Consider the following 461,373-nt stretch of genomic DNA (forward strand, 5'->3'; position numbering starts at 1 on the left):
TAGTGATAATGCAAATTTTAATTACTTTGAGTTAATAATCGACAATATAACAAATCCTAATGCACCTGATATCAATGTATCGCCCAATGGAACCGTAATATTTGTCCCATACGGACAAACTGTAGATTATACCTTGACATTGGATAAGAAAATTGCAGATGTCTACGATTATGAAAATATAAGAGTGGTTTTACAATCACTTTGTGATCCTGTAAACGTTTTTGATGACGTTTTAATATCGGCCCATTTTATTCCAACCTGTTCTCAAGTAAAGGTAAGTGCACCTCGGGATAATTGGGTTTACAATATAGATGCAGCTTATGATAATCATTCGGAACTTTCAAAGCCCTTGTTGATTACCTTATCAGATTATAATCAGACATTTGATAACTTCAAAAAGATAGATTTAGAATACCGTTTAGCAACATCGCCAAACTGGACACGCCTGTATACCTACTACAATACGGAGGCATTTTACGATGAGGCTGTCGGGAATGGGGAAACGGAAATTGCGTTGATTGAAACACCAAACATTAATTTTCCTTTTGATATTGCAGGACTTCAGTTACAAGATGGAGTTTACGAAATAAGAGCAAGAAGTATATGTGAAAATGGTACAGTATATATTTCTGACGTAATTTCTGGAACAGTTAATTTAGTAGCCCCAAGGCAATTTGGTACACCATTTCCTATAGATGGTATTTTAGGGGTGGGAGAAGACCTCCGGGTAAAATTCAACGAAAATATGTATTTCAATAGTGCAGTAAGCACCATTGAGATAAAAGGACAATCCAACCAACTGCCAATTGATCATAGTGTTTCTTTGTATTTTGAGGGAGATAGTAACACGGTAACTATTGAAAGCCCAAGGTTAGTGTCGGGTGATTTGACCCTTGAGTTCTGGATGAATAATTCCACTACAGAAAGCACAGCTACAATTGTTGAACAAAAAGACGGGTTAACCATCAATTTGGAGGACCATGAGATATTTGTAACCCTTGGGGATATCACAGCCCATGGAACTATCGCAAATGACGAATTATTTCATCACTATACATTTTCGCATAACAATGAATTGGGAACGCTAAGTATATATGAGGATGATAGGGAAATAGGTGGGGGTGCCGGCTCGGCAAACACAGCATTTACAAATAACAACCCCTTAATTATTGGTGGAAATTCTTTCATTGGAAACATTCATGATCTCCGGTTGTGGTCAGTATCAAAAACTTTGAGCGATGCATATGCCGGGATGTATAGCAAGCTCCAAGGGAAAGAGGCTAATTTGGTAGGTTATTGGCCGCTGAACGAGGGACGTGGAGAGCTTGCTAATGATCTTGCACGTTTTAAACATGCATTAGTGAAAGCGGAATGGGATATTAAGCCTAAAGGGACTGCTTATTCCTTTAGTAATGGGCAATACTTGGCCTTGGATAATGTTGGTTTTGTTCAGTTGACCAATGAAATGGATGCAACTATTTCCTTTTGGATCAAAACAGAAACTCCGCAAGAGGCAACTATTTTCTCAAATGGAAGAGGAATAGGTGATGGCACACTAGAAGGAAAGGATCCGATCCAGTCCAACGGTTTTGCGAACAAATGGTCGATCAATATGAATACGTCCGGAGCTTTGTATTTGGCCAGTGAAGAAAATACCTATGTGTTAACCGCTGCAAGTGTCGCTGATAATTCTTGGCACCACATCACACTATTATTCAATCGAAATGGTGCTCTAAGAACCTACGTGGATGCCCAACAAGTATCCTCCAATCCAATGACTAATATAGGTGGGTTTTCCGGGGATAAGGTTTGGATAGGAGCGAGAGGATTTAGAGATCTAGGGAATAAAGAAACAGTGGACCGTTTTTTTACTGGGAAAATCGATGAATTCCGTCTTTGGAATACCCTTAGGAATGTTGATCAAATTTCTAGAGATAGGTACCATGAAATTGATGTGGAAAGTATTGGCCTATTACTTTATGCCAGAATGAATGCACCTAACACTGCAACTGATAAGGGGGCACTATATTACCACGTTGTCAGTGGTGGAGAAATGAGCACTTCCTATGGTACGATGAATGCCGGTGCTGTTAATTTTTCAAATGATGTTCCTGCCATAAAGCCTGAAAGAAACCTAATCAAATTTCAGGTGAATCATGTGATCAATGAAGATGAAATGATTTTGGAACCTGTGATTTCAGATTGGGCAGTGGTAGAAGGACAGGTATTAGACATTACCGTTCATCGAATGTTTGATGCTTCTGATAATATGCAACAATCCCCAATAACCTGGACAGCTTTTATACAAAAAAATGAGATGAATTGGTTTGTAGACGGCCACAACGATGTTGTTGACCTTACCAAAATTGGTGAAGAAGCTACATTTTTTGAAATAAGCATCTTAAACAAAGGGGGGCGAACCCAGCCCTTTGCGATTTCTGGCATTCCAAGTTGGTTATCTTTGAGCAGTTCTTCGGGAACATTGTTGCCGGATAGTAAGGTAGTGATAACAGCTAGTGTTGATGAAGGTCTGGCAACAGGAGAATACATAGAAGACCTATATCTACAAACTGATTTCGGGTTAGACGAGAAACTACAATTGAAACTTAGGGTCTTAGCAGAAGATCCTGATTGGGTCATAGATCCGAATAGTTTTAATTATAGTATGAATATTGTCGGTCGAGTTAGCATAGATGGTGTTTATTCTGATGACATTTATGATAAAGTTTCAGCTTTCTCTAATGGTGAGCTAAGGGGCGTAGCGGACATGGTTTGGGATGAGGCCTATCAGGAATACTTTGTGTTTTTAACGGTCTATAGTGATTCGGCTTACAGTGATTTAATTAATTTTAAAATATGGGATGCTTCAAAAGGACAAGTTGTTCAGGCAACTTTAGATGAGAAGTTGACGGTTACTTTTAATGAAAACACCATAATAGGCACTCAGACTAATACCTCAATGTTTGAAAATTCAGGGGTTGTAGAGCAAATAATACAATTGAATCAAGGATGGACATGGTTGTCTCTAAATGTTGAGGATCAAAATTTTTCAAATTTAAATGTCTTAACAGAAGGAATGGTTTTAGAAACGTCGGACAGGCTAATGAGCAATAGCCCCTCGAAATTAGAAACCTACTTTAAAAATAAGAATTCTCCTGAATCCAGTTCATGGAATGGTGAAATAAGTGAGCATGGTGGTTTATCTACTTCTTACATGTATAAAGCGAAGTTTAATAATCGACAGGATTTAATTCTTTCCGGTTCTTCTGTCAATTTAGATTCATGGAGTTTTCCTATCAAGCTCAATTGGAATTGGTTACCCTATCCTTTAAAAAACAATGTTGCATTGAATGAAGGCCTGTCATCTTTCGATGCTCATGAAGGGGATGTTATTAAGTCTCAAAATCAATTTGCCATATATGATGAGGTAAATGGTTGGAGTGGTACTTTAAATTATTTAGAAGCCAATAAAGGTTATATGCTGCGATCTAGTCAAGAGCAAATATTCACCTACCCTAGGTTTTTATGGGATTTCTCTAATTCCCGAATGTCGAATCTTGAGATTCAAACACCGGAGGAAGTGATATCGGCTGAATTTGCTAGATTTTCGGCCAATATGAATGCAGTAGTGTTGTTACCCGAAGGCTACCACGAACTGTTTGCAATTGATGATAAGGGTGATTTAAGAGGAAAAGCAGTAAACCACGTGATTGGGAATCAAAATTTAAGTTTTATTACTGTTTTTGGGGAGACCAATAAGGAGTTAACCTTCTATATAGGTGATGGTGAGCGCATGATTCCTACCCACAAAACTTTCCATTTCACTGCAAACAATGTGCTTGGAACGGTAGAAAATCCGGTAGTATTAGGGAATGAAATATTGGGTGGAATTAAAATTTTCCCCAGCCCTTTCAAAGAGGAATTGCAGATAAAGCTAATTTCCAATCAGGATGATTTTATCAATATCCAATTGTTTAATACGTTTGGTCAATTGGTAAATACTTATGGGAAAAGTATAAATAAAGGAATTAATACACTCATACTTAACCCCGATGTGGGGAGTGGGCTTTATATTCTGAAGATTAAATTCAAGAACACATTCCTACCTTATACTTTTAAGGTTATAAAAGAATAGATGATGAAAGGATCAATTATTAGGCTGGCAATACTCTTTTTTATCTGTACAAATGGTTATGGGCAAGAGCCTGAATGGGTGGTAGAGGAAAATAACTTCGAATATACCATGTCATTTGTCTCATTCTTAAATATTGACGGTCTTAATTTAAATAGTACGAGCGATAAAGTTGGTGCATTTGTAAATGGAGAATGTAGAGGTACTACCAATTTGATTTATGTGAAAAGCAAAGACAGGTATTATGCGTATTTTAATGTGTTTTCTAATACCCTAGGTGAAACCATCCATTTTAAGGTTTATGATTCTGAGAAAAATCAAGTAACAGATATATCCGAAACAGTAAAATTTGAAACCAATGCCTTACGCGGTAATTTATCGCAGGCTTTCAGTATTGCAAGTCCTGCGCTAAATAATGAAGCGCAAATACTTGACTTTAGTTTTAAGGATATTGAAGTAGTGAATAAAACTGAAAATGACCAAGAGATGGTTCTTTATCTTAATAATGGGGTTAATCCCACCTTACTAAAAGGTGTTTTTGAATTAAGTGATGGTAGTAAATTATTCCATAGAGGTCAACAACTAATCTCGGGTACGAGTGTGCTGGATTTCTCAAGTCCTGTATACCTGGATGTTTTATCACAGGATGAATCAATGAAAAAGCAATGGGTTATAAGTGTACGTTATACCACAAGATCAAGCAGTATAAAAATATACAAAAAGGATGCTGTTTGTTACAATGGAGGAGCCATCAAAGTTGTATCGGATCTAAATGGAGGGGAAATTATTTTATTTAAAGACCAGATTGAATATGCAAAATTGCCTATTGTCAATGGGGAGGTGCTTTTTACGGATTTACTGGCCGGCGATTATCTATTGAAAACGGGTGATCTTGAAAAAAACGTAGAAATAATTTTAAAAGAGTGAGTAATGAAAATTGCAAGAAATATATTTATACTAATTTTTTTGACCATTTATTGTGTCAGCTGTATTAAGGAGGACAATACAGGTCTTTTAGGGAATGAAGAAAGGTATCACCCAATTGGAATTAAATTTGTTTATGAAGATGGAACTGAAGTGCTAGATTCAGATTGTATTTCTCCCGATATTAAATACGCCGTTCAGATCGAAGTTACAACAAACAATAACCGCAATACAAACGCTTCAAAAATCGAGTATACCATAAATGGGTCACCTTACAGTATGTCGTTTATAGAGGAAGGGGTAAAAAGTAATCCGGTGACACTGGTAAATGGCAAAAATATTGCAGAATTAGTGAAAACAGCCGTATCTACAGAATTGACTTACGTTGAACAAGGTGATTTTCAATTGATAGAATGAGAAGGAAGAAGGCCTTTTTTCTAAGTTTCTTCGATTAATTAAAGACTTTTAAAAATGTAAACCAGTATATTGAATCTGGGTAATGATTTAGAGGAATTCCGTACTATTGGTTGCGAAATGGATTTAGTTTTAAATTTAACCCGAAATATCAATGTCGTTTAGTTAAGGTTTATAAGTTATAAAATTACTGGGTCTGGCAGTATACCTTTTAATTCTAGGAACTGACCTATTGGGCCGTACTATTTCAAGTTGAAGCAACAGTTTGAAAGCATAATCAGATATTTTTCCAATGATTTTGTCCATTCCTTGTTTGAGTTGATCAATTATAGATTTGGTTTTACGATACGCTTGGGTTCTGTTGATCTGATAAGTGTTTTTCCGTTTTTTATTACAGTAGTCAATCCCTTTTTTGGTAAGTGTTTTACTGAGGATGTTGCTCAAGTTGGCCCTGAGAATGATTCTATTAAAATCCTGGAGAACGGCCCTGGCCGTCTTTCCGCTCAGGTTTTCAAGTTCCGCCCTGGTTTTGAGTAGCTTGAAAGACTCTTCAACAGGCCATCTTTTCCTGTAAAGCTCACGTATTTCCTTGACAGGGTACTTCCAATGGTCAACTAGGTTGGTTATCAATATATGGTCTTCTCCTGATGCAATCGGTACCCGTACGAGCCTTAATTTGAGTGCCTCAGTAGGAATATTCCTTTCTCTACACCTGTTTAAGGCCTCTTTGGAAGGGGATACCTCTATGATCTGCTGTTTTTGGGTAGATGCTAAAAATGCTTTTGCATGTTTCCATCTGTTTGCCTTTACCCTGATGACAAAGGATTTCTGTTGCTGAACCAATGTGGACATGAGCCAAAAGGCCGCATAAGCCCTATCCATTATAAGCAGGTCGCCCTGCCCTAGACAGGGAAGATGACTTTCACACAGAGCAAGTTCACTTGTCCTGTAATGTTTGATCTTGGCATCTATACTGATTTGGTTGAGTACATCGTAGGCTAGGGAAACACGGGCTAACACTACTTTTCTCCCGTTTTCAGTCCGGGTTTCGAAATGGCCAAAACCTTTTGCCAATTCTTTGCTGTAAGGAAGCTGCAAAGTACTGCCGTCGATACCTATAAGCCGAAAACCTTTCCATTTACGAATATGGCTGGCTTTTTTATAATAAAAAGAACATTGTTGTTCATTGAGCCATGTAAACACCTTGGGGTTTAGTTTGGATCGTTGCTGACTGAATGCTCCTTTGGAATAGCTGACCGATTTGTCGGAAAAAAAATTATCAAGTTCTTGCTGAACACTCGATTTACCCAGGCCCAACATGAAGTAGATAAGATCTGTAAAACCCAAACACCGCTGACGAACAAACGCTGTGTTAGTCGTACGGAACCTATCGCGTGTTAATCCATTTTCTATATTGTTTTTTAATAGTTTTAAAAAGTCCTTCGAAAAGGAAAAGGACTTGATTGTTGTTAGATTATTTTCAAAAAAACTACGCTCCCTTTTCTTTCCTAAAAATAATAAAAATTCCTTAACTAAACGACATTGCCCGAAATATGCAATAGACAATCTATTACGTGCTGAAATCGCTTCAAAATCAGCCACTTCGTTGCTGTTTTCAATTTCACCATAGCGGTGCTATGCTAAAATCTCCAAACAGCCTGATTTTCTTGCGATTGCAACACTTCCCGTAAACACGGGACAGGCTATCACGAATCCTATTACATAATCCGAGTTTAAAATGGTTATAATATTGAATTTACTTACAATTATTCGATAAATTCATGTTTTAGTTATTTTTACAATTGCCTAAATAAACAGTTGTGAAGATTAATCCATATAGATTTAAACTCCTTATGCCCAAGTATTTAATTGCGTTTGTAATAAGTGTCTTTTTCGTAAACTTTATATTAATAAAACCTGCTAATGTCTTTGCAATGACTGGGCAGGCATCAGTCAACCCCAATGACTTCGATGGTACAGATACAGAGCGGATTTTACAGGCCATTCAAAAAGCCAAAAACACTTCGAATTTGGTACGTATACCAAGGGTTAATGCCAATGGTACCAACATTTGGATGATCGATAGTGCCATTTTATTACCAAGCAATCTCACGCTAATTTTAGACAATTGTACCCTTCAACTATCAAATTCCAGCAGGGACAATATGTTTAGATCCGATAACGTGGGATTAGGAATAACTAACCCTGAATGGAATGAAAATATAAATATATATGGGATAGGGAAAGCCATTTTGAAGGGGGCAAGCAATCCTAGGTCTACTGGAGACGGAGCAAGAATGCTGACATTGAATCCAAAGGAAGAGCAGGATAAAGGGAATTGGAGAGTTAGCTATGGCACAGATGCGGGTAACCCTGAGATGAAACAAAAAGGCGACTGGAGAAACATAATGATGTTAATCGGCTATGTAAAAAACTTTACAATTAAAAATGTAAGGTTTGAAAACACCCATGGCTGGACCATAAGTTTTGAGCGCACTATAGGTGCCGAACTATCTGACCTAACCATTTTCAATGAGGAATTTGTAAGGGTCAATGGAGAACAGCATATGGTGTCTAATAAAGATGGGATCAATTTGAGGCAAGGCTGTAAAAATTTTAGAATTGACAATATTTCCGGAGTCACCGGAGATGATTTTATAGCACTATCCAATCTCGATACAGCCCCTGAACTTGTTAAAAAAAATGGGGACATTACTGACAGTATGGTAACAGCCAGTAGGTGGTATGGACCAGAAGATGATATAGAACAGGTAGTGATCACCAATATTTCCTGTGAAAATAGGTATCGCGCCATTGCTATTAGGGCTAGTGATCAGGCCGGAATTCACCATGTTTATATCAATGGAGTGGTTTTTAAAGCCAACGAGGGTCGTCATGATGCCATCCTCATCGGAGGTAGGGGATATGGGGAGGAATCTCTGCCAGGAAAAATTAATTCTATCCATGCCATGAATATTATAGGAAATGGTCAATCCCTTGTTAGAATTCAAGCACAAGTTGCAGATTGCCATTTTATGAATGGAATGTACTCCGGTGAAAATGCTACTGCCACGCTTTACGAAATCGACTCTTTGACTACTTCAAATGTCACCCAAAATAATTGGATCAAAGTGAAATATTAAATTAATGTTCTTTAATTCCTATACCAAAATTTCAATAAATAAAAATAACAACTTAGCTTTAGAAGCTAATGGTATTTTAGGAAGGGGTTTTTCAATAATCAAGTTGGGATTGTTGTTTATGCTTAAGTTTCTTGAAAGATTTTGGTAACGTAAACTATTTGGCTTTTAGCCAATATTTTTATAATCCAAATAGAAAAAGTTAATAGATAAATATCACAAAATAACATAAAAAATGACTGTAATTAAAGATTCTAGATCTCTGGTAATGTTGATTTGCCTTGGGCTCATGCTCTTCACAAATAAGGTTTTTTCTCAAAATGAGGCCAATCCTTCCTTATTGGAGATAAATCCACCGGAAGGCCCTTCAGGTGATAGGGTAAAAGCGATAGTAGGCCTTCGACTTATCGATGGTTTAGGCGGACCTGTTAGTGAAAATATTACAGTGGTGGTCAAAGGAAACAGAATTGTTGAAATTGGACCGGAAAATAGCGTTAGTATACCTCAGGGTGCAGAAGTTACAGAAGGGAAAGGAATGAGCCTTTTACCGGGACTAATTGATGCTCATTTCCATAGTGCCAATAATAACAAATCTCTAAGTAACCTACTTAGGAATGGTGTAACTACCATGAGAGATCCCGGTCATCCCATCAGGTTTTATCAGGCACAGCATTTTGCTACTACCCAAATGCCCAGAGTTTATGTGACCGGTGCACACCTTGATGGTTACCCGGGAGTATATGTTCAACAGGCCACTTTAGTGAAAGATGCAGATCATATCAGGTCCCAAATTGGGGAGTATGTTGAGAATGGAGCATCCGGGATAAAAATTTATTTTAGACTTCCTTTAAAGTACATAGAAACAGTGGTTAAAACAGCTGATTTTCATAAGATACCTGTAGTGGCCCACTTGGAATTGGTAGATGCTGACGATGCAATTTTAGCAGGTTTAAAAGGGATTGAACATGTCACTTCTTTTGGTACTTCTATTGCTGACCCAAAAGATGCAGAAGAATTCAGGAATTCAGTTCAGGAAGACAGCAATAACCGTAGGGCAGGAAGGTATCAGTTGTGGTCAAAAATAGATTTATCTTCTGACCGAGTGAAAGAGGTACTTGCTTTGGCTGCCAAAAACAATGTAGTATTGTCACCGACTCTTGCCACATTTGAAAAGCAATTTGGTGACGATGGCGTGAAAGAATATGAGGCCAAAGGATTTAAAAACATGCTTGAATTTGTAGGCATGGCTCATAAGGCAGGGGTTAAAATTGTTATAGGATCTCACAATTCAGGTCGATATGTAAAACCCGGACTTGCTTACCAAAGAGAAATGGAATTGCTAATTGCAGCAGGTATGAGTCCATTAGAAGTAATCTCTAGTAGTACCATTATCAATGCGGAATATTTCCGTACTGAAGAAAGATTGGGAAGCATTGAAAAAGGGAAGTTAGCCGATTTAATTTTGGTAGAAGGTAATCCTTCTAAGGATATTAAATCCATGTATTCCATTAAGAAAGTAATGCTAAATGGAGAGTGGGTAGAAAATAGCGGTACAATGGATTAAAATTCCCAAAATCATTAGCTTGAATTCTTTGCTTGTAAATCCCTCGCTTAATTTATTTTAGGCGAGGGACTTAATTTTTATTTCTCCTTTTTTTATCCCACCAAACATATATGATAAATCCTACCAAACTCACAGCCCCTAACCAAATTAAACCGGTCTTCATCTCCTCTCTGTTTTCTCCTAATATGGCTATTGCAGCTGTTAAAGGTAATATACCTAGCATTGTAGATCCTATAAATCTCCAATAGCCCATCCGAAGCATACCTGCAATGATACTGATGGCGTCATTTGAGAGAAAAGGAGATAACCTAGTTACAATAACGGCCCAGAAACCATAATCCTCTAAAAAGCCGGTGATTTTTTTATCGGTTTTTTCTCCTAGCAAACGATCGATAACTGGTGTGCCAAAATTGACTCCTACCCCATACCCTATGCTTGAAGCTGTAAATATAGCTATAAGAATAATTCCTGACCCTAACCAAGGGCCGTAGGCTAAAACAGTAACGACCATCAACAGGAAAGAAGGAATGATAAACATAAACATTTGGACCACCATTGCTGCAACAATTATTAATGGACCCCAGAACTCAAACTGGTTCACCCAATTTGATATTCTTTGTTCATCATTGCTTCCCAACACCTCCCAGGCTTCGTTGAAAAATTGATGGACAGATGAATTGAGAAAATACAAGCTGATTAAGCTTCCTAAAAATATAAATGAAATTATATAGGGCCATTTAGATGTTTTCCTTTTTGACATTTATGAATAATTTGAACCAACCATTGAAAAATTTAATAGGTTGTTCACTAAAATAATGCCGAACTGAAATAGTAAGGGTTAATATTTCAAAACAGGAAACATTTATGGCTTAGACCTTGGAATAGGTCAATAATTCACTTCTATGTTGTATTTAGATAATAAACCGGGTAATCCTTCCAGGGAGAATTTAGCTTTTTTAATTTTGTTGTATGCCGGATCAAAACTGTAGTTAATAGCTGTCCTGAAATCAGCCTTTTCTAATATACTGTTATAAAATGTGGCTTGAAGTAGGTTACATGTATCAAATATAGCAAAGCTTAGGTCAGCATTAGAAAAGTCAACGTCCTTTAATGAGCAGTGGTCAAACTTGGCTTTCTTTAAGTTCTTGGCTTGAAAAATGGAATAATCAAGAGTGCAACCCGTAAAGGAAGCCGAAAATAAAAAGTCATCACATTTACTGAAATCTATTCCCATTAATTTACATTGTTGAAATGCCACATTTTTAAAAGCCGCATCTATAATACTGGTCATGGAAAAGTTGCAATTAAAAAATTGACAATCCATAAACTCTATCCTGCAAAGATCACTATTAAAGAAATTACAGTTGGAGAAGAGGCATTGTTCGTAGGCTTCACCTTCCATTCGGTTTTCGGAATAATCGACTTGATCAAATGTTTCATTTATAAATGATTCACTTTCCATAGTTATAGAGACTTGGTAAAGGTTAGGGGGAAGATTGACTTAGTTTAACGAAATTAAGTCAATGCCGGGATTAAAAAAACAACTTTGGCTTCAATCGAAAATATTTTCACCGCTTCATTTATATTGAGGGATCAGTATATACCTAGGTAGGGAATTGAAAGATAAATTCAGTTCGCTCAAATGGCTTAAAGTGAGCCTAATCCTGACATTACTCAGGGAGTGATCTCAAGCGCCTCAAGGAAGTCTATTAAAAAATTCGCTTAGATTAGTGTTTAATAATTCTATTTGACATAAAAAAAATCCCCAAGACAATTTAGTCTTGAGGATTTGATAAGCGTTTCGCTTAGATTTGGTTGGGGTTTTATTTTTTACTCTTCCCAGCCGCCACCTAAGGCTCTGTAAAGGCTCACAATACTTTGTAATTGTTGAACTTTTAATTCTATATAATCTAGTTCAGAGGCCAAAGAATTGGATTGACTATTGATTACATCTAAATAATCTGCATAACCTACTTTAAACATGGTATTGGCATTGTCCACAGATCGTCTCTGCACGAGAACCTCGTCTGTTTTGAGAGTTAACTCATCTTTTAAAGTTTGGTACTCATTGACCAGACCCAAAACTTCCAAATAACCACCCAAAACTGTTTGTTCATAATCATACAATGCAACCTTTTGTTTGGCTTTGGCTGTTTCGTAAGCTGCCTTTATCCTGCTACGGTTAAATACCGGAGCAACCAAGCCACCACCTAATTGGTAGATCGTTGAAGCAGGGTTTAGAAAGAGTTTGCTAAAATCAAAAGCATTGTATCCGGCCATCCCATAAAGATTGAATGTTGGAAAAAAGGCGGTACGTGCGATACCTACTTCCAAATTATTTGCCTGCAATGTTTGCTCGGCAGCTCTGACATCAGGTCGTTTGGTAAGTAGGGTAGAAGGAAGACCTATTTCCAAAACAGGTGGTAAAACATTGACTTCAGAAAGTGATTCCCTTTGAATATTCTCAGGATAAGTACCTATTAAATAAGAAAGATTTAATTCTGCCTGTTTCAACTCTCTACGCTTCCTTACAAGGATTCCTTTTGAATTCAACATCAATGCCTCGAATTGATCAATAGACAATTGACTTTCTTTACCGGCATTTTTTAAGCTTTTTCCAAGTTCGAAAGCTTGTTCTTGAAAGGCAATATTGGACAATAAGGTTTCTATTTCCTCATCTAGGCCGATAATGTTGTAATAGTTTTTAGCTATTTCTGCAATCAACCAGGTACGAGCAAGGTTACCCATTTCCACTGAAGACATGTATTCAGAGAATGCCTGCTTTTTGCGCATGTTTAATTTTCCCCAAATGTCAAGCTCCCAATTGAATTCAGCTCCTACCATAAAATCCTTATATGGGGTAGGGATCTTCTTGTCTTCAGGAACACTCGAAGAAAGGTTGGTGTCGTCATTACCAACTCCATCCATGGTATAATCTCCAAACTTTCTGACACTACTACCGGCAGTTAAATTGAGTTCAGGCAATTGGCCCATTTTTGCTCGGGACAATGCTGCTCTTGCAATCCTGATATTCGCCAGGGTTTTTGCAACTTCCTGGTTGTTTTCTAGCCCTTTTTCAATCAATCGGTTTAAGTGTTCATCAGCAAAAAAGGCTTGCCATTGTACCATGGCTAAATTGGTGCTGTCACCTTCAAATTGGCTGCCTTGGTAACTTGATGGTGGTGCCTTGATATTCTCCAAAGAGGCCTTTTCAACCTTGCAAGCTGATAGGCTACTTATCACCAAGAGGATTAATACGATATATTGGTATGAATTTTTGTTCATGATTTTGTTCAGTTTTAGAGACGATGGCAGGAATAAATCCGGCCATCGTCTCTTCCTTAGGATGTTTTAAGATCAGTAGAATTGATCACCTTTTCGGTAACAGGGGCTTTATCTGGCTTATTGTTTAAATAAGCCGAAAGTGATTCAAAAGCCACATACAAACCCGGAATTAAAATAATTCCTACAAAAGTACCAATGAACATACCACCTGCAGCTGCTGTACCAATGGTTCGGTTACCAATTGCTCCGGCTCCACTGGCCAATGCAAGAGGAATTAGACCACTAATAAAGGCAAAAGAGGTCATTAAAATTGGGCGCAGCCTTTCTACGGCAGCATGTACTCCGGATTCCAAAATACCCATTCCTTTTTCTCTTGATTGAACCGCAATCTCAATGATTAGGATGGCATTTTTACCCAACAAACCTATAAGCATTACCAATGATACCTGCGCATAGATATTGTTTTCCAGTCCGGTAATTTGTAACAATAAGAAGGATCCGAATATACCGGCCGGTAAGGATAAAATTACCGGAAGCGGAAGTAAATAACTCTCATACTGGGCTGCTAGTAATAGGTATACAAAAACCAAACAGATAAGGAAGATGTACACCGCCTGATTACCTGAAGCGATTTGTTCCCTAGTGATACCAGACCAATCAATATTGAAGCCTCTAGGCAAGGTCGCTACTGCAGTTTCTTCCACTGCTCGGATGGCATCTCCACTAGAATAACCCGGTGCAGCATCTCCATTGATCATGGCTGAGATAAACATATTGTACCTCGTCAATTGTTCCGGACCGTATATTCTTTCCAAATTGACAAAGTTGGAATAAGGGACCATCTCACCTTGATTGTTTTTGGTGTACATTTTTAGGAGTGATTCAGGATTTGTCCTAAATTCAGGAGAGGCCTGAAGCATCACCTTATACATCTGTCCAAATTGAATGAAATTGGAACTGTAATAGCTACCGATAAAACTCTGTAGGGTCGCCATTGATTCTCTAATGTCTACACCAAGTTTTGCAGCCTTATCATGATCCACCCTTAAAATATATTGAGGGAAAGAAGGGTCAAAGTTGGTAAATACATCTTGTATTTCTGGCCTTGCCCTTACCTCATTAAGAAAATCTTCAACTGTAGATGCCGTAAAGGCTAAATCTCCACCGGTCCTGTCTTGCATTTGCAATTCAAAACCTGAAGCATTACCAAATCCCGGAACAGGAGGTGGTGCAAAAAACTGAATGGATGCTCCAGTAATATGAGCTGTTCTTTCTTGGTATTTGATGATAAGGTCATTTACATTCTCTTCACGGTCATCCCAACCAACAAGGTTGATCATACCCATACCATATGAGGCACCGGCAGTTTCTGTTAAGAGACTGTAACCTGCCAACGTGGAAATCGTTTCCACTTCCTCAAAAGGAAGAATAGAAGCTTGCACATCGTCCATTATTTGCTGCGTTCTATCCATGGTAGAACCTGGAGGTGTGGTCACATTAACGTAGATCATGCCCTGATCCTCGTTTGGAATAAATCCTGAGGGTAGTATGAATGTCATGCCATAGGTAAGGGCAAAAAACATTATTAAAACGCCAAAAGTTAATGATTTTCGTCCAGCAGTTTTACCAATAAGTTTGGCGTATTTCCCAGAGAACCCATCGTATTTTTCGTTGAATTTGACGAAAAACCTACTCAATATATTCTTTTTGCCTTCATGATGAACCGGCTTTAAAAGAATACTACACAAAGCAGGAGATAAAGTAAGTGCATTAATACCTGAAATTACAATGGCGATAGCAAGCGTTAATGAAAATTGCCTGTAGAAAATCCCTACCGGACCTGATAGAAAACTAACTGGAACAAATACAGCAGACATTACCAAGGTAATAGCGATAATAGCGCCTCCTATCTCTTTCATTGCCGCAAAGGTAGCTTCTTGTGCATTTAGTCCATCTTCATGCATTTTCACGTGAACGGCTTCCACCACCACAATGGCATTATCCACCACAATACCTATGGCCAATACCATCGCAAACAGGGTGAGCATATTGATTGAAAAGCCAAATAAACTCATGAAAAAGAATGTACCGATAAGTGAAACTGGTACGGCTATGGCAGGAATAAGGGTAGATCTCCAATCCTGAAGAAAGATAAAAACCACGAAGGATACCAATAAGAAGGCCTCAATTAATGTCTTCACCACCTCGGATATGGAAGCATCTAGGAATCGAGATACGTCATAGGAGATGTTATAGGACATGCCCGGAGGAAATGACGATACCTGCAATTCAGCCATTTTATCCTTTATATTCTGAATTACTTCCCTTGCATTAGAGCCTGGTCTTTGTTTGATCATGATGGAGGCAGATGGCTGACCATCCGTCATCGATACCATATTGTAATCTTCAGAATCAAATTCTACTTCAGCAACATCTCGAATTTTCAATAAAGAACCATCAGGAAGAGCTTTAAGTGTGATGTTTTCATAATCCTCTTTTTGGTTAAATTTACCGGTATATTTCAAAACATACTGAAGTGCCTGTGGATCTCTATCAGAGCTAATCCCTGATTTACCCGGTGCTGCTTCTACATTCTGGCTTTGTATGGCATCACTGATATCTTGTGGAGTTAAGTTGTAAGCCACCATTCTATCTGGATTTAACCAAATCCTCATGGCATAATCCCTGTTACCCATAATTTCAGCTCTACCTACACCATCAATTCTTTTTAATTCAGAAAGGATATTAATGTCAGCAAAGTTATAGACAAACTTTTCATCTTGTGTGGTGTCAGAAGTAATCAGATTGAGGTAAAGTAACATGGAGTTAACTTCTTTCTCAGTCATTACACCCGCACGAATAACTTCCTCAGGGAGTTCATCCACTACGGTTGCCACCCTGTTTTGTACGTTTACAGCCGCCTGGTCTGGATCTGTACCTACATTAAAGAAAACGGTAATTACAGAAACACCGTCATTGGTGTTTACCGAGGACATGTATGTCATCCCTGGCACACCATTAATGGCTCTTTCCAGAGGTGTAGTAACAGCTTTGGTGATAACTTCCGCGTTTGCACCACGATATTGTGAAGTTACGGTAACGGAAGGAGGAACAATTTCCGGGAATTGCGTCACTGGTAATCCCAGCAGGGCTAATAATCCTAGCAAAGTGATCAAAATTGAGATCACCGTAGACAGGATAGGCCTTTTTATAAATAAATCAAACATGTGAAAGTATTTTTAACCTTTAAAGGCTGATGTCCAAGGATTTGTAAATTTCTTCTTCTCCAACAGGATTTGTTTTAACGGTTACATCATCTTTCAATAATTGTATACCTTCTAAAACAACTTTGTCATTGGGGCTGAAGTCTTGAGCGATATAAAATAACCCATGTCTTCCCAAAGGACGGAAACTACGGACATTGACTTTGTTTTCACTGTCTACCAAATACACATAATTGTACTCTTGAATCTCAAAAGTAGATTTTTGAGGTATAAGGTAAACGTCATTAAGCATACTTTTCATTTGCACTTTACCACTAGCACCATGCTTGATCAGTTGATCCGGATTAGGAAACCTTACCCTTAAAGCAATGGAACCTGTACCTTGTTCAAAATCTGCTTCCATGGTTTCTAATTTTCCTTTGTATGGATAAACCACACCATCAGACATGATCAGAGAAATTTCTTCTTGTTCTTTTTGCAAGGTTTCTGTCACCTGCTGATTCATTTCCTCATTATCTGATTCCTTGTCTAATTCACCTCGCATGAACTCAAGGTATTCATTCTCAGTAATTCTATAGTAAGCGAAAATTTCACTAATGTCTGTGATGTTGGTCAATAAGTCACCACTTTTCACAAGGCTACCGGTCTTATAAGGGATTCTATCCACGATCCCGTCAAACGGAGCCTTTACAGTAGTATATGACAAGCCAACTTGAGCATTTTTCAGCATGGATTGTGCTTCCAAAATCGCCGATTGAGCCATTTCTTTTTTAGACTGGGCCAACTCTAACTCAGATTGGGAATAGATTTTTTTGTCTACAAGCACTTTAAGCCTTTCCACTTCTAAGTTAGCAGATTTCTCTTCTGCTTTTGCTTGCATCAGTTTTGCTTGTGCTGAATTTACCAATTCATTGTATTCAGCAGAGGACAGCTGAAATAAAGGTTGACCCTTTTTAACGCTTTCCCCTTCATCTACATAAATGTTCTCAACAAATCCTTCCACCTTAGATCTAACCTCAACAAACTGGATGGCCTGAAGGTCACAAACATAAGTTTGGGGCACTTCGATGCTTTTGGGAGATAAAGTAAAGACCGGAACTTCCAATACTTCAGCATTCTTTTTGCCTTTTCCGTTTCCCTCACTACATGACACGGATGTGAAAGCTATCCCTGCCAAATAAAGCAATGTGATGATTGTTCGGTATTCCAAAAAGGAAGACCTGAACCATTGGTTTGTGTTTAACATTTCTTTTAAATAAAGTTAAAATTACAATAAATTGATACTTAGATTTTATGGTAAAATAGCCTTAGCAATGTTTATAAGGTATATTTACCGGATTATTAAGGGGCGTTTTCTGACATTTACCTATACATTTTTGCTTCAAAAACTAAAACATACAGTTTGAACTTAACTCAAGGCGCATTCTTACAAATCACCAAAGAGATGATTCGTTTCAGTTGCCTGAGTGAAGTTGATGTACAGATTCTTTTGGGAATATTTAATGAAGTTATTATCAGGCTTTTGAAATCATTTGCCTTCAAATAAAAAGTGGGTAATAAAGCGTTTTTTTGGGGAGAGTAATTGGTGAATGTTCTGGTCAAGGAGGTTGGGAAATCCAAATAATCATAATCCAACATTCCAATTTCAAAGTCTAGCGAGGGGAAATTGTACATGGCCTTTTCTCCTTCTGCAACAGAAAGACTAATTAAAAAGATAGCCAATAAATTGGTCAATACCACTCTAATCAAAAATGCCCCTATTTTATATTTGCCAAAATTCACAGCACAAAAATAGAAAAAAAATATTGAATAGACTGACCGCTTACAAAAGCAAACTAGGCCTTAATACAATTAAAACCCATGTTTTAAGATTTATTAAACAATAATTTTAAATTTTCTAATGCCCAATAAAATCAGAATAAGTGTTGAAAAAACTTACATTCTGAGCACCGCTAATTAGTAAACTTTTTTAGGTAATATAACCTCTTTTTCCACTTTCAATAGCTAGTCAAGCCTACTAAAATACAATATAAGTTTAGCTACCTAACCAGATGTAAATTAATAGGGTAATGACACATAGCCCCAAGGACACTGGCTTGGCGTATTTCCAAGGCTTCATTTCTAAGACCGGAGCCTTTTTGACAAAAGTATTTGGCTTTCCGGGGAAATAATGGCTGACAGCATACATGACCAAAAGATTAATGATAAATTCTATTGCCCAAATGTGTATGAAATGGATGCCCGAATCAAATATAAAAGTGGTCAATAAATAAAAAGACAATCCTGTGAATAAGCCTACCTTGGCACCATTTGCAGTAATTTTTGGTATGAAAAAACCTGCAATTAAAATAGAAGCGATAGGAATAAAGAAGATACCGTTCAATTGCTGCATCAGTTGGTAAAGGCCTTCAGGGGCATTTCCTACCAGTGGAGCAATTAAAATGGCAAATACCGCCAAGGTAAGCGAACTTAAACGACCTACATAAACTAATTTTTTGTCACTTGACTCTTTGTCTATTAGCTTTTTGTAGATGTCAAGGCTAAAAATAGTCGCAGCAGAATTTAAAACACTGTTAAAGGTACTTAATATCGCTCCCAGCACAACCGCAGCGAAAAATCCAAGCAAACCAAGCGGCATCACACGTGTCAATAATACAGGATAGATAAAGTCCTGGTTGTCATAATATTGATCTTGGTAATAGTAATAGGCGATTATTCCCGGGATTACAATAATCAATGGAATGAAAATTTTCATCATTCCGGTAAACAATAAGCCTTTTTGGGCTTCTGCCATGTTTTTAGCACCAAAGGCACGCTGAATAATGGTTTGATTCATCCCCCAAAAATACAATTGATTGATCATAAGCCCTGTGAAAATGGTGCTGAATGGAAGGACTGAATCTTCTTTACCTATGACATTAAATTTCTCTGGAGCGTATTCATATACTTTGGACATACCTGTTATAATATTGCCTTCCCCTATATCCCAAAGTGCAAAGATTGGAACCAACAGTCCACCAATCAATAGGCCAATGGCATTGATGGAATCTGATAAAGCCACGGCTTTTAGACCCCCAAAAATGGCATATATGGAACCAATGACCCCAATGGTTACGACAGTAATCCAAATCCCCTCAGATTGACTTACATTGAACACCTCAGAAACATTAAATATGCTCTCCAAATTAATGGCTCCGGTATACAATACTATGGGGAGCAAGGTGACGACAAAGGACACCATCAATAAAAAAGCAACAATGGTTTTTGTGGTTCCGTCATACCTTTGTTCAAGGTATTGAGGGATGGTGGTTAAGCCCATTTTAAGGTAAATGGGTAAGAAGTATAGGGCTGCAATAACCAATGCTATGGCACTGGTAACCTCCCAGGCGATGATAATCATCCCATTTTTATAGGCTGATCCATTAAGTCCGATCAGGTGCTCCGTAGAGATATTGGTCAGGATCATGGAGCCTGCAATTACTCCTCCCGTTAGGGATCTACCTCCTAGGAAATAGCCATCTCTTGAGCTGATGTCATCTTTCCTTAATTTGTACCATGAAAAAATTGCAACAAATAATGTAAATCCTATAAAGGTTAAAGCAGTGAGCATAGTATAAAGTTAAATTGCTGCCCGGTTTTTTACGGACAGCAATCAAGGTTGGGTTTATTAGCTAGTAGTGATTAAAACTTTAAGGTCGCAGGAAGATACTTTGCTACCAAATCTTCATAATAGGGTCGCAAAGCTTTTGCATCCGGTGGTACAGGGACTTTAGAATACAAGTCATAGGGATTGAATTTATCCACCCACTTAAACATTTCCCTGTCATGATCATTCATCAAATGATCATACGCATTCTCCCTGTGTTGGGCATAAAAAGAATGGTACCTAATCATGTATAAGGCCGGTTCCGGCAGGTGATCTTTCATCATTTGGTATAAATACTCATCGTGACCCCAAGACATATTGACATTGTCTAGCCCGGTGTTTTTTTCGTAAATACCATATTTGGTATTGTACCTTTCGTCATTGCTGTCTGGGTTTGCTTCGAAAAATTCGGGATAAACAATTTTGTCTGAATGTTGACAACCTACTGGGAAAGTATCTCCTACAACTGCCCATTGTGGTTCTCCAAATAAGCAGAGGATTTTGCCAAAATCATGAATAAATCCGGTTAGCACAAACCAATCAGGATGTCCATCTGCTCGAATGGCCTCCGATGTTTGAAGTAAGTGTTGCAGTTGATCCAAACTTGTGTCCGGATCAGAATCATCCACCAAGGTGTTGAGGTAATCAATGGCCTCCCAAAATGGCATTTCTTTTTTATCGAAATTGAGAAATTCCGCCTGTTTTTCCTTTACAAAATCGACTGTTTGGTATAGGTGATTGAGGCGATAAAATTCCTTGACCGTATCTACCCTTTCGGAGTCATGGTAATTGCGGTAATCAGATTTCTCCTTGGATTCTTCGGCCTTAGGCTTTGGATACCTTACTTTTAAATCAGCTTCCCAGTCTTCTATATTGTCCAGAGGGGTGTTTTCTTTGCTTGTAAATTCCTGTCCCATGAATTAGAGGTTTATTGTCAATGCGTTAAATTTAGAAAAAACAAATGAATGTTTGTTCTAAAATTAATTTTTCAAGCTAAAAATAATTAAAATTTAGCAACTATAAAGATTCATCCGTAAAGTTAGCGCTTTGTTCTGCTTTACTTTACTAAAATAAACATTTGAATGCTCGGGTCAACAGGCATAAAAGCCCTCTCAATTAGTGGAGACCATGATTGCACTTGGTGTTGAAAGAAACAAACTCTATTTACATGCTGAGCTGTTGCTTATTTTAGCAGCAGTGCTTCTTTTATCATTTTCAGGGTATTGGTATTGGTTTCACTGTCACACTTTATCTCCAGTAGTTTTGGATTTAGGGACTTGTCGAAAAATGTTTGCAGTCCGGATTGTAATTCATCCCTACTTTTTACTTTCTGGTATTGGAAGTTAAATTCATCCGCCAAATGTTTACCATCCAGTTTTTGTTTGGTTTCAAAATATTCATCCAATTCGGGCAATTTGGAAGGCCCATCGATCATTCGGAAAATCCCGCCTCCCTGATTATTAAATAGTATAATTCTTAGGTTAGGTAAATTGTATTGGTGCCAAAATGCATTTCTGTCATAAAAGAAAGCCATGTCTCCAGTAAGGAGCACCACCGGTTCTTTAGTGGTAAATGTGCAACCCACAGCCGTACTGTTTGATCCGTCAATTCCACTTGTCCCCCTATTGCAAATAATTTCAAGATCATCTCCACCTAGACCTAAAAAGTTTACATTTCTAACAGCCATGCTATTGGCGATGTGAAGCTTTGCATAAGCCGGTAGGGCCTGTAGAATTTTCTCTAATGCATTTAATTCCCCAAATGGGGCCATGTTGATTAAGGCTGGTAATTTGGTTTTGACAGTTTCGTTTTTATTCAGCCATTCATTTTCAAAGGTAGCCTCCAATATATTGGCTTCTTTGTGAAAGAACTCCAAAAATGTTTTTGGCTTTAGCCTAATTATTTGATTCAGATTTTGATAAGTATCAGGAACCAGATCATTTTGTTGTATGTGCCAGTGAGCAATTTTCTGTTTTCTTAAAAACAACTTCAAGGCCTTTGAAACAATTGACTTTCCAAAGCTAATGATCAACTCCGGAACCATTTGTTCAGTTTGATTGAGTAAAAGTAAGTCATGATGTTGGACTGAGGTTTCCTGAGCCATATTGCTAATGGCATCAGTAATTACCACGGCTTGGTGGTTTTCAGCAATAGACTTCAGTAAGTCTTTTATCCTACAATCTGGACGCTGTTGGCCCGGTATAATCAATACCTTTTGAAATTTCTTTAGTTCTGTTTTTAATTGAATGGCACTTTCTTCCCTTAGGAGGGAGGTGGGTTGCTGAAGGTCTAAATCAGCTTCGAGGTCGGTAAGCTCAAAAGGGTATTGTTCATTTGCTTGGGGATAAAAAGGTTCCCGTAAAGGAATATTGATATGAACCGGCCCCATAGGGAAATCTTCTGTCCGAATAAGGGCTTCTTTTACGATTCTTTTGGCATGCCATAATTTGTCCGGATGGGATACCTCATCCGGGAAGGTATAGCTGTTTTTGATATGATGTCCATAGATGTTTTCTTGCCGAATGGTTTGCCCATCCCATTGTTCTATCCATTCTGCAGGTCTGTCAGCAGTCAGCACCAATAAAGGGATTTGCTGGTAATAAGCCTCTGCAATGGCCGGGCCGTAATTTAATGCGGCTGAGCCACTGGTGCAAATTAAAACCACAGGCTTGTTTCTTTGCTGGGCCATGCCCATCGCAATAAATGCGGCAGAACGTTCATCAGGAATAATTCTGCAATGGATATCTGGATGTCTAATAAAAGCCAAGGAAACTGGTGCACAGCGTGAACCCGGAGAGAGGATCGCTTCAGTGACACCCTTATTGGCGCAGATAGAAGCTAGGTAGGTAAGGTGCGGAAGTATCAAAATTACTTTACGGTTTTTATAAACTGGCCTATAATATTACATTTCAATTCAGTCTCTTCCCATTCTTTTTCCGGTACTGAGTCTTCGGTTATTCCCGCTCCGGCATATAGCCAGGTTTTTTTATTGGCTAATTTGGCACATCTGAGATTGACGTACAATGTAGTTTCTTCATCCATATTCACAGGCCCTATAAATCCGGAGAAATATGCCCGATCAAAGGATTCTTCCGATTGTAGAAAATTTAGCGCTTGGTTTTTGGGCATGCCGCAGATGGCTGAGGTAGGATGCAATAATTCCAGCATCACACTTCCTAGTTGGGGGAAGTTTGTCGCTTTCATATCTACCAAAAATTCAGATTTGAGGTGCAGAAGTCCTCCTGCTATGGTAGTTTTGGGGCCAATTTCTTTGTATTCTCTTAATCGAATCTTTTTAAAGCAGTCTACAATGTATCGACTGACCAAAGCCTGCTCTTCTATTTCTTTTTGGGTCCAGGCTGCATTCTTTAACGGGTTTTCTCCTTTTGCTTTTTGGGTTCCGGCCAATGCCATGGTGAAAAATTCATCACCTTTGGTTCTAATCAAAGTTTCAGGACTGGCCCCGATATAAAGTCCCGTTTTTTCACTATAAAAACAATTGATAAAGGCATTTGGATAAGCTTCGCAAAGCGAAAGAAAAACAGAAGCCAGGTCGAAATTGTCGGGGAGATCAATGCATTTGATCTTTGCCGGGACAACCTTATATAGATCCCCTGACTTAATGGCAGCAATTGCTTTTTCTACAGTACCTAAAAATGCCTCCTTGGAGGTGGAATAGGTATTGGCTTTGCTTGGCGTATTGCTGATAAAATTTCTTATTTCTGTAGTAAGTGTCTTAGTATCTGTATGTTCAAATTCCGAAATAATATCAGGCTGTTCTTCATTTCGATTATTATCATCCAGATGGATGGCATTATAACTTCCTGCCTTGATATAAATAGGGGAGTGAACCCCTGATGTTTGGAAAGGTTGAACCATAAATCCCGGAGGAAGTTCATCGAGATCTTTCAAGTTTTCTTCGATCCCATTTTGGTCATCATCTATAATGATTTCAATCTTAGGTGCATTAGGTTTTCTCCAAACTGCTATGGCAGCATTTTTTCTTAAAGCATTAACAAAAAGGGAAGAGATAAGATGTTCCTTTGATGTGCTAATTTTAGTATTGGTGACTTCCATAAAATTTACTTCTGTAATATAGCCATGGTGATTCGGCTAATGCAGGAGAGTTTTCCTTTGTTATCAGTAATTTTAATTTCCCAAACCTGGGTTTTTCTCCCAATGTGCAGAGGAGTAGCTCTCCCCAATACCTTTCCCTCCTTTACCGCTCTGAGGTGATTGGCATTTATTTCCAGTCCTACCGCATAATGGGTGTCTAAGTTTAGGGTAAGTATTGCAGCAATTGAACCTAAGGTTTCTGCCAGCACCACATTTGCCCCACCATGTAACAAACCCATGGGTTGTTTGGTTTTATTGTTTACAGGCATTTCTGCTTCGAGGAAATCGTCACCAATTTTTGTGAAATTAATTTCCAGAAAGCCGGGCATATTGTCCTTTCCCATTTGATTTATAAAATCAAGGTCGGGTTTTTTACTAAATACCATGTTATGTGGGATAAAATTTTTTTCTTTGAACCTTGAACCAAAATTAAGGAATCTTGAGCACTAAAAAAATATATGTAGTAAGGCATGGGCAAACAGATTACAACCTGAAAGGAGTTGTGCAAGGTAGTGGCATCGATGCCCCTATTAATGCCACCGGTAAAAAACAAGCTGCTGCGTTTTATGAAAATTTTAAAAATGTACCTTTTGACCATATTTATCACTCCGGACTTATACGAACAAAGCAGTCTATTGCTCAATTCTTAAAGCCGGAAATTTACCAGGAACAGCTGTTGGATTTGAATGAGATATCTTGGGGGAATTATGAAGGCTTGCCTATGGACCAAGAGGAAAACCAATATTATGTAAATATGCTCCAAAGATGGTCTACCGGAGAGCTGGATTTTAAAATTGAGGGAGGGGAATCTCCAAAACAAGTGGCCATTAGATTAAAACGTGCTTTTGATCATATACTTAAAACCGGTGGAAAAAATATCCTTGTTTGTATGCATGGCAGGGCCATTAGGATATTAATGACCGTAGTGCTGGGTTATGATCTAAGGTATATGGATGTGTTCAGACATGAAAATCTCTGTTGCTATTTGTTGGAGGAAAGGGAAGATGGTAAGGTTTATTTGGACAGCTACCATCCTTCACCACTAACGATGAAAGAATTATAAGTTAAGCTTTATCAGAGGACTATTGACGTCCTCTTGGTTTTCTTTGGTCTCACTAAGGAGGGATTTGAAGTTCCTTTTACTCGCTTCCATATCAATGATCCTAAAAGCGATTTGTTCTAGAGGTAACTCTTTGTTGTCAGAAACTTTTATAATGGACTGACCCATATCACAGACTGTCCAGTCAGCAAATGGAACCGTTACAATTAATGCTGTCTCAGAGTTACCGGTGTAAAGTTTGGTTTCAAAAATACTGGAGATATTCAATTCCATGAGACCCAAACTGGCTTCATGGTGTGCTAGCTCAGCCCTATCAAAAATAATCAAGAAGGTTTTGTCCGATCTCTCTTTTCCAAAAGAAAGAACCCCGATCATACTGGCCAGAAAAAACAAAATTACCTTTTTCATAGATGCGTAATATATATAATATAGATTTACGAATCAACAGTGAAAATGGATTATGTCAAAAAAAAATCCGGAAACTTTATTTCCGGATTTTAATATTTTTATTTTTTGCTTCTTTTTCTTTTCGGTTTTGGCTCTTCGACGATTTCGTCTTCCACCCCTGCAAGAATTCTTCCACAATGTTCACAAACTATTATTTTTTTCCTTTCCCTGATCTCAGCTTGTCTTTGAGGGGGAACAATATTGAAACAACCTCCGCAAGCACCACGTTTCACCAATACTACGGCCAAACCGTTCTTTGCATTGACTCTAATTTTGTCGTAAGATTTGATCAATCGGTCTTCTACCTTTTTGGCAGCTTTCTCCCTGTCGTTCCTAAGCTTTTTCTCTTCGTTTTCGCTTTCAGAGACAATGGTATCCAGTTCCCCTTTCTTTTGATCAAGGTCTTTTTGCCTGTCTTTTAAGATTTCGTTAAGATCCGCGATATCTTTTTCCTTATTCTCAATTCTTACTTGAGTCTCGGTTATTTTCTTTTTGGATACTTGGATTTCTAGATCCTGCAATTCCAATTCTTTGGTGATTGCATCATACTCCCTGTTATTCCGAACATTCATTTGCTGATCTTGGTATTTTTTGATCAGTTTTTCGGAATCTTTTATGGCATCTTTATACTTTTTGATTTCATCCTCCATTGAGGATATATCAGTATTAAATTTGCTTAAACGGGTTTCGTATCCTATTATTTCATCCTCTAAATCCTGGACTTCCTCAGGAAGAGCTCCCCTCACCTTAAAAATTGCATCAAGACGGGAATCGATATTTTGTAAGTTGAGAATTGCTTCTAATTTCTGTGCGACTGGACTTTCCATGTACTATAGGTAACTTATAGGATTTGTAATTACATTTGTCAAATAGGTTGCAATATTACTAAATTTTCGTGACAATATATCTTTTAAAAGTTCTTTTGTATAAATTTCGCTTTCATAATGTCCTATGTCTGTCAATAGAATACTGTTTTCTGCATCAAAGAACTCATGGTACTTTATATCTGAGGTGATAAAAACATCGGCTCCGGATCTTTTGGCCTGATTTAAAAGAAATACCCCTGCACCCCCACAAACGGCTATTTTCTCTACTTTTTTGTTCGATATGGCGGTGTGTTTTAGCACCTTTAGGTTCATTGAGGACTTGAGATAAAACAAAAAATCTTTACCTTCCAATGGTTCGGGCAATCTTCCAATCATACCTGAACCTACATCCTGATTTTTATTTTCCAACACCTGGAGGTAATAAGCAACTTCCTCATAAGGATGGACATTTTTTAAGGTTTGGATGATCTTATGTTCCAGATGGCTTGGAAAAATTAATTCTACACGTGTTTCTTCCACAGAAGTCAATTTTCCTTTTTCGCCAATGGTTGGGTCTGCAGCTTCTTTGGGAAGAAAACTTCCTGTGCCCTCTGATTTAAAACTACAATTGGAGTAATTCCCAATATTTCCGGCACCAGCTTCAAATAATTCATTTAAAACGGCATCTTCCTCACCTTTGGGTATAAAGGTGGTTAGCTTGGTGACAATGCCTTTTTTAGGGGCTAGAATTTGAGGGTTTAACAAACCTATTTTTTCAGCTATCTTCCGATTAACCCCTTGGCTTACAGCATCTAGATTCGTATGGATTGCATAGATGGCGATGTCGTTTTTGATGGCGGCTATTACCGTTCGCTCAACATAGTTTTTACCTGTCAATTGCTTTAATCCTCCGAAAACAATAGGGTGGTGGGCAACAATAAGATTGCACTTTTTTTCAATTGCTTCCTGAACCACTTCCTCTGTCACATCAAGTGAACAAATGATGCCTTTTACTTCTGCCTGCGCATCACCAACAATTAATCCCGCATTGTCATAACTTTCCTGATAGGCTGTTGGTGCTAGGTTTTCCAGATAAGTTATGATATCCTTAATCAAATAAACCATATATTTGCTTTCGTTTTATTCTCAAAACTACAAAAAAAACACCAATGCGTTTTGTTGATTTTTTACTGTTTCCTTTTGCTCTAATCTATGATGGGGCCACTGCATTGAGAAACAGGATGTTTGACGTCGGCCTTAAAAAAAGTCAACCTTTCGAGGTGCCAACAATTGTAGTAGGAAATTTAGCTGTGGGGGGAACAGGTAAAACGCCTTTTGTTGAGTTTTTGCTCAACAGGCTTTCTGGTAAATTTCATTTGAGTGTTTTGAGTAGGGGCTATGGAAGGAAAACTCTTGGCTACAAATTGGCCACAGAAGATTGTTCTCCGGAAGAAATTGGTGATGAACCATTTCAGATTTATTCAAAATATAAAAACAAGGTTTGCGTTGCTGTAGGGGAAGAGAGAATCTTGGCCATCCCGATGATTCTTGCAGGAAACCCGGAAGTGGAGGCCATTGTACTTGATGATGCCTTTCAGCACAGGTACCTTTTGGCAGATCTCAATATAATGTTGACTACTTATCAAAGGCCCTTTTTCTCAGACTATCTTTTACCGGTGGGAAGATTGAGAGAAGGGAGAGTAAATATTAATAGGGCGGATATTATTGTGGTTACTAAATGTCCACAAAATTTATCAGAGCAAAAGAAGAACGATTACAAAACAAAAACCTCGGCCTACCTGAATTCAGCAAAGCCGATTTACTTTGCAGGGCTTAAATATGGCGAACCTTATACTTTGGTGAAAGAAGATGTGACGCTGAGAGACAATATTATTTTGGTGACAGGTATAGTAGATCCAGAACCTATTCGTTTAGCTTTAGAGGGCAAAGGCAAAAGAGTGCTTGAAATATTGGCTTTTCCAGATCATCATGCTTATAAAGCCCAGGATATGGAAAGGATCACAGAAATTTATAGGAAACATTCTGCGAAAAGCGTATCGATTTTGACTACAGAAAAAGATGCTGTAAAATTGAAGGACAATAAATTGTTAGAAATGATAAAGGGTATTCCTGTTTTTGTCCTGCCTGTGGAAATAGAAATGACATTAAATGAAGAAGAACAACTCTTAAATAGGGTTGAAAGCTTGATTATTAATAAAAATGCTGAAAGTGAAATTTAACCTGAAACTCTTCTTCGCACTTTTAGGAGTAACTTTTTTGTTATCGGCTCCGGTATTGGCTCAGCAACAAAGGCCCAATGCACCGCTTACGGAAGAAGAAAAGAATGAGAAGAGTGAAAATGCCATGAAATCAGGTTTACTTGATGATTCCACTAAAATGGTTTACGGTCCTAGAACTTCTCTTTATTACTATGAGAAATTTGTCAAAAACAATACATTTAAAAAACTGGAGCTGGATACCTCCCTTACGGGGTTTCATAATTATGAGGCGGTGGCCAATACCTGGTATAAATACCAAGACCTAGGCAATTTAGGAACTGCCGCCAGACCAGTTTTTTATGAGGTTCCCGTTCAAATTGGTAGAACCTCAGGCTTCCATGCATATGATTTATACCATAATTCACCTGACAGTATAAAGTATTATGATACCAAATCTCCCCATACCAAGATTGAAGCATTTTTTGGGGGAGGGAATCGCAATAAATTGGATGTAGGTTTTACCAGAAATATCAAACCCAATTGGAACGTTGGAATTGCTTATCATACCATTAGGGCTACCAAAACCCTAAACCCTACCACAAGAGATGACCACAACGTGGTCAATGATTCTTACGAAATCCATACCAATTACAAATCTGAAAATGGAAAGTATTTTTTGCTGGCCAATATTACCAGAATGAAACATAACGTTAATGAACAGGGTGGGATTATCCCTCCTGATGTTGACACCACCTCCCTTTATTTTACCTATGAAGATGCTAAGGTTTGGCTGAGTAATTCCCAAGCGGTTGACCTAAGACAGAATTACCACCTCTATCATGAATATGAGATATTAAAAGGTTGGCAAGCTTATCACATTTTTGATAAGGCAAAGCAGGCGGTCACCTTTGTTGCTGATTTAGAAACTTCTGATGCTGATTTTTTTAACGATAATCGATACAATTCTGATAATGAAGACAATCCCTACAGTATAGAAGAAACGACCAACAACCACAGTCATTTTTCGGAATGGAAAAATGAAGTAGGATTTAAAGGTGACTTTGGTCCTGTTTACTATAATGCATTCTTGAAATTCCGGACCGGTCGAATGGCGAGTCGTTTTTTTAACTCCAATAATTCCTTTAATGAATTGTCTCTTGGGGGAGCCTTGAGGGGTGAAATTAATGAAAATTGGATTTTTGAAGCTGAGGGAGAATACCTTATCCCTGATGGATACAGAGTAAAAGGATTGTTTAAATCTCCATATCTGGATGTTAGTTATACCAAGGCCCTATACAAGCCAAATATGATGCAACAGCAGTACAGTGGCAATCATTATAGGTGGGAAAATGATTTTTCAAGTACCGGTGTGGACCAAATTAAAGGGACACTAAAAGGGGATTTTAAAAATTATAGAATCAGGCCGAATATAACCATCAATAGAATTAACAATTATATTTTTTATAACCAAGAAATGGTGCCCGAACAAATTTCTTCAGAAGCTTTTATGGTGATTCCCGGATTAGAGTCTCATTTGGTTTTTGCTGGGAAATTTCACTGGCAATCGGAAGCTTATTATACCTTGATTACCGGGGAAGCAGCTGATAAATTCCGTATCCCGGAATTGTTTGTCAATACCAGGATATTCTTTGACGGGCCTTTATTCGATGATCACGTATATGTTCAACTGGGAATTGAAGGTCGATATAGAAGTGACAATTATGCACCCGCTTATATGCCGGCAACACAGCAATTTTACCTACAGGATAATTTTAATGTATATGCTTATCCCGTGGCCGATGCCTTTTTAAATTTTAGAATTAATAGAACGAGGGTATTGTTTAGGTACAACCATTTGAATGCCGGACAAATGTCTAATGACGGCTATTTTGTTACCCCAGATTTTACCGGATTGAAGGGTACATTGGACCTTGGTATAAGTTGGTATTTCTTTGATTAATTAGCAAATATGGACTGGCAAGAATCTACAAAAAATAAAATGTTAAGGTTGGAATTGCCCACCGACCCAAGATGGGTAGACATTGCAAGCATTAGTTTGGAAGCCATTTTAGTGGATCATGCTTATTGTGAACAAAAAGCAGCTTCTTCTTGCATCTCCCTGATCATTAAATTCCCGGAATTCGATGAAATGGTGGATGTGCTTTCCCTTGTGGTTGCAGAAGAATGGCAGCACTTTGAATCTGTAATGCAGCAAATTAGAAAGCGTGGATTTAAATTTGGTTTCCCTAGGAAGGACAATTATGTAGTTCAACTTCAGTCTTTTGTTCGCAAGGGAGGGAGTAGAAAAGACCAGGTGTCAGAGTTGCTATTGATGAATGCACTCATTGAAGCCCGGTCTTGTGAGCGTTTCAAACTGTTATCTAAAAACCTTGAGGATGAAGAGTTATCTGCTTTTTATCATGAGCTTATGATATCCGAAGCAGGGCATTATGTCAACTTTATCCAGTTGGCAAAAAAATATCAGGACCCTGAAAAGGTGGAACGGCGTTGGCAAGAGTGGTTAAACCATGAAAAGAACGTGATGAAAGACCTGGAGGTAAGGGGTGACCGAATGCATTAATGGCCAATAAGCTGGTTAAGTGTATTATTAACTGTATTCAATGATGGGGTTGGTCTTTGGTTTTGGTACTGCAATGCTCATAGTTTGTCCAGAGAATTGCTAAAAGAGATGGAAGGCTTGCCTTGTTAAAAACAATTAAAAATCTTTGATTTCTTTTTATGAAGTGTATTTATAGTTAATATTAATGTCAAAGACGGGAATAAAATTAATTATTGCCCACATACGGACAATCCATGAATTTGCTCGAAAATATAAGAGAGGCATTTAGATCAGTTAAATCTAATTTGCTGAGGACCATTCTAACAGGTTTGATCATTGCCATTGGTATCACCTCATTGGTGGGTATGTTAACGGCCATTGATGCCATGAAGGCCCAAATAGAGGACAGCTTATCCGGGTTTGGTGCCAATAATTTTGATGTTAGAAGCAAAGGTTTTTCAGGAGGCAGGGCAAGGTCCTCAGGCATTGCACCCAAAAATTATCCAAATATAACTTATAGGGAGGCCACTGAATTTAAAGAGAAGTACAATGAAAGAGGGGTCTCATCGATTACTACCTTTGTTTCCGGTTCTGCTGAAGTAAAGAAAGGGTCAAAGAAAACCAATCCCAACAGTCGAATAATTGGAGGTGATGAAAATTATTTTTTAATCAAAGGAGTGGCCATAGAAAAAGGTAGGAATTTCAGCAACGTGGAATTGTCATATGGAAATAATGTTTGTGTGATAGGAACTGAAATACAGCAAACACTTTTTGAAGATACAGAAGATCCGATCAATCAATACATCTCATTTTACGGAAGGCGATACACCATTGTGGGAATCATGGAAAAGCAAGGTGGTGTTGGTGGTGACTCGGGAGCAGATAGGGCCATAATTATACCCATTCTTAATGCAAGAAATCTAGATAGCAGAGGGAGTTTTCGCTATACCATTACCATTGCTGGGCAAGATCCTTTGAGGTTACAATATGTAATGGGGCAAGCGACAGGTATCATGCGGGCCATAAGAGAAGATGGTGTGGGTATGGAAGATTCATTTGAGGTGGTCAAATCTCAGACTTTAGGCGAAAGCCTTGAAGAAATTGCCGGGTACCTTAGGATTGGAGGATTTGGAATTGGCTTTATTACTTTATTGGGAGCTTCTATTGGCTTAATGAATATCATGCTTGTTTCTGTTACTGAAAGAACTCGAGAAATTGGGATTAGAAAAGCCATGGGGGCCACCCCGCTTCGGATTCGTCAACAATTTCTTATAGAAGCCATAGTAATTTGTGTCTTGGGAGGAATTCTAGGTGTGATCATGGGGATTGGGATCGGCAATATTGTAGGAAATACTGTAGGGCCAGGTGGTTTTCTTGTTCCTTGGGTGTGGATTATTTTTTCCTTTGTTGTTTGTATTGTGGTAGGTTTGGTCTCCGGGATTTTACCTGCTTACAAGGCCAGCAAGCTTGACCCCATAGAATCTCTCAGGTACGAATAAATGATTTAAGAATGAAAAGTAATACGTTTGATGCCATCGTTATTGGCTCAGGAATTAGCGGCGGTTGGGCAGCAAAAGAATTATGTGAGAAAGGGCTTAAAACCCTAGTACTGGAAAGAGGAAGAAATGTAAGACACAAGGAAGATTACCCAACCATGCATACCCCACCCTGGGAATTTCCATTGCGGGGTCGATTGTCTCTCAAGCTTAAACAAGAGAACCCTATTGTTTCCAGATGTTATGCCTTTAAAGACGATGCAGATCATTTTTTTGTAAAGGATAACGAACACCCCTACATTCAAGACAAACCTTTTGACTGGATTCGAGGATATCAAGTTGGGGGTAAATCTTTACTTTGGGCCAGGCAGGTTCAGAGATGGAGTAAATACGATTTTGAGGGCCCCGGAAGAGATGGGTTTGCGGTTGACTGGCCTATACGGTATGAAGACATAGCACCCTGGTACAGTTATGTAGAGCATTTTATTGGTGTGAGTGGCAATAAAGATGGATTGGATACTTTGCCTGACGGGGAGTTTTTACCTCCTTGGGAAATGAATAAGGTGGAAAAAACAATTCAGGAAAAAGTAAATGCAGCCTATTCGGATAGGAAATTTGTTATAGGCAGGTGTGCTCATCTCACCAAGCCGGCAGCGCATCACCAAGCTCAAGGTAGAGGTCAGTGCATGGCAAGAAGTTTGTGCCAAAGGGGCTGCCCTTTTGGTGCATATTTTAGTTCAAATTCCTCCACTTTGCCTGCTGCAGAAGCTACCGGAAATCTTACCATCAAACCTCATGCAGTGGTTCATTCAATCATTTATGATGATGCCAAAAGTAAAGTGACAGGGGTAAGGGTAATAAATGCTGAAACAATGGAAACCACCGAGTATTATGCCAAGGTTGTTTTTGTAAATGCTTCAGCATTAAACTCCAACCTTATTTTACTTAATTCAAAATCCAAAAGATTTCCCAATGGCTTGGGGAATGACAATGGGCTCCTTGGGACACATATAGCCTTTCACAACTACCGGGGAACTCTTTCAGCAAAGATGGATGGATTTATGGATGACTATTATTATGGCCGCAGACCCACAGCCATCATGATGCCCAACTTTAGAAATGTAAAGAAACAAGAAATGGATTTTCTGAGGGGATATATGACCTTTTATTCCGCAGGAAGAGGAGGTTGGGGTAATGCAAGAAATGAAGCCTTCGGTCCCGGATTTAAAGAAGCCAACTCAGAAGCAGGGCCTTGGAGAGTTTTCATGATGATGCAAGGGGAAACAATTCCTAAGCCTGAAAACAGGGTATACCTGGATGATGAGTTGAAAGATAAATGGGGCATGCCTCAACTAAGAGTGGATGTTGGGTATGACAAAAATGATGATTTGTCTGTTAAAGATTTTTTGAATCAAGGGGCAGAAATGCTTGAAAAAGCAGGCTGCAAGGATATCAAACAAAATGACAGTGACCGGGCACCGGGGCTGGATATTCATGAAATGGGAGGGGTTAGAATGGGTAAAGATCCGGAGACATCCTTGCTGGGAAAATACCATCAAATGCATGCCTGTCCAAATGTGTATGTTACTGATGGGGCCTCCATGACTTCTACAGGAACCCAAAATCCAAGTCTGACTTATATGGCTTTTACAGCCAGGGCAGTGGATCATGCCGTCAAAGCGCTAAAAAGAAAAGATTTATAATAAATGTTCGGTTGGTCAAAAATGGCCGATAGTATTATTTGATGGAAATCGGATAATTTATGATTTACAAAAAATTAAATTTAATTAGTTAACTTACGGTTTAATTTTCTTTTTAACTAGCCTAATAAACAAAAAAATATGAAAAGAATACTGCTACTAAGCTTATTTCTGGCCGTAGGTGCCGGCTTTATGGCTTGTAATCCGGAAGAAACGAAGGAAGAAACAAGACCAAATATTATCTTTATCATGAGTGATGACCATGCCTATCAAGCCATCAGTGCTTATGGTCATGGATTGAATGAAACGCCAAACATCGATAGGATAGCTAATGAGGGAGCCATTTTTCATAGAGCTACAGTAACCAATTCAATATGTGCCCCCAGTAGAGCCGTAATGCTGACTGGAAAGCATAGCTTTATCAATGGAAAGGTTGATAATATCCAGCCATTTGATTGGAACCAAGATAATTTCCCTAAGTTGCTTCAAGCCAATGGTTACCAAACAGCCATGATTGGTAAGATACATATGGATGGTCTGCCACAAGGTTTTGATTTTTCTATGGTACTTCCCGGCCAAGGGCATTATTATAACCCCGATTTCCTTATTAATGGGGAGAAAAAACGCATAGAAGGCTATTGTACTGATATTATAACAGATGCCGCTTTAAACTGGTTAAAGAATGACAGAAAAGAGGAAGAGCCATTTCTATTGCTTTACCATCAAAAAGCACCACATAGAAACTGGAAGCCTGCACAGAAATATTTGACTTTATATGATGATGTAACCTTTGACCCTCCGGCAAATTTCTTTGATGATTACGAAGGTAGAGGAACAGCGGCCAAGACGCAAGAAATGGAGATTGATGGCCATGCGCGATGGGGCCATGATTTCAAGTTTCAATTTGACCCTACCAATGGAGATACCACTTGGTTGGTAAATCAGTTGAAGCGATTGAATCCGGAACAGTTAGCAGACTGGCTGGCAGCTTATGAACCTAAAAACAAAGCCATGCGTGAGGCAAATCTCAGTGGTAAGGAATTGGCCTTGTGGAAATACAACCGATATATTAAGGATTACCTTAGGACAATCAAATCTGTTGATGATGGAGTTGGTGAATTATTGGATTACCTAAAAGAGACCGGATTGGATGAAAATACTATTGTGGTGTATACTTCTGATCAGGGTTTTTACTTGGGTGAGCATGGCTGGTTTGACAAGAGATTTATGTATGAAGAATCTTTTAGAACACCCTTGTTAATGAAATACCCCAAGGAAATTAAAGCAGGAAGTAGTTTTGATCAATTGGTGCAAAACCTTGATTTTGCCCCTACCTTTTTAGATTATGCCGGAGTAGACATACCTGAGGAAATCCAGGGTGAATCTTTTAGAGATGTGGTCTCGGGAAAAACAGATGAGTTTAGAGATGCTGTTTATTATACCTACTATGAATACCCCGCTGAACACATGGTGAAGAGGCATTATGGGGTGTCTACAAAACGTTATAAACTTATCCATTTTTACTATGATATTGATGAATGGGAATTGTATGATTTGGAAAAAGATCCTATGGAAATGCAAAGTGTGTACGATGACCCAGCATATGCTGAAGTTCAAAAAATGATGCATGAAAAATTAGAAGAGGTTAGAAAGAAATATGGAGATAGTGATGAATTAAACAAGCATTATTTGGATGCTTATTTGGAGCATCGTGCCAAAAGAAACAGGTAATTTATGGAGTAAATTCTTCTTGTAACTAATTCAAAGTAAACCCTGTGAAAACCGAAATTGAAAAGGTATGGAACATTTGTTTCATACCTTTTTTAGTACCAAAAGGAAGGTGTTTTTCCTTTTTAAAGGTAAAACTTAAGACAATTTTTTGGCACCATGTAGTGAATTGAAAATAAATCAAAATCTTCCATAAATAAAGTTCGGAATTATAGCACCGAACGAAAGACATTTTTTACTTTCTCATTTTTGAAGCATTAAAAAGTAATGCAACTAACAAATGAAAAAGTTCAAAATTATTCTTATCAGCATTTTTATGGCTATCCTTTTCCTTTCAGATTTGCTAATTTCCCAGGCCAATTGGGATCCGTTAAAGAAAAGCTCTTCCTCAGGGTTTATTAAGATTGAAGCTCATACAATCTTTTATTTCAATAAGATCAGTTTCCCGAAACTTCTACACTAGTCAATTGGCTTTGTTATTACCAACCTATTTCTTTATCTACCTAATAAAATGCTGTAATGAGCCTTTAAATGAAGTTTTTAGTACCAAATTATTATGGTGGAGCATTGAAAAACATTTTTTATTATAAAAATTTATTATGCATATTTAGCTTTGGAAAAAATATTGTTTGTAAAATAATCTTTTAGTAAAGCTAATTAGCTATGGGTGAAATTCCTGAAAGTAAAATCATAGAAGACAAATCTATTGTGGTGTTGCCATTTGTGAACATGAGCAACGATCAAGAAAATGAGTATTTTAGTGATGGTATTACGGAAGAAATAATCAATGCATTAACAAAAGTAGAAGGACTCAAAGTGATCGCCAGAACCTCTTCTTTTGCATTTAAGGGAAAGAATCTGGATGTAAGGGAAATTGGCCAACAACTTGGAGTAGCCAATATTCTTGAAGGAAGTGTAAGGAAGGTATCAGATCGCGTTCGTATTACCGCACAGTTGATTAATGCCAAAAATGGACTGCATTATTGGTCCAAGAATTTTGACCGGCAAATGCAGGATATTTTTGCTTTGCAGGATGAAATCAGCCTGCTAATTGCGGACCAAATACGAGAGAATTTTGGGCATTTGGTGATCAAGGATCATTTGATTCAAGCTTCAACACGTAGTGTTTCTGCCTATGAACACTATTTAAAAGGGCGTTATCACCAACTTCAATGGACCCCCGACTCTTTTAAACAAGCCATCGAGCAATACGATGCAGCCATTGCAAAAGACCCTGAATTTGCCAAGGCTTATTATGGGAATTTACAATGTTATGGTTTATTGGCCATTTGGGGCTTTATGCCTGCCGAAGAAGCAATGGGCAAAGCCATAGACAATTTTATTATTGCCAAGGAATTGGATACTGAACTCCCCGAATACCCCATGTCATTTGTAGGACGAACCTTGTGGAAGGAATGGGATTATAAGGGGGGCTATGAGTACATTAATCAAACCCTGGCTATGAATCCCAAACATACGGATGCATTAGAGGCCATGGCAGAACTGCTTATTGCCTTGGGCTATTTTGATCAAGCCGAATTATTTGTGAAAAAAGCCTTAGAAGTGGATCCATTGTCTCCAAATCATCACTTTACCATGGCCAATGTTTTTTATTTAAAGCAAGCTTATGATATTGCTTTGCATTATATTGAAAAAGCCTTGCGAATCAACCCTCAATTTGACCTTGCCTTAAGGTTAAAGGTGAATGTGCTTGTTTTGCTGGGCAAAGAGGAAGAGGTTAAAGAATTGGCTGAAAAATTTGAGGAAAAAGAATTGATCAACCTGCTTTTTGCAATTATCAATAAGAAAATAGCACAGATTCCTAAAGAATTTTTGGATCAATGGGAAAGCTTGGAAAATGAGGAAGGGGAAATAACGCCCTATAAATTATTTATTCTAGCCAATGGTAATTGCCCGGAAGCAGCCTTTAAGTTGTTAAAAAGCGGAATTGAGTTGCGTAGAGCGCAATTAATGAATTATAGATACGAACCCTTTTTGCAAAGCTTGAAAGAAATTGAAGGATTTGAGAACTTGCATCAGGCCAACTTTAGCTTGACTGGAAATGAAGAGTGGTTTGCCAAGGAGAAGCCATCCCAAATATTGGATGAAAAAGAAGCGGATTTGATGAAGGAAAAGTTAATTAGGTATTTTGAAAAGGAGAAACCTTTCTTAGACCCCCAACTAAACTTAAACGCTCTTGGGAGTAAACTGGAACTTCATCCCAATAAATTGTCCTATTTAATTAATGATAAACTTCAAGCCAATTTCAATGAATATGTGAACAATTACCGATTAAATTATTTCAAAAAGATTGCGATTAATCCACGTTTTAATCACCTAACGCTGCTTGCACTGGCATATGATAGTGGTTTTAACTCCAAGACAGTTTTTAACTCTTTTTTCAAAACAAAAGAAGGAGTCACCCCAAGTGCTTGGTTGAAAAAGGCCAAAGCGGAATAATAACAAGTTGGGAAGCAATAGGTATCACATTATAATTCAGAACGCAACAGTAGATGTAATGGCTCACATTTGTTCGGAAATATTTATCTAACTATTGTATTATGAGAACGAATCCATTACCAGGTCCGGATAAAAATGAATCCTTTCCTTTATTGAATCACAACAAACTGTGTTTCTTAAAGAATATCATCACCAACCCTAATATAGAGGTAGGGGATTACACCTATTATGATGATTTAGAGGATGTTTACAATTTTGAAAAAAATGTCAAGTATCATTTCGATTTTATTGGGGACAAATTAATAATCGGTAAATTTTGTATGATCGCCTCCGGTGTTTCATTTATCATGAATGGGGGGAATCACCTCAGTACTTCTATTTCAGCCTATCCCTTTGCTATTTTTGGTCATGGCTGGGAAAAAGCCATGAAAGGAAAAAGCTACCCATACAAAGGAGATACCATTGTAGGCAATGACGTTTGGTTAGGTCATAACGTAAAGGTTATGCCTGGGGTAAAAATCGGTGATGGAGCCATTATTGCTAGTCATTCGGTGGTAACGGCTGACGTTTCCCCCTATGCTATTGTTGGTGGAAATCCTGCTAAATTAATTCGAAAAAGATTTTCTGACAGCAGTATAAGCAGCTTACTTGATATAAAATGGTGGAATTGGCCCATTCAAAAAATCACGGATCATGCGCACCTTTTAACAGGTGGCAATATAGAAGCATTTCTAAAACAGGTTTGATTTAACGCTATACATGCATTCGGCTAGAGGAGCACTATGCGCTTACTTGCTTCAGGTTGATCAAGTAGCTAAATCCAAATTGCTATACAGTTAAATAAAAAAATATAGGCAATAGATTTGCTCTTTAAGCTTCGGGTAAAAACCTGAAGCTTTTTTTGTGCGGTATAGTAGTCCTTTCAATAAACCCGGATTATGCAATCGTATTGGTGATGACTGTCCTGACCTTTCTCAGGGAATGTTGCAATCGCAAGAAAATTAGGCTGTTTGGAGGTTTTAGGATAGCACCGCTATGTGAAATTGAAAACAGCAACGAAGTGGTTGATTTTGAATCGATTTCAGCACGGAATAGAATGTCTATTGCATTTATCTGGTAAAACAGCCGCAGTAAAGAAGATTCCCCCTTAATCGAAGTATTTTTTTTTCTTACCAAAGAGGTTCACAATTATAAACTGGAACGATCTCTAGCCCCCTGCCTGCTACTTTTGAACCATAATTTTATTCACAAGTAGTTTTCGTATCAACCTTTAACTCATTTAAAATGAAATCATTTGTATTAGGAGGTCTATTCTTCCTTTCCTTACTCCCCGGATTTGCTCAAAGCAACTCCTTTACCATAAGCGGTTATCTCACAGATGAGACCAATGGGGAAGTACTTATAGGTTCTACTGTAAGGGTAGAACAAATCAATAGCGGAACGGTATCCAATGTATATGGATTCTACTCCATCACTTTGGAAGAAGGGGTTTATGACCTGCATTTCAGCTTTGTGGGTTATAGAGAGATTCAGAAAAAAGTAAAGCTGGACAAGGACCTTAGATTGGATATATCATTGATGCTGTCGGATACCGAATTGGAAACAGTGGTCATTCAAAGTGATAGGATGGACGAAAATGTATCATCCGTGGAAATGAGTACAGCGAAAATGGATATTAAAACAATTGAGAAGATGCCGGCCTTTGTAGGAGAGGTGGATGTGTTAAAAAGTATACAGCTCCTTCCGGGTGTGAGTTCCGTAGGAGAGGGCACTTCCGGTTTCAATGTTCGTGGAGGTACAGTGGGGCAAAATCTAGTTTTATTGGATGAAGCCCCTGTTTACCAGTCCTCTCATTTGTTTGGTTTTTTCTCTGTTTTTAATCCGGATGCGGTCAAGGATGTCAAACTTTATAAAGGAGGGATCCCTACTCGATTTGGAGGCAGGTTATCCTCTGTTCTTGACATAAGGATGAAAGAGGGTAATAACCAAGATTATGATGTAGCCGGTGGTATAGGAACAGTATTTAGCAGGCTGTCCTTAGAGGGGCCAATCAAAAAAGGCAAATCTTCATTTATTCTTGCCGGACGTCGCTCTTATGCAGATGTATTGGCACGACCCTTTACAGATGCATTGGACAATGGAGCGGGCATGTACTTTTACGATCTTACTGCGAAGACCAATTTTGAACTAAATGAAAAGAACAAACTCTTTGTTTCCGGTTATTTGGGTAGAGATGTATTTAATTTTGATGAATCTCAAGGCTTTAATTGGGGAAATAAAACTGCCACAATTCGATGGAATCATCTTTATGGAAGCAAATTGTTTTCCAACTTCTCAGCCTTTTATAGCGACTACAATTATGGTTTTAGCTTTGGAACCAATGAAAGCGACAAGTTTGACTGGCAGGCAGCCATTTCCACTTGGAATTTCAAGCCTGAATTTACTTGGTTTGCTAACCCTTCACATGAACTTACCTTTGGAGGAGAATTAATTGCTTATCGATTTCGACCCGCAGATGCTACGATTATAAATAATGGAGAACTTTCCAATATCAGTTTGGATCATCGGAAAGCAGTTGAGGGAGCTTTGTATGTCAGTAGTGAACAAAAATTTGGAGATAAGGTAGTGGCGCAATATGGCCTTCGATTCAGTTATTTCAATCATTTTGGAGAAAAGACTTATACGTATGGAGATACCTTGCCGGGCATAGAACGGCCTTTGATAGGGGTTACAGAAAATGGATCCTGGAATTCAGTGGCCCAATACAATAACCTGGAACCCAGGATTTCAGTCAAGTATTCACTGAATGAATCCAGTTCCTTGAAAGCCAGTTATAACCGAATGAGTCAATACTTGCACCAAATTTCAAATACTACTGCCTCCTTACCTATTGATATCTGGCAACCTTCCGATAACAATATATTGCCTCAAACCGGGAATCAGGGAGCTTTAGGCTTTTTCAAAAACTTTTTTGGCAACCGGTTTGAAACCAGTGCCGAAGTCTATTATAAATGGAACCAAAACCAAATGGATTACATCGATGGGGCCGAGTTATTTATCAATGAATTTATGGCTTCTCAATTACTTTCAGGTAAGGGAAGGGCTTATGGCTTAGAGTTATATGCCAAGAAAAATCAGGGCAGGTTTACCGGTTGGATCAGTTATACTTTGGGTAAAACTGAATTGAAAGTAGATGGGATAAATTATGGGGATAATGAATCGACAAGGGAGGGGAATTGGTATCCTACAAGGTATGACCAACGCCATAATTTAAAACTGGCAGGATTTTATGAACTAAATAAGCGAGTGACCTTGTCGGCAAATTTCAGCTACTTGTCCGGTACGCCAACTACCTTTCCAACAGATCGGATTATTGTACAAGATAAGGTAATCCCTTATATCGATGGAAGTGATAGAAATAACTATCGGATTCCTAATTTTCATCGATTAGATATTGCATTAACCATTGACAATGTATGGAGAGGCAAGAAACAGAGGAAAGGCACGGATAACCTTGTAGTATCGGTTTATAATCTTTATGGTAGGAAAAATCCTTTCAGTATTTATTTCTCTCAAGGGACATCCACCAGACCACAGATGGGCGAACCATTAGCTACCTCTGCCCATCAAATGTCTCTCATTGGTACTTTAATACCTTCTGTAACCTATAATTTTAAATTTTAATCCTGACAAATTTATACCTATATCATGAAAAAGTTAATCGTTTTCTTTTTGGCCTGTCTTAATTTCGCATGTGATACTGAAATCAACCCTACCCTTAATCCAGCGGCAGAAGTGATGGTGGTGGATGCTTGGTTAAATGATAAAAATGAAACTCAGAAAATTTTTCTGACCATATCGCAGCCTTATTTTGATCAATCCTCACCTGAGATGGTGGAAGGCGCAAGTGTAAGTGTCAAAGATCTTTCTTCAGGAGAAACAATTACATTTGTTGAAACAGATGCCTATTATGGCTGGGAACCGGGAGATGAAGCATTTTTGGTAGTCGGTCACCAGTATCAGTTACTCCTGGAAGTGGATGGGAAGGCTTATACTGCCAATGCAGGCTTGGGTGAAGTACCTGAGGTTGATTCCGTGCAATTTACTTATAATCCGAAAGACATTAATTTCAAGGAGCCTTATTTTACAGCAGAGTTTATGGCCAATGATATTCCCGGTCGAGGAGATGCCTATTGGATCAAGGCATGGAAAAATGGAGTTTACTTAAGTAAGCCTTCTGAAATCAATATCGCCTATGATGCAGGTTTTTCGTCTACCCAAACTATGGATGGTGTGCTTTTTAATCAGATCATTCGTAAGGATTTCGTGAATCCATGGGATGAAAATCCGGAAAAAGAAAATTCTTTTTTGCCCCCCTACGTGGTTGGGGACTCTTTGTATCTGGAGATTCATTCCATCGATCCTATGGCATTTGAGTTTTTGTCAGGAGTAATCTTACAGACCAATAGACCGGGTGGTTTTTCTGAATTATTTGCGACTCCATTGTCAAATGTTATCAGCAATATTTATCCGGTATCTGAAGAATCTTCTACTAAGGTTCAGGGATTCTTTAATGTTTCTGCTGTCACAAGTGGTGGCGGAAAGTTAACTGCTGCAATTGCAGAAACTGCAATGAACGCAGCAGATGATTAATAACTCATGAGTGATGTAAATTATTCCGGGCAACAGCTTTTTTCAATAGGGGAATAGTTGTTGCCCGGAATTTTATTTTATGGGGTTTTTAGTATCGAAAATAAGAATTCGATAATGGCTAATTTTTGTAACCTAATCTTGCATATAGTAGTTTTTTGCTGTCACCATTTTTAGGTATTGGTAATTGAAAAAAGCTATCCAAACCATTTCCCATATTATTATTAATTTTTGGAAGCAGGATATGATTGTTTTTTATTTTATGCACCATGTTTAAGTTGAATACATGCTTTCTATTGAGTCTATAAAAATTTTTTAACAGAAATAAATTGTTCTGATAAAAGTTCTTTAATCCGGGAGATATAAAATCTATACTTTTTTTACTAGTAACGGTAAAAGCTCTTATGATTTTATCGTCAGCTTCCAAAAGGATTAAGTCATTTACCGGGATTGCGGTTATTTCATTAAAGCCGGTAGTGACCATTAATTTACTTTGGGTTCCATTGTTTGAATGTGTATTAATTTGACCGCTATTTTTTCTCTGGGATTGGTAAATTAAGGCCAGTTCAATTTTTTCAGCCAATATATCGGGGTTAAATGGTTTGTGGATAAAATCAAAGGGGCATAAAAACTTAGCTTGATCAAATCCTATTTGTTTAGGTAGTCCGGATAAGAAAATGATAGGGATACCTATCTGTTGATTGATAAAATGGGCTAGTCTTATTCCCGCATCTTTGTCCTCTCCTAGTGAGATGTCAAGCAATATCAAATCCGGGGAGGTGGTATAGGTCAACGATACGGCTTCAGAATAACTGGTCGCGGGGCCGATTACTTCGGAAATTTCTGTTGGAAACCTGGTTTTTATTTCAAATTTTAGGTCTTCTGAAATAAAAGGGTCATCCTCTACAATAAGTACTTTCATATAGGTTTGAAGTTTGGTGGGTGTCTCCAATCAAAATTAAATAGGTTCAATATTTAATGTTATATATTATTGAGTAATAAATTTACTCAATAATTATTTCTGATTTATAATAGTTGCAATCTAATGGTAGTATTTTTTTATTAACCTGTGTATGTGTCAAATAATTTACAGAAAATTTCTTAATAAACTAAGCGAAAGGATTGATTTTATATGTGTGGTAATTGAGGTATTTATTTATTTGGTTTATTTATAATCAAAATATATAATATTGTTAACGTAAACGATATATAGCTATTGTCATATTTTTAATTTTTCATATAATTATAACTATGATTCAGGTGATTTTTTATAGGTGTTTTTGTGCAAATTAAAAAATGTGTACTGCATTAATTGAATATTAAAATAGGTTTTAATAGATGTGAAGCGTTTTTTGTGTTTTTTGCTTTATGCCTTTATATCCTACTTTCACGTGTCCATATCCTAGCTTCACGAAAATTATTTATAGAAGTAGTAAAACTCATTTACATTTAATTAGAACCTAAATTAAATCACTATGGAAAATAAGTTTTACTGTATTTGTTTGATGCTATATATACTTGGGGGCTTACCTAATGGCTTTTCCCAGGTAATATTTGAGGATGATTTTGAAAGTGGTGGATTGAAAACGGAATGGACAGCAATTCCGGGGGAGGACAATGCTGTGGTAGGGATAGAAAATCAGATTCAAGGACGGAATGTTTTTTATCAAGGGAGTAATGGTTTAGCCATGGGTAAGACTAGCTCAAAAGGAGGGTTAGTTACCAATAGATTAGACCTTAAATTAGACCTAAGCACCTATTCTCAAGTGGAAATGGATTTCTACCTTAATAATTATTTCGATGAGACCCATCCTCAGGACGGGATTTATATAAGTGATGATGATGGGGCGACCTTTACCAAAGTTATGGACTTTGATGGAGATAATTGGCAGGGTGATGTTTACAGCAAAGTGCCTCCTTTAGATATTGACAGGTTGGCGAGTCATTACGGATTAACACTTTCGACTACGTTTATCATTAGGTTTCAACAATATGATGACTCCTACTTTGGGGCTTATTCCAGCAGTTCACGAGATGGAATCTTTATAGATGACGTTGAGGTCCGCGTACCTGACCAAACATATATTTCTACTTTCCCTTATTCTACAGGATTTGAGGGAAGTGTTGAGCTTCCTGCAGGTTGGAAACAGGCCAATCCTACATTTCCCTATATTAACTCTGTAGAAGCTAACTCTACCGGGTTGGTAAGTGGAGCTTCTACCGTAAGATTGGAAGGGATTGCTGCGGTTGGTTCTACTATTTCAGCCAGAAATGCATCTAGGGAAGGGTCCAACGGATTGATATTGGGAAAGAGAGTAGGTGGTGAACTTGGAGCCGTTGCTGTGGACCTTCACCTTGATTTAAGTAGTACTCCGGATATTGAATTGTCTTTTTGGATGAATAACTACTTTGAAAATACCCATCCCCTAGACGGGATTTTCTTTAGTGATGATGCTGGAGTAACCTTTACCAAAGTTATGGATTTTGATGGGGACAATTGGGCAAGTGCAAGCTGGAGTCAACTGCCTCCTCTGGATATTGACAGGTTGGCCAGTCATTATGGATTGACACTTTCCTCTTCATTTATTGTAAGATTCCAACAATATGACAATTCCTACTTTGGAGCTTATTCTAGTAGTTCACGAGATGGTATTTTTATAGATGATGTTGAAGTTCGTGAACCTGACCAAACCTATATTTCCACTTTTCCATATTCGACCGGTTTTGAAGATGGTTCTAAGCTTCCATCTGGCTGGAAGCAGGCCAACCCTTCATTTCCCTATATTAACCCTGTAGAGGCTAACTCTACTGGGTTGGTAAATGGAGTTTCTACTGTAAGGTTAGAAGGGATTGCTGCGGTTGGTTCTACTATTTCAGCCAGAAATGCATCTAGGGAAGGGTCTAACGGATTGATATTGGGAAAGAGAGTAGGTGGTGTACTTGGAGCCGTTGCTGTGGATCTTCACCTGGACCTAAGTAATACTCCGGATATTGAATTGTCTTTTTGGATGAATAACTATTTTGAAAATACGCATCCCATCGATGGGATTTTCTTTAGTGATGATGCTGGAGTAACCTTTACCAAAGTAATGGATTTTGCTGGGGATAAATGGGCAAGTGCAAGCTGGAGTCAACTGCCTCCTCTGGATATTGACAGGCTGGCAAGTCATTACGGATTGACACTTTCTTCTTCATTTATTGTAAGATTCCAACAATATGACAATTCCTACTTTGGAGCTTATTCTAGCAGTTCACGAGATGGTATTTTTATAGATGATGTTGAAGTTCGTGTACCTGACCAAACCTATATTTCCACTTTTCCATATTCGACCGGTTTTGAAGATGGTTCTAAGCTTCCATCTGGCTGGAAGCAGGCCAACCCTTCATTTCCCTATATTAACCCTGTAGAAGCTAACTCTACAGGGTTGGTAAATGGAGTTTCTACTGTAAGGTTAGAAGGGGTTGCTGCGGTTGGTTCTACTATTTCAACCAGAAATGCATCTAGGGAAGGGTCTAACGGATTGATATTGGGAAAAAGAGTAGGTGGTGAACTTGGAGCCGTTGCTGTGGATCTTCACCTGGACCTAAGTAATACTCCAGATATTGAATTGTCTTTTTGGATGAATAACTATTTTGAAAATACGCATCCCATCGATGGGATCTTCTTTAGTGATGATGCTGGAGTAACCTTTACCAAAGTAATGGATTTTGATGGGGATAAATGGGCAAATGCAAGCTGGGGTCAACTGCCTCCCCTCGATATTGACAGGTTGGCAAGTCATTACGGATTGACACTTTCATCTACGTTTATTGTCAGGTTTCAACAATATGACAATTCCTACTTTGGAGCTTATTCCAGTAGTTCACGCGATGGTATTTTTATAGATGACGTTGAAGTTAGGGTTCCTGACCAGACTTTTATAAATAAATTTCCTTATAATGAGGGATTTGAAGAAGGTACTAAAATGCCTAAGGGTTGGGCTTATAGCAATTCTACGTTTCCTTATGTTGATCCCACGTCAGATAATTCAACAGGAATAATCGATAATAAATCTACCGTTCGATTAGAAGGCGCAGTTGGTGTTACAGATAAATATCAATCTCTAACGGTTAGTAATTCAGGTAGTAATGGTTTGTATTTAGGTAAAAATGCATCAGGGGAGTTTGGAGTCGTAAGTGCTGATTTAAAGCTTAATTTAAAAGATGCGCAAAATGTAATTCTTAAATTTGATATTTTCAGTAGTTATGAAGAGCTGAGCGCTCACAATGGTATTTATTTAAGTGTGAATGAAGGCTTAACATTTACCAAAATTCAGGATTTCACCCTTAATTCCAATAAATGGGAATCGATGGAAGTGGATATTTCAACTTTGGCAGACGAGAATAAATTAGTGCTTTCAGAGAAAACAGTGGTTCGATTTCAACAATATGGACGCTTTGCCATTTATACTGGTTCATCTTCCAGAGACGGCATTTTCCTTGATGACGTAGAAATAACTACTAAAAGCAGAATAAATCATGTCATATCGTTTTCCTCCTTGCCTGACATGCAATTTGGAGATGCTCCTTTTGATTTAGTGGCCACAGCAGATTCTGAGCTCCCGGTTCAATTTACTGTAGTCAGTGGTCCTGCCACAATTACAGGAAAGCAGCTGACCATTACAGGCGCAGGGACTGTAACAGTAAAAGCTGAACTACCCGGTGACAATGAATACCAAGCAGCGGAAGCTATAGAACAGTCTTTCGAAGTCGAGAAAGCCGATCAGGAAATTACTTTTGGCTCCATCTCCGCTAAAACTTACGGGGATGCACCATTTACAGTGGTGGCCACGGCTGATTCCAAACTACCGGTTACTATTTCTCTGGTAAGTGGTCCCGGAACCATTAGTGGAAGTAAAGTGACTATTACAGGTGCCGGAACGATTACTGTGAAAGCCACTCAGGCAGGAAATGACAATTACAATGCTACTTCTGAAGAGAAGGAGATTACTGTTGAAAAGGCAGGGCAGACCATCACCTTTGCCAATTTGCCTGATAAAACTTACGGGGACCAGCCAGTTAATCTTTCTGCCTCCTCAAGTTCCGGATTACCGGTAACCCTAAAAGTGAAAAGTGGTCCCGGAAAAATCTCCGGAACAAAGCTGACTATTGAGGGAGCGGGAGCAATAGTCGTAACAGCCAGTCAACCCGGAAATAAAAATTACAAGGCTGCTAGTGAGGTGAACCGCACCCAGACCGTTAAGAAAAAATCTCAAACCTTAGATTTTACTGCGATTGAAGACAAAGCCTATGGCGCAGCCTCCTTTGATCTAATTGCAAGCAGTAGCGCTAATCTGGAGCCTAGCTTTACCGTGCTCAGTGGGCCGGCTACGATAAGTGGTAAGACTGTTAGTCTAACGGGCGCAGGGAAAGTAGTTATTGAAGCCAGTCAAAGCGGGAATGACAATTATGCTGCAGCCGAAAAGAAAACCAATAGTTTTTGTGTTGCTCCACCTGTTCCTGAAATAGAAATCATCGGTTCTGAATTTTCTCCAGAATTGGTGCTTAAAGTAACAAATGCACCTGAAGGGAGTACTTATCAATGGAAACTAGACGGTTCGGATATTTCAGGAGCTGATCAAGATGAAATTAACCTATCAGAAGGGGGAGCTTATTCGGTAATGGTGACAGTAGATGGTTGTAGCAGTATTTCTGAGCCCCAAACCTTGACTGATTTAGAAGAAAGACCAGGTGCTACAGGGTTAGTAAACCTGTTCCCCAATCCAGCCAAGAACACCTTCTCCATCACTGGCCTTACCATAGGAGAGGCTTATGAGCTCACTATCAATGATCTCAATGGAAGGAGTAGGGTGGTTTTAGACTATGTGCATACGGAGAATAGCTTTATAAATATTTCCGACTTCAATGCAGGTGTCTACCTTATAGAGGTCCAAGGCTATAGACTATTTGTAGTCCGGAAACTAATAATCAAAGACTAAGACAATTCGGAGGGCGATTTATTTATTACTCTCCTATACCTCCTTTTAACATTAAATTTATTCGCCATGAAATTGATTAATAAGCTATTTTGTTTTACTTGTTTACTGGTATTGGTTAGCCTCTTTTCTTGTAAGGATGATGAAGAGCCAGAGAAAACAAAGACAGAACTACTTACCCAAAATTGGAAGTTAATCAAACTTACAGCCAATGACTCCGACCAGCCTACAGCCGGTTATACGATTAATTTTGATACCTCTAAAAGTTACACAGCAAAAGGCGCACTGTTGTCCGTACAGGAGACAGGCACTTGGGCTTTTAATACTGCAGAAACGGAAGTGTTGCTCAACGGAGGGCCTGATAAATTCCTGATCAACAGCCTTACGGACACCCAAATGATCCTAACCATCAATCAGACCAATTATAAAGCTGGAGCGGTGGAGTTAAAGATGGAGTTTGGGTTGTAATAAAGTTAGTCTAAACTAATATCAATATCCAAGGTAATGTGGTATAATGGATAAACTTATATTTGTCCATTATACCACATTTTTCACCTCTTAATTTAGTTCGATTAGTTTGATTGAAATAACCATTTATATTTTTAATTATTAAAATACTCTATTTATTTGTAGAGGGCTAAAACCTCATCAGAATGTTTGTTGTCGCTTAATATTTTCGTTCTAATTTTGTCAAATTGTTCATATTTAATATAGAATTCTATGCAAGTCTTATGAATATGTATATTATTTGAGTGTAGGGTTGCTGTTTTATATAATTTATAAACATCTTCTGGTCCAATATTAAATTTTTTTGTTAATTTTTTTTCTTTTACCATTCCCATTTCAAAGTAAATAGAGCCAAATACTTCTGCATACTCAGATTTAAACCAGAACAATTGAATTTTATTAAAAATTTTGGTAAGAAATTTCTCATATTCTTCTGGTGAGAATAAATTTTTGTATCCTAAAAGTATTACAGCTGCTATGTATTCGAAAAATATAATTCTTCCGGGTTTGTTTTCATCGAGATTCTCATTTATGATTCTATTTTCTCTGGAGAGATTCCATTTACTGACTAATTGATGAATAATTGAACCATTTTGGTGATCCATAGGGTTCTCTCGTTTCATTTTTAGCTTAGTTTCTTCATAACTTCTACCCAGGGCAAGAGAAATTGTAGATATCACATGGTGGTCAACATATTTAGTATATTTCTTGTAGTAATAAATAACAGATAAACAGAGATTAACTTCCAATAATCGAAAATTGCTATTTAATAATTTGCTGAAAATATTTATTGACCTTCTGTCATCTTTTCTGAGGGAAAGCCGAATCGCAGTTGTCCATAAAAATATATTTTTAATAGGTTCCAGGAATTCAACATGAAATGAATTAAGATTAAAGGTTATTGGTCCATGAGTATTTGACTCCCAGAAATAGCAAATTTCAGGTTTTAAGGCATAGCTGGAAAGATGGATTTGGTTATTGTGGTCTAGCCTTCCCCAAATTACTAAATCAGCATGATAAGTTTTACCTATTTCCTTAGCATTTTTCCAACCAATTTTTTCCTCATTAAGAGGGGCTTGTTTGATAATTTCTAAATTCAATAGAGATTCTTTTTGAAGTAAGTTTAACTCGTATTCTAATAAATCTACAACAATTGGGGTTGGTGAATAGGGGTCCAAAAATGGCAATAGTATAACTTTTATTTTTTCAGAAGCGGAGAAATATTTTCGGATAAAGGAATTAAAACTTTTATACTCAACCAAAATAGATACTTGATCGAGAAATTCTATTGTTGGAAACTGGGGCTGCTTACCTGGTTTTATTTCTCGGAACTTACCTTTTCTCGCCCCATGCCAAAAATGGTAACATGCTCTATTGCTATCATTAGTAAATGGGTAGTCTTCTGGATTTTTGTCTGTTAATAGATAAATTAAAAAATCTCTACATTCCTGACTTACTTTGTCTTTTTCTCCCAACGGGACATATTTATTGGGATCATTCGTAAAACCATAGCAGTTATTGGATTCATACTCATAATCCATGAATTGTACCACTTTTTCCTGGACCTTAGTAGCCAATTTGTAAAGAGGAATGAACAAGTAGTTTTCTTCCTCCCAATGCTTTATTAATAGCGGATTGTTTTCAATTAGATTTCGGTAAGACATCTATCTTGTGTGTTTTTTTAAATTTATTCCAATTAGTTTAATAAAAAAATTAATTAAGAATTTCTATTCATAAGTTGATTATTTCTATACATGGACCGATACCAATTTATACATGGGTCATAAATTCTTATAAATGAAGGTCAAATTACCATCCATTACCAAAAGTATTTTATTTTGAATAAATCAAAAATGCAATATAAATAACTGTTAAAACCTATTAATACTTGCATAAATGTATTAAATTATCTATATTTGTATACAAGCGATTCAAAAGGAGTCGTCTCAACGTGTTTAGGGAAACCTTATGAATCGTCTTGAAATGTAGCTACAGGGCATTGTGAAAAACCGGATCGCTTCCTCGGAATGGAGCAATGCCCTTTAAATAGAGAAGCTTAACCTAAACTGTAAGGTTATGTGTACTATTAAATATTTGCTAAAGCTATTATTGTTGATTTCGTCATTAACCTTTAGTAGCTGTGGATTGATAGATGATGAGGATGCCAATCCTCAAAAGGTCGAATCCTCATTAAAAGTTGAAGATTCTCCAGGTAAAGGAGATTAATATTATTAATTAAAGGGTCTAAAGTGTTTTAGGCCCTTTTTTATTTGGTAATAAGTTAGGGAATGTTGAAAAACTGGTCATTCTTTTTTTCGTAAAAGTGATCAATTACTTCGTGAAACTGTTAAACTAATTCGACAAGCTTTTGATTAATAACTTATTTAACTCAAATTGTGTTATTATTTTAATAATTAGTTGTAATGTTTACTTGGTTAGCATTTTTTTACCATTTACTTTAAACACCAATTGTTGCCTTGTCCCTTGATGCCTTATGGATTTGAGTTGTCCTTTTAGATCCAAGGCAAATTTTTCTATAAGTTTGGTGCCGGTGCCTTTACCTGTTTTTCCATTTAGCCCTATCCCGTTGTCCTGATAATCGATAGTAATATTTTGATCTTTTAGCTGAATAGCAATTGTAATTTTAGGTTGTCCGATACCTTCAAAGGCATACTTCAAGCTATTATAGATCCACTCTGTTAAAATCATGGAGATGGGAATTACAACTTCAACCGGTAGCACGATTTCAGCAGGTTGATGGTATACAATCTCCACCTTTCGATTTTCCTTGGCTAGCATTTCCCGGTGTTGTTGCATCAGGCCTTGGAGGAATTCCTGTAAGGGGACCTCTTGCTCATCTTCTATACTAAACAAGTACCTTTCCAGAGAAGACGCAGCGTACAGAAGCTGTGTAGACCTCAACATTTCCTGTTGGGCAGTATTGTCCGGTACCCTTCTGGCAATCTCCTTAATAATGCTCTGTAGCCGCATGATATTGTTGGCAGTACGGTGTCGCAATTCCGTTTGTTGGAGGCTGATGGTTTTGTTTTTAGTTCCTATAATCTGTGTTAGTCGTTTTTGGCGGTTAAGGTTTCTGAAAATCCAGAAAAGAAATATGGTCAAGAATATTCCAAGAATTGCAAGAAACAAGCTGGTTTGCTGAAACTTACTACTTTGTAAGGCAAATAATTCCGCTTCCTGGCTGATTTTCTGGTTTTCAAATTCCTTTTCACGTAAAAGGTAGATATTGCTTATTTCTTCCACCTTCAATTTTTCATCCTGAAACAATTGGTTGTTCAAGGAGTCCAAAGATCTGTAGGTAACCAATGCCTGTTCGTATTGCTTGGTACTTTCCAATAATTTAAAACGAAGCTCTAAATTATCAACCATTAATTCCTTATCGGAAATTTCCTGAAGTATATGTAGGGCAGAGTCCAAATGTAAGGCTGCCTTGTTTGTGCTGGCTTTTTTTAGCCAATAATCTGCAAAGTTATTGTGGCTGATCGCCAGGCCCTGTAGGTCCTTGTTCAAATGGTTGATATGGTAAGATTTTAAGATATAGGGGTAGGCTTCCTCAATCTTTTCTTGATCCAATAGCACGACCCCTATATTATTGTAAGTTGCTGTTCTGTCCTTAGCTAAGGCTGGAGTTGAATTAATATCCAAGTTCACTAATTCTAAAACCGATTTAAAATAATAAAGACTGGAATCCAAATTGTTAAAATGTTGAAAACTTACTCCCAAATTGTTTAGTAAATTGGCAGCCTTACTGGTGTCTCCTAGATACCGGTATAAACCTAAGGACTTGTGAAATAGCTCCAAAGATTTGGATTTATTTTGTGTATTTCTGTAAAGATTTCCCATAGAATTATATAAAGCAGCTTCCCTGGGAAGGTCTGTTTCAGCAAGCTTCAGGGCATCAAGCGCTTCTTGGTAATTTTCAATAGCCAAACCATAAAGACCTAAATATTGGTAGTTTAATCCTATACTTCGGAGAAATGTACAGGTACGCTTGTGGTCAGCTTGTGCTTTGGTATAGGTTAAGGCCTCCTTATAGCTATCAATGCTGTTTTGATATTTACCAAGATGGAACAAAACATAGCCCAAGTCCGCATTGTATTGTCTTAGATGGGTGGTGTCTTTAAAGTTAATCTCATTCAAAGCCCTTTCAAGCAATACTTTTGCTTCACCATATTCTCCTTCATTTATGCTAATATCTATTTTTTTATCTATCGGAGATTGATGGGCTTGGATTTGAGCATTGTAAAATAAAAATGCTATAAGTAATAAAGTTATGTAGAAATTAAGTAAAAGATTTTTCATTTGAATGGAATCTTTAAAGGGGAATGACGGGCAATTGAATTGTAGGGGTTTATAAATATCTTTTTTCTTTGCCATATATCCAATTAATTATTGTACTAAACAATCTTTTTTATCCAATTAAATTCACCTTTACGAATTTTACGGTTGGTTTTACGCAATTATATAAAAGGTTTACGAATTTTAATTCTACTATTACTTTTCAAGCTTTACCTTGTAGATGTTTAAAAATGGAGATGGACACTCCGGATTATTTAGATTTCTCTTAATTGAGAAAAGGACCTGGTTTTCCAGGTCCTTTGATTGAATAATTCACTATAAAATAAAGCCTATCCCGACTTAGTAATAAAAGAAAGAATCTCTTCCAGGTTCATCTTCAGATTCGGTACTATGAAAGTATGTCTGTCTTTGTGGTAATGAAGTATTCTCACTTGCTGGATAGTCACGACTTCCAATTGTTGAAAACAATAAAATCTCGAATAATAATTTAATAGTTGTCATTTGTTTAATGGTTTTATATAAAAGATTTATTTGGTGGATTGAGGTGAATGGTGTCGTCAATTGATGCCTCAATCCAAGCCTGCTGGCTTATAGTTTCGTCTAGAGAATCCTGTTAGATATCTTATCGAAACTCAGGCATTTATATCTTTTATAGAGCAAAAAATATTCCTAAACTAGGAAAAAATGGTAATAAACAAAGAAGTTGGAAGAAGTGAATTTTCCGGTTGAAGAGGGTTAAAATATTTGTAAAGAGGTGAAATATACTTGTCAAGAGGCTAGAAGGAGAAGTCAAGAGGATAATCTAAGGGATGCAGATTTGATTTTAATTTTGGGTGATTTTAATTATATTTAAAATGACTTTTTTTACTGTTGTAAACCCTTTGTAAAAATATACTTGTATGCCATATTTGGATTATATTGAAAGTCATCCACTATTTGAAAAATACCAAAATAACAATAGGAACGACACTAAAAATAAATGGAGATATGAACCATTTTATGTTTTAGGTAAAAAGGTTGAACAAAGAGTAAAGCAATTTTTATTGAATGAAAGAGAGAAGTACATTGATACCTTCAAAGACAGGTACTCTAAAGAATTAGCAGACTATATTCCATTCAATGAAGTTGGCGCTGTTAACAAACATCAAAAATGGCATCTTAGATCAATGGTAGAGGATCTATTAGGAGAGGATCATTGGCCTTATAAGTCTAATGAAAACAAAGTTGCTGCTGATTTTTGGAATGCAGCTTTGTATTTTATAGAGGATGTGGATAAGGAGGATAAGGATCTGCCAGCTTTTTCAAGTATGAGGGTTCTTAATGCAATTGCTAAATTATGTAGATATGAGGATTTTGATGATTTTATTCACCAATGTTTTTCAAAAGACCTTGAGATAGACATTGTTTTATTGCCTTTTTTTTGTCAAGATTCTCTGTGCGCTCAATTGGAGGATGAATTGGAGCACATCTGCAAGGAGCTAAAACAATGTCCTGAGTATGATTTAAATATTGAACGACTTCCGGTCGAAAATTTTTCGGGCTTTACTCAATTTACAAATAGAGATGCTGAAAAGCATGGTGATGAAAAAATGGCAGATTTTGTGATTTGGGGCAAAATGTTGAGCCCTCGCGAAGTCACATTAACTTTGAAAATATTAAAATCGGATATCGATTTTTTTGGAGATGGTTTCAGTTTAAAAACAGATAACTTTAAATTTTTAACCTTTATAGGAGAGTTTAGGTCAAAACTTAAACAGATGATTTCATGGGGTTCTGCAATCCGGCATTTTTATCAGGGGAATTATGCTGAATCCATTGCCTTATTAAAAGATTTATTGGACTCAGGATATGAGGAAATTGAATTGAATTTTCGTATCGCAGTGCTCTACGACCTAATGGAACAATCTGTAGACGCTAACCATTATTATTGCAAAACCCTGAATCTGGTAGGGGTAAAAAAAGTTATAAATGGTTTTCAAGGTCTATTTGACCTTAATTTCTTTCAAGTGATAGAGGCTATAACCACTGATTACATTAGAGTTAATGGGGATTATATCAATAAGGAAAAACTTTTAGATCCTGATATAATGATTAATGAGGTTTTGATGCTAATGATCTTTGAAATCGTGAGGGTGAATCTTGCGCTTAAAAATAAAGAGGATTTACCTAAGGAGGTTTTTGAACGGGTTTTAATAAAGACTATCAATCAAATTCAGCCCAGTTGGTTAAAAACCAAATACAAAGATCTTTTCGGAAAAGCTTATTTTGAATTGGGCGTAATCAATGAGAATAGGTTAAAGGAACCTGGGGATATCGACCCGGAACATGTATATATTTTTTATGAAAATGCTGCTTTGAATCTGGATATAAAACATACGGAGCTACATGACAATTGCATACAATTTTTTAAGAAATACCGAAGGTTAAAAAGAATAATCGAAAGAATGGAAGAAAATTTAGAAAATGGTAATCCTTTGCTGATTAAATACAAAAAGAGTTTTTAACCAAAATTATATTCCTTGTTTATTGCTGAAAATTGTACCAAACACCTGTTAATTTAAGAATTCGATCACTTAAAATAATGAAGGTTTGGCAATAGTTTATGGCATTGGAATGTCAACTTATCTTCTATAATCTATAGAAAGCAATATTTTAAAGTGAATATTCTCCATTCCCCCTTTTTTCTATGCGTTTTTAATTTATTGTCATTAGATTTATGGGAGATCAGATGAGATAACATGAATCAAGGACATAAAATCCTAGTGGTAGGAAGTGCAAATACAGATATGGTCATTAGGGTGGAAGAATTTCCCGCTCCGGGTGAAACATTATTGGGACAAAATTTTTTGCTAAATGCAGGGGGCAAAGGTGCCAATCAAGCCGTGGCAGCAGCAAGGCTGGGAGGGAAGGTAGCCATGATAGCAAGGTTAGGAAATGACTTGTTTGGCAAGCAAACGATTGAAAATTTTAAGAAAGAGGGGCTCAATGTGGAGGGGGTAGTACTTGACAATAAATTGCCCTCCGGTGTGGCTCAAATTGTAGTCGACAAATCAGGAGAAAACACCATAGTGGTAGCAGGAGGCTCTAATCTTGCATTGAATACCAGACAGATCAATAAGTACTATAGTTTAATTCAGGAGGCTGAAGTAATCCTTTTGCAATTGGAAATACCTATAGAAACCGTTTTATATGTAGCAAAAAAGGCTACAGGTTTGGGAAAGAAAGTAATTCTGAATCCGGCTCCGGCAAGTAAACTTTCCGATAAACTATATGCTTCAATTTACGCCATAACCCCGAATGAAACGGAAACCAAATTTTTGACAGGGATCAATATTACCGGAGAAAAAAGTGCGCAACATGCTGCGGATTTTTTTCATGACAAAGGGGTTAAGGTAGTCATCATAACCCTGGGCGCTGCAGGTGCCTTTCTTTCCACGGCAGATTATTCTGGTACCATTGCCACTTCTGAGGTGGAAGCTGTGGATACAACTGCCGCCGGAGATACCTTCAACGGCGCCTTGGCCGCCGCTCTATCCAATGAGATGAGTTGGGAAGAGGCAGTGGCTTTTGCCAATAAGGCTGCCGCCCTGTCCGTGACCAAGCATGGAGCTCAAGCTTCTGTGCCATTCTTACAAGATCTCAATGTCTAATTTTCTGAAACTGAATTAATTTATACCTTATATTATATACTACACATGAAGAAGTCTAATATCGTCTTTGTATTAATTTTGACCCTGATGATTATTTTTACCGGTTGCCAAAAGTCTTCCGATTCAGCAAAATATCGCGTTCTGTTGGATTCTGATGCGAATAACGAATTGGATGACCAACATGCCATGGCTTATTTGTTTTTTAATGGGGATGTATTTGACGTGGTAGGAATAACAGTGAACACTACCAGAAATGGAGGGAATATAGAAGGACACTATAAGGAAGCCAGAAGGGTAATGGATTTATGTAATGTTTATGAGTCTATGCCATTATACAAAGGAGCTAATGCCTCCTTCGAGGAGATCAGACCAAATTTGGATAAACCTGATTTCGATGGTGCTGAAGCAGTAGACTTTATTATTGAACAAGCACATAAAGAGGCAGATGATAAATTGATTCTTCTACCCGTAGGTAAATTAACCAATATTGCCCTGGCTTTAGAGAAAGACCCTTCCATAGCCAGTAAAGTAAGGATTGTTTGGTTAGGTTCTAATTACCCTTATGCCGGAGAATACAATCAAGACAATGATGAGGAATCAATGAATTATATTCTGAATACGGATGTGCCATTTGAGATTGTCTTGGTAAGAGGAGGGAAGGAAACAGGTACAGCTGCAGTGTCTTCCAATAGAGCAGAAATCAACAGCATAATGCCCGGTAAAGGTCCTTTAGCTAATAAAAAAGTTATTGGAAGGCATGGTGATTCCTTCGACCGATTTGGAGATTATTCAGTAAGCCTGTACAATAATATCCAAACCTATGATGAGGCAGGAACAAGACCATTGTATGACATGGCTGCCATTGCAATTGTAAAAAACCCTTCATGGGCCGAGAAGAAAGAAATACCTGCGCCTATTTTGGTGGATGGGGAATGGCAAGAAAGACCGGATAATCCTAGAAAGGTGTTTATTTGGGAGAACTTTAACAAGGAAGCCATTATGGGGGATTTCTTTGATAGAATGGAAAACTATGTGCTTGTTACCCCTTAAGTTTTTATAATAAAAATCTTATGTCAACACCAATGGTAGCATAAAATCAAGTGCTTTATTATTGGTGTTGATTTTCTTAAAGTTTTATTTAAACCCAATCTTATACCTAATGTTTATAATCAACGATTACCCTTTGGCTGTTTTCTTCTGTTTCATTACCATGTTGTGTTGGGGTTCTTGGGCCAATACCCAAAAATTGGCAGAAAGTAATTGGAGGTTTGAGTTATTTTATTGGGATTATGTATTAGGGATTGTCTTACTTTCCTTGGGGTTTGGGCTAACACTAGGAAGTATAGGAGACGGAGGTAGACCTTTTTTGGAGGATTTAGGTCAGGCAGATCTTTCAAGTTACTGGAATGCACTGGCCGGTGGCGCTGTTTTTAATCTGGCTAATATCTTAATTGTTGCAGCCATATCTGTATCTGGAATGGCAGTAGCATTTCCAGTAGGCATTGGTCTGGCCTTGGTTTTGGGTGTTTTAATAAACTACATTTCAGAGCAAAAAGGTGATCCTGTTCTATTGTTTTTAGGCGTCGCCTTGGTAACAGTGGCCATAATCTTGGATGCTTTGGCCTACAGAAAAAACAGCAAAGACAAAGCAAAAAATGTGTCCAAAGGCCTTAAATTGGCTTTAATAGGTGGTGTTTTAATGTCTTTTTTCTATTTTTTAGTCCAGCAGTCCATGTCCTTAAACTTTCAGTTACCGGAAGCAGGAAAGTTCACCCCCTATAGCGCTGTGTTTGTGTTTTCCCTAGGTATATTATTGAGCAATTTTGTTTTCAATACCATTCTTATGAAGAAGCCTGTTGATGGAACTCCTGTGAGCTATGGAGATTATTTTTCGCGCAATTTAAAGGTCCATCTAGTCGGTATTTTAGGTGGGGCAATTTGGTGTGTGGGGATGGCGTTTAGCATCATCGCATCAGAACAGGCAGGACCGGCCATTTCCTATGGGTTGGGCCAAGGGGCTACCATGGTGGCGGCATTTTGGGGAGTATTCGTTTGGAAAGAATTTAAAGGTGCCATCCCAAGCACTCAAACCATGCTTCGAAGTATGTTTGCCTGCTTTATCATAGGGATCATTATAATCATTTATGCCGGCATATAGGAAATGAACTTCCAGCTAAAGGTATTTGTATTGGAAACCTTAACTGAATAATAAACCTTGGTTTAGGCTTATGATAAGTTGGGCCTTAAGAAGCCTACGCTATGTTTTTCAACCTATCAAAATTTTCTCACAGGCCTCTTTACAAGTGGTGCAGGCAATTGCGCAATTCTTGCAGTGTTCGTGTTCATGTTGACTACATTCTTCTGCACATCTCTTACAAACATTGACACAGAATCGCAACAGGTCGTCTATAGGTCCATAAGACATGGAAAGTATTTTTGCTGTGCTCGCACAAACTTCGGCACACACTCGATCGGTCCTAATACAAGCAACCATCTGAGCCACATTTTCTTCATCCAAGCAAGCATCTGCACAAAAATTACATGCCATGGCACAATCATTTAAAGTTTTTATTAAGGCTTCATTTTTCATGATTTTGTAATTTAGGTTAGCTTTTTATACCAATTGTGCCAAAAATTATGCCTATTTGGTATTTGTTACCTAGAGAATTCCAGATAAGCCAGCTTGCCAATTGTTGAAATGATACTGTCTGCTTCGGGTATTTCTGAGAAGTTTTCTACCAATACCGTAATGAAAATGGGCTTTTTACCAAAAATGATCCCTGCATCTCCGCGTACATAATCCAAAGTTCCTGTTTTATGGGCGATGGCTACCCCATCAGGTATTTGATGTGGCAAAGCCCTATTATCCTCACAATTCTTCAGGTAATTTATAACCTTTAAACTAGAAGTTTTGGTAAGTAAATCACCATCATAAAGGGTTAGTAAAAGCCTGTTCATTTCTTTCGGGCTTAAGTAATTTTGCTGACCTTTTTCGATGGCCTCAAAATCCATCATGTACCTGTTGAGTTGAGTATGAATGTACCCCTTTGCTTTCAACCAATCCTGAAAGGGTTTTAAACCTAATCTTCTAATAATTATATTGGTGGCAGTGTTGTCACTTACCCTGATCATTTCTTTGGCCAAGTACTCATATGTAACACTAAAGCCGGAAGGTTTGAATTGCAATTCTCCAGAACCCCCTACTTTGTCTGATGATTTAAGTTGGTAACTGTCATTAAGTGAAATTAACCCTTCTTCAACATTTTTCATGAAGTAGATCAGTAGTGGTATTTTAATAATGCTGGCAGATGGGCTTTTTTTATCGGCATTTAATTTGGAAAGTACTTCCCCTTCTTGATCTTGAATAATAAAAGACAATTTAATAGTAGGGTCTAAATTATCTAAGTATTTATTTAGCAATTGTTGTCCTGAAACAGGATAGAAACTTGTCAACATGATTATACCTGATAACAACAAAAACGACAGTTTAAACCTAGTCATTACCGATTATTTAGATTGCTGGATATTCATAAGTTGATTGCAGACCCAACGGAATTCCCAAGGTCCAGTAGATTAGTAAAAACACGGTCCAGATAACCATAAGGTAAATAGAGTAGGGCAACATGATTGAAACTAGGGTCCCAATACCAGTCTTCTTTACATATTTTTGACAATAGATTACCACCAAAGGAAAATAAGGGAGCAATGGTGTAATGATGTTTGAAACGGAATCTCCTATCCTATACGCCGCTTGGGTAAGATCGGGAGATATTCCCAGCTGCATAAGCATGGGGACAAATACAGGGCTTATCAAAGCCCATTTTGCTGAGGCTGATCCCACCAAAAGGTTTACAAATGCACTTAGGAATATGATACCGATTACGGTAATTTGAGAGGGTAACTGCAAGCTTTGAAGAAAAGCAGCGCCTTTTAGTGCTGTCATTGCACCTATGTTTGATTGTGAAAATGAATCAATAAATAATGCGCAGAAAAAAGCCATGACAATATAGTGTGACATATTCCCCATTGATTTACTCATAGAACCAATAACATCTGCCGAGGAAGTATAACTTTTTGACAGAAAACCAAAAATAATTCCGGGTATCCAGAATACAAGGAAAATCAACGGTACGATAGAGCGCATCAAAGGGGCTGCAAAGGAGGTGATTTCTCCGGATTCACTTCTCAAACTGGAATCAAGGGGGGAAGCCCAAAAGTACAAGCCAATTAAACCTAAGATCATGACTAGGCTTGCCATTTTAAATGCAAACTTTTCTTTTGGTTTCAAATCTTCCATTTTGGGTATATCGGTAAGATTCTTATCCACGGGGTTGGTTCTGTTAAGACGAGGTTCTATTATTTTATCTGTTAAATACCAACCTACACCTACCACTACCAAACTTGAAATCCCCGTAAAAAAGATATTGTTCAAAGGGTTTAACGTTATTGAGGGGTCTATTATTTGTGCTGAAGATTGGGTGAAACTTTGAAGTAGGGGGTCAATTGCTGAAGGAATAAAATTAGCACTAAATCCTCCCGATACACCTGCAAAAGTAGCTGAAATACCTGCCAATGGGTGGCGGCCTGCGGCATAGAATATAATACCGCCCAATGGAATGACCAACACATATCCGGCATCTGCTGCAGTATGACTAACAATGGCTACCAAAATTAATATAGGTGTGAGAAGGCTTGGTGGAGTGAAGCCAAGCAAATATTTTAATCCGGCATTGATAAATCCGGAATATTCTGCTACTCCAACCCCTAGCATGGCTAGTAATACTACTCCCAATGGAGGGAAATTAATAAAAATAGCTATCATTCTTGATAAAAAATCAGCAAGTTTTTCCCCTGTCAATAAGTTTTGGATAAACAATTTTTCACCAGTCCTAGGGTCAAATTCCCCAAAATCAATGGGAGAAAGTAATGCAGACAACAACCATGTCAGTAACATCAATGCTAAAAATAAAACAGCAGGATCCGGAAGCTTATTTCCTGTTTTTTCAATGGTATTTAAGAACCTGTCCAACAGGTCATGCTTTTGGGTAGGTTTATCCATTTTTAAATGGTTTTATTTCAAAATTAAGAAAGGAAAATGAAAAATAGTGAACGGGGCTTTAATTTAACGCGAAATAGGCATTCAATTACCTGCTGAAATCACTTCAAATGCTGATACTTTGTTACTGTTTGGAAATTACTACACTTGTAATGAATCCAATTACCTGATCCAAGATTAATGATAAAAGGGACAACATTTCTTCCCTAAGGACAAAATGATTATAGCAATAGCTTGAGTGAAAGCCATTTTACCTGTAAGGTAGGGCAAAACTGCGGCTATTTTTCCGTACTTACTGGCAAGTTATTTCTAGACCACTCACTCCATGAGCCTATATAGAGATTGGGAATGTCCAGTCCTGAAATAGCAATGGCCAGAAGGGTATGGCAGGCAGTCACTCCTGAACCACAATGAACAATAATATTTTCTGACGCCTGGCCTTTAAAAGTTTTTAAATATTTTTCTCTCAATATTTCTTGAGGTAAAAAAAGGCCATTTTCATCCAAGTTTTCTGAAAAAGGCAGGTTGACTGCTCCGGGTATATGACCCGCAATTTTATCTATTGGCTCTACAATCCCTTTATACCTTTCGCTTTCCCTCACATCAATGATTATTTTCTCCTTTAACATGGTTGCTGTCTTTACCTCATTAATCCTTGAAATAGGTAATTGCCAATGACTGGCAGGATAGGCAGCTAAAGGTTGAGAAGTGGGCAATGTACTTTCCAGAGGAAAACCTTGTTTTTTGGCTTCTTGCAAACCACCATCTAACACCTGAATTTTGTCATGACCCAAAGCTTTAAGCATCCACCAGAAACGAGCAGCAGACATGGATGCTTGTTTGTCATCATAGACAACCACCTGACTTTCGGGAGTAATACCCAGTTGCCCAAGTAATTCTCCAAATGCTTTTGGAGAGGGTAAGGGATGGCGACCGCCATTTGCCGGATTATCATCGATTTGAGATAAATCTTTGTTTAAATCTACATGAAAGGCTCCCTCAAGATGTTCTTCAACATATGCTGAATAATGAAAGCGTGCATCAATCAGAATGAGGTTGTCGTTCCGTTGAAGTTGGATAAGTTCATCCGCTTTTATAAGAGGGAGGGCCATAATGATATAAGTTAAATGGTTCTGAAAAAAAAATATAACGAAGCAGCCCAAGGTGAGAACCCCAGGCTGCTACAATATATATTAATTGGTGGTTTTTAAGTGTTCATGGCACCGTTAACTTCCAAGGTTTGGCCTGATATATAAGTACTCATATCAGATCCCAAGAAAACACAGGCGTCGGCAACATCTTCAGGACTACCCCCTCTTTTCATCGGAATGGCATCTCTCCAACCCTGAACAGTTTTTTCATCAAGAACAGCAGTCATTTCTGTTTCTATAAATCCGGGAGCCACTGCGTTGCTGCGAATATTTCTTGATCCCAATTCCAAGGCAACTGATTTAGTAAAGCCAATAATACCGGCCTTTGAAGCTGCATAATTGGACTGCCCGGCATTGCCTCTTACTCCCACAACAGAAGTGATGTTGATAATGGACCCGGATTTGGCTTTCATCATGGTTCGGGTTACCGCCTTCACGGTATTGAAACAAGATTTAAGATTAATATTGATCACTTCATCCCAATTGTCCTCCGACATTCTCATCAATAAATTATCTCGAGTTATTCCAGCATTATTTACAAGGATATCTATTCCTCCCAGAAATGCCACCGTATCGCCAATTAATTTATCTGCTGCCGCAAAATCGGAAGCATCGGAGCGAAAGCCTTTTGCTTTAATACCAAAAGCAGCCAATTCTTTTTCAAGAGCTTCTCCTTTTTCAACGCTAGATAAATATGTAAAGGCCACATCAGCACCTTCCTGAGCAAAACGGATGGCAATGGATCTGCCAATTCCTTTGGAAGCCCCTGTTACCAAGGCTTTTTTACCTGTAAGTAATCCCATAGTCAATGTTTTTATTGTTTAATTCAATTCAAAAATAGCTATTTATTATAAAATATGGGCTACTGAATAATTAATTCGTAAGCCTTAGATTTTGATGAACGTTACCCGACCTGATGAATAATTGGATTTACATTAACTTTTATATGTAAAACCAAATTTTTTTCTGAACTAATTTATTATAAATTTGCATAGCAAAATTGTAATTAAAAGTCAAAAATATGTCTTCAACGAAATTCGATGTCATTGTTCTGGGCAGTGGTCCAGGTGGATATGTAGCAGCAATAAGAGCTTCTCAATTAGGATTAAAAACTGCAGTAGTAGAAGCTGCGGAACTAGGGGGAATTTGTTTGAATTGGGGTTGTATTCCTACCAAAGCTTTGATAAAAAGTGCGCAGGTATTTGAATACATTAACCATGCTGAAGATTACGGCATCTCCGTAGATAAAGCAAGTGTTAATTTTGAGAATATAATCAAGCGTAGCCGCAACGTAGCTGAAGGAATGAGCAAAGGCATTCAATTTTTGTTCAAAAAGAACAAGATTGAAAAATTGATGGGCTGGGGGAAAATTCAGCCCGGCAAAAAAGTGGAAGTGGAAGACAAAGACGGCAATAAAACAGTCTATAGTGCTGACAATATCATTATTGCTACCGGTGGAAGGTCAAAGGAGTTGCCTGCCTTGAAAATTGATAATGAAAAAATCGTAGGCTATCGCAAAGCCATGACTTTAGATAAACTGCCCAAGAAAATGGTGGTGGTAGGTTCTGGGGCCATTGGTGTTGAATTTGCCTATGTATATAGTTCTATAGGAGTGGATGTGACCATCGTTGAGTTCTTGGATCGTATCGTTCCAAATGAAGATGAGGAAGTGTCCAAGACACTGGAAAAAATTTACAAGAAGAAAGGTATTAAGGTGATGACCAGTGCTGAGGTAACCAATGTGGATACCAAAGGAGAAGGCTGCAAAGTGACTGTTAAGACCAAAAGTGGTGAAGAAAACATTGATTGTGATGTAGTACTATCAGCTGTTGGAGTGGTTTCCAATGTTGAAAATTGTGGGCTTGAAGATGTTGGAATTCTAGTGGATAGAGGCAAGATAAAAGTTGATGAGTTTTACAAGACCAATATGCCGGGTTATTATGCCATTGGTGATGTGGTTCCGGGACCGGCCTTGGCACATGTTGCCTCTGCAGAGGGAATAATTTGTGTTGAAAACATAGCAGGACAAAACCCCGAACCCCTTGACTACAATAACATTCCGGGTTGTACTTATTGTTTGCCTGAAATTTCTTCAGTGGGTTATACAGAAGCCAAGGCAAAGGAAGCCGGATATGACATTAAAGTTGGTAAATTTCCATTTACCGCTTCCGGAAAAGCCTCTGCTGCCGGTGCCAAAGATGGTTTTGTGAAATTGATTTTTGATGCCAAATATGGAGAGCTTTTAGGAGCACATATGATTGGTTACAACGTTACCGAAATGATTGCTGAAATTGTAGCCATCAGAAAACTGGAAACAACTGGACATGAAATTATTAAGACTGTTCATCCACATCCAACCATGTCCGAAGCGGTAATGGAAGCAGCAGCTGCTGCTTATGATGAGGTAATCCATCTTTAAGGTCTGGGAATAAGTTCAAAATTTATAATTGTCATTATTGACCAATATCCTTTTTGGAAGAAGAAGCATTAATAAAAGGGCTAAGGGCCAGAAACAAACAAAGCCAGGAGTATTTGTATGAAAAATACTCTGCAGCTTTGTTTGGTGTAATCTCCCGGATAATTTTTGATCGGGACATCGCCGAAGAGGTTTTTCATGATGCTTTTGTGAAAATCGTCACCAAAATTGACAATTATGATGCGTCTAAAGGACGATTATACACCTGGATGGCAAATATTTGCCGAAATTCGGCGATAGATAAAACTCGCTCGAAAGAATTTTCTAAAAAGAGTAAGACCAATACCATAGACGCTTACGTATATGGAATGGAAAGCAACGCAGATACAGCAGCAGCTGTTGATGGAATTGGTGTTAAAGAGTTGATGAATGACTTGAATGAGGAACAACGGTTCGTAATGGAGTGTATTTACTTTAAAGGATACACACATACCGAAGTGGCAGAGAAATACGCTTTGCCATTGGGCACCGTAAAGTCCAGAATCCGGTCTGCCATAAAAGTGTTGAAAAAGAAAGCTGATAAAATCTAGTGGATATCCAAGCCTACATATCGTCCGGTAAATTGGAACTCTTTGTTTTGGGAGATCTCAATGAGACAGAGCAACAAGAGGTCTTGGCTATGGCAAAGAAGTATCCAGAAATTAATCAGGAAATTCTTGCCATTGAAGATGCCATGCTTGCTATTGATCAAGCATCAGCTGTCAGCCCTTCACCTAAGTTGAAGGATAAAATATTCGACACCCTTGAATCAGAGGATAAAGCTCCTATTCCCCTTAGCTCAGAGGAAGCCAAAGCATCTTCTGAAAAAGCGAGTAATATTAAAGCTGTGTCGACCTCCAATCCATGGAAAACTTTTGCTGTTGCTGCTTCAGTAGTTGCAGTGATTTCTGTCAGTACAGCGATATATTATGCCAATCAGTATTTTGCTGTGGAGCAGAGGTTTGCCATTGCCTTGCAACAAAATGCGGTATTAGCTGAAGAAATGCAGACCAATCAGGTCCAATTAAAAGAGCTGAACAGTGGGATGGAGAAGTTTATTTCCGGGGATTTTGAAAAAATCCTGATGAAAGGCGAGGACTTTCCCATGCAAAAGGATGCCGCAGTTGATGTTTTCTGGGACAAAGATAGCAAAGAGGTTTTACTTTCAGTAAATCAGCTGGCATCTCTCGACCCCACTAATGACTATCAGCTTTGGGCCATTGGGGAAGAGGGCCCTATAGGGATTGGCTTGGTGGATCCGGGGAAAAAGTTTGATTTACAAATAATGGATATTGCTTCAGATGCTCAGGCTTTTGCCATCACTATTGAACCAAAAGGTGGTAGCGAGAGCCCAACTCTTGAAAAGTTGGTTGTTTTAGGAGAGGTTTCTTAACAGACAGGCGCAAAAAAATAAACCGAACCCCGTCATGGAATTGACGGGGTTTTTGTTTTAAATTGTGGCTTAACTTTTGAAGAGGAGTTAGGATTCTAATTGGTCAATAGGAATTAGAAATTCCCCGAATTTCAAACCAACTTTTTGTCAGTTGGTTTGATGCTTATGTTGTTATTATTTTCAGTGCTCTTGATAGTATCTAGGAAACCCATTTAAAAATTAATGAACTATGGAACTGACACTTTCCACCCCAGCACTTCTTTTTTCTGCCATCACTTTACTGATGTTGGCCTATACCAACAGGTTTTTGGCCATGGCTAGCTTGATAAGGGGCTTGCACAAAGAATACAAAGAAAGCAGTATGGATGAGGAGGTTATTATTGGACAGATAAAAAACCTTAAACGGAGGCTGACCATGATTAAAAATATGCAGACGTATGGGGTCATAAGTTTTTTCCTTTGTGTAATTTGTATGTTTTTATTGTACCAAGACTTTGATACTGCCGCCAATTGGGTGTTTATGGCAAGCATGCTTTGTTTATTAATTTCCTTGGGCATTTCCTTGGTGGAAATTCAGATCTCAAACAATGCATTGAATATAGAGCTTTCAGATATTGAGGACTTGCTAAATATAAAAACCCGAACAGCTTTTGGTCAAAGCATTAGAAAAAACGATAAAGATTCATGAATAATAATCAATTGAGAGTGGATCTGAGAAGCGATACGCTGACGCTACCAACACAGGAAATGAAAGAGACCATGCTCAATGCAGGCCTTGGTGATGATGTGTTCGGAGAAGATCCCACGGTAAATATTTTGGAAGATAAATTAGCCGGGCTATTTGGTATGGAGGCAGGGCTTTTTTGTCCATCAGGAACCATGACCAATCAAATCGCTATAAAATTACATACCCGACCGCAAACGGAAGTGATTTGCCATCGCTCATCCCATATTTATTTGTACGAAGGAGGAGGAATCATGTCCAATAGCATGGCATCTGTAAAGTTATTGGATGGTAGCCTTGGGAAAATTGATGCGGAGACGATACGGCAACACATTAACCCGGACGATGATCATTTACCGGAAACCACACTGGTGTCTTTGGAAAACACCATGAACAAAGGTGGAGGAAGTGTTTATACCTTGGATGAAATAAGACCTATCAGACAACTTTGCAAGGAAACTGGGCTTAAACTTCATTTAGATGGAGCCAGAATTTTTAATGCCTTGGTCCATTCCGGTGAAAGGCCTTTTGATTGGGGAAAAATGTTTGATACCATTTCGGTCTGCCTAAGCAAAGGATTGGGCTGCCCAGTAGGTTCGGTTTTGTTAGGTAGCCAAGCTGATATCAAAAGGGCAAGAAAAATAAGAAAAGCACTGGGAGGAGGGATGCGGCAGGCAGGAATGTTGGCGGCTGCAGGAATTTATGCGCTCGATCACAATGTTTTTAGGTTGGAAGAAGATCATGAAAGAGCTAAGGCAGTAGGGGAGATCCTAGAAAAAACCCCTTTTGTGAAAGAAGTACTTCCCATAACCACCAATATAGTCATAGCACGCTTAGCCCAAATAAGCCCAGAATCCTATTTGGAGGAATTGACAGAAAGAAATATATGGGCAGTAAAGTTTGGGAAAGATCAAATAAGAATGGTTACCCATATGGATTTCACGGACCAACACCTTGAGGCTTTCGAAAGCAGGATAAAACGTTGGATAAAATAAATTGAAATATTACTTTTTTTAAGAATTAGAGACAAACGATTATGGAACAAACTCCTTTGGCAGAGAGGATGCGCCCGACTACCTTAGATCAGTTGATCGGACAAGAACATTTGTCCGGCCCCAATACTTTTCTTCACAAGGCGATCAAAGCCGGAACGGTTCCTTCATTAATTCTATGGGGCCCTCCCGGAGTTGGGAAAACCACCATTGCCAATATAATTGCCAATGAGGTTAAGGCTCCATTTTATACCTTAAGTGCTGTTAGCTCTGGGGTCAAGGACATTAGGGAAGTAATACAAAAGGCGAAATACCAGCTTGGGGTAGTACTCTTTATAGATGAGATCCATCGTTTTAATAAGTCCCAGCAAGACGCTTTGTTAGGGGCAGTGGAGAAAGGAGTAATCAGGCTGATCGGAGCCACTACGGAGAACCCTTCCTTTGAAGTCAATGCAGCCTTATTGTCCAGGTGTCAAATTTTTACCCTAAACTCTTTGGGAAGGGAGGAACTAGAAGCCATGATGATTCAAGCATTGGAGAATGATACCGTTCTAAAGAAAAAAAAGGTGGTGCTCAAAGAGACAGATGCACTGCTCCGTATTTCCGGTGGTGATGGTAGGAAGTTACTCAATTTGCTGGAAATTGTCATCGACAGTATAAAAACAGAGGAGATCATCATAGAAAATGATATGGTCATGCAGGTAGCCCAACAGAAAGTGGCTCTTTATGACAAATCCGGAGAGCAACATTATGACATTATTTCTGCTTTTATTAAATCGATCAGAGGGTCAGACCCAAATGCTGCGGTCTATTGGCTGGCCAGAATGATAGAAGGGGGGGAGGATGTGAAGTTCATCGCCAGGCGGCTCCTTATTTTGGCTTCTGAAGATATAGGAAATGCCAACCCAAATGCCCTTTTGCTGGCTACCAATTGCTTCCAGGCTGTGAATGTGATTGGATATCCGGAGTCTCGAATTATTCTTTCCCAATGTGTAACTTACCTTGCTTCTTCGCCGAAAAGCAATGCGAGCTATATGGCCATCAACACTGCGCAGGCTATGGTAAAACAGGAGGGAGACCTACCTGTCCCCCTTCACCTGCGAAATGCTCCTACCAAGTTGATGAAGGATCTCAACTATGGAAAGGCCTATAAGTATTCCCATGATTTTGAAAATAACTTTGCCTTTCAAGAATTTCTTCCGGACAAAATCAAAGGAACCAAACTTTATGACCCCGGACAAAATGCCCGTGAAAACGATTTAAGAAGGAACCTTCAAAAACTATGGGGCAAGAAATACGGGTATTAAACCTATCAGTATTCCTTGCTCAAGGTATAGCGCAATCCTATTACCGCTCTGAAACTAAAGTGATGGGCGTATATAGGCCCTCCCTCTAAAAGCAAAGAAAGCTGACGATGGTTGGCTATAGGTTTGAAACTTAAGCCAAAAGGTATTCCAGCCTGCACATCTGTGATCTCTGTGTATCCTAACATTAATCCTCCATGCAGGTTGTACCAATCGGTTTGTCGGAAATTATAGTGTCCCAAAGCCTCTATTCCTAGGAAGGGATTTACGACTCCACCGGCTAAGATCCGTGCCTCTCCAAAAATTTTCTTTTCAGGGTCTGTCCCAATTCCAATATGGCTCAAAATACCATCTTGGTAGATACCCACATGCACTTGTGTATTCCCTTTGAATGATGCGAACATTAGTAGCATCGCAAAAAAAGCAGTAAAACTTAACTTTGTTTTCATAGGATTCGTTTTATACAAAGGTAAACAAGTCCTAATCATTTCGGTAACTTGATCGTGATAATTGTCACCGATTACTAGATAAATAGTGCTTAATTTTACCTAAAATAATTACAGATGAATTGGAGAAAAGAAATTAAAAGTTGGGGCATAATGTTGGGGATATTTGGTATCCTGTATTTCACCGGCCTCATCACCCCAATAATGGGAGGTATTCAGTCTTTGGTATTATCCACCGGCTTGATTAAACCAAAAGTGACCTTAGAAAACAAAGAAAAGCAGGCCTTTGATTATGCAGGGCAGTTTTTAGATACTAAAGGGGACAGGTTAGGCTTGTCTCAGTATAAAGGCAAAACCATTTTTATAAACCTTTGGGCAACCTGGTGTCCCCCATGTCGGGCAGAGATGCCCCATATTTCTGATTTGTATGACAAGGTGAATGGGGAAGAAAATCTAGAATTTTTAATGATAGCTTTGGACGAGGACTTTAATAAGAGCATTAAATTGGTGAAAGAAAAGGAATATTCGTTTCCCATTGTTCATGCTGCCTATGGATTAAACCCTTCTTTACAAAGTCAAGCCATACCCACCACATTGGTGGTAAGCCCGGAAGGAGAAATTGTGTTTTATCAGGAAGGAATGAGCAACTTCAACAACCAAGAGTTTCAGGACTTTCTATTGTCTTTGTGATTTTAAGGATGAGAGAGATTAAGTTAATATAATTTGAATATCTTTCAAGCAGCCTTAAAGGTGAGAAGAAAAATTTGAGGGTTACTTCCCTCGAATTTTTTCACAAGTAGCCTTGATGGTTGGAAAGTAGCACAATCCTTCCCTAGAGGTGCGAGCAATTATTCTGTAATTAAATTAAATGCTCCCTTTACCAGAAATTGAGCGTTTTCTGAAAAGTCCCCATAATTTAAAATCTCCACATATCCATCATTGCTCAATCCTATTTTCACCTCTCTTTTTCTAAAGGAATAAATATCTTGGGAGAAATTATGGAGTACCAATACATAATATTTTCCATCAATGTCAACCAAAGCTTCTTGAGGAAGAGATAATTTGCTTGTGGAATTTGCATAAATTTCAGCCTCTACATACATGCCTGGATTGAATCTTTGATTAAGTTTCTCATCAGATAAATGGCCATGGATTCCAATGGTTCTATCTTCAGGGTTTACTGTTTTGTTCACCAGATAAACAAATGCTTCATGGCTTTGGCTGTTGTCCTCCTGTGTTTTAAAATGGATGTTTTGGCCTTTACGGATTTTAGAAAGGTCTTTTTCAAATATATTTAATTCGAGGTGCATATGATCTGTGTCTACTATTGAGATGGCTGTTTGAGAAGACTCCAGAAACTGTCCCCTCATCGCATCTACTTGAGTTACGTAGCCACTGATGGGTGAACTGATTTGAATAGTGGTGCGAATATTTTCCAAGGTTAAGGTATTGGGATCGATATTCATTAATGCCAGTTTTTTTGCAAGAGACGCTGCTTTTACCTTTGTAACGGTATAGTCAGATTCAGCTTTCAGGTAGTTTTTTTGTGATGTAACCTTGTCTTGCACAAGGTTTTTCTGTCTTTCATAATCCGATTTAAGGTAGCTAAGCTGTCCTTTTGCCTCCAAGTAATCTTGTTGGATCTGAATAAAATCAGGGTTTTCTAAGGTGAATAGTTTTTGTCCTTTCCTGACTTGTTCACCTGGTAAAAGCCGAATATCTTTAATGGTTCCGGGGAAATAGGAACTTACGGCCGCATTGTTTTCCGGTGGAACATCAAATTTACCTATGGCTTTAATAACCTGATGAAAAGAAGAACTGTCAAAAGTTCCAAGGGCCATTTCGGAAGACTTGAATTGGCTGGCAGTAAGTGTAAAAGCACCCTCCATTGTCGCTTCTGTCACAGGCTCTTCCTGACCAGAAATATCTCCCGGTGATGAGCAGGATAAAAGGAAAAGTAGGAGAGCAAAAATCATATAATTTAGTGCATGACTTTTCATGGTATGGTTATTATTTATTTATAATTCATTAAGTAGTTTGCCTCCAGTACCGTTTCGTTATATTGAAATAGATAACGAAGATAATTGGATTCAATGGTTTTGGAGTTTTCCAAAAATTGGGTGTATTGAAGAAAGTTGATTTCACCGTTCTGGTAAGCTTTATTGGCGTGAAACAGCGTTTCTTCTGATAACTTTTTACCTGTTTCTTCATAATAAATTAACTCTTTCTCAAATTGCCGTAAGTCAGACAGTAAGGCATTGTATTTTGAGCGCAACTGTATTAGGTAATTGTTCCTTGCAGACGCAATTATTTTGGTTTGGGTCTTTGCGGCTTCAATTTTCGACTTTTGGTATCCAAACCACAAGGGTAGGGCTACACCTACATGGAAGCCTGAGTAGGTTTGCCTACCTATTCCGTTGTTCATGCCTTGAAATACCGATAGGTTTAAATCGGGTAGTAATCTTTGCTTCTCAAGCTTATAATTACTGGCCCATAAATTCATGGCATCTGCATAATAATTGATAACAGGATGGCTAGCTGAGTCAAGAGGACTTAAGGGGATTCTTTTAAGATTTTCTTCAACTACCCGGTAATCAGTATCAGATTGTAACCATTGATTCAACTCAATATAAGATCGGTTAATACTCTCCTTTATTTGATTCAGCATTAGGGAAATTTCTTTCCTTTTGGTGTCAGCGGTTAACTTTTCCAAATAATTAGATTCACCTTGATCAAATCTTCTGCCTGCAGCATGCTGAAACTGGGAGTATAAACTATCCAAATAGATGTAATTTTTCAACATTTCCTGCCAGTAAATAATTTCGTAATAGGACTTGGAGACTTCTTTGGTAATGAGGTATTGATCCATCTGGAATTGATCCTTAACCAATTGTGATTTGTCTTGCATTACCTTCTTTTGCGCACCATAGATGGTTGGGAATTGCAGATATTGCTGAATGCCCCAGACATTGAGAGGAAGGTTGTTTGGGGCCAAATTATTTTGGTCTTTGCTATAAAATAATTCTGTTTTATCGATATCTATGGCACTTCCTATCAACTGTTCACTTTGATCGATTCTTTGCTGGGATGCTTTCAAACCTAAGTTATTTTCTAAGGCAATCTCTACAGCCTTTTCTAGTTCAATTTCACGCTCTTGTGCTTGACTAATGATAGGTAATGATAATATTAATAGAACAGGGAAGGCTATTTTAAGTAGTTTGGACTTTGGTAAAGGTCTTTCCTTATCGAAAATGGCGTATAATATTGGCAATACAATTAATGTGAGAATGGTTGAGGTAATCAAGCCTCCAACGACAACGGTGGCAAGTGGTCTTTGAACCTCGGCTCCGGCTGCAGTAGAAATAGCCATGGGTAAAAACCCCAATGCATCGGTAGCAGCCGTTAACAAGACAGGTCTTAACCTGCTTTTTGTTCCCAAAAGAATACGCCGATTAATGTCGTTTACCCCTTTTGCTTTTAATGCTTTAAATTCTTCGATTAATATAATGCCGTTTAACACAGCGATGCCGAAAAGGGCAATGAAGCCCACACCTGCAGAAATGCTAAAAGGCAAGTCACGAATATACAGTAAGGCTACACCTCCCACGGTAGCCATTGGAATGGCACTGTAAATAAGCAAGGCTTCTTTTACTGATTTAAAGGCGAAATAGAGCAAAATGAAAATAAGAAGCAGCGCTATTGGGACGGCAACCAATAATCTATCTTTTGCCGTTTTCAAATTTTCAAATTGTCCGCCATAATCAATCGTATAACCCACAGGAAGGTCGATTTTATTTTGGATAATTTCTTGCACATCAACCACAACGGATTCAAGGTCTCTATTCCTTACATTAACCCCGACTACGATCCTTCTTTTGGTATTGTCTCTAGATATTTGAGCAGGACCTTTTGTGTAGGTAATCTCAGCAAATTCTCTTAATGGCAATTGACTGCCATTTGGCAATTGGATAGAGGCCGTTTCAATATTGTCTATGTCTTTGCGGTGCTTTTCATCATACCTGATAACCAAATCAAATTTCTTTTCGCCTTCAAAAATTGTCCCTGCCGATTTTCCGGCAAAGCCCATGGTGAGTATATTGTTTAAATCGGCTACATTTAAGCCATATTTTGCAATCTTTTGCCGATCATACTTTACCGACATTTGTGGCAGGCCTGCTATTTTCTCTACGGAGATGTCCACCGCACCCTCAACATTTTGAATGGCTTTCCCTACCTCTAGACCTTTTTCATACAAGATATCTAAATCTTCCCCGAAAATTTTGATGGCCAAATCTGCCCGAACACCTGTGATAAGTTCATTGAAACGCATCTCTATGGGTTGGGTAAATTCATAATCCACACCCGGTATCTCAGAAAGCGCCTCTTTAAATTTATTGGCCAAATCATCTTTGCTTTCGGCTGTAACCCATTCATCTCTTGGGATCAATTTAATAATGATATCACTTTCCTCCATTGACATGGGATCAGTGGGAACTTCTGCGGCACCTATTCTACTCACCACCTGATCCACCTCAGGAAACTCTTGGATTATTTTCTCCATCCTTGTTATGATTTCAATGGTATTGGATAAGGAGGTTCCTGTTTTGAGTACAGGTTGAATGACAAAATCACCTTCATCAAGGGTAGGTATAAATTCACCTCCCATCTGAGAAAATAAGATCCCCGCCGAAACCATCAAAGCAACAGCCATTCCGATAACAATTTTCTTTTTCCTTAAAGCCCAGATTATGGCAGGTCTGTACCTGTTTTCTAGAAAAGCAATCAAACCCGAGGATATGTTTTTCTTGTTAGGGTCCGAGGGCCTGATAAAAAGGGAGGCCATTACCGGTACATAGGTAAAACAAAAAATGATCGCTCCAATCAACGCAAAACAAAACACCAAAGCCATAGGGCGAAACATTTTGCCTTCCACACCTACCAAGGATAGTATGGGAATAAATACAATGATGATAATAAGTTGTCCAAAAATAGCTGAATGCATCATTTTAGAGGCCCCGGAATAGGTAATCTTATCGATCAATCCTTGTCTTTCGTTTTTGGGTAAGTGTAAAAGCTTTGAACGCTCCGCAGTGATTGTATAAGCAATAAATTCTACAATGATTACCGCCCCATCTATTATGATTCCAAAGTCAATGGCCCCAAGACTCATCAAATTGGCATCTACTCCGAAGATATTCATAAGTGACAAGGCGAATAACAAGCACATAGGAATAACAGATGCCACAACCAGGCCGGATCTGAGATTGCCCAACAAGAGAACTACCACAAAAATCACAATCAAACAGCCAAGGATAAGGTTTTCTGCGATGGTATAAGTTGTTTTGCCTATTAGCTCACTTCTTTCTAAAAAAGGATTGATGCTAATGCCAGGTGGGAGGGCTGGGGATATTTCATTTACCCTTTCTTTTACAGCGTTGATAACTTCTTTGGAATCAGCTCCTTTCAACATCATTACTTGCCCCAGCACTTTTTCTCCTTCACCATTGCCTGTAATTGCTCCAAAACGGGTTGCTTTTCCAAAACCTACGGTAGCCACATCTCTGATAAAAATAGGAGTACCATTTCTATTTTCTATCACTATATTTTCAATGTCTTCTATAGAACTTGCCAGTCCTTCCCCTCTTACAAAATAAGCCTGATTGGTTTTTTCAATATAACCACCCCCTGCTATGCTGTTGTTTTTCTCCAGCACCTCAAATGTTTGTGCCACAGTAAGGTTGAGACTCCTGAGTTTTTCCGGATTAATTGCTACTTCATACTGTTTCAAATAGCCTCCCCAAGTATTGACCTCAATAACACCGGGAATTCCGGAGAGTTGGCGTTTGATAATCCAATCTTGTATGGTTCTTATTTCCGTTAAAGAATATTGATCTTTATAAGCAGAATCTACTTCAACAACATATTGATATATTTCCCCTAGACCTGATGAAATTGGTCCCATAAAAGGCTGACCAAAACCTGCAGGGATTTTTTCTTCTGCTGCTTTGATTTTTTCAGCAATAAGTTGTCGGGGTAGATAAGTGCCTATTTCATCATCAAATACCACCGTCACTACTGAAAGGCCAAATTTAGACACCGAACGGATTTCTTTCACATTGGGTAAATTGGCCATCTCCAATTCTATTGGGTAGGTTAAAAACTTCTCAACATCTTCCGTTGCAAGGTTTCTAGAGGTGGTGATCACTTGAACCTGGTTGTTGGTGATGTCCGGAACCGCACCAATTGGAATTTCAGATAGAGAATAAGTGCCGGAGGCAATTACAGCTGCTGAAAAAAGAAGTACGATCAATTTATGTCGTATGCTGTACTGAATAATTCGCTCTAACATTGTGACAAAGAATTATAATGAATGCCTAAAGATAAAAAGTCAATACCATGTCTTTTCTCAATCTTTTCTTAAGATTAGCTTAAAATATTGCGCTAGGGTACGTCCCATGCAATTTGATTCCTAAAAACCGACAATATCAAGAGGAAAAGTACCTGTAATGCGCGGTTGGCAGGTTAAATTTTCACTAATATGGTGCAATTATATATTTATTATTCAAGCACCAAGTCCTATTCAAACTAAGCCTGTATGATTGCCGAAGGAAATAATAGAAGAATGGTAGTTCCCTTACCTTTTTTGCTAAGAATAGAAATTTTCACCTGATATAAATCACATAGTTTTTTCACAATGGAAAGGCCTAGACCAGCACCATTTATTCTTCCCAACGCATGACTTTCTCCTCGAAAAAACGGCTGATAAATGTTTTTTAATTCTTCTTCAGATATTCCAATGCCTTGATCATTGATCTCTAAGCATATGCCTTGCTTTTCTTGTGTTAAAACCAAGCTTATTTCTTGATTGTCAAGGGAATATTTTAAGGCATTCTGAATTAGGTTTTCAATGATGATAGAAACAGATTTTTCATTGGCTTTTATAAAGCCCTTATTTTCAAGTTTTTCTTTTAATGTTATGCTTCGTGCCGGATTATGTTTTTGGGTGGAGTCAATGATGTCTTCCACTAGAAATTTTAAATCAACTTCTTCATTTTTATGGATTCCTTTTTGGAATCTTGCCAATGTCAACAATTGATCTAAAATAGCATTTAGCTTATCAATGATAAGAATTCCATCTTTAATCTTAGAAATGTATTCTTCCTGAGTTCTAGGTTTCCTTATCAAAACCTCAAAATTCCCTTTTAATACCGCCAAGGGTGTCCTAAGCTCATGAGAAGCATCTGAAGTAAACTGTTTCTCCCTTAAAACTCCTTCTTCCACCCTTTCCAATAGATGATTGATAGAAACTGATAGACTGTTAATTTCATCCTTATACTTGAGGGTTGGCAGCCTTTCATTAAGGTTGTCCTTAGTGATAATTTCTGCTTTCCTAGTAATATCAATTATGGGTTGAATACTTTTGGAAGCAAGCCACCTTAAGGTTAGAAAAAGGAATAGTAAAACAAATGGGTAAAGTAGAAATAAAACTGTTTTGAGGTTGTTAAGTAGGGATTTGGAATCTTCAAATGATGTGGCGAGCAAAAGGTATCCGGTCAATTCTCCTTCGGTCAATAATTCGACCTGCATTTGCCGTACTTCTTGTCCATTTAAGGTTAGGTTAAATCCTTGATTAACCGAAGCGGTACCGGGTTTAAAATAGAGGCTGTTGCTTCCCAAATTAGGAGACTTGTCCATGGGGTGTCCATGCTTATCAACGATTTCTATAAAAATAGGATTGAAATTTATCTCTTTGTGTTCCTCTTCCTCCCATTCTCCTTTGTGAGCAAATTTTATTTGACCATCCTCTATTTTAATTTGATTGACATGTTTATTGGTTTCATTTTCAAGGTTGTTGTCAATATTTTCCAAAACGGTAGATCTGACTACTTGGTAAATAAGTAAAAAGGACATCAACACCATTAAGGCAGATGCCATGGTTAACTTAAATGAAAGCCTGTTTTTATATGTTCTTTTCATTCCTCTCTAGCCATATAACCTACACCTCTGATCGTTTGAATGTAATTGTTGTCTTTTGTTAAGCCCAGTTTTTTTCTGAGGGAATTAATGAATACATCAATTACTCCTGTATCATAATCAAAGTGTATGTCCCAAACACTCTCAATGATTCTACTTCTCCTGCAAACTTTGTTTTTATGGCGGATGAGGTATTCCAGAAGTGCAAATTCTTTTTGGGTCAATACCACCTCTTTCCCATTGACTTCTACCCGGTGGTTTTCAGTAAATAAACCTATGGGGCCTAAATTTAATGACAATTGATCCTCAGATTGAGATCTAAATTGAACCCTTATTCGGGCCAATAATTCTTCAAAATTAAAAGGTTTACGGATATAGTCGTTCGCTCCGGTTTGTAATGCAAAAATGGCTTCGTCTGAGGTGTCTTTTGCTGTAAGAAAAAGGATTGGTGTACTAGGGAATTCCTTTCTAAACCGTCTTGTAATTTCTATCCCACTCATGCCCGGTAACATCCAGTCCACTAAAAGGATATCGTAATATCCTTCCAGAGCCATTTCTAAACCTTCTTTGCCATTCTCGGCAATATCCACAGCATAGGCCTCTTCTTCCAGTCCTTGTTTCAAAAAGCCTGAAATTCCCGGTTCGTCTTCAATTATTAAAATCCTCATCCTAATATGCTTTTAAGAATCCACATGCCGGTTTTTAGTCCTCCCATTCTTGGAGGATGCACCAAGGGTTCTTATAAAGCAAATTAACAGTTTCTTTCTTAAGATTTGCTTAAAGGATTATTAATGTAGTCTAAAATAAAAAAAAGACTAGGTAATTTCCGAAGTTTTACCTGCAGCAATAAATGAATTCTATTGGGTTTCTAATTAATTTGCTCGTCCCTATATATTCAAATTAATATCACCATTTTAAATTCCTAGACCATTGACTGACCTGTCTAAAAACGCTGCAGCTGTCGTGTAAAGAGGTTTAGATTCAATGGTTTAAAAGCTTCATTCGGAGAGGAAAGGATTTAAATTAAGTTATCGTAGCTTTATTTGTTTTCAAAAAAAACCAAGGATCCATTAATCTTTAAAATTATGAACAACAAAAGACTTGGTCATACCCATAAATCTTTCTCTGGTAAGTTTACTGAGAGGAAACAATTCTTTCATATCTTTTTTTGACAGTAAAAGAATTTCATCAAGGTATTGCCGAGCCTCTTTCGTAGACCATTTTTTTAACCTGCTGAATTTGGTTTTGGTCAGGATAAAAAACCTGATGTTTTTTGGAATAAACTGAAAATAAGGCAATAAATAGTGGGGCTCTATGAAAAAATATTTATTGGGGGTTTGAACATAATGGTACCTTCCCACCCTTACTATTTCCTCTGCCATTTTTTTTTGTTGCGTTTTGTTGTAAAGGTGCTCAATTACTGAATTAGAAAATACAATATCAAAGGAGTTGTTTTTAAAGGCAGATAAATTTGTTCCATCACCCTTGATGATTTCAAAGTTTGTATAATTTGATTTTCCGGCCTGAAGATTTAAAATGGTAATGTGTATGCCTGGAACATTGGCCAAGCCCGCATTTATCCAGAAGCCTTCGTAACCTCCGACATCCAGTATATTAATGGGTTTTTTTAATTGTTGTATTTGATTCTTGAATAATGCCATTCGCTTTTGGCGAAAATTATTCCCTAAAGAGTTTTGTACCGAGGAATCGCTAAATGCCCAAGATTTGAAATTTTTGATCATAGATTTTAATTATTAAAACGCAACCGTTTTAATAAATTTGGTTATATGGGGTTTTCCGAATTAAAGTGTTTAAGGCCAATAATAAATTGAATTTAAACGCTTATCATCAGCCTAAGTGGCTTCCTTATTTTTTATGGTTATGTTAAGTGTATCTAAAAGCCCGAAAACCGGCTTCTTTTTTTAACTTTCTACTTAAGTCTCAAAATTAAGGCCATTTATTCTTTTTTAAGAAATAACTAAAAAGTTTTTGATGAAATGAAGGCTCAAGTCATATCATTTCCCCAAACTGTTTTGATTTTTCTATAATAGATGTTGATAAATTATAGAACATGAAACCTTTAAATTTATTGCAAATTCAATTTGCTCGTCAGTATGTTAAGAAATATTTAATTTGGAAAAGTTAGAGGTGTACCCCTAATATCCTAAAATAGAGCAGTGTTTAATAATTTTCTTTAATATAAATGCTAAAAAATAAGATTAAAATGTACCGTTATTTTTTATAAAAAAAATGAGAATTGGATAGTGTTGAATTATTTTCAACACTATCCAATTCCCGTTCATTGATTTCTTGCTATTCTAATATCAAAAGTTCCTCCAAGGATTTAATTTCTAACCTGGCCTGTACCTTTGATGATCCATTTATAGGAGGTCATTTCCTCCAGAGCCATGGGGCCCCTGGCATGTAACTTTTGGGTACTTATGCCAATTTCTGCCCCAAGGCCAAATTGAGCTCCATCAGTAAAAGCAGTGGAAGCATTCGCATAAACTGCTGCTGCATCAACAGCTTTTAAAAAGAGATTGATGGTCTTTTCGTCCTCAGCAATGATGGCTTCACTGTGTTTACTGCTATACTTGGCGATGTGTTCTAAAGCTTCGTTGGTGTCAGAGACTATTTTTAGAGACATTTTCATGGAAAGAAATTCTGTGCCAAAGTGCTCTTGTTCTGCTTGATACAAAAGGTTTTCAGGATATTTCCCTTCCAATTCTTTGTAGGCTTGAGGGTCTGCATAAATGGTCACCTCTTTTTTTGCCAATGGTAAGGTCATTGCCTCCAAGTCACTTATGCGACTTTGGTTTACCAATAAGCAATCGAGGGCATTGCATACACTAACTCTCCTAGTTTTTGCATTGCAAATGATTTCGGCACCTTTTTCAAGATTGGCTGACTGGTCAAAATAGGTATGTACTATACCTGCTCCTGTCTCTATCACAGGTACTTTGGAATGCTCTCTTACATAGTCAATAAGCCCCTGACTTCCTCGTGGGATGATCATGTCGACAAAACCAACAGCTTGTAATAAAGATTTTGTAGCTTCCCTTCCCGCCGGAAGAAGGCTGACGATATCCGTAGAGACCTTATTTTTTTTAAGTACTTTATGAATAACATCTACTATGCATGAATTGGATGCAAAGGCATCCGATCCCCCTTTGAGAACAAGGGCATTTCCCGTTTTCAGACACAGACTGAAAACATCGAAAGTAACATTGGGCCTGGATTCATAAATAATGCCAATGACACCAATAGGAACCCTGATCTTTTTAAGTTCCAGGCCATTGTCCAAGGTTTTTTCTGATATTATTTCTCCAAGTGGAGAATCCAGTTTGGCTACATTGATAAGATCACTGGCTATTTCTTCTAACCTTTCCTCCGTTAATTTTAGCCTATCATATTTTGGGTCTTTTGGATTCATGCGGTCTAAATCCTCCTGGTTGGCATCCAAAATTTCCGGAGTGTATTTGATGGCTGCCATTGCCAAATCATCTAATATCTTATTTATTTTATCTTCTGATAGCAAGGAAAGGTCTCTGCTTGCGGCCAGTGTTTTTACAAATAAGTCTTCCTGATTGTTCATAAGAAATGTCTTTTATACCGGAATAGGTATTAATTTAAGTCAGAAATGTAAAGGTAATCATAATGTACCAATGGTTTTTGTCCGCTAAGACCAATTTTCTCATTGGCGGTAATGGCATTGTACTCAGCCTTACCCAAGCCAAGTCTTATGCCTGAGGGATCAACAATGCGTATAATGTCCCCTTTCAAGAAATCTCCTTTTATTTTTGAGATCCCAACGGGTAACAAACTTGTGATTTTGTCGGACAATAGAGCCGTTTTAGCACCTTCATTGATGGTAACTTCTCCTTTGGAATAGTTGTCACTATGGGCGATCCATTTTTTATGGTTGTCCTTAATTTTTCCGGGCTCAAAGTAAGTACATTTGAGTGTTTTATTAAAATAGGCAATTAATACATCGTCCTTTTTACCATTGGCTATCAGTACCTCAATACCCAAGTTGGCGGACTTTTTTGCCATGGTCATTTTTGTAAGCATTCCCCCTCTTCCGAAAGAAGATTTGTGGGTGGAGATATATTGACTCAAATCAGGCATTTTCTGGCCTACATGCGTGATTAGCTCAGCGGAAGGGTCTGTAGGATGTCCTTTATAGATGCCGTCAACATTGGTTAGCAAAAGCAGGCTATCGGCATCTACCATGGCCGCCACCAACCCCGCCAATTCATCATTATCTGTGAACATCAATTCCGTAATGGCAACGGCGTCATTTTCATTTATTACCGGCACCACATGATTTTTTAACAAACCATCCAAACAGTTTTTCATGTTGAGGTAATGAGCCCGATCTCTGAAATCTTCCTTTGTCACCATAAGTTGAGCAATGGGGTGACCTTGCTTAGAAAAGAGTTCTTTATACTGCCTGATGAGTTCTATTTGCCCATATGCTGCCCAAACCTGCTTCTTAGAAATTGCATCTGTTTTAGGCATTAAGGGAAGGGATTTTCTTCCAAAGGCCACAGCACCCGAAGTAACCAAAATCACTTTCAAGCCCTTTTTCAAAAGGAAGGCCATTTGATCTACTAAACCCGCCATGCGATTGAGGTCGGGACTCCCATCTTCCATGGTTAGTACATTGGAACCTATCTTGATGACAACAGTATTACTTTTACGGCTCATTTTCATTTGAAATGGTAGAATGAATGCAAAATTAGAAAGATTCATTAAATAGTCTAGCTAACAAAATTCATTTATTCAGCTATGGTATGTCTTTTTAGCCCAAATTATATTTTATATTCTAACCCTAAATGATAAAGCATTGCTTTAAGTGATAGAATATCAGTAGGTTTGCTGTTGTTTGCTTGAGGTTCTATTTATTTTAATGAAAGATTATATCCTGCTCGTGTGGATGCAAATGCCTCTAAGAGATATAATATTACCCTCCCTTTTCTGGTTTAGATTATTATTGATTACTTTGTACAGTTGAAGGCAATTGTTTCAAGAAAAAATTATATCACGTTTGGGAGAGTATATCATAGCATTTAGTAATTGGATTTGGGGAACCCCTTTATTGCTACTATTGACAGGGGGCGGATTTTTTATGTTGGTTTATTCAGGTTTTATACCTTTTAGAGGGTTAAAACACGCCATGAAAGTGGTAGGTGGAAAATATGATGACCCCAACGCCTCCGGAGATATTACCTCTTTACAAGCTTTGTCCTCGGCCATTGCAGCCACTGTGGGCTTAGGAAATATCAGTGGAGTAGCCCTGGCAATAGGCACGGGAGGGCCGGGCGCTATTTTCTGGATGTGGATTTCTGCCTTCGTAGGAATGGCTACCAAGTTTTTCACTTGTACACTTGCCATCATGTATAGGGGTAAGGATTCATCAGGACATATTCAGGGAGGGCCCATGTATGTAATCGAAGAAGGGATGGGAAAAAAATGGCGATTTCTAGCTGTGATTTTTTGTGTTGCCGGCATCATGGGGCTACTTGCAGTTTTTCAAGCCAATCAGCTGACGGAAGTATTGCGAGTGGTCATGCTTAGGCCATGGGGATTGGATTACGGTCAATCTACCCGATGGATCATTGGTATTACGATGATGATATTAGTGGCAATTGTTATATTGGGGGGTATACAAAGGATAGCAAAAGTGGCTTCGCGACTTGTTCCATTTATGGTTACCATGTATTTCTTGGGGGTATTTGTGATTTTATATAAAAATTTAGGAGCCGTTCCTGATATGTTATGGCATATAATTGAAGATGCTTTTTCCGGAAAAGCCGTACTAGGAGGGGCCGTAGGTCAGGTTATTATTACCGGAGCAAGGAGGGCTGCATTTTCAAATGAGGCCGGCATAGGTACGGCACCTATGGTGCACGGTGCTTCCAGAACCAACGAACCGGTTCGAGAGGGGCTGATTGCCATGTTGGGTCCTTTTATAGATACAATTGTGGTTTGTACCTTGACCGCTTTGGTGATAATGGTAACAGGTGTTTGGTCATCCGGGGAACAAGACGGTGTCTTACTAACTCTGTCGGCTTTTGAAAAAGGTTTGCCGGGTATTGGCAAATATATATTATTGGTGGCAGTATTGGTATTTGCGCTCTCTACCATGTTCACCTATTCCTATTATGGACACAAGTGTTTTAACTACCTATTTGGTGCGGATAAGGCTGATTATTACAATTATTTTTATTTGATTACCATTGTGGTAGGTGCGGTGACCTCCTTAAAAGTGGTCATGAGTTTTGTGGATGGTTTATATGCCATTATGGCTTTCCCGACCATGCTTTCCGCGATTTATCTTTCTCCAAAAGTTATCGCAGCGACAAAAGATTATTTTAAAAGGATGAAAATATTGGACAAGCAATGAACTGGTTGATCGCACCTAACGCCTTTAAAGGAAGTCTGGAAGCTGATGAGGCTTCAGAGATAATTCGTGACCTGATCCAGCGTAGGAACGAAGATGACAATATAGTCACAGCTCCTATTGCAGATGGTGGTGACGGAACTTGTTATCTCCTGAATCAACATTTGGGTTTGGCTAAGCATTATACAGAAGTCAGTGATCCCATTGGGAGACCTATTCAGGGATTTTATGGCTACGAGTCGGCTACCGATTCTGCTTATCTTGATGTTTCCACAGTCTCAGGGATCAAGTGGTTGAAGCCAAATGAGTTGGACCCCTGGAAATGTAGTACCTATGGTACCGGGGAATTAATTCGAGAGGCCCTAGAAAAAGGCGTAAAAAATATCGTTTTGGGCTTGGGGGGAAGTGCCACGGTAGATATGGGAACAGGGATCTTGGCTGCCTTAGGAGTCCAGTTTCTAGACAAGAGAAGTGACGAATTGGCACTTTTTAGTCCTGATTTTTTAGCTAAAATAGAAGCTATACAAATCAAAGAAAAACTTCCTGACCTGTCATTTACATGCCTTTGTGATGTTAGCAATCCTTTCTTAGGTGATCGAGGCGCTATTCCGGTTTTTGGTCCTCAAAAAGGCTTAAGAAACGAAGATCAACCGAAGTTTGTGGAGGCAGCTAAAAAAGTTTACCAGCTTTTTGAAAAAGCAAAAGGAAGTGAAATTCAAGACCAAGCTTGTTTTGGTGCAGCCGGAGGTATAGCGCTTGGCTTAAGTTCTTTTTTTCCTACAAAGATGGCACAAGGAGCTCATTTCTTCTTTGATAAAATTGAAATGTCTCAAAAGATTGCAGGAGCAGATGTGGTTATTACCGGAGAAGGTAGATATGACAACCAGTCTGCCGATGGTAAAGGAAGTTATGAATTGCTTCAACTTGCCCGTACCCAAGGGAAAAAAGTGTGGTTGATTACTTCCGGAAATGAAGCAGATGAGGCAGGATTTGATGAGGTAATTAAGTTGGCAGATTTGGATTTTAATCTTCCCAATATTCATGAAAGGGCAGCAAAAAATTTGATATTATCGTTGGGGAATAAGCTGGGTGAAAAAGGTTTTTAGGAAGAATGTTTTTTTATGTAATCAATTATATGAAAAGGCTTTTTTAATATTTGAAGGCCAGAATTTGATTTGTGAAAAATATTATTTGATAATTTTTTATTTAATATTAAATAGTGCAGCATTGAATGCTATATTTAAGGGAAGATATAGCCTACAATCGAGGGGCTGATCTAACCGTAAATTTTTGATTTTGTATGAATTATCGAAAAATCCTTTATTTTTATAAATAATACCAAAGTTTTCAAAAGAATGTTTATGGTATTTAAGTAAATAATATAAAAGATATAGCTGAAATAGTTATGATTTCATTTTATAAATTCATTTAATTCAACACAGAAAGTTGGGCTTAAAATGTAAATTATGGCTAGAAAAGTTTATATTTCATAATTGTAATGCGTTTTTTTTAATATGCTATCATCGTTGAATTTGAATACTTTATTGGTTTTGTTAGTGGTGGTAGCCATTGCTCCGGTCATACTTATATTTTTTTTAAAAAAGGAAGTTCATGGCAAAGCAGCTTCTTATTTTTCAGGTTTAATGGTTGCCTGTTTTGTTTATAGCATTTCAAATGTTTTTGAACTTTCAATGACAAGTGTTTTCAGTAAGTTATTGATGCTGAAATCAATGTATATTGGGGCTGTGTCTTTTGCGCCATTGGTATTGTTATTTACACTGATATATACTGAGCGAGAAAAGTGGATTACATCCAGGAGACTATTTTTATTGTTTGTCGTTCCAATTTTTAATCTCTTATTGGTATGGACCAACGATTATCACACTTATTTTTATAGCTCATTTGAACTTGTAAATAGAGGTGAAATTATGATGATGGTAACAGGCAAAGGTTTTGGTTATTGGCTCCATCAATCTTATACTTTGTTTTTATTGTTTGTCAGTCTTTATCTTTTATTGATAAGAATCAGGGAAGTGCCCCCTGTGGATTATAAGCAGATTTTTATGGTGATTTTAGGGCTTTGTTTCCCATTTTTGGTTTATATATTGTATTTAACTATCCAAGGCCCCATACTTATCGATTTCATTACCTTTAGTTTTCTTGGTACAGGAGCATTTTTTTACTTGGGTTTGACGCGTTACAATCTATTTAAAATTGCCCCCATTGCTTATAGAACCCTATTTGACAATATGCAGGAGGGAGTATTGGTTTCTGATACATCAGGAGGTTTAATCACCCTAAACCTTGCTGCTGCCAATATGCTGGAGCTGAAAACCATCAATCAAAAATTAGCGCTAAAAGTCATAGAAAAAGGCTGGCCTGAAATTAATGAACTTCTTACCTGTTCTGAAGAATACAGAATGATAGAGTTTTCATGTAAAAAGAATGAAATTTTAAATTGGTATTTGGTTTCAAAATCTTCAATTAAGGGACAGAATAGACAGGTAGTAGGGAGCATAATATTGGTGCGTGATATTACTCAAGAGAAACTCTTTCAGTTTGAAATACAAAGATCACGGGAAGAGGCGGAAGAAGCGAATCGTGCTAAAAGTGAATTTTTAGCCAATATGAGTCACGAGATAAGAACTCCATTGAATGGAGTGATAGGTTTTACCGAGCTATTGTCCAATACAAAATTAAATGGGCAACAAATAAAATATGCCAATACCGCCTTAAATTCTGCCAATGCTTTACTTGATCTTATAAATGATATTCTTGATCTGGCAAAAATTGAATCGGGAAAATCTGATACAAATATTCATCAGCTTGATCTTTATGAGTTTTTAGAAACCATCTTAGATGTTTTAAGTTTTCAGGCACACAAAAAAGGGTTGGAATTAATTCTTGATTTAGATCCCCGAATTGGAAATCTTGTGGAAGCCGATGAATTGAAATTGAAGCAGGTGCTGATCAATTTATTAAACAATGCCTTGAAGTTTACAAATAAAGGGCAAGTGATATTGAAACTGACCCTGCTGGATTCACCTAAAGAGGATAGCAAAGATAAGCTAAGGATTCGATTTTCTGTAAAGGATAGTGGCATTGGAATTCCTAAAGAAAAGCAAGAATTAATCTTTGAGGCCTTCTCTCAGGCAGATTCCTCAACTACAAAAAAGTTTGGCGGAACGGGTTTAGGATTAACCATATCCAATAAACTACTTAAATTATTGGACAGTTCGATTCAATTGGAGAGCGAATTGGGTAAGGGAAGTGAATTTTTCTTTGACTTGGATCTAATAGCTGATGACACAAATGGTGTTAGAGAGGATTTGAGTGAACTAGGAGAGGTATTGGTAGTAGATGCCAATGAAATCTCAGGAAATGTTATCAAATCCTATTGTGAAACCTTTGGTATAAAAGTAACCCATACCCCGGTTATTACTGATGGGTTCTCTGCCCTAGAGAAAAACCCAAATATAGGTCTGGTGATTTTTAATAACTCCATCTTGGGAAGCAATAGTGTTTGGACCATGCAAAAAATGATGGATGTGGTAGGGCAAAGAACATCAAAAGTGAATTTTATCGCAGCTGTGGAAAGCATAGAGCAAGAAATGGTTGTGAAAAATTACAATTCCATCGGCTGTGAGGATATTCTTTATAAGCCTGTCACTCCAAATAAATTAAAAAATCTATTAAATAGCCTGTTGAAAAACAACAAAGAGCGTTCCTCTGTAAACCCCAAGGAAAATGGGAAAGCTTTAGTTTCAAGTGTTGAGGAGCCTTTTCGCCTATTAATTGCGGAAGACAATTCAGTGAACCGAATGTTAGTAAAAATTTATATGCAGAAGATGGACCCCAATGCCATCATAATTGAAGCTGATGACGGAGAGGAAGCTTTGGGAATTATCCGAGAAAACTCAAATCTTGATTTGATAATTACTGACATCAATATGCCAAAGCTAGATGGTTATGAATTGCTTAAGGCCGTAAAGGCTTTACCTGGCACTAGCCACATTCCTATAGTTGGCTTTACCGCAAATGCCTTTAAAGATGAAATCAATGAAACAAAGAATGCAGCATTTGATGGGTTTCTTACTAAGCCGGTGGTACAGGAGAAATTCCAAAAAACAATCAGCAAGTGGCTAAAAAAATAATTACGCAGAAACAACAGGGATAAAAAAAGGAGCTGATACCAAGTATCAACTCCTCACATTATTTAATTGTCTTCTCCTCTGAGCTTGATAACAGCTCCTTCCAATTCATCACTAATTCTTACCTGACATGCCAGTCGGCTGGTAGGGTAATATTCAGGAAGGGCTTCCAATTGGTCCAATTCTACATCGGTAGCATCGCCTAGGCCATCCTTACCTTCTAATACTTCAACATGACAGGTAGCACAAAGGGCCATTCCCCCACATGTTGCCAAAACCGGATATTCGGATGCTTTTAATATTTCCATTAAACTCAAGCCCATATCATCCGGGGCTTCAATAGGCTGGCGATTGCCAGCGTGATCTTCTACTGTAAATGTAACCATTTTGCAAAAGTACGATTAAAATGTATTTACACCATTAACGGTAGTATATTTAAAGCTTAATTTTTGATCAGGGTACACAAACTTAAATGCAGAATGCATCATTATCGCAGCTTCATGAAACCCACAGAGGATCAATTTCAATTTACCGGGATAAGTGTTGATATCTCCAATAGCATATATCCTGTCCACACCGGTAGAATAATCCCTGGTATCCACTTCAATTGCATTTTTGTCTATGGTTAATCCCCAATCGGCAATTGGTCCCAGTTTAGGGCTTAAGCCAAATAATGGGATCAGGTAATCTGTTTCAATCTGAAATTTAGACTTGCTTTTATCTTCCAAGTATACCGTGTCCAAATGTCCATTACCTCCTAGCTTTTTAAGATTAGTAGATAGGATAAGGTCGATCTTACCCTCATTGGCCAGATCAAAAACTTTTGATGCGGAATCAGGAGCACCTCTAAAAGTTTCATTTCTATGTACTAGGGTAACCTTCTCAGCAACGTCAGACAAGTAAATGGCCCAATCAAGTGCAGAATCTCCACCACCGGCCAAAATAACCTTTTTATCTCTGAATTGCTCAGGGTTCTTTACCATATAGGTAACGCCTTTTCCTTCAAACTCGGCAAGGTTTTCCAAAGCTGGTTTCCTTGGCTCGAAACAGCCTAATCCTCCGGCAATGATGATTACCTGAGCATGAACCTGAGTTTTGTCATTTGTGGTGACAACATAGGAGCCGTCAGTTTGCTTGCTTAAATGGTCAACACGCTCTCCTAAAGAAAAAGTAGGTTTAAAAGGTTTGATTTGCTCCATTAAATTGTCTACCAGTTCCTGGGCTTTTACCTCAGGATATCCAGGTATGTCATAAATAGGCTTTTGTGGATAGATCTCCGAAAGTTGTCCTCCTACTTGCGGCAAGGCATCTATCAGATGACAACGCATCTTTAATAAACCTGCTTCAAAGACAGCAAATAAGCCAACCGGGCCTGCTCCAATTATGCAAATGTCAGTAGTAATCATCTTTTAGTCGATTTTTATGTGTTAACCTCTTTAAAAGTCAATAGTTTGTACAAATATAGTTAGTATAACAACTAATGTTAAGTAACTGTTATAATTATTCTGCTAGATTATTGTAAATCGTGTTTAGTATTCGCTTAAATTCTTGAAAATCTTTCTCATCGAGATTTTCCCAAGCCTTTTGCCTGATGTTTGCAATTTGAGGTTTTAGGTCTTTTACCTTGTCTTTCCCCTCTTGCGTGAGATGCAATTGATAGCTTCTCCTGTCTTCAGGATGCTGTACCCTTTCCAGATAACCTTTCTTACAAAGAATATCTACTATTCTTGTTAAGGTAGGGTGATCTTTAAAAACCAAATGGGCCAACTCTGTTTGGCTAAGGCGCTCATTCTCATTTAAATTCTTTAAGACCAGCCATTGGTCCACCGTAATGTCAAATTCTTTTAATTTGAACTTTTGCTGTGCGTATTGCTTGACCTTCCTTGCGGTCCTGTCCAGCAAAAATGAATACCTACTAAACTGCTCGTATGTCATGCCAATAATTAGTACGACAAATATAATTAATATTTTAAATACAATCCCAACAAACCCTATAAAAAAGATAGGAATTGTTGAATAATAAATAATTTCTTAAAAATTAAGCTGATTTGGCTCGTCAATTTTATAATTTTATACGCAAGACAATTTCTAAATACAACCAACATGAACATAGATTTAAAAGGATATCGAGCAGTAGTAGGGGGGGCAACCAGTGGGCTTGGACTGGCAACAGCCCAACAATTGGCAAAATGTGGGGCCTCAGTAACCTTAATAGCTAGAAATAAAGAAAAATTAGCGGAGACGGTTCGATCCTTGGACAATAGTGCAAACCAAGATCATCAAAGTTTGGCCGTTGATTTTTTAGATTTCGAATCCTTTAAAGCGGAAACTGAAAAATTTTTTACCGGAAAGAAAGTTGATATTTTGGTTAACAATACCAATGGACCGGAAGCCGGTTCTGTCCTTCAAAAAACTACTGAGAATTACCAACAAGCATTTGATCTGCTTTTCAAAACCTACCATCACTTGAGCCATCTGTTGTTGGGAGCGATGCAGGAAAGAGGTTTCGGAAGAATCTTGAATGTTTCCTCAGTAACAGTGAAGGAACCCATCCCAAACCTTATTCTGTCCAATACCATGCGTACCGCGGTAGTGAGTTGGGCCAAATCTTTATCAAGGGAAGTAGCGCCTTTCGGTGTAACTGTGAATACCATACTCACCGGTTCTTTTGAAACGGAAAGGATTGAATCGATTATCAAAAACCAATCAAAGGAATCAGGGGTGGATTTTGAAAAATTGCTACAGCAGAAAAAAGAGGCTATTCCTGCCAAAAGATTTGGCCAACCTGAAGAGTACGGTTATCTCGTGGCCTTTTTGGCTTCACCTTATGCGGCATATATTAACGGGGCAAGCATTCCAATCGATGGAGCAGCTTTGAATTGCTTATAAGCTTTCTGCTTGTTTGAACCGAACTACAGCATTTTCTACCGGTTTCAGGGTTTGCAGGTAACTGTAAATGGCTTCTAAATCCTCAGTTGTAATGTCGGCATACATGCTCCAAGGCATTATTGTCTGCGGTTCTCCTGCTTGAACTTTCTTGAGTTTGCTCCTGTCTTTATATTGCTTAAATCTTTCGATAAATTGCTCTTTGCTCCAATTTCCTAGCCCCGTGGGATGGGGGGTAAGGTTGGAGCTCGTTAATAGATTGCCCCCGGGCATGGTAAATACTCTTCCGCCTGCAAGGTATTCACCGGTAAATTCTCCGTTTTCAAATTGGGTATGGCAATCATTACACGCAGCTGCATTTACAAGGTATTTGCCATAGGCAATTACATCAGAGGCAGGAGGTTTGGTTGAAAATTCGGCTTTTTGTGGGATGGTGCGCATGATTAAGCTAAATGGGAAATCTGCCTCAGATGCGGGTTGGATTTTGTCAATAGCTTGTAAAGATCTTATATAGGCGATTACGGCCAAGATGTCCTCTTTGTCCATTTTACCATAATTGGCGTAAGGCATGATAGGAAAAATGGGGTTTCCATCTTTTTTTACACCGGTTGTTATTAGCCGAAAGAGTTCACCGTCTGAATAGGATTTGAGGTTGAAAGGAGTAATGTTGGGTGAAATAAATCTACCCGGGAATCCCAAATCATGATCGAAAATCTCTCCTCCGGCACCCTCTGTACCCGGGACCGGGGGACCACTATATAAGCTAAAATCTCTTTTGGAGTGACAGTCAATACAAAGCATCACATGATTTGCAAGGTATTTGCCTCGTTTCAGTGTTTCTGAGCTGTTGGTTAGTTTTATGCTTTCCGGAGGATTTCCTACATCAGGCAAAACCATTTGTATGTAGACAATAGCACCAATAATAAACACAAAGAGGAATGAAAATATTATGAGCCCGTACTTTAAATATCGATTCATATCAGATGAATATTAGATTGCGGCTTGTTGTATTGATATACCTTGTAAATTCAAAATTTAAATTTACAATCGTTTGAATATCAATATAATAATTTCATTAAAATAATGAATAAAAAATTTGTAATTTTTTAAAATGATTCCTTTTTGAAAAATCTAATCATGGTTGAAATACTTGAAAAAGTAATAGATTTTTGCGCTTTATAGACGATTATTTCCAATGGATTGTCTGTGGTACTTATTTTTTCAGGCAAAGGTAGGTCCATATTTTTTCGAAGTGCATTTCTTACCCAATGCCGCACATGTTTGGGGCCGGTTATTTCCGGTAACACACTTGGGGTCTTTAGCATGATTTTACCATTATCCGCATCAATTTCCCATTTATTTCCTGGCAATAATTTCTGAATCTGACCTTCCAACATTAAATCCTCAGGGCTTCCTGAAACCAAAGGTTCCTGATGACTCATAATCCATAATTGATCAGCCGTTTCCATGGCTACTTCCAGGTCATGGGTAACCACCAGAATAGCTTTATGGGCTTCTTTTGCCAGTTTTTTTAGCAAATGCATGATTTCAAATCGGTTCGTAAGGTCCAAATGTGCCGTAGGTTCGTCCAGAATCAAAATGCCACTGTCTTGAGCCAAGGCCCTAGCGATCATGGCCTTTTGCCTTTGTCCATCACTCAGTTCAGCCAATTTCTTCCCTGAAATCAAGTCAAGATGAGTCACCTTTAGTACCCGTTCCACAATTTCATTGTCTGTTTTGCTCAAGTGCCCCAACCAACCAGTATGTGGCGTACGGCCCAAGGCTACGAGTTCTCGAACAGTCATAAGACCGGAACGAATTTTTTCCGTCAAAACCACTGCAATGGTTTTTGCTCTTTCTTGATCATCAAGCAGTCCAATTTCCTTTTTACCCATTAAGATAGTGCCTTTTATCGGAGGATTTTGGTTTAGGATTGCTTTCAGTAAGGTAGATTTCCCAACTCCATTGGGCCCCATCATACAGGTTAATTCCCCACGATACAGATCAAAAGAAACATCGGCTGCTACCGTGTTGATTTGCCTATCATTTTCATAACCTAGCACCAAATTTCTGGCATGAATACAAGGCTGTTCTTGTCTAAGGCTATCTAGGTTGGTTTCCATTTCTTGAATAATTAAAATGCTTCACTAAAGTTTCTTTTCATGATCAGCCAGATGATTAAAGGTGCCCCAAAAGCCGTGGTAACTGCATTGATGGGAAGGCTTGTTGCAAATCCCGGCAATTGGGCAATGGTGTCGCAAGCCAAAAGAACCAATATGCCCAAAAGAGCCGTGGCAGGAAACAATATTCTGTGGTCATTGGTTTTAAATAATAACCTGGCCAAATGTGGAACAGCAATGCCGATAAAGGCAATGGGCCCGCAGAAAGCTGTTATTCCACCGGTTAATATACCGGTGCTGACGATCATAATCCACCGTAATCTTTCGAAATTTATCCCCATGCTTTTGGCATAGGCTTCCCCCAAGAGCATGGCATTGTATGACTTTATGGAAAATAGTACCAATGATAGACCAATGAATATGGCTCCGGATAAAATTCCCAATTCATTCCAACCTGTATTCCCCAAGTTGCCCATGGACCAAAGGGTAAACATTTTAAGTTCTTCAGCGGCGCTGAAATAAGACAAAAGAGTTACCACAGAGGAGGCAGCACTGCCAAACATCAAGCCGACAATTAACAAGGTCATGCTGTCTTTTACCTTCCAGGCTGCCAATCCCATCAAAACTAAAACTCCAATGGCCCCGGCACTTGATGCGACAATGGCTGCCCAATAGTTGGGAGTGCCTGATAATATTTGCCAGCCGAAGGCGGTTCCGGCCATTGATAAGATGGCCACTCCCAAGCCGGCACCCGAACTAATTCCTAAAACAAAGGGGCCTGCTAGTGGATTTCTAAAGAAGGTTTGCATTTGTAAACCACTTATTGATAGCCCTATTCCTGCTAAAATTGCTGTTAAAGATTTTGGGATCCGATAATCCATCACGATAATTTCCCAACTTTCTCTGGGAAAAGATGCCCCGCCTAGTCTTTCCAATAGCGAGACAAACGGAATCGCAATGGATCCAAGGCTTAGGTTTAATAGCCACAGAAAGACCAATAAAACCAAACAGCATATAAACTTAACACGGTGGGTCATGGGGCTAGTCCTCTAATTTTTGGAAATACCTAAACTGATGCTCATCTGCCTTTTCAGGATGGAGAATTTTGATCATGTCCAAAAGTACCAAATCAGGCCGCAAATAACCTTCTTCAAAATACCGATACCCCCCTGTTTCTCCTCTTCCCAAAGTATAAGTAAATACTTTTTTCTTTTTATACGCTTCAAAATCACTGTATTTAGGGTTTTGATCAACCATACTGCCTAAAGAAGTATGGTCAGCTGCTCCAATCCAATAGGCTGCCTGGCCAGCTTGGTCTAGGACAAATTCATAATTTAGGGTCAAACTCCCCGTTCCTTCCATTTGGTCGAAAAGGTATTGGCCGGCAGCATCCCCTATGATTTTAGCTGCCCAACTGTCTTTGGCCGGTGCATACCAAATGTCTTTGTACATGGAGCCTGAAAGCACAGTAGGTTTGTCTTGTGAAGGTATTTGGCTTACCCGTACTTGTGCCTTTTGGTAATTGTCAGCTATTTCAGCGTAAATTGCCTCTGCTTTATCCATTTTCCCCAACAATACACCGGTAATTTTGATCCACTCTGCCCTTCCCAATGGGTGCTTTTCTTGGTACTCCTTATTAATGAGCACCGGTATTTGTGCTGATTTTAATCGATTTTCCATTTGAGAGGTCTCTCCAAATCCTGATACCATAACCCAGTCGGGCTGAAGGTCGATGATCTTTTCTAAATCCCATGCCGGTCCTTTTCCAAGGTCAATAACTTTTTTGGAATTGATTCTATTTCTGACTTCTTCTGAAGTGATCAGGTCGAGGTCAGGGAAAGCCATAAGGTTTTCTTCAGCATCAAGGTAATCCAAGTGAGCAACCTGTGGAGTGGCCGATAATATAACTTTATGGCTTCCTGCTACAATTTTCCCATCGATAGGGAATTCAGGCAGTTCGATGCTTCCTTGCTCATCCTGCACCAAAAAACGTTGGTTTTCAGTTTCTTGATGAATAATCTCAATGATATAATAGTTTTCTCCATGGAAAAGCGAAAATCCTTCGGCAAAGCGTAAAGGGACTTCTTCCAGTGCATCCAAACTACCTCTTTGATCGGATTGCCGACAAGATGAAATGATTATTAAGACAAAAATTAATAAACGGAAAGCGGCCATTTTTTAGTGAAAAAGAATAAATAAGATTTAATTTTCAGGTCAAAGTAAACCATTGCTAAGACCATTTCCAATAACTTAATTTTTTCCAATAGAGTTTTTAGCGTATGTTTGTGCCGATTTATGGTTCCCGATCCTTAACCAGGCGCTCGGGATTAATAGGGAATTCGGTGAAAGTCCGAAACTGTCCCCGCAACTGTAACCCAGTCTTTACTACAATAAAGAAAATGGAAATCCATCCTTTGCCATTGTCCTTTTTAGGATGAGAAGGCGGATTTACCTTGGGAAGTCAGGAGACCTGCCATTAAAATCTTATCATTCGTAGCTTTCGGGAGAAAGGCTGAGAAGAAGATTTTAGCTGCTTTCAATATTATCATTTATTGAACATTGGTAACCATGTCAGATGCCTTTTGGTGAATGTCTAGGCTTGCTCAACTGTTAATATTTTCTAATCTCCTCTTGTTCCGGAATGTATGAAAACATGGATAATTAATTATAAGAAAGAGGATGTCATTAATTGCTTGTTTGGTTTTTATTTTTGCAGGTTGGCAGAGCGAACCGGATTCCTCAATTGTTTCTCCACAAGATACGCTGGTACTTTCTCAGGTGGAAGTCCATGCCGCTTCCCTAAGAAAGTATGCTTTTGGCCAGTATGTTAGGACACTCGATAAAGGCAGGTTAGCGCAGTTGTCGGGATATTCATTGGGGGAGGTTTTACAGCAGGAAACAGGCTTGTTTCTACGACAATACGGACCGGGTATGCTCGCTTCTCTAAGCATGCGAGGCACCTCAGCCGGACACAATGCCTTGTTTTGGAATGGATTGCCGGTAAATAGCCCTTCCCTTGGACAAGCAGATTATTCAATTTTTCCGGTGGGAGGATTTGATGCGGTGAATATTCATTACGGGAGTTCCGGGGCTTTATATGGTACAGATGCCATTGGTGGATCCGTTCATTTGTCCTCAGATCTTAAATTCAATACAGGGAATGAACTAAAGATAGGAACACTTTTAGGAAGTTTTGGCCGATGGCATCAGCAGGTAAGTTATCAGCAAGGGAATGAGAAATTGGCTTTCAAAACCAACCTTTACCGAAATTACACTGCTAATAATTTCACCTATAAAGATTATGCGAGTCCCGGTACCCCGGAAAAACGTCAAGATCATGCCAGGGTTTCTCAAATTGGTTTGGTACAGAATTTTGCTTATAGCATTAACGCCGTACAAACGCTGAAAGCCAACCTTTGGGTCAACTCCAACGAACGACAAATCCAGCCCCTGCTTGGTTCATCAACCAATGATGTACAGGAGGATCGAAGTATTAGGGCTGTAATTGATTATACCCATACCGGAGAGAATCTTACCTGGACTGCCAGCACCGGGATTTCCAATGATGCGATGGTATTCAATTCCGATAGGAATGAAACCCGTTTAATTTTACTAGGTACCGCCTTGGATTACGCTTTCTCTCAGAAATGGCAGACCCTTGCAGGTATTCGTTATTCACATATCAAAGGGCAATTGGCCACCTACAATAGACAGGAACAGCGAATAGAATTGTACCAAGCGACCAATTTCAGACCAAGTCAAAATCTTGGGATTTCTATGCAGCTTAGGCAGCTTATTCATGATGGTGAAGCTGTTCCTTTTACACCTTCACTAGGTGTGGAATGGACTTTCTTTGAATCAACTGAATGGAATTGGCAACTTATCAGCAACCTGTCGAGAAGTTTTAAAATACCCACATTGAACGATAGGTTCTGGGTACCCGGTGGAAATCCCAATTTAAAACCCGAGAAAAGCCTAAGCAAAGAGATAGGGCTAACAGCTAAGGCCAATTTATCGGCCTTTAGTATTGAAAATAGGCTTACCTATTTTCATATGAATGTAGATGACTGGATTCTTTGGTTGCCACAGAGTACTTATTGGCAAGCCGAAAATGTGCGTAATGTAGTCAACCAAGGATTGGAGTATTTTTTCAAAGGAGGGTTTGCGCAAGGGAAAAATCTCTGGACCATACATGTGGACTATAGCTTGAATAGTGCTGTCAATCAATCTGGGGATGTAGGGAATGCGCTTAGTCAAGGTAAGCAGCTTCCTTATGTGCCCAAGCATAAAATACGTACCCAAGGCAACCTGCAAAATGGTCCCTACAAACTTTACATTCAAAACCAATGGACCGGAGAGCGCTATGTGACCACCGACAATCAAACGCAGTTAGCCGGCTACAGCTTGTGGGATACCGGATTCACTTATGCTTATGACTGGAAAGGTAAACTAAAAGGGAATCTCGGATTCCATACCAATAATATTTTCAATGTGGATTATCAGGTACTTCGACTCCGATCCATGCCGGGAAGAAATTTTCAATTTAATTTAAATGTAGTGTTATGAGAAAAATGCAGTTAGTCTGTAAGTTGTTTTTATTTGCCCTGTTGGTATCATGTGGATCCGATCCCGTTGAAATACCTCAAGGGGCCTATGAAAATGGTGTGCTAATTATTAATGAAGGTGCATTTGGTGCCAATGATGGTGAAGTTTTTCATTTTGATAAAAATACTGCCGAGCTTGAAGCCAATGTTTTTGAAAATGTCAACGGCAGACCTTTTGCAGGATTGCTTCAGGATTTGATCAGCTATGAGGACTATACCTACCTAGTGGCCAATACGGGTAAAGTGGAGGTCGTGCAATCTGCAGATTTTATTTCAGTAGGAGCGATCAATAATGACTTGGTAAATACCCGAAGCATGGTCAAGGCTGATGATAAATTGTACATTAGTGATTGGGGACCCTATGACGAAAACTGGAGTAATACCGAATCATTTGTGGCAGTGGTGGAAGATATCACAGGAGGAAATATCGCTTATAAAATACCAACACCATCAAGACCTGAAGGAATTACTTTTATAGGTGACAGAATTTTGGTGGCCTGCCAAATGGGAGCCATTGCTGTGATTGAAGTTGGAGATGATGAAGTAGAAAAAACGATAGCCATAACAGGAACCCCTTTTTTCTTCTTTGAATACCAAGGCAGCAACTATCTCTATGCCAAGGATAGTGAAAAAATCTACCTGCACAAGTTAAATGTAGCCACTTTTGAAGTAGAAGAAAGCCTTGAGTTTTCTGTGGACAACAGCATCTACAATGGTAACTTTTCTGTCAGTAACAGTGGTGAATTATTTGTAATTAGCAACCAAGCTACTGAAGATGTAGTAGTCAAACTTTCCCTCGCCACAGAATCAGTTGAAAACGAGAATTTCTATTCCGGCAGCAACTTCTATGGTTTGGGCTATGACGACAACACGCAAACATTGTATATAGGTGAGCACAATGGCTGGCAGGGCAATGGCTCTGTGATGCGTGTCAATGCCCAGGGAGAACTTATTGATGAGGTAAGTGTAGGAAGAGGACCAAGTGGATTTTATTTCCCCTGATTGTTTCAGTCCCCGGGATCACCCCTGAACACTAAGGGGAGCTACCCAATATAATGCATAGCGAATTCCCTTTTCCGCTGGGAGATGGGAGTTTTGTTCCGGTGGCTGAGCGGAGCCGAAGCCATAGGTTAACGTCCTCGTTTACCTACTTCTTTGGCTCTGCTCAGGATCCGGTTATCGTGCTTTTATTAAGAATAATCAGTAGATCAAATTCTCAATTTCCATTGAGTTGAATAATAAATAACAACCTATTAAAACCAATACCCAATCCTATAGACGAGATTATTGAAGGTGACTTTATCTTCTTCATAATAATTCCAATCTGTTACTCGGTTTCTGTTTGGAGATAACCTGGCAGGATTGCCGATATAAAAATAGCTAATTTGTCGTTTCAGTGAGACACTTATTGTCCAGAAATTGGCATTTTGAGTTTTGTACCTAAAACCTACACTACCTTGTGCCATTCTGCCCCCTTTGCGCCAATGGTGCTGATCCCATTCGTTAACTTCTAATTCTTCAAAAACAGCAGAACCATAACCCAATTCTCCACCGGCAAAAACCTGCCACTTGTTATTGGGATTTAAAATACCTCTATAACCTAATGCTAAAGGAAGGACAGAATAGTTTCCATATTGGTCCAAGCCTGTCACAAATCCTACTGCATGTCTACTGCTGAGTTGAACCCCATTGAAAGTCTGAAAGGTAAAATTGTTTCGGGGGCCAAAGTTGTCAGTACCGGTAAGCAGACCTAATTCCGTATGGTTAACAAAAGATAAGTCTTGCCCTTTGCTGGACAAAGGGCAAGACCAAATGAATGCTATAAAGAAAAGTGCATACAGGTTTTTCATTGATCAGTTGGCCACATTGATACAGCTAAGTTCTTTCAGTTGCTCCGGATTGGTGTAATCAAATTGACAAACGCCATCCGGTCCAATTACAATCAGGGATTTCGGGCCGGGGATGATGTCTGTAAAAACATGGTTTTTCAGGTGCTCCAATTGATTGTCACTGATTTCCATAACATTTGAAACATTGAAACTTTTTAATCCTTGCTCTCCTTCGGCCAGGTACAAATAATCTCCTGAAAGCCCTAAGCCGTGAGGGTTGTCCATAGGGTAAGCTTTTAAAAGTGTGGGTTTATTTAAGTCTTTGATGTCCAAAACGTGCAACTCATTGGCTCCATCTCTACATATTGCCGCATTTCTTAAGGTAACAAAGGCATAATCATCATTTACCACCACCGGGTCGCAGGAAGTGATGTGTGAATACACCGCCATTTCCCTTGGTTCAGCAGGGTTGCTTGCATCATAGATGTGCATACCGGTCATAGATCCGATAAAGAGATTGCCTTTGAAAGGAAAAATTGTTTCTATACCCCAGCCTAAATTAATGTCACTTAAGTATTTGGGATCCATGGGAGATTCTACATTAAATACCCGCATGCTATATTCGTCTACCGTATAAAGGTGGCCTCCCAGTAAGGTAAACCTTGCCATTGACCCACCTTGTCCATAGCTCTGTCCTCCATCGGATTTGGCATAAGCTGCGGTTTCAAGCATCACCATATCGGTTCTGAAGGTAGGTCTTCCCCAAGTGTTCCATCGCATATTGGATTCAGTGGAGGTAATCAGCGTATCTTTGTAGGTTACGATCGTTCCTGTTTCTTCATTGGAATAGAGATTGGGGAATACGTCTTTTTCTCTTTTTACCAATTGAATATTTTCAGGGTTGGAGATATCAAAGGCCAATAAATCTACGTAATTGTCGGCATATAGAATACTTTCATTGATGGCCATGTCACCCGTCCCGGGAATATTGATGAAATTTAGATTTTGAGGATTTCCGGGGTCAGTATTATCCAATAGGTGTATGCCTTTACCGGGTTCTGAAATAAAAAGATAATCTCCATAAATATAAATTTTCCCCGGCTGATCCAGAGGAATTCCCGGTTCAATGATAATGTCAGCTTCTCTAAAAGAATTTACTTCAATAAATACCGGCACTTGTGTTTGATAGGTATAGGTCGTTTCTATTTGGTCTTCACAGGAGGGAAGTACAATTACAAGCATAAAGGAGAGCATAAGCTGCGCTCCAAGAATAAATCGGGGATGTAAATTTGTTTTCATGGCATGTCAGGAATAAGGTCAAAGAATAGCTTTAGCATTGTTTGTGCTAATTTTCCCTGTCAAGACGGAATAAATTGTCAGAATGCTACACCTTTTAAAAAATAAAATAATAAAAGCTTAAGGGTGGCTTTAAATTCCTCAAGTATCAAGCTTTTTACTCATATTCCTTTCAAAGGATTCAAGAAAACCCAAGTAATTTTTGACAATGTTTTCGGAGAGCGAGCCCAGATAATCTCCCGGATAGAGCGGATTGTATTTAATTCTATGGATAATCATGTCCAACCAGCCTTGCCCATCATCGATCAGGTCTGCATGAAAAGCTTCCACAGTAATGTCCCTTGATCCTGAGAAAGGAGTCTTGCCTTGGTTTCTAAAATAGGCAGCGATGGTTTCAAGAGCCGCATCATGGGTTTTCTCAAAACTTACAATCAATTTTGACCGGACCTCATCATTCATTCCGTGACTTTTTCCTTCAAGAATCAAATCTTGTAGTTCATTTAACTGATTGGTAAATTCAGCAAAACAGTTCTCGCAGTCCAGCACTGGTTTTCTCATGGGTATATTGAATTAGTTCTTTACCAATTTATCAAATATGAGCTACAATTCTAAAATTTTTTAACAAATCTTTATTTTTTAATCCGGTCCGGATTTTCATTGATGAATGATTTCCATCCACCACTCCTTCCTTTTGTTTGAATCCTTCCATCATGAAAATGATGACACAAAGCCACTGCCAGGGCATCGGTCGCATCCAGTAATTTTGGTATCTCGTCAAAGTTCAATAAGGATTTAAGCATTTCAGCCACCTGTTCTTTGGAAGCATTTCCATTGCCGGTGACCGACTGTTTTACTTTTTTGGGAGAGTATTCTGTGATAGAGACTTCCTTGGCAAGGGCTGCTGCCATGGCTACCCCTTGCGCCCTGCCTAGTTTAAGCATGGACTGCACATTTTGGCCATAAAAGGGGGCCTCCAATGCCATAGCGTCAGGTCCGTGGGTATCAATTATATAACTAATTTTTTCAAATATCTTTTTAAGTTTTAAGGCATGGTCACTGTACTTTTTCAAGTGAATTACTCCAAACTCCATGACAGTGTATTTATTTCCTTTTACCAATATTAGGCCGTATCCCATCACAGAGGTGCCGGGGTCTATTCCTAAAATGATTTTTTCCTTTATAGGATTTTTTACAATTTTACTCATCGGTGCAATTTACCACAAATCCTCAAATGCTCCATGAAATGCTTGCCTTAGGAATCTGCTATTTTTTATTTGCTGTTGGCTATACTTGGGGATTATACCATTTAGGCAAATCTTGGGAGCCGAAGACAAGCGACTTGACCCAAAGCTTGCCAAGTTCTGCTGACTTTTGCATTTTGGTGCCTTTCAGAAATGAAGAACGAAATCTTAAAGCCCTACTTCCAAATTTATTTGATTCCTTACCTTTTGCCACCAAGGTTATTTTTATAGATGATGATAGTGAAGATGGGGGAGTGGCATTAATCCGGAGCTTTATACAAGCCTACGGTATTCAAAATTGGTTCGTAGTACCAAGTATAGGGCAGGGGAAAAAAGCAGCCCTCAATACGGGGGTTGAGGCAAGTCATTCAAAAATTATTCTGACCATAGATGCAGATATAAGCTTGTCAAAAGGCTGGATAAAAAGCATGTTGACACCTTTTAACAATGCGAATATTCAATTGGTGGCCGGTCCTGTTATGACGCATTCGGCTAACGGTATTTTCTATAAGTTCCAGCAAATAGAGTGGGCAAGCCTGTTATTGATAAGTAATTATTTTTTTAAAAAAGGACATCCCCTTATGTGTAGCGGGGCTAATTTGGCTTTTCGAACCAGTGCATTTGAGGAAGTAGCCGGTTATACAGGCAATTTTCAGATTCCTTCAGGTGACGATGAATTTTTATTGAAAAAGTTGAATAAAAGGTATGGGGCTGATGCCTTGGTTTACCTGAATGGTCCTTCAGCCCTTGTTCAAACACAACCTTTGGCATCTCCCGGAGATTGGATTCGGCAACGAAGCAGGTGGGCAAGCAAGTGGAATGCACATGGAGAAAAGGGTCATCGGTTTACAGCTGTCTTACTTGCATTTTTTTGTTTGATTGTGTTGTCAAGTATTCCTTTGGCTTTTTATTCATGGAAATTTACCTATACATTAATTTTAGTATGGAGCTTGAAATATATAGCGGAAAAGGTGGTTTTGGGAAAAGTCTTGAAACTTTACGGTCTTAAATTTTCAAATATAAATTGGTTCTTGGCAGGCTGGATTTACCCTTTGATGGTATTGGCGACTCTGCCTTATGCTATTTTAGGAAAATATACCTGGAAAGGAAGGAAAAACTAATGAATCCCTTATTTTTGTCATTGGACTTAATGGCCAAGAGACAATGACTAATGATGAATTTGACCTTTTAGACGAATTGTATTTTCTTCAGTCTTTTCAATACCTGAAATCTAGTTTAGGCTGGGAGGATGAAAGACTGTTAAAGAATTTGGAGGTTTTGCTGAAAAAGGCCTGGGTAAGGTGTTATGAATCTCCTGAAAATGAGATTTTTGAAGCACTGCCTTTAACGGAAAAAGGGAAGGGTTATTATTTCCTTGCCACCAAGGAAGGTCTACTCAAACACAATACCTTATAATTATGACTGGGGAGACCATCAAATACCAAAGGAAAGAACTGGAATTAAAAGCATTGCTGGAGATTACCCAAGCCATCAATGAAAACAAAAATGAGCGTGTTCTTTTAAATATATTCAAATTCACCTGTCTGGTCCATTTGAATATTAAATCAATGGTGCTGTATGTATACAACCAACAGGAACAATTTTTCCTTCGGAGAATTTCTCACCAGGTGAAAGAAAAGCTTCCTGAGGAAATTCAGAAGGGCGATGTGCAGGAGAATAAGGAATTAGGAAAATTGAGCCTTTCTCTTTCCGGGGAGTATTCATTTGCTGAAGTAAATATTTATGTGCCGGTTTATCACAAAGATAAAATGTTGGCCATACTCTTCTTAAGTACGAAAGACGAAGACGCCGGTCTGGATTTGGATTTTACCCAAGCATTGACGAATATTTTGGTGGTTGCCTTGGAAAACAAGCGCTTTGCCAGAAAGCAATTGGAACAGGAAAGTTTTCGAAAAGAGATGGAAATTGCCAGCAATGTTCAACGGATGTTGTTTCCTGCCACCTTGCCCAACCATGAGAAACTCAAGGCGAAAGTAACTTATATTCCCCATTTTTCTGTAGGCGGGGATTATTATGATTTAATTCAGCCAACAGAAGATGATGTGTATTTTTGTGTGGGGGATGTGTCAGGAAAAGGCATGCCGGCATCTTTGCTGATGTCCAATTTCCAAGCGGCCCTTAGAACACTTTTAAGAAGTGGCACAGACTTGAAAACCATAGTTGAGCAATTGAATTTGTCCATCTTTGATGCCACCAAGGGTGAACGATTTATCACTTTCTTTCTAGGACATTATTCCTATAGCCAAAAGAAGTTGACTTATGTGAACGCAGGGCATAACCCTCCAATTTTATGTTTGAATTCAAAAGATTCAGCGGAATTACTTGAGGCAGGCACCACTATTTTAGGGGCATTTGAGAACTTGCCATTTTTGGAGCTTGGAGAAAGAAAAAATCTAGATCATTTTGTCTTGCACCTGTATACGGATGGTTTAACAGAGGCCATGAATCCTCAGGACGAGGAGTATGGAGAAGAAAGGTTGCTAAGCTTTATCAATCATTGCAGGGATAGTACTCCGGAAGACTTTCATGTAGGACTGTTGGAGGATATGGAAAAATTTTCAGATGGGGTTCCGGGAAGAGATGACATTACTTTATTAAGTCTTCAATTCAATTGATATGCGATTGTATAAAGTTCCGGGGATAGCCCAAAAGTTGATTAAAGGATATACCTGGCACAGAGATCGTAAGGAAAAAACGGTTTATTTGACTTTTGATGATGGGCCGGTTCCCGGGGTTTCTGATTTTGTGTTGCGTCAATTGGATGATTATAGGATGAAAGCCAGTTTTTTTATGGTTGGAGACAATGTCCAAAAACACAGTGCTTTGGCCTTGGAAATAGCCCAAGCAGGGCATGGGATAGGAAACCACACTTTTCACCATCTAAAAGCGCCAAAAACTTCACTTGCTGTTTATTTGAATGATGTGGCGAAATGCCAAAAAGTCATTGAAGAGAAATTGGGGATTCGTACAAAAATTTTCCGTCCTCCTTATGGCAGGTTGGGCAAGAATTTTTTAAGCAGTTTGTCCCAAGAATATGAAATCGTACTTTGGGATTTGATATCATGGGATTTTAAACAAGAGCTGCAACCCCTAAAAGCCTTGAAGAAAATAAAGCAACACACAGAAAATGGTTCGATTGTTTTGTTTCATGATCAGCAAAAATCAAAAGCAAACCTGCAGAAAATTTTACCACCCTATTTAGATTTTTTGGCTAGTAAAGGTTTCAAAACAGAAGTATTGTAAGCGATGATAGGTCCGGTAGCACTTTTTTTGGTGATTTTAGTTTCCCTTCTTTATGCTACCTTGTGTGTCTTAATTCGGTTTAATTTTAAGCAATATGAAACCAAAGCATTTACTTTACCGGCCATCACCGTTATGTTGCCTTGTAGGAATGAGGCCGGCAACTTGCCAGAATGCTTAAAGGCCCTGGAAGAAATTGATTATCCGCCTGAAAAAATAAGTTTTTTAGTAGCTGATGATCATAGTGAGGATCAAACTCACAGCTTATTAAAGATTTGGGTAGATAAAGCAGAAAATCGCACTTTGGTGCCCTTGCGGAAAAGACCTGAAAGAGGAGAAAATGGTAAAGCCAAAGCGCTGGAAGAGATGGCAAGGCAGGTCACATCCGGCCTTATGGTCTTTACAGATGCCGACTGTGTGGTTCCTGCCAACTGGTGTAAGGCATTGGCTAAAGTTTACAGAGAGGAATATGGGCTCGTGACCGGTATCACTACAGTGGCCGGTGGTGGTTTGTTTGCAAGAATGCAGGCCTTGGATTGGTGGCTTACTTTGGGTAAGGTAAAAGTGGTTTCCGATATTGGGTATTCTCTTACCGCAATGGGAAATAATATGGCCATGGGAAGAGCTGCATATCAGCGTGCAGGAGGTTTTGGAGGGGTGGTAAAGGATGTAACTGAGGATCTGGCCATGTCTATCGCTTTGTATAATAAGGGCTACCGTCCCATTCATCTGGTGAATAAGGAGTCGTTGGTAAGGACCAAGCCGGAAAAAACTGTATGGAACTTACTCCAGCAAAGAAAACGTTGGATGCGGGGAGCGTTCCTTTTACCTCTGGTTTGGCAGTTGTTATTAGGTCTTCAAGTTGCATTCTATGCCGGCTTAATGGTGGGTTTGTATTTTATACCTTGGTGGACTGTGGTTTTTTGGCTATTTAAAATTATCTTTCAATCCATATTTATTCACATATTTGCCGGTAAAACAATGACCAGAGTCAGTATTTTTGATTTAATTTACTTTGAAATATACAATTGGTGGGTAAGTTGGGCAACCGTAATTTTCTACTTTTACCCTATTGAACTAACCTGGAAAAACCGAGAATACACATGAAATTTATTGAAACTCACGCACATATATACAGTAAGAAATTTAGTGAAGATGTCACAGCTGTGGTGGAGCGATCTATTGAGGCAGGAATAGATAAGATTTTTATGCCCAATATAGACCTGGAATCAATTGAGGGGATGCTTGCCCTTGAACAAAAATTTCAGGGCCATTGTTATCCAATGCTGGGTTTGCATCCTTGTGATGTAGACAAAAATTTTGAAAAGATCCTTGCCGAGATGGAAAAATGGTGGGACAAGCATACCTTTTATGGAGTGGGGGAAACAGGAATAGACCTTTACTGGGACAAGACTTACCTTGAGGAGCAAAAAGCTGCATTGAAAATCCAGGTAGATTGGGCTAAAGAAAAGCAGTTGCCCTTGATTTTACATTGTAGGGAATCGCTGGATGAAACCATTGAATTACTAGCGCCCTTAGCGGATAAGCGCTTGACAGGTATTTTTCACTGTTTTTCCGGAACCTTAGCCCAGGCCAAACAAATCATTGAAATGGGTTTTTATTTAGGAATAGGGGGAACCCTCACTTACAAAAACAGTGGGGTAGGTGCAGTGATCGGAGAACTTGGGCCGGAGCACCTTGTGTTGGAAACAGACAGTCCTTACCTTGCACCAGTGCCTTTTAGAGGCAAGAGAAATTCACCGGAATACATTCCTTATATAGCAGAAAAAATGGCGGAATTTACCGGAGTTAGTATTTCAGAGGTTTCAGAAATAACCAACAGGAACGCATTAAAAGTTTTCAAATTGTTGCCTGATGAATTATAAAATAGTACGGCTTAATACAGCGGCACAGCAAGAGATTGAACATTCGGTATTGATCATCTATACCGGAGGTACTTTGGGGATGGCTTATGACGATGATGGGGCCTTGGTACCATTTAATTTTGGGAAAATACTTGAAAAAATCCCCAACCTTAATAACCTGAACATCAGTATTACAGTGATTTCCTTTCCGGAACCCATCGACTCTTCCAATATCAATTTGCAGCATTGGGGAGACATGGCTTATATTATTTTTGAAAATTATGATACTTATGATGGGTTTGTAGTGCTTCATGGAACTGATACCATGGCTTACAGTGCGTCTATGTTAAGCTTTATGCTAAAAGGGCTGAATAAACCTGTGATTTTTACCGGAGCACAATTGCCGATCAGTGCCATGCGGTCTGATGCCCGGGAAAATCTAATGACCTCATTGGAAATCGCCATTTCCAAGGCCAATGGAAAGCCTATAGTGCCGGAGGTATGTATTTTTTTCAACCATTTGCTACTACGTGGCAACCGTGCCAAAAAAGTACAAAGTGTTCACTTTGATGCTTTTGAGTCAGAAAATTATCCACCCTTGGCTGAATCAGGCATTGTCATTGATTACAACTATTCAGCCATTCGACCTTATGAAGAGGGGAAGAAACTTCGATATGTTAACAAGCTGGATAAAAGTGTTATGGTGCTCAAATTGTTTCCCGGCATCACCCAACAAGTGATCCATCATAGTTTGAGTATGGAAGGCCTTAAGGGAGTGGTTCTAGAAACCTACGGATCAGGTAACAGTCCTAGTGAAAGTTGGTTTATCAAAGAGATGGAAGATGCTGTAGACCGTGGGATTTTGATACTAAACGTTTCCCAATGCAATGGGGGACGGGTAATTCAGGGAAGGTACCAGACCAGCATGGACCTGAAAAGGGTAGGGGTTTTGAGTGGTGCAGACATCACCACTGAGGCAGCAATCACCAAAATGATGTTCCTTTTGGCCAATGAGCCGGATGAAACCGAGATCAAAAGACGGATGATGATGCCCTTGGCCGGAGAAATGTCAGTTTTAAATCAATAGGGCCAATTTTCACAAAGGGTTGATCTTCAGTTTTATATCAGTCACAGCCTTTTTTTGGAATAAGATTAGGTGTTTTTTTCTAGAATAAAGCTTCAAATTATTTGCAAGAACTGATTTTTATATTTTTCTTTGTCGGCTCAAAGAAACGAACTATTTCCACAGAGAGGTGTCCGAGTGGTTTAAGGAGCACGCTTGGAAAGCGTGTATACTAGCAATGGTATCGAGGGTTCGAATCCCTTCCTCTCTTCAGAGAAAAACCCTAACTGTCTGAAATATTGGTAGTTAGGGTTTTATTTTTTTAATGAGGGGCGAATTATTCAACTTTGTCAGTGCAAAAATAAATTAATTGTACATTGTCCTTAAGTTTAGCGAAATTGAAGTTTCAAGCTATGACAATTGGACACCGGCAACAATTGAAAGTCGGGGTAAAAAAATGCTCCCCGGCTGGGTGTAGAATTCTCTACGCATTAATATTCCTAAACTCCTTTCCAGTCGAAACCCCTTCGATGCCATTTGCAATGGCTTACTAAAGAACGTTTAAATAATCAAAAGTTCGCAATTTCGAACTCGGTCTGGCTTAGTTTTGAAAAGGTATGCTGACCCAACATCCCTTAACAAAATAACAGTCCTTTATTTCCTTTGTACTTTATCGAACTGAAATGATTGAAAGAGGAATGAATTATATACGTGAGAATCCGGTAAGGGCAGGAATCGTAGAAAAACTAGAGGCTTACATGTGTTCGAGTGCAAGAAATCGAGCATAACCCAATTGAAACCGGTAGACTTAGTGTAACCTCTAAATCTTTTCACAAAAAGAATTTAATAATCCGAATTGTCTAAATGTAAACTATGGCATGATTATTTCTTCCTATAGTGCATATTGAGAATCACTAAATATAAAAAAAAATGAAATTTATATATAAGACCATAAGTGCAGCAGTTGTAGGATTTGCTTTAAAGAAAGGCATTGATGCCATTGAAAATGGTACCGCCAATAAGTCGATTATTGATCGCTTCGGTAGACCTTTGCGAGATGCTCACCTTGGATTTAATAATACTGCCTACGTTCTTGGATTAATTTCTGAAAAGAAAAAGGCAGAATGGAACAAGAATGTAGTAGAAAAGTACAATGCGGTCCATACTTTTCCTGAATCAAATCCTATACCCAATGGTAATTCAGGGAATCAAGGAGACATTTCTGCCTCCTATTTAGAAGGCGAGGAACATACCAAACCTAAAGCTACGCAGAATAGAATGCCTACAAAGAATATCTAAACTAGACGGTCACTTATAAAGCCTTTAAGTGGCCGTCTGGTCTAAGTTTAGTGAAGCGTCACTTAGACCTAGAATAATTAAAGTTTTAACTTTCTATATCAAGAATCAGGCTTTCTCAGGTTTAGGCAAATTGGAGTGGAGTGTTTAAGGTTAAATAAAGAGTTTGCCACAACCTTTAACCTTTCTCCCTCATTGACTCCGCAAGAGTATTCGCAGTCGCGAATTAAGCTGAATCAAGAGGATTCAGGATGGACTTAGAGCTTTTAAAAGGACAAGGTACATGCCTTTAGAAAATCTAGTGCTAACTAGTAATCACAATAAACAAAAAGATGCCCGACAAATTTGCCGGGCATCTTTTTATTTGTCCTTCTTTACTCCAATCCAAATTTATAAATTTTGTCATCAAAACCACAGATATAGATTTCTTCGTTCTGGTCTACGCCAAAGGAGGAAATAGGAAAATCAGCTTTAAACAATTCAGTATTTACAGGGTTTTCAGGATCACTGAAATCCAGGCTCCAAATTCTACCCGATACATAATCTGCATAAATATATAGTCCCTGAAGTTGTTCTATGGCAGCTCCATGGTATACAAAACCACCGGTGATGGAAATGTCTCCCTCATCCCGGTCATATTCCCAAATTGGCAATTCAAGGTTTTCTTGCTCACATTCATCGGCTTTGAAGCAATGAAAGCCCTCCATGGTGTTCCATCCGTAATTCCCACCATTTTTCACGATATCAATTTCTTCATAGCTATTTTGACCTACATCAGCAACCCACAGTTGATCTGTGGCAGAGTCAAAGCTAAACCGCCAAGGGTTTCGCATGCCATAAGCATAGATTTCTTCCTTAAAACCTTCAGTATTTCCTACAAATGGATTGTCCTCGGGAATGGAATAGTGTTTATCTCCATTTTCCTGGTCCACATCAATTCTAAGAATATTTCCCAATAAGGTACTACGGTTCTGACCATGTCCGTGTGGGTCTCCACTTTTCCCACCATCACCTACTCCTATATATAAGTAGTAATCCGGGCCAAAAGCTATTTGCCCTCCATTATGGTTGCCATAAGGTTGCTCATATTCTAACAATACCAACTCACTGTTTGGATCTGCCTCATTTGGGTTCGTGGAGGAAAGGTTGAATCTTGAAATCACAGAACGATCCGGATTGGATGCCGTGTAGTTTACATAGAAATAACCGTTGCTTTCAAAATCGGGGTGGAAAGCCAAGCCTAGTAAACCTTCTTCATTGTCCGAGTCTTCTACACGGTCTTCAATGGCTAAAAAGGTTGTTTTGGCCGCAGTTTTTTCGTCATTTTCAAAAACAGAGATGACACCTCGCTGCTCTACAACAAATAGTCTGTTGGAGTCATCAGTGGCTTGCTGAAAATCTACGGGTCTGGTGAATGAAAGTTCAGGAAAGGCTTCTACAATTGAAAGTGTGCCTTTTTGTTCAGGGCTTTCTTTTGGGGCTTCCTTTGAACAAGAAGTGATGTAAACCAAGGTAAGAATGAGCAGGACGTTAAAATGTTTTTTCATTTTATTCTAAAGTTGTTGTGTTAAAATAAAAGTTGATTCCTTAAATCAATGTAAATGATTGGTGAACTTTGGACCCTATTTATTTGATATTCGGTAGGATGCTTTGTCAAATTTAGAATAAATATAGGGTTTCTACAGTGCTTCTGTCCTATAATATGATGAATTGAATTCATAGGTTATTAACAGAGGTGGCAATTAACTATTGAAATTTAGATGGGGGAATGGAAGGAGTCTTTTTTCTAAAATAAAAACAAGCTTGATCCCCAATCTTTTGTTTGTTGTACAGTTTTGCTTTTTTGCTAAAGCTTTCCAATTCTTTTTTGCTGAAGATTTCTTCTAAGTTTGTTCCTACCAAAGGTTTTCCTTTTTTGTATAAGGCTGTCCCCCAAAATTGACTGTCCATGCTATCAAAGGTGGTATTGAAAAGTTCGAGTCCAAACCTATCTCCTAAAATCTCCATGGATTTTGTGTTGGGAATAAATAAATGCCTTGGTGCATCTAGTTGAAACCAATAGGTATGTTCTTCTTTCCAAACCTGCGCATTGGTGACAGGGACCCTGATTAATACTTGCCCTTCGGGGTTTAAAATCGTTATAAGTTTTTCAAAGACCTCGACAGGATTAGGAAGATGCTCAAAGGAATGGTGAAACATTACCAGGTCATATTTCTGATCAATTTCAAAAAAGTCCTTTTTATATATGGAGAAATTTTCTGAAGAAAAAGCTTCTTCCACGAAAGGGTCATACCCATCGAGCTGTTGAAAACTGGAATAGGCCATTTCAGCTAATAGTTGTCCATTCCCGCACCCTATATCTGCAATTTTACTGGTAGGAATTAAGGAAAGGGGAGAGAGCCAATCGTAGTAAACCGGAGAATTGAAAGAGATCCCTCTGGAAAATGCTTTGTATCTTAACTTTTTGAGAAGGGCCAGCAGGGCATTGCTACGGTTGAAAGGACCAAAAGAATAATAATTAGAAGGATAATATTTACTAAGATCTGCAGGGATGTCGGCTAAAAATAGTGCTTCACATGAACTACATTCCATATATTTAAAAATATCTCCGGTACCATACATTCGTTCTTGGGCAATAATAGCCTTGAACTCTAAGGCTTGGCAAATTTCACATTCTTTCATATAGGTATTCAGAGGATTCGATGAATAAACAAAATTAAGTTAAATATAGGCCACTACAAAGTCCTGAAATGGGAGTATAGGTGTCACTTAAATTAACTCAATATGGAGGTTTTAATACTTGACCAGTCAGTTGCTTAAGAATCAATATTCTATGCGATTAAAATAAGATTTTTCACTAATCAGGTATGAGCATCTATTAAAAGAAGGGGAATCCAAAGTCTTAAATCCTATTTGTTTCCGGATTATTTTACGTGGAAAGGAAAAAATGGCAGTGCATCTGTCCCAGAGTTTTGAGTCTTTAAGATTACAGAAATAATAGATCTGTTTTCAATTACCCTTAGAAATAGGCTTAAATCTACTATCGGAATTCAGGAGATTTTCAAGGGTGAATTCTGTATTGAGCTACCTATGAGTTTGGGATTAATTCAACCTAGAGCAGGTATTTTTCTTTACTTTTTACAGAAAATAGCAGGGTTAAGGTAAATATTATTGGTGTTAAATGTTTGATTTTTAGTCGTATAGGCTTATATTAAGAAGTGATTTATTTGCGTTTTAACTTTTAAATAGTTAGTTTTATATAAGTAAAGGCTTGCCGTTATATATTAGATGAGGGTTTCAGCGTTTATGAAAATGAGTATTTTTTTTTCTTATATTGCAAATTAGAGAACAGTAGGAATTTCAAGGGCTTAGCCCATGTTAAATGAATATTACTTGAGGATTTGCGACAAATTCTTAGAAATTATAATGGAATCATTTGCAATTTGAGCCGAAAAAATTATAACTTTAAAAATCAATTTAAAATTAGAAACCGTTCAACCTTTAAATGTCTATTAAAAACTACACTATGAAAAAGTTAATCGCTTTGTTCATGCTTTTCGGAATTTTATTTGCTCCGATGATCACAAAAGCACAAGAAGAAACAGAAACAGAATCAGAAGCTGATACTACTGAAGAGGCCGCACCGGTAGAAGCTGCTCCGGCCCCAGCTCCAGTTATGACTGATGATGACATCGTTGCCGAAGAGCAATCTTTCCATCAAGTTATAAAAGACAAGTTTATTGAGGGTGATCCTACCTTTATGACACCAGTATTATTGTGTTTGATCTTAGGCTTGGCTGTAGCTTTGGAGAGAATCGTTACCTTAAACCTTTCTACTACTAACACAAAGAAATTATTGGCCAAAGTAGAGAATGCTTTAGATGAAGGCGGAATTGAAGCCGCAAAAGATGTAACCAAAGGAACTAGAGGTCCTGTAGCATCTATCTTCACACAAGGTCTAATGAGATACTCTGAGGGTATTGAAATGGTAGAAAAATCTATCATAGCTTACGGATCTGTAGAAATGGGACGTTTGGAAAAAGGTCTTGTTTGGATATCTCTATTTATCTCTTTGGCTCCTATGTTAGGTTTCATGGGTACGGTAATTGGTATGATTGGTGCCTTTGATTCCATTGAAGCTGCCGGTGATATTTCTCCATCTCTTGTTGCAGGTGGTATTAAAATTGCCCTTTTGACCACAGTTGCAGGTTTGATCGTTGCGATTATCCTACAGTTGTTCTACAACTATTGTGTGGCTAAAATTGATTCTATCGTAAATGATATGGAAGATGCTTCCATCAGTTTAGTAGACATTTTGGTTAAGCATAAATTGACTAGATAGTTCTAGTCAATTTAATGTTTTTCAATAAAATGATTTATTCACTTATATATTTAAGATAAAATGGATACTACTGATATATTCTTATATGCAGGGTACTTACTAGTTGTTATCGGATCGATATTAGCTATAATTATGCCATTGATCAGTTCCTTAGGAGACCCTAAGAGCCTTTTAAAAACCCTCGTAGGAGTGGTTATAATTGCTGCTGTATTTGGAATAGCTTACTCTAGCGCTAGTGGTGACGTAGCTGCAAAATATATGGCTGACCCATTCAATATTACTCCGGAAGGAGCTAAAATGGTCGGTGGTGTATTGATAACAGTCTATGCCCTGTTTTTACTTGCAATTGTTGGGATTGTAATTACAGAAATTAATAAAATAATTAAATAATATGGCTAGCAAGAGAGGTAGAATGGCTCAGGAGGTAAATGCAGGATCGATGGCAGACATCGCCTTCTTGCTCCTTATCTTCTTTCTCGTGACCACAACCATTGCTTCGGATAAAGGGATTATGAACATCCTTCCTCCCAAGCAGGATCCTAATCAACCCCCACCAGAGGTTGAATTAAATGAAAGGAATATTTTTAATATTCTTATCAATGCAAATGATGATCTCTTGATCGAAGGGGAGTTTAGAAATGATTTAAATGGTCTTTCTGACGAAATTAAACGATTTATTCTGAATTTCGGAAATCCTGATGAAGATGCTATCACCTTGTTTAATAGTTTGCCTCCTTCCTTGAAAGGATTGGCAGATCAAAGCCCTGAATCTTCAGATCACCCTATGTCTGGTGGTGCGGTAATCTCAATTAAAACCAATAGAGGTACTAGCTATGAGACTTACTTGGAGGTTTTGGATTTAGTAAAACAGGCTTACTTCGAGATTTATGGAGAGCGTGTAGGGCTTACAGGAGAAGAGTATAGAACCCTGTCAGGGCAGACGCCTGCTGAAAAGGAATTAATGGACAGAGGAAAAGAAAATATTCCAATGGCTATTTCCATTGCTGAACCTGATAAAACCGGAAGCTGATATGTCAAAGTTTAAAAAGAAAACCAAAGCGGATACCAATATTCCAACTTCGGCATTGCCTGATATTATCTTTATGTTGTTGTTTTTCTTTATGGTAACAACAGTATTAAGAGAACAAACAATATTGGTTGAGCAAAAGATCCCACAGGCGACTCAATTACAGAAGATTCAAAAGAAAACTTTGATTTCTTACCTGTACATTGGAAAACCTAAAAACACTTCATTATATGGTTCTGAACCTAGGTTGCAAGCCAATGATGTGTTGATTAATACTTCAGACCTTGTCCTTTGGGTAAACCAACAAAAAGACAACCTTTCTGAAGCTGAAAGAGACCAAATTTGGATTTCTCTTAAAGCCGATAGGGACGTCAAAATGGGACCAATAAGTGACATTCAATTTGAACTAAGAGAAGCAGATGCTAGGAAACTTATGTATGCTTCTGTAGGTAAAGTTGAAAACTAAGTATAGGATTTTATAAGTTATTACGAAAGCTGTTTCTGCGGAAACAGCTTTTTTTTTGCCTATTTTTTCTTTTTCGTTTTTATAGAATCGATGCCTCTACTCATTACCAACTTGGATTTTTTTCTAAATATTCGATAGCTTTTTGCTTGTGATGGATAGAATCCACGTTTTATTTGGGTTAATTCCTTGTGCCCCTAGTTGCCTAAATACTAGATTTTTCAAGTAAATATTGCCTATTTTTTGGCTCCATTGAACGGATTAGCCTATTCTATATGTTCTGCTTTCATCATAGCAGTACTTGTGTGACTAATGTCATATTGGAATATAGATTTCCCTCGTAGTTTTATGCTATCATTAAATGAATTGAAATCTACTATGAAAATAGAACAAATTTATACCGGTTGTTTAGCTCAAGGAGCTTATTATTTAGAGTCTAATGGGGAAGCTGCAATTATTGATCCATTGAGAGAAGTTCAACCCTATATTGACAAGGCCCAGCAAAATGGCGCCAAAATCAAATATATTTTTGAAACTCACTTTCATGCTGACTTTGTTAGCGGCCATATGGATCTGGCCAAAAAGACCAATGCTTCTATAGTATTTGGCCCTACAGAAATGGAGTTGGGTTTTGATGCCACTGTTGCTCAGGACAACCAAGAATTTATCCTTGGTAAAAGTAAAATTAAAGTACTTCACACCCCGGGACACACCATGGAAAGTGCTGTGTTTCTATTGATCAATGAGGAAGGAAATCCCGAAGCTTTATTTACAGGTGATACCTTGTTTATAGGAGATGTTGGAAGGCCTGACCTTGCTCAAAAAGTTGTTAAAGACTTAACGCAGGAAAAGTTAGCCGGGCACTTGTACGATTCCTTAAGGAATAAAATAATGCCTTTACCTGATGATTTGATTATCTATCCGGCACATGGTGCGGGCAGCGCTTGTGGGAAAAATATGAGCAAGGACACCAGTGATACCTTAGGCAACCAAAAGAAAACAAATTATGCTTTGCAGGAAATGAGCAAAGAAGAATTTGTTGAAAAAGTATTGGATGGACTTACACCACCACCTGCCTATTTCCCTCAGAATGTAATGATGAACATTCAGGGTTATGACAGTATCGACGATGTGTTGGAACGTGGTCAAGAAGCCCTTGATCCTGAAAATTTTGAATACCTCGCCAACCAAACCGGAGCAATAATCCTAGACACCAGAGATCCGGAAGTTTTTGCTGAAGGGTTTGTACCCAACGCTATTAATATCGGAATCGATGGCAGCTTTGCGGTGTGGGTAGGTACCCTTATACCTGATGTGAAACAAGAGCTTTTGATTGTAGCCGATGAAGGCAGGGAAGAGGAGGTCATTACCAGATTGGCACGAGTAGGTTATGACCATGCCTTAGGTTTTCTTAAAGGTGGTATGATTGCTTGGGAAAAAGCCGGAAAAGAAATAGATACCATTCCATCAATTGACGTGGAAGAGTTAAGTGAACTTTCTAAAAGTGCTCCCGAAAATATTGTCCTGGATGTTCGGAAAGCAAGCGAGCACTTTAGTGAACATGTTATAGGTTCGATAAATGCTCCCTTGGATTATATCAATGAGAGCATGAAAACCATAGATAAGGACAAAACCTATATGGTGCACTGTGCAGGAGGTTACCGGTCCATGATTTTCAGCTCCGTTCTAAAGGCTAGAGGTTATGACAACTTGATCAACGTAAAGGGTGGCTTTGCTGCTATTAAATCATCCGAAAAATTCCCTGTCAGTGATTATGCTTGTCCAACAACTATGTTATAAGTAGGCCAATGCCTGTGTTTCATATGGCTTAAATACTAGAGGGTGCACTATTAACTATTTAGCACCCTCTATATATTGTCTTAATTAACCCATCATTATCACAAATATAGTAGTAGGTGATTTCATCGTATCATTATGAAGTGTTGAAGGTACCTGAAAGTATCCTATATAAGCGTGAGGGTGATTTTAATTCCTTTTGTAAACAATAATATTTTATACTAATGAATGAGTTCTTGAATTGGGTCAGTCAACCCTGGCCTTGGTATATAGCCGGACCTATGATAGGTCTTACTGTACCGATACTCTTGATAATAGGAAACCGATCTTTTGGTATTTCTTCTTCCCTAAGACATGTTTGTGCGGTTTGTGTGCCGGCAAAAATCCCCTTCTTTCAATACAACTGGAAAGAAGAAATCTGGAATTTGATGTTTGTGACAGGAGTGTTTTTAGGAGGTGTAGTGGCTGCCTTATTTTTGTCAAACCCGGAAACAATTGTCATTGCTGAAAGCACTCAAAGGGATTTGAGAGCATTGGGTTTAACTGATTTTAATAGTCTTTTGCCTGCAGAAATATTTAGCTGGGAGCATCTTTTAACCTTAAAGGGTTTCTTTTTCATGGTTGTAGGTGGCTTTTTGGTTGGTTTTGGTACAAGGTATGCTGGAGGATGTACTTCAGGGCATGCCATAATGGGCATAAGCAACCTTCAATGGCCTTCTGTAGTGGCTACCGTTTTTTTTATGATTGGCGGGCTGGTAATGACTCATTTATTACTGCCTTTCATTATGACTTGGGTAGGCTTTTAATTCAAATAAGAATATAAATTTATTGACATGTTAATAAAAGAAATTGATCAAAGAGAGATTGAAAAAAACAATGGCTCAAAGGACAAAGTTAAGCAAGGGGAATCAGGCTTGGCTTTATTAAAATACCTTTTTGTGGGGCTTTTTTTCGGGATTATTTTCGTAAAGGCAGAGATTATCTCATGGTTTAGGATTCAGGAGATGTTTCGATTTCAATCCTTTTATATGTATGGGGTAATCGGTTCAGCAATTCTTGTTGGCATGCTCTCCATTCAAATAATCAAAAGATTTTCAATTAAAACCATTAATGGGGAACCTATCCAAATTAAAGATAAGAAGTTCAATAAAGGTCAAATTTATGGGGGCTTTATCTTTGGACTTGGTTGGGCCGTAACCGGAGCTTGCCCCGGACCATTGTTTGCCCAGATTGGTACAGGTTTTACTGTAGTTTTCGTTTCCTTAGTAAGTGCAGTGGCAGGTACTTGGGTATATGGCAGGTTTGCCGCTAGTCTCCCAAAATAATAGAGAACAAGAACAAACGGATCAATAGGTTTATCCTTCCATGGGAATACCTATTGGTCCCTTTCTCGAATGCTTGCCACAAAACAATAGAAAATAATGAGCTAGGGTAAGCCTATCTTTGAGAAGCCTCTTCATCCACCAATTCTCTCAAATCTACCGGTACCACTCTGGAGACTCCTGCCTCTATCATGGTAATACCATAAATGATATCAGTGCTCGCCATGGTTCGTTTGTTATGGGTGACAATGATAAATTGAGATTCATTCGAAAATTTCTGAATGATCTGGTTAAATTTATCAATGTTGGCATCATCCAAAGGGGCATCAACTTCATCGAAAATACAAAAAGGAGCAGGCTTTAGCAGGTAAATGGAGAACAGTAATGAAGTTGCTGTTAAAGTTTTTTCACCCCCTGAAAGTTGATTGATCGTCAAAGGCCTCTTTCCTTTAGGTTTAGCAATTATTTCAATGGTACTCTCTAAAGGCATTTCCGGATTGGTAAGCTTCAAATCACAGTCGTCCTCTTCAGTAAAAAGAGAACGGAAAACTTTCACGAAGTTTATTTTTATTTTTTCAAAAGCATCTATAAAAGTCTCCTTGGCCACCTGATCAATCTCTTTGATGGTCGACATTAAGGAATCCTTGGCTTGAATAAGGTCTTCCTTTTGAGCGGTAATGAAGGTGTGACGTTCCTTAATTTCGTCATAAGCTTCCATTGCCATGGGGTTAATAGGCCCCATTTTTTCTAATTTTGATTTGGCTTTTTGGACTTCTTCTCTTAATACTTCTTCAGATTTTGAAGCATGTTCATCGTCCAAATCATGATTTTCAGCCATTATCTCATCCAGGTCCAACTCAAATTCTACGCTTAGCCTTTCCTTTATTCCGCTTAGCTTTAAATTAATTTCATTGGTTGTTTGCTTCAGGTCCATCAAAAGGGCATCAGATTGCTCTTTTTTCCTTTGGATTTCTCTAATGGCTTTTTCTACTTCATCAATTTCTCCCCTTGCTGCATAATAATCTTTTTCGGCATCATTTACTCCGGTTTCAATACTGTCTTTCTCCTCATACAGTTCTATGAGCTCATCGTCCTTTACTTCATTATTGTCAATCAAGGTCATGATTTCTTGCTCCGTTTGCCCCATATCGGCTTGGGCCTTTTCAATCCTCTCCTTACTGCTTTCGTAAGTGCTCTTTTTGAAACTTATTTCTTGTTCAATACTTTGAAGTTTATTTAATAGTTGATGGTAGAGGATGTTTTCTTCATTGTATTGCGAGGAGCGGTGGGAAAGTTCTTCCGCATCCTCCTGCAATTCAGCATTGATATTGTTTATTTCTTCTTCCAGTAGATCGAAGTCTTCTTTTTCTTCCTTTAATTTTGGGCCGATATTTTCTAGTTCCTCAGTGAGGGTGAAAATCTTGTCCTCAATATCTTCTTTTTTATTGGCATTGGAACTTAGCATTTCTGCCAATTGCTCCTTTTTTGTTTTAATTGAAACAAAGTCTTGGTTCAATTCATTGACCTTAAGCTGTTTTTCTTCAAGCGTTTGTTTGAAGTTAACTGCTTTTAATTTAGATAGCTCAGCCGTTTTTTTATCAAGGTTAGCCCTGGTCTCATTAATTTTTTTCTGGAGTACTTTTATTTCTTTGTCTAGTTTTTCCAGATTTTTTGCCCGACCTATCCTCTTACCTTCAAACAGGCCTACAGAGCCCCCGGAAATTGTAAATTCTCTATCGATAAATTTCCCGCTCTCAGTAATGAAAATTCCCTCTTGAGATCTTGGTACTTGGTGGATGTCTCCTGAAAAGATGTAGACATCATCTAATAGATAGGCAACTAGTGGTGCATACTTTGAATCATATTCTATTATTTCGGTAGCAGCTACTGCATCGGGAAATAACTTGTTTTGACTGGGCCTAAATTTTTCAAATCTTTCTAATACAAAAAAATGAGCCTTCCCTTTGCCTGAATCACTTAATAGTTTCACTGCAGCAATCGCCTCTGCATCATTGTCCACTACATAATAATTCATGTAGTTTTCCAAGAAATTTTCTATGGTTACCCGATACTTTTCATCTGTAGTAATAATGTCAGACAACAAAGGCATGTTTTTGCCCCATTGACTGTTTTTTCTTAGGAATTTTATCGCCTCCGGGAACCCTTCAAGGTTGTCCACCAAGGATTTTGTCAGCTGGTACTCATTGCTTTTTGCATCAAGTTTTCGGTTGATTTGGGTAAGTTCTTCTCGAATCAATTCCTGCATTCGGGAGGTCTCTTCTTGCTTGGCCAAGTGCGCAGCTTCCTCTTTTTTTAATTTTTCAAAAGCTGCATTTTCCTCGTCTAATTGACCTTTTATTAACTGTAGTTTTTCTTCAAAACCAGCCAAATTTTCTATCTGGCTGTTGTCATCTGTTGCAGTTTTTTCCAACTCCTGTTTGATGGTTGTGAGTTGGATTTGCTTGATCTCTTGACTTTTTGATAATTGGTACAATTCATCTCGTTTTCGAGAATATGTACTTTGCATGACTTTTTGTTTTTCGAGGGAGACATTGTGTTGGGCCTTTTTTTCCTCGTATACAGCTTTTAACTCTTCTACAGAATGTTCTTTCTCTTGGGTAAGTTTTTCAGAAATCCGATGCTCCTGTTCCAGTGATTTGATACTGAAACCCGCCCTTTCATTGCTTTTTTTATCTTGCTCAATCTGCTCTCTCAGCTGGTGAGACTTGTCTTGAAGAAAGCGGAGCCTTTCATTTTTTATTTTCTTATCACTTTCAAACTGCCGGATTTTATGAACATGTTCATTTAAGGTTTTTTGCCTACTTCCAAGTAGTTTCTCCTTATGGATCATTTCAGCTTTGAGGTTTTCCAAGAAGGCGTCCTTGTTTGCTAGTTCCGCATTAAGCTGTACTTTTTGATCATTTTCTTGTTCTAGTTTTTGGTTGAGGTTTATTAATACATCTCGTTGATGAATTACCCCTTTTTTGGCAAGAGCAATGCTGGCAGATTTGTATCCTTTCTTTATTTCAAAATACCGTGTAGCCTGCCGGGCTTGTTTTTCTAAAGATTTTAAGTTTTTTTCAATTTCAAAGAGGAGGTCTTCCACCCTGTCCAGATCTGCATCCGTATCTCCTAACTTCTTTAGGGTTTCTTTTTTCCGAGTTTTGAATTTTGAAATACCTGCAGCTTCCTCGAATAAATCTCTTCTTGAGTTGTTTTTGTCATTCAGTAATTCATCGATCATTTTTAACTCTATGATAGCATAGCTATTGGAGTTAATTCCTGTATCCATGAAAAGATTTGTAATGTCTTTTAATCGGCAGGTGATGCCATTTAGCAGGTATTCACTTTCTCCTGAGCGGTAATACCTTCTTGTGATGGTGACGTGGGTGTATTCTGTTGGTAATAAATTTTTGGTGTTTTCGAAGGTGAGGGATACCTCCGCCATGTTGAGCTGTTTCCTATTTTTAGTTCCATTAAAAATTACATTCTCCATTTTATCAGAACGAAGCATCCGGGTTTTTTGCTCTCCTAGTACCCACCGGATTGCATCAACCACATTTGACTTGCCACAACCATTAGGGCCTACTATCCCAGTGATTCCTTTGTCAAAGTGGATCATTACTTTGTCACCAAAACTTTTAAAGCCTCTGATTTCTAATTTGGAGAGTTGCATGTATTCAATTTAATCCTAAACAAATTTAACCTAAACCATTCAATATACAAATGTGTTTAAGTTGAGCTTTTAATAGTTTTTGTTTTAGCTAAAATTTCTGCCATAAGATTCTTTTTAGAATATCTACGCTCAAGCGCTTTTTTAGGAAATTTAGGGTTTGCTTTTCCCTGAGGATGAAATATTTGGGAGGTTTCCTGATAAAAGTAGCCCTACTTTCAACTGATTTTTATTTTTTTTGACGAAAATTAGCGATAAGAAGTTGTAGTGTTTTGTGAAATAAGAAAGGCAGATTATTGTTGAATTTGTTTAACTAGGAAATGTATATAATAAAAGCGTGATTTAAATTTAATTTTTGGTTATTTTTATTAAATCATCCTTCCATTTAAGATGTTGTGATATTTCACCAAATTTTATTTTATTTACATTCACCTACCAAATAGGGGAGTAGGTGCTTACTCCCCTTAACTCCCTAGCCCACCAACATCATGAAATCAAAGCTTCGCCCTTCAGAAATTGTATCCTTTTTTTCTAGTGGTTTTCACTTAGAAGGAGATATTACTGCCGAAAATGATATTAGAATAGAAGGTGAGATTCGAGGTAAAATTTGTACTAAAAAGAAGGTTATTATAGGAGAAAGTGGAAAGGTGTTGGGGGATATTGAAGCAGCTTATATAGTATTACTGGGAGAAGTGAAAGGAAAGGTTGTCGCTTCAAATAGGCTGACCATAGGGAAAAATGCCTTGTTCCAAGGTATGGCCTACACGGATAATATTCAAGTGGATTTTGGCGCAAAAATGGAGGCCGGAATACAAAAATTTAGCAAGCAGGTTGTAGGAGAAAATTTACAGTTGACTTCTAAGGTTGGTTCCATTTTAGAGCATACCCTAAAGAACAGGATTGCTCCTAAAGATCAAGATTTGGATCCTGCCATCGCCTCTGTAAGTTAAGTTGGAATCTGTTAAATTAAATCTCAATCTTTAGTAGGTGCTGCCCAAGGGACGCAGGGGTTTGCGGTTCAAGAGCGTCTTTTCCCTTTAAGGAACAATCAGGCTTGTTCTAAATAACTTTTAATTACCAATTGGTGACAATGTTTTGTCAAAATTTTGATTCGTTAAAACCATTTTTGAAGCCAAGCTGACAATATTAACCATGTCCTTATATTTTGGGATATCTCCATTGACAATGTATTGGGTATTCCCCTTTTGATTGATAAAATAAATTGGATTATCAATCTTTATTTTCATGGAGAGTTTCTGTTCCAAGTCTTTTTTCAAATCATTCATCGGTTGATAAAAAATCGGGAAAACCAAATAATCATCCAGTTGAGAATTAAGCCAGTTGATGGCATACAAATGCTTCTCAAATGAATCAATATTGAATCCAATGAGGTGATAGTTGAGTTCCTTTAATTTTGTCAAAGCTGTTATTAGTTTGTTCCGATCATCATCAGTTTTTGGAATTAACTCAAATGGATTGGTGTAAATAATAATTCTTTGGTCCTTGATTAATGACTTTAAATTAACATTCCCATAACGTGTTTTGACCATTAAATTAGGGCAAGCAATTTCTTTTTCTATGGGGTAGGGGTTTAGCGGTGCAGTTTTCATGGTAGGATTCAGGTTTTATGACAACTATAATTTGTATTTAAATATTATTATAATTTAATCAATTTATTTTAAATAAAAGAAGAAAAATTGAAAATTTAACATTAGTTGACTAAAGTCATATTATGTTAAAATAAATTTCATTTTTTTTGCCATTTTGTAAGGCTTTGATCAAGATCTTTTGGTTTAATTTTTAAGAAAACCATTGAACCTTTTTATTTGATCCCTGTCAAAAAAATAGCCTGATACCGGATTATTTTTGTAATTTTAATTTCAAATTACCACTGAGGTTCATGGACGGTAGCACGGTATTATATTTATTAGCAGTAATAATCTATTTTATTTATACTTCTTTTGTGAAAAAGAAACCTGAAGAGGAGTATGCTGAAAAGGAAGGAAATGAGCAAACTCCCAATCAAGGGCCTTCTTTTGAGGAGTTGTTGCGAGAAATACGAAAAGATCAAACAGAAACAGTCCCTGAAGAAAATAGAGATGAATGGACTAAAGAGGTTTCTGATCATGATTATTCTGAAGATATACGGGATGAACAGGCTACCGAGGAGGAGGTTTTTATACCGGGAGAAAAAACACATACCAGTGCTTATCGAAGTATCAAACAGCCCTTGGTAAAGCTTGATGATCAAGTTGATCTAGAAGACAATAAAAAGATTTTAGGGGAGGTTGTAGATGTAGCAGGCGAATATACGGTAGGAAACAAGTATGCTAAAATTTTGAAAAACCCGGAAACCTTAAAAGATGCGGTGATATTGACAGAGGTCTTTAACAGAAAGCATTTTTAATTTTAACCACACAAATAATTCACATTTAAAATTTGCATAAATTATACATATGATCCGTCGTTGGTTTAAATCTTTAGGTCCAGGACTTATTACAGCTGCTTTGGTTTTTGGTCCCGGTAGCCTTACCATTACTTCTAAATTAGGTGCAGTCTATGGCTACAATTTGCTTTGGGTAATTGTAGTGGCAGCACTCTTAATGTTAACTTTTACAGGCATGGGGGCAAGGATAGGCTTGGCTTCTGAGCAATCCCTTATCACTTTGTTTAGAAAAAAATGGGGAAATGCTGCAGCCTTAATTGCCGGAATAAGCATTTTCTTTGTTACAGCTGCTTTCCAAGCAGGGAATACTGTTGGTGCAGGATTGGCACTTTCAGAGTCTCTTGGGCAAACCAATGGTTTGTGGATTGTGGTGATCTCATTGATGGCCATTTCGTTGATGTTTTTTAAATCCTTTTATAAGATTTTAGAAAAGGTAATGATGATTATGGTAGGGATAATGTTAATTTCTTTCCTTTTTACCCTGATCATTGCACCACCAGTTTGGTCTGAAGTATTGGCAGGGTTGAAACCAGGTATTCCACAAGGTTCATTTATTTTGGTAATCGCTTTGGTTGCGTCAAGTTTTTCTATCGCAGGGGCTTTTTACCAATCGTATTTGGTGCAGGAAAAAGGTTGGGCGAAGAGTGAATCTACAGATGCCTTGAGAGAAAGTTATACCGGAATCGTTATTTTAGGTCTTATCTCGTCAATGATTATGATTAGTGCAGCAACTATCTTGTACCCTAAGGGGGTTACCGTCACCTCCGCCGGAGATATAGGAATGGCATTAGAACCTGTTTATGGGAAATTTTCCTTTATGGTTTTCATGATCGGTTTGTTTGGGGCTTCCTTCTCCTCACTTTTGGGAAATGCAAGTATAGGTGGTACACTGCTTTCAGACGCTTTGTCTTTGGGAAGGAACTTAAATGGTACTCCTGTTAAAATTTTAATTACACTGATTATAATAATTGGGGCGTCAATAGCCCTAATATTTGGGAGGTTACCACTTGAGCTGATTGTATTTGCTCAGGGAATTACCATTTTCGCAGTGCCTTTTATAGGATTAGGTCTGTTTTTAATTGGTAACGATACCAGCATAATGGGCTCTCTGAAGAATAATAAATTCACTAATATTATTGGTGTAATTGGCTTATTGGTGCTATTTACTTTGGCATTTAGCAATGCCTATTCTTTGTTTATTGCATAAAAAATAACTTATGATACGGATTTTTCTTTTAGGCGAACAGGTTTAAGAGAATGATCAAACCACTAAAATTTACTATTGAATCAATGAAATCTATTGAAGAGTTAGAAGAAATTCTTAGCAAGCCTACAGCAGGTTTAATTAAGGACATCAAAGAAATAAAAGGGGACATCATTATTTTAGGTGTAGCCGGAAAAATGGGGCCTAGCTTGGCGAAACTTGCCAGCAGAGCCGTAAAAGAAGCCGGTATAGAAAAAAAAGTAATAGGCGTTTCTCGATTTTCTGATGATAGCCTAAGGGTTGATCTTGAAAATAATGGGGTAACCTGTATAGCTGCTGATTTATTAGATGACGAAGCATTACAAGCTTTACCTGACGTTGCGAATGTTATCTATATGGCAGGTAAAAAGTTTGGTACTACAGGTCAGGAGCACTCCACTTGGGCCATGAATGCCTACTTACCGGGAAGGGTTGCTACCAAGTATAAAAAATCAAAAATCATCGTGTTTTCTAGTGGAAACATCTATCCATTTGTACACTATGCATCCGGTGGTGCTTTGGAAGATACTCCACCGGAACCAATTGGCGAATATGCACAATCCTGCTTAGGAAGAGAGCGTGTATTTGAATACTTCAGTCATCAATACAACATCCCTATGTTAATGTATAGACTCAATTATGCCATTGATCTGCGTTATGGAAACCTCTTGGAAATAGGTAAGATGGTAAATACAGAAAAACCTATCAATTTAAGGAGCGGGCATATGAATGTAATCTGGCAAGGAGATGCGAATGAAATTGCCATCCGTTCATTGTTGCATACCAGCAGCCCCCCTAAAATACTTAATGTCACCGGTCCAGAGACAATTAGTATCCGACAAGTTGCGGAGAAATTTGGTAAGTTATTGAACAAAAAGCCCGTCTTTGAGAATGAGCCGGAGCCCAAAGTTTTATTGAACAATGCCTCTCTCTGTCACCAATTATTTGGCTACCCTTCTGTTTCTTTGTTGACAATGATTGAGATGACGGCACAATGGATTCAGCAAGATGGTGCCACATTAAATAAACCAACCCACTTTCAGGAAAGAGAAGGAAAATTTTAATTATAAAATAATGAGTAATATAAATCCCGCAATCAGGCAATTATTACATGATGGGACCGTGATACCTGCCCATCCATTGGCTTTAAATGCAGAAAGAGAACTTGACGAGAAATACCAACGTGCATTGTCTCGCTATTATATCGCTTCCGGAGCCGGAGGAATGGCAGTGGGTGTACACAGTACCCAATTTGAAATTAGGGAAAAGAAATATGGACTTTTTGAGCCGGTATTAAGAATGGCCATGGAAGAAGTCAAAGCAGCTGCCATCACCAGACCTTTTGCAATGGTGGCAGGTATTGTAGGTGATACCAATCAGGCAGTAGCTGAGGCTTCTTTGGCAAAGGACTTGGGATATGACCTAGGTTTGCTTAGTGCGGGCGGCTTGGGAGATTGGTCAGAAAAGGATTTGATTAAAAGAGCAGAAAAAGTAGCAGAGGTGATGCCTATTTTTGGTTTTTATCTTCAGCCATCTGCCGGAGGCCGACTGTTGAGCTATGATTTCTGGAAGGATTTTGCTGATATTCCTAATGTTCAGGCCATTAAAATGGCTCCTTTTAACAGGTACCAGTCATTGGATGTGGTTAGGGCCGTTTGTTCTTCTAGTCGACATAAAGAAATTGCCTTGTATACCGGAAATGATGACAATATCGTGGCAGACCTTCTTACGCCTTTTACCTTCATGGTCAATGGAGAAAAAATCACTAAAAGAGTGGTTGGTGGTTTACTGGGGCATTGGGCAGTATGGACCACTAAAGCTGTTGAACTTTTGGAGAAGATAAAGGAATGCCGTGACAACAACCTTTCTGCCATGCCGGAATTGCTTGAGTTGGGCGTTCAAATAACAGATTCCAATGCAGTTATTTTTGATCCAAAACATCAATTCAAAGGATGTATCCCCGGTATCCATGAAGTACTGAGACGACAGGGCTTACTTCAGGGAACTTGGTGCCTCAATCCAAATGAAGTACTTTCTCCCGGCCAATCAGAAGAAATCGACCGGGTCTATGAAGCTTATCCTTGGTTGAATGATGATGCCTTTGTGAAAGAAAACCTTCAAAACTTCCTTTCATAGGCTAGTATTTCAAGAAATATTCAAAGAAATTGTAAATGATTGCATTGGATTCCGGGTTGGGGGAGTGTTCCGGTCGATTACTCATCCCTACACGGTCCTTGTAATCATACAATTTATTTGCCTTGATGCTTTGGTTCAATGGAACCCATCGATGCTCCCCGTCCTCTTCTCCTCCGGAGACTAAAAAAGGGCGGGGAGCCATTAATACATGAAGTTCGTGAAGATCTCTGTTGTCTTTCAAGAGTTGAAGGTAGGTACCCCTCGCAGGGTTTGCTGCATTAGGTACACCTCTCTCCCTTCTAGGCCTAGGATGATAGCCTAAGTACCAAGGTTCCCAGTAATTGATATTCGGTCTTTTTTGATCGAAAACAATTCCGGGATCTGACCAGGCTGCTGCTGCAAAATTCTCGAATAAACAAGAAGCAAACATGGCCCATTTTCCTCCATAGCTATGTCCCATTATTCCAATTTTTTCCTTATTAACTTCCGGTAGACCGGCAAGCAAATGCCAGGCATTCGCTGCTGCATAGGCCAGTAAAGAAAGAGGTTCAACAGTGGCACTGTCTATATGTGGATGATAAAGAGAGTACGTTTTGTTCTCAGAAGTTTCGGTGGTGCCAATAGATAGGGTTACAAATCCACGTTTGGCCAATTGTAAAGCGAAATCTCTCTCTTCTTTGCCTTCTCCTATCGCTGTTTCCGGTTCATAATATACAGTTACTACTGCCGGTAGATTATTGGCTTGATAAGGAACCAATAGATATCCTTGGGTCATTTGACCCGGTACCCACTCGAAACGAATCTTTTTTTGAATATAATCCGCTTTGTTAATAGAAGATAGCACCTCATAATTTGGGTTTTCAATTAATTCAGGCCATTCTCCCATATATTCATGCCAAGCATTAAGGATTTCTTGTCTTCGTTTCTTCCAGTCTTCCAAGGAAGTAACCTTTGACTTATCGTCAAAAATAAATGGATCCTTAAACGTTCCTCTTTCTTCCTTATATTTATCTGGGACGGCAAAATAGGGAGCAATTTTTTGCCAGGTCACCAATTTTTCAAAGTGGTATTGAATGCTTTCACCCTTTTCATTACCAGAAGAAATTCTATTTTCCGTAATAGCATCGCTCAAAAATAATACAGTTAATTTTTTATCCAGCTTCTTATTGTTTTCTAGGTATTGATAGGCCTGCCTGGCAGCAATTCGATTGGCTATATTGGGGCTTAAGGCTTTATCTGAATTTAAATTTGAGCCAGGTGTGCTTTTATTGTTAGCATAGACTGATTTTATATCAATCCATTTGATTTTGTTTGCTTTAGCAAGGCTTTGAATAATAGCATTCGCCTTGTTTAATTGGTATTGCTGCGAAGCCCTGAAATCAGGTAAATTAAAACCATTATTGTCCGTACTTAAGGGGGGAAGGTTGAATAGTACCGTCTCTATGCCGCTCTGTTTTAATCTTGAAATAATTTTCTGATAGCTAGATTTAAAACGGTGCTCAGCTTGGGGTTTATGAAACTGAGCCATATCATTTTTCCCTGCCATAATAAAAACTACATCGGGATTAATGGTTAACAGGTCGTCTTTGTCTATTTCTTGCGAAATATGCAATAAGTGCTTTCCATAGGTTTCTATCGTGTGAATTTCTCGTGCTGCTATAGGACCATTTTTCGATGAAGTGGAGTCATTGTTAATTCCAGCTTGAGCCGACAATATGGCTAAATAAAAGAAAGAAAACAGTAGAAAACCTTGGTAATTGATCCGCATTTTTTCAAAAATATCAGTTTGTTTAAAGATAAGAATTTCATTGTGAATATTTGGTTGAACACCCTATTTTTCCGAGGTCATTTATTATTCCGGATACCTAATATAACCGCTATAATTATTGTGTCTAATTTCAGATTAAGCTTGCTAATAAAAGGGTATTTCTTCTATATTGCGGTTTTTAGTGTAAAAAATTTATTTTATGTATAGACACTGGCTTTTTATAGTTTTATCAATCCTTATCACCTCTTGCACATCAGTCTCAAAAGAAAAGATTCACATTGTAGGATCCCAAAACACGGATCTGTTTCAATGGTTAAACGGGGAGGGCTATGACTTAGTGTTTCATAACGATATAATGCCGGCCGTTGAAGGGATGAATATCGGTGAAGCCTTATTGGTATTGTCTACCGAATACCCTAAGAATAGGGTAGCTATCCCCGATGCGTTTTTCTCTACGGTAGAAGAAAAAAACATTAAATATTTCATAGAGTACCCTGAAGATTTTGAAGGCTTGGAAAGCAATGGGGAAGTTTTGAAGACCAGGCTTGAAAGGGCTGTAGTGGTTTCAGATCAATTTGGAAATGGTCTTCCTCCCATGAAAATATTGGGCATCAATGATTGTCATGTTATTACTTCAGAGGTAAATGATCCCTTGGTGGTAGTCGCTAAGGTCGCAGGACTTGACAGTGCTGTCTATGGATTGGAAGGGGTTCCTGCTTACCCCTTATTGTATAAAAAAGACCAAGGCTTTATTGCCCTAAGTAAATTGTCGGATTTTGCTAAGGGAAGGTTTGGACCTGAAGCGCAATGGCAGGCTTTGTGGTCTTATATAATAAATGAAATTACGCTTCAAGATAAGCAATTCAGTTTTGATACTTGGCCTCGGGTGGTAGAACCTTCTTTTGATGCCTCCGAAAATATAACCCGTAAGGATAAAATTAATTCAGTTAAAAAAGGGGTGGATTGGTTTGAAAAAGGAAAGTTTTACATCGCCGAAGATTGGAAAGATTACTGGTTAAAATACCAAGGTGATGGTACAAATCCCATTGGTCCTCCGGTTCCTGAAGATTTTCAGTCAGGAGATGGGACAGAGGGATTATTGGAGGGGCATTCTTCGAATATCTTTTACGATGGTACACAGCAATATCGCTATTGGATAAGGGCGGATGTCCAAGGGGAGGGGGCCTATGCACTTGCTGCTGCAGCCAGCTTACTAGACGATCCAGCATACAATTTACCGGCAGAAAATTTGATTGAATTCTTGTACAGGGAAAACCTTACCACAGGACCACGGAGCGATCCGGATTCAGCAGCCTATGGGTTGATAGGCTGGTCTAATACCCATCCTTTTGTATACTATGGTGATGACAATGCCAGGGCCATCCTTGGCGTGATAGGCGCAATGGCCCATATGCAAAAAGAGGCTTGGAATGATGAAATGATTGCGGGTATAATGGCAAATTTCAGAACTACCGGAAAAAATGGTTTTAGAGGTAGTCGTTTAAACAATACCAACCTACAACGCTTGGGCTGGAAGCATTATTGGAACCAAGAGACAATTAATCCTGCCCCTCATTTTGAATCTTGGATGTGGGCGATTTATTTGTGGCTTTATGATAAAACTGGATATGAGCCTTTGCTTGCCAAGTCTAAAAAAGCAATAGAAATAATGATGGACAAATATCCTGAGGAGTGGCATTGGACCAATGGGATCCAACAGGAAAGGGCTAGAATGATTTTACCCTTGGCATGGTTGGTGAAAGTTGAAGATACCCCTGAACATCGTGAGTGGTTGGACAGAATTGTAAGTAAGCTTTTGGAGAACCAGGTAGAGAGTGGGGCCATCATGGAGGAATTGGGAGGAGCAGATAAAGGTAAATATGGCAGGACAGCCTCAAACCAAGAATATGGCTTGCACGAAGCACCTTTGATATTTGAAAATGGAGATCCAATAGCTGACATGTTGTATACCAGCAATTTTGCTTTCTTTAGCCTTAATGAAGCAGCTCATGCTACCGGGAATCCTGTTTACTTTGAGGCACTGGAGAAATTATCTGACTTCTTAACTAGGATTCAAGTAAAAAGTAAGACGATAAAAGATCTTGATGGGGCTTGGTTTAGAGCTTTTGATTATGAGAGATGGGAATACTGGGCTTCAAATGCCGATGCAGGATGGGGTGCATGGGGAACCCTTACGGGGTGGACGCAAAGCTGGATTGTTGCCACACAAGTATTGGTGTTGCAAGATCAAAGTTATTGGGATTTGACCAAGACTTCTAAAATCGCTGATACCTTCGAGCAAAAATCTTCTTTGATGTTGGAAGAGTATAAATAAAACTTCGAGGGAAAGAATGGCCTATTACAGTATAAGAGCAAGCTATTAAAGCAATACTTAAAGTGGAAAAGGCATTATCGGCCTGAATCTAGAAAGAAAGCCTTTGATGGAAACCTAGGCTTGACATATCTGTCATAAGCCGTTTTTATTTAAGGAAGGAATTGTATTAAAATGCCAATTGCTGATTTAAATACAGTTTCTGTACTTAATCAGCAATTGGTAAATTAATTGTTTCAGATACCCATTAGTAAGGTACTTTCTTTCCTATAACTTTTTGATTTTAATGTTTCGAAAAAAGACTTTATCTCCATGGTCTGTTATCAAGATGTGTCCTTCTTTTAGCTCCCCATATTTATTGTCATCTTTAAACTTATTTTCTGATTTTTTCTTCAAGTAATCTTTATTTCCTCGGGTGTAACTCACTAATTTTTTCCCATTTAAATAATGACTTACCTTTTTTCCTTTGGCTACAATCTTGCCCTGGTTCCATGAGCCATGGGGCTTTAATTCTTTGTTTTTTGGTGGATAGAAAAGGTAAGCAGCTCCTGTTGAAGTTGTTCCATTGGGATCATCTTTAACTCCTTCATAATTGTAGTCATCAATGATCTGATATTCAGGACCATTGACCATCATCTTCCCGGTTTTTTCATTGTAAATGGTGTCTACAAAATATTTTATACCACTATTGGCACTTTCTGTAAAGTTGAATTCAAAAACCAGTTCAAAGTCACTGTATTTTTCCTTTGTGATAATATCTCCCCCTCCTTTACCTTCCATAAAAAGCATTCCATCTTCAATTTTCCAACCTTCTACGGGAGAGCCAGGTGCATTTTTTGGACACCATTTCTCCAAGGATTTCCCGTCAAACAAAACTTCATAAGAGTTGGATTGGGCAAATAAGTCCAATGAAAGGGAGCTACTTAAAAGTAATGCGACAATTACAGCGATAATTTTCTGATTTGTTTTCTTCATGGGGTCTACTGAAAAAGGTTTGATTTATTTTATTGGTTGAATGGCTAATTTTGCAGCCAACTTATCAAAGGCTGTAAGAATTTGTTCTTCTAAGCCTGGCTTCCATTTACTAGGTAGTCCATAAACCATTTGAGCAGTGTGGCCTTCATATCCCCCTTCTTTGAGGATGATTTCAGTAGGGATATAACTCATAACATCATTGGTATAAGTCATTACAAAAATGTCAGGTCCATACTTTTCTTTCAGGCGATTGGCATAACCTACAGTTACCTCACCCCCCATGGTGAAAAGGGCTTGATTGCCTATTTTAATTACCTGAAGGGGAAAAGGGTAGGCAGAAGGAAGCGGGTTTCCCGCTTCTATTTCTCCTAATGTTCTTATTGCCCACCTTTTCATATAGCCGCTTTGCTCACTGATGATTTTATTAAGTTCGGCCTTGCTAGGTGGAGCTTCCAATCCCAAATCTATTTCTGTATAAGCACTTTTTAGAGATGGATCTAAAGGTTTCATATCCTCTGAAAGCACTCTTTCGACGGTTGCTGCCAAGACTGTCCCATATTGTTTGGCCAGGGGTAAGGTTCTTCTTGGCAGTGGGTTTTGATCTCCTCCGGCGCCTTGGAAAAACATGGCCATCGCCCCTGGGTAATTCTTTTCCACTACTTCTTGGGCATAGCCGGGATAGTCTCCCGACCACTGGTAACCGCTAAGAACTGTTGGGTGACAGGCGTAACCAAACAGGACTGTAGTAATTTGGCCTTTGTCATCCATCACCTTAAGTACAGGAACGGCATGGTCCATAGGCCCTTTAAGATCTGTAGATAAATGTACTTCACTCTCTTTATTGTTTCTTCTATTGACTTGAAAGCGCGCCGTTCCATTATTGGAAAATATTTGAGAAGGTTTCATGTTTGAAAGCGCCTTGCCAATACTTGCTACGATATCGTTTTGCAGTTGATCTGTATATTGCGCTACATCCTTGCGTTGCTGACCATTCATGGGATAAATATCAAACAAGGATTTCCCAAGAACAGGAGCGGAATGGGTATGGCTGCTGTTCAATACAATCTGTGATTTTTCAAGTCCATATTTGTTGTTTGCAGCATTTCTAATTCCATCAGAGAGGTTTTTTGGTAGACCCAACAAATCAGAGGTTACAATCACAGTTTGGTATCCCTGGGCATCTTCCATGGCCAGTACTTTTACCCAGAGGTCTCCATATTTGCCTTCTGCTGTATGGTCTCTATGTCCATAACCGGCCATCCATAGTGAAGAGGAAGGGGTGATGTTGATTTTATCTGTTCCCGTTTTCCAACCGATTTTTTTCTGTGCTTTGGTTTGATAACCCAAGGCAAGAAATAAAAACAGTAAAGAGGTGATTAAAATAGGTTGGTAAGTTAAAATGAAGCTTTTCATATGCGAATGGATAAGTTTGTACTTGGCTTATTTTATATTGAGTGTCCAGTCTATTGCGTTTACTAGCATTTGGTTAAAATTGGGGTGTACAAAGTCAGTAGGATATCCCAGAGAAGTATAGAAAACACTGGAATCCCCATATTTCCTCGTATAGGCTATTGGCATGGTCTTACCATCAGAGGTTCCACTAAGTATTACTTTGGCTTTTTTATCCAGGCTATTTTCCATGAGATAGAGATTACCCTGACTTTGCCATTCACTTTGAGTTATGCCTTTCAATATTCCTTTTCCGACCTTCTTTTCTGCCTTTATATGAGTCGCTGCTCTTGCCGCTCCATAGCCCTTGTTTTCATGTCCCAATACTTCGGGTACAAATTCCCACCAATCTTCATATCCGGAAGGAATGTTCTCTTCAGTTACCGAAAAAGCATGATTGGCTGTTCTTATACCTAAGATGGGTTTTCCTTCAGCAATATGGTTTTTGATCAGTTGCATTTGTTCAGAGGAAAGCGCCACTCTCCGCAGGAAAAGGACCAGAAGGTCACAGTCCATATTTTTTTCCAATCCGGGTAGCCTGAATGCTTTTCTTTCTCCCTCTCCTAGAATTACTTTGGTCTCAAATCCATTTTCCTTGGCTAGTTTCATAGCAAAATAAGGAATAGTAAGATCTGCTTCGTAATTGTTTGGATCCTTGCTGATCAAAAATGTTATCTTCTTGTTTTTTTTCTCTTCAACCTTTTTTTTTTCTGCTTGATGACTTTACCATATACCTTCAACTGGTAATCCTTATAAGTAGTATACCTTCCGGTCAACCACAATACTATTTCTCGCTTGTCATCGGCTAAAACGATAGGCCTGATATTATTTTCTTTTGAATTAAAGGTGACCGGAGTAAATTCCCAAGGGCTATTTTCATTTAACCTTTCTCCTCTAAAAATTTCGTATCTTCTTTCTCCATCCACAAGTAGGGGTTCACCTGATACTGGGTGAACATCTGCAGAGAAATAAAGGATGTTTTTGTCTTTAGGGTTTAGACTTATTAAGCCTGTGTATTCATTCTCATCCGGATACAATCGACTGCCGGCGTAGGCAATTTCATCTTCTATCCACTTACCATTTTCCCAGCGTGCATAATGATACCTATTGTCAAATCCTCCTTTTGAAACATTAACCCTTTCACCTCTTGTTACCGGATCTTTGGCCACTGTAAATACGAAATAAGGTTCACCGTTTTCATCCAGTTGGATGTCGCTGGTCCAGCCTACATCTTCTCTTGTTTCAAGATCTCCATCGAAGACTAAAGTAAAATCTGATGGTTGGAACTTGCTGTTCTCGGTGGTACTTAGTGGGCCTACGAGTGTTCCATCCGATCTATAAGCCTTTCCATTCTCCACATATCCATGATAAATGTTGTTGTTCATATGCCTCGGATGGCCATCAGTGGTAATGAAGTGTATGCGGTTTTTTCCATCTGAGGCATACCTTAAATAAGACCTTCCGGGAAATTCAAATAGCCTTCCACCAAAAGTCCATGTATCACCAAAATCTTCGGAAACCATATAATGGGGGTTGTTTCCATTACCTCTAAAGAAATTATAGGTAATGTCTGCCTCCTCAAGATAATAGGTGTTGGAATAACAAACTTTTGCATTGGCAGTAAAGACTTTCTCTTCAGTCCACTCACTGATATCATAAGGGTTGATGGTGGTTCTGTGTCTTACAAAGGGATCATAAGTGTGGCCCGAGTAGACGGTTAGTATTTTACCGTCCGGCCTGAGCATAAGTGAACCCACATTGTGGTCATCTGCAGGAAGCGAACCTTCGGTAATGATTGTGGTTGCTGAACTATTGTCATCTAAATTCCACTCATTGACCGTGTTATAACCTTGGGAAGTAACTCCGGTAAAGATAACCTTATTGTCAATTAATAATGCCCTTTCATCCTGAAACCAGCACCAGCTTCCATCATCAGCTATTTTTACCGCTTGGTAAGGGTCAAAGTCTTTCTTTTTGGTTTTCTGAGAAAAAGAATAATTGATTTGTAGCAAAAGTACAAGTGCTGTAAAGAGAAGCTTTCTAGAATGGATGATCATTTTATTAAATTGGATTAGGGATTAAATCTTTCTAAAAACCAATTTAACGCATGAAATTCATTCTAGCACTATAAAAATTATAAAATTAAAGATTAGACGGATTATCGGTTGATTAACGTTACCAATTTATTTTTCTAATGGTGAATTTCTTCAATTTCAGGTTCCAAAACATCCATACTTCCCTTCTCATTGATGCCGATTAAAGTCACTTTTTTGAGTTCGTTGATCAAAAGCGGATCGTATTTTGCACTTACCCTTATATAGTTTTCTGTAAAGCCAAACATTTTGCCATCTTCAACATCTCCTTCAAATAAGACAGTGTATGTTCTGCCAATGTTTTCTTCATAAAAAGCTCTTTTTTTCTTTTCAGAAAGTATCCTCAACATTTTAGACCTTTTATTTCTAGTTTTCATAGGGATTGCATCTTCCATTTCTGCAGCCCTTGTATTGGCGCGCTCAGAATAGGTAAATACATGCAGGTAGGAAATAGGGAGCTCTTTTAAGAATTCATAGGTTTCAAGAAATAATGCTTCTGTTTCTCCGGGAAAGCCTACAATAACATCTACTCCAATACAGCAATGAGGCATTAGCGTTTTGATTTTACTGACGCGATCTTCGTACAATTCCCTCAAATACCTTCTCCCCATTTTTCTTAAGATGGTGTTGCTTCCGGATTGCAATGGCACATGGAAGTGAGGGACAAAATGTTTAGATTGAGAAACAAAAGTTATGGCTTCATTGGTCAGAAGGTTTGGCTCTATGGATGAAATCCGAAACCTATCAATTCCGGAAACTTGGTCTAAGGCCTGAATCAGGTCAATAAATTTTTCTTTTCTTTTTCCATTCTGAATACCATAATCCCCGATATTAACTCCTGTAATTACGATTTCTTTAACGTCGGTTACAGCGATTTCATTGGCTGCTGCCACTATATTAGATATGGTGTCACTACGGCTTTTACCCCTTGCCAATGGAATAGTACAAAAGGCACAACCATAATTGCATCCATCTTGTACTTTTAAGAAAGTCCTGGTTCGATCATGTATGCTATAGGCATTATTAAATTCATCAGCCTTTGCAATGGAAGAGGCGTATACCTTGGCTTCCTGCCCTACAGAAAAATCGTCAAGTAGTTCTATCAGCCGAAACTTTTCCGCAGCTCCTAAAACTGCATCAACCCCGGGGATCGTGGCGATTTCTTGTGGTTTGAGCTGAGCATAGCATCCTATAATGGCAATGAACCCATTGGGAGATATTTTCTTAGCTTCCTTGACGATCTTCTTACACTTTTTGTCAGCATTTTCCGTTACTGAACAGGTGTTGATGATGAAAATGTCGGGAGATTCTTCAAAGCCAACCTTCAAATAGCCCTTTTTTTCAAACATACGGCTGATAGTGGAGGTTTCTGCATAATTTAATTTGCAACCGAGGGTATAGAATGCTACTTTTTTCAAACTTTTGATTTCTTTTATTTCAGTGCAAATTTAGTGAATATCATTGAGTTTTCCATTTTTGCAATAAATTTGGCGGAAATGAAAAAAAACACTAGTTCTGATGGATATTTCAGGCACGTTTGTTGTCAATAATGTAAAAATTACTAAAATCACCTCTAAAAATGACCATAATAGAGAAAAACTCATTTATTTTTCTAATTTTGTAATTAGTTTTTAAACCATAAACTATACAAATGGCAACATTAAGACAAAAAGCGTTAATGAAAGTGCAAGGCAGATCTAAGGTCAATGCAGTAGCACCTTCTTTAAAAATTTCTGATTATTTCGGATCTCATGTATTTGGCTTAAAAGAAATGCAGGAAACCTTAGCTAGTCCTGTATTTAAAAAAGTCAAAACCGCGATTGAAAAAGGAACAAAAATTGATATGTCCACTGCAGATGAAATCGCTACTGCAGTTAAAGGATGGGCCATGTCTAAAGGAGCAACGCACTATACGCACTGGTTTCAACCATTAACGGGATCAACTGCGGAGAAGCATGATACTTTTTTCGACGCAATGTCTGGAATGGAGAGATTCAAAGGTAGTACCTTGGTACAACAAGAGCCTGATGCTTCTTCTTTTCCAAATGGTGGAATAAGGACGACTTTTGAAGCACGTGGTTATACAGCTTGGGATCCAAGCTCACCGATCTTCATATTTGATCAAACCCTTTGCATCCCTACTATATTTGTTTCTTATACAGGTGAAGCCCTGGATTTTAAAACTCCTCTTATCAGGTCTACAGAAGCCATCAATTCAGCGGCTGTAGAGATTTGTCAACTTTTTGACAGAAATGTCAAAAAAGTGAACCCTTCATTAGGTGTAGAACAAGAATATTTTGTTGTAGACAGAGCGCTTTATGCAACACGTCCTGACCTTGTAATGGCTGGAAGATCAGTTTTTGGTCACAACCCTGCAAGAGGTCAGCAATTAGATGATCATTACTTCGGATCTATTCCTTCTCGAGTTAAGGAATACATGAAAGACTTTGAAATTGAGGCCTTGAAATTAGGGATTCCTGTTTCTACACGTCACAATGAAGTAGCACCTGGACAGTTTGAAGTAGCCCCATTATTTGAAGATATCAATAAAGCTACTGACCATAACCTACTACTGATGGAAGTTATGGAAAAAGTGGCTGAGAAGCATGGTCTTAAAGTCCTTTTCCATGAGAAACCATTTGCAGGATTGAATGGTAGTGGTAAACACAACAACTGGTCTTTGATTACTGATACAGGTGTCAACCTCTTCCAACCTAGTAATTCCGCTAGAGAAAATCTTCAATTCTTATGCTTTTTGGTAGCAACGATCAAAGCTGTATACGAAAATGCTGATTTGCTTAGAGCAAGCATTGCTTCTGCAGGAAACGATTTTAGACTAGGTGCCAATGAGGCTCCTCCAGCTATAATTTCTATTTTCTTAGGTAGTACCCTTACCAGTATTCTTGATGAATTAGAGAAAAATGGTAACCTGAAAATTGAAAAAGGAGACAATATGTACATGAAATTGGGAATTTCTAAAATTCCTGAAATCATACTTGACAATACAGATAGAAACAGAACTTCTCCATTTGCTTTCACAGGTAATAAATTTGAATTTAGAGCTGTAGGTTCTACTGCAAATCCTGCAGGACCAATGACAGCTTTGAATGTGATTGTTGCTGATGTTCTTCAGGATATGAAGAAAGATATTGATAAGGAAATTAGTGGTGGTAAAGAAAAGAAACTTGCCATTGTTAATGTACTTAGAAAATACATTAAGGATAGTAAAAAAGTACGTTTCGAAGGTGATGGTTACTCTGAAGAGTGGGCCAATGAAGCTGAGAAAAGAGGACTTTCTAACCTTAAGAGTACAGCTGAAGCACTTGATGTACTAATCTCTAAGAAGGTTACTGAGCTTTACGGCAAACATAAAGTATTGAATGAAAGAGAATTGCATGCAAGACATGAGATTCGTTTGGAAAACTATATAATGAAAGTTCAAATCGAATCTCGTGTGATGGGAGATTTGGCCTTGAACCATATTATTCCAACAGCCATTCTTTACCAAAACAAGCTGATTACGAATGCCAATGGTTTGAAAGGCTTAGGATTGGATAATTCTGCAGCCATAGAAACAATTGAGGAAATATCTAGACATATTGAATCACTTAAGGCTGATGTCGGTAATATGATTGAAGCAAGGAAAAGGGTTAATAAAGAAGAGGATATTGCTATTAAAGCGAAACTTTATAGCTCTGATGTAAAAGAAACCTTCTTTGATAAAATCAGATATGCGGTCGACAAGCTTGAATTGTTAGTGGATGATGAATCATGGCCACTAGTAAAATACAGAGAAATGTTATTTCTAAAATAGAAATAAACCTATCTAAAAATCAAAAAGCCCGATTTATTCGGGCTTTTTTTATACCTATTACTCCATAATAATTTATTCTGAGTATTCAGTTCTAGGGAAGCATTAGAAGATGAACTTCCTAAGGTGTTATTTAGTAATACAGCAAGGTTTTAAGCCTAATACTGGAAGAGAGGGATGTACCAAGAAATAAATTTGTCTTCCATTTCAGTGAGACATTCCTTATTCCGGTCAATTTTAAGTTTCCTTTTAATGGTGGTTGCCAATTCATTAAAGTCTATGGAATAATTCTCGGGATCATTTTCCGAAATGAAATAAAGGTTTTGAATGGTGCCTGAAATGTCTATGTACACCCTTGCCTGAATTTTTATGTTTCTAAAAAGGATTTGGGTATCCTCATCAAAATAATTTGAAATATGACTAAAATTTAATTCGTTACTAAGGTTAGTTGTCGAACATTCTAGACTCATACCCTCAGTATCTATTCTCGTGAAATCGATAGCATAGGGCGTAATAATAAAAGCATTGTTGGTTTTTAAAACCTGATACCCACTACTTACCTGACCTTGGGTAAGTAAGGGGCAGATTGAAAAAACAATGCTAAGAATTAAAATAGAAAACCTATTCATACAATGACTTCATTTAATGCACAAATTTCGCAAATAAATAAATCAAGTTACAAAAGCCAATGTATAATCGGTGTTAGGAATTTTTAAATGGTAATATTTTGAAAATTAATTAAGGCTTTGATAACCTGATTGTCAGCTTTGGTAAGCTCAGGAAACTTTTCCTTTGTTTGTGTAAACCCAAACTTATTCGTAGTGTAATCCGCTGTAGGGAATTGTTTTTGGGTTAAGGTGCTGATAACCTCCAGAAAATCTTTCTTCGTTGCATTCCTACTGCAAAGTATACTCAATTCTTTGGCATGAATTGAAGGGTGGTGAAAAGCCAATTGATCCTTATACAAGCCAACTAAAATATAACTGCCTCCATGCGCTGCATAAAAAGGGCCTGCCTCCATAGCCGCTTTGTTTCCTGTAGCGTCAAATACAAAGCTGTATTGATTTTTATAGTTTTCTTTGAGTGAAGGTTTCTTTTCTATTTCCAATGCGTTGATGCTATGGCGTGCTTTAAACTTTGTTTTGGCTAAGTTTAATCTCCAGGGATTAATGTCCAAAGCTGTTACCTCTGCACCGGCCAACGCTGCAAAAACCATAATGGCCAATCCTATGGGGCCGCAGCCCATCACCAATACTTTCTCCCCCTTATTAATTCCGGCCCGTTTAACAGCGTGTGCTGCGACAGAAAGGGGCTCAACAATGGCCATTTCATCCCAAGTCAATTGAGGGGTAGGGATAAGAATTGACTCGGGTAAGGCCATGTACTCTTGCATGGCTCCATCGGTGTGAACGCCCAATACTTTCAGGTTTTCGCAGCAATTGGTTTTTCCGGCTTTGCAGGCCCCACATTCACCACAGTTTAAATAAGGGATGACAACCACCGGCTCTCCCTCTTTCATAGAGCTGCCATTGGCAGCTACAACCTTGGCAGCTATTTCATGTCCAAGGATTCTAGGATAGGTGAAAAAGGCTTGATTGCCTGCAAAGGCATGTAAATCGGTGCCACAAACCCCTATTTGTTGTATCCTTACCATAACCTCTCCGGCCTTGGCCTGTGGTTTTTCAGCTTCTTTTGACACAAACTCGCCCGGACGTTCACAACTGATAATTTTCATAGGTATATCGCTAGTAATTTTGGGAATGCAAAAAGTAAAAAATGCAGGAATTAACCAACAATATGCTACTATTTACTTATTGATAATCTTGAATCACTTGATTATAGTAGGGCTGTAAGATTGGTTTATTCAGCGGAATTACTTTCAGGTGACATAGCTTGGTTTTTTACAAAAACCAATGGTTCTTTAAATTTACTGGAAATAATGTCAATGAGGTATTTTAAGTCAGGGTACTCTTGAGGTCCAATGAGTTGATTGGAAACATTGATTACTGAATTTATAATGGCCGTCTCATTGATAATATTGACTTTGTATGAAAAAGACATGGCCCCACTGGGTAAGGTCATGGAGACATCTTCAGGGTAGTCATCTAAAGTATAGCCGGCAGGGATTTCGATTTTAGCCCCATACCTGTCAGTAAATAGGTAACCAAAATCGATTGGAAATGTTCGAGTGGATCTCACAAATGGGTTGGGTTCCCATCTCAATAACTGAAATGGGTTTACATACAAGTTTTGACTTTCGTCTATATCTTTCGTTGTTGTATACTTTATGATGGTATAGTTTGATTTTGGATTCTTTTCAAAGACAAAGACAGGATTAAGATTTTCCTGTTGGTAGGTGATCAACTTTTCCTTTAGTGCAGCACTTGAGCTATTTTCTGCCTTAAATAGGCCTGCATTATATACACCATCAAAGCCCATGGCTTTAACGGCAGTTTCTCTTTTTAAGGATGACTCATCCTCAATAAGAATATTGTCAAAAACGTAATAGCCTGATGAGTGATGGCTTTGGATATCAATTAGTCCACTATTCTCTTCAAGCATAAGAAAACCTTGATTGACTAGAAATTGAGAAGGGAGAAACCCAAAAGGGATGGATGAATCCGTGGCGTCTAAATAATATACTTTATTGGCAATGGAGGCGACTACAATTAATTGATTAAACTGGTCTACAAAAGGGAAAGGTACAAGATTGGACCTTCCATTTCCTTTGCTACTTATTAAAACGGGATAGGCTATAATGCCATGATTTCTAAGATGAGCCAAGAGAGACAAATTTATTTCTGCCCTATTTCCATTTTTACTTTCGATAATTTCCGAAAAATCTTTTGAAGGAGTGATGGCAGATATTCCTGAATAATTGTATTCATTACTAACATGTTCGTAGATGTCCTTGGCAAGCTGTAAAGTGTCTTTTCCCTCACTACCCAGACCTGTAATTTGGCGTGTTTTCTTTTTTGGGGTCAAGTAGGTTTTAAATTCTAAGCGATCTGCAAAGAAGTCTGTTAAATCCTGCCAAGTATCAAAAAGTGATTTAGTTTGATTTAAATCCGTGCCAAAACTATCCAATTCTCTATATTCATAGCCCTCTAGCTGAAAACTTACTTTTTCCAAATAATCTTGGAAATGAGTCATATAAGGTTCCGTAGTGAAGCCTTTTAGACTGTCCAATTCCCATCTAAAATTGCCTTTAGTTTTTGTTTTGAAATCATGGGAAATGGTTTTAATTCCTTGTTTCAAAGACTTGTACCAAATGAAATCCGGAAAGGTGATGTCATAGATTGATTTTAGCGTTGGGATTTCATTTTGAAAAACCCAACCATCAATTGATAGAATGGACTTATCTGCCTTTACATAGGTGAAATCGATAATAGAGCCTACTTGAACTTGTGGAAAGGTAAATCTGATTTCCATCCATCCATTACCCGCATCTACTTCATAAAAATCTGATTTAGATAATTTCTCAATTTGAATTTCTTCATTGACAAAATTTACTGTCTGGGCTTTTATTTTATAAATATCTTGAATACGGTCATCTCCTTTATAGTATTTCAATGTGACATTTGCCTGTTCTTTCCCACTTTCCTTTAAGACTTTTATTCGCCGGTGTATTTTGCTTTCCAATACAACTCCCAAAAACATGTTGTAACTGGCTTCCTGCAAAACTACAGCATCTGCTTCCGGTTCAAATTCCACCTCACTATATATAAATTCAGCATCATTGTATTTACCAAAGCGCATTTCTTGTGAAAATATAAAATTTGGAGAAATGAGTAGTATAAGTAATCCTATTGTAAATTTTGAAAAAGTCATGGTGTTATTGTTTGGTGAAAACTAATTCTCCTTGTATTTTTTTGTTTAATGCTATGAGTAGGTCTCCTTGCTCTTCTTTAGAGAGCCGATCGGTGTCAGTGAATTGTATGTGTTTTTTTATCAATATATTTTCATCATCAATTTTAATCTCCATTTTAAGTTCATAATTGTCCTCAGTGATGGATAGGGATGGGGGGATTGATTCTGCGTTTAAGGAGCGATGCTTCTTAATGTTTACTTCTTCAATGTAAAGTCCGGTTGTGTTTTCCAAGTTAGGTTCCCAAGTGTGCCATGATATAGGAATGAATACTCGTTTACCGGTGCTTTTGTAATACCTTTGAATCATTCCTGAGAAGTTAATTTGAGTTTGAATATCCTGCCATTCAATTTTTTTATCCAAACTTAGGGCATTAATTATTAAGCCATTTCCGCCTATTTGACCATTGAAAAGGTTGGTAATCTCATCCTCCTTTTTGTCATATGTTTTCATGACAGTAGTTTCGGCCGGGAATCCTTTCTGCAACAATGTTCCTTTTATTTCAGCATTCCCATTTTGTTGTAAAAGGATAGAGGAATTAACTACAGTGGTGTTAAAGTCAGGATCAGAATAAGTAGGGGTTTGATCTACTTCACCACCTTCCGGCGTTATGACCAGTACTTTTCGGTTCCTTGTGAATGAACCCAAAAATCCGGCAGGTAAATGGCTTGATGTGCATTCCAACCAATATTTTTTATCACCGGCTCTTACCCTTAAGATGGCATGATTGAATTGATTTGAAGGAAAATCTTCGTCAAAAGTGGCATTTTCCCCTGCTTTTACTAAAGTGTAATCCGAAGAAATACCTACTTCTGATAGCATGGATTGCATAAATAAAGTCAAACCTTTGCAATCCCCATACTTCTTAAAAAGCACCTCTTCACTTTCCATAGGACGCCAACCTCCCAAGCCCAATTGTATACTTACATACCTGTAGTTTTTCTGTAGGTAGGCGTATAGTATTTGAATTTTTTCAATTGAACTATCGGTGTCTTTGACCATTTCCTGAAGCTCTTGTTTGAACCCTTCCGGAAGTTTGGTTCTACCTTGATTTAATTGGTAAAACCACAGACCGAAATTCTTCCATGTGTCCATTCTTGCTTCAAATCCATCCATGCCAAATTTTTCGGGGGCTAAAGATATTTTAGCCAAATCTGTTTCTTCCGTGTCCTCAGGAACAGGAGCGAGGTCATTTATTGTCCAAACTAGCGTTTGTTTGTCACCTAGGGAATTGTCATCGAAAACTCCCTCAAATTGCTGGGTTTTATAACGAATCCCTAGGGATTTCGGATAGTTTACTTCCAAGCGTGCTTGCTCTACTTTTTGATGGTAATAATTTTGTGGCCTCCAGGAAGGGAAATAGAAATTACCTGATTTTCTAAGTTTTAGCTTCATTTCAACCCTTACCGGAAAAGAAGATGACTGCAGGTTGAATTGTTTTAAGGTTAAATCTTGATAAATACTGCCACTTGTTATTAAATCTCTTTCTTGAAGGTCTTTGGCTTTTATTTTCTTTATGGTTTTTTCCTTTATGGGATCTATTACCTTCAGATCAAAATTATCTAAGCTGGTGAATTGATCTATGATAAAGTGATAGGATGCATGTGATAATCCTTTTTTGTCATAGATGGTGGTTACCTGATTGATTTCAATTTCATAGGAGTAGTCCTCTGATAAAGTAATTTTATAATCTTTCTTTATGCTTGAATAGTTGGGGGTAGAAAAGTTTGTTCCATTTAAAACCAGGGGTGTAAATAGAAAAATATAAAAAATAGAAATAGATAAATACCTATACATTATTATATGACTTAAACTAATATAAAAAAAATATCATAATTAAAAAAATGACATTGTAATCCGCGCAAATTATAAAATTGGGGATAAAATAGATAATGAAATGTTAAATTTATTTTTTATAAAGGCAATTGGATTTAGGGGAAAATTAAATAGCTGACTGATTAATCCGTTCATTTTATGGGGGTTAGGTTGAGATTTTTTGAAGGGCCGGTAGGGATGAATTAAGAAATATTTTAATGGCTAATTCTTCCTTGTGGGGAAAATTGGAAAGTGGGTTTTTTCGGCCGGTAAAATTGCTTACTTTATTCAAAAATTATTTATACCCTATACCAATATGGACACTATCAATAGAATCCCATTTGAAATTTTAAAAACCACTTTTGCCAATATCTTAATTCAGCGTGGTTTTGAGGCTCAGAAGGCTAAAATTTGTGCTGAGCTTTTTGCCATGGCGAGTCTTGATGGAGTGGCCTCTCATGGATTGAATCGTTTCCCGGCGTTTTTAGAGCAGGTGGATAAGGGGATGGTAGTTCCGGAAGCAGAGCCCAAACAAGAATTTTCTTTGCCAATCATGGAGCGCTGGAATGGACAATTGGGGGCCGGAATGTACAATGCCTCTCTGGCGATGAAAAAGGCTGTATCCATGGCTACTATAAATGGAATGGGCTGTGTTGCCCTGAGAAATACCAATCATTGGATGCGGGCAGGAAATTATGGATGGCAGGCGGCAGAAGCAGGATGTATCGGTATTTGCTTTACCAATACAATTCCTAACATGCCTGCCTGGGGAGGAAAAGAGCCTAAATTAGGCAACAACCCATTGGTAATAGGCCTTCCTTATAAAAACAAAGCGGTAATTTTAGATACAGCCATGACCCAGTATTCTTATGGTAAAATGGCCATTTATAAAAGATCAGGAGAGCAATTGCCTTATGCAGCAGGTTTTGATGCAAAAGGGAAGCTTAGTAAAAACCCCATTGAAGTTATTGCTGAGAAGCTTCCCTTGCCTATAGGTTTATGGAAAGGAGCAGGATTGTCATTGATGCTTGACCTATTGGCCTCAGGACTTTCCGATGGGCAGACTACACATGAAATTGGTCGGCAGCAAGAGGAATTTGGTGTCTCCCAGTTTTTCTTATGCATTCACCCTGAGGTAATGGGAATCCCTAAAACGAAATTGGATGAAAAAATTGAGCATACTATTGCGGATTTGAAGAAGTCTAAGGTTTTTGATAGAATGGATATTAATTACCCGGGAGAACAGTCTTTTATTAGAAGAGAAGAAAATCTTCGGCTTGGTGTTCCGGTAGATGCCGATATTTGGGAAAAAGTCTGTCGAATGATTGTTTGACTTCCTTTATTCTTTGAAGAGTGAAGAGTGGATTGTTATCCCTTGTCTCTTCGGTATTTCAATTTACAGCCTTTAAAATTAAGCCCGTCCTGTTTAGGCATGAAAGCAGGACGGGCTTAATTTAGCTGATAGGTTTGAAGGTATATGCGCTCAAATGTATCAGCTGTTTATCAATTAATGTTTTAATGAATCTTTTACTTTATGGTGCTTTCGAAACGATAAGTACCTGAACCTAACTTCAGCACTTGTTTACCTTCAAAAAAATGACCCTTCTGCAGGTCTTCGTATAGGTCCAACCTTTGGTCGTCCATGCTTATGTCCAATTCACTTTTGGCCGGTATAAACACCGTGGCTTGGGTGTTTACAGGGATACTTACCTCCATATAGAGTTTTTCTCCCACTTTTTTCCATGAGCTACTGATATTTCCATGGATGGATTGGTGACTGGCTGCAACATAATTGATCTCCTCCTTCGGTATTTCAGGGGCAATTGTAAAGGCTTTGTATGCAGCTTCGTCGGTTTTGATGCCTGCCATATTGTGAAACATCCACTCAAAAACTGAACCGAAAGCATAATGACTAAAGGAATTCATGCCGTTGTTTAGGCTGGCCATTTTATCCGGGTCGTCTTTTACATAGCTGTCCCACCGCTCCCAAATAGTGGTGGCCCCATTTTTTATTTCAAATCCCCAAGAAGGGTATTCTTCGTTGAGTAGAAGTTGATAAGCCAAGTCACTGTGGCCTGTTGCCGACAATGCGGGTAAGAGTTGCTTGGCACCAAGAAACCCGGTGGCTAATTTCCCATCATTTTCATGGATGAGCTGAGCCAGGTGGTTTCCGGCTATTTGTTTTTGTTTGTCATCAAGAAAATCCAAGAAAATTGCATTGGCGTAAGCTGTTTGTGTGTTTCCTGAAAACCCCATCTTTCCATCCACGTATCCGGCTCCATCACCATAAGCTGTAGCATCTGTCTTGAGCCTTAGGTTTTCTTCGTTGAGGTAATGTGCACCAAATGCTGATTTAATTTTTTTTGCCAAGTTTTGATAATGCATGGCTCTTTCCGGTTTGCCAATGGCTGTGGCCATTTCGGACATAAGGTCGGCAGCATGGCCATAATACATGGTGGCCAACATGTCCGGAGGTGTTTTTTTACCTACAGAGAGCCAGTCTCCATATCCCCCTTTGGGATTGAGATCTGCGAAAGAACCCTCCGGATACAAGTAAGCCCCTTTGCTTTTTTTATGATGAAAAGCCATGAATTTCTCCATATTTTCCCAGCCCGATTCAATAATTCTCGTGTCACCATAAGCCTTAAATTGCTCATATGGGTTGATAATACCTGCTTCCATCCATCCCGGAGCATAGGTATCTGTACTCCTCACCGGGGGAGCGGGGGCATAATCAGGATAGGCTCCATATTCCCATTGCGCATCATGAAGATCCTGAATCCATTTGGTGAAAAAAGCAGAGACATCCATATTGATGGCCGCCGTTCCGGCATAGGTTTGGGCATCTCCTGTCCATCCCATTCTTTCATCTCTTTGGGGACAATCTGTAGGGATGTCCACAAAATTGGCACGTTGTGTCCAAACAATGTTTTTGTACAATTGGTTGACCATAGGGTGGTCTGTCTCGAACCGACCAACTCTAGGTGTATTTGAGCCAAGTACTAAACCTGTGATATTTTCCTCTGTAGGCTTGCCAGGAAATCCACTGACTTCTACATACTGAAAGCCATGGTAAGTAAATGCAGGGGTCCATTCCTCTCCCTCAGGATCTCCCTTGAGGATATAGGTATCTGTTGCCCTAGCCATTCGAAGGTTTTCGTCCATCAACCTGCCGTCTGGGTGCAACATTTCCCCAAACTTTAATACTACTTTGTCACCTGCTTTTCCCTTTACTTTTAGTTTAACCAAACCCGCAAAATTTTGCCCCATATTGAAAATATAATTACCATTTTCTTTTTTATGGATTTCAATAGGTTTGATAAGCTCAGTAACTTGAACCGGTTGAGCAGGGTATAATTGTAAATTACGCTTGCCGCCATTTATAATGCTTGCATTTTCCCAGGACTCGTCATTAAAGCTTGTTTGGCTCCAACCTTCAGGGACTTTTCTGGCATCAAAGGTTTCCCCATGAAGAATGTCTGATTCTAAAAGCCCACCGGTAGTAGCTTTCCATTGGGCATTGGTGGCAAAAATGGCTGTTTCTCCATTGCTATAGGTGACTTCTAACTGTGCTTTAAGTGCAGGAGTGTCGCCATAAAAGGCCCTGACGACAGGATTGCCAATCAATAATGCATATCCAATATAGCCACTGTACCAGCCCGGTGAAAGTGTGGCTTGTAGCACATGATCTCCCTGATTCAGCTCTTGTGTCACATCGTAAGCATTGTAATACAGTCTTTTGTTATAATCAGTCCAGCCGGGAGCAAGAAAGTCTTTTCCTACTTTTTTGCCATTGATTTTGTATTCATATAAACCCAGTGAGGTGACATATAAGCGTGCTTTGGCTACTTTATTGGGCAGTTTGATTTTATTCCTTAAAATAGGAGAGGGGGGTAAGAATAATTCTTTGTTTTTATAAGGAATGGGTTGGGTATTGGCTGAAAAATCCTTTCCTATCCACTCACTTTGCCAATCATTTTCATCGAGAAGTCCCATTTCCCAGGTAGCAATATTACTCCACTTACCGGCTTGCCCTTTATTGTCCCAGCTCTGCACTTTCCAGTAACATTTCTGTCGAGATTGGAGGGGTTTCCCTTGATAGACCACCTGAGAAGTAATGTCCCCCATGGTTTTTTTTGAATCCCATAGGTCTGCTTTTCCGGGTTCCAAAAGTTCAACTTTGCTAGCAACTAAAATTCTATAAGCAGTTTGGTATTGATTTCTAATCTCAGAAGTTAAAATCCAGCTTAATCGTGGTTTTTTTTCGTCAATAAAAGGGTTTTCAAGGTATTCACACCTTAAATATTCTGGTGTTAAGTCTGACTCAGCCCTTGCATTGATGCAAAAGATTAAAGAAAGTAAGGTCCAAAAAGTCAATGTCCTCATGGGTTTATTTTATTTTTGTTTGGGACTAAATGTAAATGATTTTTGTTTCAAAGGTATCCTGCACTGTACTGTTTAAGGAATAGTGAATTCCATAAAAAATACCTTTTGGGTCAGGACTTAAAATTACTTTTCCTCGGCTTTTGGTAAGATGTTGTAGATGTTTTTTGATTCAATAAAATCAATGGCAATGCTTAAGGGGCGGAAAATAAACCTTTTTTTGGTTCTGTGTCCGGCTGTTCTTTGCATTATTTCTTTCAATGTTTTCAGGACCCTTATGGTATGGTTTCCTTTGTTGATCATGATGCATTCAGCAAGAGAAGCTTGTACAGCATCAGTGATTTCCGAACGGGTAGGCATGCCGGATTTTTGGAGTTTCTCTAAAACTTGTGTGGCCCAGACCACCGGTACATGGGCTGCTTCACAAATCCATGAAATTTGGTCCTGAATTTCACCCATTCTTCCAAAACCTATTTCTACGGCCAGATCTCCTCTCGCAATCATGATTCCAAATGGTGGTGTTTTCATTGCTTCAAACAATAGAGCCGGTAAATTTTTTACTGATTCCGGGGTTTCTATTTTGAGGATGATGGCAGGCTGTTTTTTTAGTTTTAATTTTTTAAGTTCATTATTTAATTTGGTGATGTCACCGGGCGTTTTTACAAAAGAATAGCCCAATAAATCAGCATGTGCTGTGATAAAAGGAAGACAATCCTTGTCATAGTCGGTAAGGGATGGGATGCTCAAGGGGGAGTCGGGAAAATTGATTCCTTTTTCTGATTTAATTTTCCCTTTTTTGGCGGCTACCCTTTCTAATTTTACTGCTGCTTTGCCTTTCATCGCCCTTGTGACAACACCACTTATTTCGCCATCGTCAATGAAGACGCGATGGCCCTCTTGAAGAGAGGGAATAATACCTTTTTCATTGGGGCTTATGACAATGTCTTCAGCTGAAAAATCTTGTTTACTTTCTGCCAACCAGATTTCGTCCCCTTCTTCAACTTTCACTTTACCTTCTTCCTTACCCTTGGCCAAGAGACTGGTTCTGATCTTTGGCCCTGCAAGGTCAAAATATATTTTGCAGGATAGGCCGGTTTTTTCCTCAGCAGCTCTGACCTGATCTATCATCTTCTGCCAAACCTCCTGATCGTCATGGGCACAATTGATTCGGGCGACTTGCATGCCATTCAATAAAAGCCTTTCTATAAGTTCAGGGTTATCAGCAAAATCTGTAGCAAATGTGACCATTACAGTCGGCATTTTGGCTTGAGCTTGCTTTCCGAATAGTAATTTACTGTTTTGTTCTAGTCGTTTTCGGCTAAATTTATAAGTGCATGGATTAAGTTCCCCTTCTGCATAAGTATGGCCTAAACGTTGCCTTATGGTTTGCACTTGCCTGTGTAGGTGATTCTCTGAATTGGAAAGCGCTGAAAAACCATAAAAATGAAGCTTCTCTTGGAGAGATTTTCTGTCTTTGCTCCTGAAATATAAATACTTAATCAGGTTGGTGGCGGCAACTCTCTGGTCAACAGGTATCTGGTCCAGGTAAACATCAAACTCATGGGTAACCTCAATTAGTGAGGCTTCCAATGCAGCCAGCTCTTGGGCAAGTTCTTGTAGGGTAGTTTTCATTGCTATTGAATGTCTAAATAAATCAAATCATACCAAATTTAAGGCATGATTTGATAGAGGTATCAACTTGCAATTAACCAATTCTTATTTTAAATACAATAAACAAAATAATTCTTCGCTTGCTTAAAAGAACATTTAGTTTGGGGACTGGTTTTGGCCAAAAACCGTTGGTTTAATGCTGCTGCCAGTCCTGCCAGCCGCCGGAATAATTATAGACATTCTCAAAACCATTAGCCTTTAGTAAAGAATAGGCGATGGCAGAGCGGCTGCCTGATAGACAATGAACAATAACCGGCCGTTCTTTACTTACCTGATCAAGGTTTTCATTCAATTTCCCAACATATAGGTTTTCAGCCCCATCAATGTGACCTTTTTTATATTCAGAGGCACCCCTTACATCTATAATTTGTGCATTTTGATTGACAACTTTCTCTTTTACTTCTTCTTTATCAATAGGTGCTTCTTTATTAAATGCTAGGTCACTGGTTTCCTTTAGCTCGGAAGGGCTGATGTAGCCAAATGCATTGTCTAGCCCAATTCTCATCAATTTCCTTGAAAGATCTTCCAATTCATCCTGCTCGGCAATTAATGCAAATGGTTTATCGTAATCCATATACCATCCCATCCAAGTAGGGAAGCTATTGTTGTTTTCAATATTCAAAGTTCTGCTTAAAAAACCTTTTGCAAATGCTTCAGGTGTTCGGGTATCGACGATGGGCATTTCTCCATGTAAAATTTCTTTGAATTCATTTTTGTTCAAATGCCTAATCTCCGGAACTTCCGTAATTAAATTTCGCTCAATTTTATTGAGCTGTTTCATTTTAGCAAAATACTTTGGAGGTTCAGGTTGGTCTTCCAATAATGTTTTGGTGAAGGTGTCTTTATCATCCAATAATTTAAATGCCCAATTTCTAATTTTCTCATACCCTACAGTGGTGGAAGGTACAGCTCCTAAAGATTTTCCACAGGCAGATCCTGCCCCATGTCCGGGCCAAACCTGAATAAAATCCTGAAAATCTTGGAAATGTTGCAATGATTCAAAGAGTTGGCTTGCGCCAATTTCTTGGCTTCCTTTGATGCCTGCAGCTTGTTCCAGCAAGTCGGGCCTCCCTACATCCCCAACAAATATAAAGTCTCCGGTAAAAATCATGACCGGGGCATCGCTTGCTGCTTTGTCTGTCAGGATAAAACTTAGGCTTTCCGGTGTATGACCCGGGGTTGAGACGACTCCAAAATCTAAGTTACCCAATTCAATATGGTCACCATTAAGGGTTTTTTTATGAGGAAATTCATATTGCCAATCTTCATCTCCCATATCAGAAAGGTACATTTCAGCGCCAGTAAGTGAAGCTAACTCGCGAGATCCGGATAAAAAATCGGCATGGATATGAGTTTCTAAAATTTTAGTTATCGTAAAATTGTTTTCTTCAGCAATTTTTAAGTAGGTGTCCACATCTCTTTTAGGGTCTATTACGGCTGCTACTCCGGCAGCCTGACAAGCGATAACATAACTGGCTTGCGCTAAACTTTTATCATAAACACGTTCGAAAAACATAACGATATAGATTTTAATTAACAGCTAATTTTAAATTAAATATGAACCTTCAAATGCCTGATCAATTAATTCAAGTATACTGATGGCTTAAATTCTTTACTGATTGCCACTACTACTCTTAAATTAAAGTGCATGCTTTAATTGGACGAAAATCCATGCCAATTCTCTACATTCAAATGCATTCGTAGATCCATTGTTTCAATTAATTTCAATTTAGTAATTTAATACAAGAAGTTTTGTGACAAGAATTACCTAAGACAAATTTTGATTCTAGCCAAGTAAACCCCTAGCCATTAACTTTACAATTTAATAGTAATTATTAGTACACAGGAGTTTATAACCATTGCTATAGACCCTATTTAGATTTATTTTTAATTGGTTTGACTTTTATCGAACTTCTGACCCAAGTTTTTTGGTTATTACCTTGAAATAGATATAATTTATTCAATCTAAATAAAGGCTGAAATCCTTATTTTTACGAGAAAAATATGTTAAAATTGCGGATTGAAATCAAAGATGCAGATAAGCCTTAAAAATCAAATTCCTATGACTGCAGCAGGACTTAAAAACAACTCAGTGCACGAAATTTCCAGTATTGCCAATTCTAACCTGCTGGTAAGGATGATGGAAATGGGAGTTTTGCCCGGTAAAAAGATCAGCTTGTTAAAAAAAGCGCCTTTTAATGGCCCAATGGCCTTTATTATTGATGGTAACATCCTTGCCCTAAGGGTAGAAGAAGCTGATCTGATTCATTTAAAAGCAGAATAGCGAATGGAAATAGCAGAACGATTGGGAACGAGAAGAATTGCCATAATAGGTAATCCTAATGTAGGGAAGTCCAGTATATTTAACCAACTCACAGGCTTAAATCAAAAAATCGGCAATTACCCGGGAATGACCGTCGACAAAATGGTTGGTTATTTTCATAAGGGTGAGCAAAGATTTGAGCTGATAGATTTGCCGGGTACTTATAGTTTATTGCCAAAATCTGAAGATGAGGTCATCGCACATAAGGTACTAAATGGACAAGGAGAAGAGAAGCCTGATGCAGCTCTTGTGATATTGGACGCATGTAACCTAGAAAGAAGCCTTCTGCTCGGAACTCAAGTAATGGATTTGGGTATTCCAATAGCCTTTGTAATCAATATGAAGGATTTGGCAGAAAAAAGAGGTTTGTCTATCAAGACTTTTGCCTTGTACCAAGCCTTTGGAGTCCCTTTGGTCATGACAGATGCCAGAAACAATGAAGGACTTGAAGAGGTAAAATCCTTGTTTACGGATGATAAGTTTGTAGTAGGAAAAACTTTTCACAAGCCGGATTCGCCTGAATTGTTGGAGCAGGTTCAAGAAAAATTTGGATTTGAAACACCTTATCAAGCTTTTCAACAATTAATATTTTCATCTTTTGATCCTACCTTGGCAAAGGATAAAAAGGTTTGGCTGGAAGAAAAAGCCAATGCCTTTCATTTTGATCCTGAAGAACAGCAAACCAAAGAAACCACAGAGAGGTATAAAAAAATTGATGCTTTGCTGGAAAAATCGGTGCTTTCCGGGGTCAATAAACCTAAGGAATTTCATGGTAAATTAGATGCTATTTTCTTGCATCCGGTATGGGGGTATTTAACCTTTTTAGGAATAATGCTGCTTATTTTTCAAGCCATATTTGCTTGGGCAGAAGCTCCGATGGACTTAATCGACGGAACCTTTGCCTTTTTAAGTAGCTGGGTGGTGGAAACTTTACCTCCGGGTGTTTTCACCGATTTATTGGCTGAGGGAATCATTACCGGTATTGGGGGAGTGGTGATTTTTATTCCACAGATAGCCTTATTATTTGGTTTTTTGGCTTTTTTAGAAGATACAGGGTATTTTTCTAGGGTTGTTTTTTTAATGGACCGCATCATGCGCCCCTTCGGTTTGCATGGCAAAAGTGTAGTACCATTGATTTCCGGAATGGCTTGTGCCATACCCGGTATAATGGCCAGTAGAAATATCAGTAATAGTAAAGAACGGCTGATCACCATTTTGGTAACCCCATGGATGAGTTGCTCTGCCCGGTTACCGGTTTATATTATATTGATTGGATTGACCGTGCCTGATGAAGCCTGGATGGGAATAAATTTACAGGCCATCGCCTTGTTGGTCATGTACCTTTTTGGAACAGTTTTCACGCTATTGGGGGCTCTTGCCCTTAAGTTTATTATCAAGACCAAGGAAAAGAGTTTTTTGATGGCGGATCTCCCCATCTATAGAATGCCCAGATGGCAAACTGTATTGTTGACCATGTTCAACAAATCAAAAATATTTGTCCTAGAGGCAGGGAAGGTGATATTGGCCATTTCAATTGTGTTGTGGGTATTGGCCAGTTACGGTCCATCCGGTAGAATGGAGGCTGTAGAAGCTGAGAAAATGGCAATGTTAGAGAAGGCAACTGATAGTGAAAAAGATGAAATTAGAAATATTTATGCATCCAAGGAGCTTGAGTCGTCCTATATAGGGATTTTGGGTAAATCCATAGAACCGGCCATTCGACCTTTGGGCTATGATTGGAAAATTGGAATTGCACTTTTGACCTCATTTGCTGCGAGGGAAGTGTTTGTAGCTACAGTGGCTACAATCTATAGTGTAGGTGAAGATGTGGAAGACGAATTAACCATTCGAGAGAAGTTAGCAAAACAAGTTCACGCCGACACCGGTGAAAAAGTATTTAATCGGGCAACAGGGTTTTCTTTAATGGTTTTCTATGCCTTGGCCATGCAGTGTATGAGTACAGTGGCTGTGGTTTATAGAGAGACCAAAAGTTGGAAATGGCCTATCTTACAGACCATTTTCATGACTATTATAGCTTATCTTGGAGCTTTGGCGACCTATCAAATTTTCTCTTAGTTATGTGGCAAGAAATATTGGTTTTCAGTTTGTTTATAGCAGTAATAGGTGGATGGGTTTATCGCACTTGGTTTCAGAAGCGCAATAAAGCCCAATCCGGTTGTGGTTGTGACAAATGTGGGTAAAGTGGTGTTGAAGTTCTTCCTTAGGAGGTCTTTAATTCTGTAGTTTATTTCCAACCTCCTCCTAAGTTTCTATACAATTCAATATTGGCAATTAGCATTTGCATTTTCACGTCTACCATGTATAGTTCACTATCCAAAGCATTACTTTGGGCATTTATAACCTCCAAATAGGTGGCATAGCCACTGCTAAACAATAAATAAGATTCTTTTACCGCTTTCCTAGCATTAATTAATCGTTTTTCTGCCAGGGCATATTCTTCTTCAAGTTTTTGTATGGTAACCATCCCGTTAGAAATTTCTGCAACAGCTTGTAAAACTTTTTCTCGGAAGGAAAGCTCGGCGATATCCCTTTCCGATAATGAGATTCTATACCTGGTTTTCAACTTTCTGTTTTGGAAGATGGGCTGGGTAAGTGAACCTACAAACAATCCAAACAAAGAGCCGGGATTCACAACATCTGAGAAATTTATTGCATCATACCCTAACTGTGCACTCAAAGACAAAGAAGGGTAGCGCATTGCTTGAGAAACCCCCACCCGAGCATTTGCTTCTATCAAAGCCAATTCAGCGGCTTTAACGTCCGGTCGGTTTTGAATAAGCTCAAAAGGAACACCCACAGCAATTTCACTTAGCAACCTGGTGTCACCTAATCCCCTGAGAACCTCCAAGGAATCTTTAGGGTATTCACCCAATAATTCGTTTAACCTGTTTTTTTGCACCGCTAATTCCCGCTCAATTTGGGGTACCAAGGAAGCAGAAATAAGTTTTTGGGACTCTGTTTGGGTGATGGCCAAAGAAGAAACTTCGCCGGCCCTGAACTGGAGATTTACAATGCTGAGCGTAGAATCATTCAACCTTAAATTGTATTCAGCCACTTGTTTTTGTTCCATAAGCATAAGCAGCCTATAGTAGGAAGTTGCGATTTCTGCAACCAAATCTGTTTCCACGGCCTTAGTGTAAGCTTCCCTTTGCCTCAATTGAGCTTGATTGGCCTCTTTTAATCTTCTGAGTTTTCCCCACAAGTCAATTTCCCAGCTGGATTGAACAGCTGCGAGGTTATTGGCTCTGGCAAGATACCATTGGTTGGGAATCTCCCTATCCTCATAGTATTTGACATTTTCTCTTGTGGAGGAGTTCTCAGAATACCTTTCATCTCTTTTTTCTAAAATGGCGGTAAGCTGAGGTAAAAAATTGGCCTTCGACTGTTTAAAGCCTTCACTGGCAATTTCCGTTTCTTTTTGTACTTGTTGGAGGTATAGGTTGTTTTTTAATCCTTTATCGATCAATTGCACCAAGGTGCTGTCTTCAAAGAACTCTCTCCATGCCAGTTTCCCAATATTGGTAGTGTCATTTTTAGAGCTGTCCGATTGATCGCCTGAGAGGGATTTAAATGCAGCCGGAAGATTCAAGTCCGGCTGCACATAATTTTCTCCTGATTTACAACCCCAGATTGTCATCATCGCCACCACAATGAATGAAAGCGAGACGTAGGTACTGGGTTTTATTTTATGTTTTAATGGCATAATTTTCAATTTTTTAGGCTTCTACGGGCTTGTTTTTACTTAATCTTCTGCTTGTTTTTTCATGTAAAGTCTGGAAGATCAGATAGAGGGTAGGAATAATAAAAATTCCAAGAATTACGCCGAATAGCATTCCTCCGGCTGCCCCAATACTTACAGATTTATTACCTTGAGCAGAGGCTCCTACGGTACGCATTAAAGGAATCAAGCCCGCGATAAATGCGAAAGATGTCATAATGATGGGCCTAATTCTTAACCGAGCAGCTTCTACGGCGGCATTAAAAATACTAAGGCCTTGCGCTCTTTTTTGAGCCGCAAACTCTACGATTAATATTGCGTTTTTGGCCAGTAAACCTATGAGCATGATAATACTAACTTGCACGTAAATATTGTTGTCTATTCCTGCGAGATTAATGGCGACAAAAACACCTAATAGCCCGCAAGGTATGGACAGCAATACAGCAAATGGCAACCAATAGCTTTCATACTGAGCGGCAAGAAGAAAGAATACGAAGACAATGCTAAGAATAAAGATAATTGCCGTTTGAAGACCGGATTTTTTCTCCTCTAAACTCATTCCGGTCCACTCGTAACTGTAATTGGTAGGCAGTTCGGCAGCAATTTCTTCTATGGCATTCATTGCATCTCCGGTACTGTAGCCATCAGCAGGGGTAGCATTGACAGTAATGGAGTTGAACAAATTGTACCGGTTGACAATTTCCGGCCCATTGACTTCCTCAAGTGAAACCATGGTGTTTACAGGAACCATTTCCCCCTGATTATTTCGAACAAAAATGGCATCCATAGATTTTTTCTCTGTTCGATAAGGAATGTCAGCCTGAACAAATATCCTGTATTGTCTACCGAAACGATTAAAATCACCTGATTGTAGCCTACCAAAATAAGCTTGCACTGAGCGCATCATATTTTGAACACTGACACCCAAGTTTTTTGCTTTCACATAATCAATGTTCATTTGATATTGTGGAAAATTGGCGTTGAAGGTAGTAAAAGCATTTTCGATTTCGGGTCTTTCATTTAATTCTGCGATAAACTTATCAGCGGCATTGTTGAATGCGGTGAAATCTTCACCTACCCGGTCTTGGATGATCATTTCCAATCCTGAAAATTCTCCAAAACCTTGAACTGTAGGTCTTGCGAATACATTAATATCGGCTTCCGGAATATGAGAGAGCTCACTGATTAGGTTGCTTATTAAAGCTTCGATATCCTGAATTTCACCCCTTTCATGAATGGGTTTTAGGTTAATATAACCCATACCAAATGATGGACTGGGAGCATTTTCCATTACATTAAACCCTGAAATACTGTTGACACTTTTTACCGCAGGGTGTTTTCTAAGGATAGAGTCTACTTGTTGCATTGGTCCCGAGGTCCTGTGTAATGAAGAACCCGGAGGCATGGTGAGGGAATAAGTGAGGAAACTATCGTCTTCTGAAGGGATGAACGCGCTAGGGGTACTTCTGAACATTAATACCGTTAAAGCCAATAGGACTACCAATGCACCTAATGGGATCCATTTTTTCCTTAAAAGTTGGGTAACCAAGGCAATGTATTTGTTCGTAAAAGCATCAAATCCGGATTCAAAAGCGGTGAAAACCCTGTGTTTTACCCTTCCAAATTTACTAGCTGTTTTATCTTCAAATTCTTTCGCAGGCTTCAGCATCAGGGCACACAATACCGGGCTCAAGGTTAGTGCATTTAATGCGGAGATAAGGATGGCAAATATTAAGGTATAGGCAAATTGTTTGTAAAATAAACCTACAGGCCCTTCCATAAAGCCAACAGGTACGAAAACTGCAGCCATCACAATGGTTATGGAGATAATGGCTGTAGAGATTTCATTCATGGCAGATACTGTGGCTTTATTTGCAGGCAATTTACTATGGGTCATCTTATGATGAACAGCCTCTACGACCACAATGGCATCATCAACCACAATCCCTATGGCAAGAACCAAGGCAAACATGGTCAATACATTTACTGAAAAACCCAATAGTTGTAAAAAGAAAAAAGTACCTATCAGTGAAACAGGAATGGCAATGGCAGGAATAATGGTGGATCTCAGATCCTGTAAAAAGACAAACACAACAATAAAAACCAATATACAAGCCTCTATAATTGTTAAAACTACCTGATTAATAGATTCATCAATTTGGTTTCTTACAGAATAGGATATTTCATAAGTAATTCCTTCAGGGAAGTTTTTAGAAATTCGCTCCATTACTTCCCTTATATTCTGATCAATTTCCTTGGCATTGGAATCACTGGTCTGAGTAATGTTTATCGTGGCAGCTGCCTGGCCATTTACGGTGTTGTCACTGCCTAGATTGGAAGCCCCCAACTCTACACGGGCAATGTCTCTCAGATATAGTATGGACCCGTCTTTATTGGATTTGATAACGATATTCTCATATTCCTCGGGGGTACTAAACCGGCCTTTATGCTTAATAATGGTTTCGAAAATTTCCTCAGATGTTTCGCCAAAGCGACCCGGGGCTGCTTCGAAGTTTTGGTCATTGATTTGATCCGTAATGTCTTGTGGAACCAGTCCATACAAAGCCAGTTTCTCAGGGTTTAGCCATACCCTCATGGCATAGGTTCTTCTACCTACAAATGAAGCTTGGGCTACCCCTTCAACCCTTAACAATTCCCTTTTTACATTAATCCTTGAATAGGACTGTATAAAAGTTTCATTATAGGGTGAGTTTTCACCTTCGGCGATAATATTGATGGTCATGATATTACCGCTTAGCCTTTTCACCACTGAGATTCCTTCTTGGATAACCTCTGGTGGGAGCTCACCAATTTCTCGGGAAATACTATTTTGTACGTTGACGGCTGCAATATCCGGATCAGTACCCGGCTTGAAAAATATATTGATACTTCCTCGGCCGGAATTGGTGGCTTTAGAGCGAATATAGGTCATGTTCTCAACCCCATTTATTGCCTCTTCCAAAGGAAGAAGCACAGACTTCGCTACTGTCTCTGCGTTTCCGCCGGGGTAGCTAACTCCCACCCGCACACTGGGGGGGGCAATGTCCGGAAACCTCGTCACCGGCAATCGCATTAAACTAATAAGCCCTGCGATAATTATTAATATCGATATAACAGAAGCCAGAACAGGCCTTTCAATGATTTTCTTAATCATAGATATAAAAGTTGGTTGTAGTTAGATTATGGCTATTAGAAAAGCTTATTGGGTAGGTACTTGTTGATAGGGTTCTATTTTCATTCCATCCTTAATTTTGTTTACCCCGGATTGAATAATAGTTGTCCCTTCTGAAATATTGTTTTCATTCAAAATGAAATTTTTCCCTGCTTTCCCATTGATTTTCACCTCTTTTCTCTCCACTATAGAATCTGCTTTTAAGATAAATACAAAGTTTTTGTCTTGAATTTTGGCAATCGACTCCTGAGGAACCATGAGCACATCCGGATGTATCTGCTCCAAAATGATTTTACCCGTATTTCCACTTCTCAATAGCTTATCCGGATTGTCAAATTTTGCTCTCAAGGTGATGGCACCGGTGTTTCGGTCTATTTGCCCCGCATCAGCATCAATCACACCTTCTTCAGAATAGATGGTTCCATCTGCCAAGATTAACTTAACATTAGGGTTCAATCGACGAGCAGTAGAATCCTCTTTCATTTTTTTATAAAAAAGATAGTTGGACTCACTCATCGCAAAATACACATAGACCTCACTGATATCAGATAAAGTGGTTACAGGCTCATCATCTCCTTTGGCGACTAAATTACCTACCCGCATAGGAATCAATCCTATATAGCCACTTACCGGAGCCTTTATTTGCGTGAATTGCATGTCGATCTGACTTGTAGCTTTCAAGGCTTCTGCTTGGGCTAGTGAAGCTTTTGCAACTTCATAATTTGATTGCGCCGTCTTCATCTGTACATCAGAAATCACTTCATGATCAATCAAAGGTTGAAGCCGTTCCATCTCTATTTTTGCGTTTTCGAGTTTTGCTTTTTCAACTTCCACTGCTGCTTGCGCATTCTTTAGTCTTTCTACATAGGGCAATGCATTGATGCTAAACAACAATTGTCCTTTCTCTACAAAATCTCCTTCATCCACATGGATTTTATCCAATAAACCCTCAACTTGGGGACGAATTTCAACGTTTACTTTCCCCTCAATGGCTCCTAGGTATTCGAATGTAGTGATAGCAGAGTCCTTCTTCACAGTGGTTACAGGCAATGAAAGTGTTTCCACTTCTACCTGCTCACCCTTACTGTCGCATGAATAATTTGCCAAAGAAATAGCTATTATTAGCGATGTCAACAAAATGTTTTCGTTGAATATTGATTTAAATAGTCTCATTATTTATATAAAATTTTAAATTCTTGTGGTTAGTGATGCTGTTTTATAACCATTTGAATGCTTAGGTTTATCTGTTAATCAAAAAGCATTCCAACAAAACCCATGATGAAAGGATTATAGTTTGTTTGATCGGTAATTGTGGGTTTCAGATATTACTTAAAAAAGAAAAAATAGCCTTAATTTCTGTTTTTAGACCGATTTTGGCTTAGGGAATAATTTTCTAAAAAGTTTTATTAATGATAAAAAAAATTAATTTTATCCAAAATTTAATTCTTAAAATAGAGGTTTAAATTTGAATTGAACTTGCTTTACATTAGCTTCTTTCAATGGAAAGAAACATAAAAAATGCGCCTCATTTCAACCCGAAATATGCAATAGCCTATCCAATACCTGCTGAAATCGATTTAAAATCAGGCATTTCATTGCTAGTAGGAGATTTTCTTGGGATTGCAAGTCTCCCTGAGAAAGCTCAGGAAATCCTTTTGCATAATCCAAATTCAATAATAGCCATCTTGAGTAATTTATGTTTTTGCCGAAACAAAAAAACACCCAGAGAGCTAATCAAAGCTTTCCGGGTGTTTTTTAAAGCCTATACCTGAATCAGGATATTGGCTGTGTATAATAGGATAATAAAATTTAGGTAAAGCTTATTTGGTAATAACCTTTACATCTTTAAACATAAATTTATTAGAACTTACACTAATTTTTTTGCCACTTTCTGTGCTAACATTTTTAAGAATAACTTTTTTGGTTATTACATTAGGGAATTGTTCTTGATAGGATTGGTCCGTTTTTTTGGAATTGAAATTTGAAAATATGGTTGGTCCTTTGTAGTCATCTGTGTGGTTGGAATCATCAATGTGTAGATTTTCAATTGTGATTTTTTCCGGCATATAAGCAGTATAGCCAAAATCATGTTGGCCGGAATATGATCCGCTGATTAATGAAGCATTGCTTTTACCACCACCATTTGGAACAAAAGTACAGTCTTTAATGATTAATTCCCCTTGCCAAGTGCTCCCATAATCGGAGCGTAGGTTTACGAGGCTTCTTCCACGAAGAGTAGAGTTTTCTACCAAAAAAGTACCGGATCCAATGGCATTGATTCCCATATGGCCCAAGGTAGAATTCCTAATCGTTGCATTGGCTACTCCTTTGTGCGCATCAAACCTAGAAAATGTGCAGTTATCGAAAAGGAGATTCTTACAATAGTTAGACCCCATTATTCCCCAATAGGTACCATCGTCGATGTCATTTGTTTGTTTACAGTTAATGAAAGAAACGTTAAGCGCATGGCCCACCAAAATGTCGTAGGTTCCCATAGATACAGGTTTTCCTACAGAGCCTATTGTTTTGTAGGTTTTATGTCCTGTCAATACAGTGTTTTTAACGGTTACATTGGCACAATTACGTATACTTAAAAAACCGCCATAAGGGGCACCATGATCGCCTTCATCAGTGACGCGGTGCTCAAGTCCATCAATTATCACATTAGAACGCCTAACGGTAATGTTACGGCTGTAGTAGTTGTATTTTGATTCAGCCTGATTGGCAATGGTGACGAAGCGTCCACCCTTTATCGTTAGGGTTTCCTTGTCAATTGGAAGTGCTGTGATTTCAGTGATATTTTCAAAGTCCCATATGATAGGAGCATCCATATCCACTTTTCCATTTTCATCCACTAAAAAAATATCCGTTTGTGCGGAGCCATTGTCTTGATTCAATCCATATCTGATATAGTGTCTTACATTGTCATTGGTGACATTGATCAGCGATGGACCGGTAAGCTTGGCTTTTATTTTCTTCTGATTTTTCTTTAAAGAAGTGATGCCTTCAAGTTTGTAAGGTTTTAAGTTGGAGTTTACAATGAATACAGAAGCTTTGATATTCTCTACATCCTTATCGTCGATGATAAAAGTAGCCGTTCCGAAATCTGTATCTGTTTGTATATAGGCAGTTCGGTCTTTGCCACCTATATAGTAACTGGCCCCATTATTGGCTTTTACGGATAAGTTTTGCTGATTGGCAAAAGCATGGGTTCCTGCAATGGCATGGATATCATCAGTTTTACCGTCGCCTTTGGCGCCAAAATCACTGTAGTGAACAAAGCCATCTTCTTTAAACTTCAAAGCATCATTCGGAGCAACATTTACATGTAGTTCCCCATTTTTTTTTACCTGAACCTGAGTTTTACCATTGTTGGATGTGAGCACCACATTTCCGAATGGCGAAGTGGTTTGGGCTTGGGAGCCAATTATACCGGTGAATACAAAAAACAAGAGGAGCAATTTTCTCATCATATGGTTATTTTATTTGGTGGATTGATCAGGAAGCCTCAATGTTATTTTCATCTGCCCTCCTGAAGTATAGTAGAAGATTAAATTTGAAACAGAACACAAACTGGTAATTTTATCTCATAAAAACAACAAACATTCTACCAGCAATACCTAGTAGAATGTTTGTTTGTGGTAACTGATTATTGCGTATTATATTGGTTTGCAAACTACTGGGATGAAGCCGGATAATGCAATGGTTCTTTCTTTGCTTGGTGAAATCACTTGAAAATCAGCCACTTTTTGCTGTTTTCTACCTTGCCTGTCTACTGTTTAGTTGCCTATTGGTAGGCAGGTCAGTTATGGCTTTCCTACTACAATTAATAATTAGGCTGATTTTCCTGTGGCAACTCCCTTTATAGCGCGTCTCACTAGGTAATCCGGTTAAGCAGGGACATAGCGACATCGAAATAACTTTAACATAGGCTGTAATTCCATACCGCCATAGTTTTACTTTTTCGGCGGATTTTTATAAGTGGTAAGATTTAAGCTCATCTAACTGTTCGGCTGCTTTATCAATTTGCTTACCACTTGCCAAGTTTATTAACCAATTCACCTTTTTATCGGTAATGTTTTTCGGATTCATGCGAATAAATATCCATACCGAAATGCTAGCTAATAATAAGGTGAAACAACTTTGAATAATGACCCATGCCAATGGGAATTCTCCGGTAAAATCAATAAATCCAATCTGTAGAAGGGTGTAAAATGGTAGCTGTAGGTACCAGTAGCGCATGTTGCTGACCAAATTCAGTTTTAGGTTCGACAATTCTTCTTGAATAGACACAACAGGACCGGAAAAATTAATTTGATTGGCCATGACCAAGTGTTTGGCATAATCAAATAGTACCTTAATATTGGTCAACAATATGGCTCCAATTGAGAACATAAAGAGAGGATTGGTAAAAGGTTGATGTTTAACTGTGTAGGACAGGATTGTTGCTAAAATTGCAATATAAATGGTTCCGAACACCAAACCTGTTACCTTCTCGGCCTTGAGCCCAAAAAGCGCTTTACGCGAACGTTGACTTACTTGATATTTTAATATTTTGGTATTCAATTGAATTACCTGTTCAATTTTACTGTTTTGAACCTTCCATAAATTTTGAATGCTTTGCTCTTCCATTTTATTTTTGATTTAATAATGTGAATTTTTCTTTTAATGTACTTTTTAATCTGTTGAGTTTTGTTGCCACATTGGATACTGTTATCCCCATGATTTCGGCGATCTCTGCATAACTTTTTTCTTCCAGATATAACAGCATCAATGCCCTGTCAAAATGTTTGAACTCACTGATGAGAGAATAAAGTTGACGGACGTTTTCATTTAGCGTTGTTTCTGCCGGAGCAGCAATCTCCACAAACCTATCATCCATCTTGGTGTTTATCGCAGCTCTTTTGCTCTCTTTTCTGTAACTGGATATGGCTACATTTAATGCGATGCGATATAGCCATGTTGAAAATTTCAAAGTTGGTTGGTAACTGGGATAAGCCTTCCAGACTTGAATAGTGATCTCCTGAATTAAGTCTTTTACCTCCTCTTCGTCACGCTTATAAGACCTGGCGACTTTGTAAAGTATGCCTTTGTTCTCAGCAAGGTGTTGTAAGAATGCATCCGAAAGCTTATTTTCTGAAACTGTCATTTGGATTACTTTTCTTAGTAATTCGTTATTTTAGTAAAATAATCACAGCATCATGGAAAAAAATCAAAAAAAATAATTTGATTCCCGAAGCTCGGCCTGAATTAGAGGGGTATACAATGCTTGCTTGCTGGCAAATAAATAGATTGAGGCTTGGGTACTGTAGATCAATAATCCCGTGGATAACCTGTTAGATGCTTGATCCCGAATTAGTCTATAGCTCTTCTCTTGGGTGCTAAAATCACTTCAGAATCAGCCATTTCGTCGTTGCTTGGAGATTTAAGCATCGCATCGCTATACTAAAATCTCCAAATAGCCTGATATGAAGCCGTTGCAAACCTTTCCCAAAACACGTAAATCTTATCGCATAATCCAGGTTAAAAAATTGATGGGGCTTAATAGCAAGGGGGGTAAAAAATTGGGCAAAAAAATAGGTGAATTTTACTTCACCTATATCTAGCCTTTAAATGCAAAAGCTTATAATTGATTTTGATGACTAAGAGATTGGAATGCCTTGGCGGTATACTGAAGTGAACGAAGCCTTTTTTCATGATCAAAAACATTGGTGGTAACCATTACTTCATCTAAGTCATGTCTTTCTATAAAGGATGCTAACGCTTTGCTGACCTTTTCATAACTGCCTATAAAAGCATATTGCGTCATTTGTTTGATGGCTGCTTCCTCCTGCGGGCTCCATATCTCATCCATGTTTTTTACAAGTGGAGAAAGAGGGTAGGACCTTCCTCTGATAATCCCTAAAGCCATTTGGTAAAAGGATGTAGCCAGATAAGCTGCTTCTTCATCCGTATCTGCTACAACTATATTCAAACAGGCTACCAAATAAGGAAGGCTGCTTTGTGTGGATGCTTTGAAGTTCTGTTTGTAATAAGTACTTGCCTGGCTAAAGTAAGTAGGTGCAAAGTGACTTGCGAAAACGTAAGGAAGTCCTTTTTTTGCGGCGAGCACAGCACTGTCCATGCTTGAACCCAAAAGGTAAATCGGCACATCGAGCCCTTCCGCAGGATAAGCTCGAACAGGGGCATCTAGGTTTTCCTCAGAAAATAACAATTGTAATTCCTCCAAATCTTGGGGGAATTCCTGAACCGTTTCTAATTTGCCTCTTCTTAGAACTGAAGCCGTTTTTTGATCAGTTCCAGGAGCTCGGCCCAGACCCAGATCAATCCTGCCCGGGTAAAGCGTCTCCAAAGTGCCAATTTGTTCGGCCACCATTAATGGACTGTGATTGGGTAACATTATACCTCCGGAACCCACCCTAATAGATTTCGTTCCTCCTGCAATATGCCCCATTAATACGGTGGGTGCTGAACTTCCCACGTAGGGCATATTGTGGTGTTCTGCTAACCAAAATCGTTTGTATCCCCAAGATTCTGCGTGCCTGGCTATATCCAAAGATCTTTTATAGGCATCGGCAGCATCATGTCCTTCTTTCAGTATGGCTAAATCTAAAATTGAGTATTTCATAGTAATTTATATTGAATCTAAAACCTTTGAAATAGTTTTTAAGTTCCTCAAAAGGAGAGCTGGTTTGGTGAGCTAAATATGGGAAAATAGATGGTGTTAAAGGGGTAAATAAAAGCCTCACCATAGCTGAGCTAAGGTGAGGCTAAACTGTAAACCTGAAAAGCCTATGGGGGCAGTTTAGTTATTTACGGACTTATTTTCAATCCATCTTAGGGTAATCGGTATAGCCCTTTTCACCGGGGGTATAAAAAGTGGACTCGTCCCAATCTGCTAATGCTGCATATTTTTCAAACCTCTCGGGCAAATCCGGGTTGGAAATAAACAATTTCCCGTAGGCGACCGCGTCTGCCAATCCTTCAAGGATAAAATTGTTTCCTTTTTGTTGATCAAATCCAGCATTGATAATTAACTTTCCTTTGTAGGTAGGGCGATAGCGTTTGGCAATGTCCGTTTCTGCGTAGGGAATGTCGGAAACATCATTAAATGGTTCTGAAAGATGAAGGTATGCCAAATTATACTTGTTGAGGTTTTCTATGATATAATCAAATGTAGGAATACTTTCTTCGTCCATGGTCATTCCAAAAATCCCATTTAAGGATGGGTTTAGCCTTAGTCCAATTCTGTTTTCAGGAATCACCTCTTTAATTGCATCGATGATTTCAAACAAAATTTTGGCTCTATTGGCGATACTTCCTCCATATTCATCTAATCTTACATTGGATGTTCGACTAAAGAATTGATGCAATAGATACCCATTGGAACTGTGGATTTCTACTCCATCAAAGCCCGCTTCCCAAGCATTTTTTGCACCATTCTTAAAGTCTGCTATTGTTTGTTTGATTTCCGGTAGGGTCATTTCCTTAGGGGTGACCGTGTCCTTAAATCCCTTGGGTGTAAAGGACTTCGCTTTGGGATTAATGGCAGAAGGGGCCAGAGGTAAATTTCCTTCATGGAAATCGGGATGAGAGATTCTGCCCACATGCCATAACTGCAAAAATATTTTACCTCCTTCTTCATGAACAGCCTTCGTTACTTTTTTCCAACCTGCTACTTGGGCTTTGGTATGGATACCGGGGGTGTTGATATAACCTACTGCCCTTTCCGAAATTTGGGAACCTTCAGTTATAATCAACCCTGCTGAAGCCCTTTGCCTGTAATATTCAGCATGTAAATCGGTGGGCGCTTTATCCAGATTGTCTGCCCGGCTTCTTGTCATAGGGGCCATTACAAGGCGGTTGGTCAATGTTAAATCTCCTATGGTAAGGGATTCTAAAAGTGGTTGCTTTTGCATATTTGTTATTTTTTGTTGATCTTTTGATAAGCTTTCATTATTAAACCAACTGAGAAATCAATAAAAGGTTGGTTGAATGAATTAATTATTGATGCTGCAATTTCTGATCCATTCTTAAACCTGAAATATGCAGTAGACCTACTGTTACGTACTAGAATCTCCAAACAGCCTGATTTTCTTGGAATGGCAAATTTTCCGGTTAACACATGGATTCCAACTGCATAATCCGGGTAGAAAATTGTAAACATACTAGTCCGGGAACGCCAAAATCAGCTCTATAGTTTTGCCAAGGATATAAAATTTAGGCAAAGTTTGGTTTGGTTACCATTTGCGCATAACGCTTAATTTCTGTGTTAAGGAAAGTAAATAGATGTAATTTTCTGTTTAAGTTGATTATGGAATAGCAACCATCATTTATTGTGTGGGGTAAAAAAATAAATTGCAGTCAATAAAATAAGCAATAAAAAAACCGACTCCCTGTCATAGACAAGAAGTCGGTAAATATCAAAAAACTAGACTAAGTTTTTACTGAGAAATTTTCTCAGCAACCCAGTTTTTAGCGTTTATAAAGGCATTGATCCAAGGGCTAACCTCCTCATTCTGTAAGTCTTCAGGGTAATATGGCCAGTTCCAAGGGGCAATTGCCCTTTCAATATGTGGCATGATTGCCAGGTGGCGGCCATCTTTTGACAACAAACCTGCAACATTATGGTCTGATCCGTTGGGATTTCCGGGGTATGCGCTGTAAGAATACTCCATACCAAAATTGTAACTTTCTTTTTCTTCCGGAAGGTAGAATTTACCTTCTCCATGTGCTACCCATACCCCTAGTCTTAAACCGGACAAGGAGCCAAACATTACAGAATCATTCTCAGGAATGTTCACATTCACAAATGACGACTCAAACTTATGACTGTCGTTGTGAAGCATTTTGGTTTTTTGTTCATGCTCAGGATTGATCAGGTTCAATTCAACCATTAGCTGACATCCATTACAAACACCTAAACTCAATGTGTCTTTTCTGGCGTAAAAATTATCCAAAGCATTTTTAGCTTTCTCATTGTAAAGAAAAGCTCCGGCCCATCCTTTGGCTGAACCTAAAACGTCAGAATTTGAGAAGCCACCCACAAAGACGATCATGTTTACATCTTCAAGGTTCTCTCTACCTGAGATCAGGTCAGTCATGTGGATGTCTTTGACATCAAATCCGGCCAACCACAAGGAATAAGCCATCTCTCTATCTCCATTGACTCCTTTTTCACGAATAATCGCTGCTTTGGCACCCGTGGTTGTTTTCCTATTGGGGTCCAAATTCAATGCTTCGTAAGTCCCTTTCCATTGCTCAGGAAAGGTATAGTTCAAAGGTTGATTTTTATAATTGTCAAATCGATCCTTGGCCAGTTCCATTCCTGACTGTTGTTGATCCAACAAATAGGAGGATTTGTACCAAATATCTCTCAATACTGATACTTCCCAAGACTTATTCAAACCATCAATGTGAATGGTGCCTGAAGCATTTACAGTTGCAATTTCCACAGCAGACACCCCTTGTGAATTCAATAATGAAGAGACATCGTCCGCATCCTTTACCTGAATGACCAAGCCCGGGTTTTCTGCAAATAAGGCTTTGATCAAATCTTTTTCCTTAAGATTTGAAGTATGAATATCTAAGCCCGTATTCTGGTCAGGGAAACACATTTCCAATAAGGTAGTGATCAAACCGCCGGATGAAATGTCATGACCAGCTAGTACTTTGTTTTGTTTGATAAGGCCCTGAATGGTTGCAAAGGCACTTTTAAAATAGGCTGCATCCTTTATGTTCGGTACTTCGTTACCAATTTTATTTAGTGATTGGGCAAAGGAGCTGCCTCCCAATTTTGCTTCATCCTTAGACAAATCTATGTATAGCAATGTTGATTCAGGGCTAGCCTTCAAGCTAGGAGAAATAACATTGTTAATGTCCGAACATTCTCCAACAGTGGAAATGATAACCGTTCCGGGGGATTTTACCGTTTGACCACTTGGGTATTTCTGGGTCATGGATAAGGAGTCTTTTCCCGTAGGAATGTTTATCCCCAAAGCGATAGCAAAATCACTAGTGGATTCAACTGCCCTGTATAACCTGTCGTTTTCCCCTTCGTTTTTGGCTGGCCACATCCAGTTGGCACTTAGGGACACTCCTTTAAGTCCATCGGTTAGCGGAGCCCATATTAAGTTGGTAAGTGCTTCTGCTATTGCCAATCTAGATCCCGCTTCAGGACTTACTAAAGCGGCTATAGGAGAATGTCCGATTGAAGTAGCTATTCCTTTATTTCCCGAATAATCCATGGCCATCACTGCCACATTATTTAGCGGGAGTTGAAGTGATCCGGTCGTTTGTTGCTTGGCTACCCTACCGGTAACCGACCTATCTACTTTGTTGGTGAGCCAGTCTTTGCAAGCCACTGCTTCTAATTGCAGTACATTGGTCAAATATTGCTCAAAATCCTGAACTTTGTATTCAGGTGCTGTGAAATTTTGCTTGGCCTTTTTGTCCACCAAAACAGTTTTTGGGGAAGAACCAAACATATGATTCAAACTCCAGTCTACCGGTTTTTCACCGGTTTGTGTATTCTCAAACTTAAATTGCATGTCCCCGGTCGTCTGGCCAATATTATAAAATGGCGCTCTTTCACGGTCTGCAATCTTCTTTATCTTTGCGAGATGGCTATCCTTAACCACCAATCCCATTCTTTCTTGGGATTCATTTCCAATGATTTCTTTGGCAGAAAGTGTGGGGTCCCCAACGGGCAATTTTTCCAAATTAATGGTTCCACCAGTATTCTCCACCAACTCTGAAAGGCAGTTTAGGTGGCCACCTGCGCCATGGTCATGGATAGAAATAATGGGGTTGTCGTCACTTTCAGCCAATGCCCTGATGACATTTGATACTCTTTTCTGCATCTCAGGATTTGATCGCTGAATAGCATTCATCTCCAAAGAAAGGCTTAATTCACCGGTGTTTAGCGAGGAAACTGCAGATCCTCCCATGCCAATTCTGTAATTGTCTCCGCCCATCAGAACAATACGATCCCCTTTTTCAGGATTGTTTTTATGGCTATAAGGTGCTGCTGTAAACCCAACTCCTCCAGCCTGCATAATGACTTTATCGAAACCCCAATCCAGCTCTCCTTCTTTGTGCTCAAAAGTCATCAGACTTCCACAAATGATAGGCTGGCCAAATTTATTTCCAAAATCGCTGGCACCGTTTGAAGCTTTGATAAGGATGTCCATTGGGGATTGGTAGAGCCATTTTCGTTCTTCAAGGTCCTTTTCCCAACTTCTTCCAGCTTCTGACCTCGGGTATGAAGTCATATATACCGCTGTTCCGGCCAAAGGGATTGAGGCGGTACCACCTGCCATCCTGTCTCTAATTTCTCCACCTGAGCCTGTAGCAGCACCATTAAAAGGCTCTACTGTTGTAGGGAAGTTATGGGTTTCGGCTTTCAATGAAAGGACGGTATCTATTTCTTTAATCTCAAAAAAATCTGCCTTTTCTGAAGATTTTGGCGCAAACTGAAGCGCCCTAGGTCCTTTAACGAAAGCAACGTTATCACTATAGGCAGAAACGATCCCATTTTTATTGGCCTTTGAGGTTGCCTTGATCAACTGAAACAAGGTCATGGGTTTTTCCTCTCCATCCAGTATAAAAGTGCCATTAAAGATCTTGTGCCTACAATGTTCTGAATTTACTTGACTGAAACCAAAAACTTCACTATCCGTTAATGGTCGCTCCAAAGATTGACGAACCCCTTCTAAATAAGCTACTTCTTCTTTACTTAATGCCAGGCCTTCTTTCTCATTGTAGGTGTGGATATCCTCAATATATTGTATAGGATCCGGGGTTTTAGCAATTGCAAAAACCTCTTGGTCAAGTCCTTTGTACTTTCGCTGAAGCATAGGGTCGAAAGAACTACCTTCAATCCACGGGTAGAAGGCCTCGATCCTAAGAATCCCTTTTATTCCCATATTTTGGCTTATTTCAACCGCATTGGTAGACCAAGGGGTAATCATTTCCTTTCTTGGACCAATAAACTCGCCGGGAATTTTAAGGTCTTCCAAATGGACAGCACCTCCAAATAGCCAGTTTAATTTCTCAAGCTCATTGTTTTTGTACGCTTCAGTGGTTTCCAAAGCGTAAATGGTCTTCTCCGGGGATTGAAAAAACAAAATCTTCATAAAGGGATCGATAGCTTTTTTTGAATGGGCAAATGTACAAAATTGGTTTTAAAATTTCGCAGTGCAGGTGGAGTAAGAAACTGATTAGCCAGTATAACTTGAAAAAAACACGGATTGCCCCTAAGTCAAAGAAATAAAAAGGATGAAATTGCCCTTCTTGCTTCAAGTTTAAGCAGGAAGAAATCTTCAGAAACCCAATTTAATATAGCCTTTTTGCAAAAAATAAATAGTTCCTTTGTAGAGCAAAGAAAAATGAGTGTAAAAATTATAGAAATTCTTGAAGAAACTCTGAACCTTTTGATAGTTTCTCTAGTTTATTCCCTGAGTTAATTATTAAGGGATATTTGGAAACGAGACAAAATATAATTCGAATAGCACTAGAAAATTTTTTAGTGTATGGGGTAAGAGCAGTCACTATGGATGAGATAGCCAGGATTGCGGGAATATCTAAAAAAACAATTTATGAAGAGTTCTCAAGTAAGGAAGAATTGGTTAATGCTGCCATAGAGGCAACAATAAAAGAGTACAGGTGTGATTTAGATGAGATGGAAAGCATTGATGAAAGTGCCATTGACCATTTATTGCGAATGACAAGGTATCTAAGGGAGGCATTTACCCGTATGAATCCATTGTTAATGCAAGATATTCAAAGGTTTTATCCGAAATGCTGGCTAAAAGTAAATGAATTTAAAACGGAAAAAGTACTTCAAAATATTATTATGGTATTAGAAAAAGGAAAGGAATCCGGAGATTTCCGAACGGAGATCAATTCAGAGTTATTGGCTTATATGCGAATGGACCAGATCACAAACACTTTAACTTTCAATTATTCAAAGTCGAGCTTTAGCTTACTTGATTGCCAATTGGCAGTTTTAGATCATTTTATACATGGAATTCTTACTGACCAGGGAAGGTCAAATTACTATAAAAAACTACAAACTCAGGAATTTTAACTTTATGAATTTTAAACCAATTATTCTTTCCCTAACAATTTGGCTATTGGGACATTGGTTTGCGGAGGTTCAAGCCCAGCAACCGTCTTTTTCTTTAGAAGAAAGTGTGAACTATGCGATAGAAAATAACGCAGAAGCCCAGAGCGCAAGATTAGAAATACAAGCTGCAAAAGGTTTGATCGGAGAACGAACCTCAGAGGGACTCCCTCAAATTACTACTAGGGTCAATACAACCAAAAACCTTGTAGTACCTATTACCCCATTTCCTGCTCAATTTTCGGACCCGGAAGCTCCTGAAGGTACATTTATAGGTATTCAGTTTTCACCTGTTTATTCTGCTAATTTGACAGCAACCGTGAGTCAAATGATTTTCAACGGTTCTTATTTCATTGGTCTTAAAGCTGCTAAAACGTACAAGCAATTGGTGGAGTTTGACAAGGAGTTTACTGATCTTGAAGTGATAGAAAATGTAAAGAAAGCCTATTTTTCTGTGTTGGTAAGTGAAGAACGAGAAACATTGATTCAGGCAAATTTGAATCGCTTAGACACCTTATTAAAGGAAACTGAAATTCTCTATGAAGAAGGTTTTGCCGAAAAAATTGACGTGACGAGAATAAGGGTTCAAAACAATAATATTAGAACAGAACTAAACAAGGCCAAAACTTCTACGAGTGTTAGCAAGGCCCTTTTAAAGTTGCAGATGGGCTTACCTGAGGAAGAGGAAATTGTATTGACCGATAAGCTTGATGATTTTACTCAATACCTTGAAACCCAAAGATTGTTAAATGAAGAAGGGCAACAAAGGGTTGAGGTAGATCAAATCAATATCAACTACGATTTGGCAGTCTTGGATTTAAAAAACAATCAAATCCAATACATGCCACGTTTGGATGCCAATTACACCTTCCAAAGAAATGCTTTTGGAGGGAATTTCTCAAAGCTATGGTCAGGAGATTGGTATACCGGTTCAATTTTAGGAGTTACATTAGAAATTCCAATTTTCGATGGGTTTCTCAAAAAGCATAAAATCCAGCAAAATAGGGTGCAAATGAGGCAACTCGAAGTTCAAAAAGAGTTCACCTTGCAAAACATCCAACTGGAAAAATTTCAGGCCAAACAGAATTTGATCAACAGCTTACAAGAATTGGAAGTGCAAAAAGAAAACAGGGATTTGGCGCTGGAGGTTTTCAATATGGCGAAAATAAAATACCAGGAAGGGGTTGGGTCTAACCTTGAGGTAGTGGAAGCAGATGCCACACTCAAAGAGGCGGAGACCAATTATTTTTCTGCACTTTATGATACATTTATCGCAAGAGTAGATTTAGAGAAAGCATTGGGAATATTAAAATAAGAAAAGGATTATACATGTTTATGAAAAATACATTTAAGTTTTTAACCCTATCCCTTGCGCTGGGAATGTTTTCTTGCGCTCAGCAAGAAGAAGATGATCTTTCTTCCAAAAAAAGCCAATTGGAAGAATTCAAATCTGAATCAGCAGCCTTAAAAGTTAAGATCGAAGAATTGGAGGAAGAGATTTCTTCTTTGGATCCGGAATTTCGGAAAAATCGTAGGAAATCAGTATTGGTAACCACCGTAAAACCCGAAGTAGGTAAATTTGAACATTATGTGGAAGTGACCGGTTCTGTACTTTCCAAAAAGAATGTAAACATCAGTGCAGAAGTTTCAGGAAGGGTAGAAGAGATTGTTACACGGGAAGGCATGTCTGTAAGAAAAGGCCAAGTGATCGCCAGAATAGATGCAGAGTCCATAGAAAGAAATTTGGATGAAATCAATACCCAGCTTGAACTAGCCAGAACAATTTTTGAAAAACAAGAAAGACTTTGGAATCAAAAAATAGGTACTGAAATTCAATATTTAGAGGCTAAAAACAGGAAAGAAACCCTTGAGAAAAACCTTGCTTCTATTGAACTTCAAAAGGATAGAACTACCATTACTGCCCCATTTAATGGAACAGTAGAAGAACTTACTGTAAGGGTAGGGGAATTGGTGCAGCCAGGTTCTCCTGTAGTTAATTTTGTCGGAGAGGATGATTTATTTATTGAGGGAGATATCTCAGAAAGATTTGTCGGAATTTTGAATAAAGGTGATTCTGTAAGTATTTACTTCCCTTCTATAGACAAGAATATTAATACCAAAGTAACTGCGATTGGGGCAATTATTAATCCGGATAACAGAACATTTAAAGTAGAGGTTTTTCTGCCTAAAGTTGAAAACGTAAAGCCAAATATGATTTCGGTTTTAAATATTCAGGATTATAATGTTGATGAGGCGGTAACAGTTCCTACTTACCTCATTCTTAAAGACAATAAAGGAAGTTATGTTTTTGTGGTTGAAAAAGGCGTTGCACACAAAAAATATGTGGAAAGAGGATTGACCTATGAAGGACATACTGAAATCACTAAAGGTTTAGATGGTTCGGAAACTCTTATTGATAAAGGTTTTAGGGAAGTAGGAGATAATTTTAATGTAAAAATCTCATCTTAATTGTAATATGGCTTCAGAAGAAAACAAGAAAAAAGGAGTAATCAGAGAATTTGGGATTTCCTCACTGTCGGTTGATAACAGGACCAGTGTGGTAATTCTTACGTTGATTATTACCTTCCTAGGGATGTTTGCCTACAGGACCATGCCTAAAGAAAGTTTTCCGGAAATAGTGATTCCTACGGTTTATGTAGGTACAGCTTATCCCGGGAACTCACCCGTAGACATGGAAAACCTGATTTCCAGACCCATAGAAAAAGAGTTGAAATCCATTAATAACTTAAAAGATGTAAGCTCCACTTCCATCCAGGATTTTTCATCAATCGTGGTTGAGTTTAATCCCAATGTGGAAATATCCAAGGCCATACAGGATGTTAAAGATGCTGTAGATAAAGCAAAAAGTGAGCTGCCGAATGATTTGGACAGGGATCCGGATGTATTGGAGGTCAACACTTCAGAGTTTCCAATAATGAATGTAAATATTTCAGGAAACTATACAGAGCAAGAGCTTAAGACCTATGGTGAGTATTTGGAAGATGAGATCGAAAAATTAACAGAAATATCCAGTGCTGACTTGAGTGGAACGATTGAACGTGAAATTCGGATCAATGCAGATCTCTATAAAATGGAAGCTTTAGGGGTTACTTTTTCCGATATCTCAAGTGCAGTTTCTGACGAGAATGTTACCATTTCCGGTGGTAATATATTATCAGGTGATTACCGAAGGACATTAAGAATAGATGGTGAATTTGACAAACCTATAGAAATAGAAGATGTAATTGTCAAAACTGAGAATAACAATATTGTTTACCTTAGAGATGTAGCCGAAGTAGAAGATACTTATAAGGAAAGAGAAAGTTTTGCTAGAAGTAAGAAGTTACCTGTAGTTACAATTAATGTGATCAAAAGAAGTGGCGAAAACCTATTGGACGCTTCTGATAAAATTAAGGCCCTTATTGAGGAAGTGAAAATTAATAAGTTCCCTGAGGATTTGGAAGTAACCATTACAAATGATCAATCCAAAGCTACCCGTTCTCAGGTGGATAATTTAGAAAACAGTATCATTTCGGGTGTTATCCTTGTGGTTTTGGTATTGATGTTTTTTCTTGGATTTAGAAATGCCCTTTTTGTGGGGATTGCCATTCCATTGTCCATGTTCATATCCTTTTTAGTGCTTAACTCCTTGGGAGTGACACTAAACTTAATGGTATTGTTCTCTTTAATACTTGCCTTGGGCATGTTGGTAGATAACGGTATTGTGGTCGTAGAAAATGTTTATAGATTGATGCAGGAGGGTAAGTCTGCAGTCAGGGCGGCTAAAGAGGGTGTTGGTGAAGTGGCTTGGCCTATAATTACTTCTACTGCTACCACACTTGCGGCTTTTCTTCCTTTAGCATTTTGGGATAGTATTATCGGGGAGTTTATGAAATACCTTCCCATTACTCTTATTATAGTATTGTCTTCTTCCTTGTTTGTAGCGCTTGTAATCAATCCTGTATTGACAGCACTTTTCATGAAGGTTCAGGATGTCGACAAGAAAAAGCCTGTTCAACGACCAATGATAGTTGCCGCTGTCTTGACCTTTCTGGCCATAATATGTTATTTTATCACTTGGATAGCTTTTGGGAACTTACTTTTCCTCGCTGCAATTTTAATCATTTTCAATGTTTTCTTTCTGAGAAGAGCTATCAAGTGGTTCCAGAATGTGTTTTTGGTGCAATTGGAAGACATGTACGAAAAGACATTGTATTTCGCATTAAAGGGGTTTTGGCCTTATCTCTTGTTTGGGGGGACCTTTATTCTTTTGGTAATGTCATTGATGTTACTTTATGTGAGTGCTCCGAAAACATTGTTTTTCCCGGACAATCAACCGGCCTTGATAAATATCTATATAGAAAAACCAATTGGAACGGATATTACTTCTACCAACAGTTTTGTGGAAGAGTTTGAAGATGATCTGTATGCTCTACTTGAGCCATATGATGAAATCATAGAGTCTGTAATAACCCAAATTGGAGAAGGAACCGGAGATCCTATGGAAGGACCTAGTCAGGCATCAACTCCTCATAAGGCCAAAGTGACGATTGGTTTTGAAGAGTATCAATTCAGAGAAGGGATCAATACCAATGAGATCATGGAGAAGATTAGGGAATTGGCCGAAGGGTATCCAGGTGTATTGATGACCGTGGGCAAGCAACAAAATGGACCTCCTGTTGGTAAACCTATTAATATTGAAGTTACAGGAGAAAACTTTGAACAACTTATTACCTATGTGAATTCAGTCAGAGAACATATCAATGAGTCAGGGATCCAAGGTATAGAGGAGTTGAAGTCTGATTTGGAGCTAGGAAACCCTGAGTTGATTTTAAACATAGACAGGGAAAAATCCAGACGTTTTGGATTGTCTACAGCCACTATCGCCAATGAATTGAGGACCGCCCTTTTCGGCTTGGAAGTTTCTAAATTTAAGGAAGGGGAAGATGATTACCCTATTCAGCTAAGATTAGCGGATAAATTCAGGTATGATATCAATGCTTTACTTAACAAGAAAATTAGCTTTAGAGATAAGTTTGGAAATAAAAAGGAAATACCGATTTCTTCTGTTGCTAGCTTGGAATACAGTTCTACCTATGGTTCTGTCAAAAGGAAAGACTTGGAGAGGGTTATTACTTTATTTTCAAACGTAAATGATGGGTACAATGCCACAGAAATTAACAACCAAATCAAGCGGTTGTTGCAGGATTTTGAAGTACCGGAGGGAATCAATATTAGCTTTACCGGTGAGCAAGAAGAACAAGCTAAATCGGCTGAATTTTTGACAAGAGCACTATTGATCTCGGTTTCTTTAATATTCCTTATTATAGTTGCGCAATTCAACTCCATTACCACTCCATTTATTATTATGGCTTCGGTAATTCTAAGTACAATTGGAGTGTTTTTAGGCTTGGTGATTTTTAATATGGACTTTGTGGTAATCATGACAGGAATAGGGATAATATCCTTGGCTGGTGTGGTGGTAAACAATGCCATTGTATTGATCGATTATACAGACCTTATCAGGTCAAGAAAACGTGACGAGCTTAATATTTCTGAAGATCAAAACCTTTCCAAAGAAGACCTTTTAGACAGTATAGTAAAAGGTGGGAAAACCAGACTTAGACCAGTGTTATTAACCGCTGTAACCACGGTGTTAGGCCTGATTCCACTGGCCATAGGTATGAATATTGATTTTTATGGATTGCTGTCTTCATTTGAGCCCAAGTTCTATATTGGGGGTGATAATGCAGACTTCTGGGGACCAATGGCATGGACAGTAATATTTGGCCTAACCTTTGCGACCTTTTTAACGTTAGTAGTAGTACCTGTCATGTATTTATTGGCAGATAAATTAAATATGGCTGTTCGAAAGAACAGTTGATTAGATTTAATTAAAGGTTGGTGGTTTTTTTAAGTGTTCAAACCTCCGGGATAATGTCCCGGAGGTTTTTATTTTTTTCCTAAAAAAATATGGCTTATTTATTTTCCGGCCTGACCATAATAGGCCCCTTTCCCATGCTTTCGTTCATAATGCTTTTTTATTAAGGCATCTTTAAGTCTTGGGGCCATGGGGTTGATCTGTAGGGTCAAATAGGCCATCCGCGCAATTTCTTCTAGTACCTTGCTGTTGTAGACTGCTTTTTGGGCATTCTTCCCCCATGTAAATGGGCCGTGGTTTCCAATAAGAATCATTTCTACCTCTTCATAGGAAATCTCTTTCTCTTCAAAGCAGTCTAATATTTGCTGTCCGGTCATGTGTTCATAGTCTCCGGAAATATTAGTATCACTCATGGGAGGGGCACAGGGTATATCGCTGGTATTATGATCAGCATGTGTGGTCCCAAATAATGGGATATCCATCTGGGCTTGAGCCCAAGATACGGCATAACAGGAGTGGGTATGGCATATTCCACCAATATTCTGCCACTGCTTGTATAAGAAAGCATGGGTTTTGGTGTCTGAAGACGGTCTCATTTTTCCTTCCACCACATTGTTGTCAAAATCTACAACAACAATGTCTTTAGGGCTTAATGCCTCATAAGGAACGCCGCTTGGTTTGATGGCAAATACTCCGTTTTCTCTGTCCACAGCACTTACATTTCCAAAGGTATAGACCACCAAATCTAGCTTGGGCAATTCCATATTTGCTTCGTAACAATTGTTTTTCAGTTCTTCGTATTTACTCATGGTATTCAAAGGCTTTGATTAATTACATTAGGTTTATGAAGATTTAGGAGCTGATGTCCAATTCTCTTTTTATATTTAGCATATTGCCTAGTTTATAACAAGCCCTGTCTATTCCGAACAATCTGAATAGCCGGCCTTGCTTCAATGTAGCAAATATGTAGAAAGGAAAATTAGCATTTAATTTTTAAATGAATTTTCTCTAAGATTAAAAGATAAATAAGTAAAAAACATATGCAGCTTAAAAATAATGAGCTTTGGTTGGTTACCGGTAGCCAACATTTGTATGGACAGGATATTTTAAAGGAAGTGTCTTCACATTCTGAAGTCATTTGCAAGCATTTGAATGCTTCCAATAAAATCGCGGTTACCATTGTCTTTAAGTCGCTGGTGACCACTCAAGACGAAATCTCACAGGTTTTTTTAGCGGCCAATAAAGCCGAAAATTGCATAGGAGTGATGGCATGGATGCATACTTTTTCACCTGCCAAAATGTGGATCAATGGCTTAAGGTTGCTTGACAAACCACTCTTGCACTTGCATACCCAATATGGAGAAAACATCCCATGGGATAGCATAGATATGGACTATATGAACTTGCACCAGAGTGCACATGGAGACAGGGAATTTGGCTTTATCTGTACAAAAATGAATATACCTAGGAAAGTGGTTGTAGGTCATTGGAAAGACATTGAAGTTCACCGAGAAATAGACTATTGGAGCAGGGCTGCTTGTGGATGGAAAGACTGGCAAGGTGCTCAGTTTGTTCGATTTGGAGACAATATGCGACAAGTAGCCGTTACCGAAGGCAATAAAGTGGAGGCACAAATTAAATTTGGCTTTGGAGTTAATACCTACGGTGTGGGGGATTTGGTGGAACATATCAATGGAGTAAGTGAAGCGGAAATTGAGGAATTAATTGATGTTTACTACAATGCTTATGCCTTAACCGACCCATTGAAAAAAGGAGGGGCCAGGCATGTTTCCTTGTGGGAGGCAGCCAAGATAGAATTGGGCCTGAAAAGATTTTTAGAGGCTGGCTCTTTCAAGGGTTTTACCAATACTTTTGAAGACCTCCATGGAATGAAGCAATTGCCGGGCTTGCCAGTTCAGCGACTAATGAATGCCGGCTATAGCTATGCGGGTGAAGGGGATTGGAAAACAATGGCACTGGTTCGTGCCATGAAAGTAATGGGAGCCGGACTTCCCGGAGGAAATGCTTTTATGGAAGATTATACCTATGACTTCAAGGAACAGGGAGGACTTGTACTTGGTGCCCATATGCTGGAAGTTGATGAATGCCTTGCAGCAGGACCTATTCGCTGTGAAGTCCACCCTTTGGGGATTGGTGGAAAAGAAGACCCCGTTAGGCTTGTTTTTGATGCGGCAGCCGGGCCTGCCCTTAATGCTTCTTTAATTGATTTAGGCAGTAAGTTTAGGATGGTAGTAAATGAAGTGGAAGCCGTAAAACCACCTCATGATCTGCCTAAATTACCGGTGGCAAGAACCATGTGGCGGCCACTACCTGATTTTAAGGGAGCCTGCGGCGCTTGGATTTTGTCCGGTGGAGCACACCATACTTGTTTTAGTCAGAATCTGAATGTGCAGGTTTTGGAAGATTTCTGCGAAATGGCCCAAATAGAATGCGTAATAATTAATGAGCATACCAACATCAAAACATTTAAAACCTATTTGAAAAGTTTTGACTAATCCGGTAATTAAAGAGGCTTAGCATTACTTAAAGAAAGACAGTCGGAGGAAAATGAAAAAAATGCTCCGGCTGTTTTTCTAAGGAATAGGATCGTAAGTATTTATTTTTCAGCAGGTAAAATAATTAGTGGGGTATTGCCGTCGTGGATCAAATCATTGATAAAAAACCTTCTAAATAGTTTGTCATTAAGATGTCTAGAACCTTTTTGAAGAATAATAAAGTCATCCAGACATTGGCTAAACCTTTGTTTAATTTCTGCAAAGGCATCTGTATTTTCATAAATACTGATTTTATAGGAATAGGCATCGCCAATCTTTGATTGAAGGTATTCCAAGTACATTTTGCTAGGTTCTAGTTCTGCGTTGTCCTCTATTATGGTCAATAACTCAATTTCATTGATTTTTTTACCCACGGTATTTAAAACAACCTCTAGTGCAGATTCATTAAGAGGATATTTTTCTTGACAGGATAAAACAAGTGTTTTAGGGATAGCGAAATCTATGCTTTGGGGAAGTGCTATTACCGTCTGATTGAGTTGATTAATTATGGTGGTAGCAGTACTCCCAATCAATATTCTCTTTAAAAAGCCTGTGCCTTTCAAACCCAATAGTAATAGGTCATCAGGTTTTAGAAAACCTTGTAAGAAATGGATAAGTTGATGGGGAACAGCCTCAAAGGTAGTTTGATTTGGAATAGGGCTAAGTTCACTATCTTTAAGAAATTGTAAATATTTTCTCTCTGCCTCAGCTTTATTAAAAGCAATAATTTTTTCACTTTCTCTGGTATTGGAAAGGGTAGGCGCTAGTCCATCCATCTTGTGCACAAATACCAAATCTAAACCATAAATTTCTTGCCAGCTGCATGCCAACCTCAATTGAGTGGGCGTGTACGGTGAAAAATCTACTAATACGATTAATCTGTTCATTTTGAGTAGAAAGTAATGAGGGAGTTATTCCTGATTTGAAGATATAAAAATCCTCCTAAAGTTAAGAAGCTTTGTGGATGTTTAATGCTTATTTCTCATTATCTATTTCCTCAGCCATGAAAATAAAAGGTCACCTGCATAAATTAAAGCAGGTGACCTTTATCAATAACTCTCTTCTGAATTATCAGAAAGCCTGATACGATATATTACCTAGGCATTTTCTACTCGAGGAGCCCAATAGGTACAATAAGCATCTGCGTTTACAGGCCCTTTAAATAATTGGCAGCCTCCACATTTACGCTTTTTTGTAGGTGGAAGGTACAATTGGCAGTTGTCACATTTATCCCCTTCTAACGGGGATTTTTCTTCATAACCTAAACTTTTCCTTTTAGCAATTTCTTCTTCACTGAGCCCTGTTAAGTCCCCACAGTCTTTGATGTTTTCCAATTTGTACTCCTCTTGTGGTTTGCCACATTGGCTGAGGAAAAGTACTGCTCCTGTTGAGGCAATAAGGGTTTTTATTGATTTTCTTCTATTCATACTAGTGGGAGTGCTTTTATTATTATAGATGAATCGGGAGACAGGTAAATACAGGCTGCAAACCCTATTCAATTTGAATACTTTTTAGTAAAACTATTCCGACTTGGTTCGGATTCCTTTTTCAACAAGAATATGATCTACTTCTTTAAGGTAGGCTTCTTTCCAGTCTTCTTTTTGCTCTGAAAATTGATAATCAGATTCCAGCACTTTTAAAATGGCCTCACCTGAGCCTGCATTGGAACTTAATATACCTAAGCGGAACCATTTGTTTTCTCCTTTTTCAACCAAGGCTTTGGCCAGTTGTTTAATAGTGAAATCATCTTCATAGTTACCTAAGCTAAGTATTGCTTGCAGGGAAACGATAGGCGATTCGTCATTGATCATTGCAGCAATGTCTTTCTTTAAGGCAGGAAATGCTTCAGCAAGCATTAACGCATTCTTCCTAATGCCGTAGTATTCACTTTTTAATGCCTCTTTGACTAAGTCTACTTCCAATGCATCCATTGACTGCAACAAATACAATGCGTGCAGTTGGGCATTGGGGTCTTCATTTGAAGCAAGTGTTTTTAGTAATGGGATGTATTCAGCTTTTGGGTTTTCCAATATAATTCTTTGGGCAGTTGTTCTCCACCAACCATTTTTGTTAGCCAAATGAGAAACAAGGGTCTCTGGATCCATCACAGTAAAGTCCTGAACTTCCATGGTAGAAACGCCTGATTTAGGTACAATTTTATAAATTCTACCCCGGTCCATACCATTCATAAAATCCATGTCTTCTTTCAAGTCATCAGGAATAGATACCGGTGTTTCAATGTGTTGTCGGTAGAAGTCTACCATATATAGTGCACCGTCAGGTCCCACCGTAAAGCCAACAGGTCTGAACCAAGGATCTGTAGAAGCAAGGAATTCTTTGTCTTGCTCTTCAGAAGCTCTTTTGGCCACAAGGGTAGGGCTGTATTTATCTTCTACAATAATGTCCCGATGAACCAAATTTCCGGCAACTTCCCCAGTAAAGATATTGCCATTAAAGCCTTCCGGAAAGTTACCTCCATCGTAAACTGTACCACCTGAAGCACCTGTAAAATGGTCTTCAGCATATTCTACACGGTTGAGTTCTTGTTCTTGGTATTGAATATTTCTCCTTCTTGTACGCTCAGCTCTCCAGTAGGGCGGAGGGGTCAATTGAAACATTTCCAGCTCATGGTCTGAAATATTATGATTAACCGAGCTATTGGATAATTTCCCATGTCTTTCCAAGTACCTGTTAGGAATTACTGTTTGTTGGAGATGAAGGGTGTTTTGGGTGAAAAATTTATTTCCCCAATCATCAAATGTTTGACCAAATTGTGCCGTACCGCTCTCTTTCTCAAACAATTCTTTGTCCAATCGAAACCTAAAATCAGCTCCTCTGAGTTGTAATGGACCTTCTGCCGGTGCGTCTTTGTAGGTGACATCACTTCTCTGTCCATTGTTAGCTGCATAGATCCAATTGTCTATACCCAATCGAAGATTGGTGATTTGGGCTTCAGAATTATTCTCGAAAAAACCACTGAAAACAGAGGTCTTGGAATCAGCTACCCCATCATTGTCAGTGTCTTTCAGGAAATAAATATGAGGTGCTGCGGTTACCAAAAGCCCTCCTTTCCAAGGCATTAAATTGGTTGCATCAGCCAAGCCTTCTGCAAATACAGTGGAGGCATCGACCAGACCATCACCATCAGTATCTTCTAATCTTTTGATGACACCCTTTCCTTTCCCTTCTTCAGGTTTATAAGGGTAGTCGGGCATTTCTACAGCATAGGCTACACCTTTTTCATCAAAAACCACATTTACAGGGTCTTGGATATGGGGTTCTGCAGCGAATAGTTTCACTTCAAAATTTTCATGAATATTAAAAGTTGCAATGCTTTCTTCTGGACTGAGTGCTTCAGCATATTTGTCATCTTTACAGGAGTAGAACCCCACCAGTACTAAGATTGAAAATAAAATATGGGTAACGTTACCTTTCATAATTTTAACTAATGATTGACGGATTAATGGACTAATATCTAATATTTCTTGAAAGAAATGAAATTTTTTACTTTTCAATTGGATAAGTGCCTTTGTTTTTTATTTAAAAGGAGAATGAAGGTGATCATTTTTCAAATTCCAGTTTCTTTAGAGGGGTAAAACCAAAAACATTGTCTAAAAAAGCATAGGCTTCTTTTCTTGTATTTTCAGGAAAATCATGATCGGCTTTTGGATATTTGACCAGTAAATTGTCGGGGTAACCCAACCAATTGTACACAGGTTGAATTTCAGCTATACCGGCTTTAACACCTTTCACTGAAAAGTTGCTATCATTTAGAGGTGCATTGGTGAAAACAGGTCTTGGGGCTATGGATGCAATTATCTGGGTAAAGTCAAAAGGCAGTTTGGCTTCCGGTAATAATTTTTTAATGGCCGGCATGTACCTGTCTTGGGCCCAAGGTCCTAATCTTCCGCCATAAATTTTTATTCCTGCTTCCCCAATATCGTAATAGTCAAATGGTGTCCAACCACAACTTGTAACCACGGCTTTGATTCTTTGGTCATGGGCCGCTACAAATAAGGCATTATGGCCTCCTAAGGAATGACCGATAACCCCTATACGATCCGGGTCTACCTGTGCCATATTGGTAAGCACATCCACAGATCGCATGTGATTCCATACTGCCAATAAGGTGCCGGATTCAAAGCCATCTTTAGAAAAATCATGGTCTTTTTGTTCACCGAAACTTGGGTAATCCGGAGCAATGACCACATAACCCCTCTGTGCCAATTCCTTGGCAAGCCCTCGGTTTTTCCGAGGCCCTTGATCATCAACTATTTTTTTACCTAAATCCCCTGTACTGTGGAGAACAAGCATGGCCGGTGCTTTTGCCTTAATGGTATGAGGTATATAGAGAAAGGCAGTCACTTCGTTCCGCTCATCACTTGCGAAGGTAATGTGATGTTTGGTGTAGTTTTCAGCAACTGAAGAATCTCCATAAATTAAATCAGGATTTCCCAAGTGATCTCTTGGAGGAAGGGTTCCCATGATTGAAGCCATATTGTTTTTCCATGATACCTTTTTAGCTTCCCATTGATCCAATGTGCGCAAGGGGTTTTGACTTTCGGCTTTCAATACCATAGGACTCTTTGTTATATCGTCCGGTACTTCTCTATGAAGCATTTTTTTTATGGCTCCCATAATGATGGGTTCGGCAGCCGCAGTTACCGGACTGGTACCTACTTCATAACCGCCCTCTGAATAGGCTGAAGACGGGCCAATATAAAATGGACCGTAATCTCCATAGGCTGCCATGGTTACAAACAGGTCCTTTCTTTCGGCCTTTGCCGCCAACTGGTATTCAACAAAAAGTTCTCCGGGAAGATGAAGTATTCTTACATCGCCGATAATCAAACAGCTAATTTCTATTTTTTTTCCGAGAGCTTGCCTTTTGTACCAGGCCAATTTTTGTACATTATTGGTAAGCCATCTCGCATTTTGCGTACGCATCTCTTGGGCAATTTTCGGTAAGCTTTCCTTGGGTGGTAGCAATATCGGCTCTTGTTGCCAATAGACATCATTACTAGTGATTTTTGTTTTAACGGTATTTTCCCAAGCAGTCTCCATTCCCTTAGCCAACCTTTCCGCAAGGATTTTTCGGTTGATCTTTGCACCATCATTGTATTTCCCGGCAGTAACATTTGCTCCTGCACCATTAAAGTGAACATGCATGGCATCTGGAACAGCCAATTGACGCATGTACCTTGCAATTCCCGGGAAGTCCGGATTAGCAATTTTGGTCAGGTAATAACTTTGCGGGTGAACGGCATAATAACTAAATACGGCCAGAGGCTCCTCTTCATTCCAGAAGCTCACCAAAGAAACTTCAGGATCAATTAACCCTTCCGGGAAATCCCTGATTTTCTTGTCCTTTGTGGCAGAAGTTCTGGTATAAGCTACATGGCCATCGGTTCCTAAAATCCTCCTGTTTGAGGCTACTTTTTCAACAATACCTTTACCTGTTCCTATATGGGTAATGGGTTGAGGGTTTTTCAACGCATTTTTTATAGCCTCATCCAAATTGTCTAGTAAAACCCTGTCAAAGGAACTTTCGTAGGCCTTTGGATCCAAGCCGGCTTCTTTTAAAATTTTCTCTGCGCCCCAGTCACTAATAGGAGCGTCATGTTGGTGAAGCGTATGAACAGCTACTCTGGATGGTAGAGTTGATGCTGCTTTGGCCAGTCGGGATTTAAAAGCGTCTTGACTTTCATTGGCAATTCCAATCCAGTCTATAGCACAAATAACTATGGGTAAACCGCTACCTGAAATGACCACCCCTTTGGCACGTAAGCCTAAATCGTCTTTTTTCTCTAAGGGGTCATAGGCCAGTAAGCTTCCAATAGGAGGGGTAGCATCTACATCAAATAGTGCCAAGGTAAGCCCTTTTTCTTGGGCGGACCCTTTGAAAGGGAATAGGGAAAGTATAGCTATAAATAGGTATATACTTGATTTGATGAACTTCATAGTGGTTAAAATTAATTTTTTTGAGGTTAAATTCCTTCTTTTGGTTGGCCTGTTCAGCATCTGCAAAAGAGTAGCTGCTATAAATCCAGGATCCCCTATTTGGTCTTTAATAAATTTCCCAATTCTGTATAGGTTAGGTAATTTAGAAAGTGTAGATCTTTTTAGAACAACAAATACAAATAAAAATGTAAATAATTCCTATTAAGGATTAATCCAGCGGTAATTTTCTTTCTTGGTTGATGGTTTTTTTATTTTTAAAGAAGGTCGGTACAAATTGCCAATATGAAAATAAAAGCGGTTTAAAAATTAGAAATTGGGGTTTTAAGCCATGTTTTAGGCATAGATAATGCAATTTTACTGAAATAGGATAGAATATTACGGTAAATAGGTGAAAGAAGTATCTTTTATCTATTCTTCCTTGGTGGCAAGTGGAATAATAATATATTTGTCCAAATTAAAAATAAATCCAAATTCTTTTAACAGTTAGTATGGAACAATTATTTCTCTATTTGGTCCCATTTTTGGGTATTATAGGCCTTCTGATTATGGCCATAAAATCGGCCTGGGTTACGAAACAACCGACAGGTGATGAAAAAATGGTGGAGTTGGCAGGATATATAGCCAAAGGCGCCATGTCATTTTTAAAAGCAGAGTGGAAGGTAATGGGCTATTTTGTGGTCATTGCTGCCATTATTTTAGGCTGGTCCGGCACATTGTTAGACAACTCCAGCCCTGTGATTGCTATAGCCTTTGTAATAGGTGCAGTGCTTTCTGCATTTGCAGGTTATCTAGGAATGAAAATAGCCACAAAATCCAATGTAAGGACAACTGAAGCTGCCAAAACCAGCCTTGCTAAAGCTTTGAATGTTTCTTTTACCGGAGGTACGGTAATGGGGCTAGGGGTAGCAGGCTTAGCTGTTTTAGGCATGGGAGGTCTGTTTATAATTTTTTACAATATGTTTGTAGTTTCTACAGGCGGAGATGTGAATGGTCATGAAATGGAAACCGCACTTGAAGTGTTGGCAGGTTTTTCTCTAGGAGCCGAGTCTATTGCTCTTTTTGCAAGAGTTGGGGGAGGTATTTATACCAAAGCAGCAGATGTTGGAGCCGACTTGGTAGGTAAAGTTGAAGCCGGAATACCGGAAGATGATGTGCGTAACCCTGCTACCATAGCAGATAATGTGGGAGATAACGTCGGTGATGTAGCCGGAATGGGAGCCGATTTGTTTGGTTCTTATGTAGCCACTATTTTGGCATCCATGGTTTTGGGTAGAGAGATTGTTAGTAATGATAATTTTGGAGGTATTGCCCCGGTGCTCTTGCCTTTGGTAATTGCCGGATTAGGCCTGGTATTTTCTATAGTAGGAACCTTATTTGTTAAAATAAAATCGGAGAATGGGAATGTACAAGCTGCACTGAATAAAGGTAACTGGCTTTCAATTTTACTAACTGTAGCGGCTTCATTTTTCGTCATTGACTTTATGTTGCCGGAAGGTGATTTGGTGATGTCGAGAATAAATTCAGCTTCCTTCACTAAAATGGGAGTGTTCGGAGCAGTTTTTATAGGTCTGGTTGTAGGTGCTTTAATGAGCATCATAACAGAGTACTATACAGCAATGGGTAAAGGTCCCGTCAATTCAATCATTAAACAATCCTCTACGGGTCATGCTACCAATATTATTGGAGGTTTAGCTGTAGGCATGCAATCCACAGTACTTCCGATCTTAGTTTTGGCTGCAGGTATTTTCACTTCTTATATGTCCGCAGGCTTATACGGTGTAGCCATAGCTGCTGCAGGTATGATGGCTACCACAGCCATGCAACTTGCCATAGATGCCTTTGGACCAATTGCTGACAATGCAGGAGGGATTGCCGAAATGGCCGGTTTACCCAAAGAGGTAAGAGAAAGAACAGATATACTTGATGCTGTAGGGAATACCACCGCTGCTAGCGGTAAAGGTTTTGCCATCGCATCGGCAGCATTGACAGCCTTGGCATTATTTGCAGCCTATGTAGGAATCTCAGGTATATCTACCATCGATATTTATAAAGCAGATGTGCTTTCGGGCCTATTTGTTGGGGCAATGATTCCCTTTATCTTTTCAGCCCTTGCAATTGCAGCAGTGGGGAGAGCAGCCATGGATATGGTGAATGAAGTAAGAAGGCAATTCAAGGAAATTCCGGGCATCATGCAATTTAAAACCAAGCCTGATTATGAAAAATGTGTTGAGATATCTACCAAAGCCTCCATTAGAGAAATGGTGGCTCCAGGGGCAATTGCCCTAATTTCACCCATTGTAGTAGGATTTCTTTTTGGCCACGAAGTACTGGGAGGAATGTTAGCCGGAGTTACTGTTTCCGGTGTTTTAATGGGTATTTTCCAAAACAATGCCGGTGGCGCTTGGGACAATGCCAAGAAATCATTCGAAAAAGGTGTAGAGATCGATGGTGAAATGTATTACAAAGGATCAGAGCCACACAAGGCTTCTGTAACAGGAGATACAGTAGGAGATCCATTTAAGGATACTTCTGGCCCATCCATGAATATCTTGATCAAATTAACCTCAATTGTTTCCATTGTGATTGCGCCATATATTTCAGTAGACAGCCCATTAGGCTTATCAGATAATGGAGAAGCAAAGACCAAAAAAGTAGCTCAGGTAGTTACCCAAGAACCTTCAACCATTGAGGTATTGAAAATAGATTGATGCGGTTCAACCCTTCAAAAAAGCCTCTGAATTAAAATTCAGAGGCTTTTTTTATGAGAAAAATTATAGAATTAGTATAAAAGTCATTCTAGTAATATTGAATAAATCAAGTATCTTTGGTAGGCTAGGTAGCAATTTCGCTGCATTATTATTGAGATGTCCTTGGTTCTTGACCTGCTTAGTTTATCGATGCCATCCTTATTGATCCTAGTCTTAAAAAGAGATTTTATCTGCTTATTATATTTATATAGTTTTGAGTTCAAGTCCTCAATCTTTTCCGAAATCAATAGGTAGCTTTTCAGCCTATTGTTTAAGAAAAGGGTAGAAGGTTAAATACAGGTAATCCCCAAAATAATCCATTAGAAATTGTGTTTCAACATAGATTTTAAATAATATTAATAATGAAAAGTATTTTCGGAAAAGGCCTATTTATTCTTGTATTTATATGCTTCAGTACTACATATTTATCCGCTTGGTCTGCAGGGGTAAAGCGCAATAACTCCATAGATGGCAAGGTGATATGCATAGACCCCGGACATGGAGGAACAGCTGCCACGGATTCTTATAGGGTAGGGCCTTCAGGTGAAAGAGAGGAATGGGTTAACCTTAGGGTTGCTTTGCTGCTTGGAGAGATGTTGGAGGGGGCAGGGGCCAAGGTTGTGCTTACCAGAACCACGGACACTTTTATTCCTTTGGCAGAAAGAAGCAAAATAGCCTTAGAGAATAAGGCGGATATTTTTATTTCTATACACCACAATGCTACGGCCGACCCCAAAGTGAATTTTCCAATAATTTATTTTCATGGCAGTGCGGAAGAAAATCAGGCAAGTGTAACATTAGGAAAGGAAGTTGCAGAAAAGTTGGTCGGCCAACTATTTAAAGGAAAAGGCCCTTATAGTTTGGTTTCAGATTTCACCATATTTTCTCAATCAGGGTCCAGTGTGCTTAGGGGAACCTATGGCATTCCCGGTATTATTGGAGAAGCTTCATTTTTCACTTCCCCGAAAGAAGAAAAGAAGCTTAAACAATCGGAATACAATCAAAAGGAAGCCCAAGCTTATTTTGAGGCAATTGCTTCGTTCTTTGCCTCTTCGGAAATAGCTCCCATTGCAGAAAAAAAGGATCCTTCAGAAGTCGATCCATTCAAAGTATTTCAAGAAGCTGAAAGGATGCGCCCAGAAGCCAAAGCTTGGAAAGCCAACTTTTTGAAAGGTAAAAAACTTTTAAAGAAAGGTGGTGATCAAAGATTGGTTGAGGCTTTTGAACTACTGACATTATCAGCCAGGTCTTTTCCGGATTCTTATGTTGCCAAAGCATGTCATGAACTAAGGGTGGAAATCCTCAAACGACAAAATAAAGTAGATGCCGTAAAAATCGAAGAAATGCGAATTCGGTATTTTTACCCCTAAGTCTATTTGGAGCATTCTACTTCACTAGGAAATGGGGGATAGTGCAAAGGCGCTTTTAGTTAAGTTCCATTTGCAATTGTTGGATAACAATTTCCAATTCACTATTAATGGTACCAATATTGGCTTCAAGGTTTCCAGAAAGGCTTTCGATTTCAGCCAATCTTTCTACCTCTCTAATAAGCGGCATTAAAGTGGTGATCTTAATATTGTCTATACTTGGCTTTATCTGGTGGGCAAGGTTACGGATCGTGGCGTAATCTTTTTGATCAATAGCCTGATTGAAACCGGTAATGGTAGTTTCAGCTTGGCTGATAAAAAGTTTTATCATCTCATTGATAAACTCTTGACTACCCCCACTAATTTCTTCTAAATTAACTAAATCATATAGTTTTTTTTGGCTTTGATCCATTGTTTGTTATGTATAAATGTGTTTGTAAATATACAATTTGCTGTGAAATAACCGAATAATCTTATTCTTAGTTTTTTTACAATATCCCAAAAAAATAGCTTTAAATTGCGCCCTAATAAACAAAATCAGGATTTAATTATTTTTATTCATGTCAGATTTGAATCATTATTCCAAGATTGCCACTGAGTTAGGTGTTCGAGAAAAGCAAGTAATCAGTACGGTCAATTTACTGGATGAGGGTGGAACAGTACCTTTTATTTCCAGGTATAGAAAAGAAGTCACCGGAAGTTTGGATGAGGTGCAAGTAGCAGCTGTCAGAGATAGATTGCAACAGCTAAGGGATCTGGACAAGCGCAAGGAAGCCATAATAAAATCCATAGATGAACAAGGTAAATTAACAGATGCATTGGCCGACAAAATTAATGCTGCGGAAACAATGTCTGTTCTGGAAGATATTTACCTTCCTTACAAACCCAAAAGAAGAACCAAAGGTACCATCGCCAAAGAGAAAGGGCTTGAGCCATTGGCACAGTTGATTTTTGAACAAAATTCAATTGATTTAGACAAGTCAGCTGAAGAATACCTAAGTGAAGAAAAAGGGGTGGCCTCAATAGATGAGGCCTTGAATGGAGCCAGAGATATCATTGCTGAATGGATCAATGAGGATGCAGAAATTAGAAAAAAATTAAGACAACTGTTTATTGAAGAAGGGGAGTTTGTGTCAAAAGTCATTCCCGGAAAAGAAGAGGAAGCGATCAAATACAAAGATTATTTTGACTGGAGAGAACCTGTCAAAACCGCTCCATCTCATAGGGTTTTGGCCATGAGAAGAGGAGAAAAAGAACTTTTCCTCATGTTGGATACTGGGCCTGATGACCTAACAGCCACCAAAATTATCGAGAAGGCAGTTGTTAGAGAAAACAATACCTGCACTGATCAGGTAAGGTTGGCAGTGAAAGATGGCTATAAAAGGTTGCTTAAACCATCTATGGAAACAGAAGTGAGGTTATATGCCAAGAAAAAGGCGGATGAAGGTGCCATTAAAGTTTTCACAGAAAACCTTAGACAACTGTTGTTAAGCTCTCCTTTGGGAGAAAAATCTGTTTTGGCCATAGACCCGGGGTTTAGAACAGGCTGTAAGGTTGTTTGCCTTGGCCCCCAAGGTCAGTTTCTTCAGAATGAAACCATCTTCCCCAATGAGCCACAGAAGAAAACCATGGAATCCGGAGCCCTGATCAAACACATGGTTGCAACACATAAAATTGAGGCAATTGCAATTGGTAATGGTACAGCAAGCAGAGAAACGGAAAGCTTTGTGAAAAACATTGGTCTGCCTAAAGAGGTATTGGTGGTAATGGTAAATGAAAGTGGAGCCTCCATCTATTCAGCTTCTGATGTGGCCAGGGAAGAATTCCCGGATCATGACCTTACAGTAAGAGGGGCGATTTCTATTGGCCGCAGATTAATGGATCCTCTGGCAGAATTGGTGAAAATTGATGCCAAATCCATAGGAGTAGGGCAATATCAGCATGACGTGGATCAAACTGCACTAAAGAATTCCCTTGATGATACAGTAATGAGTTGTGTAAACGGTGTAGGGGTAGAGGTAAATACAGCTTCCAAGCAATTGTTAACCTATGTTTCCGGTCTTGGACCTTCTTTGGCACAGAACATCGTTGCCTATCGAAATGAAAATGGTCCTTTTAAAAGCAGAGCAGATATTAAAAAGGTGCCTAGGTTAGGGGAAAAAGCTTTTGAGCAAGCTGCCGGATTCCTGAGAATCCGTAACGGAAAGAATCCTCTGGATAGTAGTGCCGTTCACCCCGAGCGATACGCTTTGATCAATAAGATAGCAAAAGACATGGGAGTTTCTGTAGAGGAACTGCTGAAGAAAGAGGACTTGCTGCAGAAAATTCCACTTAAAGATTATGTCAACGAACAGGTGGGTTTGCCTACCCTTAAAGATATTCTTGAAGAGTTGGGAAAACCGGGTAGAGATCCTAGAGAAAAATTTGAGGTTTTTCAGTTTGAAGAGGGAATCAATGAAATGAAAGACCTAAAGGTAGGGATGAAACTGCCGGGCATTGTTACCAATATCACTCAATTTGGTGCTTTTGTGGATATAGGTGTACACCAAGATGGATTGGTTCACCTAAGCCAAATGGCAGACAGGTTTATCAAGGACCCTAAGGAAGTTGTGGCTGTCAACCAAAAAGTAATGGCAACAGTAATGGAAGTGGACTTGCCAAGAAAAAGAATTGGCTTAAGTCTTAAATCGGATCCTTTTGCAAGCAATACCTCCTCAAGTGGTAGAAGGGAAAGACCTCGAAGAAGTCAACAAGGAAACCAAAAAGTGGCTCAGGAAAGCATGGAGGATAAGCTTGCGCTGCTAAAAAAGAAGTTTGGGAAATAACACCATTCCAAAAAATCTTTAGCCTTTAAATAGGGATTAAGCCTGTGAATTTACTTTCACAGGCTTTTTTTTACCTAAGGCTCATTTTTTTTCAATTGTAATAGGTTAATTAAAATAACATTTCTATTTTCGTATTGTTCATTAAATAAACATATTGAAATATGAGAGACCTTCACAATATTAGTTTTACGACAAAAAAATTGATGTCCGGCAACCTACAAGTTAAATTTCATATTCAAAATGCGGTGAAGCCATATTATGGGTATTTGTTGGTGAATCAGGCCTTATCAGATGAGGAGATAATGGAGGAAATAAAATTGAGGTTAAATTTGCGTGAGCAATCTAAAATGGACTTATTGAAATTCACTTTCAAAAACCAATGGAAAGATGACCATCAATTTTATTTGTATTCGGCATGAGTTTTCTAGGGAGTAATATTAAGGCATTACGTAAAAAGTCAGGTTTGACCCAAACTCAACTGGCTGAAGAGCTAGGTGTTCAACGAACCATGATTTCTGCCTATGAGGATGGGAGATCCGAACCAAGGCTTTCAACATTGCTTACCTTGACCAATATTTTTGATGTTTCAATGGACGAGCTGACAAGTTGGGATATTGCTAGCAAAGGGCGTCAATTTCTCCAACGAGAGAAGTTAAAGATTCTTACCGTTACCTTAGATCAGGATGAACAGGAAAGGATTAGCATGGTGGGTAAAAAAGCTTCCGCCGGCTATCTTAATGGATATGCAGATCCGGAGTATATGGAGAATTTACCCAATTTTAGGCTGCCTAATTTGGATGGCAATCAAACCTACCGGGCTTTTGAAATAAGTGGTGACAGCATGTTGCCCTTGATGCCGGGAACAGTTGTCGTGGGCGCTTATTTAGAAAGTCCAATGGAAATCAAGAATGGTAAAACCTATGTGTTGGTAACCAAAAACGACGGAATTGTCTATAAAAGGGTTTTTAATTACATTGAAGAGCGAGGTAAATTATTTGCCGTTTCGGATAATCAAACCTACAAACCCTACGATATTGCCATTCAGGATGTAATGGAAATATGGGAAGCCAAGGCATTCATTAGCTCACATTTTCCTGACCCCACTCCATCAGCGCCGGTTTCACTGGAGGAAATAGGTAAAATGATTTTAGAAATTAAAACAGATATCAGAAAAATATCCAACCACTAAGGCCTCGGAAAAATCATATGAGTTGACTCAGTGCATGTTCGATTTTTTTCTTGGCATCGAATGATGGGTCAAGGTTGATAATGCCTTTCTCAAAGTTATGCCAAATACCATCCCCACAATCCAAATACCTGCCATTTTTTACGGGTTCATCCTCCATGGCTACACCATAATCGTAATCAGGAATGAAAATGAGTGAGGCAAGTTCCCTTCCTCTTTCCCAGGCCATTTCTTTTTGTTTCCCATTAATATTAAGTAATACCTTTCTTACGGAAAATTTGTAAACGATTTCAACCATCGTTTTTTTCTCTTTCTTAATTTCCAGATACCTGATTTGCATGGGGGCCTCTTTCTTGCTGACCTCATAAATGGCTTGAATGAAATCTTGACAAGTAAAGTACCAATCTTCTTGGTTTAATGGGATGTCACGAATCAACTTTCCATGAATGTCCTTTGCCAATAATTTAATACCACCTTTTTCCCCAAGGGTTTTTAGGTTAGACCATTTTGATGAAGAGTAAAGCTTTTTGAAGATACCTTCCCAAAGCTTGGGGATTTCCCCCTTATAACTATAGTCATCTGCCATGGTAAAACCTTCATCAACGATTTCTTCCGGAGTCAAGGTTTCCCTATCGGTATATTGAATATTAAATTGGGTATTTACAAAGTTCTTGCTGAAGGAGAGCTTCAACTTAAAAATATGACTAAATGGAGGAGGTACCTCTCCGGTGATAAAATCAATTTCCAATCGTACAATGTCGTCTGATTTTAAATGCATATTTTTATTTCTTTTTAGAAATACAAAATTAAGGCTTAATACTAAAAATAAGAGATAAAATTGAGAATTTCACCCCCACTATTTTTTTTAGGATTATTCAATATTTATTTAGGAGCACAAATGAAGAATATTTCGAATAATAAACGACATTTGATCCCATGGATGAATGGGAAAAAAAGAATGAAATTGTAGTTGAGGATCTTTATGATAAAGGTTGGTGTGTCTTGGATAACTATATACCCGAAGAATTCAGGAAGGAGTTGCTCAAGGAACAGAGAGAATTACTTATGCATGGGCAATTTAGATTGGCCGGGATTGGAAAAGGAGAATCTTTTGCCATAAAACCTGAAATACGAAGTGACAAAGTTTTATGGATGGATGAATCCCTCCTGACACCCCTACAGGAAGTTTATTGGGACAAGATGGAGAAATTAAGAACAGCTATTAATCAACGCTGTTATTTAGGGCTTAAATCCTTTGAAGCTCATTTTGCCATGTACCCTCAGGGTTCTTATTATCTCCGACACCTTGACCAGTTTCAATCTGTAAGTTATAGAATTGTGAGTGTAGTTTTGTACTTAAATGATACCTGGGATGAATCGGATGGTGGGGAATTAAGGATGTACTATACCAGACCAGATGGGATAGAAGACTATCAAGATTTCTTGCCATTGGGCGGAAGGGTAATCGTTTTTTTGAGTGGAGAAATTCCGCATGAGGTATTGCCGACTCTCAAGGAAAGAATAAGCATCACCGGATGGATGAAGGATAGGGAATAAAAAATTTAATATTGCTATTGAGGTTTATTTTTCATTTCCCGAATACGCATGGGCATTGAATCAATGGTAGAAAAAAGCAATTGCCAATTAATTTCATTGCCGGACTCCTCTAATTTAGAGCCACCATCTTTTCCTATCAATACATAATTACCTTTATCGGTTCCTGATCCGTAAAGCTTTTGCAATTCTTTTTGATGATTTTTTGTAAAGGTATACGGAGAATTACTCTCAAGTTCATCTCCAAAATAAAAATAAATTAGATCACGTTCGACAAGGTCCTCTTGAATCGCATCTGTTAAATCCAATCCTTTAGCATTTTTATCAGAAGGAAAAACCAATAAAACCCTATTTTTCCACTGCAGGTCTTTAATTTCTATGTTTGTTTGAGAATTGGTACTTGCCATAATCAAAAGAAAAGTGATCAGAATTTTCATGGTTTCGTGCATTTTGACTTGAAAACACAACTAATATCACGGAAAATTGTTCTGATCACTTTAAATTGACTGCTAACCTTCGATAATAATCGCGGGCCTGAGTCAAGTGTTTAATTACCAATTAAGGAAGCCGATATTCAGCTTAACTGATGCTGGAACCTGGGTTGGTGGCTTCGTGAGGAGTTAATAATTTTAATTTTCCTTCAGCATCTTCCGCCATTAAAATCATTCCTTCAGATTCAATACCTACCATCTTCTTGGGTGCCAAATTTAATAGCATTGTCACTTGACGTCCAACCAAATCTTCAGGCTTAAATTGCTCGGCCACACCACTTAATACTGTTTTGATATCAATTCCCGTATCTACTTTTAGTTGAAGAAGTTTCTTGGATTTTTTGACTTTAATCGCCTCCACAATGGTGACTACTCTTAAATCTAATTTCATAAAGTCATCAAAAGACACGATTTCTTTCATTGGAGCTGCTTTGTATTTGGCAGCTTCATTTTTCTTTTTACTGTCCAAAAGTTTTTGAATTTGCGCTTCCACAGTACTGTCTTCAATTTTTTGGAAAAGCAAGGCGGCTTTATTTATTGTCTCTCCTTCTTTTATCAAATCCATTTCTCCGGCCTTATCCCAGTTTATGTTCTGAAGACCAAGCATGCCTTTTATTTTCTCAGAAGTAAATGGCAAGAATGGTTGAGATAAAATGGAAAGGTTGGCAACAATATTTAGGGCAATATTTAATATTGTAGCTGTTCTTTCCTCATTGGTCTTAATGGTTTTCCAAGGCTCCGTTTCTGCCAAATACTTATTGCCTGTACGGGCAAAATCCATCATCAATGATAGGGCTTCTCTAAACCTGTATTTTTCTACCGATTGCGCAATTTTATCAGGATACTCTGCCAGGGTACGGATGAGTTCCTCATCCACCGGTTCTAAACCATGGTGTTTTGGGACTTTTCCTCCATAATATTTGTGGGTTAAGACAACTGCGCGATTAACGAAGTTTCCAAAGATAGCGACCAGTTCATTGTTGTTCCTGGCTTGGAAATCCTTCCAAGTAAAATCATTGTCCTTGGTTTCAGGGGCATTTGCGGTCAATACATAACGCAGAACATCTTCCTGTCCGGGAAATTCTTCCAGGTATTCATGCAACCAAACAGCCCAGTTTTTTGAGGTAGAGATTTTCTGTCCTTCCAAATTTAGAAATTCATTGGCAGGTACATTTTCCGGCAATATGAAATCTCCTAAGGTTTTTAAAATGGCAGGGAATGTGATACAATGAAATACTATATTGTCTTTACCAATGAAATGAACCAGTTTGGTGTCCTTGTCCTTCCAATACAATTCCCAATCTTTCCCTTTTTCCTTGGCCCATTCTTTTGTGGAGGAAATATAGCCTATTGGGGCATCAAACCAAACATACAATACTTTGCCTTCGGCTCCGGCGATAGGTACCGGAATACCCCAGTCCATATCTCTGGTCATGGAACGTGGTTGCAACCCATCACCCGTCTCTAGCCAGCTTCTGCATTGACCCAAAACATTGTTTTTCCAGTCTTTGGCATGGTCTTCAAGGATCCACTTCTTTAAAAAAGGTGTGTATTTTCCCAAATCCAAAAACCAATGCTTGGTCATTTTTAACACAGGGGTGTTGCCACTGAGTTTGGAGCGTGGATTGATCAGGTCGGTTGGGCTTAATGAAGAACCACATTTTTCACATTGATCTCCATATGCTTCCTCATACCCACAGTTGGGACAAGTGCCTTCTATATACCTATCTGCCAAAAATTGTTTGGCTTCAGCATCATAATATTGTTCAGTTTCCTTTTCATCAAATTCACCTTTTTGGTAGAGATCGGTAAACAATTGACTGGCCGTTTCATGATGTACCGGAGAAGAAGTCCGAGAATAATGATCGAAGCTGATTCCAAATTTCTCGAAACTATTCTTCATTATGCCATGGTATCTGTCTACTACTTCCTGAGGGCTAATCCCCTCATTCTTGGCTTTGATAGTAATGGCTACACCATGCTCATCTGATCCACATACATAGGCCACGTCTCTTTGTTTAGACCTTAAATACCGCACGTAAATATCTGATGGAATATAACATCCTGCTAAATGACCTATATGCAAGGGGCCGTTAGCATAGGGTAAGGCAGATGTAATTGTATATCTTTTGAATTTGTTTTCGCTCATAGATTGCAAAGATAGCTAAAATTGATTTTGAGAGAAATAGCAGAATACATTTATACCATTTGAAGCATAAAGCACATCTATTTACTTCAGTTGAGATGATATTATTTTATATAAGATTTTCACTTTAGACTTCTCGGAGCTAAAGTTGGTCTTTTAGAAACAATTGATTTTTTTAATTTAGTCCCGAATCAGATTCTTGGGCCATGCTTGTAAGTTTTTTTACAATTTCAGGGTGAAGTTCGGCAACATTGTTTTGTTCCGAAATGTCATTTTCCAAATCATAAAGCGAAATTTGAAAAGTGCCTTCTGATTTTATATCCCAGCCGATTGATTTTTTGGTATGAAGTTTCCATTTCCCCAACCGAATGGCCTCCAGTTCACCATTTCTTGCATAAAATAGAAAGGGTCTTTCAGGCAAATTTTCTGCCTTAGGATTCATTAGGAAAGTGCTGATATCCATCCCATCAATTTTTATCTCTTCCGGGATACTTGTGGATGCTAGTTGGGCAAAGGTGGGGAATAGGTCTAGGGTACTTACAAATTCATTGGTAACTACTCCTGCTGGAATAGTGCCGGGCCAAGTAATAATACCCGGTACTCTTTGGCCACCTTCCCAGGTTTGGGCTTTCTTTCCTCTCAAAGGCTTCGCTGATCCTTTGGACGGACCATTGTCGGAAGTGAAAACAAAGATGGTATTTTCATAAATTCCTTCTTCTTTCAATGTCTTGATAATTTCTCCTGCACTCCAGTCCAATTCCATTATCACATCTCCATACAGACCTTTTTTACTTTTGCCCTCAAAAGCAGGAGAAGCAAAAAGTGGGGTATGGGGCATATTGTGAGCGAGGTAAATAAAGAAAGGCTTTTCCCCTTTATTCTTGATTTGTTTGACTGTCTCTTCAGTATAGCGTTTGGTTAAATACCTTTGGTCAGGACCCTTTTCTATAAGGGTAGTGTTCTGATAAAAAGGAAGGGGAGGGGATTGAAAGTCTATGTTTTTGTAGTAATAATTGTCCATATCGTTGGAGTAAGGCACACCATAGAAAGTATCGAAGCCTTGGTTGTTCGGCATGAAAATTTCCTTAAGGCCCAAATGCCATTTCCCTATGCATGAGGTGGTATAGCCGGCTTCTTTCAACATTTCCGCCATGGTAAACTCTTGGGGAGATAATCCACCCTCTGAATAAGGAAAAAGTACTGCTTCATGTAAATTACTTCTTTTGGGATAACGGCCTGTCAATAGTCCCGCTCTAGATGGGGTGCATACAGTTGCTGGGACATAAAAGTTTGTAAACCTCATGCCTTCCGCAGCCAATTGATCTAGATGAGGTGTTTCAAAGCCCTCTGCGCCATATACGCCCAAATCTGCATAGCCTTGATCATCCGTAAAAAATACAATGATATTGGGTGGATTCTGGGTGGTACTGACTTCCTGCTCACAAGCAGAAAAGAGCATAAGTAATAGGAATACAGGGAATAGTTTAATGGAGTATTTTATTAGATGCATTGTAATGGATTAAAAGGAAGGGTGGTATATATTTAATTGCAAATTAAAGTCAATTTTAATTTTTTAGTAAGTCAAATTTACAATTTTATCTTACTTGATTACAGGTGAAAGTTAATTCCATGATTTATTTTCTATTCTAAGGATTTAAATTTTGAATGAGATTATCATTTTTAAAGCCGGCCCATCGGTTAATTTTTTATAGTTTTGGCTAAATATTTAACCTTACCTCAATGTATTTAGTAAAACCTTTTTCTTTGGCATTTTTATTTGTCCTTTTTTCTCTGAACTTCACCGTTGCTCAGCAACAGCCTGAGATTATTCCCATGCCAGCCAATTATCAACTTAATCCAGGAGAGTTTCTATGGGATAGCAAAGTTGGTATTACGCTTGAAGGTTTTCCGGATCAAGGGAATTATTTGCAACAGGAAGCATTAAGATTGTTGAATATGCCGCTTCTGGAAATTGAATCAGCTTCAAAAACCATCGTGATCAAAAAGGTTAATGACCTGAAGCCGGGCTATAAAATAAACATCCAGCAAAATTCAGTAACAATTGAAGCTTCAAATGAAACAGGAGCCTTTTATGGAGTGATTTCTCTGATTCAATTGGCACATGCTGCCAAGGAAAAACATGGGGAAATTGCCCTACCTAACTGGGAAATTCAGGATAGTCCAAGGTATGCATGGCGAGGGATCATGCTGGATGAGTCCAGGTACTTTTTTGGCATGGAAAAGGTGAAGCAGCTACTTGATCACATGGCTTATTATAAATTAAATACTTTTCATTGGCATTTGACAGATGCTCCCGGATGGCGAATAGAAATTAAAAGTTTTCCCAATTTAGCCACCGTAGGAGGAATTGGCAATCAATCAGAACCCAATGCACCTGCCGCCTACTATACACAGGAAGAAATTAAAGAGATTGTTAGGTATGCGCGTGAAAGAATGATACAGGTGATTCCTGAAATAGATATGCCGGGACATGCCACAGCTGCCAATAGGGCGTATCCGGAACACAGTGGCGGTGGATCAGAAAAATATCCTGACTTTACCTTTCACCCTGCCAAAGAGACTACCTATGCTTATTTGTCTCAAATTTTACATGAAGTGGATGCTTTGTTTCCCAGCAATATGATGCACCTTGGAGGTGATGAAGTGAGTTTTGGCAATCAAATGTGGCCTAAAGATCCGGATGTTCTCAAGTTGATGGCAAAGGAAAGTTTGACAGGCATGAAAGATGTCGAAGACTATTTCTTTGAAAGGATGGCCGACACGCTTTTTCGTCTTAACAATAAGGTTTTGGCCTGGGATGAGATGGCAACGGCAAATTTGCCCAGAGATAAAACAATTATTTTTTGGTGGAGGCACGATAAAAGGGAACAGCTGAGCCTTTCGCTCAAGAATGGGTACCCAACAGTGGTTTGTCCCAGGATCCCTTTCTATTTCGATTTTCTTCAGCAAGAAGACCATAAGTACGGAAGGAAGTGGGCAGGTGCTTTTGCTCCTTTAGATGCGGTTTATAATTTTGATATGGATGCCTTTGGCATAAAGAAAGAAGAGGAAGACCTTATTTTAGGGATTCAAGCCAACCTTTGGACAGAAACTGTTCCCAATGAGGATCGGTTTGATTTTTTGATGTATCCTAGAATAGCAGCTTTGGCAGAGGTGGTTTGGTCGCAAAAAGAAGATCAATCTTATCCTGGTTTTATGGAAAGATTGGCGGCACATTTGGAGAAGTACAAAGCTGAAAAGTTATATTATTACGATCCTTTTGACCCAAATCACCATCCGGAACCGGTTTATGAACCTTAACAGGAGCTTAAGTCCTGTTAAGGTTTAGAGGGTGGATTTGTAATGGATCAATCATCAATGCTGGTGCCTACCATTTGTTTGAATTTCCAGCTTGTTTGGTCACCGGTACTTCCTTGGGTTTGCTTGAGAATTACGCCTATGAGTTTCTCTTTAGGGTCTGCAAAATATTGAGTGTTAAAATAGCCTCCCCAGATAAAAGTGCCTGTGGATCCTAAGCCTGCTTTGGCTTGGCCTTGGTCGGTTAACACGCCAAAGGCTAATCCATAATGCTGGTCGCCACCCCCATAAAGATCTCCGGTTTGATTACCCATCATTGAAGCAATGGTTGTTCGACTCAAAAAGCGTTTCCCGTTTAATTCTCCTCCATTGAGGTACATCTGTAGAAAAGTCGCATAGTCTTTCGCGGTACTTGATAGTCCTGCCCCGCCGGAGAAGAATGTTTTAGCCCCTTTGACAGGGTAGTTGACATCGTAAAAAGTATTGGGATAGTTTTCCCATTGATCGTTTACTTTATGCTGGATGGTTACAAGTCGATCAGCTTTGGATGCCGGAAAATAAAAGTTTGTATCATTCATTCCTAAAGGGATGAACAAGTGTTTGAGTAAATAATCTTGAAAAGTCATTCCTGAAATAACTTCAACGAAATAACCGAGTACATCAAGCCCCACACTATAGGTGTATTTTTCTCCCGGATCATGGTGTAGGGGTAATTCTGCCAACTTTAGGGCAACCTCCTTGATTGTGACAGGTTCGGTAGTAAACAAGTCTGTTGTTCCTGCTTTATGATAAAGCATCTTCATCCTTTCGTCTCCATCTATAATTCCATACCCAAGCCCTGAGGTATGCGTTAGCAAGTGGCGGATGGTTATTTCCTTATTGGCAGGTCTGGAGGTGAAGGTAGTGTCTGAATACCTGAAATTTACCAAGACTTTAGGGTTTTTGAATTCAGGAATGTATTTGGAAATTGGGTCATCCAATCGGAATTTACCCTCTTCCCAAAGCATCATCACAGCAGTTGAAGTGATTGCTTTGGATTGGCTGGCAATTCTAAATATGGCATCTTTTTTTAATTTTCTTCCATTGGCATCTGCGTTTCCATAAGCTTCATGAAAAACAATTTTTCCGTTTCTGGCGATGAGGGCAACTGCGCCCGGAATGGTATTGTCCATGACGGATTCTTTCAGCATTTCGTCAATACGGGCTAACCTTTCCGGTGAAATACCTACACTGGAAGGAGAGGCCTGAGTCAATGGTGGTGATTGCTGTCCTGATTTTGTTTGCGCCTCAAGTGCGAGGGAAGTGAGGAATAGAAAGCTTAAACAGAGATAAAAGTTTTTTACATTCATAAGTTTCGTGACAATTTGGGGTATCGTGAATTTGGATGTCAAAATAGACATTTTCTCAAGTATTTCCATAAAAATTCTCTGTAAGACCTTTCATTTAAAACGTAAATTGGTAGGTGTGTCTTAATAATTGATTGCGTAATATTATTTTAGTTATAAGCTGACAGATCTCCTTTTTACACCTCTTTCGACTAAGGTAGGATGATTACTTAAAAATTAGGAGTGCCCTAAATTTTAATTATGGTCTTACCTTTCTCAATTCCCTAAATAAGACTAATTTTGAAAAGTAAATAGTGGCAGGTGTGGATTCAGAAAAGCAGCGAATTATTCTTTGGTCAGTTGCTATCAGTATAATTTTATTGGTAGTTAAATTTTATTCCTATCTCTTGACAGGATCCAATGCCATACTTACGGATGCTTTGGAAAGCATTGTTAATGTAGTGGCTTCATTTTTTGCCCTTTACAGTGTAAGGCTAAGTGCCATACCTAAAGATAAGAATCATCCTTATGGGCATGGTAAAATCGAATTTTTTAGTGCAGGAATCGAAGGGACTTTGATTATAGTGGCTGGAATCTTTATCCTTTACCAATCATTGAAATCCATAATGTTTCCTCAAGCGCTAATTGAATTGCCTTTGGGAATGGTGTTGATTGGGTGTTCAGGTGTGGTAAATGGGGTTTTGGGTTATGTATTGCAGCGAAAAGGAAAGGAGTTAAATAGCCTAACATTGGAAGCTGACGGTAAACATATTTCAACCGATGCCATCAGTAGTTTTGTTTTAATTTTGGGAATTGCCATCATTTACTTTACCGGTTGGTACATCTTGGACAGCATTATTTCATCCCTTTTTGCTTTTTATATCATTTATAACGGTTATTTTTTGGTCAGGAAGTCAGTTGCAGGACTAATGGATGAGTCCAATCCAAAAACCATTAATAAAACAGTTCAAATACTGAATAATCACCGACAAAAAAATTGGATAGATATTCACAATATGAGGGTTCAGAAATATGGAGGAGACAATCATGTTGACTTGCACCTTACGCTTCCTTATTATTATGACCTTGTGCAGGTCCATGATTGTGTGCATGATGTGGAGGAAGTGTTGGAAGAAAATCTCCCTGGAAAAACCGAAGTTTTTGTTCATGCAGACCCTTGTATTCCAGATCCTTGCTGTCATTATTGTCAAGTAGAGAATTGTCCGGTAAGAAAGTTTCCACAATCGAAGAAGATCAAATGGGCTGCAGACAATATGTCTCAGAATCAGAAACATTACCACGAGTTGGGGCTATTCAATACTAAGTCCGGAAAAAAGGGGTGAATTTTGTTTTACATTGAATGAATCAAAATAATAATGATTCCTTAATATAAATTGAGGTATTTGAAGCTTAGTTAATGTTTTGGTCAAAAAATTAACTAATCAATAAAATTAAAAATTTGAATTTTCTAGAATATTAAAATTATATTTTGATAATATTTGTTTTTGTGGGCTATTTTTCATACATTAATTGTATATAAAGAATTAAAATTTCGGGGACATGAAAGATAAGCAATTCACCATATTACTAATGGTTTCAGCCCTAATCTGGTTGTTGATAATTGGTTTTATTATCATTTAAAAGACCAATATATTTTTTCCTACATACGGACTTAGACAGGTTTTTCCGAAACAAGTTTAAAAAGGGGCCATTCGAGCCCCTTTTGTATTTGTAGCCAAAGCTAGAATATTAATCCCGGCCAATCCAACAGCGTTGTTGACTCAGCCGGGTTAAGTAGCAATGATTTAATTGGCACCTAATTTTACACTTCCAAACCTGCTCTTTTGATGAGTGCATCAGGTTTTGGGGCTCTTCCCCTAAAACGTTTGTATAAAATTGAAGGATGTTCTTTGCCCCCCATGGATAGGATATTATCTTTAAAAGATTGTGCAGTTTCTTTGTCGAAAACACCTTTTTCCTGAAATAATTCGAAAGCGTCTGCATCCAATACTTCAGCCCATTTGTAACTGTAATATCCTGCTGCATAACCTCCTTGAAAGATATGGGAGAAAGAGGTGCTAATCATGGTGTTTGGGACAGGGTCCAGCAAAGCAGTGGGCTTCATGACCTCATTTTCAAATTCAAATACATCATCAATTGCATCAGGTGCAGTGGTGTGGTAGGCCATGTCCAGTTGCCCTAAGCTGATTTGTCTAGCCGTTTGAAAACCTTGATGAAAATTGGCCGCTTTTTTAATGTTTTCTATATAAGACTTTGGAATGGGTTCTCCTGTTTCATAATGCTTGGCAAACAAGTCAAGACAGGCTTCTTCATAGCACCAATTTTCAAAAATTTGAGAAGGAAGTTCCACAAAATCCCAATAGACATTTGTGCCGGATAAGGATCCATAAGTGCCTTGAGCCAGCATACCGTGAAGGGCATGACCAAACTCATGAAACAAAGTGGTGACTTCATTGAAAGTCAGAAGGCTTGGTTTTGTTTTGGTAGGTTTTGTGAAATTACAGACGATAGAGACATGAGGTCGCTTTTCTTTATCTCCTATCTTTTTTTGGCCCCTGTATACGGTCATCCATGCGCCATTTCTTTTGCCTGCTCTTGGGAAAAAATCGGCGTAAAACACCGCAAGGTGCGCATCATTTTCATCTTTAACCTCATAGGCTTTTACATCAGGGTGGTAAACAGGAATATCTTTGTTTTCCTTAAATGTAATGCCATAAAGTTTTTCTGCGGTTGTGAATACTCCATCTATGGTGCGGTTTAATTCAAAATAGGGTTTGAGTAACTCGTCATCCACCGCATATTTTTCCATCTTCAATTTTTCAGCATAATAGCTGATATCCCATTTAAACAGCTTTTCTATTCCATCGGTTTTTTTGGCAAAGGCTTCCAATTCCTTTAGTTCTGCAAGTGCGCGAGGTTTCGCCTTTTCTAACAATTCATCCAAAAAATTTAATACTTTTTCTCCATCTTCAGCCATTCTTTCTTCTAGGACAAAATCAGCATAATTGTCATAACCTAAAAGCTTTGCTCTTTCATCCTTTAGCTTAAGAATGTCTTTGATGATTTGGCGGTTATCCAAATCATCACCTTTTGCCGATTTTGTGTTATAGGCGATATAAATTTCCTTCCTCAGTTCCCTGTTTTTAGCATAAGTCATGAAAGGAACATAGCTTGGGAAAGCAAGTGTAAAAACCCATTTTCCTTCTTTTCCTTTTTCTTGGGCCGTTTGTGCAGCGGCTTCAATCAATCCATCAGGTAAGCCTTCAAGGTCTTTGGCTTCTGAAATAACCAGTTCATATTTATTGGTCTCCTTCAAAACATTTTCTCCGAAATGTAAACCAAGCTTAGACAATTTCTGGTCAATGGCTCTAAGCCGCTCCTTGTCATCCCCTTTTAAAAGTGCTCCATTTCTTATAAAGGATTTGTAACTTTTTTCCAGAAGAGTGCTTTGCTCCGAGTTTAATTTTAACTGCTCTCTTTGGTCAAAAACAGCCTTAACTCTGTTGAAAAGGGTTTCATCCAAAAGTATGTCATTGCTGTGCGCAGACAATAGAGGGGAGATTTCTCTGGCCAACTGTTGTATTTCATCATTGGTTTCAGCGGCATTGATATTGAAAAAAATGGAAGCTGCTCTTGAAAGCTTTTCACCGGCGTTTTCTAGGGCTACAATGGTGTTTTCAAAATCCGGCGGACTTGAGGTTTTGATCTTTTTTATTTCTTCTTTTACTTCTTCGATACCTTTTTGAATGGCCGGAAGGAAATGTTCATTTTTAATTTTATCAAATGGAGCCGTTTCAAACGGTGTATTAAATTTTGCCAATAATGGATTCATATCGAATGATTATATTTAAATTTATTCTACAAAATTAACAAAATTATGGAGACTACTAAAGGACCTAAAATTCCCCTGCCGAAAGAGTACCCGCTCTTTTACAAAGGTTATATTGATTTGGTTGCTGAAAAGGATTTAAAGACCTTGTCCGTAGCGCAAGAACAATTTGTTAAAAACTTATTCGGTAATTTGACGACTGAGAAAGCTTTGCTTAGTTACAAAACAAACAAGTGGTCTTTTAATGAATTGTTGGGGCATATTATCGATACCGAGAAAATAATGCATTTCAGAGCCCTGAGTATAAGCCGAGGTGAAAAAAGTGACTTTCCGGGATTCGATCAAGACAATTATGTCAAAACGGCAGCTTTTAATTCTCAGTCAATAAATGAATTACTTGATACTTTTTTGTTGCATCGTAAATTGCTTTGGAACTTTATTGAGGCCATTCCGGAGGATCAAATCCATAATATTGGCTCTGTGGACGCTAAACCTATGCCGCTAAGCGCTCTCCTACATATCATTTTTGGGCATATGGAACACCATATATCCATTATCAAAAAATATTATCTGTCATTGTAAGGGTTGGCTTTTACTTTGTGAGGTATATCACTGATGTTTTCCTATGAAAACAATAATTTTGTTTTAGATTTAAAGCTTACAAATATGGCAAAGGGAAAGAGTTTTTCAGAAATAATCAAAGGTGATCAACCTGTATTGGTGGACTTTTACGCCACTTGGTGTGGTCCTTGCAAAATGATGCAGCCCATACTTACAGAAACGGCCGGGAAAATAGGAGGAAAAGCAAAGATTATAAAAATTGATGTTGATAAAAACCCGATGGCCGCCAGTAGGTTTCAAGTAAAAAGCGTTCCTACACTGATATTGTTCCAAAAAGGTAAGGTGGTGTGGAGAAAAGCCGGGGTAGTGCAAAGCCATCAATTGGTTGATATAATCAACAAACAAGCAGGAATACCTACTTAATAAGTTAAAGTACTATTTCCTTTTAAAGGACCAGGTAATCTCAAATTTGGCCACGATTTCATTATGGGAGTCGTGGCCATGAATTGTTGTTTTGAGCGTGGCGATATCCCCTTGCTTGCTAAGAGCGGCAAGGGTCTCTTTAATCCGCCGGCCATCTTCACATTTCATTAAGATAGGGTTGCTGGCTTTTTTGAGGAATTGTGCATTCATGTCAACCACAAGCATAGAGAAATTGCCATTTCCTGCCAAATGCAATTTGCAAAGTAAACCGGAAGAAAGTTCTGCTGCTCCACACAAAGCTGCGAAGTATATGGATTTAAATGGGTTTTTTGTTCGCCAATTAAATGGTAAGGTAGTATGACAGGAATCCAAGTTAATATCCTTCACGCGTATACCCCAAAAAATAATTGAAGGTAGATTCTTTAGCATGTACCCAAAAAATGAAAAAGATTGGGTGACCAAACGGGCAAAGGACTGTTGATGCTTGTTCATGGTCTTTAATTTAAGCATATAAAGTGAACTATATAGCAACGGAGTTAAATTTTAATTGTTTAATTAACAATTAATCCAGGAGAGAAATATGCAGGGCAGTTCTTTATTTAAGTGGAGAAAAATGAATTGATTAAAACCTCAGCAAATTGTCTTTCCAAAAAAGGAGATAAGCCGAGGTTTCTAACAATTAAGTCCATACACAGGAACCAAAAAAAGTGCAAGTTTTCGAACAAAGTGCCTATTTTTGAACTTTATAATTTATCTGGCACCTTTTTTGGAGCTTATGTAATTGTTATCTTGATCTGAAATTTATTACACATGAAAAAAATATTAACACTTCTTTTTGTAGGCCTCATTGTTTATGGTTGTGCAACTGTTCCATTGAGTGGAAGAAAGCAGCTTAGCATTGTAAGCAATTCTGAGGTTTTGCCTTTGGCTTACGATCAGTACGGACAGGTATTAAAAGAAAGCAAGGTGCTTACCAATACCAAAGAAGGGCAGCAGGTAGTGAATGTAGGCAACCGGATAGCAAATGCAGTAGATACCTATTTGAAAGATAATGGCTATTCTTCAATAACAGAGGGTTTCGAATGGGACTTTAACCTTTTGGAGAGCGATCAGGTGAATGCTTGGTGTATGCCCGGAGGAAAAGTGGCCTTTTATACAGGTATTCTTCCCATTTGTGAAGATGAGACGGGTATTGCCGTGGTGATGGGCCATGAGGTGGCACATGCCATTGCAAGTCATGCCAGGGAAAGAATGTCTCAAGGATTGGTCGCCAATGGTTTAATTGGTGGGCTGCAGGTGGCCATGGGCGAAGATCCAAGCTTAACTGAAACCATATTTTTGCAAGCAGTGGGAATCGGTGGTCAAGTTGGAATGTTGAAATTTGGAAGGGATCAAGAGCTGGAGGCAGATCAGCTGGGTTTGATTTTTATGTCTATTGCAGGATATGACCCTAGAGAAGCCCCTGATTTTTGGGAAAGAATGAATGCTCAATCTGATGCATCTTCCAGACCGCCTGAGTTTTTATCCACTCACCCTGGTCCGGAAAAACGAATAGCTAAACTGAATAGTCAGATGGATGAAGCTTTAAAGTATTATAACAAAGAGAAATAAAATTGTAAAACCTCTCTAAATCATTAGAGAGGTTTTTTTATGCCCTATTAGTTCAAATGAATGCATCTGCTTTCTTTACCCTCAAGGCTTATAGAAAATCCCGAGACATTTTGACAGATTTTAAATGCGTGGTCAGCCTCAGGTAAGGGGTCATATTCTGAGATTTCATCCAAGAAAGCCACATTCTTATGGCTTATTTCAATCCTTTTCTTTTCTAAGCTCGCCTTATGAAGCTGCATTCCATGGAAGAAAAAATTGGCAGTATGGTATTCACTCTCATAATTAGCTACAATTTTCTCAATGCTTAGTTTGTTTGTGGTGAAGTCCATTCGGATCAGAGTTTTGGAAAAAGATGATTTTTGGTAGGCTGTGCTTTTTCCATCATCTTCAAAAATTAATTGTTCGGATAGGCCCATTCCTTTGTAAATGTGTATGTTTATCTGACCATCTTTAACGTCTTCAGTATGGTTTTTTACAGATTGCATGGGTAGAATCGCCCCGGCTTTAACAAATACCGGGAGGTATTCAATAGGGCATTCCCAAAGCAATTCTTGATTCCCATTTAACTTTTCTCCAGTAAAAAAATGATACCATGTTCCTTCTGGCAAGTAGATTTTAGTAATTTCCTTGTAGCTTTCCACTGCGGTCACCAATAGATGTTCGCAAAATAGGTATTGGTTTTCAAAAGCGCCATGGTAGACTTTGTCGTCAAAGGAATAATCAATAGAAAGGCTTTTACTAAGAGGAATGCCCGATTCATAACTCCTGTAGAAAGCGGTATAAATTAAAGGCAATAGTTTGTATCTCAACCGGATATAATTCTTGGAAATTTGTTCCACTTCTTCACCAAAAGCCCAAGGTTCTGAGGCATTGCTATTGATCATGGTATGTGCCCGAAACAAAGGGCAGAAGGTAGCTATTGCTATCCATCGAGCGAATAATTTTGGTTGGGTGTTGCCAACAAATCCTCCGATATCGTATCCTGCAAAGGAAATACCCCCTAAGCCCAGGCTATTTACCAGCCTTACGCCGGCCAGCATATGTTCATCACTGGCCACATTGTCTCCTGTCCAGACCGCTGCATAGCGTTGTATGCCTGCAAAGCCGGAACGGGTCAAAACAAAAGGTCTTTTACCTTGGTGATAGTTGGCTAGCCCATTATTCGTACTTCTTGCCATCTGTAAGCCATATACATTTCTACTTTTTTTGTGGCTGGCAATCTGTCCTTCATAATTAAACTGAACGAGGTCAGGGATGGTTTGGCCCCAGGTTGCCGGCTCATTCATGTCTGTCCAAAAACCATCTACCCCGGCCTGTAAATAAAAATTTAACTTTTCTGCCCACCATTCTCTTGTTTCAGGCTTAGTGAAATCCGGAAAGGCACACCAGCCCGGCCACACCTGTCCCTCATAATTTTTTCCATCGGGATATTTTATAAACAACTGTTGTTCATTTCCTTCTGTATAAGGAAGGTAGTCCTCGTCTACCTTTATACCCGGATCCAGTATGACCACCACTTTAAACCCTAAATCCTTAAGGTGTTTGATCAGTTCAGTGGGTTTCTCAAATCGCTTTTTATCGAAAGTAAAAACCTTGCATTCTTCCATATGGTGAATGTCCAGATAAATGGTGTCAGCGGGGATTTCTTTTTCTCGAAAGGTTTTGGCCAAGCGGATAACCTCTTTGTCAGGATAATAGGAGTACCGGCATTGCTGATAGCCCAAAGCCCACTTAGGAGGCATTGGGGTTTTGCCTGTCAATGTGGTGTAGGCTGAAATGATTCCCCCAACATCCTTTTCATGGATAAAATAATAGTCCAGATCCCCATCCTCTGCGGTGAAATAGGAAAAGCGATTGTTTCCGGCACCAAAATTAAAAGTACTTTTATGGCTGTTGTCAAAGAAGATACCATAACAATTATCATGGTGTAAGCCTATATAAAAGGGAAGGGATAAGTACAAAGGGTCGGCATTGGTTCCATAGCCAAAATAATCTGTGTTCCAGTTGGTATAGGTTTGACCATACCGGTTCAAACCACCTGTTTTTTCTCCTAAACCGATGAATTTCTCCCATTGCTTAAGTTTCTTATAACAACTTACTGCTGTGCCTTGCCAATTGACACCAAAAAGTTCAGCGTCCTCACTAAGGGTAGTTCCCGAGATGTTTTTAAAGATTAACCTGAAATTATTTTTTTCAAGTATTAATTCTATCTTTTTTGTTTTTAAAATGTAGTAGTCATTTTTTTCTTTCCAAGAAAATTTAACCTCATCAGGAGAAGCAATGACACTGTAAGGGTTTGGGCTAAATTTATCCTTAAGTGAAACTTGGACTCGGATAGTGGTTTCATTGTAAACTGATACCTTAAAAGAACAATTTTCAGTTTTTCCGGAAACTCCTGTACTTGAAAGCTTTTCATTGGTGATTTGACCGGGTACTAAAAAATTAGATTTATTGCTGTTCATAGATCTGAAACTTTGTTTGCTTCAATTAGAACAATTTTAACCTAAGATAAAAATGTATGGCAGTTGTTTATAAAACCCAACCTAAATTCTATGAAAATCAGATTATTAAGCTTTATAATAAAATGGTTGACAAAAAAAATGGTATTGGGTGAAACCCAATACCTTTAACCTTAAATCAAAAATCTAAATCAATTAAAAAATTCAATTTTCTTTGGCCTTCACAAGCCGTTTCACTAAATATTGTTTGGGCTCAGGAAGCCTAATGTCTTTATTGGGCACAATAGCTGATTTTGGAGGAAGTGTGATTTTAATGATTTTAAAATCCCTATAGTTTCCCATTGGTGCAACCATAGTCGGTGATCTTTCAAATGCTAAATCCCCCTCATTGCTAGTCGTGACAGAAACCTTGTCAGGATCAAATGCATCAAGCTGCATGGATTCAAATTCTTGGAAATGGTAGGTTTTGTCCCTAGTCTGCCTTTCTATTTCAGGAAGATCTTGTGCATACAATCCAACGGTAATAAGCGAAAAACAGAAAATGAATAAAGTGGCTACTCTCATGTCTAGATGTTTAATGGTTACTAATCCTTTCATAAGGTAGATATATAATGATAAAAATCCCAATGATTAAAAGAAAAAATTACAAATTTTATTTATGTGATCGGTTTTTTAAGGTGTTGAAGGATTGTTGGTGTGGATGAAAGGGATTGCTGTTTTCTGGTCCGGTCTGTTGAAGGGGGTTGAAACCTTCCATCTAAAAATAGTGAATTCCAAGTTTTTAGCTAAAAAAAAGCCCTCAAAAAGTGGTAAACTTGATGAGGGCCTAATTAATCTATTGTACAAACTTACTTGGCTGTTGTCCATAGGTTGTTGGACTTGTCAATATCAGCCATTCGCTCTGAAGGGTCAATTTGAATGGATGCCACTTTTGATGAGGATTGGTCAATACTAATTTCTATGGTTTCGTTTGTCCAGGGCCATCGGCTTGTCTTTACTCTTTCAGGCAAATCGCTTTCCGCTACTTTGCCACCGCGCATAATCGCCAATGGAAAATAATAACTTTCTTTTTCACCATTTTCATAGGTCACAACAAGGTCTATTGGCATAGGCATTAGACCTTTTCTTTTCAGCACCACGGCCAGGTCATTTTCTTTTTCGGTTACTGTGGAGATGGCATAATCAATTGTTTTGGTAGAGTTGACCCAATATTCCTTGTACCAGTCCAGCTCAATCCCGCTCTCTTTTTCCATGATTCGGATAAAATCATTTACGTTGGGATGTTTGAATTTCCAGGCTTCCCAATACCTTAACATGGCCTTGTTTCTGGTTTCTTCACCAATAATATAACCCAATTGGGCTAAAAATAATGCTCCCTTGGAATAAGAAGCATTGCCATAAGCCGCATTGGTATGAAAATGATCTGAATGGGTAGAAAGTGGCTCTTCAAGACCGGATTCGACTAGTCTTTCGTAACCTATATATGCTCCTATTAAAGGCGTTTCTTTCAATGGGCCTTTGGCAGAAGGTTTAAGGTAATTAGCGGCCATACTCAGGGTACTTGCATAGGTAGTAAATCCTTCGTCCATCCAAGGATAAAGGGATTCATTAGAGGCCAATACCCCTTGGAACCAACTGTGAGCCAATTCATGCATCATTACTCCCACCAAGCTGCCCATTGATCTGTGGCCTGTTATTAAAGTTGCCATGGGATATTCCATGCCCCCATCACCACCTTGGATGACAGAATATTGCTTGTAAGGGTAGGCTCCATATCTTTCACTCAAATAAGCCATGGTTTTGGCCGTATACTCCTTAAGTTTTGGCCAGTTGTTTTTTGTTTCCTTGCTTTTGACATAGAGGTGATGTAGTGTAATACCATCCTCTGTCACCAATTTCTCATGGGTATAATTTGGATCTGCTGCCCACATGAAATCATGAACCTTTGGGGCATAAAAATGCCAGGTATGGGAACCTCCGGAAGGTTTCTTTACCACTACACCTTCGTCTTCGTAACCATATCCTATCTCATTGTTATTTTGAAGGTAGCCGGTTCCTCCAAGGATATAAGATTTATCAATGGTGATTTTTACATCAAAATCTCCCCAAATCCCGTAAAACTCCCTTCCGATATAAGGATTTGCGTGCCAACCTTGTTCATCATAATTGGCCAGCTTAGGATACCATTGTGACATGGAATACCTAATGCCCTCTGCATTGTCTCTTCCCGCTCTACGGATTTGAAGGGGCACTTGTGCTTTAAATTCGCTTTCTAATAGTACCGTACTATGTGGCAATATGGGTTCCGGTAACTTCACTTCCAGTATGGTTCCTACCTCTTCCATCTCAACCTCCTGTCCGTTTAATAACAAGGATTCCACATGGATAAAACCGATTTCCTCTGGCGAGAGCTTGGATATTCTATCCCCAACTCGCCTGTCAGGGTCTGAAATGGACCTTGAGCGAACATCCATCATGCTATTCGGCTGAAAAGCATTGTAATAAAGGTGAAAAAAGAGTTGATTGAGTGTGTCCGGAGAATTATTGCTATAGGCAATGGTTTGCTTTCCCGTATATTGATTGGTTTTTACATCCATTTCAATATCCATTTGATAACTTACCGATTGCTGCCACCTTTGGGATTGGGCAAAAATTTCTTGGTCGAATAAGAAATGGATACTCATGACTGCAAGAAAAAGTACCGTGATTTTTTTCATGTGTGCCTAATTTTTGGCCCTAAATTATGGTAAATTATGCAAGCTGCCAAAACCTTTGATCAACGCAGCTGTTTTAATGGACAATAATAAAGAATTGAATACATCAGCTAAAAAATATTATCCTAAGTTTACTTTTTCTTCTTTCTAAGCTGAAAAATATAAAGATGGAAAGTTTTAATCGTGTCTTAAGACTAAACAGCGCAAATAATGAATAGAAAAATTTCCAACCGGGCGCTTGGTTTTGCAGGGATCCTGTCCGTATTCTTTGTACTTTCTTGGCAGGGTGTAAGTTTTAATTATGACTTTGAAAATTTTTTTCAACAGGATGATCCTGATTTGGATTTTTACCAAGAATATAGGACTACTTTCCAAAATGACAATGATTATTTGTTGCTGGCACTCAAAAATGAGCGTGGAATATTTGATAGTGCATTTTTAGCAGAGGCATTGGCATTTTCTCGGGAACTGCATCAAATGGAAGGTGTTGATAAGGTGATTTCAATCCTTGAGCAGAAAGAACCGGTTATCGGCCCATTTGGGATTAATTACAGGCCTTTGCTAGACTGGTCTTCAGGTGAAACCCTCTCCAAAAGTGCTGAAAATATCAAGAAAGACAGGCAGTGGAAGGGGAATTTGTTTGATGAGCAAAGCAATACCCTTCTGCTATTGGTAGAAAACAAACAAATGATTACCAAAGAGCAGGGAGACGCCTTGTATGCAAACATTGAACAACAATTAAAAACCTATGAATTTGATGGCTTTAAGACTGCAGGGAAAATCAAGGCCCAAGGGGCATTTGTAGCTTTGCTTCAGGAAGAATTTTCATTCTTCTTGGCTTTTGCCATGTGTGGCGTATTGTTTTTACTCTGGTTGATGTATCGTTCTTGGTGGGGAGTAATTTTACCATTTATCATTATCATCACCGGTATTTTTTGGAGTCTCGCCTTTCTGCTTTTGACGGGTGGAGAATTGGATGTGATGTCCGTCATGCAACCGCCCATTTTAATGGTGATAGGACTTAGCGGAATGGTTCATGTGGTCAATCATTACCAAAGCGCTTTGACCTCAAAACTTCCGAAAGAGGAAGCCATTTATAAGGCATTTAAAGCCCTTGGACTGCCGGTCTTTTTAACAGCCCTCACTACTTCACTGGGCTTTGTGTCCTTGTATTTCACCAATGTTCCCAGTTTGATGTGGTTTGGTGTGTATACCGGTTGTGGTGTAATGTTTATGTTCTTGGCCCTGTTTTCCATATTGCCCTTTGCCCTTTATCATCTTCCTCCTTTGCCATCCTCCAATCGGGAATTATGGGCAAAGAGATGGGCCGGACTATTGAAGTACTTGTATGTGAACACAGTAAACAAACGGAAGCTTGTTTTCATTGGATTTGTGCTGATTACGCTAGTGGCAGGGTATTGTATGTCCCGGGTGAAAACAAATGGGTATTTGTTGGATAGTCTTCCGGAAGGCCATGCCCTCTTGGAGGACTTTCGATTTTTTGACGAAAACTATGGAGGATCCAAGCCCTTGGAAATATACCTTCAGACGGCAGATGATAGTGGGAGCTTGTTGGATTATCAAGTGCTTCAAGAAATAAAAAAGTTGGAGGAATTTATCGGTGAGAATTACAACTCAGCCTTTATTATGTCTCCTTTGACTGCTGTAAAAGCGGTCAATAAAGCACAAAACCGAGGGAACGCAAAGGCTTTTACTTTGCCTTCTGCACTGGCTTACGAAAGAATGCAGCCCTTGATAGAAAGAATTGGCAAAACCCAAAATTTAAAATTGTGGACGGAAGATAAAACAGAAGGCAGGCTTTCTTCAAGAACAGCAGACAATGGGAGTTTAATAGGCAAATGGCAAAAGCAAAAATTAGAAGATTTTGTAGCAAAGAATATTGACGGGAAGCTGCTCCAAGTCAGGTTAACAGGGACTTCTTTCTTAATTGATAAAAGCCATGAACTGGTGACCTATAAAGTTTTCACAGGTCTTGGTTTTGCCTTTTTGCTTGTGGGCATCATCATTGGATTTCTTTTTAGATCTTGGAGGGTGTCTTTTCTAGTCCTTTTGCCAAATATCGTTCCCTTGGTTTGGGTAGGATGTGTCATGTATTGGTTTGGAATAGAATTTAAACTGTCCACCTCCATCGTTTTTGCCATTGCCTTTGGCATCGCAGTGGACGATAGTATTCATTTTATGACCAACCTAAGGATGCAAATGATGAAAGGTCAAGACTTGCCAACCGCCTTATTTAATACTTTCCAGACCACCGGTAAAGCCATAGTATTAACGACCATTATTTTGGTTTCAGGTTTTGCAATGTTGACATTTAGTGATTTGGAAATCCCTTGGTTTACCGGGGTATTGGTAAGTCTTTCTTTGATTTTTGCTGTTTTGGCAGATTTGTTCTGGCTGCCGGTTTTACTGATACCCTTCAAAAATGTGATTCAGCAGAAAGTTAATCGTCGACTTTCTGCTGACTAGGAAAGGCAAATACCGCAGAAATTGGATAATGATCTGAATAATCGACCTCTCTTAAAGTCTTAAATTGTAAAACTTCCAAGGCCTTATCAAAAAACATATTGTCTATGCGCAGGAAAAACAAAACCTTATTGTAGGTAAAACCAAAGCCTCTGCCTTTGCTTTCAAAAGCATTTTCTAAATCCTCCCTGAGTTTGAAGTAAGTATAACTGTAAGGCAAATCATTAAAATCGCCTGCTAAAATAAGCGGGTATGGGCTATCTACCATGTGCTTTTTTAATAGCAGCATCTGGGAGGTCCTTAGCTTTATTCCCTCCTTTAATTTTTTAATGGTAGACCGGTATTGATTTTTTATTCCATCCAGATTGTCAAGATCTGCAGCTTTGATATTCATGGACTCCAAATGGGTATTGTAAACCCTAATGGTATCTTGGTTGATTTTAATATCGGCAAACATGGCTCCGTTATTTCTTTTATTGTCAAAGACCTTACCGCTATTTATGATTGGGTATTTACTGAATATAGCAATGCCATAGGATTTCTTTTTTTCATTCCCATTTGCAGAATAATAGGCATATTCATAAGCCCCATTATCACTGATCATCTTTAAGGAATTTCTCGAAGGGGTGGTGTAATCTTGGTAAAACTCCTGAAAGCATTTGATATCCGAGGGGTTTTCTTTTGCCCATTTTATGGAATTTGTGATCTTATTTTCGTTTCCATTGCCCCAGCTATTGTTAAATAACATGGTATTGTAACTCAAAAAAGTAAAACCTTCAGTGTTTGTATCCGGCTCATTCCACTGAAAAGTAATCACGAGAAATTTCCAGCCAATAATTAATGCCAAGACCGGGTAAATAATTAAGCGAAATCTTCCGAAAAGCAATAAGACGACAAGAAAAATATTAAGCATTAAAAATACAGGAATGAGCAATGGCAAAAGGCCGGTATAGTCCCATGTTTCAGGTGAAATATGCACGCTGAAAAAGAGGGCCATTGAAATAAAAAAAATTGTAATGATTATAAAGCGCATAGTGAAGATTTAAATAATTCACAAATTGGTAATAATTTTGTGCGATACCAATAGATTTAATTTTTACTACCAGTTTTGCTCCATTATTACCTCAACATATTTTCAAGGCCAATAATTTTATCCCAAAATTAAAAATATCCCGTCAACCAAAAAAATGAAGTTTTCGGGAGTACAAAATTTAGCCGTAATTTGAGGCCTTTAATTTCATTTAAACCATAGAATTACCATGGGTGGCAGGAAATTGATATTTAACCTATAATGCATGGATGATTAAGGAAAAAATACATAGATTAGTGTAAAATTTAATCATAATCACTATGAATGACCTTAGGAAACTATTTTTTAGTTTAACAGTTTTTTCCATATGCTTGGGGGCTTTCTCTTGTTCAAACCCCTCTTCCAAGTCAAATGACAATATGATGGAGGATACAGCAAAAGAAGTAAAAGAAAGGGCCAGTCCTTTAAAAACTACTTCCGGAAATATTGCAGGAAAGGCAGTGGCAGTTGAATATGGTGCGCCATCGGTAAAAGGCCGGGTTATCTGGGGGGATTTGGTGCCCTATGGTGAGGTTTGGAGAACAGGCGCGAATGAAGCAACAAATGTGACATTCAAAAAAGATGTGAAAGTAGAAGGAGAAGCTGTGGAGGCCGGAAGGTATTCTTTGTTTACCATTCCTAAGGAAAACGAACCTTGGACTATCATTTTAAATTCGGATTGGGATTTAGAACACGGTCACTTTCAATACAATGAAGAGAATGATGTTTTAAGGGTAAATGTTAGCCCTTCTTTTGGAACCGACCACCAGGAAATGCTTTCCATAAAAGTGGTAAATGAAGGGATAGAAATTAAATGGGAAAAAGCTAAAGTATTGGTAAATATTGAATGAAATATATAGGGTTCTTTTTTTCATTGTTGTTTTCACTATTATTGGCTGTAGGTTTATCGATAAACATGGCCAACTTACCGCCTTTGGCCAAGATTTTTGATCCGTACAAGGGGTTTTGGCAAAATGCATACAGTGAGGATTACAATCCTGATACGGAAGTAACCATAGCCGGACTCCAAGCTGAGGTGGAGGTAACCTACGATGAAAACCTTATCCCGCATATTTTTGCGGAAAATGAAGAAGACCTTTATAAAGTTCAAGGTTATACCACTGCCAGGCATAGGTTATGGCAGATGGAGTTTCAGGCTTTGGCTGCGGAAGGCAGGCTTTCTGAAGTCGTTGGGGAGATTGCTTTAAATAGAGATAGGGAGATGCGCAGAAAAGGCTTAGGTTTTGGTGCCAAAAATAAGTTGAAGTATCTCAAAAATAATGATCCAAGGACACTGCAGTTGATGGAGGCATATGCCGACGGAGTAAATGCTTATATTGACCAACTTTCTCAGGCAGAATTACCTTTGGAATACAAACTTTTAGATTATTACCCCGAGCCTTGGACTCCCTATAAATCGCTTTTGTTTCTAATGAATATGGCGGAAACCTTATCGGGAGATAGTGATTTGGCCAATACTAATTTTCGCAATTTGTTTGGTTCCGAGTGGCAGAGAAACCTTTTCCCGGATTATCCCCAAGGAGTGGTGCCTGTGGTAGCTCAAGAAACCTGGGACTTCGAACCGGTAAAAGTAGAAGAGCCGGAAACAACTTATATTGACTCTATAAAAATCACCCAATTGCTTCCGGAAAAAGAACCCGGTTTGGGTTCAAACAATTGGGCCGTTTCAGGAGAGAAAACCGCCTCTGGATTTCCAATTTTGGCCAATGACCCGCATTTGGCACTTAACCTTCCTTCATTATGGTTTGCTGCTCAACTAAGCACTCCTGAATATTCGGTAAAAGGAGCCACCTTACCCGGGACCTTGGGAGTAATCATTGGCTTCAATGAGAATTTTGCTTGGGGAATGACCAATGCAGACAGAGATGTGAAAGATTGGTACAAAATTACCTTTAAGGACTCCTCCAGAGAAGAATATTTATACAATGGACAATGGATCCAAAGCAGGCGTCAGCTTGAAACTTTCACAGTAAAAGGACAGAATGATTTTGTCGATACTGTGATCTATACCCATTATGGTCCGGTCGTTTACGATAGGAATTTCAAAATGAAAGGAAAGCCGGCAAACTTTGCCTTGAAGTGGACTGCCCATGGGGATTCCAATGAACAAAAAACATTCATTAACTTAAACAAAGCCAATGGTTATTCGGATTTTGAGGAGGCCCTGACACATTATGCGGCACCGGCTCAGAATTTTGTGTTTGCATCCCGAAACGGGGATGTTGGCATTAAGGTACAGGGAAAATTTCCCTTGAAATGGAGCGGTCAGGGCAAATACTTAATGGATGGAAGCAAGCCAATTTACGAATGGCAAGGCTATATTCCCGCAGAACATAATGCCGAAGAAATAAATCCCGAAAAGAAGTTTGTGACCTCTGCCAACCAACATCCGGTCTCTGATAATTACCCCTATTTTGTATACAACAATAATTATGAGTATTTCAGAAATAGAAGAATTTCGGACCAATTATTGCAACTCACTGCCATTACAGTTGACGATATGAAGGCATTGCAATTGGATAATTATAACCTACATGCTTCAGAAATATTGCCCCTGATGCTAGATAGCCTGAATAGGCAGAACATAGTGTTAGGAGAGAAGTGGTTGGCTCCTTTGGAGGCTTGGGACTATGATGCTGCTGCAGGTGAAATGGCTCCGGCATTGTTTCAATCCTGGTGGAATCAAATGGAAAAGGCCTTGTATGCTTCTTGGGATGCCAAAGGTTTGCCTATTTCCTATCCCAATAAATTTAACCTCGCCAACCTTTTAATAAATGAGCCCAATGCATCCTGGTTTGATGATGCCAAAACCAAGGAGAAGGAAGGGGCTTCCTTTTGGATCAATATAGGTTTTCTAGGGATGGTGGAAGAGATGGGAGAACTTACTGCCGGAAAGGATTCGATCAGTTGGTCCACTTATAAAAATACCCATATTAGTCATTTGATTCCAAACTTAACTCCTTTTGGAAGGTATAATATTCCCATTGGAGGAGGGAAAGGAATTGTCAATGCCTCGGCTTCAGACTGGGGTCCTGGCTGGAGAATGATTGTAGAGATGGGATCGGAAATTAAAGCTGTGGGTGTTTATCCCGGAGGGCAATCAGGGAATCCCGGTAGCAAATACTATGACAATCTTATAGATGCGTGGGCTTCGGGTGAATATTTAACCATAGGCTTGCGAGACAGAAGTAAAGCAGCAGGAGATTTGTTTTATACAAAATTTAGCGCAGATTGATATGAAATTTATCGTACATATGTTAGTCATTGCGCTTATAGCTTTTCTTTTGGGTTCAATTGTACCTTATTACGTAATGATGATGCTTATAGGAGCAGTTTCGGCATGGTTTAGAGGGGCAGCTTTTCTTGCTTTCATTGCCGGCGCCATTGGGGTTGCAAGTGTTTGGGTCATCGCTCCATTGGTGATTTGGTCAGTTTCGGGTTCAGATCTTCCTGATAAGTTTTCTCAAATTATGGGTTTTTCAAATGGAACAATTTTAGTAGGGATTACCGGTGTTTTAGGCTTTTTGATTGGAGGCTTTAGTGCACTGACCGGTAATTTTTTAGGGAAATTGTTTAGGGAAAGAAATGCCGGATATTGAGGTGATTAAGGGATGGGCTTTTGGCCTGTTATTTACTTGATGGTTTTTATTTCCTTCCAATTTGATTATATTAGAAAGGACATAATACCCAAAATGACATTTTTCCCCGGAATATTCACTAAACGTAGTGACTCTAGTTAAGATGTATGGATAGTCAGGAGCTTTAGGTACGCCAATTGTTAGGTCAAGGTAATAAATAGGCTGATGATTTAATTGAGGCAATTGACTTTCCATTAATAGATTCAGGTTAAAAGTAGTATTCACTTTTGTAAAAATTTTTAAAAAATAAACCAACACAATATAATGTCAAAAACAATTATCGTTTCAAATAGACTACCAATTAGTTTACAACATAAAAACGGGAAATTTGAATTTAAGCCAAGTGCAGGTGGTTTGGCTACAGGCTTGGGTTCAATCTATAAGGAAGGGGAGAATATCTGGATAGGCTGGCCCGGAAATGACGTGGAAGACGAAGGGCAACGAAAAGAGGTGGTTGATGAGCTTATAAAATTGAAAATGGCTCCAGTCTTTCTCACCAAAAAGGATGTGGAGTTGTACTATGAGGGTTTTAGCAATGAAACCATATGGCCTGCCTTTCACTATTTCACCCAGCATATCAATTATGAGGATGAATATTGGGATGCATATTGGAATGTAAATAAAAAATTCTGTGATGCTATTTTAGCCAAAGCTAGTGATGATGACACCATTTGGGTACATGACTACCAGCTCTTGTTACTCCCAATGATGCTGCGAGAAAAATTGCCTAATGCAACCATTGCCTTTTTTCAGCACATTCCATTCCCTTCTTACGAGATCATGCGAATGCTTCCCTGGAGAAAACAAATGCTTGAGGGGATGGTTGGGGCCGACTTGATTGGCTTTCATACTTATGATGACATGCGACACTTTTTAAGTGCCGTAGGAAGAATTTTGGGTCTCTCAAATGAGAGTGGGTTTATTCAAGCAGACAATAGACTGATAAATGTGGATGCCTTTCCTATGGGGATCGATTATGAGAAATTTGAAAAAGCAGCATTAAGTCCAAAAACCCAAAATTTTGTAAAGAAATTCAAGCAAACCTTGGGAGACCAAAAGTTGCTGATAACCATAGATAGGCTAGATTATTCCAAAGGGATTCCCAACCGGATAAAGGTTTTTGAAAAACTTTTGGATGAAAATCCCCAATACAGAGGGAAAGTATCCATGATAATGGTGGTGGTGCCTTCTAGAGATCAAGTGCAGTCTTATCAAACTTTAAAAGAAGAAATAGACACCTTAGTTGGGCACATAAATAGTAAATTCTCAACCCTAAACTGGGTGCCCATCCATTATTTTTACCGTAGTTTTCCATTCAATGAGTTAAGTGCTTTTTACAGCATGTCAGACATTGCTTTGGTGACGCCTCTTAGAGATGGAATGAACTTGGTGTGTAAAGAATTTGTAGCCAGCAAAACCGATAAAAAGGGAGTGCTTATTCTCTCGGAAATGGCAGGAGCCAGTAAAGAATTGGTAGATGCTATTTTGGTCAACCCGAATGATCAGGAAGGGGTAACAAGTGCCATTGTAGAGGCTCTCTCTATGGATGAGGAGGAGCAGGAGATGAGAATTAGTTCCATGCAGGCAAGTTTGAAGAAATACGATATCTTTCAGTGGGTCAAAGTGTTTATGGACAGGCTACAGTTTGTGAAAGAGAAGCAGGCTGATCTGGAATCCAAAGCCTTGGATAAGAAAATTATTGCCCAAATGAAGAAAGCGTTTAATGTAGCTAAAAAACCGTTACTTCTATTAGATTATGATGGTACCTTGGTAGGGTTTAAGGGGAAACCACAAGATGCCTTCCCGGATGAGGAATTGAAAGTATTGGTTGCTAAACTAGCACAAAGATGCCAGACAGTAATCATAAGTGGTAGAGACAAAGAAACCCTAGGGGCATGGTTTGAAGGACAAAAAATTGACATGATTGCCGAACACGGTGTTTGGTTAAAAAGAAAAGACCAAAAGGAAGATTGGATTTTATATGCCGAGGTAGACGACAGTTGGAAAGAAGATATCAGAAAAGTAATGGAGTATTATGTGTTACGTACTCCGGGAGCTTTGATTGAGGAAAAACACCATTCCCTTGTTTGGCATTTTAGGAAAGTGGAGAGTGGTTTAGGTGATCTTCGGATGAGAGAATTGTTTAGCCACTTGAAGTACATGGCCAGAGGACATAACTTACAAGTACTGGAAGGGAATAAGGTACTGGAGATCAAGCGGCCGGATATTAATAAAGGCCGTGCGGCAACCGCCATGATGAAGGGAGAGGATTATGATTTTATCATGGCCCTGGGAGATGATTGGACCGATGAAGATACGTTTAAAGCCATGCCAAAGAACGCTTATACCATAAGGGTAGGCTATACCTATACACAGGCCAATTACAATATCAAAAACCCGCAAGCAGTACGGGAGTTGCTCAAAAGTTTATTGGAATAGGAGGGATTTAAAGCATCGAGCTGAATTAGATGACAAAACCGTAGCATTTTTTAAATGCTACGGTTTTGCTTTTTTTATCCCACCCATTTAATCGGACTAGATTTAACTAAGAGCATGCTGTTATAAAGTTATTTCATTCCACTGGGTGATCGATTCTCTGGAATGGCCTACACTATCCGGCTATTTTTCTTATTCAATAAGCGAAGGTATTTCACTTTTAGGAATTAGGTTCAGTGTCCTTTGAAAATTCTCCTTATAAGTAGAAGGGTTCAAAGTATAGTAAAAAGCGCCTTTTTTTGAAGCTGTCTTGTCTTTTTCTTCAATTTTCTGGATGATTTTACTGGAGAGTAATTTCCGGGTAAAGTTTCGTTTGTCAATTTTAGTAGCAAACAATTTTTCATACAAAGTCTGAAGTTTGGGCAATGTGAACTTCTCCGGCAATAATTCAAATAGGATCGGGTGAAAGGCAGCTTTGCTTCTTAACCTATTAAAGGCCATTTCTACCATTTCCTGATGGTCAAAAATCAATTTTGGAATTTGATCCATGCGAAACCAGCGGGCTTGAAAATCATCATGTGGCTGGTGTTGGTATTTTTTAATGTCAATCAGGGCCATGTATACAACGCCTACAACCCTTTCTATGGGATCCCTATTGGGTTTGCTAAACGTGTGCATTTGTTCCATGAATACATTTTCTAAGCCTGTGAGTTCATAGAGTATTCGATTGGCTGACTCATCAAGTGATTCATTCGCTTTCAGGAAACCTCCCATAAGGCTCCATTTTTCTTTTTCGGGAGAAATACCCCTATTAACCATTAATAAATTGTAATCTGTACCATCAAACCCGAAGATTATACAATCCACAGCCACTAAAACCCTGGTTTGACTCGAATATTTAAACATTGCTGATTTAATTTTTGTTAATAAAGCACTCAATAAATGAAAATGTCAGTAATATAACTCTCACCAAATGAGTAACGTACCCGTGAGGTTCTTAGTTCTAATTCGTTAATTATTTATGGTTTTATTGCTTTTATTCGACTTGGTAAATTTCGTTATTTTTTTTTAAATGTACTCATATCTTTAACCAAAAAATTCAATAATTACATCAATGGAGAATATCTTGGTTTAAAAAAATGTCATAAAATACTAGTTGATTGATTTTTTTATATTTAACGGTTGTAATTACAGCTTTGTTTTAGGAATCCTTGAATTTTGTGTTAAATGTTTGTTGATCCTTCCGCTAATTGTTCCTGAGAAATCATTATGGCTCCAATAGGTTTGCCTGAAAAAAAAGGGCGGGAGATTGTAAAATAAATCCTTGGTATTTTTATATGGCTACAAATTAAATTTACCTGATTAGAATTGTTTCTTATTGTGAAGTATTGGATCCTATTTTTACCAAATGAGGGGAGTTTTAGCTTGATCTCATTTTAATTATATGCAATTTGATTCAATTTTGAGTTGTAAGATACTTATATCGCAATAGAGCTGCTGTATTTTCTTTTGACTTTGTACCAGCTATTCGAGATGAAAAATTCATGAGGAATATTTAAAATGTTCAATTTACATTTAATGCTCTTTAAAAAAGAAATTCATCTTTTTATCTTTAATCTTACGTGTTTTTTCTTTTTACTGAGTTCAAAAATAGGGCTACCTAATTTTGAGGTTTTATCCTCTTTGGTGATTACTGGTGAATTTAAGATTTAAATATAAATATATGGCTCTAAGATATGAAAAATAGTATATTGGTACTTGAGGAGCTATTATTTATTGATGCCCTTAAATTTTCCGTTAAAACTTTGTTTTGACCACTAACATTGACTTATGGGTGTTAATTAAAAATTAACATATTTTTATCATTTAAAACTAAAACGTTAATGTTAAATTTTATCTTGAATTTTTACATTTTTTTTGGATTAATTTTTTTCTTTATGAAAATATAACTAAACTTCGATGATGTAAAATTTCGGAGAAACCTAAAATAACCTCTCTTTCCCAAGTAAATATGGTTTCATTCAGTTAGATTTTACTAAAACGTAGAAAATATAAAGTATTTGATCTATTCTCAGATCAATATTTTAAGTTTTATAAAATTAATTTTAGTGAACTATACTTATCCATGCCTATGAATAAAGAATAATGAAGAAAGAGTAAAGTAAAGATCCGAGAGAAGGTCTCGGAAAGAATTAAATCAATTAACAAATAATCCACTATGAAAAAAAGTTTACATTTTTACCGGGCTATGCAACCGATGTCATGGCTACCGGCAATCCTTTTTTGTTTGTTTTCCGTGGGGCTAAAAGCACAAACGGAAGGTTTAGACAAAAATTTGGAAAACATACAAAAGGTACCAACGGTATTGGCTAATGCCAAAATCAATAATGCAGAGGCCGATATTACCGTATCTGGTACCGTTACAGATGAAAGTGGCATGCCAATACCTGGGGCAACAGTTTCAGTTCCCGGAACCAACATTGGTACTGCGACAGACTTGGACGGTAAGTTTTCATTAACAGTTGACGAAAATGCACAAATAGTATTTTCATTCATCGGTTTTGAAAGCCAAACTGTAAATGTTGGCAACCGAAGTACAATCAACATTACCTTAGTAGAAGATACACAGTCTCTTGATGAGGTGGTAGTTGTAGGCTATGGTACGCAAGAGAAAGTGAACCTGACCGGTGCTGTAGGTGTAGCCACAAGTGAAAGGCTGCAAAATAGACCTATTGCCAACGTAGGTGAAGGCTTACAGGGTGTAATTCCTAACTTAAATATCGCTCCTCAAAATGGTGATCCTGCGCAAAGCCCTAGTTTCAATATTAGAGGTTATCAGTCAATTAATGGTGGTTCCCCACTAATTTTGGTGGATAATGTACCGATGGATCTGAATAGAATCAATCCAAATGATATCGAAAGTGTATCTGTACTTAAAGATGCTTCCGCAGCAGCAGTATATGGTGCAAGAGCAGCTTTTGGGGTGGTATTGGTAACGACTAAAAGTGGTAAAGCCGGTAAAGTACGCGTTTCCCTAAATAGTCAAATGTCATTGGGTAAGCCTATTTTCAATATGGATCCGATTACTGATCCTTATCGATTCGTTCAAGCCAGAAACTTGGCCAATGAAAGAACCAATGGTAGACCTGCTTATGATCAGGACATGATTGATGGAACGAAGGCTTGGTCTGAAAACCCTACAGATGAAAACGCTTGGGGTGTGGTTGATGGTAATTTGAGATTTTATGGTTTCAATAATTACCAAGATCAAATCATGACAGAATTTGCTCCTTCTCAGCAGCATGATTTGTCCATTTCCGGAGGATCAGAGAATTCAAATTACTTTGTATCGATAGGTCATCTCAACAAAGATGGTTACCTTAATTCAGACCGTAACGAGAACTTCAAGCGTTACAATATTTTGATGAAGGCCGAATTTAAAGTTACAGATTGGTTGACATTGGATGAGAAAATCGTAATCAATTCCCAACAAAGTGACAAGCCTTATTTCTATAACTGGGATGTAAATATCAACTCCCTTGCCAGGGTAAACCCAATCATGCCGGTTCAGTTTCCTGACCTTCCTTATTATGTCAATCAAGGAGACAGAGATACCTATGCACCCTATATTGGGATGTATTTTGGTGGCACCAACTTCTTTCCTTATTTGGAAGATGGAGGACGATCTACTTGGACCAATAACGATATCTGGTTGACACAGGGTGTAACTCTAACTCCTGCAAAAGGCTTAACCATTAAATCAAATTTCTCTTATAATTTCTTCCATCGTTCTGAGCAAAATGTTGCCAGTAAGATTGAGATTGTAGATACGAACTTACTTGCAGATGGATTGATTAGCAATGGATTTAGTGGCAATGACTTTATTGATGAAAGAGCCAGCTATAACCAGTATTATGTATTCAATGCTTATGCAGATTATAAATTTCAGTTACCTGAAATTCATAGCTTGACCACAATGATTGGGTTCAACCAAGAATGGGGTCAAAATAAATTCATCCGGGCACAAGCCAATACTTTGCTTACGCCATTGATTACGGACTTGAATGCCACTACAGGTTTGCAACAAACCTTCGGTAGCAGCAGCCACGTTTCCTTAAGAGGTGCATTCTACAGGGTAAACTACATCTTTGATGAGCGATTCCTATTGGAGGCCAATGGTCGATACGACGGTACTTCACGATTCCCTTCTGACAGTAGATTTGGGTTCTTCCCTTCTTTTTCTGCAGGATATAGAATTTCCAATGAAGACTGGATGGCCGGTACCAAAAACTGGATGGATGAGTTAAAAATCCGTGCTTCTTACGGTACTTTAGGTAACCAATTGTTAGGTAGCAACTATTATCCTTATATCCCAACTTTAGGAACAGGACAGTCCGGCTTTATGTTGAGTGCCGGTCAGCGTACACCTTATGTATCTGCAGCAGGGCTTGTAAGTCCTACTTTGACTTGGGAAACTGTAGTGTCTCAGAATATAGGTGTTGATGTTACCTTGTTTGGTGGAAAGATTGATGCTTCATTTGATGTGTATTCAAGAGAAACCAAAGACATGTTGATGCGTCAGGAATACCCTTCTATCTTGGGTACCAATGCTCCTCAATCCAATGCAGCTGATTTGAAAACCACAGGTTGGGAATTGGCTGTTACATGGAAAGATCAGGTTAACAATGAGTTGAACTATGACATCACCTTGGCTTTGTCTGACTGGACCGCTGAAATCACCAAATTTATCAATCCTGAAGGTGTGATTAGCCAGTACTATGTAGGACAGAAGTTGGGTGAAATCTGGGGCTATGAAACAGTTGGTATTTTCCAATCACAAGAAGAGGTAGACAATGCTCCTGATCAATCAAGACTAGGTGCAAACTGGAGAGCCGGTGATATTCAGTATGCTGATTTGAATGGAGATGGAATAATTTCTCCGGGTAATGGTACATTAAGTGATCCGGGAGATAGAAAAATTATTGGTAATGAAACGCCGAGATTGAGTTTTGGTTTGAACAATAATTTCCAGTATAAAAACTTCACCCTAAATTTATTCTTCCAAGGTATCTGGAAAAGGGATCACTGGCCTACCTCAGGCAACTGGACTTGGTTTTTCCCTTTCAACGCAGGACATGTTGAAGAGTATTTTATTACCGACTCTTGGTCTGAAGACAACAGAGATGCTTATTTTGCTGCACCTCATATCTCTACCAATGACAAGAAAAACATCCAAACACAAAGCAGGTTCTTGCAAAATGCAGGTTATATTCGTTTGAAAAACCTCAACTTTGGTTACAACCTTCCTCAAAATTGGATGGAGACCATTGGCTTCCAAAATGCCAATATCTATTTTTCCGGCATGAATCTTTGGGAGTATTCTCCTATTCGTAAGCCATTGGATCCTGAGACCATTTATTCAGGTGCTATAGAGTATCCAATGCAGAGGGTTTATACGCTAGGCGCCAGGATTACCTTTTAATTACCAAAACCTAAAATAAGTATGAAAAGATATAATTTTATATGGGCTGTCGTTTGCCTGTCTTCATTTTTGCTAGCTTCATGCAATGATGATTTCTTGGAACGCTACCCAACAGATGAAGTAAGTAACGAGACTTTCTGGAATACGGAAAATGACCTTATGGTCTATAACAATAGTCTGTATCATTTGGCATTAACTGACCACGAAGTTCCAATTTTGCACGGTCATAACAATGGTTTCAGTAGCTATTATGGAAGCTATTATTTCCTGGATGGTTTTTCTGATAACCTGGCACCAAGGAATGACAGGCATACCTTCTTTCAGCAGGTTAGAGCTGGTAAGCAGCTTGTTCCCAATAGTCCTCAATGGTTTGGGTACAGAGGTTGGGGTTTTGTTAGGGCCATCAATGTAGGCATGGACAATTACGATAAGGCAGCTATCTCCGAAGAAGCTAAAAATAAATACAAAGCTGAAGCGCGTTTATTACGTGGTTGGTTTTATGCAGAGAAAGTTCAAAAATTTGGTGATGTTCCATGGGTAGAAACCGAATTGAACATTGACTCTGAGCAATTATTTGCGGCAAGGATGCCTAGAGAAGAGGCGATGGACAAAGTTTTGGAAGACCTTAATTTTGCTACCACCCATTTACCGGATGATTGGGGAGATGGAAACGAGCCGGGTCGTTTGAACAGATGGGCAGCTTTGGCCATCAAGTCAAGATTGTGTCTATTTGAAGGTACTTGGAGAAAATACCACGGCGGTACTAATCCTGAAATGTGGCTTGCAGAAGCTGCTGCAGCTGCAAAAGAAGTAATGGACGATGGGCCTTATGCTTTGTACAATACAGGCAACCCTGACAATGATTTTAATGCTTACATGCGCATACTTGACCTTAGTGGAAATCCTGAAGTAATGGTTTGGAGAAGGTATCAATTGGGAATTTTCACCAATGTTGTCCAAGGTTATTTTGGCTATACCGGTGGAGCTACCAAGAGTTTTGTAGAAGACTTTTTGGCAACTGACGGGCTACCTATTACTTTGTCTCCGGAATATAAAGGAGATGACACCTTTGAAGATGTGTTTGTAAATCGTGACCCACGTTTAAGGCAGACAATCCTTCACCCTGATGATACTGAAAAGTATAAATATGACAGAGCCGATGGTAGAGAGTACCCAAGAGTTGTAGGGATGCCGGGTGGTTTTACCACTGAAACCGGATACCACATCATCAAGCATTACAATGCAGATGATATGATCGGTAAAGCTTACAATACTTCTGAGACGCCTGCTATTATCCTTAGGTTCGGTGAAGTATTGCTAAACTATGCTGAAGCCAAGGCTGAGTTGGGAGATATTACTGAGGCAGATCTTGATATGAGTATTAACCTACTTAGAGATAGAGTAGCAATGCCTCATCTAGAGCTTGATCCTCCAATGGATCCAAGGTATGCGAATGATGGCGTTTCTTCATTGATCGTAGAAATCAGAAGAGAAAGAAGAGTCGAGTTATTCTTAGAAGGTTTTAGGTACAAAGACCTTAAGCGTTGGAAACAAGGTAAAAAATTGGAAAGCCCAGATTTGGGAATTCGTTGGAATGCTGAAAATCAGGCAAGATTTGCCGGAGCAATCATAGAGACTAGCGAAGATCCTGAAACAGGAAAAACCTATATCGATGTTTATAAAGGAACGGATTGGGAAAATCCAACTTTCGACGAGGGTAAAAATTACCTATGGCCATTGCCTTTGGATGATTTAGCTCAAAATCCTCAATTGGAACAAAATCCGGGTTATAATTAATTAAATCTATTTTATATTAAAGACTGCTATAAGCTGATTCCATCAGATTATAGCAGTTTTTTTTTGTCTTTTTTTATAAACGGAAAGGAAAATTAATGGGGATATTTTAAATTGATCCTTTAACCCGGATTATGGAATAGGATTCCCTGAACTTTCTCAAGGAGGGTTGAAATCGCAATAAAATCAGGCTGTTTGGAGACTTTACCATAGATTAGCTGTGGTGAAATCGAAAACAGCAACAATTGACTGATTTTGAAGTGGTTTCAGCACGCAATAGAAGGTTTATTGCATATTTCGGGTTTCATTGTAAACCCAATTTATTCCCAAATATGATAAAGAGATCGTACCAAGCGAGGCAATTTTATTTTTTTGAAAACCTCCTTAATCCATTTTGCTTTTTAAAGCTTTTTTTCGGGCCACTTTTACCGATCTTAGGCTAGATGTATCCCGCATGAAGCTGCCTATGAAATTCATTTCCTAGTAAGGTATTGCGCTAAATGCGAGGATCAATTGTGTTGAATATTCATAACCTATAGAAATAGATATACTTAATGATAATTTTAAATAAAATGAGAATAGAAAAACTTGCCCTTCAATTGCTGATGTTTACAGCCCTGCTTTGGAGTCCGCTTATGGCTGCAGTGCCTGAGGATGCCGAGATGGATACGGTTAAATTGGAGAACCCGATAACTGTAAACTACCTCAAGCGGCACCTGAAAAAGTCAGGCCCTAAACTGGCCCTGACACCGGCACTCGAAAGAAACCTAAAGCGTAAGATCAAGAGTGATCCATTAGTGGGCAACTATTACCAGGCATTAAAAGCCAATGCGGATGATGTACTCTCTATGCCTGTGCTTACCCGAAACGTAATCGGACGAAGGCTATTGGGCACCTCACGGGACATGCTGCACCGTGTCAATGTTTTAGGAATTGCCTATATCATCGAAAAGGACAAGAAATACCTTGATAAGATTAATGAGGAAGTTATCGCTGTAAGTAATTTTTCTGATTGGAACCCATCCCATTTTCTTGATGTGGCAGAGATGGCGACTGCTGTGGCTTTGGCCGTTGACTGGGTAGGAGATGATTTGCCGACTGCTACAGTGAAGCTAGCGAAGGAAGCATTGATTCAGAAAGGTATTGAGCCAAGCTGGAATGGAAACAAAGGTCGAATGTACGGCACCAACAACTGGAATCAGGTTTGTAATGCCGGTATGATTGCTGCCTCTCTTGTGATTGCAGATCAGGATATAGAATTGGCAGCCAAAACCATTCACCGTTCACTGGATGGAATTCCTAATGGCTTGATGCAATACGGACCGGATGGGGCTTATCCTGAAGGCTCCACTTATTGGGGTTATGGTACTGCGTTTACTGTACTTACCTCTGCCATGCTAAAAACGGCTTTCAAAACTGACTTCGGTATAGGCGATTACCCTGCCTTTAAAGAAAGTGCCGATTTCAGGAAATTGACAGTTGCCCCATCCGGCAACTATTACAATTACGCGGATTGTGGAGATCGCCACAGTAATGCTGGCGATATAATTTTAGCTTGGTTTGCTACCCAGAGTGGGAATTCCCTGTATATAGAAGATGATAAATTCAGTCAACCGGTGGCTGATTTTGGAAAGCTTCACAGGATTGCAGGCGCCGGATTGGTGTGGTTGGCACAATTTGAAAAAACTGCTGAAGCAGAATTACCACTTGTTTACAAAGGAGATGGTAAAAACCCAATAGTAATTATCCGTGATGGAGAAGGCTATTACTTTGGAGGAAAAGGTGGTAAAGGAACCGTTTCACATGGTAATTTGGATGCAGGTTCTTTTATTTGGGAGCTTAATGGCGTTAGATGGAGCGTTGATCCGGGCAATCAGAATTACAATGAGCTAGAGCAAGCAGGTTTTGATCTTTGGGGGTCTTGCCAAGATTGCGAACGCTGGACTTTGTTGACCAAAAATAATTATGGGCACAGCACACTGACCGTCAATGATGAACTTCATGTAAATGATGGTTTTGCCAAAATGCTCGATGTAAAGGATGGAGACCAACCCGAAGCTTCTTTTGATCTGACACCGGTGTTTGGTAACAAATTAAGAAAGGCCACCAGAACATTTATCAAACCTGACAATCATTCATTGGTCATCGAAGATCAGATTGAAACCAATGTGCATACCAAAATGATCACTTGGCAAATGATGACCCAGGCAGATGTTAGTATTGTGGATGGTGGTGCCATCCTAAGCCAAGACGGGAAAAAGATTAAGCTGGAGAACCTCTCTCATCCGGAAATCATGGTATCCGTAATATCCCTCGACCCGGCACCGCTTGAGTTAGACAGGCAAATTGAAGACTTAAAAAGATTGGAGATTAGGATTCCCGCTTATTTGATTGAAAATAATACAGATGTAATCAAAGTTAGATTAAAAGCATTGTGATAACATATAACTCAACTGCCAAAGGAAGATTACCATCCTTTGGCAGTAGCCTTTTTATAGGGGTCTTCCTTTTTTTCTTAAGCACAGGGTTTACTCTCGCCCTACCTGCATCCACTGATTTTGATCTGGTGAAGGATAGGGTAGTGGCTGAATACCTGGCATCCGAGGTGAATGAGGAGGCGATAGAGGAGTTGCTTACTTCTCAAAATCCTGACGGAACCTGGCCCGGTATCAATTACCAAGATGTATCGAGAACAGGCTTTGAACATTATTTACACACAGGAAATATGGTGACTTTAGCAAAAGCCTATAGACAGCCAGATTCCAAGTATAAAGGAAGTCCAAAAGTAAAGCAGGCAGTTTCCAATGCCTTGGCCCATTGGGTAGAAAATGATTATTTCTGCGACAATTGGTGGTACAATCAAATAGGTACCCCCAACAATTTAGTGGCAGTAATGCTACTGATAGGAGATGAATTGCCCGAAAAATTGGTGCAAGCCGCCCAACCCATTATTGGTAGGGCCCATCTCAATGCCTCAGGAGCAAGACCAAGTGGTGACAGGATAAAAATCGCTGGAATACTTGCCAAGAACCTGCTTTTTCTAGAGGAAAAAGAAAAATTCGAAGCTGTTTTAAAAGTCATTGAAGGAGAAATCAAGTTCTCTACAGGTAGCCGTGGTCTTCAAAGGGATTTTAGTTTTCATCATCGGGTAGATAGGGTAAACAATACAAGTTCCTATGGTTTAGGCTATGCAGATGCTTTCGTAGAATGGCTTGTATATACTGCAGACACCCGGTACGCATTTTCTTCTGATAAAGTAGCCATTTTGGTTGACTATTATTTAGATGGAATAAGTAAAAACCTGGCTTTCGGAAAATATTTAGAAGCCGGAGCAAAAAACAGGAGCATTGCCCGACCGGGCGCTCTTCATGGTTTGGATGCCAAAACGCCAAGAAAACTACTTCAGGCCACTGATTACCGAAAAGCTGATTTGGAAGAAATTGTAAAAATTCGGGAAGAAGGGATTCAAAATGTGTCCCTGTCCTATGGCAAGTACTTTTGGCAGACGGAATTCTTCACTTTTCAGCGGCCGGACTATTTTACTTCTGTAAGAATGTATTCCACCAGAAATGACAATATGGAGGTTCCCTATAATAGTGAAGGATTGAAAAACCATCATAGAGGAGATGGCACCAATCACCTTTCTATCACAGGAGAAGAATATTTTGATATTTTTCCTGTGATGGATTTTCAGAAAATCCCCGGGGCAACCATTCTTCAAAAGGAAAGGCTTCCAGATCCGGATCAAATTCAAAAACCCGGCTATACAGATTTTGTGGGAGCGGTTACAGATGATTTATATGGAAGTGTAGCCTTTGATTTTATCAGTCCACATGATCCATTAAAAGCCAAAAAGAGCTGGTTCTTCTTTGACAAGGAATACGTTTGTTTGGGAACGGGAATAGAATCAAAAGGCAAACAAGCGGTTTTTACCACCTTAAATCAATTGCTGCTCCAAGGAGAGGTTTATGCAAAAGTAGGTCAGGAAACGAAGATTTTAGAGCGAGGAAAGCATGAGTTTAAAGACTTGGACTGGATTTACCATGATCGGGTAGGCTATTTTATGTTAGCACCTCAGGAAGTAGAACTGTCTTTCGGAGAGGTCACCGGAAATTGGACTACCATTAACCAGCAAACAAGGGCACCCCAAGAGGATGTGAGCAAAGATGTGTTCAGTCTTTGGGTAAACCATGGAAATAATGTGAGAGAAGGGAACTATGCTTATCTGATATTACCTAATGCCGGCTTGGAAGAAACCAAGGCCTATCAATTTGATGATCAGATTGAAGTTTTGTCAAATACCTCAGCCTTACAGGCTGTCAAACACAAGCAGTTGTTACAAGTACAAGCCAATTTTTACCAAGCAGGGAAATTAAAATTAGGCAATGGGCTTGAATTAACAATGGATGGTCCGGGGTTATTATTGGTTCATTTGGATGGACAAAATATAGTGAAAATGGCGGTAGCAGATCCAAGTAGGAAATTGAGCAAAATGCACTTTCAGGTCAATGGTAAAGTTGACCTGAAAAGCGACAAAATTTCAATCAATTGGGATGCTGAAAGTTGGGTAAGCGAAATAACTGTAAAGCTACCTGAGGGGGAATTCGCGGGTAGTAGCGTGATCTTATGATTGTAAAAAACGCCATAATCAGACCGGTTTTTTGGATGAATGCCAGTCTCCTTAGTCATGATTTAATTGAAGATTAATAAAAAAAAGATGAACAAAATTTTAAGTATTAGTAGCTATGTATGGCTTGTGCTCTTTGCTTTGGTCGCTTGCAATCAAAAAAATCAAGAAACTTCAGACGAGCCCATTGTAATCGATGAGCGGGATCAAAAGCTGGCGGTCAAAAAGATAATCCCTGTTGACAGTGTCTGGGCAGGTCATTCCGTAGGCTTTTCATTGCTTACCCACAAAGACCGGCAATACATTGCCTATTACAACAAAGACCGGCACATGACGGTAGGGCAGAGAAATCTTGATGAAGATCAATTTGAACTGCATCAATTGCCGGTATTCGATAGGGAAGAAGGGCAGGGGACCAGTACCAAGCTTGGATGGGACAGTCACAATTTTGTTACCATAGACATTGATTCCGAAGGTTATTTGCACCTGGCCGGTAATATGCATGTGCATCCCATAACTTACTTTCGCGGACAAATTCCCAATGATATCAGTAGTTTAAAACAGGAAATGGAGATGGTAGGCCCCAATGAAGAACGATGTACCTATCCCCATTTCATGAAGGACAGGGAAGGCCGTCTATTGTTTCATTACCGTGATGGAGGAAGTGGAAATGGCAATGAAATTTACAATATTTACGATGTAGCTTCTAAGGAATGGACACGCTTCTTAGACAGTCCTCTGACAGATGGCAAGGGAGAGATGAATGCCTATGCTTCTCAACCTGCTTTAATGGAAGACAATTGGTACCATATGTATTGGGTATGGAGAGACACGCCTGATTGTGCGACCAATCATGACCTCTCCTATATCAAAAGCCCAGACATGATAAATTGGTACGATGCATTCGGCAATAAGCTGACTGTACCTGTCACCATTGCTCAGAAAAGTGTGATTGTGGATCCTGTACCTCCTAAAGGAGGGATAATTAATCTTGCTGCGAAGTTATGTTTGGATGAAAACAATGAGCCATTGATGGCTTTCCATAAATACGATGAAAGTGGTAACCTACAATTTTACGTGAGCAAGATCGAAGAGGGTGCATGGCAAGCCAAACAAGTGACCAATTGGGATTATCGATGGGAATTCTCGGGAGGGGGAAGTATACCAACAGAAGTTCGCTTAGGAGATTTTAACCTTAGAGAAGATGGGAATTTTGAACTGGGTTACAAGCACATTAAATATGGAGAGGGAATGTTGCTCCTAGACAAGGATTTAAATACCATTGGTGAAGTGTTAAAACCAGAGAGCTTTGGTGCTGATCTTAATTTGGAAGGTGACTTTGAGGGGCTGGAAATAAGGAATGCCAAAGACTTGGGAATGCCCGAAAATGGCAAAACCTATCGTTTAAAATGGGAGACCTTACCACCAAATAGAGACAAAGCCTATCCAAAACCTTGGCCAAATCCTTCGGTGCTTTACCTTTACGAAATGGAGTGATCCGTAATTTCCTAAGATTGTCTAAAATTTGTCTCAGGTGCTTTCTAAAGAATAAGTATTTTGAAAATATCTTAAACTCAAGAAGACCAATGATTTCAAAAATGAATGACTTTCTCTTGCTCCATTAATTTACACTATTATAAATATGATTAACTCAAAACCCATTGCCTACTTAAGTTTTTTTCTGGTCTTTACTGCCACCTTCTGTATTGAAGGAAAGGGACAGGGGATTGGGAACTCCTCTAATAAGGAAAATTACCTGATAAGGGTCCAAGCTTATGCAGATGAAATGATTGCTCATGGGAGAGATCGATACGGAGAAATAAGCTCTCCATTGTTTGCATCAGCTTTGGACAGAAAGACCATGGAAATAGCTAATGTTGATGTTTTTGGAAGCATAGATGGGATTAGAGAAACAGATCGGTCTCTTAGAGGATCCAATCCCCTATGGGAAATCGGTTTGTATGAAATCCTTTATGAACTAACATCCATTACCAAAGACCCCAAGTATGCCGATGAGGCAGACCGGACCATCGCTTTCTTCTTTGACAACTGTCAAAGTGAAAACACAGGTTTAATGGCCTGGGGGGAGCATTTATTTTGGGATTTTAAAACAGAAGAATGTGGGTTTATATCAAAGGATTACCATGAAGCCAAGGCTTGGCCCTTTTGGGACAAAAGTTACCAAATGAGTCCGGAGGCCAGTTGGCAATTTGCCATAGGGGAGTGGGACCATCAAATTCATAACAAAAGCACAGGTGATTTTAGTAGGCATGCAAGCTATTTAGATCATGGTCCACAAAAAGGTTCTGACTTCCCCAGGTATGCCGGTCAAATGATAGAAAGATGGGCAATAGCCTTGAGTCGTAAAGAGAATTTATACAGGCCAAGAAGAGAAGAACTGATGGAAGCGATAGAAGTACTGGTGCGGAGAATGGAAGAAAATAGCAAACTAACGGCTACCGGATACTTGCCGGCCTTACGAGGAGCTGATTATGTCTGGCCAACCAGTAATTTGGAGTTGGCAAGATGTCTTTTCGAAGCTGCTGAGCATTTAAATGAACCCTTGAAACAAAGGGTAGTGGATTTGGCATTGAAACAAGATACTGATTTTCTTGCCGCAGACCACTTAATCCTAAATGAAGGAGGTTTTGCCGTGACCTTACATTCAGAGACCGGCGCCCCCAGAGACCGATCCATGAATAAGCCTTACACCCAAACCTGGGCTACAGGCTATGGCTATGGAACACATGCCGGAACTGCCAACCTTTTGCATAAAAGGTACAAGCAAGTCTTGCCTAATTATCCAAAGATTGCAAACCAATATAAGTCAATGATAATTGCGGCCGCCGATCAATACCTGAAGGCAAGTCCTGATTGGTCCAACGCACAAAATCCGGATGCTTTTGCAGCTGTAATCCAGTTGATGATCACATCCTATCAGTTGACGGGCAATAAAGCATACAAGGAGCGGGCTGACTTTTTTGCACTAATGGGTATTGCGCTTTTTTTGGATGAAAATAGTGCGCTCCCAAAAGCCACAAGTAAGCATGAACACTATGAAACCATAACCGGAGGGCCGGCATTTATGCACCGTCTGTTGAAACTTTATGCTTTAAATGCAAACTAATATCCAGACATTGAATGCTATGAATAAAATCAAGCTCGTCCTAACTGCAACCCTTTGCATTTTTTTTATGTTGGAAGGGGCTTCGGTTTTTGCTCAGGCAAATTCCCATCCTTTTTTAATCGTAAAGGCAGATCAATTTGAAAAGCACAGGCAAAAGGCATTTTATGAACCCTGGAAGTCCATGGCAGATGATGCCTTGAAGATTACTGAAGAGGGCTTCAATGAACAAATTATGGGAGCCTATGAACTTCAGGATTACATAGGCGCTGTTGCTTTGGCCTATATTTTATACCCGGAAGAGAAATCAAGGTATGCGGAGAAAGTAAAAGATTTAATAGTAAATCAATATTCAAAATTAAAACCTACAGAAAAAAGAAACTGGGGTGGTGTTGTTCCGCCCATGAGCTCTTTCTTTGTGGCCATCCTGGCACTTGACATTGTTTACAATGATTTGACCCAAGAAGAGATTCTTGCCTGTGAAAAGGTGATTGAATCCCAAATATTTAAAATTAATCGTAAAGGCAGTTGGACCGAAGTTAGACTTGGAACCCATGGGGTTTGGGATATTTACAAAGGACTTAGAACCGGACCTGATGAGGCCTATTTTAAAGGGACCATGGCCCAGATTACTCCTGATGGGGTTTCTCCGATTACCATACATTACGCTTGGGAAAGAGTGGGTGGAGGAGATAGCCGGATCTCTAAAGCGGGCTATATGGATGTATTGGAATTTACAGGGATTGACAAGCGATACTATTCCAATGAAAAGCTGCAAAAATTTCACCGTTGGCTATTTAGTGCCAGTGTGAACAATAGCAAGGAAATGGCTATAATAGGGGATATGCTTCCCACGCAAACATTAAATAACGATTTGCTGCATGCTAGGGTGGGCAATTTTGATGCGGAAGCAGCTGCCTATGCAGCATGGTTTCATGAGAATGACAAGAAGAGAGGGCATATCATCAGTTACCTTCTTCCAAAGATCAAATTGCCTTATCCCAAACTGCCCAAAAGCAGTGTTTATGAAGATGGAGGTGCTTTTTTTAGAGAAAATGCCATGAATCCCGACGGAATCCATGCTGTACTGTACAATATAAAAGCACTGGACGAATGGCATACCCATCAGGAAGTGAATGGTTTGGCATTATCGGGGCTTGGTAATAGGTTGCTTGTAAATGGTGGGAGATTAGGTGCTCCCACACGATCGGCGACACTAAACAATACCCTTACCATTAATGGTCAAGACCATGATGCCCGAATAGGAAACGGAATCTTAAAAAGCATCCGTAGGCCTGCCTTTGATTATGCCAAAGGCGATGCAGGAACTGCCCTGTCAGGCTCTTCTCATTTCCGAAACTTGTTGTTGTTTCATGGTACCGAAAATGCTAAAGCTTATGTACTCTTATTGGATGAGGTGGAGGTGGAGGAAGGGGACAAGGTCTATTCCTATCTTCACCCGGCAAATGAAAGCCAAGTGGATACCGTGCTGGCTAATCAATCTTATTTAGCTGCCATTGACCATTATCCAACGGTAGAAGGGACATCCTTGGAAATCTTGTATTTGACAAAACCTGATGTGGTAAACCAAAAACCGGTACCTTCTGCTGTGCAATCAAGTTATCCCGGTTACCCGGATCACAATAGGTTGGAGGCCATTTACACACCCGATATCATGGGACAAAAGCAAATGGTGACCTTACTAAACCCTATCAATGAGGATAAGGACAAAATTAATTGGACACCATTTATTGAAGATGGTTTTGAAATTAATTTAATTCACCATGATAGGGGAGCAGAGGACTTGATTTTAAATGCTGTTAAGTCGGAGAATGCTATTGAATATGAGGATGTTTCCTTTCATGGAGCATTTTTAGTGCGTAGAAAAATTGAGGAAAACACCAATTTCCTATTTGCTAAAAATGCCAAAGGTTTTGCAGACAAAACCTTTGAATTTAAAGCGGATGCAAAGGTGACTTTATGGATGGGACAGCGATTTGTAAGTGTCATCGCACCAGAAGCAACCCTGCTTTACCTAAAAAAGAAACCATCAAAAAAGCTGTATTTAAATGATAAATTGGTTGATAGGAAAGCAACAGAAGAGGGTTGGGTGCAAATCCAATTATCCGAAGGTTCCCATCGATTGTTTTATAAGTAACTAATTAAACCCAAATAGAAATGATAAAAAACAAAAATATATTCTTGCTTATTGCAGGGATTTTATTGTCAGCCAATGTTTTTGCCCAACACTTGGTCAGTAGCAAGTACAGTGAACAAGAGCTTGCAGAAGTATTGATTCCCCTTAAAGATTGGCAACCTTTTCCGGCATTGGCCAATAGGGAAGCTTGGAGCAAGGCGGACAAGGAGCAAATGGAGTTTTTCCTTGATTATGCCAATGAGTATATCGATTATTCCTGGCCCTATATCCCTGCTACCAAATCTTTGTTAATTCACAGAAATGGAAACCGAACAGAATACCAAGAGATGACCTTTGAAAAAAGAAGAGTTTTGGGAGCGATGATTTTGGCGGAGCTGTATGAAAACAAAGGGAGGTTTATTGATCCCATAGTCAATGGCGTATGGTCCATTTGTGAGGAGTCCTTTTGGGGAGTGCCTGCCCATTTGCCGAAAACAGATGAGTATTCCGGTTTGATGGACGTTTCCCAGCCATTTGTAGACTTATTTGCCGCCGAAACGGCCACTTATCTGGCTTGGGCGGATTACTTTTTGGGAGAAAAATTTGATGAGATTTCCCCTCAGATAAGAAAAAGAATCCGGCATGAAACCACCAAAAGAATTTTTGAGCCTTTGATGACCAAACACCACGGTTGGATGGCAGCCAATGCCAACGGAAGGAGACCCAACAACTGGAATCCTTGGATTTGCTCCAACTGGATCAATGCAGCCTTATTGCTGGAAGATGACGAGCAAAAAAGAGTAGCCCATATCAACAAGGCCACCCAAGTGCTGGACGAATTTTTAACGCCTTACCCGGAAGACGGAGGTTGTGATGAAGGGCCGGGGTATTGGGGCGCTGCTGCGGCTTCTTTGTTTGATAACCTTTCCTTATTGAATGAGGCTACCAATGGCGCTTTTCAGTTTGCCTTCGAAGATGAAAAGGTAAAGAACATGGGGCGTTTTATTTATAGGGCGCAGATCAGCAAAGATTATTTCTTGAATTTTGCGGATGCAAGCCCTAAGCCTAAAATGGCCGCAGCCATGATCTATAGGTATGGCAAGGCCATTCAGGATCCGGACATGATGAAGTTTGGTGCTTACTATATGGAACAAAATGAAAAAGCATTGCCTAGATTTCATTATTTCAGGCATTTCTTCGAAGTGTTTATGCAGGAAGAATTTGACAATGCTGAAAAGGGCCTTCCCTTGCCTAAAGATGTTTGGCTAAAAGACATCCAAGTAATGGTAGCCAGAGATCAAGAAGGAAGTTCAGACGGGTTTTTTCTAGCAGCAAAGGGTGGGCACAATGATGAAAGTCACAACCACAATGATATCGGAAACTATGTAGTGTTTTACGATGGGCTTCCTGTGCTAATCGATGTGGGAAGTGGAACCTATACCCGAAGGACTTTCAGTGGGGAGCGGTACTCCATTTGGTTTAACCGTTCTGATTACCACAACCTGCCTACTATCAATGGCGTGACACAAAAAGCAGGTGTGGAATTCAAAGCCACCCAGGTTTCTTATGATGCCAAAAAGAACAGTTCTGCTATGACTTTGGATATTAGCGAGTCCTATCCCGAAGCTGCAGGTCTGGTTTCCTGGAAGCGAGACCTTGCGCTAAACCGTGGAAAAAGGGTAACGGTAAAGAATACCTACAAGCTATCCCAGGGCGGAGAGATTATCCAACACCTGATGACCGTTTATCCGGTAGAGGTGGTTAAACCCGGTCTAATCTCTATTGCCTATAAGGGCAAAGACGGAAAGGTGTCACCATTTGAAATCCAATACAATCCAAATGACATGGAGGTAGAAGTGGAGAAAATGCCTTTTGATTTACCAGAAGATGAAGGCGTAGCAAGCAAGTGGGGACAAGAAATGTACCGAATCAACCTTACAAGCAATGGCAATGTACAGGCCGGCAAGATGGATTTTACCATCAGCAAGCAATAAACCTCAATAGCCCAAAGGGCCAATAAAATTAAAATAAGCGTGGATACTGTTCACGCTTATTTCTTTTTAGGCTTACTTAACCCCTCTGCTTTGGTGGCTGAGCCTGTCGAAGCCGTAGGAATTCCCTCCCGGAGGCTGAGCTTGTCGAAGCCTTAGGAATCGAAGAACGTTTAAAACTTACCCGATAAATTCTAACCGGATTGATATTTAAGAAAGTTGAAAACTTTCAGCATTGTAGGTCCAAGTTACACTACGTTAAACTTGGACCAGTGTTAGAGAGAATCTTACCGGAGGCTGAGCCTGTCGAAGCCGTAGGAATCGCATTCCGGTGGAAAACAATCCAATATTATTCGTTTGTAAACGTTTAACAACAAACCGGTATTTTGGGCAAAAAACCCCATAAAAACCCATTTTAAAAGCTGTAAAGGGTTTTTCTATTCATAAGTTTTTAGGTAGTTTCGTGGGTTAAATAGTAGCTGTATAGGTAAATTCTGCTTAAATATGGTTATATACAATTGCTACCACACATAATATATATACAGTATAGTTATTGAATGAAATCATACAAACACAATTCTGAAAAAATAGAATTAAATAAAAACAAATGAATAAATTAAAGTTAATTATAGGTTTTTCAATAGCAATATTGTTTAGCTCTTGTTCTGAAGACACTGAACCTATAATCCAAACTGTAAATGGATTTAAGTATAAGGATACATTTTTTTCTGTAGATAAAGCTTTTATAAAAGACTTTAATATTATAGATAATGAACCATCTAAAATTGCTATAGTTTTGTCAAATGTAGACCCATCCAGAACGACTCCAAAATGGGGAGGTGTGAATTATTTTTATTTTGCATTTGAAGCAAGTAATGTAATAGAAGGAACTATAACACCGGTTCCCGAGTACTCGATACGTGAAAATGCAGATTTTGATAATTTTTCAATTCTTGCAGGAAATACAATTCTAAGACATAATGACCCAAGAGTTAGTAATATAGCTGTTTCTAGTTTAATAAATATTAACTCTATATCGATAGATGAAATAGATCTAGATTTTGAATTTACACGACCAGATGGAGAAATAATAACAGGAAGCTACAAAGGTACATTTGAATAAATGAAGAAATTTTGATTTGTAAATACAATATAAATTTGTGGTAATAACTAAGCCTTCTGAAAACTGGAACCCTTCGACTCCGCTCAGGGACCAGTACCACCCCGGAGGCTGAGCTTGTCGAAGCCGTAGGAATCGAAAAACGTTAGAAACCTATCGGCTATTTCAATCCGGATTGTATTCAGGATTTATTTAAGAAAGTTGAAAACTTTCAGCATTGTAGGTCCAAGTTACACTTCGCTAAACTTAGACCAGTGGTAACCAGTGGTACCGGAGGCTGAGCCTGTCGAAGCCAGTGGAGTCGAGTATCTTATTTCAAATCGAATTGATTTCTGATTATCAATAGCCCCCAGCTTCAGCTGGGGGATTAGAATGTAATATTATATTTCGGGGCTTTAGCCCAATCTTCACCTTTCAAGAATAAAAAGATTAATTAGGCTTTAAACCTAGGTTGATGGCTTATTTTTCCAGCAGCCATCTCTCCTCCAAATTTTGGCTAAAGCCGGGTGAATTGTTATGGCTTTTATAAATGGGCTAAAGCCCATTCCTATTGAGCAGATTTCGTTAATCTATTTGATGGTGATATTGAATGAATACGAAAACTTTCAGCATGATAGATCCAAGTTACACTACGTTAAACTTGGACCAGTGGTAACCAGTGGTACCGGAGGCTGCGCCAGTCGAAGCCGTAGGGGCCAAAGAGGGATACTTCGGAAGTGGGGTAGGGTACTTCAGAACCTACCCATTGGAGTTTATAACCTCAATTACCCACCTTAAAACAGGGGTGGGGTACCTAAAACTGACAAGCTTGGACCTTACAACTCGAATTTCCCGGTTCAGAACTGATATTTTTCACCTTAAACCTGAAAAATTCGACCAAAAACTGACAAGAAACGAGGTGAAAATCGGAAAATAGGACAAAATTTCAGGAAAAGTCTTTGGATAAGGTCAAAATTACTAGGTTCAGAAGTGGGGAGGGGTACTTCAGAACCTACCCATTGCAGTTATTTACTTCAAAATTCCAGTTATGAAGTGGGTAATTGAACCTTTTAGCCGGAAATTTCCGCCTTTTTGGCAGCATTTTTTAAGTATTAACCAAAGCATTTGACCAAAAACTGACAAGAGAGAAGGTTTAAAGTAAAGCATTACAGTAAAATGATGGTTTGCATTGGGTTTTTTAATTTAACTCGGATCATTTAACAGAATTTCCTAAGCTCCCTTATATAGGGTTGAAATTACTAGAGAATCAGCAGTTAGGAGATTACATGAGCCAATTGACTATTTGGGAGTAAATCTTACAAATATGAAAACAAATAGATTTCCGGCTTTATCCGTATACAAGCCTTTGTAAATGTTTACCAAACGCTTAGAGCAAAATATGCATTAAACCTATCATTTTTCCAAAAAAAAATCCCTGTTTAAAGGTCATAAAGGGTTTCTTATTTAGAAGTATTTAGTTAGTTTAGGGGGTATAATAGATATATACGCAACTCCCAAGCAAAACATAGCTTTATACAAATGTTGGCAGCAATTTTCACAACATAACACAATATGACATTTCCCATTGACATCAAAATAAATCTAGGTCAAACTGGAATATCTGGAATTCAAAATCCGACAATTAAAATTTACGGAGGTTTAACAACATTTCTTGGACCAAATGGTGCTGGAAAAACACAACTTCTACGAGGACTAAAACATTCGCTTAATACTCATCTAAATGGTAAAAAAATAAGATATCTTTCCGCTGGAAGACTTGGACCTATGGAAAATTACAGGTCTGACTTTGACGGACAGCGTGGACAACCAAGTTTTGACTCTGCAAGTTTTGGCGACAAATCTTCAACCAAAAGAAGACATCAAACGGAAACCATTCTTGGCGATTTCGCAACTCTCTCTGAACGACCTGATGTTTTAATTAAAGTACAAGAAAGACTTCGTAAACTTTTCAAAAGAGACATTGTAGTGGATTGGGATGGAGGAAAATTAAAGATATTTTTTTCAAGGGTTGATCAGACAACAACTAAAAATTACTCATCAGCTAGAGAAGCAAGTGGTTTATTACATTTAGCGGCAATTTTAGCTTCATTGTATGATGACGAAGTTGGATGTTTATTAATTGATGAACCAGAGGTGTCGTTGCATCCACAGCTCCAATCATTTCTCTTAAACGAAATTAAAAAAGTTGTAGGTAGCAACACCGAAAAGGGTAAAAAATTAATATTCATATCAACTCACTCGACTGAATTTATTGAAGTTAATTCGGTAACTGATTTGGCATCAATTATTTTTTGCAATGACATCCAAGAAAGCCCAATTCAAATCGACCCTTTACTTGGTGACTTTCAAAGTAAGAAATTACAAGCATTACTTACTAGGCTTGGTCAAGAGCATAAACTAGCTCTTTTTTGCCATTCTCCATTATTAGTTGAAGGGCCGAGTGATGAGATAATTTGCTCTGCATTAAGCAGAAAACTTTCCTTGAACTTGGAGGCAGCAGGCTCACAAATCCTTCCTGTAACAGGAAAGGGACAATTTCCCGTAGTTATTAAACTTTTTCGTTTAATAGGCAAAGTGCCTGCTTTACTGGGAGATGCCGATGCAATAGCAGATAATTTAGATATTATTGGTGTTTTTACCAACCTGCCACAAGCCTCTGAAATAGCAGTAGAATTAGGTCATAGAGATGCCGCAAAATTTGCGAAAGATATTTATAACGACTTCTGTCAAATTGTATTAACTAATTGGGATGATATAAAAATACAAGCTGAACATCATTATTACTGGATTAATAGAGATAAGAAAAAAGATGAACTAATAGCCAAACGAAGAAGTGCATTTTGTTGGCTATTTAACACCATTGATGATGATATTAAAAAAGCGACAAATGGAGCAGAATGGATTACAATTAAAGTACGTTTGTCATCACTCTTGTCCTTTTTAGAAAAACTTGGTTGTTTCATTCTTAGAAAAGGAACTATTGAAGCTTATTATCAACATTCTGGAAATTTGACTGTTGACGAAAAACCAAATGCTGCATCTTATGAAGTTAACGGTCTTATTGAGGAGGCTGATGAGAAAGTAAAATCAGATTATGATGATATTATTCGTGCAATGAAATTCTGTTCGACCCTAAAAGAAATAAATGAAGCTGAGGCAATTAGAGATTTACTATTAGCGACGGTTTCTCCTGCACTTGCTAATATAAAGAAAGAAACGACAGATGCTGAATTAAAAATTTTTTCAAATAATCTTTTTGGTGCTAAATCAAGCTTATTTAAACTTAGTAAACATATTGACGGGGAAGATATTTATCTTGACGTTAATCTTTCAACAGATATTCTTGAAGTAAGTGGTTTCCCAATTAGAATAAAAAAAGGTGCAAATCCTATCGAAGTTGTAAACAATTCACTTAGACTAAAATAAATAAACTGCTGCCAACACGGGTTTGGCAAAAGTGGCGTTTCAGTGCTCCGCAAACACATTTGTGGTTAATCAAAGCTTGGTTCTTCGTATCAACATTTGTGATGAAAATCGCCACCTTCGCCAAGTCCGAAACCGTTGCCTACAATAAAAAAATAATTTAATCTAAACTAAATGCTATTAAGATCAATTTCAGTGAATCACCATAAAGTAATTGGATCAAAAAAAATAGACTTTTTTGGTAAAACCACTAATCTAACTGTGGATTTAACAAGGGAACACCATACAGATATAGTCTTGGAAATTGACGAGGAAACGAAAGAAAATCATTACACTTTTATCATTGGGCAGAACGGTGTTGGTAAAACGATATTATTCAGAACTATAGTAAACTTTATTAATGCAAATGATTCGTTTGAAGAACCAAAATTAAAGGCACTAATAAACTTTTACACAAACTCGAAAAAATACATTAAATATAACTCCAATTCTGGAGTAAACGAATTAGTAAACTTAGGGATTGATAATTATTTTTCCAATCAAAAAAATCTGATAATTAAAAATTTTCTAGAGCATTATAATTCGTATCTAATTTTAATTTCATCATCGTTTGAAAGAAGTATTGTTCATAAAAATCCTCGCTATAGAAGTTTCAACTATTTATCAGATATAAACACAACAAAAACACTTTTTGCAAAATCATTAATGAAATTCAAGGATGATAAAAAATTGAATATACTTTCAGAACTGCTTGAAAGAGAAACTATAGAATGGAAAATGAGAGGTTATTTATCTGTAGAAGCCAGAGGTGGAATTGAAAATGATGATTTCTTTTTATTGAAAAATAAAAACAATGTTAATATTTTTAACTTTCTGAAGACTATAAGAAAAGTAAATATTTCTGATGACGAGAAGCTCATTACAGAAAACTTGGATTCTCTAGAATTGAATGTTATTGATTCAATATACAACTCTAATGCATTCTTTAAGTTTTATTTTGATTCAAATCAATCGTTTAAAGATCTTTTCGAAAAAATTAACGCTAGTGTTGTGTTGAATAAAATTGAAGGATTTTTAAAAGAAAAAACAAACGACCCTGATGTTGAAAAACACCTAAACATAAGAACTCCTACAAAAGAAAGAAAAAAATGGGAGTTTCTTTTTTCAAATATTAACGAATTATCAGAATTCGACTTGAACACATTACTACTATTAGAAGATTTAAACCTTATTGATTTAAATATCTTCTGCAATGATGTTCAACTAGACTATATGAGTTCTGGAGAGCAAAGTATAATCAGATTATTTAGTTTTTTCTCTGATATTCCTGGAAAAGATAAATATGAAAATCTGTTAATTTTCTTTGACGAACCTGAAAACACCTTACACCCGAAGTGGCAACAAAATTTCCCTCTGTACTTTAGAAGGGTTATTGAAGAGATTTATGAAATTCGGAATTCGCATTTCTTTTTTGCAACACATTCACCTTTAATCCTTATGAAATCAAACACCTCAAACAATTCTAATGTTGTAAGATTTTACAAAGATGATCAAAATGAATTTCAAAGTCACCAAATTGAAAATATTAATTCTTATAGCATTGAAGAAGTGCTCCTAGATGAATTCAAAATCTTATATAGAGATCAAGAAGTAGAATTAAATGTAAATAGAATTTTAAATGATAGTAATGAAAAGGCAAAGCAAAAATTAGACCCTATATATTCCATAGAAAAATCCTTTGAGTTGAAAGAAAACATTAATAAACTCTATAATTCATTAATTTCCAATAAATGAGGTTTATAGAAAAAAATATTAAAACGAATTCCCTAGTAATTGAAGCGAAGAATATATTAGAAACCTCAGGACACTACAATCATAGTGATAGAGTTAGGGATATTATTAGAATTCTTTATTCAGGATGTTGTGCATTCTGTGAGTCTTCTATAGAAGATAGTTCATTCTTTCAAATTGAGCACTTTTATCCTAAAAATATAGCGATATATAAACAGTATGATAAGAGTATTGAAAACTTACATTACTCTTGTCAAAGATGTAATACCTTAAAAGGAAGAAAACTTCAAACAAAAATATTTTCTCCCAACTACTTTTTAAATTCAAATCAATGGATTGAAACTATAGAAGAGAAAATCGAAAATGAGATGTATTATATTGGGTATTTATTATTTTCTTATAACTCTACAAAAAAATCAATCGACAGAGGAAATGAAACTATTAAATTGTTTGATTTAAATAATTTCAATGGTTTTGGAAGAAGTAGTAGGCAGCATCTGGTTGAAAGTCGATTAAGAGTTTTTGATAAGATTTATAATATTCTCAATGTGATCTTTGAGATGTTAATAAGATATGATAAGAAGAATAATGATGCTATAGAATTATTATTCTCTATAGTTTCAAGGCACACTAATCGAACTTCTCATTTTTCAACAATGGTTATTCATAATTTCGGATCTGATTTAATTAAATTATTGGAAATATATTCAATAAAGAAAAATACTGTAGGCAACAAAAGATAGCTGTCCGTACTCTGTTTCACTCCGTACGGCAGCTATCCCGTCCTTGTGCCCCCTAGGTGTAGTTTATGCCTTCGTGAGCTGGGTGTAGGTTTGCAAAACACCCTTCTATCCTTGGCAATTTGCAATTGGAAATGAACGGAATTACCAATGATCCACGGTTATCAAACCTTCTAATCCAGAATATTTTCATCTGTTTTTATTTGTTTTTCAAAGGTCAGAACTTGCCCCAGTTTATCGGGGTGGAATCTCGCTACAATAATCATCCTTTGGCATTACGATTTCGTCATGCTTGTCTGCCTCAGGCAGGCTCGATTTCCTGATCTCTTATTTGATAAGCCTCTCCCATAACTAAAAATAGTCTATCCTTGAATGAATTTCAAATGAATGCTGCCCGAGTGTATTGTTGATTAGGATGGGGTCTCAAATTTCAGTACAGTATTCAAAATTTTGTCCATTTGTTTACATAAAGGGGGTCTTCAGAAGCCATTGCAAATGGCATATAAAAGATTTTGACTTCAAAGTAAGTTAGGAATAAAAGGGTGTAGAAGATTCTACATCCAGCCGGGGCGCTGATAGTTTGGCACTTCTTATTATCTTTATAGGTATTAATAAAGTTGGGGATCAGACTCTACTCTACCCTGCAACCAGAAAAACCGTACAAATAACATAATACGAAAATCAATCCACCTTTTTGCCATTTGACAAATTCCGAATAAAATGCAATGACAACCTTTGTGACTATGGACAAATTAATAAACTATCTGTTGGAATTTGGGCAGTTAAATCAACAGCAAATTGACATGGTAAAAAGAAAAGCACAGGTATTGGAGTTAAAAAAAGGCGATTACTTTTCCGAAGCAGGAAAAATACCAAAACAAGTAGCTTTTATTGAAGAAGGTATTTTCCGGGTATGTTATTATAACAGCAAAGGTGATGAAATTACTAAATACTTTGTTGATGAAAACAATTTTGCGGTGGACATAAACAGCTTCAATCAAAAAATCCCCTCTTCCGAATATGTTCAGGCTGTAACAGATTGTACACTATTTGTATTTTCTACAGAATCACTCAACGATTTATCAGCTACTATCATTCAGTGGGACGGCATTATCAATAAAATAACCGAAAAAGCATTGGTTGAAAAGGTAAATAAACTAAGTCCAATGTTAGCGGAAGATGCTACAACAAGGTATCTAAGTTTTCTTGAAAAGTTTCCGAATTTAGCCAACAGAATTCCGCTTTCCTATCTCGCTTCATATTTAGGAATCACTCAATCATCGTTAAGTAGGATTCGAAAAAGCATCTGAATTCATTATTTGCCAAATGGCAAATGTTTTTGCTTTTGAAGTGCTGAACTTTGCTTCATCATTTTAATAAAAGACAAAAAAATATGGATTCAATAATTATTACAGGAGCAACCAGTGGAATTGGCTTTGAGTGTGCTTTACAAATGGCTCAAATTGCCAAAAACGAACAAATTATCATTCCTGCCAGAAATATTGGAGCAGGAAAAGGCATAATAGAAAAAATAAAAGACAAGACAGGTCATAAAAACCTAAAATGCTTGGAATTGGATTTGGCTTCTTTAGAATCTATAAGAAAGTTTTCTGAATCATTTGCCAAGGAAAAAAACAATTCCATTTCTATCTTGATAAATAATGCAGGAGTACAGAATATTGGCGAAACACAATATACGGCAGATGGATTTGAGCAGACCTTTGGTGTGAATCATCTCGGTTCGTTTGCCTTGACTTTGCAATTGCTGCCCTTAATGAAAAATGACGGACACATAACATTCACATCTAGCGAATCACACGACCCATCACTTAAAACTCCAATAGAACCACCAATTTATACCAGTGTTCAAGAGCTTGCTTTCTCAAAAGAAACTTCCGAAAAAACTAACATAGTTGGACAAAGAAGGTATTCTACTTCAAAATTGTGTAACATAATGACCACTTATGAATTACAAGAGCGATTAAAAAAAACAAATATTAGGGTGAATGCCTATGACCCAGGAATGACACCAGGAACAGGACTTGCCAAAACTTATTCACCTGTTATGCGATTTTTATGGAAAAACGTATTCCCTGTTTTGACCTTATTAAAAAGTAACATACATACACCAGCTCAAGCAGGAAGAAATTTAGCAAAACTTGCTTATTCTGAAAAGTACAAAGACTTAAAGGGAATTTATTTCTCGGATGGGAAAGTTGTTAAAACATCTGTTGATTCTTATAACAAAGTTTTTCAAAAAGACTTGTGGAGTGGCAGCCTTGAACTTACAAAAACCACATTTACAGAATAACAAAAACAAAAAGAAACATCTAAAAAATGGCAGCGGGTAACAATTAAGCTTCAATGATGCGATTAAGGCTTCGGTTAATTGTAGTCCTGAGCAGTCAGGATTGGACTCAAGCTCCGGTAGCTTTCTGCTATGGGGATTGGATTGGTTTTGTTGGGTAATTCAGGGAATTACGTGGCAGTAAAATTATTAAAAAGTAGACGAATTGATTGTCTATTAACGCTTTTAAGTACTTGCTTCATTGATTTTTGAGGTCTTAAAAAACCTAAGACATAGGTGTTCAAGGGCTTCCAGTGAAGCCTTTTTGATAAAGTGTGATTATTGGCGAGGTTATGCATTATTAAGTTGGCGTAAGGGTGGTCCTCGCTCTGGGGCGATTAGCTTGGTTGTAATAAGCGTTTCATTTTCACAGCAGAGGCACCTTTTAGGATTGTAATTGAGTTTTTCCTTGGCGATCTGTATCCAAGAGTATTTAGCCGTTTAAGTTGGTTGGTCTCTTTTTTTGCCAGATTTAGCTCTTTGTTCTTGTTTCTGGATGCCAGAAACTAGCTTCTACACCCAAATCGCGCTCGTTTAATGCCCTTAATAAATGCCAGTGCACCTTACAATGGCCTTAGCATTTATTTCTTATTGAAATTTTATGCAAAGCAATTTTGTTACTATATTACAATAGAATTGCTTTTATATGAAAACACACTTTCAAAAAGTTAAGAAATTCGCCACGGAAAAAAGTGTCAAGCGAGCAAGAGCTACAAGAGAAAAAAGGGCTGGTTGGATTATTAAAGTTCCAGGTGGAGAATATGCCTGGGCCAATAAGATGCAACGGGTGGATATTATTAGAAGAGGACTTCCTTATGACTCAATTGAGGTAATTAGCAAAAGAACTGATCTTCCCATAAAACAAGTTTTAACCATTTTTGGTGTGCCTCAAACTACTTACAACAAAAAGAAAAGGGGAGAAGAATTACTAAGTGGTAGAGATAGTGAAGTAGTACTGCTGTTAACAGAACTTCTCGATTTTGGGTTGGAAGTCTTTAATAATGAATCCGAAAAGTTTCAAAGATGGCTTAAGAAGCCAAATTTATCTTTAGGTGGAGTAAAACCGGAGAGCTTATTCGATTCGGTTACAGGTATTCAAGAGGTTAAAAATGCTCTTAATAGACTTGAATATGGCAATATGGCGTAATGAGAGTTTACAGAGTTGAACGGAAAAAACACATAAAAACCACCCTAAAAGGAATTGGGGCAGCTTTGACAGAAGGATATAGATGGAATAGCCTTAACACCTACCTAGTTTATACCGCAGAATCTCGTGCATTAGCAATTGTGGAAGTCTCGGTTCATTTGGACTTAAATGAAGACTTACCAAATGACAGGTATTATGTTGAAATTGATATTCCGGATGACATTCAAATCCTTGAAATAGATCCGGCAGACTTACCGGAAAACTGGGATTCGAGACCTCCAATATTAGAAACGCAATTTATAGGAGACGATTTTGTAAAAGACGGTGGAGCAGCAGTATTAAAAGTACCAAGCTGCATTGTTAACCAAGAGTACAATTATTTAATTAATCCCAACCACCTGGACTCTTCTCGAATAAAAGTGATTGCTGAAACAGCCATGAATTTTGACCCTAGAATAAAACAAAATGCTAACAAATGATATAGCACATCCCTTTACGCTACCAGGTGATTTTCTAAAACAATTGTAATTATGAATTATATTAAAGCTTTTAGTTTTTTTTCAATTCTAATAATTTCTTCATCACTCAACCTAGTCGCACAAGCCAGTTTTTCTAATGCATTGGAACTAAAAATAGATAGCATTTTTGGAGATTTCAATGATATAAATAAACCTGGAGCCACTGTAGCTGTTGTTAAAAACCAGAAAATTGTCTTTAAAAAGGGTTATGGAAGCGCTAACTTAGAATATGGTATTCAGAATTCACCTGCTACAATATTCCATATTGCATCTGTTTCTAAACAATTTACGGTATTCTCAATCCTATTATTAGAAAAAGAAGGAAAGTTATCTTTTGATGATGATATCCGCAAATACATTCCCGAGGTTCCTGATTTCGGGAAAACAATTACTTTAAGACATTTGGCTTCACATACTAGTGGAATGAGAGATCAGTGGGGCTTACTAGCTATGGCCGGATGGAGACAAGATGATGTTATCACTAAAGCGCACATTTTAAAATTAGTTTCTCAGCAAAAAGAATTGAATTTTAATCCTGGTGAATCCTATATGTATTGTAATACAGGTTTTACTTTATTGGCTGAAGTTGTGGCAAGAATATCTGGTAAAACATTTGCAGCATTTACCGAAGAAAAAATTTTTAAACCCTTGAATATGTTGAATACACTTTTTTATGATGATCATGAAAAAATTGTAAAGAACCGCGCCTATTCTTATCACGCTGTACCTGATAGTAAATACAAGAAAAGTGTCTTAAATTTCGCCAATGTGGGCGCAACTAGTTTATTTACAACTGTCGAAGATTTGGCCCTATGGGCTATGAATTTCTCATCACTTACTGTAGGTGATAAAGCCATTATTGACAAGATGAATACGCTGGCAGTGCTTAACAACGGTGAAACATTTGGCGGTGCTTACGGTCAATTTGTAAACAAATACAAGGGGTTAAATCAAATTCAACATGATGGAGTTGACGCTGGGTTTCGCAGTTATTTAGGTAGGTTTCCTGATCAGAACTTTTCCGTTATGGTCTTTAGTAACTTAGGCCAATCCAACCCAATGAATTTAGCACTTCAAGTTGCAGACCTTTATTTGAACGATGCTTTTGAAAAAGAATCAGAGGCAGTAAATGATGCTGATGGTCCAATTGAATCACATGAGTTTACTCCACCAAATTATGAGGTTTCGGATCTTAAAGAATTTGTAGGAGCGTATTATAGTCCTGAGTTAAATACATCTTACGAAGCTGTTTTAAAGGACGGTAAATTGACGTTTACGCATCATCGCGCTGAAGATATCCCGGGTTCAGTTGTGAAAAATGATAGGTTTCGTGGCGGTTACTATAGCTTTAAATTCGAAAGAAATGATAAACAGCAAATAACAGGTTTTAGGATTTCATCTGGACGAGTTCAAAATTTGTGGTTTAAAAAAATAATTAATTAACTACACAATATCATGTATGGTGCATAGTACCCGGCGGTAAGATACGACAGCATAGGGGACCTTGGGGTGTCACGGAGCTGTGGTAAACCTACCAAGCAGACACACAAATTGGGATAATACTTATCGGAAGACTTAGGGAGGAATTTGCGTAGAGGAAGCTGCGGGAATCCCCTACAAGATGATACCCCCTAATCCTTCCCCAACTTAGACCCGCAAATAGGTAGTGACGAGATAGTAATTTTTAACGGAATTATTAATATTGGGGCGCGGTGGCCGGGCCAAAACTACGAGGCGGCATTGGGCCTTGTTTTAGGAGATTTCTTTTGGCTAGATTTTTCTTTGGTTCGTTTCTTTTCATCAATGTTTACCCTGTCTTATTCAGGGCCTGTCCTGATGCGTAGCAAGTCAGGGGAAAAGAAATGAACGGATAAATATTAAATATGCTTTTACCTTTGCCAAAATTTTAATAATAAGCCCAGCATCTCAATTTCCCATATCTATGCCAAAATATTTACTATTGCATTTGTTACTTTTTTGCTGCAGGCCCAAAAAGTAACCAACCTGTCCAGAGACATCGGGAAAAAGCCCGCCGCTGAGTATCTTTTCGGCTAAAATTTAAGGCCACCCGCACACAGGCAAACTCCTTGTTTTTGGTATTTCAGTTTGCATTGTATGTCAGTTACATGGTCCAAAAACTTCGTCAAACAGTGCCTGTGCCCTTGCCAACCTCGCTTAAATTTCTTAACGCCAAAAATATACAAGGCGGAAATTAATCTACCAAATAGATAAAGTAATATTTATTTGGATTGAGAATTCCTGCAATTGAAAACCCTATTGGTTTCAGTTAATTAGGTCAGTAATGGAAATACTTTTCTGATCACTTTCCTTTTATATCGCCATCGCTAATAAATGGGCGCGGTGGCCGGGCTAAAACTACGAGGCGGAGTTGGGCCTTGTTTTAGGAGATTTCTTTTGGTTAGATTTTTCTTTGATTCGTTTCTTTTCATCAATGCTTGTCCTAATGCGTAGCAAGTCAGGGGAAAAGAAATGAACGGATAAATATTAAATATGCTTTTACCTTTGCCAAAATTTTAATAATAAGCCCAGCATCTCAATTTCCTATATCTATGCCAAAATATTTACTATTGCATTTGTTACTTTTTTGCTGCAGGCCCAAAAAGTAACCAACCTGTCCAGAGACATCGGGAAAAAGCCCGCCGCTGAGTATCTTTTCGGCTAAAATTTAAGGCCACCCGCACACAGGCAAACTCCTTGTTTTTGGTATTTCAGTTTGCATTGTTTTATGTCAGTTACATGGTCCAAAAACTTCGTCAAACAGTGCCTGTGCCCTTGCCAACCCCGCTTAAATTTCTTAACGCCGAAAATCTACAAGGCGGAAATTAATCTACCAAATAGATAAAGTAATATTTATTTGGATTGAGAATTCCTGCAATTGAAAACCCTATTGGTTTCAGTTAATTAAGTCAGTAATGGAAATACTTTTCTGATCACTTTCCTTTTATATCGCCATCGCTAATAAATGGGCGCGGTGGCCGGGCCAAAACTACGAGGCGGCATTGGGCCTTGTTTTAGGAGATTTCTTTTGGCTAGATTTTTCTTTGGTTCGTTTCTTTTCATCAATGCCTGTCCTGATGCGTAGCAAGTCAGGGGAAAAGAAATGAACGGATAAATATTAAATATGCTTTTACCTTTGCCAAAATTTTAATAATAAGCCCAGCATCTCAATTTCCTATATCTATGCCAAAATATTTACTATTGCATTTGTTACTTTTTTGCTGCAGGCCCAAAAAGTAACCAACCTGTCCAGAGACATCGGGAAAAAGCCCGCCGCTGAGTATCTTTTCGGCTAAAATTTAAGGCCACCCGCATACAGGCAAACTCCTTGTTTTTGGTATTTCGGTTTGCATTGTTTTATGTCAGTTACATGGTCCAAAAACTTCGTCAAACAGTGCCTGTGCCCTTGCCAACCCCGCTTAAATTTCTTAACGCCGAAAATCTACAAGGCGGAAATTAATCCACCAAATAGATAAAGTAATATTTATTTGGATTGAGAATTCCTGCAATTGAAAACCCTATTGGTTTCAGTTAATTAAGTCAGTAATGGAAATACTTTTCTGATCACTTTCCTTTTATATCGCCATCGCTAATAAATGGGCGCGGTGGCCGGGCCAAAACTACGAGGCGGCGTTGGGCCTTGTGGGGGGAAGTTTAGTTTTGGCTAGATTTTTCTTTGGTTCGTTTCTTTTCATCAATGCCTGTCCTGATGCGTAGCAAGTCAGGGGAAAAGAAATGAACGGATAAATATTAAATATGCCTTTACCTTTGTCAAAACTGTAATAATAAACCTAGCATCTCAATTTCCTATATCCATCTATGCCAAAATATTTACTATTGCATTTGTCACTTTTTTGCTACAGGCCCAAAAAGTAACCAACCTGTCCAGAGACATCGGGAAAAAGCCCGCCGCTGAGTATCTTTTCGGCTAAAATTTAAGGCCTCCCGCACACAGGCAAACTCCTTAGTTTTTGGTTTTAATTTTGGCCTTGTTTATTTAATGTTTACTAAACCAAAAACTTCGTCAAACAGTGCCTGTGCCCTTGCCAATCTCAACTTAAATTTCTTAACGCCAAAAATATACAAGGCGGAAATTAATTTATCCTATGACCTGAACCTAATTCAGTTTTAAAAACACGACATTGGTAGGGAGGAATTTGCGTAGAGGAAGCTGCGGGAATACCTACAAGCTGGCCCCCCCTAGGTGTAGTTTATGCCTTCGTGAGCTGGGTGTAGGTTTGCAAAACACCCTTCTATCCTTTCCAATTTGCAATTGGAAATGGACGGAATTACCAATGATCCACGGTTATCAAACCTTCTAATCCTGCATAATTTCATCTGTTTATATTTGTTTTCCAAAGGTCAGAACTTGCCCAGGTTTATCGGGGTGGAATCTCGCTACGATAATCATTTTTTGCCCTGACGATTTCGTCATGCCTTTCTGCCTCAGGCAGGCTCGATTTCCTGATCTCTTATTTGATAAGCCTCTCCCATAACTAAAAATAGTCTATCGTTGGATGAATTTCAAATGAATGCTGCCCGAGCGTATTGTGGAACAGGATAGGGTCTCCAATTTCAGTACAGTATTCAAAAATTTGTCCATTTGTTTACATAAAGGGGGGCTTCAGAAGCCATTGCAAATGGCATATAAAAGATTTCGACTTCAAAGTAAGTTAGGAATAAAAGGGTGTAGAGGATTCTACACCCAGCCGGTGAAACTGGTTTTACCACTGCTTCATTTGGTCATCGATTGAAAGAGCTTTTTTAGCTGTAGAGCATAATTAAGCACATTTTTACGGGCTTTCTCAATGATAGATTGCTTTTTTTTTCATAGTTTAAAAGGTTGAAAATTAACACATAAGTCTAAAGTAGGAAGAAATGGCAAAAACTGCCGGCTTCCTGTCTTGGCAGGATTCGTTCAACATTAAGTGTCCAGTTATTTAATATGCTTTAATAGCCCTTATATTGTCTTCTTCAAATATAGGTACCCTGTTGGTGTAGCCAATTAAAAGAAATATCATAAAAATTTAATGTCAGTGCATAGTAACCCTCACAAAGTACAGTAGAAATTGAGCAATCTTCTAACCATACCATCATCCGACAAGTCCATTGCGGTTCTACCTTTTGTGAATATGAGTGCCGACCCTGAAAACGAATACTTCAGCGATGGCATTACCGAAGAAATAATCAACGCCCTAACCACCGTAAAGGGCTTGAAAGTCATTGCCCGCACATCCTCTTTTGCATTTAAGAATAAAAATATGGATGTAAGAACTATTGGTGATCAGTTAGGGGTGAGTACAGTATTGGAGGGGAGCGTCCGGAAAGCCAAAAACAGGGTTCGTATTACAGCGCAGTTGATCAGTACTGATAATGGCACTCACTTCTGGTCAAAAAATTTCGATCGGGATTTGGAGGACATATTCGCAGTACAAGATGAAATAAGCTTACACATTGCTGACCAGATCAGGGAAAATTTTGGTCACCTCAACATTCAGGAACATTTAATTGAAGCACCAACTAAAGATATGGAGGCCTATGACCTTTACCTTAAAGGTCGTCATCAGCATTTAATGTGGGATGGACAAGGAATGGTAAATTCAATAGCTATCTATGAACAATGTGTAACCATAGACCCTTCATTTGCTTTACCTTACTTTGGCTTGGCCTATAGTTACGCCATGTATGGATCATGGACAAATAATAAAGAATTATTACGGTTATCAGAAGAGAACCTTAGCAAAGGTTTTAATCTGGACAAACAATCCTTCAGAGGTTGTTTTGGTAAAGCAACACTACTTTTTTGGGGTCATTGGGATTTCATCAACGGGCAAAAGGTTTTTCAACAAGCAATAGCACTGAATCCATCCTATACGGAAGCAGAAGAAGGATTATGCGAATTGTATACAGCAGTAGGGTATTTCGAAAAAGCACTCTGGCATACTGATAATATTTTAAAAATCAATCCTTTTGCTACGAATCATTATTTTACCAAAGCAAATATTCATTATTTAAACGAGGACTATACCGAAGCTTTGGAATGTTTAGAGATCTCCTTAAGCATCAATCCTGATTTCACACATTCTATCGCATTAAAACAAATCTGCTTAATTCTAACAAAAGATTACGGAAAACTAACTAAATTTTTAGATAAAACCCCTTTGGCAGAGAGGTCGGAAGAATGCCGGGTATTGTACAAATTGGTCAATGCAGAAGAAAAGATCGATGTTGATATGAGCAGGGCTAGCTTCATGATAAAAAAGGAGATTGGGGAGGCGCTTTTTGCCTGGCCGTTGTTTTTGATGGTCCATTTGGGGGAACACGAAATGGCATTGGACTTTTTGGAAGAAAACATCAAAATGCGCAGAGGTCAAATTATAAACTTCATGAATATTCCGCTGCTTAAACCTTTGCACCAGTATCAGCGATTTCAGGATTTAGTACAAGCTGTTTTCCGTGTAGAACTATTGCCACCTAATCCCGAAATACAAATACAAATCACCTCTACTAAAGCCTTAATGTCAGATTCAGAAATAGACCTGGCTTTAGAAATGGTTGGCAAAGGAATGGAAGAAGATAAGTGGTTTCAAAACCCTTCTTTATCTTTACGTGAGCTGGCCGAAAACGTGAATATTAGCGGTAACAAGCTTTCTTGGTTGCTGAATGAACGAATGGGTCAAAACTTCAATGAATACATCAATAGTTTTCGTGTAGAGAACTTTAAAGAGAATGCCCTAAACCCTGCGAATAGCCACCTTACGCTTCTAGCACTAGCTTACGAAAGCGGCTTTAATTCTAAAACGGTATTCAATTCCTTCTTTAAAAAAATCGAAGGGATGACACCAAAAGCTTGGTTGAGCGCTAACCAAATTTAAGCCTATTTAAAAGGTTCCAAATATCACTATTAAGTCCGCAATTTCATTTCAGGACGATTTACCTTCCTTTCCATACCATCTTTGCCTTATCAATTCGATAAAGCAGAGTAAAAAATCATGAGATGGTGCTTCCTTCCTCTTTACCAAATAAACGAACAACAGCGGGAGGTGCTTTGTAAAAATCGGAATTTTCAAAATAAAAATATTAATATCATGAAAAATTTATTTACAATTCTATTATTTACTTGCACGCTAAGTGCTTATGCTCAAACTTACTCTCCAGCGGGTAAGAAAACTGAAGTAGCCCATAAGTACAGATTCAGTCTCCCTTATTTCATTCCTGAAGAGGCTATATCGGGTCCATGGGACGCTCGAAAAAGTACTCAAATGATAGAGTTTCATATTAAACGCAACTTGGATAATAAGAACATCATAGGACTGAAGTTTGCCACCTGGCGATTGTTTCAGCCGATGGGAATCCAATATTGGGATGGTCTTATGGACAAGTTAGAGACAGAAAGTGAATTCTATCCAGGACATGTGCGAGAAAGAGGAATAGGAATAACCTACCAACGAATGCTATGGAAAGGGCTATTTGCAACTGTTGAAGTTTTACCGCAATTTCAAACCTATAAGGATCTAGACGGTAACAAAGTTGGAAATGGGTTTAAAATTTATAATTCATACCATTTGGGTTACCATATCTCATTTGGTAAGAAAAAACGATTTTTTATAGAACCTCAAATTCACTTCAACCACTGGATGTTTGATAACAATGCACCTGATGGATTTAAGGAGTTAGATGATAAATGGGCAAACTACTTTGCTATAGAACCAAACATATACCTGGGGGTGAATTTTTAAGCTATAGTCTGACAAGTCCGGATTCACAATTCTTGGCTTGTCAACCTTAGGCACAAAACAATAAATAGCTGGCTTTAGGGTTTCAGCTGGACGCGTTCAAAATTTGTGGTTTAAAAGAGTAAAATAATTAATTGCACATAATAATTAACCTACAATGATGCGATAAAGGCTTTCGCATCATTGTAGTCCTGAGCGATCAGAATTAGTTCTAAGCATCTGGTAGCCTTTTGCTATGGGGTTGGATAGGTTTTGTTGGGTAATTCAGGGAGCAAATTATTAAAAAGTAGGCGAATTGATTGTCTAGTAGTGCTTTTAAGTCCTTGCTTCAATGATTTTTGAGTTTTTGTAAGTGGAACGTTGCATGGATTAACAGCAGTGAGTAGGGTAATGGTCTACCGGAGTCATAGGGCTGGCTTGGTTAAAGATGGACTGTTCAAATGCTGGGTAGATTCATGTGAAAAGCAAATAAGGAAGGCTATTGGGAGGCCATATATGGGAATACTTCATTCCCTGTCTCGTTTTTTCGGGGTCAGTCCTGAAATTAACAGGCTACGGTTTGATAAAGGGTTGCTGATCCTTTGCTTCTTATTATCTTTATTGGTATTAATAAAGTAGGCTATCAGGCGCTACTCTAGGCAGTAATTAACAAAATCAAAAAATGATTGACAATAAATTTAATTTAGGCTTTTTTCCTACTCCATTACAAGAATTAAGAAAATTATCAAAAAAATATCCTGATTATAATATTTTTATTAAAAGAGATGACAATACTGGACTAGCTTCTGGTGGAAATAAAACTAGAAAACTGGAATATTTAATCAAACAAGCGCTTGAAGAAGGTTGTGATACAATTATTACAGCAGGAGCACAGCAATCAAATCATTGTAGACAAACCGCCGCCGCTTGTTCTATAGCTGGATTAAATTGCTATTTACTTTTAGGAGGTGAAAAACCTGAAGTATATGATGGAAACTTATTGCTTTCGTCAATCTTAGGCGCAGAGATACATTTTACAGGTGAGAATAGAAAAGGGGAAGATATAGAAGCATTAAAAAACAAGCTTGAGAATAAAGGGAACAAATGTTTTGTAATTCCCTATGGAGGTTCAAATGTCACTGGCGCTATGGGATTCGTTAATGCAGTTAAGGAATTAAAAGAGCAATTGATTCAACAAAAATTAAAAATCGATTATATTTTTTTTGCTTCTAGTTCAGGAGGGATGCAAGCAGGATTAACTCTCGGAAAAGAAATCTATAACTTAAATTCGGAATTAATTCCAATTAGCATAGATAAAGAGGAAACTAATGGGCTTTCTCTCGAAGAAGTTGTTTTTAACATTGTAAAAGAGGGTTTACAAAAGATGAATGTCAACAAAAAAATTCAACTTTCGGATATTTACTTAAATAGAGATTACGATAAGGGTGGCTATGGTGTAGTGACTAAAAATGAAATTAATTCCATTAATGAATTGGCAAGAAATGAAGGTATATTATTAGATCCTGTTTATACTGGAAGAGCATTCTATGGTATGCTTGATTATTTAAAAGAGAAAAAAATACCATCTAATTCTAATGTACTGTTTTGGCATACAGGTGGATTGCCCGCCATTTTCAAATATGCGAATGAACTCAAATAACTACTGCCAACATTAAAGCTACAAGGATGCGATTAAGGCTTCTGCCATTGCAGTCCTGTTCGGTCAGGATTAGGGCTCAAGCTCAGGTAGCTTTCTGGGATGGGGATTGGATCGTTGGTTTTTGAGGTCTCAAAAAACCTTATTATTAGGTATCTAAGGCATTCTATAAAGCCATTTTGATATAGAGTAATGGCAGGAAAGTTTGAAAAAGTAAGAACAATGATATAGCCTTACCAAATCTCTATAAAGAAGGCTGTCGGTAAACCGTATGAGTAAAAAGTCTGTAGTTAGCCCTAGATTTAACAGGCTACTGTTTGATTAAGAGGGTGTTGACTTTCTGCTTCTTATTATTTTATTATCTTTATAGGTATTTAAAAAGTAGGCTATCAGGGGCTCCGCTGCTGTAAAATGTGAACGAACTATGAATAAAAGACTTCTATCCCTATTTCTAATTTACATTTTTCAATTTCTTGCGACCTCTTGCGTCTCATTTTTTTGCGATTGTGACCGTGCAAAAACTTATGAGAGAACCTATAAAGGATTTGAATTAAATGCTTTTTTTACATCTGATTTTCAAAACACAGAGGGGTCTAATACTGTTAATAAAAACTCATTTGGGTTATTGGTTTCCATTGAGTCTGAATTAAACCAAATCGCCTATTTGAAATCAAAATTTGATTTTAGTTCTTTTGGATTTGCTTCAGCTTACGCTTGTAGTTGCGCCCCCAATGAATATATCAACGTTGACCCTATTGAATATATAGAAATTGAAGTAACTGACAGCCAATCACAAGAAATAACCGATGTTACAGCTAACTTTTCCATTTATGATTTAAATGGAAAACAAAGAACTATCAAAGAATTATTTGAAAACAGAAGTTATCAGAATCAAGGATTCCGGTTAAATATGATGGAATACGACAACATTCCTGATTCTTCGATTTTTACAGTCAAAATAGTATTAGAATCTGGAACTGAACTGATTCAACAGACATATGAATTAAATTTTGGATAAAAAACATTATCCACAATAACTTAGCATTCTAAAGGCTGGCCCTTCGCCCCTTTAGAGGCTCAGGGACCGGTTTAATGTGTTGAGAATTAGTGTTACTAGGGGGAATGGTTTTCCCTCATTTGTTTTTTAGCGCTTGATGTATGAAAAAATTGGTAGCAGATGTGGCCTTTTCTATCACAATCAAGTAAAAAATGGTAAAATCCTTTATTAAATGATCCCAATAATGAGAACTCAATTCTTTCAACTAACGCTAATTATCATTCTGGGATGCTTCCTTTTTTCATGCAATCAGCAGCAAAGTTTGCAAAGCATGATTGATATGTCCATAAAAAATAAGGATTCGGTATTGGTGATTCCCGATGGAATGTACGTCATAGACCAACCCTTACGTCTATCGGGTGTAAATAACCTTGTGATCAAAGCCGAATCGCCCAATGGGGTAACCATCACCTCCAGCATGGACCTGCCAATCGAAGACTTAACCTGCCTGGATAAAACCATCGGGTTGTACGAGTATACCGACCCAAAATTAATAATGCCCCCTTGGCCGGATTCATTTAAGGGCTATGCAGGATGGCCGGAAATCTATATTGCCGGCAACCCAATGTCCATATCTCGTTATCCCAATGAAGGCTTTATACAAGCAGATTCAATTATTAGGGCAGGTAAGAAGCCAAAAGATAAGGAAACAAAGCAATTGCCTGCGAAATTTTTATCCGCTCAACTCACACAAAATTATAACAAAGATTTGCCCTTGTTTCTAAATGGGTACTGGACTTATAAGTGGGCGGATGAAATTATTCGGGTGGATTCCATCAACCCCCTATCCGGTGAGATCCAACTTGCAGCGCCACACAATTATGGAATGGGAGCTCCTTCCGGTGGACTCTTTTACGCTATCAATCAACCGGAATATGTAGATTCAGAAAATGAATATTATTACAATCCCAAGACAGGAACCATTCGTTTTATTCATTCTTTTTCAAATGAAGAAGTCGAGTCCATTCAAATTGCCTACCAAGATTTTACCCTTTTGGAGATCCAAGATTGCAATCAAATAAAAATTGAAAATATAAATTTTAAATACCATAATAATCTGGCTGTCAATATTACCAATTCCAAATGGGTAACCATTGATCAGTGTGAGATGTATGGATTAGGCAGGTCTGCTGTAACGATTACTGAGGGATATAACTGTGGGGTAAGCAATAGTACGCTTAAATATTTAGGAGACGCCGGTATTTTGCTTTCAGGTGGAGATAAAAATACTTTGACAAAGGCATCTCATTTTGTAGAAAATTGTTCCATTAGTTATTTTTCAAGGCATGTAAAAACTTATGCCCCTGCGGTTAAATTGACTGGAGTAGGGCATATTGTGAAAGGAAACCATATTAGTTATGCTCCTCATAATGCAATTCTTTTCTCCGGAAATGATCATTTGATTGCTGAAAATGAAATCAGAAAAGTATGTTTAAATACTTCCGACGCCGGGGCCATTTATTGCGGTAGAGACTGGACCATGGGCGGAACCGTGATTCGGGAAAATACCATCAGTGAACTGGGGCAGGCAAGTCACCATCACAACTGGGCCATTTATTTAGATGATATGGCCTCAGGAATTAGTGTGGTCAATAATCACATTGAGGACAGTCCTTCCGGGATATTAATTGGTGGTGGCCGCCATAATCAAATTAGTAACAATACAATTAAAAATTGCCCGCTTGCATCCATTGTGTACGATGCAAGAGGATATGATGATTGGTTTAAACACCACCTGGTCGACCGTGAATTATCCTTATGGCCTCGGTTGAATGCAGTTCCCATCAATCAAGCCCCCTGGAGCGAACGGTTTCCCTGGTTGCAAGAAATACACAGTGATGATCCGGCAATTCCCAGAGGAGCTGAAATAAAAAACAATCAAATCATAAGTTCTGCACCACCTAAGATTCATGATAAAGTATATGAATACGGGCAGGTAGCTAATAATACTGAAAACACCAATTAAAACCAGATGGAGGAAGGGCAACAGGCTATCCAAGGATAAACCATGCGACTAAAGCTACCTGAGTTGAACTTAGGTTTTTTTTAAGAAAGTTAAAAACTCTCAGCATTTTAGGTCCAAGTTATGCTTTGCTAAACTTGGGCCAGAGTGGCTATGAATTGATACAGAGGCTAATGCGAAGCCGGAAAAGTGATAACCTGCATTTATTGTGCTTACTATTCTTGGTTTTCGCGAATTTTTTTTACAAAATGAAGAATGGTTAAGGAAAGCTTTTTTGAGAAAACATATAATCATCCCTCCATTAGCAGAGAAGAGATGCAAACTATCGTTGGAGTGCATAGAACAATCACCTTCAAAAAGCACGAAAAGATTCTAAAAGAAGGTAGCATGAGCAATGCCTATTACCTCATTGAAAAAGGCTTGTTTAGGTCATACCTCATTGATTATAACGGCAATGAAATAACGACTGAATTTTTTGACTCCCATGATATTTTGATTGATGTTGCCTCCTTATTCCTGCGCATTCCGGCGAAAGAAACCATTCAAGCCCTTACGGATGGTGTCGTTTGGGAAATTGATTTTAATGCTTTTCAAGAGCTGTACAGCACTATAGGAGGGTTTACCGAATGGGGTAGAACTTGGATGACAAACCAACTTTTTGAGGCAAAGAGCCGTGCAGTAAACATGCATACGCAAAGTGCCTCAGAAAGATATTTAAACTTGATGAATAAAAAGCCTCAGATTATTAAAGATGTTCCTCTCAAATATATTGCAACCTATTTAGGGATTACGGATACTTCATTAAGCAGAATAAGAAAAGAAATTAAGCAGCAATCTTAAAACTTGTCATAGGACAAGTTTTAAGTGAATAACATTTTACAACTTTGTTTTTTCACGCTAAAAACAGAAAACATGAAAAAGCATAATCCTGTAGTATGGTTCGAAATTTATGTAACCGATTTAGATAGAGCAACATCGTTTTACGAAGAGGTCTTGCAAATCAAATTAAACGATATGAAAGATCCTTCTGGAGGTAGTATGGAGATGAAACTTTTTCCGGATAATATGGAAAATTATGGATCCGGTGGCGCAATAGTGAAAATGGAAGGGATTGAACCTTCTGCCAATGGTAGTATTGTGTATTTTGGTTGTGAGGATTGCAAAGAACCTGAATCACGTGTGGAAGATAATGGAGGTAAAATCATTCAGTCAAAAATGTCTATCGGTGAACATGGCTTTGTATTCATAGTGCTAGATACTGAAGGAAATTCTATTGGTTTTCATTCGTTGAAATAAAAGGGTACTTTTCTAGGGTTGAAATACTTGAATAATGAGCAACAAGCTAATCATAATCAAAGAACAAATATTAAATGCCAGTCCTGCTGAGGTATGGGGAATTATTACCAAACCAATATTTTTCAGCCAATGGATGTTTGTTCCGGGAAAAGCCATAGATGAAAATGACTTTGGCTTGGTAGTAAAATTGAATGGACAGACGATAAAGGTGTGGTGTATCTGACCGGGGAAGTCATCACCTTTATCCCCAACCAAAAATTGGTGATTGGGATGCAAGACATCAGTTGGAAAATCGAGGTGCCTATAGATGCAGTTACCTATGAATATCACCTTAGTGAAAACCAGAATAGCACAATGGTGAAATTCTATTTAGGGGATTTATCGGTTGACCCGGAAGGACAATTGTGGTTTGATGCTTATAATTCGAGTAATGAAATACAATCCATTGAGAAATTGATTCAGCTAAAACGAGAAGTAGAATAGGTTCCAATCTATGGAATGATAACTAAACTTTTATAATGGAAAGTATAGAACATATCAACTACATCAAATCACCCAAAGATAAGGTGTACCAAACGCTTACCACTGAACAAGGCTTAGGGGAAATTTGGACTAGAAGGTTAAAAGTAAAACCAGAAGTTGGTTTTGTTAACGAGTTTGATTTTGATGAAGGCTATATCACAAAGTTTAAAATTCTTGAACTTAAAGAGCATAGCAAAATTATTTGGGAATGTACTGCTTCAGATGAACAATGGCTTGGAACCAAAGTATCTTTTGAGCTGACTGAAAAAGACAATGCCACAACCATAAGATTAAAACATTATGACTGGGAGGAACGCACCGAATATTACGGTTGGTGCAACTACAATTGGGCCATGTTTTTGTATCGATTAAAGGGGTATTGCGAAAGCCAAACAAACGTCTAAATGTAAAATCATGAAAGAACAGATCACCACATTTCTAACATTTCAAAAAAACAATGCTGAAGAAGCCATGAACTTTTACGTGGATTTGTTCGATGATTCCAAAGTGATAGCTATTCAACGTTACGATAAAGATGGGCACGGGAAAGAAGGAACGGTTTTAAGCGCTCTTTTTGAGCTTAATGGGAAGAAGTTTATGTGTACCGACAGTTTTATTCAACATGAATGGGATTTTACCCCAGCAATATCCAATTGGGTAGAATGTGAATCAGAGGAAGAAATTAACCATCTATTTAAAGCGATCTCAGAAAGTGGAGAAGTCAGAATGCCTTTAGATAACTACGGCTTCAGCAAACAATTTGCTTTTGTAACAGATAGATTTGGAGTTTCTTGGCAACTAAATTTGGAATAGATTAAAACTAATAAGAACATGAAACCACAAAATATTTGGGCAAATCTTAGCGTAGAAGACATTGAACGAACCCAATCATTTTATCAGTCTTTAGGCTTTCAATTAAATGGAATTCCATCAGAAGACTTAGTAAGCTTTCTGTTTGGAAATGATGGCTTTGTCATTCATTTTTTTAAAAAAGATAAACTAGAAGAAAGTCTCGAAGGGAAAACTGCAGACTTGAATTTGGGTAACGAAGTGATGTTTTCTTTATCGGTAGAAAGCAAAAACGCATTTGACAGCTGGATTACGGAAATAGAAACTGCAGGGGGTTCCATCTTATTTGACTCGAACAAAGACCGAAAACCATATTATGATGAAAATGGATTCTTTGTATGTGTTTTCACCGACCCTGATGGACATAAATTCAATTTGCTTTATAATAACAATAAGAGATCATGACAAAAGTCAGTATACCGTAGCATTAGAAAAACTGAGACCTGAAAAAGTGGCTAGCTCGTGATCGAACAAATATTATCAAATGGTAATGAAGGGGCAGCAAACGGACGAATAAAAATGGAGAAGGGAAGAGGTTATGCTTTTTCTGTCTTTAAAGGAAACAAAGGTGCACAAATAAAAACAATGAACGCATATTGTATAGAAATTTAATGGGATGAAAACAATTTTCGATCAAGAAATAAGACTATTGCTGATCCATAGGATTGAACAAATTAATGATAGCCATAAAGCGAAATGGGGAAAAATGAATGTCTTCCAAATGCTTATGCACAACACCTATTGGAATGGTTGGGTATTAGGAACAGGTGACCACAGTTACAAGCAAGCATTTTTAGGGAAGATTTTTGGTAAAATCGCCTTGAAAAAAATGATTAAGGACGAAAAGCCATTTGATAAAAACATCCCTACATCTGACCAGTTTAAGCCAAAAGCTTTAGCTGGTAATTTGGAAGCTGAAAAAGCCAAATGGATTGATTTGATCAAAGCCTACGAAACCTACAACAACCCGAAATTCATTCACGATTTCTTTGGGAAAATGACCAAAGAACAAATTGGGATTTTGGTTTACAAACACACAGACCACCATTTACGCCAGTTTGGCTTGTGAAATTACCAATAAGTCTGGCAATAGTCTGATTTCTACCCATATATCAACAGGGTTCATCAATTCTAAAATAACCATAAAAGAAATTTTTTTAGTGAATGCATTGTGTAGCCAAATAACTTCATTTATATTTGTAGTCAAATGACTTCATAATGAAACTACGTAGAGATATTTTTCAGGCCATTTCCGATCCCACCAGAAGGGCCATATTGGTGTTGCTTGCCTCCCAATCAATGACTGCAGGAGCCATTGCTTCCAACTTTGAAGTGGCCAGACCAACCATTTCTAAGCACATTCAGATATTAAATGAATGTGAGCTTGTCGAAGCAAATCAACAAGGGAGAGAAATTCAGTATCAATTAAAAATTGATAAAATGAAAGAAATAGATGTTTGGCTAGATCAATTCAGAAAAATCTGGGAAAGTCGTTTCGAAAATTTGGACAACGTATTAAATAAACTTCAAAACAAATAATCATGAACAAAGCCATTTTATTCAACTTTACGGTTGACAAAGACAAGAATCAAATAAACGTAGAGCGATCATTCAAGGCACCCAAGGAATTGGTTTGGAAAGCCTGGACAACCCCCGAAATTTTAGAACAATGGTGGGCTCCCAAACCTTATAAAGCGGTAACCAAATCCATGGACTTTACCGAAGGAGGCCAATGGCATTACTATATGGCCGGTCCAAAAGGGGAACAACATTGGTGTTTATTTGATTTTGAAAAAATAGTGCCTTTGACGAGCTTTTCGGGTTTGGATGCATTTTGTGATGAGAATGCAATGATTAACAATACCAAACCAAGAGTTCACTGGCACAATGAGTTTGTAGCAAAAGGCGATACTGCGGTGGTGCAAATTAATATTCAATTTGACCAATTGGAAGATTTAGAAACCATCATAGAAATGGGCTTTAAAGAGGGGTTTACAGCAGGACTCGAAAACTTAGATCAGTACATTGAATCGCAGTTTAAATTGAGAAAATAGAACAAGTCTTATAAAAAGTATATCAAAAATAGGGAATAATGGAGAACCTATAAATAAAGACCCAATGAGAACCATTGATCAATTCATAGCCAATAAAATTAAGGAAGACTATCGCCCTATTTTCACGAAATTTAGAGATTTGATTCAGTCAAAATTCTCCTTTCTAAAAGAAGAAATGCGTGGAGGAACTGAGAAATATTATGGCGTTCCGGTGTATAGATACAATAGAATTATCTTAACCGTAAGTCCAACGCAAAAAGGAATTACTTTTTCTTTTACCGATGGAAAACAGTTTGAGGACAAATACAAGTTGTTGGAGGGAGCTGGGAAAAAAACATTGAACTTAAGACTGAGTAATCTTAAAGATTATAAAGATGAAATTCTTGAATATTATATGTTACAAGCGATTGCATTGGATGATAAAACACCTTGAATTAAATGAATAGAAAATTAAAATTATTTATTGCTACCAGTCTGGACGGGTTTATAGCCCAACCTAATGATGACCTCAGTTTCCTTAAACTAGTTGAGAAGGAGGGGGAAGATTATGGGTATACAGCATTTACCGAAACAATAGATACCATTATTATCGGTCGCAAAACCTATGATTATGTGGTAAAGGAAATCGGTACATCGCATTACGATAATGGCACAAGTGATGTCTATGTTATTACAAGAACTCCAAGTCCAGATAATGGTAGCGTCAAATTCTTTTCAGGGAATTTGGTGGAACTGATAGCCAAACTCAAAAGTAAAAAAGGGAAAGATATTTATTGTGATGGTGGTGCTGAAATTGTTAACGAGCTTCTGAAAAATGACCTAATCGATGAACTCATTATTTCGATTGTGCCCATTTTAGTAGGGAATGGCACTAGGTTATTTAAAGAAGGAAGACCTGAGCAGCTATTGGAATTTATAAGTGTAAAGACATTTGATACCGGATTAACACAGCTTCATTACAAACGAAAAAAATAAGAAAAACTTTTGAATAGATGGATCTAGCATCATGGCTATATCTAAATAAATTAATAAAATCATTTGTGCAATCAAATAACTGCATATATATTGCAGTCAAATAGTTGCGCAATGAAACTAAGAAGAGACGTATTTCAGGCCATAGCCGATCCAACACGAAGAACAATCATCACTTTGGTCGCAGCGAGTGCAATGACCCCAACTGCCATTGCGGAGAATTTTGATTACTCAAGACAAACCATTTCCAAACACATTCAAATTCTTACGGAATGTGAAATACTGGAACAAGAGCAAAAGGGAAGGGAAATTTACTACCAGCTAAATCCTGAGGGGATGAAGGAAATAGCAGATTTTATCGAACCATTCAGAAAAATGTGGGACGATCGATTTAATAAGCTTGAGGCTGTAATGAAATCGAAGATTCACGAACGCAAAAAATAAAATGAGCAAGAAAGTGAGCAAAAAGCACCAATAAATAACCTAATACTTTATGGAACATAAAACTCAGGTTGCCGCCCCTAAAGGCAAGCAAGAACTTACCATTACCAGAGAATTTAACCTTCCAGTTGAACTGCTTTATAAAGCATACACTGAACCCGAGTTTATTGCACAATGGATGGGCACCAAAGTGATTAAGTTTGAAAATGTTAACCACGGAAGTTACCAGTTCGAAACGTCTCATGGTGGAAATGTAATGCTTAAAGCCAATGGAACCATTCACAAAGTTGTACCGAATCAAGAAATCGTACGCACTTTCGAAATGGAAAATATGCCCATTGGTGTACAGCTTGAGTTTCTAAATTTTGAGGGAATCACAAACGAAAGGAGTAAACTGACCATACAGATTATTTATAAATCCGAGAAACACCGCGCAGAGCAGTTGAAGTTGCCGTTTGCTTATGGTTTAAACATGGCTCACAATAAACTGGAGAAAATTTTAAAGAGCATGTTATGAAAAAAAGAAATAAGATCATTTATTGGGTTGCCACCATTTGGCTTGCCTTAGGAATGCTTTCAACTGGGATTGTACAACTGATAAGAATGGAAGAAGAAGCTCAGAGCATTAATGCCTTAGGCTATCCAACTTATTTACTGCCTATACTAGGTACTTGGAAAATTTTAGGTGTAGTAGCCATTTTAATTCCTAAATACCCTTTGTTGAAAGAATGGGCCTATGCAGGCTTTTTATTTGTGATGACGGGTGCCATAATTTCTCATTTATCGGTTGGAGATGAGTTGGTAACATTTTTTGGTCCTGCCTTATTGCTAGTGCTTACAGTAGTATCTTGGTATTTTAGACCAGCAAATAGAAAGTTGGAGAAACAATAAATATGGAAAATCCAAAACCAAAAACAGTAGATGAGTTTATTGATTTGTCACCGCAGGCATCTCAGGAAATTATGGTTAAGCTTAAAAAACTAATTGAAGCTACTGAACCGAATGCTGAAAGTGGCATCAGTTGGAATGTACCTATATATAAGTACCATGGCATTCTTGCCGGCTTCTCTTTGGCTAAGAAGCACGTAAGTTTTGGTATAGATTCTTTAACTGAAGAAATACGTAAAACACTGGAGGAAAAAGGCTACAAAACAGGTAAGAAAACCATTCAAATCAAGTTCGACCAAGATGTCCCGACTGCAGAACTCAAACAATTGATTGAAGAACAGGCTAAAATAAATAAAAGGTAATCCTGCAAGTGGAAATAAAAAAGCACCTATGGGTAGTAGCCTTTCCTAATATTGCCCCATCCGCTTGCTAAAGGTGATGTGGTCCTTGAACTTGTCAAAGGATCCACTGATAGTCTTCCCTAATCTTCGGAATAACGATTTTTTTTTAGAGCAGAACTTAAAAACTATCCAACTATTTCTGCCTGAATTGAAATTGAATACTATTCAAAGATAGTAGAAAACTTTCGGCATTTTAGGTCCAAGTTTAACGGAGCGTAACTTGGACCAGAATGTTGCTAGGTTGATAACCTAATTCAAAATCAAATTCTTTTTTATTCCGGCCTTATGGAAATTAGTAAAATGGATGCTTAATGGCGTTAAAAGATTTACATACAGCCTTGATCTTTTTGGTTCGTTTTTGGATCAATCTAAAATTGAACAGGAAGAGTATTCGACAAACATTAGCTTTAATATTCAAATCGTATAAAAAGGTTAAATTATCCTTATAATTAAATGAGTTAAATAGAAGTATGCCATTGGATTCGTAATAGCCTGTACTGATTTTTCTTCAGGGGAAATGATTTAATTTCGTAATAGAAGTTGTATTGCATATTCGGGTTTAAGGTATATAATTGTAGTACTTAACCTTCAAAATAAAAGTGCCGATTTAAAAACCGGCACTTTATATATTGGAGCTGTGTCTATGCTGATGGATCAGCAGTAGGCACTATAAATTCGCTTTCAAATCTTCCCAGTTCCAGTCATTGTTGATTTGAGAAATAGCATGGTGTGCCGTCATATCAAATTGACAAGGCACCACGGAGACATAATTGTTGGCGATGGCCCACTCATCATTGTCTTCACCTTTGTCAAAATTGACGAAATTCCCTGCCATCCAGAAGTATTTCCGGCCATTGGGATCGTATCTTTCTTCAAAGTCTTCCTGCCACTTGGCCCTTGCCTGCCGACAAATTTTAATGCCTTTTAAGGGTTCATTCCTTTTGGGTGGAAAGTTTACATTCAAAGCTACTCCTTTAGGAATTCCATTTTCTAAGACTTGGCGGGCAATCTGCGCTACATATTCCTTAACATGTGAGAAATCTGCATTAGAACTGTAATCGCACAAACTAAAACCGATGGAAGGAATACCTTCAATGGCACCCTCTATGGCTGCAGACATGGTGCCGGAATAAAGCACACTAATGGAGGTATTGCTTCCATGATTGATCCCACTGACCACCAAATCAGGCTGTTTGTCTTTCAAAACATAGTGCTTTGCAAGTTTTACACAATCTACAGGTGTTCCACTCGATTTATAGGCAACAACCTCAGGGAAAATCGTTTCTTCTGATAGCCTTAAAGTATTACCAATGGTAATGGCATGTCCCATGCCCGATTGAGGGCTGTCGGGGGCCACCACAATGACTTCCCCCAATTCCTTCATCACTTCTACCAACACGCGAATTCCTTTGGATGTTATGCCATCATCATTGGAAACTAAAATTAAAGGTTTTGACATTAAGAATTACTTTTTAATTGATTGTAATAGGCTGTGATTCTCAAAAGATCCCCTCTTTTGTCATGATGAAGCTTGTGTTTCCTCATGTACAACTTCATTTCCGAGGATTTGTCGTCCATAATCTCTTTGAGTAAGACACTTTTCTTTTGATTGTATTTATATATTTTCTGATCTTGAAGGAAATAAAAGTTGAAATCCAGTCTGCTAAAACCTCTGCCCATCATTGGCATTCCCCACATGGGGTTCATGTACATTCCTCTCATGGCATATGAGTTATAGCCTCGGTTGTCTGTAGTGATAAACTCTCTACAAAGCAGGGTGATGTCTTCTCCCTCAGTGAGCACCTCAAAGAAAATCGGGGTCTTATAATCTGAGTTTAACGCATAGGGAAGGCTATAGAAGGTCCTAATTCCACCATATACTTCGTCAAAAATTTCGAAATAGGTGATAGAGGCAGAGCTATAGGTTTCTACGGTATTGGTTTGCACCAACACCACATTTGCATCCAAATCATATTTTACCTTTCCTTCAGACATTTGCCCGGAGGTTAGGAAGACTTTTCCCGGGTGCCAAACTTGCGATGGGAATTCCTGCGCCATGGAAATACCGGTGATAAGGAACAAGCACAAGATTAAATTTATGGATTTTTTCATGACAGATTCTTAATTTGATTCTACACTAATAACGAAAAAAAATCATTTTGTGTTGAATGACCTGTGAAATAATATCTCCAAGATTTATTTTTTCATGATTTGATGGCCCATTTTATCTCGCTTGGTCATAAGGTACTTTTCATTGTGTGGATTGGAACTAATCTCTAAAGGAACAGTATCCACAATCTCCAAACCATACCCGGACAAGCCTACCCTTTTGGTTGGGTTGTTGGTGATCAGTTGGATTTTGCTTACGCCTAAATCCCTCAGAATTTGAGCACCTACACCATAATCCCGCTTGTCCATAGGGAAACCAAGGGCTAAATTGGCTTGAACGGTATCCATTCCTTCCTCTTGCAATTTATAGGCTTTCAGCTTATTGATCAAACCGATGCCTCTACCTTCTTGATTCATGTACAGTACCAAACCTTTGCCATTTTCTTCTACCATCTTCATGGCTTCATGCAATTGTGGTCCACAATCACACCTGCAAGACCCAAAAATATCTCCTGTAATACAAGAGGAATGAACCCTTACCATTACCGTGTCTCCCTCTTCCCACTCGCCTTTGATTAAGGCCATATGAGTTTCATTGGTATTGGTTTGTTTGTAAGCAATTAATTTAAAATTACCGAATTCGGTAGGCATTTCCACCCCTATTTCTCGCTTAATCAAACTATCGTTCTTCAGGCGATAGGCAATTAAATCTTTTATGGATATCAGTTTTAGATCAAACTTTTTGGCGACATGTACCAAATCAGAAAGACGTGCCATGGTGCCATCTTCGTTCATGATTTCTACAAGTACTCCTGCAGGTTGTAAGCCGGCTAATCGAGCTAAATCAATGGCGGCTTCTGTATGCCCGGATCTTCTCAAAACTCCGCCTCTTTTTGCTTTTAATGGGAATATATGCCCGGGTTTGCCCAATTCATCGGGATTAATATCGGGGTCAATCAATGCTTTTATAGTCTTTGAGCGATCACTTGCAGAGATGCCAGTGGTGCAGCCATGCCCAACCAGGTCTACAGATACAGTAAAAGGGGTTTCAAACGCTGCTGTATTGGTGCCAACCATTAATTCTAGACCTAGTTCTTCACATCGGTCTTCTATTAGGGGAGCACAGATTAATCCACGGCCATGGGTGGCCATAAAATTGATGATTTCAGGAGTTACTTTTTCTGCTGCACAAATAAAATCTCCTTCATTTTCGCGATCATCATCATCTACTACAATTATGATTTCACCGTTTTTTATTGCCGCTATCGCGTCTTCTATTGGATCAAGATAAACAGTATCTTTCATTTTATTCTATATGGTCTTTGATATGTAATCACAAAATTACGATTATTTATTTACTAACCCTTTTTACAAAATATTAGTTTAATTTCTGGAAGGGATGACATTGCCCAGCTCACGATCTATTTTGGATTTTAACTGCGTAAGCTCCATATGCATGGTTAATAATTCCTCTAATTCTTCCTCTTTTGCCAATTTAATTTTTTCTTCAAGTTCATCACGCATCCTCTTTAAATAGGCACTCTTAAGCTTCAATGAGGCTTTATAGGTGGTTTCGGGAAGATCATCAGCTTCCCTTCTAGAAAAAATTTGGTGCTTTGACTCCCAATTTTGAGAAATTTCTCTGGTAGGAGCTACCATGTCGATGACTTCTGTCTTTAATTTGGGATTTTGAATTTTTAAGAAATAATCGAACTTGGGAATGGTGCCTTCCCTCAAAGCATTTTTATAATGGTTGAGCAATTCTTGGTAAATGGGTGTGCCAAAGTTCAAGTCTTTGATTTCCTCCAGCAGGTATTCACAAACATGCATTTCCTCAGAAACCATCTCGAAACCATAATTGATGAGAATCCTTACTAGTTCCCGCTCTTCCTTTATGGTTCTTGGTCCTGTTTTCTTTGTTTCTTCCTCCGGTGAACCGGGAAGTAGCTGCTCAATAGGGCTGGACTCAGGTGCTTTCTGGAATTTTGAAGGGCTTTTCTTTTGTTGGTTTTTTAGTAATTGGCGATTGAGTTCGGTGAGTAAGATGTCCTCCTCCATACCCAGTAGCCTGGCCGATTCCTTTGCGTATACGGAACGTATAATCGGATCCGGAACCTTGGAAATACTTAAAACCACCTGCCGAATGGCTTCTGCCTTTTTTATGGGATCATCTGCCGCTCCCTTGGTGAACAGGTCAATTTTAAAATGAATAAAATCCTTTTCTTCGGCTTCAAGAAACTTTTGGAAACCTTCTTTTCCGGCTTTTCGGGAAAAACTATCCGGGTCTTCATTGGGGGGAAAGACCACGGCCTTGACGTTTAGCCCTCCTTCCAATAACATGTCAATACCCCTCAAAGAAGCATTGATACCAGCATCATCTCCATCATACAATACCGTGACCTGATCAGAAAATCGTTTGATTAACTTTATTTGATTCTCAGTAAGAGAGGTTCCGGAAGAAGCAACCACATTTTCCACACCAGCCAAATGCATGGAGATAACATCTGTATAGCCTTCTACGAGGTAGCAGTTTTCCTTTTGGCGAATGGCTTGTTTGGCCTGATAGATTCCATAGAGCACATCACTCTTATGGTAAATGGCTGTTTCAGGGGAGTTGATGTATTTGGGTTGCTTTTTGTCCTGAGTCATTATCCTCGCTCCAAAAGCAATGGCTTTTCCGCTCAGGTTATGAATAGGAAACATCACTCGCCCTCTAAACCTGTCATAATAATTGCCGGGCTTGTTCTCACGTTCGAGGATCAGCCCTGCCTTTAGGAGATTGGTCTCCTCAAAGCCTGAGGTTTTGGCTTTATTCAATAAATGGTCCCAGCCATCCAATGAATAGCCTAGTTCAAATTTCTCAATGGTGGCGCTATCAAACCCACGTTCTTTTAAATAACTTAGACCAATGGATTTTCCCTCTCCGGATTGAAGGTTTTCATGAAAAAAATCTTTAGCAAAATTGAGCGCAATGTAAAGGCTCTCTTTTTCATTATATGCTTGAATATCTGCCGGGTCAATGTTCTTGTCTTCCTCTATTTCAATGCCATACTTTGTGGCCAGATGCTTGATCGCTTCCGGAAAACCCACCCCTTCAATGTCCATGATAAACTGAATGGGGTCTCCGGCTTTACCACATCCAAAGCATTTGTAAATTTGTTTGGCAGGGGAAACGGAAAAAGAAGGGGATTTCTCTTCGTGAAAAGGACAACAAGCCCAGAGGTTTTGCCCTTTTCTTTTCAGGGTGACATAGTCATTGACCACTTCTTCAATGTCTACCCGCTCTCTTACCTTGTCCGTTGTTTGATTAGATATGGCCATAGTTTTTTATCGAAGTGTAAAGATAAGCTTTATGAACGAGAATTCTTTGGACAGCGCTCTTCCAAAATTAGAAACTATTTTGGCCTTTTAATAGTTGAGGAGGTAGGAGAATCTCGCTATATAGGGTTAAAATATCTTAAAATTACCACAATACAGGCACTTGCTGAAACGTCAACCTTGGGCTTGATACAAAAGCTCGCTATCTTCAAGACAAAATAAACTTTATCATGGAGGTATTTTTGTTGGTGGAAAATTTCTCTGAAAAGCTAACCAATAAAGGCAAGATATTTTAAAAGTAAAGTAAGTTTAGCAAGGGCAAATCCCGCCATAAAACATGAAAATATTTTATTAACGGAGGATTAGCTATAAATTGCATAAAAATCAAAAATCAGGAATGAATATTTCTAAGGAAAAAGTTTTACAGGCCCTATCTACAGTGGAGGACCCTGATCTAAAAAAAGATTTGGTGACCCTCGGTATGATTCAGGATTTGGAAATTATTAGTGAACAAAAGATTTCTTTTAAGGTGGTGCTTACCACCCCTGCTTGTCCCTTAAAGGAGTTGATCAGGATGAACTGTGAAGAGGCATTAAAAAAGGCGCTCGGCGAGGATGTGGAGGCAGATATATTGATGACTTCTAATGTAACCACAGTCAGAAATGATGCCCCCTTATTGCCAAATGTTAAAAATATCATCGCCATCGCCTCAGGTAAAGGCGGGGTAGGGAAAAGTACTTGTTCCTCCAATCTAGCTGTTGCCTTGGCCAAATCAGGAGCCAAAGTAGGTTTGATAGATGCAGATATATTTGGTCCCTCAGTACCTACAATGTTTAATGTAGAAGGGGAGCAACCTGCCATCAAACAAGTGAATGGCAAAAACATTATTATTCCCATAGAGCAGTATGGTGTAAAATTGATGTCCATAGGTTTTTTGACTCCTGCTGAAAATGCAGTTGTATGGAGAGGTCCGATGGCCAGTTCTGCTTTGAAGCAGTTTATTGGGGATGTGGAATGGGGAGAATTGGATTACCTGCTAATTGATCTGCCTCCGGGAACTTCAGATATTCACCTTACCATGGTTCAAACCTTACCCGTTACCGGTGCTGTGATTGTTACCACACCACAGAAAGTGGCCTTGGCAGATGCTACCAAGGCATTGACAATGTTTAAGCAAGCCCAGATCAATGTACCTATATTGGGAGTTGTAGAAAATATGGCTTACTTTACACCTGCCGAATTGCCTGACAATAAGTACTATATATTTGGACAAGGAGGCGGACGCAAACTTTCTGAAAAATATGACGTTACCTATCTAGGGGAAATTCCTTTGGTTCAAGGCATTAGAGAAAGTGGAGACAGTGGTTATCCGGCAGTGTTGAAGGACGGAGTAATGGCAGAAGCTTTCGGCAACTTTGCAGAAGGTGTAGCAAGACAAGTAGCCATCAGAAATGCTGCTGCAAGTAAAACAGAAGTAGTACAGGTTAAAGTTTAAAGACAATGTTGGATCAATACAAAGATCAAATCGAAAAGGCGCTGGATACGATCAGGCCCTATTTAGAAGCAGATGGTGGAAATGTGAAGATCGTAGACCTTTCCGAAGATATGGTGCTTCAGCTGGAACTAACAGGGGCGTGTAGTTCTTGTCCAATGTCTACCATGACGCTAAAGGCCGGTGTGGAAGAAGCGATAAAAAAGGCAATACCTGAAATCATAAGGGTTGAAGCCGTAAATATTGAAGTAGCCTGACTTATTATTTAAAATATGATTAAATATTATAATGCACTGATATTTTGTTTAGTATCAGTGCAATTCTTTTTTATAGGGGAAGGGAATATAGCCCTCGGTCAAAATGAGGCAAATATCGACAGTCAAGATAGATCATTGGAACAATGTGCCACCGTTTTTTTTGAAGAAAAGCAAGCGCAGTCTCTGGGCTATTTTGGCTCCAAAGCCTATTTTGAAGGATGGGTAGAGGCCAAAGGGGAGCAATTAAGGCTGGAGAGTGAAGGTAATCGCACACTTGCAGATGAAATTAGACAGTTGCCCGTGGTCGTTCATGTGATCCACCATGGAGAAGCGATTGGTGAAGGGGCAAATATCTCCGATGCGCAAATCTTAGATCAGATAAGAATTTTGAATGAGGATTTTCAAATGCAAAATTCTGATTTCACTACCAATACCCCGACTGAATTTTTAGATGTTGCCTCAAGTGCAGGGATTGAATTTGTTATGGCCAAACAAGATCCACAAGGCATGCCTTCCAATGGAATCAATAGGGTGGAAGGACCAAAAGATACCTATGGATTAAATGATGCCGCTCTGGTTGGTCAACTGGCATCATGGGCACCTGAAGAATACGTTAATATTTGGGTAATGCCCCTGACCCCACCCACCATAGGTTTTGCCAGTTTTCCTATTTCCAACGAATTGGAAGGTTTAAGTAATCCCACTGTTACCCGAGAGACCGATGGTGTAGCCATTGACTACAATTATTTCGGAAGCATTGGTAATGTTTCTCAAAATTCAAGGGGAAGGACAGCCACTCACGAAATGGGGCATTTTTTAGGCCTCAGACATACCTGGGGTGATGGAGGTTGTGAGGTAGACGACTATGTGATCGACACCCCTTTGCAAAGCCAATCCAACAATACATGTGTTGCCACCCCTAGGTTTACCTGTGATTCCAGAGATATGGTGGAAAATTTCATGGATTATACACCGGACCGATGCATGAGCCTTTTTACCGAAGGCCAAGTGGAGCGCATGGATGTAATTTTGACTTATAGCCCTAGAAGAGCCTCCTTGCTCAGCAGCAGGGCCTTATCAGACCCGCAAATATATAGTTTTGATATTGAACTTACTGAGATCATTTCACCTGCGAATTATCGGTGTAGCAATACCATAACCCCTGTCATTGAAGTAGTAAATGCAGGACAGGAAACTGTCACCAAAATAAGGGCTAGTATTCAGGTAAATGGGGCGGAACAAGAAACGAAAGATTTTGAAGTAAACATTGCCTTGGGAGAATCTGCACAACTCGACTTTGATGAAATTTTCTTAAGTGGCAGCAGCAATACTTTTGGAGCAGAGATTTTGTTGGTGAATGATGCGGAGGATGAGGATCAATCGAATAACTTTCAAAGTATAACTACCAATTTGCCGGCCACTGCAGTTTTGCCCTATTCCTACCCTGGACACAATATAATTTCCGGTTGGGAATACATCAATGAAGACCAATCTTATACTTGGACTCCAATTGATCTTCAGGTTGATGGCAGCTCTAGCGAGGTGTTCCTGCTCAATGGCTTTGATTACAATGGGCAGGGTGAATTGGACTACTTGGTGAGTCCGGTTTTTGACCTATCCGATTTACAAAATCCACAGTTGTCATTTGACCTGGCCTATTCACCTTTTTCAAATAGTGCCTATAGTGAGTCGCTTATTGTTGCTGTTTCCACTGATTGTGGCAATACATTTAACCTTTTGACCGCTCCTTATAATAAGTCGGGCAACACCCTTGGAACAGTAGATGTTTCTTCCAATGAATTTGTGCCAAATTCCGAGGAACAGTTTAGAAAAGAATTGGTCAATCTCAGTGCTTACGCCGGTGAAAGTGATGTGCGCATTGCTTTTGTGTCAATCAATGGATATGGAAACAATATTTTCATTAAAAACATCAACCTTAGCACTGAGGAAAACTTAAATTACCTAGTGGAGATAGATGCAGTGGAAGAGCCTTTGCCAGTAGTAAATGGAGGGCAGGTAGCTGATAAATTGACCTTGTCCAATAATGGGAACTTATTCATCTCCAGTTTTTATTTGAATAAAGATGCAGGAGATTCAAACTTGATAGAAGATGTCAGCCTTTCTCCCGGAACTACCATCTCCGTGGAATTAGACAATTCATTTGATCCCGGTTTAAACCAGGTGACCTATGAGGTTTCAATGCCAAATTTTGACCAGAATGGAGATTCCGGAGATCAAATGACCAGGTATTTTATTCAGGATGAAACAAGCATATTAGCTCCTTGGCGGCAAAATTTTGATTCCGGTCAACTTGATGACTGGATAAGTATCAATCCGGAAAATAATTTACCTTCTTGGCAAGTGGTTTCTATCTCAGGAGAAAACCAAGCCGTGTTGTCCGGAATGGAATCCAACAACAGCTATTGGTTGGTTTCACCTGAATTCTCTCTGGATGGGACAAGTAGGGCAGGCTTAATATTTGATTATGGAGGAGAAGGTTTTTCCGCTGATGGTTTGTCCCTATTCTCAATTCTGGTGAGCACAAATGGAGGCCAAACGGGACAAACAGTGTGGGAGGTGACAGGTGAAACACTTAATAAGGAAATAACTTCCAATGGATCGGAGGAAGCGGGCCAACACAGTTTTGTCAACCTGAATGACTTTGCAGGGGAGGAAAAAGTAAGGATATATTTTAAAGTAGAGAACGAAGAGGATCCTGAAGGAGCGCTACAGGTAGACAATATTTCATTGTACCTGTCAGATAATCCTGACCCTGTGGTTCCTGAATTAAATCAGACTTTGATTTATCCAAATCCGGCAGAGGATGTATTCAATATTACCTTCAACTTGCAGGATTACGAAGATGTAACCATTCAATTCTTCAGTACATCAGGCCAAATAGCCTATGATGTTACCTTTCCCAATACATTGAATCAAACGTATACATTTGGAAAAGAGCATTTAAGTAGCGGATTATTTATCGTAAAAATCATAGGAGAGGATTTTCTTCTGACCAAAAGATTGGTTTTACATTGATGCATTTAAAATAGGAATGGACAGTTCTTTCAGAAAAATTTCAGCTGTAGTTTACAAGATTTAAATTATAGCATTAATTTGCATAAGTATTCAAATGAAAAAAAGGTTTACATCCTTAAAAGTTGGATCAAATCTTGCATTAGACAAATTATGAGTGATTTTAAAGTAGGTATTAAAAAAATAGGTATCCACCTGTTGATTATATTGGCCATTACCTTTGGGCTGTTGTTTACCTTTTTCCAAATTTATTTACCGAGTTATACCCATCATGGTGAATCGGTTACTGTTCCGGATTTAGAAGGGTTTGACTATGATGAAGTTCAAGATTATTTAGAAGGGAGAAACCTTATAATGGAGGTCACTTTAGATAGTGGGTTTGTAGCTGAAGCCAAGCCATTGGTAGTTTTGAAACAAAACCCAAAACCGGGAGCGAAAGTAAAGCAGGACCGTAAAATATATGTTACCCTGAATGCAAAAAATGCACCTTTGATCAAGATGCCTAATTTGGTCAATACACCACTTAAAAATGCACAAGAAATAATATCTAACTTTGGCTTGGTAAGGGGTGATATTGTATATGTACCGGATATTGGTCATAATGCGGTATTAAAGCAAAAATACAGAGGCAGAGAGATTAAGGAAGGTTTGGAGATTCCCAAAGGATCTCAGATAGATTTGGTGGTAGGTGACGGCTTAGGAAATCAGGTGTTGACCATGCCAAATATTATCGGAATGGATGATCTTGAAGCGGAGTTTTTAATTTTGGGCTCTGGACTTACCATGGGTGAAATCAACTATGTGGAAACGGATACTGTTCCAAAAGGCACGGTAATTAAGCAACTTCCCCCTTCCGGCTTAAGCATGAAAACCGGAGAACGTGTAGATGTATGGGTTTCTGAACTTGCGAAAGAAATAGATTTTTAGATGAACAAATTCAAGGGATCGGTTCTGATTTGGGTAATGCTGTTTGGACTTTTCTTAAGTTTTAACAGTCAAGCGCAATTTCGGCAACTTCCGATTCCTTCCCAACCGGTTCAAGAAGATGTTGAATCAACTTATCATCTCAAGACCGCAGAAGAGGTGCTTCAGCTTCCTTTTTGGGATGATTTTTCTTCCGGCGAATGCGCTGAATTATTGTGGGAAGCCAAAGGAGTAAACGCTTCCTTTACCACAGGAATTTCAGCCCCTTCTTTAGGGGTTGTGGTGTTTGATGGGGTAGATGAATCCGGGCAACCTTATTCTTCAACAAGATTAGAAGAAGGCGAGGGGGATCAATTGCTCTCCAAGCCAATCGACTTGACTGCTGCCTCAGATACTTACCTTAGTTTTTATTGGCAAGCAGGAGGTAAGGCTGAACGGCCTGATGATTCAGATGCCCTTGAGTTGTATTTTTTAGATTCAGAGGGCAATTGGGAATTGGCTTGGAGCCAAAGTGGAGAGGATGATTTGTCTACGGATGACTTTGTTCATGAAATATTGCCGGTGGAGGATAAATTTTTGCATGAAGCTTTTCAGTTCAAATTCCAACAATCCGGAAGGATTTCCGGTCCTTTCGATTCATGGATTTTGGATTATATTTACCTGAACAAGGATAGGAGTATTATTGATAGGTTTCCTGAGGACAGGGCGATCACCCAAATTCCCGGCAGCCCTTTTGCACCTTATTTTGCTATACCCTATTTTGAAATTACCGAAGAAAAGATCACCGGCCCAATAAGCAATGAATTTAATAATCTCGCGAATAGGTTTAGGGCCATGGAGTATACTGTTAGCCTAAGAAATAGTGCAACGGGTGAGCTTTTGGATGAACCCAATACCAACACCCCTTTTAACCCGGTCCCACAGGCCCTGGAGCGAAGAGCTTTCAGTAGCAGCAATTTGGATGTCAAAGAATTAGTGGAGGCGATTGATGAGCCTATGGATGTGGAGGTGTCTATGTACCTGATTGCAGGGGATACCCTTATTGAGACAGATGGAAGTGGACAGTCTTCAAATGTGGATTTTAGGATGAATGATACCAGTAAAATTGTCATTCCCTTTCGAGATTTTTATGCTTATGACAATGGAATGGCCGATTATGCGGCGGGGATTAATCAAAGAGGGGGTATTTTGGCCCTTTCTTTTGAGTTAACCAATCCTTCTTACCTTGCAGGAGTGAGCATTCAGTTTGTTGACCCTGCCCAAAGGAACAATGCCATAGAATTGATGGTGTGGGACACCATTAGCCGTGAGCCTTTGTACCAAAAAGAGGTCTTGATACCGGCCGATGCAGGCTTGGGGACTTATTCTTATTTTGCATTGGATTCCAATGTGCTTGTTGAGGATCACTTTTTTGTTGGTTTCACCCAGTATTCAAACGATTACCTGCCGGTAGGTCTTGACAAAAGTGGAGATTCCGGGGACCGGATTTTTTATAATGTGGTGGGAGCTTGGCAGCAAAATGAGCTTGTTAGAGGTAATTTAATGATGCGAGCACATTTGAGTTTAGACCCGGTAGTGGAAGAAACCGAATTGCCGGATGAAGATTTGGTTATTTACCCTAACCCGGTAACGGAAAGATTGTATGTGGTAGGCGAAGTTACTGATATCAAAGTTTTTGATTTTCAGGGGAGATTGATAAATATACCACAGGAAGAGGATAAAGCAGGTAAAATGCTTAATTTTACAGAAAGTCAAAAAGGAATGTATCTGATCAAAATGGTAAAAAATGGTCAGACTTTAACCCAAAGAATTATTGTTCAATAAGTAGCGATGAAAGACATAGAAGTAGAAGAATTAAAAGAAAGATTAGACAAAGAGGAACAGTTTGTTTTTTTAGATGTCAGAGAAGTTTATGAATATGAAGAGGACAATCTAGGCGCTAAAAATATCCCTCTAGCCCAGCTTCCTAATAAGCTGTCTGAAATAGAAATGCACAAAAATGATGAAATCATTGTGCATTGTCGTTCAGGTGCTCGAAGTGGAAATGCGAAGCAATTTTTAGAAAGCCAAGGTTTTACAAAAGTCCGAAATGTTCTTGGAGGTATTTTGGCCTACAGAGAATTAGAAGAGGAGTAATTATTTCTCTAGATTTTATTCTTCAAAGACGAATGGTTCAGGGGTAAAGCATAGGATAAAAATGACTATGGCCAGCCAACCCAGAACGATTCGTTTTTGATTTAATTTTCTTCCATCGATTACTTCCGGGTGCTTGATACCTAAAACCCGACCTACGAGGAAGGCAAAGAAAAGCCAACCGGAATAGCCTTGGATATTTGGCCAAATACTCACCAGACTGTATTGAATGGAGGCAATCATAAGTGCCATAATCCATTTGTTGGTATTGGACAAGTCTGATTTTCTATAGCAGATATATAGAAATCCTACATATAGGGGCAAGGCCAATGCCAAGTAATTAATGTCCTCAAAAGGGCTAATGATACCTAGTCCTGCATAAAATAAAAATGCTGTATAGACCACGAAGGAGATTATCTTGTGATTTTTGGGAAACAGGCCAAAGACTACATGACCTCCATCTAATTGCCCAATGGGTAAAAGGTTTATAGCTGTAAAAAACAAAGCCAAATACCCTGCAAAAAGGTAAGGGTAATGAATGATTTCGGACATGGCCGGCATCCGCTCCGGATCGGCTAGTGATTTCTCCATGGTCCAAAACAATAAATTATAGCCCAGTTCAAAATCCATTACCTCTTCATCTTCTCCCAATACATAATTTGGATCTGCATATTCGGGATGAACCTCATAGATATAATCAGCTTCCGGCAAATTTGTGAAACCGTAAAACAAGACGGCCAAGGCTACCACAAAGCCCGCGATTGGGCCTGCTACACCTATGTCGAAGAATTTCTTTCTACTGCTAATTAATCCCTTCATTTGGATAATGGCACCAAAGGTTCCTATGGATGGGGAGCCCAAGAAGCCTAGCCAAGCAGGAATAAAAAAAGGCAAAGATGACCTTACTTTATGGTAGATGGATGTAAACAAATGCCCCAACTCATGAATCAATAGAATCCCTATAAACGGAAGGGAAAACTGCAGGGAAAGGACAAAGTATTCCCAGGTAAGTGGTTGCTCGGAGGAGAGTACGCTCCTTCCATATAGCCATTCACCACCTGCTAGGGTAGTTGCAACAATTGTTAATAGGAAAAGGGTACCGTGTTTTAGATATTCTTTGGTACTATACATTTTGGAAAAAGTTGATTAATGCTTTTGGGTGGTCAATATGATGTGTTTGTATGCCAACTTTATTCGCGCCCAAAAGGTTCTCTTTGAGGTCATCAAAAAACAAACATTTTTCCGGAGCTGCGCCAATGCCTTTGACCACCTCTTTGTAGATGGCTTCATCAGGCTTACGCAAACCCATTTCTTGGCTTAAGAACATATGATCAAAAAGCTGTGGCCAGGTGCCTTCAGGTAATTTTTGTTTAAAGGTTTCTTCCACCACCTTAAAATGTATGCTATTGGTATTGCTCAGCATGAACAAAGGGTATTTTTTCTTCAGTTCGATTAGCAGCTCCAATCTTTCCTGAGGAATGTCCACCAAGATACTGTTCCAAACCTCATCAATCCATGCATCTTCCCAGTCTGCAGAAAAGAAATCCCTCACCCCATTTCTAAAAGTATTTTCGTCTGATTTACCTGTTTCAAGATCAAAATGAATAGGGGAGACCATAAATTCTTTAATTAAATGATGTTGGTTTTCCGGAAGACGACTATTGATTTTTTCAAAAGTCCGTTGGTAATCAATGTCATAGATAACATTGCCTAAATCAAAAATTAAAAATTCAATTTCTTGCCAATTTTTCATTACAAATTATGTTGTGATTTTAAAATCAAATATGTAACATTGCATTCCCAAAAGCAAGGTAAAAGGTTCAAAAGACTTTTAAACTTCATATGGGAGCCGAGTTGAATTTGAAATAATAGTTGGACTTGGACGATTACTTTCTTTTATTTGTGGTTGAATAGAGGAAGTAGATTTTCTTAACAATAGTGGGGCCTATAACTCAGCTGGTTAGAGTATCTGACTCATAATCAGAAAGTCCCTGGTTCGAGCCCAGGTGGGCCCACAAATTAGCCGAGAGCAATCTCGGCTTTTTTTATGCCTAACTTTTTATATTTGGCACCGGTGGCTGAGCCTGTCGAAGCCATAGGTGTTCGAGACCTGAGCTATTGGTTAAGGTTGCTATATATGAAAACATTTTACGCTCTAAATTTTGGCTAAAGCCGAATAAATAGGTTATCGCTTTAATAAATGGGCTAAAGCCCATTCCTATTGAGCGGGATTTGTTTATAAAAAACGTGGGGGATATTAGGGTGGGTTAAATGGATTCAATTTTCAATAGCCCCTAGCTTTAGCAGGGGGGGCTCAATAATTTGTACGTTTATATGGCTTTAGCCAAATTTTTCAGGTTAATAGCTTTCCACCTTGATTTATGGGATGAAAGCAAGATGAACCTATCCTACAAAAGTTGAAAGCTTTCTTCATTTTAGGTCTAAGTTACGCTTCGCTAAACTTAGACCAGTCTGGGTGATTTATGTTATTGAAAAGACAATTCTAAAAATATTCATTAAATTAGTATTGAAAATTAGACGATTATGGGGATAGTTGAGTTAAAATCGAATTTGCATAAAGTAATCGATGGGATCGAAGATGAAAAGTTGCTTCATGCCATTTCTTTTTTTCTAGAAACGGCTGAAAAATCTGAAGAAGGGCTGTTATGGAAACAATTGACTGAAGAGCAAAAAAAGGAGGTGCTTCAAGCTTACGAAGAATCTGAGGATATGTCAAATCTAATTGATGATAAAGCCATTTGGAAGGAGCTTAAATGAAAGTTGTATGGACTAAGAAAGCACAAAAGAGGTTCATTGAAATATTGGCTTATATTGAATTTAATTTTGGCCATACAGCAAGGCGTTCCTTTAAAACTAAGACAAAAGACTTTACCGATCTGCTTGATAAATTTCCGGAAATTGGGACCGTAGAAATACCCGAGAAAAAAATAAGAGGATTTTAGTTAACAAAACAAACAAGAGTTTTTTATCGGCTGAAAAAAGATCAAATTATTATTTTAACATTTTTTGATTCAAGGCAAGGCCCTCAAAAAAAGCCTCAATAGATCCAGTTAAAATTACCATAGTAGGGAGATTGGGTCCTTTTTAATGATTTCCATTATTATTAGCATAGTAATATTACCGGGGGATTGAGCTTGCCGAAGCCAAAGAATTTTAGACGTTAATCATTTGGCAAGATATGCTATAAATCCCTAACTGCTCTAAATTTCGGCTAAAGCCGGTTAAATAGGTTGTTGCTTTAATAAATGGGCTAAAGCCCATTCCTATTGAGAGGATTGTTTAATGTAAAAATCTAATGGAATTGGGAATGTATTTATTGAGAAGCGTCCCAATTGTATGGCTTTAGCCAAAATTTTTTAACCAAGCAATTTACCACCTAAATTTATGCATTGAATGCAACTCCAACCTATTTCTCGAAAGTTGGAAACTTTCTCCATTTTAGGTCCAAGTTACGCTTCGCTAAACTTAGACCAGAAAGGCGGTTTTTATATTTCGGGGCTTTAGCCCAATGTTTTATCTAATAAACTATTAATTACTTAACCAACCTCAACTCATCAACCACGTTCTCACTGGAATCTTTGGCGGTGTAGGTAAGGTTGTTGCCGTCGATGTCTAGCACCTGATAAAATGGCCCCTGCTCGTACCTGATTTCGGCATAGGGTTCTTCGTCCATGCCCCTATGGGGGCTAGGAATACCTATGGAAATCATGTATATGGTGCCATCCTTGGCCTCAGCAACGACTTTGCCATCCTTCATGGGATTGGAACGCATATAATAATGAATGTGTCCGGAAAATACCATGTCAACATGGTACTTGTCAAATAAAGGGATCCACTCTTTTTGGATGTTAGGATAAGGTTCCTCCCAATTGTAAGGTGGAAAGTGGAACATGGCAAATTTCCATGTGGCCTTGGATTCACTCAATTGCTGCTCGATCCATTGGGTTTGCAGCTCGTCCTTTGAGGTAGCATCAATCATCAGAAACAAGGCATTTTTATAGTTAAAGGCGTAAGTATGTTCAGTAGGAAGGTCCTTTGGCCCATTGGTTGGATAGCTGAATAGTTGCCTGTACATCTCGGCACCTAATCCCATGCGATTGTCATGGTTTCCGATCACATTCATAAAGGGTCTCTGTGAAATGACATCTTTGGAGTATTCGAAGAGTTCATCCCATTGATCTCTATGTAGACCATCACTTACCAAATCACCGGCAATGGCGTGAAAAGCTGCCTCCGGATGTTTTTGAAATGCCTGGTTCGCCAACTTCCCCCATATGGGAGAAAAATGGGTGTCGCCATACCATATAAATGAAAAGCTGTCGTCATTGGATTGGGTGGTAAAAGTCTGGGTTTCCGGCCAGCTGGTTTGGGTACTTATTTTGTATTCATAAGTTGTTCTTGCTTTCAGGTTTTCCAAATGAGCAGTAAAGCGATTGACAAAGCGATCATTGGCAAGCCTTAGGTCTTCCATTTCGTATTTTTCAGCACTTTCGGTTAGGGTTTCTGTTGTTCCTTTTATCCGGTAGCTTACTTGGCTTGAATCTATAGTGCTAGCTGTTCTCCATTGAATATCCATGGTTGAGGAAGGATCGCCACTCCATGTCAGCATGATTTGGTCTGCTTTTTCTGTAGCAGGGAATTTGGTGGTTCTAAATGCATTGACCAATTGAGATTCAGTTCCTCGTCCACGAACTGTCGTAAGCATTTGTTGGCCTTTTAATGCCTCAGGTACCTCAAACAGTACCAGTTCATCCCAGTCCCCATAAACAAAAGCCCCATCATCCATGGTGCCGATAAAATCAGTTTCCGGATAGATGTCACTAATGGCCAATTCCTCATTTTCATTTTGAGGTGCCACAGTTACAAAATAATGGTAACTGTAATTCTCAAGGCCATTGATCCCCAGTCCAATTTCGCCTTTGTCAAAATTCTTTTGCCATACTTCATAATCCATCATTTCATTATGCATGGTCATTTCGGTTTTCACAAAGCCACTTTCCTTGAGCCAAAAGGGTAGTCTTTCTTGCTTTTTACTCCTTATTACGGATACCACCACAGGTACATTCACATTAAAGGTCCAGTGACCACTTGAAAGGGTCTCAAGTTCATCTTCGGTAAACAAAGCAAAGGCTTCCTCATAAGTAAGGGCGTGGAGTTCCTCTACTGATTTTGTTTGGTAAAGCTCTGAGACCTTTTTGCTGATAAGTTCTTTGGATGTACTTTGCTGTTGTTTATTGGTTTCAGAACAAGCAAAGACAAAGAGTAGTGCAAAAATGCAGGCTGTATTATTGTATAGGTTGATTTTCATATTCAAGATATCATTATTACTAATAATAAAAGCAAGTCAATGGCTGGTGGTTTTTATGTCTTAAACCTACTTTCTAATTAATGACTGAAAACCAGTTGATTTGGGCCATTTTTTAATATTAAATTTAAGTTAATTAGGGGAAATCACGATTCTTGAAATACTAAATGGAAGATCCTAAAGTGTATGGCGAAATTTGGGCAGTAATTTGAATGAAAAAATGGAATTGAATCCATTGGGCAATTGAACCGAATAAATTTGGTGGAATTACCCTTTCATTACCCGTTGTGGAAATGGGCAATTGTATCATTATGCCGAATCATATTCATGACATTTTGATTGATAACAAACAGAATGATGGGATATATGATTGTATTGGCGCGATTAAAAATGCCTATACAATCTCAATTTCATGACCATATCACCAGAAATGCCGATTCCTTTAGAAAAATAACAGCCTACATTTACCTTTATCCTCGCAATTGGAAGGAGGATTTCTTGAACCCGTAATTATCTATAATGGGAGAATCATTTGTATTAAGTTTATTTTTCCACAATAATCTTCTTGACAAGTGATTTACCAAATGCTTTATGGATCTTAACAATATAGGTGCCATTTGTTAGTCCGATCAAGTCTAACCGGCTTGAATTGGTAGTGCTAAGAACAAGTTCCCCTCTGGTATCAAACAGTTCAATTAAATAGATGTTGCCATTCTCTTCCCCAATTTCAATGAATCTGCTGGTGGGGTTGGGAAATAACTTGATGGGATGTGTAGGGTCTTCCAAAGCGGTAACAATAGAATCTGAACCATCACAATTTTCATCTATGTCATTGTTTGGAATGTCTGTTTGGTCAGGGTTGACCTCCGGGTTTTCATCATCACAATCATTTGCTTTAAGAAAGCCATCTTCATCCAGATCATCGTCTAGGCTTTCCGGGTTACAGTCATCATCTATCCCATTGTAGGGTGTTTCAGTCTGGCCTGGGTTTATGTTTGGGTTTGTGTCATCACAATCATTTGCTGCGATAAAGCCATCTTCATCGAGGTCGTCGTCTAAAGTATTTGGATCACAATCATCATCTAGGCCATTGTAAGGAATTTCAGTTTGGGCCGGATTAATGCCAGCATTGTTATCATCGCAGTCTTCCTCCTTTGAGAATCCATCTCCATCCAAGTCATCATCCGGTGTTTCAGGATCACAATCATCATCTAGGCCATTGTAAGGAATTTCAGTTTGATCAGGATTTACCTTGGCATTATTGTCATCGCAATCTTCCACAGAGAGGAAGCCGTCTCCGTCCAAATCATCGTCTCGGGTTTCCTGATTACAATCATCATCTATACCATTGTTCGGGATCTCAGCCTGGCCAGGGTTTATATTTGGATCGTTATCGCCACAATCCTCCGCAGCAATAAAGCCATCTTCATCCAGGTCATCATCTAAGGTGTTGGGGTTGCAATCGTCGTCTATTCCATTGTAAGGGATTTCGGTTTGGTTTGGGTTAATGTCCGGATTTGAATCGTCGCAGTCCTCATCCTTTGGGAATCCATCCCCATCTAGGTCATCATCCGGTGTTTCTGGATCACAATCATCATCCATTCCATTGTAAGGGATTTCGGTTTGGTCCGGATTAATGTCAGCATTGTTATCGTCACAGTCTTCCTCTTTTGAGAATCCATCCCCATCCAGGTCATCATCCGATGTTTCAGGATCACAATCATCATCTATTCCATTGTAAGGGATTTCGGTTTGGTCCGGATTAATATCGGCATTGTTATCGTCACAGTCTTCCTCTTTTGAGAATCCATCCCCATCTAGGTCATCATCCGGTGTTTCAGGATCACAATCATCATCCATTCCATTGTAAGGAATTTCGGTTTGGTCCGGATTAATATCAGCATTGTTATCGTCGCAGTCTTCCTCCTTTGAGAACCCATCCCCATCTAGGTCATCATCCGGTGTTTCAGGATTGCAATCATCATCTATTCCATTGTAAGGAATTTCGGATTTACCGGGATTGATTTCAGAATTATTGTCATCACAATCCACCGCCTTATCATAACCATCTTTATCCAAATCATCATCAAGAGTATTGGGATCACAATCATCATCAATACCATTATAAGTAATTTCTGTTTTACCTGGATTAATATTGGAATTAGTATCATCACAATCTGTATAAGTACTAAATCCATCATTGTCCAAGTCATTGTCTAAAGTCTCCGGATTGCAGTCATCATCTATATTGTTGTAGGGGATTTCAGTTTCATCCGGATTTATTCCCGAGTTATAATCATCACAATCAAGATTATTGGTGACAAAATCATTACAATAATCACTGCAAATCAAAACAGGGGAGGCATTTGCATCTCCATACCCGTCCCCATCAATATCCGGATAGGCCTCAATTTCATCACCCCAGGTAGATTTTTCTAGGTCTATGCTTCCTCGGACAGTATTTGTACCATTGTAAACATTACCTAAAGGATCAGGATTAGACAAGTTATCTTTTAAGTTTCCTGAATAGTTAATTAAGGTTCCATTAATTCCGGTTGCTTCTATGCTTACCTCCCAGTCAAATTTTACAAATTCTCCAATGATTCCACACTCATCATAAAACCCGCTTTCTATTTGTAAATTTTGTACAGATGGTCCTATTATTGGGGTTTTTAAAACCTCGATGATACCATCAGATTCAAAGCGACTTGAATTTAAATCCTTAAATGATCTAATTCTTGAGCGAAAATATTCCTGTCCATGGCTATAATTTTTTATTGAAACCTCAACGGAGGTAACAGTAACTCCTTCCGGAATATTAAATTCGAATGCCGGGCTAAGCCCATCTGTAAGCAAAAGTCCATAGGGGTCATTGTGATTAATGATCCTACATTGTCCGAAAGCAAATAAAGAGGTAAAGAAAAAAAGGCAAGTAAAAAAATAAAAAGATTTACCCATGAATTTAGGTCTTGTTTAAAACAGTGAAAATTGGAATTCCCCTTACAAGAACCTTCAATTCACCCGGTTAAAATAATTTGTGGCAAAAATACTTAGTTTATAATTAATATTTCCAACTAAGGCTTAATTATTTTCAACTGAATTTTAGGTAGCTGACAATTCTGATTTAAGCTTTTATTGGTTTTTTGCATCGTCAATAATTATTTTAACTTTCAGGAATTGATTCCTTCAAAGTCTAAATAGGTTTAACTTAATGCTTTTATTTTCCCTGATGGTTTGCAGGAGGTGCTTCCCTCGAAAGGAGAGCCTAAGATTCCTGGTTCTAAGCAGGTGTTTTACGGAAAAGGAATGAATGTACTCCATGATTTAGTCATAGGGAAATTAAAAAATGACCTTTAGCACATGCTTTGGAGTGCTTGGCTTAATAGTTGATGATTCAAGAATCACTGATTATAATATTTTATGCAAAAAATAATATTAGGAAAACAAGTGAAGGAGTTAGATGCATTGTATATCAATGAATCGGGTATTAGCTCCTACCAGTTGATGGAAAGGGCTGCCAATGAATTTTGTCATTGGTTTGAAGCCAAATATAAGAAAGCCAGTACAGTAAATATTTATTGTGGAACAGGTAATAACGGGGGTGATGGCCTAGCCATCGCAAGGATTTTGTCGGGTCTGGGTTATCAGGTAAATGTTGCTGTAATGGGCAATCAAGAAAAAGGGACTGTAGATTTTACCAAAAATTTAAAGGTTTTACCGGAAAAATTAAGAGTAAGCAGCTGGAGCCAATTGAAGCCTTCTGATATCTGCATCGATGCTATTTTTGGTGTAGGAATAAACAGACCCCTAGAAGGGGAGTACGAAGACCTGGTGCAAATGCTAAATAATAGGGATGGGGTAAAAATCAGCGTAGACATGCCTTCAGGCCTTCCATCTGATGCTCCGGCAGAAGGGGAAGTGTTTCATGCGGATTATACCGTCAGCTTCCAATTTCCAAAATTGGCCTTACTATTTCCTGAGCATGCGGCTTATGTAGGGCAATTGGTGGTGAGAAAGATAGGGATGGAACCAAAGCATTTTAAACCTTTTTCTTCCAAATATTGGTTTTTTTCCGGAGAGAACATGGCTGCCTACCATAGGAAGTTCCATGTCTTTAGCCATAAGGGCGATTTTGGTCGTATTATTTTGGCCGGAGGAAGTTATGGAAAAATGGGTTCCATTTGTTTGAGTACCATGGCTGCATTGCGAACAGGCTCAGGTCTGGTTTTTTGTAAGGTGCCGGGATGTGGGGTAGCTATTGTTCAATCTACTATCCCTGAGGCCATGGTATTGCCGCCTAGCTCAGAGATGGATATTGATGCTGACCTTGATTTTACAGGGATAGATGCGATAGGGCTTGGCCCCGGATTGGGCAAAGGAAAGAATGCCCATAAGCTGGTGTACCATGTCCTGGAAAACTATTCAGGGCCTACTGTACTGGATGCTGATGCCATCAATATACTAGGGGAAAAACAAGAATGGATATCTTTATTACACCCGAATGTTATCCTTACACCGCATTTAAAAGAGTTTGAAAGATTAACGGGCAAGGCTTGTGACAATCACCTTGAGCGAATTAATTTGGCCAGAGATTTTTGCCAAAAAAATAATTGTAGTTTGGTTTTAAAGGGAGCATTTAGTCTGCTCACTTTTCCTGATGGAAGCCAAATATTTAACAATTCTGGTACGGTTTATATGGCCACAGGTGGCTCGGGAGATGTGCTTACAGGTGTTATCACCTCCTTTTTGGGTCAGGGGTATTCAATGAAAAATGCGGCCATATGCGGTGTTTTTCATCATGGGCATGCCGGAGAACTTGCCGGAGAAAAAAATGGAAGGGGCACATTGCCTACAGATATCATCCATAGGATTCCACAGAGTTTATTGGCTTTTGGGATAAAATAAGTATACCGGCTTATTTTGGTAGCAGGCGAAAAGATTTTCTATGGTGAGGGCAAGGACCCAATGTCTGTATTCCTAGGCGGTGGGCTTTGGTTGGATAACCAACATTTTTCTCCCAACCATAACCCGGATATTCCAGGGCTAGCTTGGCCATTAATTCGTCTCTATGGGTTTTTGCCAAAATGGAGGCAGCGGCTATGCTTGCATATTTGGCATCTCCCTTCACGATACATTGGTAAGGAATATCGTAGACAGGGTTAAACCTGTTGCCATCAATCAATAAAAACTCAGGCTTGACTTTTAAAGCATCAATCGCTCTGTTCATGGCTAGGAAAGAGGCATTCAAGATATTGATTTCATCTATTTCCTCAACAGATGCACTAGCTATCGCCCAAGCCAAAGCATTCTCCTTGATTTCTTTGTTTAGCCTTTCCCTGTTTCCTTTGGTCAACTTCTTAGAGTCGTTGATCCATTCATTGGCATAATTTTCCGGAAGAATGACTGCAGCGGCAGTTACAGGACCACAAAGGCAGCCCCTACCTACCTCATCACAGCCGGCTTCTAATCTATTAGGAGCTAAATTCGGTAGCAGCATTAGGGTAAAATTCCTGTTCTTTATGGTATTTATGTATCAATTCAGCCACCAAGCCTGTCCAGCCGGTTTGGTGGGAGGCTCCCAGTCCACGCCCATTGTCCCCATGAAAATACTCATAAAAAAGAATCAAATCTTGGAAATGAGGGTCTTTCTGCATTTTTTCATTTTCTGCATAGATCGGTCGATTCCCATCCTTGTCTTTCATAAAGATGTTGATCAATCTGAGAGACAATTCTTTTGCGATCAAATCCAGTGTAATGTATTTCCCTGAACCCGTTGGATATTCTATGGAGAATGTTCCACCGTAGTAGTAGTCAAACTTTTTCAGAGACTCAATGATCAGATAATTGATAGGGAACCAAATGGGGCCACGCCAATTACTATTCCCGCCAAACATAGAGGTTTCCGATTCTCCGGGAGCATACCTGATGGAAAATCGATTGCCATTGATTTGCACAGAGTAGGGGTGTTCCAGGTGATCCTTGGACAGTGAGCGAATACCATATTCAGATAAAAACTCTTTCTCATCAAGCATTTTATTAAGGATACTTTTCATTCGATGTCCCCTCAACAATGAAAAGAGTCGTCTTTTGTCTCGCCCTGGATGAATCCAGTTGGATACCAGTGCGGCTAATTTTGGTCTTTCCTTAAAGAAAAAATTCAATCGTTTTTTAAATTCCGGCAGGTCATCGAACAATTCTTCCCGAATAGGTTCTACGGCAAACATTGGAATAATGCCCACGATGGATTTTACTTTCATAAGCTTAGGTTCTTCTCCGGAAAGGTGTAGGACATCATAAAAGAAGTTGTCTTCATCATCCCAAAGGCTAATATTTTCCTTAGAAATATTGCTCATGGCACCTGCTATGTTCAGGAAGTGTTCCAGAAACTTAATGGCTGTGTGCTGATAAACTTTATTAAATTCACATAGATCCAAGGAAATCCTAAGCATATTAAGGCTAAACATGGCCATCCAAGAGGTGGCATCTGCCTGTTCAAGTTTACCAAAAAACTTGTCTACATGGCTTCTATCAAAAACACTGATATTGTCAAGCCCTAAAAACCCACCTTCAAATATATTCTTGCCCTCTTCGTCTTTTTGATTGACCCACCAAGTGAAGTTAAGAAGGAGTTTATGAAAGGCTCTCTCCAGAAATTCCTGGTCTCCTACTTTGTTTTCGTTATTTTTTCTATCGATTGAATAGACGCGCTGAACAGCCCAAGCATGGACAGGAGGGTTAACATCATTAAAATTCCATTCGTAGGCCGGCATTTGCCCATTGGGATGCATGTACCAATCATTCAGCAAGACGAGCAACTGATCCTTGGCAAAATCCGGGTCTAAACGAGCAAGGGGAATGGTATGGAAAGCCAGATCCCATGCCGCGTACCAGGGATACTCCCATTTGTCGGGCATTGAGATAATGTCATAATTTTGTAAGTGACGCCAATTGCTATTTCTCCCGGATTTCCTTTCTTGTGGTGGCTGATACCTCCCAGGGTCACCTTCCAACCAACGTTCTACATTGTAGTAATAAAATTGTTTGGTCCAAAGCATACCTGCATAGGCTTGTCTCTGGATCATTTTCATTTCATCGTCTTTTACCCTTCCTTGTATGTTTTCGTAGAAATTGTTGGTGTCTTCTATGCGGCTTTGAAGAATACTTTCTGCATTTTCAATGGGATTTTCAGTTTGCAATTTTTGCATCCTGAAGAGCACCTCGGATTTTCCTCCTGCAGGTATTGTTAGTTTATAAATGGCTGCTGACTTGGTGCCGGTGTTTTTGGGATTCAGGTGAGCAGTATCTCCATGAAGTACATAATCATTGATGGCATCTTTAAGGTATTTTTTTTGATTGCCAATATGGTATAACCTTTCACGGTTGGTTTCATTGTCACAAAACTTAAGTTCAGGCTGATCTTGAAAAATAAAACTATAATTCCCGGATTTTGGAGAGAAGGCTTTAATTTTGTTTTTTCCGGTTTTTCTGAGGGTAGGCATAAATGGCTCATCTCCCGTAAACCACGTTTTTCTAAACCATATGGTAGGCATTACCCATATAGAGGCTTCTTCCGAACCTCGGTTATGGATGGTGGCTTTGTAGACAATATCCTCTATGTCTTCCTTCGCATATTCTAGGTAAATATCAAAATAAGCGTTGTTATCAAAGATTCCTGTATCTAATATTTCGTACTCTCTATCTGTTTTTCCTCTTCTTTGATTTTCATCCAGTATTTGCTGGTAAGGGAATTTGCTCTGCGGGTATTTGTAGAGCATTTTCATATAACTATGCGTAGGGGATGAGTCCAGGTAATAATACAATTCCTTAACATCCTCACCGTGATTTCCTTGATTTCCTGTGAGCCCAAACAGTCTTTCTTTGATCATTTCATCCTGACCGTTCCAGAATGCCCAAGAAACACATAGTTTTTGTTTGTTGTCGCTAATACCACCAATGCCTTCCTCACCCCAACGATATGCTTTACTTCTGGCATCATCGTGTGTTACATTCTCCCAGGCAGATCCATCAGGACTATAATCTTCTCGAACGGTACCCCATTGCCTTTCCGTAAGGTAAGGGCCCCATTTTTTCCAGTGCCGGATTTTTTCCCGGTCTTCCTTCAATCGCTTTAGCTCTATATTCATGGGTAGTTCTCGCCAAATTAATAAAGAGCGAATTTAAGCTATTTAGATTTCTTTATGCTAAAATTCCATGCTTCAATTTGATTTTTTTTCAATTTGATTCAATATTATTATGGATTGAATCATAAACAGCCCTTTAATAAGGCTTAAATGAACCTTTCTAAATATGATTTTACGTTGAATTTTTGGGTTAAATTAGCATGATTCAATTTTGGCTAAACTTAAAGAATCCTGTTGAAAAATTCCGGGGGCTGTAGAAAGCCTACGCATCATACTTAAACCTTAAGCCTTCTTTTACCCGATAGTTCTGCCACCATTTCAATGATGTGGGTCTCCAAAGTGTTTTGCCAGTTTTTAAAAGTATAGTCTTTTTGAAAGTTGTCTGAAGGCTTTTGCATATAATCTTCCAAAACGGATAGATCAAATGTATCCGAGGCTTTGCCGGCACCGGCCATTTCAGCATCCAGGGCATTGCATCGCTGTTCATACTGTCCTTTAACCGGAACCATTAGGGTTGGTTTTCCCAGAAACATTGCCTCACCTATGGATTCAAATCCTGCTGTCGTAAGAAAACCTTTGCAAGTAGCCATTTTTTCTAAAAACAGTTGTTCATTTATCAAGTGAAAAGTAAGGTTTGGCAATGCCTGATAAGGGTTCTCAAGGGCAGTATTGTCCCAAAAAGCTTCAATTTTTGCCTCCGGGTTTTTCTTGGCAGAATCTATGATTTCTTGAGCATAGCCGGGGTTAACCACATAGGCCAAGTAAAAATCTTCTTGCTTAATTGCTGATTTTTTTATGCTTTCTTTAATTAGAGGAGGCCAAACTTTTAGTCCTGCATCTAATGTTTCCACTGAGGGTTGCCAAAGTGACAAAGCAATCTTCATTTGGGCACCGTAACAAGTAAGCAAGGTGTTTACCTTAAATAAATAACTGTTGATTTTCCCCTGTTTGGCAAAGATGAAATCAGGATGAAAAGTAAGGTACTGATGTCCTATGGCAATGAATTTTGTCTTTGGTTTATAAATCAAGTTGTACAAGCCTCCCAAAATGTCATAAAAATTTATAATGCCATCCGGCTTATGGGATTTTACCTGTAGGTCTATTTGTTTTAGTGTCCGCATAAAAAGTGCAGACTTTTTCAAGTTCTCAATAATTGTTGCACTGATGCGGATGGATTTATTTTCTTTATCTGTGATAAAATTGGGACTGGGAAAACTGTAAATGGGGCAATGGAAAGTATTTAAAAAATAGGTAGGCACTTTTCTTCTTTGGCTAGTTCCTAAAATCACTGCTTCTATGCTGTGTCCCTGCTTTTCTAAAATTCCCTTTAGTACCTGAGCTTGGGTCATATGCCCCCTTCCTTCACCCTGAACGATAAATAAAAATTTCATTTTTCGCTTTCAATAAAAGTTCTTGGCCTGATTTATAGTAATGTCCTTCATCTTAACCACCTTGTTTTTATCAGTTTGGCTAAAATCCAGTTCATTGTAGTAAATAAGTTGCCAATTTCCTTCGTGATCCTCAGCAAGTGCACTTAGAGATTCCACCCAATCTCCGGAGTTGTAATAGTCAATGCCATCAATATTTCTAATTTCTGCCTTGTGAATATGGCCACAGATTATCCCGTCACAATTCTTGGATTTGGCAATCTTGCATAGCTCTTTTTCAAAGTCATCAATATAAGTGACAGCTGATTTAACTTTGGATTTTACATATTGGGAAAGGGAAAAATAAGGCAAGCCTTTTTTGCGACGATAAAGATTAACTTGAGTATTGAGCCACAGTAAAAAGGTGTAACCTATATCCCCCAAATAGGCAATCCAGCGAAGGTTGGTGGTGATATTGTCAAAGACATCCCCATGTGTGATAAAATACCTTCTGCCATTGCTCTCATAAATCATGTCTTTCAGGATAGAAAGCCGACCGATTTCAAGGGGAAGGACCTGATCTAAAAAATCGTCATGATTGCCACGGAGATAATAGACCTTGGTTTTATTAGAATCTATCATTTTCAAGATTCTATTGAATACCCTGGTATGTTTTCTCTTCCAGCTGCCTGACTTTTTTAGTTGCCATCCATCAATAATATCTCCATTTAGGATCAAGTTTTCACACTCATGCTGCTTTAAAAACCTGACCACTTCTTTGGCTTTGGATCCTTTGGTTCCAAGGTGGATGTCAGAAAGAATAATCGTTTTAAAATTTGTCTCCAAAATGATTTTATTTTGGAAGCAATTTAATCATGCCAAATAAACTGGTAATGAAGCCCTTATTATTTAAATGCTAATTTGGAAGGGGGATTGAGTGTCTATATGAAGAAATTGTTAAAAAGGGAAATATGCCAAATAGAAAAGCAGTGATTATGCCAAAGGTAGAATTATGCATTGAATATTAATTTAAAAACAGTGCCTTCACCTATTTTTGATTTTACTTGAAGGTTACCTTTGTGCCGGCGCATGATTTGTTTAGAAAGGCTTAGACCAATACCCGAACCTTTTTGTTTGGTGGTGAAAAAAGGAATAAAGATTTTATTCAATGCCTCTTCTTCAATTCCTTTTCCGGAATCTTCCAGCTCAATAATAATCTTGCCATTGTCATCAATAAATGCCCGCAAGGTAATTTTCTTAATCGGCGTTTCTTCTACGGCGTGGATGGCATTCTGAACCAGGTTTATCAATACTTGTTCTATTAAGGAACAATCAGCAAACAAAAGCAGGTTAGTTGGATGAATTGTTTTAATGAATTGGATGGATTTTGCTTCATTTTGGTTTTGGAACAAGATGTCGAGCCTGTCAAAAAGCTCTTTTAAGTTTATGGCTGTGAATTTTGGCAATGGCACATGGGCCAAGCTTCTAAAATCGCTAACAAAATTGATCAGGCCTTCACTTCTTTTTTCTATTGTGGAAATGCCCATTTGATAATCTTGTAAATCATCCTGTTCTACCTGTCCTTTATTGTTGATCTTGTCTTTTAAATCGGTACTTATGGTGGCCGCCAAAGAGGAAATGGGTGCAATTGAATTCATGATTTCATGGGTAAGCACTCGGATGAGGTTTTGCCATGCCTCCATTTCTTTTTCCTCAAGCTCACTTTGAATATTTTGTAAGGAAACCAATTTAAACTTCGTATCCCTCAATACCAGTTCTATAGCATATACGGACAATTGCATGATCCCATCCGGGTGAGCAATTTTTATAAGTTCACTTCCACCGGTTCTCAATTGGTCTATGGCTTGGTATAATTCCTTATTGATACCTGAAATCTCCCGAATATGGCTTAGTTTATCAATGTTCAGCATCCGCTTTGCGGCGGTATTGAGTATCTGTACACTTCCATCTGCCTCAAAGGTGATTAGCCCGATGCTAAGGTGCTGAAATACTGTCCTAAAATATTGAAAGTTGGCTTCTTTTTCCAGCTGATCTTCTTTAAGTTTTGCAAGTATGGCATTGAACTCGATATGAAGGTCATCTGTTTCCGTGCCATCAAACTTCACCGGATATACTGTGGCATAATTGTTTTGCTTAATATTGTCTAGGAATTGTCTTACCTTTTTAAAACTGCTTTCAGCATAGCGGATAAGCAGTATCAATTGGACAAAAGTTAAAATAATAAATAATGAGATGGCAAATACTCCTGCATCATTGCCGATAATATATGCTAGGAAAAAAAGGCTCAGTGCAAGCACAAAAACCCTTCCCAGTAAACCTATTTTATAATCCATATTTTTCTAACCTTCTGTAAAGGGAAGCCCTGGTCAACCCCAATTCTTTCGCTGCTTTAGAAATATTGCCACTGTTTTTGTCGATTGCCTTTTGGATCATGTTTTTTTCCACTTCATCGAGATTTAAGGTGTTGGTACTTATTTTTTCGTTAGCAGGTTTTGCTGATAGAAAAAAGAAATCCCGACTGTCTAGTTCCTCTCCTTCGGCCATGATTATGGCTCTTTCTATGGCATGCTGTAGTTCTCTAATATTTCCCGGCCAACTGTACCTTTGTAGCAATTGATGCGCGCTATGCTTCAGGCCTTTAAATTCTTTCCTGTATTTGGCAGCATAGATTTTAAGAAAATGTTCCGCCAATATAGGAATATCATCTTGTCTGTCCCTGAGTGGAGGAAGAAAAATTTCCACCGTATTAATCCTATACAAAAGGTCTTGACGGAAAGTACTTTCCATAATCATATTGTGAATGGGCATATTGGTTGCGCATATCAGACGAATATCTATGGGCAATGATTTGTTGCTACCAATTCTCGTTACCTCTCTTTTTTGAAGGGCTGTTAATAGTTTGGATTGTAAGGGCATGCTGAGATTACCTATCTCGTCCAAGAACAAGGTGCCATTGTCGGCCAGCTCAAACCTCCCTGCCCGGTCTTCCTTCGCATCCGTATAGGCCCCTTTCTTGTGTCCAAATAGTTCGCTTTCAAACAAGCTTTCTGTAATGGCTCCCATGTCTACTCCTACAAATATTTCATCATTTCTTTCAGATTGGTCATGAATGGCGCGTGCAATAAGTTCCTTTCCTGTTCCATTTTCACCTAAAATCAAAACATTGGCATCTGTTTTGGCGACTTTTTCAATTATTGAAAATACATTTTTCATGGAAGCGCTACTGCCAATAATTTCAGAAAAAGGTTTTTTTAAATCTGCCTGTAGCTGCTTCTGACGGCTTGAAAGCTTGTCCACTTGGTTATAACTTTCCTTTAATTTTATGGCGGCTGATAAGGTTGCAAGTAATTTCTCATTTTGCCAAGGCTTTAGAATGAAATCTGTCGCTCCTTCTTTAAGGGCCTGTACAGCCATTTCTACATCACCAAAAGCAGTTATCAAGATTACCACAGCTTTGGGGTCAATTTCCTTTATTTTTTTGAGCCAATGAAAACCTTCCTTTCCGGAGGTAGTGTCTTCTGTAAAATTCATGTCTAGAAGGACTACATCAAAGTTGTTGTTGTTGATCAAAAATGGAATTCTTCTTGGATCTTTTTCTATGGTTACCTCTTTGGCATGTTTTTTCAATAACATTTTGGCTGCAAAAAGCAGGTCTTCATTGTCATCTACTATCAATATTTTGTCTAAATTTTTCTCCTCCATTGTTTTTGAGTTTTAACTGCTGAAATTATGCCAAGCATTTATACCCCAAAATAGCAAAATTTGCGGGTATTGACAGAAAAAAATGTTCGAAAGTGAACAATTTCTTTTCGAATTTGAACACAATTGCATTCGGTAGTTCTAATTTTTTAATAGCCTGATAATTCTGTTACCTTTGTGCATCAAACAAAAAAAACATAAATTATGTCTGTAGCAACTAAAGGAAATACCGTAAAGGTACACTACACAGGAAAACTTAAAGACGGAACAATATTCGATTCTTCTAAAGACAGAGAGCCTCTTGAGTTCGTTTTGGGAGATGGTAAAATGATAAAAGGATTTGACGTGGCTGTAGAAGGAATGAAAGTAGGCGACGATAAAAGTGTAACCATTCCTACTGACGAAGCTTACGGTCAGAAGAGAGAAGACATGATGTTAGACGTACCTTTGGATCAGGTGCCTGCAGAAATTAAGCCTGAGGTTGGCATGGACTTATCCATTCAAAACCAACAAGGACAGCCTACTCCTGTAAAAGTGGTACACGTAGATGAAACTAAAATTACTCTTGATGCAAATCACCCTCTTGCAGGTGAAGATTTGGTATTTGATATCCAACTTGTGGAAGTAATTTAAATTCGCATTACAGTATGCAACAATAAAAAAAGGACTTGTGTTAAGCAAGTCCTTTTTTTATTCCTTTAATTTGGTTTGTTTATCGATTGTGCCATGAGGGTTGGCATAAATACTTTTGGTTTTATTGTATTTGGCATTGCCAACTTCCACAACAAAAATTTTGCTATTGAGATGGGTAAAATCATAATTTTTCTGAAGGCCATCATCTGGTGAAAGTTGGTCTTGCAAAATAAGATTTCCTAGGATGTCAAAAATTTTAACAGCGGTTGACTGTGTATTGGGTTCGTCTAGTATAAGTTTGAATTTTTTATTTCCCAATGATTGTAAATTAAAATTTACTGTAGGGGTATTCAGCTCCTTTGGGAATGAAATTTCCGTTTCAAAGGACCTGCTAACGTTCTGAGCCTCTGCCGAAAATCTCCCTAATTGGAAAAGTGCTAAAAAAAGGATTACAGATATTGTTAATTTTAAGGTATATTTTTCTACATTCATTAATATGCAAATAGCAAAGATCGATCCGAATAATTTTAAAAATTCAACTTTAATTAATATAATTTAACAAAATTATAACTAATAAGCGAACAATTGGCCCTAAAGCAATAAATATTGCTTTGTTTTATGTAAATGGTTGTATTGTGTTTTATTAGAAATCTTTTGGACGTTTATAAACAGTTAAAATCTTTTCGTTGGCTAAAGAAACATGTTGAGAAGTAAGGCCTAACTTATTAAAATTTCTTTCCTTAGGCAAAGCAAAAGATTGGGAAGTTTTTGTCAGGTAATTTATTTTGATCAATTGGCCTTCTTGGATCACATATACAAAATCCCCTTCAATTACAGGCCTATTGTGAGTGGTAAGAGGTATTTTTTCTATAAAGTTAGCTTGATTGTCAAAAATATACAGTCCATCTTCAGCTATTTGAAGGAATAGCAAATTATTTCTTTCGGTTAGTAAAACCACTTTGAGGTCATTCTGTTGAATAAGGACATTCAAAGCTTGGGTTTGCACAAGCTCATTGTTGCCAAGGCTGTACTTACTTAAATTAAGGTCTGACTCATCGTACATCCAAAGGCTATTGTTATTGCCGGGACAAGCCTGACTTATCCAACCTGAAGCAATTGTCTCATTAATGGATAGGCTGCTAATAGGGTTTAGAAACCTGTCCAAAAACTCAAATCGCTGCAACGCCGCACTAAAAAGAAAAATATTTACAGTATTGTAGGCATCTAAATTTGTGACAGGAGCACTTAATGATGTAGCCAATTCATTGACTAAATTTCCTGTTGCATCGTATTGAAAAAGGTAGCCTTGATTATCTGTAACAAAAATATTTCCTTGGTTGTTGGTGGCCACTTTATCTATTCCTGAAAGGGAAACTTCCCATAATTTGGTAAGGGCACTGTCTTGTCCGCAAACATTACCTGCCATACAGAGCAACAATAGGCATGATGAAAGCGCCCTAATTGGCCTTAATTGCATAACCATTGTATTGCTTAAGTTGAAAGCCTGCCCCATCAAATACGCCGTAATAACATTGATTCACCCATTCCCCCAGGTTGAAGTACACTGAAGTGTCGTTTATTGGTAAGTTTAATGGCAAGTGTCTGTGGCCAAATATATAGTAATCAAAATGTATTTTGTTTTCTATATCTCTGCTGTATTGAAATAGCCATTCTTGTTCTTTTCCTTTAAATTCATCTTCTTTTTTCAGCTCGTTCGATAGGCGACTGTTTTTGGACCAGGCTTGGGCTATTGCGATTCCAATATCCGGATGCAACCATTTGAACATCCATTTACATAAATTGCTGGTAAAAAACTTTTTGAGCAATTTGTATTTTCTGTCTCCCGGTCCCAGTCCATCTCCATGTCCTACGAGGAAACGTTTTTGATTAATTTCAATCTCTTGTGGGTGGTGAAAAACGGGTATACCCAATTCCTCGGAAAAGTAGTCCTTCATCCATAAATCGTGGTTTCCTGTGAAAAAGAACATAGGAATTCCTTTGCTTCTCATCATGGTTAGTTTGGCGAAGAATCTAAAAAATCCTTTGGGTATTACTTTTTCGTATTCAAACCAGAAATCGAATATGTCGCCTACAAAAAATACTGCAGCAGCATCTTCTTCGATTTCGTTTAGCCACTTAACTATTTTATCTTCTCTTTTTCTACTGCTAATGTCATCCGGGGTTCCAAGGTGAAAGTCTGAAACAAAATAGACCTTTTGAGATTGCTGTAATGTGATCTTCATAGTATTGTTGCTATTCGTAGCAATTTGAGATGGCGGCATGCTTTTTAAACGATCTGTTTTGTTTACAAAATTACTGTTTATTTACAAAAATAGCTTATAGACCATCAATATATCAAAAAAGGAGGGTTTCCCCTCCTTTAATTGATTGTAACTGTATCGTTTGAACTAGACCTTAGTCTTTGTTTTCTACTACATCCTCTTTTTTGTCATCCGCATCCGTAGCGTCGTCCTTAGGAGCTTCGATTGCTTTATCTTCGGTTTTTAGCTTGGTGAATTTTTCGTAGGTCGTTTCCTTGTCAAAAGGCCTCTTACCAATAAGTTCCTCCAAATCTGCTTGGAACAATATTTCTTTCTCCAATAATTCTTTGGCTATTATCAACAACTCATTCTCCCTTTCTCTTAGTAGGTCAAGTGTTCTGGAATAAGCAAATTCAATGAGTTTACGTACCTCTTCATCTATGGTCTGAGCTGTATTATCAGAGTAAGGTTTGTCAAATTTGTATTCACCACCTTTACTATCATAGAAAGAAACATTTCCAATTTTATCATTCATCCCATATACAGAGACTATAGAATAGGCCATTTTGGTGATCCTTTCAAGGTCACTTAATGCACCTGTAGAGATTTTGCCAAAAATGATTTCTTCAGCAGCTCTTCCTCCCAAAGCCATACACATCTCGTCTATAAGCTGTTCGGTTTGGTAAAGGAATTGCTCTTTCGGAAGGTATTGAGCATAGCCCAAAGCAGCAATTCCTCTAGGAACAATACTTACTTTCACCAATGGATCTGCATGTTCTAAGAACCATCCTGCAACAGCATGTCCGGCTTCATGGTAGGCAACGATCTTTTTCTCCTCAGGAGAGATGATTTTATTCTTTTTCTCTAAACCACCAATTACACGGTCTACTGCATCTTGGAAATCTTGCATATCCACCGCATTTTTGTTTCTTCTCGCCGCTATTAAAGCTGCTTCGTTACAAACATTGGCAATTTCTGCACCGGCGAATCCCGGAGTTTGGGCAGCTAATTTTTTCGGCTCTATATCATCTGCGGTTTTGATTGGTTCTAAGTGTACCTTAAAGATGGCTTCTCTACCAACAATATCGGGCTTATCTATGCTTATCTGGCGATCAAAACGACCTGCTCTAAGCAATGCGCTATCGAGTACATCCGGACGGTTGGTTGCCGCAAGGACAATAACCCCTGAATCAGTGCCAAATCCATCCATTTCTACCAATAGGGAGTTAAGGGTGTTTTCCCTCTCGTCATTGGATCCGGGCATTTGACCCTTTCCTCTGGACCTACCGATGGCGTCAATTTCATCAATAAATATGATACAAGGCGCTTTCTCCTTAGCTTGCTTAAAAAGGTCCCGTACCCTTGCAGCACCTACCCCTACAAACATCTCCACGAAGTCGGATCCGGAAAGTGTAAAGAAAGGAACTCCTGCTTCTCCGGCCACCGCTTTGGCGAGTAAAGTTTTACCTGTACCGGGAGGGCCTATAAGCAAAGCACCTTTTGGTATTTTACCACCAAGTTTGGTGAATTTGGCCGGTGTTTTAAGAAATTCTACGATTTCTTCTACTTCTTCTTTTGCTTCATCCAAACCTGCCACATTGTCAAAAGTGATTTTAACCTTGTTTTCAGCATCAAACAATTGGGCTTTGGACTTACCTACATTAAAGATTTGTCCTCCGGGTCCACTTGGGCCGGACATCCTTCGCATCATCATCCAGAAAAGGAAGAAAATTAAAATCAGGAAGCCGAAACTTGAAATCCAGTTGCCCCAACTCTCTTCCTCCTTGGCTGAATAGCCGATTCTTTGCTCTTCAGGTAGTTTTTCTTCCAGTTGAGAATAATTTTCAATAAAATTATCAACGGAAGCTATTTTAATTTTATAATGTGGTCCTGTAGGATTTGAAAACCTGTTCTGACTCTCCAATTCATCTTTATATCTTTGGTTTTCGAGTGCCTCCTCTTTTAAGGTGACTTCCACATAGTTTTGATTAAATATGACCGTTACTTTCTTAACGTCATTGCTTAAAACCATGTCCTCAAAACGCTTCATTGTAATTTCAACAGTGGCTGTGTTTTGATTAAACCAGGTAACACCGATAAGGACGATGACCGCAGTTATGATCAACCAAAGTTGAAAATTTGGTTTTTGGGGAGGTTTTGGAACAAATTTTTTAGATTTATTATTACTCATGTCGGTATTTTATAATGCTTGAATTTTTTTAAAACGAATTAGACAAAAGAAAGTTTTTATCCATGGTACTATTGGGGATTAATTTTGGTGATCTTTGCATCTCCCCAAAGTTCTTCCAACTGGTAAAACTCTCGCGTATCTTTTAAGAAAATATGAACGACAACATTTGCATAGTCCAGTAAGACCCATTGACGTGTGTTTTTTCCTTCACTCATCCAAGGTCTTTCTTTATTCGTTTTATAAACTTCTTCTTCGATTGCGTTGGAAATACCATCTACCTGTGTGTCGGATGTGGCTGAACAAATCACAAAAAAATCAGTCATCGTGCTAAAGATATCTCTCAAGTCCATCAAAACGATGTTAGAAGCTTTTTTATCTTCCATTCCTTTTACAATAACTTTGCACAGCTCTTCTGCCGTCATATATTTATTTATCGTGTAATTTAAATTTATTTACTTTGTTATCCATAACTTGAGATGAAACATTAAATATCCTGATTATGGGGTGAAATAACTAATAATAGATGCATAAAATCCTTGCCAATACTGTTTTTTTAGGAAAAGAAATTATAAACCTGACAGACTGTCACTCTACGAACGAAGTAGCGCTTTCTATGGTTCGATCAGGACTTATCAATGAGGGGGCTGTTCTCATTGCACATAATCAAAGTAGGGGCAAAGGGCAAAGAGGTAGCCAATGGGAGTCGTTACCAGGACTTAACCTGACATTCTCCTTGGTTTTATTTCCTTCCTTTTTATCCATCAATGATCAATTTATCTTGAATATGGCCATTGCTATTGGGGTTAAGCAAGGCCTCAATCGCTACGTGAATGACATAGCGGTGAAATGGCCGAATGATTTTTATTACAAGGGGAAAAAGCTGGGAGGAATGTTGCTTGAAAATCGTTTAAAAGGTCAATATTTGGATCACTCCATCATTGGCCTGGGCATCAATGTCAATCAGACAGATTTTAAGACTAAAGGAGCCATATCATTAAAAGATATTTTAGGAAAGGAGTTGGATTTGAATGAAGTCTTGAGTGAAATTTTAAAACATATTGAAATATGGTACCTTCATTTGAAAACTGAATCATTTAAATCCATCAAAGAAACTTATCAAAACACGCTTTATTTGTTTGATAAGTGGGCTACCTATGATGATGGAGAGATTTTTTCTGGTAAAATAACCGGGGTAGGGAATTTTGGCCATCTGGAAATGCGTAAACAAAATGGAGAACATATTCGTTATGAGCTAAAACAAATTAGACTAATTAGAAATGACTAATTTTCATTTGTGTTTACTAATACCTAAATTTGACAAAATTTTCCTAGAAACTATATAATTTCAAATATGTCAGCAACGAAATCACAGGAATACGTTCAATACAAAGTAAAGGATATTTCTCTTGCCGAATACGGTCGAAAAGAAATAAGACTTGCTGAAAGTGAAATGCCCGGATTAATGTCCCTTAGAGAAGAGTTTGGGAAATCCCAGCCTTTGAAAGGTGCAAGAATTGCGGGTTGTCTTCACATGACAATTCAAACTGCAGTATTGATCGAAACTTTGGTCGCTTTAGGGGCTGAGGTTACCTGGTCTTCTTGTAATATTTTTTCTACTCAGGATCATGCGGCAGCAGCAGTGGCGGCAGCAGGTGTGAGTGTATATGCATGGAAAGGACTTTCCGAAAAAGACTTTGATTGGTGCATTGAGCAAACCTTATTCTTCGGTGAAGAGAAAAAGCCTTTGAATATGATTTTGGATGATGGTGGAGACCTGACCAATATGGTATTGGACAAATACCCTGAATTGGTAGCCAATATCAAAGGACTTTCTGAAGAAACCACGACAGGAGTACATAGGCTTTATGAAAGGATGAAAAATGGTACCTTGCCAATTCCTGCGATTAATGTAAATGACTCTGTTACCAAGTCTAAGTTTGATAATAAGTACGGTTGTAAGGAGTCTTTGGTGGATGCCATTAGGCGTGCAACAGATGTTATGATGGCCGGAAAAGTAGCCGCTGTAGCAGGATATGGTGATGTTGGAAAAGGGTCTGCAGCCTCTCTTCGTGGAGCCGGTGCAAGAGTCATCGTTTCTGAAGTGGATCCAATTTGTGCTTTGCAGGCGGCAATGGACGGTTTCGAAGTTAAGAAAATGATTGACGCAGTTAAAGAAGCAGATATCGTGGTTACAGCTACCGGAAATAAAGACATTATTACTGAAGCACACTTCAGGGCCCTTAAAGACAAAGCCATCGTTTGTAATATTGGCCATTTCGACAATGAAATTGATATGGCATGGTTGAATGAGACTTATGGCAATACCAAAGACGAAATCAAACCTCAGGTAGATCTATACAATGTAGATGGTAACGACATCATCGTTTTGGCTGAAGGAAGACTAGTGAATTTGGGCTGTGCTACAGGTCACCCTTCTTTTGTGATGTCCAATTCATTTGCTAATCAAACTTTGGCACAACTAGAATTGTGGAACAATACCGACCAATACAAGCCGGGAGTTTATATGTTACCTAAACATTTGGATGAAAAGGTAGCTGAATTGCACCTTAAGAAATTAGGCGTTGAATTGGATCAATTGTCAGAAGACCAAGCAGAATATATTGGAGTGGCTCCTCAGGGACCATTTAAGCCTGATTACTACAGGTATTAATAGATCCTATTTTCTCATTAAGAAAGCCTCAACCATTGTATTATGGTTGAGGTTTTTTGTTTTAATGATTACGAGAGCTTTGAAGAATGTAGGGAAGCTTTAAGTAGCTAGTACTAAAATAAGATAGCATGCTTTACCTGCTTAAGGTAAAGCCATTATTATTTTTAGATGCTTTCTGCCAATATTTATTTATTCTCCTTAAGAATTACTTAATATTAGATGAGAAAAGTTTGGTGCTGTATTTTAGCCAACTATTTTTAGCCGGGTTCGTGAAAAAAGTAGCATTATAAGTCTTTCTTTAAAGCGAATTAAAAAAAACACAACCTAAGGGACTGATTAGAAGTAAAACTTTGTTAATTAGACTTCTTAAATTTAATAATACAGGTAATATGAAATCAGTATCTTATTTGATGGTAAGGTTAGGGATTGGCATTAGCATGCTGGGCCATGGCTTGGTAAGGATTCCAAAACTTAAGACTTTTAGCGAAGGGATGATCAATAATTTTCAGGACTCCTTACTTCCTGAGTTTTTACTTATCCCTTTTAGTTTTGCGCTTCCTTTTATAGAGTTTTTACTGGGAGTACTTCTAATTATCGGTTGGCAAACTAAACGGGCAGCCATAGGAGGGGGATGTATAATGCTGGCTTTAATTGCAGGTACATCATTGATTGAAAACTGGTCGGCTTTGCCTTCTCAGATGATTCATTTATTGTTTTTTGTATTGGTTTATGAATTTAATGAAGCCAATACTTTTGCATTGGATAGGACAAAGGAATAAGTAAAGAGAAATGATTACAAAAGAAAACTTAAACAGTTACTTGACATTTTTTTCTGATTCTAAACTTTTAGCCGCTTTAGGCAATGAAGGGAGAATTTTAGAAGTAAAAAGCGGGGATGCGATAATCGAACCCGGTCAATTCATCAAGATGGTTCCAATTTTATTAAGTGGAAGCATTAAGGTTTTGCGCTTGGATGAAGAGGGCAGGGAGCTATTATTGTACTATATAGATCCGGGAGAAACCTGTGCTTTATCCTTAACTTGTTGCTCATCTTACAGGCCTAGTGAAATTAGGGCGGTGGCAGAGGAGGATTGTGTGATTCTCAGTGTGCCTGTGGATAAGCACGAAAAATGGACAGAAGAGTTCAAGCAATGGAAGAATTACGTAACTGATTCTTATCGAATAAAATTTCAGGAATTGTTAAAAACCCTTGATGCAGTTGCTTTCAAACGCATGGATGAAAGGTTGATGCGGTATTTGGTTACAAAAATGAAGCAATTGAAAACCAACGAACTTTCGACAACCCATCAGGAGATAGCCAATGAATTGGGGACATCAAGAGAGGTGGTTTCAAGATTGCTTAAACAGCTAGAGAAAAAGAAATGGATTGAATTGGGCAGGAATGTCATTTATATAAGGGATGATTTTGAGGAATTGATTACTCATATGAATTGATCAATTAAGGCGCTTTTTTTTTGAGTAAATCCTTCTGAAACGGATGCAAAGGATATTATAAATCCAACGGAAAGGCCCCGGCTATAAATGGTTGTAAATAGTCAGGAGCTATTTTGCTTTGGGTGATTTTTATTTTACTTTTTAGTCATTATCTTAGTTTTATGATTCGATGGCATCTTTTGCTCTTTGCTGTATGTTCTGTTTTTTCAAATCTTTTAGCGCAAGAGTATAATTTAAGAAAGCTTCAAACAGAACAAAAGCTATCTAACGATCATGTACAGGCGATTTTTAAAGATTCTGATGGGTATATGTGGTTTGGGACCAGTAATGGGCTAAACCGATACGATGGTACCACCATAAAAACCTTTTTTGCAGATAAAAGTGATTCAAGCGCATTATATGGCAATGATATTTATGATCTTTTTGAGGGGATAGAAGGAGACCTTTGGCTAAAGAATGAGGATTCTATATTTAACGTGTACAGTAAAAACAAAGGTGTTTTTATCAGAGATTTTGGTATTATCAAAGATCGGTACAAATTAAAAAGTAAAGAGGTTAGTAAAATCTATGTGGATTCACAAAAGAGGTTTTGGTTTTTGCACCCATTCGATGGATTGACGTTGTATTTACCTGAAAAGGATGAATCAAAATTTTTAATAAGTAAACCTTCCGAATCGGCTAGTTTGAGTCACAATAATGTTTCGGATATTCAAGAAGATTCAAACGGTAATATCTGGTTGGTTTATGACAATGGTTCAGTAGACATTCTGTCAGGAGAATCACTAAAAATTATAGGCCATTTTGAAATAGAGGATGTGATTGGCCAAAACAAGAGGTTTAATTTTAGGATTAAGCTTGATAAGCAAGGAGATGCTTGGGTTTTCTGTCCTAATTTTGCTTTGGGAGTTTATTATTTAAACCAAAAAACAAAGACCATAAAGGCAATCAATGAAGATTCGAAGGGTTTAAAATTGAACAATTCATTGGTGAAGACAGTAATGCCCCGTTCCAATGGTGAGGTATGGATAGGGACAGACCATGGGGGAATTAATATAATAAATGCAGATAAAAGTAAAGTACGCTACCTGTTAAATCAGCCTGATAATCCCTACTCCCTATCCCATAATGCGGTCTATGCATTGTTTGAAGATGATCAGGGCATCGTATGGATAGGCACCCACAAAAATGGTGTAGAGTTATTTCATCCGGATTTTAGCAGATTTGGACTGGTAAAAAGAGAAATAGATCTTAGTCAGCCTTATCCAATGAACGATGTCAACGCCTTTGAAGAAGATGCCGAAGGAAACATTTTTATCGGAACCAATGGGGGAGGTCTATGGCAATATACGCCCGAAAATGGTGCAATTACAGATGTTGTAACACTGGGAGAAACCTTGCTCCCTATAGATTTGGTGGTCGTGGACTTATTGACAGATAGTGAGGGAGTGCTATGGATAGGTACTTATCAGAATGGTTTGTATGCTTATAACGGTGACTCCTTGATACATTTTGATCCGGGAATGGAGAGAAATGCCGGAACATTGAAAGACAATAATGTTTGGAATATCTATGAAGACAGTAAAAATCGATTGTGGATAGGTACACTTAGAGAGGGGCTTTTTTTATACCAGAAAGAAGAAAAAATTTTTGTGCAGTTTACTGAAGCCGGGGATGGGCTGGCGCTGAAAAATCTCTACATCACCGGAATAACAGAAGATAAGCATGGAAATATTTGGTCTGCGGGGATCAAAGGAATTGATGTCTTTAACCCTGAAACCGGCTATTATCGATATTTTCCGGGAGGTATAGGAGATGAATCAGGATTAAGTAGCAATGAAGTATCAGACCTTATCAAAGATAATTCCGGAATGATTTGGGTCAGTACCCACAAAGGTCTTTGCTATTTCGATGAGCAGACATCTCAATTTGTCGTTTTTGACCAATCGGATGGATTAAAAAATGAATTCTTGGTCAGCTTGGTGGCGGATTTTCTAGGAAACTTGTGGATAAGTTCCCAAGAGGGCATCATTCATGCGATGATCGATAGGTCGGGGCCTAAACTGAAAGCTGATTTTAGGTTGTTCAATGCAAGGGATGGTCTTCAAGGAGATTATTTCAATAAAAATGCAATGTTCATTGCTGAAAAAGGAGATATATATTTTGGAGGTTCTGATGGCTTCAATTTTGTAGATCCCTCTACTTTTTCTTTCCATGAGGATGAGCCTCAGCTGGTTTTTTCTGCCTTTTCGCTATTCAACCGGCCGATATCTGTTAATGAGGGGGTAAATGGGCGGATTTTATTGAAAGAACCTTTGGATAAATCTCGGAGCATCCAATTGAACCATGATGAGAATATTTTTTCTGTTTCATTTTCTTCAATGAATTACCTTAATCCGGAAAAAAGTAGCTTTCAATATAAATTAGAAGGGTTTAGTAATGATTGGACCAATCTTTCCGAACCTCCATTTGAAGTAACCTTTACAAATTTGGATCCAGGAAAGTACCAATTATTGGTAAAAGCTTCCAGCATAGATGGTATTCCGGGTTCAGAGGCAGCATCCTTAGATATTGAGGTTTTGGCTCCTTTCTGGAAAACCGGTGTAGCCTATCTTATTTATTCAATATCATTTGTTCTATTAATGGTTGTCTTGTGGCGGTGGTTTGTTAACAAAGAAAGGCTAAGGCTTAGAAGACAGGGTGAAATCAAAGAGATCCAAAGGCGGGCAGAATTAGATCAAATGAAAAGTAAGTTTTTCACCAATGTAAGCCACGAGTTTAGAACCCCGCTTACCTTGATTTTGGCTCCTATAGATAAATTAAGAGAGGAGTATGGTGAAAGTCCTACCAATTTTCATCTGAAAACAATTCAGCAAAATGCCCATAAATTATTGACGCTTGTTAACCAATTAATGGATCTAAGAAATATTGAAATGCAAACCCTACAATTGGTAAAGGCAGAAGGTGATATTATTGCTTTGATTAAGGAGCAGGTGTTTGCTTTCCAAAGTCTAGCGATTAATTCCAATATTGATTTGTCTTTTAGTACTGAAATTGAAAAATTACCTTGTTCATTTGATTCAGATAAAGTTGAAAAAATCATCAATAACTTATTGTCCAATGCCTTTAAGTTTACCTGTGAAGGGGGGAGGATTGAGGTAGGATTAAGTTTCAAGCAGGAAGAATCCCATCAAGGAGTTTTGACAATCTTTGTAAAAGATTCGGGAATTGGCATACCCAAACATCTACAGAAAAGGGTCTTTGAGAGGTACTATACCACCAATGCCAACCAAAATCAGGGAACAGGAATTGGTCTATCTTTGGTAGATGAATTTACCAAAATGCATGGTGGAAGTGTTGGTTTGGATAGTGAAATAGGATATGGAACAACATTTACGGTAAAGCTTCCTCTAGAGCTAATGACAGGATTCAAACCGATGGGCGATAAACCTTTTCTTTCCGATGGGGAGGATCCGGAAGATGAAATACCGAAAGAGGTGATAGAACAAAAGCCAAGACTTCTTCTGGCGGAAGACAATGCAGATCTTCGCCAATACCTCTATGAGGTCTTAAAAGAGGATTATTTAATTGACCAAGCTGCCAATGGTGAAAAAGCTTTAAAAATAGCGCTAGATAAAATACCCGATATTATTCTTTCAGATATTATGATGCCTGAAATGGATGGCGTAACCTTGTGTAAGCATGTCAAAAATAACCTTAAAACCTCTCATATTCCTGTAGTATTATTGACCGCAAAAACTGCTGAAGAAGCCCATTTATCAGGAATGGTATCCGGATGCAACCTTTACCTAGAAAAGCCCTTTAACCTGGCGCTCCTTCGTTCAGGTTTGCAAAATCTTCTGGAGGAAAAAAATAGACTCCAACAACATTACCAGAAAGTGATTTCTGTGCAAACCAGTGAGCCGGAATTAGAGTCACTGGATGATAAATTGATACAAAAAGCCATAGCTTTGGTAGAAAAGGAAATAGAAAACCCAGATTTTTCTGTGGAGACCCTTAGCAAAGAACTAGGCATGAGCAGAATGCATTTGTATAAAAAATGCAATGCCATAACCGGGCAAAGTCCCTTAGAATTTATTCGATCCATTCGTATGCAAAGGGCTGCCCAACTCTTAAAATTAAACCAATTTTCGGTTTCAGAGGTGGCATATCAGGTAGGGTTTAATAATGCTAAGTATTTTTCAAAGCACTTTAAAAGTTATTTTGGTACTTTACCTTCTCAATATCAAAAACAAAACAAAAATGATGCGTAACCAATTACTATTTGTTCTTGCTCTTGTGCTTTTGGCCAGCTGTCGCCAAGGCGAAACTGAGCCCATATCTCCCGTCCATCCTATTCCGGATGAAAGGCAACTGGCTTGGCAGGGGTTGGAATTTTATGCCTTTGCACATTTCAATATGAATACTTTCACCAATATGGAGTGGGGCATGGGGGATGAGGATCCTTCGTTGTTTAATCCCACAGATTTTGACCCTAAACAGTGGGCGAAGGTCTGTAAAGAGGCAGGGATGAAAGGGATCATTATTACAGCAAAGCATCATGATGGTTTTTGTCTTTGGCCTACAGCTACCACGGAGCATTCGGTAAAAAATGCAGCATGGAAAGATGGTAAAGGGGATATTATCAAGGAGGTGTCTGAAGCATTCAGAGCTGAAGGGCTAAAATTTGGTGTGTATCTTTCCCCTTGGGATAGAAACCACCCTGACTATGGTACTCCGAAATATGTATCAGTTTTCAGGGAACAACTGCGAGAACTTTTGACCAATTATGGGGAAATTTTTGAAGTCTGGTTCGATGGTGCAAATGGAGGTACCGGCTATTACGGTGGCGCCAATGAGGAGCGAAGGGTAGATAAAAAGAATTACTACGACTGGCCCGGGACAATTGAAATTGTAAGAGAACTTCAGCCCAATGCCGTAATCTTTGGAGATGCAGGCCCGGATGTTAGGTGGGTTGGCAATGAACATGGCTTTGCATACCCCACCACTTGGTCCAATCTAATGAGAGACTCAATCTATGGAGGAATGCCGGAATATTCAAAGAAATATTCTCCCGGTCAGGAAAATGGCACCCATTGGGTGCCTGCAGAAGCGGATGTATCTATCCGTCCGGGTTGGTATTACCACGCCTACGAAGATCATAAAGTAAGGTCACTTCCGGAATTGTTGGACATATATTATAACAGTATTGGTAGAAATAGCTCCCTATTATTGAATTTCCCTGTCGATAAAACAGGACAAATCCACGAAAACGACGTGCGACAACTTAATAAATTGGTGGAAAAAGTTAAAGAGGATTTTAGCCGGAAGATTCCATTGGAAAGCAGTAACCTTTCTGCTTCCTCTGAAAATGGTAAGTTCACGGTAGACAATTTACTTCAATCGGAAATGGAAACATTTTGGAATCCCAAATCGGGTGAACTGCCGGCTACAGTAACCATAGATTTTGGTGCGGAACAAACATTTAACCGCTTTTTGGTGCAAGAGAATATTTCTCTAGGACAAAGGGTAAAGTCTTTTACGCTTGAAATCAAAAATGAAGATGGCCAATGGGAATCTTTGGCCAAGGAGACCACCATAGGTTATAAAAGAATACTTAGGTTACCGGATACAAAAACATCAGCAGTGAAATTCACCATTCTTGATGCCAAAGATAGCCCGGTTATCAGTCACCTTGCCTTTTATAACGCGCCTAAATTATTATTACCTCCAACAATTGCTAGGGATAAAAATGGTCTGGTAAGTTTTGACTTTAGTGAGGATGGCTTGGAGGCCTTTTATAGTTTGGATGGAAGTGACCCCAAATCCGGAGGTGTTGCTTATAAAGAAAACTTTGAACTCCTCCAGCCCGCTACATTAAAGGCAGTCTCCAAAGATCCGGTAACAGGTGAATTTAGTGAGCCGATCACCATCGCTTTTTCTTTGGCCAAGAAAAAGTGGAAGGTAATTGATCCTGAAAAGGATCCCAATCATTTGATAGACGACAACCCATCTACCAATTATATCAGTAAGCAAAACAAGGCAAGCATAGATCTGGGAGAAAATCAGGAAGTTTCAGGCTTTACTTATTATCCCATACAAATCAGGTACATGTCCGGTCTGATCAAGGATTTTGAATTTCATACAAGTATAGATGGCAAAAACTGGCAAAAAGCGGTGTCCGGGGAGTTTGGAAATATAGCCAATAGTCCCATAGAACAACAGGTGGAATTCGAACCCCGAACAGCAAGGTATATTCGATTGATTGCAAAAAGTACGACTGATGGCCAATCCGCTACTTTTGCTGAAATAGGTGTATTGTTAACTGAATAAATCAAAAAAGTAGCTTAATCGCACAAAATATGCCCCAATAATGGCTTAGCTGGTATTCCCCAATTTAATGGATTGGTTTTTGTATTTAGTTGATTAAATAAATTTTAAACCAAAAACCACTGATATTATGTTGACATGGGTAATTACATTTCTTGTTGTAGCTTTAATCGCCGCGGTATTGGGTTTCGGAGGAATTGCCTCCGGATTGGCCTCAATTGCTAAAGTTATCTTTTATATATTTATTGTTCTATTATTGATAAGCCTCGTGGCAGGCGGCGTTAATGGCTTTTAAATTGAAATCCCACCCGAGAAATGTTAACGGGTGGGATTTTTTTTTAAGTCGCCGGATAGGAAATGGAAGGATTCGGCTATTATTTTTTATTACATCACATACTCTTCAAATAAATGTTGAAGGGTTTTGTTAAGGTCTTTACTAAGTCCGGGATGGGGTCTGGAAGTCTGAATTACAGAACTTCTTACAGCTGTGAGCCATCTGAACCTGGAAGCAAGATCCAAACTGGCTATTTGTCCACCATTACTTTCCCCTTTGCAAACCTTTTCAAAGGATTTTAAATTTTCAAGGATCATTTCCAAATCTGCATCCGGATCTAAAGCCCTTATTTTTTTCTGGCATAGATGGATTTTCACTCCCAGAAAACCACTTTTGTGGTCGCACAAAATGACTCCAACATTTACAAATTCCTCACGCTCCACTCTTGGTACAACCCGGAGGATGGCATATTCATATAAGTGATTTTCTTGCATCATTGGTTTCTTTGGTGAATTGATCTGCATAGGACAATCTTAGCATTAGAAAATTGGCATAAACTGTTCTTAATTCCGCTGCATTGTCCCCATCTCTTCCTGCTAATAACCACTCATCAGGTATCAAAGAAACAATGGCGTTAATCTTATCCTCATTTAAAATAGAAGTAAATTCATCATTGACCTCAGCCAAACTTTCAGCTTGCTGGAGTAGCACATGGTTGGTAATTATGGGAAATGACTTGGTTGCATTTTCTTTCCATCTCGTCCATCCATGCTGAAATAAAAATGCAGCCCCATGGTCGATGAGCCAAAGCTCTCTATTCCACATCAGCATATTTGTGTTCCTAAAGGTCCGGTCTACATTGGTGATAAACAGGTCTAACCATACAATTTTGGAGGCTAAGAGCGTATCAACTTTTGATGCTACCGGATCATAGTTTATCGCTCCGGATAAATAATGCAAAGCTAAATTTAATCCTTGGCTTCCTTTTAGCAAATCCTGGATTTCCTCGTCACCTTCAGATCTCCCAAAGGCCGGGTCCAGGTTGGCGAATACCAATTCAGGAACCTTAAGACCAAGTAATCGGGCAATTTCTCCTCCAAGAAGTTCTGCAATAAGCGCTTTTTCTCGTTGCCCAGCACCTCGGAATTTAAGAACATACTTAAAACCATCATCCGCAGCAGCTAGTGCAGGAAGAGAACCACCTTCTCTTAAGGGTTGCATGTATCTGGTAACATTTACCGTACGTAATTGTGGTTTTTGTTCCATAATTATTTCATAAATGGGTTTGTATGGAAATAGGTTAGGTCCTACACTTGCGCAATTTCGCAACAATTAATTCGCTAAACCTGAAATAGCAGATAGAATTTTATAAAAAGGACCAAGGTTTTATGAAATGCCATCAATTTATAATTTTGAATCTTTAGTAGGAGTGTGGGGTTTAGCGCTTAATTCCTTGGGAAATTTTGTAATTTCACTTTTAATAAAAACGCCTCTTTTTTGTACAACGATTTCTCTACATCAAAATTATTTATGAATATTTCTGACTTTTTAAAAGCATTGGTACCTTTTACAAACGATGAGTTAAATGATATCCTTAAACATTTTAAAAAGGAAACTGTTCCGAAGAACCAAATTCTTGTACACCAGGGAGAAGTTTCCAAAACTTTGTATTTTATTGAGAGTGGCTTGGGTAGGAGTTATTATCTTAATCAAGCAGGAAAAGAGATTACCCAATGGTTTTTTGGTAGTGGGAAGTTTATGGCCAGTGCAGATAGCTTTTTTCAGCAATGCCCAAGCTTGTATTATATAGAGATCTTGGAAGATGCTGTGATATATAGTATAACAAAAGAGAAGTTGGATGAATTATTCGATACCTATCCCAAAATGGAAAAGTTGGGCCGGCTTGTCACTACAGAAATGCTTACCAAGGTAGTGAATAAATTGAATGCCATTCAGTTTCAAACGGCCAAAGAGCGGTATGAATACATGTTGGCTGAGTTTCCTGACATTGCTTATCAAGTTCCCTTAGGACATATCGCATCTTATTTGGGAATGACACAAGAAACCTTAAGCCGTATCAGGAAAAGCAATTCGAGTAAATAGGTTATAATTGAAAAGTTTTTATCGAAATCGGTCACTCTTGACAAAATAAAATACCAGGCTTTTTCGGGCCTTCAAAGGTTATGGTTTTTGGAGCAGGGTGGAAGGCGTTAAAAAAAAGAGTTAGCTCCTTAAAGAGATCCACTCTTTTTTAGCCTGTAATCCTGCTCCAAAAATCAAATGATGGAAACGTAAATGGACTTTAATCCTCATTTTTATCCATCATTTGAAATAAGATTTGACAGCCTTGATTTTTTTGGTTCGTTTTTTCATCATAGCCTGCCCTGAAGCGTAACAACTCAGGGGAAAAAATGAACAGGTCAAACAAGCTTTAACTGCATGTTTGACCTGTTGATTAATAGTTAATAAAGAAAAGATACAATTTTAGAATATTCGCCCGACATAATTTACATTTCACTTTTTGACATAGGTCAAAAGAAAGCTGCTCCTGTTCCATGATCTTTGTATGGTAATAAATAAACCATTTTCAATGAAAAGATACAAAGGAGCATTAGCGGTTCTATGGATTGTGCTTTTAACGGTTATCCCATCGGTAACTAAAGCACAAGACTTAGACCCAATACTAAAAGGCTTGATAAGCAAAGGGCTTAATAAAAATCATGGCCTTAATGGTAAACGTATGGATGCGGAGCAAGCCCAAGTTGACCAAAAATTGGCAAAATCGGTGTTCTTGCCCAAAATCACATTAAATGGTAGCTATACCCATTTAAATGATGACATTACTTTTGATGAAAATACCAAAACTTTATTGACCGAAACCCAAAAGCTGGTTATCAAAGATGCCATAGGGCTACCTTTTAATTCAACTTTTCCAAATACCATTCCACTTCAAGAAGTTCCGGTGTTACAAAATCAAAATATACTCAGGTCATCGGTTGACCTAGATTGGGTATTGTTCAGTGGGCTGGAAGCAAGCAATGCATTACAGGCGAGCAAACACAAAGAGGCATCCTTGAATTATGTGGGAATGGCAGAAGAGGATAAAATTGCTTTACAAATCATAGAAGCTTATGATAAACTTGCCTTGGTAAAAGCTTCCAAGAAGGTACTTACAACGACAGAGAATTACTTAAACGAACAAGTTTTTTATGTCAATAAGGCCATTGAAAATGGTTTAGCCACGCCTATAAGCAGGAATAAAATAGCATTGGCAAAACAGCAATTGGAAGCCAAGAAGCTTGAATTTGAACATAACAATACCCTATTAATAGAGGTGCTACACCAACTGACCGGAGAAAGTAGGGTGGATTTAAGATTGCTTAATCCACAATTACATGCTTTTGCTGTAAATACGGATTCAAATACGGAGAAGCGTTATGAAATAAAGGCTTTAGAAGAAGCTGAAAAGGCCACCCAATACCAGGCCAAAATGCTAAAGAGCAATTTTATTCCTAAGGTTGCTTTAAAAGGACATTATGAATTTTTAGAAGAGAATTTATCGCTGCTAGACCCCAAATGGTATGTTGGTGTTGGACTTAAATGGAATGTGTTTGATGGCAATCAATCCCGATTAAAAAGAAGAAAAGTTCAGCTGGAGTCTGCTAAGTATAGGGAACAAATAGCAGAAGCAAATGAAATGATTTCTTTAGGCATATCCAAAGCTGAAATAAGCTACGAATCGGCCTTAATGAATACCAAAATAGTGCAAAAGGAAGTAGACCTGGCCAATGAAAACTATGAGATGGTGAATACGCAATACAAAAACAACTTGGCTTCAATCAACGATGTATTGGATGCTTTGAATGATGTAGAAAAAGCCAATTTCAAGTTACAAGAGTCCTACTTTAAGGAGAGAAGAGCAGTAGCAGATCTGCTTCATGCCAAAGGAATACTTAATTACTAACCCTCAAAAAAACAAAAAAATGATTAACTATAAAAATACAATATTAGGCTGTTTTGCACTCCTCGCATTAGGTTCTTGCCAAAAGGAAGAGATCACTCCAAATAGAGGAAAAGTTAAATTTGAAACCATTTCAGTAAGCAGCAAACTTGCGGGAAGAATTGATAAAATTTTAGTAAAGGAAGGTCAAACCGTCCGGAAGGGCGATACTTTGGCTATTATAGATATTCCTGAAGTGCAGGCTAAAATGATGCAGGCAGAAGGGGCCATAATGGCAGCTCAAGGTCAGTTAAACATGGCCTTTAACGGTGCTACGGTGGAGCAGTTGAACCAAATAGAAGGCCAACTAAATGCCAGTAAAGCGCAGTTGGATTTTGCTCAGGAATCGTATAATCGATTGGAAGCCATGTACAAGGATTCATTGGTTACCCAACAACAATTTGATGAGGTAAAGATGAAGTTAAACATGGCCAAAGCTCAGGTGGCGGCCTTAACAAGCAAAAGAGATGAAGTGAGAAAAGGCGCCAGAGAGGAACAAATAGAACAAGCTAAAGGTCAGTTGGATCGAGCGAAAGGGGCTAGGGAAGAAGTTGTTTCAGCTTCTTTAGAGCAATATGTTATTGCTCCTGCCGATATGTCTTTAGAAACGATTAGCGTGGATGAAGGTGAGTTGGCAACCCCCGGGTTTACCCTTTTTAATGGGTATAAAACCAACAGCCTTTATTTTAGATTTACAATTCCTGAATCAAAGATTTATGATTTTGAAGTGGGCCAGAATTTAACCCTTGTCAATCCATATAACCATGATGAAATCGACGCTAAGGTTATAGCCATTAAGCAACTTGCCAAGTATGCGGACATAACAAGTACTGCTCCCCTGTATGAATTGTCCGAGTCCATATACGAATTAAAGGTTGTGCCTACATCAGATGTATCAGCACAAAAATTCTACATCAATGCGACATTCCTTATAAAATAAAAAAAGATGAAAAAATTCATAGGTTTATTGAAGCTGGAATTTAAGCGTATTTTTTCTAACAGTGTGTTAATGGCCATCTTCTTTGGGGCACCCATTGGATACGGTATCTTGTTTGGTTATGTGTATCAACAAGCCAAAGTAAAAGATTTGCCCATAGTTATTGTGGATCAGGATCAAAGTCCTGCTACGGATAAGATAATTGATGCTTTTGAAGACAATGAGGGTTTGCATGTGAAAGATGTACGACCAGTGCCGGGAAATATTAAAAGCGAAATGCCAAGCAATCAGTATATCGCTGTCATTACTTTGCCAAATGGTTTTGAGAAAGACCTTTTGCAAAAAAAACATCCTGAAGTTCGGGTTGACCTAAATATGGCAAATATTTTAAATGCCAATACGGCGAGCAACCAAATCAATACCGTATTGATGACCATCAATGCTGGAATTGAAATAGAAGGGCTTAAAAAACAAGGTCTACATCCGGACCAGGCGATGGCTAGTTATGAAAGCTTTAAAATAAATTTCAACAAGCTTTATAATTCTACGGGTAACTATGTGACTTTTATGCTGCCCGGATTGCTTGCGGCCATTATGCAACAAATCATCTTTCTGGCAATGGCCTTGGTGTTTTCTAGAGATTTCGAAGATGGGTATTTTGGTAAACTAGTAAAAGAAAGCAAATCTTCAATTTACCACATTCTCTTAAAAGCAACGCCATTTTTGCTTATGCTTCCTTTTATGTGGTTGATTATAAGTTTGTTATTGTCCTTTTTTAATGTTGGAGTGGATATTTTAAATCTTCCCATGCTGGTGTTGACCACTTTGTTAACTTTTGCTTCCATGTTTATTGGTATGTTATTTTCTATAGCTATTCCAAGCCAGTTGAAAGCGACAGAGTTGTTAATGGTGATTTCTACACCGGCATTTATCTTGAGTGGATTTACCTGGCCTACCTCAGCGATTCCAGAGTTAATTACCAATGTAGCCCATTTTATTCCCGTAACTCAATATTTGAGTGGCTTTAGAAAAGTGGCCTTTTATGGAGGGGACTTAGCTTCAATTGGCCCTGAAATAAGGGTGTTGGTAGGTATAATTATAGTGGCCATTGTAGCCATGGCTGTGCTCTTGCAGGTTAAAATAAACCGATTGGCGAAAATCAGCAATAATCAATTGGATTAATTGACCGTTTTTTTAATTCCCACTTAGGAAGAAGAAATGGGGGTATCGGTGCATTTTGCAACAATACCCCCAATGGCTTACTACTGCATACTACTAAATTTTTCATGCTTTTCTAAATTCTTTAATTGGTCTTCCCTTTTGAGCCACACCTTTCTAAGCTTCTTTTTGGAAAACAGCTCCAATTGGTCACCTACATGTGGGTTGCCGGGTTGAGTGGCGTTGCCATAGGACATCAGGGCCTTGGCGGTAATCTCATCACCAAATTCAGTTGCGCAAACGTAGGTCTCACCATGGGCGGCAAAGAATTGCCCATTTTCCTCCGGGGAATAATTCATGGTTCTGAAAATACCTAAATTACCGGCTCCACCATTACCTCCAAAGCTATAGTTTCCAACCTTTAGCCGGTAAACTTCACCATATGCAATCGAAAGCTTACCATAAGTTTTGATGTGTTTTTCAACAGCCTTTTTTAAGGAAGAGACCACCGATTGCTCATCTTTTAGCTTGGTTGGCGTGTTCAAAGGATCACCGAAATTCCATTCCACTTCAAATGTTCCTTTACTGCCCAATTCCTTGGCGAATAAGCTGAACAATACCGGACCATTACTTTTGGTCTCGAAAGCACCATCCCAACTGAGCAATATTTCTAAACCTTCCTTCGTCAAGCTATCCAGCTCACTGGGATCGATTTTGCTTAAATCTTCTTTTAGCCTTAGAAAATATTCTGATTTTGTATCGTGTTTCAAAGCTATAAACTCTTCTAAACTGAGGTTTTCTGCATCTTTAATCAACAAAGCTGAACGCTGGGGTCTGAATCCCATGGCGTTTGGAGCCATATGAGAAGGGTAATCCTCAGGACTAATGGCGGCAGGAATGGTGCTGGTATAGGGAGGGTCATTGGCATTTTGAATCCAGCCATTTTTAGGGTTAAGGTAGGAAGGAACTTCCTTTGAGGAATAGTAGCCCTGCCACAAATCATCGCTGGAAGTACTGGAAACGATGTTTTGCCATTTTTTCCAGTCTCCATTTTTCTTAGGGACATTTCCACCAAAATGATAGAGGATATTGTTTTCCTTGTCACTATAAATCACATTAAACAGTGGGAGGCCATTCATTTTTAGTGCTTCTTGAAATTGTCCGAGCGATTGAGCCTCTCCCATAGCTAGCCACTGCCCAATGATATTGAGTTTTCCGTCACTATTTGGCCACTTCATGGCAATCGCTTTGTTTTCGCCTTCCTTCACCACCATACCAAACTCAGACTGCTTTCTTAGCACTACAATTTCCCTGCTTCCTGCCTCCGTTTTTTCAGTTATTAGGAGGCTGTCTATGGTGAAGTCGTGATATTTATTGTCGAGTTGATACTGCCCATTTTTAAGGGTAAGTTCGTATAGATCCACATTATCCAAGGTGTTGACGGTATGGGTCCAGCCCAAGTTTTTATTAAAACCTATACCAATGGTTGGTAGGCCCACCAGGGTGGTCCCATATAAATCATTGGTGCCGGAAATTAAATGTGCTTCAAAAAACAACCAGAAATCATTCCAGTTTAGGTGTGGATTGGCCATTAGCATGCTGTTTCCTGAAGCAGTTTTACTTCCATTGATGGCCCAACCATTTGATCCCGGGGTCCAATTATAGGCTTTTCGAATATTGCGGTTGACGAGAAACTCAAGGTAAAATACCCTGAAGGTATGTTGAAGGATGTCCTCAGGTTTTACCGGGAGGACTACTTTGAATTTTTCCTCCAGCTCATTGAGGTTTTTTTGGGCATAGGCATTAATACCTTTGGCAAAGGCAATTAAAACGTCTTTTTCCTTTTGTGGTAATTGGGCAAAAGATCTTCTGGAAGCAGCCAAAACCCCTAACTGATGCAATAGCTTGTCTCGTTCAATATTTTCACCCCAGTATTCCCCGGATTTTGCCCGGCCTTCTCCATATAGTTTTAGCATCAAATTGCCATGGTTGTGCATTTGTGCCCAGCCCATCATATAATAAAGGTTGTTGTCCGTGCTGGCATAAATATGAGGGATGCCCCATCTGTCCCAAAGAATCTCATCGCTTTGCGGTTTTGAGCCGGTTAAAGCTGTACCTAAAACAATTGGAACAATTAGAATAATGAGTTTCTTGAACATAAAAATTTACTTTTTAATAGTGAATAGACTCCAGTCAATATTCTTGTAAGAATGGACCAACCCATATAAGAATTGACTGCTGCTTAATCGAATTTTACTGAAGTCATAGACAAGGAGCCCCCCACGGGTTGGTCATTAAACAAGCTTGTATTGTCTCGATTATGTTTGAGTGCTAAAGTATAGAGCAAAGGCAAATAATGTTCTGGAGTTGGTATAGCCAGATCAAAAGCTGTTCCCTGTTTTTTAAAATTTATCAATTTTTGAAAATCTCCATTTAATATCCAGGTTTTCATTTTTTCATTGGCTTCCATGGCCCAATCGAAGGCATATGGCTCTCCCTGTAGTTTGTCCCATGCAACCTTACCTAAATTATGAACCATATTCCCACTACCAATGATTAAAACTCCTTTTTGACGCAACTGAGATAACTCCTTCGCCAATTCGAAATGGTGTTTTGGCGGCTTGGTATAATCCAAACTCATTTGAATGGTGGGTATTTCTGCATTGGGGTAAAGGTGTTTAACGACACTCCATGTGCCATGATCTAGTCCCCAGTTTTTGTCCAGTCCTATTTTGGTTTTTGTGATTAAATCTTTTGTTTCCCGTGCAAGGGAAGGGCTTCCGGGGGCCGGGTATTGTACGTCAAATAATGCCTGAGGAAAACCGCCAAAATCATGAATGGTTTTAGGTTTCTTCATGGCAGTCACATAGGTGCCTTTGGTTTCCCAATGGGCAGAAATACATAAAATAGCCTTTGGTTTAGGGATTTCTTCTCCGATTTTTTTAAAGTTTGCGACAAAGGTGTTTTCTTCTATGGCATTCAGAGGGCTGCCGTGTCCTAAAAATAAGACAGGCATTTTTTGCGCATTGGAAAACGAGCCGGAGAGTTTGTTTAAAGCTTTTAAGTGCATTGATTGAATGATTATTGGGTGGCATTTAAGTATTCATAGGGGTGAGGATTGCTTTGAAAAAGAGCTCCCCTATAAATATACTCCTTGTTTCCAATAATGGGTTACTTGGGTTTTGGAATATGTAGAATATTAAGAAAAAAAATGATAAATATGAAGCTTTTTTTTGCTTAAGATAGTGTTAAGATTTTGTCAGTATTGTTGCAGAAAAAAAAGCAACAATACCGCCAAAATCAGTTGGCGTACTTACCATTTTGCAGGGGCTATTTCCCCTGCCTACAAAAATGTCACCCCTGACCGGGGTTTTATGCTTTCATGTATTTAAAGAGTAGGTTAATAAGAAAGCAACAGTTTTCCAAAAAAAAATAATGTGGAGGAAAAGAAGTAATTTCTAGTTTGAATTTTAGGTGGTCGAAGTTTTGTCAGTAATGTTGCAGAAAAAGGCAACAATACCGCCAAAATCAATTTTCGTTAAAACATTTAGCCAGGGGTTATTTACCCCTAGCTAAATAAATTACCTATGAACGTAATTTTATGCATTGAATAAGGTTCAATATTAAGCGCATTCAAAGGGTTGGAATGAAAAGTAGAACCATGAAATAGAAATTCCCCTGATCCTTCAGGGGGAATTACACAGGGTTTTATTTTTTCTTTGTCTTCATAAGCGAATAATTACAGACTCCTTTGCGCTCGTATTTGATTTTATTTTCGGATAGGAGCAAAGCCAATATAGCTTGGGTTTTTTGCTCATCAAGACCAATTTGTTCTCCCAAATCTATTTCATTGTGCTTTCCTCTGTTTGCTGACAATGCTTGGAAGTATTGTACTTTATTTTTCATAGGGCGATTTTTTTTTAATTGCGATCATCATATGTGGACTAAAAGGCAGTAGGTTGCCATCCTTTTCAGTTAGCTGAATTAGTTCTAACAATGTTTTTCTTCTTTCACTATTTTCCATGTTGGCAAAATAATTCTTGTCTAACCAGGCCATACCTTCCACTGCATAAGTATTCAAATGGATAAATCCCTGACTCAAAAACTCTTCTTCGAGCTGCGGGGGATTGTGATAATAAGCTTCAGCCAATAACCATGGAAAATCAAGGGGTGGGTTGTGTATTCCTGAAGTTAATTCTTCTTTGCACATTTCGAAAAATGATTTTTTGTGAATCAAACCATTTAGTAGGCCTACCAAAGTTGAGGCCGTATAGTTGATTGCAAAACCCAAAACAATACCGTTGTTTTTTAAAACCCGTTTTGCTTCACGAACCGTTAATTCCCTGTCTTCCTTTTTTTGAAGGTGGTAAAGTGGTCCGTGGAGAATGATTAGGTCAGCGAAATTATTTGGAAATTCTAATTTTCGAGATTCTCCTTGATGTACATGAAATTTATTGCCCCGTTTATTAGCTCTTTTTAAGGCGATTTTAATGTGCTTATCAACCGGTTCTACCATATGAACTTTATGTTCTTTTTGCGCAAGCCATGCTGAATATTTTCCGGTACCGCCACCAACATCGATGATGCAGGAAGAAGTAGCAGGCAGGTATTTGGCGATAAGTGATTTTGTTCTTTCAAATTCAAATAAGCCCATACCTTTGTCCAGTCGGGTTTCTTCAGAAGCTTTGGTGTAGAAATGGTTGATGCTTTTATTGATGAACTGTTTACTTTTCATTTTAAATATAAATGTCCTGCAGATCTATAAATGTTGAAAACATTTAAAATCAATGCGACAATTGATTAAATAATTAAAAAGGGTGTGATTATCTGTTCATAGGAGATCAGGAGATTCCCATGGAGCAATTGCTCGTCAAACGAGTTTGCCTTTTAAAAAAGACACAGATGATATGTTGATTTCAGTAAAACAGATGATAAAGGTAGGGGATTAGATTTAATTTTTCCTGATTTTCCTGGTTTTTTTAAGATGGCGTTACTATTCGATTTAGGTTAAGATTTTGTCAGTATTGTTGCAGAAAAAAGAAGCAACAATACCGCCAAAATCAGTTGGCATAGTTACCATTTTGCAGGGGCTATTGTCCCTGCCTACAAAAATGTCACCCCTGACCGGGGTTTTATGTTTATTCGAAATTATAGTCTATCAATAGTTAAATTGGCTGAGTTAAAAAAAGAAAACCAAGTCCCTTGACAATATTCAAAGGACTTGGTTTGTTGATTTTTTTTTCTTCGAGATAGCTTTACGCTTTGTAAGTAAATTGATTTTAGATAACCTCAGGGATGATATTCCTGTTTTTTATGTCCATATAAAATTTAGCCAGGGTCACATTGGCAAAGGGGATAAACCACAAAAATCCAATTCCCAAGGTAAGGATACAAAGCAAAGCCATACCAAGAAACATCAAGAACATAAGGAAAAGCTTCATTTTGTAACCATTCATCATTTGCTTGCTTTTGTCAATGGCATCCAGTGGACCGATTTTTGGGTCATCAGCGATGATATAGAAAGTCATGGCATAGGATAGAGCGGCAATTATTCCCGGGATTATCAGCAAAAGCATCCATAAAAAGATAAATAGGATCATTAACAAATAAGCGCCTAAAGCTGTTCCGAAATTATTGAAGCCATCAAATATTTGTTGCAATTGGGCATTTTGGTCTCGGGCAATACTCAAGGAGAAATAGGCCAAACCTAGTGTCATAGGTCCTGTAATTAACAAGGTTCCCAAGGCTATCATCGGATAGTAATCTGCCATTCCTTGTAAAAAGCCCATGATAAACATATATAAAAGAAAAGTACCTATGGCCAATCCCCAATTTCCTTTTAAAGAGGCTTTTGCCATTTTCATTAATTCTACATTCTCAGTTCCCATATTTTATTTTGTTCAGGTTTTAAGTGGCTAGGTAGCATTTGTTCTTTTATAATAGTAGGTGAAATCCTATCACAGGGCTAAGCCCTTAGGATTGAATATAGGTTAAATTTTAGACGAGACCAATAGTTTGAAATATAATTTTCTATTTTGGTGCGTTTTGATATCATACCGGATCCTGAGCGGAGTCGAGTAGGTAATACGGATACGTCACCCTTTGGCTTCGGCTCCGCTCAGCCGCCGGGTTTTCTATTTGCTTAATAGTTTTTGAAATTCATGATTAGGATTAAATAACTTTGTTTTTAGTTTTATTATTATTATTATTATTATGAATAATTAAAATAATCCTAAAGAAAATTGAAAAGAATAGTATTCATACTGACAATGTTTGTTTGCTCCTGCTCAGAAAAAGTTGCGTCAGATCAAGAGCTTGTAACAATAGAGATAGATCTGGATCAATCGGTTGAAGGGAAATTATCAGATCATTTTGAAAAACCCGAATATATTATTTTGGATTACCCGGACAGCAACCCTGTAATTAACCTCTATAATGTTGTTTTTAGAGATGGGTTGATATTTATTAGAGACAATAGATCCCATAATTTATTTGTCTTTGATGAAGAAGGCCAAGTTGTCAATACGATTTATGCCAATGGTATGGGGCCGGGAGAGTATATCCAAATGGATGACTTTCAGGTTACTGAAGATCGGATTTTTATTCAAGACACTCATTTACAAAAACAACTTGAGTTTGATAGAAATGGCGAATTCATTAAAGAAATAAAAAATAGCTACCAAAACACCAACTTTTATGTAGCAGATACTTATTCTATTTACTTTATGTCCTATAAAACTGATTTCCAAGGATATAATTTTGTTAGAAGGGATAACTCAACAGATGTAGAAGAATTTTTTCATAAGATAGACAAACCATTAGAGTACATTGTAAAGGTCGATAACTTAAACGGATTTAAAGAAATAGAATCAAAAGGTCTTCTATATTTTTCAATGCCACACGCTACAAAGGTTGTGTTTATAGATAAATTTTCAGGGTTTTTGAAGGATACTTATTTTTTTGATTTTGGAAAACACAATGTAGCTGATGAAAAAAGAGGATTTGAAAAAAGAGAAGAATTAAAAGTTTTAGTCAGAGACCGAAAATTGGTTAGTAGGATTGATTTAATTCATTCGTATTTGGATAAATATGTATTGTTTGTTAGGCAAGGTCTTGATCAAAGACATTATATTTTTATGGACCATGATTTTAATATTCTTAATCAATGGAAAAACCTAGAAAATGATATAGATGGAATGCCATATGTTTTCCCTTGGACAGGAACAGATGATCATTTAGTATTTAGGTTTCATTCATCGAACTTCTTTAATAAATATGTGGAGTTGTATGGAAATAAAAAAGTTAAAATAATGAAAGGAAATATTCATGACTTTTTTCAAACGAATAAAAAAAGATTAAAAGAGGATACATGGGTTTTGATTAAATTAAAGATTAAATGAGCTTTTTAAAATTTTGTAGATTATTAAGTACCCATAATTGCTTGTGAGAATGAGAATATTTTTTCTGTTGTTGATATTGATAGCAACCGGATGTAAGGGTTCGGTAGAAGAGAAGGCACTGGATTATAAAACCAGTCTTCTTGAAATAAAGCTCTTAGAAACCACTCCGGTTAATCCTCGGTATACTCAGTTGATTGCCTCAGACTCGGGTGAATACCTTTTACTTTTAAACGACTTTAAGGATAAATTCCAATTTCTTGAACTTCCCTCAGGGAAGATAGCCCATGAAATAGCTATTCAGAGGGAGGGTGAACATGGGGTGTCAGGATTTAATGCCGGAACCGTCACTAGTTGGGATTCTCTTTGGGTAACTAATAGGCCTCCAAATCTAGTATTAACAAACTTTAATGGAGAGGTGTCTAAAAGAATACCTATTATTGATGATCAAATACCACTTACCACAATAAAATCAAATTTTGATCGGCGAATACATCAATATGGAAACAAAATTTTCGGTTCACAACCACTTTTCATGGACCATCATGGGATGAATAAAGATGCCATTCAAAAGCAAAGATTGGTCTTTAGTTTAGATATTAACACAGGAGATGTGAAGTGGTACGATGTGTTTTACAGAGAAGACTATTGGGATAATGGCAAAAAGCCTTCCGGTTACTCATGGACAGAAAAGGAGGGAAAGCTATACATTGCACCTTGGCATGACCATGAGATTCAGGTTTTTGATATGGCTTCAGGTACAGTTACAAATCGAAAAGAGGTTAAATCATTCCATGTCAACAAATTTAATTATGTTAACGAAATTCCTCCTATTGAAAAAGCTTGGCTTAATAGGTTTTCCTCAGACCGTTATGAAAACTTTCTTTATGATAAGTACAGGGACGTTTTTTACCGAATATTTTTACCTTCCTTTGATCCTGAAAACTTGGAGGAAGAATACAACCATAGAGAGCTCGAATTCTCAAGACCCTATTCGGGTGTGATGGTTTTGGATAGCGAACTGAATATTATCGGAGAACATATTTTTGATAAATTTCAGGTTTATTCATTAAATAACCATTTTGTAGGTGAGAAAGGATTGTACATTTCTGCAAACAATCCCTTTAACCCAAAATATAATGAGGATATGTTAAGGTACATGATATTTACGCCAGTGTTGAAGGAGGATTAAAATTTGACAGAATTATCCCAAGAATAAAGCAAGTCCTCTAAATAGTTCCACCTTGAAAATTTAAATAATGTAATAGGTTTACAGTTTATGTAAAAAATCCCAATTTGAATTTCCAATTATAGCAACCTTATATTTTAGAATATTTACGTTAGAAATCCCCCTTAGTCCCCCTTTGGAAAAAGGGGGATTTTGATATTTCCCCAATTGACGATTGCGTAACTGACTTTAATTTATTCCTCCATCACTTCCATACTTTCCGCCGGGCTTAGCTGAACTACTTCTTCCAGAAACTTTATGCTTTCCTCTAGCACTTCGTCCCAACTTTCCGTTTTCAAACTTGAAGCAATCACATGGTCACCGGCCTCAGGGAAAGCTACTTTCCGCTTTTTGTTGTCAGGGGTACTTACACTGGCATACATGTCCAGCATGGCTGGAACGGATACCACCTTGTCCTGCTCTTCCTCATTTTTGTAATAATAGGCCAGAAACAGTGGTTGTTTTACCTTTTCAAAGGTTTCCTTGTTCATTTTACTTTTTAGCAGCACAGCCAGACTTGTGTAAGCATTGATATGATAATTTGTTGCCCAATATTTTCCTTCTTCGGGTTCTCTTTCTACCACCTGCACCCCATCTTCATTGGTCATGGTCATTTCCATTAGTTGCTTCATCCAAGGCTGAAACAAGGGATCAAGTCGATCACCATAGATTCCGATACAGGGGGAGTACAAAACCAAGGAATGAATTTCCGGTCTTTCTTCCGCCAGAATCAATGATAAGGCACCCCCCATAGAGGTTCCTATTACAATTACACTATCCCCCAATTGCCTGCTGATCATATAGGCCCTTCTTGCCCCATCCACCAGACTTTTGGCATCCAAGTGTTCAAACGCATTTGCTCGCTCTATGCCATGTTCCGGTAGCCTGGCCAAGTAGAGGTTGGCACCAAAATGTTTGGCCAATTGCTGATGTACAGGATCACCTTCCATCTGGCTGGCACCAAAACCGTGTACGTAGAGAATGCTGAAATTCGTTTTTTCCTTTTTTTCAGGGTCAGCCCAGACTATCCTGGCTTCATTGTTAGGTTTAAGGCCTTGCACAGTGTCTTCACCCTGCTGTATATAGGCTTCCAGTTCATTGAGATTTGATGGCACTTCAGGATAGGTACCGGATAGGTCCTGAATGCTTTCTTTTGGTCCGAGCATATAAAAGATGACAATAAAAATGGCTGAACCCATCAGCCAGGGAAGGACTCTTTTCATGGTTTTATTTTTTGATGTCTTCGTAAGAGGCAACTACTCCTCGAACCATAGCAGAACTGAAGCCATGGTGCTCCATTTCATTCAAGCCCTTGATGGTAGAGCCTTTTGGCGTTGTTACCTTATCTATGGCTGCTTCAGGGTGAATCCCTTTTTGCATCACCAATTCGGCTGCTCCTTTTACGGTTTGTGTTACAATTGTATTGGCTGTTTTGGCATCAAAGCCTATTTGGATTCCTCCCTGTGTCATGGCGCGCATAAAGCGCAAAACAAATGCAGTGCCGCAAGCCCCCAATACCGTAGCGGCTTCCATCAAGTGTTCTTCTATCGTAATGCTTATGCCTACACTATTGAAAATTTCCTTGACGGTATTTTCGGTTTCTGTATTGAAATCATCACCACAAATACATGTGATAGATTCTTTAATATCTGCAGCTATATTGGGCATAACCCTGAAAACAGTAGTGCCGGGTTCGAGTTCAGCCTTGATGGCTTGGAGGGTGATGCCAGCCGCTAGGGAAGCAATAACTTGCTTGTCTCTCTTTAAAAATGGCTTAATTTCCTGTAAAATAGGCTGAATATTGTAAGGTTTTACACCTAAAATCACAAAATCTGCATCCTTTACAGCTTCCTTATTATCTGCCAAAACGGTGACTCCTCGCGATTTAAGATAAAACAAACTTTCCGGATGCCTTTTGGTAACGATAAGTCTTTTTCCGTCAAAACCCTCAGTACTTAATAAGCCATTGGCTATAGATAAACCTAGGTTTCCGCAGCCTATAATGGCTATTTTTTTATTATTGTCCATTGATATAGTCCTTATTTAAAATCAAGCGATAAATTTACTCATAATTTATGAGATTTCGGGAATGACCATTTATTTGATGGCCTGGATTTGTTGTACATAAATATAGAAGTTGGGATCTATTTCAATGGCTACATTTGCTGCTAATTTTTCAGAACTTTTCCAGCCCTGTTCAGGGTCAATCCAATGCGTCTTTTCATTTTGATTGATTTTAAGCGGCATGGCAAAATCGGCAACGCTGTTTTCCCACCGGTAATACAATTTATCCCCTTTCCAGTAATATTGAAAAATAGGCACCTTTTCTGTACGAAGATATTGGTCAAAGAAAGCCTGAAGATTCAAACCACTTTCCTCAGCCAAAAAAGTCTCTATTTCAACAGTTGTTACCGTCTGATGGTAAAAAACCTTGTTCATTTTCCTTAAAATGCCTCTCCATTTCTCATCATTGTCAATCCATTGACGTAGTGTATGAAGGATATTGGCTCCTTTGAAATACATGTCCCCGGAACCTCGTTGATTTACTTCATAATCCCCTATAATAGGCCCATCATTTCTTATGATTCTTCGGGCTCCTTGAAGGTATTCATTTCCTGCAAGGACTCCATAGTGATAGTCCAAGAAAAGACTTTCCGAATATGTGGTAAAGCTTTCATGAATCCACATGTCGGCAATGTCTTTATAGGTAATATTATTGGCAAACCACTCATGTCCCGCTTCATGAATGATGATATAATCAAAGGTTAGTCCCCAGCCTGTTTCACTAAAATCCTTGCCCTTATAGCCATTGGAATACCCATTTCCATAAGTGACAGCCGACTGGTGTTCCATGCCAAGATATGGCACCTCGATCAGCTTAAAACCATCCTCATAAAAAGGGTAGGGGCCAAACCAGTGTTCGAAGGCCCTCATCAGCCTTGGCGTATCCCTAAATTGGACCTTTGCTTTTTCGAGGTTTTCCTTGAGTACATAATAGTCCAAAGTCAAGGGACCTTTTTCACCCTGATACATTTCAGAAAAATGTGCATAATCTGCTATGCTTAGGTTTACCCCATAATTGGCAATCGGATTGCTTACAAACCAATGGTAAGTACTTTTCCCATCTTGGTGTTTTTCTATTTCACGAAGCCTGCCATTTGATACGTTCATCAAGGGATCAGGCACTTTTACACTGATCAGCATGCTGTCGGGTTCGTCGTACATGTGGTCCTTGCATGGCCACCAGAGACTTGCTCCATCCCCTTGGTTGGAATTGGCGATAAAAGGCTTTCCCTTTTTGTCTTCTTCCCAAGTCAGACCTCCTTCCCAAGGAGGATTAGGACTAATCCTTGGCGACCCACTGTAGTTAACTTCCAGGGAATGTAAATCTCCTACTTCTTGATTCGCTTCAATGGTGACAAAATAGGCATTACCTTCTTTTTTAAAATCCAGCGCTTTGCCATTTTGGGAAAAACCCTTTATTTTCATTGGCTGCTGCAAGTCTATTTGCATTACCTTCCCGGGCTTCAATACCTTATAATAAATGGTATTGCTTCCTTCAATGGACTTTTGTTTGGGCTTGACCTCGATGTCGAGGTGATAGTAAATCAGGTCCCACCATTCTCTCTCAGGAGTGATACTTCCACGCAAGCTGTCCTGTCTGGAATAAGATTGTTTTGTATGTTGTGCCATGCCTGAGCTTATGGACAACATGGTTAAAAAAAGTAGGCCTAGGCCATAGGTTATTGTTCGCAAAGGTTTTTTCATTAATTGTTACGGATTTATTCGTACCTGTCATTGATGTCCAAATTGGCCAGGTCAATCATTAATTCGGCAATTTTCTCACTAGTATCTTTAAGGAAACGTTCGCCTTTTTCCGGTGTACTCGCTTTAGGGTTTCCAATTCCAGTATCTTCCGTGACCATGGACCACTTTCTTTCTGCCCATGCCCAGCCTTCTCGAATGGCTTTTACTTTTGATTTCTTGTCACTTCCGTCACCGGCCTCTTCGAGAGGCAAAACCAAATGACTATGTAAATGCATAATCAGGCTGGTTTCCATTTCGTCTGCATGGTCTCCCATATGTTCGAAATACTTGGGTTTGTCCATGGCCTGAAACCAATTGCAGGTGCTGAAGAACATATCAGGAAATAACAGGCCTATTTCTCTCAGTATGGTTTTAAAATCATTGCCGCCGTGACTGTTTAAAATAAGCAGTTTAGGAATACCTTGCCGATGTAAAACCGTAACAAGATCCTTCAAGATTGCCAGTTGTGTGCTTGGGTTTAGGTTCATGTCCAGATAGATGTCTGATTGTCCGGTGTTTACGCCAAAAGGTATGGTTGGCAGTATCATCACTTTCGCACCGGCTTCCCAAGCAATCTTGCCGGCAGCTGCTCCAAAGGCATCGGCTTCATAGACATCTGTTCCATAAGGCAGGTGGTAATTATGGGCTTCTGTGGCCCCCCAAGGCATTACCGCCAACTCAATTTTTTCTTCTTTAAGTGCTTTCCAGTTCGTTTCAGCCAGGATATAAGGTCTCATTGATAAAAGGTTTTGGATGAGGCAAATTTTCTAAAAGTGTAAATAAACCATAAATTTTTAGAATTCCCATCCCTAAAATTCCTTACTTCCCTTTATATTGCGGGAATAAAATGTAACGCTGACAATAAACAATAGAATAAAATAAACCATCTTATCATGTCACAAACAAAAAACAATAGAAGAGACTTTGTCAAAAAAAGTATCTTAGGAACAATTGGAGGAGTCGTTCTAGCCGGATCTAACCTAAAGGCAGCTCCTGCAACTTTGGCCAAGCCATCAGATCTTAAATTGGCATTTGCGGGTTATACTTTTAAAAATTTTGATCTTGATGAAACCATAAAAATGATACAAAAAGTAGATGTAAACTACCTTTGTATCAAGGATTTTCATTTGCCTTTGGAAAGTACAGATGCAGAAATTGCAGCTTTTCACAAGAAATTGGCAGATGCAAACATAAAAGGTTATGCAGTAGGCCCTATCTATTCTAAAACGCAAGAGGCCTTAGATATTGCGTTTGATTATGCCAAAAAGGTTGGTGTAGATATGATTGTAGGTATTCCAAGTATAGAAGATTTACCTTACTTGGATGGCAAAGTAAAAGAATACAATATTAGGTTTGCCATACATAATCATGGTCCTGAAGATAAATTGTATCCAAATGCCACCGTTATCATGAGCCATATAAAAGATTTGGATGATCGAATCGGGATGTGTTTTGATATTGGACACAATATGCGTGACGGACATGATCCTGTAGCAGACATTAAAAAATACAAAAGCCGCATCTTTGATTTGCACCTGAAAAATGTTTCCAAGGCAGAGGCTGATGGCAAAACAGTTGAGCTTGGAAGAGGTGTTATTGATATTCCGGGGGTGGTGAAAATGCTGGCCAAAACCAATTATGAAGGACATTTAGCCATGGAATATGAAAAAGACATGAAAGCTCCAATGGCCGGTATTGCAGAATCTGTAGGGTATTACCGTGGAATCGTCGATACTTTAGGTTAATTTATAGCTTAATTTTTATACCAAATAGCCCGCATTAAGTGGGCTATTTGTTTTTTTCTGCTATCTGACCAAGTTTTTCCTTGATTATTTCTTTACTTATCCATTGCCCCCTAGCCATCACGCCCAGTGGGTTTTTCATGTGACTTAAATCTTCCAAAGGGTTTTTCCTAAGCAGTACCAAGTCTGCCTCCAATCCTTCTTCAATAGATCCGAAGTTGCCATCAAAAAATACTGCCGGATTAATTGTTCCTGTTTGTAATATTTCCAATGGTCTCAAGCCTGCAGCCAGCATTCCTTTCATTTCATGGTGGATAGAAAACCCGGGTACATTGAATACTTGGGGGGCATCAGAACCCAATAGTAAACCTTGTCCATCTTCATGCAAGGCCTTGATCAATTGATATCGTATTTGATTGAATTGCTTCCATTTTGCTTCATCGAAATTGTCAGCTTTGGTCAAGTTGTTTTTACTATTTACCCAGTTTTCTCTGGTTTTGGGGCTCATGTATTGCATTTCTTCCTGACTGACCAATTCTTCAGCAGGAATAGGAGAAAACCAACGCTCAAAAAGAGACTGTGTAGGCACCACCCATACCTTGTTTTTTTTGCTTAGGTCAACCAATTCCGGAATGGTGTTTGGGTCGGCTAATTCCGTGAAATTGTAACCAAAGAAACCATTCTCTGTAGGATTTACACCTGCCTCTTTTGGTACCAGCCCTTCAATAAAACCATCTACATGGTCTATGGTCTGGTAGCCATTTTTTAAGGCATGCCTGATACCTACTAAATTAGAGACGTGGCCGGCGAATGGGATCCCATATTTATTTGCTGCTGCCACAATGCTGTCAAAAACATGCTTTCGGATGCCAGGGTGAAGTTTTAGAAAATCGTAACCTGATTCTGCATAATTTTTAACTTTTTCGGTTGCTTCCTCGGTTGTGCTTACAGTATTTCCATTTAAAGAAGGACTGGAGGTAAAGATTCTTGGAGAGAGGATTTCCTGAGTGGCAGCTTTCTCCCTCAGTGGAAGATGAGCTTCGTTACCTAGCATTCCTCTTATTGTGGTTACACCATTTGACAAGTATAAAAACAATGTTTCTTGCACCAGAGGGTCATCCCAGGGCTTATCCGGAATATGGGCGTGCATTTCTGCTAAGCCCGGAATTAGGTAATTTCCCTTTCCATCAATTACTTTCGCCTTGGCAAAATCAACTTCTTCATCCGGAGAAAGGATTTTTTCAATGGTTTTCCCTTTGACGATTACGTGCGCTTTATTTATAGCTCCTGTTGATACATCTACGATGTTTACTTCCCTAAAAACTGTCTGATCAGCCGTTAAACTTTGTTTTTCTTTTTTTGCGGTGCAACTAAATGCGATTGCTATAAGAATAAAAATGAATAAATAATTTTTCATGATCTTGTTGATTTGGTTGACCTGAAAACAAATGAGACATTAAACCAATAGTAAAATTTTACCAATATGCTTGGAACTCTCTAATAACCTGTGTGCTTCTGCAGCTTCTGCCATAGGGAAAGCTGTATGGATAACGGGTTTTATTTTATCCGGAAATAACGGCCAGATTTCTTCCATCAACTGGGTGGCAATATGCCCTTTGTATTCCTTTGATTGAGGCCTTAAAGTGGATCCGGTTATTACCAGCTGATGCGTCATTATTCTAAGCAGATCCACTTCTCCCATTCTATTTTCCATGGCATTGATCATAATCAACCTTCCTTTTCTATTCAATAAGCGAAGATTTTTCATGGTATAAGAACCACCAACCATATCCAAGACTATGTCAACTCTTTTGGATCCCAAGTGCTCTTTGATTTTGGTCTCAAAATCTTGCTTTTTGTAATTGATAGCCAGACTTGCACCAAGCTCCAGGCAGGTTTCACACTTTTCTTCAGAACCTGCAGTAGCAATCACTTGTCCATCCATGGCTTTTACCATCTGAATGGCTGAAACACCAATACCACTGCTTCCACCATGGACAAGGACGGTTTCATTCTTTTTGAAATTGCCAATTTTAAAGACATTATTCCAAACGGTGAAAAAGGTTTCGGGAAGAGAAGCTGCTTCCTCCAAGCTTAAACCTTCAGGGATTGTCAGACATTGTTCTTGTGGAGCAGCTACATATTCTGAATATCCTCCTCCTGCCAATAAGGCACATATTTTATCCCCAATTTCCCAAGTTTTAACGTTTTCACCAAGGTCGGCTACCCATCCTGAAACTTCCAGTCCCGGAATATCCTTAGGGACACCTTCGGGAGCAGGGTATTTTCCTTCTCTTTGAGCGATATCAGGTCTGTTGATTCCAATGGCACGGACTTTAATTAAAATTTCATTCTTTCCAATTTTAGGTTTACTTCTTTCTTTAATTTTTAAAACATCCGGCGCACCTGCTTCTGTAATTACTACTGCTTTCATATGCTATTTGATAACCAATAGAGGAATATGTGTATGATAGACCATTTTTGCACTGTGGCTATGTTTGAAAATAAAATCAAGAAAACCGCGGTCTTTTGAAAACATCACTAATAAGCTATCTGATTTGTTTTTCACATAATTTTCCAGCCCTTTGTCAGTATTAATTTCCTGAAGCATCTCAAAACTAAAATCGCAATCAGGAAAATTTTCAGTTAAGTAGGATTCAAGTCCTTTAAAAATGATTTTTTTACTGAAATTAGGTTTGTTTTCTATATGAATAATTTCATAAGGTAGGTTCCAAGTTTCAGTGAGTTTAATCAATTTCCTAAAAATGCCTTCTTTATCATGTTGAAGATCTACAGCAACTTTAATTTTTTCAATGCTTTCAAATGATGAACCAAAAGGCACTGCAATTACCGGAATGCTACTTTCCTTGATAACTTTAGCAGTGTTGGAACCAATAAGGTTTTTTTTAATCCCACTGGCCCCTTGGGTTCCCATAATGATCAGGTCATAATCATCATTATTGGCGGTAGAAAATATAGCATTGGCCACTGTTCCTTGAATAATTTTATAATCTATCTCTACCTCCCTACCTACTTTGCTAATTATTTTATTTAACTCAGTTTTGGCATTGTTCTCGATTGTTTGTGCCATTCTTACAGCTTCTGCAGCGAAATCATATACTGCAAAATAGGAAAAAATTAATGTTATGGTTGCACATTGTTGCTGGGCATAGGCCACGGCGAAATTTAGTGCCTGGTCAGCATTGTCAGATAGGTCAGTTGGAACAAGGATCTTCATATTAGGCCTTTTAGTTTCTTTAAATTAATGAATATTTATCTAAATTACACAATGATTTAAATCATATATCTTTGATGAATATATGGATCAAACTCAAAAATTATGTTCGAATATAATAAAGACAAGCACTATCCTAAAGAGACGGAAAGTAGGGTAGTCATCAGGTTTCAGGATTGTGATCCATTGCAGCATCTCAATAATGCGAAGTATTTCGATTATTTCTTCAATGCCAGAGAAGATCAGGTGCCGAAATTGTATGGGGTGGAAATGATGGATTTTATCCGTAAATACCAGGCCGCTTGGGTGGTATATAATCATAGTATTTCCTATGTCAGGCCTGCCAGAGTTGGAGAATGGGTGAGAATAATGAGCAGGGTAATTTGGCATGATCACCATTCAGTAATTGTAGAGTATTATATGACTGATGATAATAAAGAGGAACTGAAAACTTTGATGTGGACCACCATGCGTTATGTGGATATGAAATATGGGAAGTCTAAGGACCATGAAGGTGCGGTCAAAGATTTCTTATTGGCTACAACAGATGAGGTTAACATGGCTGAAACTACCCTACAATCAAGGATTAAAGATATCAAAGCAAGCCTGATAAAACCTTAATTTTACATACGATTTAATTCGGTATTGAAGAAATAATAAGCATCTTCCCTCCAAAATCGTGTTCTTTTTATTGTGTAAAATCAAGAATTTTCTTTCTGAGCCATTGAAATTGATCTGGTGGGATTAGCTGAATAAATTGTAGCGAATAATCAACTTATCATTTGATTTCCATTTTATCCATCCTTGACCAAGGTTAAAGAATTCTTTGTCAGTCAGGTTTACCTTTAGCCAATCCCCCTGCACAGCAATGGGTTGCAAAAAAACATATGAGATACTGTTTACCGCAGCATTTTCTAAGGGTTTAATCAATACTTTTTGTGGAAACGCTTCCATAATTTCTACACTATTGGTATTGAGAATAAATTCCGGCCAGTAGATAAGGTTGCCACTAAATTTGTCTACAAGTACGGATTGCCCAGTTTCTTGATTGATCTCAAGCTCTAGCATATATTTACCGGAGGTAATGACCTTTATCATCAACCACTCATAATCCATTTTAACTATTTCAGGAAAAAAATAGGGGGGAGCATATTGGATATCGTATTGCCCATTCCGGTTTTTATAAAACACCAAACTGTCTATAGCTTCTCCAACACCATTCCATGCCCTTGGATCAGTAGGAGAATAAAAATACAATTTGTCATTTTCTACAAAGTTGGGACTAAAGAATCCTTGGCCCATTCCATTTTCAAATTGTATATTGTGAATGGGCTGGGCCGGGGCGGTAGGTTTCGGTGAAATTAGCCTTTCTTGGGCAGGAACCTTGTTTTTCTCCATTTCCAAGTGTCGCTTGTAGCCAAGAAAGATGAATATGGTCAACACAATGAAAAGAATAAAATTGGTATAAACGATGATTTTTGTTTTCAATTTACCTGCCAAAATTATGGCTACAATTAAAGCTCCAAAAGCATACGTTAAAGCATAGCCCAATACGATGGCTCCTCCAGCAAGTCCTTGGTTTTTACCCACTCCCATGTACCTTGAGAAAAGGCCTCCTAGTACAAAAAACACGAGAATTGTTAGAAAGTAAAATAAAAAACTGGAGCCTTTAAGTGCTTTTCTCATGGATCAATTTATTATTTAACCTGATGATATAATTGACTTTTTGTAGCAAGTACAATAGCTGGATGGCGCAATGGAAATCTAAACTGAACATGCTAAATAAAACATAGCAATGATTGACTATTAATGTGCTTGTAAGGTAGTATTAGATTTATCCTTATAAATCTAAATGATTTAAATAAAAAACAAAATAAACGATCAATTAATATTAGTATAAGGCAAAATTTAGAAGTAGTATCTATTGCTATAAAAGGGATTTTAAGGCACTGATATAAAGTTTTTTGACTAATAGAAATCGTTATTTTTTTATTCTAGAAATTTAATTTCCTGTTTTACATCAGTTAATAATCTGTAATTGTTCGTTTACTGCCTCTTTTAAAACAGTATTTGACCAGTTGTAAGCAGGCGGAATCTCACTCAGAAAATAGGTTTTTGTTGGATGAATCAAGGCCGGAAGCTGATAGGTGTCGGTAATACGAAGTACATTCAATAATTCTAAAGCGAAATCCCTTCCATTTTTTGGACTGGGATGGTCATGCGTTTCCGGTGGATTGCTCAGGTAAATACCTTCACATTTTTCATCCATCAATGCTGCATACATGGCTATAGAAGCCATTCCATCCCTGCCAAGAATACTAATTTGATCGGGGTTTACCTCAGGTAATGTTCTACAGAATTCCAAGGCCCGCATGGTGTCATAAATTTGCATGGAGGCAATGGTTTTGCCAAGCCAGGCTGCTGAACGCCTCACATGCCAATTGAGCTCAGGAGCCCAGCCGGCTTCCCCCACTCCTCTTACTTCCAGATAGGCGATGTTATGTTTTCCGGGTACTTTATTTGCATAGCCTTCACTTTCCCATCTTTCCTCTCCCGGGGTTCTTAGTACCAGGAGCAGAGGCGATTTCTCATCTTGAGGCTGTCGGTAAAAGATATTTACCTTTAATTCCCAGCCTTCTTCACTGTTAAAACTGTAGGTTTTATTGCCATGTTTGGCCAGGTCGGCTGTTCTATAAATCATTTTTCCTCCCAAATCAATCGCAGAATTCGGAAATGCCCCAAATGTTCTCGATTTAAGGTATTCTTTCACCTTGTTTTGATGGTTTTTTAGGGCTTCTTGGCTATTGATAACCGGTATTTCAGCTGTTTTGACAAAGGAGTGCTGAATTGTTTTGGTTATATCTGTAGCGGGAGGGCTGCCCTTATAAACGTTAAGACTGTTAGTAGGGAGCAGCTTTTCTTTGTTGGTTTCTATGTCCATTATTTCTTCAGCAGGTATCTCTTTGCCCATCAAATGATGAAGGAAAAATGAAAAAATGGCTTTTCTGGATTTTGGATGGTAAGAGTGTCCACCGGGTGTTTCTACCAGTGAAATATTATTTTCTGCATCAAATTTTTTGTAGAAGTTGCTCAAGGTCTGGTAAAACTGCCGAGTGGATTCAATCCCATAAAGTTCATCTCTATCCGACTGGGCAATAAGCAGGGGTTTGGGTGCAATTAAAGCTCCGATATCTGTGTAATCCATTTGGAAGCCATTGTTGATCATCATGCAATCACAGTGGCCATCTATTCTTCTTTCACCCACCTGAGAGTCCATGGTTCCGGCACCACATACAGGGGCCGCAGCTTTTACTCTTGAATCGGCTGCAGCAAAGTACCAACTTTGAGAACCTCCGCCGGATATTCCGGTAATCCCAATATTGTCCATGTCAACATCCGTGCGGGTTTCTAGGTAATCCAGTCCTCTAATGGCATTCCATAACTCTACAGCTGCCGGGTTATACCCTCTGGAATACCAATTGAACCAACCTTTATTATAGGGACCCCAATGGTGACCCCAAACCTCTCCGAATTGGATGGTGTCAAAAATTAAAGTAATAAATCCGAGTTCAGCCAATCTTCTTGCATGCGCCTGATAATTTGCTTTTTGACCGTGAGAATGTCCGGAAAGGTAGACTATAGTAGCACGTGGATTTGTTATATTGTCAGGTACGTAGAGATTTGCCGGGACAAAAAGATCCGGAAGAGACTCATAATAAAATTTTTCAATTCGAAAGCCTTCTTGTTGCAAGGTATCGGTGGCGTAGACTTTTGGCGGAAGCCTTTTTTCTTCCATATCAAAGCCCATCATTTCTATGAATTGCTTGTGTTTTTTTGGTCGAAGCGTTTCCCAGTCCTCCAGAGAGATGGTATTTGTGGGGAATTTATTGCTCAGGATTTTGGCTTCCTGCGCAAGGTATTGCATGATATTGTTTGTGGGACCTGAATTGAAGGATATCGTCTTCTCTTCTTCTTCTTCATTGCATCCCCATGTAAGCAATAACAGTAGGCCAATAGTGATCAGGTTGAGGTTTTTCATTTCTATAGATTCAATGAAGTAGTAATATACAATGGCTTTATTTTTAAGCCAATTGTTTTAAGCCAAGACTTAAATAATAGGATTAAAAAGAAGAATTCCCCCTAAGCCATTCACAATTATGTACTTGTGTTACTACTTTAGAGGGGTGAAATAAAATTAATTTAGATTTGATTTGGGTGGGATTTTAAGGATATTGATCGTTGTTTGCCAATGTTCTATTGCTGCTGGCTATAATACCTAGTGCGATTGCTGTTTAGTGATTTTTCTTATGTGATCTATGGTTAATGGATTCAGAAGTACTTGGCTTATTAATCATTGGCAACTCAGATGGGCTATATTTTACATATATTACATGATACCTCTTTTAACCAGATAACATTGTTTTGAGCTATGAAACTGACTGAAGAACAAATAACCCAATACCATAAAGATGGCTACCTACTTGTGAAAAATTTTTGTAGCATAGAAGAAACGAGTAAACTATATAAAGTTGCCATAGAGGATGAAGCCATGGGTAAAAATGCCATGGACTTGAATGATCAATCAGGAAAGAAAACCAGGCTTTCATTGTGGTTCAAGCCGGGGAATGATGTTTTCGGCTATTTGACCAGAAGCAAGAAGATGGTGAACTCCGTCCAACAATTGCTTGATGGGGATGCCCCAGTCTGTCATTTTCATTCCAAGTTAATGCAAAAAGAACCCAAAGTAGGAGGCGCATGGGAATGGCATCAAGATTTTGGATATTGGTATAAAAACCAATTCATGTTTCCTGATCAATTAATGAGTGTAATGGTTGCATTAACAGAGGCAAATAAGCAGAACGGTTGTTTGCAAGTAATCAAAGGCTCTCACAAACTTGGAAGAGTAAACCATGGATTTGCCGGTGAGCAAGTCGGGGCGGATATGGTAATGGTAGAAAATGCTTTAAAAACCATGGAGCTTGTCTATTGTGAAATAGATCCCGGAGATGCCCTGTTTTTCCATAGCAATTTAATACACAGGTCTGCGGCCAATCTTTCGGACAAACCCAGGTGGTCAATCATATCCTGTTTCAATTCCCAATCTAATATTGCCTATAGTGAGACTTCTACCGCATGGACAGAGGCTTTAGATCCTATACCGGATGAAGCCATATTAAATTGGGAAGCGGATTCTTTATCTCAGGCAGATTTTCTCAAAAAAGAAAATGATCCTGCATTGAAAAATACCGGCTGGGAATAAATAAAGCCCTGTCATAAAAGGTTGAAGTGGGAGGGGTTAGTTGGCCACTTCCATTTTTACCTTCAGTTTTTTTAATTTCTGATTGTAGGTGTTGTCAAGCAATTGCTCTACTTTTTCGGAAGGAATAGCGACATAGCTTGCGTTGTCAAGAATACTTATCATGCCGATTTCATTTCCTTTTAACCCGCCTTTTTTTGTGAAAAAACCAACAATATCTCCCTTGCTGATCTTGTTTTTCTTTCCTACACTGATATACATACAAGCCAAGTTTGATGGTTCGGGGATCTTTAGTTCTTCAGGAAGCTCATATTCCGGTAGATTATTGTCAACGTAATCAGGTAAGGACTCATCATGAGCAAGTACAAGGTAACTTTGACCTTCAGCCATCATTCTGGCTGTTCTGCCATTTCTATGAACAAAAGCATCTTTTTTTGGAGGCAGTTGGTAATGAACAATATGTTTGATTTCAGGAATGTCTAAACCTCTTGAAGCAAGGTCTGTTGCGATCAGTAAAGTATGTGTTCCGCTTCTAAATTTAATCAGGTTTTTTTCGCGATCAATTTGCTCCATGCCTCCATGCAATACCACATGCTCAAAGCCAAAATCAGTTAAGAGTAGACTTATTCGATCTACGGCATCTCTATGGTTACAAAATACCAAAGTACTTTCCTGTCCAAAATCTGAAACAAGACGCATTAGGCTGTCTATTTTTTCTACACTTGGGGTCCTTACTAGCTGTAACAACAAAGTCAAAACTTCACCTTCTTTCAAGAAATTTATTTTTTCATAAGTCTTAAATGGCAGAAATTCAGGGATGGTGTCAAGTGTAGTGGCAGAAGTTAAAAAGTACTTTTGTTCTTCTGTAAGCCGTTCAAAAATGGTGGCCAATTGTTCATGAAAACCAAATTGTAAAGATTTGTCAAACTCATCTAAAATGACCAAACTTATGTTTAAATCCTTTAAGTTGCCTTTCTGCGTATGTTCAGATAATCTTCCGGGGGTGCCAATGACCACTTTAGGTTTTTCCGCTAGCCTGTTTTCTTCCGTCCGCATGGAGTGACCACCATAGCAAACACAAACATGAAAGTTGGTCTTTAAGGATTTGAAGACCTCCGTAATTTGTAAAGCAAGTTCTCTTGATGGGATAATTATTAGAGCCGTATCCTCAGCACCTGATGCCTCCAAATGTTGAATCATGGGAATAAGGTAAGCAAGGGTTTTTCCGGAGCCGGTAGGAGCCAAGAGCATTATAGGTGCTTCAGATGTAGCCTTCTCCATAAATTCCAGTTGCATCTTATTGAAACTTTTTAATGAAAGCCTTTCTAAAAATGTTTCTTTACTTGTTTGCTTATTCGTTTCCATGGTGTAAAGATACAGATAGGCAACGATACAAAGACGCTTTATGGGCAAAGAATTTAAAAAATGACAGCCTTCCAAGTAGTGGTTACTGGAAGGCTGTGGGGGATGTGGTTGTTCGTAATCGTCAATGAAATGACTTTAAATAGGCGTACTAGTTTCTCGTTAAGATTTTGAATTGGTCCATTACTTTATAGGTGGCACGGGTTAAATCAATATGGATATTTGGTGAGTTGTAATCAAAATAGGCTGAGGTATAACCTTGCCAAATGGTGTTTCCTTTTTTATGGTCAATAACCAATACCACTAGCATACCGTCATTCTGGGTATATTTTATGGCATTGTAATTTTCACCCCTCTTTTGCCTTTCGAGACTGTCCAATACAGATTCCTCCACCAACTCTATTCCCTGCTTTTTTAACCAATAGTCAAAGTTCGGTTGGTTGTATCCCCTGTACCTCACTTCACTCATGTAAAGCTTGTGGATAATTAATAAATCCGGGTTTTTATCCCTTTCCCTAAACCCTTGTGAACCTAAACGTGAGGAAATGGATTTTTCAATAATTCCCGTAAAATCTCTTTCGTTTTTCCCTTCTTCAGCCACAAATCCAAAAGTTTTGTACTTTTTAAAGGCTCCCTTGTAATTGTAATCGTATTCGGCAATAAAGTCTCTTTGTGACAAGCATGCTGAGTTAATAATCAGTATGGCGAAGATAAAGTAATTGAAGTTTTTCATACATTTTTCTTGAAAAGAGGTGAAGCAATAGGTTTGCGTTTTAGTGAAACAATTGGGTTTAAAATTTCAAAACATAAAACTGTAATTTTAAAATAAACTTCAGAATTGATTTTTTGTTTAGGGTTTTATCGCTAAAAACTGAATTAATGTTAATGAATTTCAGTATAAAATGCAAGCTTTTTGGTTCTTATTGACCAAACTTATCTTGTTGAATATTAATGATCTATACAATTCAATTTTCTAGGTAAATCCAAGGAAAAAATGGTTACAAGCCCAATCGCTTATCGGAAAAATGGAAAGAAACAAAAAATGGCAAGCCTTTGGGCTTGCCATTTTTATTATATAGGTATTGAAAATGTCTTTACTTATTAGCTGTTCATTTCAATAAAATCACCCAAAGTTAAGTACTTTTCATATTTAGATTGATAAATAGGAACTTTGTCCGCATTTGGATAATAAACTTTATCAAAACCATTACCCATAGCTGCTATTGCTTCGGTTACATTTGGATATATGCCGGCTGCAGTAGCGGCATATATGGCTGCACCTAAAGCTGGGGCTTGCTCAGATTTAGCTTCTTTAATCGGCATATTCAATACGTCTGCCAAGGTTTGCATGACCAAAGATGATTTTTTTGCCACTCCCCCTAATCCAACTACTTGTTCGATTTTTACACCCTCTTGCCGAAATCTTTCGATGATTCTCTTTGATCCAAAGCAAATACTGTCCACCAATGCCTTAAACACATGGGCAGCACCTGATCCCATGTCAAGACCTTGAATCGCTCCTTTTAAATTCTGATTGGCATCCGGTGTTCTTCTACCATTGATCCAGTCCAGTGCGATCACATCCGTATCTTCAGGAGCTATTTTCTCAGCTTCATTGGACAGGGTTAATATTAAGTTCTTTTCCAAGAGGTCTATTGTTTCCTGCTTAAGGCCCTCTGCCATAGTTGCATTTTTTATGGTGTCGCTGGCAGGTTTTAGCAACAATTGAACAAACCATGCAAGGACATCACCAAAGGCTGATTGCCCGGCTTCTAAGCCAATTTTCCCCGGGATTACAGATCCGTCTACCTGTCCGCAAATTCCCTTTACCAATTTGTCTTCCAATGCTTCATATGGGCTTACCATGATGTCACAGGTGGAGGTGCCCATTACTTTTACGAGGGTACCTTCATCTACTTCTCCTCCAATGGCACCCGCATGGGCGTCGAATGTTCCAACAGCAACCGGAGTACCTTCTTCCAGACCTAATTTTGAGGCCCATTCTTTTGTCAATCCTCCGGCAACCTGATCGGAGGTATAGGTTTCTTTGTAAAGTTGGCGCTTGAGCTTTTTCAAGCTTGGGTCAAGTTTTTCTAAAAACTGTTCTTCCGGCAATCCTCCCCAGCTCTCATGCCACAAAGCTTTGTGGCCGGCAGCGCAGCGACTTCTCTTAAAATTCACAGGGTCTTCACCGCCAACTAGGGTGTAGGTTAGGTAGTCACAATGCTCCATCCATGAGTAGGCAGCTTCGGCTACTTCTTTATCCTCTCTTATAATATGTATAATCTTTGCCCAAAACCATTCTGAAGAATAAATTCCCCCCTCGTATTTGGTGAAATCTTCTCCTCCCCAAGTCCTCGCCAAATGATTGATTTCATCCGCTTCAGCGATAGCCGTGTGGTCTTTCCAAAGGATCATTTGGGCATTGGGGTTTTCAGAAAAATTATCAGAAAGTGCCAAGGCCTGACCGGAACGGTCCACAGGAAGGGGAGAGGATCCTGTGGTGTCTACACAAATTCCTTTGACCTGGTTTTTGGGTATACCGGACTTTTCCATGACCGCTTTTACGGTATGTAATAGACCTTCTAAATGATCTAAAGGATGTTGTCTAAACTGGTTTTTTGCCGGATTGCAATATTTACCTTCTTTCCAGCGTGGATAGTTGTATACTTCGGAGGCAAGGGTGACACCATCACGGGTATTGACCAAGATGGACCTGACAGAATCTGTTCCATAGTCTACACCCAATACGTAATTGTCCATAGTAATTATTTTGGATTGTTAAATAGCGAGAATATAATGATGACTTGAAATAGAAGATAGAATTGTTAAAAGGTGCTTGAAATTCTTCTGAATATCACATTCGAGGACCAATAGAGCGGTTGCCTTTTTTATCATAATAATTCATAAAAAAGTAATCTTGACAAATTCCATAACCTATTCCGAGTTTAATGTAAAAATATACGGAAAAAATTGAAAATGGCCCATCCAAGCATATAAAAAAAGAGGACTTTGGGTATAATTAGGGTTTAGGCAATTATGCGTCTTCGGCTTCATGCCAAGTCTGAATTTCTAGAATTTTGTTTTCCTCAGTTTTGATGGCCATATGGTATTCATAAGCTATGGATTTCAAAGTTTTGCTATCCAAGGCAGAGAATGTTGTCCAAACTAGCGTCCAGTCTCCTTTCAATATGCCACGGTTTACGCGAACACTGGTGAGTTTTGGGTCACTAAAAGAAAGGTGGTTTAAGTGGTTATGTTTTGATTTCCAATGAGAAATTTCTTCAATAGAGTCGTGAATGGAATCCGTATTGGTATTCACACATTTGAAATCAGGATGAATGATTTCTTTGATATAATCATAACTTTCTAATTGAAGCCCTTTAAGGTATTTCTTAATTAGCTCCTGATCACTTTGTTCCTTGGGATTTTTAGTTACCGGAGGGTTTCGACCTTCCACATTCTTTCTCACCTGTTCTTCATATTTGCTGGAATACAAATAGCCGGGTAGAAATGCCAGTGCTAAAGAGTTTTTTATGTTGGTCATCTGAGAGTATCAATTATAAAAGGGTTATTTAAATTGATATTTTTAAAGGTGTTGGTAGTAACTTTTCCCTTATTTATCTTTCTTGTTACAATTATACGAATAAAAAATTCAATTTTTATGGTTTATAAGATGATTTTTAGTTTGTGTGTGATGGATTATCCAAAACTGACTCAGGACTTTAGTTTATGTTTTAAATCCTAATTCAGATATATTGAATCCTTTTTATGGTTAGTATAAGGAAAGGTGGAGGTTGGTTCTTATTCAAATTTATTGTTAGGGTAAAGGGTGAAAAACACCGTTTATTAAACCCGAAATAGGCAATGAATTTACTGTGACTTGCTGATATCGCATCATAATCAGCCTCTTCGTTGCTGTCCCCTACAGCGGTGGTCGGTAGATATGTTCAACATTGCATTGCTATGCTAAAATCTCTAAACAGCCTGAATTTCTTGCGATTGCATTCCATTTTACGAATCCTATTGCATGATCCGGGTTTAATAAACATGAGGTGTAATATAGATAATTTTGGTTAGGTGAAACTATTTGGTTTTAGCCATTTCCTTTATTAATAGGGTGTTCCATTTTTGAATCAAAGGCCATTCTCCGGATAAATCAGAATTTTTTTCACCATCAAAGAAACACAAATGGGACTTTTCTACGGCTGTCCCCTTTTGATGGACAATTAATGCTAAACTATCAATTACTTCCACTTTATTTGAACCTTTTCCTACATGATGATTTTGTTTTTGAAGGTCAATATGTGAAATATTGTCAGTTGCAATCAATTTGAATTTTATATCAGCTTCCAAATCCATGTAGAGCAACTTGTGCTTTCCAGTGTCAAGACCGATGGCATATGTTCCTCTCCAAAAATCAAAATTGTCCAATACCAAACCTTGCTTATTGGCTTCATCCATAAACTGTTGTTGCTTGGATTTATTAATATTGGACTGCTTTTTCTTACTGATATATATTGGAGCAATAAATGCTACGATAGCCGCTAAGGAAATTCCTAAGCTGATTGGTTCTATGTCAATGATCATTTTTTTAATTATTTAATAAGTTAAAAAGAACAATAGCTATAGGGGAAAGAAATGTTGATAAAAGGGTCCCCTTGGTTTATCAATGCCTACTTTTGTAGGCAAACCGAAGTGAGAAGATCCTGAATACAAAACCTTCTATTAAGAATAAAACCAGCTATTGTTTAAGGAATAATTTGTCTTAATTTCCAAGGATGCAGAGGTGGCTTACAGTTATTCTCTGGAACAAGTCCAAGGAAAAGTAATGGCAAGTCAACCTTCACCTATATTGCTTAATGAAATTAGACTTACAGTAAATCCTATTTTTACCAAAAGGTTAAAAACCGGGTTTAAATGCATGGCAATAAGTTCCGGCTTGATTACCAAAAAGAATGGAAAGGAAAAAGTATCTGTTTAAAATAATGATAAGAGACCCAGGTATAGGGACTCAAGCTTTTTTTGCTCAATAAAGGACCAATGGTCCAAGTAAACTCTTGGTTCTTTGTTCCTGCAAATAAACCGTCATTTAAAATATTCTTGAAGGTATCCCCTTCTTCATAAATCGTAGGAAGCCCGAAAAAATCCACGAAACCAAGTTGGTTTACATAGGCCTTATTTTGATGGTTACCGTCAGTTACTTTGACCGGAGTAAAGGGCAATAAAAATGACCATACCAATATCGCTGCAGATAGGAATAAGGTCAAATGTATTTTTATTGCTTTTGTTGTTTTCATTCGTACACCAAATTTACTGATTTTTATTGTTAATGGACTTTTAAAAAAATATATAATTGGGAAATAATTTTTAAATAGAATGTTTGGAGGTGGTTTGCTTTTGAAATCCATGCCTTTTAAGCAGATTTTAGAGGTAATATCCATTTGAAACCAATTACTTATTTGTTTTAGTATTAGGTACTTATAAACGATAGAAATGGTCCTTCAAAGCATTGAGGCAATTTACCTATGATCCTATAAAAATTAAGCTTTCTGTGAAGATGAAACTCTCCATTGAAAGCTTAGCAAATTTCCTATTTTCTACAGAAATGGGTATAAAATGTTAAGTTAAAAAATCAAAAAAGTTTGAAAAAAAAGCTGCCACTAATTTGTGGCAGCTAAGGTGCATATTATTGCTCTGTAATTTCTATTTCTTCCAACTCAATGGAATCTTCAGAATCCAAAGGTAGTGACTCATTTTCGAATTCTTCAACAGAATTTTCGATTTGTGAATCTACTGGTTTTTTGCCGCAGGAGGCCAGTTGGCTAGCTACGACGATCATCATTACAACGATGCTTGTTTTCATTTTTTTTGTTTTTCTTTTATTTATCCTTAGATATCAATGCCACATTAAAAACTATGCCAAAAAATTAAATTCAAGGAGAAAGAGAAAAGTATTTTTTAATCCTTTCTAGAGGGCTATGGTTTCTTTGATTGGGTTAGAATTATTTGCCAATTTAATAGGTGAAAATATCGCCATGGCAGGCGATAATTTAAGGTATTGGATATGGAGGAAGGTTAAAAAATAATGGTTTTGCTTTTAAAGGGTAAATAACTATTTTAACGAAATGATTTTGATAAAGGGGAGTAAAATATTTTGGGTAACACCTTTTTTAGGATGGTTAATTTTAGTGGCTGTATCCATAGCTTGCAAAGAAAACCGAAGTCATGATGTTTTTGAATTTCCTGACCAAATCAGTTATAACCTTCATGTAAGACCGATCTTATCTGAAAATTGTTTCACCTGTCATGGTCCGGATGCCAATAAACGAGAAGCGGGTCTCCGATTAGATATCGCTTCGGAAGCTTATGCAGCCTTAAAGGAAAGTCCCGGCAAACATGCCATTATTCCCGGTTCTTCTATAGAATCGTTGGCATTTAGTAGAATGATTTCATCAGACCCGAAAGAGAAAATGCCACCTCCGGCATCCAATTTGAAACTAAGTGATCATCAGATCGAGTTAATTAAAAAATGGATAGATGCGGGAGCTGTGTATGAGCCTCATTGGGCCTTTGTTCCTCCCACAAAGACGCCTCTTCCGAAAGTGAAAAATGAGGATTGGGCACAGAATGAAATAGATTACTTTATATTAAGTAAGATGGAGGAGAAAGGTTTGGATCCTTCAGCAATGTCGGATGGCCTGACCCTTATGAGAAGGCTATATTTTGATTTAATTGGCTTGCCACCAAGTTCGGAAGTTTTGGATAATTTGGAAGAAAATGGCATGGATCCGGAAGCAGTAATAGACCGATTGTTTAAGTCAGCTGCTTATGGAGAGAAAATGGCAGTTTCCTGGATGGATGTGTCTCGATATGCCGATAGCCATGGTTACCAAGATGATTATTACCGGACGCAATGGCCTTGGCGGGATTGGGTCATTCATGCATTTAACAAAAACATGCCCTATGACCAATTTATTACCTGGCAACTGGCAGGGGACTTGCTTCCCAATGCAAGTAAAGAACAATTGTTGGCCACAGGTTTTAACCGGAACCATAAAATTACAGAAGAGTCCGGAGCCATTGATGAAGAGTACCGTGTTATGTATGCGATTGACCGAACCAATACCTTGGGTAAGGCCATGCTTGGAGTTACCTTGGAATGTGCCCAATGTCATGATCATAAATACGATCCAATTTCCCAAAAAGAATATTTTCAGACCTATGCCTTTTTTAATACTGTTGCTGAATGGGGCATAGAAGAAAAAACGCCGGGTTTCTCTAAGAAAAGTCCGGCGAAATATCCCTTGATGGAAATTAGCGATAAAGATGTCAAAGAACTGCTTCAATTCATTAATATGCCTGATAGTGTTGCTAGAGTAAATAGGTTGATGGCAGGAATGACCAAAGGAACCAATTACAATTCTTTACTTGATGAAGCCAAGGTGCTTAAGGTTGCAGTTATGGGGGAGTTGGATAGCACTCGAAATACCTATATATTGGAGAGGGGAGCCTATGATGCACACGGCGAAAAAGTAGAACCGGGGGTTCCCGCTTCCATACTACCTTTTCCTGACAGTCTTTCTAAAAATAGGTTAGGGTTATCAAAATGGTTGTTTGATAAGAATAACCCATTGACTGCAAGGGTTTTTGTAAACAGAATCTGGCAAGAACTTTTCGGTGTAGGAATAGTAAATACTCCCGGAGATTTTGGATTGCAAGGTAATTTACCCATCAATCAGGAATTACTAGATTGGTTGGCTGTGGACTTTATTGCGCATGGCTGGGATATACAATACTTATTAAAGAAGATCATGCTTTCCTCTACTTACCAACAATCTTCAATTGTCAAAAAGGAGCATTTAACGCTTGATCCGGAAAACAAGTATTTGGCCAGATTCCCTAGGCTCAGGTTAAAAGCAGAAGAAATAAGGGATTTAATATTGGCAAGTAGTGGGTTGCTAAATAAAGAAATAGGAGGGCCGTCTGTAAAGACCTATCAGCCCGAAGGCTTATGGGAGGCAGCCACCTCAGGTAGAGGTAATCTTTCCAAATTTCAATTGGATACCGGGAAATACCTTTATAGAAGGGGTTTGTATACTTTTATCAAGAGGACCGTTCCTCCGCCCAATATGATGTTATTTGATGCAAGTAACAGGGATGCCTGCGAGGTGGAAAGGTTGAAAACCAGTACCCCATTACAGGCTTTGGTGATGATGAATGATCCTGTGGTATTGGAGGCTTCCAGGGTATTTGCTGCCAGATTATTAAAAAAGGATCCAAAACCTGAAAAAGGAATAGCTTATGCTTTCTACAGTATTATTGGCAGAAAACCTGATGAAACAGAACGGAAAATATTGAGCAAACATTTGACAAGCTTTTTGGAAGAATATAGTAGTGATAATAAAAAAGCTAAAAAGATAGTTGATGTAGGAAGGTATCCTTTAATGGATGATATACCGGTCGAAAAACATGCAGCTTTGGCACAGGTAATCACGCTTATTTATAATTTGGAAGCCAGCATTACGAAAGCTTAAATTATGGAAAAAGAAATATTGGATCATGGGTTGAATCTAAATAGGAGGCATTTTCTTTCCAAGCTGAGCTTGGGTTTGGGAAGTGCAGCTTTAGGCTCTCTTTTAATCCCCGATTTATTTAGAGGTAATAATTTTGGAGGTAATGGTGAATTGGGGAAAAGTTTGCCCCATTTTGCCCCTAAAGCCAAAAGGGTGATCTATCTGTTTCAAAATGGCGCCCCATCTCAGCTGGAATCTTTTGACTTCAAACCTAAGCTTCGGGATTTGTGGGGGCAGGAGTTACCGGATTCTATTCGACAAGGACAAAGGCTTACAGGAATGACTGCCAGTCAAAGCAGTTTTCCAATGGTAGGGTCTTTTTGTGATTTTCAGCAATATGGACAAGCCAGGGCTTGGGTGAGTTCCCTGTTTCCGCATACTGCAAAGATTGTCGATGACATTTGCATCATAAAATCCATGCATACCGAAGCCATCAATCATGATCCTGCGCTAACTTTTTTCCAAACCGGAGCCCAACAAGGAAACCGACCTAGTATGGGCTCTTGGCTGAGTTATGGGCTTGGTAGTGAGAATAATAATCTACCTGCTTTTACAGTATTGCTATCTAAAGGTAATGGCAATGGACAGGGTGTCTACGCGAAGCTATGGAGCAACGGTTTTTTGCCATCGGCACATCAGGGTGTGCAGTTTAGCAATGGGGAGGATCCGGTACTTTATCTCAATGATCAGCAAGGAATGACCAAGGCCGATAGGAGGAAAATGCTCGACAACTTAGCAGCCTTAAATCACCATGCCTATGAAAAAATCGGAGACCCGGAGATTCAGGCCAAAGTAGCCCAATATGAGTTGGCCTATAGAATGCAGACGGCTGTTCCTGAAGCCACAGACTTGTCTAAGGAACCGGATAGTGTTTTTGAAATGTATGGGGAGGATAGCCGTAAACCGGGGACTTTTGCAGCAAACTGTTTGTTGGCACGTAAGCTTTCTGAGTCCGGTGTGCGATTTGTTCAACTTTATCATCAAGGTTGGGATCAGCATGGAAACCTTCCTAATGAAATGACCGTACAGGCTAAGGATGTGGACCAAGCTTCTGCTGCTTTGGTAAAAGACTTAAAACAGCGTGGATTGCTTGACGAAACCTTGGTGATTTGGGGAGGAGAATTTGGTCGGACCAATTATTCACAGGGTCGATTAACCCAAGACAATTATGGTAGAGACCACCATCCCAGGTGTTTTAGTATTTGGATGGCCGGTGGAGGGATAAAACCTGGTATAGTTTATGGGGCGACTGATGACTTGGGCTATAATATCACAGAAAACCCGGTGCACGTTCATGATTTTCAAGCTACTGTATTGCATCAGCTTGGATTAGACCATGAACGGTTGACATATAGGCATCTGGGGCGTAAATTCCGACTTACTGATGTCTCTGGACAAGTGATTAAAGAATTGTTGGTTTGATCGAATGCCCTGCAATTCCTGTGAAAAACAAGCGGGTTTTTTAACTTTGCTAAATAAAATCAGTTTAATTAGATTTGATCAAGAAGTGATTCATCTGCTTCATCTATCCATATAATTTATTAGAATGAAAAACTTATTATTTGAAAACGGGGACAAAATGCCATCCCTAGGGCTAGGAACATGGAAATCTAAACCAAATGAAGTCTATGAAGCAGTGCTTCACGCCATAGAGGTAGGGTATCGGCACATCGATTGTGCTTATGTATATAAAAATGAAAGTGAGATTGGGCAGGCTATTAGTGAGGCCATTGCTAAAGGATTGGTTAAAAGAGAGGATCTGTGGATCACCTCCAAGTTATGGAATGATGCTCACCTGCCACAAGATGTGCTGCCTGCCATCCAAAATAGTCTAAAGGATTTACAATTGGATTATCTTGATTTGTATTTGGTTCATTGGCCTGTAGCTTTAAAAAAAGGCGTAGGCTTACCCTCAGACCCTAGCGAATTTTTAACCAAAGAACAAGCCCCTTTAGCGGATACTTGGGCTGAAATGGAAAAACTACATAGAGAAGGCTTGACGCGTCAAATTGGTGTTTCCAACTTCAATTCTGCAAAAATTGAAACCCTGAAGGAAAATGCTTCCATAATGCCAACGGTGAACCAAATAGAGTTTCATCCTTACCTGCCACAAGAGAAGTTAAAAGAATATTGTGACCAAAATGGCATCCACATTACCGGCTATGGGCCTCTTGGTGCTGCCTATAGGGTTGCTGATAATGAGGTGGATCATCCCATTTTACTAGAGAACAAAGCATTGAAAGAGATTGCTGCGAAACATTCAGCGACAGTGGCACAAGTAGTTCTTGCTTGGGCCATTGAGAAAGGGGTATCGGTAGTGCCCAAATCTGTTAATTTTAATCGAATAGAAGAGAATTTTGCTGCAGGCAATTTATCCCTAGACGAAGAAGATATGAAAATAATAAGTAACCTTGGCGGTCCCTATCGTTATACGCATGGCAGTGCTTGGGTAGGTGAAATCAGTCCTTATGATTTTTCTGACATTTGGGAAGAATGTCTATAATTCAAACATAAATTTTAATAAAGAAATTAAGCATGAAATACATCACATTTAAAAACCAAGATAAAATGCCTATGCTGGGCTTGGGAACTTGGAAATCCGGACCAGGTGAAGTCTATCAGGCTGTGCTCTGGGCAATTGAAGCTGGTTACAGGCATATTGATTGTGCAGCCATCTATCAAAATGAAAAAGAGGTGGGAGATGCTTTACAAAAAGCCTTTGAAGAGGGAATTGTCAAAAGAGAAGAGCTTTGGATTACTTCTAAGCTTTGGAACAATGCCCATGAGTTGGATAAAGTTGAAGGAGGTATTCAGCAGACTTTGGCAGACTTGCAGTTGGATTATTTGGACCTTTACCTAATCCATTGGCCGATTTCTTTAAAGGATGGGGTAACCTTTCCGGGTACTGGAGAAGATTTTCTTGATTACAAAACCGTTCCCCTTTCAGAAACTTGGAAAGGAATGGAGGCACTAAAAGAAAAAGGCTTGACAAAGCATATAGGGGTGTCCAATTTTAATATTGCAAAGCTAAAAGAAGTTCAACTCAATTGCAGTATTGCACCTGAAATGAATCAGATAGAGCTGCATCCGTATTTACCCCAAAATGGACTGGTGGATTATTGCAAGCAAAATGGGATAAATGTTACGGCCTATTCTCCTTTAGGCTCGGCTGACAGACCAAAAGCCAGACAAAAAGATAGCGACCCTATTTTAATGGAGCATAAAGTTTTCAAAGACTTGGCTGAAAAGCATGCTTGTTCAGTCGCACAAATTCTTATCGCTTGGTCATTGCATAGAGACATCGCAGTTATTCCAAAGTCAGCAAATAAAGAAAGAATTGCCGCAAACCTTAAATCTAAGGACATTGAGCTTTCGGCAGATGACTTAAAGAAGATCGATTCAATTGAAGGGCACCATAGATACATTGATGGCACGTTCTTCACAGAGGTTCCCGGTAGTCCTTTTGAGCAATCGGATCTTTGGGAGGGTTAATAAACTACTCGTTTTATTGTATTAAATAAAAAAAAGGGTGTTTTAATTATAATGAACTTCAATATGGGCGGGTAGAGCAGGATCCGCCCATTTAATTTCCGGAATAGCCAAAACTGATTAATGTGTATTTTTAAAGTATTTGAAAAATTAGCCTATACTTATTCAAAAAAATTAACAAACCACTACTAAAACACATAAATTTTCAATTTGAATAAAAATGTTTTAATTTTGTGGCTAGTTCAGAACTAACTTGTAAATACAAAGGTTAGGTTTGATTATTTATCAATATGCAATTGCTTGTTTAAGCCGGCTTCTTACATGAATTTCCAATTTTATAAGTGCCAAGCAAATCAGTTGACTAGAGGTGTTTGGGAATTAAGGGGGTGAACTATTTGTTTTGTTCAATTAGGGATTACAGCAATTTTATCTTAACTTAAAAAATAGGAGTGAATGATAATTACAATTCATGTTGGCACTATTCCATAGATTAGTTCAAGTACACATCAATGCGGGAAAATTTATACGCCCGAAAAATAGTATATAAAAGTTGGGGATTTTGATAGTCATATTTTAGAACAATAGATAAAATGAAATCAGCACATATTTTATTGGTAGAAGACAATGAAGGTGATATTTTTTTAACACTTGAAGCTTTAAAAGAAAGTGAAATAGAAAACAAAGTAAGTATAGCACGTGATGGACAGGAGGCCTTGGATTTTATTTTTAAAACCAATGGTTTTGAGCAACAAACTACCCCTGATTTAATTATCCTTGATGTAAACCTTCCTAAAAAAAGTGGGCATGAGGTATTGCTTGAACTAAAGCAACACGATAACTACAAAAAAATCCCTGTCGTTATTCTGTCAACTTCCAGCTCTAAAAAAGATATTGATTTATCGTATCAGAATTATGCAAATTGCTACATTACCAAACCTGCGGAGGTTGCTGATTTTCTAAAGACAATTGCATCTATACAAAATTATTGGTTTGAAACCGCTTCTTTACCTGTTAATTGACCTGCCTGAAAATTTCAATTCAAGGATACAACTTGCTCTTTTTTATCTTGTATTAGTAATAAAATTACAGCATTCTTATTTGTTAAATGCATTGATTTGGGTATATTCTATCCGGAAAAAATTGGATAAGAATGTATACACCTTTTACACAGCCATCCGGTCGGATGGGCTTTTTATTTATTGTATTAATTGTTAGTACAATTTTCGGTTGTACAAGTAGCAGCGCTGTAAAAAAAGAGCAGAGTGAACCAACCCAACCCAATATTGTAATCATTTTTACAGATGACCAAGGCTATGAAGATGTAGGGGTTTTTGGTGCGAAAAATATCAAGACACCCAACTTGGACCTTATGGCCAAAAATGGTGTTCAGTTTACAAACTTTCATGTATCCAATGCAGTTTGTTCTGCATCAAGGGCCTCAATTCTTACAGGGTGTTACTCCAATCGCCTTGGTATTTTTGGAGCCCTCTCTGATCGCAGTAAACACGGTTTATCACCGGAGGAGACAACTATTGCTGAGTTGCTGAAACCCAAAGGCTATGCAACCGGAATTGTAGGCAAGTGGCATTTGGGACATCTTGAACCATTTTTACCGACCAAACAAGGTTTTGATGAGTTTTTTGGGCTTCCTTATTCCAATGATATGTGGCCTTATCACCCTGAAAGACCGGATGATTACCCTCCGCTTCCCTTGTATCAAAATGAAACGATTATTGATACATTAACTGAGCAGAGCATGCTAACAACTTGGTATACAGAAAAGGCTGTTGATTTTATTGACAGAAATAGCCATCAACCATTTTTTCTTTATTTGGCTCACAATATGCCTCATGTACCCTTATTTGTGTCTGAAAAATTTAAAGGGAAGTCCGAGGCGGGCATTTATGGAGATGTAATCATGGAAATTGACTGGTCAGTAGGACAGGTATTAGAAGCATTAAAGAATAATGGTCTGGAAGAAAACACCTTGGTCATCTTTACTTCGGACAATGGCCCTTGGCTTTCTTATGGAACTCATGCAGGTAGTACCGGTATTTTCAAAGAGGGAAAAGGTACTTCTTGGGAGGGAGGTATACGTGTTCCGGCCATAATGCAATGGAAAGGAAAAATTCCTAAAGGGCAAGTTCAAGATAAAATAGCAATGACCATAGACCTATTACCTACCATTGCTCATATTACCGGAGCGCCTTTGCCTGAGAAAACCATTGATGGAAAAAATATTTGGCCATTAATTAGTATGGAAGAGGGAGCTGAATCTCCTCAGGAAGCCTATTATATTTATTATAACAAAAACGAATTGCAAGCAGTTATTTCAGGTAAATGGAAGCTGTATTTTCCACATAGGTATCGTACGCTTCCGGATGATTATGTAAAGCCTTCCAATGGAATACCTGTAAAATATGAGATGTTAACATTGGAAGAAATGGAGCTGTATGATTTAGAGAAGGATCCATCAGAGCGTTATAATATTATTGAAGACAATGATGAGGTGGTAAAGAAGTTGCAGGCATTGGCTGAAAAAGCAAGGGAGGATATGGGAGACGCATTGCAGCAAAGAGTGGGGCAAAATGTTCGCTTGGCAAAGAGATTTGATGCTTTTAAGTGAAATTCATCAATTGATTCTTTAATCTTGGTAGCAAAGATAAGGATTGCATGATTAACGGATCATAAGCTTTTTATTTTAGGCATAGACCTTGCGGTCAGGTATCTGGAATTTTTGTTAAAAAGATTAAATTTAAGGTTTATGAATGCAAAAGCAGAATACAGTCTATTTGATGATGTAAATAAAGTTGTAGATCATGCAGCCAGCCATATGGACATACACCCCGGCTTGCTGGAGCAGATAAAATTATGCAATAGCATTTATAAATTTAATTTTCCGCTAAGGAATGGTGATGGAACCTATCAAGTTATAGAAGGGTACAGGGTGCAGCATTCACATCACAAATTGCCTGTAAAGGGTGGTATCCGGTATAGCAGTTTTGTGAATGAAGAAGAAGTCAAAGGACTTGCAGCATTGATGACCTATAAATGTGCCTTGGTAAATATTCCTTATGGTGGTGCCAAGGGTGGTGTAAGGATAGATCATAAGAAGTATACACGTGACCAATTGGAGAAAATAACAAGAAGGTATACTTCTGAATTGATTAAAAAGAAGTTCATCGGCCCGGCCATAGATGTTCCTGCTCCGGATTATGGCACAAGTAGTCAAGAGATGGCTTGGATAGTAGATACTTTTGAGGCTTTTAACCCTGAAGTGATCAATGCCAAGGGTTGTGTTACCGGTAAACCCCTCTCTCAGCATGGTATTGAGGGTAGAACAGAAGCCACGGGTATGGGAGTATACATTGGGATTCGAGAGGCTGTAAGTGTCAGAGAGGATATGGATGAACTGGGATTAAAAGTTGGCTTGAAAGGAAAAACAGTTGTCTTGCAGGGCTTGGGTAATGTAGGTTTTTATTCTGCCAAATACCTTTCAGAAGCCGGAGCGAAGATTATTGGAATAGCAGAATATAATGGTGGACTTTGGGATGAAAATGGCATAGATATCGATGAAATTAAAGCCTATCAACTAGAAAATAAAAGTTTTAAGGGCTATGAAAAAGGTGAATTTATTGAGAATGCCAATTCTCTGTTAACCAAACCTTGTGATATTTTGATCCCTGCAGCTTTGGAAAATCAAATCACTTCAGAAAATGCCCATGACATTCAAGCGAAACTTATCGCTGAGGCTGCGAATGGGCCCGTAACACAAGAAGCCAATACCATACTACTGGAGAAGGGAATCATGATTATTCCAGATATGTACCTCAATGCAGGAGGGGTAACTGTCTCTTATTTTGAGTGGTTGAAAAACCTTTCAAGGGTATCTTTCGGGAAATTAGAGAAAAGATACGACATGAAAAAATATGATGAACTACTAGAAGGCATTGAAAAGGCTACAGGAGATTCATTTAGTGATGAGCAGAAAAGGGTTATAATCAAAGGGGCAAGTGAGAGGGATTTGGTTAACTCCGGGCTTGAAGAAACAATGGTAACTGCTTATCACCATATGAACAGTGTGCGTAAGGAAAAAGGCATTAAAGACCTGAGAACAGCCGGATTTATTGTAGCGCTCGAAAGAATAGCTATTTCTTATACCGACCTAGGTATTTTTCCTTAAGTACAATTCGATTCGGAAATTGGAATGCTAGCACTAAGGGGCAAGGCCATAAGTTGACGCTTTAAATAAACCCTCATATTCTTTAGGGGATAATTCATAAAAAATGGGGCCCGGATTAAAATAATCCGAGCCCCATTCCATTTTAAATAGATGCAAGCTTTTCAAGGCTCGAATGGCGTAATTAGCTGAAGATTTTTCAGTAATTGCCTATGGCTTATCCTTAAACCATTAATTTTTGGCAGCTTTCAATTGATTCAACACCTTTTTAAGCATTTCTGTATCGTCTTTATAAGGGCTTAGGTCAAATATTTTCACACTTTTAAAATCAATAGGATGGCTTTCACTTTGTAGGGAAATATAGCCCTCAGAAATTAGCTGGCCATCTTTCAAGACTTCAGGGTTATGGTTGCTTACATTGCCGCCTCCCATTTGAGGTTGTAAGTAGGTCAGCACAGTGTCTTGTTCTATGATGTGATGAATAATTGAATCACCTAAAACCAAAAAGTCGGCGGTAACCCACTGGTCACCATGGTAGGTTTTTGAGGAGGAGCTGACGCAATGTGGAGTAAAAAGCTCACCATCCATTACCACATTGGTTCCGGGTGTACATAAATTACTGGTGGTTCTGGGATTTTCGCCATCTCCTCCTAGAAGTTGGCCTTCTATGGAGATAGGGAAGTCTTGGTCTTTCAGCATGGTTTCCGGATCTTGGCCGTGGAGCATTACACCGGAATTTCTCAAGGCCCATCCTTCGCCTCCCGGGGCTTGTTCTCCAACAAATCTGTATTCAACCCTATACAGGTAGTATGAAAAAGGCTCATCATAAAAGATATGTCCATACTGTCGGTCAAAGTCTTCATAACCATCATACCTTACTTTTAGTAGGCCATCTTCTACAGAAAAGGTATTTGCATAATTCTCGTCAAGTTCATGTTTGGCTATTTTAATACGCCAATTGTCCATGTCTTTGCCATTAAATAAAGTGCGCCATCCGTCTTCAATATTTACAGATTCACTTTTGTTGTGGCCTGAACAAGAAGCCAGCAAAGTGGCCAGTAGGATCATTAAAGGAATGACTTTTTGTAGTTGTGTTTTCATCAGGTTATCGGAGTATATTGTTTTTTAATTTCTTGCTAATTGCAATTTTAGCACTTGAGCTTGATTGCTACCCATTGGTAATGTCTTGGGATTTATCAAACCATAAAATGCCTGCTCTTCTTCCTCGAAGTTAAGCAGAAAGAGTATGTTAAAGGGCAGTTCTATGGGATTTGCCCAACCGGTCTCGTTATTGTAAACTTGCAATTGTTTGCCGGGAATCTTTTTTCCGGGGCTTGGTTCCTCCTTTAATAAGCCGTCTATATAAACTACTGCAAAACCATTTTTAAGGGCAAAAAGATTGGTGATTTCACCTTCTACCAATACTGAACCATCATTGCCCAGCGGGAGTTCCTGACCTTTAATTTGTATAAAGTCTTCTGAATCTAATGGGACACTGTTAACCCATGTGCCATTATTTGCCAGATCATATTTGCTGACAAGGGGCTCTTTATTGAAAACAAAGTATAGCGAATTGCCTGAAATACTAATTAATGCTGTTGGTGGTTCGAAATGCAGACTCTCTTGGTATTGGCTTTCGGGGGAAAGTTTTAGAAAAGGAGTCGCTTCTCCGGTGCTAGGGTTTAATTTTTCCAATAAATAATTGTCTCTGTAATAACCTAAATCATAAGGGCTTTTATTGTTTCTTCCGGGGTGAAATAACAATAATTCATCTTTATAAATATTAATCGCATTTTGATTTCTTTTGAGGTCAAGCGATCCATTAGGGAAGGGCATATTAGCCTTTTTTATCAGGTTCAATTGCTCATCAAGTAAGCCAATTTCACCCCTAATAGATTTGGCGAGAATATTTCCATTTTCTATTATTTTCAAGCCATTTACATAATACAAACCACTATCACCGCTAATAGGGATTTTGTTGTTTGCCAAAACATTTCCGGAACTGTCAAACTTCAGGTACTCTCCATTTTGGTAATTGTATATTAGACCGGTGTGGTGCGCATAAGTACCTGCATGAATATCACCAGTAAATGGAATTTTTAAGGTATCTAAAACCACCAATTCATATTGGCCGCTGTTACGCTGAAATTGATTGCATGAGCCGCTTAAAAGGGCAATGACTAAAATAGTAAATAGGTAGGTTTTAACTTTCATCCTGAAATTTAAGGGCAATTTTCAGCCTTTTCAAGTTTTTTGTTTAAAGTAATTTTTAAAATTCACCAAAAATATAGACTTTACCTCTATCTTCAAATTTATGTTTCTACAAAAAGACCTTTCTATTGTCTTTAGCTTTGCTTAGTAAAATAAGTTTGAAATTTAATCAATCAATTAACAATTAATAATGAATAACCAAAGAAGACGTTTTATTAAATCTAGTGCTTTGGGTGCGGCAGGTGTATCCTTAATACCTTCGTTTGTCCTCGGAAATCAAACCGGACATGTGGCACCAAGTGAAAAAGTGAATCTGGCCTGCTGTGGAATTGGTCACAGGGGAGGAGAGGTTGTCAAATCTTTATATGCCACAGGTTTGGCAAATGTTGTTGCGCTATGTGATGTGGACATGGGTGCTGAGCATACTTTAGAGGTAATGAAAATGTTTCCGAATGTGCCTAGGTTTAAGGATTTTAGGGAGATGTTTGATAAGATGGGCAAAGATATAGAAGCTGTTTCTGTTGGGACACCGGATTTTTCTCATTTTCCGATTACCATGTTGGCCATGTCTATGGGAGTTCATGTTTACGTGGAAAAACCAATGGCCAGGACTTTTAATGAAGTCCAACTGATGATGGATGGTGCGAATAAATACAATGTAGTTACCCAAATGGGTAATCAAGGTCACTCAGAAGCTAATTATTTCCAGTTCAAAGCTTGGAAGGAAGCAGGGATAATCAAGGATGTTACTGCCATGACTGCCCATATGAATGGCCGAAGAAGATGGCACGGTTGGGATCCAAAAATCTTTTCATTTCCTGCCGAACAACCCATGCCATCGACCATGGATTGGGATACTTGGTTGGGAACCTCCCATCATCATGATTATCATCAAGACTTGGTCAATGGACAGTGGAGATGTTGGTATGACTTTGGTATGGGAGCTTTAGGAGACTGGGGAGCACATATCATGGATACTGCCCACGAATTTTTGGAGTTGGGTTTACCTGAGGAAGTTGTTCCATTGAGATTGGATGATCATAATACCTTCTTTTTCCCAATGGAATCAACACTGGAATTTAAATTCCCCAAAAGGGGTAATATGCCGGCGATGACCATTACCTGGTATGATGGCCAGAATAATATCCCTCCGGTACCTGCCGGTTATGGAGTTTCTGAACTTGATCCAAATATTCCACCACCAAGTAATGGACAGTTGCAGCCTGCAAAACTGAATCCAGGAAAAATTATTTATGGTGGAGAGCTTACTTTCAAAGGCGGATCACATGGAAGTACCCTTTCCATTATACCAGAGGAGAAGGCAAAAGATATGGCAGGCCAATTACCTGAAGTTCCGGAAAGCCCTTCCAATCACTTTGCCAATTTCTTGAAAGCTTGTAAAGGTGAAGAGAAAGCAAGGTCTTCCTTTGATATTGCAGGTCCTTTGAGTCAGGTGTTTTCTTTGGGCGTGCTATCACAAAGACTAGGTGCCAAATTGGAATTTGATAGGGAAACCAAGCAAGTCACCAATCATGCCTTGGCCAATGAGTTGTTGTCAGGTGTTTCTCCTAGAAAAGGATGGGAAGAGTTTTATAAACTTTAAAAGCTATTTTAAGCAAGAGATTCTTTGAAAAGAATTTTAACTTTTAAATTTGATTCTGGTAAGAAAGCAATTTAATTGCTGCTTATCAGAATCATTTTTTTTTGCAATGATAGAAGAAATCTCTCGAGTGGACGCAAAGCGTATTGCCATGAACCAATGTTAAAGTAAAAATAACATCACAATGTCTAAGTTATTAAACCAAGTCAAAAATTATATCGGAATGCCGGAGGGCTATTCATTTATTTTATTTGGAATCGCCTCCATGCTTATTATAGTCCTACTATTGGGGTTTTCCGGCCGACAATCTTCATTGGTAAAAAAACCAAATGTTGTGATCATTTTTGCAGATGATATGGGATATGGGGATATTCAATCTTTAAATCCCTTGTCCAGGATAAAAACACCGGCAATTGATGAGCTTGTAAATTCAGGGATTTCATTTGAAAATGCCCATGCCAGCGCCTCTGTATGTACCCCTTCAAGGTATGGCCTGCTAACCGGAAGGTATGCATTTAGAACACCGGCAGCCGCAGGTGGGATTGGTGGTTTTACACCTTCTGTTATAGAAAAGGAAAGGCTTACCATTGCTAGTATTTTAAAAAATGCCGGCTATAATACAGCCATTACCGGCAAATGGCATTTAGGCTTAAATTGGGCTACCAAAGATCAAAATATAGCCCAAAGAGATGCTTCAACGGGTTATTCAAATGTAGATTATTCTTCTCCGGTAAAATCCGGGCCAAATGATTTTGGTTTTGATTATTCTTATATTCATCCGGCCTCTTTAGATATCCCTCCTTATGTTTTTCTTGAAAATGGTCAGGTGGTGGACCCCAATATTATCTTGACAACAGCTGTTTATCCCATAAGAAAAGCAAACACTGAATTTTCTTGGGACAAAAAACACAGTGATGACAGAGCGGTTTATTGGGAAAAAGGTGTTTGGTGGAGGTTGGGAGAGATGTCTGCAACTTTTAGGGTAGAAGATTGTCTGGAGACCATTGTAGCACAGGGAGAAAAATTTATTGGAAAACAAAGTGCAGAGAAGCCGTTTTTTCTATATATGCCATTGACCGGCCCCCATACCCCTTGGCTACCCTCTGAAGAAAACAAAGGTAAATCGGGTGCAGGATTGTATGGTGATTTTGTTATGGATATTGATCAGGTTGTCGCCAGAATTAAGTCAAAATTGAAAGCTGAAGGTTTATTGGACAATACCCTAATTATTTTTAGTAGTGACAATGGAGCCTATTGGCCGGAGGAGGAAATTCTTTTGCATGGGCATGATTCCAATAAAGGGAGTAGGGGGCAAAAAGGTGATGTGTGGAACGGTGGTCACAGAGTTCCTTTGGTGATTTCTTGGCCCAATGGCATCAAAAAGAGCAATACCTATAAAGGCTTGGTTAGCCTAACCGACATTTATGCAACCTTGGCAAGTTTAACCGGTGAAAAGATACCGGCAGGCGAGGGTATTGACAGTAAAGATTTTGGACCGGTTTTGACGGGGGACATGTCTTTTACCAGCCGAAATAATATGGTACACCATTCATCTGCAGGAATGTTTGCCATTCGTGAAGGCGATTGGAAATACATCGATGGCCTAGGCTCGGGAGGCTTCACTTACCCGGTTCGATTAAATCCCGATGACAAAGGGCCCGTAGGCCAATTGTACCAATTGAATAAAGATCCGTTGGAAAGCACCAACTTATTTGAAGCATTCCCGGAGAAGATTGATCGGATGAAGCAAAAATTGGAAGAAATTAAAAGTGCAGGGGAGTAGGTTTATTCCTGCTCTTGTTCAAAGACAAAAACTCCCTTTTTATTGGCCACAATGATGTCCAGGAGGCCATGGCCAAAAAAGTCTGCTACAGTTACTTGTACTCCCACGCCTGAATCCCGGTCGATGGTATGCTTTATCCACTTGGATTGTGTGCCGGGCTGAAACTCAAACCAAGCCAGTACCGGTGGTTCATTGCCTCCCGGGTCTTTTCCCATATGGGCATAATACCGCTTGCCGGTCACCAGATCCAAATGCCCATCCCTGTTGATGTCTACCAATTCCAAGGCATGGGTTTGGGAAAAGCTATCGTCAATTAAATGTGTTTTCCATGCATCGCTTTGGTCTTGTTCATGCCACCAAATACCAAGTTCGTGTGCAGCAGAAGATAGTATTTCAGGTTTTTGGTCACCATTAATATCATGGGCAAACATTTGCGCCGAGGGCTCTCCAAAATTAGCAGGTTGAAATTTCCAGGGACCCTTTGTGGGATCCTCGGGGGATTTCCACCATCCTTCAGTAATGATAAGATCCTTGTGCCCATCCAGGTCGATATCCCCCATGCCTAAACCATGCGCGTAGCGGGCGGTGCCGGGGCTTTCTTTATCACTAATCGTAAATTTATCCCAAGTTAAATTGTTAGGCCTTGAAGGGGCACGGTACCAAACCATTTCACCGGTTTCTGGAATGCTACCTACCAAATCCATTCTGCCATCTTTGTCCACATCGTAAAAACCTGCAGACTCATTGCCTAATGCCGGGCAAATGGTGTGGATTTCCCATAAACCGGCTTGGTTTTTAGGGTTTTCAAACCATAGCACAGCTTCTCCCGGAAATCCTATCCTTACAAAGTCTACCCAGCCATCCATGTTCACATCCATGCCATGACTAATGAATGCATTACTATACCCTTTATCGTATTCAAATATTTTAGGTTCTTCTAATTCATGAGGCTTCCATTTTGGTGCCTCAAACCAATAAGCTCCTGCCATAACATCCATTAGGCCGTCCTGATTAACATCTCCAATGGCGGCACCTTCTGCAAGAAATTGGGTACTCAACACATGTTTTTTGAAAGTAATGGGTGAGGAGCTTTGAGAAAGGGCCGGGCGGATGCCTGCAATTAAAACTAAGGCAAATAGAAAGGGTTGAATTGGCTGGAACATTTTAGCGAAGATTTAGTAAATAGGTCATTAAACCATTGAATTGTGATTGATCAAATGTGCTTCCAAAATGATCAGGCATTAGGGTAAGGGTAGAGGGTGTTTGTTTTTTTATGTCTTTTTTGGGAATTGTAAACTCATTTCCGGATTGGTCTGCCATTACCAGCACTTGCCCATCTTCTCGTCGAAACAAGCCGGATTTGGTTTGCCCGTCTTTTAGGTGGATGGTGTAAGTACGGAAGTTTTCTGAGATATTTCTATTTGGATCCAATACCTTTGTGGCCAAAGCTTCCACACCCCAATTGCCCACACCGTCTAATTGAGGCCCGATCATTCCTCCTTTTTCACCTACTCGATGACATATGCCGCAATTCTCTTCAAAAAGCGCCTTCCCGGCAACCAACTGTTCAGGATCATTTTTAAAAGCTTCGGTTCGCTGAACGATTAAGGCTTGTTTTTCATCGCTGATTGGAGGTAAATTCATGGTTAATTCCTCATAAGTTGATTTCTGTGCTTCATTGGCTCCAGACAGAAACCTTTCTTCCACTTGTCGTGCTTTGAGTACCCTTGCCGGTGCATGTCCTTCTTTTATTAATTTTAAGAGCCGACTTTTCCCTTTTACTGAAGTTGAAAGTTGTGCGGCAATATGTTCCTGCAATTCCATTGGGGTATTCTTCAAGCCATTTCCTAAGGCGTCCAAAGCTCGATCAGAAGTGGATTTCCCTATTGCTTCTACTATTATTTTCCGGAAACCTATACTACTATTGCCATTTCTTAACCACTTTTTAAGGAAATCAATTTGAGTTTTTGGGTCAATTTCCATTAAAGCATTTACACTTAATTCTCTCAGGTCTGTTGCTGTCTCGGAATCGTTAATCAATGCTATAATTGGTGGAATGTTTTCATGACTTTTTAACTGACCGGAAAGTTGAATGGCGTATTTTAATGCCTCCATATCCTGTTCAGTTTTATTGGCTTTATCAGAAGTGTTTGCTTTAATAACCGCATGACTAATTTGTGAATTCCATGTATTGAGTATTGCGGGAAAAGTCATTCCTTGCTGTCTTGCCCCATTATTTAAAGCCATTGCTTTTTTGAAAGTAGGAATATTGGGCATTGTAGTTTTTGCCAGCTCAATAATACCTGCCATCTTAGATGCAGGAAGGGTTCTGGCTATAGCAGTTAAATAGGCGAGAAACTTTTCTTCTGAAACCTTGGTGTTACTTAAGTATTCCATTAAAAATTCTCCGGCTTTTTTGGATCTTGTGTCTGAAAAAATCAAAGCCACCAACTCTTTTTCATCCTCGGACCAATTTTTTGCAGCCATTGCAGTTAAAATTTCAGGATTTTGGGCATGTTGAAAAAGTGCATATTTTAAGGCATAAATTAAATGGCTGTCTTCCTCTTTGGTTTTTAGTAGGGTTTGTAAGATGGGGGAAACCATATCCATACCATGATGTCTAATTAACGTTTCAGCGGCAACTCTCCTCACATGGGCACTTTCGTCTGACAAGCCATTTTTAACCCAATCAAATTTCTGCTGGTTAAAGCTTTGGAATTCACTTAAAATCCGAAATGCGTGAACTCGAACGAGTTCCTTTTCACTAGTCAGTGCGGTTTTTAAGCTTTGATCTGTTAATGCATCTAATCTAAATAAAGCCCATAAAACCTGAACGTTTTGAATGTCCAGCATTCCCCCGTTCGCTACAAGCTTTTTTAAAACAGGGATAGCAGAGGTTGAAAATCTATCTACAATCTCATCTGTTGCCATTATTCTAGTTTGTAAGATCGGATCCCCTAATTTTTCTATGAGAAAGTCTAGATTAACTGCCGACCAATCGATCGGTGATTTTTGGGATCCATTATAGGTGATTTTCCAAATTCTACCGCTATTCCTATCCCTTTCAGGATGATCTAAGGGTACCTCATAATGGCCTATAATACTATTGTAAAAATCGGCAATATACATGGCCCCATCAGGTCCGATCTTTATATCTACAGGCCTAAACCAGGGATCTTTGCTCACCAAAAAATCTGCTTTTCTGCTGGCTTTTGGGGTTGATCCGTTAAATGCCATGGTGCTTCTACTGATCCTGCAGGTAACCACATCACCGGAGTAAAAGCTGTTTTGGTATTCTTCCGGAAATTGATTGTCAGTATAATATACAAGGCCGGACAAGGCAGTGGAGTTAAGTCCATAATCCATCATGGTGGGCGCATGTCCCATATTTGGCTCCATTTTACCCCACTGGGTGTAGTTACCATTCCATATGATTTGATAAATGGGCAGGGTATGACAATCAGCGGAATAATGGTAACCCCATTTGTCCAGGTCTGACCCGAAAGGGTTGATTCTTCCATCACTTGTTTTTTCCACATGCTGGCCATCCATTGTGAAGCGAAAGGTGTTACCGGAGGTCATTGTAATGGAATTGCCATCTTTTCCTGACACAGTTGAGACATTGCTATAACCATGGGAGGCATGAATCCATCCATCCAAGCCTCTGAAAAGATTGTTGATCATACCATGGGTATCTTTGGTCTCGAAAGGTCCTAGTAGGATCTCTCTTTTGTCTGCGACATCGTCCCCATTGGTATCATAAAATCGATAGATATTGGGTATACTAAAAGCGATGGCCCCGTCTTTTACAGGTTGAATTCCTATGGGGATGTTTAGGTCATTGGCAAAATCGGTTATTTTATCTGCTTTTCCGTCCTGATCAGTATCTTCCAATATGCTTATTCGGTCTGTACCTAAGCCAGGGCCGGCTTTGATCGGATACTCCGAGGATTGTGTTACCCATAACCTGCCTTTTTCATCAAATGCCATATTGATTGGCTTGGTGATTTCCGGCTCGGAAGCAAAAAGAGTAACCTCAAAGCCCGGGGGTAAGGAGAAATCCTTTAGCTCTTCAGCAGGACTTTGGAAGGAAGTGGTCCTGACATGTTCCGCATAAATAGGATCCGGCTTTTCATCTATATAGGCTGTGGGGTCTTGTAACCTTTTGTTTGCTTCAGAGCCTTCGTTCTCTCTTTTACAAGAAAGCAGAGAAAGTGCAATTAGGCAATGGATTAATTGGGGGCTTTTCATTAATTGGGAGGAAATAGTTAATAATTATCCACGTTAACTTAATGTTTATTCCCTAAAAAATCAATGTATTATTGGTGTGATTATATGAATGGTGAAATTTTTATTCAAAATTAAAGGGCAAAATAAAATATTAATGCCCTTGTAGGATGTTTTGCAAATTATAAAAATTAAAGACTATATTCGCTATTGTATTGTTTAGTAGTGAATTATTAGTTTTTGTCCTTTAGGGTTTTTAATAGGCCCAAGCCGGAGCTAAAAAAGATAAAACCCAAAACCAGACATACGGTAATTATTTTCCAATCACCTTCTTCAGGCACTAAAAATAAGTAGGCGCCATAAATTAATGCCCCTAATCCCAATATAGATAAAAAGGGACCAAATATTTTTTTGAAGTTCATAATGCTTTTTTATCAAGCTTTGAGGCAAATATATTGCCAAAATTCAGTAAAGAATGAGAAAAGACCATTTACTGGTAGTGTCAGAGGCAAAGGGGGGATTATTTTTTTTGTAAAAGCGGATAATCTGTAATTTTTATTTAATTTTATACTGCATAATTCGGTTTTCCTGCTCAATTGAGGTACAAAAAAAAACGCATTTTCCGAAACTCTCGAAAAATGCGTTTATTCAATGATTAATGCTTTTACCTGAAACAATTGAGCGCTTATTGATTGATCTAAAAATCGGTATCTGCTTTTTCCAATTTTAACCTTTCAATCCATATATTTCGGAAAAGGACTTCGTGACCTTCGGCTTGAAGTTTAATTCCTCCGGGTCGGTTTGTAATCCCTTCACCACCGTTTCTTCCACCATCCAATCCGGAGTTGGGGCCACCCCAAACTTTTTGGATAGAGACATTTTCATGGATTTTTTCACCATTAAAATAAATGGTGGTCATCGCTTTTTCGGTCAGTTTACCATGTTCATCAAATCTTGCAGCCCTAAATTGAATATCATAAGCATTCCATTTACGAAGCCCATTGTACACCTCATAGGGAGCAGCTTTTTCATTAATTATGGCTGCCATTCCATGCGTAGTACTGTCTCCATCGAGAATTTGAATTTCGTAGCGATTCTGTAAATAAACCCCACTATTTCCACCCTCATTTTTTATTAAGAATTCCACATGAAGTCTAAAATCTGTGTATTTCTTTTTTGTAACAATATCTGCAGCTCCATATTTACCTCCAGCAGCAGCGGGATCATTGGCACTTACTGCTTGGCCCTTCTCTATAGGATCATCTACAATTTCCCATTTAATGGGAAGTGATGCAGCAATTCTTGGTCCTTCCCAATAGGTCCAGTTTTTTTTTAGTGAGCCTTTTTTCCCATTAAACAATTGATCAGCCCCTTTAGGAGCTTCAGTGCCCACACCAATTTGCGCCAATAGTGGGATTTGAAACAAAAGGCTTAAAAGGATTAAGGTTAGGGTTTTGTTATTGTTGTGTAAATTCATAATCACATGATGAAAATAGTGTAAGACAATGTATAAATGTGCCTTTTGTTATTGGTGAACGTCTCTTAATAAGTCATTGATGGTTTTGACAGGGTTAAAAGTGATCAATGGTACCACAACAAATATTGAATTCCAATTGGCCATGGAGCCGTTCCATAGGCCGGGAAGCTCTTGGGCTTTAAGATCTCTTCCACTTTTGGATTTTTGTGTGATAAATCCGGTTTTAGGATCCCTGTATTTCATCAGGTCAAAGGCTTTGCCCTGATAATCACGGATACCACAAACCAAATCGGTGGGGTTAAAATGAGTAGAAGATTTGAAGTGAGCTTCTTGTGCTTTGTCCTCCAGGTTTAACTGGGCAGTTTCTCCTATTTGAAGGGATAAACTTCCATCGGTATCTTTTACCCAAAAAGGGCCGCCTCCGGGTTCACCTGTATTCTCTACCATGCCGCAAACGCGCATTGGTCGGTTAAGCTTTACCTTCAAATAAGCCGCTTTTTCTTCCAGGATCTTTGAATCATAAGTGGGAGCTAATTTTCCTCCAATTACACTTGTAAATACCTCTTCAGCCTGAGTAACTGAGGAATCGGTGATGGCTTCATCCAGTTGATTTAAGGCTGCAAAAGTTTTGTCTTGAGCAGCTATAAGTAAACCTCCAATTGCTTGTTTGTAATCGGTTGTGGTTTCCTTTAACCTATCCGGAACAACATTGTCTATGTTTTTTATAAACACAAGGTCGGCTTCAATTTCATTCAAGTTTTCCAACAAGGCACCATGACCTGCAGGTCTAAATAATGGCTCTCCATTGTCTTCTAGGAAGGGCTGGTTTTCAAGATCCACAGCAATGGTGTTAGTAGATTTCTTTTGTTGCGAAAAGCTTATTTCAAACTTCACTCCAAAAGTACTTTCCATTTTAGGCTGTACTTCTGCCACTTTTTCCTCAAACCTTTTTTGATGTTCAGGGGAGACTGTAAAATGAAGCCTTACCGTGTTGTTTTTTCCAACACCATATTGTGCTCCCTCTACAAAATGTTCCTCTACAGGCGTACGGCTTTCGTTAGCATACTTATGAAACTTTAACAAGCCCTTAGGTAAACTACCGTAGGAAAGGTAGTCGTCTTCAAGTAAGTGCTTTACTATAAGGGTATATTCTTTGTCTTCGATGGCTTTAGAGATACTTGAGCCAACTTTTTTTAAGCTATTGTCAAGGTCCTCATAAAAAGCAAATGAGTTGATATTTGAAATAAAAGTTTGGGTAAAGGCATCGTTTTCTAAATCATTGTCATTTTTTTCTAAAAAACTGAAAAGGTTTTTAAACATTCTACTTGCCGCACCACTGGCCGGTACAAACTTAACGATTGTTTTTTCTTTTGATTTGTCTGAATAATCCTTGATGGTTTTTTGAAGTTCAGCATCAGATAATTCCAAGATGCCATCGTTGATCTTGGCAGCATGATCGATGTCTAGAAAAGGAAATCCTTCCCTAAAGTTTTTAATTTGTTCTTCAACTATTCCCAAGGACATGCCTTGGCCTTCTATTTTTTTCTTGAGTTCGTTAGATAACATGATTTGAAAATGTGGTTATGGATTTTTTTTAGACAGTCCAATATAATAATTCATTTTATGAAAGTACCAATTATGTAGGGGAATATAAAAGGAGGTCTTGCCTCCAAGCCGTTTGCCATAATGCCATTCACAAAATTATTAGTCCTTTCAAAAGGTATGACTGGATTTTGGTTTAATTTTAAGGAAATAGCTTAAGAGCCAAAGCCTAAAGATAAGCCCATATGAACATCGGCCCTATTGATTCCATTCATAACGTTGGTAATTATAGATTGACTACCCACAAAAAATCCGCCAATTTGAAAACCTAAGCCTCCGGTAAGGCCTGAAATTTGGTGTTGCATCCAAGGTGAGTACAGTTCAAATTTACCCAAAACCAGACGGGGAGTAAGCACTAGCAGGTCTGCGGAACTCAGGTTGAAATTGCCATTTTCATTGCTCACTCTTTTTTGTCCATATAACGAAACTTGAAAGATTTTAGCAGGGCTAAATTCCGCATAGGCTGACAAAGTTCTTGGCATATTAATTCGGGCATCAGTATCATTATTGGTAATATTGAAATAGCCTGAATCTACAAGCTGCTGTTCTATTTCTTCTATACTTCCTTCCAAATTATCTGTTCTAAAGTATTCGTTTTGAGGGATGTTCATGCTGTAGTACTTGTTTCTCTGGTTGTTGCCCATGCCCATGCTTCCCAAGTTTTTTAAGGACAAGCCAAGATTTAAAAAAGCTTTATTGTCTCTTTTTAGCATATAATTAACACCTAAGTCAATGCCCAAACCTGAAGGGCTTAAGCCTCTCCATAAATCATCTTCAACGTTGAAGTCATCGTCGTTTTCTAGCCTTTCATCGTAAGAAAGATTCAGGCTTCCTTGCGCATCTGTTAATAAAACTTCATCTTCAGAATAAATAATAGTGGCATTTATATTGTCCATCCCAAGGTTGGTGTAACTTCCCGGTAGTAGTAATTTGAAATTAGCTCCAACCGAAAGGGTATGAAAATCAGTATCTAAAATTTTTCTACCCGCCAATATTCCTATTTCCATCCATCCAGTGGCATTTACTCTTTGGTTCTCAGGGATGTTTACAATGGTTTGATAGTTGTCGTTATTTGCCGATTCAATAATTGAACTACCTATTTCAGGATTGAAATCTATAATATCTGCCTTTGCTTTGATTTCTGTAGTAAGACCAAAAGACCATTTCTTAAACCTTAAGCCTACAGCAGGGCCCAATACAGAAACATCGGTTCTAAGGTTGACCGGGCCTTCAACGTCCTCAAAAATATTTTCCACAACATCAGGATTATCAATTATATCTTGGACGGATAAAACATTATTGTCAATTCCGAGGTTAAATGAAAAAAGAGAAACTTCAACCTTTTTGCTCAGATTGTTAATTTCTGCGGGATTCATCATGGCATTAATCATTCCCTTTCGCTTGCTATTTTGGACCCCATAGTAGTTCTGCTGAGCTATGGAATAATTACAGGTGACTATTAATAAAACAGTTAATAAAATTAAATTTTTCATTCTTTAAGTTTTAAAAGATTTAGCAAAAAGTTATGTCCAAAAATAAAACTTTTCTAAATATTAACCTCTTTTAAGATTAATTAGATGAGCGAAATTGAAATTAAATGCTAATTTGGATGATTATTAGTACAAATTTACCCTGAATGCGAAATATATTTTGTAGCCTTTTTATCTTTTCTTTATGCAGCTTATTATTAGTTAATAAAAGTTCAGCACAAAGTAACGGAGACATTTTGCTGTCTACCGGCATTCAGTTTTTTGCTGGGAACGATGAAGGTTTTTCATCAATGAATTACAGGGGTAATAAATCTACGAGTACCTTGGGCTTTGTTTTGACAAGAGAAAATAAAACCCTTTACTTTCTTGGTGATTTCTCGTATGGTGTACTTGCAAATACAGCCGGGGCAACCATTAATGAACTGGGGGTGAATTATAGCCACTTTACTTTTTACCACCGAAAGAAAGCGAATGACCAAGGCCTTTTTTGGGGATGGTCCAATAAAAATTCTTTCCATATTAGAAGGCATAATAATTTCAGTAATTATAACTTCCGTTATGATTATTTTAGCGCATTAGGACCTGCCGCTCGCTATGTTTTACCTTTTCAATGGAAGAATAAAACGTTCACCTGGCGAAGCATGGCTAGTTGGCAATTGATTGGCTTCCAAATAAAATCCGGCTATACTGGTGCTGAACCGGAAAATTACCAAACAGGTAACACTCTTCTCAACAATTTTTTTAACACAGTCAAACCATTTACCCCGCTTAAGGATTTGGACCTTGGCTTGTCCTCGGCACTTTATTGGAAATTGCCTACCAACAATGAGTTGGGCTTGAGGTATCAATTCAATTATGGCAAGCTTTCAGGAATAAAGAATGTTTATAGGATGGATCATTCTATTGATCTGTCACTAAAAGTCAGGCTATGGTAAGAAAAATATTTCCCTATGTAATATTTATGTTTGTAATATCCTCTTGTGACAATTGGATTTTACCGGAGGAGCCTACTACAGAACCCCTTGAGGTATTTGATAGTCTATGGGAGGACGTTAATGAACGGTATTCTTTTTTCGAACACAAAGACATAGATTGGCAGGAAATTAGAACTGAATATAGAGCAAAGGTATCCAACAATATAAGCACCATAGGCTTATTTGATGTTTTGGCGGATATGCTGTTTGAACTACGAGATGGGCATGTCAACCTGAATGCGGGCTTTGACAACAGCCGAAACTGGGAGTGGTATCAGGATTTCCCTGACAATTATGACCAAAATTTAATAGATAAAAGGTACTTAGGACGGGATTTTTGGATTAGTGGTCCTTTGAAGCATCAGTTTATAAATAATGTGCTTTACGTTAATTACAGGTCCTTTTCTCAGGATATTTCAGAAGGAAATCTTCAGATAATATTGGAAAGGGCCAGGCAGGGCAGAGGGATGATAATTGACGTAAGAAGCAATGGAGGGGGGAGTCTTGGCAATGCCTATACCCTTGCTTCAGGTTTTACTGATACTGAGGTTGTGGTGGCCAAGAAACGCGTAAAAAACGGCCCTGATTTGGACGACTTTTCTTCTTGGGAAAATATAAGCATTCCTGCCGGAGAAAATATTTACGAAGGACCTGTAGTTGTGCTGACAAACCGTAGGGCTTACAGTGCAACCACTTTTTTTGCTCAAATGATGAAGGAATTACCTCAAGTGATCCTTATTGGTGACCAAACCGGAGGAGGAGGTGGTATCCCCGTGTATGGTGAATTGCCCAATGGGTGGACTTATAGATTTTCAACCACTCAGACCGTAGACCTGGAAGGTAGACAATTGGAGGACGGGGTGTTGGTTGATATAAGCATAGACCAAAGTCCCATAAGTACATTGAGAGGAGAGGATAATATTATCACCACTGCCTTGCAAGTACTTATGGGTACCTATGATGGATAGAAGGATGCTTTTAATTCCCTTTTAAATAGGCCAATAAATCTGCCAATTCCTGCTCGCTCATGTTTTGCTCCAGGCCATTTGGCATTAGAGACAAACCGGGATTTTCTATGTTTTTGATCTGGGTTCTCAGGATGTTTTCCTCCGTACCATAGGCTGTTTTTAAGCTCAAAGAGTTTGAAGACTCTGCAGCAATTCTACCTGTGATTTGCTTGCCCTCATTTGTGGTCACGGTGATTGCCTGAAAACCGGGGTAAACTTCATAATTGGGCACAATGGTATGTAGCAGCACCGCCAATGAGGGTTGATTGCTTATACCTGATAAATCCGGTCCAACATTTCCACCTTCACCGGCAAAGGTATGGCAGGTAGCACAATTCGTCTTAAAGATTCCTTGCCCATTATCCGCTATTCCTTTTAAGTCCAGTACGGGTTTAAGATTTTCATAAACTTTCATTCTTCCACCGGATTCCAATTCTTTGAACAGGTTTTCAGCTCGCATTTTCACCTTTTCGTCTCTTGCTTTCATTAAAGATTGTCTTGTTGAAGAAGGAATTTCAGCAGGTTTGATCTTTTCATCCTCGATGGATTTTAATAATTGATCCCGCAAAATTGGCCTGGATACCAAGGTGGCAATCACTGCCCCTTTGGTTTTGGGAGTATAGGCTTTCCAGGCAGCAGGTTCCGTGAGTATTTCACCTGCCTCAGCACTATTTAGATTCCCCAAGGACTGGATGGCTGCCAGTTGAATTTCAGGAGGATTGTTTGGAGAAATCAGACTTTTCAAGGTAGCTTCAGTGTTTCCAGGAGAAAAATAACTGAGTAAGGCTGTTGCCTGAATTCGAGAGGTAAGGCTGTCTTCAGAAGATGATGCTCGATCAGCTGTTTCTTGAATAAGGGCCTGCAATTGGTCTTTGGATCTTGTATAGGAGTCCAAATAGTTTTTTTCTTTTCCTTTAAACTGCCCTCTTTCGCTTCCTTTTAATAAGCCGAGCAAAAGGGAAAAAGTTGGATTGTCCCATTCGCTATTGATTCCGGCATCTATCAAAGCTTTTAATTCTTGCGAGGGAACTGAACTGCCTATAAGTTCTCCTAATTCTGACCACATTGGCAATTGATGGTAGTTGACATCTGTTTTTTCTGCTTCTAAAATTTTTAGGAATTTGCTCTCTTGTCCATTTAAAGCAGTCATTACAGCGGCTCTTACCCAGGGGTCTGCCGCATCTTGTTGGGCGATCTTTGCTAGGTATGGTAGCCATTGCGATTTGGTGTCTGTACCAAATGCAGCAGCAGTTAGGAACCTGACCCTAGGATTGGTGTCTGTTGCCCCTTTTATTAAGCTTTCGGCCAATTGGCTTGAAATATTTTCTTTCAACCCGATGATGGCAATGACTTGTTCTTTAATTTCCGGTCCATTTTCATTATATAGGGTGGTCAATAATTTCTCATCCAAGGCATCAAAATGATGCAACAGCCAAATGGCCTTTGCTTTTCCTTCATCGATAGTGTTGGATAAAACCAATTTTGTAAGGCTATTGACTATATCTAGAGGCATCTTTTCTAAAATCAACCTAAAAGCGGTGCTTCTTTCCCATTCATCTGTAGAGGATAGGGCAGCAATCAGGATTTCATTTTCTGCCATGGAACTTATTGGAAATAAGCTCTCCACCTCAGTATATTGTACATTCTCACTGCTGATTCTATAAATCTTTCCTTTTCCCTTACCACTTACAAAGTCTAAGGCCCCTCTGGTTTCTTCAGGGACATAAGAAGGGTGATCGATTACTTTTCTGTACATATCTGCCAAATACATGGCACCTTTAGGGCCGTGAGCTAGAAATACAGGGTTAAACCAAGAGTCTGAGGAAGCAAGGAACTCCCAATCTTCATGAACCCTTTCGGAAATGAAAGTAGCCCCATTGTTTGTGATCGATTGCCTCTGAACTAGGTTTTGGGCGGGTTCACAGATAAATGCATCACCTTTGTGACTTAAGTCCAGACCGTCACTTTCAAAGATTAAAGTGCCGCAAGCAGAGGTGAAAGTACCTTGATGGGATTTGCCCATTAATTTAGGAATGTACTCAGCAGTGGTAACGCTTTTACTAATGGGATATACAAAACCTTCAGCCTCAGCTGGGGATACGTTCTCTATAGTTTTGTTAAAGAGTAAGTTCGGATTATTGTTTAATTGATCAGGCTCCATCACTATATGCTGCAAAGGGTGCCGATTGCTTGAACCGAACCTTCTACCAAAAGCATCAAAGGCCAATCCAAATTGGCTTTTCCCTCCTCGGGTCTGGAATTCCAAAGTTTCAGGGTGAAACCTTCCATCGGCACCATTAAAAGAAACTGGTTTTCTTTCCGGGTGAGAAGGAGAGTATACTTCTCCTCCATTGAGCCCGCTGGTAACATATATCCATCCGTCCAGTGCCAGGGTAGGGTGGCTGGTTCGGATTTGAGCGGTCCTATTGGCATTGAATCCGGTTAGGACAATTTCTTTAATGTCTGCCAAACCATCACCATCAGTATCTTTGAAATAATAAATATGTGGAGCGCAAGTCACAAATACCCCACCTTTCCAGGCCATGATCCCATTGGGGTAGGTCAGACCTTCTGCAAAGACAGTTCTTTGATCGTATTTCCCATCACCATCACTGTCTACTAACCTCGAAATCTTTCCAAGGGTATCTGGTTTTTTCCCATCCATTGGATCAGGATATCCTGTATTTTCCGCTACATAGAGTACTCCTTTTTCATCAAAAGTGAAGGCAGAAGGATCTGCCACCAAAGGGTCTGCCGCTATCAGGTCAATCTGTAAACCGGGTTCAAGTTGGAATGCAGCCATTGAGGCCTTTAGCTCTGCTGAGTCTTTATAGGTGTAGGCAGGAGAGTTTACGAAATTGGTTTGGGTTTTAAATTCCGGAGAGGTATCTGTTGCTACCGGTACTTTCTCTTGATTACAAGCTACAAATAATAGAAGGCATAACAAGAATGACCAATTTTTTGGAAATAAAATAGTGCTTAGCAATTTGTGGTTTTTTTTAAATTTGCGATACATGAGTGGGAGTTTATCGTATTTCTGGTGGTACGTTTCCATAAGTCCAAGGGGCACCATTAAAAGTCGGTGCTTTTTGGAAGGTTGGCATAGGTCCGGGGCTTAGGGTGGCAATAATTTTTAAACTTTTGTCAACAATTTGGTTGCCTGCAGTGATGTCTAAATTGCTATAACTAGTTAGCCTGGTTTCGTAACCTCCTCCGGTATTTTCAGAGAAAGCCTCCAGGGTAGGTACATAACCTACACAATCATTGGCCATACTTACAGGGAAGGTAAGCGGGAACTGACTTTCTTTTTTTATGCTTAGTCCTAGTTCACAGAAAAATTCTGCAGGATTACTTATAAGTACTACAGGCCCCAATTGGATGGCTTGAATTTCAACCTTATGGGTTGGCTTTTGCTTACCATAACTATCAAGCATAACCGTTTCCTTGGCAAACACCCATGCTGTCTTACCTACTTTTTCCGGACTTTGTTTGACCAATTTTAGACTTTTCTTTACCTTTTCCGGTGAGGGCATCCTTCTTTTAATTTCTATAAAATCTCTGGAGGTTGCAATAGAGAAAGTGCTACCTCTTGGGATAGACAATAGAGTTTTGACTGCTTCGGCGCCTACATTGGCGCCAACAAATCTAGCCCAATCCTCACCTGAGCGGTGTTTGTAGGGGTTGCGATTATCGACCTGGGTCACATCTCCACTAGCCCCTTGAAGAAATACCACCACGCAATCTTGGCCCATAGCCCCTTTTATGGTTTGTTCCATATAATATACCCAGTTGGCGGAAATTCCATTGGGATTGGTAGTAGAATGACAGGCAAAATTCACTATGCAACCGGTACATTTGCCATCTTCATTCCAAGCACCTATGACCCCAACCTCGGGGTCTATTGGACCGGCAACCTTTGAGATTTCCGGGTTTTGTTGCCCGGGGTGAGTGTAGGTCATTCCATTTTTCATAAAAAATCGACGATTAAACGCCACTTTTTCTTCTTTGCCACTTCCTGCTCCAACTTGTACCTCTTCAAGGTTTTCCAAAGCTTTGAGAGCAGTTTTGATAGTGATTCTTTTGGTGCTTTCCAAGTACTTAGGATCAGCACAAGAAGACTTATGATAAGCCAGCTCCTGAATAAAATCCGGTGCATGGTCATATTGTCCGGGCATTACCATGGCGGTGGGTCCTGAAGAGTGGGAGTGAGAGGCTGAAATCATAATTTCATCCTTAGCAATGGCATGTTTTGTTGCAATGCCTTCCTTGATTTCATCTACCCAAGGTTGGTATATGGCCAATGCATCAAAACCAATGACCAAAGCCTTTTTAGTACCAGTTTGGAAAGCAGAAATCCGGACTTTGCAAGGGTCATGAAAAACCTTATGATAAGCCTTGCCATAGTTTCCGGGTTTTTCCATTCCTATTTCCGGAGAAATATCTGCATCAGCAAAGGCCGCTAAAATCGGTCCTTCAGCTGAATTATTTCTAATACTATTTTTTTCCTTGGCATGCAGGCTAGCTAAGGGAAGTCCCAAGCCTGCTGAGATAATTGTTGATTGCTTTAAAAATTTTCTTCGTGATGATAAATCAACAAAAGTATTTTTTATCATAATGAATAAAATATAGGTTTCTATAGTGGTTTAAGTGTACGTTACCAAATATAGTAAAAAATCACATTTATGATACGGTAGATGGTGAATTGTTCCATCGATTTTATTTGTATTAATTTAGTAGCCAACTTTTGTAAGCTTTTTTTAATAATTCTATTGTATGAAATTCTTCTGAAAATTAGTTTTGGTAGGGAGTTACAAGTTTATTGTAGGTTTTTTCTACTAATTGTCTATAATTATATCCAATTACTGCGAGGTATAAGGTATTTATGTAACTTTCCACTGTTAACAATCACGAATAGGGTTCGCCTTTTTATTAATGGATTATGATTTCTAAACAACAGAATATTTCACTTTTCAATGATTTGCAATTAGATAAGGTTTCAATGAAAGCTTATTTTGATCGGATTGGGTACAGGGGTAAGGCGGAAATAAATTTGGAAACGGTAAAGGCACTTCATGCCCTTCATCCGGAAGCCATTCCTTTCGAAAATATAGATCCATTGGTCGGCGCCCCTGTTGAATTGTCTTTGAACCGGGTCTTTAAAAAACTGGTTGAGCAGGGTAGAGGAGGTTTTTGTTTTGAACAGAACATCCTTTTTGGTGCAGTTTTGAGGACCTTAGGTTTCAATATTGTAGGGCTTTCAGCAAGGGTCTTTTGGGAGATCGAGGAAGGAGAGATTAGACCAAGGGATCATATGTTATTGTTGTTGGATCTTAATGGTGTAAGTTATTTACTGGATGTGGGTTTTGGCTCTGCTTCATTTTCCGCCCCTTTGGTATTGAACCAAGATGGTATTCAGTATACCGAGAATAATCACTATAGAATAAGCTTGGTTGCCGAATTTTATTACCTGGAAATTTTAATCAAAGATTCTTGGAGATTGATGCATCGCTTTGGTTTAGAACACCAGATGTTGGCAGATTATGAGGTGGTCAGTTGGTATTTGTGTACCCATCCTCAATCTCTTTTTATAAAAGACCTTATGGTGGCCAAAAGTTTTTCTGAGGGAAGGTATGCGTTACATAACAATCAATTTACTGTGCACAAGAAGGAGGGTAAAAGCATTAAGCAAAAACTTCAATCAGTGGAAGAGATTATCGAAATTTTACAGGATAAATTCGCTATTAATCTTCCAGAGGGAAAAAAGTTGACATTAAAGCTCAAAGATTATATCGATTCCAAGACATAAAAAAAGTCCCTTTAAAAAGAGACTTAAAAAATTTATAGCTGTTAATTAAATTCCACAGGATTAAAAAAGAATACTACAGGAATTTTTGTTGTCAAATAAAAAATAATGGCTTAGTTTAAATACATTTGATGGTATTCGTTTTCAACTGGAATTGATTCGAAATGTAAAGTATTTTTATTGGTAAGGTTTTCAGGCATTTTGCCTACTTTCCAGTTTGCAGGTTTATGAAATCTTCCTTCGTTTTTAAATTGATCAAAAGTTTCAGGATCATCTTCAGCATCTCTAATGGCCTTAATGGTGAATAAAAGTCCTAAAGCCACTCCGAGTACTGTGTATATTAATAAGTAAGTATTCATGTGTTCCTTGGTTATGTCTAAGCTTTCAAACTTCCGAATAGATTCTTTCTAATAAATTCTTTCCTTTCTTCATTCAGAATGATTGATTAACAATTCAAATTTAAGGAAATTTTATTACAAAATTCAATTAAAAACACTTGTTTTTTTGCTTAAAATTTTGTAAATATAAAATAGTATTTTGTTGTAATATTTTTGTATTTCATACTAAAGATTTAAAGTAAGTGACTTTTGTTTTTCTTTCCGAAATCGAATTTTTAAGAAAACTGCTTCTATTTTTTGTTCTTAATGCTAATAGTTTTACCTAGGTTTTCAAGGAGAAAGCTTTATTAAGATAAGTGTGAAAACGGTGAGAATGAAGGTGTAATAGGTAGGGAAATCGGTTTTACTAGGAGATAGGGAGTGGTCTACTTTAGCTCTTTTTTGTAAGGCTATTGAAGGATGATTTGTTTCCCGATTGGATAGGGTTGTTCTTTTATTGTCAGAAAGTAAAATGGCATCAAAAGCTAGATGACTATATTATGGCCTTAAGATATAAGAACCGGGTTCTGCTTGAAAGACCAAATATTATTTTTGAGAGCTCCATGGCCCTATTGATTTATTCGATTAATAAAAATACCCTAGAATAGGTCCTTATGAAATAGGGGGCAGAAGTGGGGGACTTCAATAGGGCATGTGGAGTGGTTTCCAGATGGCCGAGTCAATAAGTTTTTTAACGATCAATGAATTTAATTAAAATGCCATCGTTTCAAATTGAGTTGTTCAATTCGACATAGGTATCTATTTGTGGATATGGATTCATTTTTTGGCAAGTGGCTATTTTAGATTTTTTTTTGTTAATTGGGCTAGGAAAATTTGCAGGGCAGTATTTGGTCGTATAAGCAAATAGGTTTAAAATCCTTTTTACCTTTTTTCAATTTTTTAATAAGGCTTTTTTATGGGCTTATTCATAATTATTGGGAAAAGGTAATTCTTTGGGGTTAATTGTCAGCGAAATTATAGTGAATTCAAAATAATTATTTAATCGATCAATTATGACTGAAAAGAAAAAATCCTCATTGTCCAGGCGGAAGTTTATGGGCACAGGTCTGCTTAGTGCAGCAGGAATTGGGGTTTTGCCACAAATAAGTCTTGGCAAAGAAAGTTTCAATAAAAATGAAGCCAATGAAGTTTTACGTTTAGGATTCATTGGTCTAGGTAGACAGAGCAATGGTTTACTTGGAAGCTTTATTAAGTTGCCCAATATTGAAGTAGTTGCCGGCTGTGATGTGTATGGTGACAAGCAAGAACGATTTTTAAATCGTACAAATGAGTATTACAAAAGCAAGGGCAAAACTGTTGAAGTAGAAGTTTATGAAAATTACCATGACCTCCTTGCAAGAAAAGATATTGATGCAGTAGTGATAGCAAGTCCGGACCATTGGCATGCGCTAATGGCAATTGATGCGTGTAAGGCCGGCAAAGATATATATTTGGAGAAGCCGCTGACATTTACCATCAAGGAAGGTCAGGAATTGGTTAAAGCTGTGCGCTCCAATAGCATTGTATTGGCCACCGGAAGTATGCAGAGGTCTTATGACAATTTTCAGCATGCGGTTAAAATGGTGCAAAAAGGAAGAATAGGGAAAATCAAGAGAGTGTATGCATGTGTAGGTGGACCTCCAAAACCTTATGATTTGCCCAAAGAGGAGATTCCTGAAAGCCTTAATTGGGACATGTGGTTAGGCCCACTGGCAGCTGATATACATTTTAACAATGATTTAAACCCACCCATTTCTATTAATCCACCGGAAAATGAAAAAGTTTGGGGGGCTTGGCGTTGGTATAAAGAAACCGGAGGTGGATTGACTACCGACTGGGGTGCTCATATGTTTGATATTGCGCAATGGGCCATAGGTATGGATAGAAATGGTCCTATAGAAATTATTCCTGCAGGATATCAAGACACTGAATATTTGACATTTATCTATCCCAATGGTGTCACCGTAACAGAAGAACCTTTTGATAAGAAAGAAACCAGAGGATGTAAGTTCGTTGGTGAAAATGGTTGGATAGAAGTATCTAGGTCTCATTACGAAGCCTCAGATGATAGCTTATACCCATTGATAGCTGAAGGAGAAGATTTAAGAGGCGGTGGAGGCACAGCGCACCATATTGATTTTATAGAGTCTGTACGAAGAAGAAAAGACCCTATAGCGCCGGTAGAAATTGGTCACAGTACTTGTACTACTTGCAACCTGGGCAATATAGCATATGATTTGGGACGTCCATTAAAGTGGGATCCGGTCAATGAGAAATTTGCTTCACCTGATCCTGAAGCGGAGAAACAACTTCATAGAACTTATAGGCCGGGTTACAGGCTTTAAGGAATCAAAAAAGCGAAACTTGAATAGTTTCGCTTTTTTTTGATTTGGTAGCGAGCACAGGCCTTGCTCGGGTTAATTTTCGAGAGGCAGACGGTGTAAGGGTTTAATTTAAATTAAGAGACTGAGGGCCAAATTCCTCATAAGAAATGTCCGATACAGCCACACCTTTGTCTATCAATATTTTATACTGTTGGGCAATAAAACCTGTAGGACCACAGATGTAATATTGTGATTTTTTTGGTATTGGATCAATTTTGTTGAGATCCAAGGGGCCTTGGATTACCCCGTCTTTTTTATCCTTTTCTGTTAATGCATCATAGAAAATATGTTGTCGCATATTTGGATGGGTTTCGGCCATTTTATGAATATCCTGTTTAAAGGCATGAACAGTTTGATTTCTACAGGCATGTAGCCAATTAACCTGAGGAGATTGATCCGGGTGAAGTGTTTGTAACATGCTAATAAGTGGCGTGAGCCCTACGCCTCCACTGATAAAAGTGATGGGTGTACCTTTCTTAGGGTCCAGGATAAAATCACCAACAGGTGCAGTCAGATTTACCGGATCGCCAACCTGTATTTGGTCATGTAAAAATTGCTGATCATGCCATTGACATTCAGATGAACATTTATTTCTTTCTTTACAGAAATGCGGTAATAATGCTCATTGGGAGCACTAGAAACACTGTATTGCCTGGCCTGATTTAGACCCAATTTCGGCAGAAATACTTTGAGACTAATAAATTGGCCGGGAACATGCTTTACAACTTTGCCCCCATCGCTTGGGTAAAGGTAAAATGAGGTGATTTCATCAGATTCCTTTACTTTTTCTTTTACTTCGAATGGTCTCCAGCCTGTCCAGCCGCCTATTTTATCTGTTTGGGACTTATAACAGTCAGCCTCAATCCCAATCATCAATTCAGCTAATTGATTATAAGCGATTTCCCAAGCTTCCAGAATCTCCTTGCTTGCAGCCTCGCCAAGTACCTCTTTAATGGAAGCAATAAGGTGATTGCCAACAATAGGGTAATGTTCAGGACGAATATCTAAACTGACATGTTTGTGGCCTATTCTTTTTAGCTCAGGTAACAATACGCCCGGGTTGGCAATATGTTCTGCATAGGCCAATACCGCCATGGCCAATGCATTTTGTTGTTTTCCTGATTTTTGGTTCCCCATATTGAAGGTATTCTTCAGGTCAGGATGATGTAAAAACATCCTTTTGTAAAAATGGGTGGTGAGGGTCAGTCCATGGGCCCTAAGAATAGGGACGGTAGTAGAAATAAGTTCTCGTTGGTTCTCGTTCATCATGAAAATATTTTGTTGATACCTCCTGCAATTTGCTGAGGAATAGCATTTACTATGGTTTCCCAAAGGTATAAAAAAGAATAAAAGATAAAAATATCTTTATATATTTAATATAATGAAATCCAACCCAAATTATCGTGAATTTCTTTGACTTTAGGCCAAATTAAACATTGGTTTTAAGCGCTTTATAAATAGGTTAAAAAAATGATTTTAGGTGGATTATATAATTTTTTAGTATGGTGAAAAAATGCTGAAGTAATGGTTTTGTCCTTCAGTACGAATGCCATTGAGAATAGAAGATGTTTTTAGGTTATTGAAACCTATCGTATTAAATAAAAAATAAGTATGGCTTTCTACTTGGCTAATTACCTATTGGATTTAGGTATTTTGCTTTACACTCCATTAAAATATTTCTATTCAAATTATTTATATCCTTACTTTTCTTCTACTTAAAAGCATCACCTATGAGTCAGTAGCTTTTCAATTATTGGCAAAAGAAACTGATACATTCTATAATTCCCCAGATCATTAAAATGCGTTCCATCAACCGTGGCTTCATTGTCTTGACCGATTAAGTCATTATTGGATACATAGAAGAGATTTTTATTTTTATTATTGAGGTAGACTTTTTTTAAGGCATCGTTTTGTGCTTGTATATAAGACAAAGTGCCGAATGTAGAAGGATTGTTTTCTTTAAAATACGCATAATCCCTGACGATACTTTCCACCAATATTATGGGTACTGAGTCATTGACGGATTGAATATATGCCAATGTTTCAGGAAGATTTGTTAATATGGTATCAGGGGCTGAATTTGGGGTGCAATCTAGGATGATAACAGAGGGATTGCTGGGCATGATAAATTGCGCTACTTCTTTTTCAAATCTTCCATTTCCACTAAAGCCAAGGTTGATCACTTCTTTATTGGTTTTTCTTTCCAGTAAGGCGGCATAAGTCAGTCCCGGTCTGGAAGCAGATGCACCTTGGGTGATACTGGTTCCATAAAAAATAACAGGTCTTTCTTGGTCAATAATGGCTTGCCTAGGCATGCTGATAGTGGCATTTTCCTCAATACCGATTTCAAGTTTCTCTACACCTTCGTAGAGTGGCAGATTTAATAAATATTCTCGGTTTTCTTTTGTCATGTCCGCAATGACTGTAGCCTCATTAACTACTTCTTTGCCGGGAATGGCTACCCCCACAAATTGCCATCGATCTTTTGTATAAGCGTAAAGGTCCAGTCCATTGCTTGCAATCGGGGTCATGTTTCCTTTTACGCGGTTCTTTTTTAAGGTCCATCGGATTTTAATGATTGAAGAGTTGCTAGAAAACCTAATAGCCAATCCTGCAGAGTTTTTTGATAGTGACCATACGGCTGGTCTTACTTCTTTTTCAGCTTGAACAGGTAGTCTAGAATAGGTGGGGGTTTTAAGTACTTTACCTATGATTTTAAAATCGGTAGCATTGTGATAACTGATTATAATTTTGGGTGGGTTTTCATTAATGGAAGCTATGGCTGAAGGTTTCCAAATTAAAATTAAGCTGACTATAACGAAAAGTTTAAAATATTTAAATAATGAGTTTTTCTGCTTTTTCATCTACCAAAGGAATTTTTTTGAAATATAACAGAAAGGGAATTATTAAACAGGATTGATTACTACAATTTAATTAGGTTTATCAATTGTGTTAAAAAAAGTTAACAATACTTAAAATTTATGTTAACGGTAACAATTGTCTCAAATGAAGAAAAACCGTCTCTTATTTTCAAATATTCCAACCTTGGATGGTTGTTCAATATTTTAATTGGTTATGAGGTTATAGCAAGTTTTTTATGTATATATAAAATATTTATTCCAAATTAAACATTTCAAAATCTTCTTATAGTATTGGAATTAAAAATTAAAATTATTAACTAGTGCTCGTCCTGTTAAATAAAAATATAAACAAAACTAAATTACTTATATGAGAAAATGTATTTAAAAGATTGACCGAAAAACGAACAATTAAAGGATAGGAGAGCCTATTCTTTAGTGAAACAACTCTAAACACTACAAAATCAAAAACATGAAAAATGAAAAAAATCTACTAAAAACTGGCTTTGCAATAAAAGGAATATCAACTTTTATTCAGGTTATTGCCTTAGTATTTATATTGATTTCTGTACCAATTTACTCCAGTGCTTTTGGTGCAATAATCAATTCAAAAACTGAAGATTTGAGGGAATACTTAGTTGTTACTGGAAAGGTGGTTGACACCAATGGTGAACCTCTGCCTGGGGTTACCATTACGGTGAAAAGCTCTAATATTGGAACCGTTTCAGACATAGAAGGGAACTATTCGATAGACGTTGCAGCCAATGCCACGCTGGTATTTTCATATATAGGTTTTGAAACCCAAGAAGTAAATGTTGGGAATCAAAGTACCATAAATATTACCCTAAATGAAGATATAGGGGAAATGGATGAATTCGTATTTACCTCTTTGGGTGTACCAAAAGAACCCAGAGCGCTAGGTTATGCAACTACTACCATTAAATCTCAAGAATTGGTGAAGGTGGGTACTCCGAATATTGCTACCTCTTTATATGGAAAAGCACCCGGTGTTAGAATTCAATCCGGTGCTGGTGGAGCTACTTCGGCTGTTAATATTACCATACGTGGTATCAATTCCATCACAGGAAGAAATCAGCCTTTGATTATTTTGGATGGTGTGCCTATCCGAAATGAAGAGGTGACGAACAATAATTATTGGGGCGACCAGAGATTGCGTGGAAACGGACTTCTTGATATCAACCCGGAGGATATTGCAGAATTGACAGTGCTCAAGGGAGCTTCCGCTGCGGCGCTGTATGGTTCTGAAGCGGTTAATGGAGTGATCATGATTACAACAAAAAAAGGATCAACCAAAGGATTTAGAGTGGATTTTAATGCCAATATTTCAATGGATAAGATTGCTTATTTGCCAAGGTATCAAAACGTTAGAGGGCCAGGTGCTCCCAATCATGTTTTTGATGTGGGGCAGAATGAGGACGGTTTTTTCACTTATGAAGATGGCACCCTTGGCTTACCAAATACTAGCTTAAACTTTGGACCTAAATTTGATGGTCGCATGGTATACGGTTGGGATGGGGTAGAGAGACCTTATGTGGCACAGGAAGATAGTTATGCTGCTTTATTTAATGATCCGGTTAATTCACAAGTAAACGTTGCCATATCCAATTCAACCGATGTCGCAGATTTTAGATTATCATTGACACGTCAGGACAATGAAGCGTTAAGTTTAAACTCTAAAAACAGCAAAAATGTCGCTCACCTGAACTCTACATTTAGAATTTCTAAAAAAGTGCGTACAGACTTGATGATAAATTACATCAACCAGTACACTGCAAACAGACCCTATTCTGTTGACCGTCTGATTAATAATTTTGGGGGTATGATGTCCCGTTTTGATAATGGAGCCTGGTATCTGGATAAGTACAAGACCAGTAGGGGTTACCGTTATGTAACAGGGAATGGTCAGAGTTTAACTCCTGATGAAAACATAACCAGAAACGGATTTATGGGTGCCATAGGGGACTATGTTTGGAGGGTGAACGAACACCAGGCTTCAGAACTAAGTAATCGTGTAATTGGTAGCATTACCAACCATTACGATATCACGGATGAACTATTTTTGAGGGCAAGGTTATCCACAGATTTCACTTACCGAAAAAATGAAAATGAGACTTCTTCGACACGACCATTGGCATTTGGACCTTCCGGTGGCTTTAGTATGTCGAATGAAATCTTTAGCATTTTGTATGGAGACTTGTTACTAACTTATAGAAAGAAACTAACTGATGAGGTGACATTAAGTGCCATGGCAGGATATACAGCCAATAAAGAATCCTATTCTTCAATTTCCAGAGGAACAAATGGTGGCCTAAGTACAGAGAACCTATTTGATATTGTGGCTTCTGTCAACCTTCCAAATAATGGTTCTAGCAGAACTTCACAAGTGATAGATGCTGCACTTGGAACTGTTAATTTGGATTATAAAGGGTTTTGGTTTTTAGAAGGGACGATCCGACGAGACCGTACGTCTACCATGAACCCGGATAACAATGCCTTTGTTTATCCTTCCGCTAATACCAGTTTTATTCTTTCTGATGCCATTGAATTGCCGGGATTTATTAATCTTGCCAAGATTAGAGGTTCCTGGGGTATTGTAGGTAATTATCCGGATGTTTATAGGGCTAATATTGCCTATAACCAAAATACTTTGGGGGTTCAACAGACGGGCGGATCTCCCGTGTTATATACAAACATTTCTAGTAGTTTTGGTAATGACTTGATCAGGCCTGAGCAAAAGCACGAATTTGAATTTGGCTTCGAAAGTAGATTTCTTCAAGGAAGGTTAAACCTTAACTTCTCTTACTATAACGCACAGATTAGGGATCAAATTCTGCCTTTAACCCTTCCATCTACTTCAGGTGCAAGTTCTGTTCTAGCCAATATTGGTACACTTAGAAATAAAGGTATAGAAATCGGTATTGATGGAACAGCTTACAAAAGCACTAATCTCGAGTGGACAGCAGGAATTAATTTTTCACGAAATAAAAACGTCGTTGAGAAATTGGCCAATAATGCTACAGAGCTTTTGCATGCAGATTATGATGGCAATGCAGCCCAGTTAAGGTCTGTGGTGGGACGTCCCATGGGAGATTTCTATGCAAGACCTATTGAAACCAATAGTAATGGTGAAAAAATAGTCCAACCAAATGGATTGTATAAAATTGACCCTAACAATTGGATCCGTGCGGGCAATGCCATGCCAAAAGCTGTCGGTGGGGTGTTTAATACCTTAAGATACAAAAACTTCACCTTTGATGTAATGGCTGATTTCCAAATAGGCGGACATGTAATGCCAACCGGTGTAAACTGGATGATCAGTAGAGGGCTTACTGAGGAAAGTTTGAAATATATGGATACTGAAAGTGGAGGTTTGTCTTATTATGTGAATGCCGATGGGCAAGGTGTGCAGACTAGCGATGGTCAAGGGCCCAATGGAGAAGAAGTTTACCATGATGGAATGCTAATGGATGGTGTAACTTCAGATGGAAACCCTAACACGAATGTAATTTCTCAAGCATTATATTATCAAAGTACCTACAACTGGGGTGGTCCACAGTATAGCCAGGCAAGGTATGAATTGTATATCAAGGAAAACACCTACTTTAAGTTAAGAGAATTATCTATTGCTTACGATTTGCCATCACAAATTGCTTCAAAACTAGGTGCATCTAGTATTCAAGTGTCCGCTTTTGGTAGAAACTTGTTTTTCTTCTACAGAAACTTAAAGGATCTGGATCCGGAAGTTCTTACAGGTGGTTCAAGGTGGGCACAAACACTTACAAGTGCAGGTACCAACCCGGCTACCCGAAGTATGGGTCTTATGCTTAGGGCAAGATTCTAATAGTTGTTTCCTCTAAAACTTAAGAAATTATGAAAATTAAATTAATAAGCTTTTTTCTTGTACTGATTGTAAGCATTTCCGGATGTGAATATTCGGAGTTTGAAGACAATTATGCTGACCCTTCAAAAGTGTCTGAAACCTCAGTAGATAAGCAGTTTACAGGTTTTATCATTGCCAATAGGGAGTACGTTCTTCCCAGTTACTGGAATTACTTTGTGGTGTTGCGGATTACACTTAACAGGTATACCCAGGCTGTAGGATGGGCCAACGAAGAAAATCAGTATGTACCGGGTTCTGCGGCAATAAATGACAGGTGGAACAATTACTATCAGTTCTTGGCTCAATACAGAGAACTGGAAAAAGTGTACAATGGGCTTTCAGAGCTTGATAAGCAAGATAACAGGATCTATATGATCACAGCGGCTACCTACCTATATGACCATACGCAAAAAGTAGTGGATCTTCATGGAGCCATTCCATTTTCTGAAGCAGGAATGTTAAGTACCAATGGTGGCGATTACAGCATGTCCTATCCCGGATATGATGAACCGGAAGCCATTTACACGAAGATGCTTGATGATCTTGCCGGTTTTGCTGACGAATTGAGAACAATGGATATCAACCCTGGAATCCTTACAGGTTTTCAGACCCAAGATCTGATCAATAGAGGGGATATCGATATGTGGTTAAAATATATCAATTCATTAAGGTTGAGAATGTTGAATAGGGTAAGTGCGGCTCCGAATTTTGCATCTAGAGCTGCGACAGAAATTAGTGAGATTTTATCTAATCCTACAAACTACCCGGTTGTGACAACCAATGATGAAAATATTACCTTTCGTATTTATCAATTGGGTACGCTGATAAGTGCAACCAGTTGGCAAGGAGGTTTGGAAGACTGGAATGGAAATGTTGCCGGGAAGGAAATTGTTGATCACATGCTTGACAACAATGATCCAAGACTTACCTATGTTTTCGAGCCGGGTGAAGAAGCAGAAGGTGAGTATATGGGACTTGATCCATTATTGAATGGATCTGATCAAACAGACCTAATTGGTACCAATACACTTACCATCTATAACAGGTCTACGCTTAGCAGAAACCAGTATTTCCCCGGTATGTTAATCAATGCTTCTCAGGTTCATTTGATTGCTTCAGAATTCTACCTCAAAGAAGGACAAGATAGCAAAGCCATGATGCATTATGAAACGGCTATTAAGGAGTCCATCGATTATTATGAAATTTTAAGAGGGATGACTAATACTACCATTTCACCTGATCCGGAGGTTCCGTCAGAAGATGATGTGATGGCGTATTTGTCTGAAGATGACATTAGCTGGAGTATGGCAACTTCTGAAATGGAAAAAATGAAGTTGATCGCTAGACAAAGATGGTTACATTATAATGTTGTACAACCTCATGAAAACTGGGCAGAAATCAGAAGGAACGACGTGTTGGGTCTTGAATTTTGGGAAGATCAGTCTAACCAGCAATCTTTACCGCCTAGCAGATGGATTTATCCTGGATCTGAGCAAACTTATAATACAGAAAATTATGAGAGAGTTCAGGCAGATGATGTACTTTCCAGAGAACTTTTCTGGGATGTTGATTAACTGATAATAAATTAACGAGCAATTGTAACTAAAAATATGTTCAATATGATAAAAAGGAGGCTACTTTAGCCTCCCTTTTTATTTGGATCAATTAATTTATATGCCTAGCCATACTATGGTTCTTCTATTTCTAGGTGTACTTATTTTAGTTAGGGTTTGAAACTTTCTTTTCCCAGGCTTTTAAAGAACTGGAAAGGTTTTCGAATATCTCAGGATGTGAAGATTTTTTATTTTTCTTTTCACCAATATCTGTGGCAAGATCAAATAGCATACCTTCTTTGTTTTCTTCATTAAATAAAATTTTCCAGTTGCCTTTTCTTGTAGCCTTGGCTTCAGGAGTTTTCCAGAATAAGGTTCTTTGGGGCATTACTTTTCTTTGGGTGATTAGTTCCAGAAAGCTTGTTCCATCCAAGGCATGTTTTCCGTTTTGATTCGGCATTGGGCTACCGATTATTTTCAGAACAGTTGGCAAGATATCCATACTCATCAGGGTTTCGTCTGAAATTACATTCTCCGATATCTTTCCCGGCCAGTAGGCTATGGCAGGCACCCGGTGACCACCTTCATAAAGATCCCCTTTTTCACCATTCAACTTACCGTTCGAGCCCACTTTAGGCCAGGTACTCCCATCATAATCCAGGTATTGCCCATTGTCAGAAGTAAAGAATATAAATGTGTTGTCAGCCAAGCCTTCTTCTTCCAGAACCTGAATAAGATGCCCTATATTGCTGTCCAAAGATTCAATCATTTCACGTAATACAGCGGGAACATCTTTTGGATTATGGGGACCCAATTTGCTTTGTGTACCGGGTTTATTACTGGTGAAATCTTCTCCTTCTACACGAGTCTGTAGGTGGCCGTCATGAGGGGACTGCCAAGGAAAATGAACCCCTAAGTGAGCCAGGTATAAAAAGAAAGGCTGCGTTTTGTTTTTCTTTATGAAGTTTGTTCCGTTTGAAGTAATCACATCCGTGGTATAGCCTTTTTGAAAAAATAACTGGTTATTGTGCCACCAGTCAGGATAGCCGTAGCGATCGATTTTACTGAAATAATCCCCACAGCCGGAGGTTAGGCCTTTAAACTCATCAAAGCCAAACTTGGTAGGATTGGCGTCAGGATGATTTCCCAGGTGCCACTTGCCATAATAGGCAGTGGCATATCCCGTTTCTTTCAAGTAGTGGGCAATGGTCTTAGGTTTGGCATGCTTTGCATCACTTATGCCTTTCACCTTTCCTTTTCCCGGTTTTTGCCAGAATCCCGGTAAGGGATCTTCTATACCCACCCGCTGCTGATAACGTCCGGTCAACAATGCGGCACGTGTAGGTGAGCACATGGCGCCATTGCTGTGGAAATCCGTGAAAAGCATTCCCTTTTGAGCCAGGCGGTTTAAGTTGGGTGTATTGGCTTCTCCACCATAAAAACCACCAAGGTCTCCATAGCCAATATCATCTGCCAGAATGATGATGATATTGGGATGTGCAGAATTTTGGGCATGAATAGGAACAACAGCTACAGATAGGTGAAATAGGAGAATAAGGACAGAAGTTTGTTTATTAGCCATTTTCTATAGGTAAATTTTAAATAAAAGCTGTTTTGGCATATATGATAATACCCTATAGTGGATATTTAGGCCATTGTTTCAGCAATTGAAAATGCGAGGTGAGTTATGGTTTTGATATAAATTTTCTATATTGTTTATTTATAAAATCTTAAAGAAACCAAACCATTTATGAACTTAAAATTACCTGGTCAATTAACCTATATTTTTGGCATGTTGCTGCTATTGGCATCATGTGGCCCAAAAGAGATAAAAGAAGAAGAAAAAGCTGAAAACCCCAATATCGTTATCATTTATATGGACGACCTCGGTTACGGGGACATGAGTGCATATGATGCCGGGACATTGGAAACACCAAACATGGATAAATTGGCAGAAGGGGGGGTAAAATTTACAGCCGGCTATGCTTCTTCTGCTACCTGCTCTCCCAGTAGATATGCCTTATTAACAGGAACCTATCCTTGGAGGAATAAAGATGCAAAAATATTGCCCGGAACTGCCCCTTTGTTAATAGGAACAGATGAAATGACCATACCCAAGATGCTAAAAAGTCAGGGGTATGCCACTGCAGTCGTGGGTAAATGGCACCTAGGCTTGGGGGATGGTACTGTTAACTGGAATGAAAAGGTAAGCCCCGGCCCTAATGAGGTAGGTTTTGATTATTCCTATATAATGGCTGCTACGCAAGATAGGGTGCCTACAGTTTACCTAGAAGACGGAATGGTCCAAGGCTTGGACCCTAATGACCCTATTGAAGTGAGTTATGACAAAAACTTTGAAGGAGAACCAACCGGTAAGGATAATCCGGAAATGCTCAAAATGAAATGGCACCATGGACATAACAATAGCATTGTCAATGGTATTCCTAGAATAGGCTTTATGAAAGGTGGTAAAAAGGCACAATGGGTAGATGAAGACATGGCGGATCATTTCCTTGAGAAAGCCAAAGCATATGTCAAAAAAGACAGGGAAGAACCTTTCTTTTTATACTATGCTCTTCAGCAACCTCATGTTCCCAGGACGCCGCATCCAAGGTTTGAAGGGAAATCAGGTATGGGGCCAAGAGGAGATGTAATTCTTGAAGCAGACTGGTGCATTGGTGAATTTATTAAAACCCTGGAAGAAGAAGGTCTTTTGGAAAATACACTGATAATTTTTTCCAGTGACAATGGACCGGTTTTGAATGATGGATACTATGATGATGCAGAGGAACTGGTTGGAGATCATACACCTGCTGGTCCGCTCAGAGGTGGGAAATACAGTTTGTTTGAAGCAGGAACAAGGGTGCCATTTATAAGTTATTGGAAAGGAAAAGCCCTACCGGGAACTACGGATGCTATGGTTAGTCAAATTGATATTTTTAACTCATTGGCCGCTATTTCAGGAAGTCAGGAAAGGACTAAAGATGGCAAGGATTTTTCTCAATTGTTCTTAGGAAGTGATGGCGAAGGAAGAGATGCCCTAGTACTTGAAGCCACTACCCGCACCGCTTATAGAAAAGGAGATTGGGTACTGATTCCTCCCTATAAAGGCCCTGCTGTAAATAAATTTGTGAATATTGAAATGGGGAATGACTCTGATTTTCAATTGTATGATTTAAGTACTGATTTGGAACAGCAAAATAACCTTGCAGAAGAAAATCCTGAAAAATTGAAAGAATTGTTGGAAGAGTTTATTGCCATCAGAGGTGAAGACTTTGTGGATACCAAAGGACTTGAGTTGAAGTGATCTTGAATGATTCCAGGATTTTGTTCTTAAGCACCAAAAAAATGACCAGATGCTAAAATTTATATCCATTTCTTTACCCATTATAGTATTTTGTATGTTAGTGCCGGTACTGCTTCAGGCACAGGAAAAACCGCAAGTGATAGTACTTACTGATATTGGGGGAGATACAGATGATGAACAAAGCTTGGTTAGGTTTTTATATTATGCAGACCAGTTTGACATAAAAGCTATATGTGCTACAAGTCGATTGGGGCATGGTCAGGACATCAAACCGGAAATTATTCAGCGCCAATTGGCAGCATATGGGGAGATTTTCCCCAACCTTATCCTACATAAGGAGGATTTTCCCCACCCGGATATGCTGGCAAAATTAATCAAATCCGGTAGTGGTAACTCAGAGGCTTTTGGAGAAGGTCACGACTCAGAAGCCTCTGAGGCCATTATCAAAATTGTGGATAAAAGCGAAGGGATGGTCCACATTCCAGTATGGGGTGGACTAAGGGAATTGGTTCAAGCCCTTTGGAAGGTTAAAAATACCCGAAGTAAGAAGGAACTTGATGAATTCTGCAAGAAAATGCAAGTTCACGCCATTGGTGACCAAGATGGCCATAGAAATTACCTTTTAAAAAACTTTAAAGCCTTAAGATTCATAGCCAATGGCTATGCCTGGAATGGCTTTACCGGTACCGGTATCAGAGAGCTTTCTGCCTTCCGTGGCATGTACATGACAGGTAATCAGCAAATGCAAGATGCGAACTGGGTGAAAAATAATATTCACGGCAATGGACCATTAAGTGATTGCTACCAATTAAACGGACATGGAACCGATGGAATGAAAGAAGGGGACAGCCCCTCCTTCCTTGGCTTGATCGGCAATGGCTTGAACGTCCCGGATCATCCTGAATGGGGAGGCTGGGGAGGTCGGTACAGATTATTGTTCAATCAACTGTATATAGATGCTCCGGATTTTATGGAAGGTACATTGAATGAAAGACATGGGGTGGCCCGATGGAGAACAGCCTTTCAGTCAGACTTAATGGCCAGGGTTAAATGGGCCGTTTTACCTTATGAACAGGCCAACCACAACCCTGTAGTTATTGTAAATGGAGATGAGTCCGGTACACCTTTATTTTTAGATGTGCTGCCCGGTAAGGAATTGGAGCTAGATGCCTCTGCAAGCACAGACCCGGATGGGGATGCATTAACCTACAGGTGGTGGATTTACAATGAAATATTTCAACCTATTGGTCCGGTTATATTCAAACCTACTTCGGAAGACGCCAAAATTAAAGTGGAGGTTCCACCCTTGCCTCCGGGAAAAGAATTGCACCTTATTCTCGAGGTAACAGACAAGGGCCTACCTGCTATGACCAAATACAAGCGTGTTATAATTACTTCAACAATATGATTTAATCCATTAACTCATTTAATAAGGATACTTGATACTCCTGATTTTGTTCAGAGACCTCATTTTTATCTGGGTCTCTGGGTTTCAGTCCAATTTAAAAAATTACTATAAGCCCGATTCCATGTCTATACCTTTGCCAGTAAAAATATATAAAATCCCACTGCTATTTATTTGTTTCGCTATGGTGTTTTCGGCCTATTCGCAAGAAAACAGAAACCTATTAATTCATTCCTTAAATAGAAAACAAATTGCTGAGAATTTAAACAGTGCAAAAAAATGGGTCAGTTATCCAGCCTATGAGGAAAGAGAAGAATGGAGTAAACTTCCGGATGAAGTCAGGAAAACTATCATAAAAGAAGGAGAGGCTTACTTAAATTACGATTGGCCAATCGTTAAGGCCAGTATGTATCTGGAATTTACCCGAACAGGAGATAGGTCTAAAGATGCTACAGTTAATAGTGCCAGAAAACAGGCCCTTCAAACCTTAATGATGGCAGAGTTAGTGGAGGGAAAAGGTAGATTTTTAGATGACTTGGTCAATGGGGTTTTTGCTTTCTGCGAACAAACATATTGGGGTGCCTCAGCACATTTTTACTTGTATGGATTTGATGGAAGCATCGCTAACCCAACCACCATTTTGCCTGATATCGACGATCCAATTATAGATTTAATGGTTGGAGATATAGCGAGTGATTTGGCATGGACTTTATATTTTTTCAAGGATGCTTTTAATGAAATCAGCCCTGTAATAGGTAGGAGGCTTACCTCTGAATTAAAAAAGAAAGTATTGCATCCATTTTATGAACGAAATGATTTTTGGTGGATTACCGGCTGGGGAGAAGGGAGAGTAAATAACTGGACGCCATGGTGTAATTTCAACGTTCTTAATGTTTTGTTATTGGTAGAGGATGACCCGATTAAAAAACAAGATGCTATCTATAAGTCCATGCAGTCAGTTGATTTATTTATAAATTCCTATCCCGATGACGGTAGCTGCAGTGAAGGGCCCGCCTACTGGGCTCATGCAGGCGGTAAAATGTTTGACTATCTGGAACTATTAGACAAGGCCATAGATGGAGGGATAGCTCCTGTTTTTGCTCATCCACTTATTGAAAATATGGGGAAATACATTTATCGATCTCATATTAATGATGGCAGATATTATATTAATTTTGCTGATGCTCCATTAAAAATCAAGCATAATCCGGGAAGAATATTCAGGTATGGGGAAAAAATAAATGATCCTATCATGGAGAATTTTGCGGCTTATTTGGCAAATAAAAGCAGTGAAAAAGACTTGGTAACTTCCGGCACAATTGGGGATAGGTTGAGAAATATATTTTTGCTGACCTCCTTAAACGAGGTGCATGTGGAGGCCCCCAAAATTAAAGATTATTATTTTCCTGACTGGGATGTGGTGATAGCTAGAGAAAAAGCGAATACCGGTGGCTTTTATTTTACAGCAAAGGGAGGTAATAATAATGAAAACCATAATCACAATGACGTGGGTTCCTTTATGCTTTATTATGACGGAAAACCAGTATTTATCGATGTGGGAGTAGGCACTTACACAAGGCAAACTTTTAGCCCTGAGCGGTATTCAATTTGGACAATGCAATCCAATTACCATAATTTACCACTCATTAATGGAGTGGCACAAAAAGACGGTGGGAATTTTAAAGCAAAAGGATCCCGATATCGTATGAAAAATGATCAAGTTCATTTTCAAACAGATATTGCAAATGCTTATCCAAATGAAGCCGCAGTGAAAACCTGGGTAAGGACCTATGAATTCAAGAGAGAAGATGGTTTAATCGTAAGGGACCATTTTGAATTGGAAAAGCATAAAAACGCAATAAACTTCCATTTTATGAGTGCATTACCAGTAGCCTTAAAATCTCCCGGCTTATTAGAGATTTCAGGTGATGGGTTTGCAATAAATATGCGCTTTGACCAAAGAAAACTTGATGCCATTATCGAACCAATTTCAATTGAAGATCCTAAGCTAATCTCCAACCATGGAAAGGAATTGTATAGAATAGTTTATAAATGGAAAGAAGACAAGCAGAAGGGAGATATTAAATTTTCAATCAGTGCTAAATAGCAAATGCTAATCCGCAGACCTTTGGTGCTAGATACAAATGAAACAATGTCCATAGATCTGCTTGATTGTATATTTTTTTGAAATTGAATGTCATTAATATTGAATTTGTTTTTCCGGTTATCCTCAAAATATGGGCAATAACATAATTTCAACCATTATTTCAGTAATTAAGTGATTTTTTCAATTAGATTGTATGTCAAATTAAATAGATCAATGAAACACATCATCCTATTCTTCATTATTATGAGTTTTATGGCTTGTAATAATAGCCACAAGGAGTTGGAGCTGCCAAACATTCTCTGGATCTCTCATGAAGACCTAGGGCCAATTTATGGTGCTTATGGGGATGAATATGCCAACACACCTATTTTGGATCAATTGGCAGATAAAAGTATAAAGTTTACCCAGGTGTTTTCCAATGCACCCATATGTGCCCCTGCGCGCTCTACCTTAATCACCGGAATGTATGCGAGCTCCCTAGGTACCCAGCACCTGAGGTCTGATATACCGGTTCCTGAGCCAATGAAAATATTGCCTGAAGTTATGCGAGAGGCAGGGTATTATACGAGCAATAATGTAAAGACAGATTATAATTTTAGCCATGAAGGAAGGTGGGATGAGAGTAGCAAAGAAGCTCACTGGAGAAATAGGCCGGAGGGAAAGCCTTTCTTTAGTGTCTTTAATTTCATGATTACCCATGAAGGGCCTACCAATGCTTTGCGTTCAACAGATACTTCAGGCCTTAAAAATTTTCATGATCCCAAAAAGGCAGTACTTCCACCCCATTTACCGGATAGTCCTAAAATGCGTGAAATATGGGCGCATATGTATGATTTGCTTTCCGTATTTGACCGGCAAGTTGGTGATTTATTAGGCCAATTGGAGGAAGATGGTTTATTGGAAGAAACAATAATTTTCGTCTTTTCTGATCATGGACATGGCCTACCGGGACACAAACGTTGGCTAGACAATGCCGGTTTGCAAGTCCCTTTTCTTTTACATGTTCCTGAAAAATACAAACACTTGGTGGCGCCTATTACTGCTATGGAATCGGATAGGCTGGTTAGCTTTGTAGATTTTGCACCGACTACGCTTGCCCTGGCAGGAGTTCCTGTTCCTGATATGATGGAAGGAATCAACTTCTTGGCAAAAGAGGAAAGAAAGTATGTATTTGGCTATAGGGACAGGGCAGACGATGTTTATGAGGTGTCAAGGTCTGTTTACGATGGGAGGTATCTGTACATCCGTCATTTTATGCCCCACTTGCCTTATTACCAAAATGCTTTAATTTTTAATAAAGGAGGGAGTTATGCGGAAATTAACCGACTTCGGGAGGCCGGAGACCTTCCTGAAGCAACCATGAAAATGTTCACTTCCAAGCCGGTAGAGATTTTATACGATCTGAAGACAGATCCCTTGGAGCAGCATAACCTAGCAAATGACCCGAAATTTGAAAATAAAATAGCAGAATTGGCCAATGAGCTTGATGAATGGATGATTCAAAACCGAGACACAGGATTGCTATCTGAAGGGATAATGATGCAGCAGGCCAAAGGAAATAATATGAGTGTATATGAGATCAGCAGGGGATACCCTGAAGCTGATTTCAGCGCAATATTAAAGGCGGCCAAAATGGTGGGTAAAATCAATAAGCCCTCAGCCATTCTGCCTTATTTGGCTAGTGAAATTGACGCGGTGCGATTTTGGGCTCTTGTTAGTTTGTCAGCCTATAAGGGAGATATTGGAGAAGTGGTTCCGAACGTATTGTCCCTCTTATCTGATGAGGCCCCGGCTGTGGCGATCAAAGCAGCAGAAATCTTGATTAAGCATGAGGATAATGAAGCTGCCTTTAAATTGATGGGTGAGATGCTCTTATTAGACGATGAAGTTCAGGTTTTACAGGCGGCTATTAGTGTCCGTCAATTGGGTATTCAAGCAAAACCATTAATCCCATTAATTACTGAAGAAGTATTTCCCAAGTATTCAGGAGAAATTTGGGGTAGGTATAAAAACTGGAGTTATCCCATGTTTATAGGAATGGCATTGGATCAGGCTCAGATAAATTGTGGGCTAAATATCCCTGTTAGAAAATAAATGTAATTTAAACCCAAAATCAAACCAATAATCTTTTCACTGAAAATTAATCCCCACTCACAAAATTAAATTATGTTATTACAAGGAATTGATTGGTTGATATTGATCGCATTTTTTGCGGTTTCTCTGGGTATAGGTTTGTACAGTTCCAGACAATCATCTAAAAATATTAATGAATTTTTTAAAGCCGGTGGAAACCTTCCTTGGTGGATTTTGGGGACTTCTATGGTGGCCACCACCTTCTCTACCGATACGCCCAATTTAGTTACAGATATCGTGAGGAAAAATGGGATTTCGGGAAATTGGGTGTGGTGGAGTTTCCTTTTAACAGGTATGCTAACAGTGTTTTTCTTTGCCAAATTATGGAAAAGGTCAGGGGTTTTAACCGATATTGAGTTTTATGAATTGCGTTACAGTGGCAAAGCGGCTTCTTTTTTAAGGGGGTTCAGGGCCATATTTTTAGGATTGTTCTTTAATGTGGTCATTATTTCCGGTGTTTCTTTGGCGGCGATTAAAATTGGTGGGGTGTTACTGGGAATTAGCCCGATGGCGACCTTACTGATTTCCGGTATTGTGACAGTGATATACAGTTCATTAGGAGGGCTTAGAGGGGTTGTTTTTACGGATTTCATCCAATTTGTACTATCATTGGCTGGGGCGATTGCTGCTGCTTGGGTAGCTGTTAATCATCCTGCAGTAGGTGGTCTTGAAAACCTTGTCAGCCATGAAATGATAGTAGACAAACTAGACTTTATTCCGGATTTGGCCAATAAGGAAATATTCCTGACCATATTTCTTATCCCCTTGTTTATCCAGTGGTGGTCTGTGTGGTATCCGGGATCTGAGCCCGGAGGTGGAGGCTTTATTGTCCAAAGAATGCTTGCTGCCAAAGATGAAAAGAACGCTTTGTCATCGGTAATGTTTTTCACCATCGTTCATTATGCCATCAGGCCATGGCCTTGGATATTGGTAGCCTTGTGTAGTATCATTGTTTTTCCGGATATGGCCTCCCTTCGGGATGCATTTCCCAATGCGGATCCTTCCATCGTACAGGATGATATGGCTTATCCTGCCATGTTGTCTTTTATGCCCGTTGGCATCATGGGCTTGGTGGTTACCTCTTTGGTGGCAGCCTATATGTCGACCCTTTCTACCATGCTTAATTTAGGCGCCTCTTATATGGTCAATGATTTTTATCTGAGGTTTATCAAGCCGGACAGTACCCAAAAACATTTGGTGTTTGTGGGAAGAGTTGCAACCGTAACAATAATGATTTTGGGTGGTTATGTGGCATTGCAACTACAAAATGCCTTGCAAACTTTCAGTATCCTGTTGCAAATAGGTGCAGGAACAGGTTTGATATATATTTTACGTTGGTATTGGTGGCGAATTAATGCCATGAGTGAAATTGTGGCCATGGCAGCCTCCTTTTTAACCGCCTTGTATTTTGCTTTTGTTCATGATACTTTCTTTGAGCCCTTGGCCACCCATGAGGAATTAATTATTGGGATCATGATTACCTCTTTTTGCTGGATTTTAACAGCTTACATTTCGGAACCTACGGAAAGGGAAGTGCTGGTTTCATTCGTAAAAAAAACCAAGGCTCCGGGACCGGGTTGGAAAAGAATACATAATTTAATAGGAAGTACAGGTGAAAAAGTGGACACTACAGGCTATTTTGATTTTCAGGCAGCAATACTGGCCTTCGGCGCAGGGGTAATTGGCGTGTTTAGCTTTCTGTTTGGAACCGGAAATATTTTGCTAGGTGATCCGTTCAACGGATTGTTATTATTAGTTCTGGCAATCGTGGCTTTTTGGGCTTTATTTGCTTTAAGGAAGCGATTTTAAGGAGAAGCTTTCCGAGTTCGTTTATGCATTCCCTAGGCTGTGTTGAGGGGGCATGTTTTTCCTTCCCGTGGGTTTTCACCCACGGCTATTATAGTTCAGCCCCTTCAGGTCTGGGGTTTTGAGAAAAAATGACCCATCTGGTCAAAGTTTAGCAAAGTATAACTTAGACCAATAATGCCGAAATTTTTCAACTTTCATCAAAAAAACACAAACTGCCCCAATCCCAAAATTTGTAGGGAAACGCCTTAACAATAAGATTTGGCTAAACCCACGAAGACGAGTAATTCACCATCCCCCAGTTAAAGTTAAGGGCTATTGAAAAAAGGAATCATATTGGGGATTTTTCGATCCCAATAAACCCGATATGTTTTCACATGGATTATCTGTTTACCGGCGGCTGAGCGGAGTCGAAGCCATAGGGTAACGAATCCGAGATACCTTTTCCTACTTTCACTTTTTCTCCCATCAGGGATAACTAGCAATTGTTCAACACCTTCAGTGTTGAGGGGGCATGTTTTTCCTTCCCGTGGGTTTTCACCCACGGCTATTATAGTTCAGACCCTTCAGGTCTGGTTTTTTTAGAACAATTGGTCGTTTTATTATAATAATAATTGTTATTCGGATCCTTATTGTGAGCCTTTTTTGAGAAGGGGGGAAACAGGGAAAGACTTTGGCCATTTCGCCTTCAGGGCTGGTGTTTTCGTTTATAGAAATATTCCTCGTTCAGCGAAAGCCACTGCATGGCTGAAAGCTCAAAATCCCCCAAGACAAGGAAAAAAAAGGGAGAGTTCAATCCCAATATTCCCGATATGTTTTCACATGGATTATCCGAATGCCGGCGGCTGAGCGGAGTCGAAGCCATAGGGTAACGTATTTCGTAAACCTACCCCTTCTTCTCAGGGTCCGGTAATATGAATGCTTATTCCAAAATGCTTTACAATTAAAAAGTGTAGCGAAATGCATTTATTTTACGTCTTGTGATCGGGGCGGTGCTATTTATTGAAATTAACCCTTTTAATAAAATAATTTCTTAAATTTTAATAGGGTAAATAATGATAATTTCCTTTAGGGATTTTATCAGTCCGATATTTGGATGACTATTATTATGTTTCGTTTAAGGTTGAAAATATTAGTTGTCAAGTCCAAGCATTAAATTATATTTGCCAAATTATTTTTGGTATTATCCTTATTTATATAAAAAATGAGATTTATTACATTTTGTGTATTATCAATCCTTTTCATTTTTCCAGGGTTTTCTCAGAAAATCACCGTTAGTGGCACCGTTAAGGAAGAGGGCACAGGTGAAAACCTGATCGGAGCGAATATTTATGACAAGGTTTCTCAAAAAGGGACAGTTACCAATCAGTTTGGATTTTATAGTTATACCACTAACGGAGACAGTTTGGACCTGTACTTTAGTTTTGTTGGCTTTCAAGCCAAGCACATTCAACTCAAAGCCAAAAAAGATACCCTTATAAATGTAACGCTAATACCTGACGGGACGCTGGAAGAAGTGGTAGTCTCAGCATCTGATATGGACCAAATTCAAGAAATCACTAGGATGAGTTCCGTGAATGTACCCATAGAGCAGATCAAAGAATTGCCTGCCCTAATGGGGGAAGTTGACGTTTTTAAGGTGTTGCAATTACTTCCCGGCGTGCAATCAGGAACAGAAGGTGGGAGTGGCCTTTACGTTAGAGGAGGAGGCCCTGACCAAAATTTGATTTTATTGGATGGTGTTCCGGTTTATAACGCCTCCCATTTGTTTGGTTTCTTTTCTGTTTTCAATGCAGACGCCATCAATAATGTGGAACTTATAAAAGGTGGTTTCCCTTCCAGGTACGGTGGTCGTCTTTCCTCTGTGATCGACATCAGCATGAAGGAAGGCAATATGCAGGAGTTTAAAGGAGAAGGTTCCATAGGCCTTATTGCTTCTAAAGTAACCTTTGAGGGGCCGATTAAAAAGGACAAAACATCTTTTATTCTATCTGCCAGGCGAACTTATTTGGATATTTTGGCCCAACCGATAATTAAAGCTGCTACTGAAGGAGATGAAAATATCGGCTATTATTTTTATGACCTGAATGGCAAGGTTAACCATATTATTAATGATAAAAACAGGTTGTACCTGAGTGTATATTCTGGGGATGACAAGGCCTATTCCAAGTATAAAAACTTTTATGTCAATGACAATGAAAGGACAGATTATGATGAGGAATTTGGCTTGAAATGGGGCAATTTTATTTCCGCTCTTAGATGGAATAATGTGATCAATAGCCGCCTTTTTAGTAATTATACCTTTACCTATAGTCGTTATAATTTTGATTTATTCAGCAATTATGAGGAGACAATTACCGGGTTAGGTACCACCGAAACCAATGTTTATTCGGACAGGTATTTCTCCGGAATAAGAGATTGGGCAGGCAGGGCAGACTTTGAATTTATCCCTAATCCTGATCACTATTTTAGATTTGGAACCAATGTTATTTTCCATAAATTTTCCCCCGGTGTTTATGCAAGTAAAAGCAGTTCCGGTGACAATGATCTTCAATTAGGTGCAGATGAGTTGAACTCCACTGAGTATTCGGTATATGCTGAAGATGATTTCAATATCAGCACTCGCTTGAAAGCCAACTTAGGTCTTCATTATTCAGGATTCACCACAGATAACCAACATTATAATTCACTTCAGCCACGGATATCTGCCAGGTATTTGGTCAATGAAACTACCTCTGTCAAGGCATCTTATGTAACCATGGCTCAATTTATCCATTTGTTAACCAATGCAGGTTTGGGGTTACCTACTGATCTCTGGGTGCCGGCTACTGCCAATATAGGCCCTCAAAAAGCGATGCAAGTAGCCTTAGGAGGGGTTAAAAACTTCAATAGTTTTGAATTCAGCGCAGAAGCCTATTACAAAACCATGGATGGCTTGATTGAATACAAAGACGGGGCAACTTATCTCAACCTTGATGAAGATTGGCAGGACAAAGTGGCTGTAGGAGAGGGCGTAAGTTATGGCATTGAACTATTGCTTCAGAAGAAAGTGGGTAAAATTTCCGGTTGGGTTGGTTATACCCTTTCCAAAACCGAAAGGAGATTTGACGAGATTAACTTTGGGGAATGGTTTCCTTATAAATATGACAGAAGACATGATGTGAGTATTGCCCTTACCCATGACTGGAAGGATAACAAAGACTTTTCATTGGTTTGGGTGTATGGTACAGGGAATGCTGTATCACTGCCTACCCAAAGGTATGAAGGTGCCGAGGTGGATACCCGCTTTGGAGGTTCATGGCGACCGGATGTAGAATACTATGAAAGTAGAAATAACTTCCGAAACAGAGACTACCATAGACTTGACCTGAGCTTCAGTTGGTGGAAGACCAAAAAGTGGGGAGAAAGAAAATGGACGCTTGGTATTTACAATGTATATAACCGGATGAACCCTTTCTTTATGGACATTGGTTATGATCAGCAGAGCAATAAAAAGGTGAAACAATACAGTCTTTTTCCAATCATACCTTCGTTTTCTTACGGCTTTAAATTTTAGATGACCATGAATACATTATTTAGCTTTCGAAGATTTTTCCAGTTTGTTTTTGTTGTGGTCGGGCTTTTGTACAGTTCCTGTGAAACAACTGTGGATATTGATATTCCTTTTGAGAAACCGCAGGTAGTTTTAAATTCAACCCTTACTCACAATACTTTTCCGAAGGTAAGGCTAACTTATTCGAGACATATTCTTGACAATAATTGGGAATTTGAACCCATAACCACAGCAGAGGTGAAACTAACTATCGAAGGTCAATCTTATTACCTTGAATACAATGAGGATAGTGGGGAGTACATTAGTTTAGACCATATGGTGGAGGGAGGAAAAGAATACATTGTTGAAGCCGTTGTCGAAGGATATTCTGTGGTAAGGGCTTCTGAATTTGTTCCTGTTCAGGTTCCCATTAAAGATTTGGTTTATAATGGGCAAGCCTATGTTGATGCTTGGTTGTCAGGGGATGACTTTTCACTCATATTTGATGATCCGGAGGGAGAAAATTTCTATGAGATATCAGCCTATTATTACCGTATGGATCACTATATTGACCAAAATGGAGATGAGGTGTATTATTATGATAGCCGAACGATCTATCTAGAGCCCAAAAACCCCAGCTATGAAAGTGATTTTTACCTGAATGGCGGTTTGATAATTGACGATAAGTTATTTGATGGAAAAGAAGCGAGTATAGATTTTTTCACAGGAGGTAATTATATGGAAATGGAGGTTGACGGTGGAGAAGTTCATTTTGTATTGAAAAATATATCTAAAAGTTACTATGATTTTCAGTCTACCTATGGATTGCAAGACTGGAATGATGGTGATCCTTTTGCGCAGCCGGTGCAGGTTTATTCGAATATTGAAAATGGGTTTGGTATTTTTATGACCGGAAATATTTCTTCCATCTCAATAGAAGCGAATGTAGATTAAAGACAACTATCCTCATCAAACTAAGAATCATAGGTTTGTTGAAGGGGATTTAGAAGGGAGGACTAGGTAAACCCAACCCATGCTTTCACTAGAAATTCAAATTGTCCAAATCAGTAGGAGCGTTTATTGTTATCTCTTGGTATTGCAAGGTCCACCCCAGTGAATTGGTCAAAATATATATTTTGGAAAGCTCATTGATCAGCCTTTCTTTGGCATTGGCTTTGAGATCTGATTGATCAATCTTGGCCTGTATCATTTTATCCACACTACCTTTAATCTTATTATAATCTGCCTCGTCAAACTGATTAAAATAATCCTGGCTGACATCATAGTACTTAAGATCGGGATAAGTATTGATTTCAGGATCCGGAAGGGATAGAATGACGACCTGTTTGTTTTCTTGGTCTATTTCTGTTTTAATTTGTCTCAAGTCATAAGCCACAGTTACTTTTGCATTCACAATAACCAAAGCTTTTTTGTTTGCTGAAAAAATATCGAAGTAATTTTTTTTGGTGTTCTTATAGCTTAGCACCTGAGAAAATTGTCCTTCAGTAACGATTAATTTTCCTACTTGGCGAATTTGCTGCTCCAATAGTGCGGAATTAAGTTGGACTTCATCTTTTTGATTAGATTTGTCCACGAAATATTGAAACGACCAAATAATGACAATTGCAGTAATGATTCCTGCCAAAAATCTAAGCATAATTTTTGATTAAAACCTGAATGACCTTATTGATACAACAAAAGAAAGGAGAAATAGATTGTCTTCCTATAAAATTGTTTGCGGAAACTGAAGCCTTCGCAGAATTAATGGATACAATCTTAATACGAAAAACCTTTAATAAAAGAAATACATTGAATATATTAGTACAAATGCCCTTAACAATAGACTCAAATTAACAATTATGATGGATTTTCCATGGTTTCAATTTTATCCGGAAGCTGTTCCAAAGCATATTGATCCGGAGGAATACAGTAGTGCTGTAGATCTTTTTGAGGAAAGTATAAAAAAATATGGAGATGCAATCGCCTATGAATGCATGGATAAAACCATTTCATTCAATGAATTGGATCAATTGTCCGCTACATTTGCCTCCTTTTTACAGCATGAATTCAAATTAAAAAAAGGAGACAGGATAGGTATTCAAATGCCTAATTTGCTCCAATATCCAATAGTCATGTTTGGTGCCCTGCGTGCAGGATTGATTGTGGTCAATACCAATCCTTTGTATACTTCATCTGAAATGGAACATCAGTTTTCGGATGCAGGTGTGGACGCCATTGTCATCGTTGCGAATTTTGCACATAACCTTGAAAAAATCAAAGAGAAAATTGGTGTCAAAAAAATCGTAGTAACCCAAATTGGAGATTCTCTAGGAGGGTTAAAGGGTTCCATCGTTAATCTAGTTGTCAAATACATAAAAAAAATGGTACCGGCCTATGATATACCTGAGGCTTGGACATTTAAAAAAGCCATGGCAACAGGAAAAAACAAACCCTATGATAGACAGGAAATCAAAGGAGAAGATTTAGCCTTTTTGCAATATACCGGAGGTACAACAGGCGTTTCTAAAGGAGCCATGCTAAGCCATACCAATATTGTAGCCAATATGCAGCAGATTTCAGCTTGGATGAAACCTAAGCTGATAGAAAAAGAAGAAACTGTGATCACGGCACTTCCTTTATATCATATCTTCGCATTAACTGTGAATTGTTTAGCGATGATGAAAATTGGTGCTCACAATGTATTGATTACAAATCCCAGAGACATGCCGGCCTTTTGTAAAACCCTGAAAAAGCATCCTTTTAGTGTGTTTACAGGAGTCAATACGCTATTCAATGGATTGCTGAATCAAGAATCCTTTAGGTCATTGAATTTTAGTTCTTTGAAAATTGCTGTTGCCGGGGGGATGGCCTTACAGTCCTCTGTAGCCAAACGCTGGAAGGAAGTAACGGGTATTCCTATTTCAGAAGGCTATGGACTCACAGAAACAGCTCCTGTGGTTACTTGTAATCCCATAGATGGTACAGAAAGATTAGGCACCATTGGAATTCCTTTACCTAATACGGAGGTGAAAATCGTAGACGATGAAGGTAATGATTTACCGCTAGGGGAGCGAGGTGAATTGTGTGTCAAAGGACCTCAAGTTATGCCGGGTTATTGGCAGAGACCCGACGAGACAGCAGATACATTTCTAGGGGAATGGTTCAAAACCGGAGATATTGCGGTGATGGATAAGGATGGTTTTTTCAAAATTGTCGATAGGAAAAAGGAAATGATATTGGTCTCCGGATTCAATGTCTACCCCAATGAGGTAGAAGACGCTTTATCAGCCCATGATATGGTCAATGAAGTGGGGGTCATAGGAATTCCTGATGACAAATCCACTGAGAGAGTGATTGCTTACGTTATAGCCAATGACAAATCACTTAATGCTGATGATTTGATCGCTTTCTCCAGAGAAAGCCTGACCAGCTATAAGGTTCCAAAGGAGATATACTTTGTAGATGAATTACCTAAATCCAATGTTGGTAAAATTCTTAGACGAATAATTAAGGAAAATCATGAGAAAAAGATGGCCAATTAGGCCATCTTTTCTTTTTGGTCTATGTCTTTTATTATCCTAGCCGGATTGCCACCTACGATCACATCGGCCGGAACGTCCCGCGTAACAACTGCTCCTGCAGCAATGATGCTCCTGTCACCAATGTTTACACCGGGGCAAATTATTGCTCCGCCACCAATCCAAACATCCTCACCAATGTTAACCGGTTTGCCAAATTCAAGCAAGCTACTTCTGGTTTTTGCATCAATCGGATGTGTGGCTGCATATATATGAACACCCGGCCCTAGCATGCTTCTATTCCCAATATTTACAGCATTAATGTCCAATATTACGCAATTGAAATTGATAAATACCTGGTCACCTATACTGATGTTGTATCCGTAATCACAGAAAAAAGGTGGCTCAATTCCAAAGTCTTTGCCCACTTTTTTAAATAGTTTGCTGACCACATTATAGGAATGGCTGCTGTCCCCGGGTAGCATCTGATTGAGCTCTTTTAATTGTTGTCTGGCTTTGAACCGATCTTCACTAAGGGTTTTGTCTGAAGCAAGGTACAATTCTCCCGCTAGCATTTTTTCTTTTTCAGATTTCATGATCTAGTTGCTTTTGAGTAGGTTTTTTATTTGAGACAAATGCCTTTTTTCATGAGCAAGGATAATATCAATGGCCGTATCCAAAGGGTATACAATCCATTTATTTGCGGGAGAGCTTATCATTATATTTGTTCCCAGAAATGGTTCTAATTTTTGAAAATAATTCGACAGTTGATCTTGTTGCTTAAAAAACTTTATTTTTAAATCATTGTTATGCAATTTGTCCGTTGGTTTCCATGAATTAAAAGTTTTAATTTTAGAAGACTTGTTCATGGAAGCAAGGATAATATCACCCATTTTTGAGCCATAAAAAGGGAGTTTTCCAATCAAAGGGGATTTGTATTGCTGTTGGATAATTTGGTCAAAAATAGGGAAATAAGAGGTGTTAACTAAAATTATATGCTGAACAATTTCCATAGGACTCCATTGATCGGGTCCCGGTTTAAGATTTAAGGTCGTAAGGTCAAAGTCTTCCAAAATCTTTTCATATTGCCAGGTAATTTCAGTTAATTCCATTTGCCAAGCATCTGCTTTTTCTTTAATCATTGTGAGCTATTGATAAGTTTTGAATAAAAAGATGACCTGAAGGAAATTGTTTACTTCATTCGATAGTTAAATATTTAATATTACAAATTTGACACCTTTAATTCAAGTGGAATTGAAAGGGAACAATTTTGTTTGTAGTAATGCTTTATTAACAAAAACCTATTTATGTACGCAATCGTTGACATTGAAACTACCGGAGGCTTTTCTGCAAATAATAGGATCATTGAGATTGCGGTGGTTTTTCATGATGGAGAGCAAATTACGGGCCAATTCGAGACCTTGCTTGATCCTGAGATGTCTGTTCCTGGCTTTATTACGGGCTTAACCGGCATAGATGCTCAAATGTTGGTGGAAGCGCCAAAATTTCCAGATATAGCAGAGAAGCTTTTTAATCTGTTGGAGGGTAAGGTCTTTGTGGCACATAATGTAGGGTTTGATTACAGCTTTGTGAAGCAGGCCTTTGAAAGAGAGGGGTTGGTGTACAAGCCCAAAAGACTCTGTACTGTCAGACTGAGTAGGAAGTTATTTCCAGGGCTAAAAAGTTACAGTCTGGGCCGATTGTGTGAATCAAGAGGAATTGTGGTGAATGACCGGCATAGAGCCATGGGGGATGCCTGGGCAACCTCTATCTTGTTTGGCCAGTTATTACAGGTTGATAAAGAAGGGCATATTGAACAGGCAATTAAGGGAAAACACAAGGCCTTAACCTTGCCTCCAAACATCAGCAAGGAAAAATTTAACGAGATCCCACAATCTACCGGCGTTTATTATTTCCATGATGCCAATGGTAAGGTGATTTATGTAGGAAAAGCTGTCAATATTCAAAGTAGATTCAACGGTCATTTTAGCGGGAAGGCCAAGCTGAATTTAAAAACTGAAATTTTTGATGTAAGCTATGAAATTACAGGGAGTGAATTGTTGGCCTTGTTATTGGAGGCTTTAGAAATCAAACGACTTTGGCCAAAATACAATCGATCACTTAAAGTGAAAGCCTTGTCTTGGGGTGTTTTTTCCTATACAGATAGGGAAGGGTACCTGCGGTTTCAGGTCAATAAGGTAGTGGCGGGCATCCGGCCCTTGGCCACCTTTACAAGTCATGCTTCTGCTTGGAAGTTTCTTCTTGATAAAAACGAAGAATTGAAGCTTTGTCCGAAACTTAATGGAATCCAAAAGAAAAATGGAGCTTGTTATGATTTTCAGTTGGGCGATTGTTCCGGTGCTTGTTGTGGAATGGAAGCTGCAGAAGATTATAACAAAAGGGCCAATGAAGTATTTGAAGGGGTAAAATTAGAAGGGGAGAAATTCCTTATAAAGGACCGAGGAAGAAATCATGAAGAAGAAGTAGCTTTACTCTTTGAGGATGGCTTTTTATCTGCCTATGGTTTTATAGATTTAAGCCAATCCTTTCAATCTCCCGAGGAAGTTGTTGAAGTTCTTAAGCCGGTTAAAAGAGTAATTGAAACCCGTTATCTGTTAAAATCCTACTGGGATAAAATCCCTGAAAAAAATATAATATATCTAGCCAATAGTTAATATCGGCCAATTTACAACCCATTAATAAAACGAATATTTTATGAAAATTAACGACAAAGAACCATTGCAGCCCTATGTGGCGGCTTCCTCAAGGTATGAAAAAATGAAATTCCGCAGGTGTGGGAAGAGTGGCTTGGATTTGCCTGCAATATCATTGGGTTTATGGCATAATTTCGGGCATAGCGATGATTTTAAGGTTGGCAGGGAGATTCTAAGAACTGCTTTTGATTTAGGAATTACTCATTTTGACCTTGCCAACAATTATGGCCCTCCTTATGGAGCCGCTGAAGAGAATTTTGGTAGAATTTTTAAGAAGGACTTTTTGCCTTATAGAGATGAGCTATTGATTTCCTCTAAAGCAGGTTGGGACATGTGGCCGGGGCCTTATGGCAATTTTGGCTCTAAAAAATATCTGGTTGCCAGCCTGAATCAGAGCCTGAAAAGAATGGGGTTGGATTATGTGGATATCTTCTATCACCACAGGCCTGATCCCGATACACCGATGGAAGAGACCATGGGGGCTTTGGATCTGCTCGTAAGACAGGGCAAAGCATTGTATGTTGGGATTTCCCAATACAACGCAGCAGATACAGCAAAGGCTTCAAAAATTTTAAATGAATTGGGTACCCCTTGCTTGATTCATCAGCCAAGGTATAATATGATGGACAGATGGGTAGAAGATGGACTTTTGAATGAGTTGGAAGATTCAGGGATAGGGTCTATTGCTTTTTCTCCACTGGAACAAGGGATTTTAACGGACAAATACTTGAACGGTTTTCCTGAAGATTCCAGAGCAGTTAAGGATGGGAGGTACCTGAAATCTGATGCCATAACCCCGGAAATATTGGACAAGGTAAAGGCTTTGAATGCTGTGGCAATCGAGAGGGGACAAACTTTGGCCCAAATGGCCATTGCCTGGCTGCTTAAAAGCCCAGCCATCACTTCAGTACTTGTTGGAGTGAGTAAAGCAAGCCAACTTTATGACAATGTGAAAAGTTTAGATAATTTGGAATTTTCTACAGAGGAGTTGAAAAATATTGAAGCCATTTTAAAGGATTAATAAAGAATTTTTCTTCAAATAGATCAATAATAAGCCCTAATAACTCGGAAGAGATTTTAGGGCTTTTTTGATTTCCAATAAATTTATTTTTACAGGTAAAAATAAATTATAATCGGTATATATTGTATTCTAATTTTTGTATATTGGCTAGGAACCCAAAATAATAAGGTATGAAAAAGCAATTAATTATTTGGATAATCTCCATGTTTGCAGTAGCCAATGTTTATGGACAAGATGAACAATTTTTAGTCTTGGAATTTATCAAGGTGGAGCCCAATAAAGTTCTGGATTATTTAGAATACAAAGAGTTTTTAACCAAGGTTTACGAACAGGAAAAGGAAGATGGCCACATCAAAGGCTGGGATTTCTGGTCACTACAATCAGGATCTGATTTGGAAGGTGAAAACTTTCAATATTTGACGGTCACTTATTACGACGATCCAGTTTCTATGATGAATGGAAACAAAATAGACCAATTGGTAAGTAGTGCCGTTCAAGCTTTTCCTGAACTGAGTGCCGAACAAGCAAAAAATAAAATAAGGTCATCTTTGGAAATGCGTGACCTGGCTGTCAGAAATTATATGATAGAAGTAGCCAGAACGGATGATAATTTCCAATATAAGCCCGGGATTTTGGCGACTTTTGATCTTATGAAGGCAGTGGAAGGAAAGTTTCAGGATTATGAAACCGCAGAGCAAGAAGTATTTCTTCCTCATCATCAGAAAAAAATCTCTAACGATTTAATGGAAGATTGGAGGTTTCTAAGAACTGCACTTCCTACGGGTAGTGAAGCAAAATCCACTCATCTGACCATGAATATTTACAGAGATTATATTCAGTTTTTTAACTCAATGGAGTTTGAAGACATGGAAATGACCGTTCAAGAGGAAGCAGCAATGCTGGAAGGCTTAAATTCCAGGGACCAGAAGTGGGTGTATTTGGCTACCTTGGATTCAGTGGTCAGGTAAAGTAATTGATTTGACCTTTTGATGGTTAGGTATGCGTTTTTATTGATAAAAAGGCTTGATTTCCAATAATCGGTACAAAGAACTAAAGATTGGCAAAGTCGAACTGGACTTTTGATTTGGATGGTTTTGGAGATGAAGGAGGGGTTGTAGGAGAAGCGTTTATGGATTGAATACAGGGTTTTTCCAACCCAATCTTTTGCATAGCAAAACCATCAAAAAGTTGACCCCCGTGTGGAAGACAACAAGCAGGAATATGGCCAATAGAGGAACCCCAAATACCTGAAAAGGCCAAGAATAGGTCCAAACTCCTAAATTAATGGTGATGATTTCCCCGTAAGTAGGGAAAATCATTGCCACAATTATGGATAGGATGATTTTTGTGGACACTTTAGAAACGGCTAAAACCCTAAATAAATCTTTTTCTAACTGGTAAATATAGGTGAAGGCCAAGGCCCAGGCAAAGGGAAGCCAATAGGGAAAGTTACGACTGAAAGGAAGGTCATGGTATTCCCAATATCCATAATAGATCCCCCACAATTCACAGCAAACCCCGAAGACTCCTCCCAAAAGAGTGCCTGTTAGAAATACCATCTTATCCTCGGCATTGCGTTTCCATCTCTTTACTATGGAGTAAATAAGGTAAATGGCGAGCAATAGACCTATCCAAAAATCATAAGCATGGAAAAAACCAATTAGCAAACCTGCCAAAGTTAATTTTACAATACTTTTGATGAGCACCCTGGAAATTTCTGAAGTTGCTTTGCTGCTGTATTCTGTGTCCAATGGATTGGTTTTAAAAGTGAAAGGCAAAACTATAAAATATATATTTATTAGTCCCCAAAATTCCAACTTTTCAAAATATTTTCCATTTTTAGGACCCCGGTACTGGCTTTTTCTTCAATACAAGTGATTCCTTTTCTTGCACTTAGATGAGGGATTTTTAAATCAATAACGATTTTTAAGATTTCCTCGGGGGCATAATCAATCAGTCCGGCTGCGGGATACACCAGCATTGACGTTCCAATGATAATCAAGGCATCTGCTTTTGCCACTGCTTCGATGGCCTCACTCATTTTTGGGACAGGTTCCCCAAACCAAACGATATAGGGGCGCAACTGACTTCCTTTTTCACAGCTGTCTCCTAATTTTAGCTCCCAACCCTCCATATTGTAAATAAGATTTGGGTCTAGGGTGCTCTGTGATTTAAATAGCTCACCATGTAAGTGGATTACCTTGGAAGAACCTGCGGCCTCATGAAGATTGTCCACATTTTGAGTGATTATGGTTAGCTCATAATTTTCTTCCAGCTCAGCTAATTTCAGGTGGGCCTTATTGGGTTTGGCTGCAAGACATGCTTTTCTTCTTAAATTGTAAAATTCAAGCACTTTTTCCTTGTCTTTTTCCCAACCCTCAGGCGAGGCCACTTCCATGATATCATGTCCTTCCCATAGTCCATTGTCATCACGGAAAGTTCTTATGCCACTTTCTGCTGAAATTCCTGCGCCAGTCAATACAACAATTTTTTTCATTTGTATACCTTTTTCAATAGATTACCTGAACTTCTACTTTCCTGTCTTTAGGACGAGAGGATTGGTAACTTCCTCGTATTAATAGTGCACCGGGTTGTCTGCTAATTCTTACGGAAGCTACCCCAAATTGATTCGTTAGTATTTCTTCAACAGCCAAGGCTCGCTTTTCAATAAGAGCAATATTGTAGGCCATACTCCCGGTATTGTCTGCAAATGCTTTAACCAGTAATTTTGCATTGTCATATAAATCAAGCATTTTAATTAAAGGTATAAGTTTTAATACTTCTTTCTCTGATATTATGCTTTTATTGGATTCAAAGAATATTTCAGTATATAGGCCATTTTCTATTAAGGTGGGTTTTTCTTTACCCGAATTTAGAAACTGTAGACTAATTCCTTGAAATGGTGCAGGTGTTTCAAATTTAAATTTTTTATCAACTATATATGGTCTATGAGTAGGTTTAAACCCTGAATTGATGGAATCCATTTGAATACTGTCTAAAGGTAAGAAAGTGCTACTTTCAGTGGTCAAGGTTGAATCAATACCCATCGAATCTCCAATGTTCGCTGGTTGGTTGACAAAAGTAGAATGCCGATTGTAATAAGGTAGGAAATAGGGGAAATTAGAATTATTTACTTGTCCATCAGAAGGATCTACTATGAACCTTTCATTTACTTGAGGGTACATCTGTTCTTCTATTTTGTTGACAGAGTAAGGAGAATATATTGTCCCTCTTTCTTGAGCATAAACTATTTCGGAATCATTTATTCGTTCAGGGTATTGCCAAATCATTAACCTATCCGTTCTTTTTTTAATTTCTTTTCTTCGAAAATTAAGCGTTGAAAAGTTATTAATTGAATCCATTGCTATTTGTGCAGGAATTTCTTGAGTAGTGTTAACCTTGGGCAATGTTTTTCTATCAGTAGCATAAATTGTTTCATTAATTTGCTCCAAGGGGTTAATAACCAGGCTTGATGTTGATGTGATTTTTGAAGAATCCCTTTCTGTATATCCATCATTTATAGTCTGAGGTAATCCAATAAATGTTGAGGATGGACTTATGGGGTTGGCTCTAAATGTGTCTTTTGCGGGTAAAAAACTAATTTTAAGTCCAAATTGATGATTAAAGAACCAATCCTTGTTGGTTTGGAGGTCACCTCTGACATTTCTGTCAGCTGAACTTGTGCCAATTCCGGGATAGGCGGCATATTCTTGAAATTCATTTAGGAAGGTTGTTATGGCGGATCCATCAACGTCATCGATAAAATCGGTGTTGGTTCTTTTTATATCAGATTGAAAATAAACTTCAACTTGCCTGGTTAGCTTTACCCTAAAGCCGATGCCCGCAGCTAAGTAGTAGGTGTTTTCATTATAGCCATTATTACTAGAAGCTTGAAGTTTGACCAGATCTGTTTCAAAGTCTCCATCAGTGAGGGGAAGGTTTTGTGAATAATCGTATCGGTTTCCATTTACATCCAATAGGTCTCCTTTGGGTTTAAACGCTAACCATCCCCCATGAAAAGAAAGGTAAGGGGCCACTAAGGCATTTTCCCGTAATATTTTCCCGTTGTCGGTTCTGAATATTAAGCCTAAACCAATATCTCTAATACATGTTTTGAAATTTAAAGACCTATAAAAGTTGGGGGAATTAGTTATCAAAACATCTTTATTGTCAACAAATCTATCACTCATCGACAAAGTATATTGGCCACCGTTGAGAAGCAATCCCCAACTCGCATTTATCCTTTGTTCGATTGACAAAGAAATGGAAGGGGATAGGTTATAATTGTTATTATAAGAATAAACTTTTCCCATAGCATCCCAATCGGGAAATTCATCAAACCGATAATGACTAATATCTCCGTAATAATTGGAATAGCCAATCCCTGTGCCAATCCGAAGCTTATATGGATTCAGTTGGGCGAGGAGATCTGTTGATTGATACAGGAGTAAACTCAAGCAAATTAACAAGGTTTTAAACATAGCATTTCACCTTTTAAGCCCTAACCAAATATGAAATTCTGCACTGAAACCGACAAATGGATATAAAGTGACATCCTCAAAACGGTTATTGATTTCAGTTGAAGTTAATACAGCCCCGGCATTAAAGCGTAAAATTCTAAAAAGACTATATCCAAGCCCAATATAACTTGGTCTCCCAATAAGTGGGCCACTGATTTCAGCTTGCTTTGCATCGGTCATATTGGAAAAGAAAACCCCCGTTGAGACTGATGCATTACCTAGTATTTTGGTAAAGTTTTTATTTCCTAGAGGCATTGAAATCCCGGCAAAAGCAGAGGTGCCATAATCAAGATCATTGAAACCTCCCCCGAAATAAGTCCCCGCATAACCAATATTGATAGGCAAATAATGCGGTTTTTTCTCTGTTGGATAGTTATCTATTTCGCGAATGTCTACAAGCATAAGTAAGTTTGAACGAAGGTATTGGTTGGTTTCTGCTTTTGTAAGGTTTATCAGTTGGTCGATAACTTGTTTCGCATAATAGGCGTTATCGGAACCCATAGTTTTGTCGCTTTTGTTTAATAAATTAAACTTTGAATTTTTTAATTTTATATTATTAATTTGTTCAATTTTTTGTTTAACTATATCACTAAAACCATTGAATTCTTGGTCTAGTTGGTGCGAATAATTGCTAAGTCCTTGGTTGACTATTTCATTCAATTGCATCAACATGGCTTTTTGACTGACCAATGCTTTAATCTCCTTTTTGTTGACCACAAAGTTTGCATTTAGATAAGTTTGCAAATTTTCATGGATGGCTTCTCTCACCGCCTTCATTTCTGTGGTATCAGTAGAATTGAAATAATAAAATTTAAGGGAATAATTTTCATTACTTCGAAGTGGGTAAGCGACGTAAATTTCAAAATCAGATGGATTACTTTGGTAGGCTGCTTTCCAAATATAATTTTCTGCTGAACTCACTTTTTTACTTGCCTTGAAAATTTTCAATTCAACTCTCCTTATACCTGAAGGTATAACACCTTCAATTAAAAACCTCTCTTCAGAAGGAAGTGGCAAACCGGCGTTGATTTGATTTTTTTCAGGAGAAAAGCTCACCGATTTTATTTGACCGAATACCTCAAAAGGTAGAATCAAAATGAAACAAAGGATAAATATATTTCTTATCATATTATGAATTTATATAGGGCCTATGAAAATAATTATTTTAAAAATTTATTTTTTATACAATAAAATTTTAAAAAAATTAGTTATTATAGATTAATCTATAATCATGCCAGATTTTTGCGTAACATTTAGTTTATAGAGTGTGCTTACTAAAACTTAATTCTGCAATCGAGCTACTATAGCAAAATGATATTGCTTCAAGGTTAGCCTTGGTTGTAATTTTTACGCTACTTTAGGGATAAACGGATCCACTACAATCGCACTTCACCTCAATTTCCTAATAGTCTATACCTAGCTCAGGCCAAAGCTTATGACAGTCGTTTTAAAACCTATTTCCTATTTGAGATTAGTCTTTATAGCTGTAAAAAATTTTCTTGATAAGAATATAAATAAAAAAAGAGAGGCTTTTGAATGCCTCTCTTTTAATAAATTCCTGAAAAATGATGTACCTAATACTATTAAATAGCATAGGAATATACTTATAACTCTTTCACACGGATATTTTTGAAATACAAGATATCACCATGTCCAAGGAATCCAATATGTCCTTTTTTATTGGAAAGTCCAGGATGCTCTCTTTTGTCTAAGGTGCCGTTTTCACGTGCATCAGATATATCCACATCTAAGGTTTTAGTGCCATTTAAGATTACCTGAATCCTGTCACCTTTGACAATCACTTCCTGATAATTCCATTCTCCAACAGGTTTAAGATGTCCTTTTTTGGCAGCACTTACCCCATATAATGAACCATGGTACTGGTAAGGTTTAAGCTTGCTATAAATTTCGGCAGTATCATCCAGGATCTGAAGTTCCATGCCTGCATAGGCAGCATCGCCTTTTAAAGGCGCCCTGATGCCTAAACCGTTGTTGGCACCCGGAGTTAATTTAAACTCAAACCTAAATTCGAAATCTTCAAACTCATCTTCAGTCATTAAGTTTCCGCTTCCACCTCTTCCGGGATTGATGGCCAAAACGCCATTTTCTATAAAGTAATCTGTTTTATTGCCTGTCCATTTGTCTAGGTTTGTCCCGTCAAATAAAACTTCAAACCCATCATTTTTCTCTTGCTCACTTAGTTCAAATTTTGGAGCACCTATCAGTTCTTTGATATAAATGTCTCTGTAGGCAACATAGGTGCCATGGGCTTGCAATTCAATTTGCCCTGTAGGGAAAATAGGCATGGATCTGTCCCAGAAATTTTCCAAAGTAACATCATCTACTACCAACTCACCATTCAAATAGACGGTGACTTTTTCACCTTTCATAATGATATGGAAAGTATTCCATTCGCCAACAGGGTTGTCAGCAACTTTTAAAGGTTTGCTAGGATTCTTTTTGTTGTTGTACAAACCTCCTGATCCTACTTCTGCACCCACATTGGTTCTTGCAATATCCCATATCTGAACTTGTGGCGTACCTCTCAAATAGATGCCCGCATCTCCATCAGGAGTGATTTTCCAATCTACCAACATTTCAAAATCTCCATATTCTTTTACTGCTGCAATATTTTGACCTTTACCGGTAAAAACCAATAAGCCATCCTCTGCTACCCATCCTTCTTTCATGGTCTCGTCAGCTTTGGCTTGCTCTTTTTTAAAGGTCCTTTCGTTCATTTCAGCCCTTTTAATAGGGTTACTGAAAACGCCTTTCCATCCATCTAGATTTTTCTCATTAAATAGACTGTAAAAACCTTCGGTTTTTGGCATCTCATCCAAGAACTTCTTTAGCGATGTTTTATAATATTGGCTGTCCTGACCGCTGATTACTTCTATGGTGCGTTCCACAATTGACCTAACCTTTGTTCCATATAGATTATCATTGTTCAAGACAATTTTCATTACAGCTCTGGCAGCTGCTTGCTGGTAAGCAGGTTTTTCCTGATACTTGCCGGCAACAAGTAATGCCTGGAAGGTAGGGTAATTGCCAAGTTGTCTCAATATAGCCTGTACATTTTCTTGGCTTTTTGCCAATGCCAAAGCATCCCTTAACATCAATACTTTTTGTTCCTTGGCTCCCTCCGTTGAAGGAACTAACCTGATAAAGCCTGAAAGGGCATCATCCATCATTTCGTCGGTGCTTGCATTTCTGGCGATATGCAATAAAGGAACGGTGGCTGCAGGGTCTTCTGATTGGTTCAATGCACCAACTACAGCTTGTTTTTGTTTTACATTTCCGGTTTCGTAAATGTCTTGAAGCTTATCCAAGGCTTCTTTTCCTCCGGTCTTAGCCAAAACCTTGTATATGTATCCCTGTTTGTCTAAGAGTAGGGTAGGCAATAAGTCCATGGCCCATTTTGTTTCAGCTTTTAGGTCCCTTTTTTGGGCATTTGCAACAATAATAGCCTCTTGGATCTTCTCTAGGTCATCTGAATTGCTTTCTGTTTTTAGTAAACTTACCAATTGGGTAAGATCATCTGGCGTAGCCATCGATGCAAGCGCTGTTAATGCTGCTGACTTTACATTTGAATTGCCATTTGATACAGCCCCGAAGACAACATCAATTTGATCTTCTGCAGCTCTGGATGCCAAAAGGCCTAGCAATTTTACTTTAAGTTCATTGTCTGCATCTGAAACTCTTTTGGCGATTTCAGCTGTGACATTGTCACCTTTCATTGTCTGCAGAGCCGTTATCAATTGGGCTTGATCCGATTCATCAGCAGCTGCCAAAAGATTTAATATTTCGGTTAAAGCCAAATTGTCTCCGGCGGTAACCACAGAAGCAATGGCAGCCTGACGAATCTTTTCATTCGGACTTGAGAGGTAAGGCAAAATGACCTGTGCAACAGCCTCGTTATTGACTTTACCCATTCTTTGAAGAATGGCAGCTACACTTTCCTCAGAAGCTTTTCCCAATGCTTTTTTCCAATCATCCAATCCTTGGATCAACTGTTCGTTGCTAAGGTAATGCAAGGCAGTACCTCTGTATCTAAACTCATCTGAATGGGCTGCTTTGATGATTCTTTTATTTGATTTGAGTGGGTCAAATTTCACTAGCAAATCCAATGCTCCGGCCTTAGTATGATAATGTTCAGTTACATTGGTAGACTTATCAAGCTTTTTGGCCAGTTTAAGCGCCAGCTTTTGATTGCCTGCTTCTCCTAAATTGTCAATATACCTTAAGTATTGGGCTGCAGCATTGGTAGATTCAAATGTGAAACCTGCCTCTTTAGCCGCCGCATACAAGAGGTCAGCACTAGCAGGGGAAGCGATGCTAGCCAAAGCGTAGATGGCTACCCTTCTAAGTTCAGGTTGGTTGCTATTGACGTAGGGAGCAATAATTTCGGAAGCTTTATTGGCACCAATATCACCTAATGCTTCAATAAAATTCGCCTTTTGTGCATCAACTGTAGATGCTTCTAACGCAGCAATCAATGCTGCTGCTGCCCCAGTGGAACCAACGTTTGCCAGAACTCTGGAGGCAGTTCCAGAAAGTCTGTCATCGGTCAAATAAGGTTCAATATTAGCTACATTTTCATCTTTGGCAATGAACTTTATTTGCTTCAAAACAAAATTTTGTGCTTCAGGGTCATCCAACTGGTTAATGGCAGCAATATAAGCGGCTACAGCCATATTGGCTAAGTCTTCCTTACCATCTTTGCTTGCATAAAAAGCAAATCCCGCCAAGGCATATTCTATTTTTTCATTGTTTACGCCCGGTTTTTGCATTAAGGCCATTTCGGTAATGCCATTGGCGCCAAGTGCTTCCATTTGTTTCATGGCAGCTTCTAAATTACCGGCATTTTCAGCAGGAAACCGGTTCAGTAAATCTGCAATTTTTGTAGCGGTGGTTCTTCCCGCATCGAGTTGATTTTGCGCTTGACTTATAAAGACTTGGCCTATTAAAAGACAAAGAACAAAAGTCATTTTCTTTATAAAATATTTTTCCATAATTCTGGGTATTCCTTTAATGTTTTAATTAAATGGTATAGGGTGCTCTCATGGGCTGATCTATAAGTCTATTTGCCCCTTCATCATTAATAAACGCTAATTTCACAGGGTCAAAATGTAAATCTCTATTCAGCCTCAAAGCTGCCAATCCCATATTTACAAGGGTACAAGAACGGAACCCATTTTGCTCGTTCAATGCAAATTTCTTTCTGTTTTTAACTGCATCGACAAAGTCTGTCACTTGTGGGGCAGGTTCTGGGAATTGAGCCAGTTTTCTTTCAAGATTGGGTATGTCAGATTTAAATCCTCTATATAAATTCCCTTCAGGCCCCTCGATATAAGGTGCCTCAGTGGTCCCTTCCCCATCCAATATTATTTGGCAACCATCTTCATAGGTATAAGTGATCTTTCTCCAGGTACCTACGGCTTCCGGATGCTGTTGTGGAGCGTCAACTTCCACTTTTACCGGGCTTGTTTCATCCTTACCCAAGAAATATTGTACCGGATCCAGGTAATGCTGTCCCATGTCTCCTAGTCCACCTCCATCGTAATCCCAATAACCTCTAAAAGTACCATGCGTTCTGTGTTCATTGTATGGTTTGTAAGGCGCAGGGCCCAGCCACCTGTCATAATCCAATTCCTTAGGTATTGGCATTTCATTTAAGCCGGTTTTTCCAACCCAGTAAAATTTCCAGTCAAAACCGGTTAGTTTACCCACAGTTACTTTTAAAGGCCAACCCAGCATTCCTGAGTCTACCAATTTCTTTATATTTTTAACCTCAGTATTCATTCCGTAGAAATTGCTATCGAAGCGAAACCAAGTATTTAACCTAAATACATTTCCATGTTGCTTGACGGCTTCCATGACTTTTTTTCCTTCACCAATAGTTCTGGTCATTGGTTTCTCACACCATATATCTTTCCCTTCCCTTGCAGCATCTGCAGCCATGATACCATGCCAATGTGGAGGAGTGGCAATGTGAACTATGTCCACTTCAGGGAGTTGAATCAGGTCCCTATAATCAGCAAAAGTTTTGACAGTTTTACCTAAAGTTTCTTGAGCAATAGCTATGTGGCGGGTGTCCACATCACAAATTGCAACAGTTTTGGTTCCGGCATAATCAAAATGTCCTCTCCCCATACCGCCTACACCAATGATGCCTTTCGTCAAATGATCACTTGGGGCCAGGTGTCCTTTTCCCAAAACGTGTCGGGGTACAATACTTATACCTCCTAGCGCCAAAAGGCTACCTTTTAGGAAGCTTCTTCTGGAATTTTTTAAGTTACTGCTCATATCTTTTTAAAATTTTTCTGAACTAATGATCCGTGAATATATTTCCTTGTAAAAGGATAAACAAGTAAAAATGGATTTAGGGTAAAATTTTTCTGTGAAAATATATGTCAAAATCAATTTGGAATGGTTTTGGTTATAATTTACATATAATTAAGCAAAAAAGACTAAGATGAAAAATACAAAAGAAAGTAGAAAAGAGGAAGATTTTCAGGACAACAGCTTTCTAGATGCCCAGGAAGAGGCGCAAGATGGAAAGGCCGGAAAAAAAGCAGCAGAAGAGAATGATGTAACGAAGTCAAGTCAAGTCGCTAAGGATGCTTTAAGAAGAGCAAAAAATGCGAGCAAAGATGTAACCATTGAGAGTGAACAATACAGAAGAGACAAAAGTGAAAACAATGAGTAAATCAGATAACAAAATGAAAAGAATAAAAAATGAAGCGCAATATGAAGCGCTCAGAGACCAAGGGTACAGCAAAGAAAAATCAGCGAGAATAGCCAATTCTCCTGATAGCAAGACCGGTAAAAAAGGGGGGAAAGCTTCTCCATATGAAGAATGGACGAGAGATGAACTGTATCAGAAAACGAAAGAGATAGGAATGGAGGGCGTTAGCCAATTGAATAAGAAAGAATTGATAGAAAAATTAAGAAATCACTAAACTAGGTTCCACCTTAGTTTAGTGATTATTAACAGTTAAATCTCAAATATATTGGAGAGGTGGCCCTAACTCAGGTGGTATCTTTTTTAATTATCCCTCTTATTTTTTTTAGCCCTTCTCCAAAAGAAAAACAGAATAAGTACTATTATTGGTAAAATAATAAAGATAATTAAATCACTGGTCTTAGAGGGATCCACAGGGTCTGTAGGCTTAGGAAGCCCTTTTTGAATTTGTGCCAGAAGCGGAAAAGGAAATAACGCAACAAAGGTTAAGGTTAATAACTGTAGATAACTAACTACTGAATGTACCTTGTGCTTATTCTTTGTTCTTATCTTTGTTCTTAGAAATAAATTTTTCATTTTAAACATGTTTTTATAATGATTATTTGTTTCAATTGCCTTAAGCTACGCCAAAGTTTTACAAGGTTGTTTGTGATTTGGGGAGAAAAGAAATAGCAATTATTCAAATGTTTGGCATTGCCAAGATAAAGGCCATTTAAACTCTTTTAGGCCTGTCAATAGCTATCCCCTAAAAATTCACAAATACCTTACGGCAAATATCTCTGTCTATTTACCACCGGTTTGTAAACTAAGTAGCTCTGCTAGAATAAACTGCAAATAACAGGCCAACTGTAAAAAGTTAAATTAGATTAGGCCTTAATATCTTTCTTGGTTAAGAAAAATAATTTTAAGACAAAAAAAAGAGGCAGAAATTAAACTGCCTCTATCATTGATTATTTTTTTGCTTTCTTTTTCGCCGGCGCTTTTTTTGCGGCTGCTTTTTTAGGTTTGGCCTTTTTGGCATCCCCTTGTGTTTCAATTAGCTTCATCACTTCTTCATAAGTCAAAGATTCAGCCTCTTTGTCTTTTGGGATCTTAAAATTGCTTTTGCCCATTTTGATATAAGGCCCCCATCTACCATTGAGTACCTGAATGTCAGGGTTTTCGTCAAAGGATTTGATGTGCTTTTTGGCATCAGCCTCCCTCTTGTCTTTGATTAACTGTATGGCTTCATCTAAAGTGACAGATAGCGGATCGTATTCTTTGCCTAAAGAAACAAATTTGCTGTCATGCCTGATGTAAGGTCCAAAACGCCCAATGGCTGCCACAACTTTTTTATCTTCAAATGTACCTAAATCCCTCGGTAGCTTAAACAGCTCCAATGCATCCTCTAAGGTTATGCTTTCGATAAACTGTCCTTTTCGAAGGCTGGCAAACTTTTTCTCTTCATCTTCTGCATCACCAATCTGAACAAGAGGACCAAATTTCCCTAGTCTCGCAATAACAACTTTACCTGATTTGGGGTCGACCCCTAATTCTTTGCTTGAGTTAACATCAGTTCGCTTGATGTTTTCTGTAAGCTCAACCTTTGAATGGAAGTTTCCATAAAAATTTTGAATCATCTCTTCCCAAGGTTGATCACCTTGAGCAATATGGTCAAACTCCTTTTCGACTTTTGCTGTAAAAGAAAAGTCAATCACATTTGGAAAATGCTCCACTAGAAAATCATTGACCACCATGGCAATATTTGTAGGAAACAATTTGTTCTTTTCCGTTCCTGTGGTTTCAGTTTTTTCTGCTTCTTTGAATTGACCATCACCTATGGTCATTTCAATGTATTTTCTTTGAACACCATCTCTGGATTCCTTCACCACATAATTTCTTTTCTGCACTGTAGAAATTGTGGGTGCATAGGTAGAAGGCCTTCCTATGCCCATCTCCTCTAATTTTTTTACTAGGGATGCTTCTGTATACCTCGCCGGTGGACGAGTGAAAGACTGGCGCCCTTTCATTTCGATTAGCTGTAAAACTTGTCCTACTGTCAGTGGAGGTAATAATCCTTTTCCTGTTGTTTCTTCTTCCTCCTCATCATCAGTGCTTTCAAGGTAGACCTTTAAGAATCCTTGAAATTTAATTACTTCTCCACTTGCACTTAATGTTTGGTCTACATTTGATATGGCTATGCTAACATTTGTTTTTTCAAGTTGTGCATCTGCCATTTGAGAAGCAATGGATCGCTTCCAAATCAATTCATACAAGCGCTGCTCATTCCTGTCCTTACCGGCATCATGTTCGGCAAAAGAGGTAGGCCTAATGGCTTCGTGGGCTTCTTGTGCCCCTTCAGATTTTGATTTAAATTTTCTCTTTTTATGATATTCATCCCCATAAGCCGACTTTATCTCTTTTTCTGCATCCTTTAATGCATCATCAGATAAATTAAGGCTATCCGTCCTCATGTAGGTAATTTTACCTGACTCATATAGCTTCTGGGCAATATTCATTGTCTGGGCCACAGAGAAATATAACTTCCTACTGGCTTCCTGTTGCAATGTGGAGGTTGTAAAGGGGGGCGCCGGACTTTTCTTTGCCGGTTTCGTTTCGAGAGATTTTATAGAAAAGTCAGCTTCTAAGCATTTTTTCAAAAATTCCTCTGCCTCTCCCTTGCTCTGGAATTTCTTTGGCAATTCTGCCTGCAGGGTTTTACCTTCTACATCGAAAAGGGCTGTTATTTTAAAAGATACCGTAGGTTTAAATTTATCAATCTCCCGCTCCCTGTCCACAATGAAACGAACGGCTACAGATTGTACCCTACCTGCGGAAAGCCCTGCTTTTATTTTTTTCCATAGTACCGGAGAAAGCTCAAAACCAACAAGTCGGTCGAGAATTCTTCTTGCCTGCTGTGCATTTACCAAATCATAATCGATGCTTCTTGGACTTTCTAAAGCCTTGGTAATGGCAGATTTGGTGATTTCCCTGAAAACGATCCTTTTTGTATTTTCATCTTTTAATTTAAGTACCTCTTTTAAATGCCAAGAAATAGCTTCTCCTTCACGGTCATCATCACTTGCTAGGTATACAGTGTCTGCACCCTTTACTAATTTTTTAAGTTCTTTAATTACTTCCTTTTTGTCCGAAGTTACCTCATAAGTAGGTTGGAACTTGTTTTTGATATCTATGGCATTTTCACCCTTAGGGAGATCTCTTACATGCCCGTAGCTGGAGGTGACTTTAAAGTCTTTCCCTAGATAACCTTCTATTGTCTTGGCCTTTGCAGGAGACTCCACTATGACTAAATTCTTTGGCATGGTTAATTTCTTTAAAGATAAAAATGAATGGAACCAGGTTAATTCCCATAATTCAAGTCCTAAAAATAGATGTCATATTATTCTCTTCCAAATATTCATTCAAAGCAATTTTTATTGCCGACAAAATTTCCACATATTTATTTTTAATTTTGAAGTTTAATTGAAGTACATGGCTAAGGAATTATTGTTGGTGCGACATGGGATTACAGAGGCTCCAGGTTTTGATAAAAAAGACTTGAAAAGGGACCTTATACAGCCCGGAATTGATCAATTGGAAAGGTTGTCTAAGCTTTTGAAAGCAAATGGACAGGTTTGTGACCATATGGTCTATAGCCCTGCAAACAGGTGCAGGCAAACGGCGCAGATTCTTTCATCAGCTGTGGGCGTAAGCAAATCCACAGTAGTTAATGAAATATATCAAGCCGGACACGGAGACTTATTGCAGGTTTTAAATAACATTGATAATGGAGATGCGCATGTAATGATGGTGGGACATAATCCGGGTGTGAGCCATTTGGCTGCCTTTCTTACCGGTGAAGACCACCTGCTTTTTTCTCCCGGGATGATGGTTAGAATAGCCTTTTACCTAGAAGAATGGCAGCATATTTCAAAAAGTAGTGGCGTTCTTGTTGAAGTTCTGCAATAAACAATGCCTAGAAATTTTTATCAAGCACCCTAAGCTAATAAAATGTCATCATCAGATAAATTGTCAATTATTTCAAACTTCGATCCCAATGGAGTAGGAACAAATGCGCAGCTATTTGGATTGCCATTCTCGATAGAAATGGCTGAGATGGTGATCATTCCTGTGCCTTGGGAGGTTACCGTTTCATATAGAGAAGGCACTGCCAATGGACCTGAAGCTATTCTTAAAGCATCTACCCAAGTAGACCTTTTTCAAGAAGATATATTTGATGCATGGAAAATGGGAATTGCCATGCTGCCCATAGACGATCTGCTAAAATCCCAGAGTGATCAACAACGCAGTCTTGCCAATACCTATATCCAATGGCTTGAGGCCGGGGAGCCTGAAGCTGTAAGGAATCGCTATGAAAAAAGCCCTGAAGGAATCAATGCAGCATGTGATAAAATGAACGATTGGGTTTACCAGCAATCCAAAAAATACCTGGAGCAAGGGAAAATGATCGGTTTGCTGGGAGGAGATCATAGCACCCCTTTGGGTTTAATTCGAGCGATGGCAGAAAAACATTCTTCTTTTGGCATCCTTCAAATTGATGCGCATGCTGATTTGCGCCCCGCTTATGAGGGTTTTGAATATTCCCATGCATCTATTGCCTATAATTTTATGAAAATTCCGGAAGTGAAACAGCTGGTTCAAGTGGGAATTAGAGACTTTTGTGAGCAGGAATATGTCTACAGTCAATCTGAAAAAAGGATTACTATGTATACGGACAACCAACTCAAGGAAGCGCTGTTTCAGGGAGTAAACTGGAGTGACCTATGTAAAAGGATTATTGCGGATTTACCGGAAAAGGTGTACTTGACTATTGATATCGATGGCCTTTCAACTAATTTATGCCCAAATACCGGTACTCCTGTTCCCGGCGGAATGGATTACCAGCAATTAATGTATCTCATCAAAACCCTGGTCAAGTCAGGAAGAAAGCTCATTGGTTTTGATTTGGTAGAAGTAGCCCCGGGAGAAAACGGAGACGAATGGGATGCCAATGTTGGTGCCAGAATTTTGTACAGGATGGCAAATTTAGTAGGGCTTTCACAAGGAAAACTTTCCTGGTCCTAGGCGTATAAATACGATAAATTAATTTGGATGCATCAGGGGATCTGAAGGTAGATTTTTATACAATTTCTGCCCTTCACAGCGGAACTTCTTTTGCTTGACTAGTCTTTATTTACCGGCTTATAAAGGAACATTGGTTTCCGAAAAACACAGCCATAGGCAATTGATTTCCTCATGAAGAAGATGCTTTCTATTTATCGTATGATTTTGCTTGCCATCCGTGGAAGTGAACAGGACTTTACCAAATTGCCCATTAAAACTGGAATATTTCTTTTGGCAATTCCTATGATTCTGGAAATGGTCATGGAATCTCTTTTTGCGGTGGTAGATATATTTTTTGTGGGCAAGCTTGGGGAACATGCCGTGGCCACAGTGGGCCTCACAGAAGCCGTGTTGACATTGATTTATTCCCTAGGTGTAGGGATTAGCATGGCCGGTACAGCTTTGGTTGCAAGGAGATTTGGCGAGAAAAAATTCAAGCAAGCGGGTACCCTGGCTTTTCAATTGTTGTTGGTAGGTATATTCGTTTCTTTGGCCCTGGGCACTGCAGGATTTCTCTATGCCGGAGAAATTTTGAAGTTGATGGGAGCAGAGGCTGAAGTTTTGAAAACAGGAACCTCCTATACCCAAGTTATTTTTGCCGGAAACACAGCCGTGATGTTACTGTTTCTTATCAATGGCATTTTCCGCGGTGCTGGGTCAGCACATTTGGCAATGCGGGCATTGTGGATTTCCAATGGACTCAATATCCTATTGGACCCTTTGCTTATTTTTGGTTTAGGAACTTTCGAAGGCTTAGGCTTAACAGGAGCAGCATGGGCCACCACAATCGGAAGAAGTATAGGGGTGCTGTATCAATTGTATCATCTTTTCAATGGTAAGCATCGCTTGGTGATTGGGGCCAGCAACCTGATGGTGCGATGGGAAACCTTAAGAAAAATCATTCAAATTTCCCTGGGAGGCATGGGGCAGTTTTTGGTTGACTCTGCAGCGTGGATAGTGCTCACCCGTATGGCATCAGAATTTGGCAGTGCGGCTGTGGCAGGATATACCATTGCGTTTAGGATTTTGCTATTCAGCCTGATGCCTGCATGGGGTTTGTCTGCAGCTGCTGCCACACTTGTGGGACAAAATTTAGGAGCAGGGAAAGCTTTTAGAGCAGAAATAGCTACTTGTCTTACTGCTCGTTACAATTTTATTTTTCTTGCAACGGTTACCCTGTTTTATTTGTTTTTTGCAGATTATTTGGCCGGGATTTTTTCGCAAGAAGCTGCTGTAAGATCCATTGCAGCTGTGGGCTTGAAAGTAACAGTACTTGGCTATGTGTTTTATGCGGTGGGCATGGTAATTGTGCAAGCCTTTAATGGGGCAGGAGATACCAGGACCCCTGCCTATATCAATATTGGTGTGTTTTGGTTATTGGAAATTCCTTTAGCGTATTATTTAGCAATTGTTCTTGATCTTAATACCATGGGTATTTTTATTACCATAGCTTTTTGTCATTCATTGCATGCATTGATCGCACTATGGTTTTTTAGAAAAGGATATTGGAAGTTTGTTAAAACTTGATACCAATAAATGGAAAAGTGGTAAAGGCAATAAAAAAGCTACCGGTTATTTGAAGACCGGTAGCCTAGGAAAATAGGTTTTGATAAGGTATAATTTGTCCGTTTGAGCTTCACCTTATTCATTTATCAAATTTATCGAATATAATTCTACAGGAGGGTATTCAAATGTATTTATTAGGGGTATGAAATGTAGCCATATGTCTATGAAGCATATGCAATAGCTCATCTATTGTGTGTTGAAATCGCTTCAAAATCAGTGGCTTCATTGCTTTTTTCAGCTTTATTATAGGGATGTCTTGCAATAACCTCCTTTCTTGCGATTACATTACTCCCTAAAAAAATAAAGAAAGGCATCAGGAATCTAATTGCATAATATGGGTTTAATAGATAATGATGTTGAGACAAAGAACATAAGATTTCAGTCTATATTCTTTGTCTAGTAGATGTTGAATTGAATTAAATTATCAACGCTATTCCATTAGTAAACTGTAGTGAGGATAACCAGACTGTCCACTTCTGATAGGTTCAATACTATTTCTTTTGCAGGGTTCAATAAAAGTTCTTTGCCATTGGCTCTTTCTATGAAAACTCCCAAAGCTGTTTCACCATGTGACTCAGCATGGGCCTCTAATTCAGAAAAAGAGGCCGTAGAATCGTCGATAGCGTATTCCTCAATTTTACGAAAAATCATTTCCGGACCTCCCACTGTGAAGAGCTCATTGTAAATGCTATAAAGCTCCCTTTGTATGGCGATACCTGCCAGAAGGTGACTTAAGACCAAGGGGCTAATGATCACTTCACTTTGGAATGGTTTTAAGAGGGATTCGTTGCTTGGATCTGCCAACTCCAATAAGATGGAGGGGTTTTTTACTGATCTTTCCAAAACTTCTTCCAAGAGTACAAAGCCTACCATTGTTCTTGCATCTGCTTCTTCCTCTTCCTCCATACGATCGCTACTTAGCATTAATATATGATCAAAAGTTTCAGCTTCAATTCTTTTGATCACAGACTCTCTTACATAGTCTGCCACTATATGATCAATCTCAATTCTATCCGGAAGCTCACTGACAATACCAAAATCCTTTTTTCTGTCTTGAAGTGGTTTCAAAGAAACAAGTCTAATAAAATAGGTTTCATCTTCGTAGGTTGTCAATTCTTTGATTAGCGAGGGAACATGTTCATTCCAGCCCAAAATCAATATTCTGATGACACCTGTTTGCTCTTCCACAAGCAATGGTTTTTTTTCAGAAAAGGGTAAACTGCTTTTCTCCAGCGTTTCCAAATCCGGTTCCAGGTCAGAGAAGTCCTGGGTGATTAATATCAGCTGATCTCCTTCCTCTATTAGTTGCTTTCTGTCCGGATTTAAATTAGGCAGAAAGCGCCCTTTCTCCTCCCTTACTATTCCCAATACGATGGCTTTGGAAAAAGCCTTTTTGACGGTACCAAAGGAGTGGTTTACGGTTTCAGGAAATGCCTTTGTGAAAATATTGTTTTTTGTCAATTGGGCTAATAACTCATTGTAAACCTGAGAAAGTCCCGGGTGGCGAATGTTTTGTGCCATCAATCGACTGATGATCGCATTGCTACCAACAACCTCAAGAGGGCCACTGTATGACCTGTAGGCAGCATTGATTTTATTGTCATCCTGAATTTCTGCCACCACATAAGGAAGCTTGCTAATGTTAAATTTTCTAGCTTCAGCATTCAGGGAAAGCAAACATTTAATGGTTTCAATGTCCGGATTGATCAATTCCTTTCGGTCATAGGCCAGACTGGGAATAATGATTACAGAGGCATTCAATGCATCTACTCTCCGCAAATGTTCCCTGTCAATGGCCATTCCTGTCCTTAAAATTATTTCATGCGCCCTTCGGCCAATCATGGGGTTGTCCTTGAGTTCCTGCATTTGAAAAGGACTCACCTCCTCAGAAAGAATAATCAGTTGTAATTTTTTAATATTTAACTTGTCAAAAAGCCTCTTTAAGCTTGCCGAAGACTGAAAAATTTCTGCTGCAATATGAATGGTCCGATTAGACCATCCCAATATGACCAAGTGATTATTGGCTGTCACAGGTGTTAGCCCCTGTTCCAAGTGCCTGATTTTTCTGTTCATCCATGTGGTAATGATCGCAACCAGAGAGCCTAGAAAAATAACATAGCCGGCAAGGGTTAATAAGGTGGAAATAAAACGCCGCCAATTTCCTTGATCGTCTCCCAAATAACCGGGATCGGTGAGCCTTAAAAAGGCCCACCAGATGGCTTCACCTAAGGTTTGGCTAGGGCTATTGGTAGGAACGACCAACAAGCCACCAATGATTGAAATCATACCTATCAAAGCAGCTACGACCAGCAATTGGTACTGGGCACCCTTCACCAACTGCCTTTCAAGGGTAAATAAAATCTTTCGCCGAATTCTAGGTCTTTTTAATCGCATAAATTACTATGAAAGGAATCTTTGTCCGCTTCAATATAGAAATTAAGTTAGAATAAACGATAAAGATTATTGTGGTAAACTGTGGCCTTTAAATTTTTGGTGCCAATTCTAATAGTGAAGTAAATCAACTTTAAGAGGGATAACAAATGGTAACCCGGAATATATAGTAGTTGTTCCTCTTCCTGAAAAAACCTTTCCTAAAAGTAAACCAGAACAAGCTGAGGATATAAGGGAAATCCATAGCCTCTCAGGTCAAAGTCACATTAACCATTCAGAAAAACACCTTAGAAGCCTTGCTTTAGCACAAAAAAGCCGGAACAGTTTAGACTATTCCGGCTTTTGGTTGGTTTCAACTGACCCAAATATCTTCCATCTATATTTGATTTTGGGAAGGAGTATGGGCACAATGAATGTATTACTCAACTTGAGGTTATGACTACTCTGCTGCTTGCTCTCCTTCGGTCAATCTGAAATTGCTTACCGTTTTTCCCTCCAGGTGTTTGCTCCATTTCTCTAGCAATGGTTTTTCTAAAGAAAGCTCTCTGTACTCATCAGGGTTCATTATAGGCAAACCTTTTACAATTGGGTAAATCCTTTTACATTGAGTGCAATGGAGCCAGCCTTCTAAAACGCGCTTCTCGGTGTCTTCTGTTATCGTTGTAAGCGTTAAATCGGCTTTATCAAATGGACAACATAGTTTATTTATAGTGGATAATCTCATGATTGATTCTTTTGAATTGAATTAAAATAATTTTGAAGGGCCATCACTGGGTTTTTATTTTGCATCACCCCGGATATGATGGCAATTCCCGAATAGGGGAGTGCATGCAACTCATTTAGGTGCTTGGTCTTAATTCCTCCTGCTAAAAATACAGGTAGGGCAGTAATTTCAGCAGCTTTCCTAATGGAGTCGAAACTAACCAAGTCACAATGTTGTGTGGTGGATGTAGGGTAGACGGAGCAAAAAGAAACATAATCGAAGCCCAGGCTGTCTGCCTGATGGATCAGATTTAGGTCGTTATTTACAGTCAATCCTACCAAATATTTCTTTTGAGCAAATTCAGGGATTCTGGATAGATTTACCGGTATGCTGTCCAAATGAATACCATCAGCATGGCTCAGCTTCAGCAAATCCCATCGGTTATTTACCAATATTGGAAAATCATAAGCTGCAGCCATATTGACTACTTTGTTGGTAAATGCCACCGCATCCTGCTTTTCTCCAAAATGATCCCAAATTTGAACGGCAATAAGTGGGAAGGTAAATAACTGCTCTAATATGGAAAATAGCTCGTCTTCAGTTTTGTCTGATGGATCAATCACCAGATAAATCCCTTTTTCTGCTTTCAAGTTTAATTTTTTCATTTCCATCCTTTTTTATACGCTTCATAAAATGCATCCCAATAAGGATCGACAGATTGATAGGGTAAAGGGGTAAGTTTGTCTTCCTTTTGAAGCAAAATACCTTGCCCTGCATCAGTCAGCCGGCCAATTTCAGCACAAGGAATATTTTCCGTATCCAACCGGTCAATGATTTCTTGAACTTTATCTTTTTTGCAAGCGATCAACATGGCTCCTGCCCCTATGCAGTGATTTGGATTCAATTCGAAAAGTTGACAAACAGCCTTTTGAACTTCGCCGACAGGGATCAATTGTTCTTCTATTACTGCACCACAATTGGCTGCTGTGGCCATTTCGTAAACAGCTCCCAAAACGCCACCTTCCGTTACATCATGCATGGCCGTGACAGCTTTGTTCTCAGGTTCACCTCTAGCCACCAGCGCATCTTTCAAAGAGCTAGTTTGGTAAAATGAGGCTGCTGCTTGCAGGCAAATTTCTTTCCCAAGTTTGTTGGAAACGGTTTGGGGAAAGCACATGCCCAGAATAGCAGCAGAGGAAATAGCAGCGCCCTTGGTTAGCAATAAACTGTCTCCGGCCCGGGCTTTGGTACTGGTTAAAATTTGTTCCAGTGGTGCAATACTTATAAAGGTTCCTCCTCCGGCAATGGTGGAATTTTGTCCCTCAACAAAACCGGTATGTCCTCCTGTAATGTTCACTCCCAGCGCAGTGCAATACTCATGAATGTATTGCCAATACACTTTAAAATCCTCCTGACTAAAAGTAGCAGGTAAATTCAAAACAAACTGACCAAATTGAGGTGCGAAGCCAGTGGTGGACATGTCATTGGCCATCAGGTGAACCGATAGCCAGGCTGATTCTTGTAAACCCAAGCTAGGGATCAAGGAAAGTGGATCACTAGTGAGTGCCATGCCTTGGTCTCCGGCCAAGGCCACCACAGAAACATCAATTCCAAAGCCGGGTTTTACCCGAACATTTTCATTGGGTTTTCCACAATGTGAGGTAATAAAATTACCCAACAAATGTTCATCAATCTTCCCTGGTTTTTGACTCATTTATTTGACATCATTGAACTGAACATAAAGACCAAAGAAATCCCCGTAGGGCATGTTCCATTGCTGGACAGGAAACCACTTAGGCAAGCCGGTGCAAGACCAGGTGATGGTGTAGTCTCGCCCTTCCAATGCTTCTTCGATGATTTTGATAAGATGTTTTGGGGTGTAAAATGTAGCTGTAACATAAAAAGGATTCTTACCGAATGCTTGCTGAACCCTACGTCGGAGAACTTTGGGAGAGTTTTTGTTCATCATCCCCATGGCTATACCGTATTTTCCAACCCTTGCTGCTTCACGGATTACCTTGACCGGATCTTTGTAGTATTCGAAAGTGGTAATAAAGGCCAAGGAATCAAAAGTATGGTCTTTGAAAGGCATATGGTGTGAATCTGCCATCACCAAGTCGCCGTCAAACAAATGAATGGCTTGTGATAACATCAAAGGGGAGATGTCTCCTCCGGTGGACTCAATGCCTATTTCTTTCCACCATCTTGTAAACCTTGTGGTGCCACAGCCAAATTCCAATAGGGTTTTTACCCTTTTGTCTTTGGTAACCAGCTGTTCCATTACTTTTTTCTGCCAAACTTCGGCTCTTTTATACCTGCCCTCATACCAAAGTTCATAAGTATCGGTATGGTCTCTGTTGAAGAACCACTCAGGTCTATTTTGCCAGTTTCTTTGTTGCTGTGGGATCAGCCCCATTTTTTGTTTTTCTATTTCCATTTTGTCATTCATTTTAAAAAAAAACATTCGACCGGATAAAACCAGTGGAATGTAGCTTCAAATCACAAAAGGAAATCTGGCTTGCATCCCTACGTTGGCATTATCCAAATCAGGTTTCGGGTATTATCTCAGCCAGATTAAAATCCAGCACCCCGTGCATACAATATGGTCACAAAGATATTGAATAACCTATGTAAAGCAAGAAGTCTTTACTAAGCCTTCATTCATGGAAAGACAGAATTTGAAATTAATAAAGGGTAAATCATGTGTGTTTTTAATATTTTCGATAAATTAGGTAGTTGTTTAAGGATTTTTAAAATATAAGATTAGATACATGTCCGCATTAACAAAATTTATCACCTGGAAGAAAGGTAACACAGTAGTTTCATGGGTACTTTTTGGCTTATTTGTTCAGGTGATATTTAATCGAAAGAACGTACCAACACATATAGAGGTGCTGGATGATACGCTTACCCATCATTGTTCCAGGACAAAGAGAAATCGCTGGGTGAGTGTCATTAATTTTATGGTGACGCCCAGATTCGTAAGGAGGCTGATTGAATCCCAATTGAATAAAAATATGGTAGACCATGAGCGTGTGTTTTTATCGCTCGATAAAGAATTGACCAAGGATGATTTCTTTGACAAGGACAAGCCTCATCGGCAAAAGTGGGGCAATTGGTATGGCAACCATTTCTCTGAACCATTGCGATTTTTTGTGCCCGGAGACGGGGATTATAAAAACTTTTCTCCGAAGGCTGAAACCTGCAATAGGTATGATTACCAAGGTTTGTCGGAGGTAAGTGAATTGGTGAAAAATGCCGAAAAAGAAAATAGAAAAGTCCGAGCCGTAGGTTCCGGTCATGCTTTGACGGCAGTGGCTCAATGTGAAGATTTCTTGGTTTGCACCCAAAACATGAACATGACCCAACGGCCTGCCAAAGAATGGATAAAAGAGGAATATAAGGAGGGGTTCGATGTAGAAGTGAATTATGGCAATAAAAAGTCTTTGGAAAAGCACTACCTTTTCGAAACAGGAGGTGGAACCAAGATCAGGCACCTAATAGAAGCCTTGACCTATCATGGCTTTGCTTTGATCAACCAGGGAGGGTCCAGCATACAGTCCATTACCGGAGCAATTGCCACCTCTACTCATGGTTCAGGCATAGGGATTGGTCCGGTATCAGCTTTTGCCAAGTCAATGACCATTGTGGGTAAAGGAGGCAAGATCTATCGCGTAGAACCTACGGATGGGATTACAGATCCGGAGGCATTTAATAAGGACCAAGAAGTAAAAAAATATGGCATAGAATTGATTCAGGACGATGAAAAGTTCAATGCGGTTATGGTTGGTATAGGATCTATCGGGATTGTTTTCTCCATGATTCTGGAAGCCCAACCCAATTACCGGCTGTATGAGGAACGGAAAAGGTACAATTGGGAGGAGCTTAAAGCAGAGATGCAAAAAGAGGATTTACATCATTTCATTAATCAACACAGACATTTTGAGGTGTTGATCAACCCCTATTGTGACCTTACTGCAGAAACTGAAGAGGGGAAAAAAAGAAAATGTTTGGTAACCACCAGAAACTATTGTGAAAAATCCAATAGGAAACAGGCAGGGAGGGAGAGAAATTATATTTCTTCATTTATATCAGGAATAGCCATTTCCGGAAGGCTTTCTCCCTGGGTATTCAATAAAAACCACCAGTCCATTCCTGCCATGACCAATAACTCCATTCATCGATTGATCGACCACAGCGGCGATGAAGGGGGAGGTTTTGAGGACGACTGTCGTTTTGTGTTGGATCAGGGCTTGGGAGAGTTAAAATTTTATGGCTATGCCGTAGAATTCGGTTTTCCATTGGAGCGGGTTTTTGAGGCAGTAGATTTGATCATTAAGGTTTGTGAAGAGGCTCAGGTCTACCATCACTTATTGGCTGCTCCTTTTTCATTGCGATTTGTCAAACAATGTGATGCCCATCTATCCATGATGAATCAGCACGATACCTGTATGATTGAATTAGTAAGTGTGAAAGGAGTAACCGGCAGCCTACCGTTATTTAGGCGTTTAGAAAGGGAATTGTTGGATTTCGGAGCCATACCACATTGGGGGCTTTCCGTAGAGCCCTGGTACAGAGCAAGGGTTGAAAAAGCTTTTCCTAGATTTAAAGATTGGGAGGTGCAGCAGGCCTTTTTTGGCGGAGATACTTTCAAAAATGCATTTTTGGAACGGATTCAGGATTCATAATTTCTATTCGGAGTGTTTGGTTAGTTTATTGTTTTCAAATGTCGGGACTCCTTTAAAGTAGCTTTAATACTTAATTGCTGAAACCTATGATAGGATTAGGCTTGTGATGAGGAGTATTGTTCAACCCACTATTAGGGTTGAGGAATAGGTGTGGAATTGGCCGTCCACGGGTTTCACCCGTGGTTATTGTTATTGAAGCCCTTTGGGCTTCTTTCGATTAACTTCAGTTCGATTTTATACTTATTGGTAAAATTAGGTTTATTTAATCAAGCAGTTACTTTACTGAAATAGATACAGGAAAGACAGATAAGGTAAATCCCCCTTTTTTTAAAGAGGGATAAAGGGGGATTTTTTCCGAAACCGTCACTAATATCAATTTCATAATGGCTTTGTCACGTCCTGTTAAAATCCCTCTTTAAGGCAAGGAGCCACCGGCATTAGCGAAAAGCCGGTTTCACTATTGAGCTTACTGTTGGCTAATGCCCTAAAAAGCCATTTCCTTAATATCCTGGGTGGCGCCTCCTGCGTCGGCTTACCCAGAGCTACAAAGATTGCACTCCTCTGGAGTGTTGGATTAGGTATTGTCAACTTGGTTTTGGACCATAATAAAGTTAATTCTTGGAATGAGGAATTTTTCATAAAACTGAATCGAGTTCTGGCCTTATAGAAATTTATTTTCCGCCTTGTAGATTTTCGGCGTTAAGAAATTTAAGAAGCGATGGCAAGGGCACAGGCACTGTTTGACGAAGTTTTTGGTTTAGTAATCATTAAAAAGCAACGGCAATATTAACACCAAAAACGAGGAGTTTGCCTGTGTGCGGGAGGCCTTAAATTTTAGTCGAAAAGATACTCAGCGGTGGGGTTTTTTGCTTACTTTTTTGACCTACAGCAAAAAAGTAATAATGATCTTTTTAATTGAATACTGTCAACTTGGATTCTGCATATTTAAAATGTTAATTGATGGAAGGACGATTTTTTCAAAATTATTTAGGCGAACTCAGTTCATATTATTCACGCAGAACCTCAAACCCAAAAAGGTGAAAATATTATAGCAGTAGGCGCATGCCCTCGGTAAATAGGTGAAATTACTTAGAGCTCTGTAAAACAAAAAAAGCTATGAAATAAAATCTCATAGCTTTAGTCAATTAACAATAAACCCAAAATAACCTGCTGTAGGAGAAGGAGTCGAACCTCCACGGAGCAGTTAGGAAAAATACGAGCTCGCTATTTTCTTTATCCTGTGATCTCCACCCCCGAGACAGGAGGGCATGTCTGCCAGTTTCATCATCCTACAGTATATATCAGTAATAAAGCTTTCCTTCACTACCCAAAGATCTTTTGTCTTTGTTTGATATGTCAAAGGTAATGAAAAGATTTGTATATTAAAATTATGGCAACGTTTAAAGCATTTTTTTACATTATAATTATTGGAAATGCTAATTAATTTTATTTTCATTAATTCAACACTTCTAATATCAACCCAAATTAAAAGATTTGCAATAAATAAAACACACAACCTTGATTTGACAAATAAAGTGACATTTCTTGCCTACAAAACACATCTACCTAGGGAATGAAAACAAGCATTTTCGCCCGTATTCCAGCCTATTTTTAGGAGAAACAGAGATAAAAACCATCCAAAACCAATATAGAAAACACCGACTTCAACGCCTCCCAAACTCCGTAGGAGTGTCATTTTTGTAGCCGAGGGTATCAACCCTCTGGAAATGAGTTATATGTACATCTTGATTTTGGCGGTATTGTTGCTTTTTTTCTGCAACAATGCTGACAAAATCTTATCGAAAACAAACGCTAATAACCCCAGGGTAATTAAAATAGTCTCTACAAAAACTGATGTACCGTCATACGAACCCTTTTTGGAGAGTTGTTGCGTAGAGAAAGGCTGTGGTAATCCCTCCTTCGGGGCTAGCAGTTTTTCCAAGGGATTCTATCCCACGATCAGCAAAAGTCACTACATTGCTGAAAGCTCAAAATCCCCCTTTTTTCAAAGGGGGACAAAGGGGGATTTTTTTTCGCAACCGTCACTAATATCAACTTCGTAATGGCTTTGTCACGTTCTGTTAAAATCCCTTTCTTAGCCTATCGCTGATAGCTTTAAAACCGGGCGCAAGAGGCCACTGGCATTAGGGAAAAGCCGGTTTCACTATTGAGCTTACTGTCGGCTAATGCCCTTAAAAGCCAATTCATTTACACCCCGGGTCGCATCTCCTGCGTCGACTTACCCGGAGCTACCAATACAGCACTCCGCTGGAGTGCTGTATTGAGTATTGTCAAATTGGTTTCTGCATTTTTAAAATGTTAATTCTTGGAATGACGATTTTTTCATAAAACTGAATCGAGTTTTGGTCTTATAGAAAATTATTTTCCGCCTTGTAGATTATCGGCGTTAAGAAATTTAAGAAGTGATGGCAAGAGCACAGGCACTGTTTGACGAAGTTTTTGGTTTAGTAATCATTAAAAAGCAACGGCAATATTAACACCAAAAAAGAGGAGTTTGCCTGTGTGCGGGAGGCCTTAAATTTTAGTCGAAAAGATACTCAGCGGCGGGCTTTTTTGTTTACTTTTTGGGCCTGCAGCAAAAAAGTAAAAAATGGTCTTTTTAATTGAACTCTGTCATCATGATTGCTGCGTTTTTAAAATGCTAATTCTAAGAATGATGTACCGTTATTGCGAACCCTTTTTGGAGAGTTGTTGTGTATGGAAAGGAGTCAAACCTCATTCCATTGTGAGATTCCTTCGACTTTCTCTTCGCGAGGCCTCTGCAAAGTCTCGGAATGACGATAATATTTTCCGCCTTGTAGATTTTCGGCGTTAAGAAATTTAAGAAGTGATGGCAAGAGTACAGGCACTGTTTGACGAAGTTTTTGGTTTAGTAATTATTAAAAAGCAATGCTAATATTAACACCAAAAACTAAGGAGTTTGCCTGTGTGCGGGAGGCCTTAAATTTTAGTCGAAAAGATACTCAGCGGCGGGCTTTTTTGTTTACTTTTTGGGCCTGCAGCAAAAAAGTAAAAAATGGTCTTTTTAATTGAAAATGTATATGAAAATCGAAAATAAAATACAAAGATTGCACTCTGGAGTGCTGCATTGGATATTGTCAACTTGGTTTCTGCATTTTCAAAATGATAATTCTCGAAATGACTTGCAGTCACTGAGAACCTTTAAAGCGGGCCGGTAGTGCGGCAAAGGTGCGGCAGTCTCGCCATTTTGAGATTCCTTCGGCTTTCTCTACACAAAGCCCCTGCAAAGTCTCGGAATGACGGATTTAAAAGTCTTTGGTCAATCCAATATTTTGGAAGTAGCGTTTGGGCGGGGATTTGAGGGAATCAGGTTTTTGGGGATTTCTTGCGTGATTTTTTTTAGTTGCTTTAACTCAAAGCCAATTCTAAATTGAAACCTGGAAGTTGAGAGGCCGCGATTTGCTTTAAATAGGGGATCATAGGTCAGCAAAACTATGGATTGAAGCTTTTTTCCCATTGGAATGGTTCGGCCAAGCCCTAAACCTGATAACCAAATGGAACCATCAAAATTTTTGCTTTCAAAACCCGGTGCATAGACCAAACTTATCCTGCTTCTGGCCAACTCCCCCTGAAGGAACCAATTTCCCAGACTAAAATGCAATCCTCCTTTTATCCCTTCCCCTGTACTTGTTGGCCCGATTTGATTTTTAAATTGTCGCTTGATATTTATTCCTGCAAAAGTATGCCACTGACTGCTGATACTGTATTTGATGCCCAGATCTACAAATAACCCCTCAGCAAATGATGTCAAGGGATCGTACCAGAGGTATAAATCTGTACGTTCTAAGAATGGAGCATTTTTCAAATGATTAGCTTCCTTAAGGTTAAATTTTTCAATTGTTTTTTCCGCCTCCGCTACTTGGATATTCCCCAAAGAATCCATGCTTATTTTGCTATAGTCATTTCCGATGCTTTGCAAGTATTCATTTGAAATGCCCTTGGGTTGTTCTTTGACCAATGATTGGGCTTTGGTTAGGGTAAGTCTGGGACTTATTTTTTCACGAGCCAATTCTTTCACTGCTCCATTACCATAATAATCCATAATGCCTTTACCGGGAGATTTTATCTGCTCATTGAGGGTTCCCCCTAGTTTTTGTTTAAGCTCGGGCATTAGCTGTTCATTGAATATTGCTTTCAGGTTTTCCTCATTTTGCCCGATAATTTCTTCTATGGTAGCCATATCTTGGGCTTGTTCCAAGGCTGTTTTTGACTTTTCTACCTGACTTAAAAGGTAAGTACAGGTATGCTTTAAATTTTGACTTGAGGGGCTAGCTTCGGAGCTTAAGCTGAGAAGTATGGTTTTCTCCTGTTCGATGATTTTTAGGCCTCGATTCTTTAAACCATTTACCAGACTGTCCCTTTGGGTACTGTCTATTTTACTTGTCTTGAATTTTTGGATGTCCTGATTGAGAGAATCGTAAGTTTTTTGTAAGGAATGAATTTGCTGTATCTCTTCCTTGAAGGGTATTGGCTCACTTATCAAGGAACTTGTCGGAGATCGGTTGAGCAATCCAGAGGTAGGTACCGGAACAATTGGAACTTGGGCTGCGCTGGAAAAAACAAGCAGATAGGCAAAGAGCAAAGATAAGCAAGTCTCTTTCATGGCAGGACTTATTATTGGGTCTCAAAACTGCATTGATCAAAAAAATAGCGCAACAAAAGATCAAAAAGGTAATGAATACCTCCATTGATGGAATGTTATCAACTAAAATACCAAAACGATTTGATATTTGCAAGCGATTGAAAATGAGTGTGGTATTTGTTTGTGGCCAATTGAGAAATTTTAGGGGATGGAATCAACTCTCTTTTCGATAGGCCGCCAATTCTTTGTAAACCCTTCGTCTTGCTCGATTGATACCGCCAACAGGTTCGTGATCCTTTAACCCCATCCAAGGAGAAAACTCCAGTGTTTCTCCCATTTCTATTCGGCCCTCACAGTCAAAAGATTGCTGGGGAATATGTAGAGTGGCTACGGGTATTAAGGGAGCTTTCCAGGCAATGGAAGTATTTTCCAATGGCTGTTCTTGGTCGTTTTTGTGAATTTGCACATTTAAGGTAAACCCATGAGGCCTGGTTTCACAGTCTTTTATTAATTGGGATTTTAAAAAATCATCTCCTTTCTCTTCATTGAGGGTATAACCCAAATTGGGTTCCAATGGGGTCAAAACAAATTTAACATACAAGCTAGGACCAAATTTAAAAGCTCCACCGGAAAAATAGGTTTGTGAGAGCAGGTTGTCGTGCTTTTTACTGTACTTGAAGGTCAGGTAAATACTTCTCCAATGCGAAGGATTAAGGGCAAACTTGACTTGTTCCCAGAGGCCGAACAGCACAGCTTTTATGGCTTTTGCGTACAAAGAGATATTCCAGGCTGACAGAATTGGACTGGTGGTCAATAAAAAATTTTGTGTGGGCACTCCCATGGGGTCCGGCTCAATTGTTTCTCCCTCAACCCCCATGACCTTGATGGCCAAGCCTCTTCCCGAGGCCGGTTTGTCTGATTTTATTTTAGGGGGAGCGTTTGAAAGCCTGATCCAAGCCTCATAGCTTCTTGCCTCTTTAAAGAGCCCTTGCCTTAACTCTTCCGGTAAATCCTCTGCTATGCTTAAGGTACCTTTTAAAAGCCCATGCATTTTGGGGTGGAAATTTCTAAGTTTCTTACCATTCCGGTATTCCTTGTCCAAGTAATCCTTCATTGTCCGGATCAAGTCTTGAATCTCTTTTTCCTCTTTGGTATATTGGTTTTCACTCATGGTTTGCGATATATTGTAGGGCTTTGATCCCCGGAAAAAAGAAATAGGCTCCACCTTTAATTAAGGTGAAATTGGGAAGATTGCTGTACTTTTTCCTAATGGGGTAGTGGGGAACACTAAACTCATTGGTTTTGTATTGCCCGGTATCGTAGTGGTTTCCGATGATGGGGTCGGCATCATTTTCCAAACCTCCAAACTTGTGAAAGCTCACCCAGTTGTTCTGAACAAATTCAAATTGCCTTCTGATGTCTGTTACCATACAAATAAAATGCAGGCCTCGTTCCTGTTCATCTTCTGTGGAATCCATGATGTTTTGCGGGTCAAGTTCCGGAGTAACAGGGGGGCCATATGGTCTGCCTTTTCGTAGCAATTGGTGTTTGGCAGCCATTTCGGAAGAGTCTTTTTTACTTGTTTCGGTCACCAAGTGATCCCTGGGATTGGACCTTCTGATATGGGCACCCAATGGGCATTTTAGTCCGGCTTGGTCATCGTCCCAATAGCCAAAATCGTTGGACTCGGATAGCGCCGGATCAGGGGCCATGGGGCAGCGCGCCAGTGGAGAACCATCCGGCCACCTGCCCACCATTTTACTGGCCAGTTTGATGGCTTCTCCTTTCTCTCCGGTTTGCTCTTTCATGTATTTCCAGAAGCTATGGACATTTTGATGCATTTGCCTGAAGACCAAATAGCTGCCATTCTTACCCAAATCCTTTCTCTCCGGGTAATCCGGATGCACCGGCAACAGTCCTGTGGTATCCAACTCAAAAGGAACATAGGGAGCAGGAGCATATTCATCATAGAGGTTTTTATAGCCCATGATAAATTCTCCGGCAGGAAAGGTGAAAAGGTTTTCAGGAGGTGTTTCCTTCAACAATTCCCGAATAACAGGTCTGGAAATATCGTCCCTAAACCCAAAGTGTTCCTTTTGATGCTGTAGAAGGCCTGTAGGAAGGGTATGGATTAATTCAATGCCACAGCGGTCTGTTTGTTCTTTTATTCGAAGCATGCTTTTATCCAACTGCTCCTGATCTTTGGCATAGACCATCAATAAAAAATGTATGCTATCCTGGCCCCAATCCCAATTATCCGGGTCATTGTCTCCTATATCACCCAGTACAGCTCTTCGTTGTTCGGCTGTCATGCCTTCCTTAAATTCCCTGCAAAAGCTATTTAAAAGGGGAGCCGGTAATTGAAGAAAGGAAAGCCCTTCATAAGTAAAAGCGATGTGTATGGCCTCCTTTTCAGGTTTTTCTTCAGCATTTGTGATCAATGGGACTATCTCCTTTAAGAAATCACAGGAGGAGGTAGGGTCTGAGCAGGTGTAGAGTAAAAATCGTGCGCTTTTTAGGTTTCCATGACCACGAACCATAAGCCCCTGAATGTCTTTTTTTTCCAATGTCATAGGTTCAAATCGTTAATAGCCATTTTTTTATTGCTTCTTCATCCATTTCTTTAAACAGGCCTTCTCGGAAAGCCCTATTTCTTTTGAGGTTTTCTACACTTTCATACTGGTTTCGGCTGTACCAAAATTGTGTGATTTTTTGGTGAGCCCTGACCCCTTTCATGTATTCAGAGCGGTGGTTGTACTGTTTGTGAATCAACCAGCGGGTGGCGGGAAATCCAAAGGCATGACTAAAAATTACGGCCATGTTCTTTGTTCTTCTTTCACTGTCGACAAAATCATGGGCATAAGCCTCAGAAAGGTTGTCGAAATTGGCGATAAAAACCAATCTTTTTCCCTTGTCTAGTTGCAACCAGCGGGCAGTATGGACGGTGGGGATATAGGTGAAGTAGGCCAGTAGTCCCACCAATTTTAAACTTACAGATAAAAAAGCCCGCCTGATCCAGCCTTTTTTCAAAGGAGCA

The 461,373-nt window shown here is 38.6% G+C and carries 345 protein-coding genes, 2 tRNA genes and 2 riboswitches (2 of these 349 running past the window's edge); of the genes, 183 read left to right on the forward strand and 164 right to left on the reverse strand.

All coding sequences use genetic code 11. From position 1 onward, the window contains the following. The 3 genes in view from Q4534_RS06985 to Q4534_RS06995 are tightly spaced (at most 3 nt apart) and all read left to right on the forward strand, a layout consistent with a single transcriptional unit that may run on beyond the window. On the forward strand, positions 1-4,135 hold the end of the coding sequence (locus Q4534_RS06985) for a LamG-like jellyroll fold domain-containing protein (RefSeq protein WP_303612447.1). It extends 4,481 nt beyond the left edge of the window; the window shows 4,135 of its 8,616 coding nt (coding positions 4,482-8,616); the start codon falls outside the window, past its left edge; it ends in the stop codon at positions 4,133-4,135. Beyond that, positions 4,136-5,059 carry a hypothetical protein gene (locus Q4534_RS06990; RefSeq protein WP_303612448.1) on the forward strand — a complete coding sequence of 308 codons (924 nt, stop codon included), beginning with the start codon at positions 4,136-4,138 and terminating at the stop codon, positions 5,057-5,059. 3 nt (positions 5,060-5,062) lie between these two features. Next, positions 5,063-5,473, forward strand: coding sequence for a hypothetical protein (locus tag Q4534_RS06995; protein ID WP_014021175.1), 411 nt, complete (start codon positions 5,063-5,065; stop codon positions 5,471-5,473). 162 nt (positions 5,474-5,635) lie between these two features. Here Q4534_RS06995 and Q4534_RS07000 read toward each other — a convergent pair whose 3' ends face one another. After that, on the reverse strand, positions 5,636-7,072 hold the full coding sequence (locus Q4534_RS07000) for an IS4 family transposase (RefSeq protein ID WP_303612449.1): 1,437 nt from the start codon (positions 7,070-7,072) through the stop codon (positions 5,636-5,638). Positions 7,073-7,323: 251 nt separating this feature from the next. On the opposite strand from Q4534_RS07000, the gene Q4534_RS07005 reads away from it, so the two are divergent. Together Q4534_RS07005 and Q4534_RS07010 are read left to right on the forward strand one after the other, a co-directional pair. Beyond that, complete coding sequence (locus Q4534_RS07005; RefSeq protein WP_303612450.1) at positions 7,324-8,613, forward strand: glycosyl hydrolase family 28 protein; 1,290 nt, start codon at positions 7,324-7,326, stop codon at positions 8,611-8,613. Between the two features lie 232 nt (positions 8,614-8,845). Continuing rightward, complete coding sequence (locus tag Q4534_RS07010; RefSeq protein WP_303612451.1) at positions 8,846-10,174, forward strand: amidohydrolase family protein; 1,329 nt, start codon at positions 8,846-8,848, stop codon at positions 10,172-10,174. Positions 10,175-10,244: 70 nt separating this feature from the next. On the opposite strand, the gene Q4534_RS07015 is transcribed toward Q4534_RS07010, so the two are convergent. The 11 genes from Q4534_RS07015 to Q4534_RS07065 form a co-directional block, all read right to left on the reverse strand. Beyond that, positions 10,245-10,934 carry a TVP38/TMEM64 family protein gene (locus Q4534_RS07015; protein ID WP_303612452.1) on the reverse strand — a complete coding sequence of 230 codons (690 nt, stop codon included), beginning with the start codon at positions 10,932-10,934 and terminating at the stop codon, positions 10,245-10,247. 126 nt (positions 10,935-11,060) lie between these two features. Next, entirely contained in the window at positions 11,061-11,636 is a 576-nt protein-coding gene (locus Q4534_RS07020; RefSeq protein ID WP_303612453.1) for a pentapeptide repeat-containing protein, read from the reverse strand. 368 nt (positions 11,637-12,004) lie between these two features. Beyond that, on the reverse strand, positions 12,005-13,459 hold the full coding sequence (locus tag Q4534_RS07025; protein WP_303612454.1) for a TolC family protein: 1,455 nt from the start codon (positions 13,457-13,459) through the stop codon (positions 12,005-12,007). A gap of 56 nt (positions 13,460-13,515) precedes the next feature. After that, the gene (locus tag Q4534_RS07030; protein WP_303612455.1) at positions 13,516-16,686 is read right to left on the reverse strand and encodes an efflux RND transporter permease subunit; all 3,171 of its coding nucleotides are present in this window, start codon (positions 16,684-16,686) and stop codon (positions 13,516-13,518) included. A gap of 19 nt (positions 16,687-16,705) precedes the next feature. Continuing rightward, on the reverse strand, positions 16,706-17,929 hold the full coding sequence (locus tag Q4534_RS07035; RefSeq protein ID WP_303612456.1) for an efflux RND transporter periplasmic adaptor subunit: 1,224 nt from the start codon (positions 17,927-17,929) through the stop codon (positions 16,706-16,708). A gap of 167 nt (positions 17,930-18,096) precedes the next feature. After that, positions 18,097-18,432 (reverse strand): hypothetical protein, encoded by a 336-nt coding sequence (locus tag Q4534_RS07040; protein ID WP_303612457.1) that lies wholly within the window; start codon positions 18,430-18,432, stop codon positions 18,097-18,099. Between the two features lie 286 nt (positions 18,433-18,718). Continuing rightward, positions 18,719-20,293 (reverse strand): solute:sodium symporter family transporter, encoded by a 1,575-nt coding sequence (locus tag Q4534_RS07045; protein WP_303612458.1) that lies wholly within the window; start codon positions 20,291-20,293, stop codon positions 18,719-18,721. A 71-nt stretch (positions 20,294-20,364) separates the two neighbouring features. Further along, positions 20,365-21,246: an inositol oxygenase family protein gene (locus tag Q4534_RS07050; RefSeq protein WP_303612459.1), complete on the reverse strand. Its 882-nt coding sequence runs from the start codon at positions 21,244-21,246 to the stop codon at positions 20,365-20,367. 266 nt (positions 21,247-21,512) lie between these two features. After that, a complete protein-coding gene (gene menD, locus Q4534_RS07055; protein WP_303612460.1) occupies positions 21,513-23,195 on the reverse strand; it encodes a 2-succinyl-5-enolpyruvyl-6-hydroxy-3-cyclohexene-1-carboxylic-acid synthase in 1,683 nt (560 codons plus the stop codon). 2 nt (positions 23,196-23,197) lie between these two features. Further along, positions 23,198-24,406: a chorismate-binding protein gene (locus Q4534_RS07060; protein WP_303612461.1), complete on the reverse strand. Its 1,209-nt coding sequence runs from the start codon at positions 24,404-24,406 to the stop codon at positions 23,198-23,200. Between the two features lie 5 nt (positions 24,407-24,411). Then, a complete protein-coding gene (locus Q4534_RS07065; RefSeq protein WP_014021190.1) occupies positions 24,412-24,831 on the reverse strand; it encodes a hotdog fold thioesterase in 420 nt (139 codons plus the stop codon). 53 nt (positions 24,832-24,884) lie between these two features. Between Q4534_RS07065 and Q4534_RS07070 the strand changes: the two genes are divergently transcribed. Then, positions 24,885-25,508 carry a histidine phosphatase family protein gene (locus Q4534_RS07070; protein ID WP_303612462.1) on the forward strand — a complete coding sequence of 208 codons (624 nt, stop codon included), beginning with the start codon at positions 24,885-24,887 and terminating at the stop codon, positions 25,506-25,508. On the opposite strand, the gene Q4534_RS07075 is transcribed toward Q4534_RS07070, so the two are convergent. From Q4534_RS07075 to Q4534_RS07085, 3 genes are all read right to left on the reverse strand, one after another. Then, entirely contained in the window at positions 25,503-25,913 is a 411-nt protein-coding gene (locus tag Q4534_RS07075) for a hypothetical protein (protein ID WP_303612463.1), read from the reverse strand. The genes Q4534_RS07070 and Q4534_RS07075 overlap by 6 nt on opposite strands. A gap of 98 nt (positions 25,914-26,011) precedes the next feature. After that, the gene (locus Q4534_RS07080) at positions 26,012-26,779 is read right to left on the reverse strand and encodes a zinc ribbon domain-containing protein (protein ID WP_303612464.1); all 768 of its coding nucleotides are present in this window, start codon (positions 26,777-26,779) and stop codon (positions 26,012-26,014) included. Between the two features lie 3 nt (positions 26,780-26,782). Further along, entirely contained in the window at positions 26,783-27,883 is a 1,101-nt protein-coding gene (locus Q4534_RS07085) for a Nif3-like dinuclear metal center hexameric protein (RefSeq protein WP_303612465.1), read from the reverse strand. 44 nt (positions 27,884-27,927) lie between these two features. On the opposite strand from Q4534_RS07085, the gene lpxK reads away from it, so the two are divergent. From lpxK to Q4534_RS07135, 10 genes are all read left to right on the forward strand, one after another. Beyond that, on the forward strand, positions 27,928-28,998 hold the full coding sequence (gene lpxK, locus Q4534_RS07090; RefSeq protein WP_303612466.1) for a tetraacyldisaccharide 4'-kinase: 1,071 nt from the start codon (positions 27,928-27,930) through the stop codon (positions 28,996-28,998). Then, positions 28,979-30,937: a putative porin gene (locus tag Q4534_RS07095; protein WP_303612467.1), complete on the forward strand. Its 1,959-nt coding sequence runs from the start codon at positions 28,979-28,981 to the stop codon at positions 30,935-30,937. Before lpxK ends, Q4534_RS07095 begins: the two co-directional genes overlap by 20 nt. A 9-nt stretch (positions 30,938-30,946) precedes the next feature. Further along, positions 30,947-31,558, forward strand: coding sequence for a tRNA-(ms[2]io[6]A)-hydroxylase (locus Q4534_RS07100; RefSeq protein WP_303612468.1), 612 nt, complete (start codon positions 30,947-30,949; stop codon positions 31,556-31,558). A 233-nt stretch (positions 31,559-31,791) separates the two neighbouring features. After that, the gene (locus Q4534_RS07105) at positions 31,792-33,036 is read left to right on the forward strand and encodes an ABC transporter permease (protein ID WP_303612469.1); all 1,245 of its coding nucleotides are present in this window, start codon (positions 31,792-31,794) and stop codon (positions 33,034-33,036) included. An 11-nt stretch (positions 33,037-33,047) separates the two neighbouring features. Further along, positions 33,048-34,736, forward strand: coding sequence for a GMC oxidoreductase (locus Q4534_RS07110; RefSeq protein ID WP_303612470.1), 1,689 nt, complete (start codon positions 33,048-33,050; stop codon positions 34,734-34,736). Positions 34,737-34,874: 138 nt separating this feature from the next. Then, positions 34,875-36,464, forward strand: a complete 1,590-nt coding sequence (locus Q4534_RS07115; protein ID WP_303612471.1) for a sulfatase — start codon at positions 34,875-34,877, stop codon at positions 36,462-36,464. 660 nt (positions 36,465-37,124) lie between these two features. Continuing rightward, the gene (locus Q4534_RS07120) at positions 37,125-38,921 is read left to right on the forward strand and encodes a tetratricopeptide repeat protein (RefSeq protein WP_303612472.1); all 1,797 of its coding nucleotides are present in this window, start codon (positions 37,125-37,127) and stop codon (positions 38,919-38,921) included. A gap of 101 nt (positions 38,922-39,022) precedes the next feature. After that, positions 39,023-39,667: a CatB-related O-acetyltransferase gene (locus Q4534_RS07125; protein WP_303612473.1), complete on the forward strand. Its 645-nt coding sequence runs from the start codon at positions 39,023-39,025 to the stop codon at positions 39,665-39,667. Between the two features lie 538 nt (positions 39,668-40,205). Next, entirely contained in the window at positions 40,206-42,605 is a 2,400-nt protein-coding gene (locus Q4534_RS07130; RefSeq protein WP_303612474.1) for a TonB-dependent receptor, read from the forward strand. 24 nt (positions 42,606-42,629) lie between these two features. After that, positions 42,630-43,574, forward strand: coding sequence for a DUF4249 family protein (locus tag Q4534_RS07135; RefSeq protein ID WP_303612475.1), 945 nt, complete (start codon positions 42,630-42,632; stop codon positions 43,572-43,574). A gap of 118 nt (positions 43,575-43,692) precedes the next feature. On the opposite strand, the gene Q4534_RS07140 is transcribed toward Q4534_RS07135, so the two are convergent. Next, the gene (locus tag Q4534_RS07140; RefSeq protein WP_303612476.1) at positions 43,693-44,493 is read right to left on the reverse strand and encodes a response regulator; all 801 of its coding nucleotides are present in this window, start codon (positions 44,491-44,493) and stop codon (positions 43,693-43,695) included. 553 nt (positions 44,494-45,046) lie between these two features. Between Q4534_RS07140 and Q4534_RS07145 the strand changes: the two genes are divergently transcribed. Continuing rightward, positions 45,047-49,549 carry a T9SS type A sorting domain-containing protein gene (locus tag Q4534_RS07145; protein ID WP_303612477.1) on the forward strand — a complete coding sequence of 1,501 codons (4,503 nt, stop codon included), beginning with the start codon at positions 45,047-45,049 and terminating at the stop codon, positions 49,547-49,549. Positions 49,550-49,615: 66 nt separating this feature from the next. Further along, entirely contained in the window at positions 49,616-50,014 is a 399-nt protein-coding gene (locus Q4534_RS07150; protein ID WP_303612478.1) for a hypothetical protein, read from the forward strand. A 155-nt stretch (positions 50,015-50,169) separates the two neighbouring features. On the opposite strand, the gene Q4534_RS07155 is transcribed toward Q4534_RS07150, so the two are convergent. Beyond that, on the reverse strand, positions 50,170-51,717 hold the full coding sequence (locus Q4534_RS07155) for a hypothetical protein (RefSeq protein ID WP_303612479.1): 1,548 nt from the start codon (positions 51,715-51,717) through the stop codon (positions 50,170-50,172). 412 nt (positions 51,718-52,129) lie between these two features. Here Q4534_RS07155 and Q4534_RS07160 point away from each other — a divergent pair, with 412 nt between their 5' ends. Beyond that, positions 52,130-52,279, forward strand: a complete 150-nt coding sequence (locus Q4534_RS07160; RefSeq protein ID WP_303612480.1) for a hypothetical protein — start codon at positions 52,130-52,132, stop codon at positions 52,277-52,279. Positions 52,280-52,480: 201 nt separating this feature from the next. On the opposite strand, the gene Q4534_RS07165 is transcribed toward Q4534_RS07160, so the two are convergent. Next, positions 52,481-54,376: a tetratricopeptide repeat protein gene (locus Q4534_RS07165; protein WP_303612481.1), complete on the reverse strand. Its 1,896-nt coding sequence runs from the start codon at positions 54,374-54,376 to the stop codon at positions 52,481-52,483. An 896-nt stretch (positions 54,377-55,272) separates the two neighbouring features. Between Q4534_RS07165 and Q4534_RS07170 the strand changes: the two genes are divergently transcribed. The 4 genes from Q4534_RS07170 (at position 55,273) to Q4534_RS07185 (ending at position 60,181) form a co-directional block, all read left to right on the forward strand. Beyond that, positions 55,273-56,877, forward strand: a complete 1,605-nt coding sequence (locus Q4534_RS07170) for a hypothetical protein (RefSeq protein ID WP_303612482.1) — start codon at positions 55,273-55,275, stop codon at positions 56,875-56,877. 234 nt (positions 56,878-57,111) lie between these two features. Then, positions 57,112-58,023 carry a ribokinase gene (gene rbsK, locus Q4534_RS07175; protein WP_303612483.1) on the forward strand — a complete coding sequence of 304 codons (912 nt, stop codon included), beginning with the start codon at positions 57,112-57,114 and terminating at the stop codon, positions 58,021-58,023. 45 nt (positions 58,024-58,068) lie between these two features. After that, positions 58,069-59,073: a nucleoside hydrolase gene (locus tag Q4534_RS07180; protein WP_303612484.1), complete on the forward strand. Its 1,005-nt coding sequence runs from the start codon at positions 58,069-58,071 to the stop codon at positions 59,071-59,073. A 109-nt stretch (positions 59,074-59,182) separates the two neighbouring features. Continuing rightward, positions 59,183-60,181 carry a GRP family sugar transporter gene (locus Q4534_RS07185; RefSeq protein WP_303612485.1) on the forward strand — a complete coding sequence of 333 codons (999 nt, stop codon included), beginning with the start codon at positions 59,183-59,185 and terminating at the stop codon, positions 60,179-60,181. 108 nt (positions 60,182-60,289) lie between these two features. Here Q4534_RS07185 and Q4534_RS07190 read toward each other — a convergent pair whose 3' ends face one another. The 5 genes from Q4534_RS07190 to fabG all read right to left on the reverse strand — a co-directional run bounded on the left by Q4534_RS07190 (position 60,290) and on the right by fabG (position 65,033). Further along, positions 60,290-60,613 (reverse strand): four-helix bundle copper-binding protein, encoded by a 324-nt coding sequence (locus Q4534_RS07190; RefSeq protein WP_303612486.1) that lies wholly within the window; start codon positions 60,611-60,613, stop codon positions 60,290-60,292. Positions 60,614-60,678: 65 nt separating this feature from the next. Continuing rightward, a complete protein-coding gene (locus tag Q4534_RS07195) occupies positions 60,679-61,479 on the reverse strand; it encodes a serine hydrolase (RefSeq protein WP_303612487.1) in 801 nt (266 codons plus the stop codon). A gap of 55 nt (positions 61,480-61,534) precedes the next feature. Further along, positions 61,535-63,082, reverse strand: coding sequence for an AbgT family transporter (locus Q4534_RS07200; protein ID WP_303612488.1), 1,548 nt, complete (start codon positions 63,080-63,082; stop codon positions 61,535-61,537). A 275-nt stretch (positions 63,083-63,357) separates the two neighbouring features. Then, positions 63,358-64,191 (reverse strand): sulfurtransferase, encoded by an 834-nt coding sequence (locus Q4534_RS07205; RefSeq protein WP_303612489.1) that lies wholly within the window; start codon positions 64,189-64,191, stop codon positions 63,358-63,360. Between the two features lie 95 nt (positions 64,192-64,286). Then, positions 64,287-65,033 (reverse strand): 3-oxoacyl-[acyl-carrier-protein] reductase, encoded by a 747-nt coding sequence (fabG, locus tag Q4534_RS07210; protein ID WP_303612490.1) that lies wholly within the window; start codon positions 65,031-65,033, stop codon positions 64,287-64,289. Between the two features lie 218 nt (positions 65,034-65,251). Between fabG and lpdA the strand changes: the two genes are divergently transcribed. The 6 genes from lpdA to Q4534_RS07240 all read left to right on the forward strand — a co-directional run bounded on the left by lpdA (position 65,252) and on the right by Q4534_RS07240 (position 71,101). Then, positions 65,252-66,649, forward strand: coding sequence for a dihydrolipoyl dehydrogenase (gene lpdA / locus Q4534_RS07215; protein ID WP_303612491.1), 1,398 nt, complete (start codon positions 65,252-65,254; stop codon positions 66,647-66,649). Positions 66,650-66,702: 53 nt separating this feature from the next. Next, on the forward strand, positions 66,703-67,236 hold the full coding sequence (locus Q4534_RS07220) for an RNA polymerase sigma factor (RefSeq protein WP_303612492.1): 534 nt from the start codon (positions 66,703-66,705) through the stop codon (positions 67,234-67,236). Further along, positions 67,236-68,078: an anti-sigma factor gene (locus tag Q4534_RS07225; protein WP_303612493.1), complete on the forward strand. Its 843-nt coding sequence runs from the start codon at positions 67,236-67,238 to the stop codon at positions 68,076-68,078. Before Q4534_RS07220 ends, Q4534_RS07225 begins: the two co-directional genes overlap by 1 nt. 229 nt (positions 68,079-68,307) lie before the next feature. Next, on the forward strand, positions 68,308-68,766 hold the full coding sequence (locus Q4534_RS07230; RefSeq protein ID WP_303612494.1) for a DUF2721 domain-containing protein: 459 nt from the start codon (positions 68,308-68,310) through the stop codon (positions 68,764-68,766). Continuing rightward, positions 68,763-69,797, forward strand: coding sequence for a low specificity L-threonine aldolase (locus tag Q4534_RS07235; RefSeq protein ID WP_303612495.1), 1,035 nt, complete (start codon positions 68,763-68,765; stop codon positions 69,795-69,797). Before Q4534_RS07230 ends, Q4534_RS07235 begins: the two co-directional genes overlap by 4 nt. Positions 69,798-69,838: 41 nt before the next feature. Next, positions 69,839-71,101 (forward strand): replication-associated recombination protein A, encoded by a 1,263-nt coding sequence (locus Q4534_RS07240; RefSeq protein WP_303612496.1) that lies wholly within the window; start codon positions 69,839-69,841, stop codon positions 71,099-71,101. A gap of 5 nt (positions 71,102-71,106) precedes the next feature. Here Q4534_RS07240 and Q4534_RS07245 read toward each other — a convergent pair whose 3' ends face one another. Next, positions 71,107-71,547: a hypothetical protein gene (locus Q4534_RS07245; protein ID WP_303612497.1), complete on the reverse strand. Its 441-nt coding sequence runs from the start codon at positions 71,545-71,547 to the stop codon at positions 71,107-71,109. 114 nt (positions 71,548-71,661) lie between these two features. Between Q4534_RS07245 and Q4534_RS07250 the strand changes: the two genes are divergently transcribed. Next, positions 71,662-72,234 (forward strand): TlpA disulfide reductase family protein, encoded by a 573-nt coding sequence (locus tag Q4534_RS07250; protein ID WP_303612498.1) that lies wholly within the window; start codon positions 71,662-71,664, stop codon positions 72,232-72,234. A gap of 158 nt (positions 72,235-72,392) precedes the next feature. Here Q4534_RS07250 and Q4534_RS07255 read toward each other — a convergent pair whose 3' ends face one another. From Q4534_RS07255 to proB, 7 genes are all read right to left on the reverse strand, one after another. After that, positions 72,393-73,544 (reverse strand): efflux RND transporter periplasmic adaptor subunit, encoded by a 1,152-nt coding sequence (locus Q4534_RS07255; RefSeq protein ID WP_303612499.1) that lies wholly within the window; start codon positions 73,542-73,544, stop codon positions 72,393-72,395. Positions 73,545-73,558: 14 nt separating this feature from the next. Further along, on the reverse strand, positions 73,559-77,893 hold the full coding sequence (locus Q4534_RS07260; protein ID WP_303612500.1) for a CusA/CzcA family heavy metal efflux RND transporter: 4,335 nt from the start codon (positions 77,891-77,893) through the stop codon (positions 73,559-73,561). Between the two features lie 236 nt (positions 77,894-78,129). Further along, positions 78,130-79,521: a HAMP domain-containing sensor histidine kinase gene (locus Q4534_RS07265; RefSeq protein WP_303612501.1), complete on the reverse strand. Its 1,392-nt coding sequence runs from the start codon at positions 79,519-79,521 to the stop codon at positions 78,130-78,132. Next, complete coding sequence (locus tag Q4534_RS07270; RefSeq protein WP_303612502.1) at positions 79,518-80,186, reverse strand: response regulator transcription factor; 669 nt, start codon at positions 80,184-80,186, stop codon at positions 79,518-79,520. The genes Q4534_RS07265 and Q4534_RS07270 overlap by 4 nt, the downstream gene beginning before the upstream one ends. 402 nt (positions 80,187-80,588) lie before the next feature. Beyond that, complete coding sequence (locus Q4534_RS07275; RefSeq protein WP_303612503.1) at positions 80,589-81,260, reverse strand: class I SAM-dependent methyltransferase; 672 nt, start codon at positions 81,258-81,260, stop codon at positions 80,589-80,591. A gap of 602 nt (positions 81,261-81,862) precedes the next feature. Continuing rightward, positions 81,863-83,113: a glutamate-5-semialdehyde dehydrogenase gene (locus tag Q4534_RS07280; RefSeq protein ID WP_303612504.1), complete on the reverse strand. Its 1,251-nt coding sequence runs from the start codon at positions 83,111-83,113 to the stop codon at positions 81,863-81,865. A gap of 29 nt (positions 83,114-83,142) precedes the next feature. Continuing rightward, positions 83,143-84,228, reverse strand: a complete 1,086-nt coding sequence (gene proB / locus Q4534_RS07285; protein ID WP_303612505.1) for a glutamate 5-kinase — start codon at positions 84,226-84,228, stop codon at positions 83,143-83,145. A 340-nt stretch (positions 84,229-84,568) separates the two neighbouring features. Between proB and Q4534_RS07290 the strand changes: the two genes are divergently transcribed. From Q4534_RS07290 to Q4534_RS07300, 3 genes are all read left to right on the forward strand, one after another. Continuing rightward, a complete protein-coding gene (locus Q4534_RS07290; RefSeq protein WP_303612506.1) occupies positions 84,569-85,927 on the forward strand; it encodes a sodium:alanine symporter family protein in 1,359 nt (452 codons plus the stop codon). Continuing rightward, positions 85,924-87,030 carry a glycerate kinase gene (locus Q4534_RS07295; protein WP_303612507.1) on the forward strand — a complete coding sequence of 369 codons (1,107 nt, stop codon included), beginning with the start codon at positions 85,924-85,926 and terminating at the stop codon, positions 87,028-87,030. The genes Q4534_RS07290 and Q4534_RS07295 overlap by 4 nt, the downstream gene beginning before the upstream one ends. A gap of 408 nt (positions 87,031-87,438) precedes the next feature. After that, positions 87,439-90,078: a histidine kinase N-terminal 7TM domain-containing protein gene (locus Q4534_RS07300; protein WP_303612508.1), complete on the forward strand. Its 2,640-nt coding sequence runs from the start codon at positions 87,439-87,441 to the stop codon at positions 90,076-90,078. Between the two features lie 62 nt (positions 90,079-90,140). Here the strand turns inward: Q4534_RS07300 and Q4534_RS07305 are convergent, their stop codons facing one another. The 3 genes from Q4534_RS07305 to Q4534_RS07315 all read right to left on the reverse strand — a co-directional run bounded on the left by Q4534_RS07305 (position 90,141) and on the right by Q4534_RS07315 (position 92,010). Next, positions 90,141-90,461, reverse strand: coding sequence for a 2Fe-2S iron-sulfur cluster-binding protein (locus tag Q4534_RS07305; RefSeq protein WP_014021243.1), 321 nt, complete (start codon positions 90,459-90,461; stop codon positions 90,141-90,143). Positions 90,462-90,476: 15 nt separating this feature from the next. Beyond that, positions 90,477-91,481: an NAD(P)/FAD-dependent oxidoreductase gene (locus Q4534_RS07310; protein WP_303612509.1), complete on the reverse strand. Its 1,005-nt coding sequence runs from the start codon at positions 91,479-91,481 to the stop codon at positions 90,477-90,479. 94 nt (positions 91,482-91,575) lie between these two features. After that, on the reverse strand, positions 91,576-92,010 hold the full coding sequence (locus Q4534_RS07315) for a MarR family winged helix-turn-helix transcriptional regulator (RefSeq protein WP_303612510.1): 435 nt from the start codon (positions 92,008-92,010) through the stop codon (positions 91,576-91,578). A gap of 168 nt (positions 92,011-92,178) precedes the next feature. Between Q4534_RS07315 and Q4534_RS07320 the strand changes: the two genes are divergently transcribed. Next, a complete protein-coding gene (locus tag Q4534_RS07320; RefSeq protein WP_303612511.1) occupies positions 92,179-92,964 on the forward strand; it encodes an SDR family oxidoreductase in 786 nt (261 codons plus the stop codon). Here Q4534_RS07320 and Q4534_RS07325 read toward each other — a convergent pair. The 4 genes from Q4534_RS07325 to Q4534_RS07340 form a co-directional block, all read right to left on the reverse strand. Continuing rightward, the gene (locus Q4534_RS07325; RefSeq protein ID WP_303612512.1) at positions 92,959-93,939 is read right to left on the reverse strand and encodes a c-type cytochrome; all 981 of its coding nucleotides are present in this window, start codon (positions 93,937-93,939) and stop codon (positions 92,959-92,961) included. The two genes, Q4534_RS07320 and Q4534_RS07325, sit on opposite strands and share 6 nt — an antisense overlap. Positions 93,940-94,067: 128 nt before the next feature. Next, positions 94,068-95,084 carry an ABC transporter ATP-binding protein gene (locus Q4534_RS07330; RefSeq protein WP_303612513.1) on the reverse strand — a complete coding sequence of 339 codons (1,017 nt, stop codon included), beginning with the start codon at positions 95,082-95,084 and terminating at the stop codon, positions 94,068-94,070. An 11-nt stretch (positions 95,085-95,095) separates the two neighbouring features. After that, positions 95,096-96,118: an iron ABC transporter permease gene (locus Q4534_RS07335; protein WP_303612514.1), complete on the reverse strand. Its 1,023-nt coding sequence runs from the start codon at positions 96,116-96,118 to the stop codon at positions 95,096-95,098. A gap of 4 nt (positions 96,119-96,122) precedes the next feature. After that, positions 96,123-97,256 carry an ABC transporter substrate-binding protein gene (locus Q4534_RS07340; RefSeq protein ID WP_303612515.1) on the reverse strand — a complete coding sequence of 378 codons (1,134 nt, stop codon included), beginning with the start codon at positions 97,254-97,256 and terminating at the stop codon, positions 96,123-96,125. 104 nt (positions 97,257-97,360) lie between these two features. Continuing rightward, a riboswitch (cobalamin riboswitch) is annotated at positions 97,361-97,574 on the forward strand. A 186-nt stretch (positions 97,575-97,760) separates the two neighbouring features. Between Q4534_RS07340 and Q4534_RS07345 the strand changes: the two genes are divergently transcribed. Both Q4534_RS07345 and Q4534_RS07350 read left to right on the forward strand, forming a co-directional pair. Further along, positions 97,761-99,647 (forward strand): TonB-dependent receptor, encoded by a 1,887-nt coding sequence (locus tag Q4534_RS07345; RefSeq protein WP_303612516.1) that lies wholly within the window; start codon positions 97,761-97,763, stop codon positions 99,645-99,647. After that, on the forward strand, positions 99,644-100,687 hold the full coding sequence (locus Q4534_RS07350) for a DUF5074 domain-containing protein (RefSeq protein ID WP_303612517.1): 1,044 nt from the start codon (positions 99,644-99,646) through the stop codon (positions 100,685-100,687). Before Q4534_RS07345 ends, Q4534_RS07350 begins: the two co-directional genes overlap by 4 nt. 251 nt (positions 100,688-100,938) lie before the next feature. Here the strand turns inward: Q4534_RS07350 and Q4534_RS07355 are convergent, their stop codons facing one another. The 4 genes from Q4534_RS07355 to ruvC all read right to left on the reverse strand — a co-directional run bounded on the left by Q4534_RS07355 (position 100,939) and on the right by ruvC (position 104,015). Then, positions 100,939-101,535, reverse strand: coding sequence for a hypothetical protein (locus tag Q4534_RS07355; protein ID WP_303612518.1), 597 nt, complete (start codon positions 101,533-101,535; stop codon positions 100,939-100,941). 3 nt (positions 101,536-101,538) lie between these two features. Continuing rightward, complete coding sequence (locus tag Q4534_RS07360; RefSeq protein WP_303612519.1) at positions 101,539-102,813, reverse strand: LVIVD repeat-containing protein; 1,275 nt, start codon at positions 102,811-102,813, stop codon at positions 101,539-101,541. Positions 102,814-102,951: 138 nt separating this feature from the next. Continuing rightward, a complete protein-coding gene (locus Q4534_RS07365; RefSeq protein WP_303612520.1) occupies positions 102,952-103,368 on the reverse strand; it encodes a nucleotidyltransferase substrate binding protein in 417 nt (138 codons plus the stop codon). A 71-nt stretch (positions 103,369-103,439) separates the two neighbouring features. After that, on the reverse strand, positions 103,440-104,015 hold the full coding sequence (gene ruvC, locus Q4534_RS07370) for a crossover junction endodeoxyribonuclease RuvC (RefSeq protein WP_303612521.1): 576 nt from the start codon (positions 104,013-104,015) through the stop codon (positions 103,440-103,442). Between the two features lie 38 nt (positions 104,016-104,053). Here ruvC and Q4534_RS07375 point away from each other — a divergent pair, with 38 nt between their 5' ends. From Q4534_RS07375 to Q4534_RS07415, 9 genes are all read left to right on the forward strand, one after another. Further along, positions 104,054-105,172 carry a glycosyltransferase gene (locus Q4534_RS07375; RefSeq protein ID WP_303612522.1) on the forward strand — a complete coding sequence of 373 codons (1,119 nt, stop codon included), beginning with the start codon at positions 104,054-104,056 and terminating at the stop codon, positions 105,170-105,172. A gap of 43 nt (positions 105,173-105,215) precedes the next feature. Further along, a complete protein-coding gene (locus tag Q4534_RS07380; RefSeq protein ID WP_303612523.1) occupies positions 105,216-105,467 on the forward strand; it encodes a hypothetical protein in 252 nt (83 codons plus the stop codon). Between the two features lie 2 nt (positions 105,468-105,469). Then, entirely contained in the window at positions 105,470-106,687 is a 1,218-nt protein-coding gene (locus Q4534_RS07385) for a PP2C family protein-serine/threonine phosphatase (protein WP_303612524.1), read from the forward strand. A 1-nt stretch (position 106,688) separates the two neighbouring features. Next, positions 106,689-107,315 carry a polysaccharide deacetylase family protein gene (locus Q4534_RS07390; protein WP_303612525.1) on the forward strand — a complete coding sequence of 209 codons (627 nt, stop codon included), beginning with the start codon at positions 106,689-106,691 and terminating at the stop codon, positions 107,313-107,315. A gap of 3 nt (positions 107,316-107,318) precedes the next feature. Further along, positions 107,319-108,419 carry a glycosyltransferase gene (locus tag Q4534_RS07395; protein WP_303612526.1) on the forward strand — a complete coding sequence of 367 codons (1,101 nt, stop codon included), beginning with the start codon at positions 107,319-107,321 and terminating at the stop codon, positions 108,417-108,419. Further along, positions 108,416-109,198, forward strand: a complete 783-nt coding sequence (locus tag Q4534_RS07400) for a TatD family hydrolase (RefSeq protein ID WP_303612527.1) — start codon at positions 108,416-108,418, stop codon at positions 109,196-109,198. Before Q4534_RS07395 ends, Q4534_RS07400 begins: the two co-directional genes overlap by 4 nt. Next, positions 109,188-110,264, forward strand: a complete 1,077-nt coding sequence (locus Q4534_RS07405) for an asparaginase (RefSeq protein WP_303612528.1) — start codon at positions 109,188-109,190, stop codon at positions 110,262-110,264. The genes Q4534_RS07400 and Q4534_RS07405 overlap by 11 nt, the downstream gene beginning before the upstream one ends. A gap of 160 nt (positions 110,265-110,424) precedes the next feature. Next, positions 110,425-110,511, forward strand: a tRNA-Ser gene (locus Q4534_RS07410). A 659-nt stretch (positions 110,512-111,170) separates the two neighbouring features. Continuing rightward, positions 111,171-111,539, forward strand: a complete 369-nt coding sequence (locus Q4534_RS07415) for a hypothetical protein (RefSeq protein WP_303612529.1) — start codon at positions 111,171-111,173, stop codon at positions 111,537-111,539. A 371-nt stretch (positions 111,540-111,910) separates the two neighbouring features. Here Q4534_RS07415 and Q4534_RS07420 read toward each other — a convergent pair whose 3' ends face one another. Continuing rightward, positions 111,911-113,083 carry a sorbosone dehydrogenase family protein gene (locus tag Q4534_RS07420; protein ID WP_303612530.1) on the reverse strand — a complete coding sequence of 391 codons (1,173 nt, stop codon included), beginning with the start codon at positions 113,081-113,083 and terminating at the stop codon, positions 111,911-111,913. A gap of 199 nt (positions 113,084-113,282) precedes the next feature. Beyond that, positions 113,283-114,218: a class I SAM-dependent methyltransferase gene (locus tag Q4534_RS07425; protein WP_303612531.1), complete on the reverse strand. Its 936-nt coding sequence runs from the start codon at positions 114,216-114,218 to the stop codon at positions 113,283-113,285. Positions 114,219-115,062: 844 nt separating this feature from the next. Here Q4534_RS07425 and Q4534_RS07430 point away from each other — a divergent pair. From Q4534_RS07430 to Q4534_RS07460, 7 genes are all read left to right on the forward strand, one after another. Continuing rightward, positions 115,063-115,878, forward strand: coding sequence for a MotA/TolQ/ExbB proton channel family protein (locus tag Q4534_RS07430; protein ID WP_014021353.1), 816 nt, complete (start codon positions 115,063-115,065; stop codon positions 115,876-115,878). 60 nt (positions 115,879-115,938) lie between these two features. Continuing rightward, on the forward strand, positions 115,939-116,268 hold the full coding sequence (locus tag Q4534_RS07435) for a hypothetical protein (RefSeq protein WP_303612532.1): 330 nt from the start codon (positions 115,939-115,941) through the stop codon (positions 116,266-116,268). Between the two features lies 1 nt (position 116,269). Then, complete coding sequence (locus Q4534_RS07440) at positions 116,270-116,908, forward strand: biopolymer transporter ExbD (protein WP_303612533.1); 639 nt, start codon at positions 116,270-116,272, stop codon at positions 116,906-116,908. Position 116,909: 1 nt separating this feature from the next. Further along, the gene (locus tag Q4534_RS07445) at positions 116,910-117,371 is read left to right on the forward strand and encodes a biopolymer transporter ExbD (RefSeq protein ID WP_303612534.1); all 462 of its coding nucleotides are present in this window, start codon (positions 116,910-116,912) and stop codon (positions 117,369-117,371) included. A 375-nt stretch (positions 117,372-117,746) separates the two neighbouring features. Further along, positions 117,747-119,168, forward strand: coding sequence for a rhodanese-like domain-containing protein (locus Q4534_RS07450; protein WP_303612535.1), 1,422 nt, complete (start codon positions 117,747-117,749; stop codon positions 119,166-119,168). A 221-nt stretch (positions 119,169-119,389) separates the two neighbouring features. Next, the gene (locus tag Q4534_RS07455) at positions 119,390-119,971 is read left to right on the forward strand and encodes a YeeE/YedE family protein (RefSeq protein ID WP_303612536.1); all 582 of its coding nucleotides are present in this window, start codon (positions 119,390-119,392) and stop codon (positions 119,969-119,971) included. A 27-nt stretch (positions 119,972-119,998) separates the two neighbouring features. Beyond that, a complete protein-coding gene (locus tag Q4534_RS07460) occupies positions 119,999-120,490 on the forward strand; it encodes a DUF6691 family protein (protein WP_303612537.1) in 492 nt (163 codons plus the stop codon). A 112-nt stretch (positions 120,491-120,602) separates the two neighbouring features. Here Q4534_RS07460 and smc read toward each other — a convergent pair whose 3' ends face one another. Then, on the reverse strand, positions 120,603-124,163 hold the full coding sequence (smc, locus tag Q4534_RS07465; protein ID WP_303612538.1) for a chromosome segregation protein SMC: 3,561 nt from the start codon (positions 124,161-124,163) through the stop codon (positions 120,603-120,605). A 485-nt stretch (positions 124,164-124,648) separates the two neighbouring features. Between smc and Q4534_RS07470 the strand changes: the two genes are divergently transcribed. Next, the gene (locus Q4534_RS07470) at positions 124,649-125,110 is read left to right on the forward strand and encodes a polymer-forming cytoskeletal protein (protein WP_303612539.1); all 462 of its coding nucleotides are present in this window, start codon (positions 124,649-124,651) and stop codon (positions 125,108-125,110) included. A 120-nt stretch (positions 125,111-125,230) separates the two neighbouring features. On the opposite strand, the gene Q4534_RS07475 is transcribed toward Q4534_RS07470, so the two are convergent. Next, positions 125,231-125,770 (reverse strand): hypothetical protein, encoded by a 540-nt coding sequence (locus Q4534_RS07475; RefSeq protein WP_303612540.1) that lies wholly within the window; start codon positions 125,768-125,770, stop codon positions 125,231-125,233. A gap of 353 nt (positions 125,771-126,123) precedes the next feature. On the opposite strand from Q4534_RS07475, the gene Q4534_RS07480 reads away from it, so the two are divergent. The 4 genes from Q4534_RS07480 to Q4534_RS07495 all read left to right on the forward strand — a co-directional run bounded on the left by Q4534_RS07480 (position 126,124) and on the right by Q4534_RS07495 (position 129,985). Further along, positions 126,124-126,567: a hypothetical protein gene (locus Q4534_RS07480; RefSeq protein WP_303612541.1), complete on the forward strand. Its 444-nt coding sequence runs from the start codon at positions 126,124-126,126 to the stop codon at positions 126,565-126,567. 49 nt (positions 126,568-126,616) lie between these two features. After that, the gene (locus Q4534_RS07485) at positions 126,617-127,813 is read left to right on the forward strand and encodes an Nramp family divalent metal transporter (protein WP_303612542.1); all 1,197 of its coding nucleotides are present in this window, start codon (positions 126,617-126,619) and stop codon (positions 127,811-127,813) included. Positions 127,814-127,896: 83 nt separating this feature from the next. Then, positions 127,897-128,913: an NAD(P)-dependent oxidoreductase gene (locus Q4534_RS07490; protein WP_303612543.1), complete on the forward strand. Its 1,017-nt coding sequence runs from the start codon at positions 127,897-127,899 to the stop codon at positions 128,911-128,913. 10 nt (positions 128,914-128,923) lie between these two features. Continuing rightward, entirely contained in the window at positions 128,924-129,985 is a 1,062-nt protein-coding gene (locus tag Q4534_RS07495) for a dihydrodipicolinate synthase family protein (RefSeq protein ID WP_303612544.1), read from the forward strand. Between the two features lies 1 nt (position 129,986). On the opposite strand, the gene Q4534_RS07500 is transcribed toward Q4534_RS07495, so the two are convergent. Beyond that, entirely contained in the window at positions 129,987-131,753 is a 1,767-nt protein-coding gene (locus Q4534_RS07500; RefSeq protein ID WP_303612545.1) for a GDSL-type esterase/lipase family protein, read from the reverse strand. A 199-nt stretch (positions 131,754-131,952) separates the two neighbouring features. Between Q4534_RS07500 and Q4534_RS07505 the strand changes: the two genes are divergently transcribed. Further along, entirely contained in the window at positions 131,953-134,088 is a 2,136-nt protein-coding gene (locus Q4534_RS07505; protein WP_303612546.1) for a hypothetical protein, read from the forward strand. Positions 134,089-134,352: 264 nt separating this feature from the next. On the opposite strand, the gene Q4534_RS07510 is transcribed toward Q4534_RS07505, so the two are convergent. From Q4534_RS07510 to mtaB, 5 genes are all read right to left on the reverse strand, one after another. Further along, complete coding sequence (locus Q4534_RS07510) at positions 134,353-135,060, reverse strand: DUF1080 domain-containing protein (RefSeq protein ID WP_303612547.1); 708 nt, start codon at positions 135,058-135,060, stop codon at positions 134,353-134,355. Positions 135,061-135,084: 24 nt separating this feature from the next. Then, positions 135,085-136,473, reverse strand: coding sequence for a neutral/alkaline non-lysosomal ceramidase N-terminal domain-containing protein (locus Q4534_RS07515; RefSeq protein WP_303612548.1), 1,389 nt, complete (start codon positions 136,471-136,473; stop codon positions 135,085-135,087). Between the two features lie 27 nt (positions 136,474-136,500). Then, a complete protein-coding gene (locus Q4534_RS07520) occupies positions 136,501-137,118 on the reverse strand; it encodes a ThuA domain-containing protein (RefSeq protein ID WP_303612549.1) in 618 nt (205 codons plus the stop codon). Positions 137,119-137,180: 62 nt separating this feature from the next. Further along, positions 137,181-138,566, reverse strand: a complete 1,386-nt coding sequence (locus tag Q4534_RS07525) for a BNR-4 repeat-containing protein (RefSeq protein ID WP_303612550.1) — start codon at positions 138,564-138,566, stop codon at positions 137,181-137,183. Positions 138,567-138,700: 134 nt separating this feature from the next. Next, complete coding sequence (gene mtaB, locus Q4534_RS07530) at positions 138,701-140,020, reverse strand: tRNA (N(6)-L-threonylcarbamoyladenosine(37)-C(2))-methylthiotransferase MtaB (protein ID WP_303612551.1); 1,320 nt, start codon at positions 140,018-140,020, stop codon at positions 138,701-138,703. A 233-nt stretch (positions 140,021-140,253) separates the two neighbouring features. Here mtaB and Q4534_RS07535 point away from each other — a divergent pair, with 233 nt between their 5' ends. After that, the gene (locus Q4534_RS07535) at positions 140,254-142,416 is read left to right on the forward strand and encodes a glutamine synthetase III (protein ID WP_303612552.1); all 2,163 of its coding nucleotides are present in this window, start codon (positions 140,254-140,256) and stop codon (positions 142,414-142,416) included. Between the two features lie 155 nt (positions 142,417-142,571). On the opposite strand, the gene Q4534_RS07540 is transcribed toward Q4534_RS07535, so the two are convergent. The 4 genes from Q4534_RS07540 to Q4534_RS07555 all read right to left on the reverse strand — a co-directional run bounded on the left by Q4534_RS07540 (position 142,572) and on the right by Q4534_RS07555 (position 148,078). Next, positions 142,572-143,042 carry a hypothetical protein gene (locus tag Q4534_RS07540; RefSeq protein ID WP_303612553.1) on the reverse strand — a complete coding sequence of 157 codons (471 nt, stop codon included), beginning with the start codon at positions 143,040-143,042 and terminating at the stop codon, positions 142,572-142,574. Between the two features lie 83 nt (positions 143,043-143,125). Then, positions 143,126-144,148, reverse strand: coding sequence for a zinc-binding alcohol dehydrogenase family protein (locus Q4534_RS07545; protein ID WP_303612554.1), 1,023 nt, complete (start codon positions 144,146-144,148; stop codon positions 143,126-143,128). A 125-nt stretch (positions 144,149-144,273) separates the two neighbouring features. Continuing rightward, positions 144,274-146,244 carry a DUF3857 domain-containing protein gene (locus Q4534_RS07550; protein ID WP_303612555.1) on the reverse strand — a complete coding sequence of 657 codons (1,971 nt, stop codon included), beginning with the start codon at positions 146,242-146,244 and terminating at the stop codon, positions 144,274-144,276. Between the two features lie 4 nt (positions 146,245-146,248). Continuing rightward, the gene (locus Q4534_RS07555) at positions 146,249-148,078 is read right to left on the reverse strand and encodes a DUF3857 domain-containing protein (protein ID WP_303612556.1); all 1,830 of its coding nucleotides are present in this window, start codon (positions 148,076-148,078) and stop codon (positions 146,249-146,251) included. Positions 148,079-148,412: 334 nt separating this feature from the next. Here Q4534_RS07555 and yiaK point away from each other — a divergent pair, with 334 nt between their 5' ends. Then, positions 148,413-149,429, forward strand: coding sequence for a 3-dehydro-L-gulonate 2-dehydrogenase (yiaK, locus tag Q4534_RS07560; protein WP_303612557.1), 1,017 nt, complete (start codon positions 148,413-148,415; stop codon positions 149,427-149,429). Between the two features lie 194 nt (positions 149,430-149,623). Here yiaK and Q4534_RS07565 read toward each other — a convergent pair whose 3' ends face one another. The 3 genes from Q4534_RS07565 to Q4534_RS07575 all read right to left on the reverse strand — a co-directional run bounded on the left by Q4534_RS07565 (position 149,624) and on the right by Q4534_RS07575 (position 155,666). Further along, entirely contained in the window at positions 149,624-152,482 is a 2,859-nt protein-coding gene (locus Q4534_RS07565) for an alpha-L-rhamnosidase (RefSeq protein WP_303612558.1), read from the reverse strand. A gap of 123 nt (positions 152,483-152,605) precedes the next feature. Further along, positions 152,606-154,111, reverse strand: a complete 1,506-nt coding sequence (locus tag Q4534_RS07570; protein ID WP_303612559.1) for a pyruvate kinase — start codon at positions 154,109-154,111, stop codon at positions 152,606-152,608. A 172-nt stretch (positions 154,112-154,283) separates the two neighbouring features. Beyond that, on the reverse strand, positions 154,284-155,666 hold the full coding sequence (locus Q4534_RS07575) for a rhodanese-like domain-containing protein (RefSeq protein ID WP_303612560.1): 1,383 nt from the start codon (positions 155,664-155,666) through the stop codon (positions 154,284-154,286). Between the two features lie 546 nt (positions 155,667-156,212). On the opposite strand from Q4534_RS07575, the gene Q4534_RS07580 reads away from it, so the two are divergent. Together Q4534_RS07580 and feoB are read left to right on the forward strand one after the other, a co-directional pair. Next, entirely contained in the window at positions 156,213-156,434 is a 222-nt protein-coding gene (locus Q4534_RS07580; protein ID WP_303612561.1) for a FeoA family protein, read from the forward strand. A gap of 3 nt (positions 156,435-156,437) precedes the next feature. Continuing rightward, on the forward strand, positions 156,438-158,549 hold the full coding sequence (gene feoB, locus Q4534_RS07585; protein ID WP_303612562.1) for a ferrous iron transport protein B: 2,112 nt from the start codon (positions 156,438-156,440) through the stop codon (positions 158,547-158,549). Positions 158,550-158,718: 169 nt separating this feature from the next. Here feoB and Q4534_RS07590 read toward each other — a convergent pair whose 3' ends face one another. The 3 genes from Q4534_RS07590 to Q4534_RS07600 are packed head-to-tail and all read right to left on the reverse strand — an operon-like array spanning position 158,719 to position 164,557. Then, positions 158,719-160,197: an efflux transporter outer membrane subunit gene (locus Q4534_RS07590; protein ID WP_303612563.1), complete on the reverse strand. Its 1,479-nt coding sequence runs from the start codon at positions 160,195-160,197 to the stop codon at positions 158,719-158,721. A gap of 13 nt (positions 160,198-160,210) precedes the next feature. Then, on the reverse strand, positions 160,211-163,366 hold the full coding sequence (locus Q4534_RS07595; protein WP_303612564.1) for an efflux RND transporter permease subunit: 3,156 nt from the start codon (positions 163,364-163,366) through the stop codon (positions 160,211-160,213). Between the two features lie 45 nt (positions 163,367-163,411). After that, positions 163,412-164,557, reverse strand: coding sequence for an efflux RND transporter periplasmic adaptor subunit (locus Q4534_RS07600; protein ID WP_303612565.1), 1,146 nt, complete (start codon positions 164,555-164,557; stop codon positions 163,412-163,414). 326 nt (positions 164,558-164,883) lie between these two features. Between Q4534_RS07600 and Q4534_RS07605 the strand changes: the two genes are divergently transcribed. After that, positions 164,884-165,156, forward strand: a complete 273-nt coding sequence (locus Q4534_RS07605) for a hypothetical protein (RefSeq protein ID WP_303612566.1) — start codon at positions 164,884-164,886, stop codon at positions 165,154-165,156. Positions 165,157-165,204: 48 nt separating this feature from the next. Here the strand turns inward: Q4534_RS07605 and Q4534_RS07610 are convergent, their stop codons facing one another. From Q4534_RS07610 to purL, 7 genes are all read right to left on the reverse strand, one after another. Beyond that, on the reverse strand, positions 165,205-166,857 hold the full coding sequence (locus Q4534_RS07610; RefSeq protein WP_303612567.1) for a hypothetical protein: 1,653 nt from the start codon (positions 166,855-166,857) through the stop codon (positions 165,205-165,207). Positions 166,858-167,359: 502 nt separating this feature from the next. Next, positions 167,360-168,016, reverse strand: a complete 657-nt coding sequence (locus Q4534_RS07615) for a hypothetical protein (RefSeq protein WP_303612568.1) — start codon at positions 168,014-168,016, stop codon at positions 167,360-167,362. Between the two features lies 1 nt (position 168,017). Further along, positions 168,018-168,533 (reverse strand): RNA polymerase sigma factor, encoded by a 516-nt coding sequence (locus Q4534_RS07620; protein ID WP_303612569.1) that lies wholly within the window; start codon positions 168,531-168,533, stop codon positions 168,018-168,020. Between the two features lie 474 nt (positions 168,534-169,007). Beyond that, positions 169,008-170,012 (reverse strand): LLM class flavin-dependent oxidoreductase, encoded by a 1,005-nt coding sequence (locus tag Q4534_RS07625; RefSeq protein WP_303612570.1) that lies wholly within the window; start codon positions 170,010-170,012, stop codon positions 169,008-169,010. A 199-nt stretch (positions 170,013-170,211) separates the two neighbouring features. After that, positions 170,212-171,303 carry an alkene reductase gene (locus Q4534_RS07630; protein ID WP_303612571.1) on the reverse strand — a complete coding sequence of 364 codons (1,092 nt, stop codon included), beginning with the start codon at positions 171,301-171,303 and terminating at the stop codon, positions 170,212-170,214. Positions 171,304-171,308: 5 nt separating this feature from the next. Continuing rightward, entirely contained in the window at positions 171,309-171,551 is a 243-nt protein-coding gene (locus Q4534_RS07635; RefSeq protein ID WP_303612572.1) for a hypothetical protein, read from the reverse strand. Between the two features lie 277 nt (positions 171,552-171,828). Then, entirely contained in the window at positions 171,829-175,521 is a 3,693-nt protein-coding gene (purL, locus tag Q4534_RS07640; protein ID WP_303612573.1) for a phosphoribosylformylglycinamidine synthase, read from the reverse strand. A gap of 344 nt (positions 175,522-175,865) precedes the next feature. Here purL and Q4534_RS07645 point away from each other — a divergent pair, with 344 nt between their 5' ends. The 4 genes from Q4534_RS07645 to Q4534_RS07660 are packed head-to-tail and all read left to right on the forward strand — an operon-like array spanning position 175,866 to position 182,394. Continuing rightward, positions 175,866-176,474 (forward strand): TetR/AcrR family transcriptional regulator, encoded by a 609-nt coding sequence (locus tag Q4534_RS07645; protein WP_303612574.1) that lies wholly within the window; start codon positions 175,866-175,868, stop codon positions 176,472-176,474. A 4-nt stretch (positions 176,475-176,478) separates the two neighbouring features. Continuing rightward, complete coding sequence (locus tag Q4534_RS07650; RefSeq protein WP_303612575.1) at positions 176,479-177,825, forward strand: TolC family protein; 1,347 nt, start codon at positions 176,479-176,481, stop codon at positions 177,823-177,825. Positions 177,826-177,845: 20 nt separating this feature from the next. Then, positions 177,846-178,979 carry an efflux RND transporter periplasmic adaptor subunit gene (locus Q4534_RS07655; protein ID WP_303612576.1) on the forward strand — a complete coding sequence of 378 codons (1,134 nt, stop codon included), beginning with the start codon at positions 177,846-177,848 and terminating at the stop codon, positions 178,977-178,979. Between the two features lie 7 nt (positions 178,980-178,986). Continuing rightward, positions 178,987-182,394 carry an efflux RND transporter permease subunit gene (locus Q4534_RS07660; RefSeq protein WP_303612577.1) on the forward strand — a complete coding sequence of 1,136 codons (3,408 nt, stop codon included), beginning with the start codon at positions 178,987-178,989 and terminating at the stop codon, positions 182,392-182,394. Between the two features lie 98 nt (positions 182,395-182,492). On the opposite strand, the gene Q4534_RS07665 is transcribed toward Q4534_RS07660, so the two are convergent. Then, the gene (locus Q4534_RS07665; RefSeq protein ID WP_303612578.1) at positions 182,493-183,200 is read right to left on the reverse strand and encodes an L-ribulose-5-phosphate 4-epimerase; all 708 of its coding nucleotides are present in this window, start codon (positions 183,198-183,200) and stop codon (positions 182,493-182,495) included. Positions 183,201-183,431: 231 nt separating this feature from the next. Between Q4534_RS07665 and araA the strand changes: the two genes are divergently transcribed. Continuing rightward, positions 183,432-184,907, forward strand: a complete 1,476-nt coding sequence (araA, locus tag Q4534_RS07670; RefSeq protein ID WP_303612579.1) for an L-arabinose isomerase — start codon at positions 183,432-183,434, stop codon at positions 184,905-184,907. Between the two features lie 101 nt (positions 184,908-185,008). Here the strand turns inward: araA and Q4534_RS07675 are convergent, their stop codons facing one another. The 4 genes from Q4534_RS07675 to Q4534_RS07690 form a co-directional block, all read right to left on the reverse strand. After that, positions 185,009-185,833 (reverse strand): hypothetical protein, encoded by an 825-nt coding sequence (locus tag Q4534_RS07675; RefSeq protein WP_303612580.1) that lies wholly within the window; start codon positions 185,831-185,833, stop codon positions 185,009-185,011. Between the two features lie 210 nt (positions 185,834-186,043). After that, positions 186,044-186,373 (reverse strand): high-potential iron-sulfur protein, encoded by a 330-nt coding sequence (locus Q4534_RS07680; RefSeq protein WP_303612581.1) that lies wholly within the window; start codon positions 186,371-186,373, stop codon positions 186,044-186,046. A gap of 93 nt (positions 186,374-186,466) precedes the next feature. After that, entirely contained in the window at positions 186,467-188,383 is a 1,917-nt protein-coding gene (locus Q4534_RS07685; RefSeq protein ID WP_303612582.1) for a PVC-type heme-binding CxxCH protein, read from the reverse strand. 124 nt (positions 188,384-188,507) lie between these two features. Then, a complete protein-coding gene (locus Q4534_RS07690; protein WP_303612583.1) occupies positions 188,508-190,907 on the reverse strand; it encodes an alpha/beta hydrolase in 2,400 nt (799 codons plus the stop codon). Between the two features lie 488 nt (positions 190,908-191,395). Here Q4534_RS07690 and Q4534_RS07695 point away from each other — a divergent pair, with 488 nt between their 5' ends. Next, positions 191,396-193,615, forward strand: a complete 2,220-nt coding sequence (locus Q4534_RS07695; RefSeq protein ID WP_303612584.1) for a sodium-translocating pyrophosphatase — start codon at positions 191,396-191,398, stop codon at positions 193,613-193,615. Positions 193,616-194,016: 401 nt separating this feature from the next. Beyond that, positions 194,017-195,024: an N-acetylmuramoyl-L-alanine amidase gene (locus tag Q4534_RS07700; protein ID WP_303612585.1), complete on the forward strand. Its 1,008-nt coding sequence runs from the start codon at positions 194,017-194,019 to the stop codon at positions 195,022-195,024. A 55-nt stretch (positions 195,025-195,079) separates the two neighbouring features. Here Q4534_RS07700 and Q4534_RS07705 read toward each other — a convergent pair whose 3' ends face one another. After that, positions 195,080-195,433, reverse strand: coding sequence for an Hpt domain-containing protein (locus Q4534_RS07705; protein WP_303612586.1), 354 nt, complete (start codon positions 195,431-195,433; stop codon positions 195,080-195,082). Positions 195,434-195,581: 148 nt separating this feature from the next. On the opposite strand from Q4534_RS07705, the gene Q4534_RS07710 reads away from it, so the two are divergent. From Q4534_RS07710 to Q4534_RS07720, 3 genes are all read left to right on the forward strand, one after another. Then, positions 195,582-197,846 carry a Tex family protein gene (locus Q4534_RS07710; protein ID WP_303612587.1) on the forward strand — a complete coding sequence of 755 codons (2,265 nt, stop codon included), beginning with the start codon at positions 195,582-195,584 and terminating at the stop codon, positions 197,844-197,846. Positions 197,847-198,007: 161 nt separating this feature from the next. Beyond that, positions 198,008-198,265, forward strand: a complete 258-nt coding sequence (locus tag Q4534_RS07715) for a hypothetical protein (RefSeq protein ID WP_303612588.1) — start codon at positions 198,008-198,010, stop codon at positions 198,263-198,265. Further along, positions 198,262-199,035 carry a helix-turn-helix domain-containing protein gene (locus tag Q4534_RS07720; RefSeq protein ID WP_303612589.1) on the forward strand — a complete coding sequence of 258 codons (774 nt, stop codon included), beginning with the start codon at positions 198,262-198,264 and terminating at the stop codon, positions 199,033-199,035. The genes Q4534_RS07715 and Q4534_RS07720 overlap by 4 nt, the downstream gene beginning before the upstream one ends. Positions 199,036-199,048: 13 nt before the next feature. On the opposite strand, the gene Q4534_RS07725 is transcribed toward Q4534_RS07720, so the two are convergent. Next, positions 199,049-199,810, reverse strand: coding sequence for a hypothetical protein (locus tag Q4534_RS07725; RefSeq protein WP_303612590.1), 762 nt, complete (start codon positions 199,808-199,810; stop codon positions 199,049-199,051). Between the two features lie 158 nt (positions 199,811-199,968). On the opposite strand from Q4534_RS07725, the gene Q4534_RS07730 reads away from it, so the two are divergent. Then, complete coding sequence (locus Q4534_RS07730) at positions 199,969-200,589, forward strand: 2OG-Fe(II) oxygenase (protein ID WP_303612591.1); 621 nt, start codon at positions 199,969-199,971, stop codon at positions 200,587-200,589. 14 nt (positions 200,590-200,603) lie between these two features. Here the strand turns inward: Q4534_RS07730 and Q4534_RS07735 are convergent, their stop codons facing one another. The 3 genes from Q4534_RS07735 to Q4534_RS07745 all read right to left on the reverse strand — a co-directional run bounded on the left by Q4534_RS07735 (position 200,604) and on the right by Q4534_RS07745 (position 204,733). Further along, the gene (locus tag Q4534_RS07735) at positions 200,604-201,023 is read right to left on the reverse strand and encodes a DUF4174 domain-containing protein (RefSeq protein ID WP_303612592.1); all 420 of its coding nucleotides are present in this window, start codon (positions 201,021-201,023) and stop codon (positions 200,604-200,606) included. A 142-nt stretch (positions 201,024-201,165) separates the two neighbouring features. Beyond that, positions 201,166-203,226, reverse strand: coding sequence for a methionine--tRNA ligase (metG, locus tag Q4534_RS07740; protein WP_303612593.1), 2,061 nt, complete (start codon positions 203,224-203,226; stop codon positions 201,166-201,168). Between the two features lie 172 nt (positions 203,227-203,398). Further along, a complete protein-coding gene (locus Q4534_RS07745) occupies positions 203,399-204,733 on the reverse strand; it encodes a sulfatase (RefSeq protein ID WP_303612594.1) in 1,335 nt (444 codons plus the stop codon). A 230-nt stretch (positions 204,734-204,963) separates the two neighbouring features. Between Q4534_RS07745 and Q4534_RS07750 the strand changes: the two genes are divergently transcribed. Then, positions 204,964-206,544, forward strand: a complete 1,581-nt coding sequence (locus tag Q4534_RS07750) for a beta-N-acetylhexosaminidase (protein ID WP_303612595.1) — start codon at positions 204,964-204,966, stop codon at positions 206,542-206,544. Positions 206,545-206,591: 47 nt separating this feature from the next. On the opposite strand, the gene Q4534_RS07755 is transcribed toward Q4534_RS07750, so the two are convergent. Then, positions 206,592-207,890, reverse strand: a complete 1,299-nt coding sequence (locus Q4534_RS07755; RefSeq protein ID WP_303612596.1) for a serine hydrolase — start codon at positions 207,888-207,890, stop codon at positions 206,592-206,594. A gap of 299 nt (positions 207,891-208,189) precedes the next feature. Here Q4534_RS07755 and Q4534_RS07760 point away from each other — a divergent pair, with 299 nt between their 5' ends. Further along, the gene (locus tag Q4534_RS07760; protein WP_303612597.1) at positions 208,190-209,209 is read left to right on the forward strand and encodes a cation diffusion facilitator family transporter; all 1,020 of its coding nucleotides are present in this window, start codon (positions 208,190-208,192) and stop codon (positions 209,207-209,209) included. Between the two features lie 479 nt (positions 209,210-209,688). On the opposite strand, the gene Q4534_RS07765 is transcribed toward Q4534_RS07760, so the two are convergent. After that, positions 209,689-211,719: a M3 family metallopeptidase gene (locus tag Q4534_RS07765; RefSeq protein ID WP_303612598.1), complete on the reverse strand. Its 2,031-nt coding sequence runs from the start codon at positions 211,717-211,719 to the stop codon at positions 209,689-209,691. A gap of 45 nt (positions 211,720-211,764) precedes the next feature. On the opposite strand from Q4534_RS07765, the gene Q4534_RS07770 reads away from it, so the two are divergent. Both Q4534_RS07770 and trxA read left to right on the forward strand, forming a co-directional pair. Continuing rightward, on the forward strand, positions 211,765-212,298 hold the full coding sequence (locus Q4534_RS07770; protein WP_303612599.1) for a DinB family protein: 534 nt from the start codon (positions 211,765-211,767) through the stop codon (positions 212,296-212,298). A gap of 33 nt (positions 212,299-212,331) precedes the next feature. Then, positions 212,332-212,700 (forward strand): thioredoxin, encoded by a 369-nt coding sequence (gene trxA, locus Q4534_RS07775; protein WP_303612600.1) that lies wholly within the window; start codon positions 212,332-212,334, stop codon positions 212,698-212,700. A 12-nt stretch (positions 212,701-212,712) separates the two neighbouring features. On the opposite strand, the gene Q4534_RS07780 is transcribed toward trxA, so the two are convergent. After that, positions 212,713-213,192, reverse strand: coding sequence for a PaaI family thioesterase (locus tag Q4534_RS07780; protein ID WP_303612601.1), 480 nt, complete (start codon positions 213,190-213,192; stop codon positions 212,713-212,715). 318 nt (positions 213,193-213,510) lie between these two features. On the opposite strand from Q4534_RS07780, the gene Q4534_RS07785 reads away from it, so the two are divergent. Beyond that, positions 213,511-214,311, forward strand: coding sequence for a M48 family metallopeptidase (locus Q4534_RS07785; RefSeq protein WP_303612602.1), 801 nt, complete (start codon positions 213,511-213,513; stop codon positions 214,309-214,311). A 47-nt stretch (positions 214,312-214,358) separates the two neighbouring features. Here Q4534_RS07785 and Q4534_RS07790 read toward each other — a convergent pair whose 3' ends face one another. The 3 genes from Q4534_RS07790 to Q4534_RS07800 form a co-directional block, all read right to left on the reverse strand. Beyond that, complete coding sequence (locus tag Q4534_RS07790) at positions 214,359-216,773, reverse strand: glycoside hydrolase family 31 protein (protein WP_303612603.1); 2,415 nt, start codon at positions 216,771-216,773, stop codon at positions 214,359-214,361. A 201-nt stretch (positions 216,774-216,974) separates the two neighbouring features. Next, positions 216,975-217,367 carry a hypothetical protein gene (locus Q4534_RS07795; RefSeq protein WP_303612604.1) on the reverse strand — a complete coding sequence of 131 codons (393 nt, stop codon included), beginning with the start codon at positions 217,365-217,367 and terminating at the stop codon, positions 216,975-216,977. 251 nt (positions 217,368-217,618) lie between these two features. Continuing rightward, on the reverse strand, positions 217,619-219,487 hold the full coding sequence (locus tag Q4534_RS07800; protein ID WP_303612605.1) for a M1 family metallopeptidase: 1,869 nt from the start codon (positions 219,485-219,487) through the stop codon (positions 217,619-217,621). A gap of 207 nt (positions 219,488-219,694) precedes the next feature. Here Q4534_RS07800 and Q4534_RS07805 point away from each other — a divergent pair, with 207 nt between their 5' ends. Next, positions 219,695-221,971, forward strand: a complete 2,277-nt coding sequence (locus Q4534_RS07805; RefSeq protein ID WP_303612606.1) for an RND family transporter — start codon at positions 219,695-219,697, stop codon at positions 221,969-221,971. Here Q4534_RS07805 and Q4534_RS07810 read toward each other — a convergent pair. Then, entirely contained in the window at positions 221,946-223,001 is a 1,056-nt protein-coding gene (locus Q4534_RS07810; RefSeq protein ID WP_303612607.1) for an endonuclease/exonuclease/phosphatase family protein, read from the reverse strand. The two genes, Q4534_RS07805 and Q4534_RS07810, sit on opposite strands and share 26 nt — an antisense overlap. 317 nt (positions 223,002-223,318) lie before the next feature. Between Q4534_RS07810 and Q4534_RS07815 the strand changes: the two genes are divergently transcribed. From Q4534_RS07815 to Q4534_RS07830, 4 genes are all read left to right on the forward strand, one after another. Further along, positions 223,319-223,888: a DUF2911 domain-containing protein gene (locus Q4534_RS07815; protein ID WP_303612608.1), complete on the forward strand. Its 570-nt coding sequence runs from the start codon at positions 223,319-223,321 to the stop codon at positions 223,886-223,888. Next, positions 223,885-226,293: a penicillin acylase family protein gene (locus tag Q4534_RS07820; protein ID WP_303612609.1), complete on the forward strand. Its 2,409-nt coding sequence runs from the start codon at positions 223,885-223,887 to the stop codon at positions 226,291-226,293. The genes Q4534_RS07815 and Q4534_RS07820 overlap by 4 nt, the downstream gene beginning before the upstream one ends. Position 226,294: 1 nt before the next feature. Further along, entirely contained in the window at positions 226,295-226,657 is a 363-nt protein-coding gene (locus Q4534_RS07825) for a hypothetical protein (RefSeq protein ID WP_303612610.1), read from the forward strand. Between the two features lie 303 nt (positions 226,658-226,960). Further along, positions 226,961-229,135: a bifunctional alpha,alpha-trehalose-phosphate synthase (UDP-forming)/trehalose-phosphatase gene (locus tag Q4534_RS07830; protein WP_303612611.1), complete on the forward strand. Its 2,175-nt coding sequence runs from the start codon at positions 226,961-226,963 to the stop codon at positions 229,133-229,135. Between the two features lie 189 nt (positions 229,136-229,324). Here Q4534_RS07830 and Q4534_RS07835 read toward each other — a convergent pair whose 3' ends face one another. After that, complete coding sequence (locus Q4534_RS07835) at positions 229,325-230,038, reverse strand: NrtR DNA-binding winged helix domain-containing protein (RefSeq protein WP_303612612.1); 714 nt, start codon at positions 230,036-230,038, stop codon at positions 229,325-229,327. A gap of 1,312 nt (positions 230,039-231,350) precedes the next feature. On the opposite strand from Q4534_RS07835, the gene Q4534_RS07840 reads away from it, so the two are divergent. The 40 genes from Q4534_RS07840 (at position 231,351) to Q4534_RS08035 (ending at position 279,167) form a co-directional block, all read left to right on the forward strand. After that, positions 231,351-234,614 (forward strand): TonB-dependent receptor, encoded by a 3,264-nt coding sequence (locus tag Q4534_RS07840; RefSeq protein ID WP_303612613.1) that lies wholly within the window; start codon positions 231,351-231,353, stop codon positions 234,612-234,614. A 21-nt stretch (positions 234,615-234,635) separates the two neighbouring features. Beyond that, positions 234,636-236,411, forward strand: coding sequence for a RagB/SusD family nutrient uptake outer membrane protein (locus Q4534_RS07845; protein WP_303612614.1), 1,776 nt, complete (start codon positions 234,636-234,638; stop codon positions 236,409-236,411). Positions 236,412-236,980: 569 nt separating this feature from the next. After that, on the forward strand, positions 236,981-238,846 hold the full coding sequence (locus Q4534_RS07850) for a heparinase II/III family protein (RefSeq protein ID WP_303612615.1): 1,866 nt from the start codon (positions 236,981-236,983) through the stop codon (positions 238,844-238,846). After that, complete coding sequence (locus Q4534_RS07855; RefSeq protein WP_303612616.1) at positions 238,843-241,038, forward strand: polysaccharide lyase family 8 super-sandwich domain-containing protein; 2,196 nt, start codon at positions 238,843-238,845, stop codon at positions 241,036-241,038. The genes Q4534_RS07850 and Q4534_RS07855 overlap by 4 nt, the downstream gene beginning before the upstream one ends. Positions 241,039-241,125: 87 nt before the next feature. Further along, positions 241,126-242,532: a BNR repeat-containing protein gene (locus tag Q4534_RS07860; protein WP_303612617.1), complete on the forward strand. Its 1,407-nt coding sequence runs from the start codon at positions 241,126-241,128 to the stop codon at positions 242,530-242,532. Positions 242,533-242,677: 145 nt separating this feature from the next. Continuing rightward, a complete protein-coding gene (locus Q4534_RS07865) occupies positions 242,678-244,162 on the forward strand; it encodes a hypothetical protein (protein ID WP_303612618.1) in 1,485 nt (494 codons plus the stop codon). Continuing rightward, positions 244,152-246,317: a hypothetical protein gene (locus tag Q4534_RS07870; RefSeq protein ID WP_303612619.1), complete on the forward strand. Its 2,166-nt coding sequence runs from the start codon at positions 244,152-244,154 to the stop codon at positions 246,315-246,317. Before Q4534_RS07865 ends, Q4534_RS07870 begins: the two co-directional genes overlap by 11 nt. A 20-nt stretch (positions 246,318-246,337) precedes the next feature. After that, on the forward strand, positions 246,338-248,290 hold the full coding sequence (locus Q4534_RS07875; RefSeq protein WP_303612620.1) for a heparinase II/III family protein: 1,953 nt from the start codon (positions 246,338-246,340) through the stop codon (positions 248,288-248,290). 604 nt (positions 248,291-248,894) lie between these two features. Continuing rightward, complete coding sequence (locus Q4534_RS07880; protein ID WP_303612621.1) at positions 248,895-249,410, forward strand: hypothetical protein; 516 nt, start codon at positions 248,895-248,897, stop codon at positions 249,408-249,410. Positions 249,411-249,923: 513 nt separating this feature from the next. Further along, positions 249,924-250,184, forward strand: a complete 261-nt coding sequence (locus tag Q4534_RS07885; RefSeq protein WP_303612622.1) for a hypothetical protein — start codon at positions 249,924-249,926, stop codon at positions 250,182-250,184. 774 nt (positions 250,185-250,958) lie between these two features. Next, the gene (locus tag Q4534_RS07890; RefSeq protein ID WP_303612623.1) at positions 250,959-252,833 is read left to right on the forward strand and encodes an ATP-dependent endonuclease; all 1,875 of its coding nucleotides are present in this window, start codon (positions 250,959-250,961) and stop codon (positions 252,831-252,833) included. Positions 252,834-253,004: 171 nt separating this feature from the next. Continuing rightward, positions 253,005-254,624, forward strand: a complete 1,620-nt coding sequence (locus Q4534_RS07895; RefSeq protein WP_303612624.1) for an AAA family ATPase — start codon at positions 253,005-253,007, stop codon at positions 254,622-254,624. Beyond that, positions 254,621-255,364 (forward strand): HNH endonuclease, encoded by a 744-nt coding sequence (locus Q4534_RS07900; RefSeq protein WP_303612625.1) that lies wholly within the window; start codon positions 254,621-254,623, stop codon positions 255,362-255,364. The genes Q4534_RS07895 and Q4534_RS07900 overlap by 4 nt, the downstream gene beginning before the upstream one ends. 740 nt (positions 255,365-256,104) lie before the next feature. Next, a complete protein-coding gene (locus Q4534_RS07905; protein WP_303612626.1) occupies positions 256,105-256,671 on the forward strand; it encodes a Crp/Fnr family transcriptional regulator in 567 nt (188 codons plus the stop codon). An 83-nt stretch (positions 256,672-256,754) separates the two neighbouring features. Further along, positions 256,755-257,672 carry an SDR family NAD(P)-dependent oxidoreductase gene (locus tag Q4534_RS07910; protein WP_303612627.1) on the forward strand — a complete coding sequence of 306 codons (918 nt, stop codon included), beginning with the start codon at positions 256,755-256,757 and terminating at the stop codon, positions 257,670-257,672. Positions 257,673-258,354: 682 nt separating this feature from the next. Beyond that, on the forward strand, positions 258,355-258,855 hold the full coding sequence (locus Q4534_RS07915) for an antitoxin Xre/MbcA/ParS toxin-binding domain-containing protein (protein ID WP_303612628.1): 501 nt from the start codon (positions 258,355-258,357) through the stop codon (positions 258,853-258,855). Continuing rightward, a complete protein-coding gene (locus tag Q4534_RS07920; protein ID WP_303612629.1) occupies positions 258,855-259,334 on the forward strand; it encodes an RES family NAD+ phosphorylase in 480 nt (159 codons plus the stop codon). The genes Q4534_RS07915 and Q4534_RS07920 overlap by 1 nt, the downstream gene beginning before the upstream one ends. Positions 259,335-259,385: 51 nt before the next feature. After that, the gene (locus Q4534_RS07925; protein ID WP_303612630.1) at positions 259,386-260,816 is read left to right on the forward strand and encodes a serine hydrolase; all 1,431 of its coding nucleotides are present in this window, start codon (positions 259,386-259,388) and stop codon (positions 260,814-260,816) included. A 3,644-nt stretch (positions 260,817-264,460) separates the two neighbouring features. Beyond that, the gene (locus Q4534_RS07930) at positions 264,461-266,266 is read left to right on the forward strand and encodes a helix-turn-helix domain-containing protein (RefSeq protein ID WP_303612631.1); all 1,806 of its coding nucleotides are present in this window, start codon (positions 264,461-264,463) and stop codon (positions 266,264-266,266) included. Between the two features lie 213 nt (positions 266,267-266,479). Beyond that, on the forward strand, positions 266,480-267,130 hold the full coding sequence (locus Q4534_RS07935) for a hypothetical protein (RefSeq protein ID WP_303612632.1): 651 nt from the start codon (positions 266,480-266,482) through the stop codon (positions 267,128-267,130). 658 nt (positions 267,131-267,788) lie between these two features. Continuing rightward, positions 267,789-268,766 carry a D-cysteine desulfhydrase family protein gene (locus Q4534_RS07940; RefSeq protein ID WP_303612633.1) on the forward strand — a complete coding sequence of 326 codons (978 nt, stop codon included), beginning with the start codon at positions 267,789-267,791 and terminating at the stop codon, positions 268,764-268,766. Between the two features lie 421 nt (positions 268,767-269,187). Beyond that, entirely contained in the window at positions 269,188-269,781 is a 594-nt protein-coding gene (locus Q4534_RS07945; RefSeq protein ID WP_303612634.1) for a hypothetical protein, read from the forward strand. Positions 269,782-270,100: 319 nt separating this feature from the next. Then, entirely contained in the window at positions 270,101-271,786 is a 1,686-nt protein-coding gene (locus Q4534_RS07950; protein ID WP_303612635.1) for a right-handed parallel beta-helix repeat-containing protein, read from the forward strand. Positions 271,787-272,038: 252 nt separating this feature from the next. Next, the gene (locus Q4534_RS07955) at positions 272,039-272,623 is read left to right on the forward strand and encodes a Crp/Fnr family transcriptional regulator (RefSeq protein ID WP_303612636.1); all 585 of its coding nucleotides are present in this window, start codon (positions 272,039-272,041) and stop codon (positions 272,621-272,623) included. Positions 272,624-272,695: 72 nt separating this feature from the next. Continuing rightward, complete coding sequence (locus tag Q4534_RS07960) at positions 272,696-273,079, forward strand: VOC family protein (protein WP_303612637.1); 384 nt, start codon at positions 272,696-272,698, stop codon at positions 273,077-273,079. A gap of 34 nt (positions 273,080-273,113) precedes the next feature. Continuing rightward, complete coding sequence (locus Q4534_RS07965; RefSeq protein ID WP_303612638.1) at positions 273,114-273,302, forward strand: hypothetical protein; 189 nt, start codon at positions 273,114-273,116, stop codon at positions 273,300-273,302. Continuing rightward, positions 273,290-273,562 carry a hypothetical protein gene (locus tag Q4534_RS07970; protein WP_303612639.1) on the forward strand — a complete coding sequence of 91 codons (273 nt, stop codon included), beginning with the start codon at positions 273,290-273,292 and terminating at the stop codon, positions 273,560-273,562. Before Q4534_RS07965 ends, Q4534_RS07970 begins: the two co-directional genes overlap by 13 nt. Before the next feature lie 35 nt (positions 273,563-273,597). After that, a complete protein-coding gene (locus Q4534_RS07975; RefSeq protein WP_303612640.1) occupies positions 273,598-274,005 on the forward strand; it encodes an SRPBCC domain-containing protein in 408 nt (135 codons plus the stop codon). Positions 274,006-274,015: 10 nt separating this feature from the next. Beyond that, positions 274,016-274,414 (forward strand): VOC family protein, encoded by a 399-nt coding sequence (locus Q4534_RS07980; RefSeq protein WP_303612641.1) that lies wholly within the window; start codon positions 274,016-274,018, stop codon positions 274,412-274,414. Positions 274,415-274,432: 18 nt separating this feature from the next. Beyond that, the gene (locus tag Q4534_RS07985; RefSeq protein ID WP_303612642.1) at positions 274,433-274,855 is read left to right on the forward strand and encodes a VOC family protein; all 423 of its coding nucleotides are present in this window, start codon (positions 274,433-274,435) and stop codon (positions 274,853-274,855) included. Between the two features lie 57 nt (positions 274,856-274,912). Then, entirely contained in the window at positions 274,913-275,062 is a 150-nt protein-coding gene (locus tag Q4534_RS07990; RefSeq protein WP_303612643.1) for a hypothetical protein, read from the forward strand. A 4-nt stretch (positions 275,063-275,066) separates the two neighbouring features. Next, on the forward strand, positions 275,067-275,519 hold the full coding sequence (locus Q4534_RS07995; protein ID WP_303612644.1) for a DUF1569 domain-containing protein: 453 nt from the start codon (positions 275,067-275,069) through the stop codon (positions 275,517-275,519). A 149-nt stretch (positions 275,520-275,668) separates the two neighbouring features. Then, on the forward strand, positions 275,669-275,989 hold the full coding sequence (locus tag Q4534_RS08000; protein ID WP_303612645.1) for a metalloregulator ArsR/SmtB family transcription factor: 321 nt from the start codon (positions 275,669-275,671) through the stop codon (positions 275,987-275,989). 2 nt (positions 275,990-275,991) lie between these two features. Beyond that, positions 275,992-276,504 carry an SRPBCC domain-containing protein gene (locus Q4534_RS08005; protein WP_303612646.1) on the forward strand — a complete coding sequence of 171 codons (513 nt, stop codon included), beginning with the start codon at positions 275,992-275,994 and terminating at the stop codon, positions 276,502-276,504. Positions 276,505-276,568: 64 nt separating this feature from the next. Continuing rightward, positions 276,569-276,937, forward strand: a complete 369-nt coding sequence (locus tag Q4534_RS08010; protein WP_303612647.1) for a DUF1801 domain-containing protein — start codon at positions 276,569-276,571, stop codon at positions 276,935-276,937. A gap of 5 nt (positions 276,938-276,942) precedes the next feature. After that, positions 276,943-277,479, forward strand: coding sequence for a dihydrofolate reductase family protein (locus Q4534_RS08015; RefSeq protein WP_303612648.1), 537 nt, complete (start codon positions 276,943-276,945; stop codon positions 277,477-277,479). Positions 277,480-277,590: 111 nt separating this feature from the next. After that, positions 277,591-277,920, forward strand: coding sequence for a helix-turn-helix transcriptional regulator (locus Q4534_RS08020; RefSeq protein ID WP_303612649.1), 330 nt, complete (start codon positions 277,591-277,593; stop codon positions 277,918-277,920). A 49-nt stretch (positions 277,921-277,969) separates the two neighbouring features. Then, positions 277,970-278,434 carry an SRPBCC domain-containing protein gene (locus Q4534_RS08025; RefSeq protein ID WP_303612650.1) on the forward strand — a complete coding sequence of 155 codons (465 nt, stop codon included), beginning with the start codon at positions 277,970-277,972 and terminating at the stop codon, positions 278,432-278,434. Continuing rightward, positions 278,431-278,808, forward strand: a complete 378-nt coding sequence (locus Q4534_RS08030) for a DoxX family protein (RefSeq protein WP_303612651.1) — start codon at positions 278,431-278,433, stop codon at positions 278,806-278,808. The genes Q4534_RS08025 and Q4534_RS08030 overlap by 4 nt, the downstream gene beginning before the upstream one ends. Positions 278,809-278,810: 2 nt before the next feature. Further along, positions 278,811-279,167, forward strand: coding sequence for an iron chaperone (locus Q4534_RS08035; RefSeq protein WP_303612652.1), 357 nt, complete (start codon positions 278,811-278,813; stop codon positions 279,165-279,167). Between the two features lie 706 nt (positions 279,168-279,873). Here Q4534_RS08035 and surE read toward each other — a convergent pair. The 4 genes from surE to dnaG form a co-directional block, all read right to left on the reverse strand. After that, positions 279,874-280,665 (reverse strand): 5'/3'-nucleotidase SurE, encoded by a 792-nt coding sequence (gene surE / locus Q4534_RS08040; protein ID WP_303612653.1) that lies wholly within the window; start codon positions 280,663-280,665, stop codon positions 279,874-279,876. Beyond that, entirely contained in the window at positions 280,665-281,318 is a 654-nt protein-coding gene (locus Q4534_RS08045) for a hypothetical protein (protein ID WP_303612654.1), read from the reverse strand. Before Q4534_RS08045 ends, surE begins: the two co-directional genes overlap by 1 nt. 84 nt (positions 281,319-281,402) lie before the next feature. Further along, positions 281,403-282,620 (reverse strand): bifunctional 3,4-dihydroxy-2-butanone-4-phosphate synthase/GTP cyclohydrolase II, encoded by a 1,218-nt coding sequence (locus Q4534_RS08050; RefSeq protein WP_014021469.1) that lies wholly within the window; start codon positions 282,618-282,620, stop codon positions 281,403-281,405. A 78-nt stretch (positions 282,621-282,698) separates the two neighbouring features. Next, the gene (gene dnaG, locus Q4534_RS08055; protein WP_303612655.1) at positions 282,699-284,636 is read right to left on the reverse strand and encodes a DNA primase; all 1,938 of its coding nucleotides are present in this window, start codon (positions 284,634-284,636) and stop codon (positions 282,699-282,701) included. A 394-nt stretch (positions 284,637-285,030) separates the two neighbouring features. Between dnaG and Q4534_RS08060 the strand changes: the two genes are divergently transcribed. The 6 genes from Q4534_RS08060 (at position 285,031) to Q4534_RS08085 (ending at position 292,475) form a co-directional block, all read left to right on the forward strand. Then, positions 285,031-286,128, forward strand: a complete 1,098-nt coding sequence (locus Q4534_RS08060; protein WP_303612656.1) for an Mrp/NBP35 family ATP-binding protein — start codon at positions 285,031-285,033, stop codon at positions 286,126-286,128. Between the two features lie 5 nt (positions 286,129-286,133). Next, positions 286,134-286,382 carry a NifU family protein gene (locus Q4534_RS08065; RefSeq protein WP_014021472.1) on the forward strand — a complete coding sequence of 83 codons (249 nt, stop codon included), beginning with the start codon at positions 286,134-286,136 and terminating at the stop codon, positions 286,380-286,382. 15 nt (positions 286,383-286,397) lie between these two features. Then, a complete protein-coding gene (locus tag Q4534_RS08070) occupies positions 286,398-289,418 on the forward strand; it encodes a M43 family zinc metalloprotease (protein WP_303612657.1) in 3,021 nt (1,006 codons plus the stop codon). 150 nt (positions 289,419-289,568) lie between these two features. Next, positions 289,569-290,342: a PASTA domain-containing protein gene (locus Q4534_RS08075; protein ID WP_303612658.1), complete on the forward strand. Its 774-nt coding sequence runs from the start codon at positions 289,569-289,571 to the stop codon at positions 290,340-290,342. Further along, on the forward strand, positions 290,343-292,163 hold the full coding sequence (locus tag Q4534_RS08080) for a T9SS type A sorting domain-containing protein (protein WP_303612659.1): 1,821 nt from the start codon (positions 290,343-290,345) through the stop codon (positions 292,161-292,163). 6 nt (positions 292,164-292,169) lie between these two features. Further along, entirely contained in the window at positions 292,170-292,475 is a 306-nt protein-coding gene (locus Q4534_RS08085; protein WP_303612660.1) for a rhodanese-like domain-containing protein, read from the forward strand. Positions 292,476-292,490: 15 nt separating this feature from the next. Here Q4534_RS08085 and Q4534_RS08090 read toward each other — a convergent pair whose 3' ends face one another. Both Q4534_RS08090 and Q4534_RS08095 read right to left on the reverse strand, forming a co-directional pair. Further along, positions 292,491-293,603, reverse strand: coding sequence for a site-2 protease family protein (locus Q4534_RS08090; protein ID WP_303612661.1), 1,113 nt, complete (start codon positions 293,601-293,603; stop codon positions 292,491-292,493). Continuing rightward, positions 293,596-294,225: an HAD family phosphatase gene (locus Q4534_RS08095; RefSeq protein ID WP_303612662.1), complete on the reverse strand. Its 630-nt coding sequence runs from the start codon at positions 294,223-294,225 to the stop codon at positions 293,596-293,598. The genes Q4534_RS08090 and Q4534_RS08095 overlap by 8 nt, the downstream gene beginning before the upstream one ends. Positions 294,226-294,413: 188 nt before the next feature. Between Q4534_RS08095 and Q4534_RS08100 the strand changes: the two genes are divergently transcribed. The 3 genes from Q4534_RS08100 (at position 294,414) to Q4534_RS24110 (ending at position 295,435) form a co-directional block, all read left to right on the forward strand. Further along, a tRNA-Ile gene (locus Q4534_RS08100) sits at positions 294,414-294,487 on the forward strand. A gap of 529 nt (positions 294,488-295,016) precedes the next feature. Then, a complete protein-coding gene (locus Q4534_RS08105) occupies positions 295,017-295,250 on the forward strand; it encodes a hypothetical protein (RefSeq protein ID WP_303612663.1) in 234 nt (77 codons plus the stop codon). Next, positions 295,247-295,435, forward strand: a complete 189-nt coding sequence (locus Q4534_RS24110) for a type II toxin-antitoxin system RelE/ParE family toxin (protein ID WP_368509150.1) — start codon at positions 295,247-295,249, stop codon at positions 295,433-295,435. Before Q4534_RS08105 ends, Q4534_RS24110 begins: the two co-directional genes overlap by 4 nt. 590 nt (positions 295,436-296,025) lie before the next feature. On the opposite strand, the gene Q4534_RS08110 is transcribed toward Q4534_RS24110, so the two are convergent. Both Q4534_RS08110 and Q4534_RS08115 read right to left on the reverse strand, forming a co-directional pair. Then, complete coding sequence (locus Q4534_RS08110) at positions 296,026-297,801, reverse strand: metallophosphoesterase family protein (protein ID WP_303612664.1); 1,776 nt, start codon at positions 297,799-297,801, stop codon at positions 296,026-296,028. Between the two features lie 540 nt (positions 297,802-298,341). After that, a complete protein-coding gene (locus tag Q4534_RS08115) occupies positions 298,342-300,756 on the reverse strand; it encodes a MopE-related protein (RefSeq protein ID WP_303612665.1) in 2,415 nt (804 codons plus the stop codon). 462 nt (positions 300,757-301,218) lie between these two features. Here Q4534_RS08115 and Q4534_RS08120 point away from each other — a divergent pair, with 462 nt between their 5' ends. Continuing rightward, on the forward strand, positions 301,219-302,703 hold the full coding sequence (locus Q4534_RS08120) for an NAD(P)H-hydrate dehydratase (protein WP_303612666.1): 1,485 nt from the start codon (positions 301,219-301,221) through the stop codon (positions 302,701-302,703). A gap of 10 nt (positions 302,704-302,713) precedes the next feature. Here Q4534_RS08120 and Q4534_RS08125 read toward each other — a convergent pair whose 3' ends face one another. The 6 genes from Q4534_RS08125 to Q4534_RS08150 form a co-directional block, all read right to left on the reverse strand. Continuing rightward, the gene (locus Q4534_RS08125) at positions 302,714-303,295 is read right to left on the reverse strand and encodes a ribonuclease HII (RefSeq protein ID WP_303612667.1); all 582 of its coding nucleotides are present in this window, start codon (positions 303,293-303,295) and stop codon (positions 302,714-302,716) included. After that, a complete protein-coding gene (locus Q4534_RS08130) occupies positions 303,270-305,942 on the reverse strand; it encodes an MGH1-like glycoside hydrolase domain-containing protein (protein ID WP_303612668.1) in 2,673 nt (890 codons plus the stop codon). The genes Q4534_RS08125 and Q4534_RS08130 overlap by 26 nt, the downstream gene beginning before the upstream one ends. 272 nt (positions 305,943-306,214) lie before the next feature. Then, the gene (locus Q4534_RS08135) at positions 306,215-307,330 is read right to left on the reverse strand and encodes a glycosyltransferase family protein (RefSeq protein WP_303612669.1); all 1,116 of its coding nucleotides are present in this window, start codon (positions 307,328-307,330) and stop codon (positions 306,215-306,217) included. Between the two features lie 9 nt (positions 307,331-307,339). After that, positions 307,340-308,152, reverse strand: coding sequence for a UDP-2,3-diacylglucosamine diphosphatase (locus Q4534_RS08140; protein ID WP_303612670.1), 813 nt, complete (start codon positions 308,150-308,152; stop codon positions 307,340-307,342). 164 nt (positions 308,153-308,316) lie between these two features. Further along, a complete protein-coding gene (locus tag Q4534_RS08145) occupies positions 308,317-309,660 on the reverse strand; it encodes a PAS domain-containing sensor histidine kinase (RefSeq protein WP_303612671.1) in 1,344 nt (447 codons plus the stop codon). Next, the gene (locus Q4534_RS08150; protein ID WP_303612672.1) at positions 309,650-311,029 is read right to left on the reverse strand and encodes a sigma-54 dependent transcriptional regulator; all 1,380 of its coding nucleotides are present in this window, start codon (positions 311,027-311,029) and stop codon (positions 309,650-309,652) included. The genes Q4534_RS08145 and Q4534_RS08150 overlap by 11 nt, the downstream gene beginning before the upstream one ends. A 201-nt stretch (positions 311,030-311,230) precedes the next feature. Here Q4534_RS08150 and Q4534_RS08155 point away from each other — a divergent pair, with 201 nt between their 5' ends. Then, complete coding sequence (locus Q4534_RS08155; protein WP_303612673.1) at positions 311,231-311,659, forward strand: peptidylprolyl isomerase; 429 nt, start codon at positions 311,231-311,233, stop codon at positions 311,657-311,659. Positions 311,660-311,716: 57 nt separating this feature from the next. On the opposite strand, the gene Q4534_RS08160 is transcribed toward Q4534_RS08155, so the two are convergent. The 5 genes from Q4534_RS08160 to rsfS all read right to left on the reverse strand — a co-directional run bounded on the left by Q4534_RS08160 (position 311,717) and on the right by rsfS (position 316,533). Then, complete coding sequence (locus Q4534_RS08160) at positions 311,717-312,151, reverse strand: hypothetical protein (protein WP_303612674.1); 435 nt, start codon at positions 312,149-312,151, stop codon at positions 311,717-311,719. 151 nt (positions 312,152-312,302) lie between these two features. Beyond that, positions 312,303-313,136, reverse strand: coding sequence for a hypothetical protein (locus Q4534_RS08165; RefSeq protein ID WP_303612675.1), 834 nt, complete (start codon positions 313,134-313,136; stop codon positions 312,303-312,305). Further along, positions 313,117-313,902, reverse strand: a complete 786-nt coding sequence (locus tag Q4534_RS08170) for a UDP-2,3-diacylglucosamine diphosphatase (protein WP_303612676.1) — start codon at positions 313,900-313,902, stop codon at positions 313,117-313,119. The genes Q4534_RS08165 and Q4534_RS08170 overlap by 20 nt, the downstream gene beginning before the upstream one ends. 172 nt (positions 313,903-314,074) lie before the next feature. Next, entirely contained in the window at positions 314,075-316,111 is a 2,037-nt protein-coding gene (gene ftsH / locus Q4534_RS08175) for an ATP-dependent zinc metalloprotease FtsH (RefSeq protein ID WP_303612677.1), read from the reverse strand. A gap of 68 nt (positions 316,112-316,179) precedes the next feature. Continuing rightward, positions 316,180-316,533: a ribosome silencing factor gene (gene rsfS / locus Q4534_RS08180; protein ID WP_303612678.1), complete on the reverse strand. Its 354-nt coding sequence runs from the start codon at positions 316,531-316,533 to the stop codon at positions 316,180-316,182. Between the two features lie 101 nt (positions 316,534-316,634). On the opposite strand from rsfS, the gene Q4534_RS08185 reads away from it, so the two are divergent. The 7 genes from Q4534_RS08185 (at position 316,635) to Q4534_RS08215 (ending at position 326,859) form a co-directional block, all read left to right on the forward strand. Beyond that, a complete protein-coding gene (locus Q4534_RS08185; protein WP_303612679.1) occupies positions 316,635-317,396 on the forward strand; it encodes a biotin--[acetyl-CoA-carboxylase] ligase in 762 nt (253 codons plus the stop codon). Positions 317,397-317,462: 66 nt separating this feature from the next. Beyond that, positions 317,463-318,782, forward strand: a complete 1,320-nt coding sequence (ahcY, locus tag Q4534_RS08190; RefSeq protein ID WP_303612680.1) for an adenosylhomocysteinase — start codon at positions 317,463-317,465, stop codon at positions 318,780-318,782. A 389-nt stretch (positions 318,783-319,171) separates the two neighbouring features. After that, positions 319,172-319,561 carry a DoxX family membrane protein gene (locus tag Q4534_RS08195; RefSeq protein ID WP_303612681.1) on the forward strand — a complete coding sequence of 130 codons (390 nt, stop codon included), beginning with the start codon at positions 319,172-319,174 and terminating at the stop codon, positions 319,559-319,561. 10 nt (positions 319,562-319,571) lie between these two features. After that, the gene (locus tag Q4534_RS08200) at positions 319,572-320,237 is read left to right on the forward strand and encodes a Crp/Fnr family transcriptional regulator (protein ID WP_303612682.1); all 666 of its coding nucleotides are present in this window, start codon (positions 319,572-319,574) and stop codon (positions 320,235-320,237) included. Positions 320,238-320,398: 161 nt separating this feature from the next. Further along, positions 320,399-324,508, forward strand: a complete 4,110-nt coding sequence (locus Q4534_RS08205; protein ID WP_303612683.1) for a two-component regulator propeller domain-containing protein — start codon at positions 320,399-320,401, stop codon at positions 324,506-324,508. Continuing rightward, on the forward strand, positions 324,498-326,567 hold the full coding sequence (locus Q4534_RS08210; RefSeq protein ID WP_303612684.1) for an alpha-L-fucosidase: 2,070 nt from the start codon (positions 324,498-324,500) through the stop codon (positions 326,565-326,567). Before Q4534_RS08205 ends, Q4534_RS08210 begins: the two co-directional genes overlap by 11 nt. A 127-nt stretch (positions 326,568-326,694) precedes the next feature. Continuing rightward, a complete protein-coding gene (locus Q4534_RS08215; protein ID WP_014021499.1) occupies positions 326,695-326,859 on the forward strand; it encodes a DUF1328 domain-containing protein in 165 nt (54 codons plus the stop codon). An 89-nt stretch (positions 326,860-326,948) separates the two neighbouring features. Here the strand turns inward: Q4534_RS08215 and Q4534_RS08220 are convergent, their stop codons facing one another. Both Q4534_RS08220 and Q4534_RS08225 read right to left on the reverse strand, forming a co-directional pair. Continuing rightward, complete coding sequence (locus Q4534_RS08220) at positions 326,949-327,332, reverse strand: DUF3037 domain-containing protein (RefSeq protein WP_303612788.1); 384 nt, start codon at positions 327,330-327,332, stop codon at positions 326,949-326,951. Then, entirely contained in the window at positions 327,310-328,104 is a 795-nt protein-coding gene (locus Q4534_RS08225; RefSeq protein WP_303612685.1) for a HipA family kinase, read from the reverse strand. Before Q4534_RS08225 ends, Q4534_RS08220 begins: the two co-directional genes overlap by 23 nt. A gap of 264 nt (positions 328,105-328,368) precedes the next feature. Between Q4534_RS08225 and Q4534_RS08230 the strand changes: the two genes are divergently transcribed. The 4 genes from Q4534_RS08230 (at position 328,369) to Q4534_RS08245 (ending at position 332,957) form a co-directional block, all read left to right on the forward strand. After that, a complete protein-coding gene (locus Q4534_RS08230; RefSeq protein WP_303612686.1) occupies positions 328,369-328,941 on the forward strand; it encodes a Crp/Fnr family transcriptional regulator in 573 nt (190 codons plus the stop codon). Between the two features lie 487 nt (positions 328,942-329,428). Beyond that, positions 329,429-330,802 (forward strand): TolC family protein, encoded by a 1,374-nt coding sequence (locus tag Q4534_RS08235; protein ID WP_303612687.1) that lies wholly within the window; start codon positions 329,429-329,431, stop codon positions 330,800-330,802. Between the two features lie 19 nt (positions 330,803-330,821). Next, positions 330,822-331,778, forward strand: coding sequence for an HlyD family secretion protein (locus tag Q4534_RS08240; protein ID WP_303612688.1), 957 nt, complete (start codon positions 330,822-330,824; stop codon positions 331,776-331,778). A gap of 6 nt (positions 331,779-331,784) precedes the next feature. Continuing rightward, on the forward strand, positions 331,785-332,957 hold the full coding sequence (locus Q4534_RS08245; protein WP_303612689.1) for an ABC transporter permease: 1,173 nt from the start codon (positions 331,785-331,787) through the stop codon (positions 332,955-332,957). Between the two features lie 80 nt (positions 332,958-333,037). Here the strand turns inward: Q4534_RS08245 and Q4534_RS08250 are convergent, their stop codons facing one another. From Q4534_RS08250 to Q4534_RS08270, 5 genes are all read right to left on the reverse strand, one after another. Next, on the reverse strand, positions 333,038-335,092 hold the full coding sequence (locus tag Q4534_RS08250; RefSeq protein WP_303612690.1) for a penicillin acylase family protein: 2,055 nt from the start codon (positions 335,090-335,092) through the stop codon (positions 333,038-333,040). Positions 335,093-335,175: 83 nt separating this feature from the next. Then, positions 335,176-336,003 (reverse strand): 4,5-DOPA dioxygenase extradiol, encoded by an 828-nt coding sequence (gene ygiD / locus Q4534_RS08255; RefSeq protein WP_303612691.1) that lies wholly within the window; start codon positions 336,001-336,003, stop codon positions 335,176-335,178. Between the two features lie 638 nt (positions 336,004-336,641). Continuing rightward, entirely contained in the window at positions 336,642-336,839 is a 198-nt protein-coding gene (locus Q4534_RS08260; protein ID WP_303612692.1) for a hypothetical protein, read from the reverse strand. Next, positions 336,829-337,668, reverse strand: a complete 840-nt coding sequence (locus Q4534_RS08265) for a class I SAM-dependent methyltransferase (RefSeq protein ID WP_303612693.1) — start codon at positions 337,666-337,668, stop codon at positions 336,829-336,831. Before Q4534_RS08265 ends, Q4534_RS08260 begins: the two co-directional genes overlap by 11 nt. A gap of 544 nt (positions 337,669-338,212) precedes the next feature. Beyond that, the gene (locus Q4534_RS08270; RefSeq protein WP_303612694.1) at positions 338,213-338,821 is read right to left on the reverse strand and encodes a DUF975 family protein; all 609 of its coding nucleotides are present in this window, start codon (positions 338,819-338,821) and stop codon (positions 338,213-338,215) included. A 354-nt stretch (positions 338,822-339,175) separates the two neighbouring features. On the opposite strand from Q4534_RS08270, the gene Q4534_RS08275 reads away from it, so the two are divergent. Both Q4534_RS08275 and Q4534_RS08280 read left to right on the forward strand, forming a co-directional pair. Continuing rightward, positions 339,176-340,333, forward strand: coding sequence for a 6-bladed beta-propeller (locus tag Q4534_RS08275; RefSeq protein ID WP_303612695.1), 1,158 nt, complete (start codon positions 339,176-339,178; stop codon positions 340,331-340,333). A 49-nt stretch (positions 340,334-340,382) separates the two neighbouring features. Next, positions 340,383-341,522: a DUF4221 family protein gene (locus Q4534_RS08280; protein WP_303612696.1), complete on the forward strand. Its 1,140-nt coding sequence runs from the start codon at positions 340,383-340,385 to the stop codon at positions 341,520-341,522. Positions 341,523-341,752: 230 nt separating this feature from the next. Here the strand turns inward: Q4534_RS08280 and Q4534_RS08285 are convergent, their stop codons facing one another. From Q4534_RS08285 to Q4534_RS08300, 4 genes are all read right to left on the reverse strand, one after another. Continuing rightward, on the reverse strand, positions 341,753-342,781 hold the full coding sequence (locus Q4534_RS08285; RefSeq protein WP_303612697.1) for a carboxylesterase: 1,029 nt from the start codon (positions 342,779-342,781) through the stop codon (positions 341,753-341,755). A gap of 4 nt (positions 342,782-342,785) precedes the next feature. Beyond that, positions 342,786-343,586 carry a pyrroline-5-carboxylate reductase gene (gene proC, locus Q4534_RS08290; RefSeq protein ID WP_303612698.1) on the reverse strand — a complete coding sequence of 267 codons (801 nt, stop codon included), beginning with the start codon at positions 343,584-343,586 and terminating at the stop codon, positions 342,786-342,788. 69 nt (positions 343,587-343,655) lie between these two features. After that, on the reverse strand, positions 343,656-345,326 hold the full coding sequence (locus Q4534_RS08295; RefSeq protein WP_303612699.1) for a M1 family metallopeptidase: 1,671 nt from the start codon (positions 345,324-345,326) through the stop codon (positions 343,656-343,658). A gap of 14 nt (positions 345,327-345,340) precedes the next feature. After that, positions 345,341-346,102 carry a creatininase family protein gene (locus tag Q4534_RS08300; RefSeq protein WP_303612700.1) on the reverse strand — a complete coding sequence of 254 codons (762 nt, stop codon included), beginning with the start codon at positions 346,100-346,102 and terminating at the stop codon, positions 345,341-345,343. A 156-nt stretch (positions 346,103-346,258) separates the two neighbouring features. Between Q4534_RS08300 and Q4534_RS08305 the strand changes: the two genes are divergently transcribed. Beyond that, a complete protein-coding gene (locus tag Q4534_RS08305) occupies positions 346,259-347,110 on the forward strand; it encodes a sugar phosphate isomerase/epimerase (protein WP_303612701.1) in 852 nt (283 codons plus the stop codon). A gap of 43 nt (positions 347,111-347,153) precedes the next feature. On the opposite strand, the gene Q4534_RS08310 is transcribed toward Q4534_RS08305, so the two are convergent. From Q4534_RS08310 to Q4534_RS08320, 3 genes are read right to left on the reverse strand one after another with little or no spacing between them, the layout of a single operon-like run. Beyond that, positions 347,154-348,524, reverse strand: coding sequence for an amidohydrolase family protein (locus Q4534_RS08310; protein WP_303612702.1), 1,371 nt, complete (start codon positions 348,522-348,524; stop codon positions 347,154-347,156). A gap of 39 nt (positions 348,525-348,563) precedes the next feature. Further along, positions 348,564-349,541 carry an NAD(P)H-quinone oxidoreductase gene (locus tag Q4534_RS08315; RefSeq protein WP_303612703.1) on the reverse strand — a complete coding sequence of 326 codons (978 nt, stop codon included), beginning with the start codon at positions 349,539-349,541 and terminating at the stop codon, positions 348,564-348,566. 3 nt (positions 349,542-349,544) lie between these two features. Then, positions 349,545-350,345: a universal stress protein gene (locus Q4534_RS08320; RefSeq protein ID WP_303612704.1), complete on the reverse strand. Its 801-nt coding sequence runs from the start codon at positions 350,343-350,345 to the stop codon at positions 349,545-349,547. 102 nt (positions 350,346-350,447) lie between these two features. Here Q4534_RS08320 and Q4534_RS08325 point away from each other — a divergent pair, with 102 nt between their 5' ends. Then, positions 350,448-350,963, forward strand: a complete 516-nt coding sequence (locus Q4534_RS08325) for a thioesterase family protein (protein ID WP_303612705.1) — start codon at positions 350,448-350,450, stop codon at positions 350,961-350,963. Between the two features lie 123 nt (positions 350,964-351,086). On the opposite strand, the gene Q4534_RS08330 is transcribed toward Q4534_RS08325, so the two are convergent. Together Q4534_RS08330 and Q4534_RS08335 are read right to left on the reverse strand one after the other, a co-directional pair. Then, positions 351,087-352,028 carry a hypothetical protein gene (locus Q4534_RS08330; protein WP_303612706.1) on the reverse strand — a complete coding sequence of 314 codons (942 nt, stop codon included), beginning with the start codon at positions 352,026-352,028 and terminating at the stop codon, positions 351,087-351,089. 334 nt (positions 352,029-352,362) lie between these two features. Further along, entirely contained in the window at positions 352,363-354,381 is a 2,019-nt protein-coding gene (locus tag Q4534_RS08335) for a prolyl oligopeptidase family serine peptidase (RefSeq protein WP_303612707.1), read from the reverse strand. A gap of 390 nt (positions 354,382-354,771) precedes the next feature. On the opposite strand from Q4534_RS08335, the gene Q4534_RS08340 reads away from it, so the two are divergent. After that, positions 354,772-355,602: a phytanoyl-CoA dioxygenase family protein gene (locus Q4534_RS08340; protein WP_303612708.1), complete on the forward strand. Its 831-nt coding sequence runs from the start codon at positions 354,772-354,774 to the stop codon at positions 355,600-355,602. 36 nt (positions 355,603-355,638) lie between these two features. Here Q4534_RS08340 and Q4534_RS08345 read toward each other — a convergent pair whose 3' ends face one another. From Q4534_RS08345 to Q4534_RS08375, 7 genes are all read right to left on the reverse strand, one after another. Continuing rightward, positions 355,639-356,964 (reverse strand): DEAD/DEAH box helicase, encoded by a 1,326-nt coding sequence (locus Q4534_RS08345; RefSeq protein ID WP_303612709.1) that lies wholly within the window; start codon positions 356,962-356,964, stop codon positions 355,639-355,641. A 148-nt stretch (positions 356,965-357,112) separates the two neighbouring features. After that, positions 357,113-357,694: a DUF4136 domain-containing protein gene (locus Q4534_RS08350; protein WP_303612710.1), complete on the reverse strand. Its 582-nt coding sequence runs from the start codon at positions 357,692-357,694 to the stop codon at positions 357,113-357,115. Between the two features lie 368 nt (positions 357,695-358,062). Next, entirely contained in the window at positions 358,063-359,724 is a 1,662-nt protein-coding gene (locus Q4534_RS08355; protein WP_303612711.1) for a ribulokinase, read from the reverse strand. A 274-nt stretch (positions 359,725-359,998) separates the two neighbouring features. After that, entirely contained in the window at positions 359,999-360,508 is a 510-nt protein-coding gene (locus Q4534_RS08360) for a hypothetical protein (protein ID WP_303612712.1), read from the reverse strand. Positions 360,509-361,047: 539 nt separating this feature from the next. Next, positions 361,048-361,551: a hypothetical protein gene (locus tag Q4534_RS08365; protein WP_303612713.1), complete on the reverse strand. Its 504-nt coding sequence runs from the start codon at positions 361,549-361,551 to the stop codon at positions 361,048-361,050. 356 nt (positions 361,552-361,907) lie between these two features. Then, positions 361,908-362,261: a hypothetical protein gene (locus Q4534_RS08370; protein WP_303612714.1), complete on the reverse strand. Its 354-nt coding sequence runs from the start codon at positions 362,259-362,261 to the stop codon at positions 361,908-361,910. A gap of 389 nt (positions 362,262-362,650) precedes the next feature. Next, positions 362,651-362,827, reverse strand: a complete 177-nt coding sequence (locus Q4534_RS08375) for a hypothetical protein (RefSeq protein WP_303612715.1) — start codon at positions 362,825-362,827, stop codon at positions 362,651-362,653. Between the two features lie 262 nt (positions 362,828-363,089). Here Q4534_RS08375 and Q4534_RS08380 point away from each other — a divergent pair, with 262 nt between their 5' ends. From Q4534_RS08380 to Q4534_RS08410, 7 genes are all read left to right on the forward strand, one after another. Next, the gene (locus Q4534_RS08380) at positions 363,090-365,498 is read left to right on the forward strand and encodes a PSD1 and planctomycete cytochrome C domain-containing protein (RefSeq protein WP_303612716.1); all 2,409 of its coding nucleotides are present in this window, start codon (positions 363,090-363,092) and stop codon (positions 365,496-365,498) included. Positions 365,499-365,501: 3 nt separating this feature from the next. Continuing rightward, complete coding sequence (locus Q4534_RS08385) at positions 365,502-366,959, forward strand: DUF1501 domain-containing protein (protein ID WP_303612717.1); 1,458 nt, start codon at positions 365,502-365,504, stop codon at positions 366,957-366,959. Between the two features lie 124 nt (positions 366,960-367,083). Then, on the forward strand, positions 367,084-368,040 hold the full coding sequence (locus Q4534_RS08390) for an aldo/keto reductase (protein ID WP_303612718.1): 957 nt from the start codon (positions 367,084-367,086) through the stop codon (positions 368,038-368,040). Between the two features lie 32 nt (positions 368,041-368,072). Next, positions 368,073-369,029, forward strand: coding sequence for an aldo/keto reductase (locus Q4534_RS08395; protein ID WP_303612719.1), 957 nt, complete (start codon positions 368,073-368,075; stop codon positions 369,027-369,029). A 587-nt stretch (positions 369,030-369,616) separates the two neighbouring features. Continuing rightward, a complete protein-coding gene (locus tag Q4534_RS08400; protein WP_303612720.1) occupies positions 369,617-370,045 on the forward strand; it encodes a response regulator in 429 nt (142 codons plus the stop codon). 131 nt (positions 370,046-370,176) lie between these two features. Continuing rightward, positions 370,177-371,652 carry a sulfatase gene (locus Q4534_RS08405; protein ID WP_303612721.1) on the forward strand — a complete coding sequence of 492 codons (1,476 nt, stop codon included), beginning with the start codon at positions 370,177-370,179 and terminating at the stop codon, positions 371,650-371,652. A gap of 138 nt (positions 371,653-371,790) precedes the next feature. Continuing rightward, positions 371,791-373,209 (forward strand): Glu/Leu/Phe/Val dehydrogenase, encoded by a 1,419-nt coding sequence (locus tag Q4534_RS08410; RefSeq protein ID WP_303612722.1) that lies wholly within the window; start codon positions 371,791-371,793, stop codon positions 373,207-373,209. A 228-nt stretch (positions 373,210-373,437) separates the two neighbouring features. On the opposite strand, the gene Q4534_RS08415 is transcribed toward Q4534_RS08410, so the two are convergent. Beyond that, positions 373,438-374,307 (reverse strand): DUF1080 domain-containing protein, encoded by an 870-nt coding sequence (locus tag Q4534_RS08415; protein ID WP_303612723.1) that lies wholly within the window; start codon positions 374,305-374,307, stop codon positions 373,438-373,440. Between the two features lie 24 nt (positions 374,308-374,331). Next, positions 374,332-375,420, reverse strand: a complete 1,089-nt coding sequence (locus tag Q4534_RS08420; protein ID WP_303612724.1) for a hypothetical protein — start codon at positions 375,418-375,420, stop codon at positions 374,332-374,334. A 187-nt stretch (positions 375,421-375,607) separates the two neighbouring features. On the opposite strand from Q4534_RS08420, the gene Q4534_RS08425 reads away from it, so the two are divergent. Together Q4534_RS08425 and Q4534_RS08430 are read left to right on the forward strand one after the other, a co-directional pair. Continuing rightward, on the forward strand, positions 375,608-377,020 hold the full coding sequence (locus Q4534_RS08425; protein ID WP_303612725.1) for a Gfo/Idh/MocA family protein: 1,413 nt from the start codon (positions 375,608-375,610) through the stop codon (positions 377,018-377,020). 181 nt (positions 377,021-377,201) lie between these two features. After that, positions 377,202-378,800 (forward strand): arylsulfatase, encoded by a 1,599-nt coding sequence (locus Q4534_RS08430; RefSeq protein ID WP_303612726.1) that lies wholly within the window; start codon positions 377,202-377,204, stop codon positions 378,798-378,800. A gap of 2 nt (positions 378,801-378,802) precedes the next feature. On the opposite strand, the gene Q4534_RS08435 is transcribed toward Q4534_RS08430, so the two are convergent. From Q4534_RS08435 to Q4534_RS08460, 6 genes are all read right to left on the reverse strand, one after another. Continuing rightward, a complete protein-coding gene (locus Q4534_RS08435) occupies positions 378,803-379,963 on the reverse strand; it encodes a VCBS repeat-containing protein (RefSeq protein WP_303612727.1) in 1,161 nt (386 codons plus the stop codon). 1 nt (position 379,964) lies between these two features. Next, a complete protein-coding gene (locus Q4534_RS08440) occupies positions 379,965-383,051 on the reverse strand; it encodes a PVC-type heme-binding CxxCH protein (protein ID WP_303612728.1) in 3,087 nt (1,028 codons plus the stop codon). 209 nt (positions 383,052-383,260) lie between these two features. Then, positions 383,261-383,449 (reverse strand): hypothetical protein, encoded by a 189-nt coding sequence (locus tag Q4534_RS08445; RefSeq protein WP_303612729.1) that lies wholly within the window; start codon positions 383,447-383,449, stop codon positions 383,261-383,263. A gap of 275 nt (positions 383,450-383,724) precedes the next feature. Further along, positions 383,725-384,504: a DUF1080 domain-containing protein gene (locus Q4534_RS08450; protein WP_303612730.1), complete on the reverse strand. Its 780-nt coding sequence runs from the start codon at positions 384,502-384,504 to the stop codon at positions 383,725-383,727. 48 nt (positions 384,505-384,552) lie between these two features. Further along, positions 384,553-386,070: a DUF4301 family protein gene (locus Q4534_RS08455; RefSeq protein ID WP_303612731.1), complete on the reverse strand. Its 1,518-nt coding sequence runs from the start codon at positions 386,068-386,070 to the stop codon at positions 384,553-384,555. Between the two features lie 191 nt (positions 386,071-386,261). Beyond that, the gene (locus Q4534_RS08460; RefSeq protein WP_303612732.1) at positions 386,262-387,599 is read right to left on the reverse strand and encodes a DUF5723 family protein; all 1,338 of its coding nucleotides are present in this window, start codon (positions 387,597-387,599) and stop codon (positions 386,262-386,264) included. 143 nt (positions 387,600-387,742) lie between these two features. On the opposite strand from Q4534_RS08460, the gene Q4534_RS08465 reads away from it, so the two are divergent. After that, complete coding sequence (locus tag Q4534_RS08465) at positions 387,743-388,531, forward strand: hypothetical protein (protein ID WP_303612733.1); 789 nt, start codon at positions 387,743-387,745, stop codon at positions 388,529-388,531. Further along, positions 388,525-389,538, forward strand: coding sequence for a S41 family peptidase (locus Q4534_RS08470; protein WP_303612734.1), 1,014 nt, complete (start codon positions 388,525-388,527; stop codon positions 389,536-389,538). The genes Q4534_RS08465 and Q4534_RS08470 overlap by 7 nt, the downstream gene beginning before the upstream one ends. A 10-nt stretch (positions 389,539-389,548) precedes the next feature. Here the strand turns inward: Q4534_RS08470 and Q4534_RS08475 are convergent, their stop codons facing one another. Then, positions 389,549-392,593 (reverse strand): PVC-type heme-binding CxxCH protein, encoded by a 3,045-nt coding sequence (locus tag Q4534_RS08475; protein ID WP_303612735.1) that lies wholly within the window; start codon positions 392,591-392,593, stop codon positions 389,549-389,551. A 10-nt stretch (positions 392,594-392,603) separates the two neighbouring features. Beyond that, the gene (locus Q4534_RS08480; RefSeq protein WP_303612736.1) at positions 392,604-394,190 is read right to left on the reverse strand and encodes a hypothetical protein; all 1,587 of its coding nucleotides are present in this window, start codon (positions 394,188-394,190) and stop codon (positions 392,604-392,606) included. A 386-nt stretch (positions 394,191-394,576) separates the two neighbouring features. On the opposite strand from Q4534_RS08480, the gene Q4534_RS08485 reads away from it, so the two are divergent. Continuing rightward, positions 394,577-395,383, forward strand: a complete 807-nt coding sequence (locus Q4534_RS08485; RefSeq protein ID WP_303612737.1) for an arylamine N-acetyltransferase — start codon at positions 394,577-394,579, stop codon at positions 395,381-395,383. Positions 395,384-395,493: 110 nt separating this feature from the next. On the opposite strand, the gene Q4534_RS08490 is transcribed toward Q4534_RS08485, so the two are convergent. After that, positions 395,494-395,739: a hypothetical protein gene (locus Q4534_RS08490; protein WP_303612738.1), complete on the reverse strand. Its 246-nt coding sequence runs from the start codon at positions 395,737-395,739 to the stop codon at positions 395,494-395,496. A gap of 1,031 nt (positions 395,740-396,770) precedes the next feature. Here Q4534_RS08490 and Q4534_RS08495 point away from each other — a divergent pair. Beyond that, positions 396,771-398,102 (forward strand): Gfo/Idh/MocA family protein, encoded by a 1,332-nt coding sequence (locus Q4534_RS08495; RefSeq protein ID WP_303612739.1) that lies wholly within the window; start codon positions 396,771-396,773, stop codon positions 398,100-398,102. Positions 398,103-398,205: 103 nt separating this feature from the next. Here the strand turns inward: Q4534_RS08495 and Q4534_RS08500 are convergent, their stop codons facing one another. From Q4534_RS08500 to Q4534_RS08510, 3 genes are all read right to left on the reverse strand, one after another. Beyond that, positions 398,206-398,559 (reverse strand): hypothetical protein, encoded by a 354-nt coding sequence (locus Q4534_RS08500; RefSeq protein ID WP_303612740.1) that lies wholly within the window; start codon positions 398,557-398,559, stop codon positions 398,206-398,208. A 98-nt stretch (positions 398,560-398,657) separates the two neighbouring features. Next, entirely contained in the window at positions 398,658-399,410 is a 753-nt protein-coding gene (locus Q4534_RS08505; protein ID WP_303612741.1) for a globin domain-containing protein, read from the reverse strand. A gap of 455 nt (positions 399,411-399,865) precedes the next feature. Then, a complete protein-coding gene (locus Q4534_RS08510; RefSeq protein ID WP_303612742.1) occupies positions 399,866-401,005 on the reverse strand; it encodes an SGNH/GDSL hydrolase family protein in 1,140 nt (379 codons plus the stop codon). A 466-nt stretch (positions 401,006-401,471) separates the two neighbouring features. Here Q4534_RS08510 and Q4534_RS08515 point away from each other — a divergent pair, with 466 nt between their 5' ends. Next, positions 401,472-404,861: a SusC/RagA family TonB-linked outer membrane protein gene (locus tag Q4534_RS08515; RefSeq protein WP_303612743.1), complete on the forward strand. Its 3,390-nt coding sequence runs from the start codon at positions 401,472-401,474 to the stop codon at positions 404,859-404,861. A gap of 29 nt (positions 404,862-404,890) precedes the next feature. Then, on the forward strand, positions 404,891-406,474 hold the full coding sequence (locus tag Q4534_RS08520) for a SusD/RagB family nutrient-binding outer membrane lipoprotein (protein ID WP_303612744.1): 1,584 nt from the start codon (positions 404,891-404,893) through the stop codon (positions 406,472-406,474). A 145-nt stretch (positions 406,475-406,619) separates the two neighbouring features. Here Q4534_RS08520 and Q4534_RS08525 read toward each other — a convergent pair whose 3' ends face one another. After that, complete coding sequence (locus Q4534_RS08525) at positions 406,620-408,035, reverse strand: sulfatase-like hydrolase/transferase (protein ID WP_303612745.1); 1,416 nt, start codon at positions 408,033-408,035, stop codon at positions 406,620-406,622. A 168-nt stretch (positions 408,036-408,203) separates the two neighbouring features. On the opposite strand from Q4534_RS08525, the gene Q4534_RS08530 reads away from it, so the two are divergent. From Q4534_RS08530 to Q4534_RS08560, 7 genes are all read left to right on the forward strand, one after another. Continuing rightward, positions 408,204-409,760: an arylsulfatase gene (locus Q4534_RS08530; protein ID WP_303612746.1), complete on the forward strand. Its 1,557-nt coding sequence runs from the start codon at positions 408,204-408,206 to the stop codon at positions 409,758-409,760. Positions 409,761-409,809: 49 nt separating this feature from the next. Next, complete coding sequence (locus Q4534_RS08535; protein WP_303612747.1) at positions 409,810-411,168, forward strand: nucleoside hydrolase-like domain-containing protein; 1,359 nt, start codon at positions 409,810-409,812, stop codon at positions 411,166-411,168. A gap of 121 nt (positions 411,169-411,289) precedes the next feature. After that, the gene (locus Q4534_RS08540; protein ID WP_303612748.1) at positions 411,290-413,272 is read left to right on the forward strand and encodes a heparinase II/III family protein; all 1,983 of its coding nucleotides are present in this window, start codon (positions 411,290-411,292) and stop codon (positions 413,270-413,272) included. A gap of 213 nt (positions 413,273-413,485) precedes the next feature. Continuing rightward, positions 413,486-415,366: a sulfatase-like hydrolase/transferase gene (locus Q4534_RS08545; protein ID WP_303612749.1), complete on the forward strand. Its 1,881-nt coding sequence runs from the start codon at positions 413,486-413,488 to the stop codon at positions 415,364-415,366. A gap of 72 nt (positions 415,367-415,438) precedes the next feature. Then, a complete protein-coding gene (locus tag Q4534_RS08550) occupies positions 415,439-417,214 on the forward strand; it encodes a sodium:solute symporter family protein (RefSeq protein ID WP_303612750.1) in 1,776 nt (591 codons plus the stop codon). 1,201 nt (positions 417,215-418,415) lie between these two features. Beyond that, positions 418,416-420,767 (forward strand): TonB-dependent receptor, encoded by a 2,352-nt coding sequence (locus Q4534_RS08555; protein ID WP_303612751.1) that lies wholly within the window; start codon positions 418,416-418,418, stop codon positions 420,765-420,767. 6 nt (positions 420,768-420,773) lie between these two features. Beyond that, positions 420,774-421,697: a DUF4249 domain-containing protein gene (locus Q4534_RS08560; RefSeq protein WP_303612752.1), complete on the forward strand. Its 924-nt coding sequence runs from the start codon at positions 420,774-420,776 to the stop codon at positions 421,695-421,697. An 88-nt stretch (positions 421,698-421,785) separates the two neighbouring features. On the opposite strand, the gene Q4534_RS08565 is transcribed toward Q4534_RS08560, so the two are convergent. Continuing rightward, positions 421,786-422,400, reverse strand: coding sequence for a DUF4230 domain-containing protein (locus tag Q4534_RS08565; protein ID WP_303612753.1), 615 nt, complete (start codon positions 422,398-422,400; stop codon positions 421,786-421,788). 202 nt (positions 422,401-422,602) lie between these two features. Between Q4534_RS08565 and Q4534_RS08570 the strand changes: the two genes are divergently transcribed. Further along, on the forward strand, positions 422,603-424,285 hold the full coding sequence (locus Q4534_RS08570; protein ID WP_303612754.1) for an AMP-binding protein: 1,683 nt from the start codon (positions 422,603-422,605) through the stop codon (positions 424,283-424,285). Here the strand turns inward: Q4534_RS08570 and Q4534_RS08575 are convergent. Both Q4534_RS08575 and Q4534_RS08580 read right to left on the reverse strand, forming a co-directional pair. Beyond that, positions 424,282-424,857, reverse strand: coding sequence for a sugar O-acetyltransferase (locus Q4534_RS08575; protein ID WP_303612755.1), 576 nt, complete (start codon positions 424,855-424,857; stop codon positions 424,282-424,284). The genes Q4534_RS08570 and Q4534_RS08575 overlap by 4 nt on opposite strands. A gap of 3 nt (positions 424,858-424,860) precedes the next feature. Then, entirely contained in the window at positions 424,861-425,403 is a 543-nt protein-coding gene (locus tag Q4534_RS08580) for a DinB family protein (protein ID WP_303612756.1), read from the reverse strand. Between the two features lie 165 nt (positions 425,404-425,568). On the opposite strand from Q4534_RS08580, the gene Q4534_RS08585 reads away from it, so the two are divergent. The 3 genes from Q4534_RS08585 (at position 425,569) to Q4534_RS08595 (ending at position 428,964) form a co-directional block, all read left to right on the forward strand. After that, positions 425,569-426,936 (forward strand): exonuclease domain-containing protein, encoded by a 1,368-nt coding sequence (locus Q4534_RS08585; protein WP_303612757.1) that lies wholly within the window; start codon positions 425,569-425,571, stop codon positions 426,934-426,936. 40 nt (positions 426,937-426,976) lie between these two features. Next, the gene (gene mgrA / locus Q4534_RS08590; RefSeq protein ID WP_303612758.1) at positions 426,977-427,996 is read left to right on the forward strand and encodes an L-glyceraldehyde 3-phosphate reductase; all 1,020 of its coding nucleotides are present in this window, start codon (positions 426,977-426,979) and stop codon (positions 427,994-427,996) included. Between the two features lie 170 nt (positions 427,997-428,166). Next, positions 428,167-428,964 (forward strand): hypothetical protein, encoded by a 798-nt coding sequence (locus Q4534_RS08595; protein ID WP_303612759.1) that lies wholly within the window; start codon positions 428,167-428,169, stop codon positions 428,962-428,964. A 159-nt stretch (positions 428,965-429,123) separates the two neighbouring features. Here Q4534_RS08595 and Q4534_RS08600 read toward each other — a convergent pair whose 3' ends face one another. From Q4534_RS08600 to Q4534_RS08625, 6 genes are all read right to left on the reverse strand, one after another. Continuing rightward, positions 429,124-429,747, reverse strand: a complete 624-nt coding sequence (locus Q4534_RS08600) for a hypothetical protein (protein WP_303612760.1) — start codon at positions 429,745-429,747, stop codon at positions 429,124-429,126. Between the two features lie 47 nt (positions 429,748-429,794). Beyond that, positions 429,795-430,493 carry an NAD-dependent deacylase gene (locus tag Q4534_RS08605; protein WP_303612761.1) on the reverse strand — a complete coding sequence of 233 codons (699 nt, stop codon included), beginning with the start codon at positions 430,491-430,493 and terminating at the stop codon, positions 429,795-429,797. A gap of 13 nt (positions 430,494-430,506) precedes the next feature. Then, positions 430,507-432,453, reverse strand: coding sequence for an OmpA family protein (locus Q4534_RS08610; RefSeq protein WP_303612762.1), 1,947 nt, complete (start codon positions 432,451-432,453; stop codon positions 430,507-430,509). Between the two features lie 30 nt (positions 432,454-432,483). After that, complete coding sequence (locus Q4534_RS08615) at positions 432,484-433,644, reverse strand: hypothetical protein (RefSeq protein WP_303612763.1); 1,161 nt, start codon at positions 433,642-433,644, stop codon at positions 432,484-432,486. Positions 433,645-434,120: 476 nt separating this feature from the next. Further along, positions 434,121-437,528 carry a DUF1080 domain-containing protein gene (locus Q4534_RS08620; protein WP_303612764.1) on the reverse strand — a complete coding sequence of 1,136 codons (3,408 nt, stop codon included), beginning with the start codon at positions 437,526-437,528 and terminating at the stop codon, positions 434,121-434,123. Positions 437,529-437,556: 28 nt separating this feature from the next. Then, the gene (locus Q4534_RS08625) at positions 437,557-438,822 is read right to left on the reverse strand and encodes a Gfo/Idh/MocA family oxidoreductase (RefSeq protein ID WP_303612765.1); all 1,266 of its coding nucleotides are present in this window, start codon (positions 438,820-438,822) and stop codon (positions 437,557-437,559) included. A gap of 169 nt (positions 438,823-438,991) precedes the next feature. On the opposite strand from Q4534_RS08625, the gene Q4534_RS08630 reads away from it, so the two are divergent. Then, positions 438,992-439,225: a hypothetical protein gene (locus tag Q4534_RS08630; RefSeq protein ID WP_303612766.1), complete on the forward strand. Its 234-nt coding sequence runs from the start codon at positions 438,992-438,994 to the stop codon at positions 439,223-439,225. Between the two features lie 13 nt (positions 439,226-439,238). Continuing rightward, a complete protein-coding gene (locus tag Q4534_RS08635) occupies positions 439,239-439,478 on the forward strand; it encodes a Rho termination factor (RefSeq protein ID WP_303612767.1) in 240 nt (79 codons plus the stop codon). Between the two features lie 86 nt (positions 439,479-439,564). On the opposite strand, the gene Q4534_RS08640 is transcribed toward Q4534_RS08635, so the two are convergent. Together Q4534_RS08640 and topA are read right to left on the reverse strand one after the other, a co-directional pair. After that, positions 439,565-439,837 (reverse strand): hypothetical protein, encoded by a 273-nt coding sequence (locus Q4534_RS08640; RefSeq protein ID WP_303612768.1) that lies wholly within the window; start codon positions 439,835-439,837, stop codon positions 439,565-439,567. 374 nt (positions 439,838-440,211) lie between these two features. Continuing rightward, positions 440,212-442,563: a type I DNA topoisomerase gene (gene topA / locus Q4534_RS08645; protein ID WP_303612769.1), complete on the reverse strand. Its 2,352-nt coding sequence runs from the start codon at positions 442,561-442,563 to the stop codon at positions 440,212-440,214. A 169-nt stretch (positions 442,564-442,732) separates the two neighbouring features. Here topA and Q4534_RS08650 point away from each other — a divergent pair, with 169 nt between their 5' ends. The 3 genes from Q4534_RS08650 to Q4534_RS08660 all read left to right on the forward strand — a co-directional run bounded on the left by Q4534_RS08650 (position 442,733) and on the right by Q4534_RS08660 (position 445,891). Then, entirely contained in the window at positions 442,733-443,209 is a 477-nt protein-coding gene (locus Q4534_RS08650) for a histidine phosphatase family protein (RefSeq protein ID WP_303612770.1), read from the forward strand. A 42-nt stretch (positions 443,210-443,251) separates the two neighbouring features. Next, positions 443,252-444,325, forward strand: a complete 1,074-nt coding sequence (locus tag Q4534_RS08655) for an agmatinase family protein (RefSeq protein WP_303612771.1) — start codon at positions 443,252-443,254, stop codon at positions 444,323-444,325. 171 nt (positions 444,326-444,496) lie between these two features. Next, a complete protein-coding gene (locus tag Q4534_RS08660) occupies positions 444,497-445,891 on the forward strand; it encodes an MATE family efflux transporter (protein WP_303612772.1) in 1,395 nt (464 codons plus the stop codon). Positions 445,892-446,368: 477 nt separating this feature from the next. Here Q4534_RS08660 and Q4534_RS08665 read toward each other — a convergent pair whose 3' ends face one another. The 5 genes from Q4534_RS08665 to Q4534_RS08685 all read right to left on the reverse strand — a co-directional run bounded on the left by Q4534_RS08665 (position 446,369) and on the right by Q4534_RS08685 (position 451,461). Continuing rightward, a complete protein-coding gene (locus Q4534_RS08665) occupies positions 446,369-448,324 on the reverse strand; it encodes a CASTOR/POLLUX-related putative ion channel (RefSeq protein ID WP_303612773.1) in 1,956 nt (651 codons plus the stop codon). 436 nt (positions 448,325-448,760) lie between these two features. Further along, entirely contained in the window at positions 448,761-449,045 is a 285-nt protein-coding gene (locus Q4534_RS08670; protein ID WP_303612774.1) for a Trm112 family protein, read from the reverse strand. After that, entirely contained in the window at positions 449,042-449,689 is a 648-nt protein-coding gene (locus tag Q4534_RS08675; protein WP_303612775.1) for a thiamine phosphate synthase, read from the reverse strand. The genes Q4534_RS08670 and Q4534_RS08675 overlap by 4 nt, the downstream gene beginning before the upstream one ends. Beyond that, positions 449,686-450,738 carry an AIR synthase family protein gene (locus Q4534_RS08680; RefSeq protein WP_303612776.1) on the reverse strand — a complete coding sequence of 351 codons (1,053 nt, stop codon included), beginning with the start codon at positions 450,736-450,738 and terminating at the stop codon, positions 449,686-449,688. Before Q4534_RS08680 ends, Q4534_RS08675 begins: the two co-directional genes overlap by 4 nt. Further along, entirely contained in the window at positions 450,739-451,461 is a 723-nt protein-coding gene (locus Q4534_RS08685) for a class I SAM-dependent methyltransferase (RefSeq protein ID WP_303612777.1), read from the reverse strand. A gap of 69 nt (positions 451,462-451,530) precedes the next feature. After that, positions 451,531-451,626: riboswitch (TPP riboswitch) on the reverse strand. A 169-nt stretch (positions 451,627-451,795) separates the two neighbouring features. On the opposite strand from Q4534_RS08685, the gene Q4534_RS08690 reads away from it, so the two are divergent. Then, positions 451,796-453,712: a D-arabinono-1,4-lactone oxidase gene (locus Q4534_RS08690; protein ID WP_303612778.1), complete on the forward strand. Its 1,917-nt coding sequence runs from the start codon at positions 451,796-451,798 to the stop codon at positions 453,710-453,712. Between the two features lie 3,301 nt (positions 453,713-457,013). Here the strand turns inward: Q4534_RS08690 and Q4534_RS08695 are convergent. The 4 genes from Q4534_RS08695 to Q4534_RS08710 form a co-directional block, all read right to left on the reverse strand. Then, positions 457,014-458,357, reverse strand: coding sequence for a hypothetical protein (locus tag Q4534_RS08695; RefSeq protein WP_303612779.1), 1,344 nt, complete (start codon positions 458,355-458,357; stop codon positions 457,014-457,016). Between the two features lie 193 nt (positions 458,358-458,550). Continuing rightward, positions 458,551-459,507, reverse strand: a complete 957-nt coding sequence (locus Q4534_RS08700; protein WP_303612780.1) for a catalase — start codon at positions 459,505-459,507, stop codon at positions 458,551-458,553. After that, the gene (locus tag Q4534_RS08705) at positions 459,500-460,909 is read right to left on the reverse strand and encodes a peroxidase (protein WP_303612781.1); all 1,410 of its coding nucleotides are present in this window, start codon (positions 460,907-460,909) and stop codon (positions 459,500-459,502) included. The genes Q4534_RS08700 and Q4534_RS08705 overlap by 8 nt, the downstream gene beginning before the upstream one ends. A 4-nt stretch (positions 460,910-460,913) precedes the next feature. Next, positions 460,914-461,373 carry the final stretch of a peroxidase gene (locus tag Q4534_RS08710; RefSeq protein ID WP_303612782.1) on the reverse strand. Its footprint extends 866 nt past the window's final position, so the window shows 460 of its 1,326 coding nt (coding positions 867-1,326); its start codon lies beyond the right edge, outside the window; it ends in the stop codon at positions 460,914-460,916.

The organism is Cyclobacterium sp. 1_MG-2023, from assembly GCF_030546805.1.
In the GTDB taxonomy this organism is placed as follows: Bacteria; Bacteroidota; Bacteroidia; order Cytophagales; family Cyclobacteriaceae; genus Cyclobacterium.

Excerpts from the sequence above, each read along its gene's own strand:
- ygiD (WP_303612691.1), bottom strand. The coding sequence starts at position 336,003 with ATGCACTTAAAAGCTTTAAACAAACTCTCCGGCTCGTTTTCCAATGCG.
- Q4534_RS07105 (WP_303612469.1), top strand. The coding sequence starts at position 31,792 with ATGAATTTGCTCGAAAATATAAGAGAGGCATTTAGATCAGTTAAATCT.
- Q4534_RS08690 (WP_303612778.1), top strand. The coding sequence starts at position 451,796 with ATGTCCGCATTAACAAAATTTATCACCTGGAAGAAAGGTAACACAGTA.
- Q4534_RS07245 (WP_303612497.1), bottom strand. The coding sequence starts at position 71,547 with ATGAAAACAAAGTTAAGTTTTACTGCTTTTTTTGCGATGCTACTAATG.
- Q4534_RS08085 (WP_303612660.1), top strand. The coding sequence starts at position 292,170 with ATGAAAGACATAGAAGTAGAAGAATTAAAAGAAAGATTAGACAAAGAG.
- Q4534_RS07020 (WP_303612453.1), bottom strand. The coding sequence starts at position 11,636 with ATGGAAAGTGAATCATTTATAAATGAAACATTTGATCAAGTCGATTAT.
- Q4534_RS07515 (WP_303612548.1), bottom strand. The coding sequence starts at position 136,473 with ATGAAAAGCTTCATTTTAACTTACCAACCTATTTTAATCACCTCTTTA.
- Q4534_RS07735 (WP_303612592.1), bottom strand. The coding sequence starts at position 201,023 with ATGAAAATTCTGATCACTTTTCTTTTGATTATGGCAAGTACCAATTCT.
- Q4534_RS08205 (WP_303612683.1), top strand. The coding sequence starts at position 320,399 with ATGATTCGATGGCATCTTTTGCTCTTTGCTGTATGTTCTGTTTTTTCA.
- Q4534_RS07125 (WP_303612473.1), top strand. The coding sequence starts at position 39,023 with ATGAGAACGAATCCATTACCAGGTCCGGATAAAAATGAATCCTTTCCT.
- Q4534_RS07010 (WP_303612451.1), top strand. The coding sequence starts at position 8,846 with ATGACTGTAATTAAAGATTCTAGATCTCTGGTAATGTTGATTTGCCTT.
- Q4534_RS08325 (WP_303612705.1), top strand. The coding sequence starts at position 350,448 with ATGTTCGAATATAATAAAGACAAGCACTATCCTAAAGAGACGGAAAGT.
- Q4534_RS07250 (WP_303612498.1), top strand. The coding sequence starts at position 71,662 with ATGAATTGGAGAAAAGAAATTAAAAGTTGGGGCATAATGTTGGGGATA.
- Q4534_RS08370 (WP_303612714.1), bottom strand. The coding sequence starts at position 362,261 with ATGAAAACAACAAAAGCAATAAAAATACATTTGACCTTATTCCTATCT.
- Q4534_RS08510 (WP_303612742.1), bottom strand. The coding sequence starts at position 401,005 with ATGAAAAAGCAGAAAAACTCATTATTTAAATATTTTAAACTTTTCGTT.
- Q4534_RS07685 (WP_303612582.1), bottom strand. The coding sequence starts at position 188,383 with ATGAAAGGTAACGTTACCCATATTTTATTTTCAATCTTAGTACTGGTG.
- Q4534_RS07460 (WP_303612537.1), top strand. The coding sequence starts at position 119,999 with ATGTTAATAAAAGAAATTGATCAAAGAGAGATTGAAAAAAACAATGGC.
- Q4534_RS08575 (WP_303612755.1), bottom strand. The coding sequence starts at position 424,857 with ATGAAATCTGAAAAAGAAAAAATGCTAGCGGGAGAATTGTACCTTGCT.
- Q4534_RS07380 (WP_303612523.1), top strand. The coding sequence starts at position 105,216 with ATGACTAATGATGAATTTGACCTTTTAGACGAATTGTATTTTCTTCAG.
- Q4534_RS08640 (WP_303612768.1), bottom strand. The coding sequence starts at position 439,837 with ATGAAAAATTTATTTCTAAGAACAAAGATAAGAACAAAGAATAAGCAC.
- Q4534_RS07995 (WP_303612644.1), top strand. The coding sequence starts at position 275,067 with ATGAAAACAATTTTCGATCAAGAAATAAGACTATTGCTGATCCATAGG.
- Q4534_RS08435 (WP_303612727.1), bottom strand. The coding sequence starts at position 379,963 with ATGTTCCAGCCAATTCAACCCTTTCTATTTGCCTTAGTTTTAATTGCA.
- Q4534_RS07850 (WP_303612615.1), top strand. The coding sequence starts at position 236,981 with ATGAGAATAGAAAAACTTGCCCTTCAATTGCTGATGTTTACAGCCCTG.
- Q4534_RS07680 (WP_303612581.1), bottom strand. The coding sequence starts at position 186,373 with ATGAATAGAAGAAAATCAATAAAAACCCTTATTGCCTCAACAGGAGCA.
- Q4534_RS08340 (WP_303612708.1), top strand. The coding sequence starts at position 354,772 with ATGAAACTGACTGAAGAACAAATAACCCAATACCATAAAGATGGCTAC.
- rsfS (WP_303612678.1), bottom strand. The coding sequence starts at position 316,533 with ATGACGGCAGAAGAGCTGTGCAAAGTTATTGTAAAAGGAATGGAAGAT.
- Q4534_RS07415 (WP_303612529.1), top strand. The coding sequence starts at position 111,171 with ATGAAATTTATATATAAGACCATAAGTGCAGCAGTTGTAGGATTTGCT.
- Q4534_RS08225 (WP_303612685.1), bottom strand. The coding sequence starts at position 328,104 with ATGGAACAAAAACCACAATTACGTACGGTAAATGTTACCAGATACATG.
- Q4534_RS07050 (WP_303612459.1), bottom strand. The coding sequence starts at position 21,246 with ATGGGACAGGAATTTACAAGCAAAGAAAACACCCCTCTGGACAATATA.
- Q4534_RS07570 (WP_303612559.1), bottom strand. The coding sequence starts at position 154,111 with ATGAAAACTACCCTACAAGAACTTGCCCAAGAGCTGGCTGCATTGGAA.
- Q4534_RS07045 (WP_303612458.1), bottom strand. The coding sequence starts at position 20,293 with ATGCTCACTGCTTTAACCTTTATAGGATTTACATTATTTGTTGCAATT.
- Q4534_RS07780 (WP_303612601.1), bottom strand. The coding sequence starts at position 213,192 with ATGAACAAGCATCAACAGTCCTTTGCCCGTTTGGTCACCCAATCTTTT.
- Q4534_RS07330 (WP_303612513.1), bottom strand. The coding sequence starts at position 95,084 with ATGGAAACCAACCTAGATAGCCTTAGACAAGAACAGCCTTGTATTCAT.
- Q4534_RS08025 (WP_303612650.1), top strand. The coding sequence starts at position 277,970 with ATGGAACATAAAACTCAGGTTGCCGCCCCTAAAGGCAAGCAAGAACTT.
- Q4534_RS07875 (WP_303612620.1), top strand. The coding sequence starts at position 246,338 with ATGATAAAAAACAAAAATATATTCTTGCTTATTGCAGGGATTTTATTG.
- Q4534_RS07975 (WP_303612640.1), top strand. The coding sequence starts at position 273,598 with ATGGAAAGTATAGAACATATCAACTACATCAAATCACCCAAAGATAAG.
- Q4534_RS07595 (WP_303612564.1), bottom strand. The coding sequence starts at position 163,366 with ATGATTAAGAAAATCATTGAAAGGCCTGTTCTGGCTTCTGTTATATCG.
- purL (WP_303612573.1), bottom strand. The coding sequence starts at position 175,521 with ATGAAGATTTTGTTTTTTCAATCCCCGGAGAAGACCATTTACGCTTTG.
- Q4534_RS08260 (WP_303612692.1), bottom strand. The coding sequence starts at position 336,839 with ATGAAAAATAAAGTACAATACTTCCAAGCATTGTCAGCAAACAGAGGA.
- Q4534_RS08090 (WP_303612661.1), bottom strand. The coding sequence starts at position 293,603 with ATGTATAGTACCAAAGAATATCTAAAACACGGTACCCTTTTCCTATTA.
- Q4534_RS07695 (WP_303612584.1), top strand. The coding sequence starts at position 191,396 with ATGGAACAATTATTTCTCTATTTGGTCCCATTTTTGGGTATTATAGGC.
- Q4534_RS07355 (WP_303612518.1), bottom strand. The coding sequence starts at position 101,535 with ATGAAAAACCTGTATGCACTTTTCTTTATAGCATTCATTTGGTCTTGC.
- Q4534_RS24110 (WP_368509150.1), top strand. The coding sequence starts at position 295,247 with ATGAAAGTTGTATGGACTAAGAAAGCACAAAAGAGGTTCATTGAAATA.
- Q4534_RS08380 (WP_303612716.1), top strand. The coding sequence starts at position 363,090 with ATGATTTTGATAAAGGGGAGTAAAATATTTTGGGTAACACCTTTTTTA.
- Q4534_RS07705 (WP_303612586.1), bottom strand. The coding sequence starts at position 195,433 with ATGGATCAAAGCCAAAAAAAACTATATGATTTAGTTAATTTAGAAGAA.
- Q4534_RS08490 (WP_303612738.1), bottom strand. The coding sequence starts at position 395,739 with ATGAATACTTACTTATTAATATACACAGTACTCGGAGTGGCTTTAGGA.
- Q4534_RS07025 (WP_303612454.1), bottom strand. The coding sequence starts at position 13,459 with ATGAACAAAAATTCATACCAATATATCGTATTAATCCTCTTGGTGATA.
- Q4534_RS07950 (WP_303612635.1), top strand. The coding sequence starts at position 270,101 with ATGTCCATAAAAAATAAGGATTCGGTATTGGTGATTCCCGATGGAATG.
- Q4534_RS08320 (WP_303612704.1), bottom strand. The coding sequence starts at position 350,345 with ATGAAGATCCTTGTTCCAACTGACCTATCTGACAATGCTGACCAGGCA.
- Q4534_RS08570 (WP_303612754.1), top strand. The coding sequence starts at position 422,603 with ATGATGGATTTTCCATGGTTTCAATTTTATCCGGAAGCTGTTCCAAAG.
- Q4534_RS07925 (WP_303612630.1), top strand. The coding sequence starts at position 259,386 with ATGAATTATATTAAAGCTTTTAGTTTTTTTTCAATTCTAATAATTTCT.
- Q4534_RS08075 (WP_303612658.1), top strand. The coding sequence starts at position 289,569 with ATGAGTGATTTTAAAGTAGGTATTAAAAAAATAGGTATCCACCTGTTG.
- Q4534_RS08345 (WP_303612709.1), bottom strand. The coding sequence starts at position 356,964 with ATGGAAACGAATAAGCAAACAAGTAAAGAAACATTTTTAGAAAGGCTT.
- Q4534_RS08120 (WP_303612666.1), top strand. The coding sequence starts at position 301,219 with ATGCAAAAAATAATATTAGGAAAACAAGTGAAGGAGTTAGATGCATTG.
- Q4534_RS08535 (WP_303612747.1), top strand. The coding sequence starts at position 409,810 with ATGCTAAAATTTATATCCATTTCTTTACCCATTATAGTATTTTGTATG.
- Q4534_RS07060 (WP_303612461.1), bottom strand. The coding sequence starts at position 24,406 with ATGGAAGTCACCAATACTAAAATTAGCACATCAAAGGAACATCTTATC.
- Q4534_RS07190 (WP_303612486.1), bottom strand. The coding sequence starts at position 60,613 with ATGAAAAATGAAGCCTTAATAAAAACTTTAAATGATTGTGCCATGGCA.
- Q4534_RS08240 (WP_303612688.1), top strand. The coding sequence starts at position 330,822 with ATGATTAACTATAAAAATACAATATTAGGCTGTTTTGCACTCCTCGCA.
- ruvC (WP_303612521.1), bottom strand. The coding sequence starts at position 104,015 with ATGAGTAAAATTGTAAAAAATCCTATAAAGGAAAAAATCATTTTAGGA.
- Q4534_RS08605 (WP_303612761.1), bottom strand. The coding sequence starts at position 430,493 with ATGAAAAAAATTGTTGTATTGACTGGCGCAGGAATTTCAGCAGAAAGT.
- Q4534_RS07815 (WP_303612608.1), top strand. The coding sequence starts at position 223,319 with ATGAATGACCTTAGGAAACTATTTTTTAGTTTAACAGTTTTTTCCATA.
- Q4534_RS08215 (WP_014021499.1), top strand. The coding sequence starts at position 326,695 with ATGTTGACATGGGTAATTACATTTCTTGTTGTAGCTTTAATCGCCGCG.
- Q4534_RS07870 (WP_303612619.1), top strand. The coding sequence starts at position 244,152 with ATGCAAACTAATATCCAGACATTGAATGCTATGAATAAAATCAAGCTC.
- feoB (WP_303612562.1), top strand. The coding sequence starts at position 156,438 with ATGGAAATAGCAGAACGATTGGGAACGAGAAGAATTGCCATAATAGGT.
- Q4534_RS08680 (WP_303612776.1), bottom strand. The coding sequence starts at position 450,738 with ATGAGTCAAAAACCAGGGAAGATTGATGAACATTTGTTGGGTAATTTT.
- mgrA (WP_303612758.1), top strand. The coding sequence starts at position 426,977 with ATGAAAATTAACGACAAAGAACCATTGCAGCCCTATGTGGCGGCTTCC.
- Q4534_RS08210 (WP_303612684.1), top strand. The coding sequence starts at position 324,498 with ATGATGCGTAACCAATTACTATTTGTTCTTGCTCTTGTGCTTTTGGCC.
- Q4534_RS07565 (WP_303612558.1), bottom strand. The coding sequence starts at position 152,482 with ATGAGGACATTGACTTTTTGGACCTTACTTTCTTTAATCTTTTGCATC.
- Q4534_RS08115 (WP_303612665.1), bottom strand. The coding sequence starts at position 300,756 with ATGGGTAAATCTTTTTATTTTTTTACTTGCCTTTTTTTCTTTACCTCT.
- Q4534_RS08350 (WP_303612710.1), bottom strand. The coding sequence starts at position 357,694 with ATGAAAAACTTCAATTACTTTATCTTCGCCATACTGATTATTAACTCA.
- Q4534_RS07080 (WP_303612464.1), bottom strand. The coding sequence starts at position 26,779 with ATGGAAAGTCCAGTCGCACAGAAATTAGAAGCAATTCTCAACTTACAA.
- Q4534_RS07200 (WP_303612488.1), bottom strand. The coding sequence starts at position 63,082 with ATGGATAAACCTACCCAAAAGCATGACCTGTTGGACAGGTTCTTAAAT.
- Q4534_RS08695 (WP_303612779.1), bottom strand. The coding sequence starts at position 458,357 with ATGAAAGAGACTTGCTTATCTTTGCTCTTTGCCTATCTGCTTGTTTTT.
- Q4534_RS08480 (WP_303612736.1), bottom strand. The coding sequence starts at position 394,190 with ATGATAAAAAATACTTTTGTTGATTTATCATCACGAAGAAAATTTTTA.
- Q4534_RS08595 (WP_303612759.1), top strand. The coding sequence starts at position 428,167 with ATGAAAAAGCAATTAATTATTTGGATAATCTCCATGTTTGCAGTAGCC.
- Q4534_RS07205 (WP_303612489.1), bottom strand. The coding sequence starts at position 64,191 with ATGGCCCTCCCTCTTATAAAAGCGGATGAACTTATCCAACTTCAACGG.
- Q4534_RS07545 (WP_303612554.1), bottom strand. The coding sequence starts at position 144,148 with ATGAAAATTATCAGTTGTGAACGTCCGGGCGAGTTTGTGTCAAAAGAA.
- Q4534_RS07650 (WP_303612575.1), top strand. The coding sequence starts at position 176,479 with ATGAATTTTAAACCAATTATTCTTTCCCTAACAATTTGGCTATTGGGA.
- Q4534_RS07840 (WP_303612613.1), top strand. The coding sequence starts at position 231,351 with ATGAAAAAAAGTTTACATTTTTACCGGGCTATGCAACCGATGTCATGG.
- Q4534_RS07265 (WP_303612501.1), bottom strand. The coding sequence starts at position 79,521 with ATGAAAAGAACATATAAAAACAGGCTTTCATTTAAGTTAACCATGGCA.
- Q4534_RS08315 (WP_303612703.1), bottom strand. The coding sequence starts at position 349,541 with ATGAAAGCAGTAGTAATTACAGAAGCAGGTGCGCCGGATGTTTTAAAA.
- Q4534_RS07905 (WP_303612626.1), top strand. The coding sequence starts at position 256,105 with ATGGACAAATTAATAAACTATCTGTTGGAATTTGGGCAGTTAAATCAA.
- Q4534_RS07895 (WP_303612624.1), top strand. The coding sequence starts at position 253,005 with ATGCTATTAAGATCAATTTCAGTGAATCACCATAAAGTAATTGGATCA.
- Q4534_RS07860 (WP_303612617.1), top strand. The coding sequence starts at position 241,126 with ATGAACAAAATTTTAAGTATTAGTAGCTATGTATGGCTTGTGCTCTTT.
- Q4534_RS08015 (WP_303612648.1), top strand. The coding sequence starts at position 276,943 with ATGAATAGAAAATTAAAATTATTTATTGCTACCAGTCTGGACGGGTTT.
- Q4534_RS08050 (WP_014021469.1), bottom strand. The coding sequence starts at position 282,620 with ATGAAAGATACTGTTTATCTTGATCCAATAGAAGACGCGATAGCGGCA.
- Q4534_RS07455 (WP_303612536.1), top strand. The coding sequence starts at position 119,390 with ATGAATGAGTTCTTGAATTGGGTCAGTCAACCCTGGCCTTGGTATATA.
- Q4534_RS07510 (WP_303612547.1), bottom strand. The coding sequence starts at position 135,060 with ATGAAGAAAACAAATCAGAAAATTATCGCTGTAATTGTCGCATTACTT.
- Q4534_RS07755 (WP_303612596.1), bottom strand. The coding sequence starts at position 207,890 with ATGAATGTAAAAAACTTTTATCTCTGTTTAAGCTTTCTATTCCTCACT.
- Q4534_RS08660 (WP_303612772.1), top strand. The coding sequence starts at position 444,497 with ATGAAGAAGATGCTTTCTATTTATCGTATGATTTTGCTTGCCATCCGT.
- Q4534_RS07270 (WP_303612502.1), bottom strand. The coding sequence starts at position 80,186 with ATGAGGATTTTAATAATTGAAGACGAACCGGGAATTTCAGGCTTTTTG.
- Q4534_RS08080 (WP_303612659.1), top strand. The coding sequence starts at position 290,343 with ATGAACAAATTCAAGGGATCGGTTCTGATTTGGGTAATGCTGTTTGGA.
- Q4534_RS07075 (WP_303612463.1), bottom strand. The coding sequence starts at position 25,913 with ATGAAAAAGGTAATTTTGTTTTTTCTGGCCAGTATGATCGGGGTTCTT.
- Q4534_RS07575 (WP_303612560.1), bottom strand. The coding sequence starts at position 155,666 with ATGTTTTTCGAACGTGTTTATGATAAAAGTTTAGCGCAAGCCAGTTAT.
- Q4534_RS07140 (WP_303612476.1), bottom strand. The coding sequence starts at position 44,493 with ATGAAAGTACTTATTGTAGAGGATGACCCTTTTATTTCAGAAGACCTA.
- Q4534_RS08705 (WP_303612781.1), bottom strand. The coding sequence starts at position 460,909 with ATGACATTGGAAAAAAAAGACATTCAGGGGCTTATGGTTCGTGGTCAT.
- Q4534_RS06990 (WP_303612448.1), top strand. The coding sequence starts at position 4,136 with ATGATGAAAGGATCAATTATTAGGCTGGCAATACTCTTTTTTATCTGT.
- Q4534_RS08700 (WP_303612780.1), bottom strand. The coding sequence starts at position 459,507 with ATGAGTGAAAACCAATATACCAAAGAGGAAAAAGAGATTCAAGACTTG.
- Q4534_RS07305 (WP_014021243.1), bottom strand. The coding sequence starts at position 90,461 with ATGGTTACATTTACAGTAGAAGATCACGCTGGCAATCGCCAGCCTATT.
- Q4534_RS07675 (WP_303612580.1), bottom strand. The coding sequence starts at position 185,833 with ATGAACAGATTAATCGTATTAGTAGATTTTTCACCGTACACGCCCACT.
- Q4534_RS08295 (WP_303612699.1), bottom strand. The coding sequence starts at position 345,326 with ATGAAAAAACCTTTGCGAACAATAACCTATGGCCTAGGCCTACTTTTT.
- Q4534_RS07475 (WP_303612540.1), bottom strand. The coding sequence starts at position 125,770 with ATGAAAACTGCACCGCTAAACCCCTACCCCATAGAAAAAGAAATTGCT.
- Q4534_RS08160 (WP_303612674.1), bottom strand. The coding sequence starts at position 312,151 with ATGAATGTAGAAAAATATACCTTAAAATTAACAATATCTGTAATCCTT.
- Q4534_RS07940 (WP_303612633.1), top strand. The coding sequence starts at position 267,789 with ATGATTGACAATAAATTTAATTTAGGCTTTTTTCCTACTCCATTACAA.
- Q4534_RS07790 (WP_303612603.1), bottom strand. The coding sequence starts at position 216,773 with ATGAACAGCAATAAATCTAATTTTTTAGTACCCGGTCAAATCACCAAT.
- Q4534_RS08045 (WP_303612654.1), bottom strand. The coding sequence starts at position 281,318 with ATGAAAAAATCCATAAATTTAATCTTGTGCTTGTTCCTTATCACCGGT.
- Q4534_RS08145 (WP_303612671.1), bottom strand. The coding sequence starts at position 309,660 with ATGGATTATAAAATAGGTTTACTGGGAAGGGTTTTTGTGCTTGCACTG.
- rbsK (WP_303612483.1), top strand. The coding sequence starts at position 57,112 with ATGAATCAAGGACATAAAATCCTAGTGGTAGGAAGTGCAAATACAGAT.
- Q4534_RS08010 (WP_303612647.1), top strand. The coding sequence starts at position 276,569 with ATGAGAACCATTGATCAATTCATAGCCAATAAAATTAAGGAAGACTAT.
- Q4534_RS07005 (WP_303612450.1), top strand. The coding sequence starts at position 7,324 with ATGCCCAAGTATTTAATTGCGTTTGTAATAAGTGTCTTTTTCGTAAAC.
- Q4534_RS08405 (WP_303612721.1), top strand. The coding sequence starts at position 370,177 with ATGTATACACCTTTTACACAGCCATCCGGTCGGATGGGCTTTTTATTT.
- Q4534_RS07315 (WP_303612510.1), bottom strand. The coding sequence starts at position 92,010 with ATGACATACGAGCAGTTTAGTAGGTATTCATTTTTGCTGGACAGGACC.
- lpdA (WP_303612491.1), top strand. The coding sequence starts at position 65,252 with ATGTCTTCAACGAAATTCGATGTCATTGTTCTGGGCAGTGGTCCAGGT.
- metG (WP_303612593.1), bottom strand. The coding sequence starts at position 203,226 with ATGAGCGAAAACAAATTCAAAAGATATACAATTACATCTGCCTTACCC.
- Q4534_RS08495 (WP_303612739.1), top strand. The coding sequence starts at position 396,771 with ATGACTGAAAAGAAAAAATCCTCATTGTCCAGGCGGAAGTTTATGGGC.
- Q4534_RS08270 (WP_303612694.1), bottom strand. The coding sequence starts at position 338,821 with ATGGGAACTGAGAATGTAGAATTAATGAAAATGGCAAAAGCCTCTTTA.
- Q4534_RS07690 (WP_303612583.1), bottom strand. The coding sequence starts at position 190,907 with ATGAAGTTCATCAAATCAAGTATATACCTATTTATAGCTATACTTTCC.
- Q4534_RS07440 (WP_303612533.1), top strand. The coding sequence starts at position 116,270 with ATGGCTAGCAAGAGAGGTAGAATGGCTCAGGAGGTAAATGCAGGATCG.
- Q4534_RS07825 (WP_303612610.1), top strand. The coding sequence starts at position 226,295 with ATGAAATTTATCGTACATATGTTAGTCATTGCGCTTATAGCTTTTCTT.
- Q4534_RS07750 (WP_303612595.1), top strand. The coding sequence starts at position 204,964 with ATGTATTTAGTAAAACCTTTTTCTTTGGCATTTTTATTTGTCCTTTTT.
- Q4534_RS08485 (WP_303612737.1), top strand. The coding sequence starts at position 394,577 with ATGAAAGCTTATTTTGATCGGATTGGGTACAGGGGTAAGGCGGAAATA.
- Q4534_RS07540 (WP_303612553.1), bottom strand. The coding sequence starts at position 143,042 with ATGAATAGGTTTTCTATTTTAATTCTTAGCATTGTTTTTTCAATCTGC.
- Q4534_RS08670 (WP_303612774.1), bottom strand. The coding sequence starts at position 449,045 with ATGAGATTATCCACTATAAATAAACTATGTTGTCCATTTGATAAAGCC.
- Q4534_RS07535 (WP_303612552.1), top strand. The coding sequence starts at position 140,254 with ATGGCAACATTAAGACAAAAAGCGTTAATGAAAGTGCAAGGCAGATCT.
- fabG (WP_303612490.1), bottom strand. The coding sequence starts at position 65,033 with ATGGGATTACTTACAGGTAAAAAAGCCTTGGTAACAGGGGCTTCCAAA.
- Q4534_RS07345 (WP_303612516.1), top strand. The coding sequence starts at position 97,761 with ATGTCATTAATTGCTTGTTTGGTTTTTATTTTTGCAGGTTGGCAGAGC.
- Q4534_RS07360 (WP_303612519.1), bottom strand. The coding sequence starts at position 102,813 with ATGAAAACAAATTTACATCCCCGATTTATTCTTGGAGCGCAGCTTATG.
- Q4534_RS08540 (WP_303612748.1), top strand. The coding sequence starts at position 411,290 with ATGTCTATACCTTTGCCAGTAAAAATATATAAAATCCCACTGCTATTT.
- proC (WP_303612698.1), bottom strand. The coding sequence starts at position 343,586 with ATGGACAATAATAAAAAAATAGCCATTATAGGCTGCGGAAACCTAGGT.
- Q4534_RS07890 (WP_303612623.1), top strand. The coding sequence starts at position 250,959 with ATGACATTTCCCATTGACATCAAAATAAATCTAGGTCAAACTGGAATA.
- Q4534_RS07325 (WP_303612512.1), bottom strand. The coding sequence starts at position 93,939 with ATGAATCGATATTTAAAGTACGGGCTCATAATATTTTCATTCCTCTTT.
- Q4534_RS08650 (WP_303612770.1), top strand. The coding sequence starts at position 442,733 with ATGGCTAAGGAATTATTGTTGGTGCGACATGGGATTACAGAGGCTCCA.
- Q4534_RS08375 (WP_303612715.1), bottom strand. The coding sequence starts at position 362,827 with ATGAAAACAAGCATCGTTGTAATGATGATCGTCGTAGCTAGCCAACTG.
- trxA (WP_303612600.1), top strand. The coding sequence starts at position 212,332 with ATGTTTTCCTATGAAAACAATAATTTTGTTTTAGATTTAAAGCTTACA.
- Q4534_RS07320 (WP_303612511.1), top strand. The coding sequence starts at position 92,179 with ATGAACATAGATTTAAAAGGATATCGAGCAGTAGTAGGGGGGGCAACC.
- Q4534_RS08155 (WP_303612673.1), top strand. The coding sequence starts at position 311,231 with ATGTCTGTAGCAACTAAAGGAAATACCGTAAAGGTACACTACACAGGA.
- surE (WP_303612653.1), bottom strand. The coding sequence starts at position 280,665 with ATGTCAAAACCTTTAATTTTAGTTTCCAATGATGATGGCATAACATCC.
- Q4534_RS08065 (WP_014021472.1), top strand. The coding sequence starts at position 286,134 with ATGTTGGATCAATACAAAGATCAAATCGAAAAGGCGCTGGATACGATC.
- Q4534_RS07015 (WP_303612452.1), bottom strand. The coding sequence starts at position 10,934 with ATGTCAAAAAGGAAAACATCTAAATGGCCCTATATAATTTCATTTATA.
- Q4534_RS08130 (WP_303612668.1), bottom strand. The coding sequence starts at position 305,942 with ATGAATATAGAGCTAAAGCGATTGAAGGAAGACCGGGAAAAAATCCGG.
- Q4534_RS06995 (WP_014021175.1), top strand. The coding sequence starts at position 5,063 with ATGAAAATTGCAAGAAATATATTTATACTAATTTTTTTGACCATTTAT.
- Q4534_RS07470 (WP_303612539.1), top strand. The coding sequence starts at position 124,649 with ATGAAATCAAAGCTTCGCCCTTCAGAAATTGTATCCTTTTTTTCTAGT.
- Q4534_RS08390 (WP_303612718.1), top strand. The coding sequence starts at position 367,084 with ATGAAAAACTTATTATTTGAAAACGGGGACAAAATGCCATCCCTAGGG.
- Q4534_RS08385 (WP_303612717.1), top strand. The coding sequence starts at position 365,502 with ATGGAAAAAGAAATATTGGATCATGGGTTGAATCTAAATAGGAGGCAT.
- Q4534_RS08105 (WP_303612663.1), top strand. The coding sequence starts at position 295,017 with ATGGGGATAGTTGAGTTAAAATCGAATTTGCATAAAGTAATCGATGGG.
- Q4534_RS07660 (WP_303612577.1), top strand. The coding sequence starts at position 178,987 with ATGGCTTCAGAAGAAAACAAGAAAAAAGGAGTAATCAGAGAATTTGGG.
- Q4534_RS07960 (WP_303612637.1), top strand. The coding sequence starts at position 272,696 with ATGAAAAAGCATAATCCTGTAGTATGGTTCGAAATTTATGTAACCGAT.
- Q4534_RS08470 (WP_303612734.1), top strand. The coding sequence starts at position 388,525 with ATGGTAAGAAAAATATTTCCCTATGTAATATTTATGTTTGTAATATCC.
- Q4534_RS07720 (WP_303612589.1), top strand. The coding sequence starts at position 198,262 with ATGAGTTTTCTAGGGAGTAATATTAAGGCATTACGTAAAAAGTCAGGT.
- Q4534_RS07065 (WP_014021190.1), bottom strand. The coding sequence starts at position 24,831 with ATGGTATTTAGTAAAAAACCCGACCTTGATTTTATAAATCAAATGGGA.
- Q4534_RS08195 (WP_303612681.1), top strand. The coding sequence starts at position 319,172 with ATGAAATCAGTATCTTATTTGATGGTAAGGTTAGGGATTGGCATTAGC.
- Q4534_RS08030 (WP_303612651.1), top strand. The coding sequence starts at position 278,431 with ATGAAAAAAAGAAATAAGATCATTTATTGGGTTGCCACCATTTGGCTT.
- Q4534_RS07910 (WP_303612627.1), top strand. The coding sequence starts at position 256,755 with ATGGATTCAATAATTATTACAGGAGCAACCAGTGGAATTGGCTTTGAG.
- Q4534_RS08250 (WP_303612690.1), bottom strand. The coding sequence starts at position 335,092 with ATGTTCAAGAAACTCATTATTCTAATTGTTCCAATTGTTTTAGGTACA.
- Q4534_RS07310 (WP_303612509.1), bottom strand. The coding sequence starts at position 91,481 with ATGATTACTACTGACATTTGCATAATTGGAGCAGGCCCGGTTGGCTTA.
- Q4534_RS07635 (WP_303612572.1), bottom strand. The coding sequence starts at position 171,551 with ATGTTTACAATTTTCTACCCGGATTATGCAGTTGGAATCCATGTGTTA.
- Q4534_RS07580 (WP_303612561.1), top strand. The coding sequence starts at position 156,213 with ATGACTGCAGCAGGACTTAAAAACAACTCAGTGCACGAAATTTCCAGT.
- Q4534_RS08460 (WP_303612732.1), bottom strand. The coding sequence starts at position 387,599 with ATGAAAAATTTAATTTTATTAACTGTTTTATTAATAGTCACCTGTAAT.
- Q4534_RS08300 (WP_303612700.1), bottom strand. The coding sequence starts at position 346,102 with ATGAGACCTTATATCCTGGCTGAAACGAACTGGAAAGCACTTAAAGAA.
- Q4534_RS07520 (WP_303612549.1), bottom strand. The coding sequence starts at position 137,118 with ATGAAACTAGCCAAGGAAAATGGATTTGAGACCAAAGTAATTCTAGGA.
- Q4534_RS07885 (WP_303612622.1), top strand. The coding sequence starts at position 249,924 with ATGGCTTTTATAAATGGGCTAAAGCCCATTCCTATTGAGCAGATTTCG.
- Q4534_RS07135 (WP_303612475.1), top strand. The coding sequence starts at position 42,630 with ATGAAAAAGTTAATCGTTTTCTTTTTGGCCTGTCTTAATTTCGCATGT.
- Q4534_RS07765 (WP_303612598.1), bottom strand. The coding sequence starts at position 211,719 with ATGAATCCATTATTGGCAAAATTTAATACACCGTTTGAAACGGCTCCA.
- Q4534_RS08410 (WP_303612722.1), top strand. The coding sequence starts at position 371,791 with ATGAATGCAAAAGCAGAATACAGTCTATTTGATGATGTAAATAAAGTT.
- Q4534_RS07185 (WP_303612485.1), top strand. The coding sequence starts at position 59,183 with ATGTTTATAATCAACGATTACCCTTTGGCTGTTTTCTTCTGTTTCATT.
- Q4534_RS07400 (WP_303612527.1), top strand. The coding sequence starts at position 108,416 with ATGAAATTTATTGAAACTCACGCACATATATACAGTAAGAAATTTAGT.
- Q4534_RS07590 (WP_303612563.1), bottom strand. The coding sequence starts at position 160,197 with ATGCCATTAAAACATAAAATAAAACCCAGTACCTACGTCTCGCTTTCA.
- Q4534_RS07430 (WP_014021353.1), top strand. The coding sequence starts at position 115,063 with ATGAAAAAGTTAATCGCTTTGTTCATGCTTTTCGGAATTTTATTTGCT.
- lpxK (WP_303612466.1), top strand. The coding sequence starts at position 27,928 with ATGCGTTTTGTTGATTTTTTACTGTTTCCTTTTGCTCTAATCTATGAT.
- Q4534_RS07350 (WP_303612517.1), top strand. The coding sequence starts at position 99,644 with ATGAGAAAAATGCAGTTAGTCTGTAAGTTGTTTTTATTTGCCCTGTTG.
- Q4534_RS07110 (WP_303612470.1), top strand. The coding sequence starts at position 33,048 with ATGAAAAGTAATACGTTTGATGCCATCGTTATTGGCTCAGGAATTAGC.
- Q4534_RS07700 (WP_303612585.1), top strand. The coding sequence starts at position 194,017 with ATGAAAAGTATTTTCGGAAAAGGCCTATTTATTCTTGTATTTATATGC.
- araA (WP_303612579.1), top strand. The coding sequence starts at position 183,432 with ATGCAGCTTAAAAATAATGAGCTTTGGTTGGTTACCGGTAGCCAACAT.
- Q4534_RS08685 (WP_303612777.1), bottom strand. The coding sequence starts at position 451,461 with ATGGAAATAGAAAAACAAAAAATGGGGCTGATCCCACAGCAACAAAGA.
- Q4534_RS08235 (WP_303612687.1), top strand. The coding sequence starts at position 329,429 with ATGAAAAGATACAAAGGAGCATTAGCGGTTCTATGGATTGTGCTTTTA.
- Q4534_RS07120 (WP_303612472.1), top strand. The coding sequence starts at position 37,125 with ATGGGTGAAATTCCTGAAAGTAAAATCATAGAAGACAAATCTATTGTG.
- Q4534_RS08500 (WP_303612740.1), bottom strand. The coding sequence starts at position 398,559 with ATGTTACAAACACTTCACCCGGATCAATCTCCTCAGGTTAATTGGCTA.
- Q4534_RS07420 (WP_303612530.1), bottom strand. The coding sequence starts at position 113,083 with ATGAAAAAACATTTTAACGTCCTGCTCATTCTTACCTTGGTTTACATC.
- Q4534_RS07800 (WP_303612605.1), bottom strand. The coding sequence starts at position 219,487 with ATGAAAAAAATCACGGTACTTTTTCTTGCAGTCATGAGTATCCATTTC.
- Q4534_RS07280 (WP_303612504.1), bottom strand. The coding sequence starts at position 83,113 with ATGAACAATCAGGAAGACTTATTTGTAAAAACACTGGCCGCAAGCAGA.
- Q4534_RS07965 (WP_303612638.1), top strand. The coding sequence starts at position 273,114 with ATGAGCAACAAGCTAATCATAATCAAAGAACAAATATTAAATGCCAGT.
- ahcY (WP_303612680.1), top strand. The coding sequence starts at position 317,463 with ATGTCAGCAACGAAATCACAGGAATACGTTCAATACAAAGTAAAGGAT.
- Q4534_RS08285 (WP_303612697.1), bottom strand. The coding sequence starts at position 342,781 with ATGAAAAGAGTCCTTCCCTGGCTGATGGGTTCAGCCATTTTTATTGTC.
- Q4534_RS08330 (WP_303612706.1), bottom strand. The coding sequence starts at position 352,028 with ATGAGAAAAGCACTTAAAGGCTCCAGTTTTTTATTTTACTTTCTAACA.
- yiaK (WP_303612557.1), top strand. The coding sequence starts at position 148,413 with ATGGACACTATCAATAGAATCCCATTTGAAATTTTAAAAACCACTTTT.
- Q4534_RS07655 (WP_303612576.1), top strand. The coding sequence starts at position 177,846 with ATGAAAAATACATTTAAGTTTTTAACCCTATCCCTTGCGCTGGGAATG.
- Q4534_RS07730 (WP_303612591.1), top strand. The coding sequence starts at position 199,969 with ATGGATGAATGGGAAAAAAAGAATGAAATTGTAGTTGAGGATCTTTAT.
- Q4534_RS08450 (WP_303612730.1), bottom strand. The coding sequence starts at position 384,504 with ATGAATTTACACAACAATAACAAAACCCTAACCTTAATCCTTTTAAGC.
- Q4534_RS08530 (WP_303612746.1), top strand. The coding sequence starts at position 408,204 with ATGAACTTAAAATTACCTGGTCAATTAACCTATATTTTTGGCATGTTG.
- Q4534_RS08035 (WP_303612652.1), top strand. The coding sequence starts at position 278,811 with ATGGAAAATCCAAAACCAAAAACAGTAGATGAGTTTATTGATTTGTCA.
- Q4534_RS08425 (WP_303612725.1), top strand. The coding sequence starts at position 375,608 with ATGAATAACCAAAGAAGACGTTTTATTAAATCTAGTGCTTTGGGTGCG.
- Q4534_RS08520 (WP_303612744.1), top strand. The coding sequence starts at position 404,891 with ATGAAAATTAAATTAATAAGCTTTTTTCTTGTACTGATTGTAAGCATT.
- Q4534_RS07165 (WP_303612481.1), bottom strand. The coding sequence starts at position 54,376 with ATGAAAAATCTTTTACTTAATTTCTACATAACTTTATTACTTATAGCA.
- Q4534_RS08360 (WP_303612712.1), bottom strand. The coding sequence starts at position 360,508 with ATGACCAACATAAAAAACTCTTTAGCACTGGCATTTCTACCCGGCTAT.
- Q4534_RS08165 (WP_303612675.1), bottom strand. The coding sequence starts at position 313,136 with ATGCAATTAAGGCCAATTAGGGCGCTTTCATCATGCCTATTGTTGCTC.
- Q4534_RS08665 (WP_303612773.1), bottom strand. The coding sequence starts at position 448,324 with ATGCGATTAAAAAGACCTAGAATTCGGCGAAAGATTTTATTTACCCTT.
- Q4534_RS08135 (WP_303612669.1), bottom strand. The coding sequence starts at position 307,330 with ATGAAATTTTTATTTATCGTTCAGGGTGAAGGAAGGGGGCATATGACC.
- Q4534_RS07495 (WP_303612544.1), top strand. The coding sequence starts at position 128,924 with ATGAGTAATATAAATCCCGCAATCAGGCAATTATTACATGATGGGACC.
- Q4534_RS07030 (WP_303612455.1), bottom strand. The coding sequence starts at position 16,686 with ATGTTTGATTTATTTATAAAAAGGCCTATCCTGTCTACGGTGATCTCA.
- Q4534_RS07235 (WP_303612495.1), top strand. The coding sequence starts at position 68,763 with ATGAATAATAATCAATTGAGAGTGGATCTGAGAAGCGATACGCTGACG.
- Q4534_RS07485 (WP_303612542.1), top strand. The coding sequence starts at position 126,617 with ATGATCCGTCGTTGGTTTAAATCTTTAGGTCCAGGACTTATTACAGCT.
- Q4534_RS08675 (WP_303612775.1), bottom strand. The coding sequence starts at position 449,689 with ATGAAAAAATTAAACTTGAAAGCAGAAAAAGGGATTTATCTGGTGATT.
- Q4534_RS07820 (WP_303612609.1), top strand. The coding sequence starts at position 223,885 with ATGAAATATATAGGGTTCTTTTTTTCATTGTTGTTTTCACTATTATTG.
- Q4534_RS07785 (WP_303612602.1), top strand. The coding sequence starts at position 213,511 with ATGAAAAAAATATTAACACTTCTTTTTGTAGGCCTCATTGTTTATGGT.
- Q4534_RS07425 (WP_303612531.1), bottom strand. The coding sequence starts at position 114,218 with ATGAAAGAATGTGAAATTTGCCAAGCCTTAGAGTTCAAGGCTATTATT.
- Q4534_RS07130 (WP_303612474.1), top strand. The coding sequence starts at position 40,206 with ATGAAATCATTTGTATTAGGAGGTCTATTCTTCCTTTCCTTACTCCCC.
- Q4534_RS07505 (WP_303612546.1), top strand. The coding sequence starts at position 131,953 with ATGTATAGACACTGGCTTTTTATAGTTTTATCAATCCTTATCACCTCT.
- Q4534_RS08515 (WP_303612743.1), top strand. The coding sequence starts at position 401,472 with ATGAAAAATGAAAAAAATCTACTAAAAACTGGCTTTGCAATAAAAGGA.
- Q4534_RS07625 (WP_303612570.1), bottom strand. The coding sequence starts at position 170,012 with ATGAAATACTCAATTTTAGATTTAGCCATACTGAAAGAAGGACATGAT.
- Q4534_RS07835 (WP_303612612.1), bottom strand. The coding sequence starts at position 230,038 with ATGTTTAAATATTCGAGTCAAACCAGGGTTTTAGTGGCTGTGGATTGT.
- Q4534_RS08110 (WP_303612664.1), bottom strand. The coding sequence starts at position 297,801 with ATGAAAATCAACCTATACAATAATACAGCCTGCATTTTTGCACTACTC.
- Q4534_RS08365 (WP_303612713.1), bottom strand. The coding sequence starts at position 361,551 with ATGATCATTGACATAGAACCAATCAGCTTAGGAATTTCCTTAGCGGCT.
- Q4534_RS08245 (WP_303612689.1), top strand. The coding sequence starts at position 331,785 with ATGAAAAAATTCATAGGTTTATTGAAGCTGGAATTTAAGCGTATTTTT.
- Q4534_RS08070 (WP_303612657.1), top strand. The coding sequence starts at position 286,398 with ATGATTAAATATTATAATGCACTGATATTTTGTTTAGTATCAGTGCAA.
- Q4534_RS07395 (WP_303612526.1), top strand. The coding sequence starts at position 107,319 with ATGATAGGTCCGGTAGCACTTTTTTTGGTGATTTTAGTTTCCCTTCTT.
- Q4534_RS07340 (WP_303612515.1), bottom strand. The coding sequence starts at position 97,256 with ATGGCCGCTTTCCGTTTATTAATTTTTGTCTTAATAATCATTTCATCT.
- Q4534_RS08395 (WP_303612719.1), top strand. The coding sequence starts at position 368,073 with ATGAAATACATCACATTTAAAAACCAAGATAAAATGCCTATGCTGGGC.
- Q4534_RS07295 (WP_303612507.1), top strand. The coding sequence starts at position 85,924 with ATGAACTGGTTGATCGCACCTAACGCCTTTAAAGGAAGTCTGGAAGCT.
- dnaG (WP_303612655.1), bottom strand. The coding sequence starts at position 284,636 with ATGGCCATATCTAATCAAACAACGGACAAGGTAAGAGAGCGGGTAGAC.
- Q4534_RS07170 (WP_303612482.1), top strand. The coding sequence starts at position 55,273 with ATGCCATATTTGGATTATATTGAAAGTCATCCACTATTTGAAAAATAC.
- Q4534_RS07255 (WP_303612499.1), bottom strand. The coding sequence starts at position 73,544 with ATGAAAAGTCATGCACTAAATTATATGATTTTTGCTCTCCTACTTTTC.
- Q4534_RS08400 (WP_303612720.1), top strand. The coding sequence starts at position 369,617 with ATGAAATCAGCACATATTTTATTGGTAGAAGACAATGAAGGTGATATT.
- Q4534_RS08580 (WP_303612756.1), bottom strand. The coding sequence starts at position 425,403 with ATGATTAAAGAAAAAGCAGATGCTTGGCAAATGGAATTAACTGAAATT.
- Q4534_RS07725 (WP_303612590.1), bottom strand. The coding sequence starts at position 199,810 with ATGCATTTAAAATCAGACGACATTGTACGATTGGAAATTGATTTTATC.
- Q4534_RS07715 (WP_303612588.1), top strand. The coding sequence starts at position 198,008 with ATGAGAGACCTTCACAATATTAGTTTTACGACAAAAAAATTGATGTCC.
- Q4534_RS08020 (WP_303612649.1), top strand. The coding sequence starts at position 277,591 with ATGAAACTAAGAAGAGACGTATTTCAGGCCATAGCCGATCCAACACGA.
- Q4534_RS07500 (WP_303612545.1), bottom strand. The coding sequence starts at position 131,753 with ATGCGGATCAATTACCAAGGTTTTCTACTGTTTTCTTTCTTTTATTTA.
- Q4534_RS07615 (WP_303612568.1), bottom strand. The coding sequence starts at position 168,016 with ATGGAAGAGCAAAGCATTCAAAATTTATGGAAGGTTCAAAACAGTAAA.
- Q4534_RS07915 (WP_303612628.1), top strand. The coding sequence starts at position 258,355 with ATGAAAACACACTTTCAAAAAGTTAAGAAATTCGCCACGGAAAAAAGT.
- Q4534_RS07770 (WP_303612599.1), top strand. The coding sequence starts at position 211,765 with ATGGAGACTACTAAAGGACCTAAAATTCCCCTGCCGAAAGAGTACCCG.
- Q4534_RS07630 (WP_303612571.1), bottom strand. The coding sequence starts at position 171,303 with ATGCAAAAGCAACCACTTTTAGAATCCCTTACCATAGGAGATTTAACA.
- Q4534_RS08415 (WP_303612723.1), bottom strand. The coding sequence starts at position 374,307 with ATGAAAACACAACTACAAAAAGTCATTCCTTTAATGATCCTACTGGCC.
- Q4534_RS07115 (WP_303612471.1), top strand. The coding sequence starts at position 34,875 with ATGAAAAGAATACTGCTACTAAGCTTATTTCTGGCCGTAGGTGCCGGC.
- Q4534_RS07445 (WP_303612534.1), top strand. The coding sequence starts at position 116,910 with ATGTCAAAGTTTAAAAAGAAAACCAAAGCGGATACCAATATTCCAACT.
- Q4534_RS07810 (WP_303612607.1), bottom strand. The coding sequence starts at position 223,001 with ATGCGCTTTATAATCATTACAATTTTTTTTATTTCAATGGCCCTCTTT.
- Q4534_RS08125 (WP_303612667.1), bottom strand. The coding sequence starts at position 303,295 with ATGCTGCTACCGAATTTAGCTCCTAATAGATTAGAAGCCGGCTGTGAT.
- Q4534_RS08585 (WP_303612757.1), top strand. The coding sequence starts at position 425,569 with ATGTACGCAATCGTTGACATTGAAACTACCGGAGGCTTTTCTGCAAAT.
- Q4534_RS08440 (WP_303612728.1), bottom strand. The coding sequence starts at position 383,051 with ATGAAAAGCCCCCAATTAATCCATTGCCTAATTGCACTTTCTCTGCTT.
- Q4534_RS08420 (WP_303612724.1), bottom strand. The coding sequence starts at position 375,420 with ATGAAAGTTAAAACCTACCTATTTACTATTTTAGTCATTGCCCTTTTA.
- Q4534_RS07525 (WP_303612550.1), bottom strand. The coding sequence starts at position 138,566 with ATGATCATCCATTCTAGAAAGCTTCTCTTTACAGCACTTGTACTTTTG.
- Q4534_RS07555 (WP_303612556.1), bottom strand. The coding sequence starts at position 148,078 with ATGTATAGGTATTTATCTATTTCTATTTTTTATATTTTTCTATTTACA.
- Q4534_RS07435 (WP_303612532.1), top strand. The coding sequence starts at position 115,939 with ATGGATACTACTGATATATTCTTATATGCAGGGTACTTACTAGTTGTT.
- Q4534_RS08545 (WP_303612749.1), top strand. The coding sequence starts at position 413,486 with ATGAAACACATCATCCTATTCTTCATTATTATGAGTTTTATGGCTTGT.
- Q4534_RS07145 (WP_303612477.1), top strand. The coding sequence starts at position 45,047 with ATGGAAAATAAGTTTTACTGTATTTGTTTGATGCTATATATACTTGGG.
- ftsH (WP_303612677.1), bottom strand. The coding sequence starts at position 316,111 with ATGAGTAATAATAAATCTAAAAAATTTGTTCCAAAACCTCCCCAAAAA.
- Q4534_RS08465 (WP_303612733.1), top strand. The coding sequence starts at position 387,743 with ATGCGAAATATATTTTGTAGCCTTTTTATCTTTTCTTTATGCAGCTTA.
- Q4534_RS07865 (WP_303612618.1), top strand. The coding sequence starts at position 242,678 with ATGATTAACTCAAAACCCATTGCCTACTTAAGTTTTTTTCTGGTCTTT.
- Q4534_RS08280 (WP_303612696.1), top strand. The coding sequence starts at position 340,383 with ATGAGAATATTTTTTCTGTTGTTGATATTGATAGCAACCGGATGTAAG.
- Q4534_RS08455 (WP_303612731.1), bottom strand. The coding sequence starts at position 386,070 with ATGTTATCTAACGAACTCAAGAAAAAAATAGAAGGCCAAGGCATGTCC.
- Q4534_RS07390 (WP_303612525.1), top strand. The coding sequence starts at position 106,689 with ATGCGATTGTATAAAGTTCCGGGGATAGCCCAAAAGTTGATTAAAGGA.
- Q4534_RS07620 (WP_303612569.1), bottom strand. The coding sequence starts at position 168,533 with ATGACAGTTTCAGAAAATAAGCTTTCGGATGCATTCTTACAACACCTT.
- Q4534_RS07955 (WP_303612636.1), top strand. The coding sequence starts at position 272,039 with ATGGTTAAGGAAAGCTTTTTTGAGAAAACATATAATCATCCCTCCATT.
- Q4534_RS08620 (WP_303612764.1), bottom strand. The coding sequence starts at position 437,528 with ATGGAAAAATATTTTATAAAGAAAATGACTTTTGTTCTTTGTCTTTTA.
- Q4534_RS08335 (WP_303612707.1), bottom strand. The coding sequence starts at position 354,381 with ATGAAAAACCTCAACCTGATCACTATTGGCCTACTGTTATTGCTTACA.
- Q4534_RS08505 (WP_303612741.1), bottom strand. The coding sequence starts at position 399,410 with ATGATGAACGAGAACCAACGAGAACTTATTTCTACTACCGTCCCTATT.
- Q4534_RS08005 (WP_303612646.1), top strand. The coding sequence starts at position 275,992 with ATGAACAAAGCCATTTTATTCAACTTTACGGTTGACAAAGACAAGAAT.
- Q4534_RS08230 (WP_303612686.1), top strand. The coding sequence starts at position 328,369 with ATGAATATTTCTGACTTTTTAAAAGCATTGGTACCTTTTACAAACGAT.
- Q4534_RS07085 (WP_303612465.1), bottom strand. The coding sequence starts at position 27,883 with ATGGTTTATTTGATTAAGGATATCATAACTTATCTGGAAAACCTAGCA.
- Q4534_RS07745 (WP_303612594.1), bottom strand. The coding sequence starts at position 204,733 with ATGCATCTAATAAAATACTCCATTAAACTATTCCCTGTATTCCTATTA.
- Q4534_RS08000 (WP_303612645.1), top strand. The coding sequence starts at position 275,669 with ATGAAACTACGTAGAGATATTTTTCAGGCCATTTCCGATCCCACCAGA.
- proB (WP_303612505.1), bottom strand. The coding sequence starts at position 84,228 with ATGAGCCGTAAAAGTAATACTGTTGTCATCAAGATAGGTTCCAATGTA.
- Q4534_RS07830 (WP_303612611.1), top strand. The coding sequence starts at position 226,961 with ATGTCAAAAACAATTATCGTTTCAAATAGACTACCAATTAGTTTACAA.
- Q4534_RS07605 (WP_303612566.1), top strand. The coding sequence starts at position 164,884 with ATGGAAAGAAACATAAAAAATGCGCCTCATTTCAACCCGAAATATGCA.
- smc (WP_303612538.1), bottom strand. The coding sequence starts at position 124,163 with ATGCAACTCTCCAAATTAGAAATCAGAGGCTTTAAAAGTTTTGGTGAC.
- Q4534_RS07945 (WP_303612634.1), top strand. The coding sequence starts at position 269,188 with ATGAATAAAAGACTTCTATCCCTATTTCTAATTTACATTTTTCAATTT.
- Q4534_RS07275 (WP_303612503.1), bottom strand. The coding sequence starts at position 81,260 with ATGATCAAAAATTTCAAATCTTGGGCATTTAGCGATTCCTCGGTACAA.
- Q4534_RS08550 (WP_303612750.1), top strand. The coding sequence starts at position 415,439 with ATGTTATTACAAGGAATTGATTGGTTGATATTGATCGCATTTTTTGCG.
- Q4534_RS08220 (WP_303612788.1), bottom strand. The coding sequence starts at position 327,332 with ATGCAAGAAAATCACTTATATGAATATGCCATCCTCCGGGTTGTACCA.
- Q4534_RS08430 (WP_303612726.1), top strand. The coding sequence starts at position 377,202 with ATGTCTAAGTTATTAAACCAAGTCAAAAATTATATCGGAATGCCGGAG.
- Q4534_RS07095 (WP_303612467.1), top strand. The coding sequence starts at position 28,979 with ATGCTGAAAGTGAAATTTAACCTGAAACTCTTCTTCGCACTTTTAGGA.
- Q4534_RS07100 (WP_303612468.1), top strand. The coding sequence starts at position 30,947 with ATGGACTGGCAAGAATCTACAAAAAATAAAATGTTAAGGTTGGAATTG.
- Q4534_RS07610 (WP_303612567.1), bottom strand. The coding sequence starts at position 166,857 with ATGATGAGAAAATTGCTCCTCTTGTTTTTTGTATTCACCGGTATAATT.
- Q4534_RS07710 (WP_303612587.1), top strand. The coding sequence starts at position 195,582 with ATGTCAGATTTGAATCATTATTCCAAGATTGCCACTGAGTTAGGTGTT.
- Q4534_RS07160 (WP_303612480.1), top strand. The coding sequence starts at position 52,130 with ATGTGTACTATTAAATATTTGCTAAAGCTATTATTGTTGATTTCGTCA.
- Q4534_RS07195 (WP_303612487.1), bottom strand. The coding sequence starts at position 61,479 with ATGTTGACAAGTTTCTATCCTGTTTCAGGACAACAATTGCTAAATAAA.
- Q4534_RS08310 (WP_303612702.1), bottom strand. The coding sequence starts at position 348,524 with ATGAAAAATTATTTATTCATTTTTATTCTTATAGCAATCGCATTTAGT.
- Q4534_RS08655 (WP_303612771.1), top strand. The coding sequence starts at position 443,252 with ATGTCATCATCAGATAAATTGTCAATTATTTCAAACTTCGATCCCAAT.
- Q4534_RS07385 (WP_303612524.1), top strand. The coding sequence starts at position 105,470 with ATGACTGGGGAGACCATCAAATACCAAAGGAAAGAACTGGAATTAAAA.
- Q4534_RS08615 (WP_303612763.1), bottom strand. The coding sequence starts at position 433,644 with ATGATAAGAAATATATTTATCCTTTGTTTCATTTTGATTCTACCTTTT.
- Q4534_RS07300 (WP_303612508.1), top strand. The coding sequence starts at position 87,439 with ATGCTATCATCGTTGAATTTGAATACTTTATTGGTTTTGTTAGTGGTG.
- Q4534_RS07550 (WP_303612555.1), bottom strand. The coding sequence starts at position 146,244 with ATGACTTTTTCAAAATTTACAATAGGATTACTTATACTACTCATTTCT.
- Q4534_RS08560 (WP_303612752.1), top strand. The coding sequence starts at position 420,774 with ATGAATACATTATTTAGCTTTCGAAGATTTTTCCAGTTTGTTTTTGTT.
- Q4534_RS08525 (WP_303612745.1), bottom strand. The coding sequence starts at position 408,035 with ATGGCTAATAAACAAACTTCTGTCCTTATTCTCCTATTTCACCTATCT.
- Q4534_RS07985 (WP_303612642.1), top strand. The coding sequence starts at position 274,433 with ATGAAACCACAAAATATTTGGGCAAATCTTAGCGTAGAAGACATTGAA.
- Q4534_RS08170 (WP_303612676.1), bottom strand. The coding sequence starts at position 313,902 with ATGAAGATCACATTACAGCAATCTCAAAAGGTCTATTTTGTTTCAGAC.
- Q4534_RS07405 (WP_303612528.1), top strand. The coding sequence starts at position 109,188 with ATGAATTATAAAATAGTACGGCTTAATACAGCGGCACAGCAAGAGATT.
- Q4534_RS07490 (WP_303612543.1), top strand. The coding sequence starts at position 127,897 with ATGAAATCTATTGAAGAGTTAGAAGAAATTCTTAGCAAGCCTACAGCA.
- Q4534_RS08635 (WP_303612767.1), top strand. The coding sequence starts at position 439,239 with ATGAAAAGAATAAAAAATGAAGCGCAATATGAAGCGCTCAGAGACCAA.
- Q4534_RS07600 (WP_303612565.1), bottom strand. The coding sequence starts at position 164,557 with ATGAGACTATTTAAATCAATATTCAACGAAAACATTTTGTTGACATCG.
- Q4534_RS08625 (WP_303612765.1), bottom strand. The coding sequence starts at position 438,822 with ATGAGCAGTAACTTAAAAAATTCCAGAAGAAGCTTCCTAAAAGGTAGC.
- Q4534_RS07150 (WP_303612478.1), top strand. The coding sequence starts at position 49,616 with ATGAAATTGATTAATAAGCTATTTTGTTTTACTTGTTTACTGGTATTG.
- Q4534_RS08355 (WP_303612711.1), bottom strand. The coding sequence starts at position 359,724 with ATGGACAATTACGTATTGGGTGTAGACTATGGAACAGATTCTGTCAGG.
- Q4534_RS07880 (WP_303612621.1), top strand. The coding sequence starts at position 248,895 with ATGAATAAATTAAAGTTAATTATAGGTTTTTCAATAGCAATATTGTTT.
- Q4534_RS08630 (WP_303612766.1), top strand. The coding sequence starts at position 438,992 with ATGAAAAATACAAAAGAAAGTAGAAAAGAGGAAGATTTTCAGGACAAC.
- Q4534_RS07035 (WP_303612456.1), bottom strand. The coding sequence starts at position 17,929 with ATGTTAAACACAAACCAATGGTTCAGGTCTTCCTTTTTGGAATACCGA.
- topA (WP_303612769.1), bottom strand. The coding sequence starts at position 442,563 with ATGCCAAAGAATTTAGTCATAGTGGAGTCTCCTGCAAAGGCCAAGACA.
- Q4534_RS07335 (WP_303612514.1), bottom strand. The coding sequence starts at position 96,118 with ATGACCCACCGTGTTAAGTTTATATGCTGTTTGGTTTTATTGGTCTTT.
- Q4534_RS07900 (WP_303612625.1), top strand. The coding sequence starts at position 254,621 with ATGAGGTTTATAGAAAAAAATATTAAAACGAATTCCCTAGTAATTGAA.
- Q4534_RS08150 (WP_303612672.1), bottom strand. The coding sequence starts at position 311,029 with ATGGAGGAGAAAAATTTAGACAAAATATTGATAGTAGATGACAATGAA.
- Q4534_RS07450 (WP_303612535.1), top strand. The coding sequence starts at position 117,747 with ATGAAAATAGAACAAATTTATACCGGTTGTTTAGCTCAAGGAGCTTAT.
- Q4534_RS07365 (WP_303612520.1), bottom strand. The coding sequence starts at position 103,368 with ATGAGAAAACCAGTGCTGGACTGCGAGAACTGTTTTGCTGAATTTACC.
- Q4534_RS07375 (WP_303612522.1), top strand. The coding sequence starts at position 104,054 with ATGCTTGCCTTAGGAATCTGCTATTTTTTATTTGCTGTTGGCTATACT.
- Q4534_RS07260 (WP_303612500.1), bottom strand. The coding sequence starts at position 77,893 with ATGTTAGAGCGAATTATTCAGTACAGCATACGACATAAATTGATCGTA.
- Q4534_RS08565 (WP_303612753.1), bottom strand. The coding sequence starts at position 422,400 with ATGCTTAGATTTTTGGCAGGAATCATTACTGCAATTGTCATTATTTGG.
- Q4534_RS07980 (WP_303612641.1), top strand. The coding sequence starts at position 274,016 with ATGAAAGAACAGATCACCACATTTCTAACATTTCAAAAAAACAATGCT.
- Q4534_RS08200 (WP_303612682.1), top strand. The coding sequence starts at position 319,572 with ATGATTACAAAAGAAAACTTAAACAGTTACTTGACATTTTTTTCTGAT.
- Q4534_RS08185 (WP_303612679.1), top strand. The coding sequence starts at position 316,635 with ATGCATAAAATCCTTGCCAATACTGTTTTTTTAGGAAAAGAAATTATA.
- Q4534_RS07795 (WP_303612604.1), bottom strand. The coding sequence starts at position 217,367 with ATGAAAGGATTAGTAACCATTAAACATCTAGACATGAGAGTAGCCACT.
- Q4534_RS08445 (WP_303612729.1), bottom strand. The coding sequence starts at position 383,449 with ATGAACTTCAAAAAAATATTTGGTCCCTTTTTATCTATATTGGGATTA.
- Q4534_RS07935 (WP_303612632.1), top strand. The coding sequence starts at position 266,480 with ATGAAAAATTTATTTACAATTCTATTATTTACTTGCACGCTAAGTGCT.
- Q4534_RS08095 (WP_303612662.1), bottom strand. The coding sequence starts at position 294,225 with ATGAAAAATTGGCAAGAAATTGAATTTTTAATTTTTGATTTAGGCAAT.
- Q4534_RS07180 (WP_303612484.1), top strand. The coding sequence starts at position 58,069 with ATGAAGAAGTCTAATATCGTCTTTGTATTAATTTTGACCCTGATGATT.
- Q4534_RS07920 (WP_303612629.1), top strand. The coding sequence starts at position 258,855 with ATGAGAGTTTACAGAGTTGAACGGAAAAAACACATAAAAACCACCCTA.
- Q4534_RS07230 (WP_303612494.1), top strand. The coding sequence starts at position 68,308 with ATGGAACTGACACTTTCCACCCCAGCACTTCTTTTTTCTGCCATCACT.
- Q4534_RS07665 (WP_303612578.1), bottom strand. The coding sequence starts at position 183,200 with ATGAGTAAATACGAAGAACTGAAAAACAATTGTTACGAAGCAAATATG.
- Q4534_RS07240 (WP_303612496.1), top strand. The coding sequence starts at position 69,839 with ATGGAACAAACTCCTTTGGCAGAGAGGATGCGCCCGACTACCTTAGAT.
- Q4534_RS07805 (WP_303612606.1), top strand. The coding sequence starts at position 219,695 with ATGAATAGAAAAATTTCCAACCGGGCGCTTGGTTTTGCAGGGATCCTG.
- Q4534_RS08265 (WP_303612693.1), bottom strand. The coding sequence starts at position 337,668 with ATGAAAAGTAAACAGTTCATCAATAAAAGCATCAACCATTTCTACACC.
- Q4534_RS08060 (WP_303612656.1), top strand. The coding sequence starts at position 285,031 with ATGAATATTTCTAAGGAAAAAGTTTTACAGGCCCTATCTACAGTGGAG.
- Q4534_RS08305 (WP_303612701.1), top strand. The coding sequence starts at position 346,259 with ATGTCACAAACAAAAAACAATAGAAGAGACTTTGTCAAAAAAAGTATC.
- Q4534_RS07845 (WP_303612614.1), top strand. The coding sequence starts at position 234,636 with ATGAAAAGATATAATTTTATATGGGCTGTCGTTTGCCTGTCTTCATTT.
- Q4534_RS08555 (WP_303612751.1), top strand. The coding sequence starts at position 418,416 with ATGAGATTTATTACATTTTGTGTATTATCAATCCTTTTCATTTTTCCA.
- Q4534_RS08475 (WP_303612735.1), bottom strand. The coding sequence starts at position 392,593 with ATGTATCGCAAATTTAAAAAAAACCACAAATTGCTAAGCACTATTTTA.
- Q4534_RS07155 (WP_303612479.1), bottom strand. The coding sequence starts at position 51,717 with ATGTCTTACCGAAATCTAATTGAAAACAATCCGCTATTAATAAAGCAT.